Raw genomic sequence first — 459639 nt, 5'->3', positions numbered from 1 at the left:
GTGAATGATGGCTGAATTCTTCAACCGGCGCGACTTACGGTCACGCCGGCCTTTTTTCACATTAAAATAACACTCAGTGCACCGAGGCTTTGGACAGTAAATTAATCACCAGCACGCCGGCAATAATTAATCCCATGCCGACGATCGCCGGCCAATCCAATTTTTGCTGATAAACAAATACCGCCGCGATCGACACCAGCACGATGCCCATGCCCGACCAAATCGCATACACGATACCCAAGGGCATGCTCTTGACCACCATCGACAGCCCCCAAAATGCCACGCCGTAGCCCAGCACCACCAGCAGCGACGGCCACAGGCGGGTAAAGCCCTCGGAGGCTTTTAACATGGTGGTGGCGATCACTTCTGCGACAATCGCCATCGTCAAATACACAAATGCGCTCATGATTTTCTTCTGTCAGTTTACCGATGCGCAATTATGACGCGCCGGCAATAAATTGTCTTTAAACGGCGAAAACAATTTATTGCCGTCGCCCCCAATCGACGAGGAAATACGCCCTTGACGATTTATCACCCGCCACACAAACACGATAAAGCCACGTTCAAACCCTCTGTTAGACTTTTTTCCATTACTGCGAAAGTGCGCTTTCGCGGCTTTGTGAGCAATGAAAAGGTAACGTCGATGATAACTACAGATGGTAATAACGCAGTCGCTTCCGTGGCCTATCGCACCAACGAAGTGATTGCCATCTACCCTATCACGCCGAGTTCCACCATGGCGGAACAGGCGGATGCCTGGTCCGGCGATGGTCGGCAAAACATCTGGGGCGACATCCCCCGGGTGGTGGAAATGCAGTCGGAAGGCGGCGCGATCGCCACCGTGCACGGCGCCTTGCAAACCGGTGCGCTCTCGACCTCGTTCACTTCATCGCAGGGTCTGCTGCTGATGATCCCGACGCTGTACAAGCTGGCCGGCGAGCTGACGCCGTTCGTGCTGCATGTCGCCGCGCGCACCGTGGCCACGCACGCGCTGTCTATCTTCGGCGATCACTCGGACGTGATGGCGGTGCGCCAGACCGGCTGCGCCATGCTGTGTGCCGGCAACGTGCAGGAGGCGCAGGACTTCGCGCTGATCTCGCAGACCGCCACCCTCAACGCGCGCGTGCCGTTTATCCATTTCTTCGACGGCTTCCGCACCTCGCATGAAATCAACAAGATCGTGCCGCTCAGCGACGATACGCTGCGGCAAATGTTGCCGCAGGCGGCGATCGACGCTCACCGCAGCCGAGCGCTGTCGCCGGATCATCCGGTGGTGCGCGGCACTTCCGCCAACCCGGACACCTATTTCCAGTCGCGCGAAGCCACCAACCCGTGGTATGACGCTACCGGCCAGCACGTGATCGACGCCATGGAGGGCTTCGCCGCCCTTACCGGCCGCCACTATCGGCCATTCGACTATTACGGCCACCCGCAGGCCGAGCGCGTGGTGGTGGTGATGGGTTCCGCCGCCGGCACCTGCGAAGAGGTGATTGACACCTTGCTGACCCGCGGCGAGAAAGTCGGCGTGCTGAAGGTGCGGCTGTTCCGACCGTTCTCCGCCAAATACCTGCTCGACGCCCTGCCGGACAGCGTGCGCAGCGTCGCGGTGCTCGATCGCACCAAAGAACCGGGCGCGCTGGCCGAACCGCTGTATCTGGACGTGATGACCGCGCTGGCGGAAGCCTACAGCCGGGGTGAACGCGCCACGCTGCCGCGGGTGATCGGCGGCCGTTACGGCCTGTCGTCGAAAGAGTTCGGCCCGGACTGCGCGCTGGCGGTGTTCCGCGAGCTGGCCCAGCCGCAGCCGCGCCCGCGCTTTACCGTCGGCATCTTCGATGATGTCACCGGGCTTTCGCTGCCGCTGAGCGACGAAATCCTGCCGCAGCGCGCCTCGCTGGAAGCGCTGTTCTACGGTTTGGGCAGCGACGGCTCGGTCTCGGCCACCAAGAACAACATCAAAATCATCGGCAACGCCACGCCGCTGTATGCCCAGGGCTATTTCGTCTATGACTCCAAAAAGGCCGGCGGCCTGACGGTGTCGCACCTGCGCGTCAGCGAGCAGCCGATCAATTCGGCCTACCTGGTCAGCCACGCGGACTTCGTCGGCTGCCACCAGCTGCAGTTTATCGATAAGTACCAGATGGTCGAACGCCTGAAGCCCGGCGGCACCTTCCTGCTCAATACCCCTTACGGCGCCGACGAGGTCTGGTCGCGCCTGCCGCAGGAGGTTCAGGCGCTGCTGCACCAGCGCCAGGCGCGTTTCTATATCATCAACGCCGCCAAGCTGGCGCGCGAATGCCGGCTCGGCGCGCGCATCAACACCGTAATGCAGATGGCGTTCTTCCACCTGACGCAGATCCTGCCGAGCGACGTGGCGCTGCAACAGCTGCAGGATGCCATCGCCCGCAGCTACAGCAGCAAGGGCCAGGAGATCGTTGAGCGTAACTGGCAGGCGCTGGGTGCCACCCGTGGCGCACTGACCGAAATTCCACTGCAGCCGATCGACGACAGCAGCCCAATGCGCCCGCCGGTGGTTTCGGACGCCGCGCCGGACTTCGTCAAAACCGTTACCGCCGCGATGCTGGCCGGGCTGGGCGATGCGCTGCCGGTTTCCGCCTTCCCGCCGGACGGCACCTGGCCGGTGGGCACCACCCAGTGGGAAAAGCGCAACATCGCCGAAGAAATCCCGGTCTGGCAGCCCGACCTGTGCACCCAGTGCAACCACTGCGTCGCCGCCTGCCCGCACTCCGCCATTCGCGCCAAGGTGGTTCAGCCGGCGGAGATGGCACACGCCCCCGCTTCCCTGCAATCTCTGGATGTCAAATCACGCGATATGCGCGGCCAGAAATACGTACTGCAAGTGGCGCCGGAAGATTGCACCGGCTGTAACCTGTGTGTCGAGGTCTGCCCGGCGAAAGATCGCCAGAACCCAGAGATCAAGGCCATCAACATGGCTTCGCGCCTCGAAAACCTGACGGCGGAAAAAGACAACTACGACTTCTTCCTGCAACTGCCGGAAATCGATACGGCGCAGCTGGAGCGCATCGACATTCGCACCTCGCAGCTGATCACGCCGCTGTTCGAATACTCTGGTGCCTGCTCCGGCTGCGGCGAAACGCCGTACATCAAGCTGCTAACCCAGCTCTATGGCGACCGTTTGCTGATCGCCAACGCCACCGGCTGTTCCTCGATCTACGGCGGCAATCTGCCGACCACGCCTTACACCACCAACGCCGAAGGGCGCGGGCCGGCGTGGGCCAACTCGCTGTTCGAAGACAACGCCGAATTCGGCCTGGGCTTCCGTCTGACGGTCGATCAACATCGCGCACGGGTGCTGCGCCTGCTGAATTCGCTGGCGCCGCAGCTGCCGGAGCAGTTGGTCAATGCCTTGCAGATGGAAGATGTGGCGCCAGAGCCGCGCCGTAAGCAAATCGCCGAACTGCGCACGCTGCTGGCGAGTATTGGAGGTGAAGACGCACGCCAGCTGGCGGCCGACGCCGATTACCTGGTCGATAAATCCATCTGGCTGATCGGCGGGGACGGCTGGGCCTACGACATCGGCTTCGGCGGTTTGGATCACGTCCTCAGCCTGACGGAGAACGTCAACGTGCTGGTGCTCGACACCCAATGCTACTCCAACACCGGCGGCCAGCAGTCGAAAGCCACACCGCTCGGCGCGGTGACCAAATTCGGCGAACACGGCAAGCGCAAGGCGCGCAAAGATTTGGGCGTCAGCATGATGATGTACGGCCATGTCTACGTCGCGCAGATCTCGCTGGGGGCGCAGCTTAACCAAACGGTGAAAGCGATTCAGGAGGCCGAGGCCTATCCGGGGCCGTCGCTGATCATCGCCTACAGCCCGTGCGAAGAGCACGGCTACGATCTGGCGCTCAGCCACGATCAGATGAAACAGCTGACCGCCACCGGCTTCTGGCCGCTGTACCGCTTCGATCCGCGTCGCAGCGCCGAGGGCAAGGCCGCATTGGCGCTGGATTCGCGGCCGCCAAACAGCAACCTGTCGGAAACGCTGCTGAAAGAACAGCGTTTCCGCCGCCTGAACGCGCAGCAGCCGGAGGTGGCCAGCGCGCTGTATCAGGCCGCAGAGAAAGAGCTGAAGGAGAAATACGATTTCCTCAGCCTGCTGGCCGGCAAGGCGGAAAAGTCCGCCGCTGAGTAACCCCCTCAGGGCGCGAGCGATTCGCGCCCTGTTTTTCACATACCGTTTGAATCAGCGATGGGCCTCAATGCTCAAGGGTTTCACACTTAACGAGCCGCGTTTTTTTCTTTTATCCATTGCGCCATGACGCGTGTCGAGAACGGCTTATCCGTTTTAATCTCCGCTAAAGCGCAAACCTTGTCTTTGAACGTGGCGCCCAGCGAAAATAATTTCCCGTCATAGTAACAATAAAGTGCATCTCCCTTATCCTTGCCATCAAGACGCTCTTTTTGCTCTCGCGGTACCAGTACGACGGTTTCGGTCGGTTCGCTCAGACCAACAGGCATCGTGTCAAACGCCAGTGCGTTTTCTGCGTAAGCAAAAAACGATGCGCAAAGTCCAACAACAGTGATTCCTTTCATGCTCTCTGTGCCTCTCGGTGTAAGTTCTGACTGAGATGAGACCCGCACCGCGAAACAACGTTCCCTCGAAGCCGTCGTTCAAATGACGGCGAATGCTGTGAGCCGAAAAACCTGCTGGTATTCATCGCCACAATCCGTACCATACAGACCTCGCGTCGGGTGCGTGGCTGCTGGATGATGAATAATGATCAAAATCGGCCGGTTGAATGGTAAACTCGCGGTCTACAACGCCATGCCCCTAGTGCCCCCCATTGAGAATGAGCACGATTTAAATGTCAGAAAAGCAATCCGTTAGCCAAAAAGAGCAGTACAATCTGAACAAGTTGCAAAAGCGCCTGCGCCGCAACGTGGGCGAAGCGATCGCCGATTTCAATATGATTGAAGAAGGCGACCGCATCATGGTCTGCCTGTCCGGCGGTAAAGACAGCTACACCATGCTGGAGATCCTGCGCAACCTGCAGCAGAGCGCGCCGATCAACTTCTCGCTGATCGCGGTGAACCTCGATCAGAAACAGCCCGGCTTCCCGGAGCATATTCTGCCCGCCTACCTGGAAAGCCTGGGGGTGGAATACAAGATCGTCGAAGAGAACACCTACAGCATCGTCAAAGACAAGATCCCGGAAGGCAAGACCACCTGTTCACTGTGCTCGCGCCTGCGCCGCGGCATTCTGTACCGCACCGCCACCGAACTGGGTGCCACCAAGATCGCGCTGGGCCATCACCGCGATGACATTCTGCAGACGCTGTTCCTCAACATGTTCTACGGCGGCAAGATGAAAGGCATGCCGCCCAAACTGATGAGCGACGACGGCAAGCACGTGGTCATTCGCCCACTGGCCTATTGCCGCGAGAAAGACATCGAGCGTTTCTCTATCGCCAAAGCCTTCCCGATTATTCCATGTAACCTGTGCGGCTCGCAGCCTAATCTGCAACGCCAGGTGATCGGCGATATGCTGCGTGACTGGGACAAACGTTACCCAGGCCGATTGGAAACCATGTTCAGCGCCATGCAAAACGTGGTGCCTTCGCACCTTAGCGATATCAATCTTTTCGATTTCAAGGGCATTCACCACGGTAGCGCCGTGGTGGACGGCGGCGATTTGGCCTTCGATCGTGAAGACATTCCGATGCAGCCGGTCGGTTGGCAACCGGAAGACTCGGACGACGCAGCACCTGTGCCAGAGCGTTTGAGCGTGCTGGAAATCAAATAAGCCCCTCGCCGCTTGCCCTCTGCAAGCGGCGACATTCCCCTCACTCGACGATCTCGATCCTGTTCACAGTTTGCGCAAAATTTACTGGGCGATGCCGTTTTTACCCTATACTGTTTATTTATACAGTTATATGGAGATCGCGCAATGAATATCACCCCCTGTCTGTCTCACGTCTCGCTAGGCTCCAACGATTTCGCTGCCGCCGCGGCTTTTTACGATCGCACGCTGGCCGCCTTGGGTTGCCGACGCGTGCTGGAACATCCCGGCGCCATCGGGTATGGCCGCGACTACCCCGAGTTTTGGCTGCAGGTGCCGATCGACGGTCAATCCGCCTCACCCGGCAACGGTACGCACGTCGGTTTTTTCGCCACCAGCAAGCAACAGGTGGATGAATTCCATCGCCAGGCGCTGCTGGCCGGCGCCGTCGATGAAGGCGCGCCCGGTTCGCGGCCGCACTATGGTGAGGCCTATTACGGCTGTTTTGTCCGTGATTTGGATGGGCACAAGATTGAAGCCAGCTTCTGGGATGAAAGCGCGGCCTGAGGATGAGAGAAAACCGCATAAAAAAATGCCGGTGATTAAACCGGCATTGTACGAATCAAATGTGCTATGCAGTAATTCAAAAATAAGAAAGTAAGACAATTATGGAGCGCAACGCCCATCGCTTGACGTTGCATTCACCTGCGAGAGAGATCATGCCCCATTTCCCCCGGCTAAATGTTGATATTGCTCAATGTTAACCGGGTTTTCATCATTTTTGCCTACAGCCAGCGGCTGCGCTTCAACCACCAGGCGACGCCAAGCACCAGCCCGACCAACATCAGGCAAAATGCCGCAAAACCGAGAGGATTGCCGCCGCCCGGAATGCCGCCAAGGTTGACGCCAAACAGCCCGGTGAGGAAGGTGGTCGGGAGAAATACCATCGCCAACAATGACATGGTGTAAGTGCGGCGGTTCATCGCATCCGCCATCACCGTGGTGATCTCATCGGACAAGATGGCAGTGCGCGCGATGCTGCCGTCCAGATCGTCCAATCCCCGCCCCAGACGATCCGCGATGTCCTGCATGCGGCGGCGATCGTCATCGCTCATCCACGGCAGGCGGTCGCTGGCCAGCCGAGCGAAGACGTCACGCTGCGGCGCCATGTAACGACGCAGCACGATCAGCTGCTTACGGATCAACGCCAGCTGGCCGCGCTCCGGCACCTGTTGCTCCAGCAAAGCGTCCTCCAGATCAATAATCTTGTCGTGCAGATCCTCGATGAATTCGCTGGTGTGATCGGTCAACGCATCAGAAATTTCCACCAGCCAGCTGCCGCTGTTGGTCGGCCCGGCGCCGCTTTGCAGATCGTTCACCACCTGATCGATGGAATACACCTTGCGGTGCCGGGTGGAGATAATCAGCTTATCGGTGATGTACACGCGGATGGTGACCAGCTGATCCGGCCGGGAATTGGCGTTGAAGTTGATGCTGCGCAGGGTAATCATGGTGCCTTCACCCTGGCGGCTGACGCGCGGCCGCGAGCTTTCGCCGGAGAGCGCTTCGCGCACCGAATCTGGCAGCAGCGGCGTAGTGCTCAACCATTCGGCGCTGGCCGGGTGCGCATAATCGAGATGCAGCCAGCACGGCGCGTCACAGGTGATCTTGTCATCCTGCTCAATCGGCGTGACCCCCCCCTTGCCGTCCAGCTGATAAGCGTAAACCGCATCGGCGACCTGCAGCTCGCTCCCCTCAATCACATCCATTCATTTATCCCCTCAGTCTTGCTTATGTTGCAGAGTCTAGCGTTAACACCTTGGAGATCAAAGGCCAAGCTGTAACGGCAGTTTTCACCAGGGGCTAAAAGCCTGCTCTATACTTCAGGCGAAGGAACACCTGAGGACACGTGAAGAGCAACGATGATGGAAAGTGCAAACGCAAAACATTGTTCAGCTAACCGGGTGACTCTGCGTCGCCTGCTCTGCAGCGCAGTCGCGGCAATGCTGTTCACCAGCCAACCGCTGCACGCGGAGCCGATGCTGGAGCACATCGCCACCCCGTTTCGCGTCGCGACGGCGGCGGGCGATGTGACTTACTTTGTCGCCCATGAGCACAGCGCCCAGCCGCGTACCGCACTGGTGGTGATGCACGGCCACCCACGCGATGCCGCTAAAACGTTGCAAGCGGCGATCAGCGCAGCCCAGGCTGCGGGAGCGGGAGGCAAAGCCCTGCTCGTCGCCCCGCTGTTCCAGGTGCCGGAGAAACTTGCCGCTCGCTGCCATTCCGCCGGGATCCCGTCGCCGCAAGGCGGCGAGGCCCTGTGGCGCTGCGGCTCCTGGATCGAAGGCGATTTGGATAATAGCGGGAAAACCGGTTCGTTCAACGCCATGGATAACCTGCTGGCCGATCTGAAACGGCGCTGGCCATCGCTGCAGTCGATAACCGTGGCCGGTTTTTCCGCCGGTGCTCAGTTCGTGCAGCATTATGTCGGCTTTGCCCATCCGCCAAACGCAGTGCGTCTGCGCTATGTGGTGGCCGACCCCGGCAGCTGGCTCTACTTTGATAATCTGCGCCCCCAGCCAGCAAACGGGGGGAGCTGCGGCAGTGAAACAACCTGCCGCTTCCGTTGGCAGACGCTGAACGCCGGCCAGTGTCCACGGGCCAGCCAGTGGAAATACGGCCTGGAAGCGCTTCCCGCTCACCTGCAGCGCACGGCCGATGCCGCTCGTCAGCGCTATGCCGCCGCTGATATCACCTACCTGGCCGCCGCCGAGGATACCGGCACCGCGCCGGGCGCCTACTATCGGATACTCGACAAATCCTGCGCCGCCCAGCTGCAGGGCCCCTATCGATTGCAGCGAGCCTTGGCCTATGCCGACTATGACCGGCGTTACCTGGCGCCGGATAAGCCGCATCGGTTAACGATCGTTCCCGGCTGCGGGCACAACGTCGCCTGCGTCTTTCCCGCCCCGGCGGCCAGGCGGGCGCTTTTCCCGATTAATGCAGACTAATAATAACGGTAATGAAATAAACCATTGCCGATAAATCAGGCAATATCGCCGATAAAGCACTGGTAATGCCGTTATTATTATGACTTAACATATTGCTATCACTTTTAATTCAAAATGATAATAATAAATCAACATAAAGCTGTTTCAGCGCAAATTTTAGGGGCATATACTTTTCTCACTACGAGGAGGTAGTTATGTTACGCGACCATTTAAAAATAAACGCCAGCGATACGCTGGAAAAAATCAGCAATATCCATTTGCAAAACCAGGGGCAGGAAGAGATCAGTGAATTCGTGGTAAAAAACGCCGCCGGCCTGCAGATTGGCACGGTCTCCGTCCACGATCGTTTCAGCACTCGCCGCTCTTATCCCACCAGCTATCGCATCACCCAAACCGACATGAGCGGCCGTGTGGTGGTGGATGCCATGCGGGACTGTCTATAAGCGTAACCACTATCGGAAATAACGAAAAATAATGTGATGATGGCGACCCTGTTTATTATTAAACGGGGTTTGTCGCGTGAAAAAATTAATTACCCTCGTCGTTTTTCCATCGATAAAATAAAGCCCCCGCATTATAGGCGGGGGCGGTGCATAAATCGACTCAGTGTTTGATGATATACATCGTCTGGCTGTAGGCCACGTCTTCCGGATTGGTGATCGGGTAGCCTTTTACCCACGGTTTAATCAGGCGGCCGTTGGTGTATTGGTAGATCGGCGCGATCGGCGCCTGATCGGCAATGATTTGCTCCATCTTGTTATAATCGGCGGTCACCGCCGCCGGATTGGTTTCCCGCCCTGCCTGCGCCAGCAGCCTGTCGTAGTCCGCGCTCTTGAACTTGGCGATGTTGCCGCTGTGGGTCGAGGTCAGCAGCGACAGGAAGGTCGACGCCTCGTTATAGTCACCCACCCAGGAGGCGCGGATCACGTCGAAATTACCGGTATTGCGGCTGTCGATATAGGTTTTCCACTCCTGGTTTTGCAGCTTGACGTCAATGCCGAGCTTTTTCTTCCACATTGAGGCCACGGCAATGGCGATCTTCTGGTGGCTTTCCGAAGTGTTATACAACAGCGTCAGCTTCAGCGGGTTATTCGGGCCGTAACCGGCCGCCTGCAGCAACGCCTTGGCCTGCGCGTCCAGCTCCGCCTGCGATTGCTGTTGCAGCAAACTCGCCTCCGGTTTGAACCCGGCAGTCACGTCCGGCGTGAAGTGATAGGCCGGTTTTTCGCCGGTGCCCAGCACTTTTTCCGCGATAATCTTGCGATCGATGGCGTAGGACAAGGCCTGGCGCACCCGCACGTCGTTGGTCGGTGCGCGCTGGGTGTTGAACGCGTAGTAATAGGTGCCGAGCTGATCCGGCGTGTACACCTGCCCCGGAATATCTTTCAGCAGCTTCTGATACATGTTTTTCGGGAAGGATTCGGTGATGTCGATATCGCCCGCCAGGTAACGCTTGGTGGCGTTGGATTCCTGATTGATCGGCACGAAGGTCACTTTGGTCAGCACGGTTTGCGCATGATCCCAGTAATGATCGTTAGGCGTCAGCACCAGCTTCTCGTTCACCACCCGCTCCTGCAGTTTGAACGCGCCGTTGCCCACCAGATTGCCGACCTTGGTCCAGTCGTTGCCGTATTTTTCCACCACCGCCTTATTCACCGGGAACAGGCTGAAGTTAGCCGTCAGGCTGACGAAGTACGGCACCGGCTTGTCCAGCTGCACTTTAAGCGTATAGTCGTCCGGCGCCGACACGCCCAAGCGATCGGCCGGCAGTTTGCCGCTGATGATCTGCTCGGCGTTCTGGATCCCCGCTAACTGCGCGAACCAGGCGAACGGCGACAGGTTTTTCGGCTCGACCAGCCGCTGCCAGCTGTAGACGAAATCCTTTGCCGTGACAGGGTCACCATTTGACCACCGCGCATCTTTGCGCAGATGGAAAATATAAGTCTGATTGTCGCTGGTCTGCCAGCGCGTGGCGACGCCGGGGATCACTTTCCCGTTGGCATCCTGATTGACCAGCCCTTCGAACAGATCGCGCGCCAGCTGCGCCTCCGGCAAGCCTACCGCTTTAATCGGATCGAGCGAGGCCGGTTCGTCTTTAATGTGGCGCACGATCTCCTGTTTGGCCGCCAGCGCGGTGCCCGGGGGAACCTGCGCCGCCATGGCGCTGCTCATACAGGCGCCGATCGCCGCCGCGCAAAGCGCCAAACGAAAACCCCGTTGCATTTTTCTTCCTGTCATTATGATTTGCCCCCGTTAACCATCTGAATTTTTTATCATATAGCACAAGATCCGTCCGGCCTAGCGCTCACGGCCGAGAAGTTGCAAAAAGTGCGATTCAGGCAATAAAAAACCCGTGCGGCGCAGGGCGGCACGGGCGGTGTTTGCAGCGGCGACCGTCAGTCGTACAGGTGGATGCTGTTGATGCGGTAGCTGAACTCTTCGCCCTCTTCTTCATCGAACACGGTGAAAAAGCCTTTCTCAGCCAGCGGACGGGCCGAAATATCGGTTTTTTGCAGCTGACGCGCGTCGGCGTCGTCATAGCCGTAGTCGAGGTAGAAGACATCTTTTTGGTAATCGATATGCAGGGTGAACGGATAGTTCGATTCGTCCCCGCGCCCGTCGTCATTTTTCACCACGCCGAACCATTCCCCCTGACGGATCTGGTTTTCAGCATCCACGCCGCACAGCAGCGTGATGGTGTCATTTTCATTTTCGCTATAGCTGGCGATGATTCTGGCTACTGGCATGTTAAATCCTCTTGCGGGTGATTGGCTTAGCTCTGCCGTTAGTATAACAACAGCGTCAGGCCAGGTGCGGTTTAATTGGCGTTTTCACCGCCGCGGCGTCACAGATTGCGCAAACGTCGCACAATTGCGATGGGAAAGATGCCTCAAAGCGTAATACACTGAATAAAATGACAATGACTCTCGACCTTTAATCCAGGGACAACACCATGACCGAACATCGACCACGCAGTGAACGTGGCCAGTTGGCCATCGCAGGAGAAAACTACGGCAGCTCGCTGCTGGGCGCGCCGCTGCTCTATTTCCCGGCAGCGGTCAGCGGCCCGGAGACCGGGCTTATCATCGCCGGCACCCACGGCGATGAGAGCGCCGCCATCGTGACCCTGTCCTGCGCGCTGCGCAGCATCGCCCCCGAGCAGTTGCGTCATCACGTGGTGCTGGCGGTCAACCCCGACGGCTGTCAGCTGGGGCTGCGCGCCAATGCCAACGGCGTCGATCTGAATCGCAACTTCCCGGCCGCCAACTGGCGCTCCGGCGATACCGTCTACCGCTGGAACAGCGCGGCGCCGGTGCGCGACGTCAAGCTCTCCACCGGTGGGCGCCCCGGTTCCGAACCGGAAACCCAGGCGCTGTGTCATCTGATCCATCGTCTGAAGCCGCACTGGGTGGTGTCGTTCCACGAACCGCTGGCCTGCATCGAAGATCCCGCCAGCTCGCGGCTCGGCGTTTGGCTGTCGCACAAGTTCGAACTGCCGCTGGTGACCAGCGTCGGCTATGAAACGCCCGGTTCGTTCGGCAGCTGGTGCGCAGATCTGTCGCTGCCGTGCATCACCGCCGAATTCCCGCCGATCTCCGCCGATGCCGCCAGCGAGCGCTACATCGACGCGATGACCGAGCTGCTGACCTACCCGAATTAATCCCTACGGGGCGATATCGACGATCGCCCCGCATTCGAACGCCAGACCCGGTTCGACGTCCCGCGCCAGCCAGGTCGGGCCGTCCAGATCGACGAAGCGCGCCGCCGGCGCCAGCGGCAAGGCAGCGGATATCGCCCGCGATGTGCACAACATGCAGCCGAGCATGATGGCGAACCCTTGTTCGCGCGCGGCCTGCGCCAGCGCCAGCGCCTCGGTCAAGCCGCCGGTTTTGTCCAGTTTGATGTTGACCATCTGATAGCGTTGCGCCAGCCGCGGCAGATCGGCGCGGGTGTGGCAGCTCTCATCGGCGCAGATCGGCAGCGGATGAATAAAGTGTTCCAGCGCGGCGTCATCACCGGCCGGCAGCGGCTGCTCCAGCATCGCCACGCCGAGATCGGCCAGCAGCTGGCAGCGCGCCGCCAGCCCTTCCGCCTGCCAGGACTCATTGGCGTCGACGATCAGCGTCGCCTGCGGTACCGCGGCGCGGATCGCTACCAATCGTTCGCTGATATAGTGATCGTCGAGTTTGATCTTCAACAGCGTGGCGCCCTGCTGCTCCAGTTCACGCGCGGCGAAGGCCATCGCTTCCGGCGTGCCAATGCTGACGGTCTGCGCCATACGGATATGCGCCGGGGCCGTCACGCCGCTGCGCTGCCACAGGCTCTGCCCGTGCAGGCGGCACTCCAGATCCCACAGCGCCGAATCCAGCGCGTTGCGGGCGGCGCCCGCTGGCATCTGCACCAGCAGCTGTTCGCGGGTCATGCCTTGTGCGATCGCCGGCGCCATCTCTGCCAGCTGTGCCATCACCGATTCCTCGCTCTCGCCGTAACGCGGGTACGGCGTACATTCACCGGTGCCGCGCACGCCCTGCTGTTCGATTTCGACCACCACCACCCGGGCTTCGGTGCGGCTGCCGCGCGCAATCACGAAGGCGGTATGCAGCGGCCAGGCTTCCGGGTAAAAACGCATGTCTCTCATAACGGCTCCTGAGCGAAAACTGCGCATTCAGCCAGGCTGATGCGCCGGTGATGTTTTATAGAACAGCCTAATATATACAACTATTTAGCAAACTTTGATATCCAATCCGCCCCGGTTGTCATAAACTGGCGCCAGGGTGTGAACCTGATGTTAACTGCCGTTGCCGACGCGCCGTTTCATCAGGTTCATACCCTTTGTATAAACACCTGTAAAAGGAATCTAGCAATGACTCAGACAGTACATTTTCAAGGCAATCCGGTCAGCGTAGCAGGCAAACTGCCACAGCAGGGCGAACAGGCCAAGGCCTTCTCGCTGGTTGCCAAAGACCTGTCAGACGTGGCGCTGAGCAGCTTCGCGGGTAAACGCAAAGTCCTGAACATCTTCCCAAGCATCGATACCGGCGTCTGCGCGACGTCGGTGCGTAAATTCAACCAGCTGGCCAGCGGCCTGGATAACACCGTGGTGCTGTGCATCTCCGCCGATCTGCCGTTCGCGCAGTCTCGCTTCTGCGGCGCGGAAGGCCTGAGCAACGTGGTTACCCTGTCCACCCTGCGCGGCGCCGAGTTCAAGCAGGCGTACGGCGTCGAAATCGCCGAAGGCCCGTTGGCAGGCCTGACCGCGCGTGCGGTCGTGGTGCTGGATGGCCAGGACAACGTGCTGTACAGCGAGCTGGTGAACGAAATCACCACCGAGCCTGACTACGACGCGGCGCTGGCTGCGCTGAAATAACAAAGCCGGCGAACGCCGGCTTTGGAAACCCGTTAAAGGCGCCGCAAGGCGCCTTTCTTATTCCTCGCCCTCGGCGCCGCCTTTACGGCTGCTCAGGCCATACTCGCGCAGCTTGTTGGCGATGGCGGTATGGGAAACGCCCAGGCGCTTCGCCAGCTTGCGGGTGCTGGGATAGGTGCGATACAGGCGCGTCAGCACCGAGCGCTCGAAACGCTTGCTGATGTCGTCCAGCGAGCCGTCCAGCACCTCGTCGCCCAGCGACATCTCCACCTCGAACTCCGGCAACACGATATCCTGCGGCCGCAACTCGTAGCCTTCGGTTTGCGTCAGCGCGCGGTAGATGGCGTTTTTCAGCTGGCGCACGTTGCCCGGCCAGCCGTACTTGCTGAGGAAACTGCCCAGATCGCTCGCCAGCTTGGGCCGCGCTACGCCCTGTTCATCGGCGAAGCGCGCCACGAACAGCTCGGTCAGCGGCATGATGTCCTGCGGACGTTCGCGCAGCGGCGGGATGGAGATGGTCAGTACGTTGAGGCGATAATAGAGATCTTCGCGGAATTCGCCGCGCTGCACCAGCTCGGTAAGGTTTTTCTGGGTGGCGCAGATCACGCGCACGTCGACGTGCACCTCATGCTCTTCGCCAACACGGCGGAACGTGCCGTCGTTGAGGAAACGCAGCAGCTTGGTCTGCATACGCGGCGACATTTCGCCGATCTCATCCAGCAGCACCGAACCGCCGTTGGCCTGCTCGAAGAAGCCCTTCTTGCCTTCCAGCGCGTTGGGATAAGCGCCCGGCGCATGGCCGAACAGTTCGCTCTCCACCACGTCATCCGGCAGCGCGGCGCAGTTCAGCGCCAGGAACGGCTGTTTGCCGCGCGGGCTGCGCAAATGGCAGGCGCGGGCCAGAATATCCTTGCCGGTGCCGGTATCGCCGACGATCAGCAGCGGCGCATCGAGCATCGCCAGCTTGCGCGCCTGCTCCAGCACGTGACGCATCTTGGCGCTCACCGCCACGATGTGGTCGAATTCGGTATCGTCGTTCACCGATAGATTTTGCAACTGGCGGCCCATGCGCGCGGTGGACTTCAGCATCACCACCGCGCCGACCGCGGCCGCCTGCTGCTGTTCGTCTTCCAGATAGATAGGCGTGATGTCCATCAGGAAGTCCTGGCTGCGGATCACCACCCGCTCGGAGTGCGGCGCCGTATGCTCGCTCTCCAGCCAGCGGCTGAAGTTATAGCCGCCGATCAGCGCTCCGGCAGTCTGGTTGCGGATCTTGTCTTCGTTCAGGCTGAACAGCGCCTGCGCCGCCGGGTTGGCCAGCTCGACCTTGCCCTTCATGTCGATAGAGAACACCGGTTCCGGCATCGATTCCAGCAGCGCACGCAGCGCGCGATGCTCGCGTTCGGAAGGCATAAAGCTGACGGTGCGCACGTCGGTCACGCCGGCGATGCGGCGGATCTCCGCCATCAGCGCGCGGAAAGTATCGAAATCCAGCTGGGAGAAATTGAGGTAAATGCGGCCGATGGGATCGATCTCGATGCCACGTAAGTCAATGCTGCGCGATACCAAAAGATCGAGTAATTCTCGAGTGAGACCGAGGCGGTCTTCGCAAAATACTTCCAAACGCATCAGTGTTGGCCTTATCTCTGCAGGTGCGGGGATCGTTGACGATGATGATACTCCCTCGCACCGGGCGGTAGAAGCGATCTGTCAGCAAAAGTTGACAGAACTCTGATTTATTGCCGTGGTTGCTGATTTTAAACGCAAGCGGATAACAGCATCGGCGTCATTTTAGCCTACAAACAGAGAGTTATCACAACCAGAATTAATTTTGCAGAGATTTATCACGCACTCACAGGGGGATCGACTGTCGTCAAGTCTCGATTACGTCCGGCGTCGGTGCCGTTGAGAAAACGGCGCTCCTGAGAGCGCCTTCGTGGGGGTTATTTGGCCTTGCCGTCGCTCTTTTTCAGCGTGTCTTTCAACTGGCCGATCAGCTGGCTGCGGAAATCGCCAAGCTTCGGCTTTTCCCCCTCCAGCCACGGCAGCGGGCGGCACAGTTCCATCGCCTTGATGCCCAGCCGCGCGGTCAATAACCCGGCGCCGATGCCCTGCGCCGCACGCGCCGACAGCCGCGCCGCCAAATCCTGCGACATCCAGTCCATGCCCACTTCACGCACCAGTTCAGAGGCGCCGGCGAAGGCGATGTTCAACAGCACCAGACGGAACAGACGAATGCGGCTGAAGTACCCCAATTCGATGCCGTACAGCGCCGCGATGCGGTTAATCAAACGGATGTTGCGCCAGGCGATAAACGCCATGTCCACCAGCGCCAACGGACTGACGGCAATCATCAGCGTCGATTCGGCGGCGGAGCGGCTGATTTCGCGCCGCGCCTGGTTGTCGAGCACTGGCTGCACCAGCTTGGCGTACAGCTCCACCACTTCACGGTCATTTTGGGTTTCATGCAGCGAGGCCTGCCAGCGCTGCAACGCCGGATGCCCCTGATCCAGCCCGGCCTGACGCGCCAGCTTCTCGCAGAATTCGCGCCCTTGCCCCAGCCCGTGGCTGTGCAGCAGCTCGCGCGCCACGTCGCGCTCTTCCGCGCGCTGGCGCAGACGATACAAACGCCGCCATTCGGTGACCACCGAACCGACGCCGGCGAACACGATCAGGCCGCCGGCCACGCCGCCGCCCATGGCGATCCAGTCCTGCTGCACCCAGGCGGTATGCACCCACTGCACGCCCTGCGCCACCACGCTGACGCCGAACAGCGCCAGCCCGGCGGTGACCATTTTGCGCCACAGGCTGCGTTTAGGTTTCAGCGCGGCATTAATGATGCCTTCGGCGCGCCCTTCTTCCTCTTCCTGCTGCAGCTCCGGCGCCGCCGGAAAGAAGCTTTCTGCCTGTTCGGCATCGAAAGCGACGCCGGCGCGCAACGCCGGCTCCTGCGGCGGCTGCAGCGGCTCGTCAAAATCGATACGCGGTTTGATCGGCTCGCTCATCGCAATTTGTCTCCCAATAAAAACTCCATCACCGCATCCAGGCGGATGTGCGGCAACGGGCTGTCCACGCTCATGGCGCGCGGACGAAACTCATCGAAGTGGAACCCCTGGTTCTGCCAGAACGCAGGCCCCGGCAGGCGGGCGGGCACTTCGCCGGGGAACACCGTCAGCGGCGCGCCGTCGCTCAGGCGGTTGCCCTTCAATGCCGGAATGCGTTGCCCCTGGTGATCGACGATGCCGCTCTCGGTCGCCTGCACCGAGGCCAGGCCAACGCAATCCATGCTGATGCCCTCGAACGCCGCGTTCTGCCACGCCTCTTGCACCAGCTGCTGCAGCAATGACACCAGATTGGCGTGCTGATCGGCGGTGATATGGTCCGCCTTGGTGGCGGCGAACATCAGTTTGTCGATGGTCGGCGAGAACAAGCGGCGAAACAGCGTGCGTTTGCCGTAATGGAAGCTCTGCATCAGTTGGGTCAGCGCCAGACGCATGTCGTTGAACGCCTGCGGGCCGCTGTTGAGCGGCTGCAGGCAGTCGACCAGCACGATTTGCCGATCGAAACGGACAAAATGCTCTTTGTAGAAGTTTTTGACGATCGACTGGCAGTAGTAGTTGAAGCGAGCGCGCAACATGCCGATGTTGGTGTGTTTGTCGGCCTGCGCCAGCTTCGATTCGCCGATCGCGGCCACGTCGGGCCAGGGGAAAAATTGCAGCGCCGGCGCGCCGGCCATGTCGCCCGGCAGCACGAAACGCCCCGGCTGAATGAAGTGCAGCCCTTCGCTTTTGCAGCGCAACAGATAATCGGTGTAGGCCTGGGCGATCGCTGCCAGCCGGTTTTCGTCGGCCGGTGCCAGCGGATCGCACGCCTTGCACAGCTCAAGCCAGGGCTTGGCCCATTCGGCGCGTTCGCCCTGCAGCAGCCCGGCCATCTGGCGCGACCAGGCCAGGTAATCCTGTTCGAGCATCGGCAGATCCAGCAACCATTCGCCCGGATAATCGACGATCTCCAGGTACAGCGTGGAGGTGTCTTTGAAGTGCCGCAGCAGCGAGTCGTTGGAGCGGTAACGCAGCGCCAGCCGGATTTCGCTGACGCCGCGCGTCGGCGTCGGCCAGGCCGGCGGCGTGCCGTACAGCTGCGCCAGCCCTTCGTCATAGGTGAAACGCTGGATGCCGAGATCGCGTTGCGGGATGCGTTTGACGCCCAGCAGGCGCTCTTCGCGCACCGGTGAAAACAGCGGCATGCGCGCGCCGCTGTGCACATGCAGCAGTTGATTGACAAAGGCGGTGATAAAAGCGGTTTTGCCGCTGCGGCTCAGGCCGGTCACCGCCAGGCGCAGATGGCGATCCATTCCGCGGTTGACCAGCGAGGTTAACTCATTTTGCAGTCGTTTCATTGCTCTCCTTGACGTAACGCCCGAATGCCTTGTTCAGGCCTTTACGGAACAGCGGTTCCAGCACCAGCGCCAGCACGACGCGCACCGGTTTGCGGCCAACGGTTTTCAGCAGCCAGCCGGCGGCGCCCGCCGGGCCATAGTTCAATAACGCTATGATGATGACTTTAGCCAATGTCTTCAACATTGCCGCCGCTCCTCGTTTAAATCCACCCGTTCTGGCGGTGTTTGCAACATCGATTTTATTCATGACAATGCCCTCCGGCACAAGAGATTAAGGTTACATTCAACGGGATAACGGCGGCGAAGATGCCCGGCCTGCGCAGGCCGGGTATCGCAAGAAGGGTTACAGCTTGCGGAAACGGCTCTGTACGCCGAAGGTATCGGACGTCACGTAGCGCTCGACCTGACGCAGCTGCTGCTCGCCGCTGCCCAACTCATACTCCAGCTGATCGAGCAGCTGGCGCGGCGTCTTCTGATGCTCGCCTTCGAAACGGCTGGCCGGCGCTTCATCCAACACGAACACCAGCGCGATATAGGCCACCAGCGTGAAGAAGAACAGCCCGAAGAACAGCGACAGCACCACCATCACGCGGATCAGTCGCACCGGTACGTCGAAATAGTGCGCCAAACCGGCGCAGACGCCTTTCACCATGCCTTCTTCGGGAACGCGATAAAGCTTTTTACTGCCCAGCGTCGTGCTCATCAGGACTGTCTCCAGTTCGGGTGTTCCGCATCGAGGATCTCTTCCAGCGCCTGAATGCGTTCACGCATGCGTTTGGCGTCTTCCGCCAGCTGCGCCAGGCGCTGCATTTCTTGCTGACTCAGCTGGATGCCGGTCTGCTGCCGATTGCTGTAATGCAGCCAAAGCCAAATCGGCGCGACAAACAGCACGAAAATTGTCAGCGGAATGGCAAGTAATAAAGCACTCATTGTTATTCCTTCTTATCGGGTCCTGGATAGGCGGCCACCTCCGGCGTGTGGCCGCGGTTCGCCTTACTCTGAGCGGTTCATTTTAGCTTTCAGCGCCGCCAGTTGCTCACTGATGGCGTCGTCGGCTTTCAGCTCGGCAAACTCTTGGTTCAGCGACTTCTTTTTACCGATGCTGATGCTTTCCGCTTCGGCTTCCATGTGGTCGATGCGGCGCTCGAACTGTTCGAAACGCGCCATCGCCTCATCCAGCTTGCCGCTGTCGAGCTGGCGGCGCACTTCGCGCGAAGAAGACGCGGCCTGATGACGCAGCGCCAGCGCCTGCTGCCGCGCGCGGGTTTCGGTCAGCTTGTTTTCCAGCTCACCGATTTCGCTCTTCATGCGCGCCAGCGTTTCTTCTACGGTCGCCACTTCCTGCGTCAGCGTGACGATCAGATCGGCCACCTTTTGTTTTTCGATCAGCGCCGCACGGGCCAAGTCTTCTTTATCTTTGCGCAGCGCCAGTTCGGCTTTTTCCTGCCAGTCACTGACCTGGTTTTCACCCTGCTCGATGCGACGCAGCAACTGCTTTTTCTCCGCCAGCGCGCGCGCCGACGTAGAACGGACCTCAACCAGCGTGTCTTCCATCTCTTGGATCATCAACCGCACCAGCTTCTGCGGATCTTCCGCCTTGTCCAGCAGGGTGTTGATGTTGGCGTTCACGATGTCGGCAAAACGAGAAAAAATACCCATAATTCACTTCCTCTTGGTTCTGATGGCGTCTGAAGCGCCGCGTTAAGTCTTACAGCTTGCCCAAAGATATAATCAAAACCCGTGCCAACTTTTATTTCATTGAAAAATAACAACTCTTTATTTTTGACTCTCTACGCGCTTGCTGTAGAGTGATTATTTTCACCAAACATTGGCGAATTTCATCATGAACGAACAGCCAGAGAATTTGTTGGGCGAGGCAAACGCCTTTGTCGAAGTCTTGGAGCAAGTCTCCCAGGTTGCCAAGCTGAACAAGCCGGTGCTGGTGATCGGCGAGCGCGGCACCGGCAAGGAGCTGATCGCCCACCGCCTGCACTACCTCTCCAACCGCTGGCAAGGGCCGTTCATCTCGCTTAACTGCGCGGCGCTGAATGAAAACCTGCTGGACTCCGAGCTGTTTGGCCACGAGGCCGGCGCGTTTACCGGTGCGCAGAAACGCCATCTGGGGCGCTTCGAGCGCGCCGACGGCGGCACGCTGTTCCTCGATGAGCTGGCGACCGCACCGATGCTGGTGCAGGAGAAATTGCTGCGGGTGATCGAATACGGTCAGTTGGAGCGCGTGGGCGGCAGCCAGCCGCTGCGGGTGGATGTGCGCCTGGTGTGCGCCACCAACGACAATCTGCCGGCGCTGGCGGCGGCGGGCAAGTTCCGCGCCGATCTGCTGGATCGGCTGGCGTTCGACGTGGTGCAGCTGCCGCCGCTGCGCCAACGCCAGCCCGATATCATGCTGCTGGCCGAGCATTTCGCCATCCAAATGTGCCGCGAGCTGGGGCTGCCGCTGTTTCCCGGCTTTACCGAGCATGCCAGGCGAACGTTGCTCGAGTATGGCTGGCCGGGCAACGTGCGCGAACTGAAAAACGTGGTGGAGCGCTCGGTTTATCGCCACGGGGACAGCGACAGCCCGCTGGACGACATCGTCATCAACCCGTTTGCGCCGCGTGAGGCGGCGCCGGTTGCGTCCGCCCCTGAAGACGCCGGTGCGTTACCGGCGCTGCCGCTGGATTTGAAACACTGGCAGCTCGAGCAGGAGAAAGTCTTGATCGAAGCGGCGCTGCAGCAGGGGCGCTTCAATCAGCGCAAGGCGGCGCAGCTGCTGGGGCTCACCTATCACCAGCTGCGCGGTATGCTGAAAAAGCATGCGCTGCTGCAAAGCGGCGAGCAAGATGAGGATTAGCAACGCAGGGATTGGATGCCGGTCTTTCCCGGCCGTCAGCTATTAACCCCAGATTGAGGGATGTGGCCTGAGAACGGCCGCCTGGAGATGTCGGCCTTTCCCGACGGTCACTTCTATCTGCGGATAGCCCGCCGATGAATCACCTTTATGCAAGATCACAGCGGTATTTTTCCTGCCCGGTAAATGACGCCGAGCGACAACGCGAGCCCTCCCTTGATCGTCGCCTTCCTTGAACTCAAACTGCCGAAACACAGCCCCAGTATGAAAAACATGCTGGATATCGCCAGGTTTTTTTCTTTCATCATCGACATCATGGGCGCCCCCTTATCCGATTAGCGGCCTGGTCAGGCAAAGGCATCAATACCGGTCAGCGATGCCGAAAGCGCCCACAGACGCTGCGCCTGTTCCGGGTCGATCGCGTATTCCTTCACGCCGACCAGCGCCTGACTGTCGTGGGCGGCGATGCCGGCAATATCGCCATCCTCACAGTAGAGGCCCCCCAATCCCTGCAACTGCGGTGAGGTGGCGGCCCACACCTGTGTAGCAGCCCCTTGTTGAGGCGTTTTGAGGGCATCGGGATCGGCCGGATTGCCGTCTTCGTCCATCCAGCCCAGGGCTATCATCTCTGCTCTCGATATGTGCCGCTGCAGCGGCGTGGCGATGCTGCCCGGATGCAGGCTAAATGCGCGGATCCCCCGCGAGCGGCCCAGAAGATCCAACCGGACGGCGAACAGGGCATTCGCCGTCTTCGACTGACCGTACGCCAGCCACTTGTCGTAACCGCGTTCGAACTGCACATCCTCCCAGCGGATCGCCGAATGGTGATGCCCGGCAGAGGAGACGGTGACCACCCGCCCGCCATCGGCAATGCTCGGCCACAGCAAATTGGTCAGCGCATAATGGCCGAGATGGTTGGTGGCGAACTGCCCTTCCCAACCGTGCCCCACCCGCGCCTCTGGGCATGCCATCACCCCGGCGTTGTTGATGACGATATCCGCCCGTAGACTCGATGCGGTAAAGTCTGCGGCGAAACGACGCACGCTGTTCAAATCGGCGAGATCGAGTTCGGCGATCTCGACGCCGGCGCTCTGCCCTAACACCGCTTTGGCTGCCGCCGGTGCCCGGCAAGCGACGATGACCCGTGCGCCGGCGTCGGCCAGCGCCAGCGTCGTCTCCAGACCGAGGCCTGAATGGCCACCGGTGACGATGGCCAACGTGCCTGACAGATCCTGGCCCGCGAGCACCTCGCCGGCGGTCGTTTTGGGCCCGAATCCTGACTTGATGGGGGTTTGTTGGGTAATCACAGGCATTCTCCTCACGGTTAACAGTGGCCGGCCAAACGCAGCCGGCGCGTCGATGAGAAGGAGTATGAAATTCCGTCACGGGACTGTGAATGCATGAAACTCCGAACTTCTGTCGAGATCGTCCAGGTTACGCGGCAAAAAAAGAAGAGAGTGGATCATGGCGGCTAGCCGGACGAGGTTTCCGGTCTGAGACAGACAAAAAAAAAGCCAGCACCCGAGCTGGCTTAAAAAACACTGGAAGCAATGTGAGCAATGTCGTGCCTTCCACATCAGAGCCGCAAACTGTGGCCTTCCGTGAACTGCCAGGCGATGATAATAGTTATCAGTATCGTCTGTAAAGCACTTTGTTGAGAATTTTTCTCATTACCACACGAAGATTGCGCAATTACCACTCAGGGAACGGGTCTGCCATGTCCAGCCAATAGTCCACGCCGGCGGCCATTTCATCGTCGCTCAGCAGGCAGTCGTCCAGCAGACGCGTGATCGCCGCCTGCTGCAAATGCTGGCCGATAAACACCAGCTCCTGGCGCATGTCGCCGAACGGCTCCACCCATTTCTCCTGAATATGCGCCCGCGTTTCGGGATCCTGCGGCCAGTTGTCTTGCGGGATGGCGCGCCAAAAGGTGCCCGCGAGGCCGTAGTGGGCGATGCCCCCTGCCTGGCTCCACTGCCCGGCCTGCCGCGGCCGCGTTGCCAACCAGAAAAAGCCCTTCGACCGCAGCAGTTTGCCGCCGCCCCAGTCGCCGTTGATCACGCGGTAAAACTTGTCCGGCGCAAACGGCCGCCGCGCCTGATAGACGAAGCTGCTGATGCCGTAGTTTTCCGTTTCCGGCACGTGTTCGCCGCGCAGCTCTTTCAGCCAGCCGGGCGCCTGCTGCGCCTTTTCAAAGCTGAAGCTGCCGGTATTCAGCACCGCCTCCAGCGGCAGTTTGCCCGGCGCGATCGGCACAATGCGGGCGTCGGGGTTCAGGCTGCCCAGCAGCGCCATCACTTCGCCCTGCTGGGTTGGCGTCAACAGATCGGTCTTGCTGACCAGGATCACGTCGCAGAATTCAATTTGCTCAATCAGCAGATCCGCCACGCTGCGCAGATCGTCCTCGCCCAGGCTTTGACCGGCCTCCTGCAGGCTTTGTGCCTGCTGGTACTGCTGGATGAAATTCACCCCGTCGACCACCGTCACCAGGGTATCCAGCCGGGCGAACTGCGACAGGCTTTCCCCTTCTTCATCTTCGAAGGTAAAGGTTTCCGCCACCGGCAGCGGCTCGGAGATGCCGCTCGATTCGATCAGCAGATAATCGAAACGCCCGTCCTGAGCCAGCTCGCGCACCGACACCAGCAGATCTTCGCGTAGCGTGCAGCAGATGCAGCCGTTGCTCATCTCCACCAGCTTCTCCTGCTGGCGATCGAGGTGCACTTCATTCTCCACCAGCGCGGCGTCGATGTTCACCTCGCTCATGTCATTGACAATCACCGCCACGCGCATGCCTTGCCGGTTGTTCAGAATGTGGTTCAGCACCGTGGTCTTGCCGGCACCGAGAAAGCCGGAAAGCACGGTCACGGGAAGTTGTTTCATGGGAGCCTCATTAAAATTCATTGCGTAATGCCTGATAACCGCGCACCAGTTCGACGTTGGTGGCGGCCACTTCTTCCGAAAACTGCAGCGCGCCGCGATCGACCTGGCGATAGCGCGACAGGTCGCTGTCCGGCCCCACGCGCTCGGTCGAGGGGATATAGCGGTTTTCCGGCAGCGTCACGCCGTCCACCACCGCGTTGTAACGCACCACGCAGCCGGACTGGATGTGGCAGTTGAACAGCACGCTGTTGAAACCGATAAACACCCGATCGTCGATGCGACATGGGCCGTGGACGATGGCGCGGTGGGCGATCGAGCTGTAACGGCCGATAGTCACCGCCGCCCCGCTCTTGGAGTGGATCACCACGCCGTCCTGAATATTGGAGTGCGAGCCGATGACGATCGGCTCCATGTCGCCGGCGGCGTTTAACTCGTCGGCGCGGATCACCGCATATGGACCGACGTAGACGAAATCTTCGACGATCACCCGGCCGCAAATAATGGCGGTGGGATCGATGTAGGCCAGCGGCGAGACCTGCGGCAGATGCCCGCTCGGATTTTTACGCAGCATGATTCTCTCCCCGCCAGCTCAGCTCCGCCACCGCATTGTGGGCATGCAGGCTCTCCTGATGCTCGACGCGCAGCGAGAAAGCGCGGTAATCGCACTGGCTGCCCAGCATGCGATACAGACGCCGTGCCGCATCTTCGCAAAACATCAGGTTCTGACCGTTGGCCAGCGCGAAGGCCTGCTCGTCACGGCGTTTCACCAGCGTTTGTACCGGCGTGCCCAGCGCGTGTTCGATGCGGTCGATCAATTTGACCGGTTCGAACGCCCGTTCATTCTCGGGCGTCACGGTGATCCAGGCCCAGCTACGCTGGCTGTGGGGGGTGGCCGGCATCCCCTGTTCCAGCAACCACTCGCTCACCTGCCGTTGGCTGACCCGCTCCGCCGCCTGTTCGAAATCAAACTGGAACTGTTGTTGCGCCAGTTGGCGGCTGAGCGCCGCAGAACTCGGGCAGGTAGAGGAATAAGGTACGCCGACGGTCAGCGCCAGCGTCAGCGTGTCCGTCAGGGTGGCCTCGATGCGCAGCGGGTAAGCCTTCCAGCCGCGCTGCGGCGACAGCAACGCCGCGCGCGACAGCAGCAGCTCGCCGCTGAGCGTCAGGCTGGCGCGATCGCTGTGTTCCGGCTGTGAATCCAGAAAGGCTTGCAGCGTTCGGCCGATGCGCTGCGGCGTCAGCTCGCCCTGCGTCAATTCGTCCAGCGCCAGATACAGGCGCGACATGTGAATACCGCGTTCGCCCGCCGCTTCGGCGCGCAGGTTGATGCCGGCGTCGACTTTGGCCATCAGTGGCTTGCCGGCCAGTTCCAGCGGCAGTGCGATCCCTTGCATCCCGACCCAATCGAGCCCGACATCACTCATTTCGCCGCGCCATGCCTGAGCATCCGGCAGCGAACGGCGTGGTGGAAGTGCAACTTCGTTCATACATCCCCTTGCGTTATTGTGACTTTGCCGGGGAACGGTAACATGATTTTGTTATGTTATAACATATCAAATAAAATTTTTTTCACGCCGTTGAGCGGCCTGATTAATCAAGTCGCAGAAAACTCAGCGATTTTGCTCAATGGATTGGGCTGCTGGTCAGAGTGCGATACACTAACGCTATTGCTGATTAACCCATGAGCCTCTATGCGTGGTTTACCCCTTTGGATAGTGTCGTTGTGCCTCACGGGCTCTGCCCTGGCCGCGACAACACCGCCCGCACCCACCGCGGCGCCGCTGCCGGACATTCGCCAGAGCGGCTTTGTCTATTGCGTCAGCGGCATACTGAATACCTTTAACCCGCAAATGGCCAGCAGCGGCCTGACGGTGGATACCCTGGCCGCCCAGCTCTACGATCGCCTGCTGGACGTCGACCCGTACACCTACCGGCTGATCCCCGAGCTGGCGCAAAGCTGGGAAGTGCTGGACAACGGCGCCACCTACCGCTTCCATCTGCGCAAGGACGTGCCGTTCCAGACCACCGCCTGGTTCACGCCAACCCGCAAGATGAACGCCGACGACGTGGTGTTCAGCTTCGCGCGCGTATTTGACCAAAAGCACCCTTATCATGACGTCAACGGCGGCGAATACCCCTATTTCGACAGCCTGCAGTTCGGCGATTCGGTGCAGAGCGTGAGAAAGCTCGACGACTACACGGTGGAGATCCGCCTGCAGTCGCCGGACGCCTCGTTCCTGTGGCACCTGGCGACCCACTACGCGCCGGTGCTGTCCGCCGAATACGCCGACACGCTGACGCGCGAAGGCCATCAGGAGCTGATCGACCGCGAGCCGGTCGGCAGCGGCCCGTTCCTGCTCAATGAATACCGCTCGGGGCAATATATTCGCCTGGCGCGCAACGCCGCCTACTGGAAAGGCCTGCCGCGCATGCCGCAGGTGGTGATCGATCTGGGCGCCGGCGGCACCGGTCGCCTCTCCAAGCTGTTGACCGGCGAGTGCGACGTCCTGGCCTACCCGGCGGCCAGCCAGCTGTCTATCCTGCGCGACGATCCGCGCCTGCGCCTGACGCTGCGCCCGGGGATGAACATCGCCTACCTGGCGTTCAACACCCGCAAACCGCCGCTCGACAACCTCAACGTGCGCCAGGCGATCTCGCTGGCGATCAACAACCAGCGGTTGATGCAGTCGATCTATTACGGCACGGCGGAAACCGCCGCTTCGATCCTGCCGCGCGCCTCCTGGGCCTATGACAACGACGCGCACGTCACCGAGTACGATCCGGCCAAATCGCGCGAAATGCTGCGGCAGGCCGGCGTCGGCCAGCTGAACCTGAAGCTGTGGGTACCGACCGCCTCGCAATCTTACAACCCGAGCCCGCTGAAGACCGCCGAGCTGATCCAGGCCGATCTCGGCCAGGTGGGCATCAACGTCACCATCGTGCCGGTAGAGGGCCGCTTCCAGGAGGCGCGCCTGATGGAAATGAACCACGACCTGACCCTGACCGGCTGGGCCACCGACAGCAACGACCCGGACAGCTTCTTCCGACCGCTGCTGAGCTGCGCGGCAATCCGTTCGCAAACCAACTATGCTCACTGGTGTGACCCGGGCTTCGACGAGGTGCTGCAGAACGCGCTGTTGTCGCAGCAGCTGTCTCAGCGCATCGACAACTACCGCAAGGCGCAGAAAATCCTCGAGCAGCAACTGCCGGTGCTGCCGCTGGCCTCTTCTTTGCGTCTGCAGGCCTACCGCTACGACATCAAGGGATTGGTGCTGAGCCCGTTCGGCAACGCCTCGTTCGCCGGGGTGTACCGTGAATCCGCGCCGGAGGTGAACAAGTGATTATCTTTACCCTGCGCCGCATTCTGCTGCTGCTGATCACGCTGTTCTTCCTGACGCTGGTCAGCTTCAGCCTGAGCTATTTCACGCCGCGCGCGCCGCTGAACGGCGCCGCCCTGTTGGATGCCTATCAGTTCTACTTTGTCAGCCTGCTCCATTGGGACTTCGGCGTCTCCAGCATCAACGGCCAGGCGATCAGCGAACAGCTGCGCGAAGTGTTCCCGGCCACCATGGAGCTATGCCTGCTGGCGTTCGCCCTGGCGCTGTTTATCGGCATTCCGCTGGGCATCATCGCCGGCGTGCTGCGCGGCAAGTGGCAGGACACCGCCATCAGCACCTTCGCACTGCTGGGCTTCTCAATGCCGGTGTTCTGGCTGGCGCTGCTGCTGATGCTGTTCTTCTCGCTGCACCTGGGCTGGCTGCCGGTTTCCGGCCGTTTCGACCTGCTGTATCAGGTGAAGCCGATCACCGGTTTCGCACTGATCGACGCCTGGCTGTCGGACTCGCCGTACCGCGCCGAGATGATCGGCAGCGCCCTGCGCCACATGATCCTGCCGATCGCCGCGCTGGCGGTGGCGCCCACCACCGAAGTGGTGCGCCTGATGCGCATCAGCACCGACGATGTGCTGAGCCAAAACTACATCAAGGCCGCCGCCACCCGCGGCCTGTCGCGCTTCACCATCATTCGCCGCCACGTGTTGCACAATGCGCTGCCGCCAATCGTGCCCAAGCTGGGGCTGCAGTTCTCCACCATGCTCACGCTGGCGATGATCACCGAAGTGGTGTTCAGCTGGCCGGGCCTCGGCCGGTGGCTGATCAACGCCATTCGCCAGCAGGACTATGCGGCGATCTCCGCAGGCGTCATGGTGGTTGGCACGCTGGTGATCACCATTAACGTCCTGGCCGACATTCTGGGTGCGGCAACCAACCCGCTGAAACATAAGGAATGGTATGCCCTTCGATAACGTATACCGCGAGAAAAAGATGCCGAGTCCGCTGCGCTACACCTGGCGGATTTTCTACGGCGACGCGCTGGCGATGATCGGTTTTTACGGGGTGATCGCCCTGCTGCTGCTGTCGCTGTTCGGCAGCCTGCTGGCGCCCTACGCGCTGGATCAACAGTTCCTCGGCTATCAGCTGCTGCCGCCGTCCTGGTCACGCTACGGCAACGTGTCGTTCTTTCTCGGCACCGACGATCTCGGGCGCGACATCCTCAGCCGTCTGTTGACCGGCACCGCCGCCACCTTTGGCTCGGCGCTGGCGGTGACGCTGGCCGCGGCGTTCTGCGGGGTGATCCTCGGCGTGTTCGCCGGCGTCACCCACGGGCTGCGCTCGGCGGTGCTCAACCACATTCTCGATACCCTGCTGTCGATTCCCTCGCTGCTGCTGGCGATCGTGGTGGTGGCGTTTATCGGCCCCAAACTTGAACACGCCATGCTGGCGGTATGGCTCGCCTTGCTGCCGCGCATGGTGCGCACCATCTACAGCGCGGTGCACGACGAGCTGGAAAAAGAATACGTGGTGGCGGCGCGGCTCGACGGCGCTTCCACGCTGCAGATCCTGTGGTACGCAGTGATGCCGAACATTGCGGCGGTGCTGGTGACCGAGTTCACCCGCGCGCTGTCGATGGCCATTTTGGATATCGCCGCGCTCGGCTTCCTCGATCTCGGCGCGCAGCTGCCTTCGCCGGAATGGGGAGCGATGCTCGGCGATTCGCTCGAGCTGGTGTACGTCGCGCCCTGGACGGTGATGCTGCCCGGCGCGGCCATCCTCGTCAGCGTGCTGCTGGTTAACCTGTTAGGCGACGGTATGCGCCGCGCAATCAATGCCGGGGTGGAATAATGCCGTTACTCGATATCCGCAATCTGACGATTGAATTTATGACCGCCGAAGGGCCGGTCAAGGCGGTCGATCGCGTCAGCATGACGCTGACCGAGGGCGAGGTGCGCGGCCTGGTGGGTGAATCGGGCTCAGGCAAGAGCCTGATCGCCAAAGCCATCTGCGGGGTAACCAAAGACAACTGGCGCGTCACCGCCGATCGTTTTCGCTTCGACGACATCGATCTGCTACAGCTGAGTCCGCGCGAGCGGCGCAGGCTGGTGGGCCACAACGTTTCGATGATCTTCCAGGAGCCTCAGTCCTGTCTGGATCCTTCCGAAAGCATCGGCCGCCAGCTGGCGCAGGCCATCCCGGGCTGGACCTACAAGGGCCGCTGGTGGCAGCGCTTCAACTGGCGCAAACGCCGCGCCATCGAACTGCTGCACCGCGTCGGCATCAAGGATCACGACGACATCATGGGCAGCTTCCCGTACGAGCTGACCGAGGGCGAGTGCCAGAAGGTGATGATCGCCATCGCGCTGGCCAACCAGCCGCGCCTGCTGATCGCCGATGAGCCGACCAACGCCATGGAGCCGACCACCCAGGCGCAGATTTTCCGCCTGTTGGCGCGTCTCAATCAGAACAACAACACCACCATTCTGCTGATCAGTCACGACCTGCAGATGATGAGCAAGTGGGCCGACCGGGTGAACGTCTTGTACTGCGGGCAAACGGTGGAAAGCGCCCAGTGCGAAGAGTTGCTGGCGGCGCCGCACCATCCTTACACCCAGGCGTTGATCCGCGCCATGCCGGACTTCGGCCGCTCGCTGCCGCACAAGAGCCGGTTGAACACGCTGCCGGGCGCCATTCCTTCGCTGGAACACCTGCCGATCGGCTGCCGTCTGGGGCCGCGCTGCCCTTACGCGCAGAAGAAGTGCATCGAAACGCCGCGCCTGCGTCCGGTCAAAAACCACTTCTTCGCCTGCCACTTCCCACTGAACATGGAGGAGCAATAACATGGAAACGCTGTTGGAAGTGCGCAACCTGAGCAAAACCTACCGCTACCGCACCGGGCTGTTCCGCCGTCAGCACGTCGAGGCGGTGAAGTCCGTCAGCTTTACCCTGCGTGAAGGTCAGACGCTGGCGGTGATCGGCGAGAACGGCTCTGGCAAATCCACGCTGGCGAAAATGCTCTCCGGCATGGTGGAACCGACCGCCGGCGAACTGCTGATCGACGATCACCCGCTGGAATTCGGCGATTATCGCTACCGCAGCCAGCGCATTCGTATGATTTTTCAGGATCCGAGCACCTCGCTCAACCCGCGTCAGCGCATCGGCCAGCTGCTGGATGCGCCGCTGCGGTTGAACACCGATCTGGAGCCCGCCGAGCGCGAGCAGCGTATCAACCAAACGCTGCGCCAGGTCGGCATGCTGCCGGATCACGCTTACTACTATCCGCACATGCTGGCTTCTGGGCAAAAACAGCGCGTCGCGCTGGCCCGTGCGCTGATCCTGCAGCCGAAGGTGATCGTCGCCGATGAGGCGCTGGCCTCGCTGGACATGTCGATGCGCTCGCAAATCATCAACCTGATGCTGGAACTGCAAGAAAAGCACGGCATTTCCTATATCTACGTCACCCAGCACCTCGGCATGATGAAGCATATCAGCGACCAGGTGCTGGTGATGCACGAAGGGGAAATCGTCGAACGCGGCAGCACCGCCGAGGTGTTGGCGGCGCCGCTGCACGAATTGACCAAGCGTCTTATCGCCAGCCACTTCGGCGAGGCGCTGACCGCCGACGCCTGGCGACGCGACGGCGGCCGTTTCTGAGCCCCGTCCTGGCCGGCAACACACCCGCTGCGGCGGGTTTTTTATTGCTGCGCGCCTCGGTCGCTTAGCGAGAAAATGCACATACAAATTACATTCTTGTTATATATCCTTATATTTTATTCCTTTCAGTTATTGATTAGTCCGTAACATTATTTTATCTCGCCAGGGCGATCGGTGAGGATATCCCCTACGTTGCGCTTCTCATACGACAGGATATCGCACTGATGAACAGCATTCGCCATCGCCGCCTCACGCAGTTTCTGCTCACCCTGGCAGCCGGTTTCTCTGTTTACGGCCACGCCCTGTGCTGTGATGAGCTGCGCTAAATCCGCCTTTCGCCCCGCCTGCGGGCATGTTGCCTCTTTGTCCAGCCACCGCTGCCGTACGCAGCGGTGGCTGTTGATCATGATTAAGGATTGACCCTATGGAACGACTCCGTCGACAACATAATGCCCAGTGGTATCACGAAACCCAAAGCAGCGTGCGGGGCGATACGCCGTTGGAGCCGCAGGCGGCTACCCTGCGCGATCGTTTTCTGCTGGGGCTGGGTGCCTTCGCCGATGAAGCGTTAAACAGCGCGCTCGGCGCCCGCGCCGGGGTATTCAACGCCTCACTGGCCGGTTACCACGCCCTGTTTCCCGACCAGGTGTCGCTATCACGATACGTGACATTGTCACCCTACGATCGCCTCAGCACCGCACTGACCGTCGCGCAGGTGACCGGCGTGCAGTCCCTCTGTAGCCACTATGCCGCCCGCCTCGCCCCGCTGCACAGCCCGGACGCCTCCCGGGAAAGCAATATCCGGCTCGCCCAGATCACCCAATATGCCCGCCAGCTTGCCAGCCAACCCACGCTGATTTGCCGCAAGGCGCTGCAACAGCTTGTCGACGTCGGGCTGAGCCCTGCGGATATCGTCACCTTTTCGCAAATCATCGGTTTTGTCAGCTATCAGGCGCGTGTGGTAGCTGGCATCGCGGCGTTAGCCGGCCGACCGGCGGTGGTAGTGCCCGGTTTCCCGAACGTCGAAGACGCCGATGGCGTCGCTTTCAGTGCCGAAGAGTTGAGCTGGACTGCGCGACTGCCGCCAATCGACACGGAAGCCGCCGCCGCCGAACAGCTTGACGTGCTGGATCAGAGCCACCCGCAGGCGCGCGCCGAATCTTATTACCTGCTGTTGGCGCACGATGCCGCCGCCCTGCGCGAGCGCAACGGGGTGTTCAATGGCATCAATGCCGAAGGGTATGGGTTATCGAGCCGCCTGAAGGCGCTGGCGACGCTGGTGGTTTCGCGCATCAACGGCAGCCGTTACTGCGCGACCACGGTGGCGCATGAATTGCAGGATGACGGATTGGTACAGACGCTGTTCACCGGGCTGACTCAGGGATTGGCCTCTACCGAGGATACGGTCAAACGCGCGGTAATCCACACTGCCGCCGAGCTGACGCGCGCACCGGAAAAATTCACCTCACAGAGCGTGCAGCCATTGTTCAACAGCGGCCTGAATCAGGCACAGGCGCTGGAAGTGATCCTCACCGCCGCGCTCTATGCCTGGGAAAATCGCCTGCGCCAAACGCTGGGCGATGCCGAACCTTTCATCGCCGCCGACTGAAGACCGCTACGCGGCCTTATTAGCGGCCGCATTACGTCGCGTTTTAGACATTCTGCTGACGCAGCCACTCGCTGGCGGCGTCGAAGAATTTTTGCGCCAACGGCGTGGCGCGCTCCGCCATATCGACCACCACCGCCGCATGACGCGGCATGGCGCCGATGGCCACCGGGCGCCGCTGCAACGCCGGCATCAGCGGGGATTGCAGCTGGCCGCGCGGGAATAACCCGCAGCCCAGGCCGACGAAAATCCCTTCCAGCAGTTGGAAGATCGACGCGGTCTCAAGCCGTGTGTGCAGCGTCAACCCGGCGTCGCGGAAGTGTTGATCGAGATAACGACGGAAATAACGCGTCGGCTCGGCCAGACACAGCGGCAAGGCGGCCACCGCTTCCAGCGGCATCGGCGTATCGCCCACCAGCTTCGGGAAATGCTGCGGATGAAACACCAGCTCGACGCCGGTTTCCACCAGCGGTTGCGATTGGAAATGCAGCTCCTTCAACGTCGACAGCTCGAAAAAGCCGATGCCGATGTCGACGGTATGCGCCGTCAGCGCCTCCAGCAGCTGATCGGCGCTCAGCACCGCCAGCCGGTAATCGAGATGCGGGTAACGCTCGCTGACCGCCTTGAGCATTTCCGATACCGAGATACTGCACTGCGGCACCACGCCAAGACGCAACGTGCCGTGCAAGCCGTGTTTGAGCGACTCCACCTCCAGCTTCAGCCCCTGGTAAACCGAGACGATCTCACGCGCCCACGCCAACACCCGCTCGCCTTCGGCGGTAAAACCCCCGAAATGGTTGCCGCGGTTAATCAGCGAAACGCCCAGCTCTTTTTCCAGGTTTTTCAATCGCATGGACAGCGTTGGCTGGCTAACGAAGCTGGCCTCCGCCGCCCGGCCGAAGTGGCGTTCCCGTTCTAAATTACACAAATAAATCAGTTGTTTAATATCCATAGCGCGGCTCAATGATCGGCATTCGCGCTCAGTATACCACCGGGCGCCGCCGCCCGCCCGGTGAGTCAGAGTTTGAGCTTCACGTAATCCATCAGGCGCGAGAATGCGCCGCCCTGCGGCACCGCCTGCAGCGCCACCAGCGGCAGGGTTTTCACCACCTGGCCATTGTCGCTGATGCGGATCTCACCAACGGTTTGTCCTTTATTCACCGGCGCTTCCAGCCGCGCGACGTTGAGTACATACTGCGCCTTCAGCTTGTCCGCTTCGTTTTTCGGCAGGCTGAGCGATTGCTCTTGCGCGCTGCCGACCGATAACCGGTGATTCTCGCCGTACCAGACTGGCTCTTCCCCCAGGCTTTGGCCGGCGCTGAACAAGTGTACGGTAGTAAAGTCGCGCAGCCCCCAAGTCAACAGCTTACGCGCCTGCTCCTCACGCCCTTTCGAGCTTTTGCCCCCCATCACCACGGCGATCAGGCGGCGATCCCCTTCGGTGGCGGAGGCAATGATGTTGAAGCCGGCCGAGGCGGTGTGCCCGGTTTTCAACCCATCAACGTGCAGCGTCTTATCCCACAGCAGGCCATTGCGATTCTGCTGCGTGATGCCATTCCAGGTCAGAGACTTCTCGCTGTACATATGGTATTCCGCCGGTTCACTCATGATGATGGCACGGGCAATCACCGCCAGATCGCCGGCGGTGGTGAACTGCCCCGGCGCATCCAGCCCGTGTACCGTTTCGAAATGGGTGTTCTGCAGGCCCAGCTGAGCGCTCTTCTCGTTCATCAGCTTGACGAAGTTGGCCTGGCTGCCCGCCACATAGTCCGCCATCGCCACGCAGGCGTCGTTGCCGGAATCGATGATGATACCGCGGCTGAGATCGCGTACCGTGACCCTGTCACCTGGCTTCAGGAACATCAACGAAGATCCTTTGAACACCGGGTTGCCCTGCGCCCAGGCGTCTTTCCCCACGGTGACGACATCGTCGAGGCCTATCTTGTGCTGATCGAGCGCGTGGTCGATCACCAACCCGGTCATGAGTTTGGTCAGGCTGGCCGGGTTGCGCCGTTCGTCGGCATTACCGGCAGCCAACACCTGGCCGGTGGTGTAATCCATCAAAACGTAAGAGGCGGCGTCTATCGCCGGTGGGGTCATGGTGGGAAAATTGGGCGTCGTTTCCGCCGCCTGCGCCGCTAAAGGCAGTAATATACCGCCGATCACCACTGATACTGAACGCTTCACGCTGTGTTCCTCAGGCCCGCAGGCTGAATAAAATGCCAATATAATCCGCGAGATAGACTGCATGAATTCACTTTCAGACGAAACCATTACTCTTTTGCAGCGGGTGTCTTTATGCAACCATTTGTTTACGGCACTGCCCGCCGGCGATAGATGCGCTCTATGCCGCCATTGCCTCATTCGATTAGACGCCGTCCCGCAGCGCCCCTAAACTTGTGACATAAATACGCAAGACGCATAAAAAAGCGTTTACTTTTTAGCTACAACCACCTGCGAAGTGTCACCATGAAATTCAAACCGTCAATCAAGCCTTATACCGGCCCGGCGGGCGGCTGGGGTTCGCTTGAAGCCACCACCCGCTTTGTCCTCGACAGCAAACAAACGCTAAAAAACATGCGCAACCTGATGCGCGTCAACAAGGCACGCGGCTTCGACTGCCCCGGTTGCGCCTGGGGCGACGACAACCACAGCACCTTCAGCTTCTGCGAAAACGGCGCCAAAGCGGTCAGTTGGGAAGCGACGCGCAGCGCCGTCGAGCCTGAGTTCTTCGCCGCCCACAGCGTCAGCACCCTGCAGCAGCAGAGCGACTATTTCCTCGAGTATCAGGGTCGCCTGACCCATCCGATGCGCTATAACGCCGAAACCGACCACTATGAGCCTATCCATTGGCCGGACGCGCTGGCGCTGATCGCCAAACACATCAACGGCATGGACAACCCGAGCCAGATCGAGCTGTATACCTCGGGCCGCGCCAGCAACGAAGCGTCGTACCTTTATCAGCTGTTCGGCCGCATGCTCGGCACCAGCAATTTCCCCGACTGCTCCAACATGTGTCACGAAGCGAGCGGCGTCGGGCTGAAGCAGAGCATCGGCGTTGGCAAAGGCACCATCCGCATCGATGACTTCGAAAAGGCCGACGCCATCTTCGTGTTTGGCCAAAACCCCGGCACCAACCACCCGCGCATGCTGCACAGCCTGAAAAACGCCGCCCGACGCGGCGCGCGCATCGTCAGTTTCAACACCCTGCGCGAACGTGGGCTGGAAAGGTTCGCCGATCCGCAGGATCCGGTACAGATGCTGACGCCAAAATCCTCACCGATCAGCTCTTCCTATTACCAACCGAATCTGGGCGGCGATATGGCAGCGGTGCGCGGCATGGTGAAAGCACTGCTGGAAACCCATCGCCAGCGTCTGGCCGCCGGTGAACCCGCCCTGTTCGACCTGGCATTTATTGAACAGCACAGCGTGGGCGTGGAGGCTTATCTGGCGCAGGTGGACGCGACCGAGTGGCAGACCATTACCGCGCAGTCGGGCCTGAGCGAAGCGCAATTGCGCCAGGCGGCGGCCACCTACCAGGGCGCCGAGCGGGTGATCTGCACCTGGGCGATGGGCGTGACGCAGCATAAACACTCCATTGCGACGGTGCGTGAAATCACCAACCTGCAGCTGCTGTTCGGGCAACTGGGCAAACCCGGCGCCGGCCTGTGTCCGGTGCGCGGCCACAGCAACGTCCAGGGTAACCGCACCATGGGGATCGATGAGAAGTCGCCGAAGGCGCTGCTCGACAGCCTGGAACGTCACTTTAACTTCACCGCCAATCGCGCGCTGGGCCACAACACGGTGGAAGCGATTGAGGCGATGCTGCGCGGCGAAGTGAAAGTGCTGATCGCACTGGGCGGCAACCTGGCCGCCGCGGCGCCGGACACCGAGCGCACCGCCCGCGCCCTGCGCAACTGCGATTTGACGGTGCATATCAGCACCAAACTTAACCGCAGCCATCTGGTGACCGGCAAAGACGCGCTGATCCTGCCGACGCTCGGCCGCACCGAACTGGACATGCAGGCCAGCGGCTCGCAGTACATCACGGTCGAGGATTCATTCAGCATGGTGCACGCCTCGGAAGGCATCGGCAAACCGCTGGCGGAGACCCAACGTTCGGAAACGGCGATCGTCTGCGGCATCGCCGACGCGGTGCTGGGCACGCAACAGCTGGACTGGCTGGAACTGGCCGACGACTATTCGCTGATCCGCGATCATATCGCCGCCACCATTCCCGGCTTCGAGGATTTCAACCGGCGCTGCGACCAGCCCGGCGGTTTCTACCTCGGTAATGCCGCCGCCGAACTGCGCTTCGCCACGCCGAGCGGCAAGGCGGAATTCAGCGCCGCCGCGCTGCCGACCACCCTGTTCCCGCAGCTGGGCGGCGAGCAAGCGCCGTTTACCCTGCAGACGCTGCGCTCGCACGATCAGTACAACACCACCATCTATGGTCTGGATGACCGCTATCGCGGCGTTTACGGCCAACGCGAAGTGCTGTTCATCCATCCGGAGGATCTGGCGGCGTTGGGCCTGCAGGATGGCGAACGGGTAGAGATTGAAACCCTGTGGAACGATGGCGTGGTGCGTAAAGTGGACGGGTTCAAGCTGGTGAGTTACGACATTCCGCGTGGCAACCTGGCGGCCTACTACCCGGAAACTAACCCGCTGGTGCCGCTGGCCAGCTTCGGCGACGGCACCGGTACCCCGACCTCGAAGTCGATTCCGGTGGCGATCCGCCGCAGCGAGCAGCAACCTTCGCTGCGCATCGCCTGAAAATGCGCGCCCGGTTCACGCCGGGCGCGCCAATATTTCCAGGACAGTCTGCAATTCGTCGGACAGCTGATGCCGTCGCCAGACGAAGTACAGATCGCTCCCCCCCTCCTCGCCCATTTCCACCACCTTCAGCCCTGGCGCCGGCAAGATCAGCGGCAGCAACGAGCCGGGGACGCAGGCAACGCCGCAACCGGCCTGCACGCAGGCCGCCATCGCGGCATAAGACTCCATTTCCAGCGTCATGCGCGGTTTCAGCCCGCGCGAGGCCAGCCAGTGATCCACCTTCAGGCGAAACGAACATTCGCGGCTGAACGTGTAAAACTCCAGCGGCGCCAGCGTGGCGGCGTCGGGTTCCCCGGCATCGGCCGGCATCAGCAATACCAGCCGTTCATCGAATGCCTTTTGGCTGGCCAATAACGGATGCTCAATCGGGCCGTCGGTGATCGCCAGGTCGAGATCGCTGTCGATCAGCATGCGTTCCAGCACCAGCGAGTCGCGGCTCAGCACGTTGATGTGCAGATGAGGCTGTAAACGGCGCAGCCGCGCAATACGCGCCGGTAAATGGCTGACCAGCGAGAAATCCAGCGCCCCGAGGTTCAGCAGCCCATGCTGATGCTCGCCGGCGAACAGCTGCTTGCTGCGCTCCGCCTGCGCCACGATGTCGCGCGCCTGCTGATAGAACAGCCGCCCTTTGGGATTGACGTACAGCCGGTTCTTGTCGCGGAAAAACAGCTCGCCGCCCAGCGACTCCTCCAGCTCGCGCAGCCGCAGCGTGACGTTGGAAGGCACGCAGTGCAACTCGCGCGCGGCGGCGGCGATGGTTTTGCGCTCCACCACGGTGCAGAAAAACTTCAGCTGGCTCAGCTTCATCTATCATTCACTTTTAGTTAGTGTTTTAGTTAAAAACAATCACTTTAGATTAGCATTGATTTCACCTACAGTCTGCCGACACCCTGAGGAGGATCTCTGATGCCACTGAATGACCTACTGACGCTGCCCGGCGTGGCGGCCCAACCGGACGCGGTAACCGACGGTTACGTGTTCAACCACACCATGATCCGCGTGAAGGATCTGACCACCGCGCTGGATTTTTACACCCGCGTGTTGGGTTTTACCCCGGTCTATCTGGAAACGTTCGAAGAAGCCGCCTTCACCATCTGCTACCTGACGCGCAGCCCGCGCGAACAGATCCCGCAGGACGACGACGAGCGCAAACGCTGGGCGCTGAGCCAGCCGGGCATTCTCGAACTGACCCATAACCACGGCACCGAAAATCAGGCGGATTTTCACTACCACAACGGCAACGGCGAGCCGCGCGGCTTTGGCCACCTGTGCGTCACGGTGCCGGACGTGCGCGCCGCCTGCGAGCGTTTTGAGCGCCTGGGCGTTACCTTCCAGAAACGCCTGCACGAAGGCCGCATGAACTACGTGGCGTTCATCCGCGATCCGGACGATTACTGGATTGAAATCCTGCAGCCGACGCCGCTGCAGGACTGATCGCCCCCCGCCCTTCACCCCGGCCTTCGCGCCGGGGTTTTCCATCGATAGCACTTCGATTGACCATTCTTGCGCAAAATCGCGTGGCAACGCGGGGTTCCGTGACGTTAGGCTTGCTCGCAGCGGGTGATTCGCGTAAAACTGTCAGCCGCAAATCTTGCCACTCACAACCCATTCACTGGACGATATGTTTCAAGATAACCCGCTGCTGGCGCAGCTTAAACAGCAACTTCACTCTCAGACCCCGCGCGTTGAAGGCGTCGTGAAAGGGACTGAGAAAGGCTTTGGCTTTCTTGAAGTAGACGGTCAAAAAAGTTACTTCATTCCGCCGCCGTACATGAAGAAAGTCATGCACGGGGATCGCATTATCGCCACCCTGCACACCGAGAAAGAGCGCGAAATCGCCGAGCCAGAAACCCTGGTCGAGCCGTTCCTGTCGCGTTTTGTCGGCCGCGTGCAAAAGCGCGACGATCGTTTGTCCATCGTGCCCGATCATCCGTTGCTGAAAGATGCGATTCCGTGCCGCCCGGTGCGTGAATTGACCCACAACTTCCAGGCCGGCGACTGGGCAGTCGCGGAAATGCGCCGTCACCCGCTGAAAGGCGATCGCGGCTTCAACGCCGATCTGACCCACTTTATCACCGAAGGCGAAGACCATTTCGCTCCGTGGTGGGTGACGCTGGCGCGTCACAACCTGGAGAAAGAAGCGCCGGAGATGCAGGCGCTCAGCGAACCGGCCGCTGCGCTGGTGCGTGAAGACCTGACCGCGCTTGAATTCGTCACCATCGACAGCGCCAGCACCGAAGACATGGATGATGCGCTGTATGTGACCGACAACGGTGACGGTTCGCTGCAGTTGACCATCGCCATTGCCGATCCGACTGCCTACGTCGAACAAGGCAGCAAGCTGGACGATATCGCCCGCGTGCGCGCCTTCACCAACTACCTGCCGGGCTTCAACATCCCGATGCTGCCGCGCGATCTGTCGGACAACTTGTGCTCGCTGCGCCCGAACGAGCGCCGCCAGGTGCTGGCTTGCCGCGTGACCATCGCCGCCGACGGCGCGCTGGGCGACGATATTCAGTTCTTCGCCGCCGAGATCGAATCCAAAGCCAAACTGGTGTACGACGAAGTCTCCGACTGGCTGGACGGCATTGCCGGCTGGCAACCGCCGAGCGACGCCATCGCGCAACAAATTACCCTGCTGAAGCGTGTTTGCGACGCGCGCAACGCCTGGCGCCACCAGCATGCGCTGGTGTTCAAAGATCGCCCGGACTACCGCTTCGTGCTGGGTGAAAAAGGCGACGTGCTGGAGATCGTTACCGAACAACGCCGCAGCGCCAACCGCATCGTTGAAGAGTGCATGATCGCCGCCAACGTCTGCGCCGCCATCGTGCTGCGCGATCGCCTGGGCTTCGGCGTGTACAACGTGCACACCGGTTTCGATCCTGCTCTGGTCGAGCAAGCGGTCACCGTATTGCAGGCCAACGGCGTGGAAGCCGAAGCCGAGAAGCTGCTGACCCTCGACGGTTTCTGCGAACTGCGCCGCCACCTGGACGCGCAGCCGACCCAGTTCCTCGACAGCCGCATCCGCCGCTTCCAGACCTTCGCCGAGATCAGCACCACGCCGGGGCCACACTTCGGTCTGGGTCTGGAGGCTTACGCCACCTGGACATCGCCGATCCGTAAATACGGCGATATGGTCAACCATCGTCTGCTGAAGGCGATCATCAACCAGCAGCCTGCAGAAAAACCGCAGGATGACGTCACGGTGCAGCTGGCGGAACGCCGCCGCCTGAACCGCATGGCGGAGCGCGACGTCGGCGACTGGCTGTACGCCCGCTTCCTGAAGGACAAGGCCGGTACCGATACCCGCTTCAACGCCGAGATCATCGACGTCACCCGCGGCGGCCTGCGTGTGCGCCTGCTGGACAACGGCGCGGTTGCCTTCATTCCGGCACCGTTCATTCACACGGTGCGTGACGAGATGCAGTGCAGCCAAGAAACCGGCACCGTGCAGATTAAAGGCGAAGTGGTTTACCGCCAGAGCGATACCTTGCAGGTCACCATTGCCGAAGTGCGCATGGAAACCCGCAGCGTGATCGCCCGTCCGGCGGCCTGAACGCCAACCTGAAACGGTCGCAACGCAAAGCGCCGACGGTGAAAACCGCCGGCGTTTTTTTTCGGCTGGCGCTCGCTAGCGCAGCGGCTCGCCGCCGGTTTCACGCAGCAGCGGCAGCACCGCCAACGAAGCCAGCGTCGCCAGCATCAGATAGACGGCGGGCGCCAGCAGCGAACCGCTCAGCGCGATCGACTGCGAAGCGATGTACTGGGCGAAGCCGCCGAAGATCGCCACCCCGAGGCTGTAGACCAAGGCGAACCCCAGTGCCCGAATGCGCTGCGGGAACAGCTCCGAAATCATCAGCATGGTCGGCACCGACCCGAGCGTGGTCAACCCGACCAGCACCGCGACGATCAGCAGCAGCACCGCAGGATGCGGCACCGCGCTCAGCCACCAAAACGCCGGCAGGGCCACGATCAGAATCGCGATCCGCGAGCCACGGATCAGCGGCAGACGGCCGTAACGATCGCACCAGTGCCCGACCAGCAGACTGCCGCCGAAGGTGACGAGCCCCGCCAGCAGCATCGCGGCATAGCCGTAGGCCTGCGCCATCCCCAGGTATTTCACCGCGTAGGTGCCGAGATAATACATCGAGATGTAAGTGGCGACGGTGGCGCCAATGGTCAGCATCACGCCGAGCACCACCGCCCGCGAGTGTTTGCGCAACTGCACAGGCGGCTCGTGAGCCCGCGCCACCGACGGCCGATCGCTTTCCAGCCCGAGACGCAGCCAGCAACCGAGCGGTGCCAGCGCTACGCCGATAAAGAAAGGAATGCGCCATCCCCACTCGGCCATGGCGTTCGGCTCGCCGGAAAGCACCGGCAAGGCCGCGCTGAGCGCCAGCGCGGTGACGCCGCCAACCACGGTGGCGATGCCCTGCGTCGCCAGCGACCAGCTGGAATAGTAGCCGCGCCGGTTGGGCGGCGCCGACTCTACCAGCAACGACATCGACGCCCCCACCTCGCCGCCCGCCGCTACGCCCTGGATCAGGCGCGCCGCCACCAGCGTGACGGTTCCCCAATAGCCGGCGCTGGCGTAGGTCGGCGCAAAGCCGATCATCGCCGTGCCCAGGCTCATCAAGGAAATCGTCAGGATCATCGCCGGCTTGCGGCCATGGCGATCGGCATAGGCGCCAATCAGAATGCCGCCCAGCGGCCGCATGAAGAAGCTGACGCCGAACGTGGCAAACGCCAACAGCAACGCCAGATGCGGATCGCTGGATGGCGGAAAGAACAATACGCTGATATAAATAACGAAGAAGTTATAAATACCGAAATCGAAAAACTCCAGCGCATTGCCGAAGGAGGCGGCGAATATGACCTTTTTGCCACCGACCTTCGGGGCCGATATTATTTCCGCTTGGGTTTCAGCCGTATTTTCACTCATCATGACCTTCCCTGTTATTATTTTTCGCGTTTATTTTAAATACGCTTCCGCCAACGCTCCCCAATACTGGCTGCCGGCCGCCAGGCAGCCGTCGTTAAAGTCATATCCCGGGTTATGCACCATGCAGCTGCCATCGCCATCGCCGTTGCCTACGATCAGGTAGCAGCCCTGCGGATGCGCATCGAGCATGAAGGCGAAATCTTCGCTGCCCATCAGCGGCCGGGCACCGTAGTGCGCGCGGGCGGCGCCGAACTGCTGCTCCGCCACACGGTGGGCGAAACGGGTCATCGCTACGTCGTTGACCAACACCGGGGTGCCGTTAACATGTTCCACCACCGCATGCGCGCCGAAGCTTGCCGCCTGCGCTTCGATCAGCGCCGGAATGCGTGCCAGCAAGGTGGCACGCGCCTGGCGATCCAGCGAGCGCACGCTGAGCTTCATCTCCGCGCTGTTCGGGATCACGTTGGCCGCCTCACCGGCCTTGATGCTGCCGACGGTGATCACCGCCGCCTCCAGCGGATCGATATTGCGCGAAACGATGCTCTGCAGCGCGACGGTGATATGCGAGGCCACCAGCACCGGATCGACCGTCAGCTGCGGGATGGCGCCGTGGCCGCCACGCCCCTGCACCCGCACGTTGAACTGATCCATCGAGGCCATAAACGGGCCGTGCTGGAAGAAGAATTCGCCGAGCGGCATCCCCGGCATGTTGTGCATGGCGAAGATGGCGTCGCAAGGAAAGCGCTCGAACAGCCCCTGTTCCACCATGCGCGCACCGCCGTTCAACATCTCTTCCGCCGGTTGGAAAATCAGGTGCAGCGTGCCGTTGAAATTGCGCGTTTGCGCCAGGTAACGGGCGGCACCGAGCAGCATGGTGGTGTGGCCGTCATGGCCACAGGCGTGCATGCGGTTGGCCACGCTGCTGCGCCAGGGCTTGCCGTTGTTCTCCTCGATCGGCAAAGCGTCCATATCGGCACGCAATCCTAGGCGTTTAACGCCGTCGCCCACCCGCAGCGTGCCCACCACGCCGGTGCCCGCCAATCCGCGGTGCACCTCATAGCCCCACGAATTCAGATAATCCGCCACCAGATCGCTGGTGCGAAACTCTTCGAAACCCAGTTCAGGGTGTTGATGTATATCGTGCCGAATGGCCGTGAGCTGCGGTAAATACCCTTCGATGATTTTATTTATCATAATTAAATTCCTTTCGTGACTTTATTATTTATTTTATGAATGATTAAACCTGCGGATTGAAATAAAGGTATAACACGGCATGAATGATTTTATTTCGGCACGCCTCGACAGATAAAATAATAAGTTGCCAGACACCGTGCCCGGATAAAAAACGACGATGATTCGCTGTACGCGCCGTGAAAATGCAGAATGAATAACTGCTGAGGATTGCGTGAGCGACAGCCTGCGCCAACGCGGTTTCATCACGTTGTTTTTACACTAAAACCCCACCTGCTTCACATTTCTCATCCGACCTGCCGCGGTTAGGCGGCAAAACCTCTACTGTTAAAACGTCATTCCTAATAACAACGTCGATTTTTACCTCTGCACGCCAAGGAGTTGTTTCATGAAAAACATCAGGTCAGGACTTATCTGGCTGCTGGTGGCGTTGGCCGGCGCTTTCGCCTTCGCCATGCTGGCGCTCAGCCGCGGCGAACACGTCAACGCCGTCTGGCTGGTGGTCGCCGCCGTCGCCTGCTACAGCATCGCCTACCGCTTCTACAGCCGGTTCATTGCCGACAAGGTCTTTGAACTGGACGACCGCCGTCTGACCCCGGCAGAGCGCCACAACGACGGCCTGGACTACGTGCCCACCAACAAATGGGTGCTGTTCGGCCACCACTTCGCCGCCATCGCCGGCGCCGGGCCGCTGGTGGGGCCGATCCTGGCCGCGCAGATGGGCTTCCTGCCGGGAACCATCTGGATCCTGGTTGGCGTTATGCTGGCCGGTGCGGTGCAGGACTTCCTGGTATTGTTCATCTCCACGCGCCGCGACGGACGTTCGCTGGGGGAAATGGCCAAGCAAGAGCTGGGGGCATTCGCCGGGGTGATCACCATGCTCGGCGCGCTGGGGGTGATGATCATCATCCTGTCGGCGCTGGCACTGGTGGTGGTAAAAGCGCTGGCCGACAGCCCGTGGGGGCTGTTCACCATCGCCGCCACCATCCCGATCGCCCTGTTCATGGGCATCTATATGCGCTTTATCCGGCCGGGCAAGATCGCTGAAATCTCGGTGATCGGCTTCGTGCTGATGCTGCTGGCGATCATTTACGGCGGCAATGTGGCGCAAGACCCCTACTGGGGGCCGTTCTTCACGCTGCACGGCACCACCCTGACCTGGGTGCTGGTGATCTACGGCTTCGTTGCCTCGGTGCTGCCGGTGTGGCTGCTGCTGGCGCCGCGCGACTATCTTTCCACCTTTATGAAAATCGGCGTCATCATCGGGCTGGCCATCGGCATCGTCTTCGCCATGCCGGAGATGAAAATGCCGGCGGTCTCGCGCTTCATCGACGGCAGCGGCCCGGTGTTTGCAGGCGCCCTGTTCCCGTTCCTGTTCATCACCATCGCCTGCGGCGCCATTTCCGGCTTCCACGCGCTGGTCTCCAGCGGCACCACGCCCAAGCTGGTAGAACGCGAAAGCCACATCCGCTTTATCGGTTACGGCGCCATGCTGATGGAGTCGTTCGTCGCCATCATGGCGCTGATCTGCGCCTCGGTGCTGGATCCGGGCGTTTACTTCGCCATGAACTCGCCGGCGGCACTGATCGGCACCACGGTGGAAAATGCTTCGCAGGTCATCAACAGCTGGGGCTTTATCGTCACACCGGAAACGCTGGCGCTGATCGCCAAAGAGGTGGGCGAGAACTCCATCCTGTCGCGCGCCGGTGGCGCCCCGACCTTCGCCGTGGGCATGGCGCACATCATCAGCGAGGTGTTCAACAGCCGGGCGATGATGGCCTTCTGGTACCACTTCGCCATTCTGTTCGAAGCGCTGTTCATCCTGACCGCCGTCGACGCCGGTACCCGCGCCTGCCGCTTTATGGTGCAGGATCTGGTGGGCGTGGCGGTGCCACAGCTGGCCAACAACCGTTCCTGGTTCGGCAACCTCGCCGGCACCACGGTGGCGGTGGCCGGCTGGGGCTTCTTCGTGTATCAAGGCGTGGTCGATCCGCTCGGCGGCATCAATACCCTGTGGCCGCTGTTCGGCATCGGCAACCAGATGCTGGCGTCGATGGCGCTGATCCTCGGCACCGTGGTGCTGTTCAAGATGAAAAAACAGCGTTACGCCTGGGTTACCATCCTGCCGACCGCCTGGCTGTTCGTGACCTCCATGACCGCCGGCTGGCAGAAGATCTTCCACGAGAAACCGAGCATCGGTTTCCTGGCGCAGGCGAAGAAATTCTCCACCGGCATCGAGCAAGGCACGATCATTGCGCCGGCCAAATCGCTCAAAGACATGGAAACCATCGTTTTCAGCAACCAAATCAACGCCGCGCTGTGCGGGTTCTTTATGCTGGTGGCGGTAACCATGCTGATTGCCGCCTTCTTCGCGATCCGCCGGGCGCTGCGTGCCGAACACCCGACGGCGCACGAGGTAAGCGCCGCGCTGCGAGAGGAGACCGGCCGCGGCTAAGCGTTTCGGTCATCCAGCAAGGGCGCCGCGGCGCCCTTTTTACTGCTCAGGTTTTAACCCAGCAACGTGGAGCCGAACGCCCCCTGCCAATCCTGCTCGAACTTCTCGACCGCGGCCTGCACCGCCGGCGCGCTGAGGAACTGCTCCGCCACATCCACCGGCAGCGTGATAGCCTGGCAGCCCGCCAGCAGGCATTCCAGCGCCTGGCGCGGCGTTTTGAAGCTGGCGGCCAGCACCTGCGCCGACGGTGCGTGCAGGCTCAGCAGCTGCTGCAGCTCGTGCACCATTTCGATACCGTCACCGCCCTGCGCGTCTACCCGATTGACGTAAGGCGCTACATATTCCGCCCCGGCCAAGGCCGCCAGCAGCCCCTGCCCGGCGCCGTATACCGCCGTGCCCAGCGTCGGGATGGACATCGTTTTAAGCTTCTTGATCGCCGCCAATCCCTCAGCGGTTGCCGGGATCTTCACCACCAGCCCCGGTACCCGCTGGCTGAGCAGCGCCGCCTCCGCCACCATGCGCTCGGCATCGGCCGCCATCACCTGCGCAAACAGCTTGCCGGTGCCGCCAAGGGCGTCGCGCAGTGCAGGCAGCACTTCCCAGATCGGCTTGCCTTCCTTCGCCACGATGCTCGGGTTGGTGGTGACGCCGTGCAGCGGCAGAATGCGCGCCAGGCGTTTTACCGCAGTCACATCGGCGGTATCGAGATAAAGCTCCATCACGGACTCCTGTGTCATGTTCTGTGGGCGGATTCAAACTCTGATCATCATAGGGCAAAAACCCCGCCCACTTTTGATCAAAATCAATTCAACTTTCATTCGAAAGATCTTTAATGGCGAAAGATTCAGCAACGCCAAACGGGTGACTCATGTTCTTCAATCTGCAGCGCTACTCGACCCATGATGGCCCCGGCATCCGCAGCGTGGTCTTTTTAAAAGGGTGCCCGCTGAGCTGCCGCTGGTGTCAGAACCCGGAAAGCCGCTCGCGCCACGCGGATCTGCTGTTTGACGAGCGCCTGTGTCTGAGCGGCTGTACGCTGTGCACCGAGCGCTGCCCACAAGGCCTGCTACGTGACGAGGGCGCACTGACGCTGCGGCGCGACGTCATCAGCGCAGACGACTACGCGGCGCTGGCCGCCGCCTGCCCGACCGGCGCGCTCACCCTGTGCGGCAGCGTGGTCAACCCCGACGATATCATGGCCGAGGTGATGCGGGATAAGCCTTTCTACCTGCGCAGCGGCGGCGGTTTAACGCTGTCCGGCGGCGAGCCCTTTATACAGCCGGAAGTCGCGGCGGAGCTGCTGCGGCGCGGCCGCGAAGCCGGCATCCACACCGCCGTCGAATCCTGTCTGCACGTGCCGTGGCATTACATCGCCCCTTCGTTGCCCTGGCTGGATCTGCTGTTGGCCGATCTCAAACACACCGATGAAGCGCGTTTCAAAACCTGGACCGGCGGCTCGGCCCGCCGGGTGATGAACAATTTTCGCCGGCTGGCGGCGCACGGCGTGCCAATGACCGTGCGCGTGCCGCTGATCCCCGATTTCAATGCCGATCGCCACTCTGTCCGCGCGATTGTCGACTTCGCCGCCGACGAGATCGGCGTATCGGAGATCCATTTTCTGCCGTACCACACGCTGGGCATCAACAAGTATCACCTGCTCGGCGAGCCCTACCGCGCCGCCCGCACGCCGCTGGACGCGCCCGATCTGCTGGCCTTCGCCGAAGCGTACGCCGGCGCCAAAGGCCTGACCGCCATTTTGCGAGGATAACGCCATGACCACATTGGATTTGACCACCCTCAGCGCCCGTATTCAGGCGCATAAGAACGCGCTGATCCACATCGTCAAACCACCGGTGTGCACCGAACGCGCGCAGCACTATACCGAGGCCTACCAACAGCACCAGGATCGGCCGCTGCCGGTGCGCCGTGCGCTGGCGCTGGCTAACCACCTGGCGAAGCGCAGCATCTGGATCGCCAACGACGAGCTGATCGTCGGCAACCAGGCCAGCGAGCTGCGCGCCGCGCCGATTTTCCCCGAATATACCGTCGGCTGGATAGAAAGCGAGATAGACCAGTTGGCCGACCGGCCGGGTGCCGGCTTCTCGGTCAGCGAAGAGAACAAGGCGATTTTGCACCGTCTTTGCCCCTGGTGGCGCGGCCAAACGGTGCAGGATCGCTGCTACGGCATGTTTACCGACGAACAAAAGGCGCTGCTCGCCACGGGCATCATCAAGGCCGAGGGCAACATGACCTCCGGCGACGCCCATCTGGCGGTCAACTTCCCGCTGCTGCTGGAGTTAGGCCTCGACGGCCTGCGTGAAAAGGTGAACGCGCGCAGCCGCCGCCTGCACCTGACCGAGTGGGAAGATCTGCACAAAGCGCAGTTTCTCAACGCCATCGACATCGTGCTGGCGGCGCTGAGCGAACACATCCTGCGCTTCGCTCGCCTGGCGCGCGACATGGCGCAACGCGAAACCCGCGACTGGCGCCGCACCGAGCTGCTGGCTATCGCAGACAACTGCGACCTGATCGCCCATCGCCCACCGCACACCTTCTGGCAGGCGCTGCAGCTGTGCTATTTCATCCAACTGACGTTGCAGATCGAATCCAACGGCCATTCGGTTTCCTTCGGTCGCCTCGACCAATATCTCTATCCCTGGTATCGGCGCGACGTGGAGCTGGAGCAAAACCTGGGGCGGGAAGACGCCATCGAGCTGCTGCACAGCTGCTGGCTGAAGCTGCTGGAGGTCAACAAGATCCGTTCCGGCTCGCACTCCAAGGCCTCCGCCGGCAGCCCGCTGTACCAGAACGTCACCATCGGCGGCCAAAAACTGATCGACGGCCGGCCGTGCGACGCGGTCAACCCGCTGTCCTACGCCATTCTCGAGTCCTGCGGCCGCCTGCGCTCCACCCAGCCCAACCTCAGCGTGCGTTACCACGCCGGAATGAGCGCCGATTTCCTCGACGCCTGTGTGCAGGTGATCCGCTGCGGCTTCGGCATGCCGGCGTTCAACAACGACGAAATCGTCATACCCGAGTTCATCAAGTTGGGGGTTGAACCGCAGGACGCCTACGACTATGCCGCCATCGGCTGCATCGAGACCGCCGTCGGCGGTAAATGGGGCTATCGCTGCACCGGCATGAGCTTCATCAACTTCGCCCGCGTGCTGCTGGCGGCGTTGGAACAGGGCCGCGACGCCACCTCCGGGCAGATTTTCCTGCCGCAGGAACAGGCGCTGTCCAAAGGAAACTTCACCGATTTCGAGCAGGTGATGGCCGCCTGGGATCGGCAAATCCGCTACTACACGCGCAAGTCAATTGAGATCGAATGCGTGGTGGACAGCGTGCTGGAGGAGAACGCCCACGATATCCTCTGTTCCGCGCTGGTGGATGACTGCATCGAACGCGGCAAAAGCATCAAGCAAGGCGGCGCCAAGTACGACTGGGTTTCCGGCCTTCAGGTCGGCATCGCCAACCTCGGCAACAGCCTGGCGGCGGTGCGCAAACTGGTGTTCGATCAAAGGACAATCGGCCAGCAGCAACTGGCGGCGGCGCTGGCCGACGACTTCGCCGGGCTGGATGGCGAACAGCTGCGCCAGCGGCTGCTCAACGCCGCACCCAAATACGGCAACGACGTGGACGACGTCGATCGGCTGCTGGTGCGCGCCTACCAAACCTACATCGAGGAACTGAAGCAGTACCGCAACACCCGCTTCGGCCGCGGGCCGATCGGCGGCGGCTACTACGCCGGCACGTCGTCTATCTCGGCCAACGTGCCCTTCGGCGCCGCCACCCTGGCTACCCCGGATGGGCGCAAGGCGCACCAGCCGCTGGCGGAAGGTGCCAGCCCGGCGTCCGGCACCGACCACCTGGGGCCAACGGCGGTGTTCAATTCGCTCGCCAAATTACCGACCGAGGCGATCCTCGGCGGCGTGTTGCTCAATCAAAAACTGAACCCGGCGACGCTGGACAACCCGCGCGATCGGGAAAAGCTCATGCTGATGTTGCGCACTTTCTTCGAGAGCTACCGCGGCTGGCATGTGCAGTACAACATCGTGTCGCGCGAAACGCTGCTGGCGGCGAAGCAACACCCTGACCAATATCGTGATTTAGTGGTTCGCGTAGCTGGCTATTCCGCTTTCTTTACCGCATTATCCCCTGAGGCGCAGGATGATATTATTGCGCGCACAGAACATACTCTTTAAACCTTTGACTCTTAGCGGCCGCGCCTTGGCGGCCGCATCATCAGGCCGATATGAATTTACGACAACAGACCATATTGCAGTTGGTTAACGATCGCCGGCGGATCAGCGTCAATGAGCTAGCGCGCGCCTCGGGCGTTTCGGAAGTCACTATCCGGCAGGATCTCAACCTGCTGGAAAAGCGCAGTTATCTGAAGCGAGTACATGGCTCCGCCGTGGCGCTGGAGAGCGACGACGTCGACGCTCGCATGATGTCCAATTTCACCCTCAAGCAACGGTTGGCGCAGTACGCCGCCGCGCAGGTCAATGACGGCGAGACGATCTTTATCGAGAGCGGCAGCGCCAACGCCCTGCTGGCCCGCTACATCGCCGAACGCAAGCGCATTACGCTGATCACCGTCAGCCACTACATCGCCAACCTGCTGAAAGAAACCGACTGCGACGTGATTGTGCTGGGCGGCATGTACCAGAAGAAAAGCGAGACCGTGGTCGGCCCGCTCACGCGGCTGTGCATTCAGCAGGTGCATTTCAACAAGGCGTTTATCGGCATTGACGGCTTTCAGGCCGAAACCGGCTTTACCGGCCGCGACATGATGCGCGCCGACGTGGTCAGCGCGGTGCTGGCCAAGGGCGTGGAGAATATCGTGCTGACGGACTCCAGCAAATTCGGCCAGATCCAGCCCAACCCGCTGGCGCAGCCGGGCCAGATCAGCCGGGTGATCACCGATTCGCGTCTGGCGCTCGAGTATCAGCATCAGCTGAAACGCCAGGGCGTACAGGTGGAGTTGGTCAACGACTAACGCGGGCCGCCACCGCACCCACCGCGGCGCGCGGGCCACACCGCGCACCGTTCCCCCTGTGCAGCGGGATTTTAAGACTATTTACCTGTTTATCCTTTCCGAGAAACCTATACTCAGTTTCGGTAACTTTTGGGCCGTAACCTGCTAATTATTCGGCCATTAACAAAAAATGCCATTTTTTATATCGATACTGTATGGGAATCAACAGCAGGCCTGATTGATGGTTAGCGCCTATACTTATAGGGCACTTCCATATAGCCAATGCTAAGGAGAAGTCATTATGATGATTATCAATAAACGTTTCGCTACCGCCGCTCTGGCACTGACTTTGGCGTTTTCACTCAGCGCATGCTCCAACATGTCCAAGCGCGATCGTAACACCGCTATCGGCGCCGGCGCCGGTGCAGTCGGCGGCGCCGTACTGACAGACGGCAGCGCGTTGGGCACGTTGGGCGGGGCTGCGGTGGGGGGCATCATCGGTCACCAGGTTGGCAAATAACCTGACCGAGAGTCCTCGGCCGACAGGCTGGCAAAAGCGCCTCGGCGCTTTGACGCATTAACCAAAATAACGATGATTTCAGGTCTGCTTTACTTTACGTCTAGAGTTCTTTTACCGTTAACGGGCTAACCCCCGGCAGCAACAACCTCAAGCCATGCCACGGCATTGCACCGCGGCATGGCGATTCACCTCAACCGCCCGTCAATTTGACCTTCATGCCTTTCGCTTCCAGCAGCTGCTTGAGCAGATCGCGTTTATCGCCCTGGATCTCGATGATCCCGTCTTTCACCGAACCGCCGCAGCCGCATTTCTTTTTCAGCTCGGCCGCCAGTTTGTCGAGCGCAGCGTCATCCAGATCGACGCCGGCGATCAGGCACACGCCCTTCCCCTTGCGGCCGCTGGTTTGACGCTGGATGCGCACGATGCCGTCGCCCTTGGCGCGTTGCGGCTTAACCTCTTCCTGCTTGATGCGGCCGGTGTCCGTGGAATACACCAGGCGGCTGTTATCGTCATTCATCGGCGGTTCCTCAGGCCAAAGAGGCGCGGATCGCGCGCAGCGTCGCGGCCGGATCGGCAGATTGGGTGATCGGACGCCCAATCACCATGTAGTCCACGCCGGCGGCCTGCGCCTGCACCGGCGTCATGATACGGCGCTGGTCGCCCGCCGCGCTGCCCTCAGGGCGGATCCCCGGTGTAACCAGTTGGAAAGCCTGCCCGCAGGCCGCCTTCAGCCGCTGCGCTTCGTGTGCCGAACACACCACGCCGTCCAGCCCACAGTCGCGGGTCAGGCGTGCCAGGCGCTCGGCGTGCTCCGCCGGGCTGGCCTCGATGCCGATGCCGCGCAGGTCTTCCGCTTCCATACTGGTGAGCACCGTCACGGCAATCAGCAGCGGCGCATCCGCCCCGAATGGCGCCAACGCTTCTTTAGCGGCGGTCATCATGCGCGCACCGCCGCTGGCATGGACGTTGACCATCCAAACACCCAGCTCAGCCGCCGCCGCGACCGCATGCGCGGTGGTATTGGGTATATCGTGGAATTTCAGGTCGAGAAACACGTCGAAGCCACGCCCATGCAGATCGCGCACCAGCTGCGGCCCAAACAGCGTGAACATTTCTTTGCCCACTTTCAGCCGGCAGTCTTGCGGATCGATACGGTCGGCGAACGCCAGCGCAGCGTTCTTATCGGCGTAATCTAACGCCACAACGATTGGAGATGATTTTAAGTCATTGTTATTAGCGTTATTTTCAGACTTCATTTCTTCTACCTTCTCTAAAATAGACATAATCAGGGACTCACCCGCGAAACTGACCGCCGCATTCTACATGCCGGGGGCCAGAAATCCCAGCCGCAGCGCGCACCGGCGCTCTGTCATGTTACTTCTCACCTTTGTCATGGCGCGTCAACGAAAGCGCGTCAGCAATAAACCACGCAGCGTAAAACGCCGTAAAGATGCGTAAATTGTTAATCAGATATTTTGAATGACTTACTCAGCATTATCAGATTTTCAATTGGCACGGATGCTTTATTATTCACCACATCGGAAGCGAACGGCTTCCTTCCTTAATAAACAGACTGGAGTCACCTATGAAAACCATCAAATATTTTGCGGCCGCTGCCGCTATCGCACTGACCTCTTTCGCCACCTTCGCGGCTGAACCGATCAGCAGCCAGCAGGCCGATAGCCTGACTGCCACCGGCGTCGTTTCCGCAGGCCACGCGACCACCCTCAGCAGCCTGGAGAAAAAGCTGGCCGCTAAAGCGGATGCCCAGGGCGCCAGCAGCTACCGCATCATCTCCGCCGGTGGTAACAACATGCTGAGCGGCACCGCGATCATCTACAAATAATGTTCCCGGTACAGGGCCCGCTCACTCGGGCCCTGCCTCTGTTTCTCGCCTAAAAAACCCGCGTTTGCCTCGCCCTCATTTGTTACATAAATATTAAATTTTTATTACACACTAGACACCCGATCGCCAGTGGCTTAGCTTGAAGGCATCTTCCTGCAGAAAGGCTTTCAAAATGAGCGAGATATCGACACTTACCATTAAAATTCCTCTGGAACTCAAGGAAAAAATCCGCGCCGCCGCCGCTGAAAACGAATTTTCGCTGAGCGTGGAAGTATGCCAGCGCCTGGAAAGCAGCTTCAGCGCGCCCGCCGCCAAGGCAGAAAAACCGACCAAAAAGGCGGATGAGCTGCACCACGGCGAGATAGACAACCAAAGCACCGAAGAAGAAATAGAACAGCCGCTGAGCCAGAAAGAGCTGAAAAAACTCCGCCAGCTGTTGAAAACCGGCGCCAAAGGCGGCAAGAAAAAGTAAACGACGAACAGACGAACATAAAAAAACGGGGCGATAAATCGCCCCGTTTTGTTTTGTCGCGCCGCCGCGTTATTGCCCGTCCAGGCCGCGGATCGGTTTGACCGATGACCAGGCGCGGCACGACGGACAATGCCAATAGAGCGAGTGGGCGGTGAAGCCACATTTGTGGCAGCGGTAACGCGGCTTGGTACGAATTTGCTCGCCGACCATATCGCGCAACAGCAGCAGACTCTCTTTCGCTCGACCGTCTTCGGCGTCCGCCAGGTGATAATCCATCAGCCGGTAAAATACCCGCATGGTCGGATGGCGTTGCAGCTGGCGGTTGATATAAACCTGCACCACGTCGCGCCCTTCGTGCTGCTCGATGATTTCGGCCAGCATCAGATCGGCGGTAGCGCCGGTGTTCTCTTCCACGCAGCGCTTCAGGAATTCAGCCCAGTTGTGCTGCTGTTCCGGCAGATGCGTGTAACATTCCTGCAGCATCGGCAGCGTTTCGCTGACCAACTCTTTATCCTGACTCAGCACCCGTTGCAGCGACTCGGCCGCTTTAGCATAGTCGTTTTGCGCCATGTAGATGCGCCCGAACATGATAGACACGCGCGCACACTGTTTATCGGCTGCATCTGCCCGCTTGAGCAGGCTCATCGCCCGATCGAGATCGTCGCTGCCCATCGCCTGCAATGCCAGCTCACAGTAGAAGTGCGCGATCTCGACGCGTTGTTTCTCTTTGCCCAGCTTGACCAGCTTTTCCGCCACGTCGATGGCTTTTTGCCAATCGCTGGTAGCCTGGTGGATCACCAGCAGTTGTTGTAGCGCCGATACGCGGAAATCCGCTTCGTCAGTCAACTGGCTGAACATGTCTTCCGCGCGATCGTACAGCCCGGCCGCCATATAGTCGCGGCCCAGCTGCTGTACCGCCAGCAGGCGCTGTTCAAAGGTCAGTGAGGCGCTTTCCATCAAGGCCTGATGGATGCGGATGGCGCGGTCGACTTCGCCGCGCGAGCGGAACAGGTTACCCAGCGTCAGGTGGGCTTCAACGGTGTTGCTGTCCTCTTTCAACATATCGAGGAACAGATCGACCGCCTTGTCCTGCTGGTTGGAAAGCAGAAAGTTCACCCCTGCCACGTATTCACGCGACAGGCGGTTGGCTTCTTGCTGTTTATCCTGCTGAGCGCTTCTGCGCCCCATGTACCAACCGTACGCGGCAGCCACGGGCAGCAACAGAAACAGCAGTTCTAACATAGAGGATTATTCCTTGCTGACAACGGGCTGAGCCGCCGGTTCAGCGGGCTGATCAAGCTGCAGCTCCAGCCTTTTGATCTTGCGCTCGGCGCGACCCAGCGCAATACGGGTACGCAGGTAGAACAGACCGCAAATGATCCAGCCGAGCACGAAACCGGCGCCAAACAGCGTGGCCAACAGGGTCGATACGCGATAATCGCCCTGCGCAACCAGATAGTTAAAATTGACCACCTGATCGTTATGCGCACCCAAGGTGACGGAAATCACGAAGATCACCAGAACCAACAAAAAAATCAGCAAATATTTCACATTCTTTCCCGCGATGCCGAGTGAATCGGATGAACGATGCCAAAACGTGGCGTCCCTAACCCTTAAGTTAGCATTTCCCGCTGCGGCAGGGAAACCCTGCGGCACGATAAAACCACATATCTGCTGGCATATTCGGCAGTAAATGGTCTTAGCGAACAAATTGATGAGAAAGCTTCTCAAAACGTCGAATTTATAAGGATATGGGGGCAACCGGGCGGATTGCAATGGCGGGAGAATGTAAGCGGTTAATGCGGCGTCGATCCGACGCCGCCGTGTGTGTGACATGGTCACATAACACTCATTTCTCAGGCTTGCGCGCCGCGATTTCCTGCTGCTCTTGCGGCGGCGGCGTCAGCGGGCCGAACCAGCGCTGCGCCAACCAGCAGGTGACCACCACCAGCAGCCAGCTGATCAGCGTAGCCATCGCCAGATCGCGCGGCCAGTGCATGCCCAACAGCAGGCGGCTGCCCATCACGCCGGTCGCCCACACCATCAGCAGCGCGACGGTTTTATAATGGCGGCGCGGCCACAGCAGCCCTACGCCCAACAGCGCCCAGGTAGCGGCGAACATCGTGTGCCCCGACGGGAAAGCGAAACCGGTTTCAAACTGCCAGTGCTTGCGCAGCCAGTTCGGCACCACCGTCTGATCCTGCAATTGCTCGCGCACCAGCGCGCTGCGCTCTTTGCGATGCAGCGAATAGAAGTATTTACCGTCCACGCCGTGGGTTTGCTCCAGCCATACCACAAACGGTCGCGGTTCTTGCACCCGATCCTTGATTAAGGACTTGACCCCCTGCCCAATCACCAACGCGGCGGCAAGCAGAATGGCCAGGCCGATGGCTGCCTTCAACCGAAAGCGCAGGCACCACAAAAACCAACCGCAAAGGATAGCGCTGGTCAGAATGCCCCACGGCGAGGTCACGGTTTCGGTCACCCAGTACAGCGCTTTGAGCAGCGGCTCGTTGCCGCCGGGCTGCCAGTGCCAGCCGGATGCCCATACTACCAGCGGCATCAACAGCAACAACAGCGCGCCGCCCGCCGTGCGTTTTGCTATCTCATACATTCTATTCTTCCTCTGCGTGAATCAGGCAGCAGTGTAACAAGAGTGCAATATTGATAACACGCGAAAAATTAAACAGATAGGCAACCTATCGCAGTAATAGGTGGCCAGAAAACGCCATCTGCTGGTTTGCTGAGCACCGCCCGGCAAGAAGTTGTGGCAAAATAGCCGATAATTAACGAAATAGAGATCGGCGTAGCACGTTTTAGTCTTGGTCAATTTACCGAACCGGACTTAGGATGCGCGACAATGATTGAATCGTAGTTTTTTGTGGAGAATGACATGCAGCTTAAACGGGTGGCAGAGGCTAAACTGCCGACACCTTGGGGCGATTTCCTGATGGTAGGATTCGAAGAACTGGCGACCGGGCATGACCATCTGGCGCTGGTATTCGGTGATATTTCCGGCGAAACGCCGGTGCTCGCACGCGTGCATTCCGAATGTCTGACCGGCGATGCCCTGTTCAGCCTGCGCTGCGACTGCGGTTTTCAACTGGAAGCCGCGCTGGAGCAGATTGCCGAAGAAGGCCGTGGCATCCTGCTTTATCATCGCCAGGAGGGCCGCAATATCGGCCTGTTGAACAAGATCCGCGCCTATGCCCTGCAGGATAAGGGCGCAGACACCGTGGAAGCCAACCACCAGCTCGGCTTTGCCGCCGATGAGCGCGACTTCACCCTGTGCGCCGACATGTTCAAACTGCTGGGCGTCGACGCGGTGCGTTTGCTGACCAACAACCCGAAAAAGGTCGAGATCCTGACCGAAGCCGGCATCAACATCAGCGAGCGCGTGCCGCTGATCGTCGGCCGCAACCCGAAGAACGAACACTATCTGGCGACCAAGGCCGCCAAAATGGGCCATTTGCTCGATCAGAAATGATCGCCGCCGCGGCGGAAACAATCAGGGCGCCTTACGGCGCCCTTTTTATTGCCTAATTACAGCATTTTCCTGATCACATAGTGCAGGATGCCGTCGTTTTCGTAGTAGGTCAGCTCATTGCCGGTATCGATGCGGCAACGGGTGTTGATCACGCCCTTGCGCCCGTCGGCATAGGTGATATGCACCGGCACCGTTTGGCCCGGCTGCAGCTGCTGCAGGCCGCCGACGCTAATCTGCTCATCCCCGGTCAGCCCCAGGGTTTTGCGCGTCACCCCTTGCGGGAACTCCAGCGGCAAAATCCCCATGCCGATCAGGTTGGAGCGGTGAATACGCTCGAAGGATTCGGCAATCACCACCCGCACGCCCAGCAGGCGCGGCCCCTTCGCCGCCCAGTCGCGGCTGGAGCCGGAGCCGTACTCTTTGCCGGCGATCACCGCCAGCGGCACCTTCTCCTGCTGATACTGCATGGCGGCATCGTAGATAGACAGCTGCTGCTGCGACGGAATATGGCGGGTATAGCCCCCCTCCACGCCCGGTACCATTTCGTTGCGGATGCGGATATTGGCGAAGGTACCGCGCATCATCACTTCGTGGTTGCCACGGCGTGAACCGTAGGAGTTGAAATCCTGCGGCGCTACGCCATGCTCGCTCAGGTAACGCCCCGCCGGGCTGTCGCGCTTGATGTTACCCGCCGGCGAGATGTGATCGGTGGTCACCGAGTCGGCCAAAATCGCCAGAATACGCGCGTCTTTGATGTCCTGCACCGGGTCCGGTTTCACCTTCATGGTGCTGAAGAACGGCGGATGGCGGATATAGGTAGAATCCTCCTGCCACTGATAGGTCGCCGAACCGGCCACCTGGATCGCCTGCCAGTTGGCGTCGCCGTCGAACACTTCGCCGTATTCCTTGTGGAACATCTCGGTGCGCACTTCGTCCACCGCCTGAGCGATGTCCTGGCTGCTCGGCCAGATATCCTTCAGGTAGACCGGCTGACCGTCATTGCCCTCGCCCAGCGGCTCTTTGGTCAGGTCAATCTTGATGCTGCCCGCCAGCGCATAAGCCACCACCAGCGGCGGCGAGGCCAGCCAGTTGGTTTTCACCAGCGGGTGGATGCGCCCTTCAAAGTTACGGTTGCCCGAGAGCACCGCCCCCACGGTCAGATCGCCTTCTTTGATCGCCTGCTCGATCGGATCAGGTAACGGACCCGAGTTACCGATGCAGGTGGTACAGCCATACCCCACCAGGTTGAACCCCAGCTCTTCCAGGTAGGCGGTGAGTTTGGCACTGTCGAAGTAGTCGGTCACCACTTTGGATCCCGGCGCCAGCGAGGTTTTTACCCAGGGTTTGCTGCGCAGCCCTTTCTTGACGGCGTTTTTCGCCAGCAGGCCGGCCGCCATCATTACGCTCGGGTTGGAGGTGTTGGTGCAGGAGGTGATCGCCGCGATCACCACCGCACCGTCTCGCAGTTCGTGCTGTTGCCCATCCAGCGTAAAGGTTTTGCTGTCGGTATTGGCCTTGTGTCCCCCGATATCCAGCTCGGTGGCGGCCTTGAACGCCTGCGGCACATTCGGCAGCGCAACGCGATCCTGCGGGCGCTTTGGCCCGGCGAGGCTGGCTTCCACGGTTGACATGTCCAGCGCCAGCGAGCTGGTGAAGACCGGTTCATCACCCGGGTTGCGCCACATGCCCTGCGCTTTGGCGTAGGCTTCCACCAGCGCGATTTGTTCGGCGCTGCGGCCGCTGAGCTTCATATAGCCGAGCGTAACGTCATCCACCGGGAAGAAACCGCAGGTGGCGCCGAACTCCGGCGACATGTTGGCGATGGTTGCCCGGTCCGCCAACGGCAGATCGGCCAGCCCGTCGCCGTAAAACTCGACGAACTTGCCGACCACGCCGTGCTTGCGCAGCATTTGGGTCACGGTCAACACCAGGTCGGTGGCGGTAATGCCCTCGCGGAGCTTGCCGGTCAGCTTGAAGCCGACCACGTCCGGGATCAGCATCGACACCGGCTGGCCCAGCATCGCCGCTTCCGCTTCGATGCCGCCGACGCCCCAGCCGAGGATACCCAGGCCGTTGATCATGGTGGTGTGGGAATCGGTGCCCACCAGCGTATCGGGATAAGCCACGCGGCGGCCGCTTTCGTCGCTGTGCCAGACCGTTTGGCCAAGGTATTCAAGGTTGACCTGGTGACAGATGCCGGTGCCCGGCGGCACCACGCGGAAGCGGTTGAAGGCTTTCTGCCCCCAGCGCAGGAAGGTGTAGCGCTCGTGGTTGCGCTGCATTTCGATACGCACGTTGTCTTCAAAGGCGTTATCGTCGCCAAATTCATCGACGGTAACCGAGTGGTCAATCACCAGATCCACCGGCGACAGCGGATTCACCTGGTCGACGTTGCCGCCCAGCCGCCGTACCGCTTCGCGCATCGCGGCCAGATCCACCACCGCCGGAACGCCGGTAAAATCCTGCATCAGCACGCGCGCCGGACGATAGGCGATCTCACGGTCAGCATGGCCGGTTTGCAGCCAGGCGACGATGGCCTTGAGGTCGTCAACCTGCACGGTGTCGCCATCCACATGGCGCAGCAGGTTTTCCAACAGCACTTTCATTGATTTCGGCAACCGGTCGATAGCACCCAGCTGCTTTGCCGCCAGCGGCAGACTGTAATAGTAATATTCGCTATTCAGCGCAACCAGCTTATCCAGACTTGTTTCACGAAGATCGGACGACATAGCTCCTCCATTTCTTATTGTGACTAAAACAGGGTAATCAGTGAGGTCTTGTTTAAAGATACCACAAAGATAAGTTAACGTTTTGATAACAACACGATTTGATCACAGCGATAGGCAGGAACAATCAGCGGAAAAGAAGTCCGAGCGCCGCCAAGGGGTTAGGCCATGCGCCAACAAAAACGCCGCAACGATGCGGCGCTTTAACAGGGAAAGGTTTGCTCTACAACGGCTCAGCGGGGAAATCCATCTCCACAACCGCCAGCTGATCCTTACGGCCCTTCTTTACTTTGATGTCCATCCCTTTGCGCAGTAAATGCATCTGGCCAGGTTGAACCAGGGCCTTGGCAGTGTGGAGTCGGGTGTCGCCCGGGAGATAAAAATCAACGTCAAAGAAAAAGTCATTGCCGTATCGAGTGTTGGTTTGCCGACAGGATTCGAGGTGCGAGGCGATAATTTCGCCTTGCCAGCTGTCCTTGTTGAGATAGTTTTTAACGGCAGACGTCTCGGTCGAGTTACCGCCGTTATTTTTAAAAATACAGTAAAAGAAAATGCCCATCACGACAGGGGTGGCGATCCCCGCATACAGGAAGTACTTCGACATATCAGCCAGAGACATAAGTGTGCTGCTCCATTTTATGTAATTATAAACAACGAGTTATTCGTTACATTCAGCGTTCTGTTGCTGATATTGGTCACCTCGACATTCACCACCACCCCGTTCGTTTCCGTTTTGAACGCCGTCTTTGAAAACTCTTTCAGCTTATAAGAATTTGATAGCCCCGTCAGGCCGTTGGACACGCCAACGATGCTGCTGGCTATCGCCGATGCCGATACGCTATTACCGGTAATGCTTTCGCTGAAGGCGGTCACGGTCAGGCTGTGCAGCTTGGGATTGAACACGGACTCCGGCGCTTCAAGGCTGATCTTTTCGCCGCTGACAATCTTGATCTGATGCGGGCTGTAAATCGTAATGGTTCCCGCGTTGACGTTTTGCGTCCAGTCGCCGCTATTGATATTGGTGGTAACGCCGTCTTTGATCGTTTCGTTGACGCCGCCCTTGATCTCGCGGGTAACGCCCCCGGTGATGTCCTCTTTATGGCCGCCGGCGCCGATCGTAACGTCCCGCCCTTTATCCAGGGTCTCGGTCAGTTTGCCGGTGACATGGTGGCTTTCATTCCCCTCGATATCGCTGGTGCGGTCGCCTTTGATCGTTACCTTGTCGCCGCCGTCCTTAATGTCGAACGTCCGCCCCGCCTTGATCTCCGTAGCGACACCGCCATTAAAATAGCCGGTTTCTTTGTGATCCACCGTGGTGGTACGCTGGCTCTTGTAATGGAAGGTGGCATTGCCCGTCACTTCGTCTTGCTGTTGCTTGAGGATAGTTGTCGTCCGGTTACCGTCAATATTGACCTGCTGGTCATTTTCCACCGAAACCTTCATATCCTTTTCGGAGTGCAGTTCCACGGCCTCGCTGCCCACCTTATCTTCGAAAAACAGATAGCTGGCGTTATCCCGGCTTCCGTCCTTACTGCGAGTCATAAAGCCCATTTGCGTAGCCGCCGCCGGCAACACCCACGGCGGCATGCTCGCCTCATTGTAGACGCGCCCGGTGACAATCGGCCGATCCGGATCGCCATTGATAAAGTCCACCACCACTTCATCGCCGACGCGCGGTATCTGTACCGAACCGAACCCTTGCCCCGCCCAGGCACTCGAGACCCTCACCCAGCACGAACTGGTATCATCCCCTTTGGCGCGGCGATCCCAGTGAAACTTCACTTTTATCCGGCCGTATTTGTCCGTCCAGATATTCTCGCCGACAGGCCCCACCACCTTGGCCGTTTGCGGGCCATAGGTGCGCGGCCACGGCGTCACCGTCAGCGGACGAAAGACGGTAGCGGCCGGGATAACCGTAAAGTCGACGCGATGAACCGTCCCTCCTTCTTCGCCGCTGGCGTAGCGGTTCTCGGAGAACGTATAATCGGCGGCCGTCGTCAGGTATTCGCCGTTATCGCTGAAAAACGGGGCGTTGATCAGGGTAAAGGTATAACCCGGCGCTATTCCAATCGCCGTTGCTGTGCCGTGTACCTGCTGATGTTCCACCTGCCAGCGTTCCTGGCGCACGCGCGCGTAGAACTCTCCATCGGCGTGTTCGACATAGCGGCCCGGCCAATCGTAGACATCGATGCTGCCCGGCATCGGCGAGGCCGGGTTTTGACGAGCCTGGAACAGCCAGGCGTTCGGTTTGCGAAAGTCATAGTCGTCCAAACCGTAAATGCCCGGCGTTACGCTGTCTTCCGGTGCCCATTGGCCGATGCCCTGCTCGAGGGTGCTGCCGCCAGACGGAGTCTGATGGTAAGGAATCGTCTCGTAGCCGCTAAACGGCTGATACTGCCCTGCCGCATCCGTCAGCACCAGCGTGTGGCGGCCCGCCTCATGGCGAAAATGGTAAACGATACCCTCCAGCTCCATGAGGCGGCTGATAAAATCGAGACTGCTCTCCTGATACTGAACACAGTAATCCCACACCCGATAGCGACCGGTGAGTTTATCCTCTACGTTCACCTGATATTCGCTGAGCAAAGCATGCACCGTTTGCGGCACCGTCTGGCCCTGGAAGATGCGCAGATTGCGATCCCGCTTCATCGGCCATAGATCCGATTCCACCGTCAACGTATACACAGCATAACGCGTGCCACTTAATTCGACGGCACTGACGGCAACGCGGGTCACTTTGCCATTGATATGGCGATCCGCTGACAGCAGCCCCGTCGGTAAATTCACCGTGACCGGTTGCCCCAACAGCTCGCTGCGATTAATGCGGGCATCCCGGCCCAGCAAGGTCAGCGTAAGCGCAAACGGCTCGGACAAGGCCTCACGGCCCGCCAGCTTCCAAAAAAGCAGGCCCTCAACGGGCAATTGAACAGAGATACGGCTGGTCATGAGATAAGCGGCTCCGCTGGCAATTGGTTAGCATTACTTTAACTTCCGAGAGAAAAAAAACTCTTTGCCAGAACAAAAACACTTTGTTTTCAGATGATTCCTAACAAGGGAGCCATAAGCTGTTTCAAGGTTGAATGGCCGTGATTCAGAAACTTAGCGAAAATGACAGAGGGCGTTGGCCTGACGTTAAAGCGCCATAACGCATTCTCCCCACTAGGATTGGATTAGCGCAGCTTGCGAATGGGGTGTTTTATGGCGCAGGGTTTTGCTCATAAAAAACCCGGAGAGGCGCAGGCCTGTCCGGGTGTTGTTTGATGTCGTCAACGCTGGCGGCTATTTGATAGGCAGCTTGATGTCCTTGAACATCGCTTCGATTTCTTCGTTGGAGCGCAGCGCCACCGCGCTGTCGACCACGTCGCGCGTCAGGTGCGGCGCGAAGCGCTGAATGAAGTCGTACATGTAGCTACGCAGGAAAGTGCTGCGGCGGAAACCGATCTTGGTGGTGCTGTAGGTGAAGATATCACGCGCATCCACCGTCACCAGATCCGGATCCTGAACCGGATCCACCGCCATGCTGGCGATCACCCCAACCCCCAATCCCAGACGCACGTAAGTTTTGATCACGTCGGCGTCGGTGGCGGTAAAGACGATGCGCGGCGTCAGGCCGGCGCGGTTGAAGGCGGTATCCAACTCCGAACGCCCGGTAAAGCCGAAGGTGTAAGTGACGATCGGGTAAGCCGCCAGCTCTTCAATGCTGATGCTGCTTTTACCCGCCAAAGGATGATCGGGCTTCACCACCACCGCGCGGTTCCAGTGGTAGCACGGCAGCATGATGAGATCGTCGTACAGGTGCAGCGCTTCGGTGGCGATGGCGAAATCGGCGGTACCTTTGGAGACCGCTTCGGCGATCTGCGTCGGCGAGCCCTGATGCATGTGCAGCGAGACGCGCGGGTAACGCTCGATGAAGCCTTTGATCACGTTGGGCAAGGCGTAGCGAGCCTGGGTATGCGTGGTGGCGACGTACAGTGAGCCTTTGTCCGGATAGGTGTGTTCACCGGCGACGGCCTTGATGGCGTCCACCTTGGACAGCACTTCACGCGCGATGCGAATGATTTCCTGGCCGGCCGGGGTGACCTGGGTCAGGTGCTTGCCGCTGCGGGCGAAAATCTGGATGCCCAGCTCATCTTCGAGCATGCGCACCTGTTTACTGATGCCGGGTTGCGAGGTATAGAGCCCTTCTGCCGTCGAGGAGACATTCAGGTTGTGGTTAACCACTTCCACAATGTAACGAAGCTGCTGCAATTTCATATCTTATACCATCCTAGGTTAAACACTGCGGCTTACCCGCAGCCAGGTATATCGGTGTCGCCCCGGTATGCTGAAACTCACAAGCCATAAACACCGTGTTCTACCCTGATGGTGAAGAAAACGCCGTTGTTAATAAGCTTTAATAATAAAAAAACTTTTTATATAACCACTATACCACGTTGCAGCTTCAAGTATAGATCCGCGTCACACTATGATAACGATTATTTTGCATTGGTATCAACGTGAAACGACGGTGACGGAGGGATAAAAACAGCAAAGGATAGATCCGTTTGCCGCTTTTCACCAATAAAAAAAAACCAGCCGCCAGGGCTGGTTTTTCATCTTGCAGGCAGGACAACGCGGCCTTACTTCTTGCCTTCGACCCACTTGCCGTCCACGTAGAACGCGGACCAACCGGTCGCCTTGCCGTCTTTTTCAGAAGAGACGTACTGCTGTTTGGTTTTACGGCTGAAACGCACCAGCGTTTTATTGCCTTCGGCATCCGCCACCGGCGCATCGGCCAGATAGCGCAGCTTCTCCGGCAAGCGATCCTTGAAGCGAGCCAGCTCTTCCACCAGCGGCGCACGGGTTTCGCGCGATTTAGGGAAGGTATTGGCCGCCAGGAACACGCCGGCAGCGCCGTCACGCAGCACGAAATAGGCGTCGGACTTCTCGCACGGCAGCTCCGGCAACGGCACCGGATCTTCCTTCGGCGGCGCGACATCGCCGTTGCGCAGGATCTTGCGGGTGTTTTTACAGTTCTCGTTGGTACAGCCCATGTACTTGCCGAAGCGCCCCATTTTCAGGTGCATTTCCGAGCCGCACTTGTCGCACTCCACCACCGGGCCATCGTAGCCTTTCAGGCGGAACTCGCCCTCTTCGATCTCATAGCCGTCACACGCCGGGTTGTTACCGCAGACATGCAGCTTACGCTGGTTGTCGATCAGATAACTGTCCATCGCCGTACCGCATTTCTGGCAGCGGCGGCGGGCGCGCAGCGCGTTGGTTTCCGCGTCGTCGCCTTCGAGGATGTTGAGCACTTCCGCTTCCGGCACCAGGTTGATGGTGGTTTTGCAGCGCTCCTTCGGCGGCAGCGCATAGCCGGAACAGCCGAGGAACACGCCGGTGCTGGCGGTACGGATGCCCATCTTACGGCCGCAGGTCGGGCAGTCGATGCTGGTCATCACCATCTGGTTAGGGCGCATGCCGCCTTCTTCCGGATCCTTCTCCGCCGTTTCCAGCTGCTCGCTGAAGTCGACGAAGAATTCGTCCAGCACCGCTTTCCACTCGGCCTGGTTGTTGGCAACCTCATCGAGACCGTCTTCCATGCGCGCGGTGAAGTCATAGTTCATCAGCTCGCGGAAGTTTTCTTCCAGGCGATCGGTGACGATCTCACCCATTTTCTCGGCATAGAAGCGGCGGCTTTCCACCCGCACATAACCGCGATCCTGAATGGTCGAGATGATGGAGGCGTAGGTGGACGGGCGGCCGATGCCGCGTTTTTCCAACTCTTTCACCAGCGAGGCTTCGCTGTAGCGCGCCGGCGGCTTGGTGAAGTGCTGGCTTGGGATCAGTTTTTGCAGATCCAGATCGCTGCCGATTTCGACGTATGGCAGGGTGCGATCTTCATCGCCCTTGCGCAGCGCCGGCATCACCTTGGTCCAGCCGTCAAAGCGCAGCGTACGGCCCTTGGCGCGCAGCTGATAATCGCCGGCTTTCACCGTCAGCGTGGTGGAATCGTATTGCGCCGGCGTCATCTGGCAGGCAACGAACTGGCGCCAGATCAGCTGATACAGCTTCTGCGCGTCCGCTTCCATGTCTTTCAACTGCTCGGCGAGCACGTTCACGTCCGAAGGACGGATCGCTTCGTGCGCTTCCTGCGAATTCTCTTTGCTGCTGTACTGATTCGGCGCCTTCGGCAGGTATTTGTCGCCGAAGTTGTCACCGATATAGCCACGCACCATGTTGAGCGCATCCTGGCTCAGGTTGGTGGAATCGGTACGCATATAGGTGATGTGGCCGGCTTCATACAGCCGTTGCGCCATCATCATGGTTTTCTTCACGCCGAAGCTCAGACGAGTGCTGGCGGCCTGTTGCAGCGTGGAGGTAATGAAAGGCGCGCCCGGCTTGCTGCTGGTCGGTTTATCTTCGCGATCCAGCACCGTGTAGCGGGCTTTTTCCAATAGCTTGACCGCGGCGTGAGTCTGCTCGCGGTTGACCGGCTTGAACGGTTTGTCGTGCGCGTGAGTCACTTCCATCTGCAGCGCAGTTTCACCCTTCGCCAGCAGATCGGCATGCAGCTCCCAGTACTCTTCCGGCACGAACGCCTTGATGTCGCGTTCGCGCTCAACCACCAGGCGCACCGCCACCGACTGTACGCGGCCGGCGGACAGGCCGCGGGCAATTTTTTTCCACAGCAGCGGCGAGACCATATAGCCCACCACGCGGTCCATAAACCGGCGAGCCTGCTGCGCGTTAACGCGATCAATGTTCAGCTCGCCCGGCTGTTTGAACGCCTGTTGGATTGCGTTTTTGGTGATTTCGTTAAACACCACGCGGCTAAAGCGTTTGTCATCCCCACCGATCACTTCCCGCAGGTGCCAGGCGATGGCTTCCCCTTCGCGGTCAAGGTCGGTTGCGAGATAAATGTGGTCGGCGTTTTCCGCCAACGATTTTAACTCGGCGACCACTTTTTCTTTACCCGGCAGGATTTCATAATGTGCTTTCCAGCCGTGGTAAGGGTCGACGCCCATGCGATTTACCAGCGCCGCCTTCTCATCTTTTTTAACTTTTTTCTTGGCTTTGTCTTCGGTTGAGTCAGCGCTCTTTTTGCTGGCTGAGCCACTGGTCGGCAAATCACGGATATGACCGACGCTGGACTTCACCACGTAGTCATTTCCTAAATATTTATTAATAGTTTTGGCTTTTGCCGGGGACTCAACTATTACGAGAGCTTTACCCATATTTACCTTTACCTAATTTATTTCTTCTAAAAAGAAGTCTTTTATCTCGCCGTGCCGCGGCAATTCGTGTCTCTTTTTTTATATTGCGGCAGTCTGGCAAGAGATCAACAGATTTTTTTCTTTTGGTTGCCCAACTGCTCAACCTGAACGCAAGTTGTTGATCCTGCCTGCTATTCACCCATGCCCCAGAAGTATGGCTGTGTGAGTTTTATTCATGGCGTAAACAAAACCTTCCACCCGACGCCGCAAAATCCCACACTGTACCTGATAAAAAGCGTCACGCAACCTAATTAGCACGGAAAGACCGATTTCGCCAACCGGCGGCCGCCCATGGCCATCCAGACGGCAAATAAACCTTAGTCGGTTTGCGGATAAAAGCGAACCGGCGTTAGAATATGCGCAGAGTTTTTAGTTTGGAGTCTAATAAATGCACACGAATACTGCCCCTATCGGCCGCGAGGCCCTGCTGGCGGAAGCAAATAACATCATCCGCCAACACGAAGATTATCTGCACGGCATGATCGCCACCGACGTTGAACAAAAAAGCGGCGTTTTAGTTTTCCGCGGCGAATACTTTTTGGATGCCGATGGATTGCCCACCGCCAAAACCACCGCGGTATTTAATATGTTTAAACACTTGGCCCATCTGCTTTCGGAAAAATACCACCTGGTCGATTGAGAAAAGAAAACGGGGGCACCTGGCCCCCGTTGATTCACGCTATCACCGCCGTTACAGCAGCGGCTTTTCACCACGCTGCCACCAGCGCAACAGCAAGCGATCGACGCTTTCCGCCGCGCTGCCGATGAAGCGATCCATCAGGCGTTTGCGGCGCGTGTAGCGCACAGCGATCACCTCGTGGTTATCCAGCTCGGCGATCAGCAAATCGTCGCTGGTGCCGATGGCGTCGATAAGCCCCTTTTCTTTGGCCTGAGAACCGAACCAGTGTTCACCGGTGGCGACGCTGTCGATGTCCAGCGACGGGCGCTGCTCATGCACGAAGCGTTTGAACAGCTCGTGGGTTTCGTTCAGATCTTCGCGGAACTTCTCGCGCCCCTGCTCGGTGTTTTCGCCAAACAGCGTCAGCGTCCGTTTGAACTGCCCGGCGGTGTGCAGCTCCACATCGATGTCGTTCTTTTTCAGCAGGCGGTGGAAGTTCGGGATCTGCGCCACCACGCCGATGGAGCCGATGATGGCGAACGGCGCCGCCACGATGCGATCCGCGACGCAGGCCATCATGTAGCCGCCGCTGGCCGCCACTTTATCCACCGCTACCGTCAGGCGAATGCCGCCTTTGCGCAGGCGCTCCAGCTGCGAGGCCGCCAGGCCGTAGCCGTGCACCACCCCGCCAGGGCTTTCCAGACGCAGCAGAACTTCATCCTGCGCCGACGCTACCGCCAGCACCGCCGAGATCTCTTCGCGCAGCGAGGTGACTTCGTGCGCGTCCATGCTGCCCTTGAAGTCCAGCACATAGAGGCACGGCTTAGTCACTTCCACCGCGCCGGACTTGGCGCGCTGCTTCTTCAGCTTGTCGTCGGCCTTGGTCTGCTTTTTGAACTGTTTCAGCCAGACCTTCTGCTCGGCGGTATCCATACGCGCCAGGCGCATATCACGCTGCATCTCGCGATACTGTTCACCGAGATCGGTCAGCTGCAGCTCCCCTTTCTGGCGGTTCTTGCGTTGCCCCAAACTGACCGCCAGGATGGCCAACGCGGCGATGGCGAGCACCACCGTGGCGACCTTGGCCAGAAACAGGCCATAAACAGATATAAACTCCACAGATTCCGCCTTTATTTACAGGTTGTTAGTATGCTTCTTTCCATTTTAGCCAACCGCAGCGGCTGCTGTCGCGGCTAAATGAAAATTCATTGCACACGGATCATCACTATGGGGACGATTCAAGGCCGAACCAAGGCGCCACCGCCGTGCTTTTGTTACAAAAGAATGCCATTTCAGCCTGCTACGCATTGAAAATGCCCACGGATTAAGGCATATAACACCCATTATTCATCAATACGATGAGACGAATTCGCTGCGCGGCCCGCAGACGGTCGAGCCTTTGCTCCCGCCCCGGCCGCGCGTTTCACCCTTGCTCCCCGATATTCGCGGGAGAACAGCCACCCAGGCGAGGATTTATCGTGCATTACCAACCCAAACAAGATCTGCTCGAACAACGTATCATTTTGGTCACCGGCGCCGGTGACGGCATCGGCCGCGAAGCGGCGCTGACCTATGCGCGCTTCGGCGCTCAGCTGGTGCTGCTGGGGCGCACCGAGAGCAAACTGCTGGCGGTACAACAAGAGATCGCGGCCCAGGGCGGCGCCCCGGCCCGGGTGGTGACGCTGGACTTGCTGCACGCCACTCAGGAGCAATGCCGGCAGATAGCCGACGATCTGGCGAGCCAGATCCCCCGCCTTGACGGCGTGCTGCACAACGCCGGCCTGCTCGGCGACATCGCGCCGATGGCCGACCTGTCGATGACCATGTGGCAAGAGGTGATGCAGGTTAACGTCAACGCCACCTTTATGCTGACTCAGGCGCTGCTGCCGCTGCTGCTGAAATCCCACGCCGGTTCGCTGGTGTTCACCAGTTCCAGCGTCGGGCGCACCGGCCGCGCAGACTGGGGTGCCTATGCGGTGTCGAAATTCGCCACCGAGGGCATGATGCAGGTGCTGGCCGACGAGTATAAAAACCGCAATCTGCGGGTGAACTGCATCAATCCGGGTGGCACCCGCACCAAAATGCGCGCATCTGCCTTCCCGCACGAGGACAAGAACAAGCTGAAAACCCCGGCCGATATCATGCCGCTGTATCTGTATCTGATGGGCGAAGACAGCCGCCGGAAAACCGGCATGAGCTTCGACGCGCAGCCAAACCGTAAACCCGGCGCGGCCGAATAATAAGGAGCGTTTCATGGCGGAAGATCGTCATCAACAGCGTCAGCAGCGCCTGAAAGAACAGGTCGATGCCCGCATCGCCGCCGCGCAGGACACCCGCGGCCTGCTGTTGGTGTTTACCGGTAACGGCAAGGGTAAAACCACCGCCGCCTTCGGCACCGTCACCCGGGCGGTTGGCCACGGCATGCGCGCCGGGGTGATCCAGTTCATCAAGGGCGAGTGGCCCAATGGCGAAAAGAATCTGCTGCAGCAACACGGCGTTGAATTCCAGGTGATGGCCACCGGTTTTACCTGGGAGACGCAGAATAAAGCCGGCGATACCGCCGCCTGCCAGGCGGTGTGGCAGCACGGCAAGCGCATGCTGGCCGACAGCAGCCTGGATCTGGTGCTGCTGGACGAAGTGACCTACATGCTGACCTACGGCTATCTGGAACTGGAAGAGCTGAAGGCAGCGTTGCTGGGGCGCCCTGCGCACCAAACGGTGATCTTGACCGGGCGCGGTTGCCATCGCGATTTGCTGGAACTGGCGGATACGGTCACGGAGATGCGGCCGGTAAAACACGCGTTCGATGCCGGCGTGAAGGCGCAGCAGGGGATCGATTGGTAACAAAAAGTTCTGGCCCCGAACGGGGCCAGAATGAGGAATTAGCTGCGCTTGCTTGGCTTGCCCGGTTTACCCGGCTTGCTGCCTGGCGCACTGCGGCGGCCGCTGCCGGCCACCTGAGAGTGGCGCTTGACCGCACGGCGGATCTGGTTAGCCTTCACGCGGCGGCGCTCACGCTCCACCGGCATTTTGCTGACCGTTTCCGGTTTCAATTCAACCAGCTCGCGCAGGTAGTTGATCGCCGGCAGATCCAGTTCCGCCCAGCCGCCACGCGGCAGGCCTTTCGGCAGATCGATGTCGCCGTAGCGCACGCGGATCAGGCGGCTCACCTGCACGCCCACGGCTTCCCACAGGCGACGCACTTCACGGTTGCGGCCTTCGGTCAGGGTCACGTTGTACCACTGGTTGAGGCCTTCACCGCCCTGGAAGCTGATGGTGCGGAACGCGGCCGGGCCGTCTTCCAGTTGCACGCCCTTGCTCAGCTGCTTCACTTTCGCATCGTCGACCTGGCCGAACACGCGTACCGCGTACTCACGTTCCACTTCACGGCTTGGGTGCATCAGACGGTTCGCCAGTTCACCGTCGGTGGTGAACAGCAGCAGACCGGAGGTGTTGACGTCCAGGCGCCCTACCGCCACCCAGCGCGAACCGCGCAGCTTCGGTAAGCGATCGAACACCGTCGGGCGGCCTTCAGGATCGCTGCGGGTACATAGCTCGCCTTCCGGTTTGTAGTAAGCCAGCACCCGGCAAACCACCTCTTCGGATTCTTTGATCGACAGGACATGGCCATCCAGACGAATTTTCATCGCCGGGGTCACTTCAACGCGATCGCCCAACTTGGCGACCTTGCCGTCGACGCTGACGCGCCCGGCTTCAATCATGGTTTCGATTTCACGACGCGAGCCATGCCCGGCGCGCGCTAAAACTTTCTGTAACTTTTCGCTCATTGAGCAACCTCTAATGTCGCCTTCACAGGCGTCGGGGGGATACCGCCGCGGCCAAGCGCCACAACGGTCATAATACGTTTATCAGGATCGAACCGCGTATTATACAGGCTTTCTAAGGTGTTGAAACCCACTTTATCGGCGGTGGCCCCCTTCAGACGGCGTTCACGGCGCCAAAAAATCCTCCACCGCCCACAGCACCGCGTCGGGCCGTTCCAAAATGCCGAGGTGAGTGCGAGCCTCCCCTAGACGCACCACGGAGAAAAACGGCTGTTCGGCGGCAAATGCCTGCTGCTGCCGCAGATAGTCGTCGCGGCGATCCAACGAGTAGATGTGTCGACACGGGGGCGGCGCGCTCATTCCCGCCAGGCGTTGCAGCGGCGAGCCGAACTGCCGGTAGGCCTGTTCGATGGCTACGCCGGCGGCACGCCACAGCCGGTAATCTTCCTGCGCCATCTCGACCTCCAGATGGCGTTTGACCCGATCGTGGCGGATGCCTCCCTGCCAGAAGTCGAACAAAGCGTCACGCGCCGCCAGCCACTGCTGCGGCTGCTGCATACGGCTCACCGCCGTAAAGAACGCCGGTTCCGGCTGCGTCATGATCCAGTCGAGAAACACCATGCCCCGTACCCGCTGCGGTAACGCTTCGGCCAACGCCACCGCCAGCCAGCTGGCGTGCGCCACCGACAGGGTGATCACATTGTCCAAACGCAGCGCCGTCAGCAACTGACGCACATCTTCCAGCAAATCGTCCGCCGCCAGCGACATCTCCGCCGCTTTTGACGACAGGCCGTGGCCGCGCCAGTCGATACTGATCACCCGATAGCGTTCGGCGGCCAGAGCGATGAACGGCTCAAACACGGTTTTCGGTTCGCACCAGCCGGGCAGCAACACCAGCGTGAGCGGCCCTGAGCCGATATCCTGATAGTCGAGCGCCATGTTGGCGCTGTGAAATGCGGTCATATTACCTCCTGCGCGTCTCTCCCCGACCCGTTCGGGAAATACCGACGGGGATAAGGTGACAGCGCAGCAGGCATTGATCTATTGAAGTTCGTGCGGTAAGAGTCCGAGCGCACCTTATGAAAAAATGCGCACGAATTGGAAGGGAAACTTAATGGCGCACGCAGGGATAGGCGGCGGTTAGCGCCAACATGATCACCGACGGTGCGGAATAATGCAGCTGCTCAGGATGCTCGTTCAAATACTGCATCACCGCGTCGGCGGCTACGCCGATGCTCATCCCGGCTTCCGGGCAGATATTGCGATTGCCCTGCATGGAATAGGTATCGAATACGCCGGCGACGTACCCCATAAACATGCCGCCATTCAGCGCTTCGGCCACGGTGGCTTCACCGCTTTTATTTTTTACGTAACCGCCGGATTCCGCCAGCAAACCGCTGCCCGAATAAAACCCCGCATTTGCCATTGAGGAAAATAATAAGGCCGCTAAAAAAGAAACCTGTTTAATCATTGCTGCGCATCCTGCCCATTATCAATTCTGAAGTATTCAAGAATAGCGGCTTTCACGCGAAATAGCGTCGCTTCAGCCGATTTTCAGACAATGGGCAAGGTGGCAACCTTTTACATCAGCGGAAAGGCGCCGCGTCGCCCGCCCCTTCGCGCACCACTTCCGGCGAGGATTCGGTCAGATCGATAACCGTAGTCGGCTGTTGGCCGAGGAAACCGCCGTGGATCACCAGATCGACCACCTTGCCTAAATGATCGCTGATCTCTTCCGGATCGGACTCGGCAAAATCATTGCCCGGCAGCATCAGCGTGGTGGACATCATCGGTTCGTTCAGCGCCTCCAACAGCGCCAATGCGATCGGGTTCGACGGCACACGCAGGCCGATGGTTTTGCGCTTTTCATTCATCAGGCGGCGCGGCACTTCTTTGGTCGCTTTCAGAATGAAGGTGTAGTTGCCCGGCGTATTGTTTTTGATCAGGCGGAACGCCGTATTATCGACGTGCGCATAGGTCGACAACTCGGACAGATCGCGACACATCAGGGTAAAGTTGTGGTTGCCGTCCAACTGACGGATGCGGCAAATGCGCTCCATTGCCGCCTTCTCTTCCAGCATGCAACCCAGCGCATAGCCGGAATCGGTGGGATAAACGATCACGCCGCCCTTGCGCAGCACCTCAACCGCCTGGTTAATCAAACGCGGCTGCGGGTTGTCCGGGTGAATATAAAAAAGCTGACTCATGACTTGCTCCTAAAATGATGCCCGCGCGCGTTGCCACACGCGCGTAAAATCAGACCGCCTCGCCCGGCTGCGGCCAATCGCGCCACACCGGCTCAACGCCGCCCGGCAGCCACAGCTTGCGGCCCAGTTCGATCCACGAACAAGACTGATGAAAATCAGAGCCTTGCGAGGCCAACAGGCGGTAGTCCTGGGCGTATTTCGCCAATTGCGAGCGCTCATGCGGCGCCTGCTGACACTGCGCCACTTCCATGGCGTCGCCGCCGTGTTCGGCGAAATGCGCCAGCAAACGTTTCAACCACTTCGCGGTCAGATCGTAACGGCCTGGATGCGCCATCACCGCCTGACCGCCCGATTGATGAATCGCATCAATGGCTTGTTCTATTGTACACCACTGCGGCGGCACGTAGCCGGTTTTGCCCTTGGCCAGGTATTTCTTGAACACCTGCGCCATGTTGTCCGCCACGCCAATCTCCACCAGGTAACGGGCGAAATGGCCGCGGGTCACCGCACCGGCCCCCGCCAACCGCTGGGCGCCGGCATAGGCATCGGGAATGCGCGCCTTACCCAGACGCACGCCGATCTCCTGTGCCCGTCGGTGGCGGTGCTCGGTTTGCGCAGCCAGCAACGTCACCAGCGCCGGATGCGTGACGTCCATGCCCAACCCAACGATATGGATTTCATGATTTTCCCACAGCGTCGAGATTTCCACTCCGTTGACCAACCGCAGCGGCAACGCCTGCTCCACAATGGCCGCGGCGGCCTCGGCCAATCCGGCGGTGGTATCGTGATCGGTGATCGCCAGCACGCCCACACGCATCTCGACCGCACGCTGTACCAGCTGCGTCGGCGTCAGGTAGCCGTCGGAGGCGGTCGTGTGGCTGTGGAGGTCGTACAGAGTAAAAGCGGTGGATTGGGGGTTACTGTCTGTCAAAACGGCTATCCGGCAATGGCTTGGTTTTCTATCATACCCGCGATCGGCGGCCGGACGGAAATCTATTCTGCCCTGGCCGCAGGCGCCAGGCGGATGATGAATAGAATTCACGCTGACCGCTAAAACATTGTGCAAAAAGAGGGTTGACTTTGCCGCGCCGAACCAGTTAACTAGTACACAAGTTCACGGCAACGGCCGTGTCAGATGAGCGTTAACAGAGAGAGTCGGCAAATGAACAACTATATTTCTCTTCACGGTTGGTGGCGTACCTCCCTCTTGCGGGCGGTGTAATCGCGCATAGCTGTCATCTGACAATGCAGATTTCCTGAGCCCGCACCTGATGCGGGCTTTTTTATGGACAGAATTCACTGGAACCACCAATGATGAACATCAAACCACAACTGACATTGCTGAAGGCGCAAGCCAGCTACCGGGGCGACCCCACCACCATTTTCCATCAGCTGTGCGGCGCCCGTCCGGCCACCCTGCTGCTGGAGTCGGCGGAAATCAACAGCAAACAGAATCTGCAGAGCCTGCTGGTGATCGACAGCGCGCTGCGCATTACCGCACTGGGCCATACCGTCAGCGTGCAGGCGCTCACCACCAACGGCGCGGCGCTGTTGCCGCTGCTGGACGAAGCGCTGCCGTCCGAGGTGCGCAATCAGGCGCGCCCCAACGGCCGCGAACTGACCTTCCCGGCGATCGACGCGGTGCAGGACGAAGACGCTCGCCTGCGCTCACTGTCGGTGTTCGACGCGCTGCGCACGCTGCTGACCCTGGTGGACTCACCGGCGGACGAGCGCGAAGCCGTGATGCTGGGCGGCCTGTTCGCCTACGATTTGGTCGCCGGTTTCGAAGACCTGCCGGCACTGCGCCAGGATCAGCGCTGCCCGGACTTCTGTTTCTATCTGGCGGAAACCCTGCTGGTGCTGGATCACCAACGCGGCTCGGCCCGCCTGCAGGCCAGCGTCTTCAGCGAGCAGGCGAGTGAAGTACAGCGCTTGCAGCAACGTCTGGAACAGCTGCAGGCCGAGTTGCAACAAACCCCGCAGCCGATCCCGCATCAAACGCTGGAGAACATGCAGCTGAGCTGCAACCAGAGCGACGAAGAGTACGGCGCGGTGGTCAGCGAACTGCAGGAAGCGATCCGTCAGGGCGAGATTTTCCAGGTGGTGCCGTCGCGCCGCTTCTCCCTGCCTTGCCCGGCGCCGCTGGCGGCCTACCAGACCTTGAAAGACAACAACCCCAGCCCGTACATGTTCTTCATGCAGGATGATGACTTCACCCTGTTTGGCGCTTCGCCGGAGAGCGCGCTGAAATACGACGCGGGCAATCGCCAAATCGAAATCTACCCGATCGCCGGCACTCGCCCACGCGGCCGCCGTGCCGACGGTTCGCTGGATCTGGATCTCGACAGCCGCATCGAGCTGGAAATGCGCACCGACCACAAAGAGCTGGCCGAGCACCTGATGCTGGTCGATCTGGCGCGCAACGATCTGGCGCGCATCTGCCAGGCCGGCAGCCGCTACGTGGCCGACCTGACCAAGGTGGACCGCTATTCGTTCGTCATGCACCTGGTTTCCCGGGTGGTGGGCACCCTGCGCGCCGATCTCGACGTGCTGCACGCCTACCAGGCCTGCATGAACATGGGCACCCTCAGCGGCGCGCCGAAAGTGCGGGCGATGCAGCTGATCGCCGCCTCAGAAGGCACGCGCCGCGGCAGCTACGGCGGCGCGGTGGGCTACTTCACTGCCACCGGCGATCTGGATACCTGCATCGTCATTCGCTCTGCCTACGTTGAAGACGGCATCGCCACCGTGCAGGCCGGCGCCGGCGTGGTACTGGATTCCATCCCGCAGGCGGAAGCCGACGAAACCCGTAATAAAGCCCGTGCCGTGCTGCGCGCCATCGCCACTGCGCACCATGCCAAGGAGGTGTTCTGATGGCCGATATCCTGTTGCTCGACAACGTCGACTCCTTTACTTACAACCTGGTCGATCAGCTGCGCGCCAGCGGCCATCAGGTGGTGATTTACCGTAACCAGATCGCCGCCGAGGTGATCATCGAACGCCTGGAGCACATGACCCAGCCGGTGCTGATGCTGTCGCCGGGCCCCGGCACGCCGTCCGAAGCGGGCTGCATGCCGGAACTGCTGCAGCGCCTGCGCGGCCGGCTGCCGATCATCGGCATCTGCCTCGGCCACCAGGCGATCGTCGAAGCCTACGGCGGCCAGGTCGGCCAGGCGGGTGAGATCCTGCACGGTAAAGCCTCGGCGATCGTTCACGATGGCGAAGGCATGTTCGCCGGCATGGCCAACCCGCTGCCGGTGGCGCGCTACCATTCGTTGGTCGGCAGCAACATCCCGGCCGATCTCACCGTCAACGCCCGTTTCGGCGAGATGGTGATGGCGGTGCGCGACGAACGTCGCCGCGTGTGCGGCTTCCAGTTCCACCCGGAATCGATTCTGACCACCCACGGCGCGCGCCTGCTTGAGCAGACCCTCGCCTGGGCGCTGGCGAAGTAATATAAGGAACACGACGATGCAACCTATTCTTGAGAAACTGTACCGCGCCGAGTCGATGAGCCAGCAGGAAAGCCAACAGCTGTTCAGCGCCATCGTGCGCGGCGAACTGGAGCCGAGCCAACTGGCGGCCGCGCTGATCAGCATGAAAGTCCGCGGCGAGCGCCCGGAAGAGATCGCCGGCGCCGCCAAAGCGCTGCTGGACGACGCTCAGCCATTCCCGCGCCCGGATTATCTGTTCGCCGATATCGTCGGCACCGGCGGCGACGGCACCAACAGCATCAATATTTCCACCGCCAGCGCCTTCGTGGCGGCGGCGTGCGGCGCGAAAATCGCCAAACACGGCAACCGCAGCGTCTCCAGCCGTTCCGGCTCTTCGGATCTGCTGGCTGCGTTCGGCATCCGTCTGGATCTGCCGGCGGAAGAAGCGCGCAAAGCGCTGGACGACCTCGGCGTGTGTTTCCTGTTCGCGCCGCAGTACCACACCGGTTTTCGCCACGCCATGCCGGTGCGCCAGCAGCTGAAGACCCGCACGCTGTTCAACGTGCTGGGCCCGCTGATTAACCCGGCGCGTCCGCCGCTGGCGCTGATCGGCGTATACAGCCCGGAACTGGTGCTGCCGATTGCCGAAACCCTGCGCGTGTTGGGCTATCAGCGTGCGGCGGTGGTTCACGGCGGCGGCATGGACGAGGTGGCGATCCACGCCCCGACGCACGTAGCGGAATTGAACAACGGCGAAATCAGCAGCTACCAGCTCACGCCGCAGTCCTTCGGATTGGAAACCTATCCGCTGGAAGCCTTGCTGGGCGGCACGCCGGAAGAAAACCGTGACATTTTGGCGCGGCTGTTACAAGGTAAAGGCGAGCCGGCGCACGCCGCGGCGGTCGCGGCCAACGTCGCGTTGCTTCTGAAGTTATTCGGACATGAAGACCTGCGCCAAAATGCGCAGCAGGCACTGGATATGATCAACAGCGGGCAGGCCTATGAGCGTGTCATCGCACTGGCGGCAAGAGGATAAATGATGCAGGAAACCGTGCTACACAAGATTGTCCGCGACAAAGCGCAATGGATCGCGGCGCGACAACAGCAACAGCCCCTGGCCGGCTTTCAGAATGACATCGTACCGAGCGAACGCAGCTTCTACCACGCGCTGCAGGGCACCCGTACGGCTTTCATTCTCGAATGCAAGAAGGCCTCGCCTTCCAAGGGACTGATTCGTGAGAACTTTGATCCGGTGGAGATCGCCACGGTCTATAAAGATTTCGCCTCGGCGATCTCGGTGCTGACCGACGAGAAATACTTTCAGGGCAGCTTCGATTTCCTGCCGCTGGTCAGTAAAACCGTCACCCAACCGGTATTGTGCAAAGACTTTATCATCGACCCGTATCAGATCTACCTGGCGCGCTACTATCAGGCCGATGCCATCTTGCTGATGCTGTCGGTGTTGACCGACGAGCAGTACCGCCAGCTGGCCGCGGTGGCTCACAGCCTGAACATGGGTGTGCTGACCGAAGTGATCAGTGAAGAAGAGCTGCAGCGTGCGATCGCGCTGGAAGCGCGCGTGGTCGGCATCAATAACCGCGATCTGCGCGATCTGAGCATCGACCTGAACCGCACCCGTGAGCTGGCGCCGCGCGTACCGCATGGCGTAACGGTGATCAGCGAGTCGGGCATCAACAACTACGGGCAGATCCGCGAGCTGAGCCATTACGCCAACGGCTTTCTGATCGGCAGCGCGCTGATGTCTGAACCCGATCTGCGCGCCGCCGTGCGCCGCGTGATCCTGGGCGACAACAAAGTGTGCGGCCTAACCCGTCCGCAGGACGCCGCCGCCGCCTATCAGGCCGGCGCCATCTACGGCGGGCTGATTTTCGTCGGCCGTTCGCCACGCTATGTGGACATCACCCGCGCCCGCGAAGTGATCTCCGGCGCGCCGCTGAAGTACGTCGGCGTATTCTGCGACGCCCAGGTCGATACCGTGGCGTTGACCGTTGAACGCCTCGGACTGCATGCGGTGCAACTGCACGGCGCGGAAGACCAGGCCTATATCAGCGCCCTGCGCGCCCGTTTGCCGGCCGATTGCCGCATCTGGAAGGCGCTGAGCGTGAAAGATCGGGTTCCAGCGCGCGATCTGCAGCATGTCGACCGTTATCTGCTGGACAACGGCGCCGGCGGCACCGGTCAACGCTTCGACTGGTCGGTATTGCAAGACCAAGATCTGACTAACGTGATGCTGGCGGGCGGCCTGCGCGCCGACAACTGCGTCGAAGCGGCCAAGCTCGGCTGCGCCGGGCTGGACTTCAACTCCGGCGTGGAAAGCGAACCGGGCATCAAAGATCCCGCGCGCCTGGCCTCGGTCTTCCAGACCCTGCGCGCCTACTGAATACGGCTCTATATTAATAACGGATAATAACGGGAACTCTCATGACGCTGCTTAACCCCTACTTCGGCGAATTTGGTGGCCAGTATGTGCCGCAAATTCTGATGCCGGCCCTGAAACAACTGGAAGAAGCCTTTGTCAGCGCTCAGCGCGATCCGGAATTTCAGGCTGAATTTATCGATCTGTTGAAGAACTACGCGGGCCGCCCGACGGCGCTGACGCTGTGCAAAAACCTCACCGCCGGCAGCAACACCAAGCTTTATCTGAAGCGTGAAGACCTGCTGCACGGCGGCGCACACAAGACCAACCAGGTGCTGGGCCAGGCGTTGCTGGCCAAGCGCATGGGCAAAACCGAGATCATCGCGGAAACCGGCGCAGGCCAACACGGCGTCGCGTCGGCGCTGGCCTGCGCGCTGCTCGGCCTGAAATGCCGCATCTATATGGGAGCCAAAGACGTCGAGCGCCAGTCGCCGAACGTGTTCCGCATGCGGTTGATGGGCGCGGAAGTGATCCCGGTGCACAGCGGCTCCGCCACCCTGAAAGACGCCTGCAACGAAGCGTTGCGCGACTGGTCCGGCAGCTATGAAACCGCGCACTACATGCTCGGCACCGCCGCCGGCCCGCACCCGTACCCCACCATCGTGCGTGAATTCCAGCGCATGATCGGCGAAGAAACCAAAGCGCAGGTGCTGGAGCGCGAAGGCCGTCTGCCGGATGCGGTCATCGCCTGCGTCGGCGGCGGCTCCAACGCCATCGGCATGTTCGCCGACTTTATCGATGACGCCGGCGTTGGGCTGATCGGGGTGGAACCTGCCGGCCTGGGCATCGAAACCGGTCAGCACGGCGCGCCGCTCAAACACGGCCACGTCGGCATCTACTTCGGCATGAAGGCGCCGATGATGCAGACCGCCGAAGGCCAGATTGAAGAATCCTATTCGATCTCCGCCGGACTGGACTTCCCGTCCGTCGGGCCGCAGCACGCCTTCCTGAACAGCACCGGCCGCGCCGAATACGTGTCGATCACCGACGACGAAGCGCTGGAAGCGTTCAAGGCGCTGTCGCGCCATGAAGGCATCATCCCGGCGCTGGAATCCTCACACGCCCTGGCGCACGCGCTGAAAATGATCCGTGAAACGCCGCAGAAAGAGCAGATCCTGGTGGTCAACCTGTCCGGCCGCGGCGACAAAGACATATTTACCGTTCACGACATTTTGAAAGCACGGGGAGAAATCTGATGGAACGTTATCAGCAACTGTTCACGCGTCTGGAAAGCAGCAAGGAAGGCGCATTCGTCCCGTTCGTGACGCTGGGCGATCCTAACCCGGCGTTGTCGCTGCAGATTATCGACACCCTGATCGAGGCCGGTGCGGACGCGCTGGAGCTGGGCATTCCCTTCTCCGACCCGCTGGCGGATGGCCCAACCATCCAGAGCGCGACGCTGCGCGCCTTCGCCGCCGGCGTCACGCCGACCCAATGCTTCGAGATGTTGGCGGCCATCCGCCAGAAGCACCCGACCATACCCATCGGCCTGCTGATGTACGCCAACCTGGTGTTCCATAAAGGCATCGATGCGTTTTACCAACGCTGCGCCGAAGTGGGCGTGGATTCGGTGCTGGTCGCCGACGTGCCGTTTGAAGAGTCTGCGCCATTCCGCGCCGCCGCCGCGCGCCACGGTATCGCACCGATCTTCATCTGCCCGCCGAACGCCGATGACGATCTGCTGCGTGAAATCGCGTCGCACGGCCGCGGCTACACCTACCTGCTGTCGCGCGCCGGCGTCACCGGCACCGAAAGCCGAGCGCAGCTGCCGTTGCATCACCTGGTGAACAAGCTGCGCGAGTATCACGCCGCGCCGCCGCTGCAGGGCTTCGGCATCTCCGAACCCGAGCAGGTGAAGGCGGCGCTGCAGGCCGGGGCCGCCGGCGCGATCTCCGGCTCGGCAATCGTCAAAATCATCGAACAGCACCATGCCAACCCTGCGGAGATGCTGACCAAGCTGGCGGCCTTCGTCAGCAATATGAAGCGCGCCACCCGGGCGTGATCCTCTTTAGCGAGCGCCCTGCCGGCGCTCGCTTTAACAGCTTGTTTCCCCTCAAAGTTTGTTCCATTTATTTACAGCAAAAATTTGAACAAACCCCAGTCTTGTCTCACAATGAACGTTGTTCGCTATGCATTTCTTCGTTTGATTTGGGGAATGCGCTCGCTATGGCGAAAAACCGTAGCGAATTTCAACCATAACATTGCATGGAGAGTAATTTATGAAGCTGTTTAAAACCCTTTCAGCCTTGTGCATGGCAGCCGTTGTGGCGGTCGCGGTGAGCGCTTGCGCGCCGACGGCAAAATCGGAGGGAACAGGCGGTTATATCGATGACACCGTGGTCACCACCAAAGTGAAATCGGCGTTGCTGGCGGATAAAAACATCAAGTCACGTGAGATCAGCGTGGAAACCTTTAAAGGGCGCGTACAGCTGAGCGGCTTCGTGACGTCCAGCGATGACGCCAACCGTGCGGTGCAGGTCACACGCGGCGTGGCCGGCGTGAAATCGGTTGAAAACGTGATGCAGGTTAAATAATACCGACACAGGGAGGCGCAACGCCTCCCTGCTTGCGGCCTTCATCAGAAGCGGTAACCTGCCCCGAACATGAACACCCACGGATCCAGACGCGTATCGAAGCTGTGGTGCCCGCCATTCGCATCGTTGAAGCGAGTTTTGGTTTCGATGTTCATCCACCACACCGACATGTTCAGCATCCAGTGCTCATCCAGGTTGTAATCCAGGCCGGCCTGCGCCGCCACGCCCCAGGAATCTTTCAGATCGAGATTGCTTAAACCGGCGCTTTTGCCGTAGTCGTTGAACTTCTCGTCGAAGAAGGTGGTGTAGTTAACGCCGACGCCCAGGTAAGGACGCAGCTTGTCCTGCTTGTCGCCGAAGTAGTATTGCGCCATCAGCGTAGGCGGCAATTGGTGAACGGTCGCCAGATCGGTGCCGCCCAAGGTGACCTTGTGGCGGAACGGTGTCGCGGCCAACAACTCAACGCCGATGTTGTCCGTCACCATGTAACCGAAGGTCAGACCGAGCTGGGTATTGTTTTTCGCATCCAGCGAACCCAGCCCCAATACGTTGTCCGAACCCGCATTTGGACGCACCGTCGCGGTGCCCGCGCGGAACAGGAAATCACCGGCCTGATGCGCACTTGCCAACATAGGCGCCATCATCGTCGCCAATACCACCAGAGTTGTCTTTTTCATTATCCATTCCATTTGTGTGGTTAATCGCTCGAGGGGGAATATACCTACTTTCGGGTATTTGTGATCCCATCGAGATCACATCTTATGTGTAAAAATTTAAAATCCCACTAAAAACAAGGTTACCTAACCGCCTAATAAATCAAGGATTGATCTGCATCAAAAAATCGATTTTGTTGCAAATTATCTACATGTTCAAATTTCGGTTGCGGAGAAAAATGCGGCTGAGGTAATTTCATTTTCCGTGTTGGTTTTGGTTGGTGCCGTAAGGAGTCGGTGAGCAATCAAGATGAGCGAAATCCTTAATCCCTGTGTCAACTGCGGCGCATGCTGCGGTTACTTTCGAGTGTCATTCTATTGGGCCGAAGCTGAAGACGGCGGCGGCACCGTTCCCCTTTCCTTAACGGAGCCTTTGAGCCCGTTCCTGCGCTGTATGCAGGGGACCAACAGCAAGTCCCCGCGCTGTAACGCGCTGGACGGCGAGATCGGCAAAGCCGTGTCCTGCTCTATCTACCTCAATCGGCCCAGCCCGTGCAGAGAGTTCGATCAGTCCGGTGAAAACGGCCTGCGCAACGAAGCCTGCGATCGCGCCCGGGAACGCTACGGCCTGCCGCCCCTGCCGGTGCCCTTGCCACTATCGCTGCCTGAAACGACGATCGTTGAAGAAATAGGCGTAGTGCAATTCGCGGGGTGCCACAGCGACGTGGAACAGGGTACAATCACCCACTGATTTATCTCTGTTTTCCCGACGCCAAGGAGTCTGCATGCCTATCACGGCCAACGCTTTGTACCGTGACAGTTTTAACTTTTTACGCAACCAACTGGCCAGCATCCTAATGTTGGCGCTGTTGACGGCGTTTATCTCCGTACTGCTGAATCAGGCCTTCAGCCCCGATGCCGAACAGTTGGCGACGCTCGCTGCCACCACCAGCGATTTCGCTTCGTCTACCGGCATGGGCATTCAGGAAGTGATCCAGCAGATGACGCCGGAACAGCAGATGGTGTTGCTGAAAGTGTCGGCAGCCGCGACCTTCTCCGCGCTGGTCGGCAACGTGCTGCTGGTCGGCGGGATGCTGACGCTGATCCGTCTGGTATCACAAGGCGAACGCACCAGCGCCCTGCGCGCGCTCGGCGCTTCGGCGCCCGATCTGCCGCGTCTGTTGCTGCTGCTGTTTATCTGCACCCTACTGATCCAGCTCGGCCTGACGCTGTTTGTGGTGCCGGGCGTGGCGATGGCAATCGCCTTCGCGCTGGCGCCGGTGATCGCCTCCGTCGATAAAAAAGGCGTGTTCGCGTCGCTCAAGTTGAGCAGCAAATTGGCCTTCGCCAATGCGCGCGTAATTGTGCCGGCGATGATGCTGTGGCTGGCGGCCAAGCTGCTGGTGCTGTTTTTGGTGAGCCATCTGTCGGTGCTGACGCCGAACGTCGCCAGCGTGGTACTGACCGCGTTGAGCAACCTGGTGTCTGCCCTGCTGCTGATCTATCTGTTCCGTCTGTACATGCTGCTGCGCGGCTAACGTCGACGCAACCAAAACCCAAGGGGCACGCTTCGGCGCGCCCCTTTTTTGTTTACCCCGCCGTGGCGGCTTCCGCCTGCTCCTTACTCTGAATCAGTTTCAGGGCCAGATACAGGTCCGGCACCAAAATCAGCTCTTTGTCGCGCCCTAAGCGGTTGATGCGGAACCAACGCGTCAGCTCGGTGCTGCGCCCCGCCAGCACCAGCCTTACGTTACGCTGTAACAGGTCGCGTTTCAGTTCGTCGATGGCCGCCAGCACGCTGATATCGGCGTGGGTGAAACTGGCCACCGCATCCACCACCACCCAGCGTGGCTGGAACGGCGTGCCGTCGACCAAATTGAGGATACGGCGTTTGAAATAGGCCACGTTGAAATAGGTCAGCGGCGAATTGAAGCGATACATCATGACGCCAGGCACCGCCTTCACCCCATTGTTGTTGCCCATGGAGTGGATCATGCCTTCATCGTTGACGCCCAGCAGTTGTTCCGTCGGCCGAAAGACGGTACGCAGAAACTGCATCAGCCCCAGCAACACCGCCAGCCCGATGCCGCTGATCACCCCCACCAGCAGCACGCTGAGGAAGGTAAACAGCGCCAGGCGAAACGCCTGCGCGTTGCGACGGCGCAAGATCCAGATGCCGCGGATATCCAGCAACGACCAGGCGGCATACATCAGCACCACGCCCAATCCGGCCACCGGAATAAACTGCAGTGGTGCCATCAGGAACAGCAAGACGAAGGCGATGACTGCAGCGGCGATGATCGACACCAGCTGACTCTTGCCGCCGTTGGCGTCATTCACCGCGGTGCGCGAGTCCGCACCGCTGATGGCGAAACCTTGCGACAGCGCGGAGACGATATTCACCAGCCCCAGCGCACGAAACTCGGCGTCAGCGTTCACCTCATAGCCGTTCTTGGCGGCGAAGCTGCGGGCGGTGAGCATCATGCTGACAAAGCTCACCACCGCCAGGTTGAGCGCCGGGATCACCATGTCGCGCAGCAAACCAGGTTGGAAGTCCGGCCATTGGACGATCGGCAACACGCCGCTGAAACCGCCCACCGTCACCACGCCATGCTGCTGCAGGCCGCCCGCCCAGGTGACGAACGCCGCCAGCACGATGGCAAACAGCGGGGCCGGCCAGTTAGGCCGCCATTTTTTAAATCCGAGCAGCGTCACCAGCGTCAACAACGACACCGCCATCGTCAGCCAGTCGCTGTGCAGCAGGTTACCGGGCAGCGCGTAGATGCGTTCGATCAGCTGTGCCGGGCGCACCGTGAACCCCAACACCTTGCCGATCTGATCGACAATAATGGTGATCGCCACCCCGTTCAGCAGCCCGCTGAGGATCGGTCGCGACAGCAGATCCGCCAGCGCCCCCAGCTTGAACCGGCTGGCCAGCAGACACCAACCGCCCATCATGGCGGTCATCATGATGGTCAGCTGCCAATGGCGTTCCATATTGCCCGCTGCCAGCGGCGTCACCACGGCGGCGATCACCGCGCAGGTGGCAGCGTCGGGCCCAACGATCAGCTGGCGCGACGAGCCGAACAGTGCGTAGGCCATCATCGGCAAGATACAGGAATAGAGCCCCACCACCGGGCTAACCCCGGCCAGTTCGGCGTAGGCGATGGCCACCGGTAGGGCGACGGCGGCGACGGAAAGGCCGGCGCGAATATCCGGCTTGAGCCAACTGCGTTGATAGCCCAATAAATGCGTCAAACCAGGCGTCAGGGCCTGGAGAGATTTCCACTGCATGCTTGTTTTCCGCGGTAAATTATCTGGTTATGATGACACTTACTATGCGACCTGCGGCCCGCGCTGGCAATGTGCCGGCGCTTTCTTGCGTAAGTTTATGCAAATTCCTGCTTTCGCGGCAGAAATCCGCCGGCTAAACGCCGATAATCGGCAACGCCCGGCGGTACACAGAGCTCACCGAATCCGGTATAGTCGGCCGATGAACAGATGATGGATTGATTTATGAAGCAGTTTCTTGATTTCCTCCCGCTAATTGTCTTTTTCGCTTTTTATAAGCTGTACGACATCTACGTCGCCTCCGGCGCGTTGATCGTCGCCACCGCACTGGCGCTGGTGTTCACCTGGGTGAAATACCGCAAGGTCGAGAAGATGACGTTGATCACCTTCTTGATGGTGCTGGTATTCGGCACCCTGACGCTGGTATTCCATAATGATTTGTTTATCAAATGGAAGGTCACGGTGATTTACGCGCTGTTCGCGCTGGCGCTGCTGATCAGCCAATGGGTGCTCAAAAAACCGCTGGTTCAGCGCATGCTGGGCAAAGAGCTGACGTTGCCGGACAAAGTGTGGAGTAACCTCAACCTGGCCTGGGCGGTCTTCTTCCTGGCCTGCGGCCTGGCGAACATCTATGTCGCCTTCTGGCTGCCGCAAAGCGTCTGGGTCAATTTCAAAGTCTTTGGCCTGACGGTACTGACGCTGGTCTTCACCCTCCTCAGCGGTATCTATATTTACCGGCACATGCCGGAAGAACAGAAAAAATAGTTACAAAATTGTTAATGCCTGCGGCGCTTGCCGCGGGCAGTATGATGTTATTCCCTCCTTTTAAAAGCAGACTGCTATGACACAACAACGACCTTTACCCAGCGGCGAGCTGGTGCTGCGCACGCTGGCGATGCCGGCTGATACCAATGCTAACGGTGATATCTTCGGCGGCTGGCTGATGTCGCAAATGGATATCGGCGGCGCCATCCAGGCCAAAGAGATCGCCGAAGGGCGCGTGGTGACGGTACGCGTAGACGGCATGACCTTCCTGAAACCGGTGGCGGTAGGCGACGTGGTTTGCTGCTATGCGCACTGTATCCGCACCGGGCGCAGCTCGATCACCATTAATATCGAAGTGTGGGTAAAGAAAGTTTCTTCCGCCCCGATCGGCCAGCGTTACCGGGCGACCGAAGCGGTGTTCACCTATGTGGCGGTCGATGCGGAAGGCAACTCGCGCGCGCTGCCTGAGGGCAAAATGAATTTCCGCGTCGGTTTCGAAGAATAAGATGATTGAAGCCAACAGCATACTGCTGTTGGCTTGCCGCTTTATCCGTGGGCATATTTAAATGCCGCATCAAATAACCTGATAATAGTTCTCATCATCCATAGTCATTACGTCTTTCAGCAATGAAGCGCCCTCTTCCTCGTCTGTCAGTGATTGGCGCACTTTTTGTGTTTTCAGACCCAACTTCCGTATCAATTTCATATCCTGATCCTCATCGGGATTCGTTGCCGTTAACAATTTGCATCCATAGAAAATTGAATTGGCCCCCGCCATAAAACACATGGCCTGCATTTGCTCATTCATTTTCTCGCGCCCTGCCGCGATGCGCACATAGGAGGTCGGCATCATGATTCTGGCAACGGCAATGACGCGGATATAGTCAAAGGCATCCACCGGCTCACTGTCTTCCAGGGGGGTGCCCGCCACCTTGACCAGCATGTTAATGGGCACACTTTCCGGCGCTTTAGAAAGGTTTGCCAATTGCAAAAGCAGACCAATCCGGTCTAGGTTACTTTCACCTAGACCCAATATTCCACCGGAGCAGACCTTGATGCCAGCCGCCCTGACTTTATCGATCGTCGTTAATCTATCCTGATAAGTGCGGGTTGTGATGATGCTGCCATAATATTCGGGAGAGGTATCCAGATTGTGGCTATAGTAGTCTAAGCCAACGTTAGCCAATCGCTCGACCTGAGAATCAGTCAGTTTTCCCAGCGTCATGCAGGTTTCCAACCCCAACGCCTTAACCCCTCTGACCATCTCCTCCAAATAAGGCATATCGCGTTCGTGCGGATTACTCCAGGCCGCTCCCATGCAAAATCTCGAGGAGCCAGCCTCTTTCGCTGTACGGGCTGACTGTAAGACTTTTTCTACCTGCAACAACTTTTCTGCCCGCAATCCTGTTTTATACCTTGCGCTTTGCGAACAATATTTGCAGTCCTCTGGGCACCCTCCTGTTTTAACAGACAGCAAAGTGCTCATTTGTATTTCCAGCGGATCAAAATGTTGACGATGCACCTTTTGCGCATCATAGAGCAAATCCAACAAAGGCTTATTAAACAGCACTTTCACTTTATCAATCGTCCAGCTCATATTTTCATCCTGATGTTATTCGCAGTGACAGCCTCGTCAGACAGCCCCCGTTCTGTCACACAGGTTTACGGAGACTTCACTGACCTGAGTGGCTGTTTGAGACCGCACCTTCCCTCGCTCACCGACGAACAATGCAGTGGTCGTCGGCTTAGCGGGCGTAGTGACAAATCTCGCTCCGCATTCAAGCAAATCACCCCTCACTTGTAAACCCGAATCACATATCACATGTTTACCATTGATTATTTTTTACACCAATTTGACGCATAGTCACGACAGGAATAAATTTAAAACCTGCGTATCCATGTCAAAAAAACTCATAACCTGATGAAAATGAATGTTTTTCAACAGGCATGTAAAAGTATTGCTATGAGAACGGTGAAGTTTGCCGGCAGATTGCGAATATTTATGAGGATAAATTTGGCATTGCGGTAGGAAAAAGAGGACGTTCACGTAAAACAATCAACGTGAATTATCAGGTCTGGATAGCTTCCTCGCCCAGGCATCGGGCGAGGAAGTCAAGGGCGGTAGTCAGATGAAGCGAAAAACGATCAGCACGCTTGATATCTGTCGCCTGGTCTACCTCAGTTCAATTCGGTCGTGCCGTTCAGCTTGAAGCGGATAGTGACGGTGCGATCTTTCGCTTCTTTGGCTTCATAACGCCATTTACGCATCGCCTGCTTCACTTCACGCTCAAACATGTTGCGCGGTTCGGCCGACAAGATACGCACGTTGCTGACGCGCCCGTCGCTGTCGATATCGAACTGTACCCGCACGTTGCCTTCGATCTGCAAAGCCTGAGCCCGCGGCGGATAGAGCGGATTTGCGCGGCTGATCGGCCTTGGCCCGACCTCGCGCGAATTGCCCTGCACCGGCGCGGCAGGCGCCTGTTTCACCGGCGCTTTGTCGATCGGCTTGGCCGGCGAGTCGTTGTCGAACGGCGACGGTTCGCGCGGCTCGACTTTTTTCGGCTCCGGTTTAACCTGTTTTTCGACCTTTGGCTTCGGCTTAGGTTTCGGTTTCGGTTTCGGCTTGACCGGCTCCGGCTTCACGATCGCCTTCGGCGGCGGCTCCACAATAGGTTCCGGTTCTGGCTCCGGCTCAGGTTCGACCTGCGGCGGCTCCGGCTCGGCCGGCGCCGGCGGTGGCGGTTCGGCCATCGCGGCGGTATTGACCATCATGACGCTGATCGGCGCGTCCTCTGGCTTCGGCAGCTCCACCACTTCTTTTACCGAAGCGTAAAGCAATCCCGCCACCAGGGCGCTGTGCAGGCCTACGGACAAGACGAAAGGCACGGATATACGGCGATTAAGGAACATCTTTTTTAGTGGCATAGTGATTCTGTTTCCTCTGGTTCGCCAAGTTTAAATGCAAATAGCAATCATATTCAATAACGAAAGGCAAACTATCGCTTTAATCGCCAGTATGCGCGGCTAAAACCAGCAAACTCATAAGGATATTAACCTGGCCGTTGCTTTTTTATCGCCGGAACAACACGCTTCATTAACGTTTGGCCGGGCGTCAAAAAATAAAAAACCCGCCGGAGCGGGTTGATTGCGGTGATTAAGCGTTATTCTTCATCGCCATAGTAAAGCACGCCCAGTTTAATCAGCGGCCGCCCTTGCGCCTTGCGGTGCAGGTTGGTGTCGCGCAGCGAATAGACGCAGCCGCAGTATTCCTGCTGATAGAAGCGTTCGCGCTTGCTGATCTCTATCATGCGCGACGAACCGCCCTTCTTGCGCCAGTTGTAATCCCAGTACACCAAATCGGGATATTTTTCCGCCGCCCGAATGCCGCAGTCGGTGATCTGCTGCATATTCTTCCAGCGCGAAATGCCCAGCGAGCTGGAGATGGTGTCGTAACCGTGCTCATGCGCATACAGCGCCGTGCGCTCGAAACGCATGTCAAAACACATGGTGCAACGAATACCGCGCTCCGGCTCATTCTCCATCCCCTTGGCGCGGGCGAACCAGTTGTCGGTGTCGTAATCGGCATCAATGATCGGCACCCCGTGCTGCTCGGCGAAACGGATGTTCTCTTCCTTGCGCAGCAGATACTCTTTTTGCGGGTGAATGTTGGGGTTATAGAAGAAAATGGCGTACTCGATCCCGGAGGCCTGGATCGCTTCCATCACCTCGCCGGAACAGGGCGCGCAGCACGAATGCAGCAGCAGTTTGCTTTTGCCCGCAGGCAAATCGAGTTTTTCCCTTACCAGTTCCGTCATATCCTCACCTCAATGGCATATCAGTTTAAGCGCGCCGCACTATACGAATAAAAAGTAGCGGCTTCAAGGCATAAGCGCCAATCCGTCGGGAAATTCGCCGCGCACCGTTCCCCTGCCGCGCCTTTTGCGCTACCTTGGTAACACCATTTTATAGCCATGATTTTAAAGGTGAAACATGCTTTATCTGATCTACGCGCAAGACGTCCCCAACTCGTTGGAAAACCGTCTGGCGGTGCGCCCGGCACACCTGGCGCGCCTGCAGGCGCTGCGTGACGCCGGTCGCCTGGTGGTCGCCGGCCCTAACCCGGCCATCGACAGCAACGATCCCGGCGCCGCCGGCTTTACCGGTTCGACGGTGATCGCCGAATTCGAGTCGCTGGCGCAAGCTCAGGCCTGGGCGCAGCAGGATCCTTATATCGCCGCCGGCGTCTACGCCGAGGTGACGGTGAAACCGTTCAAACAGGTGTTCTGACTTGCTGCACGTTGCCTGATCGGGAGCGGCGCGCCGCTCCCGGATCAATGCGTGCTCTCACCCTAACCCGTCGGTAGAAAAAATGCTCTCTCGCCAGGGGACGTCACGCCGCCTGCCTATACTCTCCTGAACCCGCGGCATCGCCGCGAACTCTGGAGATCGACCGATGCGACTCGACGTACACGCTCACCTGTGGAGCACGGAATATCTGGATCTTTTGCAAGCGCATGGCGTACACGACGTTGCCGCCTATCGGCACCTGGGCGCCGGCCGCACCGAACTCGAACTCGACGCGCGTTTCGCCCTGCTGGACAACGCTGGCATCGACATGCAAATCCTGTCTGCGACGCCGCTGTCGCCGCATCTGGAAGACGAACAGGCCGCCGTAGAGGCCGCGCGCCGGATCAATGATGAATATGCGGAGCTGGTAGCGCGTTATCCCACCCGTTTTCGGGCTATCGCTTCCTTGCCGCTGCCGCATATCGACGCTGCGTTACGCGAGCTTGAAAGGGCCTTTACCCAGCTCAATATGCTGGGCGCCTGCATCACCACCTCGGTGCTCGGGCTGTCTATCGCCAACCCGCTGTTCGAGCCGCTCTATCAGGAACTCAATCGCCGCCGCAGCGTGCTGGCCATTCATCCCGCCGGCCGCGGCGCGCACTCGCCGCTCATCGCCGATTACGCCTTGACCTGGTCGATCGGCGCGCCGATCGAAGACACAGTCGCCGCCATGCACTTTATCCTCAACGGCATCCCCCAACGCTTTCCTGAGATGAAAATCATTGTGCCGCACCTGGGCGGCCTGCTGCCGATGACGCTGGAACGCCTTGACCAAACCGTCGCGTGGGAGGCGCCGAACACGCCGGAACCGCCAAGCCCCGCCGCCCTGCGCATGTGGTACGACACGGTAGGCCACGATCAGGTGCCCGCGCTGCAAGCGGCAGCAGCGACGTTCGGCACCGAGCGGTTGCTGTTCGGCACGGATTTCCCATTCCAGCCAGGCGAGCTTTTTCAAACCACGGTGGACTACATCCGGCGCGCGGGATTACCCGAAGAAGAGGTGAACGCCATTTTGGATCGCAATGCGGCAACGCTGTTTGGACTGGGCGCAAACTAACGCCCGGAGCGAGTGAGCCAAAGCCTCCCCATAAAGGTTGCACCTGCCGTTATATAACGAGTTTTCCCCGTACCACCACTTTGCCCGGTTTGATCTCGGGGTCGGCAATACGACGGATCGCCAGATTCAAGGCTTGCCAGGCGATCTCTTGCAAATCATGCGACACGCAGGGGAAATGAAAACCGTAGATCTCGGCATGCGAAACCTCATCGATGCTGAACAGCGACACGTCCTGCATCAACGGCAGCCGATGCTCGATGCAGGCCTTGATAATACCCAGGGAGATCTGGTTATTGCAGCCAACGAAAAAGTCCGGCGCGCGGTGATTGGCCAGCCAACGGCTCGTCTCTTGCCAGGCGACGTCCATAAAGAAATCGGCATACAACACTTCAAACGACGCCACTTTCCCTTGCAACGCCGCCTGCAGCCCTGTGACCCTGTCCCGTGCCACGTTGGAGTTTTCCGGTCCGGACACCACTACCACCCGCTGCGCTTTCTGTTCCAAAAGCCAGCGCCCCGCCTGGAGGCCGCAGTCCAGGTTATCGATATACACTCCGCTGCAGTGGCGATTGTCCAGTTCCCGGTCGATCAGCACCACCGGAATATTCAATGTTTCCAACCGTTTTAGGTAGGAAGGCTGGTACAGATGATCGTTGGAAATGACCGAGAGAATAATCGCATCGACGTTGTAGCCAATCAGTTTGTCGATGATTCTGTCTTCGCTTTCCTGAGACTCATAGGAGTCGAACACCAGGGTGTCGTATCCCATTTTTTGCGCTTCAAGCGTCATCAGGCGTGTCAGGCCGCCAAAGAACGGGTTGGCCATATCCGGGTTGACGATGCCGATGGTTCTGCTGCTTTTCGCCCGCAGGTTGCGCGCCGCGGCATTGACCACATAACCGAGTTCGGCAGCCGTCTCCCGAATGCGGCGCAGCGTTTCCGGATGAACCTTGTCCGGCTGAGAAAATGCCCGCGAAGCGGTGATTTTACTGACGTTTGCCTGTGCGGCCACGCTAGCCAGCGTCGCTTTCCGTCCTCGACCCACTGCCAAATGCAGCTCCTTAGCTTAAAGTATCATTTTGTACCATTAGCAACATCATGACAGAACTTTCATTGTGGCGCTAATGGTTTACGCCTGCCAGGCGGTTAATCCGGGGATCGGTAAAGATATCCAGCTCGTCACGGCTCTCGGAAGAAAACTCGGACACCACTACGCCCCGCTTTCCAGCCTGAAACCAGTGCCGGGTATTGGGTGCGATGGTGTACTGTTCGCCTGGCCGCAAGAGAATATAGCGATTGCAGGTATACCAAGGCTCTGCGCCCTCTGGCACCCGGCATACCGGTTCGCCGCCGGCATCATTAAGCGTCAGGTTTTCATCATCGACAAACAGAAACACCTCACCCCAACGGCAGCGGAACGTCTCTTGCTTGCCGGGCGTGCCGGCGAAAGGAGGATGCAAATGCTCTGGGCAGGTTTGCCCCGGAAACAGCACCAACTCTTTTGCACAATACCGAGGTGAGTTGATATAGGTCAGCAGCTGCAGCCCTGAGACGGGATAGTCAGCCAAGCCAAACATCGCAATTTCAATACGTTGTTGTTCTTCTTCAGTCAGAACAATGCCCGCCTGGCGCAAATATTCCAGCGTAGCGGCTATGGCACGTTGTTGTTTGTTCATCATTTCCCCTGCAAAGTAACAGTATCGATATCATCATGCTGATATTAAAACCGTCATTGCATCGCCTATTTTGTGATCTCCATCCCTATATTGAATAACAACCCACCAGCAAAATTAACTCCCGTCGAGTAATTCCAACATCGATCACAGTTTAACCACCCGCTTTGGCCCACTATCGCCGCATTGAAATGATACCGTTACCATAAAAATGATTCACCAGGAGGCAATATGAAAGCATTAGTGTTGGCCAAAGCGGGGGAAATCGCTATCGAGGACGTCCAGCTTGCCGAAACGCTGGGGCCCGATGATGTGCAGATAAAAATTCATTCCGTGGGCATCTGCGGCAGTGATGTGCACTATTACCAACATGGTCGCATTGGCCCGTTCGTGGTTAACGCCCCGATGGTACTCGGCCATGAAGCCTCCGGCGTGGTGCTCGCGACAGGCAAAAACGTCACCCACCTCAGCGTCGGCGATCGCGTTTGCATGGAGCCCGGCATTCCCGATCTCAACTCGGCCCAGACGCGCGCCGGTATTTACAATCTGGACCCGGCCGTTCGCTTCTGGGCGACGCCGCCGGTGCACGGCTGCCTGCGCGAAACCGTCATCCACCCTGCCGCCTTCACATTCAAATTGCCGGACAACGTCAGTTTCGCTGAAGGCGCCATGGTTGAACCCTTAGCCATCGGCATGCAAGCGGCCACCAAAGCCGGGATCAAACCTGGCGATATCGCCCTGGTGATCGGCGCTGGGCCGATCGGCGTGGTCACCGCCCTCGCGGCGCTGGCGGGCGGCTGCTCAGACGTCATTATTTGCGACCTGTTTGACGAAAAACTCGCCGTAGCGGCCAGTTATGAAGGGCTGCACGCCGTCAATATCAAAACCGGCGACCTGCCGGGGAAAGTGGCCGCGCTCACCAGCGGCAATGGCGCCGATGTCGTGTTCGAATGCAGCGGCGCCAAACCGGCTATCGCAACGCTGGCTGAACATGCGGCGCCAGGGGCGACCGCGGTGCTGGTCGGCATGCCGATCGATGCCGCGCCGCTGGATATCGTCGCCGCACAGGCGAAGGAAATTACCTTCAAAACCATTTTCCGCTACGCCAACATGTACCCGCGCACGCTGCGGCTGTTGAGCAGCGGCAAATTGCGCGTCCAGCCGTTGATAAGCCAAACCTACAAGTTCTCCGACAGCGTGGCCGCCTTCGAGCGCGCGGCGGCGGGACATGCCTCGGACATCAAAATCATGCTGGAAATGGAGTAATCCTATGGCGCTCTATGCTGGCATAGACTGTGGTACGCAAGGCACGAAAGTCGTGATTGTCGACAGCACACAGGGCGTGATTCTCGGTGAGGGCAACGCCCCTCACCGTCTCATCAGCCAAGCCAATGGCCGGCGCGAACAAGAGGCCGACTGGTGGATTGAGGCGCTGGTCATCGCTTTTCGCCAAGCCGTGACTAACGCCGGTATTGATGCCGGGGAAATTAACGCTCTGGGGGTCTCGGGCCAACAACATGGATTTGTACCGCTGGACGCAGACGGCAACGTGCTGCACAGCGTCAAGCTGTGGTGCGATACCGAAACCGCAGAGGAAAACGAACGGCTCCTGCAACGGCTCGGCGGGGCCAACGGCTCGCTGGAAACGCTCGGCCTGCGGATTGCCACCGGCTATACCGCGTCAAAAATCCTTTGGTTCAAGACGCACCATCCGGCGTTGTGGGCAAAACTGCACACCGTATTGTTGCCCCATGACTACTTGAACTTTTGGCTGACCGGGGAGCGCGTAGCGGAATATGGCGACGCTTCCGGCACCGGGTTGTTCGATGTGCGCACCCGTCGCTGGAGCAAAACCGCCGTCGATCTCATCGACGACAGCGGCCGCCTGTGGCATGCCCTGCCGCCGCTCAAAAGCGCGGAGTGCTGCATCGGCACGGTGCGCCCCGCCGCGGCGGAGAAGCTCGGCCTCGGCCCAACGGTGCGGGTATCGACCGGCGGCGGCGACAACATGATGGCGGCCATCGGTTCCGGCAACATCGAGGCCGGCACCCTTACCCTGAGTCTGGGCACCTCCGGCACGCTATTCGCCTGGTCTGCCACCCCCGTCGCGGCGGAGTCGGACATGATTGCCGGCTTCTGCTCCAGCACCAACGGGTGGCTGCCATTGATTTGCACCATGAATGTCACCTCGGCCACCACTGCGGTACAAACGCTGCTGGACGAAGACCTTGCCGGCTTTAACGCTTTGTTGGCGCAGGCCGCGCCCGGCGCAGGCGGTGTCGAGATGCTGCCGTTCTTCAATGGCGAACGCGTTCCGCCGCTGCCCCACGCACGCGCCAGCCTGCATAACCTCGATAGCGACAATTTTACCCGCGCCAATCTCTGCCTGGCGGTGGTCGAAAGCGCCACCTATGGGTTGCGCTATGGCATCGAGCTGTTTCGCCGTCAGGGCATCGAAGCGCGCGAGATCCGCCTCACCGGCGGTGGCGCCCGCAGCGCCGCCTGGCGACAAATCGTCGCGGACGTGATGGGGTGCCCGGTGGTCTGTCTGAAAGCCAAAGAGACCGCCGCGCTGGGCGGCGCCATTCAGGCGATGTGGGCGACGGAGTTGGCCGACGATCCGCAGCGGAACGCCAACGCGTTGCTGGCCGAACTGTGCCAACGTTTCGTTGCGCTGGATGAAGCCACGCGCACACGGCCACATGCCGGCAGACAGGCGCAATACGAGACGCTTTATCAACGGTACCTGCAACGCTTGCAGCAGACCTACCCGGAGGTACAACTGTGACGCGAGATCCCCAGACTCAAGCGCCCGCCTACCTGCTGGAGGTCAGCGGCGTCAGGAAAGCCTTTGGCCCGGTCGTGGCGCTCAAGAATGCGGAGTTTTGCCTGCGGCGCGGCTCCATCCATGCCCTGTGCGGCGGCAACGGCGCGGGTAAATCCACCTTTCTCAGCATTCTGATGGGTTTTATTCAACCCGATGGCGGCGACATTTTTATCAATGGCCAACGCTGTGAATTTCATCATCCCCGGGAGGCCCTCAACGCCGGCATCGCCATCGTGCAGCAGGAACTGAGCGCTATCCCGGATCTGACGGTGGCCGAAAACATTTGGCTGGGCCGCGAGCCGAGACGCCTGGGGTTCGTCGACTTCGCAACGCTCAACCAGCGCACGACCCGCCTGCTTAAAGAACTTGATTTCAAGATCGACGCCCGAGAAAAAATGCGCAACCTCAGCGTCGCCGAGCAGCAACTGGTCGAGATCGCCAAGGCGCTGTCCCATGCCAATGCCGACATCATCATCATGGATGAACCCACCTCGGCGATTGGCGAAGAGGATGCGCAAAAAATCTTTCAGACGCTTCAGCAGCTGGCGGCGAAAGGTAAAGGCATTATCTACGTCTCCCACCGCTTGTCAGAGATATTCCAAATCGCGGACAGCTACACCATTTTCCGCGACGGCGCCTATATCCATGAAGGCTATATCGCTGACATTACCCGTGAGCAGCTGATCGAACACATTATTGGCGGCGAGTACGACAGCGAGTTCGCCAAATTCAATCAGCCCGGCGAAAAGGTCTTGCTGGAGGTCAACAACCTGTGTTGGCGCAGCAAGATCAAAGATATCAGCCTGCGGCTGAAGCACGGTGAGATCCTGGGCATCTATGGGCTGGTGGGATCGGGCCGCAGCGAGTTTCTCGATCTTATCTTCGGCGTTCAGCATGCCGACAGCGGCACGATCCGCGTGGGTGACAAGACGCTGAACCGCCATTCTCCGCGCAAGGCCATCGACAGCGGCATTGCCTACGTGACGGAAGATCGCAAGGAAACCGGCCTGGTGCTGTGCCGCTCCGTCAGTGAAAACATCAATATCGCCTCTTTTGCCGCCATCAGCCGGATGGGGTTTGTCAGCGAGAAACGGGAGCAGGCGCGAACCCGCGACATGATCCAGCGCTTCAACGTAAAAACCCACGATGGCGAACAGCCGGTGGGCAACCTGAGCGGCGGCAACCAGCAAAAAGTCGTGCTGGGCCGCTGGGCGCTGCTGGACCCGGAGGTTTTGCTGCTCGACGAACCGACGCGCGGTATCGACGTCGGCGCCAAGAAAGAGATCTATCGATTTATGTCGGAGTTCGCCTTGCAAAACAAAGGGATCATCATGGTTTCCTCCGAGCTTTCGGAAATTATCGGCATGAGCGATCGCATATTGGTGTTTCGCGACGGGCAGTTGGCCGGCGAGCTTTCGGCAGCCGAGGCGACCCAGGCAGCACTGATGAAACTTGCGGTTTAACAGAGAGAGAAAAAAAATGAGCAGCGCCCACTCCTTATCACCAGGAATTTCATTTTTCACCCGCAATAAGCGCCGTATGCACAAGTACGGCATTATCATCGCCTTTTTCGCACTGTGCCTGATCGTGGCGCTGATTGGCGAATACCAGGTCGCTCAGGGCGCCTGGAGCAGCAATTATTTTCTCAGCAATGAAAACACCCTGATCGTCCTGCGCCAGGTCTCGATCAACGGCATTCTGGCGATCGGCATGACCTTTGTCATCATTACGGCCGGCGTCGATCTCTCCGTGGGCTCGGTGCTGGCGTTAAGCGGGATCGTTGCCGCTCGCTTCGCCACCAACAACAGCGGATTGGCTATCGGCGACACCGCGACCGCCGTCATGGCGCCGCTGATTGTGGCGCTGGGCATCGGCATCGTTTGCGGCCTGGTGAACGGCACCGTGTTAGCCCGTTATCGGCTGCAGCCGTTTATCGTCACCATGGGCATGCTCTCCGCGGCGCGCGGTTTAACCATGTTGACCACCAACGGCAATCCGGTATCGCAATTGAACAGCGATTTCCGCTGGTTAGGCAATGGCTATGTCGGCGGCGTTCCGGTGCCCGTTATCATCTTCATCGTGCTGTTCGCCCTCGCCTGGCTTGTGCTGAATAAAACCCTCTTCGGGCGCTACATCTACGCCGTCGGCGGCAACCCGAAAAGCGCGCGCACCTCGGGGATCAACGTCATCCGCATCAAAATTCTGGTTTATACGCTGTGCGGCGCGCTGGCCGGCATCGCCGGCCTGATCCTCACGGCGCGCACCGGCTCGGCGCAGACCAACGCCGGCGCAGGGTATGAGCTGGACGCCATCGCGGCGGTGGTGATCGGCGGCACCAGCATGGCCGGCGGTGTCGGTACGCTGGTCGGCACCTTCTTCGGCGTACTGATTATCGGGGTGATGAATAACGGCCTCGATCTGCTCGGCGTGCAATCGTATTACCAACAAATTATCAAAGGCGCATTGATCGTTCTTGCCGTCTTGCTCGACCCCTCGCGTAAGCAACAGCGCGATTAATAACATCAGACCCAACTCTACCAGGAGAAAACCATGAATAAGACCAAGATAGCGTTGTTTGCCTCTGCCATGATGTTCGGTAGCCTGTCGGCTGCTCAGGCCGCCCCGGTTAAAATTGCGGTATTGATGTACGGCAACAAAGCCGAGTTTGTGCAATTGATGGAAAGGTTCGGGAAGGAACACCCGGCGGTGAAAAGCGGCGAAGCCGTGCTGACCTTCTACGATGGGCGTTATGATGCATCGGTGCAAAACGATCAGGCCGCCACCGCTATCCAGACGCGCGCCGATGCCATTATCGTCAACCCGATGGATTTTGAAGCCAATATCGATATCGTCACTAATGCCAACGAAGCCAAAATCCCGGTGGTGGTCACCAACGCGCGCCTGAACACGGACGCGATGACGTCTGAAGTGGTGTCTAATGACGAGTTGGGCGGGTATCTGGAAGCCAAAGCCGTCCTGAACAAACTCGACTGCAAGAACCAAAAGGTGAACGTGGTGATTATCGAAGGCCCGAAAGGCGGCAGCGGCGAGATCCAGCGCGGCAAGGGCAACGATAAAGCGATTGCCGAGTGCGGTGTCGGCCAGGTCACCGTACTTGAACGCAAAACGGCCAACTGGTCACGCGCGGAAGCGCAGCCGTTGATGGAAAACTGGCTGCAGAAACACCGGGGTAAAATCAACGGCGTGATCGGCCAAAACGACGAGATGGCGCTGGGCGCTATCGAAGCGATCAAAGGCGCCGGCCTGAATGTGAAGGACTTCGCGATTGCCGGCGTTGACGGCGTTTCCGACGCGATTCATGCGGTGCAGGCCGGTGAAATGGTCTCTATTCTGCAAGATGCCAAAGGCCAGATGCAGGGCTCCATCGACGTCGCGCTGCGTGCTGTGAAAGGTGAAAGCTATCAACCTCAGTCGGATATTTGGAAGCAGTACGCCAAGGATCTGAAATGGGAGGGTGGCACGCAGAAGCATTACTACATTCCGTGGACCGTCGTTACCGCAGAGAACGCCCAAGCGCTGTTGGATGCCCGCAAATAATCCCCCCGGCCCCCTGGCTCCAGGGGGCCCTGCTATGGCACTTGTCTGCAAAAAAAAGCCAGCACGGAGTGGCTGGCTTAAAGGTTCTTCGAGGGAATATCTTGTTCGATAAACATACGCCTTTCGCCGCCCCCTTGACTAACTATCAGTGTGATAGGCGCCACCGTCTGAGACTATTTTTTGCCGCTGCATGGTAAACCGCCGCCGCTGACCTACACTTGAGCCGTAGTCAAGATGCAGTTACGGGTCGTTTTTATCTTCCAAAAGGAATAATTATGAAGGCAACTAAATATCTCTTGGCACTGCTGGCGTTCACCTCATTCTCTTCCCTGGCGGCAATTGAAATCACTCGGGAAGAGGCGGCGAAACATACCGAGATCGGTCCGGTGACCATTTCACAAGACGGCGACGACACCGTGGGGATCGACCATGCGCGTCTGTCGAAAGCGGTAGATGAAAAAGGCGGTAAGTATTACGTCATTATCGGTCGCGAGGGGAAAACCACCTTCGAAACCATCAATGCGATAGCCTATAAATAATCAGGCTTAGCCCGCGGCAGGCTGCTCCCTGCCGCTTGTCCCTGCGCTTACTTGTCGCCGCCCGTCAATATCAATGCCTGCATATCGGCGAACATCGTTTCCCATTCCGCCTGGTCGATATCCATTAAACCAAAGTAACGCAGCATAAAGGCGCCTTCGGTGGCGAGAAACGCCAGGCGCGCGCGCTTGCCTTCTTCGGTGGTCAAATCCAAACCGGCGATGCGGCTGCGATACCATTCGCGCGTGCTCGCCAGATGCTCCGGCGTTTGAATCAGCGTCGCCATCAGCCCGGCGGCCTTGGCGCTGGCGGTCTGATCCGAACTCTGGGTGGCCAACATATGCGCCCGCACGGCAGTCTGCGGCGAAGGATCGTCGCCGGCGATCGCCGTGAACAGCGTCTCATAGGCACTGCCCCAGCGATCGAACATGGCATCGATCAGGGCGTCTTTGCTGCCGAAACAATACTGCACCCCGCCCTTGGAGATCCCCATCGCTTTGGCGACGGCGTCGATGGTCAAGCCGGCGGCGCCCTGGGTGGCGACGATCTCTTCGGCGATGTCCAAAACCTTGTCGCGATCGATGCTGCGTTGACGTCCCATTTAGAAACCCTTCTTTTCAATACGAACGTATGGATATATATTATCATCAGTATACCACCCGGCATCGCCGGTGGGTTACCCGAATGGCGGCGCCTCCGCGCCGCCCACGTTAACTGGATATGAATTATGTACGCCAAGAACCGCTGGTTGATCCTGACGATGGTCGCCAGCGCCCTTTTCCTGATCGTTATCGATATGACGGTGTTATATACCGCCCTGCCGCGCTTAACCCAGGCGCTGAACGCCAGTGCCTCGCAAAAACTCTGGATCGTCAACGCTTACCCGTTGGTGGTGGCCGGCCTGTTGCCCGGCGCCGGCATGCTGAGCGATCGCATCGGCCATAAACGGTTGTTTCTCGCCGGACTGCCGGTGTTTGCCGTCGCGTCGCTGTGCGCCGCTTTCTCGCCCACCGCCGAATGGCTGATCGCCGCGCGGGTGTTCCTCGCCGTTGGCGCGGCAATGATGATGCCCGCCACGCTGTCCATCGTGCGCCACGTCTTTACCGACGAACGTGAACGCGCGCTGGCGATCGGCATCTGGGCCTCGGTGGCCTCCGGCGGTGCGGCCATCGGCCCGGTGGTCGGCGGCCTGCTGCTGGAGTATTTCTGGTGGGGTTCGGTGTTCCTGATCAATGTGCCGGTCGTGTTGCTGGTCTGGCCGCTGGCGTCGAAACTGATCCCTCGCTGCGGCGGCGATAACCCGCGCCCTTCGGACATCGTCGGTTCGGTGCAGATCATGATTGGCCTGGTCGGCGCTATCTATGCGCTGAAGGAGCTGAGCAAGCCGACGCCTGATGCGATCGCCCTGCTCGTGGCGGCCACGATCGGCGTATTGTTCCTCGTGCTGTTCGTGCGTCGTCAGCAGCGCAGTGCTCACCCGATGATCGATTTCTCCCTGTTCCGCAATCGGCTGTTCGCGGGCGGCATCGGCGTGGCCCTGCTGTCGATGGTGGCGCTGATCGGCGTCGAGCTGGTGCTCAGCCAACGCTTGCAGCTGGTGCTCGGCCTCAGCCCGCTGCAGGCGGCGCTGTTTATTTTGCCGATCCCGCTGGCCTCAGCGCTGGCGGGGCCGATGGCCGGTTTGCTGCTGCCGCGCTACGGCGAACGCAGCATCATCCTCGGCGGTTTCGCCCTGACCACCTTTGGCATCGCCGGCCTCGCCCTGTGGTATCAAAGCAGTATGGGGCTGCAGCTGGTGAGCCTGGCGTTGGTGGGCTTTGGCCTCGGCGGCGTGATCACCGCCGCGTCCACCGCCATCATGCTGAACGCGCCAGAGGAGAAATCCGGCATGGCGGCCTCTATCGAAGACGTCTCCTACGAACTGGGTGGCGTGCTGGGCGTGACGCTGCTCGGCGGGCTGATGACGGCGGTCTATAGCCACAGCCTGGCACTGCCAGCGGAGCTGCCGGTCAGCGATTTGGCCTACGACAGCATCGACGAAGCCCTGCGGCTGGCGGCCGGGATGGCGGCCGACCGCGCGCAGCAGCTGACGCAGCTGGCGCGTTTGGCCTTTGAGCGCGCGTTTATTACGGTGCTGATCGCCGCCGCGCTGTTAATGGCGCTGGGCGCCGGCGCGGTGAAACTGGCGCTGCGCAAGTAACCGATAAAAGCGGCTTTTTTCGCCTGCGGATCCTGCGTAAACTGATTCGGCAATTTGCTCGACGGATTTATCGTCATCGGTTTGAGCGATGGCAATAATGCCTGTTATCGTGTTTAACCCTGCGATAAATCCGGTTACTGTAACAGCTATGGAAATTGATTCTGTCTACTATCGGAACAAATAATCAGGAGAAGATTATTATGGCAACGGCAAAGAAAGCAGCGAAAACCCATATCGGCCTCGACAGTAAACAATCGGCAAAACTCGCCGAAGCGCTGAATGCGCTGTTGGCGAACTATCAGGTGCTGTATATGAACGTGCGCGGCTATCACTGGAATATTACCGGCCCGCAGTTCTTTGAACTGCACGCGAAATTCGAAGAGACATATAACGATCTGCTGACCAAGGTGGATGAGCTGGCGGAACGTATTTTGACGCTGGGTTCTCAGCCGCGTCACGCTTTCAGCGACTATCTGAAAACCGCCGACATCAAGGAACACACCAACGTGACCGATGATAAAGGCACGCTGCGCGGCCTGTTGGAAGGGTATTCAGTCTTGCTGCAACAGCAGCGTGAGCTGCTGGCGGTGGCGGCAGACGCCGGTGACGAAGGCACCGCGTCGCTGATGAGCGATTACATCAAAGAACAGGAAAAACAGGTCTGGATGCTCAACGCCTATCTGGGCAAATAACCCTGGCGCCATAACAAAACAGTCCCTCACGGGACTGTTTTCGTTTTACCACTCGCAGGATACCGCAAACAGCAGCGCGCGCCGATGCTGATCGTCCAGGCGACGCCGCACCCGGATAATATGGCGATTGCTGCACGACTGGCGTTCCAGCCAGCGATGCCGGCGGCGTTGGCTCTGCCGCAACATGCGCCAGCGGCCCACTTCATTTCTACTGCGTCTCATAATTCCGTCACTCGTTCGTCTAATGCCAACCGCGGGCATTATAGTCCTTTCCGTCCGTGATCCAAGCCGCAGTTATCGGCGGTACAGCGGGCGCCACGCGGGCAAAAGCCGCCCTTTCATTTTCAGCAAGTGCCTTAACTTCATCATATTTATGTAACATAAGCGCCGATAAAAGGTTTCGCCTTGACCGATCTGTGCGTACACTCATCATTGGTGGTTTGCGAACGGGATTTTTCGCCTTTATGACAACATTTTATACCGTAATCAGTTGGCTCATGGTGTTCGGCTACTGGCTGCTGATCGCCGGCGTGACGATGCGCATTTTGATGAAACGCCGCGCGGTTCCCTCTGCCATGGCCTGGCTGCTGGTTATCTACATTCTGCCGCTATTCGGCATCGTGGCCTATTTATCGTTCGGCGAACTGCACCTGGGCAAGCGCCGGGCCGAGCGTGCCAAGGCCATGTGGCCGTCAACCGCACGCTGGCTGAAAGAGCTGAAAGAGAGCCGCCGCATCTTCGCTACCGAGTACAGTGAAGTCGCCGAACCGCTGTTCCAGCTGTGCAACCGCCGCCAGGGCATCGACGGCGTCAAAGGCAACCAGCTGCAGCTGCTCACAACCACCGACGACACGCTGAAAGCGCTGATCCGCGATATCGAGCTGGCACGCCACAACATCGAAATGGTGTTCTATATCTGGCAGCCCGGCGGCCTGGTCGATCAGGTGGCCGAATCACTGATGGCCGCCGCCCGGCGCGGCGTACATTGCCGCCTGATGCTGGACTCCGCCGGCAGCCTGCAATTTTTCCGCAGCCCCTACCCGGCGATGATGCGCAATGCCGGCATCGAAGTGGTCGAAGCGCTGAAGGTCAACCTGCTGCGCGTATTTCTACGCCGCATGGATCTGCGCCAGCACCGCAAAGTGGTGCTGATCGACAACTATATCGCCTATACCGGCAGCATGAACATGGTCGATCCGCGCTACTTCAAGCAGGATGCGGGCGTCGGCCAATGGATCGACCTGATGGCGCGCATGGAAGGCCCGGTGGCCACGACCATGGGCATCGTCTATGCCTGCGACTGGGAGATTGAAACCGGCAAGCGCATTCTGCCGCCGCCGCCGGACGTCAATATCATGCCGTTCGAGCAGGAAAGCGGCCATACCATTCAGGTGATCGCCTCCGGCCCCGGCTTCCCCGAGGAGATGATCCACCAGGCGCTGCTGACAGCGGTCTATTCTGCGCGCGAGCAGTTGATCATGACCACGCCGTACTTCGTGCCGAGCGACGATCTGCTGCACGCCATTTGCACCGCCGCCCTACGCGGCGTTGAGGTCAGTATCATCGTGCCGCGCGACAACGATTCGATGATGGTGCGCTGGGCCAGCCGCGCATTCTTCTCCGAGCTGCTGGAGGCCGGCGTGAAAATCTATCAGTTCGAAGGTGGCCTGCTGCATACCAAGAGCGTGCTGGTGGACGGCCAGCTCAGCCTGGTCGGCACCGTTAATCTGGACATGCGCAGCCTGTGGCTGAACTTCGAGATCACGCTGGTGATCGACGATGACGGCTTCGGCAGCGATCTGGCCTGCGTGCAGGAAGATTACATCGCCCGTTCCCAGTTGCTGAACGCCAAAGAGTGGCTGAAGCGGCCATTCTGGCATCGCCTGGTCGAGCGCCTGTTCTACTTTTTCAGCCCGCTGCTGTAAAAGCCGCGACGAGCGTGCTTTAATAACGCCAAATCATTTGTTATCAGGATTTTTTTATGGATTTGAATAACCGCCTTACCGAAGACGAAACGCTGGAACAGGCCTACGACATCTTTCTCGAATTGGCCGGCGACAATCTGGATCCGGCGGATATTCTGCTGTTCAACCTGCAGTTTGAAGAGCGCGGCGGCGCCGAACTGTACGATCCCTCCGAAGACTGGAGCGAGCACGTGGATTACGACCTGAACCCGGACTTCTTCGCCGAAGTGGTGATCGGTCTGGCAGACAGCGACGGCGAGCCGATCAACGACGTGTTCGCCCGCGTGCTGATCTGCCGCGAGAAAGACCACAAGCTGTGCCACATTCTGTGGAAAGAATGATTCGCCGCCAGCGCATCGGATAAAAAAAGCCCCGCTTATTCAGCGGGGCTTTTTGTTGCCGGCTAGCGGCGCATTACAGCGGATCGACCTTCAGGCAGGATACCGCGTGGCGGAAGCTGCCCTCCAGCAGCGGACGCGTCTTGGCGCACTCCGGCCCGGCGATCGGGCAGCGGGTGCGGAACACGCAGCCGGTCGGCGGGTTGATCGGCGAAGGCAGCTCCCCTTCCAACAGCTGGATCTGCTTCTCCTTCTCCTTGTCCGGATCCGGGATCGGCACCGCCGACATCAGCGCTTTGGTGTAAGGATGCTGCGGGTTGTGGTACACCTCGTCATAGGTGCCCAGCTCCACCGCATGGCCCAGATACATCACCAACACGCGATCGGAAATGTGCTTCACCACCGCCAAATCGTGGGCGATAAAGATCAATGACAGTCCCATCTCGCGCTGCAGTTGCTGCAACAGGTTCACTACCTGCGCCTGAATCGACACGTCCAGCGCAGAGACCGGCTCGTCGCAGATCACCAGCTTCGGTTCGAGGATCAGCGCGCGTGCGATGCCGATACGCTGGCACTGGCCGCCGGAGAACTCGTGCGGGTAGCGGTTGATCAGGTTAGGCAGCAGGCCGACCTTCAGCATCATCGCCTTGACCTTGTCCTTCACTTCCTGACGCGGCATTTTCGGGTAGTAGGTGCGCAGCGGTTCGGCGATGATCTCGCCGATGGTCATGCGCGGGTTGAGCGAAGCCAGCGGATCCTGGAAGATCATCTGGATATCGCTGCGGGTTTTACGCCAGTCGGCGTCGCTCATGCCCAGCAGATCTTTGCCCAGCCAGGCGACGCGCCCGCTGGTGGCCTTCACCAGGCCGATGATGGCGCGCGCGAAGGTGGATTTGCCGCAGCCGGATTCGCCGACCACGCCCAGGGTTTCCCCCTCGAACAGCCGCAGCGTGACGCCATCGACCGCTTTCAGGGTTTTCGGCGGCTGCCAGAACCACTGTTTGTCGTCATGAATGTCGAAGTGCACTTTCAGATCGGCGACTTCGAGCAGCACTTTCTTGTCGGTTACCGCTGTCATACCAACGCCTCCACCGGTTTAAAGCAGGCGCGCAGGCGCCCTTCCCCAAATTGCTCCAACGGCGGAGCGCTCGCGCACTGTTCCATGGCATACGGGCAGCGCGGCTGGAACGGACAGCCTTTCGGCAACCGCAGCAGGTTCGGCGGGTTGCCGGGAATGGTCAGCAACGCTTCACCTTCGGCGTCGAGACGCGGCACCGCGTTCAACAGGCCGATGGAGTACGGGTGGCTCGGCTGGTAGAACACCTCGCGCGCGCTGCCGTATTCCATGGTACGGCCGGCGTACATCACCAGCACCTTGTTGCAGATGCCGGCCACCACGCCCAGGTCGTGAGTGATCATGATGATGGCGGTGTTGAACTCGCGCTTCAGCTCGTTGAGCAGCGTCATGATCTGCGCCTGAACGGTCACGTCCAGCGCAGTGGTCGGCTCGTCGGCGATCAGCAGCTTTGGCCGGCACAGCAGCGCCATGGCGATCATCACGCGCTGGCGCATGCCGCCGGAAAACTCGTGCGGATACATGCGCATGCGCTTGCGCGCTTCCGGCATTTTCACCGCGTCGAGCATGCGTACCGACTCTTCGAAGGCTTCGCTTTTGCTCAGTTTCTTATGCAGCATCAGCACTTCCATCAGCTGTTCACCAACGCGCATATAAGGGTTGAGCGAGGTCATCGGGTCCTGGAAGATCATCGAGATCTCCTCGGCCCGCAGCTTGTTGAGCTGATTTTCCGGCAGGTTGAGGATTTCGCGGCCGTTGAATTTGGCCGAGCCGCCGATGCGGCCATTGCTGGCCAGCAGGCCCATCAGAGCGAACGCGGTCTGCGATTTACCGGAGCCGGATTCACCGACGATGCCCAGCGTTTCGCCGGCCCGCAGGTCGAAGTTCAGATCGTTCACCGCCGTCACGTCGCCGTCCGGCGTGGAAAACGTGACGCGCAGGTCTTTCACGTCCAGCAGCGGCGACGTTTTGACGCCGGCGCCGGTTTGCAGTTGAGGATGTTCAATGGTGCTCATGATTGCACTCCTTAACGATCTTTCGGGTCGAGGGCGTCACGCAGGCCATCGCCGATAAAGTTGAAACAAAACAGAGTGACAACCAGGAAACCCGCCGGGAACAGCAGCAACCACGGTGAAACTTCCATTGAGTTGGCGCCGTCGCTGAGCAATGCGCCCCAGCTGCTGAGCGGCTCCTGCGTGCCCAGCCCCAGGAAGCTGAGGAAGGATTCGAACAGGATCATGCTCGGCACCAGCAGCGACGCATACACCACCACCACACCGAGCACGTTCGGCACGATATGCCGCAGCACGATGTTGCGCGTGGAAACGCCGCACACCAGCGCCGCTTCGATGAACTCCTTACGTTTGAGACCGAGGGTTTGGCCGCGCACGATACGCGCCATATCCAACCACGACACCATGCCGATCGCCACGAAGATCAACAGGATGTTCTGGCCGAAGAAGGTCACCAGCAGGATGACGAAGAACATGAACGGGAAGGAGTTGAGGATCTCCAGCAGGCGCATCATCACCGAGTCAACCTTGCCGCCCAGATAACCGGACATCGCGCCGTACAGGGTGCCGACCACCACCGCCACCAGCGCCGCCGCCACGCCGACCATCAACGAGATGCGCCCGCCGATCGCCACGCGCACCAGCAGATCGCGCCCGGAAGAGTCGGTGCCGAAGTAGTGCCCCGATTCCAGGCTCGGCACGGCGGACATCATCGCCCAGTCGGTATCATCGTAGGCAAATTGCGACAGCATCGGTGCCAGCACCACAAACAGCGTGATCAGCACCAGAATGAACAGGCTGCTGACCGCCGCGCGGTTGTGCATAAAGCGCCGGCGCGCGTCTTGCCACAGGCTGCGCCCTTCCACTTCCAGCTTCTCGCTGAAGTGTTCCAGAGCTTCGCTGTTCTTTTTAGTCAACATCATTCGCGTGCTCCAGATTAATAACGGATTTTCGGATCGATGACCGCATACAGCACATCGACGATCGCGTTGAACAGAATGGTCAAAGCGCCGACCAGGATGGTCAGGCTCAACACCAGGGAGTAGTCACGGTTCAGCGCACCGTTAACGAACAGCTGGCCGATCCCCGGCAGACCGTAGATGGTTTCGATCACCATCGAACCGGTGATGATGCCGACAAATGCCGGCCCCATGTAGGACAGCACCGGCAGCAGCGCCGGTTTCAGCGCGTGGCGGAAAATGATGCGACGCATCGGCAAGCCTTTGGCGCGCGCGGTGCGGATGAAGTTGGAGTGCAGCACTTCAATCATCGAGCCGCGCGTGATACGGGCGATGCTGGCGATATAGGCCAGCGACAGCGCCACCATCGGCAGAATGATGAATCTAGGCGCGCCGCCGTTCCAGCCGCCGCCCGGCAGCCATTTCAGCGTGATGGCGAAGATCAGCACCAACAGCGGCGCCACCACGAAACTGGGTATCACCACCCCGGTCATGGCGAACCCCATCACCGTGTAGTCCCATTTGGTGTTCTGATTCAACGCGGCGATCACGCCGGCGCTCACGCCCAGCACCACCGCCAGCAGAAACGCGGCCAGGCCGAGTTTGGCGGAAACCGGGAAAGAGCTGGCGACCAGATCGTTGACTGAATAGTCCTTATATTTAAAGGACGGGCCGAAGTCTCCCTGCGCAAGCTGCGCCAGATAATGACCGTACTGTTTCCAGATCGGGTCGTTCAAATGGTATTTGGCTTCGATGTTTGCCATCACTTCCGGCGGTAATGCGCGTTCCCCGGTAAATGGACTGCCGGGCGCCAGGCGCATCATGAAGAATGAGATGGTGATAAGGATAAATAGTGTCGGGATCGCTTCCAATAAGCGACGAAGTATAAATTTAAGCATTGCCCTAACCCTGTGCGACAGCCTGATGACGGCTTATTATTCTCAACATGGGCCGGCGGCCTGCGCCGCCGGCTCTTACCGTATCAATGCTTGATGATGTACAGGTTTTTGTCGTACACGTTATCAAGCGGGTCTTTGCCGGTGTAGCCACCGACGTAAGGTTTCACCAAACGGGCGTTCACATAGTAATACAGCGGAACGATGGCGGAATCTTTATCCAGCTGAACTTCCGCTTTCTGATACAGTTCGGCGCGCTCGTCTTTGGTCTTCGCGGTCAACACGTTGGCCATCAGCTTGTCGAACTCGGCGCTCTTATAGTGCGGGGTGTTACTGCTGCTGTCGGACAGCATCATGTTCAGGAACGAGCTCGGCTCGTTGTAGTCGGCGCACCAGCCGGCACGCGCCACGTCATAGGTACCCTGATGACGGGTATCCAGGAAGGTTTTCCACTCCTGGTTCACCAGCTTCACGTCCACGCCCAGGTTTTTCTTCCAGATGGAGGCGGCGGCGATCGCCAGCTTCTTGTGCAGATCGGAAGTGTTGTACAACAGGGAGAAGGTCAGCGGTTTGCCCGGGCCGTATCCGGCGTCAGCCAGCAGTTTCTTCGCCACTTCGTTGCGTTTTTCCTGCGTCCAGCCGAACCACTCCGGTGCGGTCAGCTTGGCACCGTCGGTGTATGGCGGCGTAAAGCTGTAGGCCGGCAGGTCGCCCTGGTTTTTCACCTTGTTGACGATGATGTCGCGATCCATGCCCAGCTTCAGCGCTTCACGCACGCGCGCATCGGTGAACGGCGCCTTCTGGTTGTTGATTTCGTAGTAATAGGTGCACAGGTAAGGATCGACATGCACCTCTTTCGGGATCTCTTTCTTCAGTTTTTGGAACAGTTCGATCGGCATGTTGTTGTAGGTCATGTCGATTTCACCGGTGCGGTAGCGGTTAACGTCGGTCACTTCCGACGAAATAGGCAGGAACGTCACTTTATTGATGATGGTTTTGGCGTTATCCCAATATTCCGGGTTGCGTTCCAGTACGATGCGTTCGTTGACAATCCAGTCTTTCAGTTTGTAAGCGCCGTTGCTGACGTAGTTGGCCGGCAACGTCCACTTCTCGCCAAACTTCTCCACCGCGTCTTTGTAAACCGGCTTCATGGCGTAGTGTGGGGTCATTTCAACCAGATAAGGCACCGGCTCGCTCAGGGTCACCTGGAAGGTGTGGTCGTCGATGGCCTTCACGCCCAGCGTCGACTTGTCTTTTTTACCGGCGATGATGTCATCGACGTTTTCCACATGGGCATACTGCAGGTAGCTGGCGTAAGGCGACGCGGTTTTCGGATCCACCACGCGCTGCCAGCTGTAGACGAAATCTTGCGCCGTCACCGGCTTGCCGTTGGACCATTTTGCGTCTTTACGCAGGTGGAAGGTCCAGACTTTGAAATCCTTGTTATCCCAGCTTTCCGCGACGCCCGGCACGATGGAACCGTCCGGGCTGTTGTTCGCCAAACCTTCCATCAGGTCGCGCGTGACGTTGTTTTCCGGCACGCCCTCGATTTTGTGCGGATCCAGCGACTGCACTTCGGAACCGTTGTTTTTGACGATTTCCTGCTTGTCGGCCAGCTGCACGCCCGCCGGGACGTCAGCGGCGAAGGCGCTGGTGGTTGCTGTGATACCCAGCGCGGCGATGACGCCGGCGGCAATGAGCGTTTTCTTCGTGATGTTGGTCATACTTATCGACTCCAGTTTTTTATTATCACAGGTTCTTCGTGGAACCTGCGTTGCCCGTAAGCGGACTTTGTTTTCCCGCCGCCGCGGAACGAATGCGGCGGCCGGCCTTCCCTATATTCCCCAGCGCCTCGGCGTGAGGAATACCCCTTTACTGCTTGATAATGTAGAGATTTTTAACGTCGGTATAGTCCAGCGGATCTTTGCCGGTGAACCCACCCGCCGTCGGCTTGATCAACCGCGCGCTGACGCGGTAATAAACCGGAACCAACGCGGAGTCTTTGTCCAGCTGCGCTTCCGCCTGCTGATAGAGCGCGGCGCGCGCGGCCTCATCCGGCGCCTTCAGCGTGGCGGCCATGATAGCGTCGAACGCCGGGCTCTTGTAGAACACGGTATTGATGCTGCTGTTGGACAGCACCAGATTCAGGAACGCGCTGGGTTCGTTGTAATCCCCGCACCAGGTGGCGCGCGCCACGTCGTATTGCCCCTGATGGCGGCTCTCCAGCGAAGTCTTCCACTCCTGATTGCGCAGCGTGACCTCGGCGCCCAGGTTCTTCTTCCACATCGACGCGGCGGCGATCGCCTGCTGTTTGTTTTGATCAGAGGTGTTGTACAGCAACGAGAACTTCAGCGGCTTGGCGTCGCTGTAACCCGCTTCCGCCAGCAGTTTCCTGGCTTCGGCGTTGCGTTGCTCCTGACTCCAGCCGGCCCACGCAGGCTGAGTGAAGCTGGCGCCTTCCGTGAAGGTTGGCGTAAAGCTGTAGGCCGGGATCTGCCCCTGGCCCATGATCTTGTTGGCGATAATGTCGCGATCCAGCGTCATCTTCACCGCCGTACGCACGCGCGGATCGGTGAACGGCGCCCGCTTGTTATTGAGCTCGTAATAGAAGGTGCACAGATAAGGGTTAACGTGCAGCTGTTCGGGCATTTCGCGCTTCATCTTGACGTACAGGTACGGCGGAATGGCGCTGTTGGTGATGTCGATCTCGCCGCTGCGGAAGCGGTTGACGTCGCTCACTTCTGAGGTAATCGGCAGGAAGGTCGCCTGGTTGATCACCGTCTGCTTGTTGTTCCAGTAGCTCGGGCTGCGCTCTAGCACGATGCGCTCGTTCACCACCCACTCTTTCAGGCGGTAAGCGCCGTTGCCGACATAGTTGGCCGGCAGCGTCCATTTATCGCCGAATTTCTCCACCACCGCCCGTTTCACCGGTTTGAGCGATGTGTGGCTCAGCATGCTGATGAAATACGGCACCGGTTCGCTCAGAGTCACCTGCAGCGTCTGGTCGTCCAGCGCCTTAACGCCGAGGGTCTGCGGAGGCTTCTTACCGGTCAGGATGTCGTCGATATTCTCGACTTTGGTGTATTGCAGGTAGCTGGCATAGGGCGAAGCGATTTTCGGATCGGCCAGACGCTGCCAGCTGTAGACGAAGTCTTGCGCGGTCACCGGGCTGCCGTCGCTCCACACCGCGCCGGGGCGCAGGTGGAAGGTCCACTGCTGATAATTCTGGTTTTCCCAGCTTGTCGCCGCCGCCGGCACCACATGCCCGTTGGCGTCGGTGCTCACCAGCCCTTCAAGCAGGTTAAGAATGATATTGCTTTCCGGTACGCCCTCGACCTTATGCGGATCCAATGAAGCCACTTCGCTACCGTTGTTGATCACAATATTCTGCTGCTGCGCCAATTGGACGCCGGCCGGAACCTCTGCCGCCAAACTGCTATTTACGGCGCCGGCGCCCAACGCGCCGCTAATCAACAAGGTCAGAGAAGTACGCTTCAGGGTTTGCTGCATAATCGAGGCTCCTTTTCACCGACAAGCATCGCTTATCGAAGTTTGTGAAGTGTTTATAAGAATTCTAAATAAACGGATACCAGCAAAAATCATTCCCGTTTTTGTGGCGCATTTCAGTTAATTGACCACGGGAAAGTTGCTCGGAAATTAGCAGAAGCCAAATTCCATAGCCAATAAATTTTACGAAAATGTTAAGCAATTCTCTTTTATCGCACGAAGCCCAATCCGGCCCCCAAGATCGAAGGCAGGAAAAATCAATCTCATCATTATGATTTTAAAGATAAAAAAACCAAATTCATTTCGTTTGAAACCGACAGCGCAATCTCACCGCCGCAAAAAGAAACATTCAGTTAACAATCTAACCATTCAAAGAACAAACACCTGCCTATGTGCGGTTAATCACTAATAACACCTGGATGAAAGTGAGACAAGCCCCACAGAATGATGTGACTAATTTAACAACAACGTGACCGTTGAGCGGGGGCGAAAGGGGCAGAAATGGGGGAGGAAAAGTGATTGAAATAACGCTTAGCGTTTTTTTTGAACAGCAACATGAGATTTATGCAACATAAGAGTGCAACCGCATAAATTTTATTCATCCTGTGCACTATAATAATGCGAGCCAATAAATAATTTAAACTTTAAAATTAATTTTAGCCACGCTAACGCGAAAGAGGCGCGGCTAAACAAGGCGTATTACAACAGACCGGGGAATATCGCCTTAATGCCGGTAACGATAAACTCGATGCCGAGCGCCATCAGCAGTAGACCCATGATACGGGTGATCACGTTGATGCCGGTCTGCCCCAGCAGACGCACCAACAGTGGCGCGGCGCGGAACAACAGCCAGCAGCAAAAGGCGAACAAGGCGATCGCGACCGTAAAGCCGAGCAGGCTTTGCCAGTTGTGATAACGGGAGCTCCACACGATGGTGGAACTGATCGCTCCCGGCCCCGCCATCAGCGGCAGCGCTAACGGCACCACGCCGATGCTTTCGCGGATCGCGCTCTCCGACTTCTCCTGTTTGTTCTGTTTGTCTTCCCCCAGCTTGCCGCTGATCATCGACATGGCGATGGTCACCACCAGAATACCGCCGGCGATGCGGAACGAATCGATAGAGATGCCGAACATCCGCAGGATCCCTTCGCCCAGGAACAGCGAGGTCCACAGAATGATGGCGACCGACAGGTTGGCGGTCAGGTTGGTTTTATTGCGCCCCGCCTCCGCCTGGTAGCTGGTCATGCTGATGAACACCGGCAAAATGCCCACCGGGTTGACCAGCGCAAACAGACCGACAAAGAACTTGATAAAGCCGGAAAGATCCAACAGAGATTGGCCCACAGATGGCTCCGCATTAATCGCTATAAAAAGGTGTGCTGCCTATGCGCGCTAATGTAATGGAATTGCCGCGGGTAATCCATCCGGCCAGAGCAGCATTTTTGACTGTCAGCAAGTTATGCAGCGAAACAAATGCCCTTTGTTAAAGTGATGTATGGCCTTTTGATTTTTTATGTTGAAAAAAGAGTCATTGCTCACAGTTATCAAGAATGATTCCCAACACCCGCAAGCTGAAAGGTGTCAGCTTGCTGTTTTCATGATTTAGATCACAAATCAACTACCCAACAGTGGGTAAGCTCTTAGTCGTAGGCAGGGAGTAGAACAAAGTGGGTGGCCACATCGCCGATTCCGTTCTCCTCACGGTCTGCCCCTCCGGCTGGCGTAGGGTAAAGCTCTTTAAGCAAATCAGCAGCATGCGAAGAAATAACGCGGGAAAGCCCCGGTATTCTCATCACCGTTTATTCCCGTTATGACTATACTAGTGGCTCGCACGGCTTATTTACTGAAAGAGTTTAACATTATCAGGAGAGCATTATGGCTGTAACGAATGTCGCTGAACTGAACGAGCTTGTCGCACGTGTCAAAAAAGCCCAGCGCGAATATGCCAACTTCACTCAAGAGCAAGTGGATAAAATCTTCCGCGCTGCCGCCCTCGCCGCTGCTGATGCCCGTATCCCGTTGGCCAAAATGGCCGTGGAAGAATCCGGAATGGGTATCGTCGAAGACAAAGTGATCAAAAACCACTTCGCTTCCGAGTACATCTACAACGCCTATAAAGACGAAAAAACCTGTGGCATCCTGTCTGAAGATGACACTTTCGGTACCATCACCATCGCCGAACCTATCGGCCTGATTTGCGGTATCGTTCCTACCACCAACCCAACTTCTACCGCGATCTTCAAAGCGCTGATCAGCCTGAAAACCCGTAACGGCATCATCTTCTCGCCGCACCCGCGTGCGAAGAATGCCACCAATAAAGCCGCCGATATCGTGCTGCAAGCCGCTATCGCCGCCGGCGCGCCGAAAGACATCATCGGTTGGATCGACCAACCGACCGTCGAGCTGTCCAACCAGCTGATGCACCACCCTGACATTAACCTGATCCTGGCCACCGGTGGCCCGGGCATGGTGAAAGCCGCCTACAGCTCCGGCAAGCCGGCCATCGGCGTCGGTGCCGGTAATACACCGGTCGTGGTAGACGAAACCGCAGACATCAAACGCGTGGTCGCCTCTATCCTGATGTCCAAAACCTTCGACAGCGGCGTTATCTGCGCTTCCGAACAGTCGGTCATCGTCGTTGACGCTATTTATGATGCGGTACGCGAACGCTTCGCTTCCCACGGCGGCTATCTGCTGCAGGGTAAAGAACTGAAAGCGGTTCAGGACATCATCCTGAAAAACGGCGGTCTGAACGCGGCTATCGTCGGGCAATCCGCACCGAAAATCGCCGAGATGGCAGGTATCAAGGTGCCGGCCAACACCAAAGTGCTGATCGGTGAAGTGAAGCTGGTCGACGAGTCCGAACCTTTCGCCCATGAAAAGCTGTCGCCTACCCTGGCGATGTACCGTGCCAAAGACTTCGAAGACGCCGTCGCCAAAGCTGAAAAACTGGTCGCCATGGGCGGTATTGGCCACACCTCCTGCCTGTATACCGACCAGGATAACCAAACGGCTCGCATCGCCTACTTCGGCGATAAAATGAAAACGGCTCGCATCCTGATCAACACCCCGGCTTCTCAGGGTGGTATCGGCGACCTGTATAACTTCAAACTCGCGCCTTCGCTGACGCTGGGTTGCGGCTCCTGGGGTGGTAACTCCATCTCTGAAAACGTCGGACCTAAACACCTGATCAACAAGAAAACTGTAGCGAAGCGAGCAGAAAACATGTTGTGGCATAAACTTCCGAAATCGATCTACTTCCGCCGGGGCTCGCTGCCTATCGCGCTGGAAGAAGTGGCGACCGACGGGGCAAAACGCGCCTTCATCGTGACCGACCGTTTCCTGTTCAACAACGGCTATGCCGACCAGATCACCAAGGTTCTGAAGTCTCACGGCATCGAAACCGAAGTGTTCTTCGAAGTGGAAGCCGACCCGACGCTGAGCATCGTGCGCAAGGGCGCCGAGCAGATGAACTCCTTCAAACCGGACGTCATCATCGCGCTGGGCGGCGGTTCGCCGATGGACGCCGCGAAAATCATGTGGGTGCTGTACGAACATCCTGAAACGCACTTCGAGGATCTGGCGCTGCGCTTCATGGACATCCGTAAGCGTATCTACAAGTTCCCGAAAATGGGCGTGAAAGCGAAGATGATCGCCATCACCACCACGTCAGGCACCGGTTCGGAAGTCACGCCGTTTGCCGTCGTAACCGACGACACCACCGGACAGAAATACCCGCTGGCTGACTATGCGCTGACCCCGGACATGGCAATTGTCGATGCCAACCTGGTGATGAACATGCCGAAATCCCTGTGCGCCTTTGGCGGTCTGGATGCGGTCACCCACGCGCTGGAAGCCTACGTTTCGGTGCTGGCGAACGAATACTCCGACGGCCAGGCGTTGCAAGCGCTGAAACTGTTGAAAGAGTATCTGCCGGCCAGCTATAAAGAAGGCGCGAAAAATCCGGTTGCCCGTGAACGCGTGCACAACGCCGCCACCATCGCCGGTATCGCCTTCGCCAACGCCTTCCTCGGGGTCTGTCACTCCATGGCGCACAAGCTGGGTTCGGAGTTCCACATTCCGCACGGCCTGGCCAACGCGATGCTGATTTCCAACGTCATTCGCTACAACGCGAACGACAACCCGACCAAGCAGACGGCCTTCAGCCAGTACGACCGCCCTCAGGCGCGCCGCCGCTACGCTGAAATCGCCGACCACCTCGGCCTGAGCGCACCGGGCGACCGCACTGCGCAGAAGATTGAGAAACTGCTGGCCTGGCTGGACGAGCTGAAAACCGAGTTGGGCATCCCCACCTCCATCCGTGAGGCGGGTGTGCAGGAGGCGGACTTCCTGGCGAAAGTCGACAAGCTGTCGGAAGACGCATTCGACGACCAATGCACCGGCGCCAACCCTCGCTATCCGCTGATTGCCGAACTGAAGCAAATCATGCTGGATACCTTCTACGGCCGCGAATTCAGCGAAGCGGTAGAAGAGGAAGCAGCGGCCCCGGCTGCAGCCAAAGCCGCGGTAAAGAAGCCCAAGAAATAACGGTTCCGTGAACCGATAAAAAAACCCGCCAAACGGCGGGTTTTTTATTGCGCCCGAGGCGCTGCCTTTCGGCGCACGCCGCCAAAACCCTTCAGCGGGCTCTGGCGGCGTTTTCACCCCTAATCCAGGGAGTGAATCGCCTCTTTATAATGCTTGCGGCAGACGGAGACATAGCTCTCGTTACCGCCAATCACCACCTGTTCACCGGCATGCATCGCTTTGCCATTCTCGTCCAGTCGCAACACCATATTGGCTTTGCGCCCGCAGTGACAGATGGTTTTCAATTCCACTAGCTTATCGGCCCAGGCCAGCAAATATTGGCTGCCGGTAAACAATTCACCGAGAAAATCGGTGCGCAAGCCGTAACACAATACCGGAATGTCCAGTTGGTCCACCACATCGCACAATTGCTCAACCTGCGCTTTGGTCAGGAACTGGCTTTCATCGAGCAGCACACAATGCACCTGCTGCTGTTGATACTCTTGCTGAATCATGGCGAAGAGCATTGAGTCGTTGTTATAAAGCTGGGCCTGCGAAGATAATCCGATGCGTGAGCTGACTTTGCCTACGCCATAGCGGTGATCGATCTCCGCGGTGAACACCAGCGTGCGCATCCCACGCTCTTGATAGTTATATGAAGACTGTAGCAGCGCGGTAGACTTGCCGGCATTCATCGCAGAGTAATAAAAATAAAGTTGAGCCATGGCCCCGCCACTCCGATGGTATAAGAAATATTCAAATGTTGATTAGGACGGTGAGTGTACCATAACCCGCCCCCCGGCTCAGCCCAAAGCGTACGAATATTGCGTTCGCCGTAATAATGCGCTTTCAAGCGAAACATATCGTTCTGTCGGCATGTTCTTTTAACAGCTATTTACAGGATAATGTATGCCTGTCATCACTATTAATTCTTGCTAATGGTTAGGCTCGGTCATTTGCCCATTATGCATAGCCACCCTTTCCCCTCCACAGGCGCTGTAGCCGCGCTGGAACGCCTGTCTATTATACGTTAGGCCAATAACGGGCATTTAATCGCCTCCGCCGACGCCCCGACGTTACCTGACGCAATCTTTACCTATATACCCCTATTGTTTACAATGTCTGCCTTGCCATGGCGTGATTAAGCCCACAGAACCCATTGTAATATTGATATAAATTACGGCGATAACTTATCGATGAAAGCCTTGCGCCACGTGCCCTTTAAAGCATATCTGCTGAAATTTTGACTTAAGCACGATGAAGGTAATAGTTAACAGGCCTTCCTATTATTTGTCGGACTGATCCGATTAATGGTTTTTTTAAAGGTAAATTTGAGTATTCAAGTCAATTTGGCTATTGCAGAAAAGAAAAGAGCACTCTATTATTATCGAGACGCCCCCCACCAATATAATTTGAGACTAGGACAATGAGCGAAGCATTAAAGATTTTGAACAACATCCGCACCCTGCGCGCCCAGGCAAGAGAATGCACTCTGGAAACGCTGGAAGAAATGCTCGAGAAACTGGAAGTTGTTGTGAACGAACGTCGCGAAGAAGACAGCCAGGCTCAAGCAGAAATCGAAGAACGCACTCGTAAGCTGCAGCAATACCGCGAAATGCTGATTGCTGACGGCATCGACCCGAATGAACTGCTGCAAACCATGGCTGCTAACAAGGCTGCCGGTAAAGCAAAACGTGCAGCACGTCCTGCTAAATACCAATATAAAGACGAAAACGGCGAGCTGAAAACCTGGACCGGCCAAGGCCGTACGCCTGCGGTGATTAAGAAAGCTATCGAAGAGCAAGGTAAATCTCTGGACGATTTCCTGCTGTAATAGCGATTCAGTCCGTATCTGAAAGGCTCCCTGCGGGGGGCCTTTTCATTTTAAAGCTTATCGTTCTGTTCCCGCCGCCCTATCCTTTTAGTAAATATCCTAATTCGCTTTTCCTTCGAGCATGAAATTTCTGTGAAAAAAAAAGGGCCCCTAAGGCCCCCTTTATCGCATTACCCACGTTCAATTATTGAACCTGGTAGAATGCCTTATACCAGTCAACGAAGCGCTTCACCCCCTCTTCAACGCTGGTTTCCGGTTTAAAACCAATGTCACGATAAAGCTCTTCCGTGTCTGCGCTGGTATCCATCACGTCGCCAGGCTGCATCGGCAGCATATTCTTACGGGCGGTCACCCCCAATGCCTGCTCCAACGCACGGATATATTCCATCAGTTTAACAGGCGTGTTATTGCCGATATTATAAACATGATACGGTGCGGAGCTGGTCGCCGGCGATCCTTGTTCAACGGTCCATGACGGGTCTGCCTGCGGAATAACCGCCTGCAGCCGCACAATCGCCTCAGCGATATCATCGATGTAAGTAAAGTCACGGTGCATTTCACCGTGGTTATATACATCGATGCTCTCTCCCGCCAATATGGCCTTGGTGAATTTGAACAGCGCCATATCCGGACGCCCCCAAGGGCCATATACGGTAAAGAAGCGCAGCCCCGTCGTTGGGAGACCGTATAAATGGGAGTAGCTGTGTGCCATCAGCTCATTGGCCTTTTTCGTTGCCGCATACAATGATACCGGATGATCAACCGAATCTTCGGTCGCAAACGGCAGCTTGCGATTCAGGCCATATACCGAACTGGAAGAGGCGTAGAGCAAATGCTCAACTTTATTATGACGGCAACCTTCCAGAACGTTTAAATGGCCGATCAGGTTAGCATCCGCATAAGCCAACGGATTGACCAGCGAATAACGTACGCCGGCTTGAGCCCCCAAATGAATGACTCGTTGGAACTGATGCTCGGCGAACAATGCCGCCATCCCTTCACGATCGGCCAAATCCAGCTTGATAAAGCGGAATCCCGGCTTATCCGCCAGTCTGTCCAGACGGGCCGTTTTCAGGCCCACGTCATAATAGTCGTTCAGGTTATCAATGCCGACAACCTGATGACCGGCGGTCAACAAACGCTCTGCAACGTGATAGCCAATAAATCCTGCGGCGCCTGTAACCAGGAATTTCATGCCCACTCCTTAAATAACCGGTTTAATCGAGGCGCCGCGGCCAATCGCGTAGTAGGTAAAACCGCGATTCTCCAGACGCTCCGGATCGTACAGGTTACGTCCATCGAAGATCACCGGCTGCTTCAGTTCACTTTTAATCACGTCGAAGTCCGGTGCGCGGAAATTCTGCCATTCGGTGCAGATCACCAGAGCATCGGCGCCGTGCAGCGCAGCCTCTTTGGTTCCCATCAGCTTCAAGTCGTCACGCTGCCCATAGATGCGTTGAACTTCGTTCATCGCTTCCGGATCGTAGGCTTGAACGGTGGCGCCGGCGGCCCACAGCTGCTCTATCAACACACGGCTGGACGCTTCACGCATGTCATCGGTATTCGGCTTGAACGCCAGGCCCCACAGCGCGAAGGTTTTACCCTTCAGATCGCCGCCGAAGTAGTCTTTGATAAAGCTGTTCAGCTTGTCTTTCTGTTGGTAGTTGACCTGCTCTACCGCCTGCAGCAGCTTCGGTTGATAACCGATCTGCTCCGCCGTGCGGATCAACGCCTGGACATCTTTCGGGAAGCAAGAACCACCGTAGCCGCAGCCAGGGTAGATAAAGTGATAACCGATGCGTGAGTCGGAGCCGATACCCTGACGCACTTTCTCAATGTCCGCCCCCAGCATTTCCGCCAGGTTGGACATTTCGTTCATGAAGCTGATTTTGGTCGCCAGCATGCAGTTGGCGGCATACTTGGTCAGCTCCGCGCTACGGATATCCATCATGATCATACGATCGTGATTGCGGTTAAACGGCTCGTACAGCTCGCGAATAGGTTCGATCACATCTTTATTATCGGTACCGATCACGATGCGCTCAGGGCGCATACAGTCAGCTACCGCCGCGCCTTCCTTCAGGAATTCCGGGTTAGACACTACGTCGAACGGCACGCTGCTGCCGCGTTTCGCCAGCGTTTCCGCCATCACCTGACGCACTTTGTCCGCCGTGCCGACCGGAACGGTGGATTTGTCGATCACCACTTTACGATCGGTCATGTGCTCGGCGATGGTGCGCGCAACCGCAGTGACATATTTCAGGTCAGCGGAACCGTCCTCATCCGGCGGCGTGCCGACGGCGATAAACTGGATATTCCCGTGCGCCACGCCCGCTTTGGCATCGGTGGTGAAATGCAGGCGCCCAGCTTCATAGTTTTTCTGCACCAGCGGCGTCAGACCCGGTTCGAAAATCGGGATATTCCCCTTTTTCAGGTTTTCGACTTTTCGCTCATCGACGTCAATACACATAACGTCATGGCCAACTTCAGCCAGTACGGCGGCCTGCACCAGCCCCACATAACCAATACCAAAAACTGTTACTTTCATGTGAAAATCCTAGTTTTTCAAATTAAGACGAAGGATCGCTCAATTACTTCTTGTCAGCGGCAACAACCTGTTGCAGCCACTGAGAAAATTCTTTGCCCAGGCTGGCATGGCGCATGCCATATTCCACAAAGGCCTGCATGTAACCCAGTTTGTTACCACAATCATGGCTCACGCCTTTCAGGTGATACGCTTCCACCGTTTCCTGCTGCATCAGCATTTCGATACTGTCAGTCAGCTGAATTTCGTCGCCGGCGCCGGGAGGCGTTCTCGCCAACAGCGGCCAAATATCGGCGGACAGCACGTAACGACCCACGATCGCCAGGTTGGAAGGCGCTTTATCCGGCGACGGCTTCTCGACCACGCTGACCATCGGCGCGCTTTCGCCGGGCTGCAGCTCGACGCCCTTGCAGTCTGCTACGCCGTAGTTTCCGACATCCTTATGCGGCACGGGTTCAACCATGATCTGGCTGACGCCGGTGGCTTCGAAGCGCTGCAGCATGTCGTGCAGGTTGTCTTTTTTCGGATCGGCGCTGTATTCATCGAGGATCACGTCCGGCAATACCACGGCGACCGGCTCATCGCCCACGATCGGGTAGGCGCACATGATAGCGTGCCCCAGGCCTTTGGCATTCCCCTGACGGACTTGCATCACGGTAACGCCTTTCGGGCAGATCGACTGTACTTCATCCAGCAATTGGCGCTTGACGCGTTTTTCCAGCATCGCTTCCAGTTCGAAACTGGTATCAAAATGGTTTTCGATCGAGTTTTTGGAGGAGTGAGTGACCAGCACAATCTCGTTAATCCCTGCCGCAATGCACTCATTGACGACGTATTGGATCAGCGGTTTATCAACCAGCGGCAGCATTTCTTTTGGAATGGCTTTGGTGGCTGGTAACATCCGCGTACCCAAGCCTGCAACCGGGATCACGGCTTTTCTGACTTTGCGATTTACAGCAGGCATTATTTCCTCTCTTAAAGCTAAAGCGCTCATTTTATGAGCTTGGGCTCGATATAAAAAAACCTTCGGAGTATACCAGCTTATGCGCGCCGAGCATTAGCCAGAACACAAATAGAAAACATTTAGGACTATTACCCGTTCTGATAATCGGGAGAATAAATAAACGGTTTAATTACCGATAAGTGAATAGCTTAAGATCTCGCCGCTCGGCGCCCGTTATTCAGCGCTCAGCATCAGCCGCAATCGGCCCCCGCTGCCCCACACCTGACATTGCCAGGCGGTGCAACGTTGACTGATCTGGTTCATGTAGGTCGCCCCCAGCGTCCCCAGCGGTACGCCGTTGCTCAGCTGAATTTGATTATCACCGGTATTGACGTTGGCATGCAGCCCGGCGGACACCAAAATCAGGTTCTTATTTTCGGCGTGATAATATCCCAGCAACAGTGGGAATTGTCCGTCTAATTTCCCCTGCCGCAATAATTGATTAACCTGCTTTAACAATGCTGACATTTGCGGCAGGCGATGTTGCTGATTAGCCAGATGGTCTTGCAGCAACCCATTAAATAATGCGCGTAACAGCAATGCCGCCAATACGCCATTATCACCGGCGCGCGTGACGTCCAGGCAATAGAATGCCAGGTCTTTTTCTGACAACGCGGCAATATCCAGCACCAGGCCGGGATTTTCGCCCGTGGTTAACTGCCGATAGTTGATCCGGCAATGTGCAATGGTCTGCTGTACCGGCGGTTGCAGTTGTTTAAGCAGTTTGACGGCTTCGGAAGGATTTTTGCTCAGCGCATCCCAATCCTGAAAAAGCTCAACCTCTTCCATCGCCTGGGAGGTGAACATATTGGGGTATAAACACGCCAGCACCGCTTCACGCAGGCGATTGAGATCGGTCAGGGGCTTCAGCAGGACATCCTGTACGCCCAAGCGCAACACCTTGGCAATGTCGGCCATCTTGTCGGTGGCCGAGATCACCAGCACCGGGATCTGCCCTCCCTGCAAACGCAGGTGCTCAACGAATTCGATACCACCCATTTCCGGCATCGCGAGATCGCACAGAATCAGATCGGGCTTGAAGTCCTCGACGGCACTCAGCGCCTGCAAACCGTTGGTCGCCTCGCCGGTTTCAGCGCCCAGCGAGGTCAAATAACCGACCAGCACGGAACGAAAAACCTGTTCGTCCTCAACGATCAAGATGCGTTTGTGAGTGAGTGGTAATGCCATCAGCCGAGCCTCGTCCCTTTCCATAGTGTAATAGTGGCTCAAAAAGGTCACTTATGCTCGTCTGAATCAGACCGACCGCGCATTGCCAACCGAGAACCGAGAATTATCTATTTTTTATCAACGGCAACAACCGATCCAGTTGTTTTTCCACCGCCAGTAACCCTGCCTCGATCGCTTCATCGGCGCGGTGGAAATCCAGCGTCGAGATTTGCGGGCAAAAAGGTTGGATCAACACGTCCGGCGGATCGCTCGCCATCCGGTTGCGCTTCAGGCGATTTTCCAGCATTTGAATCGAGGTGCCCATAATCTCCATCGCCGTCGGCGCCGTCGTCGATTTACGCTGTCGCATTCTGCCGACGCGCTCTCTCAGACGCCCGCGCCAGGTATCGGCAGGCGCATCGTCCGAACTTTCGTCCTCAATGCGTACCGAGAACAAATCCTGCTGCATCAGGTGCGCGTCATGCTGCAGATCGACCGCAATGACGATATCGGCGCCCAGCGCCCGGCAAAGCGACACCGGAACCGGATTGACCACCGCGCCGTCCACCAGCCAATAGCCGTCGGCCCACACCGGCGCCAACAGGCCGGGCATGCTGCAAGACGCACGCACCGCCTGATGAATATCGCCTTCGGTCAGCCACAGTTCGCGGCCGGTGCTGAGATTGGTCGTCACGGCGCCGAACTTGAGCGCGCATTCGGCAATATCGTTGATCTTCAACAGCTGTCCGACGGCATTAAACACGCGATCGCCGCGCAACAAGCCACCACGCTGCCAGGAAAAATCCATCAGACGAATCACGTCCCAATAGCTGAACGACCGCACCCACTGCTCCATCGCCGGCAGGCGATGGCTGGCGAACGCCGCGCCCACTAACGCACCGACAGAGCAGCCGGCAACGATATCGACCTCAATTCCCAGTTTCTTTAACGCATTGATCACGCCGATGTGCGCCCAGCCTTTGGCCGAGCCAGCTCCCAACGCCAGTCCGATCTTGATTTGCCGCATAGCGCCATCCTCTCGATAACAGGGGTATCTGCTTTCAGGGTAGATTGTCACTGACGAATATTGTTAGGTAACATATGCGCTAAATTCATTTTCTGCCTCGTCTTCTCAGGAGTTATTTTGCCCGAATCATGCCCATGCGGCAGCGGACTGGCGTATAACGCATGCTGTGCCCCTTTTATCAGCGGCAACCAGCCGGCGCCGACGCCCGGCCAGCTGATGCGTTCACGCTTCACCGCCTATGTGAATCATAACGTCGATTACCTGATCGCCACCTGGCATCCCGACTGCGGCGCTGAAGCCTGGCGCAATGCGATCGTCGACAGCTTTAAAAATACCGAATGGCTGGGCCTGACGATCGTGGAAGAAAAAGCCGGTCATGAGCCGGACGAAGGCTTCGTCGAATTCATCGCCCGTTTTACCGATGGCGAAAGCGGCGAACCGCAGGCGATGCATGAGCGCTCGCGCTTCCTTCGTCGCGATCAACGTTGGTATTATATCGACGGCACCAAGCCCCAGCCCGGCAGAAATGCGATTTGTCCCTGTGGCTCAGGGAAAAAATACAAGAAGTGCTGCGGGCGCTAGCCGGCCGGCGCTTCACGTTTACGCCTGCGCAGACAGGCTGTTCAGTATCAGACAGGATCCTCAAACCCATGCCACACCAAAATGTACAACGGAAAGTGTTACGCACCATCTGCCCGGACGCCAAAGGGCTGATCGCCAAGATCACCAACATCTGTTACAAGCACGAACTCAATATCGTCCAGAATAATGAGTTCGTCGATCACCGCACCGGGCGTTTCTTCATGCGTACCGAGCTGGAAGGCATTTTCAACGACAACACGCTGCTGGCCGATTTGGACAGCGCGCTGCCGGAAGGTTCGCTGCGCGAGCTGCACAGCACCGGGCGCCGTCGCATCGTGGTGCTGGTCACCAAAGAGGCTCACTGCCTGGGCGACTTGTTGATGAAAAGCGCCTATGGCGGCCTCGACGTTGAAATCGCCGCCGTGATCGGCAACCACGACACGCTGCAAACGCTGGTGGAACGTTTCGATATTCCTTTCCATTTGGTGAGCCACGAAGGCTTGACGCGTGAGCAACACGACCGCGAAATGACGGCCCAGATCGATCAATATCAGCCGGATTACGTGGTGCTGGCCAAATATATGCGCGTGCTGACCCCGGCCTTCGTGCAGCATTATCCGAATCAGGTGATCAACATTCACCATTCGTTCCTGCCGGCATTTATCGGCGCGCGCCCTTATCACCAGGCCTATGAGCGCGGGGTAAAAATCATCGGCGCCACCGCCCACTACGTTAACGACAATCTCGACGAAGGCCCGATCATCATGCAGGACGTGATCCACGTCGATCACACCTATTCCGCCGAGGATATGATGCGCGCCGGGCGCGACGTAGAGAAAAATGTGCTTAGCCGCGCGCTGTATCAGGTGCTGGCGCAGCGCGTCTTCGTTTACGGCAACCGCACCGTTATTCTGTAATCGCTCAATAAATCGGTGCATTTCGTTCAGGGATGCACCGCCAAGAATAAAAAAACGGCAAACGATTCATTTTCTGCATTTCAATGCTTTACACATCCGCTTCATTTGATATGATGCGCCCCGCTTACCGAGACAGCGCTCTCGCAAGCAAGGCCAGTTAAATAGCCATGTAATATGGTGGGGTTCCCGAGCGGCCAAAGGGAGCAGACTGTAAATCTGCCGTCACTGACTTCGAAGGTTCGAATCCTTCCCCCACCACCATCTTCTCTTTGTTGATGAACTTGAAGCGAAAGCTGAAATCTCATTAAACGCCGAGGGGGAGGATGAGAAGCTTCGACAAGGTTCGAGCCGAGCGTAGCGAGACAACGCGCTTTAGCGCGGTAATCCTTAGAAGCACACAATAGGAATTTAGCCCATTCCTTAAAAAATCAGTAAACCCATGAATACCATGGTGGGGTTCCCGAGCGGCCAAAGGGAGCAGACTGTAAATCTGCCGTCACAGACTTCGAAGGTTCGAATCCTTCCCCCACCACCATCCCTTGCAGAAATCCCCAAACCGAATTAAAATTTCATCGCCTCCATAACGCTCCGTATTGGGGAAGGATGAGAAGCTTCGACCAAGGTTCGAGTCTCACGCAGTGAGACAACGCGCTTTAGCGCGGCCCGCAGGGTGAGTCGCACAGCGACGAATCATCCTTCCCCCACCACCATCCCTTGCAAAAAATCCCTGAACCAAGTTAAAACACATCGCATCCATATTGCTCCGCACCGGGGAAGGATGAGAAGCTTCGACTAAGGTTCGAGTCTCACGCAGTGAGACAACGCGCGTCAGCGCGGCCCGCAGGGTGAGTCGCACAGCGACGAATCATCCTTCCCTCACCCCCCTCCTTTGAAGAACATTCCCAAATCGACTTAAAGCACATCGCACCCAATGCCCTCGTATCAATAAACTCAATTTATCTCCCCTTATTCCCCGCTCTCACCTCGATGTTTTATTTCCTCACTCCCAGCAGTAACTTGAACTCCGGCCGACAATTCGCTATACCACTGGCTTCTTTAGTGCAGTAAGGAACAGGTGGATGCGAAACAATATTTGCGTTTTTTGTGGCGCCAGCGAAGGCGTCAATCCCGCTTATGCCGAGCAGGCTCGTCAACTGGGGCAGCTGCTGGCCGCACAGGGGCGCCGTTTAATCTACGGCGGCGGCAAAAAAGGATTGATGGGGATCGTGGCGGACGCCGTGTTGGCAGCGGGCGGTGAAGCTGTCGGCATTATCCCCGAACGCCTGGTTGAAGCGGAAACGGCGCATCGCGGCCTGACCGAACTGGAAGTGGTGCCCGATATGCATACGCGCAAAGCCCGTATGGCGGCGCTGGCGGACAGTTTTATCGCCCTGCCCGGCGGCATCGGCACGCTGGAAGAGCTGTTTGAAATCTGGACTTGGGGGCAAATCGGCTATCACAACAAACCGGTCGGCCTGCTGAACGTCAACGGATTCTACCGCCCGCTGAGCCAGTTCCTCGAGCACGTCGCCGATCAGGGCTTTATGCGCCACGACTATCTCGGCACCCTGCACATCAGTGAATCGGCACAAACGCTGCTGCAACAGTTTGACGACTATCAGCCTAAAAATTACGACCGCTGGGCGAAATAAACCCGCTGCGCAGTCAGCGGCCCCGCCGCTGTCTGCGTTACATTTCCCGCCAAACTCTGCTACTATCACAGCACATTTTTCTCGTGAAAACGGCACCGCTCATGAAGTTTGTCTCTTTTAATATCAATGGACTGCGCGCGCGTCCGCATCAGCTGGCGGCAATTATCGAACAGCACCAGCCCGACGTGATCGGTCTGCAGGAAACTAAAGTTCACGACGACATGTTCCCGCTGGAAGAAGTCAGCCAGCACGGCTATCACGTGTTCTATCACGGGCAAAAAGGCCATTACGGCGTTGCGCTGCTGACCAAAGCGGAGCCTCTGGCCGTGCGCCGCGGTTTCCCGACCGATGAAGAAGACGCGCAACGTCGCATCATCATGGCCGATCTGGCTACGCCACAGGGTACGCTGACAGTGATCAACGGCTACTTCCCGCAAGGTGAAAGCCGCGACCATCCGATCAAATTCCCGGCTAAAACACGCTTTTATCAGGATCTGCAAAACTACCTGGAGCAGCAGCTGTCGGCGGAATCCCCGGTGTTGATCATGGGGGATATGAACATCAGCCCCAGCGATTATGACATCGGCATCGGCGAAGACAGCCGTAAACGCTGGCTGCGCACCGGCAAGTGTTCCTTCCTGCCGGAAGAGCGCGAATGGATGGACCGCCTGCTGAACTGGGGCCTGGTGGATACCTACCGCCACGCCAACCCGGGGCGCAACGACGAATTCTCGTGGTTCGACTACCGCTCCAAAGGGTTCGACGACAACCGCGGCCTGCGCATCGATCTGCTGCTGGCCAGCACCCCGCTGGCTTCGCGCTGCATCGCCACCGGCATCGATTACCAAACCCGTGGTATGGAGAAACCTTCCGACCATGCACCGGTGTGGGCGGAATTTACGCTGTAACCCCATCACCCCGGCGCTCGCCGGGGTTTTACTCTGTGAAGCCAATGAAAATTATCGATGTGGTAGCCGCCATTCTGGAACAGAACGGCCGCATTTTGCTGGCCCAGCGCGGCGCAGGCAGCGATCAGGCCGGTCTATGGGAGTTTCCCGGCGGCAAGGTTGAAGCCGGCGAAAGCCAGCCAGAAGCGCTGGCGCGCGAGCTGGATGAGGAGTTGGGGATTTGCGCCCGTATCGGCAACTATGTGGGCAGCAATCAATGGCGGCAAGGCGAACGCATCATCCGGCTGCACGCCTGGCGAGTCGCGGAGTTCTCCGGTGAACTGCAGCAGCGCTGCCACTCGGCGCTGGTCTGGGTCACGCCGCAACAGGCGCAGGAATACGCTCTGGCACCCGCTGACGTTCCACTGCTGGCAGACTATATCGCCGCGCAAGCCGATTCACGCTGAACGCGGCGACAGGTTACATCGTCACTTCTTCAATCGCACCCAAATCAAGGGGTTGGTGCCGATGGTGTTAGGCTCACGCACGCACTGCAGCACTTCCCCTTCCACTTTAAGCACCGCGCCCTCGGAATAGTTCTGATTCTGGTAGACGCAACAGCGGTTGCAGGGCTGCGCCGGCGGCGGGTTGACGCCGCTTTTGGCCGTGCCCCAGATCTCCGGCGAAACCGGCAATACCACGTCCACATCGCCGCGATTGGCGGCCGCCAGGCCGGAAAACATCAGGGCAGCGGCAGCCAATACCCCACTGAGTCCATGCTTCATTCACTCTTCTCCTGCGCCTTGCCGGCGCTTTTCCTACGTTTTTTGCCTCCGCTGGAGGGCGGCGGCGGCAATCCACGAAACGCCATGCTCGCCCGGCTCTGCTTAGCCTGATAAATCAGCTCTTGCAGCGTGCCGACCAACGGCTGCATAAAGTCCTGATAGCGGCAGGATTTCTCGCTGATTTGCGTCAGCGTGGCTTCCCAGTTGGCCGTCATATCAGGGCGCGCAGCAAGATCCGGCAGCGAATGAATCAACGCGCGCCCGGTTTCGCTGGAGTGAATATAGCGTCCCTTCTTGTACAGAAACGCCCGCTTGAACAGCAATTCGATGATCCCCGCTCGCGTCGCTTCCGTTCCTAAACCATCGGTCGCCCGCAGGATTTTCTTTAACGCTTTATCTTGTACGAATCGCGCGATGCCGGTCATAGCCGACAGCAGGCTGGCGTCGGTAAACGGCCGCGGCGGCTGCGTCTGGCGCTCCACCACTTCACCGCGCTCGCACAGCAGCTCATCGTCCTTGGCCACCACCGGCAGCGGTGCACCTTCGTTTTCCTCGTCGCGCTCCTTGCTGCCCAGCAGCGTGCGCCAGCCGGCTTCCGCCAGGAAACGCGCCTTGGCGATGAATTTGCCGCCGGCGATATCGAGCTCGATCACGCATTTGCGGAACACCGCATCCGGACAAAACTGCATCAGGTACTGGCGCGCCACCAGTCCATACACGTTCCGTTCATCCTGCGTCAGATTAATCTTGCCGGCGCGGGCGGTGGGAATGATGGCATGGTGCGCATCGACCTTTTTATCGTCCCAGCAGCGGTTGCGGCGATCGCTGTCGATCACCGGCTGCGGGTACAGTTCAGGCTGGTGCACGCTGATGGCGTTCAGCACCGCGTGGCGGCCGGCGAAATGCTCTTCCGGCAGATAGCGACAGTCTGAACGCGGATAGGTGATCAATTTGTGGGTTTCGTACAGCCGCTGGCAAACGTCCAGCACCTGTTGCGCGCTGAGGTTATAACGCCGGGCCGCTTCGATTTGCAGCGTGGAGAGCGAAAACGGCAGCGGCGCGGTATCTGATTCCCGTTTATCGTTATAAGACGTGACCAGGGCCGGCTGGCCTTCGATGCGCTTGACCACGTGCTCCGCCAACGGCCGGTGCAGCAAACGCCCCTCTTCATCCTGATAAGGTTCGCAGGAGTCGCTGGGTTGCCACAGCGCCACAAAGCGTTCTTCTTTCGGCGTAACGATGTGCGCTTTGACCTCAAAGAAGTCTTTCGGCACGAAGTTTTCGATCTCTTCATCGCGCCGCACCACCAATCCCAGCACCGGCGTCTGCACCCTGCCCACCGACAGCACGCCGTCGTAGCCGGCGTTGCGGCCCAGCAGCGTATAAGCGCGGGTCATATTGATGCCGTACAGCCAGTCTGCGCGCGAGCGCGCCAGCGCAGACACGCACAGCGGGATAAAGTCTCGGTTGTCGCGCAGCCGCTCGACCGCGCGCTCCACCGCCTGAGGGTTGAGATCGTTGATCAGACAGCGGCGCACGTTCTGGCGCTTTTCCGCCGTCAAATCCAGGTAGTCCAGCACCTCATCCACCAACAGTTGCCCTTCGCGATCCGGGTCACCGGCGTGAACCACCTCATCGGCTTCGAGCAGCAACTTTTTGATGGCGTTGAGCTGTTTACTGACCGACGGCCGCGGCTGCAAGCGCCATTTTTCGGGGATGATCGGCAGATCCGCCAACGACCAGCGCGCATAGCGGCTGTCATAGGCGTCAGGCTGAGCCTGCTCCAACAGGTGGCCGACGCACCAGGTCACCACGTCGTTGTTGCCACAGGCGATATAGCCGTCGCCACGGCGATGCGGCTTGGGCAAGACGTCGGCAATGGCGCGCGCCAAACTCGGTTTCTCGGCTATGAACAGTCGCATTAATCACCGTTTTTCTGGCTGAACGTCATCAAGAATTCTCTTACTTCTGCATAGTCCCCACGGAAGACAATCCGCTGGGCTTTCTTTTCCAACTGATAGCAATACATCGGATCGTAGTACTGCTGCAACAGAGGCGCCAACCATTCACGGTGCGCGTCGCCCTGGCCGCTGAGGCGCTGCGCCCGCAGCGCCGCCTCCAACCGCTGCGTCAGCTGCTGGAAGCGCTCCAGGCCCAAACGGCGGCGGATGGCGAACAGACCGTGGTGCAAATAGTCGTCGTACTGTCGCCAGCCTTCTTCCATGCCATAAGCCTGTTCGAACTGTTCGCGCATGCCGTCGATATATTCCGCCTGCAGGCGCGCCAGGCGAATGTCGAACGGATCGTCGATCACCGCCACCGGCGCCTGCTGCATGCCGTTGAACAACGGCAACGGCAGATTGTTGCTGCCGATGATCCGCCCTTCGTCTTCCAGCACCCAACGGCGGCTGCCACCATGCTGTTTTTTCAGCAATAACACAGCCAGACGATTCTCAAAATCTATCTGCGAGCTCTGTCCCGCCAGCGTTCGGCCAAAAGATGAACCGCGGTGGCGCGCCACGCCTTCCAGATCGACGCCGTCGGCCAGTTCGTTGACCAGCAGCGTCTTGCCGCTGCCGGTATTGCCGCCCACCAGGGCCATCGGCAATGCCGCGCTTTGCGTCAGTACACCGAGCAGATAATTGCGCAGTGCCTTATAACCGCCAGTGATACGCGGATAATTCACGCCGGCCTCATGCAGCCATTGCTGCACCAGCTGCGAGCGCAGCCCGCCGCGGAAGCAGTAAATATAGCCTTCCGGCCGCTCTGCGCAGGCCGCCAGCCAGGCGGCGGTGCGCTGTTCGCGCAGTTTGCCGTTCACCAGGCTGTGGCCGAGCGCGATCGCCGCTTGTTGCCCCTGCTGCTTATAGCAGGTACCGACCGCCTGGCGTTCGCTGTCGATCATCAGCGGTAAATTCACCGCCTGGGCGAAAGCGCCCTGCTGAAACTCGATCGGCGCGCGCACGTCAATCAGCGGCACGTCCTGCAGGAAAATGCGTGGGTAATCGTCGCTGTCCGGCCTTCCTTGCATGTTGGACACTACGCGACCTCGATCAGCGGCTGCCCGGTCTGTGCGGCATGCAATTCACCGATAGCGTTGAGCGTGATACCGTGCTGCTCGGCAATCGCCAGCACCTGCGCCTCCGACTCAGGCAATACCGCCAACAGCAAGCCACCGGAGGTTTGCGGATCGCACAGCAGCTGGCGCTGCAAATCGCTCATCTCGCCCACCAGATGGCCATAGCTGTCGAAGTTGCGCCCGGTGCCGCCCGGCACACAGCCCTCGGCGATATACGCCTCGACGTCCGGCAGTTTCGGCACCCGATCAAACCAGACCGTCGCCTGCAGACCGGAGCCCTGGCATACCTCGCTCAGGTGGCCCAGCAGGCCAAAGCCGGTGATGTCGGTCATCGCCGTGACGCCCGCGACTTCGGCAAAGTCAGCGCCCGGCTTGTTCAGGCGGCACATCACTTCGGTCGCCAGGCCCTGATGCTCAGGGCGCAGCTTGCTTTGCTTCTCGGCGGTCGTCAGCACACCGATGCCCAGCGGCTTGGTCAGATAAAGTTTTGATCCGGCCTGTGCCGCGCTGTTTTTCTTCACCCGCTCGGTATTGACCACGCCGGTCACCGCCAGGCCGAAAATAGGTTCCGGAGCATCGATGGAGTGGCCGCCGGCCAGCGCGATCCCCGCCTGCTGGCAGGCGAAACGGCCGCCGTCGATCACCTGCTGCGCCACCTCCGGCGGCAGCTTGGCGATCGGCCAGCCGAGAATGGCGATCGCCATGATCGGTTTGCCGCCCATGGCGTACACGTCGCTGATGGCGTTGGCGGCGGCGATACGGCCGAAATCGAACGGATCGTCGACGATCGGCATGAAGAAGTCGGTGGTGCTGATGATGCCGACGCCGTTGCCAATGTCGTATACCGCCGCATCGTCGCGGGTTTCATTGCCGACCAACAGACGCGGATCGACAAATTTTTCCCGCTCGCTGTGCAGGATGGTTTCGAGAACCTTCGGTGAGATTTTGCAGCCGCAGCCAGCGCCATGGCTGTACTGGGTTAAACGGATCGCTGGCGATGTCATAGTCCACTCCCTTCGGTAACGGCACTCAAGATAACATAGGGTAGCGCTTGCCGAGGGGATTGATAAGAGCGTGCCGCCGATAAGCGAGCGGCCTGCTCAGAAACCATGCGATTTTGCGGGGTTTGACGCATTTTAGCCGCGCCCCGCCGGAGAAAACTCAGAAATAGCTGACGAAAGGCGTGCTGTCCGGCGGCGTCACCTTGGTAGCGGCCTTCAGCTGTGGCGTGCCCAGATAGAGGAAGCCGACGATCTCGTCCTGCTCGCGGCAGCCGAAGGCTTCGCGCACCAGCGCATGCTCGGTCCAGGCGCCAGTGCGCCAGATGCCGTTAAAGCCCTGCGCCAACGCCGCCATCTGCATCGCCTGCACCGCGCAACCGGCGGAAACCACCTGCTCCCAGCGCGGCACCTTGGTCTCTTCAGTACAATGTGCAATGACGGTGATGATCAGCGGTGCGCGGAACGGCGCCTTGGTGGCCTTTTCAATCGCCGCCTCATCCAGCCGATCCTGCTTCGCCGCCGCCTGCAGCAGCTGGCTGAAACGCTCCAGCCCCTGATTTTCGATCATCACGAAACGCCACGGCTGCAGCGCGCCGTGATCGGGCGCACGCAGGCCCGCGTTGATGATATTTTGGCGCACTTCCCCCGCCGGCGCCGGTTCCGCCAGGCGCGAAGCCGAGCGACGATTCAATAAAAGATCCAGAGCATCCATCGTAAACTCCTGATAACAATTTTCATTCCGGCCACGTTAACATAGCTAAACGACGAGTTACAGCCTCGGCGATAGCGTCTGTGTGCCACGATTTAAAGCTGACATTTACCCGGCCGCTCATTAGGATAGCGGAACATTCTCGACTCTTGTTGGAGAGCACATGCGCACATTGTGGCAAATTATTGCCGGCATTTTCCGGTGGACATGGCGTCTGCTGAATTTTATCAGGGAACTGATCCTTAACCTGTTCCTGGTCTTGCTGATCCTGGTTGGGGTCGGTATCTATCTGTCCTTCCAAAGCTCCTCCACCTCGACGGCTCCTGCGCGCGGCGCACTGCTGGTCGACTTAAGCGGCGTGGTGGTCGATCAACCTTCGGTAAACAACCGGGTACGGCAGTGGGGCCGCGAGCTGTTGGGCGCCTCCAGCAGCCGCCTGCAGGAAAACTCGCTGTTCGACGTGGTAGACAGCATCCGCAAGGCCAAAGACGACAAAAACATTACCGGCATGGTGTTGCAGCTGAATGACTTCGCCGGCGCCGATCAGCCGTCGCTGCGCTATATCGGCAAAGCGCTGCGCGAGTTCCGCGACAGCGGCAAACCGATCTTCGCCATCGGCGACAGCTACAACCAGACGCAATACTATCTGGCCAGCTACGCCAACAAGGTCTACCTGTCGCCGCAGGGCGCGGTCGATCTGCACGGTTTCGCCACCAACAACCTGTATTACAAGTCGTTGCTGGACATGCTCAAGGTCACCACCAATATCTTCCGCGTCGGCACCTATAAATCGGCGGTCGAACCGCTGATCCGCGACGACATGTCCCCGGCGGCGCGCGAAGCGGACAGCCGCTGGATTGGCGGTCTGTGGCAAAACTATCTCGAGACCGTCGCGGCCAACCGCCAGCTGACGCCGCAGCAGCTGTTCCCGGGCGCCGCCGGCGTACTGAGCGGCCTGCAGGCGGCCGGTGGCGACACCGCCCGCTATGCGCTGGACAATAAGCTGGTGGACGAGCTGGCGTCGCGCACCGCGATCGAAAATCAGCTGGTCAAAACCTTCGGCTGGGACAAACAGGCGAACGATTTCAACGCCATCAGCATCTACGACTATCAGCCGAAACCGGACGCGAACCAGGGCGGCAAGATCGCCGTGGTATTCGCCAACGGCGCCATCATGGATGGCCCGCAAACGCCGGGCAATGTCGGGGGTGATACCACCGCCGCCGAACTGCGTCAGGCGCGTCTGGATCCGGCCATTAAAGCCGTGGTGTTCCGCGTCAACAGCCCGGGCGGCAGCGTCAGCGCGTCCGAAGTGATCCGTTCCGAGCTGGCCGCCGTGCGCGCCGCCGGCAAACCGGTGGTGGTGTCGATGGGCGGCATGGCTGCGTCGGGCGGCTACTGGGTCTCGACGCCAGCCGACTACATCATCGCCAGCCCGAGCACCCTGACCGGCTCCATCGGCATTTTCGGCATCATCAACACCTACGAGAAAACCCTGGATACGCTGGGCGTGCACACCGACGGCGTGGCGACCTCACCGCTGGCCGACATCGCGGTCACCAAGGCGCTGCCGCAGGAGTTCTCGCAGATGATGCAGCTGAATATCGAAAACGGTTACAAGAACTTCCTCGATCTGGTTGCCAAATCGCGCAAAATGACCCCGCAGCAGGTTGATCAAATCGCCCAGGGCCACGTCTGGCTCGGCAGCGACGCCAAGGCCAACGGCCTGGTCGATCAGTTGGGCGATTTCGACGACGCGGTGAAGAAAGCCGCCGAGCTGGCGAAGCTGCAGCAGTGGCAGCTCGACTGGTTCGTCGACACCCCGAGCCTCAGCGATATGGTGCTCAGCCAGTTCGGCGTTTCCATTCACGCCATGCTGCCTGCGGCGATTCAGGCCATGTTGCCTGCCCCGCTGGCCTCGGTCGCCAACGCGGTGAAAGAGCAGCCGGGCTTGTTCAATAACCTGAACGATCCGCAAAACCGTTATGCGATCTGTCTAACCTGCGGAGAAGTCCGCTAACAAATAATTCTGCAGCCCGGCCATCGCCGGGCTTTTTTTCTGCCGCCATGCCCCTATAATTCAGCCCATCTTATCTTTGTTAAAATCATGACCATGCAAAAGAAATCCATTTACGTCGCCTACACCGGCGGCACCATCGGCATGCAGCGCTCCGATCACGGCTATATCCCGGTTTCCGGCCACCTGCAGCGCCAGCTGGCGCTGATGCCCGAATTCCATCGCCCGGAAATGCCGGATTTCACCATTCATGAATATGCGCCATTGATTGACTCTTCGGACATGACGCCGGAAGACTGGCAGCACATCGCCGACGACATCAAGCAGAACTACGATCGCTACGACGGCTTCGTGATCCTGCACGGCACCGATACCATGGCGTTCACCGCATCGGCGCTCTCCTTCATGCTGGAAAACCTGGATAAACCGGTGATCGTCACCGGTTCGCAGATTCCGCTGGCGGAGCTGCGTTCCGATGGCCAGACCAACCTGCTCAACGCGCTGTATCTGGCGGCCAACCATCCGGTGAACGAAGTCAGCCTGTTCTTCAACAACAAGCTGTTCCGCGGCAACCGCACCACCAAAGCGCACGCCGACGGCTTCGACGCCTTCGCCTCCCCGAATCTGCCGCCGCTGCTGGAAGCCGGCATTCACATTCGTCGCCAGCACGGCATCGACAGCCCGGCTTGCAACGGCGCGCTGCGGGTGCACGACATCACACCGCAGCCGATCGGCGTGGTCACTATCTATCCGGGCATTTCCGGCGCGGTGGTGCGCAATTTCCTGCTGCAGCCGGTCAAGGCACTGATCCTGCGCTCCTACGGCGTCGGTAATGCGCCGCAGAAGGCCGAGCTGATCGACGAGTTGCGTGCGGCCTCCGAACGCGGCATCGTGGTGGTCAACCTGACGCAGTGCATCTCCGGGCGCGTCAATATGGAAGGCTACGCTACCGGTAACGCGCTGGCGCACGCCGGGGTGATCAGCGGTTTCGACATGACGGTGGAAGCCGCCCTGACCAAGCTGCACTACCTGCTGAGCCAGCCGCTGACGCCGGAACAAATCCGCGCCCTGATGCAGCAAGACCTGCGCGGCGAACTGAGCATCAACGGTTAACCTACTGATCTTTGGAGCGGCGATGAAAACGGCCCTGTTGTTGATCGATCTGCAAAACGATTTCTGCCCCGGCGGCGCGCTGGCGGTCACGGAGGGCGACGCCGTCATCCCGGTTGCCAATCAGGCGATCGCCGCCTGTCTGGCGCGTGGCGAGCCGGTGGTAGCCAGCCAGGACTGGCACCCGGCCAATCACCGCAGCTTTGCGGTGAACTCCCATGCGCAGGTCGGTACCCTCGGCGAGCTGGAAGGTCTGCCGCAGGTGTGGTGGCCAGTGCACTGCGTGCAAGGGAGCCACGGTGCCGATTTTCACCCTCAGTTGCAGCGGCAGCACATCAATGCCGTTTTTCGCAAGGGCCAGGATACGGATATCGACAGCTACAGCGCGTTTTTCGATAACGGCCACCGAGCGCAGACCGAACTGCACGGCTGGCTGCAATCGCAGGGCGTCCGGCGACTGGCTGTCATGGGCCTGGCGACCGATTACTGCGTGAAATTCAGCGTGCTGGATGCGCTGGCTGCCGGTTATCCAACGCAGGTGATCGTCGACGGCTGCCGCGGCGTGAATCTGCAGCCGGACGACAGCGAACGGGCGCTGCAGGACATGGCGCGCGCCGGCGCACAACTGGTTACCCTGTCACAGTTTCTCGCCCACTAAATCCTCTCGGGCGCCACCGGTGCCCTCTCTGCGCGGCGGCGAAAATATCGACGCCGCTCACAATACCGCCCTTCTTCTTCCCCAACGGCTTGTGACCGGCAGGCGCTTTTGCTGTTATGGCTGCGACGCTTTTGGCGTCAATCGGTTATACGCATCCGGGGCCCGCTGAGCCCGGCTTTATTGTGACCGCCTCTGGCGGTACGGTCGGCCTTGCCGATCCAAGGAGACAGACATGAAAATAACCCGAAAACTGCTGCCTTTGCTGGCAGCGGTGCAGTTGGCTATGGCCGGCGTAAGCACGGCCCAGGCGGCTTATCTTTCCGTCGGCTACTTCAACGGCGGCGGCGACGTCACCGCCGGCCCCGGTGGCGACATCGACAAGCTGGACGTCACGCAAATTACCCATCTCAACTATTCCTTCGGCCTGATCTACAACGGTGAGAAAGACGAAGCCAATGCGGCGCTGAAAGACCCCGCTCGCCGCCACCAGATCTATCTGTCGCCGAAGGTAACGGCCGATCTGCAACGGCTGCCGGTGCTGCGTAAACAGAACCCCGAGCTGAAAGTGCTGTTGTCGGTCGGCGGCTGGGGCGCACGGGGTTTCTCCGGCGCCGCCGCTACTGCGGAAAACCGGGCGATATTCATCCGCTCCGCGCTGCAGGCGATCGCACAGTATCAGCTGGATGGTATCGATCTGGACTGGGAATATCCGGTCAACGGCGCCTGGGGACTGGTGGAAAGCCAACCGGCAGATCGCGACAACTTCACCCAGCTGCTGAAAGAGCTTCATCAGGCGCTGGGGAAAGGCAAGCTGTTAACCATCGCCGTCGGGGCCAACGTCAAAAGCCCGCAGGAATGGGTCGATGTGAAAAGTATTGTCCCTTACCTCGACTACATCAATCTGATGACCTACGACATGGCTTACGGCACGCAGTACTTCAATGCCAACCTGTACGATTCAAAGCGTTGGCCAACCGTGGCCGCCGCCGACCACTACAGCGCCGATTTCGTGGTAAAGAATTATCTGGCCGCCGGGCTGAAACCGGCACAGATGAACCTGGGCATCGGTTTCTACGGCCGGGTGCCGAAACGGGCGACCGAGGCCGGCATCGACTGGGACAAGCCGGAGGCCGCCAAGCATCCGGTGACGCAGCCATACTTCAGCACGCGCGAAACCGCCCTGTTCAACGCGCTGGGGCTGGATCTCAGCAAAGATACTTACTTTAAATACCACGATATCGTCAGCAAATTGCTCAACGATCCGCAGCATCGTTTTCGCGAACACTGGGATGAGGACGCCAAGGTACCTTACCTGACGCTGCAATCCGCCGCAGGCAAACCCTTGTTCGCCATCTCCTACGAGAACCCGCGTTCGGTGGCCATCAAGGCCGAGTACATCAAAAGCCAGGGATTGGGAGGAGCGATGTTCTGGGAGTACGGCGCGGACGACAACAACCGGCTGGCGCAGCAGCTGGCGGAATCGCTGGGCATAAAGGGCGAAAAACGGTGAATCGACGGGGCGATGGCGGCATCGCCCCGCTTTAGGGCAGCCTTACTGCGGCTTGAGTTTGGCCAGCGGCTCGGCAACGAACTGCTGTTTCAGCTCTTGCTTGCTCTTCATCACGATCTGCCCGTCGGTACCGATGCTCATGTGCTGCGGATCGACGTTGTTCATCGACTGCCACAGCATCACCGCCTGCAGGCTGTTTTCTTTTTGCTCCGGCGTCAGCGCCACGCCGTCCGGCCATTTGCCCAGCTCAACCGCCTGTACCAGGCGCTGGTATATCTCGGGCGTCATCGCCGCAATCAGATCTTTCACGTCCATCAGAGCCCTTCTCGCTTACGGATGAATAATTAGCTGAATCGATTTTGTTGGTTAAATTACCACTTAGCCGGCCGTTTGGTCGCCATTTTCTCCATCGGTGAAACTCAACGAGGCGGAGTTGACGCAGTAGCGGTCGCCAGTCGGCTGCGGGCCATCGGGGAAAACGTGCCCCAGGTGCGCGTCACAGTGGCCGCAGCGGATTTCAATACGATGCATATTATGTGAATTATCATCAAGATAACGGATTGCATCGACGGAAACCGGCTCATAAAAGCTCGGCCAGCCGCAGCCGGAATCGTATTTGGTTTCGGAATAGAACAGCGGCTGGTTACAGCACAGACAATGGTACACGCCCTCGCGCTTGTTGTGCAGCAATTTGCCGCTGAACGGCGCTTCGGTGCCGCGCTGTTGCGTCACATAACGTTGGATTTCATTCAGTTCCGTGACCGGATGACCGGGGGTTGTCTCTTTAGCCATTTGTGCTTATCTCTGAATATGGATAATGTCAACGAAAACAATGATTAATAATAACAAAAAATTAACACCGCTGCAGGGGTTTTTGGCCTAAACTGTAGCCCATAAAGGCCACGTCACGATGATATGTGATAGCGATCACACATCTTGCGTATGCTGACTTTATACTTGGCGGCTTGTCCCCATATAACGGATGAGGCCGAGCGCAAATGGACTGTGCAATAAGCGTGCAAAACCACCCTTCCGGTTTGACTTGCCGCAAGAATTGACACGATTCCGCTTGACGCTGGGTAAGGTTTTTGTAATTTTACAACCAACCTTTTATTCACTAACAAATAGCTGGTGGAATATATGACTATCAAAGTAGGTATCAACGGTTTTGGCCGTATCGGTCGCATTGTTTTCCGTGCTGCTCAAGAGCGTTCTGACATCGAGATCGTTGCAATCAACGACCTGTTGGACGCAGAGTACATGGCTTACATGCTGAAGTATGACTCTACTCACGGCCGTTTCAACGGTACGGTAGAAGTTAAAGACGGCCACCTGGTTGTTAACGGCAAAACCATCCGTGTTACCGCAGAGAAAGACCCGGCTAACCTGAAGTGGAACGAAGTGGGTGTTGACGTGGTTGCTGAAGCGACCGGTATCTTCCTGACCGACGAAACCGCACGTAAACACATCACCGCTGGCGCTAAAAAAGTCGTTCTGACTGGCCCATCCAAAGATGCGACCCCAATGTTCGTGCGTGGCGCCAACTTTGACAAATATGCCGGCCAGGACATCGTGTCCAACGCCTCTTGCACCACCAACTGCCTGGCGCCGCTGGCTAAAGTCATCAACGACAACTTCGGTATCGTTGAAGGCCTGATGACCACCGTTCACGCGACCACCGCCACTCAGAAAACCGTTGATGGCCCGTCCCACAAAGACTGGCGCGGCGGCCGCGGCGCATCCCAGAACATCATCCCTTCTTCTACCGGCGCAGCGAAAGCGGTTGGCGTTGTTCTGCCAGAGCTGAAAGGCAAACTGACCGGTATGGCGTTCCGCGTACCGACGCCTAACGTATCCGTTGTTGACCTGACCGTGCGTCTGGAAAAAGCAGCTACCTACGAAGAAATCAAGAAAGCCATCAAAGACGCCGCTGAAGGTTCTATGAAAGGCGTTCTGGGCTATGTTGAAGACGACGTGGTTTCCACCGACTTCAACGGCGAAGTACTGACTTCCGTGTTCGATGCCAAAGCCGGTATCGCACTGAACGACAACTTCGTGAAACTGGTTTCCTGGTACGACAACGAAACCGGTTATTCCAACAAGGTTCTGGACCTGATCGCTCACATCTCCAAGTAATGGCATGATGTTAAGCTGATAATGAGGGCGACATTTTTGTCGCCCTTTTTTATTTGTCTCTCCGGCAAACAAGAAGGTTATGGAATGAACGAGAAAATTTTCACCCTGCCCGTTTCCGAACAGATTTCGCCTTACATCAGCCAGCGTCAACTCGATGAGTTGGGCGTAGTGGTGGTCTCGCACCCTAAAGTGCGCGCGGCCGTCGCACTGCAGGGCGCCCATTTGCTGGCCTGGCAGCCCAGCGGTGAACAGCCGGTCATTTGGCTCAGCAACAATACGCCTTTTGCCAAAGGCAAGTCCATCCGCGGCGGCGTGCCGATCTGCTGGCCGTGGTTCGGCCCGGTGGCGCAACCCTCCCACGGTTTTGCCCGCAATCAACCCTGGAGTCTGACGGCGCACGATGAAGATGACAACGGCGTCATCCTGACCTTCACGTTGAAAGACAATGAGCAGACCCGAAAACTGTGGCCGCATGCCTTCACGCTGATTGCCCGCTTCAAGCTGGGAGCAGAGTGCGAGATCGAACTGGAATCGCACGGCGACTATCAGGCCACGGCGGCGCTGCACAGCTACTTCCAGGTCGGCGACATCGATCGGGTCAGCGTAGCGGGCCTGGGCGAGCCTTATATCGACAAGGTGGCGGGCGGCGCAGAGGCGCGCCAGGCGGGCGAAGTGACCTTCGTCGGCCAAACCGACCGCGTCTACACTCGCCCGGAGGCCTTCAGCCAGATCCGCGATCCGGCGCTCGCACGCACCATCGAGGTTCACCACCACCATATGAGTGACGTTATCGCCTGGAACCCGGGCGTAGAGCTCTCCTGCAGCATGGGGGATATGCCGAACGACGGTTACAAGACCATGGTCTGCGTAGAGACCGGGCGCGTCAGTAAACCGCTGGTCGCCGCCGGCGAACAACCGGCCCGTTTGGGTGTGACCTTCCGCAGCCGTAAGAAGGCCTGAAAAGCCGTGCGCGGCAGCGCACTACCGATGTGCAAAAGGGGCGCTGGCGCCCCTTTTTGATGCACGTCATGCACGATTATCGTGCAATGCGTGATTAGAAGGTGTAGCTCACACCCGTCATCAACAAACCGGTGTAGGATTTATCCACCATCGGACTGTCTTTCACTTCATCAGACAACTTCACATAGCGGCCGACGAAGAAGGCATTCCAGCTTTTGTTGATCTGGTAATTGGCGCTCAGTTCGAGATACGGCGCCCAGCTATCGCCTGGGGTGTAGCTGTCCAGGCCGCTGCGGCGCGACTCATTGGCGCTGACGCCATAGTAGTATTTGTTCTGGTTCTTGCTGTTCCACATTACGCCCACGCCCGGGACCAGCGTCAGCGCGTCCAGATCAAACTTGTACAGGTAAGCCACATCGCCCACCAGCCCGTTGCTGTTGTTCAGCGTGTCGCCGGTGAAAGTGGTACGGATAGTGCCCCACTCGGCGTTGTGCGAATAGGCCAGGCCGGCCATCAGCGTGCCGCGGCGCTTGTCGAGACGCTTCATGCGATCGTCGTCGCTGTCGCCCGGACGGTAGCCCCATGGCGTGTAGTAACCCATGATGCTCAGCTGGTTTTCTTGATCCTTCCACAGGTAGTAACCGGCGGTCAGAGTACGGAAGTAGAAGTCGTCACCTTCGTAGTCGATAACGGGCACCGGATACACGCGGTCCTGATAACCACGATACGCGTCCGGGCTAACCAGCGCGGCAGCGCCGAGTGACCAGGTTCCCGCCTGAGCACTTTGCGCACAAACCATTGCGGAAGCGATAATTGCTAGCGTTTTGAGTTTTGAAATCTTCACTGGTTCTTTTTCCATAAATTACAGGGTTAATAGCTGCAACAGTTTATGTGAAAATTTAGTTACGCGCCTAATCTTTACAATAGAAAACGACCAAGATCGAATAACTTATAGCGGAATTATGAATTAATCATGGCGGAACGATGACGTTTCATCCCGCAGGCCGCGCCAGACAAGGCATTTGGCTCACACGGTAATAACTGAGTCATTGATATGACTTAAAAAAAGCTTTTTCTGCGGCAGGAAATTTTCCGGCAAGCAAACTAAGCTTAAATCAGAAGGTGAATTTATCCTGGGCCCAGTGGCATACAGCGCAACTCGCGATAATAAGCGCACCAAGTTGGCATACGGGTTGCTGTACTCAGGCGTATTCTCATCTTTCGGGAGCCAGAACACTATCACACGCTCTCTTTAACCTGTGCTAATAACGAAAGGACGGGCATCATGAACATATTTGACCACTATCGCCAGCGCTACGAAGCTGCCAAGGACGAAGAGTTCACACTGCAGGAATTTCTTACCATTTGCCGGCAAGATCGCAGTGCCTATGCCAACGCGGCCGAACGTCTGCTGATGGCTATCGGTGAACCTGTGATGGTCGACACTGCGCTAGAATCACGCCTGTCACGCCTGTTCTCCAACCGCGTGATCGCACGTTATCCGGCCTTCGAAGAGTTCTACGGCATGGAAGAGGCCATCGAACAGATCGTCTCTTACCTGAAACACGCCGCGCAGGGCCTGGAAGAGAAGAAACAGATCCTGTATCTGCTGGGCCCGGTGGGCGGCGGTAAGTCCTCGCTGGCAGAACGCCTGAAGGCGCTGATGCAGCGCGTGCCCATCTACACCCTCAGCGCCAACGGCGAGCGCAGCCCGGTCAACGATCATCCTCTGTGCCTGTTCAATCCACAGGAAGATGCCTCGATCCTGGAAAAAGAGTTCAATATCCCCAGTCGCTATCTCGGCACCATCATGTCGCCGTGGGCGGCCAAGCGCCTGCATGAGTTCGGCGGTGATATCACCAAGTTTAAAGTCGTGAAAGTGCGCCCTTCCATTCTGGAACAGATCGCCATCGCCAAAACCGAACCGGGCGACGAGAACAACCAGGACATCTCTGCGCTGGTCGGTAAAGTGGATATCCGTAAACTGGAGAACCACGCGCAGAACGATCCGGACGCCTACGGCTACTCTGGCGCCCTGTGCCGCGCCAACCAGGGGATAATGGAATTCGTCGAGATGTTCAAAGCGCCGATCAAGGTGCTGCATCCGCTGCTGACCGCGACCCAGGAAGGCAACTACAACGGCACCGAAGGCATCTCCGCCCTGCCGTTCAGCGGCATTATTCTGGCGCACTCCAACGAATCCGAATGGGTGACCTTCCGTAACAACAAGAACAACGAAGCGTTCCTCGACCGCGTGTACATCGTCAAGGTGCCTTACTGCCTGCGCGTGTCGGAAGAGATCAAGATTTACGACAAACTGCTGGACCACAGCGAGCTGACCCACGCGCCCTGCGCGCCGGGCACCCTGGAGACGCTGGCGCGGTTTAGCGTGCTGTCGCGGCTGAAAGAGCCGGAAAACTCGAGCATTTACTCGAAAATGCGCGTGTATGACGGCGAAAGCCTCAAGGATACCGATCCGAAAGCCAAGTCCTATCAAGAGTACCGCGACTACGCCGGGGTTGACGAAGGCATGAACGGCCTCTCCACCCGTTTCGCCTTTAAAATCCTTTCGCGGGTATTTAACTTCGATCACGCCGAGGTGGCGGCTAACCCGGTGCACCTGTTCTATGTGCTGGAACAGCAGATCGAGCGCGAACAGTTCCCGCAGGATTTGTCCGAGAAATACCTGGAACACCTGAAAGGCTACCTGATCCCAAAATACGCCGAGTTTATTGGCAAAGAGATTCAGACCGCCTATCTGGAATCCTACTCGGAATACGGACAGAACATTTTTGATCGCTACGTGACCTACGCGGACTTTTGGATCCAGGATCAGGAGTATCGCGATCCCGATACCGGTCAGCTGTTCGACCGCGAGTCCTTGAACGCCGAACTGGAAAAAATTGAAAAACCGGCCGGCATCAGCAACCCGAAAGATTTCCGCAACGAAATCGTGAACTTCGTGCTGCGCGCCCGCGCCAACAACAACGGCCGCAACCCGAACTGGACCAGCTACGAGAAGCTGCGTACCGTGATCGAGAAGAAAATGTTCTCCAATACCGAAGAGCTGTTGCCGGTGATTTCATTCAACGCCAAAACCTCGACGGACGAGCAGAAAAAACACGACGACTTCGTCGACCGCATGATGGAGAAAGGCTATACCCGTAAGCAGGTGCGCCTGCTGTGTGAATGGTATCTGCGGGTCAGAAAATCCTCATAACGCCTCAGGTAAGCGGCATTATCAGGGCCATGTCCACAGTCATGGACGTTGCAGCGCAGCCCACGGAGGGGCTGCACATTGCGCTGTAGCGGCCGGGACATGAAGAGTTGGCAACGTCGTTTGGGGGAAGTATGGCCTATTTCATTGACCGACGGCTGAACGGCAAAAACAAGAGCATGGTGAACCGCCAGCGCTTCTTGCGTCGTTACAAGTCGCAAATCAAACAGTCGATTGCCGAAGCCATCAACAAGCGTTCGGTCACCGACGTAGACAGCGGGGAGTCGGTCTCCATCCCCACTGACGATATCAACGAACCGATGTTTCATCAGGGGCGCGGCGGCACGCGCCATCGGGTGCATCCGGGCAACGACCACTTCGTGCAGAACGATCGCGTTGAGCGGCCTCAGGGCGGTTCAGGCGGTGGCGGCGGCCAGGGCAACGCCAGCCAGGATGGTGAAGGCCAGGATGAATTCGTCTTCCAGATTTCTAAAGACGAATATCTCGATCTGTTGTTCGAAGATCTTGCCCTGCCCAACCTTAAAAAGAACCAGTACAAGCAGTTGACCGAGTTCAAAACCCACCGCGCCGGCTATACCGCCAACGGTGTGCCGGCCAACATCAGCGTCGTACGATCGCTGCAAAACTCGTTGGCGCGGCGTACCGCCATGACCGCTGGGAAAAGGCGCGCGTTGCACGAACTGGAAGACGAGTTGAACCAGCTGGAAAACACCGAACCGGTGCAGTTGCTGGAAGAGGAGCGGTTACGCAAGGAGATTGCCGAACTGCGCAAGAAAATCGAAAGCGTGCCGTTTATCGACACCTTCGACCTACGCTACAAAAACTATGAGCGCCGGCCGGAACCCTCCAGCCAGGCGGTGATGTTCTGCCTGATGGACGTGTCCGGCTCGATGGATCAGGCGACCAAAGACATGGCCAAACGTTTTTACATCCTGCTTTATCTGTTCCTGAGCCGTACCTATAAAAACGTCGAGGTGGTCTATATTCGCCACCACACCCAGGCGAAAGAGGTGGACGAACAGGAGTTCTTCTATTCGCAAGAAACCGGCGGCACCATCGTCTCCAGCGCGCTGAAATTGATGAACGACGTCGTCGAAGAGCGCTACGACCCGGCGCAATGGAATATCTACGCCGCGCAAGCGTCGGACGGTGACAACTGGGCCGATGACTCACCGCTGTGCCATGAGCTGTTGGCGAAGAAGATCCTGCCGATGGTGCGTTACTACAGCTATATAGAAATCACTCGTCGCGCTCACCAGACGCTGTGGCGCGAATATGAGGATCTGCAGGCGAAATTCGACAACTTCGCCATGCAGCATATCCGCGAGCCGGACGATATTTATCCGGTATTCCGCGAACTGTTTCGCAAGCAGACCGTGTAATCATAAAAACGGCCGGAGAATGTATGCCCGGCCGTTTTATTTATCAACGAATTCAAATGCTATTTCTGCGGGGTGCATCCGCATCCGGCGTCAATCATAGAGTCAACTCACCTGAATACAACACGGGGCCGGTCGGTTGCTGGCTCGGTGAGCCACCTAACGGCTCCAGGCTGATGGCAATCGTTGCTCCTTTAACTAAATCAGCATCTGCCAAATAAAACTGACTCACGCCTTTCACGTTCACGAGCCCAATTGAAACGGGTTTATGTCCTACAGGAATCAGCCATAGTTCAAGACTTTTCCCGTCCGGAATAGCGGCGAGCCCTAAGGGGGTTATACGAACAATTTTTCTTTGACCGTCTGAACTAACGACCCACGTCCCTTGATTCGTTCCATTCAGCACAACTAGCGGTTTCAGCTCTGGCGTACGCCAATAAAACCACGAACTCAGGCTCAATGCGCCCAATCCCGCAGCAAGCCCCCATGCAATATAGTTTCGCACGCGCCGTCGGGGCGAAGCGTATCGAGGCAGATTTAATTCGATTCTTTTCCAAACGCTTTCAGGGGGCGATATTGGCGTGATATCGATATCCAGCCCTGACCAAATACTTTGCCATTTTCCAACCTGGTTAGCTAAAACGCTATCCGTTTTCAGACGGCGCTCAAAATGCAGCCGAGCATTCCCTCTGAGCGTGCCAAGAGCATATTCTGCAGCCAACATGTCATCACTTTCGCGTCTGTTCATAGGCCCAGGCAATCCTTTAGATGTGCTAGCGCCCTGCGGACCCAGCTTTTTACCGTACCCAGCGGTTGCTGCAACCAATCAGCGATATCCGCGTGCGACATCCCTTGATAATATGCCAAAGCAATACTTTGCCGTTGTTCAGAAGTCAGATGCTTCAAACAGTCATTTAACTTTTTAGCCAGCTCCTCCTCATCACCCTGGCTTTCATTTTCCGACTGAGGGATTTGATCGCTATATTCTTCTTCCAGTTCCACATGGCGCCCGTGCCGGCTACGCAATCCATCAATACATCGATTCCTTATAATATGAGTAAGCCATGTCATAGGCGAACTCATGGTAGGGTCATAATCTCCAGCACGTTGCCATATGGTAAGAAAGCCGTCGATCAGAACCTCTTCTGCCCACTGACGATTACGCAACATGCGTAGCGCAACGGCGAATAAACATGCGGATGTCGAACTGTACAGGCGTTCAAATGCTCGGCGATCGCCATTAGCGATCGCCTTTAAGCACATTATCTGGTTTTCTTTCAACGAGTGATCCATGCCATTCCTAAAGCGGTTAAGCTTTGCCCATTTCGAGTATAGGCATTACTTTGGCATTAGCACGGTATCAATAACCTCAATTACACCGTTTTGCTGTCGCACATCATAGGTGCTGATGTTGGCGACGTCGCCTTTGGCATCTTTGATCTGAATATTATGCGGACCGTTATTCATAAACCATAGCGACTGGCCATTGACGGTTTTGAGTTCCGCCCGTCCTCCGCCTTGCTCAATTTTTCTCTCCAGAGCTTTCATGTCATAGTTCCCCGCCACGACGTGATAGGTCAACACGCTGGTCAACAGAGTTTTGTTCTCCGGTTTTAGTAGATTATCCACCGTACCGGCAGGCAATTTGGCGAATGCGGCATTCGTTGGCGCAAAGACCGTATAAGGTCCTTTGCCTTGCAAGGTATCGACCAAGCCGGCAGCTTTAACCGCCGCAACCAGCGTCGTATGATCTTTTGAATTCAGCGCATTTTGCACAATGTTTTTTGAGGGGTACATCGCAGCCCCCCCAACCATCACGGATGCCGAATCAGCGGCAACGGCCAGGGTTGCGGCGCTGAACAATAATGAGCCGGTGAAGATAGTGGAGATAAGCGTTTTCATGATTAAGTCCTCAACGTAAGCGGAGCGGAAGTGTCGCTCATTACTGATATACGCATGAGGGGCGCCAAGTGGATGCACGGATGGCAAAAAATAACGCAAAAGGAACGAGCACCTTTACAAAGATCCCTAACAAATACATGCTCCGGTGCTGACAGCCACTTTCCATTCTTTCTTCTGAGGTTATTCCTAAACATTCGCCTCCATGCCTGCGCGGCTTGATAGGAATATTCCCATTCAGTTATCGTTACTTTATCGCTTAAGTCCTTTCCTAAGCGAAATTTGCCTCATTTTATTTTTCCATGGCTTCTCAGCCCGCCACGGTGGGCATTTACCTGTCAGCAGGTTAGACATCATGATCGACTACACTCTCTTTGGCCTCAACAAACAAGATGTTGATGAATACCATAAGCAAATTTGCTGCCTGCTCGGCAAAAGCGTGCTACTGGTGCTGACCGCCAACAAGCCGATAACCAAACAGAACCTGCTCGCCTGCCTTATCCAGGAGGTGGAAAAACAGCCCGATGATTATTTTCAGAGACTGCATCGTGCAGCAATAGAAATGATCGGCGTCAACGGACGTTAAGGCGATATGCGCAAGGCGGAAATCTACGCCATTATTGCCACCCTCGTGGTGTTAATGATGATGTTCATCATTAACCTCGATAGCGATATCAACCCTTATCCCTAATAAGCGCCTATTACGCCGGCTCTTTAGCCCGGCGTAATAGGCAGCGAAGGCATACTCGGTTATAGGCTGTCACCTTTTAGCCAGATGACCTTCCTGCCTTGCTTTATACAGAACCGGCCGCTTCGTCAATCAATCCCGCCACCTCTGCGGCATGGGAAACCAGCGAAGCATGGCTGGCATTCAGCACCATGACTTTCTTTGCCTGCAGCCGCTGCGCCATATGCCGCTGATTCTCCGGCGCTATCATGCGATCGTCACTGGAGAGTTGATACCATGACGGTTTATGTTTCCAGGCTGGTTCATTGATAGTGTTACCGAAGGTATCGGCCAGCGGAGCCTTCTGCGCCACCGCCATCACCAGCGCCTCATCAGCGGTCAGATCCTGGCAAAAGCTCTCATGAAACTTGTCGGCTTTGATCCACAGATAGCCGTCGCTGTCCGGGGCCAGATTCGCGACCGCCGCAGGGGGATGCGCTTGCGTAATACCGCCGGGGCTTTCTCCAGCGTCCGGCGCAAAGGCGGCAATGTAGACCAGGCCGACCACGTTAGGCTGGTTGCCCATTACCGTGATCACGGCACCACCGTAAGAGTGCCCCACCAGCAATACCGGTCCCGCTTGCTGCGCGACCATCTTGCGCGTGCGTTCCGCATCCTCGGCCAACGAGGTCAGCGGCATTTCCACCGCATGCATCGCCGAATATCCCTTACGCGACAACTCGAGGATGACCTTACTCCAGTGCGCGGCGCCGCCCCAGAATCCGTGGACCAGCACGATGGTTGGTTTTGTGCTCATTGACGACTCCTTCATCTCATATGGAGGCACTGTAGACAGGTCAACAGCCGCCCTTCGGGACGCGCCTTACTGCCGGCGACGTCGCGCGATCCCCATTTTATATAGTTAGCCTCGCGGCATTCGGCAATAGCTACGACGGGTTAAGGGGTCGATTTTCAGACGCCGTCATGACCTTGCGAGGCGGCATAAGCCGTGGTGACAGCGCGAAAAATAGGATTAAAACTAGGATTTTTACCCATGTCGATCTAAAATCTCACGCAAAAACAAAGACAAGTAAATCCTATCTGCCGGGAAAAGGAATGTAGTTGTGAAGGAAATGATCTCCATCGTTTTGATGACGTGCCTGCTGGCGCTGCTGTTTTCGTGGCTGTTCGTCTACGGTCTTAACATTCATTAAACCTGCGGCGGCAATAAATACCCCTCCCCAACTGGCAAACAAGCGCATCGGGACGATGCGCTAAAACCGCCCCCAAAGCGCCCACGAAAGCAAAACCTGACGCTATCTTGCCTTAACCTTTCCGCCCACAGATACATCAATAATATTTACAGATAACAGTCCTATCCCCTTTCGGCATCCCGCGCCAACTTTTTTCTTACCTGGCGCAGCCCCGCCAAAGTGAGGGCTTGCCGACGCAAAATGTTACCGGTAACTATGTTGTTGATTTCTTTTCGTAATAAACGTAAAGCTGTTAATAACCCTGTGTTCTTTATAGAAATAAATTATGCAATCTTATGGATAAAGGTTGGAATTAACGGCCGTGGGTCATTGATTATCGCCCGCCAAGCTCCTAGAATTCGCGCGTAAAAATACAACTGGGATCGGGTTTCATGTCGTCGCTGTGGGTTGCAACGCAATACTGTTATTTTATTGGTCTGTTAGTTTCTATGGTTTTCACCTATCTGGTTAGCCGGGACACCGTCAAAATTCGCTGTATCAGCGCGCTGACCATCGGGTTAACCTGGCCGTTGAGTCTGCCGGTCGTGTTGCTGTTTTCGCTGTTCTAATCCCCCAATAGACCTCGCGGCGGGCTTGGTTTTTTAAACAGCCATGCTAATGAAAAAGGGAAGGCCGCCGGCGTCGCGGTTTTTTGGCGTGGGATAAAAAAAACGCCAGCGCAAGGCTGGCATGAAAACTGGAAGCAATGTGAGCAATGTCGTGCCGGTTCGGGGGGCACAGAAGGAGACAACCCTTTCCCCTCACCGGCCAAAAGATGATAATACGTCTCATTATTGATTGTAAAGTCATTTCCCTGCGCGACTTTTTCCCTTTGGTAAAATATCAGCCGCGCGCCGCTCGCCAGCACCGATACAACCGCCCGGCGCCCCACACCAGCAGCCACAGCAAAATATTCACCCCCAACCATAGCATCAGCAAGTAGAAGAAAGTTTGATAACCGGGTATGCCCCGATCGGCCAAAAACGGGTTAAAGTGCAAAAATTTGACGATCGCGAAGGGGTTAAGATTAAAACGGTTGAACACGGCCGCCGTCAGCAGCGGCGGCAACAGCGTGTAAAAAGCCAGGCTGAACAGCAGCAGAACCTTAGTACCCGAAGTGTTTTTATAATCTTTCATATCAATATATTACGTCTTTCATCAGGGTGCGAAAACTGCCAAACACTCACACACCAGCCGACCTCGAGAGAGAAAAAGAGTTCCAGGCCAGCGCGGAAATAAAGCCGATCCTGTGTTTAATCGTCATTTAGCGCCCGGGTGATATATACCCTGTGAATTTTAAATTACGATGCCGCCGCGCCGTCTTCAACCGTCGCGTTTGCCTGGCGTCATCAGGAGGCATTAATGAAACCGGACGCACTCTCCCTGCCGCCGAGCCCGAAAAAACTCAAAGTGATCTACGGCTGGTATATATACGTGATCTATATCCTGCTGGTTTTCAACATTTACATGGCGGTCTACAACGTCTGCGTTCGGCACCCGCTTGAAGCGCCCCTGCTGTCGCTGTTTCACAGCCTGTTCCTCGCGTTGATGCTGCAGCAGGTGCTCAAGAAGAACGTCGTTTTCGCCTGGATCTTGCTGAGCTATTTTATCCTGATGCGCCTGTATTACGCCAATGTGCTGCATGTGGAGTTCACGCTGGTGAGCCGTGGCCTGGTACTGCTGATTCTGACGCTGCTGCTTACCGGCGCCGTGGCCGTCGGGCAACTGGCCACGCCCCCGCAGCGGCATGATTGGCTGGCGCGGCTGGGCTGGCGGCAATGGGGAGCGCTCACGGCGCTGGCGGCCATCCTGACCCCGTTGATTACCACTGACTACCTTGGGTAAACCCGACGCTATTTGGGGATATGGGGTTCGGAAATATCTACGATGCGGCATATTTTGGTGTAGTTGCCCGCCTTCTCACAGATCTTGTCCGTGACAAACACGCTAAGGTAGCCCAGCAGCAGCAAGTAGCCAACCATGCACAGAATAAAGATAAGCGTTCTCACCGATAGCGACCAACCAGACAAGAGTATCCCAAACATCATAACCTGAACGCGGCGCTTTAAAAGGATTTCATGTGCGCACCGGCCGCATCGGCGCACGTTCTGTAGTAACATTAAGCTACCCCACCAACCACCGGAAACGCCGATGCACCATCTGATGTTAGATATTGAAACCCTGGATATAAAACCCAGCGCCGTCATTCTGGTGATTGCGGCGGTGTTTTTTGATCCCCGAACCGGGGAGCTGGGCGCCGAATTCGAAGCCGCCGTCAGCAGCCAGAAAGACCAACCGGGCCGTACCATCAGCCTGGATACGGTCGCCTGGTGGGCGAAGCAGTCCGATGAAGCGCGCAAGCAGGCCTTCGGCGGCACCGAGAGCCTGAAGCGCGTGCTGAGCAGCCTTAGCCGCTTCATCCATATGAACAGCACCGATACGGTGAAAGTCTGGGGCAACGGCAAAGAGTTCGACTGCGCGATCCTCGAGCATGCCTTCCAGCAGTTGGAAATGCCCTGCCCGTGGAAATTCTGGGATACTCAGGACGTGCGCACGGTGATCACGCTGGCGGAACTGCACGGCTTTAACCCGAAAAAGACCCGCCCGTTCGAAGGCATGCCGCATCGCGCGCTGGATGATGCTCGCCACCAGGCCCGCTATGTGGCCGATACCGTCTCGGCGCTCTATTACCGCCAGGGGGCGCAGCGCTGACCCGCTTTGCCCCTTTTCATTTGCCGCCAGAGTCTCTACTCTAGCCCTCTTTGTCACTCGGACGTGCCTTTCCTGTTATGCAAAAGTTTCTGTTTATGCTTCTCAGCCTGGTGCTGCTCGGCCCATTAGGCATCGATCTTTACCTGCCAACCATTCCCGCCATTGCTGTCGGCCTGGGCAGCAGTGAAGCGCTGATCCAATCCACCATATCGCTGTTTATACTGGTGCTCGGCCTCGGCCAGGTCATCGCCGGCCCGCTGGTCGATAACTATGGACGCAAGCCGGTGGCGCTGGCCGGCATTATCCTCTACATGATCGGCGCCGCGATGGCGGCGCTGGCCACCAGCCCGACGGTTTTCATCGCTTCGCGTCTGCTGCAAGGGGTGGCAGTTTGCTGCACCGCCGTCGTCGCCTTCAGCGGCGTGCGCGATCGCCTGAATGGTGACGATGCCGCCCGCGCTTTCGGCTTTCTCAACGGCACGCTGAACATCATCCCGGCGCTGGCACCGCTACTCGGCGGCCTGCTCGCCGAAGCCTTCGGCTGGCGTGCCCCTTTCTGGTTCCTGGTCGGCTATGCGCTGCTGGTGTTGGTGCTCATCGCGCTGCGCCTGCCGGAAACCCGCCCCGCCGACACCGTGCCGGTCAAAGGGCTGCCGGTACGCCAATATGCGCGCATCCTCAGCGAACGCCGCTTCCTCGCCTTTGCGGTGGTGAACTCCGGGGCGATGGGCATGGCGCTGACTTACGTTTCCCTGGCACCGAACGTGCTGATGGGTACCGCCGGCCTGACCCCGCTGCAATTCTCGCTGGTGTTCGGCGCCAACGGTTTCTGGATCATGCTGGTCAGCTTCTTCGCCAACCGCATCATCCACAAGGTTGGCCGCCCGGTTTGCCTGGCGACCGGCGGCATTTTGATGGGGCTGGGCTGTCTGGGTCTGCTGCTGGGCGTCCTGCTGTTGCCTGCGATGGCGCAAGCACACTGGCTGGCGTATATGCTGCCGGTCGCCAGCGCCTGCGCCGGGTTGGCGTTCGTGATGGGTCCGGCCACCAGCTACGCGCTGGAGCCGTATTCCAATGAGGCCGGCGTCGCGTCCGCGCTGGTCGGTTTCGTGCAGATGGCGGGCGGTGCCGCGCTGGGTTTGGTGGCGATGGCGTTGCCGCTGCAACCTAAGCTCTCGCTGGCGTTGGTCATGCTGGCGGGCTGCCTGCTGGCGCTGCACGCACGGCGGCTCAGCAAGCAGATTAAAGGGCAGATTAGAAAAGTCGCCTGAGCCGCGGCTCAGGCTTCGGTGACGACCGGCACCCGCGCCGCTAACGCCGACAGCAGCTCATAGCCTAACGTCCCTGCCGCCGTGGCCACCTCGTCCACCGGCAGGCGTTTCCCCCACAGCTCCACTTCGGCGCCCAGTTCGACTTGCGGACAGGGCGTCAGATCCACCGCCAGCATGTCCATCGATACCGTTCCCAGTGTGCGCGTCAGCACACCATCAACCCATACCGGCGTACCGGTCGGCGCATGGCGCGGATAGCCGTCGGCATAGCCGCAGGCCACCACGCCGATACGCTGTGCGCCGGCGGCGCTATAACGGCCGCCGTACCCCACGCGATCGCCAGACTTCAGCTGCTGAATGCCGATAATCTCGCTGCTCAGCGTCATCGCCGGCTGCAGTCCCGTCGACGCAACATCATTCCAGCTACCGCTCGGCGAAGCGCCATACAGAACGATCCCAGGGCGAATCCAGCTGCCATGGGTCGAAGGATGCCACAGCGTGGCGGCCGAATTGGCGAGGCAGCGCGGCAGCGGTATATCGGTAGCCGCCGCCTCGATAGTGGCCATCTGCTGGGTTACGCCTTCCGGGCCGTCGGCGGTAGCGAAATGGCTCATCAGCGTCAGCTCGGCGATGTTGGCAACCGCCTGCGCCCTTTGCCACACCTCACGCAGCCGCTCGGGTGCGAACCCCAACCGATTCATGCCGCTGTTCACTTTCAGATAGACATTGAGCGGCGCGCTCAGCGTGGCGTCGGCGATCGCCGCCAGCTGCCAGTCACTGTGCACCGCCGTCGTCAGACGATAACGATCGAGCAACGCCAGATCCTGCTGCTGGAAGAAACCTTCCAGCAGCAGGATAGGCCCTTGCCAACCCGATTCGCGCAGCAGCACCGCTTCGGCCAGATCCAGCATGGCGAAGCCGTCGGTTTGCGCCATGCTGCGCCAAACGTGTTTGATGCCGTGGCCATAGGCGTTGGCTTTGACCACCGCCCACACTTTGGCGCCGGGGGCGAAACGGCGTACCACCTGCAGGTTATTTTCAATCGCGCCGAGATGCATCGTGGCGGTTATGGGACGGGGCATCAGTTCTCCTTGGGGCAGCATACAGCGGCCACGCGCGCCTGCGCGTGGCCGGGAAAGTCTATGACAGCGTCGACGACTAACGTGCGGGATGCACGTCGTTCAGCGGAACCGCGTGTTGCTGGCGAAACCCGGCGCTGTAACGCGCCACCGCCAGATCGTCGGAAGGGATCGCCGGCGTAATGCCGGACATCAGGTCGGACAACAACTGCCCGGAACCGCAGGCCATCGTCCAGCCCAACGTGCCATGCCCGGTATTGAGATACAGGTTCTTCAGCGAAGTGCGGCCGACAATTGGCGTGCCGTCCGGCGTCATCGGCCGCAGGCCGGTCCAGAACGTCGCGTCTTCCACTCTGCCGCCGTTGGGGTAGAGATCGCGTACCACCATCTCCAGCGTTTCGCGCCGTTTTTGCTCCAGCTGCGTGTTGAAACCGACGATCTCCGCCATGCCGCCAACGCGAATACGCTGGTCGAAGCGCGTGATGGCGATTTTATACGTCTCATCCAATACCGTAGAGAACGGCGCCGCCGCTTCGTCGGTGATAGGAATGGTCAACGAATAGCCCTTCAGCGGGTAAACCGGTATCGACACCAGGCCGCGCAACAGCGCCGTGGAGTACGAACCGAACGCCACCACGTAGCTATCGGCCTTGAACACTTCCTCACCACACTGCACGCCGGCAATCTTGTCGCCCTCCACCAGCAGGCGATCGACGCTGCGGTTGAACAGAAAAGTCACGCCCGCCTGCTCTGCCATCTTCGCCAGCTGTTGCGTAAACAGCTGGCAATCGCCGGTCTCGTCGTTCGGCAACTGCAGGCCGCCGGTCAGCTTGTGCGCCACCTGGGCCAGCGCCGGCTCAACACTGGCGAGCTGGCTGGCCTCCAGCAGTTTGTAAGGCACCCCGGCATCTTCCAATACCGCAATGTCTTTCGCTGCGTTTTCGAACTGTTGCTGGGTGCGGAACAGCTGCAGCGTGCCGCCCTGGCGGCCTTCGTATTGGATCCCGGTTTCCTGCCGCAGCGCCTTGATGCAGTCGCGGCTGTATTCCGCCAGGCGCACCATGCGGCCTTTGTTAGTCATGTAGTGTTCGGTGTTGCAGTTTTTCAGCATCTGCCACATCCAGTTGAGCTGGAAGCTGCTGCCGTCGAGGCGGATCGCCAACGGCGTATGGCGTTGGAACATCCACTTAATGGCCTTCAGCGGCACGCCCGGCGCCGCCCAGGGAGCGGCATAGCCCGGTGAAATCTGTCCGGCGTTCGCCGCGCTGGTTTCCAATGCCGGGCCAGGCTGGCGATCGATCACCGTCACCTCATGCCCCGCCTTCGCCAAATACCAGGCACTGGCTACGCCCACCACTCCACTACCTAAAATTACCACTCGCATCGCTGACTCCAGCCCAAGGCTTCACAAAGCATAATCTTCTGCTCACAGGAAATTAACTCAGTGAAAAAATCCGTCCAACAACTTCGTCATCAAACGTGACAATATTCACAATTAATTTATCGTCGATGGGCTCAGCATTTGCAATAGCCACCTGAAAATAGCGATAAGATGCGGTTTATGGGGGAATATGGCGTCGTGTCGCCGCTGAATCGACATCAATGCTATCAATGATAGCAAGGAAAAAAGGCGTGATAAGCAACAATGATTTAACAGAATATAAAAATATCACCCAATACATAAACAGAATAAAAAACCAATAAAATAAAAAACACCAACATAACAAACAAAGCGAGGTGTCTCTCCCCACAGCAGAAAAATCGCGTAAAATTTCAGCGCAACATTAACCCTTCTTTTAATGATGGAATAAAACGGCCGATTATCTTGGCCCCGCTCGTTTGTGTTGAGTACTGCAGCACGATATGAACGTTAAAGCCGGAAGCAAGCCCTAAAATTCACACTGTCGCTCTTCCGGAGAATCCCTTATGTTCATCGCCATCTACCGGTTCTCAGTCAAAACCGGACACGAACAAGCCTTTCGCCAGGCTTGGCTTGAGTTGACCCAAGGCATCTATCTGCAACGCGGCAGCCTCGGCTCCCGCCTGCATCGTGATGTAGGCGGGCAGTTTATTGGCTATGCGCAGTGGCCAAGCCGCGCCGCATGGGAAAGCGCCGGTGATATTCAGCTGGATGAACGCTATCGGCAAGCCCGGGAACGAATGCGCGCGACGTTATTGGCGGATGAAACGTTATTTGAAATGGCAGTGACGGACGATTACCTGCAAATCAGACCGTTTGATTGAGCACAAGCCCACGCAAGCGGGCTTGTGGTTGCGGGGAAAGCGGCATCAATGATGCAGCATCTCGTCCACGACTTCTTTGGTCTGCAGCTGGAAGGGATAATAGGTCGGCCAGTTGTCCATCTCTTTCAGCAACGCCTCCTGCGACGTGTTGCCCATAAAGATATGGAAATGCGCTGATTTGCGCGGACCGATAATGTGATCGCTGAACTGCACGAATTTCGGCGCCAGGCTGCCGGCATCCTGGCATTCGAACAGATAACGCACGCCCTTTTTACCGGAGACATACGTCAGGATCTTATGCCCGGCGTACTTATACTGACAGGCGCTGGATTGGTCGCCACGATGAAACTCCATGACGCCGTTCTCAATGCCGATAGTATCCACATCGGTGGCATACCCTTTGCGGTAATACGCCTTCACTTCTGCGAAGGTCTTGCTCTTATCCTGCGCCGCCTTCTTCTTGAACACCGGATCGAGATCCCCATTGAGCAGATAAGGATACACGGATTGCCACACGCCCTCCCAATCCGCCAGGTCGCGATCTTTGACGTCTTTATCGTCGAACACGCCCGCTTCCGCCTTTTTTTCCACTTCCGTCAGCGGTTTGCCATGTGAATGATGCCCGTGGGCAAGCGCCTGCCCGCTGATAAACAGCGCTGCCAGCGCCACCGCCAGTTTGCCAAAATGCCTCGCCAAAAGATGCTCCTTGTCCATCATTGAGAAAATGAAAAGTTACAATATAACATAACAAATTTCAATCCCTGCCGCGCTGCAGAGTTGCTATTGCGCCCCTCTGCCGCAGGGTTATACTCGAAAAGGAAGCATGGTGCTGTGCCGCCTTCTGCCGGGACGGACGCGGCACCGGCGGGCGCTGGATTGACTGCCGTTCGCACCCCTGCGTACCGACATTTTTATTTCACTGATTTGCAACGGTTAATTATGACTTGAACTATGCTTGTTACAGGGCCTGCCGTTTGAGCGAGGCCCGTGAATAATGAGGGTGCGCTGATGACTACTTCAACACGTGAAAAGGTTAAGGATGATAAACGTCTGAGCGATGGACCGGACTGGACGTTCGAACTGCTGCAGGTGTATTTGGAGCAGGTCGACCGCGTCGCCAAACATTACCGGCTCGACACCTACCCCCATCAGATCGAGGTAATCACCTCCGAACAGATGATGGACGCCTATTCGAGCGTCGGTATGCCGATCAACTATACCCATTGGTCCTTCGGCAAGAAATTCATCGAAACCGAGCAGCGCTACAAACAAGGCCAGCAAGGGCTGGCGTATGAAATCGTCATCAACTCCAATCCCTGCATCGCCTACCTGATGGAGGAGAACACCATCACCATGCAGGCGCTGGTGATGGCGCACGCTTGTTATGGCCACAACTCGTTCTTCAAGAATAACTATCTGTTCCGCAGCTGGACCGACGCCAGCTCCATCGTCGATTATCTGCTGTTTGCTCGCCACTACATCAGCCAGTGTGAAGAACGCTACGGCGTCGAAGAAGTGGAGCGGCTGCTGGATTCCTGCCACGCGCTGATGAACTACGGCGTCGACAGGTACAAACGTCCGCAGAAAATCTCGTTGGTCGAAGAGAAGGCGCGTCAGAAAAGCCGCGAAGAGTATCTGCAAAGCCAGGTGAATACGCTATGGAAAACCCTGCCGCGCGTCGAGCGCGAAGAGTCTCCGGAGCAGGCGCGCCGCTATCCGAGCGAGCCGCAGGAAAATATCCTCTATTTCATCGAGAAGAATGCGCCATTGCTGGAACCCTGGCAGCGTGAGGTGCTGCGCATCGTGCGCAAAGTCAGCCAGTATTTTTACCCGCAAAAGCAGACTCAGGTGATGAACGAAGGCTGGGCCACTTTCTGGCACTACACCATCCTCAACCATCTGTACGACGAGGGTCGGGTGACCGAGCGGTTTATGCTGGAGTTTTTGCACAGCCACACGAATGTGGTCTATCAGCCGCCGTATAACAGCCCGTACTATAACGGCATCAACCCTTATGCGCTGGGCTTCGCCATGTTCCAGGACATCAAGCGCATCTGCCAATCGCCGACCGAAGAAGATCGCTACTGGTTCCCGGACATCGCCGGCAAAGACTGGCTGGACACATTGCACTTCGCCATGCGCGACTTCAAGGACGAAAGCTTTATCAGCCAGTTCCTGTCGCCCAAAGTGATGCGCGATTTCCGGTTGTTCACCGTGCTGGACGACGATCGCAACAACTACCTGGAGATTGCCGCGATCCATAACGAAGCCGGTTACCGGGCGATCCGCCAGGAGCTGTCGGCGCAATACAACCTGAGCAACCATGAGCCGAACATTCAGATCTGGAACGTGGACCTGCGCGGCGACCGCTCGCTGACGTTGCGCTATATCCCGCAGGAGCGCGCGCCGCTGGATAAGAGCCGCCGCGACGTGTTGAAGCACCTGCATCGCCTGTGGGGCTTCGACGTGATTCTCGAGCAGCAAAACGAAGATGGCAGCGTAGAGTTGCTCGACCGTTGCCCGCCGCGGCCGACGCCGCTGTAACCGCCACAACGACAAAGGGCGCCGCAGGGCGCCCTTTCTTATTTCATGAATACGCGATTAGCGACGCGCTTCAGTCAGATCGCTCGGCATGGTGCCCTGCATGCTCTGCCAAATCGCCCCGCTGTCTTTACCGTAGTTGCGCACGGTGTCCATCACCTGGTCGTACAGCTTCTCATGGCACAGCGTGGACAGCTTGCTGTAGAAGGTCAGCGCCAGCTTGCGCGCTTCCGGGTTGGAGAAGTAGTAACGGCCCACGCGGGTATACAGCCCTTTCAGGCCGTTGAAAATCAGGCCATAGATCGGATTGCCGGAAGCGAACGCCAGACCACGGAAGATCTCATAGTCCAGGACATTGAAGGCATCCGCCTGATCTTCCACCTCGGCGGCTTTCGCCAGCACTTCCTGCGCCTGCTCAGGATGATTGCGCACCGCAGCGCGAATAAAGATCGACGCGATATTGGTACGCACAGACAGCAGGTTATCGATCAGTTGCGGGACGCTTTTGTGATCGAGACGAGCCAAGGTCTCAAGAATATTGAGGCCGGACGTTTCCCAGAAATTGTTCACTTTGGTCGGTTTGCCATGCTGAATGGTCAACCAGCCATCGCGGGCAAGACGTTGCAACACTTCACGTAACGTGGTGCGCGTGACGCCAATCAACTCCGAAAGCTCACGCTCCGCGGGCAAAATAGAGCCAGGGGGGAAGCGATTATTCCAAATACTCTCAATAATGTACTCTTCCGCGAAACCGGCAGGACTCTGCGCCTTTATGACCATGTGTTTGACGTTCCGTTGCGACGATAAAATCAGTAAAAGTAATCAGCTCATCATACCAGATCACATAGACATGACATAGCGTGAGCGAAAAACAATAAACGAAAGTGTGCATAAAGTGGCAAAAAACGCGCAAAAACACCGGTCGGAAGAAATTTGCCGCCGTAAAACAAGCTCCGGTTGCGCCCGCCCCTGCCGCATTGTTAGGGTACGTGCTACGACTGATTTAAGGATGCATAAAGGACAATGGAAACAACCCTGCGCAGCGCCCTGCTCAAAAATTTTCTGGGGCAATCTCCCGACTGGTACAAACTGACTATTCTCATTTTCCTGGCGATCAACCCTTTGGTGTTCTTTTTCGCCAGCCCGTTTATCGCGGGTTGGCTGCTGGTGGTCGAGTTCATCTTTACCCTGGCAATGGCGTTGAAATGCTACCCGCTGCTGCCGGGTGGCCTGCTGGCGCTGGAGGCGGTGGCCATCGGCATGACCAGCCCGGCGCAGGTCTCGCAGGAAATCGAACATAACCTGGAAGTCTTGTTGCTGCTGGTCTTTATGGTGGCCGGCATCTACTTTATGAAGCAGCTGCTGCTGTTCGTATTCACCAAGCTGTTGCTCAACATCCGTTCGAAAACGCTGCTGTCACTGGCGTTCTGCCTGGCCGCCGCTTTCCTTTCCGCCTTCCTCGACGCGCTGACGGTCGTGGCGGTAGTGATTAGCGTGGCCACCGGTTTTTATTCCATCTATCACAACGTGACGTCGAATCGCCCCGATGGCGACATCGGCGATGACAGCGATTTCACCGGTGAAGAGCGCAAGCAGACGCTGGAGCAATTCCGCGCCTTTCTGCGCAGCCTGCTGATGCACGCCGGCGTCGGCACCGCGCTCGGCGGGGTCATGACCATGGTGGGCGAGCCGCAGAACCTGATCATCGCCAAAAGCGCGGGCTGGGGCTTTATCGATTTTTTCCTGCGTATGGCGCCGGTCACGCTGCCGGTGTTGGTGTGCGGCCTGCTGGTTTGTTGGCTGGTAGAGCGTTTTCGCCTGTTTGGCTACGGCGCGCAGTTGCCGGAGGCCGTGCGTGACGTGCTGAAAGAATATGATCGCAAGGCCACCGCCGGCCGCAGCAAGCAAGAACGCCTCAAGCTGGTGACGCAGGCGCTGATCGGCGTTTGGCTGGTGCTGGCGCTGGCCTTTCATCTGGCGGAAGTGGGGTTGATCGGCCTGTCGGTGATCATCCTCGCCACTTCCCTGTGCGGCGTGAACGACGAACACGCCATCGGCAAAGCGTTCCAGGAAGCGCTGCCGTTCACCGCCCTGCTGACGGTGTTTTTCACCGTGGTCGCGGTGATCATCGAGCAGCACCTGTTCAGCCCGGTGATCCAGTTTGTGCTGCGCGCCGATCCCGCCTCTCAGCTTTCGCTGTTCTACCTGTTCAACGGCCTGCTGTCTTCGGTTTCCGACAACGTGTTCGTCGGCACGGTATACATCAACGAGGCCCGCACCGCGCTGGAGAACGGCACCATCGCGCTGAAGCAGTTTGAGCTGCTGGCGGTCGCCATCAATACCGGCACCAACCTGCCTTCGGTCGCCACCCCTAACGGCCAGGCCGCGTTCCTGTTCCTGTTGACGTCGGCATTGGCGCCGTTGGTGCGTCTGTCGTATGGCCGCATGGTCTGGATGGCCCTGCCTTATACGGTAGTACTGACGGTGGTCGGTCTGCTGTGCGTCCAGTTCACGCTGGAGCCGGCGACCGAGCTGTTGACACAGTGGCATTGGCTGGCGCTGCCGCCCATTGACGCCGTCGGCCACTAAGGCGGCGCCGGCAGGGTGAACCGACTATTTTTACGCTGAATCCGGCCCAGGTGGCTGGCAGCGAGGAGGAATTGGTTTACACTGCCGGTTCAATTGCTTACTGCATGGAAGAATCTAGATATGTTGCAATTCTTTAACCGCTGTTCACAAGGACGCGGCGCCTGGCTGCTGATGGCCCTGACAGCGTTGGTGTTGGAACTGGTCGCACTCTATTTCCAGCACGTTATGCTGCTGCAGCCGTGCGTCATGTGCATTTACGAGCGTTGTGCGCTGTTCGGCATCCTCGGCGCTTCGCTGGTGGGGGCCATCGCGCCGAAAACCCCGCTGCGCTATGTGGCGATCTTGCTGTGGATCTACAGCGCCTGGGAAGGCCTACAGCTGGCGTGGAAGCACACCATGATCCAGTTGCACCCTTCGCCGTTCAATACCTGCGATTTCTTCGTGAGCTTCCCTTCGTGGCTGCCGCTGGACAAATGGCTACCGGCGGTGTTCCACGCTTCCGGCGACTGCTCCGTGCGCCAATGGCAGTTCCTGACGCTGGAAATGCCACAGTGGCTGGTCGGCATCTTCGGTGCCTATCTGCTGGTGGCGCTGATTGTGCTGCTCGCACAGTTTGTTCGCCCACGTCGGCGCGATCTGTTCGGCCGCTAATCGGCAGACAAACAAAAAATGGCGCCGAAAGGCGCCATTTTTTTAGGGGATTGCGGTCAAATTCAGAGATAACCCCATTTCAGGTATGTGTAAGGTAATAAACGAGCACAATCAGCACTCCAGCCACGGCAAACAGACGGATCATTTTCATTGTTATACTCTCGAACATGCGGGAGAGCGGCCAAATTACCCAACTTATCGTTTAAAAAGAAGCATTCCGGCTCGGTCAAGCGCGTAATTTACATAACATTAAACTTCTGCGATGACGGCAGGCAAAAACGGGCTATGCCAACGCTTGGTGTTCGGCCTTCGGGCAGCAATAAATTACCGTTACTTATGAACGACTGCGTTTTTGTCACATTCAGAGCACAATATTTTGGTGAAGTTTACCCATAAAATCCTTATAGTATCGGCAAAGTGAGTATTACCGATTTCCCTGGTGTTGTTGTGTGTCTTGCCCCTCATCTTTGCAGGGGCTTTTTTCCTCCCCCCATCTGATTTGCGCATATTCCCTTTAGCCCAAGCCTCCACTCACCGTTCGCGCACTAATGATTAAAATCATTCGCGATGCTTTCCTTATGCTAAATGACGTTGTGATTTTCACCCTTTCTTTCAGTGAGTCAGGCCCTGTCTCTGGCTGACTACAGCACGTCAATGCTATCAAGGACACGATTCTATGCCGGATACCATCTTGCCCCCTGCATCTCAGCCCCCCTTTCTGCGCCGCCTGCTGCTTAAAGCCGGGAAAAGATTCCTGCGCTGGAACGGTGAGTTTCAGACCCGCCATTCGCTAATCTCGACTACGCCGCAGATCGGTAATCATGAATTTAACTGGGTGGCGACGCTGGAAGCCCATTGGCCGACAATTCGAGAGGAATTGGATCGGCTGCTGGAGCATCCGGAAGATATCCCCGCTTTCCACCAAATATCTCCGGATCAGAAACGCATCTCTAAAGGGGATAACTGGAAAACCTTCGGGCTGTTTGTCTACGGGCAGCGGGTTGATGAAAACTGCGCCATTTGCCCGCGCACCGCACAAGCGGTCAGCGAGATCCCCGGCATGCGCACCGCCATGTTTTCAATCCTTAAACCGCACTATCACATCGTGCCCCACAAGGGCCCGACCCGTGCCGTGGTGCGTGCGCACCTGGGATTGATCGTGCCAAAAGATCGAGAAAAGCTTTGGATCCGCGTGGACGATCAGATCCTCCACTGGGATGAAGGCAAGGTGATTCTATTTGATGACTCTTACGAGCACGAGGTCCGCAACGACACCGACGAGCTGCGTGCGGTGTTGTTTCTCGATATCGACCGGCCGATGGACAAGGTGGGTACGGCGGTGAATAAACTGCTGTTCAGCCTGATCAAAGCCAGCCCGTATGTGAAGCAGCCGCTGAAAAACCTGGCTAACTGGCATCGCCGCGATAAAAAAGCGTGAAGTGCCGGCTTATGCCATAAAACCAGCGCCCGTGGGTAACGCTCTGGATAGCACAGAGGGCGGCGTGTCTGAACACGCAGCCCTCTTGCATGAAGCCCGTCTTACCCTGCAAGCGCCTGCCTTTATCTGGCCCAGTCCGGCTTGTTGAGGATATGGTCCTGCCAGTCCACCACCTCACTCTCGCGCACCGCAATGTGCCGCACCGTGATGCGCTCGCCGTGCATCGCCGCCTTGGAGCCGCTCAGCAGCGGGTGCCAGGGGAACAGCGGCTTGCCTTCACCGATCAGGCGATAGGCGCAGGTCGGTGGCAACCACTCAAAGGTAGTGAGGTTCTCGCGCGTCAGTTTGATGCAGTCTTCTTCCAGCTCAAAGCGCCGCTCATAGTTACGGCATTGGCAGGATTTGATGTTGAGCTGGTTGCAGGCTACGTTGGTAAAATAAATCTCGTCGGTATCTTCGTCGATCAGCTTATTCAAACAGCATTGCCCGCACCCGTCGCACAGCGATTCCCACTCTTGTTCTGACATTTCCGCCAGCGTTTTCTGTTGCCAAAAAGCGAGTTGTGACATGTTAGCGTCCGGTTTCGGTAAATGGATAAGTCACCTGCGCACAGGTTCGAGGGGGGACTATATAGACATTTTAGCCACAAGATGCAAGCTTTGCCGCCGACGGCGCCGGCGGCAAGGAGAAATCAGATCACGCGGGTGCTGAGCATTTTGCCGTTCAGGCTGATTTTCAGCATGTCGCCGGAGGCCATCGGGCCCACGCCCTGCGGCGTGCCGGTCAGGATGATATCGCCAGCGCGCAGCGTGAAGAAACGGCTCATGTAGCTGATAAGCGGCAGGATCGGCGTGATCATGTCACGCGTATTGCCCTGCTGGCGCAGTTGTTCGTTGACGGTCAACGACAGCTCGGCATTTTGCGGATCGCCGAATTCCGCCACCGGGATAAACCCCGACATCGGGCAGGAACCGTCGAAGGCCTTGGCCTTTTCCCACGGCTGACCGGCTTTTTTAAAGCCCGCCTGCAGATCGCGCAGCGTCAGATCGAGCGCCACACCGTAGCCGGCGATAGCCCGCGCAACGCGGTCTTCGTTGGCCTGTTTCAACGGCGTACCGATCAGCACCGCCAGCTCTACCTCATGGTGTACTGAACCGAATTCTTTAGGGATGGCCACCGGCTGGCGGATATCGCACAGCGCCGTTTCCGGTTTGATGAACACCACCGGCTCGACGGAAACCGCGCTGCCCATTTCCTTGATGTGATCGGCGTAGTTGCTGCCGACGCAAACCACCTTGTTCACCGGGAAATCGAGCAGCGAACCCTGCCAGTCTCTATGTTGATACATACCGCTTCTCCCAAACTGTAGAGGCTTGGCGCGCCAAGCCGATTATTGGTGTGCCGGATCAATGCCCGATCGCGTCCGCCATCATACCCACGGTGAGGGCGAAATAGTAAGAGCGATTCCAGTGCATGAGGGTGCGAAAATTATCATAGACCAGGAACGTCCGCCCCTGCAGATCATCCGGCGCGATGATCCAACCGCGCTGAACGGCCTGCGGCAACGCGCTGCCATCCGCACGACGCACCCCGCGTTGTTGCCAGGCGTTGACGCTGCGCGCCTGCGCGTCTTTCAGCCCCAGCTCGGCCCGATTGAAACCGGCGGGCAATTTGACCTCGCGCCCCCAGCCGATGCCGGGCTGCCAGCCCTCTTTGGACAAATAACTGGCCGTAGACGCGAAGACATCATCAATGTTGTTCCAGATATCGATGCGCCCGTCACCGTCGCCGTCCGCCGCATAGCGCAAGAAGGAGCTCGGCATAAACTGGCATTGCCCCATCGCGCCGGCCCAGGACCCTTTCAGCGGCGCATCGCCGACGTGCCCCTGCTCGACTATCTGCAACGCTGCCATCAGTTCCTGGCTGAAAAAGGCTTCGCGGCGCCCTTCAAACGCCAGCGTCGCCAGCGCAGACACCACGTCTTCCCGTCCCTGAATCTTGCCGTAGGCGCTCTCCATGCCCCACAGCGCGATGATATAGCGCCCCGGTACCCGGTAGCGATCGCTGGCGCGCGTCCATTGCGCCTGGCGCTGCCGGTACAGTTCGCGCCCCTGGCGCACCTTGGCGGGCGTCATCACCCGCCGCAGATAGTCGTCCAGGGTTACCTTCTGCTCAGGCTGATTGCGATCGGCCTTGATCACCCGATCGACGAAATGAATTTGCGCAAAGGCGCGGTCGAGGGTGGTCTGACTGATGCCCTGTTCCCGCGCCCGGCGCTTGAGTTGCTCGACATACGCCGGGAACTGCGCCGGATCGCGGCCGCTCGTCGCCAGCGTCGTCTCCTGCGCCGCCTGCGCTGCGCCCGGCATTAGCACCCCGCCCAACGTCAGCCAGGCGGCCAATACGGTTCTTCTTGCCGAACGTGTCATCGCGCCTCCCCTGGCCGTGGCCGATGTCTCAGGCCTTGTCGCCCGCCAGATGCTGGTTAAGCAGGTTTTCTACCGGCGGCGGGAACTGCAGGTAATAGCCTTCGTCTTTCAACGCCTGCTTCACCTTGTCGATATCCGCCGAGGCCAATTTCTTGCGCTCATCGAGCGAAAGCATCATGGCGAATTGCGGCACGCCGAAACTTTTCATCAGCTCTTCCGGCACACGAGAGAAATCGTCTTTTTTTTCGACATAAAGATAAGTTTGATCGCGTTTCGGGCTTCTATAGATCACACAAAGCATTTTTTTAACTCTATTTAATTGAGGGAGCGTCTTGCCTGGATATAACTCTGACTATAACATGCTTATAGTACATCGGAATATCGCACCCCGAGTGGTATTCCGGGGATTTAAAGTTGCTGAGACTGAGTCAGGATAGATGTCACAATCGCCAATTGAGCTAAAAGGCAGCAGTTTTACCCTATCGGTTGTTCATTTGCATAATTCGCAGCCCGAGGTAATACGTCAGGCGTTACAGGAAAAAGTTGAGCAAGCGCCCGCTTTTCTGAAAAACGCCCCTGTTGTTATCAACGTCGCAACGCTGGAAGGCGATGCGAACTGGAAAGAACTTCAACAGGCTGTCGCGGCAGCAGGTCTGCGCGTTGTGGGTATCAGCGGTTGCAGAGATGAGCGTCAAAAGCGCGCGATAGCCCGCGCTGGGCTGCCGCTGCTGAGCGAAGGCAAAGGCCAGAAGATGGCAGCGCCGGAGCCTGCACCTGCGCCCGTGGTGGCGGATAACGCCCCCGCCAAAACACGCATCATCAGCACGCCTGTCCGTTCCGGCCAACAGATTTACGCCCGCAACTGCGATCTTATCGTGACCAGCAGCGTCAGCGCCGGCGCCGAATTGATTGCCGACGGCAACATTCATGTCTACGGCATGATGCGCGGTCGCGCACTGGCAGGCGCGTCAGGCGACACGCAATGTCAGATTTTTTGCACCCACCTGGCGGCTGAGCTAGTCTCTATCGCAGGGCAGTACTGGTTGAGCGACCAAATCCCGTCCGATTACGTCGGGCAGGCCGTACGACTCAGCCTGTTGGATAACGCTTTAACCATACAACCTTTAAACTAAGCCCTTTTGACAAGGAATCCATTTCATGGCACGCATTATTGTTGTTACATCGGGTAAAGGGGGCGTTGGCAAGACCACTTCGAGCGCGGCCATCGCTACCGGCCTGGCCCAGAAAGGCAAGAAAACCGTCGTGATCGATTTCGATATCGGTCTGCGTAATCTTGACCTGATTATGGGCTGCGAACGTCGGGTAGTGTATGATTTCGTGAACGTGATTCAGGGCGATGCCACGCTGAATCAGGCGTTGATCAAAGACAAACGCACTGAAAACCTCTATATCCTGCCGGCTTCGCAGACGCGCGACAAAGACGCATTGACCCGCGAAGGCGTTGAAAAAATTCTCAACGATCTCGGCGAGATGGATTTTGACTTCGTGGTGTGCGATTCACCGGCCGGTATCGAAACCGGTGCGCTGATGGCGCTGTATTTCGCCGACGAAGCTATCATCACCACCAACCCGGAAGTATCTTCGGTACGCGACTCTGACCGTATCCTGGGTATCCTCTCTTCCAAGTCACGCCGCGCCGAGAAAGGCGAATCGCCAATCAAGGAACACCTGCTGCTGACCCGTTACAACCCGGGCCGCGTCAGCCGTGGCGACATGCTGAGCATGGAAGACGTGCTGGAAATCCTGCGCATTCCGCTGGTGGGTGTGATTCCGGAAGACCAGTCCGTGCTGCGCGCTTCCAACCAGGGTGAGCCTGTCATTCTGGATGCCGAGTCAGACGCCGGTAAGGCGTACGACGATACCGTTTGCCGCTTGTTGGGGGAAGAACGCCCATTCCGCTTCATTGAAGAAGAGAAGAAGGGTTTCCTGAAACGCCTTTTTGGGGGATAAACCATGGCCTTATTAGACTTCTTTCTGTCCCGCAAAAAACAGACAGCCAATATAGCCAAGGAACGGCTGCAGATTATCGTCGCAGAGCGTCGTCGCGGGGACAGTGAGCCCCCGTATCTGCCTGATCTGAAACGCGATATTCTGGCGGTTATTTGCAAATACATTCAGATCGATCCTGAAATGCTGCACGTGCAGTTCGAGCAGAAAGGGGACGACATTTCGGTACTTGAACTTAACGTGACATTACCGGAATCGGAAGAAGCAGCTAAATGATTGCGACGCATTAATTACCCCCTGTATATTTTATGCAGGGGGTAACTGTATGCGCATCCAGTTATTAAGCTTTATCGGCAGCAAAAAAGCGATGCTTTCCTTTGGGACTATTCCCAATTAACTTTGCCGCCGCCTCGTTTAAAGTAAATTCTGGCCAGATTTACCTTCAACGCATTATTTCCTGCCTATATTCACCCGAGCAGAGTTTCCCTACCCTGCCCTGGTGATAATCAGCGATTAATAATCTTTCAGGATGTCCTGCAACGGTGCCATTAATAGATCGCCGCGCCAGCCGCTGATTAATTCAGGGCGACTTTCGCCATCCTTCAGTTTCCAATGCCAGTTCAGCAATTGGTTAATTTGGCGACGGGATGCCAACAGCTCGCTGCTCAACCCGCTTTGCTCGCTGACGGTAGCGATCGCCGCCTTGATGTCTTTGAACACCTTCTTGTAGCCCGGCTGATCGATAAGGTTGGCCAACGGCGCCGGCAACGCGGACTCTTCCAGCGCTTCGGCCTCCGCCACCAGCGCCAACAGCGTTTTGCCGTGATAACGGATCTCCGGCCCGCTCAGACCCAGCGAATCCAGTTCTCCCAGCGAAGACGGCATATAACGCGCCACCTGCCACAGGTTTTCCTCACGTACCACGAAGTTCACCGCCAGATCGCGCTCGCGTGCCTGGCGCAGCCGCCATTCCGCCAACTTCTGCAGACAACCGAGCTGACGAGGGCGCAGCTGCCAGGCGTTGCTGATTTCGCGGTAGGCCAATTCCGGCGCCAGCGCCTCGCTACGACGTTGGCACAGCAGCAGGCACTCGTTATGGGCCGCCGCAGTCCAACCGGCCTCTTCGGTCTCCTGCACCAGCTGTTTGGCCATCGGCAGCAAATAGAACACGTCGGCGGCCGCGTACACGCACTGCCTTTCGGTCAGCGGACGCGCCAGCCAGTCGGTGCGCGACTCGCTCTTGTCCAGCTCAACCTTCATATACTCCGCCACCAGCGTCGCGAAGCCACAGGAGAGCGGCCGGCCGGTAAAGGCCGCCAGGATCTGAGTATCGACCATTGGCGTCGGCAGCGTTTTAAAGGCGTTGAGAAACACTTCGAGATCTTCACTGCCGGCATGCAGGAACTTCACCACGGCGGTGTCGGCCAGCAGGTCGACAAACGGCTGCCATTGCTTGATCGGCAGAGGATCGATGAGGGAGAGTTGTTCACCGTCGTAGAGCTGGATCAGGCCCAGCTGAGGATAGTAGGTGCGCGTTCTGACAAACTCGGTGTCCAGCGCAATCTGGGCATGCTTTCTCGCCTGCTCGCAGACCTGCTGCAATCCGGCATCGGTAGTGATCAACTGATAATTCAAAACATCATTCTCTTGTAGGATTCAAACACAACAACGCCGGCATTCACCGGCGTTGTTGATAGTCAGACGCGAAAGCGACACCTAGGCGGCATCGGCCGGCTTCGGCGTTTTTAGCTCATCGCGCAGTTCTCGCCGCAAAATCTTGCCGACGTTCGACTTCGGCAGTTCATCGCGGAACTCAACAATTTTAGGCACTTTATACCCGGTCAGGTGGCGGCGGCAATGGGTCAACAGCTCTTCCTTGGTCAGCGAGGCGTCTTTCTTCACCACGCAGATCTTCACCGTTTCGCCGGAGGCCTCGCTGGGCACGCCGATCGCTGCACATTCCAGCACTTTCGGATGCTGGCTGACCACGTCCTCGATCTCGTTCGGGTAAACGTTGAAACCGGAGACCAGGATCATGTCTTTCTTACGGTCGACGATGCGCACAAACCCCAGCTCGTCGACGGTCACCACGTCACCGGTCGCCAGCCAGCCATCTTTAAGCACTTCGTCGGTGGCTTCCGGGCGCTGCCAATAGCCTAACATAACTTGCGGCCCTTTGACCCACAGTTCGCCCGGTTCGCCCGGCGGCACATCGTGGCCGTTGTCATCCACCAGACGAATGTCCGTCGACGGCACCGGCAGGCCAATGCTGCCGCTGTAGTGTTTCAGATCGTAAGGGTTACCGGCCACCAGCGGCGCGCACTCGGTCAGACCATAGCCTTCCAGCAGGTGCTTACCGGTGGTTTTTTCCCATTTCTCGGCCACCGCTTTTTGCACCGACATACCGCCGCCGACCGAGAAACGCAGCGTAGAGAAATCGAGCTTGTGGAACTCTTCGTTGTTCAGCAACGCATTGAACAAGGTATTGACGCCGCTCATGGCGGTGAAAGGATATTTGCCCAGCTCTTTCACCAGCCCCGGAATATCGCGCGGGTTGGTGATCAGCAAATTGCGCCCGCCCAGATCGATAAACAGCAGGCAGTTCACCGTCAGCGCGAAAATGTGATACAGCGGCAATGCCGTCACTACCAGCTCCTGCCCTTCGCGGAACAGCGGCGAATAGGCGGCTTTGGCCTGCTCGAGGTTGGCCTGCATGTTGCGGTGCGTCAGCATTGCGCCCTTCGCCACCCCGGTGGTGCCGCCGGTATACTGCAGGAAGGCCAAATCGGCATTAATGATGTCCGGTTTTACATACTGCAGGCGGCGGCCGCGCTGCAGCGCGCTGCGGAATGATATGGCATCCGGCAGGTTATATTTCGGCACCAGGCGCTTGACGTATTTAACCACGAAGTTGACCAGCGTACCTTTGGCGGCCGAAAGCTGATCGCCCATGCGCGTCAGGATCACGTGTTTGACCTGAGTGTTGAACACCACTTTTTCCAGCGTGTGGGCAAAGTTGGAAACGATGACAATGGCACTGGCCCCGCTGTCGTTCAACTGGTGCTCCAGTTCGCGCGGGGTATACAACGGGTTGACGTTGACCACCACCATACCGGCGCGCAGAATGCCGAACAGAGCGATGGGGTATTGCAACAGGTTAGGCATCATCAGCGCGACGCGGTCACCCTTCTTCAGGCCCAGTTCATTTTGCAGATAAGCCGCGAAAGCCCGGCTGCGTTCTTCCAGCTTGCGGAAGGTCATCACCTCGCCCATGTTGATAAAGGCGGGCTGATCGGCATAGCGCTGCACGGCATGCTCAAACATTTCGATCAACGACGAATAGCGATCGGCATCAATCTCTGCGGGCACATCTGCCGGATACCGTTTTAACCAGACCTTATCCAAGGTATTACTCCTGAAATCATTACTAATTATCATCGCAGCCCTCAAACTCGCAGCCCAACCATAACAATATTTTAACTCAGCAGACCAGTTTGGGTTTTAAACATTATTCAGGTTGCGATGTACGTCACTAACTTGTCGGATATTCCTTATCCCAAAAAAGCAAAAGGGCGGCCTGAGCCGCCCTGTCAAATTTGTTCACATCAAGCGTATGCTACTCGGTTACGATGGTTTGCACCTGGGCCGGGCCGGGGTTGTACCAACCATAGCCTGCGCCCCAACCTGGCCCCCACGGGCCACCGCGCCAGCCCCAGGGGCCCATCGGCGCCGGCGGCATCACCACCTGTTGCACCAGATGCCAGCGTTTGAAGCCGGTCACGTTCATCGTCACGAAGCGATAGGGCGTCATGCCAATCCGCCCTTCTTTCAGGCCGGTAATGGGACCGACGACGGTCACCAGTTGGCCTTTGAAATCAACCGGTTCGAGGAAGCCATTCACCGTGGCCAGCAAGCGGCCGCGCGACGGCTCACCCAGAATAGGCCGTGCACCGCTGTCGAGCGGCACCGCCGCAATCTCCAGCACCGTACGCCCTTGTTCGTTGGCGACGTTCACCACGGTGCCGCCGAAGCGGGCTTCCGCGCCGGTAAACAGGTTCGGTGCATTTTGTACCGAGGAAAGCTGAGTCACCGGTGAGGGGCTGGAGCCTTTGATCGCATCCGGTACGGTGACGCACCCGGTCAGCGCCAGCGCGCCGCAGGCAATGGCCAGCAGCGACAGCTTTTTACTTGCAGTGCGGATTAACATAGTCGCAATCTCCTGAAATGCCTGTAACTTTGACCGCGTTTCGTCGTTCAAGTTGCAGGCCTTCATCGCCCGGCATCAACAACAGCACAATACGCCGCGATTACTCGCGACCCGGCAGTTTTTTCCAGGTGACTTCATTGCGCAGATAGGTCGGCTCGGCGTTTTCCACCGCCACCGCCAACCCCTGTTGCCAGGCGTGCAGCGCCAGCGGCAGCATGTCTTGCGCCTGCGGCAACAGCATCTGGCCATCGCGCACGCTCAGGGTTGAACCGTTGACCAGGTCGGGATAGGTTTGCCAGCCGGTGCCGACGTGGGCCCATTCGCCCTGCAGGCGCTGTGCACGCTCGAGCGCCTGCGCCGGCGACAGCACGGCCTCGCCTTCGCTTTCCAACCAGCTGCCGTCAGCCTGACGTTCGAACTGCCCCCAGTAGACTTCACCCATGCGCGCATCGATCGCCGCCAGCACGCGCTCCGCGCCGCTGACGCGCCAGGCGCCCTGCGCCATGGTTTGCAACGTGGAAACGCCAATCATCGGCAGATCGGCGCCCAGCGCCAGGCCCTGAGCGATGCCGATGCCGATGCGCACCCCGGTAAAACTGCCGGGGCCGCGACCGAAGGCCAGCGCATCGAGCTGGTTGAGCGCCAGGCCGGACTCCGCCAGCACCTGCTGCACCATAGGTAAAATTCGTTGCGTATGCTCGCGTGGGCACAGCTCAAACAGGGCGTGGATTTCGCCTTGATTCCAGACCGCGACGGAACAGGCTTCCGTCGCGGTATCGATCGCTAAAATTCGCGTGGACATGCCAACCTCTGGCGGGAATAAAACTGGTTTTTTCATACAGGGCGCGCATTGTAGCACAGCCCCGTAAGCCCTTCATCTTTCACGTGGCCGACGTATCAGCGGCCTGCAGGAAGGCGATGGCCTGTTTCAGATCGCGGGTACGCGGCGTGGGCGGCAGGCTATTGAGGAACACCTCACCATAAGGCCGCATCACCAGACGGTTATCGCAAATCACCAGCACGCCGCGGTCGTCGGTATCGCGGATCAAGCGGCCGACGCCCTGTTTCAGGGTGATGACCGCGTCCGGCAACTGCACGTCATTGAACGGGTCACCGCCGCGCAGGCGACAATCTTCAATGCGCGCCTTCAGCAGCGGATCGTCCGGTGAAGTGAACGGCAGCTTATCGATGATGACGCAGGACAGCGCGTCGCCGCGCACGTCCACCCCTTCCCAGAAGCTGCTGGTCGCCACCAGCAGCGCGTTACCGGCGGCGACGAACTGCGCCAGCAGTTGCCCTTTACTGGTTTCCCCTTGCAACAGCACCGGCAGCGTCATCGTGGCGCGGAACTCTTCCGCCAACTCGCGCATCATCTGGTGTGAGGTGCATAAAAAGAAGCAGCGGCCGTTGTTGGCTTCGATGAGTGGCCGCAGCATACGCGCCAGCTGGCGCGCCCCGCCGCGCTGGTTCGGCGAAGGCAAAAAGCGCGGCACGCACAGCAACGCCTGTTTGGCATAGTCGAACGGGCTCGGCAACAGCAGCGTTTTGGCCTTGGTCAGCCCCAGCCGTTCGGTGAAATGCCCCAACTGGTCATTGACCGACAGCGTGGCCGAGGTAAAGATCCAGCTACCCGGCTTGTCGTCCAGCATTTCGCGGAACCGATCGGCCACCGTCAGCGGCGTCAGCGCCAGCACGAAGTGGCGCGAGTTGCACTCATACCAATAGCTGTAGCCCGGCTCCGTCACCGCCTTCAGCCGCTTGAGCCGCGCGCGGTACAGCGTGGCGCGTTCAAAGGCGGCATCCAGCAGCGCCGAACGCCCCAGCGACAGCTTCATCACGTCATAACACAGCTCCAGCGCATCATCGAGCAGCAACAGAGCGCGCTGCACGTTGGGTTCGCCGAGCACGTCACGCAGATTGCCGCGGAACCCCGGCTCGCCCAGGTTCAGGCGAAAATCTTGCGTGCTCAGGCTGAGACGGTCGGCGCTTTTTTGCAGTTGAGCGGCGTCGCGCACTTCGGTGCGGTAGGCGATGGTGATGTCCTTCGCCAGATCCAACAGCTGACGGCTGGTGAGCTGCTGGCCGAAATACTGGCTGGCGATGTCGGGGATTTGGTGCGCCTCGTCGAAAATCATCACCTCGGCTTCTGGGATCAGCTCGGCGAAACCGCCCTCTTTCACCACCATATCTGCCAGGAACAGGTGATGGTTCACCACTACCACATCCGCATCCATCGCGCGGCGGCGCGCCTTGACCACGAAGCAATCCTGATACAGCGGGCAGTCGCTGCCCAAACAGTTGTCATTGGTGCTGGTCACCAATGGCCAGACGAAACTGTCTTCCGCCACTTCGCTGCAGGTGCTGATGTCGCCCTCTTTGGTCTGTGACGACCACTTGCGCAGCTGCACCAGATCGATCAGCGTCTGCCCCGCCAGTTCGCCGCCGACCATCGACTGCTGTTCCAGCCGTTCCAGACACAGGTAATTGGAGCGCCCCTTGAGCAGCGCCAGCTTGCCTTTGTACTTCAACGCCTTGGCGACGGTAGGCAGATCGCGCGCATACAGCTGATCCTGCAACGCTTTCGAACCGGTCGAGATGATCACTTTGCGGTCGGCGCGCAGTGCCGGCGCCAAATAAGCGAAGGTCTTGCCAGTGCCGGTGCCGGCTTCCACCACCAGCTCCTGCTTGAAATTGATCGCCTCGGTAACGGCTTGCGCCATCTGCCGCTGCGGTTCACGCGGTTTGAATCCCTTGATAGCCTGCGCCAATGCGCCGTCTGTTGCAAAATCGTCTGTCACGCTGTCTCTCTGCCGGTGTCATTCAGCGGTGATTATGCCAAGCCTGCCGCCCGGCTACCACCCACTTTATCGCCGCGCATTTTCATGACCGGCTGTGCTACCCTTAGCGGGACTATGATATGGAGATAAGCAAATGAATATCGAAAGAATTGATCCCGATCAGCGCTGGTCCGAAGCCGTAGTGCACAACGAGACCGTTTACTACACCAGCGTGCCGGAAAACCTGGATGACGACGCGACCGCGCAGACCGCCAACGCCCTCGCCGCCATCGACGTGCTGCTGGCGCGCGTCGGTTCGGACAAAAGCCGCATTCTGGATGCCACCATCTTCCTGGCCAACACCGCCGACTTCGCCGCGATGAACGCCGCCTGGGACGCCTGGGTGGTCGCCGGCAGCGCGCCGGTGCGCTGCACCGTGCAGGCGCAGCTGATGAATCCGAAGTACAAGGTGGAAATCAAAATCATCGCCGCGCTGTAAGCCTGAGCGCAGGCGAAAAAAAACCGCAGACGGCGACGCCTGCGGTTTTTTATTGCCCGCTATCAGGACAGTTTGAGGATCACCATCCCCGTCAGCAGCAGCGCCAGGCCAATCCAGCCTTTGGCGTTCAACCGCTGGCCGAACATGATCCAGCCTGCGGCGATGGTGGCGGCGATACCGAAACCGCCCCACAGCGCATAAGCGATCGACAGATCGATGCCCTTCACCGCCTGCGCCAGGGCGCTGAACGCGCCGAGTACCGACAGCAGCGACAACAGCCCCAGCCAAATTTTACGGAAGCCGTCCGACATCTTCAGGAAGATGTTGGCGATGATTTCCAGCACGATCGCCAGCCCCAGGAACCCAATGTGGTACAACTCAAACTGTTGCATGGTTGTCACCTCGCGGGCTGACCTGTTTTCGCTCTTTGCGGGTGCCGGATTTCACCAGCATGATGCCGGCGATCAGCGTAGCCAGGCCCAGCACCTTCAGCGCCGAGATCGGCTCGTCGAACCACAGCACGCTGAACAGGGTAATGAACAGAATGCCGATGCCTTCCCACAGCGCATAGGCCACGCCCAGCGCCACGCGTTTTACCGCCACCGACAGCAACACATAAGACGCGGTGATCATCACGTACATCACGATGTGCCCGATCATACCGCCATTGACGCTGGCGTATTTCATCGACAAAGTGCCGATGATTTCGGTCATGATGGCCAAACCTAAAAAGATCCAATAAATCATAATTTTTCTCCCAAACGGCGAATAACGCGCGCCAAGGCATATTTATCCCGATTTATCTCGTCGAACGGCCGTATTGCGGCGCGCAAGACGCAGAGATCCCTGGGGATAAACTGACCCAAACGCAAAAAGAATGTTTGCCCGGCTGAACGGTAGCGTGAAGGCCTAAGCCCGCCACCCGCGCCGGTTAAGGGAGAAAGACGCTATAGCTCGCTGCACCAGTGATGCTCACTGGCAAGGATCGCAGACAGGAAGAGTTGGCAAGTAGAGGTTCTGAGGGTAGTTCCGTTAATAGTCATCATAATAGTTCTCTATTATCAGCCGCACACCGTGCGATTTGCCCAATATCCTCATAAAAGTAAAATTTTCAACTGAGATATTTTTACCACAGCCAAAATAAGAAAGCAAACTGCCGTTTTCATAAAAAGCGGAAAAAAACGGGTTAAAAATAAGAAAGTTAATCACGATAAAAATTAAAAAAGGCCCAACGGAACGTTGAGCCTTGCGATAATCGCGGGTGCGCAAATAAGCGCCAACCCCAGGCGCGGCACGGGTTACAACGCGGCGCCGCTGACGGCGCTGCGCGCCAGTTCAGTGATGCGCGCGTAGTCGCCACTTTCGAGCGCATCCGCCGGCACCAGCCAGGAACCGCCGATGCAAAGCACGCTTTTCAGCGCCAGATAATCGCGGTAGTTACTCGGCGTAATGCCGCCGGTCGGGCAAAAACGCACCTGCGGGAACGGGCCGCCGATCGCCTGCAGCGCCTTCACGCCGCCGTTGGCTTCCGCCGGGAAGAATTTGAATTCGCGCAGGCCGTGATCCATACCCTGCATCAGCTCGGAAACGGTGCTGATACCCGGGATCAGCGGGATAGGCCCCGCCGTCGCCGCCTGCAGCAAGGCTTCGGTCAGCCCCGGGCTGATGGCGAACTGCGCCCCCGCCTCGGTCACCTCCCGCAGCTGCTGCGGATTGATCACCGTACCGGCGCCGATGATGGCCTCCGGCACCTCTTTGGCAATAGCGCGGATAGCCTCCAGCCCGCAGGCGGTGCGCAGCGTCACCTCCAATACCCGCACGCCGCCGGCAACCAGCGCTTTCGCCAGCGGCACCGCCTGCTCCAGCTTGTTGATCACGATAACCGGCACCACCGGTCCCGCCGTCAAGATCTGCTCGGCGCTGGTTTTCCAGTTTTTCATCGTTATTTCTCCATTACTCGCGGTTAACAATGGCACGCCCCTGCCACAGGGCTCCGCACAAATGCGCGGACGTCCGGCCGTACCGTAAGTGATGTGGCCCACGCGCAGATCGCAGGCAAAAAAAAGCCGGCAGACAGGCTGCCGGCATTGCGCATTACTCGAACTCGTTCCAGGAACGGCCGTCGCGGGTGATCATCGCCACCGAGGCCACCGGCCCCCAGGTGCCCGCCTGATAAGGCTTAGGCGCCTCGTTGTCGGCTTTCCATGCGTCCATGATGGAATCGACCCACTTCCAGGCCTCTTCCACCTCATCGCGGCGCACGAACAGCGCCTGAATGCCGCGCATGGTCTCCAGCAGCAGGCGCTCGTAGGCGTCCGCCACGTGCTCCTGGTTGAAGGTTTCCGAGAAGCTCAGGTCCAGCTTGGTGGTCTGCAGACGGTGCTTGTGATCCAGCCCCGGCACCTTGTTCAGTACCTGAATTTCGATGCCTTCGTCCGGCTGCAGGCGGATGGTCAGCTTGTTCTGCGGCAGCTGCTGGTAAGAATCGCTGAACAGGTTAAGCGGCGGGTTTTTGAAGTACACCACCACTTCCGAACATTTGGTCGGCAGGCGTTTACCGGTACGCAGATAGAACGGCACCCCGGCCCACTGCCAGTTGTCGATATCCACGCGGATGGAGACGAAGGTTTCGGTGCTGCTGCTCTTGTTCGCCCCTTCCTCTTCCAGATAACCCGGCACTTTCTTGCCCTGGACGAAACCGGCGGTGTACTGACCGCGCACGGTGGTTTCCCGTACATTGGTCTGATCGATACGGCGCAGCGAGCGCAGTACCTTCACCTTTTCGTCGCGGATACGGTCGGTGGTCAGATCCGCCGGCGGCGACATGGCGATCATGGTCAGGATCTGCAGCAGGTGGTTCTGGATCATGTCGCGCATCTGGCCGGCCTGGTCGAAGTAACCCCAGCGCCCTTCGATGCCCACCTCTTCCGCCACGGTGATCTGCACCGAATCGATGGTGCGGTTATCCCAGTTGGAGGCGAACAGCGAGTTGGCGAAACGCAGCGCCAACAGGTTCAGCACCGTCTCTTTGCCGAGATAGTGGTCGATACGGTAAACCTGGGATTCGTTGAAGTACTCCGCCACCTGATCGTTGATCACGCGGGAGGACGCCAGATCGGTGCCCAACGGTTTTTCCATTACCACGCGCGCCGGCTCATGATTCAGCTTGGCTTCGCCCAACCCTTTGCAGATGGCGCCGAAGGTGCTTGGCGGCATGGCGAAGTAGTTGATGGTGGTGCGGTGTTTCTGATCCAGCATTTTACCCAGTTTGGTAAAGTTCTTGCTGTCGTTGACGTCCAGATTGCAGAAATCCAGGCGTGCGCTCAGCGTGGCCCAGAGTTCGTCATCCAGTTTTTCTTTCATGAAGGTGCCAAGCGCTTCCTTGACCACTTCGGTATAAGCTTTTTTATCCCACTCCGCGCGGCCGACGCCGATGATCCGCGTATCCGGGTGGATGTGTCCGGCTTTCTCTAACTGGTACAGGGAAGGCAGCAGCTTACGGCGCGCCAAATCACCTTTCGCGCCGAAAATAACCAGGTCACACGCCTGGGCTGTAGAGGTTACCGCCATGTTCATCTCCTCGTTGCAGGATATTTGTAATTTTCTTACATTACTAATGTACTCTGTTTGACTACGGCCAGCAAACCCGGTGCAGAAGCAGGAAAAAAGACCTCAAGATTCCAGCGTTAGCGCCAATGCGCGCCAGAGCCCGCACAGGCGGGCAAAACTGTAATTTTTCGTCTTTTTTGACGCTCTGTTACCATTATGAAAGTTAGACACAGGTCATATTCTGGTGAAAAAAGCCTGTATACGCCCTGTCGAGACTGCCAACGGTTACCAGCACGTAGTATATTTTCACTAAACCGGCATTGATTTCTCCTTTGTTTGAAATCGACATACCCTATCGATTCCAGGTTACAGCCGCTCGTTTGGCGTCTGCGTGCGCGGCGAACACGGGCGAAATTCGGCGCTGTTGCTTGAAAGCCACAGGGATAAAACCATGAGTGACTCTCGTTATATGAATACGCTGGACAAAATCCAGAGCCATCTGGAACTCCTGAGCAAATCTGAAAGGAAAGTCGCCGAGGTGATCCTGGCCTCCCCACAGACCGCCATTCACTCCAGCATTGCCACGCTGGCGCGCATGGCCGACGTCAGCGAACCTACCGTCAACCGTTTTTGCCGCCGCCTTGACACCAAAGGCTTTCCCGATTTCAAACTGCACCTCGCCCAAAGCCTGGCTAACGGCACGCCCTACGTAAACCGTAACGTTGAGGAAGACGACAGCGTCGATTCCTATACCAGCAAGATCTTCGAATCGGTCATGGCCAGCCTGGATACAGTAAAGGCAAATTTGGATATTGCCGCAATCAATCGTGCGGTTGACCTGCTCACCCAGGCAAAAAAGATCTCTTTCTTCGGCCTGGGCGCCTCCGCAGCGGTGGCGCACGACGCGATGAACAAATTTTTCCGCTTCAATATCCCGGTGGTCTACTTCGATGACATCGTCATGCAACGCATGAGTTGCATGAACTCCGGCGAAGGCGACGTGGTGGTATTGATCTCACACACCGGCCGCACCAAGAATCTGGTGGAGATGGCTCACCTGGCGCGAGAAAACGACGCCACGGTATTGGCTATCACCTCGCGCGACACCCCGCTCGCTCAGGCGGCGACCCTTCCTTTGCTGCTCGATGTGCCCGAAGACACCGACGTTTATATGCCGATGGTGTCGCGGATCGCGCAATTAACGCTCATTGACGTGCTCGCCACCGGATTTACCTTGCGCAGAGGGGCTAAATTCAGAGATAACTTGAAGCGGGTCAAAGAAGCGCTCAAAGAATCGCGCTTTGATAAAGGGGTGGTCATTCCCAACAGTTTTGACTCGTGACCTGACGAAGAAAAAATCGCCGTTCAACAGACATTTGAATGACGGCATCAGAGGCTGTACCCTGTTAACATGCTCATGCGGGTAACCCGGGTGAAATATCAGTGTTGTAAAATTACATTTCACGCCTGGTTTCGTTATCCGACGTTTATCGCAACACCAATATTTGCTTCACCAGTCAACGGAGTAATACATGTCCAGACGGCTCAGAAGAACCAAAATCGTTACCACCCTGGGTCCGGCTACAGACCGCGACAATAATCTGGAAAAGATCATTGCCGCCGGCGCCAACGTAGTTCGGCTTAACTTCTCCCACGGCAGCCCGGAAGACCACCAGGCTCGCGCTGACAAAGTGCGTGAAATCGCCGCTAAACTGGGACGTCACGTCGCTATCCTCGGCGATCTGCAAGGGCCGAAAATCCGCGTATCCACCTTCAAGGAAGGCAAAATCTTCCTCAACGTGGGCGATAAATTCCTGCTGGACGCCAACCTGTCAAAAGGCGAAGGCGATAAAGAAAAAGTCGGTATCGACTATAAAGGCCTGCCTGCCGACGTGGTGCCGGGCGATGTCCTGCTGCTCGACGACGGCCGCGTTCAGCTGAAAGTGCTCGAAGTTCAGGGCATGAAAGTGTTTACCGAAGTCACCGTTGGCGGCCCGCTGTCCAACAACAAAGGCATCAACAAACTCGGCGGCGGCCTGTCGGCCGAAGCGCTGACCGAAAAAGACAAGGCAGACATCGTCACCGCCGCCAAGATCGGCGTCGACTACCTGGCGGTCTCCTTCCCGCGTACCGGTGAAGACCTGAACTACGCTCGCCGCCTGGCGCGCGACGCGGGCTGCAACGCCAAGATCGTGTCCAAGGTTGAGCGCGCCGAAGCGGTCTGCAGCGACGAAGCGATGGACGACATCATTCTGGCTTCCGACGTGGTGATGGTCGCCCGTGGCGATCTGGGCGTCGAAATCGGCGATCCGGAACTGGTCGGCATTCAGAAGAAACTGATCCGCCGTGCCCGTACCCTGAACCGTGCGGTGATCACCGCGACCCAGATGATGGAGTCGATGATCACCAACCCGATGCCAACCCGCGCCGAAGTCATGGACGTGGCCAACGCCGTGCTGGACGGTACCGATGCCGTGATGCTGTCGGCAGAAACCGCTGCCGGCCAATACCCGGCGGAAACCGTGGCGGCGATGGCGCGCGTTTGTTTGGGCGCCGAGAAGATCCCGAGCATCAATGTTTCCAAACACCGTCTGGACGTGCAGTTCGACAACATCGAAGAGGCGATCGCCATGTCTTCGATGTATGCGGCCAACCACCTGAAAGGCGTCACCGCGCTGATCGCCATGACCGAATCTGGCCGCACCGCGCTGATGATGTCGCGTATCAGCTCCGGCCTGCCGATCTTCGCCATGTCGCGTCATGAGCATACGCTGAACCTGACTGCGCTGTATCGCGGCGTGACGCCGGTGTATTTCGATAGCCACAAAGACGGCGTGATCGCCGCCAATGAAGCCGTCAATCGCCTGCGCGACAAAGGTTTCCTGGTCTCCGGTGATCTGGTGATCGTCACCCAGGGCGACGTGATGGAAACCGTCGGTACCACCAATACCAGCCGTATCCTGCGCGTCGAGTAATTCACGCCGCAGACGAAATGCCGGCCGGCTCACGTTGGCCGGCATTTTTTTTGCGCTGACATCGCCATAAACGACGGAGAACGCCATGCTCCACCAACACAACCCCGCAGCGAGCGCTGATGAGCTCGATCTCGACGGCCGTAGCCTGACGCAGCTCGACGAATCGCAGCTTGCCGGCCACGCGCTGCGCAAGGTCAGCCTGTACGACAATCAGCTGACGGCCTTCCCCACCCCGATCTTCCGGCACCAGAATCTGCAGGTGCTGAATATCTCCTGCAATCAGCTCGACCGTCTGCCGCCGGAGATTGGTCAGTTGCAACAGCTCGAAATGTTCGACTTTGGCCACAATCGCGCAAGCGAACTCCCCGAGGAACTGGGGCAGCTGCATCGGTTGAAATATCTCTATCTGAGCGATAACGGCTTTAGCGATCTGCCGCGTTCGCTGGCACAGCTGCAGCAGCTGGTTTATCTCAACGCGACAGACAACCATTTAACCGTTTTGCCACAGGCGATACCGAGGCTTACGGCATTGCAGGAGCTGCGTTTATACAACAATCGCATCGGCAGCCTGCCCGCCGAAATCGGGCAACTGCACGCGCTGCGCGAACTGCATATCATGAAAAATGCCCTGACCACACTGCCGGCGGAAATGGCCCAGCTCGGTGAGCTTGAGATACTCGACGCGGCTAACAATGCCATCGCTGAGCTACCGGAAGCCTTCTGTCGGTTACCGCGGTTGAGCGAGCTGAATCTGCGTTTCAATCAGCTGACGCGCCTGCCGGAAAATATCGGTGAACTGACGGCGCTGAGAAGTCTGGATCTGCGCGCCAACCACCTGAGCGAGCTGCCGGAAAGCCTCGGCGAACTGAGCCGGCTGCGCAAGCTGGATCTGCGCTGGAATGATTTCACCCACACGCCTAAAGTCATCGACATCCTGCGGGCTCGCGGCTGTATGGTGCACATCTGAAGAGACGCCGGCCGGGTTGTAGCCCGGCCGGCGTTAGCGGTAGGAAGGATTAACGATACAGATCGTCGCGCGAGTAAGGTTCAATCTCCCCTTCTTTGCGCGTCTTGAGCAGTTTGAGGATCCAGGTGTACTGCTCCGGGTTCGGGCCCACCAGATTTTCCACCTCTTCATTCATGCGGCGCGCAATCCGTGGGTCATCGGCTTCGGCCAGATCGTCCATCGGCTCGCGAATATAAATATCCAGCATGCTGGTTTTGCCGTCGTACACCGGAAACAAAGGCACGATCGCCGCACGGCAAACCTTCATCAGCCGCCCCACCGCCGGCAGCGTCGCCTTGTAGGTCGCGAAGAAATCGACGAACTCGCTGTGCTCCGCGCCGTGGTCCTGATCGGGCAGGTAGTAGCCCCAGTACCCCTGCCGCACCGAACTGATAAACGGTTTGATGCCGTCGTTGCGCGCGTGCATGCGGCCGCCGAATTTACGCCGCACGGCATTCCACAGGTAGTCGATCAGCTGATTACGCTGATTGTGGAACATCGCCGCCATCGGTTGGCCGCGCGCAGCCATCAGCATCGCCGGCACATCCACCGCCCAGCCGTGGGGCACCAGGAAAATCACGTTGCGCCCTTCCGCCCGGATCTTGTCCAGCACCTCTTCCCCGTGCCAACGCACGCGCTTGAGCACTTTTTCCGGCTTGGTGCAGGCCAGTTCCGCCATCAGCACCATCGACTGCGGCGCGCAGGCAAACATCTGGTCAATAATGTGTTCGCGTTCGCTTTCAGGCAGCTCCGGCAAGCAATACAGCAGGTTGATGCGGGCTCGACGGCGCGCGCCCTTCGCCAGCTTGCCGGCGAGTTTGCCGACCGCACCCAGCACCGGGTCGCGCAGGCGCGCGGGCACCAGCGAAATGCCGGCCATCAGACCGGTTCCCAACCACACGCCCCAGTAGCGCGGATATAAAAAGGCTTTTTGAAACTGCGGGATGAACTCTACGTTCGATTTCTTCTCGTTTTGCATGCACATGCTCTTCGCTTAGCGATTCGGCTAATCATAATTGCCATCACCGATTTTGCAATTAACAACCGCGAACCGCCCAGATAAAACAGCATCGGCCCGCAATCAGGCCGATGAAATTAACGGCGCCGGAGCGCCGGAAAAAGGGGGACGTTAATCCAACTGCAGCTGAGGAACCACTTCCTTCACCTGTGCCAGATAATCGCTGCGGTCTTTGCCGCCCAGCCCTTCGGAACGCGGCAGTTTGGCCGTCAGCGGGTTCACCGCCTGTTGACCGGTCCACAGTTCAAAGTGCAGGTGTGGCCCGGTGGAACGGCCGGTGTTGCCGGAGAGCGCAATGCGATCGCCGCGTTTCACCTTCTGGCCTGGTTTCACCAGCAGTTTTTTCAGGTGCATATAGCGCGTGGTGTACTGACGACCGTGGCGGATCGCCACATAGTTGCCCGCTGCGCCGCTGCGTTTGGCGATCACCACCTCACCGTCGCCGACCGCCAGCACCGGCGTGCCGACCGGCATGGCGAAATCGACGCCCTTATGCGGCGCCACGCGGCCGGTCACCGGGTTCACGCGGCGCGGGTTGAAGTTGGAGGAGATGCGGAACTGTTTCATGGTCGGGAAACGCATGAAGCCGCGCGCCAGGCCAGAGCCCTGGCGATCGTAGAATTTGCCGTCTTCGGCGCGGATCGCATAGTAATCTTTGCCGCCGGTGCGCAGACGCACGCCCAACAGCTGGCTTTGCGATTTCTTACCGTCGAAATGCTCGCGCGACATCAGCACGGAGAACTGGTCGCCTTTGCGCAGCTTGCGGAAATCGAGCTGCCACTGCAGGGCTTTGATCACCGAGTTGATTTCGTTACGGCTCAGCCCGGCGTCGCCGGCGCTGCTGACGAAGCTGCCGTTGACCCGGCCGCTGATCACGTTGTTGCGCCATTCGCCCTGCTGCGCCTCTTTCGACTCTTTGAAGCTATTGCCGACGCGGTCATAGGTGCGGGTTTCGCGGCGGGAAACTTCCCAGGTCAACTGCTGCAGATCGCCTGCATCATTGACGGTCCACGACAGCTGTTGGCCGATCTTCAGATTACGCAGATCGCGGTTTTGCGAAGCCAGCAAGGTGACATCCGACATATCGATGCCATATTGCGTCAAAATGCTGCCGAGGGTGTCGCCGGTGGAAACCACATATTCATGCACGCCATCGTCGCCGGCATCTTTTTGATCCAGCTCATCCTGCGGGATTTCGTCATCGGGGGTGGGTTGGTCGGCATCTATCGGCTCACTGGCTTCGGGGAGCAATGACCGCATCTGGCTGGATTCTAACTCGACGCTCTTGGCAATGGGATTGTGTTCTGGGTGGTAAACAAAAGGCCGCCAAACAGCGACGGCCAATGTGACGACTGTCAGCGACCCCAGCATGACGCGGTGGGGCCGTGGCAGGTTGTTATACGCCAGAGCGATAGTTCGGACTATCTGCTGCACTCGATATTATCCTCATAAGCTTTACTTCAGGCAGCTCACGTACTGGTTTGACAGCTGATTCAGGAATTTCCCGTAGCTGTCCTTCCCCAGCGCGATGCCGATGCCCAGCGGGTCCAGCGTTCCAGAACGCACTTTGGTACCCTTGGCGACGGCATTGATTACGGCCGGCCTGAATTGTGGCTCAGCAAAAACGCATACCGCTTTCTGCTCAACCAACTGTGTTCGAATTTGGTGTAGGCGCTGTGCTCCAGGCTGAATTTCGGGATTGACGGTGAAATGGCCCAGCGGACTCAAACCGTAGTGTTTCTCAAAGTAGCCGTAAGCATCATGAAAAACAAAATAACCCTTACCTTGCACAGGCGTAAGCATGTTACCAACATTTTTGTCAGTTTGCGTCAGCAGATTCTCGAACTGGCGCAGGTTTGCGTCTAATTTGTCCTTATTTTGCGGCATAAGTTCCAACAATCTGTCGTGAATCGCGATCGCGGTCACTTTTGCTATCTCCGGCGACAGCCAAACGTGCATATTGTACTCGCCGTGATGATGCCCATGATCGTCATCGGCATGGTTATGCGCTTCGCCTGCATGATCATGATCGTCGTCATCTTCGCCTTTCATCAGCAACGGCTTCACCGCCGGCAGTTCGCTGATAGCCAACTTGCGGGTTGCCGAGATAGGCACCAGCGCCTTGTTCAGGAACGCTTCCATGTCCGGCCCGACCCATAGCACCAGGTCCGCAGAGCGCAAACGCTGGATATCGGAAGGACGCAGTGCAAAATCGTGCGGTGAAGCGCCGTCCGGCAGCAACACCTCGGTCGGCGTCACGCCGTCGGCGATGGCCGATGCGATAAAGCCTAACGGACGAATCGAGGTCACCACCGCAGCGGAAGCGCTGCTCAGCGGACCGGCCATCAACAGTGCGCTGGCCAGCAGCGTGCGCTGCAGCCATTTATTTTTCTTTGCCATCATCAGTAATCCCATCGTTTTCATCAACAAGGCGTGATATTATAACATTCGCTTCGTTCTGCAACCTGTAATCTCGAGATGTCTACACTGATAACGCTAAAAAATATCTCCGTCGCCTTCGGCAGCCGCAAGGTGCTGTCGAACATTTCCCTCAGCCTGCAACCCGGCCGTATTCTCACGCTGCTGGGCCCGAACGGCGCGGGCAAGTCTACGCTGGTGCGCGTGGTGCTGGGATTGGTCAAACCGACCGCCGGCACGCTGGAGCGTGAGCCCGATCTGCGCATCGGCTACGTGCCGCAAAAGCTGCACCTCGACGCCACCCTGCCGCTGACCGTCAGCCGCTTTATGCGTCTCAAGCCCGGCGTAAAGAAAGCCGACATTCTGCCGGCGCTCAAGCGCGTGCACGCCGCCCACCTGCTCCACCAGCCGATGCAAAAGCTCTCCGGCGGTGAAAACCAACGCGTGCTGCTGGCGCGAGCACTGCTGAACAAACCGCAGCTGCTGGTGCTGGACGAACCCACGCAAGGGGTGGACGTCAACGGCCAGCTGGCGCTGTACGATCTGATCGATCAGCTGCGTAAAGAGCTGGGCTGCGCCGTGCTGATGGTCTCGCACGATCTGCATCTGGTGATGGCGAAAACCGACGAGGTCTTGTGCCTCAATCAGCACATCTGCTGCTCCGGCGCGCCGGAGGTGGTGTCGATGCATCCCGAATTCATCGCCATGTTCGGCAACCGCGGCGCAGAGCAACTGGCGGTGTATCGCCACCACCACAACCACCGCCACGATCTGCAGGGAAGAATTGTCTTGAAGAAAACCGGGAGCCGCGAAGCATGATTGAACTTTTACTTCCCGGCTGGCTGGCCGGCGTGTTGCTGGCTAGCGCCGCCGGGCCGCTGGGTTCCTTCGTGGTCTGGCGCCGCATGTCCTACTTTGGTGATACCTTGGCGCACGCCTCGCTGCTCGGCGTCGCCTTTGGTCTGTTGCTCGACATCAACCCCTTCTATGCGGTGATCGCCATTACGCTGCTGCTGGCTCTGGCCCTGGTTTGGCTGGAACGTCGCCCGCAGCTTTCGGTGGATACCCTGCTCGGCATTCTGGCGCATAGCGCCCTGTCGCTGGGACTGGTGGTGGTGGCGCTGATGTCTAACGTGCGGGTCGATCTGATGGCCTACCTGTTCGGCGATCTGCTGTCGGTTACGCTGAGCGATATCCTGATGATTGCCGGCGGCGTCGCCGTGGTGCTGTTAGTGCTGTGGTGGCAGTGGCGCGATCTGCTGTCGATGACCATCAGCCCGGAGCTGGCGCACGTCGACGGCGTTAATCTGGTGCGCGCACGCACCGTGTTGATGCTGGTCACCGCCTTGACCATCGGTCTGGCGATGAAATTCGTCGGCGCGCTGATCATCACCTCACTGCTGATCATTCCGGCAGCCACCGCTCGGCGCTTCGCGCGCACGCCGGAGCAGATGGCGGGCGTCGCGGTGCTGATCGGCATGGTGGCCGTCACCGGCGGCCTGACCTTCTCGGCGTTTTACGATACGCCGGCCGGCCCTTCGGTGGTGCTGAGCGCCGCCGTGCTGTTCACGCTGAGCCTGTTCAAAAAACAGCAGGCTTGATTAAAGCCAGCAGCAGAATATGACAAGGGCCGCGAATGCGGCCCTTTTTTATGATGGGTGGAAAACTTATGCTTCGCGTTCGAGACCGAAATGCCGGTAGGCATGCTGCGTCGCCAGGCGGCCGCGCGGCGTGCGCTGGATAAAGCCCTGCTGGATCAGGAACGGTTCAATCACGTCTTCGATGGTTTCACGCTCTTCGCCGATCGCCGCCGCCAGGTTGTCCAACCCGACCGGGCCGCCGGTAAACTTGTCGATGATCGCCAGCAGCAGCTTGCGATCCATATAGTCGAAGCCTTCGGCATCGACGTTGAGCATATCAAGTGCCTGCGCCGCCACTGCGCCGCTGATCACGCCGTTGGCGCGCACTTCGGCGAAGTCACGCACCCGGCGCAGCAGGCGGTTGGCGATACGCGGCGTACCGCGCGCGCGGCGGGCCACCTCATGGGCGCCCTCGTCGGACAGCTCCAGCCCCAGGCACCCGGCGCTGCGTGAGACGATATGCTGCAGATCCGCCACCTGATAAAACTCCAGCCGCTGGACAATGCCGAAACGATCGCGCAGCGGCGAGGTCAGCGAACCGGCGCGGGTGGTCGCGCCCACCAACGTGAACGGCGGCAGATCGAGCTTAATCGAACGCGCCGCCGGCCCTTCGCCGATCATGATATCCAGCTGGTAGTCTTCCATCGCCGGATACAGCACTTCTTCTACCACCGGTGACAAACGGTGGATTTCGTCGATGAATAACACGTCGTGCGGTTCGAGGTTGGTCAGCATCGCCGCCAAATCGCCCGCCTTCTCCAGCACCGGGCCGGAAGTGGTGCGCAGATTCACGCCCATTTCGTTGGCCACGATGTTGGCCAGGGTGGTTTTCCCCAGGCCCGGCGGGCCGAAGATCAGCAGGTGGTCGAGCGCATCACCGCGCTGCTTGGCCGCCTGGATGAAGATCTCCATCTGCTCGCGTACGTGCGGCTGACCCACGTATTCAGTCAACAGCTTGGGACGAATGGCACGATCGAGGACTTCTTCCTCGTTGATCGGTTCGGCGGAGATCAGGCGATCGGCTTCAATCATTATCTACCTCTTAGCGGCCTTACAAAGCAGCGCGCAACGCGTCGCGGATCAGCGTCTCGCAGTCGGCGCCCGGTTTGGCAATTTTGCTGACCATGCGACTCGCTTCCTGTGGCTTGTAGCCCAGCGCCACCAGCGCCGAAACGGCTTCGGCTTCCGCGTCCGCTTCCGGCGCGTTGTCGGCGGCGGACGGCAGGCTGATCTCGCTGCTGCTGTTGAACAGGTCGCCGTTAAGCCCTTTGAAGCGGTCTTTCATCTCTACCACCAGGCGCTCGGCGGTTTTTTTGCCCACGCCCGGCAGCTTGACCAGTGCGGTGATCTCTTCACGCTCCACCGCACTGACGAACTGCTGCGCGGACATGCCTGACAGGATCGCCAGCGCCAGCTTCGGCCCGACGCCGTTGACCTTGATCAGCTCGCGGAACAGCGCGCGCTCCTGCTTGTCGTTGAAACCGTACAGCAGCTGCGCGTCTTCACGCACCACGAAGTGGGTAAACACGATGGCCTCTTGCCCCAGTTCCGGTAGCTCGTAAAAGCAGGTCATCGGCATGTGTACCTCATAGCCCACGCCGTTCGCCTCCAGTAACACCAGCGGCGGCTGCTTTTCCAGAATATTTCCTCTGAGACGACCTATCATTTACCCTCCTGCAGAATAACCGGGCATGGCGCCCTGCCATGCCGTTGCTGGTAAAGCTTATAACATAAAAAAGGCTGGATGAATATCCAGCCTGAGCAATCATCGCTTTGCGTCAGCGCAAACGCCCGCGCGCCAGGTTCAACCGCCCTTCGCTCATCCGCAGCACGTTCTGGCTGAGGTGGCAGTGGGTGATGGCGATAGCCAGAGCATCGGCGGCGTCCGCCTGCGGGTTGGCCGAGAGTTTGAGCAGCGAGCGCACCATGTGCTGTACCTGCGCCTTTTCGGCCGCGCCGGTACCGACCACGGTCTGTTTGACCTGCCGCGCCGCATACTCGAACACGTCCAGATTCTGATTCACCGCCGCCACGATCGCGACGCCGCGCGCCTGGCCGAGCTTGAGCGCCGAATCGGGGTTCTTGGCCATAAACACCTGTTCGATGGCGAAGAAGTCGGGCTGAAACTGGGTGATGATCTCACTGACGCCGGCGTAAATCAGCTTCAGCCGCGTCGGCATGTCGTCCACCACCGTGCGGATGCAGCCGCTGGCGATATAGCTCAACTGACGCCCCTGCTGGCGGATAAGGCCATAGCCGGTGACGCGTGAACCGGGATCGATACCGAGTATGATCGCCATATCTACATCCACCTTGCATGCACGGCGCCGCCGAACGGCGGCGCCCGTTTTACCGGATTACAGCGTCGCCGCCACTTCGTCGGAGATTTCACCGTTATGGTAAACTTCCTGCACGTCGTCGCAGTCTTCCAGCATATCGATCAGACGCAACAGCTTAGGCGCGGTTTCCGCGTCCATGTCGGCCTTGGTCGATGGGATCATCGACACTTCCGCCGCTTCGGCTTCGAAGCCCGCCGCGGTCAGCGCGTCTTTCACCGCGCCCAGGCTTTCCCAGGCGGTGAACACATCGATGGCGCCATCGTCATAGGTCACGATGTCTTCCGCACCGGCTTCCAGCGCCGCTTCCATTACGGTGTCTTCATCCAGGCCCGGTGCGTAGGTGATCACGCCCTTCTTGGTGAACAAATAAGCCACGGAACCGTCGGTGCCGAGGTTGCCGCCACACTTGGTGAAAGCGTGACGCACTTCCGCCACGGTGCGGTTGCGGTTGTCGCTCAGGCATTCGATCATGACGGCGGTGCCGCCAGGGCCGTAACCTTCATAGATGATGGTTTCCATATTGGTATCATCATCACCGCCCACGCCGCGCGCGATCGCACGGTTCATGGTGTCGCGCGTCATGTTGTTCGACAACGCCTTGTCCATCGCCGCGCGCAGACGCGGGTTGGAATCCGGATCGCCGCCGCCCAGCTTGGCGGCGGTGACCAGCTCACGAATAATCTTGGTGAAAATTTTACCGCGCTTGGCGTCCTGCGCCGCTTTACGGTGCTTTGTGTTGGCCCACTTACTATGACCTGCCATAAAAAAATCTCCGAAAAAAACTACTGGACTGAATTGATCACGAACTCTTCAATCGCCTGCTGATTGCTCCATGACTTGGTCAACTTCACGGCCTCGGCCGCCTCAAGCCATTGGTAAGCGTGATGCTCGGTAATCACCGGATCGCGCTCCTCGGGCAACGCCAGACAGAACCAGTGCTCTTTATTGCGCGTGGTTCCCGGCGCATAGCGATGTCGCAAATGGACAAAGAGTTCAAACTCCACGCAGCGCTGGCAATCGAACAACGGCAGGTGCTCTGCTTCGATATCGATGCCGACTTCTTCCATGACTTCACGCTGCGCGGCATGCGGCGGCGACTCATCCTGTTCCAGGCTGCCGGTGACCGACTGCCAGAACTCGGTATCGTCGCGCCGCTGTAACATCAGCACCCGACCACTGGATTTCGCGTAAATCACTACCAGGATAGATTCAGGGCGCTTGTAACTCATCACTCGCTCTCTTGTTCCGCACCGGCTTTCTTTACCACGCTGATCGCCAGCTCCTGCAGCGACGCCGGGTTGGCGAAGCTCGGTGCGTCGGTCATCAGACAGGCCGCCGCGGTGGTTTTCGGGAAGGCGATCACGTCGCGGATGTTGTCGGTGCCGGTCAGCAGCATCACCAGACGATCCAGGCCGAAGGCCAGGCCGGCGTGCGGCGGCGTGCCGTACTTCAGCGCGTCCAGCAGGAAGCCGAACTTCTCGCGCTGTTCGTGTTCGTTAATGCCCAGAATGCTGAATACCGTCTGCTGCATTTCGCTGCGGTGAATACGCACCGAACCGCCGCCCACTTCGTAACCGTTGATCACCATGTCATAGGCGTTGGCGATGGCGTTGACCGGCGCTGCCGCCAGCTCTTCCGGGCTCATGTCGCGCGGCGAGGTGAACGGGTGGTGCATGGCCGCCAGGCCGCCCTCGTCGTCCTCTTCGAACATCGGGAAGTCGACCACCCACAGCGGCGCCCAGCTGTCGAGTTGGGTCAGCCCCAGATCGCGACCCAGCTTCAGGCGCAGCGCGCCCATCGCATCGGTGACAATCTTGAAACTGTCTGCGCCGAAGAACATGATATCGCCGGTCTGCGCATCGGTGCGCGCCAGAATGGCTTCCAGCACGTCTGCACTGAGGAATTTGGCGATCGGGCTCTGCACGCCTTCCATGCCCGCGGCGCGGTCGTTGACCTTCAACCAGGCCAGGCCTTTGGCGCCGTAGATGTTGACGAAAGCGCCGTACTCGTCGATCTGCTTGCGGGTCAGCTGTGCGCCGCCCGGTACGCGGATCGCCGCCACGCGGCCTTTGGCGTCGTTAGCCGGGCCGGAGAACACTTTAAACTCGACGTCTTTGACCAGATCGGCCACGTCCACCAGCTCCAGCGGGTTACGCAGGTCCGGCTTGTCGGAGCCAAAGCGGCGCATCGCTTCGGCGAAGGTCATGACCGGGAAATCGCCCAGATCCACGCCCTTCACGTCCAGCCACAGCTCGCGCGCCAGTTTCTCCATCACTTCACGCACCTGATCGGCGGTCATGAAGGAGGTTTCGACGTCGATCTGGGTGAATTCAGGCTGACGGTCCGCACGCAGGTCTTCGTCACGGAAGCATTTGACGATCTGATAGTAACGATCGAAGCCGGACATCATCAGCAGCTGTTTGAACAGCTGTGGGGACTGCGGCAGCGCGTAGAATTTGCCCTTGTGCACGCGGCTCGGCACCAGGTAATCGCGGGCGCCTTCCGGCGTCGCCTTGGTCAGCATCGGCGTTTCGATGTCGAGGAAGCCGTGGCTGTCCATGAAGCGGCGCACGAAGCTGGTGATTTTGGCGCGGGTCTTCAGACGCTCGGCCATTTCCGGGCGGCGCAGATCCAGGTAGCGGTATTTCAGACGCGCTTCTTCGCTGTTGACCTGGTTGGAGTCCAGCGGCAACGGCTCGGAGCGGTTGATGATTTCCAGCGCGTGGGCGAACACTTCCACTTCGCCGGTGGCCATATCTTTATTGATCTGGCTGTCCGGACGCGCACGCACGGTGCCGACGATCTGGATGCAGAACTCATTGCGCAGGTCGTAAGCCTTGTCGAACGCCACTTTCTGGTCCGGATCGAAGAACACCTGCACGATGCCTTCGCGGTCGCGCATATCAATAAAGATCAGGCCGCCGAGATCGCGACGACGATTGACCCAACCACACAGAGTGACTTCCTGGCCCACGTGGGACAGATTCAACTGTCCGCAATATTCAGTACGCATACGCTATCCTTTTACACAGCCGATGCCGCGCCGGGCTACTGCGCCCCTGTCGCGCGGCTGTTATCTGATAAATTCTACTTGTTACCCGGTTTAAAATCCGTCGCATACCAGCCGGTACCCTTAAGCTGGAAACCGGAGGACGAGATCAACTTGGTCAACGCGGGCTGCCCACACGCCGGGCAGTCTGCCAGCGGCGCATCGGAAAATTTTTGCAATTTCTCTAACCGATGGTTGCAAGCACCACATGCATATTCATAAATCGGCATAGGTCGTTGGATTAAAGAGTGTTGAAAAAAGGGAGTCATTATAAAGGAAATTCATCCGCCCGATAAGTGCGAACACAGCATTGTTACCGCACTAAATGGCGCGTTTTTGTTCGAATCAACACATCGGTTAACAAATTTCCCATTAACCTGCGACAGTTTTTTCACGTAGCCTGATTCTCCCCCGGTTTTGCGCCGTGCGCTGCTCGCCTGGCGCGCCGAACAGTTTTTATTCACTTCGCAACGAGATGAAATCCATGCTGAAACTTGACGCCCAAACCACCGCTCTGGTGCTGATCGATTTGCAAAACGGCATTCTGCCCTACGCCGGTGGCCCGCACAGCGCCGACCAAGTGGTCGCGAACGCCGCTCTGCTGGCCGCGCGTTTTCGTCTGCTGGGCGCGCCGGTGCTGCTGGTGCGCGTCGGCTGGTCCGACACTTTCGCCGAGGCGCTGAAACAGCCGGTGGACAAGCCGGCTCCCGCGCCCGCCGGCGGCTTGCCGGCCAATTGGTGGGAATTCCCCGCGCCGCTGGCGGTCAGCGACAGCGATATTCTGGTCACCAAGCGCCAATGGGGCGCCTTCTACGGCACCGATCTGGATTTGCAGCTGCGTCGACGCGGCATCAAGTCTGTGGTGCTGGGCGGCATCTCCACCAATATCGGCGTGGAATCCACCGCCCGCGCCGCCTGGGAACACGGCTATGAGCTGGTGATCGCCGAGGACGTCTGCAGCGCACAGAACGCGGAAATGCACCGTTTCGCGTTCGAACACATCTTCCCGCGTTTGGCGCGAGTGCGCGACACCGGCGAAATTCTTGCCGCGCTCGACCGGTAACGTTAAGTTGTAGCCTGATAAGCCAAGGATAAGTAAAGGAAGACGACGCCGTGATCTACATCGGACTGCCCCAGTGGCAACATTCAGCCTGGAATCGTATCGGGCTGCGTGACTTGGCGGATTACAGCCGCTACTTCAACTGCGTGGAAGGCAACACCACCTTCTACGCGCTGCCGAAGCTGGAAATCGTGCAACGCTGGCGCGACATGACCGGCGACGATTTTCGCTTCTGCTTCAAATTCCCGTCGGACATCAGTCACAAAGCCGCCCTGCGCAACTGCGCCGCCGAGCTGCAGGCGTTTTACCACTGCCTGACCCCGGTGCATCAACGCATCGGCCAACTGTGGCTGCAGCTGCCCGCCGCCTTCGGCCCAGACGAGCTGCCGCGCATGTGGCAGTTTTTCGAAAGCCTGCCGAAGGAATTCACCTACGGCGTAGAAGTGCGTCATCCGGCGTTTTTCGCCAAGGGCGAGGAAGAGCGTGCGCTGAATCAGGGGTTGCGCCAGCGCGGCATCAATCGGGTGATCCTCGACAGCCGCCCGGTGCATCACGCCGCCCCCAACACCGCCGCCGTACGCGATGCCCAGCAGAAAAAGCCGAAGCTGCCGGTACACGCTCTGGTCACCGCCGACCGACCGCTGGTTCGCTTTATCGGCGGCGACAAGCTGGCCGATAACCTGCGCTGGTTCGAAGCCTGGCAGCAAAAGCTGCCGCTGTGGCAGCAACAGCACCAGCCTTATCTGTTTATTCATACGCCGGACAACGGCGATTCGCCCCAGCAGGCGCAAAAAATTTGGCAGCAGCTGCGCCTGACAATCCCCGATTTGCCTGCGCCGCCGGACTGGCCGGAACAGGATGCACTGTTTTGACCTATTAATCTGACCAATAACATCAAATATTTCCCCGCGACAGTGAATACAATGACGGCTATGATGCTGGCTGCCAGTTTTGGTTAGGGAACGGAGTTAAAAATGGTAAGCGCGCTTTATGTGGTGCTCGGCGCATTGTTGTTGATCAAACTCTCTTATGACGTAGTCAGATTAAGGATGCAGTACCGCGTAGCATACGGCGACGGCGGTTTTTACGAGTTGCAGACCGCCATTCGCGTGCATGGCAACGCCGTTGAATACATTCCTATCGCTGCCGTATTGCTGGTGATTATGGAAATGAACGGCGCGGAAATCTGGATGATTCACCTCTGCGGCCTGATGCTGATGGCCGGGCGGCTGGTGCATTACTACGGTTTGCGTAACCGCGAGGTTCGCTGGCGCCGTTCAGGCATGGCCGCAACCTATATCTCTTTGTTGTTGATGGTTCTGGCAAATATCTTCTATCTGCCCTGGGATCTGATTTTCAGCCTGCATTGATCCCGTTTTATCATCAGGCGGCCGCGCCGCCTGCTTCCGCTCCGCTTTTTTGCGCTTTTCTGTTAGACTACGCAGCTTCGAATTCTGAACTGATTTGCCGCTATGCCAAACCGCGATACCCTTTTCTCCGCCCCCATCGCCAAATTGGGCGACTGGACCTTCGACGAACGCGTTGCCGAAGTGTTCCCCGACATGATCCAACGCTCCGTTCCCGGCTATTCCAACATCATCTCGATGATCGGCATGCTGGCCGAACGCTTTGTGCAACCCGACAGCCGGGTATATGACCTGGGCTGCTCGCTGGGCGCGGCGACGCTGTCGATGCGGCGGAATATCAAGGTGCCCGGCTGCAATATCGTCGCCGTCGACAATTCGCCGGCGATGGTGGAACGTTGCCGCCGCCATATCGACGCCTTCCGCGCCGACACGCCGGTTGACGTCATCGAAGCCGACATTCGCGACATCGACATCGAGAACGCCTCGATGGTGGTGCTGAACTTTACGCTGCAGTTCCTCGAACCGGCCGATCGCCTGCGCCTGCTGGAGAAAATTTATCGCGGCCTGCGCCCGGGCGGCGCACTGGTGCTGTCGGAGAAGTTCAGCTTTGAAGACGCCGAAGTCGGCGAGCTGCTGTTCAACATGCACCACGATTTTAAACGCGCCAACGGGTACAGCGAACTGGAGATCAGCCAAAAACGCAGCATGTTGGAAAACGTGATGCTGACCGATTCGGTGGAAGCGCACAAAGCGCGTCTGCATCAAGCCGGGTTCGAGCATGCCGAAGTGTGGTTCCAATGCTTCAACTTCGGTTCGCTGATCGCCCTGAAAGCGGGGGATGCGCAATGATCGAGTTCGGTGATTTCTATCAGCGCATCGCCAAAAGCCCCCTCAGCCATTGGCTGGACACCCTGCCTGCGCAGCTGAGCGCCTGGCAACGCGAATCGCTGCACGGCAAATTCAAACAGTGGTTCAACTCGGTAGAACATTTGCCGACGCTGACCCCAACCCGCCTCGATCTGCTGCACGGCGTGCGCGCCGAAATGGAGCCCGGCCTGTCGCCGGGCCAGCTCGAGGGCATCGAGAAAATGCTGCGCACCCTGATGCCATGGCGTAAAGGGCCATTCTCGCTGTATGGCATCGATATCGATACCGAATGGCATTCCGACTGGAAGTGGGATCGCGTGCTGCCGCACATTTCCCCGCTCGCCGGCCGCACTATTCTCGACGTCGGCTGCGGCAGCGGTTATCACCTGTGGCGCATGATCGGCGCCGGTGCCCACTTCGCCGTAGGCATCGATCCGATGCAGCTGTTCCTGTGCCAGTTCGAAGCGGTGCGCAAGCTGTTGGGCGGCGATCAGCGCGCCCACCTGCTGCCGCTCGGCATCGAGCAGTTGCCGGATCTGGCGGCGTTCGACACCGTGTTCTCGATGGGGGTGCTGTATCACCGCCGCTCGCCGCTCGATCATTTGTATCAGCTGAAAAATCAGCTGGTGGCTGAAGGGGAACTGGTGCTGGAAACGCTGGTGGTGGAAGGCGATCGCCACCAGGTGCTGGTGCCGGGCGACCGTTATGCGCAGATGCGCAACGTGTATTTCATTCCTTCCGCCGAAGCGCTGAAATGCTGGCTGGAGAAATGCGGCTTCGTCGATGTGAAGATCGCCGATATGTGCGTCACCAGCCTCGAAGAGCAGCGCCGCACCGACTGGATGACCAGCGAATCGCTGGCCGAATTCCTCGATCCGAACGATCGCAGTAAAACGATCGAAGGCTATCCGGCGCCCCTGCGCGCCGTGCTGACCGCCAAAAAGCCCTAGCGCTCGCTAATCGGGCCGGCCTGTGCCGGCCCGCATTCACCCGTTACTGACATCGACAATTCGCAGCTCATAGACCATCGTCGCGTTCGGCGGGATCTGCGGCGCATAGCCCGTTTCACCGTACGCCAACGCCGGCGGCACCACCATCGTCAGCGAACCGTGATTTTTCAGATGGCCGATCGCCTCGCGGAACAGCGGTGGATAGGCGGAGAGCGGCTGAGACATCACCTTCCCGCTGCGATCCATATCCTGAATCACGCTACCGTCGGTTAAGCTCTCTTTCACCACGATGTCCACCCGCGCGTTGTCCTTAATGGCTTCATCACCCGCATAATCGATGCGATACCAGAAACCGGCAGGCGACTTCTGCGTGCCTTTCTTCTTTTTAAACTCGGCGACGAACGCCTCGCCCTTGCTGGTCTGCGTCTTCGCCGCCTGATTTCTGGCGTCGTTCACCGCTTTTTCCGACTCCGCCAGCGCGTTGGTCAACTGTGCATCGCTCAACTGGTAACGGCCGTTGAAGGTATCGATCACGCCCGCCAGCAGCACGGTTTTATCGGGATTGATGCCCCAATTTTTACGCTCCGCCAGCATCGTTTGAATGTCGCGCCCCAAGGCGACACCGGCAGCATAGCTCTGTTGCTCCGGCTTTTTCTTGAGCGACTGCGTATCCGGCAGCCATTTGGCCCGCGATCTCAGCCCATCCAGCTCCTCACGCAAGGCCTGCTGCGCCTGATGGGCCGCCGCCAGCTCCGTTGCCGTTTTTTCCGCCTGCTGCGTCGCTTTATCTCGCTGCTGCGCAGCCTGTGCACTTTCCGTCGTTGCCGTTACCAGGCGTTGTTCCAGCGTCTTAGCCTGTTCGGTTTGGGTCTTGTTTTTTTCCTGCAGCTGCGCCAGCTGCTGCTGAAGTTCACCCGCAACCTTGGCGGCTTCGGCCTTTTGCTGCGCCAGCGCCGTCTTCAGGCTTTTCTCTTGCTGCTCGACCTGTTGACGTTGACCATCACGCTCTTTCTGCAGCTGAGCCAGCTGCTGCTGAAGTTCGCCCGCCGCCTTGGCGGCTTCGGCCTTTTGCTGCGCCAGCGCCGTCTTCAGGCTTTTCTCTTGCTGCTCGGCCTGTTGACGTTGACCATCACGCTCTTTCTGCAGCTGAGTCAGCTGCTGCTGAAGTTCACCCGCCGCCTTGGCGGCTTCGGCCTTTTGCTGCGCCAGCGCCGTCTTCAGGCTTTTCTCTTGCTGCTCGGCCTGTTGACGTTGACCATCACGCTCTTTCTGCAGCTGAGTCAGCTGCTGCTGAAGTTCACCCGCAACTTTGGCGGCTTCGGCCTTTTGCTGCGCCAGCGCCGTCTTCAGGCTTTTCTCTTGCTGCCCACCCTGCTGCCGTTGGCCCTCCTGCTCTTTTTGCAGTTTCGCCAGCTGCTGCTGCAGTTCGCCCGTCAGCCTGGCAGCCTCGGCCTTCTGCTGTTCCAGCTCAGCGGCGGCCGCTTTCTTATCCTGTTCATAACGCTGGCGTGCTTTATCGTTGGCGGTCTGCGCCGCGGCCAATTTCTCCTGCCAGGCGTTATCCGCCTGGCCAGGCAGCGCTGCCAGCCGTTGTTCCAGCAAGGCGATGCGCCGATCGCTCTCCTCGGTTTGTTGCTTTTGCCGCGCTAATGCCGCCTGCGCTTCGGCGATCTGCGCCTGAGCCTTCCGCTCCTGCGGCGTCAGGTTCAGCGCCTGTCGCACGCCGCTGGCAAAATCGCTCAACGCGCTCAGATCGGGCGCAGATGCCGGCTTATCGGCAGCGGTCAGGGATGACGCAACGCGCAACGCGGTCAGCTCCTGTTGCAGTGATTGAATGGCGGTTTGCTGTTGCTCCAATCGAGCTTCCTTCTCGCGCAGCGTCTTTTGCAACTGCGCCAGCTGCTTTTTCTGCGCCGTCGTCTCACGCGTTTGAACCGGCCGGGACGCCGGTTTTTGGGTTTCCCGGGATGGGGCAACCACGGTATCAGCTGCCGGTGCGTCCTGCCGTTGGTAACGCTCGGCAAACTGCAATAATGCCGGCACGTCGTCATCCGCTGCGGCCACCGCCGGCGCAAACGCCAACGGTATCATCAGGCTCAGTAACGCCTTTCTCGCACGAGGGGTCATTGGGCGCGCTCTCCACGCTCAGCCAGGCCGGTCATCATGGCAGAACTGATGTCTGCGCACAGACGGCTGGTGCGATAACGATACAGCGCGTCGACGGTTTCCTGCGTGTCCGTGTTGACCCGCTGGCGTACCCCGGCATACTGCGCGGCGCCGCCCATCAAGGTATCGAATTCGCGTTTGAATTTTTGGTATTTTTCGTTATCCATGCCGCGCATGGCATCCAGTTCGCGCTGGCACTGCTGCATGCGTTCGGCTTCACGCTGCCGTTTGTCTTGCTCGGCAATTTCTTCCGCGCTGGGCGGCTTACTTAATGCAGAAACAGGCCGCTTGGCGGTCTGGCAGCCGGTCAGGGCCAACGTCAGCAAAAGCGCAGCGGTCAAACAGTGTGCCGTTCGGGTCATTATCGTTATCTCCTTGTTAAGTCCGCCGCCAACGCGCTCTGCGGCTGCGCCAACGGCTCTCCTCAATTGATGCTGTGATGTTCCGGCCATAAGGCAGCCGATGAAAAGGTAAAAAATATGGACGCGTTGATGAGCGGCAGATTACAAATTCATTCACCACACCAATACATACAAAAAAATCATTTAATATTATGATATTTAAAGGATTTTAACTCACAAACTTATCAGCAGGGCATGACGAGCGCAAGAAGAGATGGGAGGCAGTTCGATCGAGAAACCGTCTTGAAACGGGCTGCTTGTCTTTACAAGGCATAAAAAAAGCCCCGGCAAAACGCCGGGGCCTGGTACTTGCGTGATCGCCGAGGGCTCAGTGATACGCAAAGGGTCTTACGGCCCGGAAACCGGTTGTCAAACGCGGTTAGCTGCGTGTTTATGCGCTTTGCGCCAGGGGATCAACCAAGGCCAGCGCGTTTTTCATCGCCTCCACCATTTCGCCATCCACGCAATAATGGCTAAATTCGTCAAACTCGTTATCGGAGCACATGGTGACGCCCGCCTTGCGGTAACGCATGGTCGACGGCACCAGATGACCGGAAGAGCTGTGCAGTTCATGCAGGCCGATATCGACAAACTTGTGCAAATTGCTGAGACGCACGCCGGCACCCGCCATGATCACCGGGCCGTGACTGGCCTGGCGCAAATCACGCAGCAACGGCAGGCCCAGTTCAGCGCTCTGCTGTTGGCCGGAGGTCAGAATGCGCGCCACGCCCAGTTCGGTCAGTTGTTCCAACGCCACCATCGGGTTCTGGCACATGTCGAACGCACGATGAAACGTCACCGCCATGCCCTCGCACAGCTTCATCACTTCGCGCATGCGCGGCAGATCGATGTGCCCTTCTTCGTCCAGCATGCCGACCACGACACCGGGGAATCCCATCTCGCGGATCTGGCGGAGATCCTGTTTGATCACCTCGAAATCCACCGTACCGTAGCAGAAATCGCCACCGCGAGGGCGAACGATCGGATGCACCGGGATCGCAACCCGCTCGCGCGCCAGACGCAGCGTGCCATAGCTCGGCGTCAATCCGCCCTCGCTCTGGCTGGCGCACAACTCGATACGATCGGCACCTGCTCGTTCGGCCGTCAGCGCGCAGTCGACGCTAAAGCAACAAACTTCCAGTTTTATCATTGTCACCCCCAGATAACGGCCAACATACGGCGGCAATTGTTCATTTCTTCATTTCTCACGTAGGCTCATGCTTAGGCATAAACCGGCTCAGGGTTGTAACTATGGCATTCAATTTTGATCAATGGGTAGACCGCAGTCACAGTGACAGCGTTAAGTGGGATAAATATCGCGACCGCGACATTATTCCGCTTTGGGTCGCCGACAGCGATTTCACCTCACCGCCGGCGGTGATCGAAGCCTTGCAGCGTCGCGTGGCGCACGGCGTATTCGGCTACACCTACCCATCCCCTGATCTTATTGAGGTTTTTACTCGCCGCATGGTAGAGCGCTACGGCTGGCACATCAAGCCTGAATGGATCATTTTCCTGCCTGGGTTGGTGTGCGGCCTGAACCTGTGCGTGCGTGCCTGCACTGAAGAACATCAGAGCACGCTGGCTCCCTCCCCCATTTATCCGCCGTTTCGCAAAGCGGCTAAATTCGCCGGGCGTAAACACCTCTCGGTGCCGCTAACGGCGGCAGGCCAACGTTGGGTGCTGGATTTCTCCGCGTTGCATGATCGGCTTAGCGGCAACGAGAAGCTCCTGTTGCTGTGCAACCCGCAGAATCCCGGAGGCACCGTTTACCGCCGGGACGAACTGTTGCAGCACCATCAGTTCGCGCGCGAGCACGATTTAATCGTCTGTTCCGATGAAATCCACTGCGAGCTGCTGCTTGAACCCGGCGTGCGGCATATCCCTTTCGCCACCCTGAATGACGATGCGGCCCAACGCAGCGTGACGCTGATGTCGCCGTCAAAGACGTTTAATCTCGCCGGACTGGGCGCTTCAATGGCGATCGTCCCCAACGAAGTGCTGCGACAACGGCTGAAACGCGCGCGCAGCGGCATTGTGCCGGAGGTCAATCTGCTGGCGCTGGCGGCGGCGCAGGCGGCTTATCAATACGGGCAGCCCTGGCTGGACGAACAGCTGATTTATCTACGCGCCAATCGCGATCGGCTGACCGAGCGCATCAACGCCATGCCGGGGTTGACGGTTTTGCCAATCGAAGCCACCTACCTGGCGTGGATCGATTGCAGCGCTTTACCGGTGGACAACCTGCATCAGTTCTTCGAAGAACGCGCGGGCGTAGGATTAAGCGCCGGTTTGGATTTTGGCGACCGGCGCTTTGTGCGGCTTAACTTTGGTTGCCGGTGGGCCCTGCTCGATGAAGCGCTCGCTCGCATGGCGCGGGCCTGCGCGGCGCTGCATGCCTAGCCTTGCTCGCTGGCGACGATGTCCCGAATGGAATAGGGATGAAACTTGATCGTCACCGTTCCATCGGTGATAGCCAGGATTGGATTCGGCAAGCGCTCGCCCTCGCCTTTTGGCGAGCTTTGTTTCAGCTTGATCCCCGGGGCCAGCAGCGCTTCATCGGCGAGAAGGCTCAACGCCCGAGCGTGCAGCGTCTGCGGATCGCCACTGAGCACTAACTCGACGTGTTCCCAACCTTCATGCGGATAGCGTTTCTCCCCAGGATACGGCAGTTCGACGCAGTCTATCTGCCACGGCCCCACGGCCAGCGGCCGCGACAAATCGAACAGACAGATAGGTCGCCCGTTGATCATCGACTCGGACAGCAGTGTTCCGCACTGCATCAAGCCCTGACGCCAGCGGTCGGCAGTGGCATTCTGGTGACAACGCAGGGAGATGTGATCGGCCGTAAACGCGGCCAGGTCAAGCCGCAATCTGGCAGCAAATTGTTGTAACGCCTGCTCGAAGCGTGGCAGGTCGAGCATCAGGTCGTCCAGCTCGGCAATGGCCTGCAAGGGGGATGTCATAGAGACCTCAAAACAACGGAACGCAAGTGAGACGCCGTAATTTACACGGTGGCGACAGCGCTCGCCAGCATTGCGAGGTTTTTCAGCGGCAGTTCAGAATGATTTTCGGTTGCGTGCGGGGAGAACAAAAAACCAATTTTTTATTAAGATGACAGCTCATTAAATCAACAGAAAAATAAAAATTAAGATTTTTCGCATCCATTATACCCTTTCATCATGACGTTATGATTTAAGTTATTCTTCACAAAAAAATTCGTGGTTCGCGGGCTAAACCGATTGAATTGTTTCGCTTCATCACACTTTACCTGCTTATCAAGCTCACAAAAAAACAACAATCAACCTATTGTAAACAAAGACAATAAAATTCAATAATTAATAAAATAATAAGGATTATCTTAATTTACTCCCGAGCAATTGATTCATCAAGGCAACTCAGCTACTTTGGAGAAAATTTAAATTCGAGATGATTATTATGTTATTGCTGACGATGTCCTTGGTATTGATAATTATCGCCGTGTACGCCATCTACCGTCACTTTAAATCCCGCAGCACCAACACGCTGGATGCCAGACGCCACAACAAAAAACGTTAGTCTCCTAATCCTCGCCGCCACACGCTCTCGTTCATTCATCCTGCCTTTCACCTTCCGGCAATCAACGCGCCGTACCCGACAATGTTTCATTGCTGCGGCCGCGCCAACTGCTGACGGGCTCCGTCAGATCGGTTACAATTGCAGGCTGTTTTGTGGGAGGTGCCCGTCGCGCCTGCCACCGTTGAATCCCACAGGGGTTGGCTTCAGCCCCTCGTTCGTCATTAAGGTAACCCGGTGAATATTCAGGTTCTTCTTTCAGATAAAGTCAGCCAGGCGCTGATCGCCGCTGGCGCGCCAGCCGATTGCGAAGCGCAGGTCCGCCCATCCGCCAAGGCGCAGTTTGGTGATTATCAGGCCAACGGCGTGATGTCAGTCGCCAAAAAGCTGGGCATGCCGCCCCGTCAGTTGGCGGAAAAAGTGGTGCAACTGCTGGATCTCGGCGACGTCGCCGGTAAAGTGGAAATCGCCGGCCCCGGCTTTATCAACATTTTCCTGAACAGCGACTGGGTCGCGCGCCAGGCCGATCAGGTGCTGAACGCACCGAAACTGGGCATTGCGCCGGTTGAGCCGCAAACCATCGTTATCGACTACTCCGCGCCGAACGTGGCGAAAGAGATGCACGTCGGCCACCTACGCTCCACGATTATCGGCGACGCCGCGGCGCGTACCCAGGAGTTTCTGGGCCATAAAGTAATCCGCGCCAACCACGTCGGCGACTGGGGTACCCAGTTCGGCATGCTGATTGCCTACCTGGAAAAAATGCAGAACGAAAACGCCAGCGATATGGGCCTGTCCGATCTCGAGCAGTTTTACCGCGAAGCCAAGAAACATTACGACGAAGACGCCGAGTTCGCCGAGCGCGCACGCGCGTATGTCGTGAAGCTGCAGGGCGGCGATCAATACTGTCTGAAAATGTGGCGTAAGCTGGTCGATATCACCATGGCGCAAAACCAGCTGACCTATAACCGCCTGAACGTCACGCTGACCGAAGACGACGTGATGGGCGAAAGCCTGTATAACGCGATGCTGCCGGGCATCGTCGCCGATCTGAAAGCCAAAGGGCTGGCGGTGGAAAGCGAAGGCGCCACCGTGGTGTTCCTCGACGAATACAAGAACAAAGACGGCGATCCGATGGGCGTCATCATCCAGAAAAAGGATGGCGGCTACCTCTACACCACCACCGACATCGCCTGCGCCAAGTATCGCTACGAAACCCTGGGCGCCAATCGCGTCCTGTATTACATCGACTCCCGTCAGCATCAGCACCTGATGCAGGCCTGGACCATCGTGCGCAAGGCCGGTTACGTGCCGGAGTCCGTCTCGCTGGAACACCACATGTTCGGCATGATGTTGGGCAAAGACGGTAAACCGTTCAAAACCCGCTCGGGCGGCACCGTGAAGCTCTCCGATCTGCTGGATGAAGCCATTGAACGCGCCGAACAGCTGATCGCCGGCAAAAACCCGGATATGCCGGAAGACGAAATGAAAACCGTGGCCCGCGTGGTCGGCATCGGCGCAGTGAAATACGCCGACCTGTCGAAAAGCCGCACCACCGACTATGTCTTCGACTGGGATAACATGCTGGCCTTCGAGGGCAATACCGCGCCTTATATGCAATACGCCTATACCCGTGTGGCATCGGTATTCAAACGCGCCGGAATCGACGAAACCAGCCTGACGCTGCCGCTGACGCTGACCGAAGAACGTGAGATTGCGCTGGCCACCCGCCTGCTGCAGTTCGAAGAGGTGCTCACCACCGTCGCGCGTGAAGGTACGCCTCACGTCATGTGCAGCTACCTGTACGATCTGGCCGGCTTGTTCTCCGGTTTCTACGAGCACTGCCAGATCCTGAACGCCGACAGCGAAGAAGCGCGTCAGAGCCGCCTGAAGCTGGCGCTGCTGACCTCGAAAACGCTGAAAACCGGTCTGGATACGCTCGGCATCGAAACCGTCGAACGCATGTAAACCGCGCCGTACAGAAAGCAAAAAGGTCGCCCAGGCGACCTTTTTTTATGCTTGCCTGTGGCTCAGGCAACCCGGCGCGCGAAATCACGCGGGCGGAAGCCCAACCCGGCCAGCACGCCGAAGTAGGCCACCACACCAGCCACCACCACCGCAGCCAAGCGCAGCAAACGCTCCAGCATGTTGCCCTGATCCCAGGCCGGCATCAGCCACATCAAGCCAATCAGCACCGCCGACATCACCAGCACGGCAATCACCAGCTTGGTGAGGAACAGCGCCCAACCCGGCTGTGGCTGGAAGATCTTCTGCTTGCGCAGCTGCCAATACAGCAGCGCGGCGTTCAGACAGGCCGCCAAACCGATCGACAGCGCCAGGCCGGCATGCTTCAGCGGGCCAATAAACGCCAGGTTCATCACCTGCGTCATGATCAGCGTAATGATGGCGATCTTGACCGGCGTTTTGATGTCCTGCCGCGAATAGAACCCCGGCGCCAGCACTTTAACCACGATCAGCCCCATCAGCCCTACCGAGTACGCCACCAGCGCGCGTTGCGTCATCGCCGCATCAAAGGCGCTGAACTTGCCGTACTGGAACAGCGAAACGGTCAACGGCTTGGCCAAAATGCCGAGCGCGATAGCGCTCGGCAACGCCAGCAGGAAGCACAGGCGCAGCCCCCAATCCATCAGGCGTGAGTACTCGTCGTGGTTGCCGCTCGAAAAACTTTTGGCCAGCGACGGCAGCAGGATGGTGCCCAAGGCCACGCCCAATACGCCGGAAGGAAACTCCATCAGGCGGTCGGCGTAGTACATCCAGGACACCGAGCCGGACACCAGGAACGAAGCGAAAATGGTGTTGATGATCAGCGAGATTTGGCTGACCGACACCCCGAGGATCGCCGGCCCCATCTGGCGCATCACGCGCCAGACCCCGGCATCGCCCAGCTTGAGCCGCGGCAATACCAGCATGCCGATCTTGCGCAGGTGCGGCAGCTGATAACCCAGCTGCAGCACGCCGCCCACCACCACTGCCCAAGCCAACGCCAGCACCGGCGGGTGGAAATACGGGGCGGCGAACAGCGCGAAGCCGATCATGCTGACGTTAAGCAACGTGGGCGCAAAGGCCGGGATCGAGAAGCGGTTCCAGGTATTGAGAATAGCCCCCACCAGCGAAGCCAGCGAGATCAACAAAATGTAGGGGAACGTGATGCGCAGCAGCGCCGACGTCAGAGCAAACTTGTCGGGCGTATCGGTAAAGCCCGGCGCAGTAATGTAAATCACCCAGGGCGCGGCCAGCATCCCCAGCACCGTCACCACCGCCAGCACCAGCGTCAACAGCCCGGAGACATAGGCGATAAAGGTGCGCGTCGCCTCTTCACCCTGCTGGCTCTTGTATTCGGCCAGGATCGGCACGAAGGCCTGCGAAAACGCGCCTTCGGCAAAGATACGGCGTAACAGATTAGGGAGTTTGAACGCCACGAAGAAGGCGTCCGTTGCCATGCCGGCCCCGAACACGCGCGCGACGATCGCATCGCGGGCAAAGCCCAACACCCGCGAAAACATCGTCATCGAGCTGACGGCAGCCAAGGATTTGAGTAGGTTCATGTGGTTGTCTGATAGGTACCGTAAATATCAACGCCTGCAACAGCAGGCGTCAGTGAAACAATCGGCTCAGTTTACGCATCCGGAAAAGAATAGCTACCGCCATATGTTACATAGAGTTATCCCGCAGCAAACGCTCGACCACCCGCTGGGCGACCAGCGCCTGTTCGCCACCGGTTTCCGGCACGCTCTGGTTGGCGACGGTACTGAGGAAATGCCGCACCGCCCCGTCGAAACCGCGTTGCACCAGCGTGCTTTGCCAGCCCGGTACCGGCTGTTCCAACTCGCCCTGCGCGTCTTCGCGCCGCCAGTGACGCATGTCGGTTAACTGATACAGCGCGCCGTCGGTCACCGCCTGCACGCTTTCACGCTGGCTGCCGCCCCGGCGATGCATGCTGGTCGTTACCTGCGTGTCGCCGCAGGCGAAGTGGTGCTCAGCGTACAGCATTTCACCGGCGGCGTTGGCGTGCAAACGGCCGCTCAGCAGTTGCTCACGCCCGCCCGCCAGCCACAGCGCGGTGTCCACCACGTGCAGGTAGTCATCCAACAGGGTAAAACGCAGATCGTGCGGACCGACGCTGTCCGCCCGATGTTTATCCATGCGAATAGAGGCCGGCTGGTTCATTTGCTGCTTGAGCTGCCGGTAAAGCGGCGCGAAACGGCGGTTGAACCCCACCATCAGCGTCTTGCCTCGCCGCTCGGCCAACTCGAGCAACTGCTCGCCCTGCTCCAGCGTTTCCGCCAGCGGCTTATCGACGTAAACGTGCACGCCGCGGTTCAGCAGCTCGCCTATCACCGAAAAATGGCTGGCGGTGCTGCTGTGAACAAACACCGCGTCGCACTGTTCGGCCAGGCTGTCCAGCCGGGAAAAACAGGCCATACGGTAGCTGTCGCACAGCGGCTGCGCTTTTTGCTGGTTGGGCGAAAAACCGCCCACCAGCGTCCAATCCGCCGCCTGGCCGAGGATTGGCAGGTAAGCCTTCTGCGCAATACTGCCCAATCCCACCACGCCCACACGCAATTTAGTCATTCGCTTCCCTCGCCAACAGATGTTGCACCAGCCGTTTCAATTCCGACACTTCGTTTTCCAATGCGCTGACCCTGGCGCTCAGGTCGCCGTCGTCTTCAGACTCAAGCGCCGCCGGGGCCTCATCAATCTGGCCGCTGAACAGGTGCATGAACCGACTTTCGCGTTTGCCCGGCTCACGCGCCAGGCGCACCACGAACGGGCCATCTTCCCGCGTGGCCAGCTGCTGCAGCACCTGTTCAACCTCGCTGACATCGTTGAACTCGTGCATCCGGTTGGTGCGGGTGCGCAGTTCGCCCGGCGTTTGCGCGCCGCGCAGCAATAAGGTGGCGATCACCGCCAGTTCGGCGGGCGAAAGTTTCAGTTGGCCAAACTCGGAGTTGCAAAACCGCTGTTCGTACTTGACTACCCGGTTGCCGAACCCGCTGAGGGTGCGCAGGAAATGTTTGCGCAGCAACAGATCCAGCAGTTGCTGCACCTCGCTTTCGCTCAGATCCATCACCGGCTCGCGGTTGGTTTTTTGGTTGCACGCCAGGGTAATGGCGTTAAGCGAAAGCGGGTATTGATCCGGGGTCGTGACCTGTTTTTCCAACAGGCAGCCGATGACCCGCGCCTCTCTGGCGTTCAATTCATATTTCATCGTTTGGCCTCAACGTGGGGGTAGCCACTCTTTATTGGTGTATGCCGTCAAAACGTGGTCTTGCCACTTGCCGTCGATCAGCAGGTAATCCTTGGCGTAACCTTCGCGTTCAAATCCCAGACGCGTCAGCAGTGCGCCGCTGCGCTGGTTGTGAGGCATATAGTTGGCCATGATGCGGTGCATGCGCTGTTGGCGCAGCATATAACGGATAGCGGACTGCAAGGCTTCGAACATCAGCCCTTGTCCCTGCCATTTCTCCCCCAGTGAATAACCGAGGAAACAGGCGTGAAACGAACCGCGCAGCACGTTGCTGAAGTTGGCCACGCCGCGCACTTCCTGTTCTTCCGGATCGAGCAGGATAAAATAGTAGGCGCTGCCCTGTTTTTGCATTTCGGTGATCATGCCCAGGCGCGCCTGCCAGCCGGAAGGATAACAGTGGCTTTCGTCGCGCACCGGCTCCCAGGGTTTGAGAAAGGTCCGGTTCTCGGCATAATAATCCGCCAGGCGATAGGCATCCCGTTCATGCACTAAACGGACCACCATCCGGTCGGTTGTAAGACGTACTTTTGGCGATGCAGAGCGATAGCCGAACATCATTTCCCCCGCGGTCAAAACGGTTCGATAAGAAGTATTTATTAGGAAGCCGAGCGGATCATTATCCTGTGCCGATCTTTTGCCATGGTTTTATTTTTCCCATAGCGCCGCAGAACTGCACTTCCCTGCATTCAATATAACCGTAGCCCGCCCCCGAGGTAAAATCCCGGCCGCTCAGTAAATCGCCGAATACGCGTTTTACGGCGTTTTTCCGCCAATTTTGTAGTTCAGGTAACACCTTGACGATAAAAAAATATTATCTATGCCGCCCCTGTCGCCGTACGAGAATTGGGTAGAGAATGGAACGGCTGTCTCCCCTTCTTTCTTAATTGCTCATGGTGAAGCATGTCTCTGGTATCGCAAGCGCGCAGCTTGGGTAAATATTTTCTGTTGCTCGACAATCTGCTGGTGGTGTTAGGCTTCTTTGTCGTTTTCCCGCTTATTTCGATTCGCTTCGTCGATCAGCTGGGATGGGCGGCGCTGGTCGTCGGCATCGCGCTGGGTTTGCGCCAGCTGTTGCAACAAGGGCTCGGCATCTTTGGCGGCGCCATCGCCGATCGTTTCGGCGCCAAGCCGATGATCGTCACCGGCATGTTGCTGCGCGCCGCCGGGTTCGCCACCATGGCGATGGCCGATGAGCCCTGGATACTGTGGTTCTCCTGCGCGCTCTCCGCCCTCGGCGGCACACTGTTCGATCCGCCGCGCACCGCTTTGGTGATCAAATTGACCCGTCCGCACGAGCGCGGCCGCTTTTTCTCGCTGCTGATGATGCAGGACAGCGCCGGCGCGGTGGTCGGCGCGCTGATCGGCAGTTGGCTGCTGCAGTACGATTTTCACTTTGTCTGCTGGGTTGGAGCGGCGATCTTCGTGCTGGCCGCCGGTTGGAACGCCTGGTTACTGCCGGCTTACCGCATCTCCACCGTGCGCGTGCCGATGAAAGAAGGCCTGTTGCGGGTCCTGCGCGATCGCCGCTTCCTCACCTATGTCCTGACGCTGACCGGTTACTACATGCTGGCGGTGCAGGTGATGCTGATGATGCCGATCGTGGTCAACGAAATTGCCGGTTCACCGGCGGCGGTGAAATGGATGTACGCGATCGAAGCGGCGCTGTCGCTGTCGTTGCTCTATCCGTTGGCGCGTTGGGGAGAAAAACACTTCCGGCTTGAGCAGCGCCTGATGGCGGGCCTGTTGCTGATGACGCTCAGCCTGCTGCCGATCGGTCTCGCCACCAGCCTGCAAGGGGTCTTCACGCTGATCTGCTGCTTCTATCTGGGCTCGATTATCGCCGAACCGGCGCGCGAAACGCTGAGCGCTTCGCTGGCCGATCCGCGTGCGCGCGGCAGCTACATGGGCTTCAGCCGCCTCGGTCTGGCGCTGGGCGGCGCGTTGGGCTATACCGGCGGCGGCTGGATGTACGATAGCGGACGGGCGATGAATATGCCGGAACTGCCCTGGTTGCTGCTCGGGGCCGTCGGTTTTGCCACGCTGCTGGCGCTGTACTGGCAATTCAGCCCACGGCGCAATGCGTCGATGATGCTGCGCGGCGGTTAACGCCGTAGAAATCCGGCCGAATCGGCAACAGCTGCTATCCTGTTAGTAAAAACCTCACAGGAGCCCGTCGGCATGATTGAAGAAGCGAAGTTACCGCAACTGCTCGAACATATGATATTGAACCTGCGCATGATTTACGCGCGCTCCACCCTGGTGGAAAAAGCGCTGGCTCACATCATCGCCGGCGACAGCGCGCTGAAAAGCGATATCATCAAACAGCTGCAGGTCGTCTCCGCCGCCAACGAGCGCGATCGGGTCGATCTGGAACAGGCCCGCATTCACCTGATCGACGTGCTCAACTCGGTACCGGCCAAGAAATAACGCCCCTCGCCCGCGCCTGTTGCGCGGGCAATATCGCAATAGCGCACCATCCAACACACGCACGTCAAGACAGCCTCGATAAGCTGTGGTAACTATTGCTGTTAAAACCTGACAACCCGGAGCAAGCATGAAACTGTTCATTTACGATCATTGCCCATTCTGCGTTAAAGCCCGCATGATTTTCGGCCTGAAACGTTTGCCGATTCGCCTGGTCACGTTGCTCAATGACGATGAGACGACCCCGTTCAACCTGATCGGCCAGAAAATGGTGCCGATCCTAGTCAAGGACAATGGCGAGGCGATGCCGGAAAGCCTGGATATCGTGCGCTATGTCGATAGCCTGGACGGTAAGCCGGTGCTGACCGGCCGCACCAACCCGGCCATCGCCGAGTGGCTGCAGCGGGCCGGCAGCTACAGCGCAAAATTGCTGCTGCCGCGTATTGCACATGCCGACTTCGAAGAATTTGCCACCGACAGCGCCCGCCGTTACTTTATCGATAAGAAGCAGGCGTCAATCGGTGATTTCGCCGAGCATCTCGCCAACAGCGCCGATCTGATCGCCGAACTGGAAGCCGATCTGCAAGCGCTGTCACCGCTGATCGTCTCCGCCGACGCGGTGAACGGCGAGCTGTCCGAGGACGACATTCACCTGTTCCCGCTGCTGCGTTCGTTGTCGATCGTCGCCGGGGTTGCGCTGCCGGATAACGTGGAAGCCTACCGCAACCGCATGGCGCAGCGCAGCGAGGTGCCGTTGCTGCTGGATATGGAACAATAACGTTCGAGAGTCACAAAAAGGACATGGCGTACTGATGTTGAAAATGGTGCTCGCCACCGCTCGCGATCGGGCGCGGCTGAAGGAAATTACCTCCGTTCTGATCCGTTATGGTCTGCAAGACGTTCTGCGCTTGCTGGGGCTGGGGGCATTGCTGCGCGGTGTCCGCGGCGAGCCCGCCCTGCAGGACGCACAGACCCTGCCTGAAAGGCTGCGGGAAGCACTCGAGGCGCTGGGCCCCACCTTCGTCAAATTCGGTCAGATCCTGGCCACGCGTTCTGACCTCCTGGATCCGGCGTGGACCGACGAACTGGATCGCCTGCACAGCCAGGCGGCGGTATTGCCATGGGAGATACTGGCGCCGCAGATCATCGCCGATCTGGGGGACGAACCCGAGCACCTGTTTGCCGAATTCGATCGCACGCCGCTGGCCGCGGCATCGATGGCGCAAATTTACCGCGCCCGCTTGCACAGCGGCGAACAGGTAGTGGTGAAAGTGCTGCGGCCCGGTTTGGCGAAAACCATCCACGCCGATCTGCGGCTGCTGGCCTCGCTGGCGGAAACCGTGGAGCAGCAGAGCCCCACGCTGGCACGCTATCGGCCGCGGCAGATGGTCCGAGCGCTGGCGACGGCGCTCAATCACGAGCTGGATTTAACTCACGAAGGGCATAACTGCGATCGCGTCGCCAAGATGTTTGCACGAGAACCCGACGTGGTCGTGCCGAAAATCTATTGGCAATGGTCGTCTCCGCGTCTGTTAGTGCAGGAATACTTGCCCGGTACCGCGCCGGAGAACCCTCAGCAATTGGCGGCGGCAGGCTTTGACGGCCCGCTGCTGGCGCAACGCGGCGCCCGCGCCTTTATGAGCATGGTGCTGGAGCATCGGCTGTATCACGCCGATCCCCACCCCGGCAACGTCATGGCGCTGAGCGGTGACCGCGTCGGTTTTATCGACTTCGGTATGGTGGGCCAGCTGTCCGAGCGGCGGCGCAACCAGTTGCTGCTGCTGCTGCAGGCCATCGCCGATCGCCAATCCGAAGGCATCGTTAACACGCTGATCGCCTGGTCGGACAGCGAACCGTTGGACCTGATGGATCTGGAGTTGGCGGCGCAAAACTTTCTCGACAAACAGGCCGCCGCCACCCTGACGCTGGGCAAAGCCTTGACCGACCTGCTGGTGATGGCGCGTGAACACCAGCTGGCGTTGCCGCCCGACCTGGTCCTGCTGTTCAAGGCATTAATCACCGCCGACGGCGTGCTGCATCGGTTGGATCCGGCCTTCGACATCGTAGCCACGCTCAAACCGATGCTGCAACAAACGGTGCTGCAGCGCTATGCCCCCGACGCCGTGCGCCAGCGGTTGTTGGCCCTGGGCGGGGAAGCGCTCGATGCCGGAGAGGAGCTGCCGCAAACCCTGCGCCTACTGGTTCGCCGCCTCAAACGCGGGCAGCTCAATGCCGATATCAACGTCAGTAACCTCGGCCAGTTGAGCAAAGCGCTGGAACGCGCCGCCGTCACCCTGGCTATCGCCATCGTCACCGCCGCTTTTGCCCTGGGGCTGGCGCCTTATCTGATGCATTCGTCGCTGCGGCTGTGGGGGATTCCGCTGTTCCCACTGTTGGGCGGCGCAGCCTGCCTGGCCGGCGTGATTCTCTTGGCGCTGCGACTGCGGCGCTGACGCTTTCGGCGTTATCCGATAGGTCTCACCCACTTTTGCGCGCACTATCCTCTGCACATCGCCGCCTGCCGTTTTCACGCGCAGGCGGAACGTTTATAATGATTAATCAATTATCTGCAGCACTTTTCGCCAGCAGTCGCAATGAGGCATGAATGAAGAAGATCCTGATGGGCGCAGCCGCCCTGCTGTTCGCCGGCGTATTGGCCGGTTGCAATCAACTGACCCAATACACCCTGAGCGAGCAGGAAGTGAATGATTACCTGCAGAAACACAACGACTATCAGAAGCAGATCGGCGTGCCCGGCCTGGTGGACGCCAACATCGTGCTGACTCAGCTGCAAAGCCAGATCGGCCGCAGCGAACCGGGTAAAGTCACCCTTTCCGGCGACGCCAAGGTCAACATCACGTCGATTCTCGGCCCGCAGACGGCGGATCTTAAGCTGACGCTGAAAGCGCAGCCGGTTTACGACCGCGCACAGGGCGCCATTTACCTGAAGGATATGGAGTTGACCGATTACAGCGTACAGCCGGAAAAAATGCAGACGGTGATGAAAGCGCTGACGCCATACCTGAATCAGTCGCTGAAGTCTTACTTCGACCAAAAGCCGGCTTATGTGCTGAATCCTGACAACAGCAAAACCGAAGCGCTGGCGAAAAAACTGGCAAAGGGATTGGAAGTGAAACCGGGTGAACTGGTGATCCCGTTTAGCGACTGACCGCGTTTGATGCATCAAGCCCGCCGCTCGGCGGGCTTTTTTATTTTATTGCGGGAAAGTATTACTGCGGCTCGCTGTAGGCAATCTCGCCGGTGTTGCAGTTGAGCGTCACGTTGTAGGTTTTATCCATCTTGGTACCCCGCACCGTCAGCGGCACCTGCCACACCTGATCCTTGCCGGTGATGGCATCCGGGCTGACCCAGGCGATCGGAGTTGCGGTGCCCAGCAGCTTTTTGTCTGCCTCCCAGCGCGTGATGCGGTTCTGCAAGAAATCACGCTTGACCTGAGCGGCAATATCGGCCGGCTGCAGACCGGCACACTGCCCCACCTTGGCGGTGCGTTGCTCTTGATCCTGCGCCCACACCGCAGTCGATGCTCCCATCATGGCCAACAAGGCGATAGCCAAACCCGTTTTTTTCATATGTCCTCCCGTTGTGATTAGCGCTATCCGGGCGCCCATCCCTGGCTCACAACAGGGTTTCGGCAAAGAGTTACCGTTTGACGAACTCGATGACAAACAGCGCATCCAGGCCCGGATAGATTTCCTTGATCACCTGCTTCAGTTCGCCCAGCGACATGTTCTCCTGCTGTGCGTGGCGTTCGGTCAGCGCATCCAGGCGCACCGGCGTTACCGACAGCACTTCGATAAAGCAGAAAAATACGCCGTCTTCATTGCGGCTTACGCGCAATACCTCGCCCGGTTCGAAGTGCGACTCACTGGCATCCCGAATGGTGATGGTTTTGCGCCCGGCCAGAATGTCTTGCTCGAAGCGGCTGAAGAAAGTTATTTCACGGCTCATTTTAGATCCTTTTTCATCACAATACCGCAACATAAGTCATTATGCCGCTTGCTTTTCTGACGCAGATCCCTCTTTTGAGTTAGAGGCCGTTTTTTTCGCTTTCGCTTCCGTCGGTTTTTTGCCGGTTTCCGCCGGCGATGCGCCGCGCAGAATCAGGCCCAGTGCGTCCTTATTCTCTGCCAGGAAGAAGCTCAGCCCGTCGCGCTGTTCGTCGTCCAGGTTCAGCGGCGCCTGTTGCAGCCACTCTCCGAGGTTATCCGCCAAATCCAGCATTTTGTCGTAGGCGTCGGCTTCTTTCTTGCTCGCGAAAGTCATTTTTTCCTCACCGTTTCTCACCACCACATATTTAACTTCAACCGCCATGCGTGCGTCCTCAAATACTCAAATAACTGTAATTACATACAGTATAAATAGATAGCGGCGGGAAGGCAAACCGCCACCCGCCTTCGGCTTATTTCAGCAGCCGCACCTTGCAGCTCTTGCCTTTGATTTTGCCCTGTTGCAGCTGCTGCAGCGCCTTGCGCGCGCTGGCTTTACGGATCGCGACGTAGGCGTGTACCGGGAACATGTCGATCTTGCCCACTTCCGCCGCCGTCAGCCCGGCATCGCCGGTCAGCGCGCCAAGGATATCGCCGGGGCGGATCTTCGCCTTACGGCCGCCATCGATGCACAGCGTCACCATCTCCGCCTCCAGCGAACCGTTGGCGGCCCCGCTCAGCTCGGACACCGGCGCCCAGGCAATGGTCATCTGCAGGTAGTCTTCAATCGCGTGCGCCCGCGCCATTTCCTGCGGCGTGCACAGGCTGATCGCCAGCCCGCTCATGCCGGCGCGGCCGGTACGACCGATACGGTGCACATGCACTTCAGGATCGAACGCCAGTTCGTAGTTAACCACCAGCTCCAGTTCTTTGATGTCCAGCCCGCGTGCGGCAACGTCGGTCGCTACCAACACCCGGCAACTGCGATTGGCGAAACGCACCAACACCTGGTCGCGGTCACGCTGCTCCAGATCGCCATGCAGCGCCAGTGCGCTGATGCCGCGGGCCTCCAGGGCCTCAAGCACCGTTTGGCAATCGCGTTTGGTATTGCAGAACACCACGCAGGACGCAGGTTGATGATAACGAATGGCCGACACCAGCAGCGCCGGGCGCTGATCGCGCGTGGTTTCATAGAAACGCTGTTCGATGGCGGTCTGCGCTTCGTCATCGTCCACTTCGACGCTCTGCGGCTGGCGCTGAACGCGATCGCTGATGCGTTCGATGCCTGCCGGGTAGGTGGCGGAAAACAGCAGCGTCTGACGCTGCGGCGGCGTGTAGCTGATCACATCGTCGATGTCGTCGGCGAAGCCCATATCCAGCATACGGTCGGCCTCATCCAGCACCAGCACCTTCAGCTCGTCCAGCTGCAGCGTTTTCTTGCGCAGGTGCTCCTGAATGCGGCCCGGCGTTCCCACCACGATATGCGGTGCGTGCACCAGCGAATCGAGCTGTGGACCCATAGGTTGGCCGCCGCACAGCGTCAGGATTTTGATGTTTTGCGTGAAGCGCGCCAGGCGGCGCAGTTCTTTGCTCACCTGATCGGCCAGCTCGCGGGTGGGACAGAGCACCAGCGCCTGCGTGGCAACCTGAGCAACGACAATGTTATTCAGCAAACCAATGCCGAACGCCGCCGTTTTACCGCTACCGGTTTTCGCCTTGGCGCGCACGTCTCGCCCTTGCAGGATGGCGGGCAACGCAGCGGCCTGCACCGGCGTCATTTTGGCGTACCCCAGTTCGTTGAGGTTGGCCAACTGTTCGGCTGGCAGAGGCAGGGAAGAAAAAGAAACTGTGCTCACGGCGATAACTCTTATATGACGAATGGAATGGCGGCGCGCCCGCAGGTTGGCGCCGAATCAGCGCTAAATGATAACAGAGATGGGCGGCGTTACGGACAGCGGGCATAAAAAAACCCGCCGGCGGCGGGTTTCTTCGCGGCTCAGTCGTTAAATAGCAACGACGTTGGCTGCGGCTGGGCCACGTTGGCTGTCCTGGATGGAGAACTCAACCTGCTGGCCTTCAGCCAGGGTCTTGAAACCATCGTTAACGATAGCGGAGAAATGAACGAAAACGTCTTTAGAGCCATCGGCAGGTGTAATAAAGCCGAAACCTTTGCTTTCGTTGAACCATTTAACGTGACCAGTGATCTTGCTCATTTGTGTTTCCTTTACTTGATAAACCTGCCTTGACGGCACGAGACGCGAAAACCTTGTGATAAGTAGGCCTTCTTTCGCCGTCGGTTATTAACGCATAATCCCTCATACAGGGCAAATATTTCTGCTTGTTATGAAAACAGTCAGTTAGCAACAAACTTGGCGCTGCGGCTGTGCACGCAATCGTTTTCGTATATACTGCCCGCCGATCATCAATCCGCTTACTTTCACCGATCCAGGTACGAAACTATGTTAACGATTGGAACCGCCCTGCGCCCTTCCGCCACCCGCGTTATGTTGCTCGGCTCCGGGGAGCTGGGTAAAGAAGTCGCCATTGAATGCCAGCGCCTTGGTCTGGAAGTGATCGCCGTCGATCGCTATCCCGACGCCCCCGCCATGCATGTGGCGCACCGCAGCCACGTCATCAATATGCTGGACGGTGACGCGCTGAAAGCCGTTATCGAACAAGAGCGCCCGGACTATATCGTTCCCGAAATCGAAGCAATCGCCACCGCTATGCTGGTCGAGCTTGAACGCCAGGGCCACCGCGTAGTGCCCTGCGCCGAAGCCACCCGCCTGACGATGAACCGTGAAGGCATCCGCCGCCTGGCGGCGGAAGAGCTTGGCCTGCCCACCTCCAGCTACCGCTTTGCCGACAGCGAGGCGACTTTCCGGCAGGCGGTCGAACACATCGGCTACCCGTGCATCGTCAAACCGGTGATGAGTTCTTCCGGCAAGGGGCAAAGCCTGATCCGCACGCCTGAACAACTGCAAAGCGCCTGGGATTACGCCCAACAGGGCGGCCGCGCCGGCGGCGGCCGGGTGATCGTCGAAGGGCTGGTAAGATTCGATTTTGAAATTACGTTGCTGACCATCAGCGCCGTGGACGGCGTGCATTTCTGCGAGCCGATCGGCCATCGTCAGGAGGATGGGGACTATCGCGAATCCTGGCAGCCGCAACTGATGTCGGCGACGGCGCTGAGCCGGGCCCAGGCTATCGCAGAAAAAGTGGTGAAAGCCCTGGGCGGTTTCGGGCTGTTCGGCGTGGAGCTGTTCGTCTGTGGCGACGAAGTGATCTTCAGCGAGGTGTCACCGCGCCCGCACGATACCGGCATAGTCACGTTGATTTCACAGGATCTGTCTGAGTTCGCCCTGCACGTTCGCGCGTTTCTCGGGTTGCCGATCGGCGCCATCCGCCAGTTCGGCCCTTCCGCTTCGGCAGTGATCCTGCCGCAGCTCAACAGCAGCGATGTGCGTTTCAGCGGATTGGAAAATGCGCTGCGCGGGCACAACCAGCTGCGCCTGTTCGGCAAACCGGAGATCGCCGGGCAACGTCGTCTGGGCGTAGCGCTGGCGACGGCGATCACGACGGAACGGGCGGTGGAGCAGGCGAAACAAGCCGCCGCCGCCGTGGCGGTCAACGGCTGAAACTGACGGGGCCGCTTACGCGGCCCCGATAACATCAATAGTCTTCGTCTTCTTCAGCATCGTCATTCCGCGACGCCTCCGGTGCGGCATCATGCTGCTCGTCTTCATCATCCTCATCGAACAGTACCGCAACCTGAGCGCCCTGATGCTTCTCACGAATTTCCTGCGCAACGCGAGCAATGGCTTCGCCGCTGCTCATGCCCTGCTCCATCAGTTGATGGATACGATCCGCCGCTTCCTGCTGCTCCGCGTGACTCAGTAATGGCATACCTGCATGCATGTGTCGTTCTCTCCGGCAAAAGGGAGAAGGAGTATACGCGCTAACGCGGCGGATCCCAACGCCTTGTGCCTCAGGCCGGTTGCGAACAGCCATTATCGCCGCGCCACTGCTTCAGGCGATGCCGCCACAGCATGACATGCCACCCCTGCTTCACGCCGCGCGCATTAGCGAACATCGCTCTGTCGATGCCGCGCTGATAGAACTCTTCGGTAATCTGATTCTGGGCGACCGGATCCGGCTCACGGCGAATGCTGTGGCAAATGCCCAACGCTTCACGGGTGATTTGCCAATGGAAAGCCGGAAGAATGGCAATGCTGCCTGCATAGCGCCGGTTGAGCCGCTCCAGCATTTCGACGATTTTCATATAGTGGCGTTGATAATCCACGTTTGCTTTTCCGGTGCGACGACGATTACTGATCGACTTGTCGTGTACCCGTTGACGGTACAGCGGCGTGCTTAAATATTTGACCCGTTGGGCATTAAACATAACCTCGGTCGTCCAGGGAATATCCTGATGATGTAACCCCGGTTCAAAATAAAGCCGATGCTGGCGGATAAAGTCGAGGCGATATATCGCCAACCATACAACGTGGATAAATTTTCTCGATTTCAATGCACGTTCGAACCACTGTACGCCGCTGATAACGTCAGTGGTCTGTAAACGTGCCTCGGGAAAAATCGGCTGTAATTCGTCTTCGCTGGCAAAATAGCGTTCGCCATTGCATTGCATCACGTCTAATTGGTGCTGTTCCGCCTGTTCCAGCAGCGTAGAATACATGTCCGGCGCCAGCAGATCGTCGGCATCAGGAAACGCCGCGTATTTGCCCCGGGCAACGGCGAGCCCGGCATTGCGCGCGTTAGAAACGCCGGCGTTGGCCTGATCGATGACCCGAATATGCGGATGCGCCGCCGCGTAACGGTGCGCAGTCTCCCCTGAACCGTCGGTAGAACCATCGTTCACGATGATCACTTCCAGGCGTTGCTCGCGTTGGGCCAGCAACGAAGCCAGGAAAGGCTCTAATAATTCTCCTGCATTGTGCATCGGGACGATGACGCTCAGCATTAACGACATAGGCAGCTCTTCAATGTTAATGTAACAAATTAATAATTTTATTTTTTTAAAAAATATCAATCCATTCAGCGCCAGAGAGGAGAAATAAGCCTCAGGCACTCAGATTTCCGCAGCGGACTAAATAAGATTTATCTTGTTTGTCTTTTCATGCTTTCAGCAAGAAAAACGGTGCCCAATACACGGCATCAATTTCACAGAGTGACCCGCGTGACAAAACACAGGCAAAACTTTCCCGCATCACCCGGTTAATCACTATGGGTAACAATAAATTGATGAAATTAACGAATCTCTTTTATATCTCTCGGGTATTGCGCCCTCGATGAATAAACTTACCGTGCATTCGACGTTAAATTTTTAACATACCGAAGTATAATGAATGGCGCAAAAAATGCCTTATTTCTGGTTTATTGAACTGCCGTTTATGTGAACTGTGCTGCATGTCTCGCATGGCAAAACATGCATGCCGTAGCCGTCTATGGCACACTAACGCCCAGACATTGCCGTCTTCACAGCCAGGTTTTTTGACGTTCATGAGCGTAACCGCCCCAAACATAAAGTCTTTGCCCTATAGCCGCAGTGCCCTGTTGACGCTTTTCGCCCCGCTTTCAGCACAGCCCTGGGCGATGTTGCTGCATTCAGGCTTTGCCGATCACTCGCATAACCGCTTCGATATTCTGGTCGCGCAGCCGCGCGTTACGCTCACCACTCAGGGTGCCAGCACGAAAATCGAAAGTGACGGCGTCACTACTCAGTCGAAGGAAGATCCGTTCTCCCTGCTGCAGCAACAGTTGACGGCGCAAGGCTGGCAGCCGGCGTTTAACCCGGATCTGCCGTTTCAGGGCGGTGCTCTGGGACTGTTCGGCTACGATCTCGGGCGCCGGGTAGAAACCCTGCCGCAGTTGGCCGACACTGACCTTACTTTGCCGGATATGGCGGTGGGCATTTATGACTGGGCATTGATCGCCGATCACCGGCTGCAAACCCTGACGCTGCTCAGCTATGGCGACGTGGAGCAGCGCTGGCGCTGGCTCAATAGCCAAACTGCGCCTGCAGAACGCCCTTTCACGCTGCTGAGCGACTGGTGCCCTAATATGAGCCGGCGGCAATACGGCGAAAAGTTCCAACGTATTCAGCGCTACCTGCGCAGCGGCGACTGTTACCAAATTAATCTGGCACAGCGGTTCTCCGCCGACTATCAGGGAGATGAGTGGCAGGCGTTCTGTCGATTGAGCGCCAGCAACCGCGCGCCGTTCTCTGCCTTCCTGCGCCTGCCGCACAACAGCGTACTGAGCGTCTCTCCCGAGCGCTTCCTGTGGCTGGAACAGCAGCGCATTCAAACCCGCCCGATCAAAGGCACGCTGCCGCGGCTGGCGGACGCGGAACAGGACGCCGCGCAGGCTCGTCGGTTGGCCGATTCCCCCAAGGATCGCGCTGAGAATCTGATGATCGTCGATCTGCTGCGCAACGATATCGGCCGCGTCGCCCAGCCTGGCAGCGTACGGGTGCCGGAACTGTTTGCCGTGGAGCCGTTCCCCGCCGTGCATCACCTGGTGAGCACCATTACCGCGATCCTGCCGGACCAGACCTCGGCGGCCGAATTGCTGCGCGCCTGCTTCCCCGGCGGTTCGATCACCGGCGCTCCCAAGGTGCGAGCGATGGAAATCATCGAAGAACTGGAACCGCAGCGCCGCAACGCCTATTGCGGCAGCATCGGATACCTGAGCGCCTGCGGCACCATGGACACCAACATCACTATCCGCACGCTCGTCACCGAAAACGGTCGCATCCACTGCTCCGCAGGCGGCGGTATTGTGGCAGACAGCCAGGAACAGGCGGAATACCAGGAAACCTTCGACAAGGTTGGCCGTATTCTGCCGCAGCTTGGGGAGTGTGCCCTGTCGTGATCCCATCGAATTCACCGACCTCACTGCACGCCTTTATCAGCCGTTTTCAACTGCAGCTGCCCCAGGCGGCGCAGATCTCGCACAATGTGCGCCCGGCGGCGGTGCTGATCCCGATCGTTTGCCGCGCTGAGCCCACCCTGCTATTGACCCGCCGTGCCGATTCGCTGCGCAAACATGCCGGCCAGGTGGCCTTCCCCGGCGGGAAAACCGATGCCGAAGACGGGTCGGCGGTCGTCACGGCGCTGCGAGAAGCGCAGGAAGAAGTGGCGATACCGCCGCACGCGGTGACCGTTCTCGGCCAAATGGCGCCGCTCGACAGCAGCACCGGATTTCAGGTCACGCCCATCGTCGGCCTGATCCCACCGGATGTGCAGTTCCACGCCAATGAGGGCGAAGTGGCGGACGTGTTCGAGATGCCCCTGCGGGAAGCGCTAACCCTGTCGCGTTACTACCCGCTGGATATTCATCGCGCCGGTCATACGCACCGCATTTACCTCTCCTGGTATCACAGCCAGTTTATCTGGGGGCTGACCGCCGCCATTATTCGCCGCCTGGCGCAGCAGGTCAGTATTTAAGCCGCATTGCGTGATCTGACTCGCAATCTGGCATGGCCGTCGGCGTCCGCTGCAGGTAAAGCGATCGAAATCACTTCATTTGATCGCTTTTTCAACTACCGTTCCGGTTGAATGGTTTTAAAAAAACTGTAAACCCTCTCTTAAACCTTACGAAATACCTGTAAAATACCACCGTCCGAGATAAACCACTGTAGAAACAGGGATTAAGCCGGCGGCGTTCAGCACGGAAAGCGGGCGCGATTACCACTAATGGAGCTTGGGCGAAAGCGGATACCCCGCTTAAGGGTTCGCCCCGGGTAATCAGTAAAAAAAGCGACACCACGGATTATTTAATTTCATGCGAAAAAGGCAGCCGAACCCGCACGGCCCTTTTACAATATCGCTGTTCCCTGCGCGGTTTTTAACCGCTGCAGCCATAACAATACGTCTCTTTAAGGAGTTTTAGCGTGATTAGCGTTTTCGACATGTTTAAGATCGGCATCGGCCCGTCCAGCTCTCATACGGTTGGACCGATGAAAGCCGGCAAACAGTTTGTCGACGATCTGGTAAATAAAGGCCTGATGCCTTCTATCACGCGTGTTGCCGTAGACGTTTACGGCTCACTCTCATTGACCGGTAAAGGTCACCATACCGATATCGCTATCATTCTCGGCCTGGCCGGCAATATGCCGGACACCGTCGATATCGATAGCATTCCGGGTTTTATTCGCGATGTAGAACAACGTCAACGCCTGATGCTGGCCAGCGGCCTGCATGAAGTCGATTTCCCACGCGACGGCGGCATGGTCTTCCGCAGCGACAACCTGCCGCTGCATGAGAACGGCATGCAAATCCACGCCTTCGCCGGCGATAAAGAAGTGTACAGCAAGACCTATTACTCCATCGGCGGCGGTTTCATCGTCGACGAGGAGAACTTTGGCAAGGCCGGCGAACAAGAGCTGCAAATGCCTTATCCATTCAACTCCGCGCGCGAAATGCTCGACCACTGCCGCGAGACCGGCCTGTCGCTGTCCGGCATGGTGATGCAGAACGAGTTGGCGCTGCACAGCAAGCAAGAGATCGAGACCTACTTCGGTAACGTCTGGCAAACCATGCGCGCCTGTATCGATCGCGGTCTGAACACCGAAGGCGTGCTGCCTGGGCCGCTGCGCGTACCGCGCCGTGCCTCCGCGCTGCGCCGCATGCTGGTGGCGTCGGACAAACTGTCCAACGATCCGATGAACGTGATCGATTGGGTCAACATGTTCGCGCTGGCGGTGAACGAAGAAAACGCCGCCGGCGGCCGCGTGGTCACCGCGCCAACCAACGGTGCCTGCGGCATCGTGCCTGCGGTGCTGGCTTACTACGATCACTTCATCGAGTCCGTCAGCCCGGATATCTACATCCGTTACTTTATGGCGGCGGGCGCCATCGGCGCGTTGTACAAGATGAACGCGTCCATTTCCGGCGCCGAAGTCGGCTGCCAGGGTGAAGTCGGCGTGGCCTGCTCCATGGCGGCGGCCGGTCTGGCCGAGCTGCTGGGCGGCAGCCCTGAGCAGGTGTGCGTGGCGGCAGAGATCGGCATGGAACACAACCTGGGTCTGACCTGCGACCCGGTCGCCGGCCAGGTACAGGTGCCGTGCATCGAGCGCAACGCCATCGCCTCGGTCAAGGCGATCAACGCCGCCCGTATGGCCCTGCGCCGCACCAGCGAGCCGCGCGTTTCGCTGGATAAGGTGATCGAGACCATGTACGAAACCGGCAAAGACATGAACGCCAAGTATCGAGAAACGTCACGCGGTGGCCTGGCGATCAAGGTGCAATGCGACTGACAGACAACCCCGCCGCCCGGCGGGGTTTTTTATGGGCAATCAATCTATTGCCCCTTTTTAGTGACAATGTCACCGGAAAATATCCTGCATTTTTCTCATCGATCCGGCGGTTAGCCTGCAAATTGGCCTTCTGTTTTACCAAACTGAAATAATTTACTGAGTTACCATCAATCTTGTATAACCTCAGGCTAGAATTAGCCGAGCGCAACTTAAGGAGCTATGGCCTGACTGTGACTCGGAGCTGGATTACCGAACAAGGATTTACCGGATGTTGATGACCCACCTCGCCGCGTCCCGATATCGTTACTACCGTTGGCTGCTGGCCGGAGCGGTGGGCGCGGCTATTCTGTTGGTATCGCTGTATACCCGTTACTATCAAGAGGTCAAAAGCATCGAGCAGAGCCAGCAGACGTTGGCTACCCGCACCGTTGGCAAGATCAACCAGCTGTTAACCCCCGCGCATCTGCAGGCTGAACGCAGTATGGAGATGTTGGAACAACCCTGCGAGAACGTCGCATCGACCCTGCGCTTTCGCGCCGCACAAAACCAGGCGCTGCGCGCCATGCTGCTGGTCAAAAACGGCATTATTTACTGCTCCAGCCTGTTTGGCGCCCGTCATTACCAGCTGAGCGCCGTGCTGCCGATCTTCGTCAACAGCAACGCCAGGCTGGCGTTGCGCCCTTCGTTGGCAGTAAGCAAAGGGCTGCCCACGCTGGTGATGTGGACGCCTTCCCCCCGCGATAACACCAGCGGCGTGCTGCACGTGTTCAATATCGAGCTGCTGTCCAACTTTTTACTCGAGCCGCAAGAGCCTTACGTTCAGCGAGTAGTCCTGAACGTGGCCGACAGCAGCCTGGAATATGGCCGCCGCGAAATCCTGAGCCGCGACACCCTGACCAACGATCTGCGCTACACCGCCGGCTCTGCGCTGTACCCGTTCTCGATTTCACTGTTCGGCCCACAGATCGGCATGTTGGCGCTTTCCGCATTGCCGCGCCATATCCCGCTGGCGCTGTTGATCAGCCTGCTGGCGGCCTATGTGGTCTACCTGCTCACCGCTAACCGCATGAGTCTGTCTTACCACATAGGCCATGCCATCACTCATCGGGAGTTCCGCGTCTACTGTCAGCCTATCATTCACAGTGACACCGGGCGCTGTGCCGGCGTCGAGATGTTGCTGCGTTGGAAAAAGAAGCGACAAGGATGGATCTCGCCCGACGTGTTTATTCCGTTGGCCGAGCAGCATGACCTCATCATTCCGCTCACTCGCTATCTGATGAACACCGTGACGGAAAATCTGCAGCTGTTCCCGCCACGACCGTCCTTCTATATCAGCATTAACGTCGCTGCCGAGCATTTTAAAACGCTCAACATCATCGACGATATCCGCCAGATTTGGCTGCCGGCGCATCCGATGCCCTCATTGATGCTGGAGCTGACCGAACGCACGGCGCTGTCGGCCATCCAGTATGACCAGATTCGCACGCTGAAAGACATGGGGATCATGCTGGCCATCGACGATTTCGGCACCGGCCACAGCTCGCTGAGCTACCTGAAGAACCTCAGCCCGGACGTCTTGAAGATCGATCGCGGGTTTACTGCCGCCATCGGCACCGACGCGGTCAACGCCACGGTGACCGACACCATCATTACGCTGGCGCAGCGCCTGAAGCTGAAACTGGTGGCAGAGGGGGTGGAAACGGAGGAACAGGCCGATTATCTGCGCTCACGCGAGGTCAATGCCCTGCAGGGGTATTATTTCGCCAAGCCGATGCCGATTCATGTTTTCCCGCTGTGGTTGCAACAGTACGAATCGCGCGTCAGGAAAGCGGAAGAAGATCCGCCGGAGGCCTGAGCCCCCGGCGGGAGGGTTACGCGTGCGCCGTCTCATCCAGGGCGACGCGGGTAACGCGCACCAGTTCGATACGGTATTCGGACACCTCAACGATATCGAAACGCAGGTGGTTCAGTTCAATGGCATCTCCCACCACCGGCATCTGTCCGTAGTGGGCCAACAGCAGCCCCGCCAGGGTGGCGTAGTCGGCGGTGGGGCTAACCAGGTCATCGCAGGCCAGCGCCTGTTCCAGCGAGTGCAGATCGGTTCCGCCCTTCACCAGCCAGCCGTCGCCTTCCGCCACGATGTCCGGCGTTTCGTCCTCGTCCGGGAATTCACCGGCAATCGCTTCCAGCACGTCCAGCGGCGTCACCAGCCCCTGCACGACGCCAAATTCATTGGTGACCACCACCAGACGCCCTTTGGCGCGGCGCAGCACCGCCAGCAGTTTGATGACGTCCATGGTTTCCGGCACCACGATCGGCGGCGTGCGGGCGGCGAACTCGGCAATATCTTCACCCTGCTCCAGCGCCACCAGCAGATCCTTGGCGCGTACCACGCCGACGATCTCATCCACCGAATCACGACACACCGGGAACAGACTGTGTGGCGTATCCAGCAGCTGTGCGCGTACCTCTTCGCGGGAGCGCTCGCAATCGACCCAGGAAATGTCGGTACGCGGCGTCATCACGCTGCGCAATGAACGCGAGGCGAGCGTCAACACGCCGCTGATCATATAACGCTCTTCCGCCGCAAAGGTTTCATCCCTCGGCAAGGCGACCGCATCGTCCGTCTGCTGCGTACGCTGCTGCCCCATCAGGCGCATGATCGCTTCCGCGGTGCGCTCGCGCATCGGGCGACGCGCTTGATGCTTGATGAAGTTGCGACGCGCGATCTGGTTGAACAATTCAATCAGGATCGAGAAGCCGATAGCGGCATACAGATAGCCTTTAGGAATGTGCAAACCGAAGCCTTCGGCGATCAGGCTCAGGCCAATCATCAACAGGAAGCTCAGGCACAGCACCACGATGGTCGGGTGCGCGTTGACGAAGTTGGTCAACGGCTTCGACGCCAGCAGCATCACCGCCATCGCAATCACCACCGCCGCCATCATCACCGGCAGATCGTTCACCATACCCACGGCGGTAATCACCGCATCGAGCGAAAACACGGCGTCCAGGATCACGATCTGCACCACCACCGCCCAGAACTTGGCATAACCACGGTTGGCGCCGTCCTGGTGCGTCTGCCCTTCCAGCCGTTCATGCAGCTCCATGGTGGCCTTGAACAGCAGGAACACCCCGCCGAACAGCAGGATCAAATCGCGGCCGGAGAAGCTGAAGTCGCCGGCGCTGAACAGCGGCGTGGTCAGAGTTACCATCCAGGAGATCACCGACAGCAGGCCCAAACGCATCAGCAATGCCAGCGACAGGCCGATGATGCGCGCCTTATCGCGCTGCTTCGGCGGCAGTTTGTCGGCCAAAATGGCGATGAACACCAGGTTGTCGATGCCCAGAACGATTTCCAGCACCACCAGCGTAAGCAACCCCGCCCAAATAGAGGGGTCCATTAAAAATTCCATATCAGACTCCAGAGAAAAGTGGGAATGAGCGCTCGCCGCTCAGACGTGACGATGCCGCCGCTGCATGGGCGCAGTCGACAATAGCAACGTGACGGGATGGGGTTACCGGGAGATGGCCGAAGGGCCGAACAGCATATGCAACGCCAGCAGGTGGCGGGTGAAACCTGGAAAAACAGTAACTTCGGTGACAGTCCATAGGGAGGGCTGAGGCCCTTCACTCCTTAGTGATGAAAGAGGAAATTACTGTATCAGGATTTTTCTGGGGGACAAAGCGGCTTTTTCAACGGCGGTTTAGCATGGCGCCACGCCATATCGTCTGCGAGAGCTAAGATTTCTCCGAGCATTCAATAACGGAGCAGCGTCACAAAAAATATTTTTTCACTCACTAAAATAAATCTCGCGTTCGTGAAGCATCACGCACAGGCGTTTGAAACTGCGTGAGAAATGTTAGGCGTGCGTTTCTTTTTTTCTACCATAATGTATCTGAACCGCGGAAGTGACTGCCAAGATGGCGCGGAGAAACGACACAAACCGCGCCTGGAGTTCAACGAGGAGGTAGCGAGTGGCAATAGCTATTATCATCGGCACACACGGGGCTGCAGCGGAACAACTGCTGAAAACGGCGGAGATGCTATTGGGCGAGCAGGACAACGTCGCCTTTATAGACTTCGTTCCCGGTGAGAATGCCGAAACGTTAATCGTCAAGTACAACGAAAAAATCAGTGGGTTGGATACCAGCGGCGGCGTGCTGTTCCTGGTGGATACCTGGGGCGGCAGCCCGTTCAACGCCGCCAGCCGCATTGCGGTCGATAAAGAAAACTATGAGGTCGTCACCGGGGTCAACATTCCGATGCTGGTGGAAACCTTCATGGCGCGGGACGACAACCCCGCGTTCGATGAACTGGTGGCGCTGGCGTTGGAAACCGGCCGTGAAGGCGTGAAAGCGCTGAAAAAACCGCAGGAAGAACCCGCAAAACCCGCAGTCCCCGTCGCCAAAGCCGCTGCCCCACAGGCACCGCTGGGGCCGAACGACCACATGAAAATCGGCCTGGCGCGCATTGATGACCGCTTAATCCACGGCCAGGTTGCGACCCGCTGGACCAAAGAAACCAACGTCAGCCGCATTATCGTCGTCAGCGATGAAGTCGCCGCCGACCATGTGCGCAAGACCCTGCTGACCCAGGTTGCCCCGCCGGGCGTCACCGCGCACGTGGTGGACGTGGCGAAGGCGATCCGCGTCTGGAACAACCCGAAATACGCCAACGATCGCGTGATGCTGTTATTCACCAACCCGACCGACGTCTGGCGCCTGGTGGAAGGCGGCGTGGAGATTAAATCCGTCAATATCGGCGGCATGGCGTTCCGTCAGGGGAAGACCCAGGTGAACAACGCCGTTTCCGTCGATGAAAAAGATATCGAAGCGTTTAAGAAACTGAACGATCGCGGTATCGAGCTGGAGGTGCGTAAGGTCTCGTCCGACAGCCGGCTAAAAATGATGGACCTGATTAACAAACTCAATTAGTGGCGCCAGCCGCTGATTATTTTACTCAGAGCTTTTTTGGTCATAGGAGAAGTGCAATGGAGATCACCACTCTTCAGATTGTGCTGATATTTATCGTTGCCTGTATCGCCGGGATGGGGTCCGTCCTCGACGAGTTTCAGTTCCACCGTCCGCTGGTCGCCTGTACCCTGATCGGCTTCATTCTCGGCGATATGAAAACCGGCATCATTATCGGCGGTACGCTGGAAATGATCGCCCTGGGCTGGATGAACATCGGTGCGGCAGTCGCGCCGGATGCTGCCCTGGCGTCCATCATCTCGACCATTCTGGTCATCGCCGGCGGGCAAAGCGTCGGCGCCGGTATCGCCCTGGCCATTCCGCTGGCGGCGGCCGGCCAGGTATTGACCATCATCGTGCGTACCCTCACCGTGGCCTTCCAGCACGCGGCGGATAGCGCAGCGGAGCGCGGCAGCCTGCGCGCCATTAGCTGGATCCATGTCGGTGCCCTGCTGCTGCAGGCGATGCGTATTGCCATTCCGGCGGTTATCGTCGCCATCTCGGTGGGTACCGCCGGGGTACACGCCCTGCTCAACTCGATCCCGGAAGTGGTCACCAGCGGCCTGAACATCGCCGGTGGCATGATCGTGGTGGTCGGTTACGCGATGGTGATTAACATGATGCGCGCCGGCTATCTGATGCCGTTCTTCTACCTTGGTTTCGTGACCGCCGCCTTCACCAACTTCAACCTGGTGGCGCTCGGCGTCATCGGCGTGGTGATGGCCGTGCTGTATATCCAGCTCAGTCCGAAATACAACAAGTCTCAGGTTGTACAGGCCGGCCCGGCTAACGCGAACGATCTCGATAACGAACTCGACTAGGAATAGGTGAGAGAAATGGTTGATACAACTGCTCAAAAGAAACTCACGCCGGCCGATATTCGCGGCGTATTCCTGCGCTCGAACCTGTTCCAGGGTTCATGGAACTTCGAACGCATGCAGGCGCTGGGTTTTTGCTTCTCGATGGTGCCGGTGATCCGCCGCCTGTATCCGGAAAACAATGACGATCGCAAACAGGCGATCAAGCGCCACCTTGAGTTCTTCAACACCCACCCTTACGTGGCGGCGCCGGTGCTCGGCGTAACCATGGCGATGGAAGAGCAACGCGCCAACGGCGCGCCGATCGACGACGCCGCAATCAACGGCATCAAGGTCGGTTTGATGGGGCCTTTAGCGGGCGTCGGTGACCCGATCTTCTGGGGCACCGTGCGGCCAGTATTCGCCGCGCTCGGCGCCGGCATCGCCATGAGCGGCAGCCTGCTCGGACCGATCCTGTTCTTCGTGCTGTTCAACCTGGTGCGCCTGCTGACCCGCTACTACGGCGTGGCCTACGGTTACCGTAAAGGGGTGGATATCGTCAACGACATGGGCGGCGGTTTCCTGCAGAAACTGACGGAAGGAGCGTCCATTCTCGGCCTGTTTGTCATGGGGGCGCTGGTCAACAAGTGGACGCACGTGAATATCCCGCTGGTGGTGTCCAAGATCACCGACCAGACCGGGCATACCAACGTCACCACGGTGCAAACCATCCTCGACCAGCTGATGCCGGGCCTGGTGCCGCTGCTGCTGACCTTCGCCTGTATGTGGCTGCTGCGCAAGAAAGTTAACGCGCTGTGGATCATCATCGGCTTCTTCGTCATCGGTATCTTTGGCTATTGGATTGGCCTGCTGGGCCTGTAATCGTTAGAAACGGCCGGGGGGCAACCCCCGGCTTTTTTATGTGTGGAGCAAGAAATGTCACTGACCGACGCCGTACTGATGCTGTTTATCGCCCTGCTGTTGCTGTATTCGCTGTACGACGAATTCGGCATGGATCTGCTGAAAGGCAAAACGCGGCTCAAAGTGCCGCTCAAACGCCGTAACCGCCTCGATAGCCTGATTTTCGTCGGCCTGATCGCCATTCTGATTTACCACAACGTCACCACCAACGGTGCGGTATTAACCACCTATTTGCTTATTTCTTTGGCGCTGCTCGCGATCTATATCTCTTATATTCGCGCCCCAAAAATGGTGTTTAAAGCGCAAGGTTTTTTCTTCGCCAATGTGTTTGTCGAATATAACCGCATTAAAGCCATGAATTTATCGGAGGACGGCATCCTGGCCGTCGACCTGGAACAACGCAGGTTGTTGGTTCAGGTAACGCACCTGGACGACCTGGAGAAGATTTATCATTTTTTCGTTGATAATCAATAAATAAAGAAAAACCCACCCCGTTACTGCTCAAACCCTGCGCTGCTTATGGATAATTAATCGGCAGCGCCATTTCTTTTCTGACTATTATTTCTGCAACATTGTTACCCACGTCTACATTATATTCCCGCATGAACTTAGATTAATGAAAACGAGTCTCAATTAAGAACAAACATTATTCTAGAATAATGTTGTCGGTGGCGGAAATAATATGGTATGGTTGCGCCGTCATTGGGGAGTAGCCGGTTTCTGGAGAATAAAACGCCAGAAACGCCCGTATCAACATACTCGTTTCGCCGTATGAAACGTGGTGCGGGCAGCCAGGTAAGGTTGGCGAGACCATAGACACGTAACTCCGTCGTTTGGTTGGGGGTGGGTTACGTGTATATGGAGCCACCCGGCCGAGGCTATTTCACATGAACCTTTCAGCAACACTCATTCTCGCTTTTGGCATGTCCATGGATGCTTTCGCCGCGTCGATCGGCAAAGGTGCCAGCCTGCATCAACCCCGTTTCCGCGAAGCGATCCGCACCGGCCTGATCTTCGGCGTGGTCGAAGCGATCACCCCGCTCATCGGTTGGGCCATCGGCCTGTTCGCCAGCCAATACATCATGGAATGGGACCACTGGGTCGCCTTCTCGCTGCTGTTCATTCTCGGCATGCGCATGATCGTCGAAGGGGTACGTAACAAGCCCGAGGAAGAAGAGAAGGTCAAACGTCATGGCTTCTGGTTGCTGGTCGCCACCGCCATCGCCACCAGCCTCGACGCGATGGCCATCGGCGTCGGTCTGGCCTTCCTGCAGGTGAACATCGTGCATACCGCGATGGCCATCGGCTGCGCCACCATGATCATGGCGACGCTGGGCATGATGATCGGCCGCTTTATCGGCCCGCTGCTCGGCAAACGCGCCGAGATCCTTGGCGGCGTGGTGCTGATCGGTATCGGCGTCAACATTCTGCTGGAGCACCTCGGCTACCTGGCCTGAGGCGATGACTCTGCAAAAAAACCTGCCGCGGCAGGTTTTTTTGTTTTTGAGTTCAAGGTCCCTTAGGCGCGACGTCGGTACAACGCCAGGACGAAATCCGTCTCGCACACGAACTCGCCGCCCTCGGCCAACCGCTGCTGCACCTCCGGCGTGGCACGCCAGGCGAACGGCGTCATCTGTAACAGATTGGCAGCCTGCTCACCCGGTAGGGTCATCGTATAGGCCAGCGCCTCTTTACGCTCGCAGTCGAATCCGGCGAACTGTTCGTCCTGCTCGGCATGCAGCTGCACCTGTTGGTAGACCTGCTCTTTCAGCTGGTACAGATGGCGCGGGCCCGGCGAAACCGTCACCACCACGCCACCCGGCTTCACTACCCGCGCCAACTCCTCCGCCTTGCAAGGCGCATAAATGCGCAAGACCGCATCCAGCGCCCCGTCGGCGAACGGCAAACGGTGACTGGAGGCGACGCAGAACGAGACCGCCGGATAACGTTTGGCGGCATAGCGGATTGCCACCTTGGCGACGTCTAGCCCATAGACCGCCATATTGCGCGCCTGCGCCAGCCGTGCGGCTACGGCGGCGGTGTAATACCCTTCCCCACAGCCGATGTCCAATAACGCGCCTGCATCGGCTGCCAGCGCCAAATCCAGCCACTCGGCCACCTGCTCTTGCAATGGTTGATAATATCCACCGTCGAGAAACGCACGCCGTGCCTGCATCATTTCCGCGCTGTCTCCCGGCTGTTTCGATCGCTTGTGCTGTACCGGCAGCAGATTGACGTAGCCCTCTTTGGCTTGATCGAACTGATGATTGCCGTCGCAACGCCAGTGTTGTGATGAAAAATGCAGCGGTTGATGACACAGGGGGCATTGATAAGACATGAATGGGCTTCCAGAAAGACAGGGCGCGGCTAGTCTAAAGAAGGCGCCGGTTTGATGCAAGGCGCATCCCCGCTCGCTTTCGCCGCCAACAACGCCTGGCCAAGCGGGGAAAAAGCTGGCTACACTGAGAGTCTGTTTTCTCACGCAGGTGAAAATAACTTATGAGCGATCGTTCCGCGCTGCTCGATGCGGTGCCTCACATTCAGCACGGCTTCGGCAGCAAACTCGCGCTGCTGCCAGGGCATCTGCTGCCCTACAGCGCCACGCTGCCGGAAAAAAAGCAGGTACACGGCACCCGCATCGTCGACGTGCTGCAACCGGCGCAGGCGTGCGGTGAAGCCGATGGTTTCTACACTCGCCAGCCCGGCATTCTGCTCAGCGTACTGACGGCGGACTGTCTGCCGGTGCTGTTCAGCCGCCGCGACGGCAGCGCCATCGCGGCGGTACACGCCGGCTGGCGCGGGCTGCTGGACGGTATTTTGGAACAGATGGCGGCCCGCATTCGCCAGGACGGCGACACCGCCGATTGGGTTGTTTCTATCGGCCCCGCCGCCGGCCCGTGCTGCTACGAAGTCGATGAAGCGCTGGTGGAGAATTTTAAACAGCGCCTGCCGCTGCCCGCCACGCTGATCAGCCCGCATTATCGGCATCTGGATCTGGCCGCGATTGCCGAATACAAGCTGACGGCGCTCGGCTTCGCTGCCGTTGACCGCGCAGGCAGCTGCACTATCTGTACGCCGGATATCGACCCGCAGCGGCCACAGCGCTTCAAATACACCAGCTATCGCCGCAACAGCCATCGGCGCACGCAGGATCCGACGCATCCGGGAATCAAAGGCCGCAACCAGTATGCCGGCATCGTCATCGCCGCCGGATAACGGAAACGAAAAAGCCCGCGCAAAGGCGGGCTTTTTGTACAGCTGACGCTGATTAGATAGCAGTAACGTTTACTGCAGATGGGCCTTTCTGGCCATCTTGGATTTCGAACTCAACGTTCTGGCCTTCAGCCAGGGTTTTGAAGCCGTTACCCTGGATTGCAGAGAAGTGTACGAACACGTCTTTGCTGCCGTCAGCCGGGGTGATGAAACCGAAACCTTTAGACTCGTTGAACCACTTAACTTGACCTTTGATCTTTGCCATCTTGAGTATTTCCTTTGGATTGTTTAAACCGCCCGAGGGCGTTACATAGACAAACTAGAGTCGTTACTGCTTGAGGCACTAAGATAAGGATCGGCAGAGAAGCGGTATTCAACGCTAACGTCTTTACTCAGAACTTCTTTACTGAAAATGCCACACATATACAGAACTGTACCTCGTTTTACCCAGATGCGTTATCACATACTCTGTATGCGATGGCAAGCCATTTTTAATCACTGAACGACATGTCGCACATATTTGAAACGGTCGAGAGCCACATTTGCTTAAATAGGCTAAAAGATGTTGAAGCATCGGCTATTTTCTGCTTGCCAAAACCACCGCGCCAGACCCCGCATTCTGGTGGAGTTTTAACAAAACTTTCATCGTTTTGTCGCATGCCCGTCTCGTCATTTCCGCTTTTTTGCCGCTTATAGCGTTAAAAAATTTGAATCTTTATGGAATTTGATATGCAACATTTGAATATCGATGAACGGGGGCCAATTTATTCATCGCTGCTCCGACCATTTACCGCCGGAAAGCGCATCATCATCAACCTTCAACGCTACCGCCAAACCGCGCGAGCAGGAGCAGCGCCCGGGCGAGCGATGACGCCCCGCCCGGCACAACGGATGCATAAGCATGCAACGCGCTGGTGCATCTCCCGCTGGCCTGTTGTTTCATCATAAATAATCCGAATGCCGTTAACCCCAATAGCCGGAATAATCTTATCCATAAAGAAAGTTCAACGTTGAATTAAATCCTGAAAACAGAGGGGTTATTTGAATCACCACCCATGCTTATCAATTCTGCTAATTACAGCCGCGCTTTCAAACCGTTGGTTTTATTCCGCCCGCTGCGCCGCCGGCTCATTCGTTAACGCAGGCTCCGAGTCCTGTAATGCGATGCGCTCGCCAATCTTCAACGGGTGGAATTGATGCTGTTCCAGCCCCGCCTCGTTCAGCGCCAGGTTCAGCTGCTGTGGCGGTTCGTCCAGCGATTCATCCGCCAGTTCGAATACCCCCCAATGGATGGGAATGGCGCGCGGCTGGTTCAGCTCGCGATACAACGTCACCGACTGCTGCGGATCCATATGCTGCTCCTGCATGAACCAGCGCGGCGCATAGGCGCCAATCGGCAGCGCCGCCACGTCGAACGGCCCCAATCGTTGACCGATCTCCGCCAGTCGTTCCGAATAACCGCTGTCGCCGGAAAAATAAAACCGCAGCGCCGGATGATGGATCACCCACCCGCACCACAGCGAGCGATTGCGATCCCACAGCGTGCGCATGCTCCAGTGCCGCGCCGGGGTGGCGTAGACCGTCAGTTCGCCCAATGACAGGCTCTGCCACCAGTCCAGTTCATGCACCTTCAGCCGATAGCGGCGGAACCAGCGCTTCAATCCCAGCGGCACGACGAACTCGGCCAGCGGGAAGCGTCGCGCCAATTGCCGCACCGTGCGCCTGTCGAGGTGGTCATAATGGTTATGGGAGATCAGCACCGCATCCACCGCCGGCAATTGCTCCACCGTCAGCGGCGCCGGCGTTCTGCGCTTCGGGCCGTAAAAGCTCAGGGGCGAGGCGCGCTCGGACAACACCGGATCGATCAGGATATAGCGGCCGCTCAGCCGCAGCAGCATAGAGGCATGCCCCAGCCACCAGATGCTGTCATCGCTGCCGCTAAGATCGGCGGGTTGCCACCAGCGTTCGGTAAATTGCGCGTACCCCTGCTGCGGCGGCTTGGGCAGCCCCTGCCGCTTGCGTTCATCCTGCCAACGCTGCAGGTCGCCCTCCTGCCGCCGCGAAGGTTCCGGGTTGCGAAACCCCTCCGGCGTGTGATGCGCCTTGGCCGCGTCGTAATAACGATTGATTCTCTTCATCCAGTCCCTTCTCCTGACCGCTGCGCCCCCTGCGCGGGCGTGACTTTCAGTGTAACAAATCCGATGAAGCTCGCACTTCATCAGCCGTGCGCTGCATTGCGGGACCTTTTGCCGTATGCTGGTGTCTCACTCCGGTGAGACTGCCAGGGCCGCCAAGAGCCCGTTAAGACTCTCTTAAGATCTTTGTGATTGACTTGTAGGGCATACAGAAAAGGAGAAGTTATGAGTCGTTCTACATCCCGCAAATCAGGCTCAAGCCTGGGGCGCCGTATTCGCAGCGCGCTGCTGGCGCAGAAGCAATACTGGAAAATGTATTTCGCCATGAAGCTGCGCCGTCTGCGCGTACCGGCGCCACTGGTCCTGCTGGGCGGTTCGCTGCTCGGGTTTTTCATGCTGACCCTGCTGATGCTCAGCGTGGTGGCCATCGATGTGATCAGCACGTTGCTGCTGCTGTGCCGGAAACTGCTGGGGCGGGGTCACGCTGAGGGACGCGCCTTTATGCCGCGCGGCTGACGAGAAAAACGCGGAGGCGCAGACTACGCCTCCGCTGCATACCGTTTAGCGCTTGGCGCCTTTACGGCGCGTCAGCATAAACCCGCACCACAGCACCGCAATCCACACCGGCATCAGCAACACCGAAATGCGGATCCCTTCGCTGAAATACATAATCACCAGAATCAGGCCGAGGAACGCCAGGCACAGGTAGTTGCCGTACGGATACCACAGCGCCTTAAAGCTGGGAATGACGCCCTGACGGTTCTTGGCAGCGCGGAATTTCAGGTGTGCCAGGCAGATCATCACCCAGTTGATCACCAACGTTGAAACCACCAGCGCCATCAGCAGCTCAAACGCCTTACCGGGCATCAGGTAGTTAATCAGCACGCCGATCGAGGTAATCAACGCCGACAGCGCGATGGACAGCACCGGCACGCCGCGTTTATTCACACGCGTCAGCGCCTGCGGCGCGTTGCCCTGGCTGGCCAGCCCGAACAGCATGCGGCTGTTGGCGTAAACGCCGCTGTTGTAGACCGACAGCGCGGCGGTCAATACCACCACATTGAGCACGGTCGCCACCAGATTGCTGTTCAGCGCATGGAAGATCAACACGAACGGGCTGCCGCCCTCCACTACTTGCCCCCACGGATAGAGCGACAGCAGCACGGTCAGCGAGCCGATATAGAAGATCAGAATGCGGTACACCACCTGATTGGTGGCTTTGGGAATGCTGCGACGCGGGTCGGCGGCTTCCGCCGCGGTGATGCCGACCATTTCCAGCCCGCCGAACGAAAACATGATGACCGCCATCGCCATCACCAGCCCGGAGAAGCCGTGCGGCATAAAGCCGCCCTGCTGCCACAGGTTGGTGATGCTGGCCTGTGGGCCACCGTTGCCGCTGGCCAACAGCCAGGCACCGAACACGATCATGCCGACAATCGCCACCACTTTGATGATGGCGAACCAGAACTCGGTTTCGCCGTACAGGCGCACGTTCACCAGGTTAATCAGGTTGATCAGCACGAAAAACAGCGCGGCGGAGGCCCAGGTGGGGATTTCCGGCCACCAGTACTGAATGTAGATGCCGACGGCGGTCAATTCCGCCATACCGACCAAAATGAACATTGCCCAGTAGTTCCAGCCGGAAAGGAAACCGGCGAAATCGCCCCAATATTTATAGGCAAAGTGGCTGAAAGATCCGGCGACCGGCTCTTCAACCACCATTTCGCCCAGCTGGCGCATGATTAAAAACGCGATAAAGCCGCCGATGGCGTAGCCCAACAGCACGGCGGGGCCGGCCATTTTGATGGTTTGCGCAATGCCGAGAAATAAACCGGTACCGATGGCGCCCCCGAGGGCAATAAGCTGTATGTGTCTGTTTTTTAAACCGCGTTTTAGCGGGGTATCCTGATGCTGACCGCCCATCTCATCCTCATATGGCATACACCCTTGCCGTTATCGGCCAAGATTTCACCAATCAATAAATGTATCTGCGGGCGGCTTTTTAACACTTAACCCCGTGAGCATCAAGGAGAAGCGCCCCTAGACGACAGGCCGGAGCGCGATTTTTTTACCGTGAGAAAGCGGATAAGGCAGCGTTTAGCCAGGCATTCCGCACAGTTTGGTCAGGTTGCGCGCGCCGATCATCAGCGTGGCGACATAAGATTGGCTACGCGTGACCACTTCCACCGCCACGCGATCGTTTTGATATTTTATCAGGTAGGTCGAGGGCCAGCCCTGACGGCGCTGGCCGAAGCTTTCGGCATGACGATCGATCGCCGCATGGGCAATCACCAGATGAGACAAGTTTTTATCACCTTTGATAATGCGCTTCATAAACAGCCTCCGCCAACGACAGCTCTGTTATTAGAAAAAGGAGAAACTCTTACCAATCACCGGTATTGTTCGAATCAGTTAGCCTGCCGGCTCATCAGAAAGCAGATCATCGCCGCGCGCAGCGGGCTGGCGCTGTCCGCCTGCCATTCACCGCCCTGGGTGCTCATGCGCGCCTGCCATTGCGGGCTGTCGCTTTGGTTATCGGGGTTAAGACTGATTTTGTTGGCGCAAATGATCGGCCAGGCATCGGAGGGATTCTTGCAGTAATCTTTACCTTTCACGCCACCGTAGGGATACCACTTGTCCGGGTTCTCTCCGGTCAGCAGCGCGATGCTGCGGTTCACTTCGGCATCGCTTTCTTCGTACCATTTAATCATCGGCTTTATCCATCTTTCGTAAGGTTCGCGCTACATTACGATGTCTGTACGACAGTTTTATGACAGCGTCGCCGGTTTTCACATTATCTCTACTAATGCTTTGCCCTCTTTATCTTTCCCCAGCGCCTGCGTACACTTTTCCCTCTGTTCAACGCCCTGGGAATGCATGCATGTTGACTGGCCTCAATCACCTGACGCTTGCCGTCAGCGATCTCGATCGCAGCTTCGAATTTTATCGTCATCTGTTGGGGTTTACCCCGCACGCCCGCTGGCAAGACGGCGCTTATCTTTCGTTGGGAGCGTTGTGGCTGTGTCTGTCGCGGGATGAGGCCCGGGCGCAGCAAAGCGCGCGCGATTACACCCATTACGCCTTCAGCGCAGCGCCGGAGCACATTGAGCAGGTCAGCGCGCGGCTGCGCCAGAACGGCGTCAAAGAGTGGAAGAGCAATCGCAGCGAAGGCGAATCGTTCTATTTTCTCGATCCTGACGGACACCAGTTGGAGATCCATGTCGGCGATCTGGCCAGCCGCCTGGCGGCATGCCGGGAAAAACCGTATCAGGGAATGGTGTTTTACTGAGGCACTCCGGCGGCGCTGCCGCCGGCCGGAGCATCATGCTCAACGTTCGGGGATAAAACCTTTGAAATCCAGCGCGGGGCTGAGATCGTCGTCGTCAGCAGCATCGCCGCCATCAGCGCGAGCGCGGTGCGCCAGACGTTTCAACAGCGCCGTTTGTTGGCGTTGTTGCTCGGCAATCTCCTGCAGCAGACGAATCTGCTCGTTGGCGCGCACGCTGGCGCGGTTCACCAGAAACCAAACCCACAGCCCGGCCAGTAACGCCACGGCGGCGAGGGCCAGCGACAACAGGCCGTTCTGGCCAAAACCTAAATCGTACATGGACAACCCTATCTACTGCGACATTCAGGCCGCCATCTTAACACTCGCGACGGCCGTGCGAACATCCCTGCCAAAAATTGCTTACCAGGGCACGAAGCGCGTTACCGAGCAGATGCCCAGCGCAAAGTTTCCGCCATCGTCGCAATAACTGTCCAGCGCCAACAGGTAGAAAAACAGGCAGGCAGCGACGGCCGTCATTATCACGAGGATTTTTTTTCGCAACAAATTTAGCAGCCTCATTGTTATCTGGGTAATCTATCGCGCATGTTATCACAGCGAAGTTAAACGAAGTTTAACTTGTCGTTTAGATTTCTGGCTATCGTCCGGTTTTCAGACTGTTACCCTTGTCGTCGCGCGCCGGTCATGGCTAGATGAACCCTCAGGGATAATGAGGAAGCGCAATGAGCAGATTGATTAAGTGGGTAGTGGTGTTGGCGGTCTTTTACGGTGGGTTTTTGATCTCGGGCTACGGCGTGCTGATAGGCAGCAACAAGAACGTTGGCGGGTTGGGATTGCAGTGCAAATACCTGACGGCGCGCAATGTGGCGATCGCCCAGTACGTCAATGGCGACAACGGTTTCATCGGCGTAGCCGACTGCCCGCTGTTCAAGAAAATCGAAACGGTGGTGGATTAACCGCCACCGTCCGACGCCGCCGCTCTGCGGCGGCCCCGCCTCAGCTGCGGGTGAACTTCAACTCGATCAGCGCAATCGCCTTGTCAATCGCCCGGCGGGTCACCGGATCGGCGCCTGCAGGATGCGTGGAGAAATCGATGCTTTTAAGCTGACCCGCCATCTTGTCGCGCACTTCGGTCGGCGCAATCACGTCGATAACGTCCAGAATCTGTTTGATGACCAGTTGGCAAGCGACCAGATCGGAAGCCAGTTCCTGCTCGTTGCTCAGCATGTCAGACATAATAACTTTTCCTCTTGATTCAAACGCCGCACAGAATAGCACGCCGCCTGCACCATTGCCCGCTCTCCCCGCCTTTTTCCCCCTTCTGCGCACCGCCAGGCAAAAGCCCGTGGTGGATTAGCCTATACTTGCAGCATGACGGTGGCAAAAGCCACCCGTAAGCCACAACCAACAGGAGAAAGTTATGGCGAATCACAATGTGAAATCCTGGGCGACAGTGCGTGAAACTTCGGTGGAAATCGCCGAAGCTATTTTTGAACTGGCAGGGAACGACGAAGTGTTGGCACAGAAGATCTGGGAAGAAGGCAGCGACGAAGCGCTGGAGAAGGCCTTTGCCAAAACCACCGCCGATCAGCTTTATTGGGGAGAGGAAACCGTCGAGCGCAAAAACGTTTGAGTGGCTACACAACAAAAAGCCCGGGTTTCTGACCCAGGCTTTCCCGATTAGCGATCGCCCCGCTCAGCGGCGCGCAATGTCTCTTGCTCTCACGGTTCTTCACCTCCCACACCTTCCGCATTTTTCATGCTCATCACCGGCATCGCCATAAAAGCGCCGACGCCCACGATTACAACCAGAGTAATAATCACTGTCATTAACATGCGATCACCCCATCAACGTTGAGTTGTTACGGCTGACTCTGCTTTGGCGGTTACTTGTTGTGGCCTTCTCCGCGTCACCCACCGCGGCGGCGACAGTCTCAGATTAGCCGTTTTTCCTTTCTACTGACAAGCTGTGGTTGAACGGTTTTTCCGAATAATTGCCCCCGTCACCGGCGGCGTTTTTGTCCGCGGCGGCAAGTTGTGTATACTTCACCGCTATGTAGATCTCACACTGACGCACTGATGATACAAGAACACCATCTCTCATTGGTCTGCGCCCTCAGCAAATGGGTCGAAACTCACCTTGGACGAGTGATCCATCTCGAAGAGCTGGCCGAGTACTCCGGCTACTCGCTGTGGCACATGCAGAAGCTGTTCAAAGAAGCGACAGGGATTTCGCTGGGCAAATACATTCGCGAACGCCGCCTGGCCGGCGCGGTTTACCAACTGCGCAGCAGTGAAGCGTCGATCTTCGATATCGCCCTGGACTTTGGCTTCGGCTCACAGTCCCATTTCACCTACATGTTCAGAAAGCGTTTTAATATCACGCCTTATGATTTCCGCCAGGATTTGAGCGTCGATCTGCACATCGACCCGCCGTTGCATGTCATTCACCAAAAATCCGCCTGACGCCCGCCGTAAACCGGCGGGTTAACGTGTCCCCCATACCGCCAGCATCGCGATCAAGGCCGGCAGCGCCTGCACCCACAGGATCTTGCGACTGGCGGTCAGCCCGCCGAACACCCCGGCCGCCAACACGCACCCGAGAAAGAACAGCTGCATCGCCATGTCCTCGCGCCAGTAGCCCCATGCCAGTCCCAGCGCCAGAAAACCGTTGTACAGCCCCTGATTGGCGGCCAATACCCGCGTGGCCGCGGCGAATTCCGCCGTCGTACCGAATGCGCGTCTGCCGAGCGGCGTGCGCCACAGGAACATTTCCAATACCAGGATATACAGGTGGAGCGCCGCAATGAACAACAGCAAAATATCGGCAAACAGCTTCATGATTGTCCTATCGCTTATTGAAGATGCCATTAAGTATAAGCGCGTAGCCCCTATCGTCAGACAATGGCGATAAAAAAACCCGCCGAAGCGGGTTTATGCAGGAGTCATTTTTTGAGGTTAGTTTAATACGGCGACCAACAATGCCGCGACAGAGACCCAAAACAGCGCCGTGGCAATCACGACATGGGACAGTCTTGCACGATAGAGTACCTGGCTCATAATGACCTCACTGACATCTGACTAACGGGAGACAACCTGACTTCCTGAGGATTATCCTAAACTTCTTCTCATTGTCATTATATGCGCCAGATCACTGTTCTGCCGATAAACCTTATTCTGTGGTAAAGCTGGAGCCGCGATCACAGTAATTTCGGCTTATTAGAGCGAAATAAGCCGAATAATCGCGGCGATTATATCCTAACGCTATCAAACATCGCTCCAGGGCAGGCGTGGCGCGGTCATTCGCTCGCCGGAATAACCGCTCACCGGCGGAAAACGCGACGTCCCTTGTTCCCAATCACGCTGGGCCCGAGTAATTTCAGCCTTGGTATGGCCAACGAAGTTCCACCAGATAAGGATCTCTTCGTTTAACGGTGCGCCGCCAATTAATAATCCCCGGCTGCCCTTCTGTGCATTTAACTCAATAGAGTTATTTCTCATGCCCAAATAGGCAAATTCGTCAGGTGAAAAGGTTTCACCATTAAGTTCGAATGCCCCCATCAGGGGCAAAAAGCCGATTTCATAGTCATCGCGCAGCGGCAATTGCACCGTCGCCGTTTCCTGCCATTCCATATCAATGGCAATTAATGGCGAGAGGGTAAATACCGGCGAACGATAAGCGCCAAATTCCCCGACCAGCAAACGATGATTCACGCCGTTATTCTGCCACTGCGGCAGGTCGGGGTAATGATCGAAACGCGGGGCCATATCGGCATGTTCGGCCGGCAACGCAATCCATAATTGTGCGGCATGCAATCGCCGCTGTTCGCCCACCGACTGTTCCGTATGTGCGATGCCGTGCCCGGCGGTCATCAGATTGACCTGGCCCGGGCGGATCACCTGCTCGCTGCCGAGACTGTCGCGGTGCAGTACTTCGCCTTCGATCATCCAGGTGAACGTTTGCAGACCGATGTGCGGATGCGGCCCCACATCCATGCCGGGCGAGGTACCGTTAAATACCGTCGGCCCGGCGTGATCGAGAAAACACCAGGCACCGACGGTACGCCTTTCCCGGGTTGGCAGCGCGCGGTTGATCGGAATGCCCCCCACTTCGGCGTTACGCACGGCAATACGCTGGATCTGGCGCACGCCGTCAACGACGGGACACTCGCGTGAAGGTGAAGAGAGCGTAGGACGGGACTGACTCATCGCAAAGACCTCCTGAATGGCGCCGATTCGCCAAGGGATAACCGTCCCAGCTTAACACAGGACTGTTCACCTCATAGAGCGGCGGCGCTCAGGCATATTTGCGCGGATTAGGACGCTTTGATATAGCAGCTTTTGATGTCAACATCGTCGTGTGCGTGCCTGAGATCGGAGAAATAGGTCACGCCAAAGAGAATTGATACCACCAGCAGCACGGAAACCAACAGGCCGATAATCGCCAGCAGTTTGGTTTCATCATGGAGATTAGGCTCCATTTTATCTCCCCTAGTTAATCGCGTCAGGTCACCCACAGCGTGACCGCCAGCGTAAAGATAATCAGTGAGCAGGACGCCACCGCCAACACGACGATAGCAAATTGCGCATCACCCAAGGTTTCTCGATAGTTTTTATCCGTTGAGGCGTTACGCTGTTGTTTCACTAAATCAGTTTTCACTCGTTCAACTGCTGCATTGCTGTTGGGCGGGGCAAAAGGCCCCTCAGTATAAGGCGTTAACGTTACCACCTTGGGCGTTCCGGCCTCAACCGGGGCATGACGCTATCAACTTTCCCCATCAGGGTCAACACCGTGCCTGCCGGCGAGCGAGCGGGTACACAGCGTAAATGTAACCGGCATTGAGGTCGCAGGGAAATAAGAGATGGCGATTACAGAGGACAAAAAAAAGCCCGGTACGCAACCGGGCTCTGGCAGAGAGACAGATTATTGCGGGATACGCAATACCTGACCCGGATAGATCTTGTCCGGGCTCGACAGCATCGGCTTGTTGGCTTCGAAAATCTTGTTGTACAAATTGGCGTTGCCGTACATCTCTTTGGAGATAGCGCTCAGCGTATCGCCCTTCTTCACGGTGTAGAAGCGGCTCTCGGCGTCGGATTGCGCCACCGCCACCTTGTCTTCCACGCCGCTGATGCCGGCCACGTTGCCGATCGCCACCAGGATCTTCTCTTTCAGCTCCTGACTGACGGCATCGCCGGTCACCACCGCTTTACCATCGACCACCTGCACATCGACTTTGTCGGTGCCCGGCAGGCCGCTCTTATCGAGATGCTCCTTGAGTTTGGCGCTTTGATCTTCGGCGGAGGCATTGCCGGTGACGGTGTCCCACAGTTTTTCGCCCGCTTCTTTGACGAAGTTAAACAAGCCCATATTCACTCCTTTTGATGGTTGCACTGATGCATTGAAGTAAGGCTTGTTAAGCTTAGCATCGTCAAAAGGATATGCCATCCGCTCCCGGCGTCAGAAATGGTTAGAGAATTCCGAAAGTGCCGTCAGCAGCGTCTCAATGGCGATTTATCACGCAATGATGCTGAAAAATCGCGCTTTTTTACCTACACTGTTGCCTACAGGGCGGTTCGACGAAGGAGGCATGCAACGATGTACGCATTGGTGATGTTTGTCTGTTATCTGGATGGCGGCTGCAGTGAAATGGTGGTCGATATATTGCGCGATGAACCGCAATGCCTGGTGGCGATGAAAGAGCAGAACCTGCGCCACGCCGGCTGTTATCCCATGGAAGAGTTTATCGACGGCTTTTGGTTACCGGCCAGCGAATACTCAGACTTTTGATCCCCTTCCCGCGCGATGCTGAGGAATTTCTGATTTCATCGGAAACTTCGTCTTCCTCCGAGGCATGAGGCCGCTGTTTTGCTAAATTGCGGCTCCCGAAGAAGAGAGACAGAGAAAGGTCATGTCAGCATCGGCTCATTCCAACGAGCAATATGAAATTCTGCTGCGCAACGTCAGCCTGGCGTTAGGCGACGCGGTGTTGCAGTTAATCAAAAACCACAAAAAGGTATCCGGCGGCAATATTCTTTCACAGTTGGTGACAGAGATAGAGCGCGAGCAGGATCAGCAGCGTTTTGCCGCACTGCGTTCCGCCATCGAACTGGTCGGGTTGGCACCCAAAGGCTGAACTCCCGATAAAACAAAGGCAGGGCTTGCGCCCTGCCTGATTACCGATCCCGACACAGGATGAAGGTAATGATGGAAACTTAGAAGCGGTAAGTCAGGTTGACGGCAACAATGTCGTCGGTGCTCAGCTTCAGTTTGTTGTCGTCGTTCAACTGGTTGATCTTGTAATCGACGTAGGTGTACATGTTTTTGTTGAAGTAGTAAGTCGCGCCCACTTCCACGTATTTCACCAGATCGACATCGCCAATCCCTTCAATATCCTTGCCTTTGGACTGGACGTAAGCCACGGACGGACGCAGGCCGTTTTCGAACTGGTACTGAGCCACCACTTCGAAGTTTTGCGTTTTATTGGCGAAGCCTGAAACGCCGTTGCCGCTGATCGGCGTCATGTTGCGCGTATCGGCATACATGGCCGCCAGGTAGACCTGATTGGCGTCGTATTTGACCGCGGTGGTCCAGGCGGTGGCCTTGTCGCCTTTACCGTACTGCAGCGCTTTCTGAGCGCTGGTGCGGTTGGAGTCAGAGAACGCCGCCGCTACGCCGATGCCGCTGCCGCCGATGTCCTGATAGTCCAGAGACATGCCGTAACCGTCGCCGTTTTGCTTGCTGACGCTGCGGCCATCACCGTCGTTTTTACCCTGGTACTGCAACGCCAGGTTCAGGCCTTCCACCAAACCGAAGAAGTCACGGTTGCGGTAGGTTGCCAGGCCGTTGGAGCGCGCGGTCATGTAGTTGTCGGTGTAGCTGTAGGAGTCGCCGCCGAACTCCGGCAGCATGTCGGTGTAGGCTTCGGCATCGTACACCACGCCGTAGTTACGGCCGTAGTCGAATGAACCGTAGTTGGCGAACTTCAGGCCGGCGAAGCCCAGACGCGTTTTGGTGCCGGTGGTGCCCTGCGCTTCGTCGTGGTTGGAAGCAACCTGGTATTCCCACTGGCCGTAACCGGTCAGCTGATCGTTGATTTGGGTTTCGCCTTTAAAGCCCAGACGAACGTAAGTTTTATCCCCGTCCTCACCTTTGTCTTTGCTGAAAACGTGTTTGGCGGCAACGCGACCGTACAGGTCGAGCTTATTGCCATCTTTATTGTAGATTTCAGCCGCGTTGGCGAAGGAGGAGATTGCCCCGAGGGCGACAGCTAAGGCTAATACACTGCGTTTCATCATTTATTTTCCTAGATATTATAATTAGAACCCTGCCCGTCACGCCCAATTTATAATTTGGGCTGTGATTTTATCTTTTGGTATTTTATGAGTGCCCCTAATACGGGGGTGATGTGACATTAGCATCATGAATCAAAACTTAAAATCAAAAAGTTCATGAAACAACGAGGAGAAAGCATGTTTATTTGTAACTAAACATTTCAAAAAAGAAAACACATAACCCATTGAATATAAGAATTTTTTATAACATAACTTATAACTAAAATGGTGCAACGCACCAAATTGGTGCATTTTGGTTTCGTTTTGTTTGCTTTCTGCACGATTCAAAAGTAACAACAATATTAGCATGGTTATTAAAAACGTTACTTATTTCACATTTTTATCTTAACAAACTCACCAGGCAATAAAGACCTTCAGCTAATCATCTGACACCGCCTTTTATTCATTCGCATAAAGGCGCGCATTCGGGACGAATAAAACTCGCCTTACGGCAATTTAAATAGCGGGAATTAGCAGGCTAAAATAATGAAGGGAATAACGGCGGCGCGCTGACGGCACCGCCGTAGATGAATCAATACAGCGTAGAGCGGGAAACTTCGCTCAACAACATACCGGCGCGCAGGCCCAACGCCACGTTGGGGTTAGGGAACAGTATCCAGGCCCCCTCTTGACCCACGCGATAGTCCTCCTGCGGCTGCTCGCACAGCAACATGCCCGGTTTCAGTTCGGTGAAGTTGGCGGTGTCATCGTCCAGGTGCAGCGTAAAATCCTCGCTGTGTTTAATCAACGAGTGCATCACGCGGAAAACCCGAATCGGGTCGCCCGAACGCACCGGCAAGGCGCCTTCGCTGACCGCCGCCCGCAGGGCGCGATCGATGGCGGCGAACTGCTGCAGATCGTTGCTGCCGAACGGCCGCGCCTTGCCCAACTCGAGCGTGCAGCTCGCCGCATTGAGATGTTCGCTGGAGTAGTGGCTAAAAGTCCCACCCGGTGCACTGTGTACCACTAACGCATCCAGATCGGCCGCATCCAGCAGCTTCAACATCGGCTCACTGTACGGGCGTTTCTGGAAGGGCAGAATGCCGAAGCGTGGCAAACGCGATTCACGGATGGCGGTGTGCAGATCGTAATGGAAACGCGCCGCCTGTTCGCCATCGAAAAAGGCGGCGAGCGCACGCTCCAACTGCTGCGCGCGCACGGTTTCGCCGCTGGCGGCGAAGTTGCGGTAGCGGCCGCCAAACATGCGGTTCATATCGCTGTGCAGATAACGCTTGCCGGCCCGCATCGCCGCCGGGTTACCCAGCACCACCAACAGCCGCACCGTCAGCGGCAAGCGGCTGGCCAGCAGATCGCCGACCAGCTGATTGAGCAGTTCAATCGGCGCGGTTTCGTTGCCGTGCACGCCTGCCGATATCACCATCGCCTGGCGGTATGGCTGCCGCGGCGTGAGCTCCAGCACCCCTTCCCCCTGCCAGCGCCAGCGCAGCTGCGGGGTTTCACCTTGCCATTCGACGGGTTCGTTCCCTTCCAGCGTCAAGGGCAGTAGATCGATCATGCCGCCTCCCTTAGCGTTGGAACGGATAAATGGAGCCGAGACCGAGGATCGACGTCAGCGAATCCAGCGCCTCGCGCCCTTCGCGCAGCAGCAGCGGATCGGCCAGGTCATCCTGCGTCAGGCGATCGCGATAATGGCGATCGACCCATTCGTTCAGCGTCGCGAACAGCCGCTCGTTCATCATCACGCGCGGATTCACCGCCCGCAGCTCCTGCTCGTTAAGCGCCACCCGCAGCCGCAGGCAGGCCGGGCCGCCGCCGTTGCGCATGCTTTCGCGCAGGTCGAACACGCGGATTTCATCGATCGGGCCGCCGCTGCCGACCATGTCGTTCAGATAACGCCACACGCCGACGTGCTGACGCGACTCTTCCGGCACCACGATCATCATCTTGCCGTTCGGCTTGGTAAGAATTTGGCTGTTGAACAGATAGGTCGCCACCGCGTCCGCCACCGAGACGCGCTCGGTCGGCACCTCGATCGCCACCAGCTCGCTGTCCAGCGTCGCCATCTTGCGGCGCACTTCATCCAGCGCCTGCTGCTGGCGGTAAAACGCCTGCTGGTGGTGGAACAACACATTCTGGTTACTGACCGCAATCACGTCGTTATGGAATACGCCCTGATCGATCACCGCCGGGTTTTGCTGCACGAAGACCGTATGCTGTTCGTCCAACTGGTGCAGACGCGCGATCGCCTCGCCGGCTTCGCGCGTCTGGCGCGCAGGGTAACGCGCCGGCGCCGTTTCGCCGCCGAACTCCTGCCGACCGTAGACGAACACCTGCACGCTGCGCTTGGCGTAGTCGCCGCCCAGACGGTTGTGGTTGGCCGCCCCTTCGTCGCCGAACAACGCCACCTGCGGCAGCGCCTCGTGGTGGGCAAAATGCCGATCGTCGCTGAACATCGCCCGCAATACGGCGGTGGTGGTTTCCGCTTCGATGGCGCGGTGGAATTTGTTATTCAGGTTGGCGGCGGTGAAATGCACCTTGCCGTCGGCGCTGTCCGCCGAGGGCGATACGGTGGCTGCATTGGCGGTCCACATGCACGACGCCGAGCTGAGCGCCGACAGCAGGCGCGGCGCCTGACGCATCGCCTGCGCCAGCACCGCCTCATCGCTGCCGCTGAAGCCCAGGCGCCGCAGCATCGGCAAGTGCGGCCGCTCCTGCGGCGGCAATACCCCTTGCTGGAAACCGAGATCGGCCAGCGCCTTCATTTTCAACAAGCCTTGTTTCGCCGCCAGCTTCGGGTTCGATACGCTGTTTTGATGCTGCGTCGACGCCTCGTTGCCGAACGACAGCCCGGCATAGTGGTGCGTCGGCCCCACCAAACCGTCGAAATTGACTTCATATCCTGACATGTTCATCCCCAGTGGATAGCGTGCGACAGCGCCATCGCGCCGCCGCAGACGATTAACGGAACGACAAGCCCGGCGAGAGCGTCGCCGGCAGCGACAGGCTTTCGCTTTCCAGCGAAGCCATCGGCCAGGCGCAATAGTCCGCCGCATAGAAGGCGCTTGGGCGATGGTTGCCGGAGGCTCCCACGCCACCGAACGGCGCCGCGCTGGATGCCCCGGTCAGCGGCTTGTTCCAGTTGACGATGCCGGCGCGCGCTTCCAGCAGCAACCGCTCGAACAGCTCACGCTGCGGCGAGACCAGCCCCACCGACAGGCCGTAGCGCGTCCGGTTGGCCAGCTGCAGCGCCTCGTCGAAATCGCGGTAACGTACGATGGTGGTCAACGGCCCGAAATACTCTTCGTCCGGTACGCCGGCCACGCCGGTCAGATCGACGATGCCCGGGCTGAGCAGCGAACTGCCCGGCTCCAGCAGGCGCAGGGTCAGCAGCGATTTGCCGCCCAGCGCCAGCAAGTTTTGCTGCGCTTTCAGCATGTTTTCCGCCGCGGCTGCCGACACCACCCCACCCATGAACGGCTGCGGTTCGGCATCCCAGCGGCCGACACGCAGTTCGCCCGCCACCTGGACCAAACGCGCGATAAAGGCATCGCCTTCCGCCCCCTGCTTCACCAGAATACGGCGTGAACAGGTGCAGCGTTGGCCGGCGGAGATAAACGCCGATTGGATAGCCAGGTTGACCGCCGCATCGCGATCGTCGAAACCGTCGACGATCAGCGCGTTGTTACCGCCCATCTCCAGCGCCAGGATCTTCTCCGGTTGCCCCGCCAATTGGCGATGCAGGTGATAGCCGGTGCCGGCGCTGCCGGTGAACAGCAGGCCGTCGATATCCGCACTGGCCGCCAGCGCTTCGCCGGTTTCCCGGCCGCCTTGCACCAGATTGATCACCCCGTCCGGCAGGCCGGCCTGCTGCCACAGCTTGAGGGTTTCCTCGGCGGTCAGCGGCGTCAGCTCGCTCGGTTTAAATACCACGCAGTTTCCGGCCAACAGCGCCGGCACGATATGGCCGTTCGGCAGGTGGCCGGGGAAGTTGTAAGGCCCGAACACCGCCAGCACGCCGTGCGGGCGGTGACGCAGCACCGAAGCGCCGTCAGCCATCGCCGTCTGGCTAAAACCGGTGCGCGTCTGGTAGGCCTGCAGCGAAATGCCCACTTTGCCGATCATCGCCTGAATTTCGGTCAACGTTTCCCAGCGCGGTTTGCCGGTCTCGCGGCTGATGGTTTCCGCCAGCGACTGCTTGTGTTCTTCCAGCAAGGCGGCGAAGCGTTTCACCAGCTGTTCGCGCTGCTCGAACGGCGTACGCGCCCAGGCGGGGAACGCGGCGCGCGCGGCCTCGCAGGCGGCGGCGACGTCATCAGTATCGGCGGCGTTAGCGCGCCACAGCGGCTGGTTGCCGACCGGATCGGCTTTGCCGAACTCGGCGCCGCGGCCCTGCCGCCAGACGCCGTTAATCAACAGTGCAGGATGAGACATCATGCTTTCTCCTGTGCAATAAGGGGGAGCACCCGCACCGGGCTGCCCTGCTCGACGCCCAGCGCCGCAGCGGTGGCGGCGTTGATATGCAGGCGGTCGTCATACAGTTCGGCATTGACCAACAGTGCGCGGTAGTTCTGATAGTTGTCGTTGGCCACCAGATGCACCGGCGCATCGGCGCGCATCGGCGTGTCATCCAGCACCACTTTCACCAGGCGGCTCTGTTTCACCGCGCGGATGTGGTCGATCTCGGCTTCCAGCGTCGGGCCGCCGTCGAAGATATCGACGTAACCCTGATAGCTCAGGCCTTCCGCCTCCAGCAAGCGGCGCGCCGGCAGGGTTTGCGGATGCACTTCACCGATCACTTTCTGCGCGTCTTCGGCCAGGAAATCGACATACAGCGGATGTTTCGGCATCAGTTCGGCGATAAACGCCTTTTGCCCTGTGCCGCTCAGGTAGTCCGCCTTGGCGAACTCGATGGAGAAGAAACGGTGCCCGACGCTCTCCCAGAACGGCGAACGGCCGTTTTCATCGGAGAAACCGCGCATCTCGGCGATCAGGCGCCGGGAGAAACGCTCGCGGAACGCAGCGATAAACAGGAAACGCACCTTCGACAGCAGTTTGCCGTTCTCACCGTGGCGATAGTCCGGATCGAGGAACAGCGTGCACAGCTCCGAATGGCCGGTATGATCGTTGCTGAGGAACAGGGTCGGTACCGATTTATAGACGTTCAGCTGTTTGGAAGCGTGTACCTGAGTGCCGACGCGGAAGCTGTACCAGGGTTCAGCCAGGCCGACGGCCACTTCGATCGCGCACACCCCCACCACTTTCCGGCGCTCGCTATCCTCCAACACGAACAGATAACACTGGTCACTTTGCGGAAGTTCGCCTTGCCAGGTTTTTAACGCCCGCTCAATGCGTGCCGACAGGGTATCTTCATTTTGCGGCAGTGAAGTGAGACCGATGCCGGATTTACCGGCAAGCGTCAACAAATCCGCCAGATCGCGACGCTCTATAGGGCGAATAATCATCATAATGCGAACCTCTTCTGAATCAGGCTGCGCCGGTGAAGGCGCAGCCCGCTGATTAGCTGCAAATGCGCGCCACGGCACGCGCGAATCGCGCCAGCCCCTCTTTCACATCCTGCTCAGGGATGATCAGCGACGGCGTGAAACGCACCACGTCCGGACCGGCGATCAGCGCGATGACGCCTTCTTCGTTGGCCAGTTGGGTGATCTGCTTCGCTTTGCCGGCATAGTCTTTCGTCAATTGGCAGCCGATCAGCAAACCGCCGCCGCGAATGTCGGCGAAGATCGGGTACTGGCGGTTGATGTCGTTCAACCCGTCGATGAACCACTGGTGGCGCTGTTTGACGCCTTCCAGCACTTCCGGGGTGTTGATGATGGAGAACACTTCCCCCGCCACCGCCGTCGCCAGCGGGTTGCCGCCGTAGGTGGTGCCGTGGGTGCCGACGCCCAGCGTTTTCGCCAGCGCATCGGTGGTCAGCATGGCGCCGATCGGGAAGCCGCCCCCCAGCGCTTTGGCGGTGGTCAGCACATCAGGCACCACGCCGTACTGCATGTAGGCATACAGGTGGCCGGTGCGGCCGACGCCGGTCTGCACTTCGTCGAAGATCAGCAGCGCATTATGACGATCGCACAGCTCACGCAACCCCTGCAGGAAACTGGCTTCCGCCGGCAGCACGCCGCCTTCGCCCTGGATCGGCTCGACGATCACCGCGCAGGTGCGATCGTTGATAAGTTCGGCCGCGGCGGCCAGATCGTTATACGGCGTATGAGTGATGCCACCCGGCAACGGCGCAAAGTCCTGCGAATATTTTGGCTGGCCGCCGGCGGATACGGTAAACAGCGTGCGGCCGTGGAACGCGTTGTTGAACGCCACAATTTGATCTTTACCGGCGCCGTGCTGGTCATGCGCATGTTTGCGCGCCAGTTTCAGCGCCGCTTCGTTGGCTTCGGCGCCCGAGTTGCAGAAGAACACTTTGTCAGCGAAGGTGGCGTCGATCAGCTTTTTGGCCAGGCGCAGCACCGGTTCGTTGGTATAACCATTGCCCAGATGCCACAGTTTGCCCGCCTGCTCCACCAGCGCCGCCTTGACCGCCGGGTGCGCATGCCCCAACGCGTTAACCGCGATGCCGCCGGCGAAATCGATGTAAGACTTACCCTGCTGATCCCACACCTGCGATCCTTCTCCCCGCACCAGAATAAAATCGGCAGGGGCATAAACCGGGACCATCCAGTCATCGAAAGACTGGCGGGTAACTGCGATTGGCTGTTCCATAGTGACCTCATAATCTCAGCAAAGGCTGAATTTTGACTGTAAGGACCGCTCAAGCCCGGCTAGGCCGCCACAATGCAAAAAAACCGTTGTTCAAAACCGACTTTCCCGGCGGAGAAAATGCTGTCCCTTACCGCTGATTTAGAAACAAATCTGTTACATAAAATCGGTTTTTCACTATTTATGGCGTATATCCGGTCCCTGAGCGGGGAGTAAATGTTAACGAGCAGTTAAAATACATGTCGTTTGATAAAGAGTGTAGAGCAGCTATCGTGCCAAAACGGGATTTTTGCCTTATTTTGCTATTTTTTACGTTAAAACAACAGCTTATAATGAATATTTATTCATTTTCTATGCATTGGTAATGCATAAATTAAAAAATAAGGCCTAAAATCATCATTGCGCGCGAAATCCTATTCAATTACGAAAAACTTTAGGATTTCTGATCGGGCTCGCAAAAATAATTTCATCCGATTTGCTCGCCATCACACTTTTTGCCCCAACCCGGTGCAGCGGTGCGACAGAAGGGTGCAACGCGGCAGCGACGCAGAGATCCTCCCGGCTATGCTCCCGAAAAGGGTCGCGCTGACCGCGGCTCCTGCTTTGTGCGACAGCGTCTACACTGTGATCCTGACCGCCCCTTCTCTTCTGCGCACAAGGAGTCACCATGCCCAAGAAAACCGTCGATCTCAGCCAGCCGCACGCCCAGCACGACATCCGCGCGTTTCTCGACGCGCTGAATACCAGCGGAGGTAAACCCATGGAACAGATGAAACCCAAAGAGGCGCGCAGGGTCTTGGAGGACGCGCAACGCAGCGTCGAGGTGCCGCTGCGCGAGGTCGAGATCAGCGAGAAAACCATTCACGTAGAAGGTCAGGATATTCTGCTGCAGCTGGTGCGGCCGTCCAGGGTCAACCAGGCGCTGCCGGTATTCATGTTCTTTCACGGCGGCGGTTGGGTGCTGGGCGATTTCCCCACCCATGAACGGCTGGTGCGCGATCTGGTGCACAGCTCAGGCGCAGTGGCGGTGTTCGTCAATTACCCCCGCTCACCGGAGGTGCGCTACCCCGAGGCGATCAATCTGGCTTACGCCGCCACCGAATGGGTGGCCGAGTACGGCGAGAAGATCAACGTCGACGGTTCGCGGCTGGCGGTGGTCGGCAACAGCGCCGGCGGCAATATGGCGGCGGTGGTCAGCCTGATGGCCAAAGAGAAAGGCATACCGGCGCTGCGTTGCCAGATACTGCTGTGGCCCGTCACCCGTGCCCAGTTTGATACCGACTCCTATCATCAGTTCGCCGAAGGCCATTTCCTGACCCGCAACATGATGAAGTGGTTTTGGGACAGCTACGCGCCCGATAAGGCGCAGCGCAAAGACATCTACGCTTCGCCGCTCAACGCCACGCCGGAACAGCTACGGGGCTTGCCGCCGGCGCTGGTGCAGACCGCCGAGCTGGATGTGCTGCGCGATGAAGGCGAAGCTTACGCGCGTCTGCTCGATGCCGCCGGCGTCGAGGTCACCGCCACCCGCTATAACGGGCTGATCCACGACTACGGCCTGTTGAATCCGCTCGCCCACGTCCCGGCGGTGCATTCGGCGATCCATCAGGCCGGGCGCGCGTTGAAGCACTACCTGTCCTGACGCTAGCCGACCACGTGGCAAGCCACCAGATGACCGGGCGCCACGCTGCGCAGGCGCGGCGCCTGTTCACGGCACTGCGCCGTGGCCTGCGGGCAGCGAGGATGGAAACGGCAGCCGTGCGGCGGGTTGGCGGGATTCGGCGGTTCGCCGCTTGCCGCCCTCGGGGGCGAGCGTTGCGCATCCAGCGTCGGTACCGCCGCCAACAAGGCCTGCGTGTAGGGATGCAACGGCTGGCGAAACAGCGTGTCGCGGTCGGCGCTCTCGACGATTTGCCCCAGATACATCACCGCCACGTCCTGACACAGGTGCTCCACCACGCCAAGATCGTGCGAAATAAACAGCAGCGTTACCCCTTGTCGTTCCTGCAAATCGCAAAACAGATTGATGATCTGTGCCTGAATCGACACGTCGAGAGCCGATATCGGTTCGTCGGCGACGATAAACTCCGGCTGCAGGATCAGCGCGCGCGCGATGCCGATGCGCTGGCGCTGGCCGCCGGAAAACTCATGTGGAAACCGCCCGTAATGCTGTGGGGACAGCCCGCAAATCGTCAGGGTCTCGAGCACCCGTTCGCGCAGTTCCGCCTTGTTTGCCAGGCCGTGCTGCAACAGCGCTTCGCCGATGGCGTCGCCCACGCGCAGGCGCGGGTTCAGCGAACTGTACGGATCCTGAAACACTAACTGCATTTTCGGCCGTAGGGCGCGCAGCGCATCTTTGCTCAGGCTATCCAGTGCCTGCCCTTTGAACATTACCTCACCGGCGGTTTTGTCGTGCAGGCCGAGCAGCGTGCGGCCGACGGTGGTTTTGCCGCTACCTGACTCGCCCACCAGCCCGAAAATGCGGCCCTTGCGAATGCTGAAGCTGACGTCGTCCACCGCCTTCAGTTGACCGGTGGTTCGCCCGAACAGTCCGTCGCGCAGCGGAAAATATTTCTTTAATCCTTTCACTTCCACCAAAGGTTCAGTCGACATGCGGGCGCCCTCCGGCGTTAAGGAAACAGGCGGACTGGCGCTGCGGCGTGCCGTACAGCGGCGGAATGCCATCGCGGCATCGAGCGGAGGCCTGCGCACAGCGCTCGGCAAACGCACAGTGTTCAGGCAACTGGGCCAGGTCCGGCACCTGACCGGGAATGGAGTACAGGCGACGACGCCGTTGCCCCGGCACCGGCCGCGAGGCGATCAGCCCCTGCGTATAGGGATGTCGCGGCTCGGCCAGCACTTCTCTCGTCGTACCCTGCTCGACCACGCGCCCGGCGTACATCACCGCCAGTCGATCCGCCATCTGGGCGATCACCCCGAGATCGTGAGTGATCAAGATCATCGCCATGTTGTGTCGCCGGCTCTGCTCACGCAGCAACGCCAGGATCTGCGCCTGTACCGTGACGTCGAGCGCCGTGGTCGGTTCGTCGGCGATCAGCAGCGCCGGCCGACACCCGATCGCCATGGCGATCATCACGCGCTGCAGCATGCCGCCGGACAGCTGATGCGGGTAGCAGCGCATTAGCGCCTCGGCGCGCGCCAACCCCACTTCCGTCAAGAGTTGAATCGCCTGACGCCAGGCCGCTTTCGGCGACAGGGCCAGGTGACGAATCAGCGGCTCAACCAACTGTTCGCCGAGGGTCAACACCGGATTGAGCGCGCTCATCGGCTCCTGAAAAATCATCGCCAGCCGGTTGCCGCGCAGATCGGCCATCTTTGATGCCCGCAGCGACAGCAGATTCTGCCCTTCAAAGCGAATTTCACCGCCGTCTACCTGCGCCAGCGGCTGCGGCAACAGCCCCATCAGCGCCATGGCGGTCACGCTTTTGCCGCAGCCCGACTCGCCGACGATCCCCAACGTTTGCCCGGCCTGCAGTTCCAGGCTGACCTGCTGCACCGCCCGCACCGGCCCTTGTTCTCCCTGAAACGACACCGACAGTCGATCGAACGCCACCAGCGGTTGACTCATCGTGTTACCCCGTTCATTTTCGGATCGAGCGCGTCCCGCAGGCCGTCGCCCAAGATATTGATCGCCACCACGGTGACGAAGATCGCCAGCCCGGGCGGCATCCACAGCCAGGGGCGGCGCTGAAAATCGATCAGGCTATTGGCGGCGTCCATCATGTTGCCCCACGACGGCGTCGGCGGCACCACGCCCAGCCCAAGGTAGCTCAACGCCGACTCGCTGAGGATGGCGTTGGCGACCGCCATGGTGGCGACCACCACCAAAATCGGCACGGTGTTGGGCAGCAAATGGCCGAAGAGACGCCGCCAGGTCGAGAGCCCCAGCACTTCGGTGGCCAACATGAAATCCCGCTCGCGCAGCGACAGGATCTGGCCGCGCACCAACCGCGCCAGCGACGGCCAGCCCAGCAGGCTCAGCATGATCATCACCATGTAGATACGGTAATCCGGCGACACGTCGAGTTCGGTCAGCATCGCCCCCATGATGATCAGCAGCGGCAGGCCGGGAATGGTCATCAGCAGATCGGCGAAGCGCATGATCAGCCTGTCTGCCACACCGCCCAGATAACCGGCGAGCGCCCCCAGCACATAGCCCAGCGTTACCGACAGCAACATCGACACCAGGCCGATGGTCAGCGATATCCGCCCCGCCAGCAGCAGCCGGGTGCAGATATCGCGGCCGAGAAAGTCGGTACCTAACCAGTGCGCGCCGCTCGGCGCCTGATTGATATTCAGCACATCGCCGGCGTCGTCGCGCCACGGCGACAGCGACGGCCCAATCAGGCACAGCAACGCCAACAGCACCAGCAACGCCAGCGAGATCATCGCCGGCCGGTGGCGACGCAGACGTCGCCAGGCCTGTGCGGCGGGCGGTGGCGACAGTTGCGCCAGCGCGGGCAGCTGGGCCTGTCGCCAACGGCGGCGACGGCCGAAAAACAGCGTAACCAACATAGCGTTACCTCAAGCGAATGCGCGGGTCGGCGTAGGCGTACAGAATGTCCGCCAGCAGATTGCCGAGGATGGTCAGGGCCGCCAGAAACAGCGTGAACCCCATCAATACCGGGTAATCACGCGCCGCCAACGAGTCGATATGGATATGTCCGGCGCCCGGCCAGTTGAAGATTTTTTCGGTGATCAGCGCGCCGGAGAACAATCCCGGCAGCTCGAACCCCAGCAGAGTGACGATCGGCAACAGCGCATTGCGCAGCGCGTGTTTGAGGATCACCGTTTTCTCCCTGAGCCCCTTGGCGCGCGCGGTGCGGATATAGTCCATGCGGATCACTTCCAGCATGCTGGCGCGGAAATAGCGCGTCAGGCTGCCGGCCTGCAGCATCACCAGCGCCAGCACCGGCAGCAGCAGGTGCGCAGCCACCTCCAGCGCCCAGGCCAGCCCGCTCGCTTCGCTGCCGGTGCGCAGCATTCCGCCCGCCGGTAGCCAGTGCAGATCGACGGCGAACCATTTGATCAGCAGCAGACACAGGAAGAACGTCGGAAACGACATGGCGGCGAACACCGCCACGGTGATCAGATGATCGAACAGCGAATAGGGTTTCATCGCCGAGATCACCCCCACCGCCAGCGCAATGCCCCAATACAGCACCATCGCCACCGCCGCCAGCAGGAACGAATTCCAGATGTATTGGTTCAGCAGCGTGCTGACTGGGATCTGATACTGCAGCGAAAAACCGAGATCGCCCTGCAGCAGCCGGCCGAGCCAGTGCAGGTAGCGGCTGAACAACGGCTGATCCAACCCGTACAGCGCCCGCAGCTCGGCGGCGCGTTGCGCGGTCAGGTTGATATTGCCGTCGATAAAATCGCCGGGCGACAGGGCGAAGATGCAAAAAATCAGCAAGGAAGCCAACAACAGCATCGGGATAGTCTGCAACAGACGGCGCAGGATAAAGTTTCTCATCGCGATTTCCATCGCCGCCGCCCGGAGTGGCGCGGCGGCGTCAGGGCGTTACGGCGCCGGTTTGACGTTCGGCAGGCTGCCGACCAATCCGTTATAGATATCCGGTTTAAAGCCGGTGACGCGCGCGCTGCTGGCGCTCAAAATCTCGCGATTGCCGAGCAGGATCACCGGCGGGTCGTCCGCCAGCGCCTGATACAGCTGGTGATAAAGCGGCTTGCGCTGGGCGATCTCCAGCGTGGCGTTGGCCCTGGCGATCAGCGCGTCTACCTGCGGGTTGTGATAACCGGTCTCGCTCTCGCGGCTGATGAAATCGCGCACGCCGTCATGCGGATCGTTCAGCGTACTGGTGCTGAGGGACGCCAGGTCATAGTTGCCCGCCTTGCGCTGCGCCAGCAGCGCGTTGAAGTCCAATACCTGCGGTTTGAGCACCACCCCGAGCCGGCGGTAGTTGTCCTTGGCGATCGGCACCAGCGCGTCATTGATCAGCTTTTTGGTCACCAGCAGCGTCAGCTCCAGCTTTTTACCGTCTTTTTGCCGAATGCCGTCCGCGCCCACTCGCCAACCGGCCTCGTCCAACAGCTTCCCGGCCTTATCGAGATCGTAAGCGTAGGGATTGATGCCGTTCGCGTCATAGGCCCAGGAGATCGGCGAGATCGGCTGGTTGGCGACCTTGCCGTAACCCTGGTACACCACGGCGATCAGCTTTTGCCGATCCAGGCCGTAGATCAACGCCTGGCGCACCCGTTTGTCCTGCAGCGCCGGGCGTCTGAGGTTGAAATCCACGCGGCTGTAATCGCTTGAGCTGTAAAGGTTAATGTTGGCAAAGCCGAGCAGCTTGAGCTGTTCGATATCGTCCGGCTTGGCGGTAAAGGCGTCGTAGTCGGTCTCACCGGTCTGGAACAGCTGGAAGTTGGTGGCCGGGTTGGTGACGCGGTAGATAAAGCGCGCCATCGGCGGCGCACCGAGGTAGAAGTTCGGGTTGGCGTGGAAGCGGATCTCCTGCCCCGGCACGTACTTGTCGTAAATATAGGGGCCGTTGCCGAGCGGCTTGCCGTTGAAGGCGCGCACGCCGTCGAGCTTGCCACGCTGATAGTCTTTGCCGTAGTAAGCCCGCGACAAGACCGGCCCGCCAATCAGTTGCAGCGTAGTGGCGCCCGGTTGGGTGGTGACGATCTGAATGGTGCGATCGTCGATCACCTTCAGGCCGCTAATGCCGGCGGCAGTACCGTTTTTATACTCGGCGCCGCCCTGGATGTGCGCCGGCGTGATGTCGGTGTCGCCGTCATAGGCCGGATCGTGCAGCAGCGTCAGGGTAAAGGCGATATCGTCGGCTTTCAGCGGCGAGCCGTCGCTGTAGACCAGATTCGGCCGCAGCTTGATGGTGTAGGTCAGATTATCGGGGCTGACCTGCCAGGACTCCGCCAATCGCCCTTCCGGTTTGCCCTGGCTGTCCAGGCCGATCAGGCGACTGAAGATCACGTCGGTCACGTTCTCGTCCCAGCCGTTGGTGAACAGATACGGGTTGAAAATCCCCTGCGGCTCCGAGATGCCCGCCACCACGGTGTCTTTGCGCTGCTTGGCGGCGGCCGGTACCCGAGCGGCGTCGCTGGCCGGCGTGATGCCTTCGGCCAGCGTTTCCGCCTGCGCGCCGGCGCTCAGCCCCAGCGCGCAGACCAACGCCAGCGGCGTTAACCGATATCGCAACAGTTTGTTTAGTTTATTTTTTATTCTGCTCACCCACAGCCCCTCGTCTTCCCGTTGATAAAAATGTGACAAAATTTATCGCAGAGTAATGGGCGGCTGGAGGGCTGTCTAACAACGAAACCGGCATTCCATTGCCGAAAAAAGCATTATGAATTTTTCTGGGGCAAAGCCCGCTGCAAATCGCGGTTCAACCGGTCGCAGCCAGCCCCCGGATAAGTTTGGCTAAGGTTTTGATCGCCTCTTCAAACCGATCGTTCCATTCAAAAGAGGCGTTGAGGCGGAAGCAGTGGTTGAAATGGTCACCGGTTGTGAACATGCGCCCCGGCGCGATGCTGATGCCCCGGGAAAGGGCCCGCCGGTACAGTTCCATCGACGACAGCGCCGGATCCAGCTCCAGCCACAGGAAATAACCGCCGTCGGGCTGGCTGACCTTCACCGTCGGCGGGAAATGGTGGGCGATCGCCTGACGCATCGCGCTTTGGCGTTGGGCCAGCAGGCGCCGCAGCCGCCGCAGATGGGTATCGTAGCCGCCGTGCAGCAGATAATCCGCCAGCGCCATCTGGGTCGGCACGCTGGTGGAAACGGTGCTCATCAGCTGCAAACGCTGGATCTGCTGCGCATAACGCCCCGCAGCTACCCAGCCGACGCGAAAGCCCGGCGCCAGGCATTTGGAAAACGACGAGCAGTGCAAGATCTGGCCGCCGCTGTCGAGCGCCTTGGCCGGCAGCGGCCGTTCCGCGCTGAAGTACAGCTCACCATAAACGTCATCTTCAATCAGCGAAATCTGCCGTTCGCGCAGCAGCGCCACCAGACGCTGCTTGTTGGCCTCCGGCAGGGTGGCGCCCTGCGGGTTCTGGAAGTGGGTCATCAGCCAGCAGGCTTTGATCGGATACTGTTCCACCGCCTGCTGCAGCGCGTCCAGATCGATGCCGTCCTGCGGATGGGTGGCGATCGCCACCGCCTTCAACCGCAACCGTTCCAGCGCCTGCAGCGCGCCATAAAACGCCGGCGACTCGATCGCCACATAGTCGCCCGGCTGGGTCACCGCCTGCAGGCTGAGGCTGAGCGACTCCATCGCCCCAGCGGTGATGACGATTTCGTCCGGCGCAACCTGCATGCCGCTCAGCGCATAGCGTTGGGCGATGTGCCGCCGCAACGCGTCATTGCCCGGCGGCAGGTTGGCCAGCGAACTGTGCGGCGTGAACTTGCGCGCTACGCTGCTCAGCGCCCGCGCCAGCTTCGGCTGGGCGAACAGCGTGGCGTCGGGAAAGGCCGAACCGAAAGGCACGATATCCGGATCCTTGCAGGCCTGCAGCACGTCGAAAATAAAAGCGTTGATGTCCACCTGCTCGCTCAGCAACAGCTTCTCGCCGCGCGAAGGCTGGGGCAGCGGCTGCGGACGCGCCGCCACGTAGTAGCCCGACTGCGGCCGGGCGACGATCCACCCCTGGCTCTCCAGCAGTTGGTAAGACTGCACCACCGTCATCAGGCTCAATCCGGCGCGTTTGCCGCTCTCGCGCAGCGAAGGCAGCTTGTCGCCCGCCCGCCACACCCGGTTCTGGATCTGTTCTCTAATCTGCTGCGCAAGCTGCTCGTATCGGGTCATAACCATTAACTGTTATATGAAAAAGTAAAATAACTGTCACTATTATAGTCACTGTACTCCGTGCTTAACTTAACGCCAAGCATTTCACATAAAAATGACAGCTATACTCAAGAGGTTAATTTATGTTCAACCCTAGGAGGCGCCATGCTGGGTCTTGATGCACTGGAACTCGCCAGAATACAGTTCGCCTTCACCGTGTCTTTCCATATCATCTTCCCCGCCATCACCATCGGCTTAGCCAGCTATCTGGCGGTGCTGGAAGGATTATGGTTGAAAACGCACAATGAAGCCTATCGTGAGCTTTACCATTTCTGGTCAAAGATTTTCGCCGTTAACTTCGGCATGGGCGTGGTCTCCGGGTTGGTGATGGCCTACCAGTTCGGCACCAACTGGAGCTTCTTCTCCGAGTTCGCCGGCAGCATTACCGGGCCGCTGCTGACCTATGAAGTGCTGACCGCCTTCTTCCTCGAAGCCGGTTTCCTCGGCGTGATGCTGTTCGGCTGGAACCGCGTCGGCCCGGGGCTGCACTTCTTCGCTACCTGCATGGTGGCACTCGGCACGTTGATCTCCACCTTCTGGATCCTGGCCTCCAACAGCTGGATGCAGACGCCGCAGGGGCATGAAATCATCAACGGCCAGGTGGTGCCGGTCGACTGGCTGAAGGTGATTTTCAACCCATCCTTCCCGTACCGCCTGCTGCACATGTCCACCGCCGCCTTCCTCTCCTCGGCGTTCTTCGTCGGCGCCTCCGCCGCCTGGCACCTGCTGCGCGGCCGCGATACCCCGGCGATGCGCAAAATGCTGTCGATGGCGATGTGGATGGCGCTGATCGTCGCGCCGGTGCAGGCGATGATCGGCGATGCGCACGGCCTGAATACGCTGAAACACCAGCCGGCGAAGATCGCCGCCATCGAAGGCCACTGGGAGAACCCGCCGGGCGAAGCCACGCCGCTGATCCTGGTCGGTTGGCCGGACATGCAGCGCGAAGAAACCCGCTTCAAGCTGGAGGTGCCGTACCTCGGCAGCCTGATCCTGACGCACAGCCTGACCGAACAGGTGCCGGCGCTCAAATCCTTCCCGCCGGAAGATCGCCCCAACTCCACCGTGGTGTTCTGGTCGTTCCGCATCATGGTCGGGCTGGGCATGCTGATGATTCTGGCCGGGGTGTGGAGCCTGTGGCTGCGCTGGCGCGGCGGGCTGTATCAGTCGCGTCCGTTCCTGTACTTCATTCTGTGGATGGGCCCTTCCGGGCTGCTGGCGCTGCTGGCGGGCTGGTTCACCACCGAGATCGGCCGCCAACCGTGGGTGGTGTACGGCCTGCTGCGCACCAAGGACGCGGTCTCCGCGCACGGCGATCTGCACATGAGCATCAGCCTGCTGGCGTTCATCATCGTCTACTGCTCGGTGTTCGGCGTGGGGTATTCCTACATGATGCGCCTGATCCGCAAAGGGCCGCAGCCGCATGAACACCAAGAAGACAATACCGAGGGCCGCCCGGCGCGTCCGCTGTCCGCGGTCAACGACACTCTGGACGACAGGAGCTGAACATGGGCATCGATCTTCCGCTGATTTGGTTTGTGATCATCGTGTTCAGCACCATGATGTACGTGGTGATGGACGGTTTCGACTTGGGCATCGGCATCCTGTTTCCGTGGGTGAAAGAGAGCGGCGACCGGGATCTGATGATGAACACCGTCGCCCCGGTGTGGGACGGCAATGAGACCTGGCTGGTGCTGGGCGGTGCGGCGCTGTTCGGCGCCTTCCCGCTGGCCTACTCAGTGATCCTCGACGCGCTGGCGATCCCGCTGACGCTGATGTTAATCGGGCTGATTTTCCGCGGCGTGGCCTTCGAGTTTCGCTTCAAGGCGAAGCCGGAGAAACGCCATATCTGGGACAAGGCGTTTATCTGGGGCTCACTGTTTGCCACCTTTAGCCAGGGTGTGGTGGTGGGCGCCGTGATCAACGGCTTCCCGGTCGAAGGCCGCACCTACGCCGGCGGCGCGCTGGACTGGCTGACGCCGTTCGCGCTGTTTTGCGGGCTGGGGCTGGTGGTGACCTACGCCCTGCTTGGTTGCACCTGGCTGGTGATGAAGACCGCCGGTGATCTGCAGGCGCGCATGTATCACCTGGCGACGCCGCTGCTGGCGATCCTGTTGCTGGTGCTGGCTGCGGTCAGTGTCTGGACGCCGATCGCCCATCCGGAAATCGCCGCCCGCTGGTTTACGCTGCCGAACCTGTTCTGGCTGCTGCCGGTGCCGCTGCTGGTGCTGCTCAGCGCCTGGGGAATTCAACGCGGGGTGAAACGCGGCGCACACTACTCGCCGTTCATGCTGACGCTGCTGCTGGTGTTCCTCGGCCTGAGCGGGCTTGGCATCAGCATCTGGCCACACCTGATCCCGCCGGCCATCAGCCTGTGGGACGCCGCCGCCCCGCCGCAGAGCCTCGGCTTTATGCTGGTGGGCGCGCTGTTCATCATCCCGATTATTCTGGTCTACACCTTTTGGAGCTACTACGTGTTCCGCGGCAAGATCAGCCATGAACACGGCTATCACTGAGAAGGGAGGACGCTATGCAAGATAAAACGGCAACCGCCGCTCCAGCGCCCTGGTGGAAACGCATCGGTTGGCTGGTGATCATCTGGAGCGCCAGCGTGCTGGGGCTGTTCGTGGTCGCCTCGCTGTTCCGCCTGCTGATGACCGCGGCGGGCATGAAGTCGCATTGACGAGACGCCTTATCTGGCCGCGCTGTTGGGAAAGTAAAAAGAGACCACCAGCGTGACCAGCGGCAAGGCGCCGATCTTCACCAGTTCGAAAACTTTTCCGAGCGCTTCGTTTCTCTCCCAATATCCTCGTCATACTTGAAGTTGCTTCTGTGTTGGCTGCAAGCGTTCACCCCGGTCACTTACCTGAGTAAGCTCCCGGGGATGAACGCTCTTGCCGTCGGGAAGCAACTCCAATTATTTAGAGGAGCGGCGTGGGCGGCGAATACGCCCACGCTGACCGCGAATATCCCGCACAGCACCTGGCGCGCCAGGCGCAGCCGCTCCATTTCGTCGAAGATCAGCGAAGGATCCAAATACAACGTTTCAGCATCAACCTGCGGGCGCTCATTTTGCGGCTTCATGGAAAAATCCCCACCACCACGGCGACCGCCTCCAGCCCTTCACCGCTTTCACGCACGATCCCAAGACGGGAACCGTCTTTTTTCATCCACTCACGGTCGGCAATCGTCATTAAAGAAAATGCCAGGCGAATGACGTCGGTTTTTGCCATCCCGTGACGCCGGGCAATATCGTTCAGACTGTCGTCGATTTCATTGGATAACCGAATCGGCAAGCTGCGCATAGTCCACCTCCTGTGGCCGTTGATTCACAGGGGGAAAGTCTACTGGAAGGGCAAATATCCTTCAATTAGTGAACTGCGTAACGCCTCGCACAATCCGCATGCAACGCTATTGCGGCTTGCGCCCCATCGCGCTGAGGAAGCGTTGCTGCAGGCGCAACAGCTCCTCCAGTTCCAGCAGGCGGTAGTCGATGCCGAAACGCGGGGCCACCTCGCCGATGATGCGGCTCAGCGCCGGGTAATGGCGGTGGCTCCAGTGCGGGAACAGATGATGCGTCAAATGCAGGTTCGCCCCGCCGAGCCAGTATCCCAGCCAGCGCGGCCGGGTCAGCCAGTCGAAGGTGGTGGCGAACACATGGTGATACCAGCCGTGCGGCATCGCCCCCTGCGCCGGCGCCTGATAAAAATTGGCTTTGGCCCAGTGGGTGCCGATGATCAACATCACGAACAGCAATGAAGAAAGCATCTGACTCAGCAAATAGACCAGCAGGATTTGCCCGATGCCGATGGCCGGCAGCAGCAGCCAGCACGGGATCGCCAGCGCCAGCAGCAGGTGCGCCGCCTTGCCCGCCAGAAATCCGCACCAGCCGCGCACGCCCTGCTGCGCCATGCGCGCCGCCACGCGGGTGCGGCCCGCTCGGTCCAGCCAATCGAACAGCCAGATGTAGTACGGGAACGTCAGCGCCGCCACCAGCGGCCAATAGTAACGCTGGGCGCGCATAAAGGGCCGCCAGCGCTGGAACGGCGTTTGCCGCAGCACGCCGTTGGCATCGATGTCGGGATCGTAATGTTCGATATTGTTATGAGCATGGTGGAACAGCACGTGGCGCACGCGCCAGCAGTCGGGGTCCAGTCCCAGCGGCACACTCACCAGGGCGTTCAGCCAACGGTTGGCCCAGGGCCGACGGAAAAACGCGTTGTGCGAGGCATCGTGCACCACGTTCACCGTCAGGAACATGCCGATAAAGATAAAACCGAAATAGCAGGCGAAAAACGCCCAGCCGTTTTGCTGCTGCAGGCTCAGCCCATAACACAGGCCGCACAGCGCCAACAACAGCGCCACCTTCGCCAGCATGCCCCCGTCGGCGAAACGGTGATCGCCGTTGGCCGCCAGATAGTGCTGGGCGGCCTGCATCAGCGCGCGATGCAACCCGCCGTCGTCGCGCCGATAGGCTAACGGACGCAGCGGTTTCATGGCTGCCCCATCCGCCGCAAGAAGCGCTGTTGTTGCGCCAGCAGTTCGCGATAGCCGATGCAGCGGTACGCCATGCCGTGCCGCTGCGCGATCTCCGCCACCGCGGCGGCCAGCGCCGGATAGTGGCGGTGATTCCAGCCGGGAAACAGGTGATGGGTCAGGTGATAGTTCAGCCCGCCGGTCAGGTGTTCCAGCCAGCGCGGTTCGGGCTGCCAGTCACAGGCGGTGGCGAAATTGTGCCGGTACCAGCCTTGCGGCATGCTGTCGCCCGTCGGCGCCGGGTAAAACTCGGCCTGCGCCCAGTGGGTGCCCAGCAGCAGGAACACCACCAGCAGCGAGGCAAACATCTGGCTGAGCGCGTAAGCCAACAGCACCCAGCCCCAGCCGATGCCGTGCAGGTGGCCCACGATCAGCGGCACCAGCAGCACCAGCGCCAGATGCGCGAGCTTGCACAGCACGAACAGCGCCCAACCGCCGCGCCCCGCCAGCACGCGTTTTTCCCGCAGCGGCGTTTTATCGAGCCGATCGGACCAATCGAAAATCCAGGCGATATAGGGCAAGGAAAGCGCGGCGATCAGCGGCCAGTACAGATGCTGATAGCGCATATGGGGCCGCCAGCGCTGGAACGGCGTCTGGCGGAAAAACCCGTTCTCTTCGGTATCCAGATCGTAGTGTTCGACGTTGGCGTAAACGTGGTGGTAATCCACATGCCGCGTGCGCCAGTAGTCCGGATCGACGCCCAGCGGCAGCGTCACCACCCGTCCCACCAGACGATTGGCCCAGGGCGCACGCAGGAAGGCGTTATGCGAAGCATCGTGGTTGACGTTGACGTTGAGCAGCATACCCATGGTCACGAACAGGAAATAACAGAGGAAAAACGCCCATGGCTGATGCTGCATCAGGCTGAGCGCGTAAAACCCGGCGCACAACGCCAACAACAGCGCGGCCTTGACCAGCCGCGCGGCATCGGCATAGCGATGATCGCCCGCCAGGCAGGCGTGCGCCGCGCGCTTGAGATCGCGATGAAACGCCTGCTCGCCATCGGCGGGAAAACGCAGCGGCGGCAATGACTCAGCCATGCGGTTCCTCCACGGCGGCCGATGCGGCCCCCCGTCCCCAGCCCAGCGCGACGCACAGAGCATGCAACGCCACGGCGGCCATGGCGATATGCCAATAGCGCTGCGGCCAGCCAAGATAGCCGATAAACAGCAGCGGCATGCCCAGCGCGATCAGCAGCCAGACGGCGCTCGCCCACGGCCGCCCTTCCGTCATGCCGCCCAGCGCTACCGAGCCCAACGCCAGCAGCACCAGCAGCGCCATTTGCGGCCAGCTGATGTCGCCGTAACCATAACCGTATTGGTAGACGTAACCGACCACCAGCGAGAACAACAGCATGGCACCGCTGAAGACGCTGAGCGCCGAACGGCGGTCGCGTGGCTGGCCCGGCGCCGGGCGCCAGGCCAGACGGAAATAGCGCAGGAACGGCAAATTACTCGCCCAGAACGGGTTGGCGGACGGCCTGTCGCCGCTGACGCCATAGCTGAACGGCGTGGTCGGCAACGCCGGGCAGAAGGTGCCGAACAGCTTGTCCCAGAAGATAAAGCTGCCGCCGAAGTTCTTATTGGAATACGCCATATCCTTGACGTGGTGCACCCGGTGGTGCGCCGGCGTGACCAGAATTTTTTCCAGCACACCGAGTTTCGGCGTCAGCGCATTGTGGTTAAACAGCTGAATGCTGTAGTGAAAAATCGACACCGTGACAAACACCGATAGCGGCACGCCCGCCAGCGCCAACAGCAAAAAGAACGGAATCGACGTCAACGACGAATACCAGGAGTTGCGCACCCCCAGCGACAGGTTGAAGTGCTCCCCCTGATGGTGCACCACATGCACGGCCCACAGCACGCGAAAGCGGTGGTGCAGACGATGCAGCCAGTAGAAACCGAAGTCCCACGCCAGCAGGGCGAACAACCACATCAGCGGCGGCGGCCAGGCGTCCAGCAGCCCCAGGCTGAAATGCGCGGCCACGTAGCCGTAGCAGGTGATCTCCAGCCCGCGGAATAGCCACAGCATGATATGGCCGGAGTTCAGGTTGAACACCAGATCGTGCCAGTTGACCGGCTCACGGCGCCCCCACTGCAGCGCCACCGCCTCGGCCACCACGATGAACAGCATGAACACTATCGGCAACGCCAGATCGCTCATCCCATTTCTCCTTTAACCACGCGCCTGCGCAGGGCCTTTATACGCAGCGCCAGCCCGCCGGCGCACAGCGCCAGCAAGGCGCCACCTGCCAAATCGACAAACAAGTGACGGCGCAGCTGCAGAATGGAGAACGCGATCGCCACGCCCCACAGCATCCACAGCGCCGTCCGCATTTTGCGCTCGCCGTCGCTCAGCGCCCACACCGCCAGCACCGTCAGCGCCATGTGCAACGAAGGCAGGCAGTTCTGCGCCGAATCCACCTGCGTTAACGCCGCCAGCAGCTGCGCGCTGATCCCAACGCCATCGTTCTGCGGATAGGCCATGGTGGTCGGCCACAGCAGGTAAACCGCTCCGGCGCCCAGCGCCGTCAGCTGCATCGCCAGCGTCAGCCATTTGATTCGCCGCAGCGGCGCCAGCAAATAGCCGGCCGGGACGATGAGGAAGAACGACAGGTAGAGCCAGATGGCCGCCGGGTTGAACGGGATCGCCCGATCAAGCGCCGACGGCGGCAACAAAGTTCCCGCTCCCTGCAGGCGATCGGTCAGGCTATACACGACCCCGACCGTCCCCCAGCCGAGCAACATGTGCCCTAGCCTGAACAGCGTATTTTTCATGCTTCCTCCGCCTGGCGCACGATGCGCCGCCGCTTGCGATCGAACTGCGGCAGCACCGCCTGCGTCGTCAGCCGCCATTCGAGCCGCTCGGTGGCGATGCCCTGACGGGCGAACAGTGCGATCAGCTGCGCCTGGCAGTGCGCCAACGCCGCCGGGCTGCAATCAGCGATCAGCTCCAGCCGGTGCTCGCCGCGCTGGATCAGGCGGTAATCGCTGGTCAGCGGTAGCGCATTGGCGATCGTCCGGCTACAGGCATCGGCGAATACCGCCTGCGGCTGCCGCAGTGCGTCGGGCAGCATCAGCTGATCGTCGCGCCGCCCCTCGATACGGGCGATCGCCCGCGTCGGTTGCCCGCACGGGCAGGGTTCCTTGCGCAGCACCAATACATCGTCCAGCCGATAACGCACGATCGGCTGTGTACTGCGGGTAAAATCGGTGATCAGCGGCGTGAAACGCTGCTCGTCGATCCACTGAGGTTCGATATGCAAAAACTCTTCGTTCAGGTGCAGCGTGCCGTGCGCGCAGGTCGCGGCCAGGAACCCCTCGGTAGCCTGATACACTTCGCCGACCGCCGGAAACACCTGCATCAGCAGGCGGCGATCCTGTTCTTCCAACACCTCGGCGACCGAGATCGCTTTTTTGACCGGCAGCTTCACCTGCCCGGCCAGCACCGCCAGCGCCAGGGCGCGCAGCACCTGCGCCGGCGCCACGATGATGCTGGGCGCCTGCCGTTCCAATGCGGGCAGATGCGCACTGAACGGCGCGAGCAGATCGTAAAATGCCAGGCTCAGCCAACGGTTGTTCACGCTGTGATAGAGATTATTGTCCGCCCGCAGAAACAGCGCAACGCGCTCGCCGGCCAACAGCCCGTCCGGCAGCATCTTCGCCAGCATGCCACCGGCCCACACCTGCTGTTCGTGCGGGCTGACGACAAACACGCCGCGCTGCCCGGAGGTGCCGGACGACAATCCGACGCTGTAGCGCCCGATCTTCGGCGTGAAATCGCGATCCGCCTCGCTGCGCTGCGCGCAGGCCAGCACCGCATCGCGCTGCAGCCCGGCGGTATTCATCCGGTCGAACTGCGCCATCATCAGCACCTTGTCCATCTGCGGCCATTCGGCGAACGGCCGGCGGCTGAAACGCTGAAAATAGGGGCTCTTGCTCAGCACCCGGCGGGCAAAGCCCGTGAGCTGCCGGGCCTGATACGCCTCCAGTGCCGCACGATCGCCAAAGCGCAGGCGCCGGGCGCGGAAATAGTGCCACAGGGTCATGAAGGGGATCACAGGTCCCCCTCGTGGCACAGCAAAATGTTGACCTGGCCGCCCGCCCACAGTTGGTTAAGCCGTTCCAGCGTGCGGGTGTACGCCGCCGCATCGTCCATCACCAGATTGGCCAGGCGCGAAGGCCCGCGCAGCGTCTGGTAGCTCTGCGGCGACCAGGCGGCGTCGCTGGCCAACAGCGTCCAGCCGGCGTCGGTGAGGATAAAGGCGCCGATATGGCCGGCCGCATGCCCCGGCAGCGGCACCAGCACGATCTGCCCCTCGCTGCCCGGCAGCGCGTAACCGCGATCGAACGGCGCCAGCAGCGCAGGCAACGCCACCGAGGGAAAAGCCTCCATAAACTGCAGACGACTCTCGAAATCCGCCGGGATCAGGCCGGGAATAAAGGCGCGCTTGAGCGCCGCGAAACCGCGCAGCCCGCGGGTTTGCTGCCAGCCTTCGCCGGAGCAAATAAAATTGAGGTGGCTGAAATCCTGCAGCCCGGCGATGTGATCCGCGTGAAAGTGCGAGACGATCAGCGCCTGGATGTCGCCTTCGGCGTAACCGGCTTCGCGCAGCTGATGCGCCAACGACTCGGCGGGATCGAAATAGACCGGCGTCATGCGGCGGTAAAGGCTGAATACCCCCGACTGCGTGTGCTGCTGAAAATAATGCGCGTAGCCGGTATCCCACAGCCAGCGGCGCTCCCCCACCTCCAGCAGATAGGCGCGCGCCGGGAATTTACACACCCGGAACCCGGCGCCGCGCAGCGCCATGCAGCCGATATGCGTGCAATAGCCCACTTCAAAAACGGTGACTTTAGCCATGTTGTCCGCCTCCTTGCTGCCGCAGCCATTCGCCGGTCAGGCGGATCCCCTCTTCCATCGAGTAACGCGGCCGATAGCCCAGCTCTTCGATCGCGCGGGTCTGGCTCAGGGTCATGTCGAAATGCACCGCCGCCACGCTGTAGCGCGTCAGCATCGGTTCCTTGCCGCTCAGGCTTGCCCACAGCTCCATGCCGCCGGCCAGCGTATGCAGCAGCGGATAGGGCACGGCCTGCAGCCGGTAGCGCAGCCCCAGCGCCTGGCGCAGCAGCGCATCCAGCATCTCCGCCAGCCGCTGCGGTTGGTGGTTGGTGATGTTGTACACGGCGCCGGACGGCAATCCGCGCTGCCGGCTGGCCAGCTCCATGGCGTGCACCACGTTGGGAGCGAAGGTCAGATCCAGCAACGCCTGCCCGCCGCCGGGCAATCGCAATACGCCGCGATCGCGTTCGAGCTGCTGCAACAGCCGCGGCACGATCACCCGATCGTGCGGGCCAAACAGGCCGCGCGGCCGCAGCATAATGTAGGTGGTTTGCGGATAGATCTTCGCCTGCGCCAACAGGCGCTGTTCGGCCGCATACTTGCTGGCGGCATAGTGATTGGCGAAGCGCCGGGCGCGGTAACCCTCGTCAAGATCGTAATGCGGCTGAAAATCGAAGTAGATTGCCGGCGTGGAGATATGCACGAAGCGGCGCACGCCGCAGCGCCCGGCCGCCTCCGCCAGCTTCTCCGTCGCCGCGGCGTTGATGCGGTGAAATTCCGCCTTGCTGCCCCAGGGCGAAGACTTGGCCGCACAGTGCCACACCCACTCGCAGTCGGTCACCAGCTCCCGGCACTGCTGCGGCGTGGCCTGCGCCAGATCGAGCGCGCAAAACTCGGCGCCCAGCCGACGCAGCGTTTCACCGGCCCGCTCATCACGGCCGGTGGCGCACACCTGATGTCCGGCCTCCAGCAACCACTGCGCCGCGTTGCGTCCCAGCCCGCTGGTCGCCCCGGTGACCAGCACCCTCATGGCAGCAACACCATGCCGGCCAGCGCCAGCCCGGCGGCGGTGCCGATCAGCATCACCGGCTGACCGGGATTGAAGCGCCCGGTGGTCGCAGCGGCATGCAGCGCCGTCGGGATGGACGCCGCCACCTGATTGCCATGATGGCGGTAGATGTCGACCAGCGCCTCGCTGGAGACGTGCAGCCGCTTGCGCATATGTTCGAGCGACAGATGGCTGGCCTGATGCGGCACCACGGTGGCGATCTGGGCCAGGGTCAGGCCGCTGGCGTTCAGCAGCCGGTCGAGGTAGCCCTCAATCAGCGCCGACGCCTGACGGAACAGCGGCTTGCCCTGCATATGAAACAGGAAGTCTTGCTCACACATGCCGGCGCGCGGGTTACGACGCGTACCGCCGGCGCGGATCTCGCACAGTTCGCTGCCGGCGGGATAGGTTTCCACCAGGCTGGCGAGGATACCGCTGGCGCCGTCGCCGCGCTCCACGATGGCGCAGGCGGCACCATCGCCGAAAATCAGCGACGACTCTTCGTGCTGCCAGTCGATGCCGCGTGAAGCGAGATCCGCCGAAACGATGGCAATACGCCGATACGTCCCGGCGTTCAACAGCCCCGCCGCCACCTGCAGCGCAGAGATAAAGCTGACGCAGCTGCTGTTGATGTCGAAGCCCGGCGTGCCCGCCGCCAGCCCCGCCACCTTGAGAATATGCGCGGCGGTGCATGGCAGCGCCTGCACCGATATCGCCGAGGCGGAGATCAGCAGGTCAATGGAAGCTGCCGGGATGGCGTGGCGAGCTAGCGCATCTTGCAGCGCAGCGGCGGCGAGTTCGGCCTGGCTGGCATCGTCGGCGGCGTGATAGCGATAAACGATGCCCGAGCGTTTTTCAACGTAACCGGCCGGTTTTCCCAGGCGAGCGTCAAGCGTAGAGGACGCCACGCGGTTGGGCGGCAACGCGGCCCCGGTGGCAATGATTTTCAGAGGCAACAGCTCGGGTGAGCGACATTGTGTGGTCATTATTGTTATTGATTAACCTGACTATCCATAAAGCGATTCTCCCGCACGGCACGAAGGCCACACGGATCATCCCCGGTTTTTATGTCCCAAAATGCCTTTCATCAAGGCGGTATCTCTTGTTATCGGCTACCACGGGCCGACGTCCGTCGGCGGAAGCATAAGCGTAACATGACTGAGACAGTTAGTTTACGACAAGGCGGCGAGAATGGGCAGACGGCGGGGGAATTATCGGAATAGCGCCGCCGCTGGCGATCAGCGGCGGCGGGGTCAGGCTCAGCGGCGGTTGCGCACCAGCTGATAACGGCGGGTCAGGTACTCTACCGGCGCACTCCAGATGTGCACCAGGCGGCAGAACGGGAACAGCACGAACAGCGTCATGCCCAGCACCATGTGCAGTTTGAAGATAATCGCCACCCCTTCCAGGTGCGCAGAGGCGCCGGCGTGGAAGGTCACCACCGCCTGCGCCCAGGCCACCAGCTTCATCATTTCGCTGCCGTCCATATGCTGGGCGGAGAACGGAATGGTCAGCAGGCCCAGGCACACCTGCACCACCAACAACGTCAGGATCATGATGTCGGCGAAGCTGCTGGTGGCGCGCACCCGTGGGTTGGTCAAGCGACGCTTCAGCAACAGCGCGCCGCCGATCAGCGTCATCAGGCCGCAGGCGCCGCCGGCGATCATCGCCAGTTTCTGCTTCACGTCGATCGGCAGGAAGGCCTCATACATCCAGTGCGGCGTCAGCATACCGAGGAAGTGGCCCGCGAAGATGCCGATAATGCCGATGTGAAACAGGTTGGACGCCAGCCGCATGCCCTTTTTATCCAGCATCTGGCTGGAGCCGGCGCGCCAGCTGTACTGACCGTAGTCATAACGCAACCAGCTGCCGATCAGAAACACCGCGCCGGCCAGATAAGGGTAGATGTCGAAGAAGAACTGATTCAAAAATTGCATGATTAGCGTCCTTTGGTTCCGGTTAACGCATCCGTCAGATCCAGATACTGTGGCGCTACCGCGCCGGCGAAGCGCCGCTGGTGCGCCGTCTGCTGGGCGGAGGCGCAGCCCTGTTCGCCGAGAAACTTGACCTGCTCCTCTTCCCACACCGCATCCAGCGCCTGCGGCGTATCGTCACGCGCCTCTTGCGCCACCTGGGTCTCCAACGCCTGGGCCTGCACCTCGCTGCCGGACAGCGCCAGCAGCAGATCGAACAGCACCGCGTAGGGGCTTTCGCGCTGTTGCAGGCGCGCCCCCAGCAGCGCCAGGATCGGCGCGATGTCCTGCAACCCTTCCCGCGCCTGCGCCGCGCTGCGGCTGGCCAGATACTCCAGGTACAGCGGCAGGAAATCCGGCAGCTCGCGGCTGTCGATCTCCAGCCCGGCGGCGCGGTACTGCGCCATCAGGTCAACCATCGCCTGGCCGCGATCGCGCGACTCGCCGTGCACGTGCTCAAACAGCAGCAGCGAGGTGGCGCGGCCGCGATCGAACAGCTCGCAATAATCGGCCTGCGCGTCCAGCAACGGGCGCGCGCACAGGCGGCGGATAAACAGAATCAGCTGCGCGCTGTGGTGCAGATCCAGCTCGCTGGCCGGTTCCAGCGCTTCGATCAGCGCCTGCTGATGGTCAAACAGCGCCTGCTCCGGGTAATCCAGCAGGCGGGCGATCACTTTCAGGCTGATCATGAGGCATCCTCCGGCCGCGCGGTTTTCGCGGTCACGTCGATGGCATCGATACGGCGGCTGTTGAACAGATTGAACTTACCATCGCTGCCGTGGCAGCCGTCGCCGAAGCTAAAACCGCACCCCTTGCTTTCCGGGAAGGCTTCGCGTGCCAGTTCGCGGTGGCTCGACGGCACCACAAAGCGATCTTCATAGTTGGCGATCGCCAGGTAGCGGTACATCTCCTGCGCCTGCGCTTCGCTCAGGCCAACCTGTTCCAGCGCGCTGGTGTCCACCACGCCGTCGACGGTTTCCGCCCGTTTGTAGTGGCGCATCGCCAGCATGCGCTTCAGCGCCAGCAGTACCGGTTCGGTATCGCCGGCGGTCAGCAGATTCGCCAGATACTGCACCGGAATGCGCAGGCTCTCGACGTCCGGCAATACGCCGCTGTGCGCCAGCTCGCCGGCGTCGGCGGCGGACTGAATCGGCGACAACGGCGGCACGTACCACACCATCGGCAGCGTGCGGTATTCCGGGTGCAGCGGCAGCGCCAGCTTCCAGTCCATCGCCATTTTGTACACCGGCGACTGCTGGGCGGCTTCAATGACGCCCTGCGGCACGCCGTCCGCCAGCGCCTGAGCAATCACCTTAGGATCATGCGGATCGAGGAAGATATCGAGCTGGCTCTGATACAGATCTTTGTCGTTTTCCACCGCCGCCGCCTGCTCGATGCGATCGGCGTCGTACAGCAGCACGCCGAGATAGCGGATGCGGCCCACGCAGGTCTCCGAACAGACCGTCGGCTGCCCGGCTTCGATACGCGGGTAACAGAAGATGCACTTCTCGGACTTGCCGCTCTTCCAGTTGAAATAGATTTTCTTGTACGGGCAGCCGGTCAGGCACATGCGCCAGCCGCGGCACTTGTCCTGGTCGATCAGCACGATGCCGTCTTCGCCGCGTTTGTAGATCGCCCCGCTCGGGCAGGTGGCGACGCAGGCCGGGTTGAGGCAGTGCTCGCACAGGCGCGGCAGGTACATCATGAAGGTGTTTTCGAACTGGCCGTACATCGCCTTCTGCAGGTTATCGAAGTTCTTGTCCTGCGAGCGTTTTTCGAATTCCCCGCCGAGGATCTCTTCCCAGTTCGGGCCGCTTTCGATCTTGTTCATGCGCTGGCCGGTAATCAGCGAGCGCGGGCGGGCCACCGGCTGGTGCTTGCCCTGTTTGGCGGTGTGCAGATGCTGGTAGTCGTAATCGAACGGCTCGTAGTAGTCGTCCAGCGCCGGCACGTCCGGGTTGGCGAAGATTTTCGACAATACGCCGACGCGGCTGCCCATGCGCGGCTCCAGCTTGCCGTTGATTTTACGGATCCAGCCGCCCTTCCATTTTTCCTGATCTTCCCAGGCGTGCGGATAACCGACGCCGGGCTTGCTTTCCACGTTATTGAACCAGGCGTACTCCATACCCTCGCGGCTGGTCCAGACGTTTTTGCAGGTGACCGAACAGGTGTGGCAACCGATGCACTTGTCCAGATTCAGCACCATGCCGACTTGCGAACGAATTTTCATTTGCTGTTCTCCTGCTGACTGCCCTGCGCGTAGTCGTTGCCTTCGTCGTCCAACCAATCAATGCGGTTCATCTTGCGCACCACCACGAACTCGTCGCGGTTGGAGCCAACGGTGCCGTAGTAGTTGAAGCCATAGGCCAGCTGCGCGTAGCCGCCGATCATGTGGGTCGGCTTCGGACAGGCGCGGGTCACCGAGTTGTGAATGCCGCCGCGTTGGCTGGTGATCTCCGAGCCCGGCAGATTCACGATGCGCTCCTGCGCGTGGTACATCATGGTCATGCCGGCCGGGATACGCTGGCTGACCACCGCGCGCGCCGTCAGCGCGCCGTTGGCGTTGAAGGCCTCGATCCAGTCGTTGTCCGCGATGCCCAGATCTTTGGCGTCGTCTTCGCTCAGCCAGACGATCGGGCCGCCGCGCGACAGCGTCAGCATCAACAGGTTGTCGCTGTAGGTGGAGTGAATGCCCCACTTCTGGTGCGGCGTCAGGAAGTTCAGCGCTTTCTCCTTGTTGCCGTTCGGCTTGCTGTTCAGCAGCGGCTGGGCGGCGCGAGTGTCGATCGGTGGCCGGTATACCAGCAGGCTTTCACCGAAGGCGCGCATCCACTCATGGTCCTGATACAGCTGCTGACGGCCGCTGAGGGTGCGCCACGGGATCAGCTCGTGCACGTTGGTGTAGCAGGCGTTGTAGGAAACGTGTTCGTCTTCCAGACCGGACCAGGTCGGGCTGGAGATGATTTTGCGCGGCTGCGCCTGAATGTCGCGGAAGCGAATTTTCTCGTCTTCCTTGTTCAGCGCCAGATGCCGGTGATCGCGGCCGGTGACGTTGCTCAGGGCCTCCCAGGCTTTTACCGCCACCTGGCCGTTGGTTTCCGGCGCCAGCGACAGGATCACTTCCGCCGCGTCAATCGCGCTCTCGATCTTCGGCCGCCCCGCCGCCGGGCCGTCGGCCTTGACGTAGTTAAGCTGCTTGAGGAAGTCGACCTCGGTTTGGGTGTTCCAGCTGATGCCCTTGCCGCCGTTGCCCAGTTTGTCCAGCAGCGGCCCCAGCGAGGTGAAGCGCTCGTAGGTGGCCGGGTAATCGCGTTCCACCGCGATGATGTGCGGCGCGGTTTTGCCGGGGATCAGATCGCATTCGCCTTTCTTCCAGTCCTGCACGCCGTAAGGCTGCGCCAGTTCGGCGGCGGAATCGTGCTGGATAGGCAAGGTCACCACGTCGGTTTCCTGGCCCAGATGGCCGACGCACACTTCGGAGAAGGCCTTGGCGATCCCCTTGTAAATCTCCCAGTCGCTCTTCGAATCCCAGGCCGGATCGACCGCCGCCGACAGCGGATGGATGAACGGGTGCATGTCGGAGGTGTTCATGTCGTCTTTTTCGTACCAGGTGGCGGTCGGCAGCACCACGTCGGAGTACAGGCAGGTGCTCGACATGCGGAAATCGAGCGTCACCACCAGATCCAGCTTGCCTTCGCCGCCCTGCTCGCGCCATTCCACTTCCTGTGGCTTCACGCCGCCCTGCTGGCCGAGATCTTTCCCCTGGATGCCGTTTTCGGTGCCCAACAGGTATTTGAGCATGTACTCATGGCCCTTGCCGGAGGAGCCCAGCAGGTTGGAGCGCCAGACGAACAGGTTGCGCGGGAAGTTCTGCGGATTGTCCGGCTGCTCGGCGGCGAAGCCCAGCGTGCCGTTTTTCAGGCCGTCGACGGTGAACTCGACCGGCGACTGGCCGGCGGCGCGGGCCTGCTCCGCCAGGCGTAGCGGGTTGGTGCCCAGCTGCGGTGCCGACGGCAGCCAGCCCATGCGCTCGGCGCGCACGTTAAAGTCGATCAGGCTGCCACCGAAGCGCGACTTGTCCGCCAGCGGCGACAGCAACTCGTCGGTGCCGACGGTTTCATAGCGCCATTGGCTGGAATGGTTGTAGAAGAACGAGGTGCTGTTCATGTGGCGCGGCGGGCGCTGCCAGTCGAGGCCGAACGCCAGCGGCAGCCAGCCGGTTTGCGGCCGCAGTTTTTCCTGGCCGACGTAGTGCGCCCAGCCGCCGCCGCTCTGGCCGACGCAGCCGCAGAAGATCAGCATGTTGATCAGGCCGCGGTAGGTCATGTCCATGTGATACCAGTGGTTGACGCCGGCGCCGACGATGATCATTGAACGGCCGTGGGTTTTCTCGGCGTTTTCCGCGAACTCACGGGCAATGCGGATGATGTTGTGGCGCGACACGCCGGTGATCTGCTCGGCCCAGGCCGGGCTGTAAGCCTTGACCTCGTCATAGTCGGCGGCGCAGTTGGCGTCGCCCAGCCCGCGCTCCAGACCGTAATTGGCCAGCGTCAGGTCATACACGCTGGTCACCAGCGCTTCGCTGCCGTCCGCCAACTGCAGGCGTTTCACCGGCAGCTTGTGCAGCAGGATCTCGTCCAGCGCCACGCTGTTGAAATGTTCGCTGTCGGCGCCGCCGAAGTACGGGAAGCCCACCTCGGCGACGTCGTCATGCATGCCCAACAGACTGAGCTGCAGCTCGACTTCCTGTTGCGACTTGCCTTCGCGCTGTTCCAGGTTCCACTTGCCCTTCTCGCCCCAGCGGAAGCCGATGGAACCCTGCGGCGCCACCAGATCGCCGCTGCGGCTGTCGATAGCGACGGTTTTCCACTCGGGATTATTTTCCTGGCCCAATCCGTCCACCAGATCGGCGGCGCGCAACAGGCGGCCGGCGGCGTAGTGGCCGCCTTCACGCGCTTCCAGCAGCACCAGCATCGGCATGTCGGTATAGCGGCGCACGTAGTCGCGGAAGTAGCCGACTTCGCGATCGAGATGGAACTCTTTCAGCATCACGTGGCCCATCGCCAACGCCATCGCGCTGTCGGTGCCCTGCTTCGGATTCAGCCAGTGGTCACACAGCTTGGCGACTTCGGCGTAGTCCGGCGTCACCGCCACGGTTTTGGTGCCCTTGTAACGCACTTCGGTAAAGAAGTGGGCGTCCGGGGTGCGCGTCTGCGGCACGTTGGAGCCCCAGGCGATAATGTAGGAGGAGTTGTACCAGTCGGCGGATTCCGGCACGTCGGTCTGCTCGCCCCAGGTCATCGGCGAGGCCGGCGGCAGATCGCAATACCAGTCGTAGAAGCTCAGGCAGGCGCCGCCAATCAGCGACAGGTAACGGGCGCCGGCGGCGTAGGACACCATCGACATCGCCGGGATCGGCGAGAAGCCGATAATGCGATCCGGCCCGAAGGTTTTGGCGGTATAGACGTTGGCGGCGGCGATCAGTTCATTGACCTCTTGCCAGCTGGATCGGACGAAGCCGCCGCGGCCGCGCGCCACCTTGTAGCTTTTGGCTTTTTCCGCATCGCCGACGATAGAGCCCCAGGCCGCGACCGGATCGCTGTGCTGCGCTTTCGCTTCGCGCCACAGCTTGAGCAGACGCTTGCGCATCAGCGGGTATTTCAGCCGGTTGGCGCTGTACAGGTACCAGGAGTAGCTGGCGCCGCGCGGGCAACCGCGCGGTTCATGGTTGGGCAGATCGGGCCGGGTGCGCGGATAGTCGGTTTGCTGGGTTTCCCAGGTCACCAGACCATTCTTCACGTAGATCTTCCAACTGCAGGAACCGGTGCAGTTCACGCCGTGGGTGGAACGCACCACTTTGTCGTGCTGCCAACGGCTGCGGTAGCCGTCTTCCCAGTCGCGGTTGGTGTTCAAAGTCTGGCCGTGCTCGCCAGAAAAAGGCTCCGCCAACTGCTTGAAATAGCGGAAACGGTCTAAAAATTTGCTCATCCGGAATGCTCCTGAAGGCTCTTGTCGTTATAAGAAGACATGCTCAATCTGCCGCCAGCCTACTGACGGCCAACCGGCGGCAAATTGATTGCGATCAAGAGAAAGCGGGAGGCGACGCGCGCGCTGGGTGAGAAATACCACCAAAGTATAGGTGCGAGACCTAATCTTAATTAATTGAATCTAAATTAATAAATCAGGAATTCACGACGAAGGATGACGGACGGGAGGCAAGGCGGGGTATTTGGGGGTAGGACGCGGGAGAGACCTCCCGCGTGTCGTTCACTCGACGCGTTCAGCGTTGAAGCCACAGCGTCGCGGTGCCCACGGCGGGCAACGCCAGCTTGACCTCCGAGCCCTCTCCCTGCCGCCGCCAGCCCGCCGGAAGGCGCAATCGGGTGCTTCCCTCTCGATAGTAAGGATTGGCTACCAGCAGCAAGGCGCGATCGCCCAGAATAAACATCCGCGCCGGCATGTGCGGATCGCTTCCCGCCAGCGGCGTCGATTTTCCCGTCAGCAGATAAGGGGTGAAAGCGGCAATTTGTTGCGACACGGCAGCCACGCCACGCCAGGTGGCGTCAAACTCCCGTTGGTCGAAGCGGCCGGTTTTACGCTTGTAAAACAGATCGGTATAAGAATAAAACAACAGCCCCTTGGCGCCGCCGATCAGCGCCTGCCAGGCCTGGTTGCGGATTTCTGCCTCTGACGGCGGATGTGGCTTACGGCGGGCATCATAAGCGGCGTGATCCATGATTTGCATCACCACCCAGGCCCCGCGTGCCTGGCGGGCGGCCTGCACCGTCAGTTCGGTATAACGCGTGGTGCGCGTCAGATCGCGATCGTTCCCCACCGGGTAAGGGTCGGTCGCCAAAATGTCGCTGCTGTTAAAGTAGGCGTCCAATTCCCCGGTTTTGTTCAACACCTGGAAGGTGGGATGATCGCCGTCAAGCCGCTTTATTTGCAGGTTTTTTTCCTCGATCTTATCGAGATATTCCGGCCCCAGCTCATCGTTGATGTACCAGGCGAGCAGGTTGGGCTGAGAGCGCAAGCGCTGCACATACCAGGCCGTCATCGCCACGTAGTCGCCACCGCGCACGGCCGGCGCGAAACGGCTGCCGCGGTACTGATCTTTGACGGAGTAAATGACCAGCAGCCCGCGCTGACGTGCGTTGCGGAAAAAGGCGTAAGGATCTTTCTTTTCCCCATAATCATAGTTCAGCACCGTGTTGAATCCCGCCGATGCGATGCGCGCCAAATGCTCATCGGTAGCCACGTTGGCGTAAATGCCCAACGGGAAAAGCCGTTGACCGTCGCGCAGGGTAAAGCCTTCGCTGTCGATCGCCACTTTGGCCGCAGGCTGGCCGACGCGAAAAGACAGCTCGCTGCCCTGTGCCGGCTGGGATTGCTGACCGGTGACCTGCTGACGCAGGCGGTACTCCCCCTGGGCCAGGCCGGTCGGCAGTGGGTATTCGATACGGCGCTGCCTTTCAACCTGATAACGGTCGCGGCTACTGTGAACAACCTGCCCCTCGGCATTGAGCAATTCGCTGTCGACCTGCAAACGCTGCGGCTGCGAAGTGACCAACAGCGTGTCGACCTTCCCCTGTGCCGACGCGCCGAGCTGATACAACGCCGGCGTAGGCGCTCGAGCACACGCATAGGCGTCGTCAAACCAGGCGGTACCGGTGCTCCCCTTGCGCAGATAGACGCCAAATGTGATTCGCGCCGCCTGCGGCGGCACGGTATAGCTGGCGCTCACCTGCCGCCAGCCGCTGTCGCCGGTCACCCCAGCCGGATAGCTGCCTTCCAGAAAGCGCCCCTGCGCATCAAAGCTCTGCAGATAGACCCCGGCGCCGCCGTCGCGGCTTTGCCCGCGTACGCCCTGGGTCTTGAGCCAGACGCCGAAATCGATCGTCTGCCCGGGCACGACCTGCAGCGCCTGGTTGAAGGTACGGTACTGCGTGGCATCTGCATTGTCATAACGCAAACTGCCACGGCCGCTGTGCGCATCGCCGTCGGCCTGTGCGCCCTGCGCACGCCAGCCGCTGAGCCCCTGTTCAAAGCCGGGGTTGGCCAACAGATTGGGTTGGCAGCTCTGCGCCAGAGCCGAAGCGCTCCACCAGGCGCAACAGCCCAGAGCCGCCATCTGGTACATCCCCTTCATGATCATTTCCTTTTCACCACGGCGTTGAACAGATAAGTGGCAAACAGATAGCAGGATTTCTGGTAAGACAGCCCCAAATGCTGACGGTAAATCCGCCATTGCCAGTCCGCGGCGCGGATTTTGTTACCCGACAGCGAGTGGGTAGACAATCGGTAACAGGCCAGCGGTTCGGGAATGCAGTAGGCCAGGCCGTTACGCGCCTTCTGCAGCACCGCCAGCCACATCAAATAGTCCTCATGGCCCACCTTTTGCTGGTACACCTTACCGATGCGCTTCTGGTTGTAGATCCCGGTGAGATTGCCGATCCAGTTGCTTTTCAACATGTCCTGATAACCAATAAGCTCATCCGCACCACGGGTGTTTTTGATCAATTTCAGGTCGTCTTCGAAGGTGTAATAATGGGAGCACACCACGTCGTAGCGGCGAGTTTGCAAAATGCTCGCCTGGCGCGACAGCTTGTTGGGAAGCCATACGTCATCACTGTCGCAGAAGGCGATATAGTCGCCTTTCGCCGCCTCAATACCGATGTTGCGCGTTTCCGCCACGCCCTGGTTATGCTCATTGCGTATATAGGTGAGGCGATCGTGGATAAACGGCCGTACCACCTCGGCAGTCTCGTCGGTGGACGCATCATCGATCACATACAGGTGATAATCGGTAAATCGCTGGTTCAACACGCCTAGAATCGACTCTTTAATAGAGTTCGCAGCATTGTAGGCCGGCATTATCACGGATATCTTTTCCATTCTGTCCTCACTCGGTGAGCTGTTGCCACTCGGGATAAATACGTTCGGGAGAAAAACGACGAGACTTCTCTAACGCGGCGATAGAAAAGTGCTCGCGCAAACCCGGATCGAGCATCAGTTTGATCACCCCTTCGCTGAAGGCGGCGGCGTCGTCATCGGGCACCAGATAGCCGTTGACACCATCGTCTATCAACTCGGCCGGGCCGGTCTTGCAGTCGTAGGCCACCAGCGGCAGGCCGAAACTCATGGCTTCGATCAGCACCATCGGCAACCCCTCATAGCGAGAAGTCATCAAATACAGGCTGGCTTGGCGATAATAGGCCGCCACGTCAGCGGTGGCCGGTAGCAGACTCACCTGCCGCTCCAACCCGGCGTCTTCAATCTGCCGCCGCAATGCGTCGCGCTCCGGACCGTCGCCAATAATCAGCAGCTGCCAATCCGGCACCTGCGCCGCCACTCCTCGCCACAACGCGATCAGACGATCGAAGCCTTTCTGATTGCTCAATCGCCCCACCGCCAGCGCCACCTTTTTCTGCAGCGTCGGCGTCGGCGCCTGCGTGCCGAACGGTGAAACGTTCTCGATCACCCGACATTTCCCGGCCCCCACCCAGCGAGCGATGGCGTCGCTATCTTGCCGCGTCAGGAAAATCACGCGGTCGCCCAGCCGGTAAACCAGCAACTTCAACCACTTAAATACCCGCGGATACTGGTGAAAGCTGACGTGTTCACTCAACAGCAGCCGGCTGCGGGCACAGAACAAACGCAGAAAAGGCGTCATCACCACCGACAGCTTCCCCATGGAAACGGTAATGATCACGTCCGCGCGTTCACGCCGCAGTGCCAACGCAAGCCGCCATGGCCAGAACAGCGAATCGCCATCCCCGCAGCGCAGCCGGACGTCGCTCGCCAGCGGAAAGAAGCTCTGCTCGCCAAACAGCGAAAACACCGCCACCTCGTAACCCGGCAGACGCGCCAGCGCATTGGCCAAACCGCTGGCGACCCGTTCAGTTCCGCCCTTGCCCGCTATATTTTCGATAACGATGATTATCTTGCGTGGTTGCATATCATCTCCTGAATCCCTGGCGCACATTGCGCAGCAGCCGGCCGCCAACCGAGAACAACCCCAACCGCGCCAGACAATCGCCATACCATTTGATCACCTTGAACTTGCCGCTCAGGCTGTGCCGTACGATGCGCGACGAGTAATAGTTGAACGCCTGGGCGTTTTCCGAATACAACGAGGCCAGCAGGTGCTTGCAGGCGAATCCGCTAATATGGCGATCGCTGGGGCTGAGGAACGTATTGATAAAGCGGTCACTGGCCTCCAGATTAAGCTTCGACGTCATGCGCCCGTAGCGCCCTATGTCGAGAAACACCCCTCCGCCGGCATCGTGCGCCACATGCGCGCCCAAATTGGTGGCATTGACCAAGAAACCCCAATCCTGATGCTTATTGAGGAACTCGGGAAATAAAAAGCGGCGATCGCTTTTTTTACGTATGCTGATGGTGGATGAACGAATATCGCCCATCTCCAGAAAAAGAAAATCCTCGCCGGAAGAACCGGATTTGTAGTGAAAATTAAAGTCACGTACCGAATCGCCGCTCACCTCCGCATAGTTACCGAAGATAATATCAATATGGCGATCTTCATGTTTATTCATGCGGCGAATAATGTAATTTGTCGTGAAGTAATCATCTGAGTCGAGGAAAAACACGATCTCCGATTGCGCTAACTTGATACCTAAGTTACGCGATACCGCCGCATTGCTCTTCTTTTTTTTCTCATGCAGCATCACGTTGCTATTGGTCGCTGCTATCTGCCGAATATATTTGATGTCCTCCTCGTCAGAGCAATCATCAACCAAAATCACCTGATAGTCGAACCCTTGGCAAGCGTTGAATACCCGCTTCAGAGTTTTAGGCAGGTAGCGTGCACTATTATAAATAGGGATCACGATCGAGAAATCCATTTCTTAACCCTCCAATTTAGAATTTATCATTTCTTTTCCACGGCAAAGCAACAATAACGACACGTTAAATACCGGGACCAAAAAATAGGTTTCCGTCAACGTTGTCAACAAGAAAACCACCACTACCCAGCGCATGAATCGACTCAGACTGCGCATATTTCCCAACAGGTGAAAATAACAAAAGAGCATGACCACAGAGGCGATTCCTCCGGCCGAATAAAACATGGCAATGAAAAAGAAATCGACGGGCTTATAAGGCTCTATATTCATGCCGAACAGCGGATTAGGTAACCCCACCGCCTGAAACATCTGCCAGGAGAACCAGACTCGTCCGGTCAACGCCTGGTTCAATAGGACGTCCAAGGCCGGATTGCTTCCCCAGCGCATCACGCTGGCGAATTGAAAGCCTACAATGACCAACGTCAGCACGATGCAGACTTTTCTATTGGGGGCGACGCGCAGCAACGGCGCCAGCCAAAACAGCAGTAACATCAACAACGCCAGCATAAAACAGGTGCGAGAATAGGAATACATCAGCACCGGGAGAATTAACGCCGACACCACCAACGAAGCGATATTTTTCATTCCACGCGTTAATTTCGCATGGTCGATCAAGCACAGCAGCGTGGCGAAAAAGGCAAAAGAATAATACGCCAGGGTGTTCGGGTTATCGAAACCCAGCGTTAATCTGTTGCCGTAGCGTTCATCAAGATAAACAAACCCATTGGTGTAAAAGGCATAGGGAATAACCATCAGCAACCCGGCCACCACAAAGGCGATGGCAAACATTTCAGCGCCACGCCCCATGTCTATGCGGCGAAATAAAATTATCACCGCCGTGCTGAATACCGCGCCAAACAGATAATCCCCATGACCGGTAGCAATATTAACCAGAAACAACAGAGCCAAAAAACCCGCAACCGCCTTTTCCGCCAGCGTAGCGATAAAAAATGCATAACCGACATAGAGCAACATCAGGCCATTAAGGCCCATCACGGTTTTATTAATCAGCTCGCTGTTGAACGATCCCGAAGTCAGGAAGGTTTTCACGAAAAACATCAGCAGAAAGGTCAATACGATGGATTGATTGACTAAATCCCGCGACTGATTATAACCGGCGTTGGCATGCATTTGAAAATTGGAGGCGACTCTTTGCATAAGTGTTTACTCAGTAAAATAACTGCCCCATTCCTGCTCAATGTTTTTTGGCATCAGCTTGCTTAACCCCGCGCCAGGCGTAAACGTCAACTCACCGAAATACACCTTCTCGCCGACCTGATAAAAATCCACACGGACATAAGAGAACTGCTGCGCTGTCTGGCGAGCCAGACGCGTCATTTCGTCCAGCCGTGTAGGGCGCGGCATCGGTTCGTCGGCATTCGGCAAGCTGATACGGATTTCGGTGCGGTTCCAGTCGATATCAAAAATATCGCGCCGATGAGTGCCGAAACGCTGATAATCCACCTGGATGAACATACGAATTTCATGATTGTCGTTGAAACAATGAAACTTGATATCGTTCGGCACCTGCTCGCCATCCAGCAACAGACGCTCCACCATGATGCAGGGTTCGATATCCAGATAATGCTTTTCGCGACTCTGCTCGTAAAAGTTGCTGCGCATCCACGCGTTGCTGAGATCGTACAACTCCGCGTAGCTAACCTGCCGCTTGTCGAACACCAACCGGTTATAACCGCTGCCGTGGTTGGCCTTCAGCACGAAGGCGTTGGGCAATTGCCTGAACATGTCGTAGCTGAGCTCAGTGCCATGCGCATACAGCTCCACCAGATACTCCTCGCCCCACAGACCGGCGATAAATTCACGTACCTTGAACTTGTCCGACAAGGTGGTGTAGATGCTGCGCGGGTAAATTTTGCGACGCATGATCTTTTCGCTGAAGCCGGTCGGTTTTGACAGGTGCGGCAGCTTCTTGAAATAGAGCGCGTATTTAACCTGATGGTGCCAGGCATCGGGCAGGCGCTTGGAAATGTTTTTAACCAGGATGTTTAACATGTTCTCTCCTTAATTTGCTGACAAGACGCGGCAAGCAATAAAAACAGGTCAGCTGCAGTCGGGTAATTTTTCCGCCGCGGAATAAACTGTTCAGCACGAAGAACGAAATGAATTCCGCCAACAGCGTAGACACCGCCGCACCGATCAGGCCGTAGCGCGGGATCAGCAGCAGATTCATCACCACGTTCGCCACGGCCACCAACGGCATCTTGATGGCGATAAAGCGATAGCCGGCGAACAGCACGATGCTGCGATACGAAACTGTCCCCATTACCGAGAACAGCGAAGTCAGCGTGCAAATAGCCAGGATGTTGGCGGCCGGTTGGAAAGCGGCACCGTACAGCAGCGCAATCGCCGGGTGGGCGAACCACCATAGGCCCAGCAACACCGGCAACGACAGGCCCAAGACCACCAGATAAAGCACCCGGATACGGTATTCCTGCTCCAACGGATCCCGACAGCTGGCAATGCCCGGCATCAACGAGGTGATCAGCGCCATCGGCACGAAAACCCAGCCTTGACTGAGGGTGGTGGCGGCACTGAACCAGCCTACCGCCTGCTCGCCGACCAGATTGCCCAGCATGATTTGATCGATGCGGGTGTAGATCACTATCGACAGGCTGGAGATGGCCAACGGCAGGCCCACCTTTAGCAGATAACGGCCATAGCGCCCGGCCTGGCGCGGCGTAACCCGCGGCGCGGCCGCAGCTTCCCCACGGAATAACCAGAGGCGCGCCAGGTAAGGGACGGCGCTGCTGAGGATGTAGGGTACCGCGAACCACACCAGCGGCAGCGCCGCGCTCACCAGCGCCAGCCGCAGCCCTATCGACAGCAGCAGCGCCAGGTTGTTGATCAGCGTATTGCGTTTCGACTGCAGGCGGGCATCGTAATAAATCTTGTACACGTCCTGAATCGAGAAATAGGCGCTGACAAGCAGCAACAGCGTCATCAGTTGGCTGGCGGGCGACTGGCTGAAATAGCTCCATATCAGTATCGGCAGCGCCACCACCAGGAACAGCCAACGGCGCAGGCGTATTGACGCCAGCATCAGGCGAATGCCACTCGGCTGTCGGCGGGCGACGCGGTTGAAAATGATGCTGTCGGCGCCCAACTGCACCAGTGGCACTACGATGGCGATCGTCGCCAACAGATAGTTGAGGGTGCCAAACTGCGCGGGCCCCAGATAGCGCGCAACGTAAATGGAGACGAAGATGCCGGACAGGCTAAGCGAAACGCGTTCGAGCATCAGCCACAGGGCATTGGTGATAATGGCCTTCACCCGCTTATTCCCCTGCCTGTGGGAGATCTTCCCGATGACTTGGGTAGGCGAAGTTGTAATAGCTCATGTCGGTTGCCGCCTTCTTCACCATCCCGTTGAGGATCACGCCCTTGATCGCCACCCCATTCTGTTCGAAACGGCGCATGCTGGTTTCGATCTGCTTGACGGTATTGACCTCAAAACGCACCACCAGCAGCGAAGTGCCCGCGTGATTGCCGACGATCGCCGCATCCGTCACCGCCAGAATCGGCGGCGTATCGATCAGCACCAGATCGTAGTTTTGCCCGGCCCAGCGCAGAAAATCGGCGAAACGGCGGTGCATCAGCAGTTCGGACGGGTTCGGCGGCACCTGACCGCGCGGCACAAAGTCCAGATTGGCGATGGCGGTTTTCCGCACCGCCTGTTCCGCCATCACGTTGCCCACCAGCAGGTCAGACAGACCCTGATGCCCATCATCCGCCAGCCAGCGGTGCAGGAAGCCTTTGCGCATATCGGCGTCGATCAACAGCACCCGCTGCCCGGCCTGCGCCACCACCACCGCCAGGTTGGTGCTGGTAAAGCTCTTGCCGCTTTCCGGGCTGGCGCCGGAGACCATCAGAATGTTGTTCTTGGCCTCCATCATGGCGAAATGCAGGCTGGTGCGCAGGCTGCGGATCGCTTCCACCGACAGGTCCGTCGGTTCGGCCACCGCCAGGATCGGCAAGCGCCGGCCGCCGGATTTGGGCAGCAAATGGCGCTGCTCGCGGTTGCGCTTCACCTGCCACGGCGACAGCGGCACGGTGGCGTAGACGTTAATGCCCCGCTTCTCCAGGGTATCGATATCATTGATGCCGCGATGGAAAGCCGCGCGCAGCAGCACCAGAGAGGCGGCGCCCCCCGCGCCCAGCAGCAGCGCCAACAGCACGATCAGCACCTTTTGCGGCTTAATCGGCCGGATAGCGGTTTCCGCTTCGTCGATGATGCGCACATTGCCCACCGTGCCGGCCTTGCTGATGCTCAGTTCCTGCTGCTTGTTCATCAACTGCATGTAAACCTGCTGATCCACCTGCACGTCGCGGGTGAGGCGCAGGATCTCCTGCTGCATTTTCGGCAGCGTCTGCACCTGTTTACCCAGCCGCGCCTTTTCCACCTCCAGGGTGGCGCGCTTTTCCAGCAGCGCCCGGTAAGCCGGGTGCGCGCGGGTATACAGCTTGGAGATCTCCGCTTCCTTGAAGGTCAGCTCGTTGAGCTGGGCCTCGAGCTGCACCTGAGTATCCAGCACCGATTTAGCTTCCAGCGACAGATCCACCGAGTCGTTTTGCTGGCGGAACTGATTGAGCTGGGTTTCGGCGTTGTTCAACGAGGTTTGCGTTTGCGGCAGCTGCTCTTGCAGGAACGCCAGCATACGCTGCGCCTCTTCCGTTTTGCGATCCACGTTCTGCTGCAGATAGTTGTCGGTGATGTTCTTCAGCATCGCCTCGGCGCTCTGCGGATCTTCGCTCGGCAGCGTGAAGGTCATGATGCCGCTGTCCTTGCCACCCGGCACCACGTCCAGGTATTTACGCAGATCGTCCACCGCTTTTTGACGTGCGACTTTGACCACGGTAAAGCTGGCGCCCGGCGCCGCATCCAGCGCCGCGACGGTCATGTTCCAACCGCCCTGCGCCACCGGCTGCCCGACCACGCCGCTGAACAGTTTGTCGCCGTCATGGCTCAATTCGTAATGCTGCCCGTCGCGTACCGTCAGCGTTAGCGATTCGTCCAGCATGTCCTCCGGCGTCGTCAGCGTGGCAATGTCCAGGACCGGCGGCTTTTCACCGCTCAGCCGGGCAAAGCCTTTGCCGAACACCGGGAAATAGTCCGGGCTGACGCGCACCGTCAGGCCGAGGGCGTCCACCGTTTTGCCCAGCACGTAGCGTGACTTGACCAATGTCACCTCATCCTCCGTCGCCGAACTTTGCCCCATCGAGCTGTCCAGCGTTTCACGCAGCAACGAATCGCCGGACAGCTGCTTCTCCACCTGCACCACCGCCGTGGCCTGGTACACCGGGGTGGCCAGCAGGGCGTAGGCGACACCCAGCACGCCGGCCAAACCGGTCACGGCAGCGATCCGCCAACGGTTATCCCACAGCGGCCCGATCAGGCGCTCCCACTCCAGCTTTTCATCTTGTTCGGCCACCATCACGGACAGCGCATTGTTTTTCATCTTCTGTTCCTTGTTCACCCTGCGGAGTTACCAGTTGCGCACGCGCAAGGTCGCCTCGCTGAGATCGTTAAAGCTGCTGATGGTCGGCACCAGCTGGCTGATCAAACGGTTCCAGCGCGCGACCGGCGCCGCAGTGACGTACACGACGTCGTAAGGTTGCAGCTGAAATTCAGCGCCCATCGCCAGCGCGCTGGCGTCGGAGAGATCGAACTGATACAGCGTCGCCAGCCGCTGCGGGGTTTTACCGCCGCTCGGCCGGATCACGAACACCCCGGTCGCATCTGCCACCGTCTGGCTGATCCCTTCGGAAGATCCGAGGGCCTCGGTCAGGGTCATGCCGCTGCGATCCATCTTCAGCGTCGTTTGTTTACCCACCTCGCCCATCACGAACACTTTCAGTTCGTCATTGCGCGGGATGTAGAGGATGTCGCCCGGCTGCAGCAGCGCGTTCTGGCTGATGTCGCCGCGCTGCATCAGCGCCTGCAGCGAGATAGCTCGCTCCTTGCCCTGATGGGTCAGCACCACGTTGCGCCAGTCGGCGTTGTCCGTCAGGCCGCCTGCGGCGTTGATCGCATCCAGGATGGTCAACGGCACGTTGGTGATCGCCTGTTGGCCGGAGGTTTTCACTTCGCCGGTCACGTAAGCCTTCTGCGAGCGGAAAGCGGCGATGCTGACGTCCACCTGTGGGCTTTCCACATACTGCGCCAGACGACCGGCGATCAGACTGCGCACTTCGGTGACGGTCTTGCCCACCACCGCCACGCGCCCGATATAGGGATAAAAGATCGTGCCATCCGCGTGCACCCAGTTGCCGGTGTCGCTGGCGCTGCGGTACTGCCCGGCCGGCGTGGTCAACTCGGGATGATCCCAAACCGTGACGTTCAACACGTCGCCGACGCCGATGCGGTATTGATAACTCTGCAACCGCTGATCCAGCGCCGGATTCGGCCGGGCGACCGGCTCTACGCGCCGCATTTTCTGTAGCAGCATCGGCGACATGCGGTAGACCTGCACCTGGTTATTCAAATCGAAATCGTCGTCCTGCTGCACGACGATGTCTTTTCCACTGGTAGGTAAATGCGAGCCGGGGACCACCGTACAACCGCTCAACAGCGCGGAGGTGCAGACCAACGGCATCAAAAGGGCCAAATGAAGATTCATGGAGGTACCGTAATAAACGGGCTGCTGCCGCAGCCCGCGAGAGGATTATCGGCCAACGCTGGGAGTGTCGCGGAGCACCGTTGCCTGGCGCGGTTCACGCAGCATGGCGAAATAACCGCAAAAACAGAGTAGAAACGCCACCAGCATCAGGCTTTCCTGCAGTTTCAACACTTCGCTGCAAATGCCGACGCAGGCCAGCGTCACCGCCAGCATGGTGCTCATTGCCAGCGCCTGGCGCGCATTGAGCCCACGGCGCATCAGAATATGGTGTAAATGATCGCGGCCCGCCTTGAAGGGGCTTTGGCGGCGCAACAGACGGCGCACCATCACGGTCACCATGTCCATCAGGGGAATGGCGATCAGCCACAGCGCGGTGACCGGGCGCATCACCGCCTGCGGCCCCTGAGTCGCCAGCAGCACCAGCCACAGCACGCTGAAGCCGATCACCATGCTGCCGGCGTCCCCCATGAAGATCTTGTTGCGCGCACCGAACAGGCTCAGGTTAAACAGCAGATAAGCCGCCAGCGCGACGATCAGGCCCAGACACCACAGCGCCAGGTCTTCCCGGCCCCCCAATCCGAACAGGATGGCCAACGCCACGAAGGTGACGCAGGACAAAGCGCCCAGCTGCCCATCGATGCCATCGACCATGTTGTAGGCGTTGATCGCCCCCCAGACCGCCAGCGGCGTAAGCAGCAGCGCGCCATAACCGAGCATCACTTCCTGATGGCCCCAAACATAGCCCAGCGAGGAAAGCTGCATCCCTGCCGCCAGCATCATCGCCAGCGCGATCCCTCCCTGCACCATGACGCGCGGCGTCACGGGCAGATCAAAGCGGTCATCCAGCACGCCCAACACCACCAGCGCCGTGACGCACAACAAATAGATCGTGCTGTCAGGCAGCCAAGCGGGTTGCCACAGCGTCATCAGCATCAGCGTCAGGTACAGGGCGATGCCGCCGACCAGCGGAATATGCCCCAGATGTTGCTTGCGCGCATTGGGCTTATCCACCAACCCCACCACCAAAGCGGCCCGACGGGCAACAAGCACCCAGGCTACCGCCAGCACAAATATCACGCTCAGTTGATATAACATCGTTCCTCCAGCGAATAAGCACGCTACCGCCCTTGAGTTACAGCTCCCAATGCGCTATTAACAAAAACAAAATTGATCCTGCCAGGATATAAGTCAGCATGAATTAATCCTGAAAAATACAGATTTATCCGCTTGTCGGCGGAAATAGGTAAATAACGTCAGCGTGCGGTTAATTTATCTATCAGAAAACTCATATTTAATGGTTCTTTCGATTGCCGAATCAAGTTCAACCGGCGCCACGAAATTATTTTGCACATTGCTTTTAAATTGCGTTCTGGCGCAGAATTTCTGCACTCTTACGCGACTGATTGGGAATTTTTTGCGACTTATTTTACTCACGACATCCAAGGCGGTTGCGCCGCATATGCCGACGGCATAGGGAATGCGAATCGTCTTATTTTCTCTGCCCAGCGAAGCGGAAATAACGTCGACCAACTGATTCATCGTAAAGTCCGGTTTATCGACGTAATTGCTGACCTGATACGTTGACTGTTGATCCAGCGCATGCTCCAGTCGTGCGGCAATATTTTCAACGTAGGCCATCGACTTCATATTATTGCCGCTGCCAATCATCACGAATCGGCCGCTGGCGATCTGGCGAAACAGGTTATACACGTTGCCGCGGTTGCCTTCCCCGAAGACCACCGTCGGGCGAATGATCGTTAATTTGTTTGCGCTATCCGCCTTGCGCCAGGCCTCATAAACATACTCCGCTTCGAGCTTGGACTTGCCGTAATGGTTGAAGGGGTCAAAACGCCCCCCTTCATCGGTCTCCTGTTCAACGAACCCGTAAACGGCAACCGAGGAGGTGAAAATGATTTGGCGGATATTCAATGCGGAGGCGGTCATGCAGACATGGCGTGCGCCTTCGACATTGACCTGATAATAGAGCGAAATGGGATCGACATTGTCCTGATGCTCCGCCGCCAGATTAATGATGGCGTCACAGCCCGCCAGCGGTTCTTGCAAGGTCTGGGGCTGCGTCACATCGCCATACTGATAGAGCGCCGGAAAATGTGCGCTGGGTTGCTTATCTACGATGACCAACGTCAGGTCATCGCGCGCACTGAGACGTTTCGCCAGGCGTGTTCCGATAAAACCGGAACCCCCGATAATAGCTACTTTACGCTTATCCATAATTTGTCACTCAGCAGGTTCTCATTATTCCTGTCACCGCGATGGAAACAGGACGCTAATATGCGTTAGGTAATGAGTTCCAGACTGGACAAATCGAACCTGGCTTTCAAATAACAAATAATGAAATAAAAGATTTCATCAAATGTAAAATTATCGCTAAAGATAAAACCTCATTCGGCGTTAATTTTTAACATCGTAAGCAACTTGATATTGCAAGGTTTTGTTCGGCAATATGAGATTAATCCGACCTTTACCCGGCGTAGAAGATGTCTCATATTTTACCGGCAATTTAAGCTGCCCTTGCTTAGGGTCGACACATTCAATGGTCGCCTGCTCCATGCTCTCGCCCTGGTACAGGCAGAACAGGGTTTGCGGGCTGTTGGTATGGGGATTATTCAGCGTCAGCGTCAACACGACGCGCGTGTTGTTCTGAATATCATTGATCACCGGCGGGCGAGTTTGGTTACCGAGCACATATGAAAAATGTGAAATAACCAGCAACGAAGCGAATACCGTCAGGTATTTCACCACGCGGCTAGCAGGCATGCTGAAAAAGCGACGCACCGCCGCCGGCTTCTTTTCCTGCGCCGGTGGTTTGGCTGACTCCACCGTGGCGACAGGCCCAGCAACAAGGGGCGATTTACGCGGCTTATCTATTTTCTCTTCGTTGAGTTCAGGCGATTCACTTTCATTTTCGGAAAGTTCCGCTTGAATATCAGCACCAATATCATTGCCGTCATTTAATATATCATCGTCAGCGTAGTCTTCATCTTCGGATATAAAGTGAAAAACTGCTTGATTTTCCACCTTGTACCCCAAACGAGGAATGGTTCTGATAAGCGTGTGTTCCGCATCGCTAATTTTCTGGCGAATGGATTTAATTGTTTGATTTATCGTTGAATCTGAACAATAAGTTCCTTTCCAGATATTTTCTATAATTTCCGTTCGGGTAACCAGTTCTGGTGATCTGGCGACAAGCAGCGAAAGAATTTGATACTCCTTCCAACGCAGACGGAATTTCTCCCCGGCAGGAGTCAGAACATCGAGATTCCTAATCTTTATTCTTTTATCAAGATTCACTTTTAATTTCCTTAGCGTGCCTGTCCTGCACACTTTGTATAGAAATATCAAAAAATGTTCAAGAAATTAAATGTAAACTCAACAGGTTGCATCCATTGGATATTGGCTTTTATAAAAATTTTCTGATTTCATTTTTTACATTAGGCCTTATTAAGGATGTTATGTTTATCCAAACGACTCTTTATCCCTGTTGGCAACATGGATTTCTTTCATGATTACCTTAAAATTCAAACTAGCACCCCATTGATTTAAAAAGAAAAAGCTAGCAGTGTTGTTTGATTGTTAATCGAATAAAATTGTGAAATTTCATTCTGCCCCGTGAATTCATCCTGTTTTTCCACCTAATCTGATTGCCAGATAGACTACAAAAAGCCGGAAAAAACAGAATGAGAGTTGTCTGATTTAACCCCGACGTTCATTCCACTCGGTAGGCGCAGCATCTAAGACAAAACCCTATTGATGATTTTATAACAATCGCACTAATTATGCCTCACCCTCGCGGAAATTTCATTTAACCTGCGGGAAAAGCATTAATAATTTAATGCAGGAATACTCTCAACAAAAAGAAAAAACCGTGCAAATAATATAATCCGTTTACGCGAAAGCATTCTGATATTGAGAGATAGTGCTATAAAAAAAGAAAAAAACGGTAATCGGAGATGAGAATTTTACCTAAAGACAGAAAATTTCACTGAGGAGGAGAGAGGAGATGACTCGGAATGAGCGAAATATCCCTCCCCTGTCGGGAAGGGATAGAGAAAGCCGTTTAATACTCAGGCCTTTTTCTTGCGGCCATACACCGCCCAGGTGATCACCACGCACAGGATATAAAACACCAGGAACACTTTCATCGCCCCCGCCGGAGAACCGGTCAGCGCCAGCGAGGTGCCGAACGCCTGAGGTATGAAGAAACCGCCGGCGGCGCCAATCGCCGAGATAAAGCCCAATGCGGCGGCAGAATCCGTCACCGCTTCACGCTGCGCGCTCTCGTCACTGCCGCCGGCCGCTTTGACGCGATCGACCGTGATTTTACGGAAAATGACGGCGATCATTTGGAAAGTCGAGCCGCTGCCCAGCCCCGCAGTAAGGAACAGCACCATAAAGATACCGTAGAAGGCAATGAACGAACCGCCCTCCCCCGCATTCGGCAAGGTCAGGAACAACAGCGCGGCGAAAATGGCCATGACCACAAAGTTGATCAGCGTCACCCGCACGCCGCCGAAACGGTCAGACAGCGCACCGCCAACCGGCCGCGCCAGCGCCCCGAGGAACGGCCCGAAGAACGCGTAATGCAGGATCACCACGTCCGGGAACTGCGTCTTCGACAGCATGGCGAAACCGGCGGAGAAACCGATGAAAGATCCGAAGGTCGCGAGGTACAACAGGCTCAGCATCCACAAATGCCCGCGTTTGAGCACCGGCAGTTGCTGACGTAACGATGCCTTAGCCGCCGCCAAATCATTCATGCCGAACCAGGCCGCCAGCGTAGCAACCAGCAGGAACGGAACCCAGATCCAGGCGGCGTTTTCCAGCCACAGCTGGCCTCCCTCTGCCTGATTTTGTGCCGTACCGCCAAACAGGCCGAACAGGCTGAAAGAAATCGCCAGCGGTGCGACCAGTTGCATAACGCTGACGCCCAGATTTCCCAACCCGCCATTGAGCCCCAACGCACCGCCCTGGCGCGCTTTCGGGAAGAAGAAGCTGATGTTGGCCATGCTGGAGGCAAAGTTGGCACCGGCGAAGCCGCACAGCAGGGAAATGATGACGAACACGCTGTACGGCGTGTTGCTGTCCTGTACCGCGACCCCCAACCACAGGCACGGCACCAGCAGGAAGCAGGTGCTGATGGCGGTCCAGCGGCGGCCGCCAAACAGCGGGATCACGAAGGAATACGGCACGCGTAAAATAGCGCCCGAAACCGACGGCAGCGCCGTCAGGAGGAACAGTTGGTCGGTGGTGAAATTGAAGCCCACCTTGTTCAGGTTGACCGCGACGGCGCTGAACAGCATCCAGACGCAGAAGGCCAGCAGCAGACAGGGAATGGAAATCCACAGGTTGCGGGTGGCGATGCGATGGCCACGCTGCTGCCAAAAGGCGCTGTCTTCAGGACGCCAGTCCTGAATCAGCGCACCGGTTTTCTTTGATGAAGGCGTTGCAAGTTGCGACATAAAAACCTCAGACACGGGGGATCATTCCGCACACCCTAGGGGGCGGCCCCGGCGGCAAAGTTGATGTATATCAACCCGAATGCAAGTAGTTGGCGGCGCAAATAGCGCCCTCATCCCCTTAGGAGTACGCCTCAATTAAAAATTAAATTAATTTAAATCAATGCATTAAAAACAAAACCCGCATCAATTTCATCGTTCCTCCCCCCCACAGGAAACTAATGGGTACTTCATTCGAGGTATGGGGTTATGCTCAGGGATAATCAAAAATACGGCTGAATCGTTACTTGTTTACCCCGTCGCCGCCTTCGCCCCTGAGCTTCAGCGGCGCCAAACGCCAGGAATCCGCGCTTATGAAACGCCTGTTGGCTCCGCTTTCAATCGTGAATCAGGTCGCCCTGCTGATGTTGCTGTCGGGCATTCTGGGCGTGGCCGGCATGGGGATTTCCGCCTGGATGTCACAGAGCATTCAGGGCAATGCGCACGCCATCAACAAGGCCGGCTCGCTGCGTATGCAAAGCTATCGGCTGCTGGCGCAGGTGCCGCTGGATGAACGGCATGAAACGTTGATCCGCGAACTGGAGCGCGACGAAAACAGCCCCGATCTGCAGCGTTCGGTGGAACAGGAAGGGTTGACGCAGCCTTTCGACGCCTTGCGCGACTATTGGCAACAGACTTTGCAACCTCGCCTGCGCAGCGCGCAGCGCCCGGCCGACGCCGCGCCCCAGGTGGCGCACTTCGTGCAGCTGCTGGATAAGCTGGTCTCGGATATCGACAGGCAAACCGAGCGCCGCCTGCTGATGGTGACGCTGGTGCAAGCCGGTTTCATCGCACTGACCCTGCTGCTGCTGATCGGCACCACCTGCTACCTGCGCCGCCGGTTGCTGCATCCGTGGCGACAGCTGGTAGAAATGGCGTTGGCGGTGGGCCGCGGCGACTTTAGCCGCCGCTTCGCGCAGCGTGGCCACCAGGATGAAATGGCGTCGCTCGGCGGCGCATTGAACACCATGTCCGACGAGCTGTCGGCCACCTACAGCGGGCTGGAGCAGCGCGTGGCCGAGAAGACCGCCGACCTGCAGCAGAAAAATCAGGTGCTGAGCTTCCTCTATCGCGCCAGCCGCCTGCTGCACGCCAGCGAGCCGCTGTGCAGCCGCCTGACGCCGCTGCTCAACCAACTGCAAACCCTGACGCCGCTGCGCGCCATTCAGGTGCGGCTGTATGAAAACGACAGCCGTGAACCGCTGCTGCAGCTGAGCGGCAACCAGCCGCTGCGGCCGGAGCATTGCCATAATCCGGTGTGCAGCGCTTGCCTGAACGACAGCGATCGCCAGCATCCCGACAACCCGTCGCTGAGCTGGAGCCTGAGCGACAAACTCGGCGACTACGGCGTGATCGTGGCACAGCATGCGCCGCAACAACCGCTGAACGATGAGCACCGCCAGCTGATCAACACCCTGGTGGAGCAGTTGACCAGCGTGCTGGCCATCGAGCGTCAGGTCGACCACCAGCAGCAGCTGATGCTGATGGAAGAACGGGCGGCGATCGCCCGCGAGCTGCACGACTCTATCGCCCAATCGCTCTCCTGCCTGAAAATGCAAATAGCCTGCCTGCAGATGCAGGGCGAAACGCTCTCGTCCGCCAGCCAGGCGCTGGTGCAGCAGATGCGCGAAGAATTGAACGGCGCCTATCGCCAGCTGCGCGAGCTGTTGACCACCTTCCGCCTGCAGCTGACCGAACCGGGCCTGCTGGCGGCGCTGCAATCGACGGTAGCGGAGTTCAATCCCAAACTGGGCCTGACCATCCATCTCGATTATCAACTGGGGCCGCGCACGGTGCCCGCCTACCAGGCCATTCATCTGCTGCAGATCGCCCGCGAGGCGCTCAGCAACATCCTTAAGCACGCCGCCGCCAGCCAGGTGAGCATTCAGGTCATCAACAAACGGGGCGAAGTCACCCTGAGCGTATGTGACAACGGACGCGGCCTGCCGGCCGAAACATCCCGCCCCGACCATTACGGCTTGATCATCATGCGCGATCGCGCCAAGAGCCTGCACGGCCGCTGCGACATTTTACCGCGCAGCGGCGGCGGCACCGAAGTGCGAGTCAGCTTCACGCCGGATAACCACGCCATCGACTAACGGAGACACCATGACGACAGAAACCGCCGCCACAATCTTACTGATCGACGACCACCCGATGCTGCGCAACGGCGTAAAACAGCTGATTGGCATGGACGCTCGCCTGCAGGTCATCGCCGAAGCCAGCAACGGTGAGCAAGGGGTCGCGCTGGCGGAACAGCACGATCCGGATCTGATCCTGCTCGATCTGAACATGCCCGGCATCAACGGGCTGGAAACGCTGGATCGCCTGCGCCAGACCGACCTGTCAGGGCGCGTCGTGGTGTTCAGCGTGTCCAACCATGAAGACGACGTCGTCAGCGCGCTCAAACGCGGCGCCGACGGTTATTTGTTGAAAGATATGGAGCCGGAGGATCTGCTGAAGGCGCTGCATCAGGCGGCGGCCGGGCAGATGGTGCTCAGCGAGACGCTGACGCCGATCCTCGCCGCCAGCCTGCGGGAAAACCGCCCCAGCGCCGATCGCGATATTCAGCAACTGACGCCGCGCGAGCGGGATATCCTGAAGCTGATCGCTCAGGGGCTGCCGAACAAGCTGATCGCCCGCCGCCTGACCATCACCGAAAGCACCGTCAAGGTACACGTCAAACACCTGTTGAAAAAGATGAAGCTAAAATCCCGCGTCGAGGCCGCCGTGTGGGTGCTGCAGGGTAAAAACGGTTAATTGCCGCCGTACAGCGGCCCGGTTTGCGCCGGGATCGGCGGTGGCGTCAGGGTTTTGATCGGCGGCAGGCCCGTGTCTTCACCGGTGGCTGCCGTCAGCGGCGGCGCCACTTTCAGCTCTATCCAGTTGGACGTCACGCGCTGCTGCTTGTCGTCCTCCAACGTGACCGACAGCCGGTAGCTGTTGGCGGCATCCGGCGCGTCGTCCCATGGCGGCACGATCGCCGTCCAGCCCTGCGGATCGTTGGCGTTGTGCGGCGGCGTCAGGCTCAGCGCCTGCGTATCCCCCTGCCAACTGACGTGGGAAATCCCGTGCAACGCCTTGATCTCCACCACCAGCGGCACGGTTTCCCCCGCCTGCAGCCTCCACGGCGGCGTGGCCAGGAACACCTGCAGCGTCTTGCGCTGGCGGAACTCCAACACCGGCACGTTTTTGCGTTCGATAGGATCGTAGCGGCTACCGCGCAACGACTTGGCCTGCGCCACATACTCCGGCGAAATCTGCTTCACCAACGGCACCCCGAGCCGATAGCTCAGCGCCAATTCGACCTGGTCCTGGCTCTGCCCACCCGCACCAATCTTATGCAACGCTTTCATCGTCACCAGCGGTACCGGGGTGTAATTGAGCCCCAGCTGCATCGCGCGCGGATCGTTCTGCTTTTTGCCGCTGCCGAACAGATCGACATTATCGCCCAGGTACTGCTCATAGCTGAGCGAACCGCCGATCTGGCGATAAAACGGCAGATAGCCTTGCGTCGTGATGTCGTAACCGTGCGCCGGACGGCTGAAAAACACCCCATCGCCAGGCTGTTGCGACAGCGCCGACAGCGGGTAGTAATAGTTGGTAGAGAAACGCAGGTAATCCCCCCAGGCTTCCGCACCGACGCTGCCGCGATTGAGCTGCCGGGCGAAATCGCTGTCGAGCGCCGTGTTGTAACCCAGTAGCCAGTCGCCGGCGATCCAGCGTTGCCCCAGCGCAAAATTGCCGAGCGCCCCGGCGTTTTGCTGCAGCCAGCCGATCTGGCTGTAGGTCAGCAATCCATCGACGTCGTACAGCGGGCTGAATAACTGCCCATTGCTGCCGGTAAAGTCACCCTCCCCGGTCATCTTCAGCGATAGCCGGGCGGTGCCCAGCGGCGACAGCAGTTCCTGCGCCTGCTGCTGCAGCGTGTCGGTCGCCTGGCCCAGCAAATAATCCTCGGCGCGGCTGCGCATTTGCTGGCGTGAAACATTGTTCAGATCTTTTTCGCCGAGCTGTTTGGCCATCTCGGCCCACTGTTTTTCGCGCGCGGCGTCGTCGGGCATACCGCCCAGCTCCGGCAAATTCGCAGCCGGATCCGCGGCGGCCTGTTCGGAAGAGATTGCGCTGTCCGGCGCCGGTGGGGATTCGGCGCACGCGGGCACCGCACCGGCCAGCCACACCAGCGGCCCGGCCAGCCACGCCGTCTGGCGTCGGCGCCAGAATCGTTTTTTGGTCTTGATAAGTATTGCCTGAATCACGTCTTTCATGACACCGTTGGCTTTCCTCCCTCCTGGAGCACGCCAACCCACTGCTTTGCCGCCGCCGTTCCCGCGACAGATCTGAAAAACCTCGCGTCCCCCAGCCTGCAGGGGGCCCCTATTTCCTCATAGCCTAACGGATTGCCGAGCAGAAACAATAGGATAATCCTCAATCATTCACGAGTGACGCTGTCACACCAGGCCATTGGCTCGCCCCTTCCGAATACAGGTGAATTCACACCCTTTTCGCGCCGATTTTGCCGATAAAACGTGCAGTGACGCGGCGAGCCGACACGTAGCGGTTTGTTTCACCATGCAATATGTAAAGCCGCGCTGCGCACAACCGCGCATATCCCGCAGGCCGCCGCATTTCACCCCGGTGAAATACGCATTTTGCCGTTATTTTAAACATCTATTTCACGAATGACGGAACCCTGATGTTTCTTTCCTCACTGTGGCACATGCTGTTTTTCACCGCGCTGTTGTCGGCCGGCCTGCTCGCCTTCTCTCTCATTACCCGGCTGGAGCGAACGGTAGCCGTACGCGCCAACCTACCGAGATTGCGCCGCCGCGGCCTGCTGTTGACGGGCCTGGGTCTGGCGTTGGCGACGCTGCCTTTCGACCTGCCGGCAGCACACCGGCTGTGGTTGCCGCCGGCCGCGGCGCTGCTGATCGCCCTGGCCTGGCTCGATTGGCGCCACCGATGGCTGCCGGATCGGCTAACCTTGCCGCTGCTGTGGAGCGGGCTGCTGTGCAACCTTGACGCCCGCTGGGCAACGCTTGACGACGCGGTTATCGGCGCTGCAGCCGGCTACGGGGCGCTGTGGCTGCTCAACACACTTTATCGACAGGTGCGGCGGCGCAACGGCATCGGCCAGGGCGATTTCAAACTGTTGGCGGCGCTGGGCGCCTGGCTCGGTTGGATGACGTTGCCGCTGTTGGTCTGCCTGGCGGCGGCGTTCGGGTTAGGCCTGGCTGTAGCGCGCGGCCTGCACCAACGCCGCAGCTGGCGAACGCCGCAACCGTTCGGTATCGCCTTGGCGGCGGCCGGCTGGCTGCTGCTCTTGATGGACGCCGGCCAAAACGCGCCGGCGTTGTTCGGTTAGGTCTTCAGTGCCTCGATCAGCCGATTGAGCAATCCGGCCACTTCTGCCGTGCTGGCCGTTGCCGGATTGGCCAGCGGCTGGACCGCCGTGAGCCTGGTCGTGGATAACATTTCATCGCTACGGATTTCCAGCGCATCGGAGGGGGGCGCGCTCAACGAAGCGCCGTCCGGCCGCCAGTAACTGCCGCGCGTAGCCTGCACCTGATAACTGCCAAAGCCGAAATCCTTCTCGACGCGATAGTATATTTCGCAGCTCAACGGCCCGGTGCGCCGCAACATAAAGGCGCTTTTCGCGCTATAGCTGCCTTTATTGACGACAAAGGCGGTCGCCTGCGAAGACAGATCGAACGTAATATATAAATCGCACGCCAGCACCTTGGTGCTGACCCCCTGCTGAAGCGTAATGTGCGTTGTGGGTTGCCGATCCGGCGCGGTCAGGGTGCCTAAAAAAGTCCACGATGGCTGTTTCGAGATATTACGCGGCAAATGATTGCTGGTGGAGGATGGGGCAATACCCCGCTCGCCCAGACTGTACATCGCTTCGACCCCGCTTAAAAACGACGTAACGTCGACGGTGCTTTTGCCGGCCACCGGGACGCCGCCGTTATAGACGTTACTGAAGGTTACCTCGGTATTGTTGTTGCAGGCGGCGATTGCCACCGGGAAGGGCGTCTTGGCGCCGCTGTAAAGATTCAACTGACCGATATCCCAACGAGATTCGTTGATAAACCGGCACAGCACGCCCCCGCTCTCCACATTCTGCGCGTCCTGGATATTGATATTGCCTATCGTGCCCTGGGCAAAGTTGGTGGACAGCACGCTGACACTGGCGGCACGCTGCGTGTTGCGGTTCTCGCAGCCCAATGAATTGATCGTGCCGTTAAAATCTTTGAAATAGTAGATATCGCCGATGCAGTCATCCGCGGCCAACGAACCGACCGTAGAGTAAAACCCTGAAATTCTGAACGCAGTGTCCTTGGCGCGCGCGGCGTAGAGCCCGTCGATAAAATTGGTGGTGCCGGACTTGTTCATCCACAGCACCCCATCCCCCGGGCGATTGGCATTAGCTTCCATCTGCACGTTCACCAACCAGTTAATGAACATGTCGCCCGACACAAACAGCGAATAACCACCGACCTTGGTGTAGATGTCTCGGATATCAAACTTCGTCATATTGAGATCGCTGAACCACACGCCGTGGGTATCGTCTACGCCGGTATCATCCCGCAACGTCAAGCCGTGCAGCGTCAGATTGGCGAAGCCTTTCACCACGATCACCGCTTTCTTGGTTTCGCCTTGTTCATTGGTATAGCTGCTGTCCGCGGTCTTGACGATTTTGGTCGCCCGCCCCAATCCGACCACCCGCAAACCGATGCCGCCGTAGATGTCCGTTGTCGTCTGAATGAGCACGTGCCCGGCGACCGTATACACCCGTTTGCCCAGGGACAACGTACCGCCGGCTTGCAGCGCCGCCGCCGCCGCTTTGTTGATCGCCGGCCCCCAGTTGCTTCCGTCGCTGTCCTGATAAAACTGTTCCGGCGTAACAACCTCACCGGTGGCGAGCAAGGTTGCTGCGTGCTCCACTGAAGCGTTTCCGTTATTGTCCATAATATCTCCTGAGGTGATGTGTCCGCATCATTGCGGACGACCGCGCTGAAAGGCGTAAACAACGCCGCCTTTCAGCGCCAATCTATCACCGCCACAGGAGCACGTTATGAAATTTCATTTTATTTCACCTTGATACAACATCTCGCGATTCGTGGTTGCAACAGCACGCGATTTCACACGCTGTCGGCCTTGGCGCGACAAAAAGCCTGACCAGGCGCGCGGCGCTGTCGCTACTTACTCACCCGGTCCAGATACAGCATGCTGTTGGCGATATCCACCCGGGCATCTTCAACGTTGTCCCGTAATGCCACCAGCGTTTGCCCCTGCAACGCCACCACATAAGGTGAACTGGCCTGGAGTTCCCGTTGCAACGTGACGTAACGTGCGCTGCGCGCGGCGCTGTTGCCCTCCGCGGCCGCGGCACGCGTTTCCGCGCTGATGGCGGGAATGCCCCACTGGGTGCGCCAGGCCAGCGTTTTCGGCCCACCGGGCACGTTGTAGGCAAAGGCGCTGGCGTTGGTGTTCGGATCCAGATAGTCGGCGCCCCAGTAGGTGAAGATCGCCTGAAAATCGCGGCCGCGCATCTTGCCCCACAGATCGCTCTCCACCACCGGCTGGATATCCAACCGCAGCCCGGCCTGCGCAAAGCTGGCCTGCAGCGCCTGCGCGATGTCGGTATACGGCGGCTGATTGATGACGATCAGACTGATGCGCGTGCCTTCGGCGATGCCGGCCTCGCGCAGGATCTGTCTGGCTTTGTCCACGTCGAGCCTAAACGGCCGATCGTCGAGCGCCCCGTCCAACCCCTGCGGCAAGAAGGCCTGATGCACGCGATATTGCCCTTTCAGCAGCTGCTCGGCGATGCTCTGATAATCCACCAGCCAGCGCGCTGCCTGCCACAGTGCCGGATTGCCCAGCGCCGGGTTGTCTTTGCTGCCGGTGTTGAAACCGAGGTAATAGACCCGGGGCGCATCGGCCTGCTCGATGCGCACACCCGGCGCATTGCGCAGCGAGTCGAACTGATCGGCCCCCAGATCGTAGGCCACGTCGGCATCCCCTTTCAGCAGCAACAAACGGCGGGTGCCGGCGTCGCTGACGTTCTTGAACAACACCGTTTTCAGCCTGGCCGGCGACGGCGCATAGTCGTTGCGGCCAAACAGCAGCGCCTCGTGCGGCACATAGTTGTTTACCCGATATGGACCGCCGCCGGCGGAATGGCTGCGCAGCCAGGCATTACCGTAATCCCCCTGCTGCGCGTGCTCGTTCAGCAGCTTCTCATCCACGATCGAAGCCACGTTCGCCGTCAGCAGCCGCAGCGCCAGCTCGCTGCCGATGTTGGCGGGCCAACGGAGCTGCACCTGGTTATCCCCCACCTTCTCCAGCTGCTGCTCAACGTTATCCGGCGTCCAGCCAAACTCACCGAGGATAAACGACGGCGCCTTGTTCAGCTTCACCGCGCGGACCAGCGAGAAAATCACGTCTTCGGGCCGCAGCGGATTGCCGGAAGCGAAGCGTTGCTGCGGTTTCAGGGTAAAGGTCAGGCTGCGGCCATCGGCGCCCGCTTGCCAACTGCCCGCGGCGTCCGGCGCCAGCTTTTGCGGCGCGGCGCGATCCGGCGCCACCAGGCGCTGATAGAGGTTGACCAGATTGGCCGAGCTGACGGTTTCAAAGCTCTCTGCCGGATCGAGACTGATAATGCCCTCCAGCGAACTGACCACCACCAAGGTATCCTGCGGGGTGGCGGCCTGCGCACCGAAAGCGGCCGCCAGCGCGCCATACAATAAGGTTGGGATTAACCGTTTCATCGATACACTCTCCACAATCACGCGGTTGCGCTGTTTGTCGAGTGTAGGGTGTAAGAATTAACGGAAGAACGACGATAAATTGCTTTATTTATTACCAAGATGGATATGCCCGCCGCGTTGGCGGGCATAGGGTCAAACGATGATGCGCCCGTGCGCCATCGCCACCGAACGATCGCACATGTGGTCAATCACGTCCGCATCGTGGCTGACCAGCACCATAGTCAGATCGCCCGCCTGTTTCAGCTCGTTGAGCAGGTTGAGGATCTCCGCCTGCACCGACATGTCCAACGCCGAAGTCGGTTCATCCAGCAACAGCAGCTTCGGCCGCAGCAACAATGCGCGCACGATCGCCACGCGCTGCCGCTGGCCGCCCGACAGCTGATGCGGGTAGCGACCCAGCAGGCGCGGATCCAACCCCACCTGGCGAAAGCCCGCGCTGATTTTACGTTCGATGTCGCTTTCCTTCAGCAGTTTGAGCGGCTCCGACAGCGTACGCAAAAGCCGGTGCTTGGGGTGTAGCGAAGCATAGGGATCTTGAAACACCATCTGCACTTCGCGCCGCAGTTCGCCGGTAAACGCCTGCCCCGGCAGCAGCCGCCGCCCCAGCAACTCAAAGCCGCCCTGCCAGCTGCCGTTCAGCCCGGCCAGCACCCACAGTAACGAGGACTTGCCGCAGCCGGAAGGCCCCACCAGCCCGAAACACTCGCCCGGTTCGATGCGCAGGTTAACCTCATGCACCACGGTGCGCAGTTCGTAGCCCTGGCGGTGACTGACGCTCAGGTTCTCCAGTGCAATCACGCTCATTTCAACGTCTCCAACAGCGCGCGATCCAGCACCGGCAGCGGTTTGCCGCGCGTCTCGCGGCTCGGCCGACACGCCCACAGCGTACGGGTATAAGGGTGCGTAGCCTGCGCCAGCTCTGCCGCCGGGAGCTGATCCAACAGCTCGCCTTTGTACATCACCAGTACCCGCTCGCAGTGGTGCGCCACCTGCTGCAAATCGTGGCTGATCAGGATCAGCCCCATATTGCGTTGCGTCACCAGATTGTCTATCAGCTGCAGCACCTGATCGCGCATCTGGTGATCCAACGCCGACGTCGGTTCGTCAGCAATCAACAGCTGCGGATCGTTGATCAGCGCAATGGCCAGCATCACCCGCTGCCCCATGCCACCGGAGAGCTGATGCGGATAGCGGCGGCACAGCGCCGCCGGCTCGGGCAAGCCCACCGCCGCCAGCGTCTCCAACACTTTTTCACGCCGCTCGGCGCGGCTTAGCTTCGCATGCAGCACCAGCGGCTCCTCCACCTGACGGCCGATCGGCTGATTGGGGTTCAACGCATGTTTGGGGTCTTGCATCACCATCGCCACCCGGTCGCCGCGCAGCCGGCTCCACTGGCGCTCGCTCAGGCGCGTTAAGTCTTCATCGCCTAACGTCAGGCGCTGCGCCCGCAGCTGTAACGGCGGCGGCAATAGCCCCATCAGCGCACGCGCGGTCAACGACTTGCCGGAGCCGGACTCACCGACCAGCGCCAGCCGCTCCCGCCCCATGCTGAACGAAATAGTCTTCACCAACGCCGCCGGCTGTGGCCCCGGCACGCCGATCGCCAGGCGTTCGACGGTCAATAAGGAGTTATCAATGCCCATGACGAGGATCCATTTTGTCGCGCAGGCCATCGCCCAGCAGGTTAAACGCCAGGCTGGCGAACAGGATCGCCCCGCCCGGCGCGGCGGCGACCCACCATTGGTCGAAAATCACTTTACTGCCTTCGGCCACCATCGAGCCCCATTCGGCGGTCGGCGGCGCGACGCCCATGCCGAGGAACCCCAGACCTGCGGCGGACAGGATGATGCCGCCCAGGCTCAGCGCCGCACGCACCACCGCGCTCGGCAGGCATAAAGGCAAAATGTGGCCGACCATCAGCCGCAGCCCGTTGATGCCCTGCATGCGCGCCGCCGCCAGGTAGTCGCTGCGGCGCAGCGCCAGGGTTTCGGCCCGCGCCTGGCGGGCAAAGGCCGGCCAGCTGGTCAATGCCAGCGCCAGCGCGCCGTTCATCAGCCCCGGCCCCATGACGGCCACAAACGCCAGCGCGATCACCAGGCTCGGCAGCGACAGGAAAATGTCGGTCAGGCGCATCAAAATGCGCTCTACCCAGCCGCCGAGGTAACCGGCACAGATGCCGACCAGCAGGCCGATGGGAATGGTCAACACCAGAATCAGCGACACCAGGATCAGCGTCGGCCGCGCGCCGTAAATCACGCGGGAGAGCAAATCGCGGCCAAAGCCGTCGGTACCCAGCCAGTGTGCGGCGGAAGGTGGCAATAACCGCAGCTCGATATGCTGCAGATTGGGATCGAAAGGCGCCAGCCACGGGGCCAGCAGCGCGGTGACGATCAGAATCGCCACCAGCGCCGTGCCCAGCGTCAGCGTGGTCAGGCGCCGACCGCTGCGGTAACCGACGGCCGGCTCGCTTTGCGGTTCGTGTTCAGAAAGATATTGGCTCATCGGGTTCGCGGATCCACTAAATAGGTCAAGGCGTCGGCCAGTGCATTCAACAGCACGAAACAGGTGCCGATCAGCAACGTGGCGCCGAGGATCGCCGGCGTGTCGGCAGCAAACAGCGCCGAGGTCAGATAACGCCCGACGCCGGGCCAGGCGAACACCGTTTCGGTCAATACCGCCCCTTCCAGCAGGCTGGCATAGGAGAGAGACAGTACGGTGATCAGCGTGCCCAGCACGTTGGGAAACACATGGCGCAGCAGAATGCGCAGGCGGCCGGCCCCCTTGGAACGCGCCAGCGTCACGTATTCCTTGTTGCATTCTTCCAGCATCGCCGCCCGCAGCAATCGGGTAATGCCGGCCATCGACAGCAGCGCCAACGCCACTACCGGCAGCCACAGGTGGCCGATGGCGTTGTAGAACATTTCGCGATCGCCGGACAGCCAGCTGTCGATCAACACGAAACCGCTGCGCGGCTCCATGCTGTACAAGTAGATGTCGTCAAGCCGCCCCGGCCCCGCCGACCAGTGCAGCGTGGCATAGAACAGCAGCAGCCCGAGCAGGCTCAGCCAGAAAATCGGTACCGAATAGCCGATCAGCGACAGCAGACGCGCCGCGTTATCCAGCCAGCTGCCTGGTTTGAGCACCGCCAGAAACGCCAGCGTAATGCCGCCGAGGGCGCCGAGGATAATGGCGCAGGTGGCTAACTCCACCGTCGCCGGGAAAGTACGCAGCAGATCGCTCAACACCGGCTGGGCGGTGATGCGTGAAATGCCTAAATCGCCGTGCGCCAGGTGCACCAGATAGCGCCAAAACTGCACCGGCAACGGCTGATCCAACCCCAGCTCGTGCCGCACCTGCGCATAGGTGGCTTCACTGGCGTGATCGCCCGCCACCTGCAGCGCCGGATCGATCGGCGCCAGGTGCGACAACATGAAAGTGAACAGCAGCAGACCGAGCAGCGTCAACGCCAGCGACAGCGCGCCGCCGAGCAGCCGCCCGCCCCAGCGCCAATACCGCCGGGCTGCCCCGGCGCTGGCGGACAGTTCAGCGGCCATTACTTGCTGACCTTGCTGTAGAACACCATGTCAGGGTTGATGCCCTGCACATAGCCCTTGAGGTTGTCACGCACCGCAATCAGGCTGCGCGCCTGCAGGCCGATGACGAACGGCGAGCTTTGCTGCACCTGTTTCTGCAACTGCTGGTAGTCGGCCACCCGTTTGGCGGTGTCGTTTTCCGCGGTGGCGGCCAGCGTCAGCTTGCTCAGCGCCGGGATCTGCCAGTTGGCGCGCCAGGCCAGCGTCTTGCTGCCGTCTTCCGGGTTGTAGGCGAAGGCTGCGGCGTTGGTGTTAGGATCGAAGTAATCCGGCCCCCAGGACGTCAGCGTCGCATCGTAGTTAAGCGCTTTCACCTTGGTGGAGACCTGCGAACTGATGCCCGGCACCAGTTCCACCTTCACGCCGCCCTGGGCAAAACTGGCCTGCAGCGCCTGGGCGATATCCAGGTACGGCGGCTGGTTATTGACGTCCAGACGGAAGCTGACGTTGCTGAGCCCCGCTTTGGCCAGTATCTCTTTGGCTTTTTGCGGATTGAAGCTGTACGGCTGATCCTTGAGCGCCCCCAGATAGCCGTCCGGCAGGAATGCCTGGTGGCTCTGGAACTGCCCTTTCAGCAGATCGTCGGCGATGCCTTGGTAATCGAACAGCCAGCGCGCCGCCTCCCAGAACGCCGGATTGCCGAGCGCCGGCGACGCCTTGGCGTTGAACTGCAGGAAATAAAGCGACGCGTAAGGAATGGCCAGGGGTTTGACGCCCGGCTTACCCTTCAAGGCCGCCATCTGGTCTGCCCCCAGGTTGCGCGCGATATCGGCATCGCCCTGCTCGATCAGCAAGCGGCGCGCGGCCGGATCGGGCACGTTTTTGATCAGGATGGTTTTCAGCGTCGGCGCCCCTTCCGGCGAGCCGGGGTTGGCGTCCAGCACCACCACTTCGTGCGGCACGTAGGTGCGGATTTTGTAAGGGCCGCTGCCGGCGGAGTGGCTGTTCAACCACTGGTGCCCCAGATCGTCGCCCTGCTGGTGCGCCAGCGCCTCTTTGGCGTCGACGATCGACGATACCGGCGCCGACAGCAGGCTGAGCACGAAGGCCGGGCTGACGTTTTCACTCCAGCTGATTTTTACCTGGTGGTCATCTATCTTGGTCAGGTGTTGCTCCACGTTCTTCGCGTTCCAGCCCAGCTGCGTCAGGATAAACGACGGCTCCAGATTGAGTTTCACCACCCGCGAAAGCGAGAAGATCACGTCTTCCGGCCGCAGCGGATTGCCGCTGGCGAACCTGGCGTCCGGGCGCAGGCTGAAAGTCAGGCTGCGGTTATCGGCGCCGGCCCGCCAGCTGCTGGCCAGGGTCGGCTTGAGATCGATAGGGTTGTGCGGATCGGACTGGATCAGACGTTGATACAGGCTGTTGAACGACTGCACCGTGGTTAACTCAAATCCCTGGGCCGGGTCAAAACTGACCACGTCATCGATAGACTGTGCGATCACCAGCGTGTTGGCCGGCGTCGCCGCCTGCGCGTTAACGCTGGCCGCCACGGCCAAAAACAGCAAAGAAGGAACGAGCGCTTTCATCTGAAACTCTCCAAGCGGATGGAATTTATAATAATTTCGCGAGTGTATGCGAGCACGATCGACAGCTGAAGGTACTTAAATCACTATAGATATTCTTTTTATGTATATAGATGGGATTTTGATTATTAGGGGGACGATGCAGGATGCGCGGCAGGCATTGCCTGCCGCTTATTGATTAAATCTGGTAGTCAATCACCGTATCCAGCTGCGACGAGAAGACCTTGTCCTTGATTTCGGTCAGCGACAGTGTCGGATTACATAGCTGGATAAAGCGCCAGGCATAGTTGCGCTGCAGCTGGCTGCGTTTCAGGCCCAGCCATACCGTATTGGGTTCAAACAAGTGCTCGGCGTTGAGACTCACCAACCCGCGATCGCGCTCTTTTTCATACGACATGTCCGCCAGCACGCCCACGCCCAACCCCAGTTCGACATAGGTTTTAATCACGTCGGAGTCTTGCGCGCTGAGCGCGATGTCCGGCGTCAGGCCCGCCGCTTTGAACGCCGCATCCAGCTTCGCGCGCCCGGTAATGCCCTGGCGGTAAGTGATCAGCGGCAAGGTGCTGAGCATCTCCAGCGTCACCTGCGGCTGACGCGTCAGCTCATGTCCTTCCGGCACCAAAATGGTGTGATGCCAGCGATAGTAAGGGAACGCCGCCAGCGATTCGTCGCTCATCAGCCGTTCGCTGGCGATGCCGATATCGGCTTCGCCGGCGGCCAGCATCGAGACGATCTCCTCCGGGCTGCCCTGATTGAGCACCACCCGCACCCGCGGGTATAGCGCGCGAAACTCTTTGATCACCCCCGGCAGGCTGTAGCGCGCCTGGGTGTGCGTCGTCGCGATATGCAACTGCCCCGAATCGTTGCTGCTGAAGACGTCCGCCAGGCGACGGATGTTATTGGCGTCGTTGAGAATACGTTCCGCCACCACCAGCAGCTCTTTGCCGGGTTCGGTCATGCCCAGCAGCCGCTTACCGCGGCGAATGAATATTTCAATACCCAGCTCTTCTTCCAGCTCGCGAATATGCCGACTGACGCCGGACTGCGAAGTAAATAAGGTATTGGCGACCTCGGTCAGGTTGTAGTTGCAGCGCGCCGATTCGCGAATAATTTTTAATTGTTGAAAGTTCATCCCCGTCTCCCTGTTTCTTGCGATAACCTCTGTCATATTGATACGGAGTCACGCGGGGCTGAACAAATAAGAAATAGCCTTTAGTTATGCAATTTAATACTAAGTGAATTATTTATCGTTACTTTCGGGGGGTAAAGATGGGAGTGGATGATGAATGGCTTTAAAAATAATGAGATAAGTAACCACACAAAAAAAGAGCCTTAAATAATCATGCAGAATAAAGTTATTAAATAGAGGTATTAGATATATGAAAAAGGGCTCAGCACGCTGAGCCCTTTACTGTCTACCACCCTGCCAACGCCTCAGGCCGTGGCCTCAGCCCCGAAAGCGCCGGGGCGGTTCTGCTGCAACCATTGCTGTACGTAGCGCACCAGATCGCCGATGCAATCATCCTGCATGCCGTGGTGCTTCAGCTCGTTATCCAGCGCAAACAGGTATTGCGCGTTGGTGCCCAGCGGGCCGCTGGCGCTGGCGATCAATGGCGCGATCACCTGATAGCTGGTGTCTGCTTCAAACAGCGGATGTTGAGAATTCATCACGAACACCAGTGCGGTAACCCTCTCGCCGCCATCCAACTGCAGTTCACACCAGGTGGGCACGTAGCAATCGGTCACCATTTCACGCTTCCACAGCAGCTCCAGCTCTTCGCGCAGCTTGCTTTCCGGCAGACGGAAGGCCAATCCCGTCGTCTGGCCGCCAGCTTTCAACGCCAGCATGCGCCCTGGCTGATGTAGCGTGCCGCGCCCGGCGGTCAGCCGCATGCAGAACGCCCGGTGCCAGCCCTGCAGCGTAGCGGGCCGCACTTCTTCCGATTCGAAAACTGGATTCCACATCAGGGAACCGTAACCGAATATCCATACGGGGCTGTGATCCGGCCGGCGCGATAAGGTGCAATCCAACGAGGCTGCACGCTGTTCAGGCGTCAGCAGCAACGACTCCTCAATAGCGCCGTATGCAGTTTTGCAATCCGCTTTTTGCAGAAAATCTCGCGTTAACACTGATATTACCTCCCGGGAATACGATTTCTCGTCTTCCCTCGCCACTGCTGAACCTTTGATGTTTTATTTTCGGCGGCGGATTTTTATTAATTCAATCACCGCGCCTAATAGAAATGACCTTATTCTTTTCCTGACGCGCAATCAAGTTACAAAACCGCGTTAAAGTGAAAAAGTATTTGTACTGAGCAGCAATAATATTAATTGCCGAGGTCAGCATAACGTCTGCACGATTTTATCAGGGCATAAAGCGTTACTTTTTGTGCCAACGCTCATCATCTCCCTTGCGATAGCTTTGCTTGACCGCCGCCCAGGCCACCTTGTGCGCCGTCTCCTCCCGGCTGTCGTCACCGCGTCGGTCTTCCGGATCCCGGTATTGTTGCCAGGCGCTGTTGAACGCTTCTTTATAGATCGCCTGAGCATGGGCCGGCAGCACATGCTTCACATTGTCCGGCAAGTCGTTCGTGTCTTGATAGGGCATCACGTCCTCCCGTGCGTATTCCGTGAAGCTTAAGCCTAGCTCACACTCAGTTGCGCCTCAATGAGCAAACAATTCTCATTATCAAACGGCATGGTATACTCACCGCCAAACGAACTATAAGGAGATCCCCGTGACTACCGAAGCCCCTCGCTCACGCGCCCCCTACCTGATCGCCGTCAGCGCCGTACAGGACATTACGCCGCACCTGCGCCGCATCACCTTTACCGCGCCCGATCTGCGCTACTACCCGGCCAACGCCGCCGCCGCACACATCAAGGTCTTTTTGCCGCTCGCGGGCCAAACACAGCCGGACCTGCCGACGCTGACCGAAAACGGCCCACGCTGGGCCGCAGATGCCGTACGCCCAATCGTGCGCACCTATTCCATTCGCGCCGTGCGCCCGGAACAGGCGGAAGTGGACATCGAATTCGCGATTCACGATCACCAGGGGCCGGCAGTCGACTTTGCGCGCCAGGCAAAAGCCGGCGATAAAATCGGCATCAGTAACCCGGGCGGCCCCAAACCGATGCTGCCGGCGGCCGATTTCTACTGCCTGGCGGGCGATCCTTCCTCGCTGCCTGCGCTGGCCGCGCTGTTGGAAAACCTGCCGCCGCACAGCGCCGGGCGCGCTTTCGTCCGCGTAGACAGCACTGCCGACGTGATTGACCTGAAAAAACCGGCCAGCGTTGAGGTGAATTGGATCGTCGGCGGCACGGAGAAAACCGACGAATTGGTCGCTCGGTTCCGCGCGCAGTCTCTGCCGCAGGGCGAAACCCACTTCTGGCTCGCCGGTGAAGATCGCCTGGTGGTAGATCTGCGCCGCTACCTGCGCCGCGAACGTCAATGCGATCGTAATCGTCTTTATGCCGTACCTTACTGGCGTGAAGGGCTAAATGAAGAGGGTTACCACAATAAACGGCATGAAATCATGGATAATATTGACGACTAACGGCTGTATTTTCCTTGATTAACCGCATGCTAAATAAGTAAACACGACTTTTCTCATATCTAACGTTAAAAATTGGCGTTATTGCGTAAAAGTAAGTAAATAAAACCGCACCCCGTGCGGTTTTTTTGTTACCCTGATCACATAAAGCAAGCAATTGCTTTCTCAGATAAAAACAACATCACACCGGCGCCGTGGGTGTATCCTAATATAAAATACCTACTGGAAACGCAGAGTTGCCGCATCACGGCGACCGGCGCTGACGGGCTACGCTGTTTGAGAAGGAGTGCCACCCTCATGAAGTCGCAACACGATCCTGGCCGATCCACCAAATCTCGCCACACCGAATACTCGCTGATCTTCCCCATCGCCGCGCTGGTGGTGTTGAATCTGTGGAGCAGCACCACTCACTTTCCGCTGATCGTCGGCATCAATATTCTCGCGCTGGTGGGGATCCTCAGCAGCGCCTTCAGCGTGGTGCGCCATGCCGACGTGCTGGCCCACCGGTTGGGTGAACCCTACGGCTCGCTGATCCTCAGCCTGTCGGTGGTGATCCTCGAGGTCAGCCTGATCTCGGCGCTGATGGCCACCGGCGACGCCGCGCCGGCGCTGATGCGCGACACGCTGTATTCCATCATCATGATCGTTTCCGCCGGCCTGGTGGGTTTCGCGCTGCTGCTCGGCGGGCGCAAGTTCGCCACCCAGTACGTCAACCTGGGCGGCATCAAACAGTACCTGATGGCGATTTTCCCGTTGGCGGTGATCGTGCTGGTGTTCCCGAGCGCGCTGCCGGGCGGCAACTTCAGCACCGGACAAGCGCTGTTGGTGGCACTGATCTCCGCCGCCATGTATGGCGTGTTCCTGGTGATCCAGACCAAAACCCACCAGAGCCTGTTCGTGTACGAGCATGAAGACGACGATGGCGACCCGCATCACGGCAAGCCCTCTTCCCATAGCAGTGCCTGGCATGCCGCCTGGCTCGTCGTGCACCTGATCGCGGTTATCGCCGTCACCAAGTTCAATGCCAATCCGCTGGAAGGCCTGCTGACCAAGATGAATGCGCCGGCGCAGTTCACCGGCTTCCTGGTGGCGCTGTTGATCCTGTCGCCTGAAGGGCTGGGCGCGCTGCGCGCCGTGTTGAACAATCAGGTGCAACGTGCCATGAACCTGTTCTTCGGTTCGGTGCTGGCGACCATCTCCCTGACGGTACCGGCGGTCACCATCATCGCCACCCTGACCGGGCAGACGCTGATCTTCGGCCTGCAAACGCCGCATATCGTGGTGATGCTGACGGTGTTGCTGCTGTGCCAGCTGTCGTTCTCGACCGGCCGCACTAACGTGCTGAACGGCACCGCCCACCTGGCGCTGTTCGCCGCCTACATGATGACTATCTTCGCCTGATCAAAAAGGGGCGCACACAGTGCGCCCCTGTCTTCGTTATACCGAGAAGAATATCGCCGCGGCGATCCCCCCGAACAAAATCCACTTGATGATGTAATAACCGGTACGGTTCCAGGCCTTCAGGCGTTTCCCCACTCGACGTATCGCATAGATGTATTTGAACATCTTGTTGACGCCGCCGGTGCGATCGCCCTCTTCGTTCGGCGCGGTGGCGGCGCTCATCAGATTGCGCCCCAGCCAGTGGTTCACCGCCTGCGCCCAACGGTAGCGCATCGGCCGTTCGATGTCGCAGAACAGGATCAGACGATTTTGCCCGCTCTGATTTTCCGCGTAGTGCAGGTAGGTTTCATCGAACATCACGCCTTCACCGTCGCGCCAGCTGTAGCGCTCGCCGTCCACCTCAATAAAGCAGCGGTCATCGTTGGGGGTAATCAGCCCCAGGTGATAACGCAGCGAACCGGCATAAGGGTCGCGGTGGCGCGGCAAGCGGCTGCCGTCCGGCAGTTCGGCAAACATCGCCGCCTTGACCGAAGGCAGGCTGCGCAGCAGTTCCGTGGTCTGCGGGCACAGGGTCATGGCGGAAGGATGGCTGTCCTCATACCATTTCAGATAAAAGCGTTTCCAGCCAGTCTTGAAGAACGAGTTGAACCCGGCGTCGTTGAATTGATCGGACGCTTTGATCTGCTGGATCTCCATCAGCTTCTGTCCTTCGTCGCGGATGGTTTCCCAATTCTCCCGCAGTACCGCCAGCTCAGGGAACTGCTCCGGCTTCAGGTACGGCGTGGTCGGCACACGGGAAAACAGATACATAAAGACGTTCAGCGGTGCGGTAAAGGTGGAATGGTCAGACAGCTGTCGCCACACGTTGTAGCGTACCCGCCCGCGGTAATGCACATAGACGACGCATAAAATAAGCAAAATCAGAATGATATATTTCATGTTTGAATCGCATCAAGGAACTCACACTCAATGCGCCGCACGGCGCACACCCCAGATAGTGTCCTTTTGGCGGCGCACGCAAGTTGCGCGCCAATCTGGAACCCATTAATCATTAACGCTAACTCAACGAAAATCTATACAAATAACCACAATAATTTACACAAAGGCTAAACGAGAGGGGAAATTGCGGAGAGAAAAAAGGCCGCCGAAGCGGCCTTTCTATTAGCGGATAGGTTAACTGTAAGCGTTGAGCGTGCGCTGGCACAAAGCGGAGCGCACGCAGTCCTGTTTCTCAAAGCGGATAACGCCGATCATCTCGTCCTCTTCGAAGCGTTCCAGCGCGTCGCTGAGGCCGGATTTCACGCCGCGTGGCAAGTCGCACTGGGTCACGTCACCGTTAACGATAACCGTCACGTTTTCTCCCAGGCGGGTCAGGAACATTTTCATCTGGCTGGCGGTCACGTTCTGGGCTTCATCCAGGATAACGACCGCATTTTCGAAGGTGCGTCCACGCATATAAGCGAACGGCGCAATCTCTACCTTGCCGATTTCCGGCCGCAGGCAGTACTGCATAAAGGAGGAACCCAAACGGCGCACCAGGATGTCATACACCGGGCGGAAATAAGGCGCGAATTTCTCGGAGATATCACCCGGCAAGAAGCCAAGGTCTTCATCCGCCTGCAAAACAGGACGGGTAACGATAATCCGATCCACCTCTTTATGGATCAGCGCCTCCGCCGCCTTGGCGGCGCTGATGAATGTTTTGCCACAGCCGGCTTCGCCGGTGGCGAAGATCAGCTGCTTATTCTCTATGGCTGATAAGTAATGACCCTGAGCTTCGGTTCTAGCCTCGATGGGTGAGCTATCGCGCTTGTCTCGCGCCATGCCGATAGACTCGACTCCCCCCATTTGCACCAGCGAGGTCACAGACTCTTCTTCCAGCTGGCGATGACTACGAGCGTCACGACGAATAACGCGTTTCGCTTCACGACGTGCTTTGATCACTGCTTTCTGTCTACCCATAGTGGCACCTTACAGTTTGTTTCACCTACCGCAACGGCCAGGCCGCGCGATTATGTTTCACACACGTATTAGGTTTTGGCCTCCTCCGAGCCAATAAGAGCCAAGGGACAAGGTGAATCGACGGCAACGCTTAAGCGCCGTGTCTTCACGGGACAACGCGGACTGCATCAATAAACGTGGAGTAAAAAGTGATGAGATTCGATAGCGATAAGAGTGCGGGGTTGCCGGTAAAAGAGAGTCGGAGAGAGAACCCTCGTTACAACGAGAAATCAGGGGAGATGTGTTATTTTTTCTTTCCAGCCCAACCAAGGACTTTACCATTAGCGATCCCCGCAGTGATATTTACAGCTTCAAGCTGTGCACCGTGTGAAAACTACCGCCAGATGATTACAGTATAATGACATTCAATCCTGTCGCGTTACTAAAATGTAAAAAAATTTTATATCTTTTGTTTTCAGTTAGCGCAAAAACACTATATCACGCTCGGCACGTCATTCCATAAAAATTTTTACCCTATAAATATCAACAAATTACAATTAAAAACCGCGAATGACACTTTAGTTTCTCGATTAAAATTTGCACAACCAAAAGTCGGCGGGCCCTTCAGATTTTTTAATTCGCAGGCGACGGATTGAATTGAACCCCGTCGCTTAATGTCCCGCACAATAGGCAAGCCAACGTAAAACGAGGCGGAAGATCCCGCCTCGTCATTGCGCGCTTAGGCCTTGAGCAGGCCGCTGGCCAAATAGTCGCCGCCCTCTTTCACGCCCGGCAATACGAAGAAATACCCGCCGCCGATCGGCTTGATGTATTCTTCCAGCGCTTCGCCGTTGAGCCTTTTTTGCACCGTCAGGAATCCTTTTTCCAGATCGGCCTGATAGCAGACAAACAGCAGCCCCATTTCCAGCTGCCCGGCATTGGAAACGCCAAGGGAATAGCTGTAGCCACGCCGCAGCATCAGGTTGCTTTGGCTTTCCGGCGTGCGCGGGTTAGCCAGCCGAATGTGCGCATCCATCGGGATCACCTTGCCGTCAGGATCGTTCGCGTAGTTCGGCTCGTCATGTTCATGCTTCATGCCGAGCGGCGCGCCGCTGTGCTTTTCGCGACCGAAAATGGTTTCCTGTTCCTGCAGCGGCGTGCGATCCCAAAACTCCACTCGGAAGCGAATAATGCGCGCTGCCTGGTAGCTGCCGCCCGCCGTCCACGCCGGCTCGCCGACGTTGTCGCCGACCCACACCACCTTATCCATCAGCGGTTTGTTGTCGGTTTTCGGGTTGGCGGTGCCGTCTTTGAAGCCCAGCAGGTTGATCGGCGTTTCTTTGCCTTTGCTGCGCGCCGCATGCGCGGAGATAAATCCTTCCCGCTTCCAGCGCACGCTGAGCAGATCCGGCGAATGCTTGATGATGTCGCGCAGTGCGTGAATCACCGTTTCATTGGTGTTGGCGCAGATCTGCAGCAGCAGATCGCCGTGGCAAAGCCCGGCGTCCAGCGCATCGTTGGGGAAGCGGGTCATTTTTTGCAACCGCAGCGGCTTTTGCGCCTGCAGGCCAAAGCGTTCGTCGAACAGCGATGCGCCGACCGAGACGGTGATGGTCAGGTTATCCGGGTAAATCTCCGGCCCCATGATCCCCGAATCAAGCGGCGGCAGCTTGGCGTCCACCTCCGGCGCCTTGCCGCCGTGGGTCAGGAACGCGATGCGATCGGTCAGCAGCCGGAACAGGCGCTCCAGATCCGCTTTGCTGGTCGCCAGCACGTCGAACGCCACCAGCATCATCGCCGCCTGTTGCGGGGTCAGCACCCCGGCCTGATGGCGGCCATAAAACGGCTGTTTCTGCCAGCGCTCATCCTGCGGCGTCGCCAACGGCTCCGCCACGTTGCCCGTCGCCTGCGCCAGGCGGGTGCCGCCCAGCGCCAGTGCGCTTAGCCCCAGCCCCTGCAGCAAACGGCGCCGCGAAGGCGATGCCGCCCCCTGAGAATGCGGATGAGGCCCGTTATTCGGGCCTGCCTTGTTGCTCATAACCGTATGCCTCAGTCCAGACCCAATACGCCGCGCAGTTGGGAAAGGTCTTCCGCCAGCGTGGTGATCGGCCCTTTCAACGCATTGCGATCGGCATCGGTCAGCTTCTCATAGGACTCATAGCCCTCTTTGGTTTGGTACTTCGCCAAAATGGTGTCGACGGTTTTGAAGTTGGCGTCGATCTTGTCCAGCAGCGGCTTGTTGGCCTTGACCAACAGCGGGCGCAGCAGGTTGACTATCTTCTGCGCGCCGTCGACGTTGGCCTGGAAATCCCACAGGTCGGTGCGGCTGTAGCGGTCTTCTTCACCGCTGATCTTGCTGGCCGCCACTTCTTCGATCAGCCCGGCTGCGCCGCCCACCACCTTGCTCGGCGGGAAGGTCAGTTCACTCACGCGCTTTTGCAGCTCTACGGTGTCGTGGTACAGGCGATCGGCGTAGGCGCCCATGTCTTTGGTGGAGTTGTCGGCAAACAGCGCCTTCTCCAGACGGTGGAAACCGGTGAAGTTCGGATCCGCCGATTTCTTCTCGTAGTCGTCTTCACGGGCGTCGATGCTGCCATCCAGATCGGAGAACAGCTCGGCGATCGGCTCGATGCGTTCATAATGCTGGCGGGTCGGCGCGTACAGCTTGCGCGCTTGCTCCACGTTGCCGGCCTTCACCGCGTCGGTGAACAGCTTGGTCTGTTTCACCAGCCCATCGACTTCTTTGATGACGTAGACTTTGTATTCGGCGATCGGGCCAACCAAGTCCAGCGCGTTCGGTTTACCGTCGGTGGCGCCATTGCTTGCCGCGGTGACGGTCAGTTTGCCTTTCGGGTTGCTGAGCAGCCCACAGGTCATGTCGTATTCGCCCGCTTCCAGCGTGGCGGTCATTTTCTGGGTGAAGCCCGGCGCGATGTTCTCGCGCTCTTCCACCACCATCACCCCTTTCAGGATTTCCCATTCGACGTTTTTCTGGCTGGTGTTATGCACCACAAACTGCGTTTTGCCTGCCGGCACCGTCAGCTGCATCGGTTCGCACTGCTTGTCGTTAACCGTAACCTTGACCTGCGGCACGTCCGCCGCCAACGCGTCGATGCTCAGCGCAAACGCCGGGATAGCCAGTAATGCTGCGTGCAACGCCTTGCGGCGAAATAACGGAGTAGACATACGAGATTCCCTATTAAACATTAATGATTGATTTTACGTTGCGCCGGGGCCGCTGCCGGCTCCGCGCGCTGCGGCAGGAAAAAGAAAATCAGCGCCGGGATCAGATACAAGAAGTAGACCGCCACTTCGCTGACCGTCGGCGCTTCCTGGTACCCGAGGATGCCTTCCAGCAGGGTGCCGAACAGCGAATGGGTCGACAGGGTGCTGCTGAAATCGAAGGCGATAGCCTGGAAGTGGTTCCACAGGCCGGCTTCGTGGAAGGCGCGGATCGCTCCGGCGGCCAGGCCGGCGGCGACGAACAGAATGAACAGGCTGGTCCATTTGAAAAACTTGGCCAGGTGCAGCTTCACCCCACCCCAATAAATCATCATGCCCAGCACGATGGCGGCCACCAGGCCGAGCACCGCGCCGATCGGCGCTGCGGCGCCCACGTCTTGCTGGAACGCCGCCAGCAGGAAGAACACCGACTCCAGCCCTTCGCGCGCCACGGCGAAGAACACCATCGCCACCAGCGCCCACCCCTGCCCTTTACCGGCGTTGAGCGCCTGATCGATCGCCCCTTCCAGATGCACCTTGACCGACTTGGACACCTTACGCATCCAGAACACCATATAGGTGAGGATCAGCACCGCCACCACCGCCACGATGCCCTCGAACAGCTCCTGCTGTTTCTGCGGGAACTCGCCGGTGGTTTCATTGATGAAGATGCCGAGCGCCAGACACAGCGCCGCGGCGACAATCACGCCGATCCACACCGCGCCCAGCCATTGGCTGCGCTGCGTGCGTTTCAGGTAGCTGGCGATCAGGCTGACGATCAGCGCAGCCTCCAGCCCCTCGCGGAACATAATAAGAAAGGGAACGAACATAAATAATCACCCCTGAAAAGACCGCAGCGGCAGAGAAAACTGACTCGAAATGAGCGGCGGCAACTCTGTAAAGAAACGTAAAAACCAACGAGAGTGATTATCATTCTGCCAAGAAGAAATACAAGAGGCGCAAGCGTGATTTTTTCTAATCAAATGTCGCCAGGTGTTACAGCCGGATGACGGCGATCGGCAGGCAAAAAAAAGGGGCGCTCTGCGCGCCCCTTACCGACTGACATCGAACGGCGTTACACCGTTTTGTACTCGGCTTCCGCCTGATCGAAACGCTCGGTCATGGTGGCGGAAGGCTGGCGGCCCATCAGGCTCACCACCACGATGGCGAGGCAGCCCAGGATGAAGCCCGGGATGATTTCATACAGGCCCAGCCATTCGTATTGTTTCCAGACGATCACCGTCACTGCACCGACCAGCATGCCGGCCAGCGCGCCGTTGCGGGTCATGCGCGACCACATCACCGAAATCAGCACAACCGGGCCGAAGGCGGCGCCAAAACCGGCCCAGGCGTAGCTCACCAGCCCCAGCACGCGGTTCTCCGGGTTGGCCGCCAGCGCGATGGCGATCAACGCCACCACCAGCACCATGACGCGGCCGACCCACACCAGCTCGCGCTGGCTGGCACCTTTACGCAGGAACGCCTTGTACAGGTCTTCGGTGATCGCGCTGGAGCACACCAGCAGCTGGCAGCTCAGGGTACTCATGACCGCCGCCAGAATCGCCGACAGCAGCACGCCCGCTACCCATGGGTTGAACAGCAGCATCGCCAGTTCGATGAACACGCGTTCGCCGTTCTGCGACACGTTACCGGCTTGATCCGGGTTGTTGGCGAAGTAAGCAATGCCGAAGAAACCGACGGCGATGGTGCCGGCCAGGCACAGGATCATCCAGGTCATGCTGATGCGACGCGCGCTGCGGATGGTGCGGTGAGAATCCGCCGCCATGAAACGCGCCAGGATGTGCGGCTGGCCGAAGTAGCCCAGACCCCACCCCAGCAGCGACAGGATGGCGACGAAGTTCAGCCCCTTCAGCATGTCGAGGTTGGCCGGGTTCTGCGCCTGGATCACCAGCATCGAGGTATCGATGCCGCCGACGGCGAAGATCACGATCACCGGCGTCAGGATCAGCGCGAAAATCATCAGGCTGGCCTGCACGGTGTCGGTCCAGCTCACCGCCAGGAAACCGCCGATAAAGGTGTAGAGGATGGTCGCTGCGGCGCCGGCCCACAGGGCGGTTTCGTAGCTCATGCCGAAGGTGCTTTCGAACAGGCGCGCGCCGGCTACGATGCCGGAGGCGCAGTAAATGGTGAAGAACACCAGGATAACGATGGCCGAGATCACGCGCAGCAGCTTGCTGTTGTCTTCAAAGCGGCTGGTGAAATAATCCGGCAGCGTCAGGGCGTTGTTGTTGGCTTCGGTATGCACGCGCAGCCTTCCTGCCACCAGCTTCCAATTCAGGTAAGCGCCGATGGTCAGGCCGATAGCGATCCAGCTTTCGGAGATGCCGGAGAGGAAGATGGCGCCCGGCAGGCCCATCAGCAACCAGCCGCTCATGTCGGAAGCGCCGGCGGACAGCGCGGTCACCACGCTGCCCAAACTGCGGCCGCCGAGAATATAGTCATCAAAGTTGTTGGTTGCCCGGTAGGCAAGCAGGCCGATCAGCACCATCCCGAAAATGTACACCAGGAAGGTCACCAGCATAGGTGTGCTCATTGTCATTTAATTCTCCACTTTCATTATTATTCGCGTTTCGCTCCGGCCAAGCCGGCGCCGGTAAACCCACGCGCAATGCATTTCACTGGCCGCCGCGCCGGAACGTGGCGCTGCCTGCGAGCAAGTGCAGGTAAAATAGTTTCTGCCCGTAATTGTTGACCGTCGGTTATCCTAGATGAGCCTTTCATCAACCAACAAGATATTTAACAACAAAGTTACACAAAGTTTACCCTGCGTCACATTTACCGGGCACAAAGGTTGCACTCACGACAAGCAAAATGAGTTGCACCTGGTTATTACCCTTATATACCGCAAGGTAAAACGTTTGCGGCATCATAAACCCCGCCGCATTCGCTCAATAACGCAACATTCGTGCCAACTGCCCATGTTAAAAAATCGATGAAACTCACACTTCGCTCATCAGCCTGATTTAACAAGGTTGCACAAAGTTGCAACATGCAGGATATTGTCTGCATTCTTGACACCACACATCACACGAACCTATCCCAACAGGCTTTCCGGCCTGCTGTTTGTCTAGCCTGATGGGATAGGTTCTAAACACAGGAGTTGGATAGGCATGGGCACTACCACAATGGGCGTGAAACTCGACGAGGCAACACGCGACCGGATCAAAAGCGCCGCGCAGCGCATCGATCGCACGCCGCACTGGCTCATCAAGCAGGCCATCTTTAATTACCTCGAGCGTCTCGAGAGCGGTTCCGATATTCCTGAAATTCCAGCGCTGGCCGCTGCGGGCCAGCCTGAAGCGGACGACATTATGCCGCAAGCGCAGGAAGAGTCACACCAGCCATTCCTCGATTTCGCCGAACAAATTCTGCCGCAGTCGGTCACCCGCGCCGCCATCACCGCCGCCTATCGTCGCCCGGAGACCGAAGCGGTGCCGATGTTGCTCGAACAGGCGCGATTACCCGCCGATCTTGCTCAGGCTACTCACAAAATGGCCTACGGCATCGCCGAGAAGTTGCGTAACCAAAAAAGTGCAAACGGCCGCGCCGGCATGGTGCAAGGCCTGCTGCAAGAGTTCTCCCTCTCCTCGCAGGAAGGCGTGGCGCTGATGTGCTTGGCGGAAGCGCTGTTGCGTATTCCGGACAAACCGACCCGCGATGCCCTGATCCGCGACAAGATCAGCAACGGCAACTGGCACTCGCACCTGGGGCGCAGCCCGTCGCTGTTCGTCAACGCCGCCACCTGGGGCCTGCTGTTCACCGGCAAGCTGGTGTCCACGCATAACGAAGCCAATCTGTCCCGTTCGCTGAACCGCATTATCGGCAAGAGCGGCGAGCCGCTGATCCGCAAAGGCGTGGACATGGCGATGCGCCTGATGGGCGAACAGTTCGTGACCGGCGAAACCATCGCCGAGGCGCTGGCCAACGCGCGCAAGCTCGAAGAAAAAGGTTTCCGCTACTCCTACGACATGCTGGGCGAAGCCGCCCTGACCGAAGCCGACGCGCAGGCCTACCTGGTTTCCTACCAGCAGGCAATTCATGCCATCGGCAAAGCCTCCAACGGCCGCGGTATCTATGAAGGCCCCGGCATCTCCATCAAACTGTCCGCCCTGCACCCGCGCTACAGCCGCGCGCAGTACGAACGCGTCATGGAAGAACTCTACCCGCGCCTGCTGTCGCTGACCCTGCAGGCACGCCAGTACGATATCGGCATCAACATCGACGCCGAAGAGGCCGACCGTCTGGAGATCTCGCTCGATCTGCTGGAGAAGCTGTGCTTCGAGCCGCAGTTGGCCGGCTGGAACGGCATCGGCTTCGTGATCCAGGCTTACCAAAAACGCTGTCCGTTCGCCATCGATGCGGTGATCGACATGGCGCAACGCAGCCGCCGTCGCCTGATGATCCGTCTGGTGAAGGGCGCTTACTGGGACAGCGAAATCAAACGCGCCCAGATGGACGGCCTGGAAGGCTATCCGGTTTACACCCGCAAGGTCTATACCGACGTTTCCTACCTGGCCTGCGCCCGCAAGCTGCTGTCGGTGCCGAACCTGATCTATCCGCAGTTCGCGACCCACAACGCCCATACCCTGAGTGCCATCTATCACCTGGCCGGCAACAACTACTACCCTGGCCAGTATGAGTTCCAATGCCTGCACGGCATGGGTGAGCCGCTGTACGAACAGGTGGTGGGTAAAGTGGCCGACGGCAAACTGAACCGTCCTTGCCGCATCTATGCACCGGTCGGCACCCATGAAACGCTGCTGGCTTACCTGGTGCGCCGCCTGCTGGAAAACGGCGCCAACACCTCGTTCGTCAACCGCATCGCCGACGCCACCCTGCCGCTCGACGAGCTGGTGGCCGATCCGGTCAGCGCCGTGGAAGCGCTGGCGGCCAGCGAAGGCCAGATTGGCCTGCCGCATCCGCGCATTCCGCTGCCGCGCGAGCTGTATGGTGAGAAACGTACCAACTCCAGCGGCCTGGATCTGTCCAACGAACAGCGTCTGGCTTCGCTGTCCAGCGCCCTGCTCACCAGCGCCAGCCATCCATGGCGCGCGGAACCTATCATCGATGCCGAGTTGGATCAGGGCGTCGAACAGCCGGTAATCAACCCGGCCGAGCCGGGCGATGTGGTCGGCTACGTGCGTGAAGCTACCGAAAGCGAAGTCAGCCGCGCGCTCGACGCCGCTGCAGCCGCCGGCCCAATCTGGTTCGCGACACCGCCGACGGAGCGCGCCGCGATCCTCGAACGCGCCGCCGAGCTGATGGAGAGCCAGCTGCAAAGCCTGCTGGGCATTCTGGTGCGCGAAGCGGGTAAAACCTTCAACAACGCCATCGCCGAAGTGCGTGAAGCGGTCGATTTCCTGCACTACTACGCCGGCCAGGTGCGCGACGACTTCGCCAACGACAGCCACCGCCCGCTGGGCCCGGTGGTCTGTATCAGCCCGTGGAACTTCCCGCTGGCGATCTTCACCGGCCAAATCGCCGCTGCGCTGGCGGCGGGCAACAGCGTGCTGGCAAAACCGGCCGAGCAAACGCCGCTGGTCGCCGCGCAGGCAGTGCGTATTCTGCTGGAAGCCGGTATTCCGCAAGGCGTACTGCAGCTGCTGCCTGGCCAGGGTGAAACCGTCGGCTCGACGTTGGTTAACGATGCCCGCGTCCGCGGCGTGATGTTTACCGGTTCCACCGACGTCGCCGGCATTCTGCAGCGCAGCATCGCCGGCCGTCTGGATCCGCAAGGCCGCCCGACGCCGCTGATCGCCGAAACCGGCGGCCTGAACGCCATGATCGTCGACTCTTCAGCCCTAACCGAACAGGTGGTGACCGACGTGGTAGCCTCCGCCTTCGACAGCGCCGGCCAGCGCTGCTCCGCGCTGCGTATCCTGTGCATTCAGGAAGACGTGGCCGAGCACACGCTGCAAATGCTGCGCGGCGCGATGGCCGAGTGCCGCATGGGCAACCCGGAGCGCCTGTCTACCGACGTGGGCCCGGTGATCGACGCCGAAGCCAAAACCGGCATCGAACGCCACATCCAGGCGATGCGCGCTAAAGGCCGCAAGGTCTACCAGGCTGCCAAAGGCAGCGTGCAAGATGAGAAAGAGTGGGCGCGCGGCACCTTCATCAAACCGACGCTGATCGAACTCGACAGCTTCGACGAGCTGCAAAAAGAGATCTTCGGCCCGGTGCTGCACGTGGTGCGCTTCCAGCGCAACAATCTGGACGCGCTGGTCGATCAGATCAACGCCGCCGGTTATGGCCTGACGCTGGGCATTCACACCCGTATCGATGAAACCATCGCCCGGGTGACCGAACGCGCCAAGGTCGGCAACCTGTACGTCAACCGTAACATGGTCGGCGCGGTGGTCGGCGTGCAGCCGTTCGGCGGCGAAGGCCTGTCGGGCACCGGCCCGAAAGCCGGCGGTCCGCTTTATCTGTACCGTCTGCTGGCCAACCGTCCGGACGACGCGCTGCAGCGCACGCTGCACCGTCAGGACGACGAGCGCCCGATGGAAGCCACCGCGCGGCCGCAGCTGTTAGGCGCGCTGCAATCGCTGGAGAAATGGGCGGTCACCAGCCAACACGGCGAACTGGCGGCATTGGCGCAGCGCTATGCGGAACTGGGCCAGGGCGGCACCGTACGCCCGCTGCCGGGCCCAACCGGCGAGCGCAATACCTATGCCCTGTTGCCGCGTGAACGCGTGCTGTGCCTGGCGGATAACGAAACCGACGCGCTGACCCAGCTGGCCGCCGTGCTGGCGGTTGGCAGCTGCGTGCTGTGGCCGGAAGCGGAACTGCAGCGCAATCTGTTCCGCCGCCTGCCGAACGATGTGCAGGCGCGCATCGCCTTCAGCAAAGACTGGCAGCAGGATAAGGTCGAGTTCGACGCCGCCATCTACCACGGCGATGCCGACCAGCTGCGCATCCTGTGCGAGCAGATCGCGCAGCGCGGCGGCGCCATCGTCTCGGTGCAGGGCTTCGCCCACGGTGAAACCAATATCCTGTTGGAACGCCTGCTGATCGAGCGTTCGCTGAGCGTCAACACCGCCGCCGCCGGCGGTAACGCCAGCCTGATGACCATCGGTTAACGCATCGTCAAGGCGGCCATGCATGGCCGCCTGATTTGCTCACCGCTACGCAAACCCTGCACTTGTGCAGGGTTTTTTATTGCCCGCAGCCCGGTCAGCCGTTAGCGTATTGCTATCCTGGCATGAGGATGCGGCGCCTCATGGGCGATAACAACAGGGTGAACTCAGAATGAATTAGTCTGCTTGCAAACCGTGGCAGCACGCTACTCGTCGCATTGACTCTCGGGTTCGGCAACATCCGGGATACGGTAGCCGCAGCGGGTTTCTCGCCGCCGCTGCGCGAAACGAATTGTTGAAAGCGGAGTGAACGCGGACGGGGGAAGCTCCCCCGCCGTCTTATTGATTCAGGAATTTGTCGAGGAATTGCTGGGTACGCTGGTGCTGCGGGTTGGCGAACAGCGCTTTGGCCGGGCCCTGTTCAACGATGCGGCCGTGGTCCATAAAGATAACCCGGTCAGCGACGTCGCGGGCGAAGCTCATCTCATGGGTGACGATCACCATGGTGCGTTTCTCTTCCGCCAGTGAGCGCATGGTATTGAGCACTTCCCCCACCAGCTCGGGATCGAGCGCCGACGTCGGCTCATCGAACAAAATCACCTCCGGCTGCATTGCCAGCGCGCGCGCGATAGCCACCCGCTGCTGCTGCCCGCCGGACAGTCGACGTGGATAAGCCTGCTCTTTGCCGCTCAGGCCCACCTTGGCCAGCAACGCGCGGGCGCGCTGTTCCGCGCTGGCTTTCGCCTCGCCTTTAACGATAACCGGCCCTTCGATGATGTTTTCCAGCACCGAACGGTGCGGGAACAGGTTGAAGTTCTGGAACACGAAACCGACCTGCTGACGCAGCGCCCGCACCTGATTTTTCTGTTTGCTCAGCGGCTTGCTGCCGTCGATCAGGATATCGCCGACGCGAATGGTGCCGGAATCCGGCTCCTCCAGCAGGTTAATGCAGCGCAACAAGGTGGTTTTCCCCGAACCGCTCGGCCCGATGATCGCCACCACTTCGCCGGCGTCCACCGCCAGATCGATCCCATGCAGCACCGTCTGACCCTTGAACTGCTTGGTCAATTGCTTAACTTCAATGGCACTCATGCGCTACTCCTGATCCTGGCGATTAACGTGGGCTTCCAGACGGTTTTGCAGCGCGGAAAGCAGGGTTGCCATCACCCAATAAATCAGCGATGCCGCCAGGTACATGGTGAACACTTCCAGCGTGCGCGAGGTGATCAGCTGCGCCTGGCGGAACAGTTCCGGCACCTGTATGGTGGCGGCCAGCGAGGTGTCTTTCACCAAGCCGATAAAGCTGTTGCCCAGCGGCGGCAAGGCGGTGCGCGCCGCCTGCGGCAAGATCACCCGACGCAGGGTTTGCCAACGGGTCATGCCGATGCTGGCGGCGGCTTCCCACTGCCCTTTGTCGATCGACGAAATCGCCGCACGCAGCGTTTCCGAGGTGTAAGCGGCGGTATTGAGCGACAGGCCAATCAGCGCCGCCGGGAAGGGATCGAACTCGATGCCGAACTGCGGCAGACCGTAATAGATCATAAACAGTTGGGCGATCAACGGCGTACCGCGGAACAGCGACACGTAGATACGCGACAGCCACGACAGCGGCCAAAGCGGTGAAAGGCGCATCAGCGCCAGCAGAAAACCGAGCAGCAACCCCAACGCCATACCGCCCAGGCTGAGCTGAAGCGTCAGTATTGCGCCCTTCAATAAAAATGGCGCTGAATCCAGCGCCAGTTGAATACTTTCGTGCATTATTTAGTTACGTCCGCGCCAAACCATTTCTCGGAGATCTTCGCCATCGTGCCGTCTTTTTGCATCTCGGCGATCGCCTGGTCAATCGCTGCCAGCAGCTCTGGGTTGTTCTTGCGCAGCGCCACGCCGGATTCCTGGCGAGAGAACGCCGGGCCGGCTACCGCCAGCGTATCGCCGGTTTTCTTCACCAGATCCAGCGCCGCCAGGCGATCCACCAGAATGGCGTTGATGCGGCCAACGCGCAGATCCTGATACTTGGTCGGGTCATCGTCGTAGGTGCGCACGTCCACGCCCTGCACGTTCGCGCGCAGCCATTGCTCATAGTTGGTGCCCAGGCCCACGCCAACCTTCTTGCCCTTCAGGTCTTCCGGCTTGGTGATGGTGCCTTCGTTGCCTTTTTTCACCAGCGCCTGAATACCGGAAACGGTGTACGGGGTGGAGAAGTCATATTTCTTCTTGCGCTCATCGGAGAGCGTGACCTGGTTGATAACCACGTCGATACGTTTCGAGTCCAACGACGCCAGCATGCCGTCCCACTTGGTCGGGTTCAGCTTGGCTTTCACGCCCAGATGTTCCGCCAGCGCGTTGGCGAAATCCACTTCAAAACCGGTCAGCTTGCCGTCTTCACCCTGGAAGCTGAACGGCGGATAGGTGCCTTCCAGCCCGACGATCAGCGTGCCACGCTGTTTCACCTGCTGCAGCAGATTGTCGGCGGCATAGGCTTGAGTCGTCACACCGGCGGCCAATGCGATACCCACCACGCCCAACAACCATTGACGACGAACTTTCGCAAACATCATAAACACCCCTGTGTGTTATTTATCTTTTTTGATATCAGCACTTTAACAGTGCGACCGTCCGCATAAAGGAATATAACTTTATAAATATAGTTCAAAATGGAATAACAAGCGGTATTTACACCTGCGGATGGTAGGCGAACAGCGCCGGCGCACCGCCGGTGTGAACGAACAGAATAGGACCTTCATCGCGGAAGCGCCGCTGGGCGATGCCGTCGATCAAACCGGCCATCGCTTTGCCGGTGTATACCGGATCCAGCAACACGCCCTCTTGCTGCGCCAGCAGCTGCACCGCCGCCATCCCCTCTTCGTTCGGCATGCCGTACTGCGGCGCGAAATAATCGTCCCACAGCGCGATCGGCGCCAGTTCGTCGATATTCAGCGAACAGGCCAGAGCTTTCTGGATCTGCTCCACCTTCGGCAGCTGATCGATCACGGTGCGCGAAACCGTTACGCCGATCAGATCGGTTTCCGGCAACAGCTGCTGCAATCCTACCGCCAGCCCGGCGTGGGTGCCGGCGCTGCCGGACGCCACCACCACCGAACTGAACGCCACGTTGCTGCGTTGGCTCTGTTCGGCGATTTCCAATGCGCACTGCACGTATCCCAGCGCGCCCAGCGCATTGGAGCCGCCCACCGGCACCACGTAAGGCCGGAACCCCTGCGCCTCAAGGCGCGTCGCCAGTTCCGCCAGCTGTTGCTGCGGATCGTGCAGCGCTTCGCACATCACCACCTCGGCGTTGAACAGGCCGAGCAACAGGCGGTTGCCGTTGGTCAGGTAGTTTTCCGCGCGGGTGTCGATAGGGTTTTCCAGCAGCGCGACGCAGTGCAGGCCGAGTTTCGCCGCCACCGCCGCCGTCTGGCGCACGTGGTTGGATTGAATGGCGCCGGCGGTGACCAGCGTATCGGCGCCTTGTCGCAGCGCGTCGGCGGCCAGAAACTCGAGCTTTCTCAGCTTGTTGCCACCCATGGCCATTGGAGTGACATCGTCACGTTTAAGGTAGATTTCGCGGCCGAGGTAATCGGAGAGACGGGACAGCTTTTCGAGCGGTGTGGCGGTGCCAACCAGATCCAGACGCGGAAATTGCGCCAGTTGTTGTTGCAGGTTCACTACTTCCCCCCAGGGAATCGAATATCAACATCTGATAACCGATAGATTTAGCAGATGTGAACTGAATAATCATCCTTTATCACGGGGGAAACAGCAGGCCCCGGCCCAACGACCGGGGAAAAGTCTCAGTAGCTGCGCTGCCAGGCGAGATACTGATCGTATTTGCGCAGCGCAATGCGGTAGTTGTTGTGCGCCGCGGTAGGCAGATCGTCGATGATGCGCTGATGGCTGGCGCTGCTGGCGAATTTATCCGCCGGATAGTTGCGCGCCACCAGCATTTCGTCCAGCCGGCGCAGCCGCACCACATACTCGCGGATGGTGCTGTGGCTCATCTCGGTCTGTTCGAACAGATACTGCTTGAACGCCATGATGTCGAAATAGCTCGGGTGGCTGTTGCAGGAGATCTCGCTGCAAAAGCGGCACAGCGCGGTCAGCTCGTGCTGCACGTTTTGCCAGACCGCATCGTCGATCGGCTGATCCATGCGCGCGATGGCTTCTTTATTGATAATCTTGCCGCGAAACACCAGCGCCATGCGGTCCAACAGTTTGCCGCACTGGGAGCAATGGGTCTGGCTGTGCTTGTAGTCTTTCAGGTAACGGCTAAGCGGCCGTTTCTTCAACAGTATTCCTGGCATAAAGGGCAGTCCGATTGTCACATGAGTCATCGAGTTGAGGGGCGGCGGGTCGCCGTCAGGTATCGTTCGCCAGCCGCGCACGCAGCCGTTTGATCGCCTGACTGTGCAGTTGGCTGACGCGGGACTCCCCGACGTCCAGCACGGCGCCGATCTCTTTGAGATTCAACTCTTCCTGGTAATACAGCGTCAGCACCATTTTTTCGCGCTCCGGCAACGCCTCGATGGCGTCGATCACTCGTTGGCGCAGGCTGCCTTCCAACAGGTGATGCAGCGGGTTGGCCTCTTCATGCCCTTCCAGCATCGGTTCCGCGTTCTCGCCATGCTCCTCGCGCCATTCGTCGTAGGAGAAAAGCTGGCTGTTATTGGTGTCCAACAGAATTTGACGGTACTCATCCAGCGAGATATTCAGCGTCTGCGCCACTTCCGTCTCGCTCGCCGGGCGGCCGTAACGCTGTTCCAGTTGCCGCATCACCTGCGCGACCTCGCGCGCATGGCGCCGCACGCTGCGCGGCACCCAGTCGCGGCTGCGCAGCTCGTCGAGCATCGCGCCGCGAATGCGCTGCACCGCATAGGTGGTAAAGGCGGTTCCTTGTAGGGCGTCATAACGCTCAACGGCGTTCAATAGCCCGATTCCCCCGGCCTGCAGCAAGTCGTCAAGCTCCACGCTGGCGGGCAGCCTAACCTGCAGGCGCAACGCCTCGTGGCGCACTAACGGGACGTAGCGCAGCCAGAGAGAATTTTTGTCCATCACGCCTTCGGCGGTATACAGATCGCTCACTATGTCTTAAACCTGCGGATAAGAGAGTCAGCGCTATTATGCGTAGGGGGCGAAATGCCAATCGGCTGAACAGTCGCACAAAACGGGCTTTATTTGCGCCATGTAATAACCGGGCGGTGCGCGAACATAAAAAAACCCCGCCGAAGCGGGGTTTCTTTGCGACAGTTAATCGGGAGAGACGATTAACGCAGCAGGGACAGCACGTTCTGAGTAGACTGGTTAGCCTGTGCCAGAACAGAGGTGCCAGCCTGTTGCAGGATGTTGGCACGGCTCATGTTGGACACTTCGGTCGCGTAGTCAGCATCCTGGATACGGGACTGAGAAGCGGACAGGTTGTTCACGGTGCTGTTCAGGTTGTTGATAACAGAATCGAAACGGTTCTGTACCGCACCCAGGGAAGAACGCAGGCCGTCAACCTGTGCCAGCGCTTTGTCCAGGGTATCCAGTGGGTTTTTCATGGTGACGGCAGTGCCTTCGGTTACTTTACCGTCTTTGTCTACAGAGGCTGCAGCGTAAGTTTTAGCACCGGTAGTTTTGTCGGTAGTTTCGACAAACATCGCATCTTTACCATCTGCACCTTTACCAGAGATCAGCGCCTTACCGTCAGCCAAACCGCTTTTCGCAGTGGCAGCATCGTAAACAACGTCTTCACCGGTAGCAGCTTTGATGTGAGCGCCGGTAGCAATCGCGGAACCCGCAGTAGGGCCTTTAGTAGTAACGTCGAAGCCATCCAGACCCAGTTTAGTGGAGTCGATTTTCTGCAGGTTGATGTCGATAGTTTCACCGTCGTTAGCGCCAACCTGGATGGTCAGTTTCTGATCGCTGCTCAGCACTTTCACGCCGTTGAAGTCAGTCTGCGCGGAGATACGGTTGATTTCCGACATGCGCTCGGTGATTTCGTCCTGGATGGATTTCAGGTCGCTGCTGGAGTTAGAACCGTTCTGCGCCTGTACGGTCAGACGACGGATGTTCTGCAGGTTGTCGTTAACTTCGTTCAGTGCGCCTTCAGTGGTCTGCGCCAGAGAGATACCGTCGTTGGCGTTACGAGAAGCCTGAGTCAGGCCTTTGATGTTCGCGGTGAAACGGTTGGAGATCGCCTGACCCGCAGCATCGTCTTTCGCGCTGTTGATACGCAGACCGGAAGACAGACGCTCAATCGCAGTGCCCAGAGAAGACTGAGATTTGTTCAGGTTGTTCTGCGCCATCAGCGACAGGCTGTTAGTGTTGATTACTTGTGCCATTGTTTGCTTTCCTTACGAGTCAGTTGCGTTCTTCGCAACACAGTTAAAAGGTTCGGGCTTATTTGCCCACGGCGTCAACCACCGTCCCCTCAGGTATCGGCCCTCCCCTAACAACCTTTAGCAATTTTTTAAAATTTTTTGCGTCTGCGGCAATGGCAGAAATAACGTGGTTTTTCCCTCCTCTATTGCGCCATCGGTTTTTTGCTTTTTTCGGTAAACTTTTTCATCACTGGGCCGATAACGCGTAAAGCGAATAAAGTCATAATCAAGGAGAATTACTCATGGCAACGATCAGTTCATTAGGTCTCGGCTCAGGACTCGACCTCAACGGCCTGCTGGATAAGCTGACCAAGGCGGAACAACAGCGCCTGACCCCCTACACCACCAAGCAATCCAGCTATAACGCCCAGCTGACCGGTTACGGCACGCTCAAAGGCGCATTGGAAAAGTTCGACAACCTCAGCAAGGAGATGGCGAAAGAGGACTTCTTCAAGGCGACTACCGCCACCGAACATGACGCCTTTAAAATCACCACCAACGCCAAGGCGGTACCGGGCAACTACGTGGTGGAAGTGAACAAACTGGCGCAGGCGCAAACCCTGACCACGCAGGCGAAAGTCAGCGATCAAGGCGAAAAATTAGGTAAAGAAGGCATCACCAACCGCTCTCTGACCATCACCGCCGGCAACCCGCCGAAAGAAACCAAGATCCCGCTCAGCGACGATCAAACCTCTCTGCTTGAGATGCGCGACGCCATCAACGGCGCCAAAGCCGGCGTCACCGCCAGCATCATGCGCGTCGGCGACAACGACTATCAGCTGGCGATCAGCTCCTCCACCACCGGCGAAAACAACAAGATTTCCCTCCAGGTCGATAACGACGATAAGCTGGGCGATATCCTGAACTACAACGCCACCCGCGGCACCACCACTGCCATGAAGCAGACGGTCGCGCCGCAGGATGCGGAGCTGATGGTGAACGGCACAGCCATCAAGCGCAGCACCAACTCGATCAGCGATGCCCTGCAGGGCGTTACCATCGATTTGAAAACCAAAACCAAAACCGATGAACCGCAGCACCTGGTGATCAGCGCCAACACCGCCGGCACCACCGACAAAATCAAAGAGTGGGTCGATAGCTATAACTCACTGCTGGACACCTTCAACGCACTGTCCAAGTTCACCCCGGTGAAAACCGGCGAAGCGCCAAACCCCAGCAACGGTCCGCTGCTGGGCGACAACACCCTGCGCGGCGTTCAGTCGTCGATCAAAAGCGCCCTGAGCGCAGCCCAGGACAACCCGGATTTGAAAGGCCTGGGCAACCTCGGTATCTCCACCAACACCAAAACCGGCAAGCTGGAAATCGACAGCGCCAAGCTGAAGAAAGCGATGGATGAGAAGCCGGATCAGGTCAGCAACTTCTTCGTCGGCAACGGCAAAGACACCGGCATGGCCACCGAGATCCACAACCAGATCCAGAGCTACATCAAATCCGGCGGCATCATCGAGAACTCGACCAAGAGCATCAACACCAACCTCGATCGCCTGAACAGCCAGATCACCACGGTCACCGCCAGCATTCAGAACACCATCGATCGTTACAAACAACAGTTCGTTCAGCTGGATACCATGATGTCGAAAATGAACGGCACCAGTAACTATTTGGCTCAACAGTTCAAGTAACCCTTTAACAAGGTAAAGAAAACAGCATGTATAACCGTAGCGGCACTCAGGCCTATGCACAGGTCAGTCTGGAAAGCGGCGCCATGAGCGCCAGCCCGCACCAGTTAATCGTGATGTTGTTCGACGGGGCGCTCAGCGCCCTGCTTCGCGCACGCATCCTGATGAACCAGGGCGATATCGCCGGCAAAGGCCTGGCGCTGTCCAAAGCCATCAACATCATCGACAACGGCCTGAAAGGCGGCCTGGACCCTCAACAGGGCGGCGAGATCGCCGAAAACCTGGCGGCGTTGTACGACTACATGAAGCGTCGGTTAATGCAGGCCAACCTGCATAACGACGAAGCGGCGATCGCCGAAGTGGTCAAACTGCTGGAAAACATCGCCGACGCCTGGCGCCAGATCGGCCCCAACTACCAACCTTCGCAGGACGCCATGTAATGGAACGTCAACAGCAGCTGTTAGCCGCTTATCAACAAATTTACAGTCTGAGCAGCCAGATGATCGCGCTGGCGCAAACCGGGCGCTGGGAAGAGCTCGTCGAACTCGAGTTCGCCTACGTGACGGCGGTAGAAAAAACCGCCGCCTTTACCGGGCAAGCCGGCCCGTCAATGGCCTTGCAGGAGATGCTGCGCAATAAGCTGCAACAGATCCTCGACAACGAAACCGAGCTCAAGCGTCTGCTACAGCAACGCATGGATGAGCTGAAAACGCTGATCGAGCAGTCCACGCGCCAGAACGTCGTCAACAATACCTACGGCCAGTTTCATGATCGTGCACTGTTGCTGGGGGAACCACAAGTCCGATAAGATCGACAATACTGACGAAAATGGATTAAATAGCACCATGCGCTATTACTCTCGGGTTACGTTAGGATATTAATCTATGGCATTTGAATTATTCAGTTTATGGGTAATTAGTAAAATGCGCGCTTCGAGCCTGGCTCTCACTTTAATGGATAAGCATCATCCCGACACGGACGTTTTCTGTTCAGCAGGAAATTGATTTTTGATAGATAAAACACGCCGCTGTGTTTCACAGCCCATGGAAAAATGTTGCTCCAACGCGGATCAAAGCGTAAAGATATTCTCAGATAATGGCTGCGAAATGAATATCGATGGAACGTACAATTAATCTCTGTTCAGGAATTGGTGCCTCAGCGCACATCATTCAGCATACTGAATTATTATTCCCTTCAGTCTATTTTGAGCAACCACATCTGTACCTGATACAACAAGGCCATAAGCGCGTACGCTGGCAACAACACGAAGTGGTGGCTCATCCCGGCGAGCTGTTGATTATCGACGGGGGACAAACGGTGGATATTATTAACGGCCCCTCTGAAGAGGGAGTGTTCAGCTGTCAGTTGCTGACCTGCGACCCTCTGTTGCTCACTCTTCAGCCTCCGGCCGAGGAAACGCCGGCGCCGATGCCGTTCGATGCCGTCCTGGCGCTGCGCAATCTGCCCTGCGCCCTGAAGCACAGCTTTGAGACCACCAGCCTGGCGCTGGCGCTCCGGCAGCGTTTTCCCACCATCATCGTGCGGCACAAAATGCTGGAGATTCTGCTGTGGCTGGCCCAGTTCGGCATTCGCTTCATCCACAACGAAGCTAAAGACCTGACGCAGCGCGTGCGCCGCTGCCTGGCAACCGATCCACACAGCATTTGGACCGCGGCCAAAGTCGCGGAGAGCCTGTCGATGAGTGAAGTGATGCTGCGCCGCAAACTGTCGATGGAAAATACCGCGTTGCGCAACCTGATGATCGACGTGCGCATGAGCAGTGCGCTGGCCCTGCTGCAATCCACCGACTGGCCGATCTCCGCCATCGCACAACATGTCGGCTATGAAAGCGCGTCGCGTTTCGCCGAACGTTTTCGCAAGCGCTTCGGCTTCGCGCCTACCGCCATTCGCGGCCACCAAAGGATTATGGAACCTGGCCCCCTGGGGGCCGAAGCGATAGCCGCCGGAGAAACCTAAATAGACGCGCAACAAAATGGCTTTATTTGGCACAGGTCCCTAACAGTTGTCACAACGCTGAGATAGGCTACGCAACGTCGAACCGCCGAAGAGCAAATTAAACGATGCGTAATGAAAAGCGATTATTTTCTCTAACAATAATGTTGTTGGTGCTGTGGATTTTAGCCTTGCTGTATGAAGAAGACATGATGCGCTTACTTGCCGCGCAATAAAATGGCCAGGCTTTTATCACCTGGTCAGACTTCAATCCAGTTTAACCAAAATGCCTATTAAAACGGCGAGTACCGTCAGCATAAAAATACTGATCAGGCGCCATCTGGATTCGCTTTTCGTGCTCATTGACCGACCTCGAATAATAACCCTACTAATCAGGTTATAATAAACGGTCACCTGCGCATTCAATGAGCCTGACAGCGCCGTTTTCGTCCCTCTATTCGGTACATTAGCGCCCGTTTCCTGTCGATGGTGGCGCCGGCCATTACCGGTAAGATATCACCGGCGCAGCAAGCGCCAATTTCCCCGGCAGCTCCGCCACCAATTTGTCCACCGCCAGCCGCACCTTGAGCGGCTGGTAAGGCATATAAGGCCATACCACATTCACCGGAAAACTGAGGCTGGATTCACCGCGCATGATCTCCACCAACGTCCCCGCCACCAGCCGATCGCGTACCAGCCACTCCGGCAGCCAGGCAATACCGGCACCGGCGGAAACGGCATCGACGATCCCCTGCATGTCATCCATCATCATCTTGGCCGGTGGCCTGAACGACTGCAACTCACCGTTTTCGCCGCGAAGTTGCCAGGGCAACACGGTACCGGCATGCAGATACCCCACCGCCTGATGTCGGCTTAACGCGTCCAGCGTGCTCGGTTCTCCGCTGCGCCACAGGTAATCGGGCGACGCGCACAGGAGCATGCCGTGTTCGCCCAGGCGCCGGGCAATCAGACTGCCGCTGTCCGCCAGCTCGCCGATACGTACCGCCAGATCGAACCCCTCGTCGACCAGATCGATCCTGCGGTCGCTGAACGAGATTTCCAGCGCCAGCAACGGATGCTCATTCGCCAGCGCCGTCAGCAAGGGGGCGATGCACAGGTGGCCGAACAACACCGGCACTGAGACCCTGAGCCGGCCGCTGACCTGCATCTTGCCGCTGTCCAGTTGATGTTCCGCCGCCTGAATGTTCGCCAATGCCTGCCGACAGTGCTCGTAGTACAGCGCCCCTTCGTCCGTCAGGCTCAGGCTGCGCGTCGTGCGCATAAACAACATCACGCCGAGCCGCGCCTCCAGCCGCGACACGATTTTGCTGACCGCGGAGCGCGTCAGATGCAGTTTTTCTGCGGCGGCGGCAAAACTGCCACCTTCCGCCACGGCGACAAAAGCCGGCAGCGCGCTGAGATCGCTTTTCATTTCACCGTTTCCAAATTGGAATCAATTAAGTGAAAACCTATCACCACTGGTGAACATCAAGCAATGATAACCTGCAGTCATTCCGGAATTTCCGGTGAAAACCACAGATGACCGTCAGAGGACAACCACATGAAAAAAATACTGGTGCTCAAATCCAGCATTATGGGAAACGACTCGCAGACCAATAACCTGATTGATCGCTATCTGGCGGAACGTCGGGCCAAAGGACACGAAGATAAGATCGTCGAGCACGATCTGACGGCGTTGGATCTGCCGGTATTGGATGGCGAGCTGTTTAGTGCGCTGCGCGGCGCGGAAAACACCAGTCAACGCGCCAAAGCGGCGGTGGCGCTTTCCGATCGGCTGATTGCCGAACTGAAAGGGAGCGATCTGCTGCTGATCGGGGCACCAATGTACAACCTCAACGTACCAACCCAGCTGAAAAACTGGTTCGATCTGGTGGCCCGCGCCCGGGTAACGTTCAACTATACCGCCACCTACCCGGTCGGGTTGGTCGAGGGCGTCAATGCGCTGGTATTCAGTTCACGCGGCGGCGTACACGCCGGCCAGCCGACCGATGCCGTGACACCCTACCTGCGATCGGTGCTGGGGCTGATGGGGATCGGCGACGTGCAATTTATCTATGCCGAAGGGCTGGATATGAAACCGCACGGCCTCGCGCAGGGGTTGGCGAACGCCCGTGAGCGGATCACAGAATTGGCAGGCTGAAGCAAACACACAGCAGCATTGATTTGTTATAACATAACAAATATGATAACCGCGTCGGCGCCACGTCGAGCGAGCGTCGACGCTCCTACATTACACAAATGTTTTATCGCACCTTCAACCAGCTATTTCGGTAGCTGGTTTTTTTTGCCCATTGACTTCAGTATTGCCGGGCAGCACGTTTCATTTCTCGCTCGCCGGGCAACTGCGTCTTCACGGACAGCGGTGCGACAAACGCTTTCCATTCTTTGCTGGCGTCCTGATGATCCGCGTTTTTTGGGGCCAATGAATAATCATCGTTTTGCCCGGCGCATCCAGACAGCGCCATGATGCCAAGAGCAAGGTACAGTGATTTACACATCATCCTATCCCGATAAATAACCGTCGCTATAGGGTACCAAATTTCACTGAACAATGAGTGGCACGTTCATCACACCGGCATATTCATGATGTCCTGGTAGGCCGCCACCAGCTTGTTGCGCACCTGCACGCCCAGTTGCAAAGAGACCGACGATTTCTGCAGATCGACCATCACATCGTTCAGGCTGATACCCGGCGCGCCCAGTTCAAAATCCTGCGCCTGCTTGCGCGCCGTTTGCTGGGTCTCGCTGATCTTGCCGAGCGCCGCGGTCAGTTCGCTGGCGAAGCTGACGCCCTGTGGCGCCGTATTCTGCCCCATTTTGCCGGCCTGAACCGCCATGGTCTGCATCTGCTGCAGTACCCCTTCAATGCCCTGAATCGCCATCTGGTCCTCAATCATCTCGTCTCGCCGGGTGACGTTTCACCCTGCACTTCTCCAATGATGCACACCCTAGCACAGCGTTTTCAGACCTAAAGCGGCTAATTAACTGCAAAAAACCCGGCTTATCGGGCAATCGGAATCGTCTGATAAGGCGAATAATGGCCTGCCCAGAAATGGGAGCGCCGCTATTTAGAAGATATGTGTATCAGGGAGTCTGTTTTGTCACACAACGCTAACCATACCGTTCATCAGCCTGGCAGGGAGCTGCTCAGCGGCCCATACGGGATCGTGAGCGCCATTGAAGGACGAGACCTAAAATGAGTGCTTCGATAACCGCCGGCGAAAGCCGCGACAACGGCCTGCAGGCCATCTGGAATCGTCTGCGCGCCAACCCGAAAATTCCGTTGCTGGTCGCCGCTTCCGCCGCGATCGCGATCGTCGTCGCGCTGCTGTTGTGGGTGAAAAGTCCCGACTACCGCGTGCTGTACAGCAATCTGAACGACCGCGACGGTGGCGCCATCGTCACCCAGCTGACGCAGATGAATATCCCTTACCGCTTTGCCGAGAATGGCGCAGCGCTGCTGATCCCGGCGGAAAAGGTGCATGAAACCCGTCTGCGCCTCGCACAGCAAGGGCTGCCGAAAGGTGGCGCCGTCGGCTTCGAACTGCTGGATCAGGAAAAATTCGGCATCAGCCAGTTCAGCGAGCAGATCAACTATCAGCGCGCCCTCGAGGGTGAACTGTCGCGCACTATCGAATCGCTGGGGCCGGTGCAAAACGCCCGCGTTCACCTGGCGCTGCCTAAACCTTCGCTGTTCGTGCGCGAACAGAAATCCCCTTCCGCGTCGGTGACGCTGACCCTGCAACCCGGCCGTGCGCTGGACGACGGCCAGATCAACGCCATCGTTTATATGGTGTCGAGCAGCGTCGCCGGCCTGCCGCCGGGCAACGTGACCGTGGTCGATCAGGCCGGCCGTCTGCTGACGCAGTCCGACGGCACCGGGCGCGATCTCAACGCCTCGCAGCTGAAATACGCCAACGAAGTGGAAAACGGCTTCCAGCGCCGCATCGAGGCGATCCTCGCCCCGGTGGTCGGCAGCGCCAACGTGCGTGCGCAGGTCACCGCGCAGATCGACTTCGCCACTCGCGAACAAACCGATGAACAGTACCAACCTAACCAACAGCCTGACAAAGCCGCTATCCGCTCTCAGCAAACCAGCCTGAGCGAGCAGATCGGTGGGCCACAGGTGGGTGGCGTGCCGGGCGCGCTGTCCAATCAGCCGAGCGCACCGGCCACCGCGCCGATTGAGACCGCCAAGCCGGCCAACGCCGCAGGCAACAATGCCAATGCCACCGCGCAAAACGCCGCAGCCACCCGCAGCGCGGCGGCCAACGGCGTACCGCAAAACACCCGTCGCGACGCGACCACCAACTACGAGCTCGACCGTACTATTCGCCACACCCAGCAAAAAGCCGGCACCGTGCAGCGTCTGTCGGTCGCCGTGGTGGTCAACTACCTCGGCGTAGATAAAGACGGCAAACCGCAGCCGATGAGCAAAGAGCAGCTGGCGCAGATCGAAGCGCTGGTGCGTGAAGCGATGGGTTACTCCAGCAGCCGTGGCGATACCCTGAACGTGGTCAACACGCCGTTTACCGACAGTCAGGTGACCGGTGGCGAACTGCCGTTCTGGCAAAGCCAGTCGTTTATCGATCGTCTCATCGACGCGGGCCGCTATCTGCTGGTGCTGCTGGTGGCTTGGCTGCTGTGGCGCAAACTGGTGCGGCCGCAGCTGCAACAGCGCCAGGTGGCGCAACAGGCTGCCATCGCCGCCGCCAATGCCCCTGCCGCCAAACCGGCCGACAGCAGCAAACCGAGCAACGAGGAGCTGGCGCAGCGTCGTAAATCGCAGCAGCGCGTCAGCGCAGAAGTCCAGAGCCAGCGGATCCGCGATCTGGCTGACAAAGACCCACGCGTGGTCGCTCTGGTAATCCGCCAATGGATGAGTAACGAGATATGAGCCTGACCGGAACCGACAAAAGCGCCATCCTGCTGATGACGCTGGGTGAAGATCGCGCGGCGGAGGTGTTCAAACACCTCTCCTCGCGCGAAGTACAGCTGCTGAGCGGCACCATGGCCGGCATGAGCCAGGTTTCGCACAAACAGCTCGGCGAAGTACTGACCGAGTTTGAAGACGACGCCGAGCAATACGCGGCGCTGAGCGTCAACGCCAGCGACTACCTGCGTTCGGTGTTGGTCAAAGCGCTGGGCGAAGAGCGCGCCGCCAGCCTGCTGGAAGACATTCTCGAATCGCGCGAGACCACCACCGGCATGGAAACGCTCAACTTTATGGAACCGCAGAGCGCCGCCGATCTGATCCGCGACGAACACCCGCAGATCATCGCCACCATCCTGGTGCACCTCAAACGCGGCCAGGCGGCGGATATCCTGGCCCTGTTCGACGAACGCCTGCGCAATGACGTGATGCTGCGTATCGCCACCTTCGGCGGCGTGCAGCCGGCGGCGTTGGCGGAGTTGACCGAAGTGCTGAACAATCTGCTCGACGGCCAAAACCTCAAGCGCAGCAAAATGGGCGGGGTGCGTACCGCCGCCGAGATCATCAACCTGATGAAAACCCAGCAGGAAGAAGCGGTCATCGACGCGATGCGCGAATACGACGGCGAGCTGGCGCAGAAGATCATCGACGAGATGTTCCTGTTCGAAAACCTGGTGGAAGTCGACGATCGCAGTATCCAACGCCTGCTGCAGGAAGTGGAAGGCGAGTCGCTGCTGATCGCGTTGAAAGGCGCCGAGCAGCCGCTGCGCGAGAAGTTCCTCAAGAACATGTCGCAACGCGCTGCCGACATCCTGCGCGACGATCTGGCCAACCGTGGGCCGGTGCGCATGTCGCAGGTGGAAAACGAGCAGAAAGCCATCCTGCTGGTGGTGAGACGCCTGGCGGAAAGCGGCGAAATGATCATCGGCGGCGGCGAGGACACCTATGTCTGATCGCATTAACACCCTGCCCTGGCAGCCCTGGTCGCTCAACGACCTGGGCGAACAGAAACCGGCTGTCGAACTGCCGCAGTTGCCGGATCTCGAACTTGACGATCCGTCGCCGGATGCACAGGCCGAATTGCAACAGCAGCTGGCCACGCTGCGGCTGCAGGCCGAGCAACAGGGCCAGCAGTTGGGCTATGCCGACGGCCAGCAAAAAGGCTATGAGGCCGGTTTTCAGTCTGGTCTGGAGGAAGGCCGCCAGCAAGGGCTGCTGGAAGCGCAGCAGCAGCAACTGCCGCTGACCGCCCACTGGCAGCAGCTGGTCACCGAATTCCAGCATACGCTGGACGCGCTCGACAGCGTGATCGCCTCCCGACTGATGCAGCTGGCGCTGACCGCCGCCAAACAGGTGCTGGGCCAACCGCCGGTGTGCGACGGCACCGCCCTGCTGGCGCAGATCCAACAGCTGATCCAGCAGGAGCCGATGTTCAACGGTAAGCCGCAGCTGCGGGTCCACCCGGACGACTACCCGCGCGTCGAGCAGCAGCTGGGGGTCACCCTCAGCCTGCACGGCTGGCGCCTGTTGGCGGACGGCGAACTGCACCCGGGCGGCTGTAAGGTCAGCGCTGAGGAAGGCGATCTCGACGCCAGCCTGGCGACGCGCTGGCATGAACTGTGCCGCCTGGCGGCACCGGGAGAAGTCTGATGACCGCGCGTCTCGGCCGCTGGCTGAGTTCTCTGGATACGCTGGAAAAACGCATCGCGCGCGCGCCGACGGTGCGCCGCTACGGTCGCCTGACCCGCGCCACCGGGCTGGTGCTGGAGGCCACCGGCCTGCAGCTGCCGCTCGGCGCGACCTGCCTCATCGAACGGCACAACGCCGGCGAGGTGCAGGAAGTGGAAAGCGAGGTGGTCGGCTTCAACGGCCAACGGCTGTTCCTGATGCCGCTGGAAGAAGTGGAAGGTATCGTGCCGGGCGCGCGGGTTTACGCCCGCATCGCGCCGGAAGGCCAAAGCGCCGGCAAACAGCTGCCGCTCGGCCCGGCCCTGTTGGGGCGGGTGCTGGACGGCAGCGCCAAACCGCTCGACGGTCTGCCTTCACCGGAAACCGGTTACCGCGCGCCGCTGATCACCGCGCCGTTCAACCCCTTGCAGCGCACGCCGATCGAGCAGGTGCTGGACGTGGGGGTGCGCACCATCAACGGCCTGCTGACCGTCGGTCGCGGCCAGCGTATGGGCCTGTTCGCCGGCTCCGGCGTCGGCAAGAGCGTGCTGCTCGGCATGATGGCCCGTTATACCCAGGCGGATGTGATTGTCGTTGGCCTGATCGGCGAACGTGGCCGCGAGGTCAAAGACTTTATCGAGAACATTCTCGGCGCCGAAGGCCGGGCGCGTTCGGTGGTGATCGCCGCGCCGGCGGACGTGTCGCCGCTGCTGCGCATGCAGGGGGCGGCCTACGCCACCCGTATCGCCGAAGATTTCCGCGATCGCGGGCAGCATGTGTTGCTGATCATGGATTCCCTCACCCGCTACGCCATGGCACAGCGTGAGATCGCCCTGGCCATCGGCGAGCCGCCGGCGACCAAAGGCTATCCGCCGTCGGTCTTCGCCAAGCTGCCTGCGCTGGTGGAACGCGCGGGCAACGGCATCAGCGGCGGCGGTTCCATCACCGCTTTCTACACCGTATTGACCGAAGGGGACGATCAGCAAGACCCGATCGCCGACTCGGCGCGCGCGATCCTCGATGGCCACGTGGTGCTGTCCCGACGCCTGGCGGAAGCCGGTCACTATCCGGCGATCGACATCGAAGCGTCGATCAGCCGCGCCATGACGTCGCTGATCGACGAAGAGCATTACCGCCGGGTACGCACCTTCAAACAGATGCTGGCCAGCTATCAGCGCAACCGCGATCTGATCAGCGTCGGCGCCTACGCGGCGGGCAGCGATCCGTTGTTGGACAAAGCGATGACGCTGTATCCGCAGATGGAAGCTTACCTGCAGCAGGGCATCTTTGAACGCAGCGGCTATGATGAAGCCTGTCAACAGCTGCAGCAGTTGATTGTTTAACGTCACCAGAGGCGCACAGCGATGAAATCACAATCCCCCCTGATTACCCTGCGAGATCTGGCGCAGGATGCGGTGGAACAGGCCGCGCAACAGCTGGGCCAGGTACGGCAGGCGCAGCAGGCGGCAGAGCAACAGCTGTCGATGCTGCTCAACTATCAGGACGAATACCGCCAGAAGCTGAATCATACGCTCTGCGACGGCATGGACAGCTCACGCTGGCAAAACTACCAGCAGTTTATCGGTACGCTGGAACAGGCCATCGACCAGCACCGCCAGCAGCTGCTGCAGTGGGGGCAGAAAGTGGATCATGCGGTGAAGCAATGGCAAGACAAACAACAGCGGCTGAACGCTTTCGAGACCCTGCACACCCGCGCCATGACGGCGGAGCAGCAGCAGGAGAACAAACGGGATCAAAAACTGATGGATGAGTTCGCTCAACGCAGTGCACAAAGGAATATCAACCCATGAATCTGAACGCCCTGCCCGGCCTGGCCTTACCCGGCGACGCCGGCGGCCTGGCCGAACTGACGTCGACGCTGGATGAAAGCCAGCTGTCTTCCGCTTTCGCCCAGCTGCTCGGCGCACGTTTCGCGCCTGCCGCCGACGGCAAACAGCCGCCGGTCGCGCTGAGCGCGGACGAGGAACGCGCCCCGGCCCTGAGCCGCAACCAGCTCAATCAACTGCTGGCCACCTTCGGCGAGCTTGGCGGCCTGCTGCCGGGCCAGACAACCTCAGCCGATACGCTTTCACCTGAGGGCGCCGAGGGCGAGGCGCCCACCGCCGGCGACAAACCGGCGCAGCCGCCGATCGCCGCCGCCAAAGAGCTGGATGCCGCAACGCTGCAGGCGCTGTACGCCATGCTGCCGGCCGCGCTCGTCGCCCAGGCGCAACCGACCGAAGGCCAACGCTCGCTGACGGTGGAAAGCGCTGACGAGGCGACTGCACTGCAGCCCGGCAATGGCCTGCTGAACATTGCGGCGGCCAGTGATAAAACCGCCGCGCGTTCATCGGCATCCCCTGCTCCGTCGCTGACAGGGGCGAAAACGCCGGCCACCGGCGACGATAATGCCAAGGCGGCGCTCCCGCAACCGACCAGCGGTGAGCGCGCAAGTGCCGCACAGCCGCTGCCGGCGAGCGATGCACAGCAGCAACCGACGCTCAACCACGCCGTCGCCCTGGCCGCCGCCAGCCCAACGCAAACGGCCGCCCCTGCCAGCGCACTGGTAACCGCACCGCCTACGCCGCAGCTCAACGCGCAGTTGGGCAGCCCGGAGTGGCAGCAGGCGTTGAACCAACAGGTGCTGATGTTCCACCGCAACGGCCAGCAGAGCGCCGAACTGCGCCTGCACCCCCAGGAACTGGGCGCCTTGCAGATCACGCTGAAACTGGACGATCAGCAGGCACAACTGCACATCGCCTCCGCTCACGGCCAGGTGCGTGCGGCGGTGGAAGCGGCGATGCCGCAGCTGCGGCACGCGCTGGCGGAGAGTGGGATCAACCTGGGGCAAAGCAGCGTGGGCGGCGAATCCACCCCGCAATGGCAGCAGCAGGCGCAACAGCAGGCGTCCAACGGTCAGGGTCGTTCCAGCTATGCGGAACATCATGGCGGTGACGGCGCAGTCGCCGAGGGCGTCAGCGCGCCGGTGGCGCTGCAGCGTATGGCCAGTGCGGTCAACGGCGTCGATATTTTCGCCTAAGCCGCCGCAAACGCCCAAGCTGGCACCCATTTGCGCGTCTATTCAGGCTATTGCACGCCGCAATAGACGCGATAATACCTTTACATGTCATGCGTGCGGCTTTGCCGCGCGCCATGCCCGCCGCCTCGCCGGCCGCGGGTGGAACAACAGGAATTAGATTTCGCTATGTCTCAGAACTCCCTTCCGGCAGCACCGAAACGCCCCCTTCTGGTCATCCTTCTGGTGTTGATCAGCGTCGTCGCCTGTGGCGCCGCGGGCTACAGCTGGTGGCTGCTGCAACAGCATAAAAACGGCGCCGAACCGGCCGCCGCCAAACAGCAACCGCCGGCCGCGCCGGTGTTCATGCCGCTCGACACCTTTACCGTCAACTTGGTGACGCCGGACAACAACCCGGATCGCGTGCTGTACATCGGCCTCACGCTGCGTCTGCCAGACGAAAGTACCCGCCGTCAGCTGAACGATTTTCTACCGGAAGTGCGCAGCCGTCTGCTGATGCTGCTCTCCCGCCAGGAAGCGAGCCAGCTGGCCAATGAACAAGGGAAACAACAGTTGGTGGCGCAGATTAAGGACGTGCTCAGCCCGCCGCTGGTTAAGGGACAACCGAAGCAGGTGGTCAGCGACGTGCTGTTCACCGCCTTCATACTGCGGTAATCACTATGGGCGATAGCATTCTTTCACAGGCAGAGATCGACGCCTTGCTCAACGGCGACAGCGCGGGTGATGAACCCGAAGCGATAGTCGGCAAAGAGAGCGAGGTCAAGCCTTACGATCCGAACACCCAGCGCCGCGTGGTGCGCGAGCGTCTGCACGCGCTGGAAATCATCAACGAACGTTTTGCCCGGCAGTTCCGCATGGGGTTGTTCAACCTGCTGCGCCGCAGCCCGGACATTACCGTCGGCCCGATCAAAATCCAGCCGTATCACGAGTTCGCCCGCAACCTGCCGGTGCCGACCAACCTGAACCTGGTGCATCTGAATCCGCTGCGCGGCACTGCCCTGTTCGTGTTCGCGCCGAGTCTGGTGTTCATCGCCGTCGACAACCTGTTCGGCGGCGACGGCCGCTTCCCGACCAAGGTCGAAGGCCGCGAATTCACCCCGACCGAACAGCGGGTGATCAAACGCATGCTGCGCCTGGCGCTGGACGCCTATGGCGACGCCTGGAGCGCCATCTACAAGATCGACGTGGAGTACGTGCGTGCCGAAATGCAGGTGAAGTTCACCAACATCACCACCTCGCCGAACGACATCGTGGTCACCACGCCGTTCCAGGTAGAGATCGGCGCGCTGACCGGCGAGTTCAACATCTGCATTCCGTTCGCCATGATCGAACCGCTGCGCGAGCTGTTGACCAATCCGCCGCTGGAAAACTCGCGGCAGGAAGACAGCCACTGGCGCGAAACCCTGGTGAAGCAGGTGCAGCACTCCGAACTGGAGCTGATCGCCAACTTCGTCGATATCCCGATGCGGCTGTCGAAAGTCCTGAAGCTGCAGCCGGGCGATGTATTACCGATAGACAAGCCGGAACGCCTGATCGCCCATGTGGACGGCGTACCGGTTCTGACCAGCCAATACGGCACGTTGAACGGGCAATATGCCCTGCGTGTTGAACATTTGATTAACCCTATTTTGAATGCTCTGAGTGAGGAACAGCCCAATGAGTGATCCTAAGCAACCGTCTGGCGAAGGAAAGGAATCCGTAGACGATCTGTGGGCTGATGCGTTTAACGAGCAGCAGTCGACAGAGAAATCCGGCGCGAGCACCGAAGGGGTGTTCAAGTCGCTGGAAGCTCAGGATGCGCTCGGCAGCCTGCAGGATATCGACCTGATCCTGGATATTCCGGTCAAGCTGACCGTGGAGCTGGGGCGCACCAAGATGACCATCAAAGAGCTGCTGCGCCTGTCGCAAGGCTCGGTGGTGGCGCTGGACGGCCTGGCCGGCGAGCCGCTCGACATCCTGATCAACGGTTACCTGATCGCACAAGGTGAAGTGGTGGTGGTGGCCGACAAGTTCGGCGTGCGCATCACCGACATCATCACCCCGTCCGAACGCATGCGTCGACTGAGCCGCTGATGACCGTCGCGGCACCCGTTACCGTTCAAAGCAGCCAACCGCCCGCCGCGCCGGCCTTGCCGGCCGGTTCGGTGTTGATGCAGGTCAGCAGCGCGCTCGGCGGCATTCTGCTGCTGATCCTGCTGGCCGGTTGGCTGTTCCGTCGGCTGGGTTTCGCCCCGCAGGCGCGCAACAACAAGCTGCTCAACCTGCGCGCCAGTTGCCAGGTCGGGCAGCGCGAGCGCGTGGTGGTGGTGGAAGTCGACGACACCTTGCTGGTATTGGGCGTTACCGCCCAGCAGATCACCCCGCTGCACACCCTGCCCGCCCCGCCGAAAGACGAGGGCGCGGCCGACGCGGCGACGCCGGCGGACTTCCGCCAACTGATGCAAAAAGTTCTGAAACGCCCGGAAAAATCGGCATGACCTCGACTCTTCATACCCTCGTCCGCCGTCCGGCGGTTTGGCTCCCTGCCGCCCTGCTGTTCATCAGCCCGGCGGCTTTGGCGCAACTGCCGGGGCTGATCAGTCAGCCGTTGGCCAACGGCGGCCAAAGCTGGTCGCTGCCGGTACAGACGCTGGTGCTGTTGACCTCGCTGACCTTCCTGCCCGCCATGTTGCTGATGATGACCAGTTTTACCCGCATCATCATCGTGCTCGGGCTGCTGCGCAACGCGCTGGGCACGCCGTCGGCGCCGCCGAACCAGGTCATGCTGGGGCTGGCGTTGTTCCTGACCTTCTTCATCATGTCGCCGGTGTTCGACAAGGTTTATCAGGACGCCTACCTGCCGTTCAGCCAGGACAAGATCGGGCTGGAGGTCGCGCTGGATAAAGGCGCGCAGCCGCTGCGCGAATTCATGCTGCGCCAAACGCGCGAAACCGATCTCGCGCTGTACGCCAGATTGGCCAATCAGCCGCCGCTGGCCGGCCCGGAGGCAGTGCCGATGCGCATTCTGCTGCCCGCCTACGTCACCAGCGAACTGAAAACCGCCTTCCAGATCGGTTTTACGGTGTTCATTCCGTTCCTGATTATCGACCTGGTGGTCGCCAGCGTGCTGATGGCGCTGGGGATGATGATGGTGCCACCGGCCACCATCTCGCTACCGTTCAAGCTGATGCTGTTCGTGCTGGTCGATGGCTGGCAGCTGCTGCTCGGCTCGCTGGCGCAGAGCTTCTATTCATAACCCCGACCGGAGAACGCGAGATGACACCTGAATCGGTTATGGCGCTCGGCACCGAAGCGATGAAAGTGGCGCTGGCGCTGGCCGCCCCGCTGCTGCTGGCGGCGCTGATCAGCGGCCTGGTGGTCAGCCTGCTGCAGGCCGCCACCCAGATCAACGAAATGACGCTGTCGTTCATCCCCAAAATTCTGGCGGTGGTGGCCACCATCATCATCGCCGGCCCCTGGATGTTGAACCTGCTGCTGGACTACATGCGCACCCTGTTCAGCAACCTGCCCACCCTGATCGGCTAACCGTGCTCACCTTCGACAGCGCCCAGCTCACCGTCTGGCTCAGCCACTATTTTTGGCCGCTGCTGCGCATTCTGGCGCTGATAAGCACCGCGCCGATATTCAGCGAAAAGCAAATCAGCAAAAAGGTCAAAATCGGCCTTGGCGGGCTGATCGTCATCCTGATCGCGCCGACGCTGCCCGCCAGCAATATCCCGATCTTCTCCGCCGCCGGCCTGTGGCTGGCGATTCAACAGATTCTGATCGGCGTGGCGCTGGGATTGACCATGCAGTTCGCCTTCGCGGCAGTGCGCCTGGCGGGCGAAGTGATCGGCATGCAGATGGGCCTGTCGTTCGCCACCTTCTTCGATCCCAGCGGCGGCCCGAACATGCCGGTGCTGGCGCGCCTGCTCAACCTGCTGGCGATGCTGCTGTTCCTCAGCTTCGACGGTCATCTGTGGCTGATTTCGCTGCTGGCGGACAGCTTCCATACCCTGCCTATTCAAACGCAGCCGCTGAACGGCAACGGCTTCCTGGTGTTAACCCAGGTCGGCTCGCTGATTTTCATCAACGGCATGATGCTGGCGCTGCCGCTGATCTGCCTGCTGTTGACGCTGAACATGGCGCTCGGCTTGCTCAACCGCATGACCCCGCAGCTGTCGGTCTTCGTGATCGGCTTCCCGGTCACCATGACCTTCGGCATCATGACGCTGGGCATGATGATGCCGATGCTGGCGCCGTTCTGCGAGCATCTGTTCGGTGAAATCTTCGATCGGCTGGCGGCGGTGATCGGCGGCATGACCTTCTAAGTCCCTGTGGCGCCCCCTTCCTTTTCCCCTTTTCCGCCTGAGACAAAATGGCAATAAAAACGCTTTCTTGGGACAAAAGCCTGAGAAACGTCTTTTATCCAGATTAAGGTTCAAATGTCTCCGGCGGCTTGAATAAATAAAACTCCGACCTAGAATAGTCCCGGTAACAAAAATATCGCCCGTACCACGCTAGCCATCAGCGGCGATAAAAACACTGACTCCAAAGTAAAAATAAAAAATAACGCAGCCACGCAGGGTTAAATGCGCGGCAGATAACTTACACCCTGAATAAATGCGTCCGGCGCCAGCCGGCTGCAGGGCGCAGCATCGACCTTTGCTAACCACAGGAGCGAGATCATGATTAAAGCGAAAAGCAACCGCAAGGCGCGCCGGTTATTCGGCTTGACCCACTGGAAAAGCAACAAATTTAGAGTTTCTTTTACCGAGACGGCCGACGGCGGAAAATGGAAAGTCGTGAAGAAGAAGAAGAAATAACATCGCTATTTATCGTCAGGAAAATAATACCCATCGCGATTTTTCCACCGCTGATTTCAATAATGCCGCTGCGCATTAAACAGGGGTGACAATCTTATTATTTCTTTCCTGATGAAAAAAAGGCGCGTCACTCAGTCAGTAGTGGGAGAATGAGTGACGCGCCAAACGAGTGCGCCCGGTTTCAAGAAGCCTCCCTCCCCGCGGGGCGGAGAAGGTGTTTTCTAAGCGCACTAAAGGGAAACCCGTCGCGGTCAGGCAACGGGGTATTGCTCTTAACGATTCATCTGGAACAGCGACATGCCCTGCATATCGCTGAAGGTTTTATACGACGCCTGCAGCGCTGCCTGCTGCATGAAATAAGACGAGATAGACTCGGCCAGATCGGCATCCGTCAACGCGCTCATCTGGATCTGGTTGGTCATGTCACGCTCTTTACCGATGCTGTCCAGCTGATCCATTTCCTGCAGCTGACTGCCCAGCTCGGCGCGCACGCTCAATACGTTGTTGTAGGAGTTGTCCAGACCGCGGTTGGCTTTCGCCAACGCATCGTTCACCTGCTGCTTGGTGGCCTCATCGGCGCCCTGCAGCGGGGTTTTCAACGCGTTCAGCGCAATATCGATGCTCTCGAATACGTTGCTGACCGGCGCGCTGCCGTCCGGCTCGGGCTTCGGATTGCTGGTCAACGACATGAACACCGCGTTGCCGGTATGGCCGATGGTCATGGTGCGGTTGGCGTCCACTTTCTGCTGAACCGTCTTGTCCCCGCCCTGATAACTGACGGTGCCGCCGTTGTCGACGAACGGCGCCTTGTCGTTCACGTATCCGCCGAACATATAGCGGCCGTTGCCGTCGGTGCTGTTGGCCTGGTTCAGCAGCTGATCTTTCAGCCCCTGCAACTGGGTGGCCAGCGACTGGCGGTCGTTATCGCTTTCGGTGCCGCCGGCGTTGACGATCAACGCCTTCATGTCCGCGATGGTGGACGTCGCGCCGGCCAAGACCGTTTCTTCCATCGACACGTTCTGACGAGCGAAGGTGCGCGCCAGCGTGTACTGGCTGTTTTCCGCCTGCGATTGCGACAACATCACCGCGCGCGACGCCGCCAGCGGATCGTCGGACGGGTTGATCACCCGCTTGCCCGAGGAAAGCTGCTCGGCCGCCTTCATGAACAGCGACTGGTTGCCCGTGATGCCGTTCATGTTCTGTTGGTACATCATGCTGGTGCTCATGCGCATGCTGTGGGTTCCTTACTCTGAGCGATCGGCGCCGTTATCGGCGCCGATTAACAATGAAATCAACGAATATTCAGCAACGCATCGAACAGCGAGCTGGCGGTCTGAATCACCTGCGCGTTGGCCATGTAGTACTGCTGGAAACGCAGCAGCTCGCCATACTCTTCGTCAAGGTTGACGCCGGACATCGACTGCTGTTGCGCACCCAGCTGCGTCACGATCTTGGCCTGCGACGTGGCGATGGCCTTGGCGGCAGCGGTCTGGTTGCCGACGCCGCTGACAATGCCGGCGTAAGCGCCGCTCAGGGTCGCCTTACCGTCCACCAGGTTTTTGGTCTGCAGATCCAGCAGTTTCTTGGCATTTTCGTTATCACCGCGGCCGCTGTCGTCTTTACCGGCGGCGGCGATCTTGGACGAATCGGTGATGGCCACTTTCAGGTTGCCCGCCACGTCGCTGACCGGCTTCACGGTGAAGCTGTCTTTAGCCTGCGCATTGCCGTCGATGCTCACTTCCAGCCCGTCGAAGTTCAGCGTCGGTTTGCCGTCCGCGCTGGTACCCGGCGTGGCGTTGACTTTCACGTTGTCCGGCAGGCGGCTGACCTGCCAGTTGCTGCCGTCGAACTCGACGCGATAATCGTTGGCTTTCACCTTGCCGGTATCGGTGTAAGAGACCGACAGCGACGCGTCGCCGGTATTGCGGGTGTTATCCACCACCCGGCCGCCGCTGAAGCTGAAGAAGTCGCCGCCTGCGTCGCCGTTCAGGTCGAAACCGGCGCGATGCTGCTGATTGAAGCTGTCCGCCATCGCCAGCGCCAACTGGCCCAGCTGATTGCGCACGCCGTCCAGCGTTTCGCTGCGGAATTTCAGCACGCCGCTCAGCGTGCCGCTGGTGATCTGACCTTCCGGCACTTCGCTGGCGCCGTTGCCGCGGTTATAGCCGATGGTCAGACGGGAAGGATCGCTGCTGGAAGGCACGGCTTCCACCTGATACGTATTGCTGCCTTGCACCAGAGTCAAGCCGTTGGCGAAGGAGACGGTATAGGCGTCGCCGTCCTGTTGCGTGACCTGTACGCCCACCAGTTGGTTCAGCTCGGTAACCAGCTGATCGCGCTGATCCAGCAACGCATTCGGCTCGCCGGCGGCGCTGCCGCGCAAACGGGTGATCTCGTCGTTCAGCTTGGCGATCTGCTGGCCGTAGCTGTTGATCTGCTGCGCCGTATCGCTGATCTGCTGATTAACGCCGTTGTCCATGTCGCGCAGGAATTTATCGGTGTTGTTGAACTGGTTCACCAGGCCGTTGGCCTTGCCCAGCACCGTTTGGCGCGCGGCATCGTCACCGGCGTTGCTCACCAGGTTCTGCAGGTTGGTGAAGAAATCCTGCATGTTGGTCGACAGCGGATTGGTTTTGCTCGCCAACAGGTTGTCGATCTGCGAAATCTTCTCGTAATAGGCGTTTTGCGCCCCGAACGCGCTTTGCGCGCCGCGCAGCTGGTTGGTGATGAATTGGTTGTACTCGCGGTTGACGCTGGTGACGGTCACGCCGTTGCCGATAAAGCCGCTCATGGTGGCCATGCCGCCGTTCTGCGCCAGGATCGCGGTCTGGCGGTTGTAGCCCGCCACGTTGTAGTTGGAGATGTTGTTGCTGACGGTACTGAGCGCCACCTGAGCCGCATTCAGCCCGCTCATCGCGGTATTGATTAAGCTATTGGACATCGGAATTCCTTATGCTGCGGCGCCGGTGGCCCACAGGGTTCTAATTGAGCTGCTGAGCCTGTTCGCTCAGCCTGTTTCGGTTATCGGCCAAAATGAGAAGAACTTGAGGAAAAAAAGCGGCAACGCGGTCAGCATCCAGCCAGCCTTCGTTACCGCCTATCCCCTAAATAATTGGCGTCGCAGCAAGGCGACAAGCAAGGGCGTCCCCGGGCGCTTGGTTAAGCCAAGTGACCGGGGCGAGCTTGTGCAGTCAACGCCGCTGCGGCGTCAAGAATGACGGGGATTTAGAACAAATCTTTCAGATCGTGGGTGTAAGCTTTGACCGCCTGTTCCCCCGCGTTCTTCATCTGCTGAATCACGCTGACCAGTTTGCTGGCGTACTGCGGGTCGGTGGCGTAGCCGGCGCGTTGCAGCGCATGCGCCGCCTGCTCCGGGCTGCGTGCGGCGGCCACGTCGGCGTAACGCGGGTTGTTGGTCAGCAGTTTGACGTAGTCGGCGATCGCTTCAACGTACGAACCGTAGACGCGGAACTTCGCCTTCACCTTTTTCGCCGCGCCCTGTTCGAACTCGGTGGTGGTGATCTCCGTCACCGGCCCGTTCCAGCTGCCGCCGGCCTTGATGCCGAACAGGTTGTAGCTCGGCGTGCCGTCTGAGGTCGGGATCTCGCGCTGCCCCCAGCCGGACTCCAACGCCGCCTGCGCGACGATCAGCTGATGCGGAATGCCGCTCTGCTGGCTGGCGACCTTCGCCGGGATCGACAGGCGAGCGACGAAGTTGCCGTTGTTGAGTGACATCGGCGCGGCGGCCGGCGGGGCTTTCGGCATCGCGCGGCGCACCATCTGCTCCAGCGCCTGGTTCGGCAGCGTTTGCAGCACCTCGTTGTCGAGCGCCATCGGCGACAGGCCCGCCGTTTCACTTGGCACCGTGTTGGCGTTGCTCATCTGCTTGACCATCATGTCGGCCAGCCCCAGCCCTTTTTGCGACATCTGCTGGGCGATTTGCTGGTCGTACATCGAGGTATAGAGCCGCGTTTGATCGCTGCTCAATACCCCGTCCTGCGGCAAGGCAGATCGCATGCTTTTCAGCATCATCTGCACGAACATGCCTTCCACCTGCTGGGCCACCTGCTTGAGGTTGCCCTGCGGGTCGGCCGCCGCATCGCGCTTCAGGCCGTTCAGCGCCTGGGCGTCATAGGCCGCGCCCGACATCGCCATCAGATCGCCGGCCATCAGATGATTTCCAGCTTGGCGCGCAGGCAGCCGGCGCTCTGCATCGCCTGCAGGATCGACATCAGATCGATCGGCGTGGCGCCCAGCGCGTTCAGCGCGCGGATCACGTTGTTCAGGTTGGCGCTGGCGTTCACCTTCTGCAGCGATCCGCCCTGCTGTTGCACCGAGATCTGGGTGTTTGGCGTCACTACCGTCTGGCCGCCGCCGAACGGCGTCGTCGGTTGGCTGACGGTGTTCTGCCGATCGACCACCACCGACAGGTTGCCCTGGGCGACGGCGCAAGAATCGAGGATCACATCGCGGTTCATCACCACCGAACCGGTGCGCGAGTTGATGATCACTTTGGCGTCCATCGCGCCGACGTTGACGGTGATGTTTTGAATCTCCGCCAGGAAGCGCACCTGCGAGCTGTTGCCCTGCGGCACCAGCACCTGGATCGTGCGGGCATCGAGCGGCGTCGCGGTACCGCCGCCGCGTTGGCGGTTAATGGCGTCGCTGATCTGCTGTGCCAGCGTGAAATCTTCGTCGTTCAGCTGCAGGTTGAGAACGCCGCCGCTGCCGAAGGTGGTCGGCAGTTCGCGCTCGATGGTGGCGCCGTTGCTGATGCGCCCGCCCGCCAGCTGGTTGACCTGCACGCTGCTGCCGCCGGCCGCCGCGCCCGCGCCGCCGACCAGCACGTTGCCCTGCGCCAGCGCATAGACCTGGTTATCCACGCCTTTGAGCGGCGTCATCAGCAGGGTGCCGCCACGCAGGCTCTTGGCATTACCCATCGAAGAAACCACCACGTCGATGTTCTGCCCGGCGCGCGAGAACGGCGGCAGTTTGGCGGTCACCATCACCGCCGCCACGTTTTTCAGCTGCATGTTGGTGCCCGGCGGCACGGTGATGCCCAGCTGCGACAGCATGTTGCTCAGGCTTTGGGTGGTAAACGGCGTCTGCATGGTCTGGTCGCCGGAGCCGTCCAGCCCCACCACCAGGCCGTAGCCGATCAGGGCGTTGTCTCGCACGCCCTGCACCGTCACCAGATCGCGGATGCGCTCCGCCGCCGCCGGCAAGCACACCAGCCCGACGCACAGCGCGATAAACCATTTTTTCAGCATCAGTCAATCCTTAGAACGGTGAAACATTTAAGAAGAAGCGCTGCAGCCAGCCCATGGTCTGCGCTTCGTTGATATAGCCATTGCCGACGTATTCGATACGTGCGTCCGCTACCTGCGTCGAGGTCACCGAGTTGTTGCCGCTGATGGTGCGCGGGTTGACGACGCCGGAGAAGCGGATGAATTCGGTGCCCTGGTTGATGGCGATCTGCTTTTCCCCCACCACGTGCAGGTTGCCGTTGGCCAGCACCTGGTTGACCGTCACCGTAATGGTGCCGTTGAAGGTGTTGTTGGCGTTGGCGCCGCCCTTACCGCCGAAGGTGCTGTCGCCGGAAATGTCCATATCGGCGCGCGCATTGCCCAACAGGCCGTCGAGGTAACGCGGCGAGGTGGCGACGCCGAACTTGCTGGCGCCGTTGCGGCTGGCGTTGGCGGAGGAGCTCTTGCTGGCGCTGACGTTTTCCTGCAGCACGATGGTCAGGGTGTCGCCGACGTTGCGCGGACGGCGGTCTTCGAACAGCGGCTGATAGCCGTAGTTCATCGGCTGCACCGTCTGGAAGATCGAGCCGTTCGGCATCGGCGCGCTGGCCGGCGCGGGCTGCGCCGTGGTCGCGCCGTCCACCAGCGATTTGTGCGGAATATAGGCGCAGCCGCTCAGCGTCAGCATCACCATTCCCGCCAGCCAGCGTTGTCCCTGCCGCGGCAGGATTGCCATCGAATATGTGGTTACCACGGGTATCGCCTTTGTTTCACGAAAGAGAATGACGGGCGCGGCAAGCCCGGCCCGTCAATGACAGATTACAGTTGCGTCAGCTTTTGCAGCATCTGATCGGAGGTCGATACCGCTTTGCTGTTGATCTCGTAAGCGCGCTGAGTCTGGATCATGTTGACCAGCTCTTCCGCCACGTTGACGTTGGAAGTTTCCACGTAACCCTGATACAGCAGACCGGCGCCGTTCAGCCCCGGCGTGCTCTCGTTCGGCGCGCCCGAGCTTTCGGTTTCCTGATACAGGTTCTCGCCCACGCTCTCCAGACCGCTGTCGTTGACAAAGGTCGTCAGCGTCAGTTGGCCCACCTGCTGGGCGGCGGTTTGCCCCTGCTGGGTGACGCTGACGATGCCGTCGCGGCCGACGGTGATGGACAGCGCGTTCGCCGGAATGGTGATCGCCGGCTGCACCTGGAAACCGCTGGAGGTCACCAGTTGGCCGTTCTGATCGATCTGGAACGACCCGTCACGGGTATAGGCCTGAGTGCCGTCCGGCAGCATCACCTGGAAGAATCCCTGCCCCTTGATGGCGACGTCTTTGCTGTTGTTGGTCTGCGACAGGTTACCTTGGCTGTGAAGACGCTCGGTCGCCACCGGACGCACGCCGGTGCCGATCTGCAGACCGGAAGGCAGCGTGGTCTGCTCGGAGGACTGCGCCCCCGGCTGACGCATGGTCTGGTACAGCAGATCTTCAAATACCGCACGCTGGCGTTTGAAGCCGTTGGTGCTGACGTTCGCCAGGTTGTTGGCGATCACGTCCATGTTGGTCTGCTGCGCGTCCAGACCGGTTTTGGCAATCCATAAAGATGGAATCATCGGTTATTTCCTTGCTGCTTAACTCACTGAGAGCAGTGAGTTGGCACGCTGTTCGTTTTCATCCACGCTGTGGATGACCTTCATTTGCATTTCAAAGCGGCGGGCGTTGGCGATCATGTCGACCATGGTCTCCATCGGCTTGACGTTGCTGCCTTCCAGCACGCCCGGCATCACCCGCACCTGCGGATCGTTTTGCAACTGATTGCCGCGCTGCTGTTGGGTTTCCGGCGTCAGGCGAAACAGCCCGTCGTCACCGCGCATCACTTCGCGCGCATCGGCTTTCACCAGCTTCAGGCGGCCGATCTGCGCGATGGTGTTCGGCGGATCGCCGGCGTTCAGCGCCGAAATGGTGCCGTCGGCCGCGATGGTGATCTCCGCCGACGGCGGCACCTCGATCGGGCCGCCGTCGCCCATCACCGGCAACCCCTGCACCGTCAACTGCCCGGTGGAGGAAATTTGAATGTTGCCGTTGCGGGTATAGGCTTCCCCCCCACCCGGCAGGCTCACCGCCAGAAAACCGTCCTGCTGTAGCGCCACGTCCAGCGGACGCGCCGTGTAGTTCAGCGCCCCCTGGCTCATATCGGCGCCCGGCGTCGACGCGGTCACCAAGGTGCGCGTCGCCATGCTCGGCCCGTCGACCGGCACCGCGCGCAATGCGGCGAGCTGGGCGCGAAAGCCCGGCGTCGACGCATTCGCCAGGTTGTTGGCGGTAATGGACTGCTGTTCCAGCGTTTGGCGCGCCGCGCCCATCGCGGTATAAATCGCGTGATCCATAACTCGACCTTATTAGCGCAGGCTAACCAGCGTCTGCAGGATGGAGTCCTGCGTCTTGATGGTCTGGGCGTTGGACTGGTAGTTACGCTGTGCGACGATCATGTTCACCAGCTCCTGGCTCAGATCGACGTTGGAAGATTCCAGCGCGCCGCTGGTCAGCTTACCGAAGCCGCCGCCGCCCGACAGACCAACGCGCGGCTGACCGGACGCACCGGTTTCCTGCCACACGTTATCGCCCTGCGACGCCAGCCCTTCCGGGTTGGAGAAGTTGGCCATGACGATCTGGCCCAGCACCTGAGTCTGCTGGTTGGAGTAGATGCCCACCACTGTGCCGTCGTTGTTGATCTGGAAGTTGGTGTATTCACCGGCGGCATAGCCGTCCTGCGCCACTTTGCTCACCGAGTCGCTGCCCACGTTCTGCTGCATGCTGCCGGCGAAGCTCAGGGTGAAGTTTTGCGCCGGTGCGCCGTCTTTGGCGGTCATCGGGATCACCATGCTGAACTCCCCCGGCGCACCGTTGGTGCTGGTGGTTTTCACCAGGTTGCCGCTGGTGCTGAACTCCATGGTGCCGGCGTTCACTGGCGCTGCGCTGCCGTCCTGAGTGTAGACCTGCCACTTGTTATCTTCCGTCTTCACGAAGTAGGCGTTGATGTTGTGCGCGTTACCCAGCGAGTCGTAGGCGGTGATGGTGTTGACGTAGTTGTAGCTGTCCTGTTTGGTCGGATCGAACGTCTTGTTCTCCGGCACTTTATGGGTGGACTTCAGGTTGGCCACCATCTCACCGGAGGTGGACGCCTTGGCATTCATCATGCCTTCAGGAATGCTCAGCGGCACGGGGTTGGCACCCTGCTGGATGGTCGGAGGGGAACCGGCCGCCGGGTAGCCGGTCAGCTGCAGGCCCTGCATGTTGGTCAGGTTGCGGTTCTCGTCCAGCTTGAACTGGCCGTTGCGGGTATAGAAGATGCCGCCGTCTTTATCCTGCATGCGGAAAAAGCCGTTGCCGTTGATGGCCACATCCAGCGCACGGCTGGTGCCGGTGGTGGTGCCGCCCTTGAAGTTCTGGGTGATGCCGGACACTTTAACGCCCAGACCAACCTGCGAACCGGCGAACATGTCGGCGAAGGACACGCTGCCGGATTTGAAGCCCGCGGTCGCGGAGTTGGCGATGTTGTTACCGATCACGTCCAGGTTGGTTGCTGCCGCGTTCAAGCCGCTGACTGCCTGAGAAAAGGCCATGTTATTCTCCGAATAGTGGTCAGGCTATCGTCCGATTGAGCCTGATGCTGAGGGTTATAAGATCTGTCGCACGTCTTCCAGGGTGGCGTTGCCCGCCAGGCCGAGATCCAGCTTGGCGCCGTTACCGTCGCGGATCACGCCGTTCACCAGCCCGAAGTGCAGGCTGCGCGCCACCAACTGCTCGCCGTTGCCTTTGGCGTTAATCGCCACTTTGTAGGCGCCGTCGGGCGCGGTGGAGCCGTCATCCAGCGAACCGTCCCAGGTGAAGGCGTGTACGCCGGCGGTCAGACCGCCGATTTCGATGGTGCGCACCACCTGCCCGCTGGCGTTGGTAATGGTGGCGGTCACCTGATCGGCGGCGCGCTCCAGTTCCACGCCGAACGGCGTGGTGCTGACCTTGCCATCCTTGCTGCCGACCAGAATGTTGTTGCCCGGCACCATCACGCCGTGACCGATCAGCGCCGTCGCCTGCAGCGACTGGTTGCTGTTGATCTGGCCGGAGATCGAGCCCAGCGTGGTGTTGAGTTTTTCGATGCCCTGAACGGTGTTGATCTGCGCCAGCTGCGAGGTCAGTTCGTTGTTCTGCATCGGATTGGTCGGATCCTGGTTTTTCAACTGCGCCACCAGCAGCGTCAGGAAGCTGTTGTGCAGATCCTGGCTGTTGGTATTTTTGCTGTTGTTACCGATGACGGTGTTGTCCAACGGCTCGTTAGTGGTTGCGGCGATAGCCATGGGAACCTCCGGTTACTGACCCAGCGTCAGGGTTTTCATCATCATCGACTTGGTGGTGTTGAGCACCTCGACGTTGGCCTGGTAGCTGCGCGAGGCGGAGATGGTGTTAACCATTTCGCCCACCACGTCGACGTTCGGCATGCGCACGTAGCCCTTGGCGTCCGCCAGCGGGTTGCCCGGCTGATAGACCAGACGCTCTGGCGCCGGATCGTCCACCACCTGGGCGACGCGCACGCCGCCGGTCGGCTGACCAGGGGCCGCCGCGACCTGGAACACCACCTGCTTGGCGCGGTAAGGCTCGCCGTCCGGGCCGGTCACGCTGTCGGCGTTGGCCATGTTGCTGGCGCTGACGTTCATGCGCTGGGATTGCGCCGATAACGCCGAGCCGGAGATATCAAAAATGTTCAGTAAAGACATGCGCCTTATCCTTGTTGCAGCACGGACATCATCCCTTTGATCTGCCCGCTGAGCAGCGTCAGGTCGGTCTGATATTTCAGGCTGTTATCGGCAAAGTTGGTGCGTTCGCGATCCATGTCCACCGTGTTGCCGTCCATCGACGGCTGATCCGGTACCCGGTACAACAGATCGAGCTGCGGCGGCTGCAGGGTCTGCGCCGGGATGTGGCGCGCCGCCGTCAGGTTCAGCGACATGCCGTTGCCGTTGACGCGCCCTTGTTCCAGCACTTTGTTCAATTGGCTGGCGAAATCGATATCCCGCGCCTGATAACCCGGTGTGTCTGCGTTGGCGATGTTGGCGGCCAGAATTTCCTGCCGCTGGGCGCGCAAGTTCAGCGCCTCTTGGCCAAAGCGCAGAGCCGCGTCCAGTTTGTCGAGCATGCTCCCTCCGCGAGGTTAGAATTTGGAGTCGACAGGATAAACGTCCCCTGCGCCACCCTATCGCGGGAATAGACGCAAAATGGGGCGCTATTTATCTGCTTAGCCTGCGCGCGCTGCGGGTACACTTACGCGTATCCCGATGAAGCTTGAGAAGATGACGATGAAAGGTAAAATGCTGCTGCTTATCGGCCTGCTGTGCAGTCTGAACGCGCGCGCCGACGATCTGGCGACGCAAATCGAAAGCTTCATCAAAGGCAAGTTCACCGGCGAGCCGGTGCAGGTGAAAGTGCGGGTGCGCACGCCGCCGGCCCAATGGCCCGCCTGCGAACTGCCGCAGCTGTCGCTGCCGCCCAATGCGCGGATCGGCGGCAACGTCAGCATTTCGGCGCGCTGTGGCCAGGAGCGGCGTTTTATCCAGACGCAGGTGCAGGTATTCGGGCGCTATCTGGTTTCGGCGCGCGGCATCAGCGCCGGCAGCCGGTTGACGGCGGCGGATCTGACGTTGAAGGAAGGCCGGCTCGATACCCTGCCGCCGCGCGCGCTGACCGAAGCGGGCAAAGCGTTAGGCGCAGTCAGTCTGCGCAATATCAGTCCTGGCCAACCGCTAACCCTCGCCATGCTGCGCCGCGCCTGGATTATCAAGGCCGGGCAACCGGTGCAGGTCACCGCGCAGGGCGAAGGATTCAACATCAGCGGTGCGGGTAAGGCGATGAACAACGCCGCCGCCGAAGACAGCGTGCGCGTGCGCATGGCGTCTGGGCAGATCGTCAGCGGCGTGGTCGGAGACGACGGCGCGATTCGCATTACGTTATAAAAAAGTAAAGGTTCCGCAAACCTTGCCGATAAGACAAATCAAGCAGCATTTTATTGGCCACCAGGGCCGCAAAACTTTCATTGCAGCGTCGTCGCCCCCGAGCGGCCACGGCGTAAACGGAGATGGACCATGAGTATCGATCGCACCCAGCGGTTACAGCCGGTTTCCACTGTGCAACCGCGTGAAACCCCGGCCGACAACCCGCTCCAACCGCGCAAGGCCGCCGTGGCCGAAACCGCCGTCAGCGGCACGCAGGTCAAACTGAGCGAGGCGCAGGCGCGCCTGATGCAGCCGGGCACCCAGGATATCGATATGGGCCGGGTCGAGGCCATCAAGCAGGCGATCCGCAACGGCGAGCTGAAGATGGACGCCGGCAAAATCGCCGACGCGCTGCTGCAAGACGCGCAGAGCGATATTCAATGGATCGCCGGACGCGACTGACAGCGCGCGGCGAGTAGCGGTAAAGGATAAGTCATCACTATGGAAAACCTGGCACAACTGCTGGACAAACTGTTGGAAACGCTGCAGGCACTCAATGGCGTGCTGGAGGAAGAGCACGACTTGCTGTGCTCCGGCCAGTTGCCCGGCGTGGCATTGCAGCGCGTCACCGATGCCAAAAGCCAACTGCTGGCGACGGTCGCTTACCTCGAGCAACAGCGCCTGGGGCAGGAGAAAGCCTGCGGGCAACGCGCCCCCTATTCCAGCCATGCGCCCCTGGCCGATCGCTGGCAACGCGTTCAACTGCTGAGCCAAACGCTGCGCGAGAAGAATCAGCACAATGGCCTGCTGCTCAATCAGCAGATCGACCATAACGCTCAGGCGCTGGCGATCCTCAGCAAGAACAACAAATCGCTGTATGGCCCGGACGGCCAGTCGCACGCCGGCAGCCTGCTCGGCAGAAAAATCGGCGTCTGACCTGTCTGATTTCGCCCGGTGAGCCTATCACCGGGTACGCGTTAACCGGCTTTTGCACATCCCCTCGCATTTTCTCCCTATCACTCTTTGAATTCACTTAAGGCTTTGCGCCAGGCTGCGCATGGCGTGAATTTGGCTGTTTCTTTCCCTTTGGCCGCTTGTCACCCTGTGGTGATTTTTAAACCACTTGAAATATACCCTTTACGGGTATAGATTCGCAGGGAGAGCGAATGGCCGACATTTATCTCACCAAAACCTTTCAGGGTTTTGCCGCGCGCGAGCGCATCAGCGACGCCACGATAGTGAAAGCGGCGCGAGAAATGCAACGTCAGCTGTACGACGCCAGTCTTGGCGGTTACGTGTACAAGAAGCGAATCGCTCGGGCTGGTGCGGGCAAACGGGGCGGTTATCGGGTACTGATCGTTTTTCGCGATGAAGAACGCCTGTTTTTTATGCGCGGCTTTGCCAAAAGCGAGAGAGAAAACATCAGTACGGACGAGTTACAAGGATTGAAACATCTGGCTGCGCTGTATCTGGATTATTCGCCCTTCAGACTCTACCAGCTGGTCAACAACAAGGAATTACGGAGGCTAAGCGATGAGTAAAATTCTTGCCGAGATCCACCAGGAAGTTCAGGGCCTGCACCGCGCCGGTTTCGTCGACGACGTGACCATGCGCACCTTCGACATGCTGTGCCTGCGGCCGGTGAAACAGTTCGGGCCGGCCGAGATCCGCGCGCTGCGCGAACGGGAAAACGTCAGTCAGCCGGTGTTTGCGCTGTATCTCAACGTCAGTAAAAAGGCGGTGCAGAAATGGGAGCGCGGCGAAGCACAACCGAACTCCGCCGCAATGAAGCTGCTGTCACTGGTCGAACGCAACGGCCTGCAAATTCTGGCCTGATCCTACTGATAATTGACGATCACCTGATTGCCAATCACCCGCAGCGGCGGGTTCAGCCCGCCTTGCGACTGCACGTAATAGACAAAGCGCAATTCCGCATTGGCCGGTTCGCCCTGCAGGCCGTTGCTGCTGCCGCTGCCGCCGCCGAGCGGAATGCAGCGGTTCACCGTACACAGCTGGGCCTGCAGCCCGGCCGGCTCCGGCCCCAGTAAACGGTAGCGCCAGCTGACGCGGGTGATGCGCGCATTGGCATCCGGCAGCGCGTTCGGCGGCCGCAAACCGGCGGACTCACCGCGCATGCCGCCCTGTTCCAACGTCACGCCCGCCCCTTCGGCCACCCAGGAGCCGGACACCGCACCGGCGGTTAACGGCGCCAGCAAACACAGCACGAACAGACAACGTTTCATCAGGCGGCTCCAATGGTCGAGGTCATGCGAATCTGGCGATCGTCGTTGATTTCGAGGTTGGACAACACCACGATCTGCGGCAGACTGCGGCGCAGGAAGCGCGCCAGCAAGGCACGCAGCGCATGGTTGACCAGCAGCACCGGCGGCGCGCTGAGCATCTCTTGCCGCTGCAGCGCCTGGCGCGCCTGATCCAGCAGGCGATCGGCCAGCCCCGGTTCCAGACCGCCTCCGCCCTGCAACGCCTGCAACAACAGGCGCTCCAGTTGGGTATCCAGACCGATGACCTGAATCTCGCCGTTGCCGGGGAACCACTGCTGTGTGATCGCCCGGCCCAGCGCCACCCGTACCACGGTGGTCAGCTCATAAGGATCGCTTTGCGCCGGGGCATGTTCCGCCAGCGTTTCGACGATGGTGCGCATATCGCGGATAGAAACACGCTCGGCCAGCAGGTTTTGCAGCACTTTGTGCAGCGTGGTCAGCGACACCACGCCCGGCACGAAGTCTTCGGTCAGCTTCGGCATCTCTTGTGAAACACGGTCCAGCAGCTGCTGAGTTTCCTGGCGGCCAAACAGCTCGCTGGCGAACTGGCCGATCAGGTGATTAAGGTGCGTCGCTACTACGGTGCTGGCTTCCACCACGGTAAAGCCCTGGATCTGCGCCTGCTCGCGCAAGGCGCTGTCGATCCATACCGCCTCGAGCCCAAAGGCCGGATCAATGGTTTTGTCTCCCGCCAGCTCACCCACGGCATTGCCGGGGTTGATCGCCAACCAGCGGCCCGGCTGCGCTTCGCCACTGCCGATCTCGACGCCTTTCATCAGGATGCGGTAACTGGCTGGCGGCAGCTCCAGATTGTCGCGAATGTGCACCACCGGCGGCAGATAGCCCATGTCCTGCGCGAATTTCTTGCGGATACCGCGAATACGGCCCAGCAGCTCGCCGTTCTGTTGAAAATCGACCATCGGAATCAACCGATAGCCTACTTCCATCCCCAGCGGATCTTCCAACTGGACATCGGCCCAGCTGGCCTCGGCGGCCTGCGGATTCTCCGGCATCACCGGCGCCTCCACCGTTTTCGGTGCCTGTTGTTCACGGCCGCGCAGCCACCAGGCCAGGCCCAGCAAAGCGGCGGTAAACAGCAGGAACACCAGGTTCGGCATGCCCGGCACCAGGCCCAACAGCCCCAGTACCCCGGCGCTCAGCAACATCACGCGCGGATTGTTGAACAGCTGGCCCACCATCTGCTCACCGACGTCCTGATCGGTCGCGACGCGGGTGACGATAACGCCGGCGGCGGTGGAGATTACCAGCGCCGGGATCTGCGCCACCAGACCGTCACCGATGGTCAGCAGCGTATAGCTTTCCGCCGCCGCCCCCAGCTCCATACCATGCTGCACGACACCGACCAACAGGCCGCCGACGACGTTCAGCACCATGATCATCAGGCCGGCAATGGCATCGCCACGCACGAATTTACTGGCACCGTCCATCGAGCCGTAGAAATCGGCCTCCTGGGTCACTTCGGCACGGCGTTTCTTCGCTTCGTCTTCGCCGATCAACCCGGCGTTCAGATCGGCGTCGATCGCCATCTGTTTACCCGGCATGCCGTCCAGGACGAAACGCGCGCCCACTTCGGCGATACGCCCGGCCCCCTTGGTGATGACCATGAAGTTGATCAACACCAGGATGATGAACACCACGATACCGATGGCGAAGTTGCCCCCCACCAGGAAGTGGCCGAAGGCCTCCACCACGCGGCCGGCAGCGGCGGAGCCGGTATGCCCTTCCAGCAAGATGATGCGCGTCGACGCGACGTTGAGCGACAAACGCAGCAGCGTGGAGAACAGCAGAATGGTCGGGAAGGCGGCGAATTCGAGCGTGCGCTGGGTGAACATCGCCACCAGCAGCACCATGATCGACAGCGCGATGTTGAAGGTAAACAGCAGGTCGAGGATAAACGCCGGCAACGGCAGCACCATCATCGACAGGATCAGCAGGATCAACACCGGGCCGGCCAACACCTGCCACTGCGTATCTTTAAAATTGCCCGGCAAACGAAGCAGGGAGGCCAAATTAGCCATCAGAGTCACTCTCTCTTGCAAAATCCAGTGCTTCCGGCACCGGTAAACGTTCAGGTTTTTTCGGGATCAGGCCGCCCTCGCGCCGCCAGCGGCGCAGCTGGTACACCCAGGCCAGCACTTCGGCGACGGCGGCATACAGGGTGGCCGGAATATGTTGTCCAATCTCGCTGTGTCGATACAGCGCACGCGCCAGCGGCGGCGCTTCCAGCATCGGGATGCGGTGCTCCGCACCGAGCTCGCGAATGCGCAAGGCGATTTCGCCGGCCCCTTTGGCCAGCACCTTCGGCGCGCTCATTTTCTTGTCGTTGTACTGCAACGCGACGGCGTAGTGCGTCGGGTTGGTGACGATCACGTCCGCCTTGGGCACATCGGCCATCATGCGGCGCCGGGCGATCGCCCGCTGCTGCTGACGAATACGCCCCTTAACGTGCGGGTCCCCTTCCTGGTCTTTGAATTCGTCGCGAATATCCTGCTTGGTCATCTTCAGCTTTTTGAAGTGGCTCCACAGCTGGTAGAACACGTCGAACGCCACCATCGGCGTCAATCCCAACACCACCAGAAAACCGCAGAACAGGATCATCTGCAACGCATTGCCCAGCGCATCGAGCGGCTGCTGGGTCATCAGATGCAGCATTGCCGCCCAGTTGTGCCACAGATAAAGACCGGTCACCCAGCCGACCAGCGTCGCTTTCAGGATCCCTTTCAGCAGCTCGGCCAGCACCTGGGTGGAAAAGATGCGCTTCAACCCGGACAACGGGTTCAACCGCTTCAAGTCGAATTTAATCGACTTGCCGCTGAACAGAATGCCCCCCAGCAGCATCGGCGCGGCGAGCGCCACCAGTACCAGCCCCGCCATGATCGGCAACAGCGCCAGCACCGCCTGGCGCAGCAGCATGCCGAGTTGGCGCACCATCTGTTTATCGTTGCTGACCATGCCGTGGTCGAAGTTCAACCCCTGCGTGAGCATCGCCGCCAGCTGTTGCGCCATGTTGCTGCCGGACATCAGGATGATCGCGAGGCCCGAGAGCAGCATCAGCACCGAGGTCAATTCGCGGGAACGCGGGATCTGGCCGTCTTCACGCGCCTTCTCCAGCCTGTGGGGCGTGGGGGCCTCGCTTTTTTCCAGATCGCTGTCTTCAGCCACGAAACGCCGTTCCTGTGTCGGGAGGGTAAAGAATGGCGGTCAGCATGCCAAAAAATTGGCGATGTCATTGGCGGAACAACGGGGAAAAAGGCGGGTTATTTAGGGGATGAGACGAAAACTGCGCGGAATGTTGTCGGGGCGCGCCGTCGCGCGCCCCGAAAAGCCTTAGAAACCGAGGCTGTCGAGCAGATCGTCGACCTGCGCCTGGTTGGCGATGACGCCGACGCCGTTCTGGTCGAGCTGCGGGCCGTTCAGCAGGCTGTCGTTCGGCCGTTTTTCCTTCACCGGCTGCTCCGGCATGTTTTCCATCAGCACCATCAGCAGCTGCTTTTCGATCTCCTGCACCACGTCCATCATGCGCTTGATCACCTGACCGGTCAGATCCTGGAAGTCCTGCGCCATCATGATTTCCAGTAGCTGGGCATTGGTGAAGGCCGTATGGCCCGGCACCTGATCCAGATACTGGCGCGTGTCGTTGACCAGAGAACGCGCATCGTCCAATTCGATGGGATTGGCGAACCACTCGTCCCAGCGCCCTTTCAACGCGTTGGCGCCGGATTCCAGCTCCGCCTGGCGCGGTTGCGCCGCCTCCACGCAGTTCAACGCCCGTTCCGCCGCCTGCGCCGTCATGGTTACGACATAGTCAAGACGGTCGCGCGCATCCGGGATCGCCTCTGCCGCCTGGGCGATCGCCTGATCGAGCCCCAGTTCGCGCATGCTGTCGCGCAGCATTCGGGTCAGTTGGCCGATGCGGGAGATAATCTCTCCCGCGGTCGCTGCATCGCTGGCAGGCATTGGAATGTCTCTCATCGCCCTCTCCTTACATGCCCAATTTTTCAAAAATCTTGTTGAGCTTTTCTTCCAGCGTCGCCGCCGTAAAAGGTTTCACTACATAACCGCTGGCGCCGGCCTGCGCCGCCGCGATGATATTTTCTTTCTTGGCTTCCGCCGTCACCATCAGCACCGGCATCGCGGCCAGCGCGCCATCGGCGCGGATGGTTTGCAACAGCTCCAGCCCGTCCATGTTCGGCATGTTCCAGTCGGACACCACGAAGTCGAAACCGCCGGCGCGCAGCTTGTTCAGCGCATCTGCGCCGTCTTCAGCTTCTTCGACGTTGTTGAAGCCCAGCTCTTTGAGCAGATTTCTGACGATGCGGCGCATGGTGGAAAAGTCGTCCACAACCAGAAATCTGAGGTTCTTGTCTGCCATTGTTACTCCTGAAATAGTTAACCGTTTAATGATGCAAAACCGCAGGCCGCCGCGCGGCGAACCAGGGTCATATCGCCGCCGGGTAAACCCTGCGGACTAAAATCAAATACGCAATGCCTGGCCGCCGGAAATCTGCGCCAACATGCGCTGGCTCATCCTGTCCAACTCGACCACTTCGCTGACGCCGCCGCTGGCGATCGCCTCGCGCGGCATGCCGAACACCACGCAGCTCGCCTCGTTCTGCGCCAGGGTATACGCCCCGGCGCGGTGCATCTCCAGCATCCCCGCCGCACCGTCGTTCCCCATGCCGGTGAGGATCACCCCCACCGCATTGCGGCCGGCATATTGCGCCACCGAACGGAACAGCACATCGACAGACGGACGATGGCGGTTGACCGCCGGGCCGTCATGCAGCTTCACCTGATAGTTGGCGCCGCTGCGCGCCAGCTCCAGGTGGCGGTCCCCCGGTGCGATGTAGGCGTGGCCCGGCAACACACGCTCACCGTCCTCCGCTTCTTTCACCGTGATCTGGCACAGTTTGTTCAGCCGCTCGGCGAACGAACGGGTGAAACCGGGCGGCATGTGCTGGGTGATCAGCAGCGCCGGACTGGTGGCCGGCAGCGGCTGCAGTACCTGGCGGATCGCTTCGGTGCCGCCGGTGGAGGCGCCGATGGCGATCAGTTTTTCACTGCTCAGCAGCGGCGCATGGCTGAGGATCGCCGGCGCCGGGCTGTTGGAACGCTGCGGCAGGCGCGCTCTGGCGGCGGTGCGGATCTTCTCGGCAATCAGTTCGCTGTAGGCCAACATGCCCTCGCGGATGCCGAGTTGCGGTTTGGTGACGAAATCCACCGCGCCCAACTCCAGCGCGCGCAGCGTAATCTCAGACCCTTTACCGGTCAGCGAAGAGACCATCACCACCGGCATCGGCCGCAGGCGCATCAGCTTTTCGAGGAAATCCAGCCCGTCCATGCGCGGCATCTCGACGTCCAGCGTCAGCACCTGGGGATTAAACTTTTTGATCAGATCGCGCGCCACCAGCGGATCCGGCGCGGTCGCTACCATTTCCATGTCGGCGTGGCCGTTCACGATTTCCGTCATCAGCTGGCGCATCAGTGCCGAATCGTCTACGCATAACACTCTGATTTTACTCATTACCTCTCCTTGGTCAGCCCATACACGGTCTGCCCACGCAAGTAGAAATCCCGGCTGATCTGGCTGAAATTCTCGGAGTGGCCGGCAAACATCAGCCCCCCCGGCTTAAGCAAGGGAACGAAGCGGCGCAGGATGCGCTCCTGCGTCGCCTTATCGAAATAGATCATGACGTTGCGGCAAAAAATGGCGTCGAATTGCCCCGGCAGCGCCCACTCCGGCGCCAGCAGGTTCAGCGGCTGGAAGTTGACCCGCGCCGCCAGCTCCGGCCGCACGCGCACCAGCCCCTGATGCGGCCCGGTGCCGCGCAGGAAATAGCGCTGCATTTGGGTCGGCGTCAGGGTACGCAGATCTTCCTGGCGGTATACGCCCGCCTCCGCTTTTTCCAGCACCTGCGTATCGATGTCGCTGGCCCAGACCTGGCAACTGCCGGCCCGCTGACCCAATGCATCGCTCAGCGTGATGGCGATCGAATACGGTTCTTCGCCGGTCGAGGCCGCGGTGCTCCAGACGCTGTAGCCGTTCGGCCGCGAGCGCGCGTGTTCCGCCAGGATCGGGAAGTGATGCGCCTCGCGGAAAAAGGCCGTCAGGTTGGTGGTCAGCGCGTTGATGAACGCCTGCCACTCTGCGCTGTTCGGGTCGCTTTCCAGCAGCGCCAGGTAGTCACCGAAATCGTGCAATCCCAACAGCCGCAACCGGCGCACCAGGCGGTTGTAAACCATCTCGCGCTTATGCTCCGCCAGCACGATGCCGGCGCGTTGATAAATCAACTGGCTGATACGGCGAAAATGCACGTCCGACAGCGGCAGGCGCTGCACCATTTGCGTCAACATCGACGCAGTATCCCGGTTAGAAGTTGACGGCGTCTGTTTCATGCCACCTCACCGGAGAAAAACGTGCTGCTTATGCGGTTTAACAATCTTGGGCTTCCTTTACCACGGGTGAAACTGCGTTGTTGCTGTTACCTGGCGCGACGAAGTTATCGTCCGCCAGACGGAATACCGCGACCGCGTCGGCCAAGGTAATGGCCTGCTCTTCCAGCGCGGTGGCGGCAGAAGCGGATTCTTCCACCAGCGCGGCGTTCTGCTGAGTGACCTGATCCATCTGGGTCACCGCCTGCGTCACCTGCTCGATGCCGCGGCTCTGTTCATCCGAAGCCGAGGCGATCTCGCCCATGATGTCGGTCACGCGGGTCACCGAACGCACGATGTCCTGCATGGTGGCACCGGAGTTTTCCACCAGCACCGAGCCGTGTTTGACGCGGCTGACCGATTCGTCGATCAGCACCTTGATCTCTTTCGCCGCCTGCGCGCTGCGGCTCGCCAGGTTGCGCACTTCACCGGCGACCACGGCGAAACCACGCCCCTGTTCACCGGCGCGCGCCGCTTCCACCGCCGCATTGAGCGCCAGAATGTTGGTCTGGAAAGCGATGCCGTCAATCACGCTGGTGATAGCGCCGATTTTCTGCGAGCTGTTGGCGATATCGTGCATGGTGGTCACAACGTCACCGGCCAGTTCGCCGCCCTTGGCCGCGGTGGCCGAGGCATCGCGCGCCAACTGTGAGGCCTGTCGCGCATTGTCGGCGTTCTGCTTCACCGTCGCGGTCAGCTGTTCCATGCTGGCGGCGGTCTCTTCCAGCGAAGCGGCCTGCTGCTCGGTGCGGGAAGAAAGATCGTTATTGCCTTCGGAGATCTCCTGCAGGCCGATCAGTATTGACTCCGCCCCGTCGCGCACCGCGCCGACGGTGCCGATCAGCGACTGCTGCGTGCGTTGCAGACTGGCGAACAGCATGCTGATTTCATTGCGGCCATACACCTGAATCGGCGTCGCCAAATCGCCGGCGGCGATGCGTTCAAAGTGGCTGCGGATTTGGTTCAACGGTTGTACCAACATGGTGCGCAACCACCACATGGCGCTGCCGGTCACCACGATCAGCATCAATACCGCCCCCGCCAGCATCAGGCCCGCCAGCGTGAAGGAGAACTGGTTGGCGTCCCTGGCTTCACTGATGTCGCCGTTGACCAGTTGCAGGTACTGCACGAAGTCGGCCTCGAACAGGTCCTGGGTTTTCTGCGTCGGCTGATCCATAAACGCCTGCAGCTCGCCCTTTTCCAGGAAACCGATCAGTTCACGCAGCGCGCCGCGCAGCCGCTCGTAGCTGGCCTTGGTGGTGGCCGTCTGCTGGCTCTGCTGTTCACTGCTGCGTTCAACCGCCATAAACTGATTGAAATAGAGGTCGGCCTTCTGCAGCGAACTGCGGGCGCTGCTCATCAGTTCGTTCACCTGCTGCTGCGGCAGCTTCAGCGCCGCGCGGGTGCCGGCGCGGTTCAGCGTATTGCGCGCCTGCAACAGCGACACCCAGCTCAGGCTGAGCGAATCGCGCTGCTGGCTGCCGAGGGTGATGATGTCGAGGTTGTGGTTATCGGAGCGAAACGCGGAATACGACAGGCCGCTGCTGGCCAACTGCAGAACGCAGAAGGTCATCAACAACAGGAACAAGCTGGTAGAGATACGGATTCGGTTAAACACTGTGAACCTCCTTGCAGCCGGCCGGCGACCGGCCTACGTAGGGGAAAGGGCCTCTGCGAGAGAGGCCCGATACCGGTTAGAACGTTTCCCAGTTATCCTGCAGATCGCTGGCGTTCATTTTCTTATGATTGATTACCGGTGTTACCGTCGCCTTGCTGGTGACAGGCGCTTTAAACTCTTCCTGGCCTTCCTGCCTCAGGCGGAATACCGCCACCGACTGGGTCAGCATGCTGGCCTGTTCTTCCAGCGCCGCCGCCGCCGAGGCGGATTCTTCCACCAACGAGGCGTTCTGCTGGGTGACGCGGTCCATTTCCGCTACCGCCTGGCCAACCTGATCGATACCGCGGCTCTGCTCGTCCGACGCCGAGGCGATTTCGCCCATGATGTCGGTCACGCGGGTAACGGCGTTGACGATGTCGCCCATGGTTTCACCGGCGCTTTCGACCAACACGGAGCCCATATCGACGCGGCTGACCGAATCTTCGATCAGGCCTTTGATCTCTTTCGCCGCCTGCGCGCTGCGCTGCGCCAGGTTACGCACTTCGCCGGCCACCACCGCGAAGCCGCGGCCCTGCTCGCCGGCACGCGCCGCTTCCACCGCGGCGTTTAACGCCAGGATGTTGGTCTGGAAGGCGATACCGTCGATCACGCCGGTGATATCGGCAATTTTCTGCGAGCTGCCGGCGATGTCATGCATGGTCTGCACCACGTTGGCCACGACCTTGCCGCCTTTCTGTGCGGTTTCGGAGGCGCTCAACGCCAGCTGTGAAGCCTGACGGGCGTTTTCGGCGTTCTGTTTCACCGTCGCGGTCAGCTGTTCCATGCTGGCGGCGGTTTCTTCCAGCGAAGCGGCCTGTTGCTCGGTACGGGAGGAGAGATCGTTGTTGCCCGCGGCGATTTCTGACGCACCGCTGTAGATGGCGTCCGCGCCCTGACGTACGCCGCTGACGGTTTCAATCAGTTCGCCTTGCATGTGTTTCAGGCTGGCCGCCAGCACGCCCATTTCGTTGCGGCTGTTGACGACGATCTGCTGAGTCAGGTCGCCGGCGGCGATCTGTTTGATGTGATCGATCATGCGGTTCAGCGGGCGCACCAGGATGTGATGGATACCGGTCCAGACCAGTACGATCACCGCCAGCACCACGACCAGAATCACGATCAGCGTCCAGATGGCCGAGTTGTAAGAGCTGTTGCTGCCGTCGACCGCGATCTGGTACAGCTTGCCGTTTTGCTCCAGATAAACGTTGTAGCTCTGCTCAAAGTTGTCCTGGTAGCTCTGCGTAGGCTGATCGAAGAAGGCGTTGATCTTGCCTTCGCCCAGCAGTTGGATCAGTTCGGAGAGCGCGCCGTACAGAATGTCGTATTGCTGTTTAACGCGTTCCGCCGACTGGGGATCCTGACGCGGATCCTGCGGGATTTTTTCGTAAGCGGCATAGTGTCTTTCCGCCTCGGCCAGCTCTTCTTTCGCTTTGCCCAGCAGTTCATCAATGGTGGCGCCGCTGCCGATCTTATTGGTATCCATCATGTAGCGAATACCGGCACGGTTCAGGGAGTTGCGCGCCTGCAGCAGGTCAACGCGGCTTTCACTCAGCTGCAGCTGCTGCTGGCGGATAGTTTGCAGGACGGTAAAGTTTTCCTTATCGCTTTTCAGCGAGGAGAAAAAGAGTCCGCCCGAAATCAACTGCAAGGCGCCAAACAGCACCAACACCAGCAACAGGCTGGTGACCACCTTCATACGATTTAACATGATTTCCCTTGTTGAAGCCCGCGCAGACAGGCTCTGATGACGTTGAATGTGAGAGTTATCGGCGCCGTGCGGCAAAACTTTATGCGGGAAAGTAACTATTTTTAGTGGGGGTTACGGGCTCGGTCTGCGGCATCGCGACAGGTCAGGAAGAGTGATGGATGAAGGGGGCAGCGCCCTGCCCCCTGAGGTCATGAATCAGACGCTTTTCGCCACGCTGTCGACCAGCGACATCTCTTCGCTGCTCAGCAGCTTTTCGATATCCACCAGGATCAGCATGCGCTCGCCCAGCGAACCGAGGCCGGTCAGGTATTCGGTCGCCAGCGTCACCGCAAACTCCGGCGCCGGGCGAATCTGCTCGGCGGTCAGCGACAGCACATCGGAAACGCCGTCGACCACGATGCCCACCACGCGCTGGCCAAAGTTCAGCACGATCACCACGGTGTTCTCATCGTAAGACACGCTTTGCTGCGAGAATTTCACCCGCAGATCGATGATCGGGACGATCACGCCGCGCAGGTTAGTGACGCCCTTGATGAACGCCGGTGTGTTGGCGATACGAGTCACCTGGTCGTAGCCGCGAATTTCCTGCACCTTGAGGATATCGATGCCGTACTCCTCGTTGCCCAGGGTGAAAATCAGAAACTCTTGCCCTACCGTTTCGCCAGCCAACTTGCTGACGGCTGCCAATCCTGCCATATCATTCACCTTTTAAATCAATAAACTCATTATTATGCGGCGGCGCCCGTCAGACGCTTTTCACGGTTCAAGGTTTGCAACGCCGAGACATCGACGATCAAGGCCACGCTGCCGTCGCCCAAAATGGTCGCGGCGGAAATGCCCGGCACTTTGCGGTAGTTGCTTTCCAGATTCTTCACCACCACCTGATGCTGGCCGATCAGCTGATCCACCAGCAACGCATAGCGGCGACCGGCACTTTGCAGGATAACGACGATGCCCTGCGTGGCGTCGGTTTTGGCGCCTTCCACTTCGAATACCCGATACAGTTCTACCAGCGGCAGATATTCGCCGCGCACCTGCAGCACGCGTTCGCCGCCGGCCAACGGATGAAGATCTTCCGCCTGCGGCTGCAGCGATTCCATCACCGCGTTCAGCGGCAGAATGAAGACTTCGTCGTTCACCTTGACCGACATGCCGTCAAGGATCGCCAGCGTCAGCGGCAGCAGGATGCGGATGGTGGTGCCTTTACCGGCCTGTGAACGGATCTCGACGTGGCCGCCCATCTCCTGAATATTTCGTTTCACCACGTCCATGCCGACGCCACGGCCGGAAACGTCGGTCACCTGCTCGGCGGTAGAGAAGCCCGGAGCAAAGATCAGCATGCCGACTTCTTCGTCGCTCATGCTGTCGCTCACCGCCAGCCCTTGCGACGCGGCCTTGGCGAGAATTTTTTCGCGGTTCAGGCCGGCGCCGTCGTCGATGACCTCAATACAGATGTTGCCACCCTGGTGTTCGGCCGACAGCACCAGATTGCCCACCGCCGACTTACCGGCGGCGATGCGGGTGGCCGGCTCTTCGATACCGTGATCGAGGCTGTTGCGCACCAGGTGCGTCAGCGGATCGATAATGCGTTCGATCAGGCTCTTGTCCAGTTCGGTGGAGCTGCCCTGCAGCGTCAGTTCCACCTGTTTGTTCAGCTTGCCGGCCAAATCGCGCACCAGGCGCGGGTAGCGGCTGAAGACATATTCCATCGGCATCATGCGGATCGACATGACCGACTCTTGAAGATCGCGCGCGTTACGCTCCAGCTGGCTCATGCTGTTCAGCAGATCGCCGTGGTTCACCGGATCCAGCGTGCCGGAGCGTTGCGCCAGCATCGACTGGGTGATCACCAGTTCGCCCACCAGGTTGATCAGCTGATCCACTTTTTCCACCGCCACGCGAATGCTGGTGGATTCGCTCGCCTTGGCGCGCGCTTTTGGCGCTTCCGCCGCTGCGGCGGCCGGTTTAGAGGCAGGCGGCACGGCGCTGGCGACCGGCGCTGGCGCAGGTTCCGGCACGGCGACCGCCTCCGGTAAGCTCGCTTCCACGGCGGCCGGTTCGCTCTGCGTCGGCGTCGAGAAGCTGATTTGTTCCGGTTCCAGCACGAAGCACAGCACGGCGCTGATGTCGTCTTCGCTGGCGGAGGTGAGCAACGTCACGTCCAGACTGTGTTCCGTCTGATGCGGGTCTTTAACCTCGCCGAGGTTGCCCAGCTCTTCCAACATCAAGGGGATTTCACTGGCTTTCAACCCGTTCAGGCTGATGCGCATACCGCCTTCGATCGCCGCCGGTGCGGCCGCCGGCTTCACGACAGGCTGCTGAACGGCCGGTTCAGCCGCAGGCGTATCCTGCTGCTGCTGCGCCTCCAACGCCAGCTGGCGCAGCGCCTGGCAAATGTATTCAAAGCTTTCGGCGTCAGGCTGTTGCGAAGTTTTATAGGCGTCCAGTTGCTCCTGCATAATGTCTTTGGTTTCCAGAAACAGGTTGATAATCTCGGTGCTCAGGCTCATTTCCTGGCGTCTTGCACCGTCCAGCAGGTTCTCCAGCAGGTGGGTGGTTTCCTGCAGCACCGAAAAGCCAAAGGTCGCCGCACCGCCCTTGATCGAGTGCGCCGCGCGGAAGATGGCGTTCAACGGCTCGATATCGGGGGCCAGCGGATCCAGCTCCAGCAGGTGTTGCTCCATGTCGGCCAGCAACTCGTCCGCTTCATCAAAGAAGGTCTGATAAAAATCGCTAATGTCCATGCTCACGGGGTCACCTCTGGCTGTGAGTCGCGGTTAGTCGGTGCGGGTGTGGCCGCCGGTTGTTCCGGCGTTTGACCGGCCGGAGCTATCGCCGGGGATGCCTGCGATTGGGCGACAGGGTCCGTCGCAGGCGGCGTCGCTTGATCGGTCGGCGTTACCGCCTGGGGTTCCGGCGTTTGGCTGGCCGGCGCAGTCGCCGACGGCGCCAGCTGTTTCAGGCTATCCGGCTGGGCGATATCCATCGCGTTGCTTTCGGCATTTTCGTGTTCGATGCCTTCTTGCGTTTGCTTATTCAACACCAGCACGGTGATGCGGCGGTTAATTGCGTCATCGGCACCGTGCTGTTTCAGGCTCATGGTGGCTGCCATGCCCACCACCCGCAGCACCTTGCCTTCCGCCAGGCCGCCGGCGATCAGCTCGCGTCGGGAGGCGTTGGCGCGATCGGCCGACAGTTCCCAGTTGCTGTAACCGCGCTCGCCGGTGGCATAAGGGATATCATCGGTGTGGCCGGACAGGCTGATCTTGTTCGGCAGGTCGTTGAGGATCGGCGCTATCGCCCGCAGAATATCGCGCATATAACTCTCGACCTGCGCGCTGCCGGTTTTGAACATCGGCCGGTTCTGGCTATCGATGATCTGAATGCGCAGCCCCTCATCCATCATGTTGATCAACAGATGCGGGCGCAGCGCCTTCAGGCGCGGATCGGACTCAATCAGCTCATCCAGCTTTTCACGCAGTTTGTTCAGGCGCAGCTCTTCGGCGCGCGAGTCCGGCGAGTCGACCTGCTTTCTCACCAGACCATGCTGTTGCGTCGGATCGTCGCCGCCGCCTGGAATAGGGCTGCTTTCGGAGCTGCTTTTGTCGCCGCTGGTCAAGGCAACCTTGAGCGGCGTGCGGAAATATTCGGCGATTTGCGTCAGCTCCTGCGGGCTGGCGATCGCCAGCAGCCACATCACCAGAAAGAACGCCATCATCGCCGTCATAAAGTCGGCATAAGCGATCTTCCAGGAGCCGCCGTGATGGGCGGCATGATGCGACTTGCGCTTTCTGACCAGAACGACCGGATGATTCTGTTTCATGCTTCTTCTTCTTCCGTCGCCTGCTGCGCCGGCGCTTTCACGCGGCGCACGTGTTCTTCCAGCTCAACGAAAGAAGGACGTTCGGTGGTATACAGCGTTTTGCGGCCAAACTCGACCGCGATCTGCGGCGCGTATCCGTTCAGGCTCGACAGCAGCGTGACCTTGATGCACTGCATCATCTTGACGTTTTCGGCGCTCTTCTGGCGCAGCAACGTGGCCAGCGGCGAGATAAAACCGTAGGCCAGCAGAATACCGAGGAAAGTACCGACCATGGCGTTAGCGATGAGCGCCCCCAGTTCCGCAGCCGGCCGATCGGCCGAAGCCAGGGCGTGCACCACCCCCATCACCGCCGCGACGATACCGAACGCAGGCAAGGAGTCACCCACCATCGCCAGGCTGCCGGCGGGCACTTCGCTTTCCTGCTCGTAGGTTTCGATCTCTTCGTCCATCAGCGCTTCGATCTCGAACGCATTCATATTGCCGCTCACCATCAGCCGTAAATAGTCGGTAATGAACTCCACCAGGGTGTTATCGGCAAGGATGCGCGGATAATTAGAGAAAATTTCACTTTCTTGCGGATTATCGATGTCGAACTCGAGCGACAGCATGCCTTGCTGACGCGATTTGGCCAGCAGGCGGAACAACAGCGCCATCAGATCCATGTACAGATCTTTGTTGTATTTGGAACGGCGCATCAGTCGCGGCAGCGCGCGCAGCGTGGCCTTGATCGCCTTGCCGTTGTTGCCGACGATGAAAGCGCCGACACCCGCCCCGCCGATAATCAGAAACTCCGCCGGTTGATATAACGCACCGAGATGACCGCCCACGATCAGATAGCCGCCAAACACCGCACCCAATACCACGAGATAACCCAAAATAACTAGCACACGCATTCCTTAAATTAACAATGTGGATGGAAGGTGGGGCAAACGCGCCCTGGCGCGACAGACCAGGCTGCGTGTCTGGGGGCGGCATGCCGCCCCTGCGTATCACACGTCGGTATTCATTGCCGAGAGCCGGCAATGTGGCGGCTCAAATGGCGCGTTTGACCTGCTCGTCCAGCAGTTGAGGAATAATATCGGCCAGTTGCGGCGAAAGTTTACGTCTTTTTACGGCGCGGGATGGAGGTTGGCATAAACTGCAGATGAAACCATTCAGCGGCTGATGCGCATGAGTGATAAATGCGCCGCCGCAGCAGCTGCAGGCAGAGAGCTGCAACATGCCGCTATCGACGAAACGCACCAGCGTCCAGGCACGGGTCAGCGCCAGCAGCGGCGCCTCGCCGGCCTGCTGCGGGCACTGTTCCAAGTAGAGGCGATAGGCTTTGATCACCGCCTCCACCCCGCTGCACTGTCCGCTTTTCATCAGGAACAGGTAGGCGTTGTAAAACATCGACGAGTGAATATTTTGTTCCCAGGTCATAAACCAGTCGGTTGAGAACGGCAACATCCCTTTTGGCGGCGGGCTACCGCGCAACTCCTTATAAAGTTTAATCAAGCGCCCGCGGCTGAGCTGGGTTTCACTCTCCAGCATCTGCAAACGGGCTCCCAGTGAAATCAGCTCCATGGCAAGCTGAATGTCCTTGGCTTCTTGAACAATACTTTTCTCAACCATCATCAGGCTCTTTTCTTCGTCGGGCTAGCGTCTTTACTCGATAGCTCTTGCAGTAAATGGCTTGATAGCAAAATGCCGGTATGGATTTGTTGCAGATCGTCGACGCGCGACTCTTTGGTCAGGCGTTCGATGGTCTGGCTTTCGTTAAAGCGGAAGTGGCAAACCAGCTGGTTGGTCTCGGCCAGTTTGACCATTTGCGGCAAAGTCAGCTGCGCCAACGCATCGGCCATGGTTTCATCAATACCAAGGCGGAACATCGCGGACGCTTTTTCATCGTTGATCAAACGCTGTGCTAAAAGTAAATATGACAAATTGATGTCATAAATATGCTTAAGTAATTCAGACGTACCCATATTCCCCATCCCGACAGACTATGTTTAAAAACATACGCTGGGTGATAAATTTTATCGCCCGTGACCTGGGTTGTTTCCCAAAGTTGGCAAATTAATCTCTCAAAAACGACTGCTATAATTTTCGCCAATCGCTAAATTCGACCACTGTTCAGTATTTGCTACGAGCGTAAACCAACGTGTATGGATGTACAGCATTCTGCTTCGATAGTGTTTAGCCACCATGAAACTATTTTTACAAATTTAATAAGATTATTCCTAAAGCAGCGCAACTCTACCCCCGAACCATTAGCACACACAATGTAAGTGAGAGGCAATTTTAAATACAATGTGACATAGATCACAAAAATAAAAAATATTTAAGCCAAATACCCCCAAATACGCACATTTATTGACCGACATTTTGCTCACAAAACAGACACAGGTAAAAAAACGTCTTAAAAACAATGTTTATCAGCCAAAAAATTATCTTTTTTAGATCAATTCGAACAAAACCATCACCAAACCAAAATAACAGAACAAAAATCTGCATATAGGCAACAATCTCAGTATAAATAACCAGTTGAGCCGCTAAAAAATATCCAAGCTGAAAAATAACCATCGTAAACTATAAGGTTATTAGCTATCGGATTTGACTTAAACCCGCTACTGAAGGCTGTTCTAATTTTCAACATCAGGTGATTAAGGCTTATCAATGATTCGCTGGCGTAGTGAACAAGCAAACAGACGTAACGATATGTTTCCGTATCAGCACGGCGAAAGAATGGTCTTTTTACGTTAAATCACCCCTAAAACGGCATATCGGCAGCACACCCTAAAACTTTAATGCTTTTTTATTTCTTTTCTGTCGCCGTCATAATTATTCCGCAGGTGAATAGATTATTAACCCGCCCCCGTTTCCATCCTTTCATGGCGATAAAATAAAACGCAGTTTTGTTTTACTCTCCTCAATCTTCAGTGACAGAGAGACGTAACCTCAACGCAAGCGGCAATGAAAAACACCGCGTAAGGCCGATGTACCTCTCGGCAGGTGAAAAAAACGCCGCAAAAGCGGTAGCGCGAACTTGCGCGTAGCAGGAGCAGCGGTGCTTCTGCCCTCATCCCGAGCAGCCTCGCTCTGAGACTTTCCCTATTTCTTCATTTATCAGCAGGATGAGATTGCTGATGGCGCACGGGCATATTATGATTTATCGAAGCGCCGCCGCTGGCGACGCCTCATTATTACCCAGTGCAATTTATCTACTTGAAATGATTTTTGTCAGGTCGTACATCACTGCCTTGGCGGCATCGCCGTGAGCCGGTGATGTGTTATTCACCCGGCTCTAACTATTAACAGGCTATATTTTAATCATGACCGATACGCTCGAATATTTGCTGACATTCCGTAAATGCTCCTCTTTGGACAGCCTGGAAAAGGTGTACGACAAACTGAACTATTCCATTGAAAACGATACAGAAATGAGCAACATGTACCGCGCTGCCGACCACCGTCGCGCCGAGCTGGTTGCCGGTAAATTGTTCGATCTGGGCAAAGTGCCGAAAACGCTGTGGGCGCAGGTGCTTTAATTCAGCGAAATTACGTGCGGCAACGGTTTTATCTTTTATTGCTATATAACCGGGCAAGCTCAGCTTTTATTGCCGCGCGTGATGCGAAACACATTTATTACGCCCACCAGGTTCTACCCTTATCCGAGCGCAGCATTTTCTCTAAGGCCACCGACGCGGCAGCCTGAAACACGACGGATACAACAAGGAGTGGGATATGGGGTATCAAAACGTTCTGGTCACCGTCGCCGTCGCGCCTGACAGCCACCGCCTGGTGGAAAAGGCCGTCTCTATCGTCCGCCCCTATGCCGGTAACATCACCCTGTTAAGCACCCTCGCCAACCCGGAAATGTACAACAATTTCGCTGGGCCGATGTTGGGCGATTTACGCGCGCTGATGGAGGAGGAAACCCGGCTGTTTATGGAAGAGCTGCGTCAACGCGCCGGTTACCCGATTGCCGATATGCTGATCGTGCACGGCGAACTGGGTGACAGCCTGGAATACGCCAGCCGCAGCAGGCCGTTCGACCTGCTGCTCTGCGGCAATCACCGCGACGGCATGATGAACAAAGTCTCCTGCTCCGCCGCCCGCTTCATCAATATCAGTCATATTGACGTGCTGATCGTCCCGCTCTAAGGCTAAGCACATTCGGTAACGTTGCCTTGCCGCCCCTGAACTAGGCTTAACGAACCTTGTTTGTCGCAATGCAAAGGAGCTTTCGATGTCCCCTTCTCAACAGAACCGCCGCTTCCTGCTGGCCTCGCGCCCCCATGGCGAACCGACGGCGGCGAACTTCCGTCTCGACACCGCCCCCGTGCCACAGCCCGGCGCGGGACAGCTGTTGCTGCGTACCGTTTATCTGTCGCTGGATCCTTATATGCGCGGGCGCATGAGCGATGCCCCTTCCTATGCGCCGCCGGTCGAGATCGGTCAGGTGATGGTGGGCGGCACGGTATCGCGCGTCGCGGTCTCACAGCATCCCGACTTCAACGTCGGCGATTGGGTGTTGGGTTATGACGGCTGGCAGGATTATGCCCTGTCCGACGGCAGCGGTCTGCGCAACCTCGGCCCGCACCTGCCGCGACCTTCCCGCCTGCTGGGCGTGCTGGGCATGCCGGGGTTTACCGCTTACATGGGATTGCTCGATATCGGCCAACCGCAGGCGGGTGAAACGCTGGTGGTGGCCGCCGCCAGCGGGGCAGTCGGTTCAGTGGTCGGCCAAATCGGGAAGTTGAAAGGCTGCCGCGTCGTCGGCGTTGCCGGCGGGGCGGAAAAATGCCGCTATGTGGTGGAAGAATTGGGTTTCGACGCCTGCATCGATCACCGCGCCCCCGACTTTGCCGAGCAACTGGCCGCCGCCTGTCCACAGGGCATCGACATCTATTATGAGAACGTCGGCGGTGCCGTATTCGACGCCGTGTTGCCGCTGCTGAACGCCAAGGCGCGCATTCCGGTCTGCGGCATCATCGCCCATTACAACGCCACCGGATTACCCGCCGGGCCGGACCGTTTACCGCTGCTGGAGGGGCTGATCCTGCGTAAACGCATCCGTATGCAAGGCTTTATCATCTTCGACGACTACGGCTCACGCTTTGATGAGTTCCTGCAACAGATGAGCAGCTGGGTCGAGCAGGGGAAAATCAAGTTCCGCGAGGATATCGTCGATGGGCTGGAGCAGGCGCCGCAGGCATTTATCGGCCTGCTGCAGGGCAAGAACTTCGGCAAGCTGGTGATCCGCGTCGCCGACGAATGACGATTGACGAATAATGTGCATCAGGGCGTGGCATGCCACGCCCTGTCTTTCAATGTACCGCTCCGTCACCGAATCGCACATCTTCCTCTACCGTGAGCGTCACCTGCACGATAGTGCGCACCGCCTCTACCATCGTGGTCAGCGCCATACTCGGCTTGCCCGGATGCGCCGCCGCCAGTTCATGGCTGTACGGGATATGCACGAACCCGCCCCTGACCCGCGAATGATGCGTTTCCAGATAGTGACGCAGACCGTAAAAAATATGGTTGCAGTTATAGGTACCTGCCGTATAAGAGACCGCCGCCGGGATCCCCTGTCGGCGCAGCTGCTGCACCGCGGCCTTAACCGGCAACGTGCTGAAATACCCCACCGGCCCGCCGGCAACCACCGGCACGTCGATCGGCTGCTTACCGGCATTGTCGGGAATGCGGGCATCGATCAGATTAATGGCCACCCGTTCCAGCGATATCTCAGCCCGGCCGCCGGCCAGCCCCAGACATATCACCGCCAGCGGCTGCAATGCATCAATGGCCGCGGCCAGCTGTGAATTGGCCACGCCCAATACGCAGGGCAACTCGAGCACCGCGATCTCCGCGCCGGCGATATGCTCACCGACCAATGCCTGAGCAACCTGCCAGGAAGGGTTCACCGCGTCACCATCGAACGGCTCAATGCCGGTAATCAACACTTTGTTCATCATTTCCCCTGACTGAAGGCTAAATTCGTGTGCTACCAGCCTAGAGAACGCAGTATGATTCTGGAAATGGATTATCTGTATATAGAGTATTCATAAAATGAATTTAGCCAACGTCGATCTCAACTTGCTGGTGGTGTTCGAGGCGTTGTATCAGACACGCAACGTGACCGCCGCAGGCCGGCGTCTCAACCGCGCCCAGCCCTCCGTCAGCAATGCCTTGGCGCGGCTGCGCACGCTGCTGAACGATCCGCTGTTTGTTCGCAGCGGCGGCGGCATGGCGCCCACGCCGCGCGCCCATCAGCTTATGCCGCAGATACGGCGGGTGCTTGAACAGATCCATCTGGCGTTGGCGCCCCCTGCCCGTTTCGATCCCGCCACCGCCGGGCAACGGCGCTTTACGCTGGCGGCCGGCGACTATGCCGATATATTGCTGCTGCCCGCCATCATCAGTCGGTTGCGTCAGGCAGCACCCGGCATCGATATTCGCGTTTCACGCCTGGATCGCCGCAATATTTACCGGCAGTTGGAAAGTGGCGAGGTGGACATCGCACTGGGGGGACATCTTTCCGGTACGGAAAGCCACTATGTGCGCACGTTGTTTGAAGAGCATCTGGTGTGTATTGCCAGCCGTTCGCACCCGCAACTGGCGGATGGCCGCTGGGATCTGGCGCGCTACCTGAGCCTGCCGCATGGGCTGTATGCACCGGCTGACGACGGTTCTGCCAGAGGATTAGTCGACCGACGCCTGGCGGAAATCGGCGGCCATCGGCGCGTCGCCGTGACCTTTTCACATATTGTCGCCCTGCCGGCCGTGATCGCCGACAGCGATCTGATCGCCACCTTAGCCGCCAGCGTGGCCCGGCGTTTTGCCGATCCGCAACGCGTACGCCTTCTCCCATTGCCTGACGAGTTGGGCATTGCACCTTTTCCCATCGAGCTGATCGCCGGTCGGCAGGCACAATCCGACCCAGCCTTAATCTGGCTTTGCGACTTGATAGGCCAAATCGCGTTCACTTCCCGCTCGCAGTAACTGCTGCATTATTAACCACTAAAACCCACGACCCAAGGCCCGCTGAGGGGCCTTTTCGCGCCCACCAAATAGGAATCATCCGAATTAACATTCGTTAAATTTATATATTTGATCATCTTTAACTGACGAATGGTAAGGATAAAAAAGAATCAGTGACTTTTTTTACGAAAAAAAAGAGTTGTTTTATAAACACGTTGGCTTAAGTGTTACATATTTATTTCTTGGTATTACCAATTATCCAATAATTTGAGATAAAAAATGATCTACTCATATCTATATGTTTTAGATAATAAAAAACAAGATCGTGAGCGAGTTAACGAATTGAGCATTGATCCACAAGGCTATTTTGCAAATGCAGATCTCTATTGTAGACTGCACAAATCGTGCCTTTGTGTAAACTTTGTTAAATCTTTCGTCAGTTCCTGTCTCAATTCGTGACAGATACGCCATCGGGATCGCGCGTCAATTCTCGTGCGGTAGCTATGCCTAAACCGGGGGATAGTATGGATCGCCTTATCATTGCGCACACGCCTTTGCCCGCCCATCAGCTGCTGTTCCGAAGCCTTTCCGGCGAGGAAAAACTGGCCGGGCTGTTCGAGTTCGACGTCGAGCTGCTCAGCCCTGACAATCGGCTCGATCTGAAAGCACTGCTGGGACAAAAAATCACGCTGGAGCTGCGGGGCAATCCGTTGGCGCCGCGTTATCTCAACGGCAATATCACGCGCATGACCCTCTCCGGACGAGAAGCCGGCGGCAACCGTTACTATATCTACCGCGCCGTGCTGCGCCCCACGCTGTGGTATCTGACGCAAAACCGCGACTTCCGCATCTACCAGGAAAAGACCGTTCCCGACATCCTGACTCAGGTGCTGGGGCAGTATCAGGTGAAAATCGATAACCGCCTGAGTTACGACTACCGCATCTGGGGATACTGCGTGCAGTATCAGGAGAGCGATTTCGACTTCATCAGCCGCCTGATGGAACACGAAGGCATCTATTACTATTTCACGCACCAGCAAGACGGTCATACGCTGGTGCTGGCTGACGCACCGGCGGCGCATCAGGAACTCGCCGGCTACGCCAGCATTCCCTATCAGCTCGCGGAAGGCGGCCTGGTGGAAAATAAAGACAGCATCAACAGCTGGAGCGTCTCGGACGCCATCACGCCCAGCCTGTATAGCCTGGATGACTACGATTTTCGCAAACCGCGCGCGCGGTTGCTGGAGGCCCGGCAGAATCCCGCCTCGTTCGCGCAGGACAAAGCCGAGGTGTTCGACTGGCCCGGGCGATACACCGATCACGCCCACGGCCAGTTTTACGTCAAGGTTCGCCAACAGGAGTTCGAAGCGCAGCATGAGCAGATGAGCGGCGAAGGCAGTTCTCAGGGCATTGCCCCCGGCTACCGTTTCCAACTGACCCAGGCGCCGCGTACGGAAGACAACCAGCCCTACCTGGTCGTCAGCGCGCATTACTTCATGCAGGAAAACAGCTACGCCAGCAATGATAACGACGTTAGCGAGCAGCGTACCGAATTTCAGGTCGTCCCGGCGGGCATCAATTGGCGCCCGGCGCGCACCACGCCCTGGCCGAAAACCCATGGCCCGCAAACCGCCGAAGTGGTTGGCCCGGAAGGCGAAAGCATCTGGACCGATAAATATGGCCGGGTGAAGCTCAAGTTCCGTTGGGACCGCCACGGCAGCGGCAATGAAACCAGCTCCTGCTGGGTGCGCGTTTCCAGCGCCTGGGCCGGCTGGAAATACGGCGGGATCCAGATCCCGCGCGTAGGTGAGGAAGTGGTGGTCGACTTTATCAACGGCGATCCGGATCGCCCAATCATCACCGGTCGCGTTTATAACGAAGACAGCATGCCACCGTGGGATTTGCCGGGTGACGCCACCAAAATGGGCTTTATGAGCCGCAGCAAAGGCGGCGGTGCCGACAACGCCAGCTTCCTGTTCCTGGAAGACGCGCCCGGCAACGAATCTTTCGACATGCACGCCGAACGTAACATGAACATGACGGTGGAAAACGACAAGAACGTCAATATTGACGGCAGCCGCACCACCACCATCGGCCGCCAGCAGGAAGACACCGTCACCGGCGACGCCACGTTCCTGTACAAAGCGAAACGCACCACCACCGTCAATGGGCTCGAAACCGCCAACCTGAACGCGCATCAGACGGTGAACATCAAAGGTGGGCGCGACCTGACGATCATCGACGGCGGCGATAAAATCGACATCACCGGCAATCAGTCCTTCAAGCTTGACGGCGCGCAGACGCAAAACATCACGCAGACTCAACATGTGACGGTGAAAGGCAACCAGACCCTCGACATTACCGAAGGGCAACAGACCAGCACCATCAAGCAGGGGCAGACCGTCAACATCACCGCCGGCGGCCAGCACACCACCATTACTGCCGGCGGGCAAGTCCTGACGATTGAAGCGGGCGGGCAGACCGCTACCGTGACCGGGGATGTCACCGAAACCTATAATAACAACCAGAACACGACGATAACCGGCACGCTGACCATCAAGGCGAAAACCATCGATATCACCAGCGCGGACGGCGTCTCGGTGCAAACGCCGAGCTGGAAAGATAACTGCCACGGCTGGAAATGGGTGGCGACCGGGGCCAATTTTGCCTTCTACGGCTCCAATCTTTCGTTGACGGCGACCAGCCTTAAACACACGATGCTGGATATCTCGCATAACCCGATGTCGATCAGCAAAACCAATTTCAAGCTCAGTAATGATCCCATGACGTTCACTCAGCTTGGCGCGCTGGTCACCAACGGTGCCTTACGACTGAGCACCAAGGCGCTGGCGATCTTTTTATAAAGGGACTCCCATGTCGAAGGCCAAAAATATTTTCACCGTTATCGGGTTGATTTTATTGGCTCCTATTCTCAGCCTGGTGGGATTTTTCAAATTCATCACGGTCGATATCTGGGGCTATTTCAAACATATCGGTTCTTCTCTCAGCGTGATGGAAAACGGCATTTCCGCCTCCGGACAAATCGTCAGCATTCGCCAGACCAATCTGTGGGACGGTAACCGACCGGTCTGCGAAGTCGAAATCAAGTACATCGCCCAAGACGGAAAAAACCATACGGCGGTGGCGAAAGGTCCGATCAGCGTCGTGGATCTGCCGCGATATCAGCCGGGTCATTTCACCGCGATAAAGTACGACCCGAAGAACCCCAAAAAAGCGGTGATCGAAGAGCTTTCTCGGCTTTGAGCAAAAATAAACCTTTCAATCCGCGCGATCCGGTTTCTACGTGCTGAAAGCGACTTATCGTCCATCAGTTCGCTAAATCACCTTGCATAAGGAAGTGTCACGATGGGCGCGTTTATTGCCTTTTCGACGCAGGACAGCCTCGGGGGACAAATCCTGTTTACCTTCTTTGGCATCCTGGTTGGCTGCGTCTTGCTCGCCGCGATCGGCAAAATCTTTTTGTCGGCCAGTCGGGCAGCGGCGTTACCGGTGCGGCTGCTGATTTTTGTCGCGCTGATGCTGGCGATCCTGAAATACAACCAACAAGTGATGTCTGCGGTGAATGCCCCCGCAGAACTGATCGGATTCCTGATCCTGCCCGGTTTTTTGATGGGTTACCTGGGTGCGGCGGCACCCGGCAGACTGGCGCTGGCGATAGAGCTTGGCTGTTTTGCAGCGCTCGCCGTGCTGTTGATTCTGGGCACCGCCGGCATCGGCTTTTTTGCGCCCTACCACCTGGAGAGCGCCGGCCAATTTATCGCCAAGACGATCGCCGCCGCGTTGTCCGTGGCCGCCGTGCTGCTGGTTCGCGGAATCAACGGGAAGGACAGCGCGCTGTCCTCTTGACCATCCATTTCGAAGCGGGGCACGCCCCTCGCATTAACGATCGGCGCTGAGCGCCGCATCGTTTTCTTCATCTGTTGTGACATAGCCTGATATCTATTAAACCGAAAAACGGATTGTTTTTGAGCAAGCAGCCTGGCTGCCGGCTGATATCCACAGGAAGCTTTACACACACAATGAAAGTCGTAAAACCTCTGCGCCTCAGCGCGCTTCATCGCCCCTTCTCTTGGCAAGGGCAAAATCATCTGGGCGTTTCCGTTTTGGCCTTGGCCGATATGGGGGCTTCCCCGCGCCTGCGCCCCGAACCGGAGCTGTGGCAGCTGGCTGCCGAAGAACTCACGTTGAGCGGCGGCGTGCTCGATCTGGCCATCCCGAAAGCCTGTGCGGAGTTTCTCGCCACCGGCAACGCCTACACCCACCATCAACAAGACAAAACCGCCTGCGCCGTGAAGATCCAGCTGGATTCGCTGGAGAAAACGCTGGTGGTTTTCGGCGATCGCCATTGGATCAACGATCGTCCCTCCACTCCCCTTCCTTTTGCAGAAATGCGTCTGGACTGGCGCCGGGCTTACGGCGGCACCCAGTTCGCCGATAATCCGCACGGCATCGGCGCCACTCCAGAAACATTTCCGCAAGGCCGTATCCATCGCCTACCCAATGTCGAACCGCTGCAGGGGCGCCTTACGTCCCCTCGGCAAAGCGCGCAACCGGCAAGCTTTGACGCGTTGGATATCACCTGGCCGCGCCGCTTCTCCCGCATCGGTAAAAACTACGACGCCGACTGGTTGAAAAACGGCTTTCCCGGCTTCGCCAACGACATCGACTGGCGCCTGTTCAACATGGCGGACGACGATCAGCAGTTTCCCCAACGCGACAGCCTGCCGCCCCAGGCCGCCTACCGGATATGGAACATGCACCCGTCGGAGCCAATGCAGCAAGGGCATTTACCGCCGTGGCGCACACGCTGCTTCATCAACCGGCTGCGCGGCGGCGAAGCGCATTTCGAAGAGATCGCCATGCGCCACACCACCGTCTGGTTCTTCCCTCATTGGGAACAGATGCTGCTGATTTATCAGGGCAGCGCGCGCATCAATGAAGACGATGCCGCCGACGTGATGCAGCTGATGCCGGCCCTGGAAATCGAAGGCGAGCCCCGCTCCACCGCGCATTATCGGCAGGTGTTGGCCCAGCGGCTGGATAAAGAGCGGGGTGCCCTGCACGCTTTCCGTGAACAGGAGTTGTTGCCGGAAACCTGCATCGGTGCCTGGCTGGATACGGAAACGCCGACGCTGCAAAGCCCGATGGCGGAAAATATCGCCGCCTACGAGCACCAGCAACGCGAAGCGCACCGCCAGCGCCTGCGGCGTGAAGGCCAGGATATCGATGAACTGTTCCCGCTGCCGTCGCAAGACGCGCCGCCGAAACTGGACCAACTCGCCGAATTCGTCGAGCGTTTGGAAAGCCAGGCCGAGACGCAGTATCAGGACATGCTCAAGCTGGCACAAGCCGAGGGTATCGACCCGCTTAACCCCGGAGGGGATCACGTGCCGCCCTCCGGTGCAGAAAGCTACCAGCAGCAGCGCGATCTGCTGTTCCAGGAGGCGCGCCAGCATCCCGACGCGTTTAGCGACAAGCAGCTGGGGGAAAGCGAGCGCGCGCTGCACAAAATGTATTTAATGTCGGCACAGGCGCAAAGCCCGGCGTTGCGTTTAAGCGGCGATCTGGCGCAGATCATTCGCCAACGCGTCACCGCAGCCATGCTGCGCGATAAAGATCTCAGCGGCCTTGATCTCACGGGCGCCGATCTGTCCGGCATGGATCTCTGCCAGGCTAACCTGCGCGGCGCTTTGCTGGAAAACGCCAATCTGCGCCAAACCCAACTGGTGGGCAGCGATCTTCGCGAGGCGATGTTGGCACGCGCCGATCTCAGCGGCGCCGTCTTGCAACAGGCCAATCTGAGCCACGCCTCTTTGGCCCTGGCGAAATGCGAAGCGACGGATTTCGGCGGCGCGCAGCTGCACGAAACCAACATTCAGCAAACGTTGTTTCAACGCTGCGATTTCACGATGGCGTCATTACGCGATTTGCTGGGATACGAAACCTTGCTCGGGCAGTGTGACTTCAACCGCGCCACGCTGGCCAACATTACGTTGATGGAACTGCAGCTGGAGCAGCTGACATTCAGCCACGCCCGGCTCGACAAAGTCAGCTTCGTCAAATGCCGGCTGCTGGCGGTGAACTTCAGTCAGGCGCGGCTGGAAAGTTGCGCCTGGGTTGATACCGAGACGCAAAACCTCAGCTTCAGCGCCGCACGCCTCACCGCCTGCGCCTTTGCGGCAAAGACGCTGTTGCCGCAGGCGGATTTCAGCGACGCGACGCTAAAGCAGTGCAATTTGCGCCAGATGCCGCTGCAGCGGGCGAATTTCAGCCGTGCGCGCCTCGACAACTGCGACCTGTCAGAAACCCGGCTGAACGAGGCCGATTTTCGCCAGGCCAACGGCAGCGGCAGCTTGTTCATTCGCAGCGATCTATCCCTGGCCAACCTTCGCGACGCCAATTTCATCGCGGCGATCCTGCAAAAATGCGTGCTGTCAGGCGCCGACCTGCAGGGCACCAATCTGTTCCGGGCCGACTTGTCGCAGTCGCAAGTGGATCAGGCGACCCGGCTCGACGGTGCCTATACCGCCAGGGTGAAAACATTGCCTCGCCACAACGGGAAGGAAGTATGACCTCAAAACCTGAGCAGATACGCCAGCGCGTGAAACGCGGCGAGCTGATTGCCGGTGAGGATTTGCACGGTCTGTCATTCGCCGGTATGGATTTGGCCGGCGGCATGTTCAACGAGTTGAACCTGAACGGCGTGAACTTCTCCGATTGCGATCTGCGCGACAGCGTCTTCAGCGATTGCCGGCTCGAACACGCACAATTTGTACGGGCGAACCTGAAGCAAACGGCCTTCAATCAGTGCGCCATGTCAGCCAGCCGCTTCAGCGAGAGCCATATCGAACTGACGATGTTCAACGACTGCCGGCTTGAACAGAGCGACTTCAGCCGGCTCTCGCTCAACCAAAGCCACTGGATGTCATGCCAATTAGCCGGCGCGAATTTTTCCGCCACTCAGCACGATCGCACCACCTTTTACGAAAGCCCGCTCGACGCCGCTGATTTGAGCCATACGCGACTCTCACTTGTCACGTTCTTTCGATTAAACCTGTGTGAAACACGGTTTGAATGTGCGGATTTCGACCGTGTCACGTTTTTCGAATGTGACCATCGCGGCAAAAGTTACGCCGGGCAGCGCCTGATCGCCTGCCAGTTTACCGATAACCAATTGGACGACGTCGACTTCAGCCAGGCGACGCTGCGCCAGAGCAATTTCAAGGGCGCTTCGCTGCGGCGCGCCAACCTGACCAGCGTACAGGCGCAGCAGTCGCTGTGGCTGGAGGCCAATCTGACTCAGGCACAGTGCCGCGGCGGGCAGTTCGATCAGGCTATCTTCAGCGAAGCGACGCTGGATGCCGCCAACTTCAGCCAGGCGCGCCTGTATCAAAGCGTATTCCAGCACAGCCGCGCGGCGCGTTGTGATTTCAGCGACAGCGACCTGACCTACGCCGATTTCTGTTATGCCGACATCGGCGCCGCCGATTTCCGGCGCGCGCGTTTTATGCGCACCCGCATGCACCGCGCCCACCAGCAGCAAACGCGCTGGGGCGATCGCAGCGGGATCCTCGAACGCGACGAAGAGCTGTACGCCGCCGAAACCTGGAGCGCACAGCGCCAGAGCCGAATCTGAATGCATTGACCACTTCACGAGGGGATCACCATGAGCGTTGCCAACACAACTCGCGCCGTCAACATCGCACCGCCCCAGCAGGCCGCCGGCCAGGTCGTCAACCTGTTGCCGGACGGCAGCCTGGTAGTGGAGTGCGAAGGCCGCGGCTGGCATTGCCGCCGGGCGGCGAGCTGCCTGCTGACGCCGGCTATCGGCGATAGCGTGCTGGTCGCCGGCTGCGGCCACCAGCTGTGGGCGATCGCCGTCCTCGAACGTGCGGAACCGCAAAGCGCGACGCGGCTCTGCGTCGCAGGCGATCTGCAGATTGAAACGCCGAACGGCTCGCTGTCGCTGCACAGTGCGCAGGCATTGCAACTGCGCGGCGATGCCATGACGCTGCAGGCCAACAGCGGCGACTGCCACGTCGACAAGATGAAATACAGCGGCGAGGAGCTGTCGGCCTTCGTCAGCGTCAGCCGTTTGGTCGGCAAACGCTGCGAGTCGCTGTGGCATTCGGTCAGCCAGATCAGCCATTCGCTGTTCCGCAAAGTGCGCCAAACCGAGCACGTGCGCGCCGGGCAACTGGATTATCAGGCGGAAGATTACGCCCGCATTCATGCCCGCAACACGCTCATTACCTCAAAAGACATCACCAAGCTGGATTCGGAACAAATCCACGTCGGATAACCTGCGGAGGCCTTTTATGTTTGCCAACAGCCAAATGATCGGTGTGGACCTGGCGTTTCCCGACGTCTGTCTGACGCCAAGCCCGGCGCCGGTGCCCGTGCCCTACCCGGATATCGCCCTGGCGCCGACCGCTATCCCGAACGCGTTCAACATTCTGTTCGTCGGCACCCCGGCGCACAACATGGCGACGGTGACGCCGCTGACCAACGGCGACAACCCCGGCGTGGCCACCGGCGTCGCTTCCGGGACGGTGATGGGGCCGTCCCGCCACCTGACCGGCGCCTTTACCGTATTGCTCAAAGGCACCCCGGCCACCCGGCTGACCAGCCTCAGCCTGCAGAATTCCACCAACGCGCTCGGCATGCGCATCGTGCCGAGCCAATTAAAAGTGTTGCTGCTTGCGCCCTGATGACGGCGCCTTATTACACAGCCATTCAATCAAGAAAAGAGGACATTGTGAAAACACGGATTACCCTGACGCTGCTGACCGCCCTGACGCTTGCCGGTTGTTCCACCCCGCCGCCGCCGCCGCCGGCGCTCAATAACGACGCCCTCGTCAGCAGTGAAGTCAACGGCGTCACGCTGCAGCACCGCGCCGCGGTAAGCGCGCCGAAGCAGTTCAAGCCGATCGGTGAAGAATACCGCAGCCTGTATGCCGCCAGCATCATGAGCAGCCCAAATTATACCGGCACCGCCGTCGGCAGCCTGGACAACGCCGCCGCGTTCTACGCGCTGGGCGAAGTGGAGAACAACTGGCTGGCGATCTCCGCCATCCGCGGGGGCGACCTGATGGGATATATCCAGGCCAACGCCGGCGTGCCGGAAGCGCGCTACAAATCGACGCTGCGCAAAGATCTGCCGCGCCGCGCACGCGCCGCCAAACAGGACTGCGTCAAAGTCGGCGGCGACAGCAAGGCGTGTAAAAACGCCGGCTCAGCCACCTGGATCCTCCAGTAGTCAGCACGCCTGCGGGCGACGAGATTCCCATGATGACGACCCCTATCGCTTCCCGCTGGTGCGGGATGCTGTTTCTGCTGCTGGGCGCGCTGGCGCTCGGCGGCTGCATGTCTTCCGCCAAAAGCGTGCCGTCGCGTTACAGCCTGGTGTTCGATGCCGATCGCCAGGTCAACGCCGCCGCCGGCGCGCAACCGGCGCCGATCAAAATTCGCGTGTTGCTGCTGCGTTCGGATGCGGAATTCATGGATGCCGACTTCTTCAGTCTGCAAAACGACGCCAAAAGCGTGCTCGGCAACAGCCTGCTGGACAGCGATCAGTTCTTCCTGACGCCGGGCCAGACCGGTAAGAAGCTCGGCGGGCAAAGCGCATTGGACGCACGTTACATCGGCGTGATCGCCGAATATCAAAATCTGGACGGCAAGACCTGGCGCATTTCACTGCCGCTGCCGGAACCCACCGAAACCAATTTCTACAAGGTATGGCAATTCTCGCCGGATGAGCTGGAAGCGCATATCGTCGCGGGCGTGAGTGGCCTGCGCCCCGTAAAAAAGGTCGACTGACCTACCGCTGCGCTGAAGCGAAGTAACTATAGGTGTGATGATGAAAGATGCTCATAAGGTTGTCTGGACTGAGGGGATGTTTTTGCGCCCTCACCATTTCCAGCAGGCGGAAAACTATCTCGAAGGCTATATGCGCAACTGGGGCCAGGCCCACAGCGGCTGTTTCTGGGGGTTCCTGACCCTGGATCTGGACCAAACGCTGCTGCGCCAGGGCAAGATTGCGCTCAACGCCGCCAGCGGCATCATGCCGGACGGCACGCCGTTTCGCTTCGCCGGCGCCCAGCAGGCACCCGCGCCGCTGACCATCGCCGAAAACAAGACCGGTGAAAACGTGGTGCTGGCCCTGCCGACCTATCGCGCGGGGCGTGAAGACGTGATCTTTCAGGAAAGCCCGGAGGCGCTGGCGCGCTATCTGGCTTACGAGAACGAAGTCGACGATCTCAACGCCGTCTCGGTGGGCAGCGCGGCGCTGCAGTTCGGCCGCCTGCGCCTGCGGCTGATGCTGGAGAGCGAACTCAACGCCGAATGGACCGCGCTCGGCGTGACCCGCGTGCTGGAAAAACGCGGCGACAACAGCCTGCGCCTCGATACCGCGCAGATCCCGCCGATGCTGAACTGCCAGGGCAACCCGGTACTGAAGACCTTCATCAACGATCTGCAGGGCCTGCTGCAACAGCGCAGCCAGCAGATGAGCCAGCGCCTGCTGCAGCCGGGCCGCGGCGGCAGTTCCGAAATGGTCGATTTCATGCTGCTGCAGCTGATCAATCGCCATCTTGGCCAGGTGAGCCACGCCTACCACCTCGACCATCTGCACCCGGAGCGCCTGTTCGCCGATTGGCTGCAGTTCGCCACCGAGCTCGCCAGCTTCTCGGCGCAGCGCACCCCGGAAGGCCGCCTGCCGGTGTATGACCACGACAATCTGGCGCTGTGCTTCGGCAAGCTGATGCTGTTGCTGCGTCAGGGGCTGTCGGTGGTGCTGGAAGACAACGCCATTCAGCTGACGCTGGTCGAACGCTCCCACGGGCTGAACGTCGCCACCGTGCAGGACGCCAAAATGATGCGCGATTTCGGCTTCGTGCTGGCGGTGCGCGCCGACGTGGCCGCCGAGGTGTTGCTGACCCATTTCCCGGCGCAGATGAAGATCGCCCCGGTCACGCGCATCCGCGATCTGGTGCAGCTGCAGCTGCCGGGCATCGGTCTGCGCACCATGCCCGCTGCGCCGCGCCAGATCCCCTATCACGCCGGCTACACCTACTTCGAGCTGGAAAAAGGCGGCGACCTGTGGAAACAGATGGAAAAATCCAGCGCCTTCGCCCTGCACCTGGCCGGCGAATTCCCGGGGCTGGACATGGAATTTTGGGCGATTCGCAGCCATACGGACCGGTAACCTATGACTCAGGAAAATAGCACGGCGCCGGCGGCCAACCCGCTGGTAGATGCCGCCAACCCGCTGCTGAACGCCATTTCGCAGATCCGCCAGTCGGCCACGCACGCCAACCCGGCGCAGCTGCGCCAACAGCTGATCGACGAAATGCGCCGCTTCGAGATCCGTGGCCAACGCGCCAACCTGCCGTACGAAGTGATCATCGGCGCGCGTTATTGCCTGTGCACCGCGCTGGATGAAGCGGCGGCGCTGACCCCGTGGGGCAGCAACAGCGTGTGGTCCGGCAGCGGGCTGCTGGTGACCTTCCATAACGAAACCTGGGGCGGCGAGAAGTTTTTCCAGCTGCTGGCCAAGCTGTCGCAAAGCCCGCGCGAGCACATCAACCTGCTGGAGCTGATCAATTATTGCCTGCTGCTGGGCTTTGAAGGCCGCTACCGGGTGATGGAAAACGGCCGATCGCAGCTGGAAACCATGAAGCAGCGCCTGCTGCAGCTGATCCGGACGGTGCGCGGCGGCTACGCCCCGCCCCTGTCGCCTCATGCGCTGGATCTGCCGGTGCAGCAGAAGCTGTGGCGGCCGCTGGTGCCGCTGTGGGCCTGCGTGGCGCTGACCGGCTTCCTGGCTTCGCTGCTGTTCATCGCCCTCAACTGGCGGCTGGGCGATAACACCAGCCCGGTGCTGGCGGCAATTTACCAAACCAATCTGCCGCAGGTGGCGATCGGTAACCCGGCGCCGGCCGCACCGCCGACGCTGAGCCTGAAAAGTTTCCTGCGCAAAGAGATCGCCGAAGGGTTGGTGGTGGTGCGGGATGAAGCGCAGCAAAGCGTGGTGATCCTCAAAGGCGACGGGCTGTTCGACTCCGCGGCCACCACGGTGCGCGCCAACTATATTCCGGTCATCGACCGCATCGCCGCCGCCATGAACGGCGTCAGCGGCAAGATCCTGGTCACCGGCTACAGCGACAACGTGCCGATCCGCAGCGCCCGTTTCGCCTCCAACTGGGAGCTGTCGCTGGCGCGCGCCGAAGCGGTCAGCGCCCGCTTGCAAAAACACCTCGCCAACCCGCAGCGGGTCAAGGCCGAGGGCCGCGGCGATAGCAACCCCGTTGCGTCGAACGATAACAAAGTGAACCGTGCGTTGAACCGCCGGGTAGAAATTACGCTGTTGGTCGCCCCGGAAAACACCCAGGCGGAAATCAACGGCTTGCCGCAAGGAACCGGAAAGTAATGCTCAGTACGTTATTCTCCATCATCACCAGCCGCCTGCTGTGGGGCTTTGTCGGCATCACCGCGCTGGCGTTCATCATCTGGACGATCGGCCCGCTGGTGGCCATCGGCGACTATCGCCCGCTGGAGCCGGAACTCAACCGCCAGATCGCCATCGGCGTTATCTACCTGATCTGGTTCCTGTGCCGCCTGATCCCGCGCCTCTACAGCGCCTGGTTCAACAGTCGCCTGCTGAGCAATCTGCGCGCCGCCGAAGCGGTGCCGGCGGAAGACGGCAAGCCCGAGATCAAACAAGACGATCAGCTGGCGCAGCGCTTCGACGAAGCGGCGCAGCTGCTGAAAAAGGCGCGCTTCGCACCGGGCCAGGGCGACGGCAAACATCGCTGGATGACCCGCTTCAGCCGCCAATATCTGTACCAGCTGCCGTGGTATGTGATCATCGGCGCGCCCGGCGCCGGTAAAACCACCGCGCTGGTCAACTCCGGCCTGCACTTCCCGCTGGCGGATCGCTTCGGCAAAGCCGCGCTGCGCGGCGTGGGCGGCACCCGCAACTGCGACTGGTGGTTTACCAACGACGCCGTGCTGCTCGACACCGCCGGCCGCTACACCACCCAGGAAAGCCAGCGCGAAGAAGATGCCGGCGAGTGGCAAAGCTTCGTCGCGCTGCTGAAAAAATACCGCACCCGCCAGCCGATCAACGGCGTGATGGTGACCATCAGCGTCGCCGATCTGCTGAGCGACAGCGCCGAAGCACGCAGCGCTCAGGCCAGCGCACTGCGCAAACGCCTGATCGAACTGCACGAACAGCTGGGCATTCACTTCCCGGTCTATGTGCTGGTGACCAAAACCGACCTGCTCAACGGCTTTATGGCCTACTTCGGCAGCTTCGACAAAGCGCAGCGCGACCAGATCTGGGGATTCACCTTCCCTTACGAGCGCTCGCGGCAGCCGGACTTCAATCTGAACGCCGCCTTCGAACAGCAATACGCCCTGCTGCAACAGCGGCTGGACGCGGCGCTGCCGGATACGCTGCTGATGGAGCACGACGCGCGCCAGCGCGCCGAAAGCTACCTGTTCCCGCAGGAGTTCGCCGCGCTGCGCCCGCTGCTGAGCCAATACCTGGAACAGGTGTTCGCCACCTCCAGTTTTGAAACCCGCTTTACCCCGCGCGGCATCTATTTCACCAGCGGCACGCAGGAAGGCCTGCCGTTCGACCGGGTGATGGGCGAGCTGAACCGCTACCTGCAGCTGCCGACGGCCAACTCAGGGGCGCAGGCCAACGCGGCCTGGGACAGCGTGGGCCAGGAAGCGCCGATCCCGGCGGCCAAAGGCCAGAGCTTCTTCCTGAAAGAGACGCTGGAATCGGTGGTCTTCCAGGAATCCGGGCTGGCGGGCAGCAACCGCTGGTGGGAATACCGCAATCGCGCCCTGCACTGGGCGGGGTACATCGCGCTGGCGGTGATCCTGGCGGTGCTGGCGATGCTCTGGTTCACCAGCTACGGCAACAACAAGGCCTATCTGGCGGAAGTGGCCGCCAAGGTGCCCGGCGTCGAGCGCCAGGGGCAAAGCCTGACGCAATTGGGCAACGGCGACATGTTCTCGCTGCTGCCGTTCCTCAACAGCCTGCTGCATCTGCCGGACAGCCAGAACTTTTCACTGGACGATCCGCCGTTCACCTACCGCATGGGGCTGTTCCGCGGCGATCAGGTGGGCGACGCCGGCAATGCGTTGTACCAAAAAGCGCTGAAAGAACTGCTGCTGCCGCAGGTGGCGCAGCAGATCGCCACCACGCTGCGCAACGACAACCACGGCGACGCGGACTTCAGCTACGAAGCGCTGAAGGCCTATCAGATGCTGTATCTGCCAAAGCAGTACGACGGCAAATTCCTGCGCGCCTGGGTGATGCTCAACCTGCAACGCAACCTGCCGCAGGGCAGCACGCAGAAACAGCTGCAGCAGATCGAATGGCACCTGAGCCAGCTGCTGGATGCGCAGATCCAGGCCTCGCCTTACGCCAAAGATGAACAGCTGGTGGCGCAAGCGCAGGCCGCCATCAATCGGGCGCCGCTGTCGCAGCGCGTCTATGGCCGCCTCAAGCGCCTGCTGCTGAAACAGACCGACATCAAGCCGGTCAGCCTGGTCGATTTGGCCGGCCCGCAGACCGAACTGGCGTTCAGCCGCAAAAGCGGCAAACCGGTGACCGACGGCGTGCCGGGTCTGTTCACCTCACAAGGGTACTGGAAAGCGTTCAACGACAACATCGACCCGGTGACCGACACCCTGCGCAAGGAAGACGTCTGGGTGTTGAACAGCCAGACGCCGGAGCAGAAAAGCGCCGATCTGACCAAGACCATCCGCCAGCTGTACATGCAGGACTTCATCAGCGCCTGGGATGCGCTGCTGGGAGATATCCAACTGGCCAACATCGGCAACCTGACCCAGCGCATCAGCAGCGCGCGCCTGCTGTCCGGCAACCCGTCGCCGATGCGCAACCTGCTGGTCAACGTCAGCAAAAACGTCACCCTGCGCGACGAGAAAAGCGACGGCGACTCCCGCTCGCTGCTGGCCAAAACCGAAGACAGGCTGAATCAAAACGCCAACCGCACGCTGGAAGCACTGTTCACTAACCGACCGGCCAACGCCGACGGTGACGTGTCGGCCCAGCCGGAACAGCTGGTGATGGCGCACTTCGCGCCGCTGCTGGAGCTGGCGCAAAGCCAGGGCGAAGGCAATAAGGCGATCCCTTTCGACAGCGTGCTGAAGCAGGTCGATGAGCTGTACAGCTATCTGACCGCGGTGCAGGGTGCGGCCAACAGCGGCATGTCGGCGCCGCCGAGCGACATCATCCCGCGCCTGCAGGCCGAATCCGGCCGTCTGCCGGTGCCGTTCAAACAGATGCTGCTGTCGCTGGCGATCGGCGCCAGCAGCGACACCCAGCGCAAAGAGATGGAGAACGTGAAAAAGCGTATCAGCTTCGAGGTCGGCAGCTTCTGCCGCCAGGCGATCGCCGGCCGCTATCCGCTGGTGGCCCGGGCGCGCCAGGACGTGACGCCGGACGATCTGGCACGCATGTTCGCGCCGAACAGCGGGCTGATGGACAGCTTCTTCCGCGACAACCTGCAGGGCAAGGTCGATACCACCCGCGCCAACTGGCGTTTCACCCCCGGCGTGGACGGTAAAACGCTGCCCGGCGGCGAAGGCATCCTGCGTTCGTTCCAGCAGGCGCAGCGCATCCGCGACGCCTTCTTCGCCAACGGCACGGCAACGCCCTCCTACCGCGTGACCGTGCGGCCGGTGCGGATGGATAACGACATCCTCAACCTGACGTTGGATATCGACGGGCAGCTGTTCAAATACAGCCACGGCCCACAGGTGCCGCTGGTGGTCAGTTGGCCGGGCACACGCAATACCAACCAGGTGCATTTGCAGCTGGCGCTGGCCAACGGCACCACCGCCAGTCTGGTGACCAGCGGGCCATGGGCGCTGAACCGCCTGGTGGACATGGCGCAATCCTCGGGCACCGGCGGCCTCGGCCGCCAGGCGACGTTTAATCTCGACGGCCATCGCGTCACGCTGGAGTTCACGCCCAACAGCATCCGCAATCCGTTCCAACTGCCGGCCTTCTCGTGCCCGTAGCCCCGAAAGGACATGACCATGAGCACTGATTCAAGCGCCCCGACGAGCCTCGGCTGGTACGGCAAACTTCCTTCCGCCGGCGATTTTCTGCAGCGCCGCCTGCCCGATCCGGTGGTCAATAACTGGGCCCACTGGTTCCATAACGGGCTGGTGAATTTGCAGCGCGATGCGCAGGGGCCAAACGGCCACCCGTTCAGCAACGCGCCGGTGTGGAACTTCGTGATCCCCGCCACGCTCGGCAGCCCGTACGTGCAGATGGGCTGCCTGTTGCCGGCGCGCGATCGCGTCGGGCGGCGCTACCCGATCTGCGCGCTGCGCCTGTTCAGCCTGCAAGAATGGCGCCCGCAACAGCTGAACATGGCGGCGAGCTGGTACCAGCAGCTCGGCCATACCCTGCTGAACGGCGTGCGCAACGGCTTCTCCGCCGAACAGATCGACCGCACGCTGCAGGCAATCCCGGCGCTGCCCAGCCCGCCGGCGGAAGCGGATTCCGAGATATTGTCGATTATCGGTTTTCAGCATCCGGACGTGCCGGGTCTCGGCTGGCAACAGGCCGCCGACTGTTTCGACCCGGCGCAGTACACCAGCTTCTGGTGGACCAATCAGGCCGACGGACACCCGCTCTACACTCACGTGCACAGCGGCAACCTCACCGTGCAGCTGTTTTCACTGCTGTTCGAGCCCAACGGTTGGGCGCGCCCCGGCCGCGGTGGCCAGTACCCGCAAATGTTTGATTAACATCGTTCGTTGAAGGAAATTCTATGGCTATCGACACCGATACCCTGCTGGCCCCGGTTGACGCGGACAATCCCTGCGGCGACAACCTGGAATACGACGCCGACTTTCTGGCCATGGCGCGCGCCGCCACCGGCAAGGCCGAACAGCAGTTCGGCAGCACCATCATTCCGGAAGAAGCGCCGGATTGGGTGCAGGTCGAACGCCTCGCGACCTCGCTGCTGGCGCGCACCAAAGACCTGCGCGTCATGCTGTACCTCACCCGCGCCTGGACCCAGCTGCGCGGGTTGCCGGGCTACGCCGACGGGCTGACGCTGATCCACCAGTCGATACTCCGTTACTGGGATGCCCTGCAGCCGGCATTGACGTTCGACGGCGAAGCCGACCCGCTGTTTCGCATCAATGCGTTGGCCGACCTCGGCGACAAAGCCGCGTTGGCCGCCAGCGTGCGCACTGCGCCGCTGCTGAAAAGCGCCGCCGGTGAAATCTCGCTGCGCGACGCCGGCGCCCTGCTCGACGGCAGCAAGCAAGAGTGCCCCAACTTTCCCGGCGGCCGCGCACGGCTGCAGGATGAGCTGGCGCAGCAGGGCCGCCCCGAAGGCGCACTGGTGATCCACATCGCCAACACCCTGGGCGCCATTCGCAGTGAAGTGACCCGCCATCTGGGGGAAAGCGCCCTGCCGGAAATGAGCGCGCTGACCAAGGTATTTTCTCTGGTGGCGCTCGCCGGCCAGAGCGATGCCCCGACCGCCGCCGAACCCGAAGCCCCGCCAGACGCCGCCATCCTGCAGCAACCGGCTGCGATGCAAAGCGCCACGGCACCGCTCAACTGGCGCAGCGCGCAGATCCAGTCGCGCGACGACGCCCAGCTGATGCTGGACAAGGTGAAAAATTATTTTCGTCTTCATGAGCCGAGCCACCCGGCGCCGCTGATGATCGATCGGGTCCAGCGGCTGATTACGCTGGACTTTATGCAAATCGTCCGCGATTTGGCGCCCGATGGGCTTAACCAACTGGAGACCATTCTCGGTCGCCCCAACAACGAGGAGAACAGCTAGCCGCCGACTTTTGTTCTCTTGACGACACCCGATACCGTCTGCCCCGGCGCAGACTCGAATCAGAACCTGACTCTCCCAGCCGGACGAGGCGCGTTCCCAATCGCCATTAGATGGAGTAAATCATGTCAAACTCGAAATCCCGCAGCGGGCAGAAATTCATCGCCCGCAACCGCGCGCCGCGCGTACAGATTGAATACGATGTCGAAATTTATGGCGCAGAGCGCAAAATCCAGCTGCCGTTCGTGATGGGCGTGATGGCGGATCTGGTGGGGAAAGCGGTCGATCCGCAAGCCAGCGTGGAAGAACGCAAATTCATGGAGATCGACGTCGACAACTTCGACGAGCGCATGAAATCACTGAAGCCGCGCGTCGCTTATCAGGTCGATAACACCCTGACCGGCGAAGGCAAGCTGAACATCGATCTGACCTTCGAAAGCATGGAAGACTTCTCCCCCGCCGCTATCGCCCGCAAGGTCGACTCGCTGGGCAATCTGCTGGACGCCCGCACCCAGCTTTCCAACCTGCTGTCTTATATGGACGGCAAGAACGGCGCCGAAGAACTGATCTCCAAGATCCTGCAAAACCCGGCGCTGCTGCAATCCCTGACCGACGCGCCGAAGCCGGCGGTTAACGATGACAACAACGAGCGTGAGGATTAATCGATGAGCAACTCGCCTCAGCAACACAATGCGTTGCAGACCACCGAGACTTTTTCCAGCGATGAATTCAGCGCGCTGTTGAACAAAGAGTTCCGGCCGAAGACCGATCAGGCCAAAGAAGCGGTCGAGAACGCGGTGAAAACCCTGGCGCAACAGGCGCTGGAAAACACCGTCACCGTCTCTTCCGACGCCTACCGCACCATTCAGGCGCTGATCGCGGAAATCGACGAAAAGCTGTCGCAGCAGATCAACCAGATCATTCACCACGACGACTTCCAGAAGCTGGAAGGCGCCTGGCACGGCCTGCATTATCTGGTCAACAACTCCGAAACCGACGAGATGCTGAAGATCCGCTTTATGAGCATTTCCAAGCAGGAGCTGGGCCGCACGCTGAAGCGCTATAAAGGCGTGGGCTGGGACCAGAGCCCGATCTTCAAGAAAGTCTACGAAGAAGAGTATGGCCAGTTCGGCGGCGAGCCGTTCGGCTGCCTAGTGGGCGACTACTACTTCGATCACAGCCCGCAGGACGTGGAGCTGCTGGGGGAAATGGCCAAGATCGGCGCCGCCTCGCACTGCCCGTTCATCGCCGGCACCGCGCCGAGCGTGATGCAGATGGAGTCCTGGCAGGAGCTGTCCAACCCGCGCGATCTGACCAAGATCTTCCAGAACACCGAGTACGCCGCCTGGCGCAGCCTGCGCGAGTCGGAAGATGCGCGCTACCTGGGCCTGGTGATGCCGCGCTTCCTGGCGCGCCTGCCCTACGGCATCCGCACCAACCCGGTGGACGAGTTTGACTTCGAAGAAGAAACCGACGGCGCGACCCACGGCAATTACACCTGGACCAACGCCGCCTACGCCATGGCCGCCAACATCAACCGTTCGTTCAAAGAGTTCGGCTGGTGCACCGCCATTCGCGGGGTCGAATCCGGCGGCGCGGTGGAAAACCTGCCGTGCCACACCTTCCCGAGCGACGACGGCGGCGTGGACATGAAGTGCCCGACCGAGATCGCCATCAGCGATCGCCGCGAAGCCGAGCTGGCCAAAAACGGCTTTATGCCGCTGGTGCACCGCAAAAACTCCGACTTCGCTGCCTTTATCGGCGCACAGTCGCTGCAGAAGCCGGCGGAATACTACGATGCCGACGCCTCCGCCAACGCCCAGCTTTCCGCGCGCCTGCCGTACCTGTTCGCCTGCTGTCGCTTCGCGCACTACCTGAAGTGCATCGTGCGCGACAAAATTGGCTCCTTCCGCGAGCGCGACGACATGGAACGCTGGCTGAACGACTGGATCATGAACTACGTGGACGGCGATCCGGCCAACTCCTCGCAGGAAACCAAGTCACGCAAACCGCTGGCCGCGGCGGAAGTGCAGGTGGAAGAGATCGAAGACAACCCGGGCTATTACAGCGCCAAGTTCTTCCTGCGCCCGCACTACCAGCTGGAAGGCCTGACCGTCTCCCTGCGCCTGGTGTCGAAGCTGCCTTCGCTGAAGCAAAACGACGCGTCCTGATGGACTGCAGTCAGGCCGCGATAGTGCGGCCTGATAAATAAAACATGGAGGTAAATCATGGGAACAAGACCCCGTTTTCTGGCTGCCTGGACTGCAGCTAAAAATATTTACGACCCAAACGATCCTCTGGGAAAAGTTAAAAATACGATTGGCGGTGCCGTAAAACGAAACTTTGAGATACCCGTCGAATCAGGTGGCTGGGAAAACAGCTGTGCCGTAAGGATGAGTTACGTGCTCAATTACACAGGCCATCCGGTTCCCAGAATAGGTCAGTTAACCGTCTCAGGCGCAGATAAAAAATGGTACTTTTTCCGCGTGCGGGATTTGATTCCCTACCTGACTAAAACGTGGGGAAAACCTGACATGATTGTTAATTACCCTCAATTACCTGTTACGCAACTGGCCAACAAAAAAGGATTAATACTTTTTGAAGTATCAGGTTGGGGAAACGCGGGCGGGCACGCCACTTTCTGGAACGGAACCAGTTGTTCAGATCATTGCTATTTCAATGAGCCCGGAACCAATTACTCTACTCCGCGAGCCAATTTTTGGGAGTTGCCATGAATAAGTTAATCACAATCGGATTGGCAACTACCCTGTTGGGGCTCTCGCAGTCATCGCTCGCCAAGGACATTCAAGATCCGGTGGCATTTATCAAACAGATGCCTTATCACCTGGTCGTAAAAGAACTGGCATTGTCACGCTGCCTGGCACAGGTCTCCGATTCGGATAAAGCATTCTCTCTTGATGCGGCCAGAACGGCGAATGCGATGAGAGAATGGATGCCATTCGATATCGAATCAGGTGATGAGAAAATCAATGTTCTCATCGACAAATATAAATCCAGAATCAATGAGTTTCACAGCGAAACTAAAGACAAGAGTCAAGGTGTCACCTTAAACTGCCTGCGGTTGTACCATAGCCCTGAATTGGACAAGCTTTCCCGACAGCTCATAGCAGGCAACCCAGATCGCACGTGGAATCAAGATAACGCGAAATAATTAAGCATTGAGCCATTATCACTTTAATAATGGCTCGGTAACCCGTACCGATAGTTTTCGGTATTTAAGAAGGTGCATGGCACAAGGATATAAATTGGTAATGCATTACCACACTTGCAATTCCTGCTGCTATTACCTGAGTTTTTCAACGTAACGTTAATACTACTGTTAACCCTTAATAAAGAGTGAAGAAACTATGGCTATTGATATGTTCCTGAAAGTTGAAGGTGCCAGCGGCGAATCCAAAGATTCGAATCACAAAGGCTGGACCGACATTACTTCTTTCTCCTGGGGCGCTTCTCAACCGGGCAATATGGGCGTTGGCGGCGGCGGTGGCGCCGGCAAAGTGTGCTTCAACGATCTGCACGTCAACGCGCTGATCGACAAGTCAACCCCGGCCTTGCTGAAACACTGCTCAAGCGGCAAACACCTGACCAAGATTGAGCTGTCGGTTTGTAAGGCGGGTGGTAGCCAGGTGGAATACGCAAAAATCACCCTGGAAGACGTGCTGGTCACCGCCGTGCAGTACACCGGTGCAGGCGGCGAAGATACCGTGGGCGTCACCTACTCCTTCCAGGCGGCGAAAGTGAAACAGCAATACTGGGAGCAGAGCGACAAAGGCGGCAAAGGCGCCGAAAGCAGCGCAGGTTGGAACATCAAGGAAAACCGCGAAGCTTAATCTTCCCGCAAAGATGCCCCTGATTAGGGGCATCTATCAACAGAGGACGTTATAATGAGTCGCCCTTCATTCCAGCAAGCGTGGCAACGATTTAGCGAAATAAACGTAGATATTACTGATGTTGGCAAAAAGATCGGTGGAAATGTAGGTGTTAATATTGAGCTTGGCGTCAATGATCCATTGCAAGGATTCACCAATGCCTGCGCAATACGCATGAGTTACACGCTCAATTACTCTGGTTTTAAAGTTGAACGAGGAGCATGGAAGACCGTTTCAGGCAAAGATAAAAATTGGTACATTTATCGTGTCAGAGATATTATTAACTTCTTGAGCTATAAATTCGGTAAACCTGATAAAACGATAAAAAACCCTACCCCCAGTGACTTTTCAAAAGACAAAGGGATATTGGTTTTCACTGTTCCAGGATGGAATGATGCCAGCGGACACGCAACATTATGGAACGGTACAACCTGCTCAGATCATTGTTACTTTCCAAAATCCAGCGAGGCATCTATATGGTTACTAAAATAAAACCCCTGTGTGTTGCAAGCATGATATTTTTGGTATGTATTCAATCGGCTCAAGCCAAAGAAACCTATACCCCCGAAGAGTACCTCAAAAACTACGCGCTTAGCGTTTGTATCGCCGAGGGGTACTCCGCAAAAGAAGTCAAAAACGATGCCGCCGCCGCCGCCAGGGGTTACATGGAGTTCGGCGATTATTCTCTGGAAGCGCATACCGCTGTCAGGGCGCTGGCAAAAGAATTTCTGGCAAAGCACTATGACAGCATGTCTGGGGAGCCGATGACGATGGCCAAGTGCATCGATCTTGTACATAGCCAAGCTTTGCAAGCCATCATCAAGAAGTACCAAGGGAAAGACGACAACTGATATCAGAGTTGCTCAAACGACGGCTCATATCAAAGGTTATCTCGGATGAGAAGATACACGTACTTTTTAATGTCTCTGCTGCTCGGAAGCCATGTAGTCCTTGCTGAAAACTCGCTCAATGCTTTATCGCAAGAGGCACTATATAAAAATTGGTTAACCAGCCGCTGCATTGGGAAGTCCACTGACTCAGAAAGAACCAAGCAAGACGCCTTCCGTTCCGCTTCCGCCTATTTAGAGTTGAGTAAACTGCCGATGGATGCATTCGAACAAGGTGAAAAACTGGCTGAACAGTACGCAAATAAAAATAGCCAAGGCTCAGTTCAAGGGACTTACCACACTTTAGATTGTCTTTCACTGCAGAACGCCAGTGAAGCTAAAGCCATTTTTAAACGTTACTCAAAGTAGTAGTCGCAGTGATAGAATTCATTTTTTTGTAGCCATCAGCCTCAAATTAACTACATTTTTATCACTTATAATTTATTGCTTGAAAATATACCAGCACCATTAACCATCAGTCATTGGGAAAATATTTCTTGGCTTTCTATTACTCAGTACAAACCATATGGGATTTTAGAGCATTGGGATAAGGGAAAAACAGTGATCAATGACGTCACGCTTTCCACCTACTCTTACTCATTTGTATTTTTATACTTTTTACTGTCAGTCATAGTTTTTGTCGGGCTGTATCACCTAAAACAAAAAGTTAACAATAAAAAGTCTTACTCTCTTTTTGTAGTAGTTACCATAGTAAATTTATTTGCAAGCATCACCCAAGGTTTAATATTTAACTATGGCTCTGAGATACTGGATTCAATGCTCAATATAAAATTCCAAGATTATGACGAGGTATGGTACGCCAGTATTATCTTCGCCCTAATTTACTTGTCTCAACTACCGACTAATCTCTATTACAAGAGAAAGGGTAAGAATAATGAGAGCAATAGCAAAGGCATCACCTGACACATACAGCCTCACGTTATTACATTGAAGTTTTCGACCATATAATGCGTTAACCAAAAAAATTTAGTCACTCACGTTCAAAGATCTCTCTTAGGAAAGAAATAAAGTCGAATTCATCCCGTTATTGAGTTCCACTGTCTAGCCATAAGATCTTATCAGCAGGAATGCCTTATGCGATTTTCCATTGTAAAAAATAAAAGCGGCCAGGTTCCGCCGCAGAGCAGTTGCGATTTTCTGCCGCCGGGCGGCACCATCGGCCGCAGCGTGGACAACAACCTGGTGCTGCCGGACGAAGAGCGCGCCATTTCCCGCCTGCAGGCGATTGTGCATATTTCCGCTGACGGCGAATGCCGCATCACCAACCGCGGCAACGTTACCCGTGTGCTGCTGAATGACATTCCGCTGGAACGCGGCCGCCAGGTTGAACTGCAGGACGGCGACGTGCTCGGCATCGACGATTACCAGATTGAAGTCAGCGCGCTGCAGCAGCACGCCGCGCCACAGGCTCAACCGGTGGCCAAGGCCGCCGCCGTTGCCGCTGCTGCGGCCCCTGCAGCCGCCGCCAAAGAAAAATCCGCCGCGCCCATCCCCAACGAAATCTGGGACAGCCTGGTGGAAGAATTTACCCCGAATGCGCCGGCCGCCGTCACCCCGCCGCCGGTCGCCAATCCAGGCAGCCACCCGCTGCTGGATACCCCTGCTCACGAGCTGAACCCGGCCGATCCGCTGGCGCAGCTGGCAGGCGAGGTCGATCTGCGCCAGCTGCAGCAGCAGCAAACCGATCCGGCGGCGCTGTTCAACACCGACACCACCTTTGAGCGCGAACACATTCTGGCCGACACCACCCCCAGCGCGCTGCTGGCGGAACAGGCTGCGCCAGCGCGGCCGGCAACCCCGGCTCAGAATGCGCAGCAACCGGAGCAGGAGCTGGACCCGCTGGCGCTGTTCGGCGGTTCATCTGCGCCCGCTTCGCCCGAGACGCTAAACAGCAACGATCCGCTGGGGCTGCTGATGGGCGGCGCCGTGCCGCTGGCTCAGCCGGAGGAGCCGGTACAGCTGCCCACACCGCCGTCTCCGCCGCCGATCGCCGCACAACCGCAAGCGCCGCGCCCACAGCCGACGCCGCCGCCCGTGCAGATGCCCGAGCCGCCCCCCCAACCCGCGCCGCAGTTCAGCCAGCCGGAACCGCCCGCGCAGCCGCCGCGCCCGCGCCAGGGCAACCGCCTGGGCATCGATCCGATCGCCTACCAGTCCGCCCAGCGGCAACACGCCGCCGCGCCGAATGGCGACGCATTGGAAGGGCCGTTGCTGACGGCGCTGTTGCAAGGCATCGGCCTCGACGATCTGCAGCCGCAGCCGCATTTCGACGAACGGCAGATCCGCCAGGCCGGCCGCCTGCTGAGCCTGTTCTCGCAAGGCACCGTCGCCCTGCTTTCATCCCGCTCGATCCTCAAGCGCGGCGTGAAGGCCGAGATGACCATGATCCTCGACGAGGCCAACAACCCGTTCAAGCTGCTGCCTTCGGGCAAAACGGTGCTGATGCAGATGTTCGGCAGCCAGATGCCGGGCTTTATGCCGCCGGAGCAGGCGGTGCGCGACGCACTGATCGACCTGCAGGCGCACCAGTTGGGGATGATCGCCGGTATTCGCGCCATCATTGCCGCCATGCTGCAGTCGTTCAACCCGGAGCGCCTCGAAGAGGAAGCGCGCAAGGAAGGCGTGGCGCCGCGCCTGTCGCTGCCCGCCAACCGCAAGGCTGCGCTGTGGGACTACTTCGTGAAGAACTATCAGCAAACCTCCGGCGAGATCGAGGACGATTTCCACACCCTGTTCGGCGAAGCCTTCCTGCACGCCTATGACGTTGAAGTGAATCAATACAAAGACTCACAGACCAAACCGGACGCGTAATGAATATCACCATAGCCTCTACCTCCAACCAGGGCGGCCGCGCCTCCAACCAGGATCAGACCGGCGAGGTGCTCGGCAACCGCGCCGCCTGCTTCGTGGTGTGCGACGGCATCGCCGGCTTTCCGGGCGGCGATATCGCCGCCAAACTGGCGCGCGACACCATTTTGCATAACTTCGACGGCGAAAAGCACCTGAACGCCCAAAGTATTCGCCAGCACATTACGCGCGCCAACGCCGCCATCCACCAGCAGCAGCGGCAGTCGGACGAATACAGCAAGATGGGCACCACGCTGGTCAGCCTGTTTATCGATCGCGATTACCAGCTGGCCTACTGGGCGCACGCCGGCGACAGCCGCCTGTACCTGTTCCGCCGCGGCTACCTGCATGCCGTCACCACCGACCACAGCCTGATCCAGCAGATGCAGGACGCCGGCTATCAGACCAACGGCATCAACAGCAACCTATTGTATTTCGCGCTGGGGCTGAACGAAGAGCGCGACGCCACCTACAGTGACGTGCTGCAGCTGGAAGACGGCGACGTTTTCCTGCTGTGCACCGACGGCTTCTGGCACAGCTTCAGCCAGGCCGAACTGGAACAGTCGCTGCACATGGTCAACTCCCCCAGCGAGTGGATCGCCCTGATGCAGCAGGCATGGAAGAAAAACAATAACAGCGATAACTACAGCGCTATCGCCGTCTGGATTGGCTCACCGCAGGAAACCACCCTGCTGCATTCGCTGGCGGATGCGGAGCGGTTTCTGAGCCGCGACTGAGCAGCGCACATTCACAGCAAGGTTCACTATGAAATATTGGATGCCGGGGCTCGTCGCCCTGATGGCGGTACCGACCGCGCAGGCGATGAACTATCGCCTGGTTTACTCCCCCAGCCAGAAGCTGGAAGTGTTTATCGATGACGTCAAAAACAGCAATCCCGAAAGCTGGTGCGGCAAGAGCATTCCGCTGCGCATCGTCTCGGCGCAAGGCAAAGATCCGGCGGTGCTGAACGACTTTCTGCCGCGCGTCGGCAATCTGTTGGAAAAGCAGTGCCCGAAAGCCGGCCACCTGCCCTGGACGCTGACCGACAAGCGCGGTGAAAAGCTGGCCAGCGGCGAAGCCGCCAAAGCGCGCGGCTGGAAACCGGTGGTCAAACAGGAGGCCGTCGAGCAGCCGGAAGCCCCGCCGCAGCCGGCGATCCCTGCGGCGGTCGCCGTGACCTCTCCACAGGCGGACACCGCGCCGCCTCAGCGTTTCAACCTGCCGCAGGGCTGCCACTTCCGCACCTTCTGGCATGACGACGCCAACGGCGGCGCGCTGTTCATTCCCGCCGGCGACGCGCTGCGCTGCGGCGAGGACGGCTGGCTGCAGGGCGGCGGCGCGGTCACGCTACAACAGGGCGGCCAAACCCTCTCGCCGACATTGTGGTTCCTGCAGGGCTATCCGCTGGCGCAGATCAACGGCGGCGATCGCGCGCTGACCGTCGTCAGCGCCAACGCCCAACGGCTGGTTCTGGGCGGTAACCCGCAGGCACCGGGCAGCTTCCTGCTGCTGAGCTTCGAACCGAAGCTGCACGCTTGGGCGTTCAATGGCGAAGCGATCGTTGAAATGCCGCGCATCGACGCCGCCGACGAGAACAAGGTCAAACAGCGCCTGCAGCAGGCGCAAACCGCCTGGCAACCGCTGCTGAGCGCCCCCGCTCCGCTGACCTTCAAGCTGGTGGAAAAGCTGGCCGCAGACCGGGTCGATCCCGCCAGCGGCAGCTACCTGTCGGTTAACGGCGCCACTCACTGATTATAAGGAAAGCCTGTGAAATCATTAGCAAGCATGCTGCAAGGCCAGTCGATCGGCGCGGCCATCACCGCCGTCGAAAACGAGATCAAGGGAAAACCGGCGGATGCCGACCTGCGCGCCGCGCTGGTGCAACTGCTGTGCCTGAGCGGCAACTGGACGCGCGCAAACGCGCAGCTGAAATCCTGGCAGGCGCTGAAACCGATCGCCCAACCGACCACGCTGCTGCTGATGCAGTCGGTCAACGCCGAGCTGCAACGCCAGGCGGTGTTCGCCGGTACGGCTGCGCCGGCGCTGCTGCGGCAGGATCAGCCCTGGCTGAAACTGATGGTGCAGGCGCTGCATCAGGATGCGCAAGGCGCGGCCGAACAGGCCCAGGCGCTGCGTGACGAAGCGCTGGAGGCCGCCCCGGCCGGCACCGGGCGGTTAACGCTGGCCGAAGGCGACCAAGAACGGCAGTTGAGCTTCGACTGGCTGACCGACGGTGACGGCCGCCTCGGGCCAGTGTGCGAGCTGGCGCTGAACGGCGTTTACTACTGGCTGCCGTTTGCCGACATCGCCGCGATCCAGTTCCAGGCGCCACAGAGCGCCATCGATCTGGTGTGGAGCCACGCGCTGGTGCGCCTCACCGACGGCCGCGAACAGGTGTGCCAACTGCCCGCCCGTTATCCGCTGGCCGAAGGCAGCGACGACGCGCTGCTGCTCGGCAAACGCACCGAATGGCAACCGCTGGGCGACGGCATCCACTATGCGGGGCTGGGCCTGAAGACCTGGCTCAGCGAAAGCGACGAATTCCCGCTGCACAGCCTGCGGCAGCTGAGCTTCGACGCGAGCGCCTGAACATGAACGATAAGCGCCCACCCCACTACGACGGCGGCGATCTGCGCCGCCAGGGCTATCGCTATCGTCAGGACAGCGAACGCCTGACGTCGCGCGACAAAATGCAGCCGGTGTTGCTCGACATGCTGACCGATGACGAACCGCAGAAAAAACAGGAGGCGCAGGTGCGCAACCTGGTGTCACACAGCGAGCTGCGCCGCCGGGTGCTGCGCGATCTGCAGTGGCTGTTCAACTGCGTCAACAGCGAGTCCAATCTGGATCTCGGCGACTTTCCGCAGGTACGGCGCTCCACGCTGAATTACGGCATCGCCTCGCTGGCGGGCAAGCGCATGTCGGATATCGAATGGCTCGACATTCAGCGCGCGCTGACCGAGTCCATTCTCCATTTCGAACCGCGTATTTTGCCCGAGGGGCTGCAGGTGCGCTGCATCTCGGACACCGGCTCGCTGGAGCTGCACAACGTGCTGTCGATCGAAATCAAGGGCCGCCTGTGGTGCGTGCCCTATCCGCTGGAGTTTCTGTTCCGTACCGACGTGGATCTGGAAAACGGCCACTTCGATCTGAAAGACATAGGGTAAGGCGATGGACAGTAAACTGTTAGACTATTACAACCGCGAGCTGGCTTATCTGCGTGAGATGGGCGCCGAGTTCGCCGAACAGTACCCGAAGGTCGCGGGCCGTCTCGGCATGCGCGGCATCGACGTGGCGGACCCTTATATCGAGCGTCTGATGGAGGGCTTCGCCTTCCTCACCTCCCGCGTGCAGCTGAAAATGGACGCCGAGTTCCCGCGCTTTTCTCAGCGCTTGCTGGAGATCATCTACCCCAACTACCTGTCGCCGACGCCGTCGATGGCGATCGCCGAGCTGCAGCCGGACAGCAGCAAAGGCGACATCAGCAACGGCTTCGTGGTGCCGCGCGGCACCATGATGGACAGCCAGACGCTGAAGAAAAGCGGCATTACCTGCAGTTACACCACGGCGCATGACGTCACGCTACAGCCGGTGCGCATCGCCGGCGTCGAGCTGGGGGGCATTCCGGCCGATATCCCGCTGGCCTCGCTGGGGCTGCAGCACAGCGGCTGCGTCAGCGCGCTGCGCATTCGTCTTGAGTGCTACGAAAGCGTAACGCTCAACAACCTGCGGCTGGATCAGCTGATGTTTTACCTGGCCGGGCCGGACATGCAGGCGCAGCAGCTGCTGGAGTTGCTGATGCAGCACAGCGTCGGGCTTGTCTGCCAAACGGTGGAACCGCAGCCGCAGCGGCGGGCGCTGGCGCTGGACGGGCTGCGGCAGGAGGGCTTCGCCGCCGAACAGGCGCTGCTGCCCAACGACCTGCGCAACTTTGAAGGCTACCGGCTGCTGCAGGAGTACTTCGCCTTCCCGGCGCGCTTCCAGTTTTTCAGCGTCAACGGCCTGCGCCCGCTGCTGCAGAGCGTGCGCGAAGGGAAAAAAGCGCTGCGCCAGTTCGAGATCGTGGTGCTGCTGGATCGGCACGACGCCGCGCTGGAGCGGGTGGTCGACGCCGCCCATTTGGCGCTGCACTGCACGCCGGTGATCAACCTGTTTCCGAAGGTCGCCGAACGCATCGCGATCAACGAAAAAAACCACGAATACCATCTGGTGGTCGACAATATCCGGCCGCTGGATTACGAAGTATTCTCGGTGCAGCGGCTCGGCGGCAGCGCCAGCGAAAAACGCTACGAGCAAGAGTTTCGGCCGTTTTACAGCACCCTGAGCGCGGACGACGGCAACTATGGCGCCTACTTCTCGCTGCGGCGCGAACAGCGCACGCTGTCGGAGCACGCCCGCCGCTACGGCACCCGCACCGGCTATGCCGGTTCGGAAGTGTTCGTGTCGCTGGTGGACGAGCGGCAATCGCCGTGGCACAGCGATCTGAAATACCTCACCGCCGACGTGCTGTGCACCAGCCGCGACCTGCCGTTGATGCTGTTGCAACAGGATCAGGGCAATTTCGTGATGCCCGATTCGATCCCGATCAAGCAGGTTTCGCTGCGCAAAGGCCCCACTCCGCCGCGCCCGGCACTGGCCGAAGGCATGATCACCTGGCGGCTGATCAGTCAGCTGCAGCTGAACTACCTCAGCATGATGGACGGCGATCCGGAACAGGGCGCCGCCAGCCTGCGCCAGCTGCTGGGGCTGTACGGCAACCTGAGCGAACCGGCGATCGCCAAACAGATCCAGGGCGTGCGCCACTGCAACCTGCGGCCGGTCTATCGGCGTGTGCCGGAGCCGGGCCCGATCGTGTTCGCACGCGGCATCGCCATCGATCTGACGGTCGATGAGCAGGCGTTCTCCGGCAACAGCCCTTATCTGCTCGGCAGCGTGCTGGAGCGCCTGTTCTCGCGCCTGGTGGCGATGAACACCTTCACCGAGATGACGCTCTCCAGCCAGCAGCGCGGCGAAATCGCCCACTGGCAGGCGCGCATGGGCAAAAGGACGCTGATATGAACGCGGAGATGATCGCCACCGAACTGGCGCCGCCGCAGATCAACGCGCTGTATCGCCTGCCGGACGACTTCTGGCCGCGGCTGCGCAGCGCGCCTTACAAGCACGATCTGTTTCAGCTGCTGCGCCGTATCGACGCCCAGGGCGGCCAACCCTACCAGCTGGGGCGCGCGCCGCTGCCGCGCCACGAGATGCTGCGCCTGGGCCAGGAGCCGTCGCTGTCGTTCGCGCCCTCCACGCTGGCGCAGGTGACGCCGCGCGCCAACAGCCCGCTGCACGACGTCTCGATCTTCAGCTTCGGTCTGTTCGGCCCCAACGGGCCGCTGCCGCTGCACCTGACCGAATACGTGCGCGAACGGGTGTATCACCACCAGGACACCACCCTGCTGGCGTTCACCAACCTGTTCCATCACCGGCTGACGCTGCTGTTTTACCGCGCCTGGGCCGACGCGCAGCCGACGGTATCGCTGGATCGCCCGGACAACCGGCGCTTCGACGAGTACCTGTCGAGCCTGATCGGCATCGGCCAGCCGGCGCAGCAGGAACGCGACAGCATCAACGCCCACGCCAAACATTTTATGGCCGGTCATCTGATTCGCCACAGTCGCGATCCGGAAGGCCTGAGCAAGATTTTGCAGCAGTATTTCAAGGTGCCGGTGCGCATCGTCGAGAACGTGCCGCACTGGCTGCGGGTGGAGCCGCGCGAGCAGGCGCGCCTCAAGGCCGGGCGCGGTGCACCGCGGCTCGGCGAGTCGGCTTTTCTCGGCATCGCGGTGCGCGATATCCAGCACAAATTCCGCATCGAGCTGGGGCCGATGCCGCAGCGGGACTATGACCGCTTCCTGCCCGGCGCCGACCTGTGCCGGCAGCTGCGCGACTGGGTGCGCCAATACCTGGGCATCGAGTTCGTCTGGGAAGTGCGCCTGATCCTGGAGAAGGAACAGGCGCACGGCCTCCAGCTCGGCGGCGCGCAGCGATTGGGCCTGAGCAGCTGGCTGGCCGACGATCGGCGGCAACGCGATCTCGACGATCTGATCTTCAGCCCTGAACCGCTGGAAAATCCGTTCTGACCCTATTTCGGCCGGCGCCCTGCGGCGCCAGGCCACTCTGAGACCTGAGGAAAACCATGTCTGAAATCAGCCGCTCGGTATTATTTGGCAAACTGGATAGCCTGTTATTCACCTCTCTGGAAAGTGCGACGGCGTTTTGCAAGCTGCGCGGTAACCCCTACGTCGAACTGGCGCACTGGCTGCATCAGCTGATGCAATCGCCGGACGGCGATCTGCAGCAGATCGTCCGCCACTTCGCGCTGGACGAGGCGCAGTTGGCGCGCGACATCGTCGAGGCGCTCGATCGCCTGCCGCGCGGCGCCAGCGCCATCTCCGATCTGTCCGAGCACATCGACAGCGCGGTAGAACGCGCCTGGGTCTATGGCTCATTGAAATTCGGCGCGGCGCGCATCCGCGGCGGCCACCTGCTGCTCGGCATCCTGAAAACCTACAGCCTGCGCCATCTGCTGAAGGCCATTTCCCCGCAGTTCGAACGCATCAACGCCGATCTGTTGATGGAGCAGTTCGCCGTCATCACCGCTCACTCGGCGGAAAACGCCCAGGATGCGCCGGCGGAAAACAGCGCCGAATCCATGCCCGGCGCGCCGCGCAGCGGTGAAAGCGTGCTGGCGCAGTATGCCCAGGATCTGACCGCCAGAGCGCGCAACGGCGAGATCGACCCGGTGGCCGGCCGCGATGAAGAGATCCGGCAAATCATCGATATCCTGATGCGCCGCCGCCAAAACAACCCGCTGCTGACCGGCGAGGCCGGCGTCGGAAAAACCGCGGTGGTGGAAGGCCTGGCGCTGCGCATCGTGGCCGGTGACGTGCCGCCGCAGCTGCGCGACGTGAAACTGTGCCTGCTGGACATCGGCATGCTGCAGGCCGGCGCCGGCGTCAAAGGCGAGTTTGAAAAACGGCTGCAGGCGGTGATCGACGAAGTGCAGTCCAGCCCGACGCCGATCATTCTGTTTATCGACGAAATTCACACCCTGATCGGCGCCGGCGGCGCCCAGGGCACCGGCGACGCCGCCAACCTGCTGAAACCGGCGCTGGCGCGCGGCCAGCTGCGCACTATCGGCGCCACCACCTGGTCGGAATACAAGAAATACATCGAGAAAGACCCGGCGCTCACCCGACGTTTCCAGGTGGTCCAGGTACAGGAGCCGAGCGAAGACAAAGCGCTGCTGATGCTGCGCAGCACCGTCAGCCCGCTGGAACAACACCACCGCGTGCTGCTGCTGGATGAAGCGGTGGACGCTGCAGTGCGGCTGTCGCATCGCTATATTCCGGCCCGCCAGCTGCCGGACAAAGCGGTGGCGCTGTTGGATACCGCCTGCGCGCGCGTGGCGGTCAGCCAACATGCCGAGCCTGCCCAGGTCGAAGACTGCCGCCATCGCATCGATGCGCTGCAGATAGAGTTGGATATCGCCCGCCGCGAGGCCAAGGTCGGCATCGGCGATCCCCAGCGCCCGCAGGAGATTGAAACTCAGCTGGCCGCGCTGCGCCAGGAGCTGGAACAGCTGACCGACCGCTGGCAGCAGGAGCTGGCGCTGATCCAAGAGATCATCACACTGCGCGCCCAGTTGCACCAGCAGGAAGCGGAGCCTACCGGCGAAGAAACGCAGGCGCCCCCTGACGCCGACGCGCTGCGCGCCCAACTGGGCGAACTGCAGCAGCAGCTGAGCGCGCTGCAGGGCGAAGCGCCGCTGATCTTCGCCGCCGTCGACGCCAACATCGTGGCGGCGGTAGTGGCCGACTGGACCGGCATCCCGCTGGGCCGCATGGTGAAAAACGAGATTGAGGCGGTGCTGCAACTCTCCGACACCCTGAACCAGCGCGTGATCGGCCAACGCCATGCGCTGGATCTGATCGCCCGCCGGGTGCGCACCTCACGGGCGCGGCTGGACGATCCGAACAAGCCGGTTGGGGTGTTCCTGCTGGCCGGGCCGTCCGGCGTCGGCAAGACCGAAACCGCGCTGGCGCTGGCGGAAACCCTGTACGGCGGCGAGCAGAACGTCATCACCATCAACATGAGCGAATTCCAGGAGTCGCACACCGTTTCGACGCTGAAAGGGGCGCCCCCCGGCTATGTCGGCTACGGTGAGGGCGGCGTGCTGACCGAGGCGGTGCGCCGCCGCCCATACAGCGTGGTGCTGCTGGACGAAATCGAGAAGGCGCACCCGGACGTGCATGAAATCTTCTTCCAGGTGTTCGACAAGGGCTGGATGGAGGACGGCGAAGGCCGCCATATCGATTTCCGCAACACCATCATCATCCTGACCTCCAACGTCGGCACCGATCTGATTGCCGGGCTGTGCAGCGATCCGGAGCTGCTGCCGGAACCGGAGGCGCTGAGCGGCGCGCTGCGCCAGCCGCTGCTGTCGGTGTTCCCGGCCGCCTTGCTCGGCCGCCTGCTGGTGGTGCCGTATTACCCGCTGACCGACGCCACGCTGGGCAACATCGTGCGCCTGCAGCTGGGGCGCATCCAGCGTCGCCTGGCGGAGAATCACGACATCGTCTGCACCTTCGACGACGCGGTCATCGAGCAGATCGTCAGCCGCTGCACCGAGGTGGAGTCCGGTGGCCGCATGGTCGACGCCATCCTGACCAACACCCTGCTGCCGCAGATCAGCCACACCCTGCTGACCGGCAGCGCCAACGACCAGCGCTATCGCCAGCTGCATATCGCGCTGCAGAACCACGAATTCATTTGTCAATTTCAGGCATAACGCCGCGGCCGCCGAGACGGCGGCCCTTTGAACACAGAGAGTCATCACTATGTCGGGAACCGGGATAACCAAACCGAATTCGAACAGCCTGCCGAGCGGCTATCGATTCAATGAATTCGAGATCCAGGAAGCGATCGGCGAAGGCGGCTTCGGCATCGTCTACCGCGCCTACGATCATCAACTGGAACGCACCATCGCCATCAAGGAGTACATGCCAACCTCGCTGGCGAAACGCAACGACGATCTCAGCATCGGGCTGCGCGGCGAGCGCTTCGGCAAAACCTTCCAGGCCGGGCTGAACAGCTTTATTCAGGAGGCGCGCCTGCTGGCTCGCTTCTCACACCCCGGCCTGTTGCACGTACTGCGCTTCTGGGAAGAGAACGGCACCGCCTACATGGGCACCCAGTTTTACAGCGGCACCACGCTGAAGAACCTGCAGGCGCAGCAGCCGGAGAAGATCGACGAGGCGTGGATCCGCCGGTTGCTGCCGCCGCTGTTCAGCGCCATCAACACCATCCATCAGGAAGGCTATCTGCACCGCGACATTTCGCTGGATAACATCCAAATCCAGGAGAGCCAGCTGCCGGTGCTGCTGGACTTCGGGTCGGCGCGTAAAGAGATCGGCAACCTGTCGGACGAAACGGAGATCATGCTCAAACCGGGCTTCGCGCCGATCGAGCAGTACACCGAAAACAGCGACGGCGAACAGGGGCCGTGGACCGATATCTACGCGCTGGGCGCCGTGCTGCACACGTTGATCGTCGGTTCGCCGCCGCCGGTCAGCGTGGTGCGCAGCATCGAAGACAGCTATCAGCCGCTGGCCGAGCGCCGCCCCGCCGGTTACTCGCCGGAGCTGCTGCGCACCGTCGACCGCGCGCTGGCGCTGAAGCCGGAAGACCGCCCGCAGACCATCGATGAAATGGCCGAGCTGTTGCATCTGCCGATCGCCGATGAAAACGAAATCATCAGCACCCCGGCCGCCGCGCCGGAGAGCCTGCTGGTGGCCGCCAACCCGGCAGCCGCCGCCGCGGCCGCCGGTGCCGTTACCGCGCGCAGCACCCAATTCTCGCGGCCGATGATGGCCGGCGCCGGCGTCGCGGCGCTGCTGGTGATCGGCGCCGTCGCCTGGCTGAGCGGCGGCAAGGACGATACCCAGGCCGTGGCCCAAAATACCGAGGCGTCACCGGCGCAGAAAACCCTGACGGAGCAGCCGAGCGCGCCGCAAACCGCACAACCTGTGCCGGCGGAACCAGAAAAAGCGCCGCCGACCGCGCAGCCAGTGGCGTTGGTGTACTTCAAACTGCAGCCGGGCGAGCAGGTCAGCCTCGACGGCAAGCCGCAGCAGGTAACGCCGGGCGAAAACGGCTTCGCCAGCCTGAATCTGGCGCCGGGCCGTTATCAGCTGGAGATCCGCCACAACGATCGGCTCCGCCGGCAGCAACTCAGCATCGACACCGCCGGCACCTGGCTGGTCAATCCGGCCACCGCCGGTTAATCCCGTTCTGAAACTCCGCCTCGGCGGGGTTTCCCTATTTCATGAGACTGACGCACCGCTGCCCATCCTCATTGGCCGCGCGGCAAGGCCGCTGCAACGCCGGAGTATGCAGGGCATGACGTCAATCACAGAGGACGTTCTCATGTTGGACCGCATTATTGCGCACACGCCGCTGGGCCAGGAGCAGCTGCTGTTCCGCTCACTGGACGGCATCGAAGCGCTTTCCACCCCTTTTGACTTCTCTATTGAATTGCTGAGCACCGACGCGCGGCTCGATCGCAAAGCGCTGCTCGGTCAACCGCTGACGCTGGAGATCCCAACCCAGGGCTTCCTCAGCGCCCCGCGCTACCTGAACGGCAAGATCACCGCCATCGCCGTCAGCAGCGAAGAAATCGGCGGCACCCGTTACGCGGTGTATAACCTGCACGTGCAGCCGGATCTGTGGCCGATGATCAAAGACCGCAATTTCCGCATCTTTCAGGAACAGACGGTGCCGCAGATCGTCAAGACCCTGCTGACGGAGCACAACGTGCAGCTGGAAGATCAGCTGACCGGCGACTATCGCCTGTGGGGCTACTGCGTGCAGTACAACGAAAGCAGCTTCAACTTCATCAGCCGCCTGATGGAGCTGGAGGGCATCTATTACTATTTCAAACACGAGATGGGCAAACACACGCTGGTGCTCGGGGACACCCCCCACCATCACCAGCCCTATCCCGGCTACGAGATGATCCCCTACCACCTGACGCCGTCCGGCGGCAGCACCAGCGAGGAAGGCATCAGCCAGTGGACGTTGTCCGATCGCGTCACGCCGGGCATCTACAGCCTGGACGACTACGATTTCCGCAAGCCGAACGCCTGGCTGTTCCAGGCGCGGCAAAACCCGGTCTCGCCGACGCCGGGGCAGATCGACGTCTACGACTGGCCGGGCCGCTACACCGAGCATCAGCAGGGGGAGTTCTACGCCCGCGTGCGCCAGGAGGCCTGGCAGGCCGAGCATCAGCAGATCCGCGGTACCGCCACTGCGCTGGGCATCGCCCCCGGCAGCACCTTTGCGCTGTATAACGCCCCGCACGCCGACGACAACCGCGAGTACCTGACGCTGCAGGCCAACTACCATCTGAAAGAGAACCGCTATGCCAGCGGCGACGATCAGAGCAGCGAACACCGTATCGACTTCATCGTGCTGCCGGCGGACGTGCCCTGGCACCCGCCGCAGCAGGCCACCTGGCCGAAAACCCACGGGCCGCAGACCGCCCGGGTGGTCGGCCCGGCCGGCGAATCGATTTGGACCGACAAATACGGCCGCATCAAGGTGAAGTTCCACTGGGACCGCTTCGGGCCGAAGGACGACGGCAGCTCCTGCTGGGTGCGCGTCTCCAGCGCCTGGGCCGGTCAGGGGTACGGCGGCGTGCAGATCCCGCGCGTCAACGACGAAGTGGTGGTGGACTTTATCAACGGCGATCCGGATCGGCCGATCGTCACCGGGCGCGTTTATAACGAAGCCAGCATGCCGCCGTGGGCGCTGCCGGCCGCCGCCACCCAGATGGGCTTTATGAGCCGCACCAAGGACGGCACCGCCGACAACGCCAACGCCCTGCGCTTCGAAGACAAGGCCGGCGCCGAACAGGTGTGGATCCAGGCGGAGCGCAACATGGACACCCAGGTCAAAAACGATGAGAGCCACACCATCGCTAACGACCACACCCACCTGGTAGGCGGCAACCAGATCAATCGGGTGGTGCTCAACCAGGCCAGCGGGGTCAAAGGCGACGCCTCCACGCTGACCGGCAAGACCCGCAGCGACGCCGCGGTCAACGCCTTTACCCTCGGCTCAGGCGAATCGCTGCGGCTGGAATGCGGCGAAAGCGTGATCGAGCTGCTGGCGAACGGCCAAATCAATATCACCGGCACCAGTTTCAATATCACGGTGAAAGAGGACGGGGAGATCAATACCGGCGGCCAGCTGGATCTCAACCAGCCTGGCGGCGCCGCACGCACCGCGGCACCGGGCGGCGGCCATCAGGCGGCGATCCAGAGCGCCGTCGATCAGCTGTTCCCGGGAGGGAAATAGACCTAAGAATAGAATCGTTCCGAACGGCACGCAAAACGCACCTAAGGGCGTTTTGCGTAGCTCACGCCTTCCTCACCACTTCTTCACCGTCTGGTAAATCTCGAGGTCGAAATAGCCGTCGGCCTCGCAGTCGTTGAGATAGTGTTCGTAGCTCACCCCCTCAACCGGCTGATGGCCGCTGGCCGGCAGCAGCTTCTGATAGAACTCGCCCCACACCCGCTCGAAGTCGCCATCGCTGATGCGTACGCGGTAGACCGCATACTGCCCGGCGGGCAGCGTCTGTACCGCAACGCCCTCGCTACCCGCCGGCAGCGCGAAATCGTCCGCCACGGTCATCACCACGTCGGCGCGCAGCTTTTCCGGCGCCACTTCCGCCGGATCGTCCCAATACAGCACCAGCCATTTGCCAAACGGCACGCCGTGGCGTTTCCGCCATGCCCGCAGTTGCTGCGAGCCCTGCGGGATGGTCTGCGGATACGGCCCCACGACTCTCACTCCCACCACCTTCTCCGCCGCCTTATCGATAATCCTCACGCTCATCGCCCTTATCCTCTCTCATTATCTCAGGCGCCGATTTCGGTGCGCACGTCCAGCAGCTCGGGGAAAAAGGTCAGATCCAACGCCTTTTTCAGGAAGCTGACGCCGCTGGAACCGCCGGTGCCCGACTTAAAGCCGATGATCCGCTCCACCGTTTTCATATGGCGGAAACGCCACAGATGGAAACTCTCCTCGATATCCACCAGCTTCTCCGCCATTTCATAGGCTTCCCAGTAGGTCTGCGGGTTATCGTAGATCACTTTAAACGCCGGCAGCAGATCCGGGTTACGCTGGTAGGGCTGCGTCCAGTCGCGCTCGAGGCACTCCTGCGGGATCGGCAGGCCGTGGCGCGCCAGGTACAGTAAGTATTCGTCGTACAGGCTCGGCGCTTCGAGGATCGCCTTCAGCGCAGCGTGCTTTTCCGCATCGCTGCTGAACACCGCCAGCATCGCCGCATTCTTGTTGCCGAGCAGGAACTCGATCGACCGGTATTGGTGCGACTGGAAGCCCGACGAGCTGCCCAGCACGTCGCGAAACTCGACGTATTCCGACGGCGTCAGCGTTTCCAGCACCGCCCACTGTTCGAACAGCAGCCGCTGGATCTGTTTGACGCGCGCGAGGATTTTGAAACAGTGGCTGAGTTTGTCCTGCTGCACCAGCCGCACCGCCGCCTGCAGCTCGTGCAGCATCAGCTTCATCCACAGTTCGGAGGTTTGGTGCTGTATCACGAACAGCATTTCGTCATGATGCGGCGGGTTGGAGAGCGGGTGCTGGCAGTCCAGCAGCGAGTCCAGGCACAGGTAGTCGCCATAGCTCATGCGTTTGGAAAAATCGGTGACAATCGCGCTTTCTAATTCCCGTTTGTTCATCTGTTCTCTCCGTTGCGCCCAGCGCCCCATCGGCCTGGAACGTGCCGCAAAGAGAAAACAATAGTACAGAACCCGCCGCCCCGAAGGGCGATAAACGAGAGGTGCTTCGCAGATCTCACTCATCTGCGTTAACACATTGCCCCTCCCCCTTGTTGTTTAGTAAACAACACGGCTGCCGCCTGACGACTCTCACAAATGCGCAATCCCATGCGCGCGGTGCCCCGGTTGCGGCTTGCCTGCGGCCGGCTTCCCTTATAGATTGCAGGCTAACGGCAGGCAGCAAGGTATCGGCAAATGGCAAATATTCGTGATGTGGCGCGGTTGGCCGGCGTGTCCATCAGCAGCGTGTCGAACCTGCTGAACAATCGCAGCCACCAGATGAGCGCGCAGACCCGTGAACGCATCGAACGGGCGATGGAAACCCTAGGATACCCACCGGCCCGAGCGGCGGCGCCCGCACCGCAGGCGAAGATCATCGGCCTGCTGCTGCCGTCGATCGTTAACCCGAGTTTTTCGGCGCTGGCGCATGCCGTCGACGGCGCGGCGCGGGCTCACCGTTACCGCGTCTTGCTCGGCAACGCCTACCGCCAGGAACAGGAAGAAGCCGCGTTTATCGACGATATGTTCCTGCACGGCGTGCGCGGCATCATCGTGGCGGCGAGCGATATTCGCCAGACTCATTTTGTTCGGGCCGCCGAGCGAGGCATGAAGATTGTCAGCTACGACAGCCCGTTCGCCGAGCCGATGGCCACCGATACCCGGCTGTTCGACAGCGTGTCGATGGACAATATCGCCGCCGGGCACCTGGCCGCGCAGCACCTGCTCGAGCGCGGCTGCCGACACATCGTGTTCGCCACCGAAGCGACGCTGACCGTCGGGCGCAGCCACAAGATCGACGGTTTTCTGAGCGCGCTGGGGCACAGCCTGAGCGAACGCCAACGGGTGATCGAAGGCAAAGCCAACAGCGCCTACGGCGACACGGAAATGTTCGAATTGGGGCTGACGCTGGCGCCGCGCGTTCTCGCGTTGGCGCCACGCCCGGACGGCATCGTGGCGATTAATGATGCGCTCGGCATCGGGCTGATGGTGGGCCTGCGCGCCGCCGGCGTCCAGGTGCCCGCAGACATCTCGGTGATCGGCATCGATAATATCGCGCTGGCCGGCCTGGCCGAACCGGGGTTGACGTCGATTGGCCCGCCGCTGGCGGAGATGGCGCAGCTGATGGTCGAACGCCTGATCGGCAGCATCAACAATGATTCGCAACCGCCCGGCGAGTTTCTCTTCCCGCCGTCGGTCATCAGCCGGCGCTCGGTCAAAGCCGCCGGTTAATACGATAAAAACGACTTTCCCAGACGATGCGCAGCCGGCATCGTCCGGATCGTCGCAGCCAAAATCAGAAAAAATAGAATCGTCGCAATAAATAAACGGCGCGACGCTTTTATGCACGCAACGTCGTTATTCAGCACGCCGCTCATGACTTTGGGCCGGGCCGCTATTATTCCGATTAACCACATGGGAAAAACCATGATGAAAAAAACAATGCCAACGGATATTGAACGCAGCGCTATCAGGAAGTTGACGCTGCATATCGTCCCCCTCATGATTTTATTGTATTTCCTGGCCTTTCTCGATCGCAATAACATGGCCTACGCCGCCAAAGCGCTGGAAGATAACCTGGGCCTTACCGCCTCGGCCTTCGGCTTCGCCTCCGGGATTTTCTTTATCGGCTATTTCCTGTTTGAAATACCCAGCAACGCCGGCACCATTAAATTCGGCCCACGCATCTGGTTCGCCAGAATATTAATTTCCTGGGGCATCTTCGCGACCCTGCTCGGTTTTGTGCGCACGCCGCTGGAGCTGTATATTTGCCGTTTTATGTTGGGCGTGTGCGAAGCCGGTTTCTTTCCCTCCGTGGTGTATTACTTCACGGTTTTCTTTCCGGAGAAATACCGCACCAAAATTCTCGGCATGTTTATCATCGTCCAACCACTGTCCAACGCGGTCGGCTCGCCGATTTCCGGCTTTATTCTCAATATTCAGCATGACTGGTTCGGGTTCGCCCCCTGGCAGCTGCTGTTTATCCTCGAAGGGCTGCCGCCGATCGTCATCGGCCTGCTGATCCCGTTCCTGATCAAGAACTCGCCCAAGGACGTCGGCTATCTGAACGTGGAGGAAAAAGCCTGGCTGATGAGCAACGCCGGCCGCTCCAAATCCGGCTCTAAAATCACGCTGGCTGACTTCCTGAAGGGGATTAAAAACAAGAAATACCTGCTCTACGCGCTGCTCAACTTCGGCATGGTGTGCGGCATTTATGGCTTCGGCACCTGGCTGCCGTCGATCATCAGCGCCCTCTCCGGCGGCGATATCTTCCGCGTCAGCCTACTGGCGCTCATTCCCTACGGCCTGGCTGCGCTGCTGGTGTATCCGTGGAGCCTGTGGGCCAGCAAAACCAAAAAGCTCGGCGTGTTCGCCGGCCTCAGCATGGTGGTCGCCGCTATCGGCCTGATGGGGGCGGTGACGTTTTTTAAATACGATCCGCTCGTCGCGCTGTCGTTCCTGTGCATCGCCGCCATCGGCATCTACACCGCCGTGCCGCCGTTTTTATCCATGCCCGCCAACATTTCCACCGGCGCGGCCGCGGCCGCCGGGCTGGCGGTGGTCAGCTGCATCGGCAATATCGGCGGTTTTGTCGCCCCCTATGCGGTGGGCGTGCTGAACGATCTGACCGGCAGCAGCGCGCCGGGGCTGTTTTTCCTGGCCTCGTGTCTGCTGGCCACCGGGCTGATCTGCATTTTCTACTGCGCCAAACAGCGTGAAGGCGTCATTAATTCTTAACGAACCAATAAGGAGTCAATCATGGGCGATCTTGCGGGCAAAAAGGTCTTTATCACCGGAGCGGAACAGGGCATTGGCCGCGCCACTGCGGAGCGGCTGATCAAGGCCGGTTGCGACATCTATTTTCACTATCACAGCGACGAAAGCGGCCCCAAGGCGCTGGTGGCACTGGCCCATTCTCTGGGGCAAAAAGCCGCTTACGGCTACGCCGATCTCATCGACACCGACGAAACGCTGCGCTGCGTCTCGGCCGGCGCCGAGTTTCTCGGCGGCATCGATATTCTGGTCAATAACGTCGGCGGCATCGTCGGGCGCAAATGGCTGGGCGAGATCGACCGCGCCTTCTGGCAAACCGTGATCGACGTGAACATGACCACCATGCTGAACGTGACGCAGAGCGCGCTGCCGTTCCTGAAGGCGGCGGCAAACGGCGCCAGCATCGTCAACCTGGCCTCGCAGGCTGGCCGCGCCGGCGGGCACTCCGGCTCGCTGGTCTATTCCGCCACCAAGGGTGCGGTGCTCACCTGGACGCGCTCACTGGCGGCGGAGCTGGGCGAATACGGCATCCGGGTGAACGCGGTCGCGCCCGGCCTGATCCTCGGCACCCGCTTCCACAATCGCCACACCACCCAAGAATCGGCGGAGGAAACCGTTCGCGCCATCCCGCTGGGCCGCGCAGGCACGCCGGACGACGTAGCGCGCGCCATCACCTTTCTGGCGGCGGAATACGACGGCTTCATCTCCGGCGCCACCCTCGACATCAACGGCGGCATCTACCGCATGTAATTCAGCTGCGGGCGGCACGGCTGCCGCCCCCTATTCAGGTATCGCCTTATGATTAAATCCGCCATCACCCACCCGCCGCTGCTCGCCGCGCTGGCGCAATGCGGGCATAAAACCCAGGTGCTGATCGCCGACGGCAACTACGCCTGCGTGACCCACGCGCCGAAAGACGCCACCGTGGTCTATCTGAACCTGGCGCCCGGCACGCTCGCCGCCCCGCCGATCCTGGAAAAACTGCTGGCCTGCATCAACGTGGAAAGCGCCACGCTGATGGCCTGCCCGCCGGACTTCACCAATACCATCGAAGCCGAATACCGACAGCTGCTGCCGGCGCAGTGCCCGGTCGAACACCTGCCGCGTGAGGCGTTTTACGCCGCGGTCAAATCGGATCGGACGCTGCTGGTGATCGCCTCCGGCGAACAGCGCCGCTTCGCCAACCTGCTGCTGACGGTGGCGCCGGTGGTGTGAAAGGCGCGAGGGGGATGCATCCCCCCCCTCATACTTCGCCGCCTCACACTTACGCTGCGATTTACCCAAAGAAAGCCGTTGGCACACGCACTGAATTGCAATTACAATCATTGCACTTGCAATTCAAAAAAGAGAGCTGTGCATGTCGCCTCAACCAATAAAAATGCCCGCCGCCGCAGCCGGTACCCTAACGCTGGCCGAGGCCTGTATCCGCAGGATGGCCACCGCCTATCAGCAAATCGGCGCCGCGTGTCCCTCTTCCACCGCCTGGACGGCGCAAGCCCTGGGCGAACTTAACGCCAGTGGCGACATCTGGTTAATTGACGGCAGAAGGCGCGCCGAGCCGCCGAGTTCCCATTACGCCACGGCCTGGCCGCTCTGGTTTGGTCATCAATCCGGGCGTTATGAAAAACCGCTGTTTTACGTCGTCAACACGCCCTCGGTGGATATGTTGCGCGGGCTTGAGCCGGAAACCAATCGCAAGGGGATTTTCATCAGCGATGCGGATACCGGCAGTGCCGATTTGCCGAAAGGCGTACAGGCCTGGTTCCCGCTTCAGCTCACGGCCATGCCGGGCTGGTTGCCTTTCGATCCGGCCAATGCCCGGGAAACAGGCGCGATACTCCATCACGCCCTGCGCACACTCTATGTGGAGGGCGCGAGGAAGATGGTGTATCTCGCGACCAACGCAGACACAGCGGCCCCCACCTCAGCGGAACCGTTTGCCGGGGAGCAGGCGTTCAGGGGAATGTATCGCGTCGCCGCGGCGACAGACTCACCGTTGCAGGTTCGTCTGTGCGGCGCCGGCCGAGCGCTCGCCCGCGTTCAGCAGGCGGCCGAGGTGTTGAAAAACTGGGGGATTGCGTCTGAAATCTGGAGCTGCCCCAGCTACACGCGGTTGGCGCAGGACGCCGAACTCGCCGACATGCAGCGCCAGGACAGCGGCGGCGCATGCCATCTGAAAACGTGCCTGGGCGCCGGGAATGCCCCCGTCGTCGCCGTCACCGACTACTCGCACCTGATTGCCAACCAGCTCAGGCGATTCATTCCCGCACGCTTTGCCGCGGTGGGCTCAGATTCACGGGTGCGCGGCGAAATCCACTACCCGCAGGCGGAATGGATTGCGCTCTGCGCCCTCAAACTGCTGGCCGACGAGCAGAAAATCCCTTCGGCGCTGATCGCCGATGCGCTGCGCGTTCTGCACATCACGCCCGATGCCTGATCACTCTCTGGCCAGCTGCATCGCATTGTTCAACGCGTCGGAGAAGCGTGCGATCTCTTCATCGCTGAACTGGTTGAGAAAGTGGGTTTTGACCACCGTGCGGTAGATCTCCCACATCTTTTTCCGCAGGGCCTTGCCTTCCTCGGTGATAGTCGCGAAGGAGGCCCGGCGATCGTCATCCGATCGGAAACGCGTGACCAGCCGCTCTTTTTCCAGACGATCCATCAGGCGGGTCAGGTTGTAACGCTCAATCACCAACACGTCCGCCAGCTCATGCATGCGGCGTGTGCCGTTTTCTCCGCTTTCCAATCCCCATAACACGTCATACCAGGCGTAAACCGGCAGTCCCGCTTCCGACAACTTCGTCTCTATCTTTCTGATAATCGCCCGATGCGCGCGCACAAAGGAGAACCACAGGTCGGGTTGTTTATCTGTCATGTCATTTTTCTCGTCAAAGCCGGTGAGTTGCAATTGCAATTGTAAAGGGATAGAGTGGCTTTCGCCATTGTTGCATTTGCAACTCTTGCACTTGCAATTCACTGAATTCCTGTATCGCTCAGCGCCTTATCAGGTAAGTACATTTGGAGCTTTTATGAACCAACCCGCGGTAAAAGCAGATCTTGACCCACAAGAGACGGCTGAATGGCTTGAGGCATTTGAAGGTGTCACTGACATCGACGGCCGTGAACGCGCGCATTTTTTATTGGAAAGGATGGCCGAAGCCGATCAGCGTAAGCACGGTGATTTCTTCAGCATGGTCACCACGCCCTACGTGAATACGATCCCGGCCTATAAGCAACCGGCGTATCCCGGCGATCTGACCGCTGAAGCGCGCATCAATGCGTTTATTCGCTGGAACGCCATGGCGATGGTGCTGCGCGCCGGCAAACATTCCAATGTCGGCGGGCATATCGCCACCTATCAGTCGGCCGCGGTGCTTTACGATGTGGGATTCACGCACTTCTTCCGTGGGCGCACCGATGATTTCGCCGGCGACATGGTGTATATCCAGGGCCACTCCGCCCCCGGCATATACGGCCGCGCCTATCTTGAAGGCCGCATCGACGAGGAGCTGCTCGACAACTTTCGCCGCGAATCCGCGCGCCGCGGCCTCTCCTCCTACCCGCACCCGCGGCTGATGCCGGATTTCTGGCAATATCCCACCGTTTCGATGGGGTTGGGGCCGCTGACCGCCGCCTACCAGGCGCGTTACATGCGCTATCTGGAATACCGCGAACTGAAACCGCACCAGGGGAGAAAGGTGTGGGCGTTTCTTGGCGACGGCGAGATGGATCAGCCGGAATCGCTGGCGGCGATTGCGCTGGGCGGACGAGAAAAACTCGATAACCTGATCTTCGTCGTGAACTGCAACCTGCAACGGCTGGATGGCCCCGTGCGCGGTAACGGCAAGATTATTCAGGAGCTGGAAGGCACCTTCAAAGCCGCCGGCTGGCAGGTGATCAAGGTGATCTGGGGCAGCGGCTGGGACAAATTGCTGCAAAAAGACCGCTCCGGGCTGCTGATGCAGCGCATGATGGAGTGCGTCGACGGCGATTACCAAACCTTCAAGTCGCAAAGCGGCGACTATGTGCGGGAGCACTTCTTCGGCAAGTACCCGGAATTGCTCGAGCTGGTCGCCGACCTGAGCGACGATGAGATCTGGGCGCTGCACCGCGGCGGCCACGATCCGCAAAAGGTGTACGCCGCCTACCATCAGGCGGTGCATACCACGGGCAGGCCGACGGTGGTGCTGGCCAAAACCGTCAAAGGGTTTGGCATGGGGGAAGCCGGTGAAGGGCAGAACATCAACCACCAGCTGAAAAAAATGAGCCAGGATGCGGTGAAAGCCTTCCGCGACCGTTTAGGGCTGACGATCTCCGACGCCCAACTGGCAGAGATCCCTTACCTGAAGCCCGAGCCCGACAGCGCGGCGGCGAAGTACATCACCGCGACGCGCACCGCGCTGGGCGGCCACATCCCTGCCCGTTTCGGCCAATCCGCCCCGCTGGCGATACCGGAGCTATCGCGCTTCGACGGCCTCCTGAAAGGCAGCGGCGAACGTAACATGTCGACCACCATGGCCTTCGTTAATATCCTCGGCACGCTGCTCAAAGACGCCAACATCGGCAAACTGATCGTGCCCATCGTACCGGACGAGTCGCGCACGTTCGGCATGGAAGGCCTGTTCCGCCAGATTGGCATCCACTCCTGGCTCGGCCAGCTGTATACCCCGCAAGACGCCGGGCAGCTCAGCTACTACAAAGAGGCCAAAGACGGCCAGATTTTGCAGGAAGGCATCAACGAATCCGGCGCGATATCGACCTGGATCGCCGCCGGCACCGCCTACAGCAACCACGATGTCGCGACGATCCCGTTCTATATCTTCTACTCCATGTTCGGGCTGCAGCGGGTGGGCGATCTCGCCTGGGCGGCGGCCGACGCGCGCACCAAGGGCTTCCTGCTCGGTGCCACCTCCGGCAGAACCACCCTGATGGGCGAAGGCTTGCAGCATGACGACGGCCACAGCCACGTGCTGTCTTCCGTCATCCCCAGCTGCGTCTCCTACGATCCGACCTATGCCTATGAACTCGCGGTGATCGTCCAGAGCGGCATGCGCAGGATGTTCGTTGAACAAGAGGATATTTACTACTACATCACCTTGCTCAACGAAGGCTACCCGCAGCCGCCGATCCCGGCGGACGTTGAAGACGGGATTATCCAGGGGGCGTATTTGCTCAAGCAGAGCGAAACGGCAAACCAAGAGAGCCCGCGTGCTCAGCTGGTCGCCAGCGGCGCCATCATGCGCAAGGCGCTGGCGGCGGCAGAGCTGTTGGCGGCGGACTTTGGCGTCGCCAGCGATATCTGGAGCGCCACCAGCCTGAGCGAGCTGCGCCGCAACGGCATGGCGGCCGAACGCTGGAACCTGTTGCATCCGGAAGATCCGCCGAAAGCTCCTTATATCCAGAGCCTGCTGGCGGCGCATCCCGGCCCGGTGGTGGTGGTGACGGACTATATGAAGATCGTCGGCGATCAGATCAAGCCGTTCTTGCCCGACCGTACCTTTATCGCCTTGGGCACCGACGGCTTTGGCCGATCGGACACCCGCGAGGCGCTGCGTGAGTTCTTCGAGGTCAACCGCCATTTCATCGCGCTCGCCGCGTTGAAACTGCTGGCAGACGAAGGCCGTATCGCCCGCAGCGAGGTCAACCGCGCCATGGTGCTGTACGGCATCGCCCCCGATAAGCCGGATCCGGCGGCGGTGAAGTAACACTCAGCCTACCCACGCCGCCGGTTGTCACCCGCGGCGTTTTTCTTCCTTCGGCTCGGCGGCGCGCGGCGCCCGCTCTCCCAGCCGCACCACCGGAATGTCCGCCAGCCGGGTGGTGTAGGCCGGCGACAGCATTTCACGCTTCATTTGCCACGGCTTGACGATCCCCTGCCCGGCGAACCACACGCGCCCGCGCCCTTCCTGATTCAGGCGATCGAGGGTCGCCATCAGCCGTTCGCTGTTGCGGCGCGGCGGGCAGTCATCGAACAGATCGATCTGCGCCATGGCGGCGGCGCTGAAATCCCCCAGCACCACGCCGCCCTTCAGGTAACGTCGCCCCTCCTGCCAGATGCTTTCCAGCGCACGCACCGCCATGGCGATGATGTCGCGGCTGTCGTTACTCGGGGTTTGCAGCCGGGCGGTGCCCATATTGCTGTAATACCCTTCACCCGCCGAATGCGGGCTGGTTTTGATAAACACCGACACGTTGCGGCAATAGCGCTTTTCCTGCCGCAGCTTTTCGGCGGCGCGCTCGGCGTAGCTGCAGATGGCCTCGCGCATGTGTGGGTAGTGAGTCAGCCGCTGGCCGAACGAACGGGAACAGATGATCTGCTCTTTGGCGGCCGCCTCATCTTCCCACTTCAGGCACGATTCGCCGCGCAGCTCGCGTATCGTGCGCTCCAGCACCACGCTGAAGGTTTTACGCGCCAGCCGGGTATCGCAGTCCGCCAGCTGCAGCGCGGTGTGAATGCCCATCGCCTGCAGCTGGCGAGTCAGGCGGCGGCCCACGCCCCACACCTCTTCCACCGGGAGCAACGCCAGCAGTTTGCGCTGGCGCGCCGGATCGGATAAATCCACCACGCCGCCGGTACCGCGCCATTTCTTGGCGGCGAAGTTGGCCAGCTTGGCCAGCGTTTTGCTCGGCGCAATGCCAACCCCGACCGTCAAATGCAGCTCGCGCCGGATGCGATCGCGCACCCGCTGGCCGAATGGCTCCAGCGCCTCGCAGTGCGCCACGCCGTCCAGCCGCAGAAAGGCTTCGTCCAGCGAATAAATCTCCACCGCTGGCGCCATCTCTTCCAGCGTGTCCATCACCCGGCGGGACATGTCGGCGTACAGCGCATAGTTGGAGGAGAACACCGCAACGTTGCGGCGGCGCATCTCCTCTTTGATTTTGAAATAAGGCGCCCCCATCGGCACGCCCAGCGCCTTCGCCTCAGCGCTACGGGCGATCACGCAGCCGTCGTTGTTGGACAGCACGATCACCGGCCGCCCGCGCAGATCGGGCCGAAAGATGGTCTCGCAGGAAGCATAGAAGCTGTTGACGTCTACCAGGGCGAACATGGTTACCGACCTTTCATCGTCAGTGGGTTGTTATTCATAACGGCACCAGATTACTGTTCATGCATACAGTATTTGTATTTTTCTGGCGACGATCAAGTAGAAACCACCTCATCGCTGCTATCCGTTTGATGCACTTTGGCTTTTAACCCAGCCCTCCGTTTACCTGGAGCCGAGTTTTTCATTAACGGCGAACTTCACGCAGATCGAAACGAATCGGAATGGTCACGCTGAATTCCCGCTGCCCCGCTGCAATCTCATTGCCGGGTGCGGGAAGTGGAGAAGCGCGCTGCGGTAACTGAAGCGCCTCCCGATCGAGCGAAGTAACGCCACTCGATCGCAATAGCTTCACGCCCAGCACGTTTCCCTGCCGATCCAGCGTCACGGCAACCTGAACCACACCTTGGCGCTGTTGGCGTACCGCCAGGGCGGGATAGCGTTTGAAGCGGCTCAAATGCGCCAACAGCAGGCCGCTCCAGACCGAGGCATCCTGGCTAAGCTGCGACGCCACGCTGGTTTGCGGCGCGGCAACACGCTTTCCATCCAGAGACGGCGGCGCGCTGGTGCTTGATGCTCTTGAGCTTGCAGACGCCATTTTTTCCTGTTCCTCCTGCCTTGGGCGCGGCGGTTCCGTTTTCGGTCTGATGGGGTCGTTCCGTTGTCCTTTAGCCTTGCTCTGCCGCTCCGTCGCACGCGGCGCATGAATCAGCGGAGGCATCGCGGCCTCCGGTTCCTGATTTACCTGCCGTTGCGCCACCGCCTGCACCTGGCGCACGCCGGTTGGCATCGGCTCTGCGTTGGGGGTCGATTCCGCCTGCTCGGCAACCATCATCAACACCATCGGTTGCGCCGCGGGCAGCAACGGTGGCACCAGGTGATAACCAAGGCCAAGCAACAACGCACCATGCAGACCCAACGCCAACACATTGGCGGTAGCCCAGCGCCATCGCCCGCCTGTAGGGGGTAAAGAGAAATCGCCAGATAATACGTTGTGATTGAACATGGAAAACGATACTCAGGTTAATCGTGAAACCGACCAACGTACGCAGCGGTCAACGGCAGTCGGGGCATGTCAGAAAAGTCGTTTAGGCACGCGGCACCGGGCAGGAAACGAGAAAAAAACAGGTCAATCCAGAAGGAAAAACACAAATAGCAGAGTAAAAAACTTTAAGATACGGTGATGAAGTATTTTGACAGCATATTTACCCTAACCGGCAACGCGCCGGGCAGTGCCGCGATGACGCGCTCGGGGTCAGCCAGCGGGAACGCACCGGAGAGCCGCAGGCCGGCGACCTCCGGCCGGCAGCGAATAACGCCCTGACGATAACGCCCCAGCTCCATCAGGAAGTCGTCCAGCCGCATGTTGTCGGCCAACAGCATGCCTTGCCGCCAACCGGGCTCTTGCGTCACGCGATACGGTTCGCCAATGCCTTGCCGGCTTAATCTGCCGCCCTGACCGGCGTTGAGCACCGCGTTGCGATGCGCCGGTGAAAGGATCGTGATCCGGCCAAGATAAACGGCGATATCACTGTAAGTTTCCCACAGGCGAATGCTGAAGCGAGCAGCCTGCGCCACGATCTCGCCCTGCGGCAGCCTCACCGTCAACGCGCTGCTTTCCGGCGGCAGATTCACCATCATTTCGCCTTCCAGCAATGTGGCCTGCTGACGGCTGACGTTGACCGCCGTTTGCGTGTTCAACATCAACTGCGCGCCATCCGCCAACGCGACGGTTTGCTGCTCCCCCACCGCCGTACGGTAATCCGCCAGCCAGGGGCGCCATGGCAGCGCGCCCGAACCGACACCAACCGTCCCCACCACGCCGATGGCCGCCAGGCTTCTCAACAACCGACGGCGCTGTGGGTTTGGCAACTGCGACAGACTACGCTGCGCCGCCGCCCCGTTAAGCAGAGAAAAACGGGATGAAAACGCGGCGATATGCCGCCAGGCGCGTTCATTTTCCGGTTTCGCCTGATACCAACGCCGCCAGTTTTCCCTATCCGCGTCGCTTGCCTCTTCCGACATCAGCTGCGTTAACCACGCGGCGGCCTCACGCGCGCTCTGCCGATCGATATCCGATTCCATCATGGGTTCCGCACCTGCCGTTACGCCGCCAATGCAAAGAAACAGTGCAAATTGGCACGCTGCAGATATTGTTTCACCGAGCTGGTCGACACCCGCAAACGCTCAGCGATGTCGCAATAACGCATGCCCTGCAGATGCGCCAACAGGAAGGCCTCGCGGACGTGCGCCGGCAATCCGTCCAACGCCTGATCCAACTGTTCGAGCATTTCGAGGGTTTGTTGACGGACTTCCGGCGAGGGTGCCTCGATCGCCGGCAACTCGCTCAAGGCCTGCAGATAGCTCTCTTCGATTGTTTTACGTCGGTAATAATTCGCCACCAGCCGGCGCGCTACGGTCGCCAGGAAGGGGCGTGGTTGCCGAATGGCGAGCAACTGCGGGCTCAGTAAAATACTGATGAAAGTATCCTGCGCCAGGTCTTCGGCGTGATGCGCACACCCAACCTTCTGTCGCAGCCAATGGCATAGCCAACTGTGATGCTCAAGATAAAGCTGTTGAGCAAACCCGTTGGCTGCCGCGGCCTCTTTCCTCGCCATTCGGTGACACCAATTGATAATGAGATTGAAAATGATAATTATTATTATTTTAAAATTGTAACTTCTGTGTCAAGCGATTGCTGATGATTTATAAACGGCGAAAAAGTAGGGAAATACGGGGGGAGGAAACGTGAAAAGGGGCCTAAATGGCCCCTGCAGACAGGAGCGTCAAAAACGCTGACTGACGCTGAACTTGATGTTGCGCCCTACGCCGGACACCGATTCGCCCAGGTAAGGGTAATAATCGCGGTTGAACAGGTTGTCCACCGCCACGCGGGCTTCGAAGCCGTGCAAGCCGCTGGGCTGCCACGAGGCGAACAGGCCGTGTAATGCATAACCCGAGGTTTTCGGCAGGGCCCAGACAACGGCCATCGGATCGCCGTCGGCCGGTGAACGATCCTGTTTACGTACGAAATCGCCGGTCCAGCCGAAGGCCATATCCCACTGCGGCACTTTCATGCCCAGCATCGCGTGTGCCGTAACGGGTGGAATTTCGGCAATCCAGGTTTCGTTGCCCCAGGGATCGCGCGGTGAAGCGTCGCGTTTGCCGCGAATCGAGGAGAACGACAGGCTGCCGAACAGGCTTTCGCTGTCATAAAACGATTCGAGCTCCACGCCCTCAATGGTATAGCCCGGCAAGTTGCGATAGTTCGACAACGGTTGCCCACATTGTCCCCCGTGCCGTGCGGCGTCACACACTACGCCGCGACGATAGAAAATCTCGTCCTTGCCGCGATTGCGGAACAACGTAGTGCGGATCTGCAGGCTGTCCCGCGCCATCAACACATCGTTGAAGTCCAGCACCGCACCGAGACGAACGCCCGTCATGCGTTCCACCTGCAGGCCGCGGCTGGTACCGGGCACGCTGGAAGCGGCGTATTGCACTTCGTACTGTTCGTCGATCACCGGGGCGCGCCAGGTGCGGCTGACGTCGGCAAACAGGGACAGATTCGACGTCGCTTTCCACATCACGCCCAAGTGCGGCGACCAGCCGGTATAGGTCACGCTGCTGTAATCATGGCCCACGAGCGGATCGCTGTCGTTATAGCGCGGCGCCCGGTTCGGTTGCCCGGTATTGGTCACATGATCGTAACGCACGCCCGGCGTCACGGTCAGGCTGCCGAAGCTGACCGCATCCTGCAGATAAACGCTGCGGGTTTCCTGTTCGCCCGCCGGCATGTAGTACGGCTGGAAATAGCCGTAGTTGTAACTGGCGTTTTTCACCTGCGAAGGGTAATACATCAGGGTATCGCGCTGATGTTTATGCCAACGCGCACCGAGCAACAGCTTGTGCTCCAGCGGACCGCTGGCGAAACGGCTTTCATTGCTGACGTCAAACTGCCGATCGGTATAGTTCACCCAACTTTCATTGCCCAGCGTACCGAGATAGCTGAACTTTGAAGCGGAATCCGGCCGCTTGTCATGCTGCTCGGTCTTCGAATAGGCGTAAGACAGCGTCAGATTCAGCAACGGCTGCGCTTCCGGCGCCAGATTCCATTTCACCGAGTAATTGGTGTCTGTCTGGTCGCGATACACCAGAATGCGGCGCCACGCTTCTTCCCGACCATATTTATCGATATCCGCCTGGCTGGGCGCGGCGATATCGTCCCGCTTGGCGGCAAAAGGCTGCCAGCCATCGGAATCGGATCGCATCGCCGACAGCGTCAGCGTTTGCGCCTCGCTCAGATAAATATTGGTTTTTAACAGGTAGGAAGCCTGATCGTTGGCGGAATAGGCAAAGCGCGTGCCGTCCGGCCGCTTCAGGTTGCCGCCGTCACGCTTGCTCATGTAGATCAAACCGTCGGCGGATCCTTCCGGCGTACGGCCGTACAACGCACCGCTGTAAATACCCTGGCGATCGTTGGTATGGTAGCTGTACTTCAGCAAGCCGCCAAAATCTTCGCCCGGCAGCAGCATGTCCCCAGCATCTTTGGTCTCCAGCGTAATGGTCCCGCCAAAGCCGCCATTGCCGTTCAACAGGTTATGCGGCCCCTTATCGACCTCAACCTTTTTCAGCAGTTCGGGTTCGATGAATACCGAGCCCTGCCGATATTTCTCAAATCCCTTCGGCGCCCCGTCCAGCACCACCTTCACATCTTCCATGTCCCCCATGCCCCAGATATTCAGGCTTTGGCCGCCCGGGCGTGGCGAGCCCGCCATCCCTACGCCAGGCAAGCGATCAAGCAAACTGGCGATATTGTCTGCCTGCACGCGTTCGATGTCTTCTTTATCCAACACCGAACGGCCGGCGGCGACGCTGTCGGACAAACCGCCGACCACCGACAGTTCCGGTATCGTCAACGGCTGAACCGGCCCGGCGTCGACCAACCGATATCCCTGTGCGGTTTGCTGAGCGCGCAATCCGCTGCCCGCCAACAGCGTATCGAACGCGTCGGTGAGGCGATAATGCCCCTGCAGGCCCGCAGTGTTTTTTCCACGCGTCTGTTCGGGCGTGAAAATCACTATCACGCCGGCCTTAGCGGCCGCCGTCTGCAAGGCGGGCGCCAGGTCACCGGCGGGAATGGCGAAGGACAGGATAGCGGACTGCTCGACCGCCGCCGGTGGCACCGACGCACCGGGCGCCGCCATCGCGGAGGTGAGCATGCCCGATAATGCGCACCCTACCCCGATAGCGACCCGCTTCCCGGCGGTACGTTTGGCTGATGTGAACGTACGCCCTGCGCCGTTCTTGTTTTTTATGGCCATGAAGGATTCCCCTGAGTGTAATGAACTGGAAACTCAGTAGAGAGGTCACGCCAATAAAAAGATCGGGCAGAAAAAAGTGAAAAAAAATGCCGAAGTCACCGCGCCGCGTAGACGATAAAGGTCACCACGCCGAAGATCTCCAGCTGCGCCTCGTCGTCGAACACGATCGGCGCGTAGGCGGGGTTCATCGGCAACAGCCGCACATCGGGGTGACGCTGCAGTTTTTTGACGGTGAATTCGCCATCCACCGCGGCGATCACGATATTGCCGTGCTCCGGCGTCAGGGCGCTGTCGACAATCAACAGATCGCCGTCCCGAATATTGCCGTCGATCATCGACTCGCCGCTGGCGCGCACGAAGTAGGTGGCATTGGGGTGCCGTACCAGCAGCTTGCCGATATCCAGCCGGCTCTCGACATAGTCCTGCGCCGGGGAGGGAAAACCGCAGGCCACGCGATCGGCAAACAGCGGTAACGTTAGGGGTTCACCTGGTGAAAAAGCATACAACCTTGAATTGCTCAGCATAATCATAACCAAACTGTATATTTATACAGTTAAGCATAAACAAAACGCGAACGCGTGCAACCCCCAATCCCCCTGCGGATCGCGCTTTCCCGCGTAATATAATAATTTTCTGAGCGATTTTTTTTACGCCTGCTAACGGTTTCACTCCGCCTTGCACACACGTTATCCACTAAAACTGTGGATAATGCGGCACTCAGACCGTTGGCGTATCGATGGGCAGGATGAGTGAGGGATTGTCATTGCGAACGGCGCCGACGGCGGGCGATACCGGTTGCCAGACGAAATCCTCTGCCTGCAGGCTGTACACGTCAGCCTGCATTTGACCAGAGGGCGGGACTAAGCGGGTGTCGAGCCAGTCGCGCGCGGCCGTCGGTCTCTGCTGCGTACAGCGCCGCAAAGAACAGCGGCAGGCCTTGCCTCAGCAAGAGCCCACGGGAGGAACGGCGGACGGCCTTACAAAATGACGCCAATAAAATTGCGACTGGTAATGGCATCAATGGGACGGCCAGAGACGAAAGTCAGTACGTTATGCCAGGAGCTTGGGATAACCCGACAAACGCTGTACCGCCACATTTCCCCTGATGGTCCACTGCGAGCTGACGGTATAAAGCTGCTCAACCGGGATAATTTTAGCGGACGGAAAAATCTGGGGTTCCGGCGTAGAACCCCGAATAAGGAATAATCCTTAATTCATTTCAGGATTATTAATTCCATCTAAAACCTCTCGGCAATATTCTTTTTTATAGGCTTCATCATTACTTAATGACTTAACCAAAAAATCAGCATTTTTCCAACCATTATCCCAATGCGTATCGAATCCTGACTGTTCATACTTTAATGTTCTAGTTAATGAGTCTTTTATTTGTTTTTTATATTTATCAATTTTCTCATTGGTTGCCCCACAAACATCATGTGCAACACGAGCATTTGAGCCAGAAAAACCTATTGCTGAAATTGCCATCGCTTCATTTGATTTGTCGAAATCATTCGCATATGCCACAGCATTAGATAGAGCGAATATGACAAGAGCAGGTATGATTTTTTTGTATGAAATCATCTTTCACCTCTAACTCATTGATTGTTCATGGGGTAAGTTTGGATATCGAAAATTATTGTACATTAAGGCTGCTTTTTAATCAGTCTCAACTTCTTTATAGAAGGCCTGAATGCGACAAACTTGGGAGGTACTGTAGCCTGTCGCGTCTGCTGTTTCTCGGATGCTCAGTTTCTTAATCTGTCGGTAGTACAGGACTTTCTGATGTCGTTCCTGATCTGCCTGCTTTCCCCGGTATCTACCCAACGTATGCGCCCGTTCAATTCCCTGCTTTTGCCGTTGGCGGCGACTCAACCAGTCCTTATGTGACATCGCGGCCATCAGGTCGATTAGCATGTTATTGATGGCGGTTATTACTGCACGGGTGATCGGGTCCGCCTGTGAAGGATCTTTCTCTGACAGCGCCTGCCATGAGGTAGGGACATGCAGGCTGACAATCCGTAACTCATGCTGCTCAATCTGCTTTTTCAACGTCATCCAGTCACTGTTGCTGAGACGGGTCAGGCGGTCTATCTGCTCAACCAGCAAAATATCAGTTACCGTTTGGGGGCGGCATACTTCCGCATCTAGATGAGGACATGCAGGCGCAGCCGGTCGGCATCAACACGTTCATCCATTATTGTGCCCGGATAGCCCTGCAGCGCCAGACCGTACCAGAAACTCAGAATGACAGAAGCCTTACCCAACTCTAGGGTGTAACCCATCCCGCCCTGGTTCAGATTGCATTTTTTAATCACATCTTCTGCTTCCCGGGTCAGCTGCGCATAGCTGAGTGAAAAATTCAGTGCCTGATCCATCCTGCCTCGCTCCATCTCACCGCTGGCGCGCACGAAATAAGTGGCATTAGGATGCCGCACCAGCAGTTTGCCGATATCCAGCCGGCTCTCGACATAGTCCTGCGCCGGGGAGGGAAAACCGCAGGCCACGCGATCGGCAAACAGCGGTAACGTCAGGGGTTCACCTGGTGAAAAAGCATACAATCTTGAATTGCTCAGCATAATCATAACGAAACTGTATATTTATACAGTTTGGCATAAACAAAACGCGAACGCGTGCAACCCCCAATCCCCCTGCGGATCGCGCTTTGTCGCGTAATATAATAATTTTCTGAGCGATTTTTTTTTACGCCTGCTAACGGTTTCACTCCGCCTTGCACACACGTTATCCACTAAAACTGTGGATAACCTGCAGGGCGTGATTCCCTACGCGAGCGGGATCAGAATCCTGTATAATCCCCACACCTGCTAATAAGAATTCATCCCCGTCGGCGCCTCGTCACCGACAGTCACGAGAACGTTATGAACAAGCACCTACTCCTCGCAGAAACCGACGATATCAAACAGGAATGCCTGTCGCGCCACGCGGTTTGGCAGCGTAACGATCTGGCCCTGGCGCAGCAGGATTGGCTGGCGGAAGAAGTGCCGGTCGCCCTGGTGTACAACGGCATTTCCCACGTGGTGATGATGGCGACGCCGAAAGATCTGGCGGCCTTCGCCATCGGTTTTTCGCTGTCCGAAGGCATCATCGCCTCCCCTGACGATATCTACGACATCCGCCAACAACCGGCCTGCAACGGCATCGAAGTGCATGTAGAACTCTCGAGCCGCCGCTTTATGCAGCTGAAAGAGAAGCGCCGCAGCCTGGCCGGCCGTACCGGCTGCGGCGTCTGCGGGGTGGAACAGCTGCAGGAGGTTGCTCAGCCCATCGCGCCGCTGCCTTTCACGCAACGTTTCGATTTGGCGCTGCTCGACCGGGCGTTAGCGCAGCTGCAGGAGGTGCAAACGGTAGGAAAACTGACCGGCTGCACCCACGCGGCGGCCTGGATCCAGCCGGACGGCGCGCTCAGCGGCGGGTGTGAAGACGTCGGCCGCCACGTGGCGCTCGACAAGCTGCTGGGCTACCGCAGCCAACAGGCGTGGCTGCAGGGTGCGGCGCTGGTGTCGAGCCGCGCCAGCTATGAAATGGTGCAAAAATCCGCCATGTGCGGCGTCGAGATCCTGTTCGCCGTTTCCGCCGCCACACGCCTGGCGGTGGAAGTGGCCGAGCGCAGCAACCTGACGCTGGTGGGCTTCAGCAAACCGGGGCGCGCCACCGTCTATACGCATCCGCAGCGGCTCTGGCAATCGACAACGGCGGCCTAACGCCGCCGGATAAGAATCGACTATTCTCAATAGCAGGACACCAGGAAGCACCCACGTCATGATAATTCGCCCGAACCAGAACTGGTTTTTTCGCCTGTTCGCCTGGCACGGTTCCGTGCTGTCAAAGATCACCTTTCGCCTGTCGCTGAACGTGCTGATGTCGATAGTGGCGGTGATCAGCTACCAATGGTACGAACAGCTCGGCGTGCATTTAACCATTGCGCCGTTCAGCCTGCTGGGCATTGCCATCGCGATTTTTCTCGGCTTTCGCAATAATGCCGGCTACAGCCGCTTTGTCGAAGCGCGCAACCTGTGGGGCTCGCTGCTGATTACCGAGCGATCGCTGCTGCGCCAGATCAAAAGCCTGCTGCCGGACGAACCGGCGGTGCAGCAAAAGGTCGCCAAACTGCTGATCGCCTTCAGCTGGAGCCTGAAACATCAGCTGCGCGCCACCGATCCCACCGCCGATCTGTATCACAACCTCAGCAGCAAAGAGCTGGCCGAAGTGATCGCCAGCCCGATGCCGACCAACCGCATCCTGCTGATGTTGGGCCAGGAAATCGGCAAGCTGCGCCGTCAGGGGCTGCTGAGCGACATTACCTACGGGCTGATCGACGATAAGTTGAGCGAACTGTCGCACACCCTCGGCGGCTGCGAACGGCTCGCCAGCACGCCGGTACCGTTCGCCTATACCCTGATCCTGCAGCGCACCGTTTACCTGTTCTGCAGCCTGTTGCCTTTTGCCCTGGTGACCGACCTGCATTACATGACACCGTTTGTTTCGGTGTTCATTTCCTATACCTTCTTATCCTGGGACTCACTGGCCGAAGAGCTGGAGGATCCGTTTGGCGTGTCGGCCAACCATCTGCCGTTAAATGCCATCTGCAACACCATCGAGCGCAACCTGCTGGAAATGAACGACCAAAGCCCGCTGCCGCCGCCGATGAAACCCGACGAGCACTTTAATTTGATCTGACGATTTCACCCGAACACACTGGAGCCGAATGCAATGAATGCAAATAACCCTCTGCCGCAAGCCGTATTCACGCCGGTGACGCGCCATGCCATCTTCATCGTCGCCACCCTGTCGCCCGTTCCCGCCCATCTGGCGGCGGTGCGCGCCTGGTGCGGCGACATTGCCGCCGTGGTGCGTTCGGTCGGCAAACGCGCGCCGGCGGGCAACCTCACCTGCGTCTGCGGCTTCGGCTCCGAAGCCTGGGATACGCTGTTTGGTGCGCCGCGCCCTCGCCAGCTGCATCCGTTCAGCCCGATCGGCAGCGGGGAACGCATCGCCGTCGCCACGCCTGGCGATATCCTGCTGCATATCCGCGCCGATGAAATGGACCTGTGTTTCGAACTGGCCTCTCAGTTGACCGCCAAGCTCGGCGACGCCGTGACGGTGATCGAAGAGGTGCACGGCTTCCGTTACTTCGATCAGCGCGCCATGATCGGCTTCGTCGACGGCACGGAGAACCCGGAGGGGCACGAAGCCTTCGACTATACAGTGATTGGCGACGAAGACGCGGCGTTCAGCGGCGGCAGCTACGTGCTGGTACAAAAATACCTGCACGATATGCAGGGCTGGAACTCGCTCAGCGTGGAAACGCAGGAGAAGATCATCGGCCGCCATAAGCAGTCCAACATCGAGCTGGATGAAGCGGTCAAACCGTCGTCATCGCACAGTTCGCTGACCACCATCACCGACGAGCAAGGCAACGAGGTGAAAATTCTGCGCGACAACATGCCGTTCGGCCGCCCCGGCCTGCGCGAATTCGGCACCTACTTTATCGGCTATGCGCGCTCCCCGCAGCCGATCGAGCAGATGCTGGAAAACATGTTTATCGGCCGCCCGGCCGGCAACTACGATCGGCTGCTCGATTTTAGCCACGCGGTGACCGGCACCCTGTTCTTCGTGCCTTCCGCCCCGCTGCTGGAAGCGCTGGCCGACCGCAGCGGGGCCGAACTGCACTAACGTCCCTTCGGCGGCAAAGCCTCCCCCCGCGACGTATACTGAATTAACGTTGCGTATTGAGGGGGAGGCACCATGTCACTCACATTCAAACGTTCGGAAAGGCTCTCTATCGGCACCGAAATAGAGCTGCAGCTGGTCGATGCCGAACACTACGATCTTACGGATCGGGCCGACCGGGTGGTCAGCGAGATCGGCGACCGCCGGCGCGTCAAACACGAGCTCACCCAATCGATGGTGGAGCTGAACAGCTCGGTGCACCGCGACCTCGATGAACTGCACGTCGAGCTGCGCGCCCTGACCGCAACCGTCCGGCACAGCGCGCAGCGCCTGGGCTGCGACGTCTGCGGCGGCGGCCGCCATCTGAGCAACGACTGGCGCAAGCAGGTCATCAGCGACAACGCGCGCTACAGGCAGTTGGCCAGCCGCTTTGGCTATCTCTCCAAGCTGGCCTGCGTATTCGGTCAACACATTCACCTCGGCGTCAACGATGGGGACGAGGCGATGTACCTGTGCCATGCGCTGACGCCCTATTTTCCACAGCTGATCGCGCTCAGCGCCTCGTCGCCGCTGTATCAGGGCGTCGACACGCGCTTTGCCAGCTCCCGCTTCAGCGCCCAGAATTCCTTCCCCAACTACGGCTGCCTGGAACACATCTATAGCTGGCACGAATTCACCGCCTACTACGAACGGCTTAACGCCGCCGGCGTGATTGAAAGCGTAAAGGATATTTACTGGGATGCGCGGCCGAAACCGGAGCTGGGCACGGTGGAAATCCGCATCTGCGATACGCCACTGCGCCTCGCGCACGCCGTGCTGCTGGTCGGTTACTGCCGTCTGCTGGCTGATTTTCTGTTGCAACGCCGGACGCCGATCGCGCCGGAATACGATGCCTTCACCCACTACAACAAGATCAACGCCTATCGCAGCGGTTTCGCCGCCGAATACGTCGATCCCGCGACGCTGCGCCGCTGCAGCCTGACCGCCCACATCCTGCACACCCTGGAGGCGCTGAGCGATGTCGCCGAGCGGCGGGAGGATCGGGCCGTGCTACAGGCCGTCGAGCGCCATGTCCGCCAGGGCATCAGCGATTCGGAGCATATCCGTCAGATGTTGCACAACGGCCTGCCGCAGGCTCAGGTGATCAAACGCCTGTGCGATGAGCTGTTGCAACCGGCAAGTTAAGTTTCGGCTATCGATTCCATACGCCAAAGCCACTGTTCATTATGTGCTCTTTCGCTACAATCGTGAGCACTGACATTCACCGTATCGAGGACACCATGTACAACTTCTCCCGCTATCAGGCAAAAGAACTGGCGCTGGCTTACATGAGCGGCAAAAAACACGATCTGTCGCCACAAGAGTTTTTGCAGCAGCTGAAAAGCAGCGAACGATCGTTTGAGCACCTGCTGAAACACGGCAGCGAAATGCCGCGTGACGTGCTGGTTAAAAGCTTCTGAGCGGCCGGTTGCCGGCCACTTTCCGTCTACGTCGCCGGTGGCGAGCCTGACAGGCCCGCGCATTCCCGGCCGTTCATCCCCCCCTCGCCCTACCTCGTTTCGTCCTCACCGGCGAAAATTCGATAAATTCGCATCTACAGGCGAATTATTGACATATTCGTATCCAGGTGCGAATTTATAGTCATCCTTTTGCAAACAACGGAACACGCCATGCCGACGCCAATCAGCGTAATCAGCGGCGATCTGGTCGATTCCCGCCGGTCAGACACCGCCAACTACCTCAATGGGCTGCATAGCCTGCTCGATCGGCTGCGGCGCGACGGGCGGCTGCATCAGGTGGAAATCTTTCGCGGCGATGCCTTCCAGGCGCAGGCCGCCCCGGAGAACGGACTGCTGCTGGCGGTGTACATTCGCCTTGCGCTGCGGGCGATGGGCGCCGCGCACTGGGATGCGCGCATCGCCATCGGGTTGGGCAGCCAACGGCCCGACGCCGCCGGTTACGGCAGCGCCTTTATCAACTCCGGCAGCGCGCTGGACGCCATGGCAAAAAATTGCCGGCTGGCTCTGAAAACCGACAACGATCGGACAAACACCATTGTCAGCGATCTGCTGCCGATGTTAGATCATGTGATTGGCCGCCTGTCACAGGCCGAAGCGCGCATCGTTCAGGCGAGAATATTCGCCGACAGCGGCGCCGCCGTGGCGGACCAGCTGCAGAAAGCCGCCTCCACGGTCTCCGCCGCGCTGAAACGCGCGGCCTACGAGGAAATCATGCGGTTTATTCACGCCATTAACAGGATCGTCTGACTATGGATCTGACCTATGCGCCTTTGCTGGCCTGGCTGTTGCTCGTCCATCTGCTGGCGGATTTTCCGCTGCAGCCGCTGAGTTGGGTGGAAGATAAAATCCAACATCGCGCGCGTTCACGTTTTCTGGTGTTGCACGCGTCGCTGCACGGGGTGCTGGCCGCCTGGGTGGTGGCCGGTTTCGGCCTGTTGCACGGCGGGCTTTCTTCACGTCAGGTGCTGGCCAGCCTGTTGGTCATCGCCGTCAGCCACTACCTGATCGATTTGCTGAAAGTCACCGCGATGAGCCGTCTGAGCCCGGCCCGCAGTTTCCTGCTCGATCAGGGATTGCATCTGGCGGTGATCGCCTTGCTGTGGCTGGGGCTGACGCCGAATGCCGGTGAACTGCTCGCCGCACTGGGGCGGCAACTGGGGCGTTGGCAAACCGGCCTGGTGCTGGTGGCCTACAGCCTGATCTATCTGCCGATGAGCCTGTTGATCGGGCAGCTGCTGGCGCGCTGGACGCCGCAAATGCCGCCTTCGGCCAAGGCCGACAACGACTCGCTGCTGCGCGCGGGCAAACAGATTGGCTATCTGGAAAGAACGCTGATCCTGACCTTTGTGCTGCTGGGGCAAATCCCGGCGATCGGCTTTTTGCTGGCGGCCAAATCTATCTTCCGTTTCGGGGATCTGCGCCAGAGTGACGATAAGATGCGCACCGAGTATGTGCTGCTCGGCACGCTGTTTTCCTTCACGCTGACCATCATGCTCGGCCTGCTGGTCAACAAACTGCTGTAGGGGTGCGGGGGCGAAGAATTTCGCCCCCGAAGTGAACGCCGAGGCGGCTTAGAGCCACTCGCCGAAGCGGCGGATATAGAAACGCTTCATCAACTGTGCGACCACGCAGTAGCTGACCAGCGTAGCGGCCAACCACGGGAAGTATTCCCACGGCAGCGGCTGCAGGCCAACCAGGGCGCCGAGCGGCGAGAACGGAATGTAGATGCCGAGCGCCATCACCAACCCGGTGGTCAGCAACACCGGCAGCGCCGCGGTGCTCTGAATGAACGGGATCTTCTGGGTGCGCAGCATGTGCACCACCAACGTTTGCGACAGCAGCCCCTCAATGAACCAGCCGGACTGGAACAGCGCCTGGTGTTCCACGCTGTTGGCGGCAAACACGTACCACATCAGCGCATACGTCGTAATATCGAAGATCGACGAGGTCGGCCCAATCCACAGCATAAAACGCCCGATGTTTTTGGAGTCCCACTTGCGCGGCTTGCGCAGGAACTCTTTGTCCATCTTGTCCCACGGCAGCGACAGCTGGGAAATGTCGTACATCAGGTTTTGAATCAGCAGGTGGATCGCCAGCATCGGCAGGAACGGGATGAAGGCGCTGGCCACCAGCACCGAGAACACGTTGCCGAAGTTGGAGCTGGCGGTCATGTTCAGGTACTTGATGATATTGCCGAAGGTCTCGCGCCCTTTGATCACCCCCTCTTCCAGCACCATCAGGTTCTTTTCCAACAGGATGATGTCCGCCGATTCCTTGGCGATGTCGGTGCCGGTGTCGACCGAGATGCCGACGTCGGCGTCGCGCAGCGCCGGCGCATCGTTGATGCCGTCGCCGAGGAAACCGACAGTATGGCCGTTGCTCTGCAGCATTTTCAGCACCCGCGATTTTTGCAGCGGCGTCAGCTTGGTGAAGACCGTGCGCTGTTCCACTTCGCGCGCCAGCTCTTCGTCATCCATCTGTTCAATCTGCAGCCCGGAGAGCGGTTCACCCGGCTCCAGCCCAACGTCACGGCAAATCTTGCAGGTGATCACCGGGTTGTCGCCGGTCAGCACCTTCACCGTCACGCCGTTTTCCTGCAACGCGGCGATCGCCTGCTGCGCGCTCTCCTTCGGCGGATCGAGGAAGGTCAGCAGCCCTTGCACCACCATGTCGCGCTCGTCGGCCACGCTCAGCGGTTCGGCCGGGCGTTGCGCATCCAACTCGCGCGTCGCCAGCACCAGCACGCGGAAACCGTCTTCGTTATACTCGCGGGCCAGCGCCTGCAGCGCCGCACGGCGTGCGTCGTCCAGTTCCAGCGTTTTGTCGCCTTCACGCACGTGAGTGGCGATCTCCAGCATCTCCTCTACCGCGCCCTTACAGATCAGCTGCTGCTTGCCATTCTCATCCGCCACCACGATCGACAGACGGCGGCGCACGAAATCGAACGGCAGCTCATCCACCTTGCTGAAACGGCCCAGGGCTTCGATCCCCGGTTTGCCGCGACCGAAACGGATCACCGCCTGATCCATCAGGTTCTTCATGCCGCTCTGATGGAAGCTGTTCAGCCAGGCCAGGTGCAGCACCTCATTATCCCTGGCACCATTGACGTCGATATGGTGCTCGAGAATGATGCGGTCCTGGGTCAGGGTGCCGGTCTTGTCGGTGCAGAGTACATCCATGGCGCCGAAGTTTTGAATGGCGTTCAGGCGTTTCACCACCACCTTGCGGCGTGACATGGCGATCGCCCCTTTCGCCAGGTTGGAGCTGACGATCATCGGCAGCATTTCCGGCGTCAGGCCAACCGCCACCGCCAGTGCGAACAGCGCCGCCTCGCTCCAGTCGCCTTTGGTGAAACCGTTGATCAGCAACACCACCGGCACCATCACCAGCATGAAGCGAATCAGCAGCCAACTGACGCTGTTCACCCCGCGATCGAACGCGGTTTGCGCCCGCGAACCGACGATCGACTTGGCCAACGAGCCGAAGTAAGTGCGGCCGCCGGTCGCCACCACCACCGCCGTGGCGGTGCCGCTGGCGACGTTGGTGCCCATCAGGCAAATGTTGGACAGCTCAAGCAGCGCGTTCTCGCTGGATACCTCCCCGTCGCTCGACTTCTGCGCCACGTTGCCCATGGCATCGTATTTCTCGATAGGGATCGCTTCGCCGGTCAAAATCGCCTGGCTGATGAACAGATCGCGCGAGGCGATGAGACGCACGTCGGCCGGCACCATGTCACCGGCGGAGAGCTGAATGATATCCCCCGGCACCAGTTCGCGGATCGGCACTTCCAGCGTCAGCGGATGTGCGCTGTAGCTGCTGCGGCGCAGCACCGTGGCGGTGGTGCGCACCATCGACTTCAGCGCTTCCGCCGCTTTGTTGGTGCGATATTCTTGCCAAAAACGCAGCAGCCCGCTCAGCGTGACCATGGTAAGAATGATAATAACGCCGGTGAGTTCAGTTTCTTCACCGCTCTGGCGCGGCAGCCAATAATCGGTAAAGAAACTGATCGCAGCCAGCACCATCAGCACGAAGATAAACGGGTTGTTGAAAGCCTTGATCAGCTGAATCAAGGCATGCGGCGCCTTGTCGTGGGCGACCTGGTTGGCGCCGAACTGTTCCAGCCGCTCATCGGCGTCGTCCTGGGTCAACCCGTTGCGGTTGCACTTAAGGTTCGCCAGCGTTTGGGCGATGCTGTTGGTCGCCTCTTGCGCAATGGCGTAGGTCACCGCGTCTTTATCACGGCGACGCGTTCTTTCATTAATCTGAGTCATAACGCTATTCTCTTATTTTCGTTCTGCGCACAGGGATATCCCGCCCGATAAACAGGTGACTCTGCGCAGAGTGGAATTTTTTAATTAGCGTGACTGAATAGCGTGATTACCCTGTCAGCCACGCAGAAATCATTTCCCTTCCGGGGTCATCGTCCATAACGCCTCCTTAATGCTCCGCGTTATTCAGGCGAGCCCGAATAACCTGAGCATATAATCAAGTTAATAAATATTTATATAATTAATCAGACCGGTAATTCGGACGCGACGCGCCAGCGAACGGCACTCACGCTTTTTTCCAGGCTGACGCGGCAGACAATACCCTCAATTTCTTTTTGCGCGGCCGGCGTGGCGGTAATTTCCGCGCACACTTCCAATTGCCCCGGGCTGGAGATATCGGCGCTGCGCAAGGATTGCAGCCGCAAGGCCACGCCGTTCAGCGCCTGCAGAATCAGGGTGCGCACCAGAATTTCATCCTGTTCACCGCAGGTCACCTGAATGCGATAGCACAGTTCCAGATCGGTTGCCTGCTGGTGCGGCTGCAGATTAATGCGCTGGGCGGCCTCGCGCAGCAGGATATTGGCGCACAGGATCACCAGCGTGGCGACCACCGCATCCCAATGCTGGCCCAGGCCGCACAGGACGCCGATCCCCGCCGAACACCACAGCGTGGCGGCGGTGTTGAGACCGCGAATATTAAGCCCTTCACGCATGATAACGCCGGCGCCGAGGAAGCCGATACCCGAGACGATCTGCGCGGCCACGCGGCCGGCGCTGGCCGGATCGGTGGACATGGAGCTGAGAATAAAGACCGCCGCGCCGGTCGCCACCAGCGCATTGGTGCGCAGGCCGGCCATACGCTGGCGCCACTGGCGCTCGGCGCCAATCACCGCGCCCAGGCACATTGCCAGCAATAAATTTAAAACGAAAGGAGTCATAGCCATGACTGTCCCCTTAATTAACCGCAGGAGATAAAATCATGTGCTGTTTAGCACACGCAAAATCGCGCCGAAAATAAATCAGCGAATCAGCGTGCTGTGCCTGGAGGGAAAAGGCTGTGGCTGCAGAATACCATAATAACGTCCAACTCAATTCACCTGAAACCCTCAGGCATCAGGAAACGCTTTTTATTCGGGTATGCACAGCTCAGGAATAACTTGAGAGGGGTGCTGCCCGCCGATTACGGCAAGCAACAAATCAGAAGAGAATTGGTCAGCTTGCCTTATTTGTTTTATTACAACTACAACTGTCCAATTGGGTTTCTCCACCGAAATTTTGGCTGAGTATAGTGACGTCGGGTAATGAAGTAAAGGCTAAATTATTAAACGAAAAATAAACTGGAATACCGCGATCATATTTCGATGTCACAAATAGGCAGCGACAATGTTGGGCGCCAGTGCGCTTATCGATAAACTGCCCTCCTTCATCTTTCAAGGACGCCCCCGATGAAACACCGGCTTTCCCCGCTCGCGCTCGCGCTGCTCGTCAGCTTTCCCGCCGATGCCCTGCTGCTGCAGCAAGGCGACGTGCAGTTTGAACTCGATCCCGCCACGCTGCGCGTTGCCGCCGGCGCTGTACCGGTCAATCTGGCGCAGCCCGCGCAACAGGTGGCGGATCTTACTGCATCGCCACAACGCGCCAGCTGGCGCTGGCCGCAGAGTGCGATCAAGGTTAACGCCCGGCTGGAAGACGGCGATCTGCGTCTGAGCTTCAGCAGCGACCGACCGCAAACCCTAAACTGGTATCGCCTGCCGCCGCAGGCGGGAACGCTGCTGTTACCGATCGGCGAAGGCAGCCGCATTCCGCTCGACAACGCGGTCTGGCGCCATTACCTGACGACGGAAATGACACCGCTGGATACCAACTGGGATCTGAAGCTGCCGCTGTGGAGCCAGCAATACCAGGGCAAGGTCTACAGCTGGCTGATATTGACGCCGTTCAGCAACCGGGTCACCTTCGCCGCCGCGCAGGAAAAGCTGGAGATGCGCGCCGGGCATCAGTTCAACCGCTTCAACCAACAGCAGGCATTCGAGGTGCTGCTGCACGTCGGCGACACCCCGCTGTCCGGCGCCCGCCGCTACCGCGACTATTTGCAACAAAGCGGCCAGTTCAGCAGCCTGCGCGAGAAGATAAAGCAGGCGCCCGAAGGCGAAAA

General features: G+C 59.1%; 439 protein-coding genes, 2 tRNA genes, 2 other RNA genes, 4 pseudogenes, 1 riboswitch and 1 other annotated feature (1 of these 449 running past the window's edge). Of the genes and pseudogenes, 204 read left to right on the top strand and 243 right to left on the bottom strand.

What is annotated here, in order from left to right; genetic code table 11:
• Positions 1 to 73 precede the first annotated feature (73 nt).
• Positions 74 to 406 (bottom strand): multidrug efflux SMR transporter SsmE, encoded by a 333-nt coding sequence (gene ssmE / locus FHU12_RS08205; RefSeq protein WP_046687127.1) that lies wholly within the window; start codon positions 404 to 406, stop codon positions 74 to 76.
• A gap of 237 nt (positions 407 to 643) precedes the next feature.
• Between ssmE and nifJ the strand changes: the two genes are divergently transcribed.
• Positions 644 to 4177, top strand: a complete 3534-nt coding sequence (gene nifJ, locus FHU12_RS08200) for a pyruvate:ferredoxin (flavodoxin) oxidoreductase (RefSeq protein ID WP_141968566.1) — start codon at positions 644 to 646, stop codon at positions 4175 to 4177.
• A gap of 86 nt (positions 4178 to 4263) precedes the next feature.
• On the opposite strand, the gene FHU12_RS08195 is transcribed toward nifJ, so the two are convergent.
• Complete coding sequence (locus FHU12_RS08195) at positions 4264 to 4578, bottom strand: hypothetical protein (protein WP_141968564.1); 315 nt, start codon at positions 4576 to 4578, stop codon at positions 4264 to 4266.
• Between the two features lie 272 nt (positions 4579 to 4850).
• Between FHU12_RS08195 and ttcA the strand changes: the two genes are divergently transcribed.
• Both ttcA and FHU12_RS08185 read left to right on the top strand, forming a co-directional pair.
• Positions 4851 to 5789 (top strand): tRNA 2-thiocytidine(32) synthetase TtcA, encoded by a 939-nt coding sequence (ttcA, locus tag FHU12_RS08190; RefSeq protein WP_141968562.1) that lies wholly within the window; start codon positions 4851 to 4853, stop codon positions 5787 to 5789.
• A 144-nt stretch (positions 5790 to 5933) separates the two neighbouring features.
• Positions 5934 to 6332 carry a VOC family protein gene (locus tag FHU12_RS08185; protein ID WP_141968560.1) on the top strand — a complete coding sequence of 133 codons (399 nt, stop codon included), beginning with the start codon at positions 5934 to 5936 and terminating at the stop codon, positions 6330 to 6332.
• Positions 6333 to 6550: 218 nt separating this feature from the next.
• Here FHU12_RS08185 and zntB read toward each other — a convergent pair whose 3' ends face one another.
• Positions 6551 to 7534 carry a zinc transporter ZntB gene (gene zntB, locus FHU12_RS08180; RefSeq protein ID WP_063990004.1) on the bottom strand — a complete coding sequence of 328 codons (984 nt, stop codon included), beginning with the start codon at positions 7532 to 7534 and terminating at the stop codon, positions 6551 to 6553.
• 153 nt (positions 7535 to 7687) lie between these two features.
• Here zntB and FHU12_RS08175 point away from each other — a divergent pair, with 153 nt between their 5' ends.
• On the top strand, positions 7688 to 8779 hold the full coding sequence (locus FHU12_RS08175) for a hypothetical protein (RefSeq protein WP_141968558.1): 1092 nt from the start codon (positions 7688 to 7690) through the stop codon (positions 8777 to 8779).
• 194 nt (positions 8780 to 8973) lie between these two features.
• Positions 8974 to 9222 carry a hypothetical protein gene (locus FHU12_RS08170; protein WP_141968556.1) on the top strand — a complete coding sequence of 83 codons (249 nt, stop codon included), beginning with the start codon at positions 8974 to 8976 and terminating at the stop codon, positions 9220 to 9222.
• Between the two features lie 160 nt (positions 9223 to 9382).
• On the opposite strand, the gene FHU12_RS08165 is transcribed toward FHU12_RS08170, so the two are convergent.
• Together FHU12_RS08165 and FHU12_RS08160 are read right to left on the bottom strand one after the other, a co-directional pair.
• Positions 9383 to 11017, bottom strand: coding sequence for a peptide ABC transporter substrate-binding protein (locus FHU12_RS08165; RefSeq protein WP_185742287.1), 1635 nt, complete (start codon positions 11015 to 11017; stop codon positions 9383 to 9385).
• A gap of 158 nt (positions 11018 to 11175) precedes the next feature.
• Positions 11176 to 11526: a hypothetical protein gene (locus FHU12_RS08160; protein WP_025302994.1), complete on the bottom strand. Its 351-nt coding sequence runs from the start codon at positions 11524 to 11526 to the stop codon at positions 11176 to 11178.
• A gap of 206 nt (positions 11527 to 11732) precedes the next feature.
• Here FHU12_RS08160 and mpaA point away from each other — a divergent pair, with 206 nt between their 5' ends.
• Complete coding sequence (gene mpaA, locus FHU12_RS08155) at positions 11733 to 12440, top strand: murein tripeptide amidase MpaA (RefSeq protein WP_141968552.1); 708 nt, start codon at positions 11733 to 11735, stop codon at positions 12438 to 12440.
• Positions 12441 to 12443: 3 nt separating this feature from the next.
• Here mpaA and ycjG read toward each other — a convergent pair whose 3' ends face one another.
• On the bottom strand, positions 12444 to 13418 hold the full coding sequence (gene ycjG, locus FHU12_RS08150) for an L-Ala-D/L-Glu epimerase (RefSeq protein WP_043143636.1): 975 nt from the start codon (positions 13416 to 13418) through the stop codon (positions 12444 to 12446).
• 225 nt (positions 13419 to 13643) lie between these two features.
• Here ycjG and tpx point away from each other — a divergent pair, with 225 nt between their 5' ends.
• Positions 13644 to 14147, top strand: coding sequence for a thiol peroxidase (gene tpx / locus FHU12_RS08145; protein ID WP_004930536.1), 504 nt, complete (start codon positions 13644 to 13646; stop codon positions 14145 to 14147).
• A gap of 57 nt (positions 14148 to 14204) precedes the next feature.
• On the opposite strand, the gene tyrR is transcribed toward tpx, so the two are convergent.
• The 7 genes from tyrR to pspA all read right to left on the bottom strand — a co-directional run bounded on the left by tyrR (position 14205) and on the right by pspA (position 20205).
• Positions 14205 to 15776: a transcriptional regulator TyrR gene (gene tyrR / locus FHU12_RS08140; protein WP_049277117.1), complete on the bottom strand. Its 1572-nt coding sequence runs from the start codon at positions 15774 to 15776 to the stop codon at positions 14205 to 14207.
• A gap of 314 nt (positions 15777 to 16090) precedes the next feature.
• Positions 16091 to 17152: a YcjF family protein gene (locus FHU12_RS08135; protein WP_004930545.1), complete on the bottom strand. Its 1062-nt coding sequence runs from the start codon at positions 17150 to 17152 to the stop codon at positions 16091 to 16093.
• Positions 17149 to 18546 (bottom strand): YcjX family GTP-binding protein, encoded by a 1398-nt coding sequence (locus FHU12_RS08130; protein WP_141968550.1) that lies wholly within the window; start codon positions 18544 to 18546, stop codon positions 17149 to 17151. The genes FHU12_RS08135 and FHU12_RS08130 overlap by 4 nt, the downstream gene beginning before the upstream one ends.
• Complete coding sequence (gene pspD / locus FHU12_RS08125) at positions 18527 to 18793, bottom strand: phage shock protein PspD (RefSeq protein WP_025302999.1); 267 nt, start codon at positions 18791 to 18793, stop codon at positions 18527 to 18529. The genes FHU12_RS08130 and pspD overlap by 20 nt, the downstream gene beginning before the upstream one ends.
• Before the next feature lie 96 nt (positions 18794 to 18889).
• Positions 18890 to 19249 (bottom strand): envelope stress response membrane protein PspC, encoded by a 360-nt coding sequence (gene pspC, locus FHU12_RS08120; RefSeq protein ID WP_004930552.1) that lies wholly within the window; start codon positions 19247 to 19249, stop codon positions 18890 to 18892.
• Entirely contained in the window at positions 19249 to 19476 is a 228-nt protein-coding gene (gene pspB, locus FHU12_RS08115) for an envelope stress response membrane protein PspB (RefSeq protein ID WP_004930553.1), read from the bottom strand. The genes pspC and pspB overlap by 1 nt, the downstream gene beginning before the upstream one ends.
• Before the next feature lie 63 nt (positions 19477 to 19539).
• On the bottom strand, positions 19540 to 20205 hold the full coding sequence (pspA, locus tag FHU12_RS08110) for a phage shock protein PspA (RefSeq protein ID WP_141968548.1): 666 nt from the start codon (positions 20203 to 20205) through the stop codon (positions 19540 to 19542).
• A gap of 184 nt (positions 20206 to 20389) precedes the next feature.
• Here pspA and pspF point away from each other — a divergent pair, with 184 nt between their 5' ends.
• Positions 20390 to 21397, top strand: a complete 1008-nt coding sequence (gene pspF, locus FHU12_RS08105; RefSeq protein WP_141968546.1) for a phage shock protein operon transcriptional activator — start codon at positions 20390 to 20392, stop codon at positions 21395 to 21397.
• A gap of 155 nt (positions 21398 to 21552) precedes the next feature.
• Here the strand turns inward: pspF and FHU12_RS08100 are convergent, their stop codons facing one another.
• The 5 genes from FHU12_RS08100 to folE2 all read right to left on the bottom strand — a co-directional run bounded on the left by FHU12_RS08100 (position 21553) and on the right by folE2 (position 25761).
• Complete coding sequence (locus FHU12_RS08100) at positions 21553 to 21711, bottom strand: hypothetical protein (RefSeq protein ID WP_197834414.1); 159 nt, start codon at positions 21709 to 21711, stop codon at positions 21553 to 21555.
• A 30-nt stretch (positions 21712 to 21741) separates the two neighbouring features.
• Positions 21742 to 22707 carry an SDR family NAD(P)-dependent oxidoreductase gene (locus tag FHU12_RS08095; protein WP_260440775.1) on the bottom strand — a complete coding sequence of 322 codons (966 nt, stop codon included), beginning with the start codon at positions 22705 to 22707 and terminating at the stop codon, positions 21742 to 21744.
• 379 nt (positions 22708 to 23086) lie between these two features.
• Positions 23087 to 24274, bottom strand: a complete 1188-nt coding sequence (gene zigA / locus FHU12_RS08090; protein ID WP_141968544.1) for a zinc metallochaperone GTPase ZigA — start codon at positions 24272 to 24274, stop codon at positions 23087 to 23089.
• Positions 24275 to 24284: 10 nt separating this feature from the next.
• Positions 24285 to 24845, bottom strand: coding sequence for an LbetaH domain-containing protein (locus FHU12_RS08085; protein WP_025303003.1), 561 nt, complete (start codon positions 24843 to 24845; stop codon positions 24285 to 24287).
• Positions 24835 to 25761, bottom strand: coding sequence for a GTP cyclohydrolase FolE2 (folE2, locus tag FHU12_RS08080; RefSeq protein WP_141968542.1), 927 nt, complete (start codon positions 25759 to 25761; stop codon positions 24835 to 24837). Before folE2 ends, FHU12_RS08085 begins: the two co-directional genes overlap by 11 nt.
• Positions 25762 to 25965: 204 nt before the next feature.
• Here folE2 and sapA point away from each other — a divergent pair, with 204 nt between their 5' ends.
• From sapA to sapF, 5 genes are read left to right on the top strand one after another with little or no spacing between them, the layout of a single operon-like run.
• Positions 25966 to 27615, top strand: a complete 1650-nt coding sequence (gene sapA / locus FHU12_RS08075) for an ABC transporter substrate-binding protein SapA (RefSeq protein WP_141968540.1) — start codon at positions 25966 to 25968, stop codon at positions 27613 to 27615.
• Positions 27612 to 28577 (top strand): putrescine export ABC transporter permease SapB, encoded by a 966-nt coding sequence (sapB, locus tag FHU12_RS08070; RefSeq protein WP_004930575.1) that lies wholly within the window; start codon positions 27612 to 27614, stop codon positions 28575 to 28577. The genes sapA and sapB overlap by 4 nt, the downstream gene beginning before the upstream one ends.
• Positions 28564 to 29454 (top strand): putrescine export ABC transporter permease SapC, encoded by an 891-nt coding sequence (gene sapC, locus FHU12_RS08065; RefSeq protein WP_004930580.1) that lies wholly within the window; start codon positions 28564 to 28566, stop codon positions 29452 to 29454. Before sapB ends, sapC begins: the two co-directional genes overlap by 14 nt.
• Positions 29454 to 30446, top strand: a complete 993-nt coding sequence (gene sapD, locus FHU12_RS08060) for a putrescine export ABC transporter ATP-binding protein SapD (protein WP_019452674.1) — start codon at positions 29454 to 29456, stop codon at positions 30444 to 30446. Before sapC ends, sapD begins: the two co-directional genes overlap by 1 nt.
• A 1-nt stretch (position 30447) precedes the next feature.
• Positions 30448 to 31260: a putrescine export ABC transporter ATP-binding protein SapF gene (gene sapF / locus FHU12_RS08055; RefSeq protein WP_004930589.1), complete on the top strand. Its 813-nt coding sequence runs from the start codon at positions 30448 to 30450 to the stop codon at positions 31258 to 31260.
• 149 nt (positions 31261 to 31409) lie between these two features.
• On the opposite strand, the gene FHU12_RS27375 is transcribed toward sapF, so the two are convergent.
• Positions 31410 to 31559, bottom strand: a complete 150-nt coding sequence (locus FHU12_RS27375) for a hypothetical protein (RefSeq protein ID WP_237730903.1) — start codon at positions 31557 to 31559, stop codon at positions 31410 to 31412.
• Between the two features lie 125 nt (positions 31560 to 31684).
• Here FHU12_RS27375 and FHU12_RS08045 point away from each other — a divergent pair, with 125 nt between their 5' ends.
• Positions 31685 to 32869, top strand: a complete 1185-nt coding sequence (locus tag FHU12_RS08045) for a CMD domain-containing protein (protein ID WP_141968536.1) — start codon at positions 31685 to 31687, stop codon at positions 32867 to 32869.
• A 43-nt stretch (positions 32870 to 32912) separates the two neighbouring features.
• Here the strand turns inward: FHU12_RS08045 and FHU12_RS08040 are convergent, their stop codons facing one another.
• Complete coding sequence (locus tag FHU12_RS08040; protein WP_141968534.1) at positions 32913 to 33818, bottom strand: LysR family transcriptional regulator; 906 nt, start codon at positions 33816 to 33818, stop codon at positions 32913 to 32915.
• Positions 33819 to 33883: 65 nt separating this feature from the next.
• A complete protein-coding gene (gene dacD / locus FHU12_RS08035) occupies positions 33884 to 35053 on the bottom strand; it encodes a serine-type D-Ala-D-Ala carboxypeptidase DacD (protein ID WP_141968532.1) in 1170 nt (389 codons plus the stop codon).
• Between the two features lie 282 nt (positions 35054 to 35335).
• Here dacD and FHU12_RS08030 point away from each other — a divergent pair, with 282 nt between their 5' ends.
• Entirely contained in the window at positions 35336 to 37642 is a 2307-nt protein-coding gene (locus FHU12_RS08030; protein WP_141968530.1) for an FdhF/YdeP family oxidoreductase, read from the top strand.
• A 15-nt stretch (positions 37643 to 37657) separates the two neighbouring features.
• On the opposite strand, the gene FHU12_RS08025 is transcribed toward FHU12_RS08030, so the two are convergent.
• A complete protein-coding gene (locus tag FHU12_RS08025) occupies positions 37658 to 38512 on the bottom strand; it encodes a LysR family transcriptional regulator (protein ID WP_141968528.1) in 855 nt (284 codons plus the stop codon).
• A gap of 99 nt (positions 38513 to 38611) precedes the next feature.
• Here FHU12_RS08025 and gloA point away from each other — a divergent pair, with 99 nt between their 5' ends.
• Together gloA and FHU12_RS08015 are read left to right on the top strand one after the other, a co-directional pair.
• Positions 38612 to 39139: a lactoylglutathione lyase gene (gene gloA, locus FHU12_RS08020; protein ID WP_141968526.1), complete on the top strand. Its 528-nt coding sequence runs from the start codon at positions 38612 to 38614 to the stop codon at positions 39137 to 39139.
• Positions 39140 to 39326: 187 nt separating this feature from the next.
• Complete coding sequence (locus FHU12_RS08015; RefSeq protein ID WP_141968524.1) at positions 39327 to 41261, top strand: exoribonuclease II; 1935 nt, start codon at positions 39327 to 39329, stop codon at positions 41259 to 41261.
• A gap of 75 nt (positions 41262 to 41336) precedes the next feature.
• Here FHU12_RS08015 and FHU12_RS08010 read toward each other — a convergent pair whose 3' ends face one another.
• Positions 41337 to 42647, bottom strand: a complete 1311-nt coding sequence (locus FHU12_RS08010; protein WP_141968522.1) for an MFS transporter — start codon at positions 42645 to 42647, stop codon at positions 41337 to 41339.
• A 30-nt stretch (positions 42648 to 42677) separates the two neighbouring features.
• Positions 42678 to 43841 (bottom strand): M20 aminoacylase family protein, encoded by a 1164-nt coding sequence (locus FHU12_RS08005; RefSeq protein ID WP_141968520.1) that lies wholly within the window; start codon positions 43839 to 43841, stop codon positions 42678 to 42680.
• Between the two features lie 385 nt (positions 43842 to 44226).
• Between FHU12_RS08005 and FHU12_RS08000 the strand changes: the two genes are divergently transcribed.
• Complete coding sequence (locus tag FHU12_RS08000; RefSeq protein ID WP_141968518.1) at positions 44227 to 46293, top strand: carbon starvation CstA family protein; 2067 nt, start codon at positions 44227 to 44229, stop codon at positions 46291 to 46293.
• A 53-nt stretch (positions 46294 to 46346) separates the two neighbouring features.
• Here FHU12_RS08000 and fsa read toward each other — a convergent pair whose 3' ends face one another.
• The gene (fsa, locus tag FHU12_RS07995; protein ID WP_016927538.1) at positions 46347 to 47012 is read right to left on the bottom strand and encodes a fructose-6-phosphate aldolase; all 666 of its coding nucleotides are present in this window, start codon (positions 47010 to 47012) and stop codon (positions 46347 to 46349) included.
• Between the two features lie 149 nt (positions 47013 to 47161).
• On the opposite strand from fsa, the gene FHU12_RS07990 reads away from it, so the two are divergent.
• From FHU12_RS07990 to osmB, 4 genes are all read left to right on the top strand, one after another.
• Positions 47162 to 48061 carry a glycyl-radical enzyme activating protein gene (locus FHU12_RS07990; protein WP_141968516.1) on the top strand — a complete coding sequence of 300 codons (900 nt, stop codon included), beginning with the start codon at positions 47162 to 47164 and terminating at the stop codon, positions 48059 to 48061.
• 4 nt (positions 48062 to 48065) lie between these two features.
• Positions 48066 to 50498, top strand: a complete 2433-nt coding sequence (locus FHU12_RS07985) for a formate C-acetyltransferase/glycerol dehydratase family glycyl radical enzyme (protein ID WP_141968514.1) — start codon at positions 48066 to 48068, stop codon at positions 50496 to 50498.
• Between the two features lie 50 nt (positions 50499 to 50548).
• Positions 50549 to 51295: a DeoR/GlpR family DNA-binding transcription regulator gene (locus tag FHU12_RS07980; protein ID WP_049271273.1), complete on the top strand. Its 747-nt coding sequence runs from the start codon at positions 50549 to 50551 to the stop codon at positions 51293 to 51295.
• A 280-nt stretch (positions 51296 to 51575) separates the two neighbouring features.
• Entirely contained in the window at positions 51576 to 51794 is a 219-nt protein-coding gene (osmB, locus tag FHU12_RS07975) for an osmotically-inducible lipoprotein OsmB (RefSeq protein ID WP_004945176.1), read from the top strand.
• A 190-nt stretch (positions 51795 to 51984) separates the two neighbouring features.
• Here the strand turns inward: osmB and yciH are convergent, their stop codons facing one another.
• Complete coding sequence (yciH, locus tag FHU12_RS07970) at positions 51985 to 52311, bottom strand: stress response translation initiation inhibitor YciH (RefSeq protein WP_141968512.1); 327 nt, start codon at positions 52309 to 52311, stop codon at positions 51985 to 51987.
• Positions 52312 to 52321: 10 nt separating this feature from the next.
• Positions 52322 to 53050, bottom strand: coding sequence for an orotidine-5'-phosphate decarboxylase (pyrF, locus tag FHU12_RS07965; protein ID WP_185742286.1), 729 nt, complete (start codon positions 53048 to 53050; stop codon positions 52322 to 52324).
• A 329-nt stretch (positions 53051 to 53379) separates the two neighbouring features.
• Here pyrF and bhsA point away from each other — a divergent pair, with 329 nt between their 5' ends.
• Positions 53380 to 53640 (top strand): multiple stress resistance protein BhsA, encoded by a 261-nt coding sequence (gene bhsA / locus FHU12_RS07960; protein WP_141968508.1) that lies wholly within the window; start codon positions 53380 to 53382, stop codon positions 53638 to 53640.
• Between the two features lie 172 nt (positions 53641 to 53812).
• A complete protein-coding gene (locus FHU12_RS07955; RefSeq protein WP_063918434.1) occupies positions 53813 to 54112 on the top strand; it encodes an Arc family DNA-binding protein in 300 nt (99 codons plus the stop codon).
• A 69-nt stretch (positions 54113 to 54181) separates the two neighbouring features.
• Here FHU12_RS07955 and lapB read toward each other — a convergent pair whose 3' ends face one another.
• From lapB to pgpB, 3 genes are all read right to left on the bottom strand, one after another.
• The gene (gene lapB, locus FHU12_RS07950; protein ID WP_025303023.1) at positions 54182 to 55354 is read right to left on the bottom strand and encodes a lipopolysaccharide assembly protein LapB; all 1173 of its coding nucleotides are present in this window, start codon (positions 55352 to 55354) and stop codon (positions 54182 to 54184) included.
• 6 nt (positions 55355 to 55360) lie between these two features.
• Positions 55361 to 55663: a LapA family protein gene (locus FHU12_RS07945; protein WP_141972926.1), complete on the bottom strand. Its 303-nt coding sequence runs from the start codon at positions 55661 to 55663 to the stop codon at positions 55361 to 55363.
• 298 nt (positions 55664 to 55961) lie between these two features.
• Positions 55962 to 56726 carry a phosphatidylglycerophosphatase B gene (gene pgpB, locus FHU12_RS07940; protein WP_141968506.1) on the bottom strand — a complete coding sequence of 255 codons (765 nt, stop codon included), beginning with the start codon at positions 56724 to 56726 and terminating at the stop codon, positions 55962 to 55964.
• Positions 56727 to 57005: 279 nt separating this feature from the next.
• Here pgpB and ribA point away from each other — a divergent pair, with 279 nt between their 5' ends.
• The gene (ribA, locus tag FHU12_RS07935; protein WP_141968504.1) at positions 57006 to 57599 is read left to right on the top strand and encodes a GTP cyclohydrolase II; all 594 of its coding nucleotides are present in this window, start codon (positions 57006 to 57008) and stop codon (positions 57597 to 57599) included.
• A gap of 56 nt (positions 57600 to 57655) precedes the next feature.
• On the opposite strand, the gene acnA is transcribed toward ribA, so the two are convergent.
• From acnA to topA, 5 genes are all read right to left on the bottom strand, one after another.
• Positions 57656 to 60328, bottom strand: a complete 2673-nt coding sequence (gene acnA / locus FHU12_RS07930) for an aconitate hydratase AcnA (protein ID WP_141968502.1) — start codon at positions 60326 to 60328, stop codon at positions 57656 to 57658.
• Positions 60329 to 60548: 220 nt separating this feature from the next.
• Positions 60549 to 60944 (bottom strand): hypothetical protein, encoded by a 396-nt coding sequence (locus tag FHU12_RS07925; RefSeq protein ID WP_141968500.1) that lies wholly within the window; start codon positions 60942 to 60944, stop codon positions 60549 to 60551.
• A gap of 17 nt (positions 60945 to 60961) precedes the next feature.
• The gene (locus FHU12_RS07920; RefSeq protein ID WP_141968498.1) at positions 60962 to 63271 is read right to left on the bottom strand and encodes a type VI secretion system Vgr family protein; all 2310 of its coding nucleotides are present in this window, start codon (positions 63269 to 63271) and stop codon (positions 60962 to 60964) included.
• A 333-nt stretch (positions 63272 to 63604) separates the two neighbouring features.
• Positions 63605 to 64579 carry an HTH-type transcriptional regulator CysB gene (gene cysB / locus FHU12_RS07915; RefSeq protein WP_004930690.1) on the bottom strand — a complete coding sequence of 325 codons (975 nt, stop codon included), beginning with the start codon at positions 64577 to 64579 and terminating at the stop codon, positions 63605 to 63607.
• Positions 64580 to 64944: 365 nt separating this feature from the next.
• On the bottom strand, positions 64945 to 67542 hold the full coding sequence (gene topA / locus FHU12_RS07910) for a type I DNA topoisomerase (RefSeq protein ID WP_141968496.1): 2598 nt from the start codon (positions 67540 to 67542) through the stop codon (positions 64945 to 64947).
• A gap of 427 nt (positions 67543 to 67969) precedes the next feature.
• Here topA and FHU12_RS07905 point away from each other — a divergent pair, with 427 nt between their 5' ends.
• The gene (locus tag FHU12_RS07905) at positions 67970 to 68221 is read left to right on the top strand and encodes a YciN family protein (protein ID WP_063990040.1); all 252 of its coding nucleotides are present in this window, start codon (positions 67970 to 67972) and stop codon (positions 68219 to 68221) included.
• 51 nt (positions 68222 to 68272) lie between these two features.
• Here the strand turns inward: FHU12_RS07905 and sohB are convergent, their stop codons facing one another.
• Positions 68273 to 69319 carry a protease SohB gene (gene sohB, locus FHU12_RS07900; protein ID WP_141968495.1) on the bottom strand — a complete coding sequence of 349 codons (1047 nt, stop codon included), beginning with the start codon at positions 69317 to 69319 and terminating at the stop codon, positions 68273 to 68275.
• Positions 69320 to 69678: 359 nt separating this feature from the next.
• On the opposite strand from sohB, the gene FHU12_RS07895 reads away from it, so the two are divergent.
• Positions 69679 to 70440, top strand: coding sequence for a YciK family oxidoreductase (locus FHU12_RS07895; protein ID WP_089195947.1), 762 nt, complete (start codon positions 69679 to 69681; stop codon positions 70438 to 70440).
• Between the two features lie 13 nt (positions 70441 to 70453).
• Complete coding sequence (gene cobO, locus FHU12_RS07890) at positions 70454 to 71044, top strand: cob(I)yrinic acid a,c-diamide adenosyltransferase (RefSeq protein ID WP_049200634.1); 591 nt, start codon at positions 70454 to 70456, stop codon at positions 71042 to 71044.
• Between the two features lie 38 nt (positions 71045 to 71082).
• On the opposite strand, the gene rluB is transcribed toward cobO, so the two are convergent.
• The 5 genes from rluB to rnm all read right to left on the bottom strand — a co-directional run bounded on the left by rluB (position 71083) and on the right by rnm (position 75123).
• A complete protein-coding gene (gene rluB / locus FHU12_RS07885; protein ID WP_025303042.1) occupies positions 71083 to 71988 on the bottom strand; it encodes a 23S rRNA pseudouridine(2605) synthase RluB in 906 nt (301 codons plus the stop codon).
• A 162-nt stretch (positions 71989 to 72150) separates the two neighbouring features.
• A complete protein-coding gene (locus FHU12_RS07880; RefSeq protein WP_141968493.1) occupies positions 72151 to 72948 on the bottom strand; it encodes an alpha/beta fold hydrolase in 798 nt (265 codons plus the stop codon).
• A gap of 148 nt (positions 72949 to 73096) precedes the next feature.
• Positions 73097 to 73456, bottom strand: coding sequence for a Rap1a/Tai family immunity protein (locus FHU12_RS07875; RefSeq protein ID WP_141968492.1), 360 nt, complete (start codon positions 73454 to 73456; stop codon positions 73097 to 73099).
• A 115-nt stretch (positions 73457 to 73571) separates the two neighbouring features.
• Positions 73572 to 74192 carry an L-threonylcarbamoyladenylate synthase gene (locus tag FHU12_RS07870; RefSeq protein ID WP_033643268.1) on the bottom strand — a complete coding sequence of 207 codons (621 nt, stop codon included), beginning with the start codon at positions 74190 to 74192 and terminating at the stop codon, positions 73572 to 73574.
• Positions 74193 to 74241: 49 nt separating this feature from the next.
• The gene (rnm, locus tag FHU12_RS07865) at positions 74242 to 75123 is read right to left on the bottom strand and encodes an RNase RNM (RefSeq protein ID WP_185742285.1); all 882 of its coding nucleotides are present in this window, start codon (positions 75121 to 75123) and stop codon (positions 74242 to 74244) included.
• A 252-nt stretch (positions 75124 to 75375) separates the two neighbouring features.
• Positions 75376 to 75479: a sequence feature (Trp leader region), on the top strand.
• Positions 75480 to 75503: 24 nt separating this feature from the next.
• On the opposite strand from rnm, the gene FHU12_RS07860 reads away from it, so the two are divergent.
• From FHU12_RS07860 to FHU12_RS07830, 6 genes and pseudogenes are all read left to right on the top strand, one after another.
• The gene (locus FHU12_RS07860) at positions 75504 to 77066 is read left to right on the top strand and encodes an anthranilate synthase component 1 (RefSeq protein WP_141968489.1); all 1563 of its coding nucleotides are present in this window, start codon (positions 75504 to 75506) and stop codon (positions 77064 to 77066) included.
• A pseudogene (gene trpD / locus FHU12_RS27370) lies at positions 77066 to 78662 on the top strand (bifunctional anthranilate synthase glutamate amidotransferase component TrpG/anthranilate phosphoribosyltransferase TrpD). Before FHU12_RS07860 ends, trpD begins: the two are co-directional and overlap by 1 nt.
• A gap of 3 nt (positions 78663 to 78665) precedes the next feature.
• Positions 78666 to 80027: a bifunctional indole-3-glycerol-phosphate synthase TrpC/phosphoribosylanthranilate isomerase TrpF gene (gene trpCF / locus FHU12_RS07845; RefSeq protein ID WP_141972922.1), complete on the top strand. Its 1362-nt coding sequence runs from the start codon at positions 78666 to 78668 to the stop codon at positions 80025 to 80027.
• 41 nt (positions 80028 to 80068) lie between these two features.
• Complete coding sequence (gene trpB / locus FHU12_RS07840) at positions 80069 to 81259, top strand: tryptophan synthase subunit beta (RefSeq protein ID WP_141968483.1); 1191 nt, start codon at positions 80069 to 80071, stop codon at positions 81257 to 81259.
• A complete protein-coding gene (gene trpA, locus FHU12_RS07835) occupies positions 81259 to 82065 on the top strand; it encodes a tryptophan synthase subunit alpha (RefSeq protein WP_033634763.1) in 807 nt (268 codons plus the stop codon). Before trpB ends, trpA begins: the two co-directional genes overlap by 1 nt.
• A gap of 217 nt (positions 82066 to 82282) precedes the next feature.
• Positions 82283 to 82597, top strand: a complete 315-nt coding sequence (locus FHU12_RS07830; protein WP_016927515.1) for a BON domain-containing protein — start codon at positions 82283 to 82285, stop codon at positions 82595 to 82597.
• A gap of 44 nt (positions 82598 to 82641) precedes the next feature.
• Here FHU12_RS07830 and ompW read toward each other — a convergent pair whose 3' ends face one another.
• The gene (gene ompW / locus FHU12_RS07825) at positions 82642 to 83274 is read right to left on the bottom strand and encodes an outer membrane protein OmpW (protein WP_019452715.1); all 633 of its coding nucleotides are present in this window, start codon (positions 83272 to 83274) and stop codon (positions 82642 to 82644) included.
• A 286-nt stretch (positions 83275 to 83560) separates the two neighbouring features.
• On the opposite strand from ompW, the gene FHU12_RS07820 reads away from it, so the two are divergent.
• On the top strand, positions 83561 to 84001 hold the full coding sequence (locus FHU12_RS07820; protein WP_141968481.1) for a YkgJ family cysteine cluster protein: 441 nt from the start codon (positions 83561 to 83563) through the stop codon (positions 83999 to 84001).
• A 34-nt stretch (positions 84002 to 84035) separates the two neighbouring features.
• Positions 84036 to 84788, top strand: a complete 753-nt coding sequence (locus tag FHU12_RS07815) for a YciC family protein (protein ID WP_141968479.1) — start codon at positions 84036 to 84038, stop codon at positions 84786 to 84788.
• 52 nt (positions 84789 to 84840) lie between these two features.
• On the opposite strand, the gene FHU12_RS07810 is transcribed toward FHU12_RS07815, so the two are convergent.
• On the bottom strand, positions 84841 to 86544 hold the full coding sequence (locus FHU12_RS07810; protein WP_141968477.1) for a SulP family inorganic anion transporter: 1704 nt from the start codon (positions 86542 to 86544) through the stop codon (positions 84841 to 84843).
• Positions 86545 to 86766: 222 nt separating this feature from the next.
• On the opposite strand from FHU12_RS07810, the gene FHU12_RS07805 reads away from it, so the two are divergent.
• Positions 86767 to 87306 carry a septation protein A gene (locus FHU12_RS07805; protein WP_004932082.1) on the top strand — a complete coding sequence of 180 codons (540 nt, stop codon included), beginning with the start codon at positions 86767 to 86769 and terminating at the stop codon, positions 87304 to 87306.
• Positions 87307 to 87382: 76 nt separating this feature from the next.
• Positions 87383 to 87811, top strand: coding sequence for an acyl-CoA thioester hydrolase YciA (yciA, locus tag FHU12_RS07800; RefSeq protein WP_004932085.1), 429 nt, complete (start codon positions 87383 to 87385; stop codon positions 87809 to 87811).
• A 69-nt stretch (positions 87812 to 87880) separates the two neighbouring features.
• On the opposite strand, the gene bioB is transcribed toward yciA, so the two are convergent.
• The 3 genes from bioB to FHU12_RS07785 form a co-directional block, all read right to left on the bottom strand.
• Positions 87881 to 88903 carry a biotin synthase BioB gene (gene bioB, locus FHU12_RS07795; protein ID WP_117286753.1) on the bottom strand — a complete coding sequence of 341 codons (1023 nt, stop codon included), beginning with the start codon at positions 88901 to 88903 and terminating at the stop codon, positions 87881 to 87883.
• Positions 88904 to 89484: 581 nt separating this feature from the next.
• Positions 89485 to 90234, bottom strand: coding sequence for a TonB system transport protein TonB (gene tonB, locus FHU12_RS07790; protein ID WP_141968475.1), 750 nt, complete (start codon positions 90232 to 90234; stop codon positions 89485 to 89487).
• Positions 90235 to 90470: 236 nt separating this feature from the next.
• Complete coding sequence (locus FHU12_RS07785) at positions 90471 to 91124, bottom strand: epoxyqueuosine reductase QueH (protein WP_025303057.1); 654 nt, start codon at positions 91122 to 91124, stop codon at positions 90471 to 90473.
• A 175-nt stretch (positions 91125 to 91299) separates the two neighbouring features.
• Here FHU12_RS07785 and FHU12_RS07780 point away from each other — a divergent pair, with 175 nt between their 5' ends.
• Together FHU12_RS07780 and FHU12_RS07775 are read left to right on the top strand one after the other, a co-directional pair.
• Positions 91300 to 91596: a YciI family protein gene (locus tag FHU12_RS07780; protein WP_141968473.1), complete on the top strand. Its 297-nt coding sequence runs from the start codon at positions 91300 to 91302 to the stop codon at positions 91594 to 91596.
• 166 nt (positions 91597 to 91762) lie between these two features.
• Positions 91763 to 92713 carry an amidohydrolase family protein gene (locus tag FHU12_RS07775; RefSeq protein ID WP_141968471.1) on the top strand — a complete coding sequence of 317 codons (951 nt, stop codon included), beginning with the start codon at positions 91763 to 91765 and terminating at the stop codon, positions 92711 to 92713.
• Between the two features lie 49 nt (positions 92714 to 92762).
• Here the strand turns inward: FHU12_RS07775 and FHU12_RS07770 are convergent, their stop codons facing one another.
• Both FHU12_RS07770 and FHU12_RS07765 read right to left on the bottom strand, forming a co-directional pair.
• On the bottom strand, positions 92763 to 93764 hold the full coding sequence (locus tag FHU12_RS07770; protein ID WP_141968469.1) for a LacI family DNA-binding transcriptional regulator: 1002 nt from the start codon (positions 93762 to 93764) through the stop codon (positions 92763 to 92765).
• A 70-nt stretch (positions 93765 to 93834) separates the two neighbouring features.
• A complete protein-coding gene (locus FHU12_RS07765) occupies positions 93835 to 94389 on the bottom strand; it encodes a D-lyxose/D-mannose family sugar isomerase (protein WP_141968467.1) in 555 nt (184 codons plus the stop codon).
• A 228-nt stretch (positions 94390 to 94617) separates the two neighbouring features.
• Between FHU12_RS07765 and FHU12_RS07760 the strand changes: the two genes are divergently transcribed.
• The 6 genes from FHU12_RS07760 (at position 94618) to FHU12_RS07735 (ending at position 101310) form a co-directional block, all read left to right on the top strand.
• Positions 94618 to 95652, top strand: a complete 1035-nt coding sequence (locus FHU12_RS07760) for an NAD(P)-dependent alcohol dehydrogenase (RefSeq protein ID WP_141968465.1) — start codon at positions 94618 to 94620, stop codon at positions 95650 to 95652.
• 4 nt (positions 95653 to 95656) lie between these two features.
• Complete coding sequence (xylB, locus tag FHU12_RS07755; protein ID WP_141968463.1) at positions 95657 to 97174, top strand: xylulokinase; 1518 nt, start codon at positions 95657 to 95659, stop codon at positions 97172 to 97174.
• Positions 97171 to 98676, top strand: a complete 1506-nt coding sequence (locus tag FHU12_RS07750; protein WP_141968461.1) for a sugar ABC transporter ATP-binding protein — start codon at positions 97171 to 97173, stop codon at positions 98674 to 98676. The genes xylB and FHU12_RS07750 overlap by 4 nt, the downstream gene beginning before the upstream one ends.
• Positions 98677 to 98752: 76 nt before the next feature.
• Positions 98753 to 99730: an ABC transporter permease gene (locus tag FHU12_RS07745; RefSeq protein ID WP_373275456.1), complete on the top strand. Its 978-nt coding sequence runs from the start codon at positions 98753 to 98755 to the stop codon at positions 99728 to 99730.
• 33 nt (positions 99731 to 99763) lie between these two features.
• Complete coding sequence (locus FHU12_RS07740) at positions 99764 to 100771, top strand: substrate-binding domain-containing protein (RefSeq protein WP_141968457.1); 1008 nt, start codon at positions 99764 to 99766, stop codon at positions 100769 to 100771.
• Positions 100772 to 101046: 275 nt separating this feature from the next.
• Positions 101047 to 101310, top strand: coding sequence for a hypothetical protein (locus FHU12_RS07735; protein ID WP_019452732.1), 264 nt, complete (start codon positions 101047 to 101049; stop codon positions 101308 to 101310).
• 47 nt (positions 101311 to 101357) lie between these two features.
• Here the strand turns inward: FHU12_RS07735 and FHU12_RS07730 are convergent, their stop codons facing one another.
• Complete coding sequence (locus tag FHU12_RS07730; RefSeq protein WP_141968455.1) at positions 101358 to 101909, bottom strand: TetR/AcrR family transcriptional regulator; 552 nt, start codon at positions 101907 to 101909, stop codon at positions 101358 to 101360.
• 126 nt (positions 101910 to 102035) lie between these two features.
• Between FHU12_RS07730 and smfY the strand changes: the two genes are divergently transcribed.
• Both smfY and FHU12_RS07720 read left to right on the top strand, forming a co-directional pair.
• Entirely contained in the window at positions 102036 to 103508 is a 1473-nt protein-coding gene (gene smfY / locus FHU12_RS07725) for a multidrug efflux MFS transporter SmfY (RefSeq protein ID WP_141968453.1), read from the top strand.
• 200 nt (positions 103509 to 103708) lie between these two features.
• Positions 103709 to 104200 carry a Dps family protein gene (locus FHU12_RS07720; RefSeq protein ID WP_063990105.1) on the top strand — a complete coding sequence of 164 codons (492 nt, stop codon included), beginning with the start codon at positions 103709 to 103711 and terminating at the stop codon, positions 104198 to 104200.
• A 45-nt stretch (positions 104201 to 104245) separates the two neighbouring features.
• On the opposite strand, the gene FHU12_RS07715 is transcribed toward FHU12_RS07720, so the two are convergent.
• The gene (locus FHU12_RS07715) at positions 104246 to 104422 is read right to left on the bottom strand and encodes a YciY family protein (protein ID WP_025159792.1); all 177 of its coding nucleotides are present in this window, start codon (positions 104420 to 104422) and stop codon (positions 104246 to 104248) included.
• A gap of 242 nt (positions 104423 to 104664) precedes the next feature.
• On the opposite strand from FHU12_RS07715, the gene cls reads away from it, so the two are divergent.
• Both cls and FHU12_RS07705 read left to right on the top strand, forming a co-directional pair.
• Positions 104665 to 106125 (top strand): cardiolipin synthase, encoded by a 1461-nt coding sequence (cls, locus tag FHU12_RS07710; protein ID WP_038877257.1) that lies wholly within the window; start codon positions 104665 to 104667, stop codon positions 106123 to 106125.
• 56 nt (positions 106126 to 106181) lie between these two features.
• Positions 106182 to 106505, top strand: coding sequence for an HI1450 family dsDNA-mimic protein (locus tag FHU12_RS07705; RefSeq protein ID WP_004932139.1), 324 nt, complete (start codon positions 106182 to 106184; stop codon positions 106503 to 106505).
• 73 nt (positions 106506 to 106578) lie between these two features.
• On the opposite strand, the gene oppF is transcribed toward FHU12_RS07705, so the two are convergent.
• The 7 genes from oppF to FHU12_RS07670 form a co-directional block, all read right to left on the bottom strand.
• Positions 106579 to 107580 (bottom strand): murein tripeptide/oligopeptide ABC transporter ATP binding protein OppF, encoded by a 1002-nt coding sequence (gene oppF / locus FHU12_RS07700; RefSeq protein ID WP_025303071.1) that lies wholly within the window; start codon positions 107578 to 107580, stop codon positions 106579 to 106581.
• The gene (locus FHU12_RS07695; RefSeq protein WP_043142468.1) at positions 107577 to 108593 is read right to left on the bottom strand and encodes an ABC transporter ATP-binding protein; all 1017 of its coding nucleotides are present in this window, start codon (positions 108591 to 108593) and stop codon (positions 107577 to 107579) included. Before FHU12_RS07695 ends, oppF begins: the two co-directional genes overlap by 4 nt.
• Positions 108594 to 108604: 11 nt before the next feature.
• On the bottom strand, positions 108605 to 109513 hold the full coding sequence (gene oppC, locus FHU12_RS07690; RefSeq protein WP_141968451.1) for an oligopeptide ABC transporter permease OppC: 909 nt from the start codon (positions 109511 to 109513) through the stop codon (positions 108605 to 108607).
• Between the two features lie 14 nt (positions 109514 to 109527).
• On the bottom strand, positions 109528 to 110448 hold the full coding sequence (gene oppB, locus FHU12_RS07685) for an oligopeptide ABC transporter permease OppB (RefSeq protein WP_089184696.1): 921 nt from the start codon (positions 110446 to 110448) through the stop codon (positions 109528 to 109530).
• Between the two features lie 83 nt (positions 110449 to 110531).
• The gene (gene oppA / locus FHU12_RS07680) at positions 110532 to 112169 is read right to left on the bottom strand and encodes an oligopeptide ABC transporter substrate-binding protein OppA (protein WP_049199093.1); all 1638 of its coding nucleotides are present in this window, start codon (positions 112167 to 112169) and stop codon (positions 110532 to 110534) included.
• A 148-nt stretch (positions 112170 to 112317) separates the two neighbouring features.
• Positions 112318 to 113955 (bottom strand): ABC transporter substrate-binding protein, encoded by a 1638-nt coding sequence (locus tag FHU12_RS07675; RefSeq protein ID WP_141968448.1) that lies wholly within the window; start codon positions 113953 to 113955, stop codon positions 112318 to 112320.
• Positions 113956 to 114651: 696 nt separating this feature from the next.
• Positions 114652 to 115296, bottom strand: a complete 645-nt coding sequence (locus FHU12_RS07670; protein WP_015378089.1) for a YchE family NAAT transporter — start codon at positions 115294 to 115296, stop codon at positions 114652 to 114654.
• A gap of 531 nt (positions 115297 to 115827) precedes the next feature.
• Between FHU12_RS07670 and adhE the strand changes: the two genes are divergently transcribed.
• Positions 115828 to 118500, top strand: coding sequence for a bifunctional acetaldehyde-CoA/alcohol dehydrogenase (gene adhE, locus FHU12_RS07665; RefSeq protein WP_060439800.1), 2673 nt, complete (start codon positions 115828 to 115830; stop codon positions 118498 to 118500).
• Positions 118501 to 118619: 119 nt separating this feature from the next.
• Here the strand turns inward: adhE and FHU12_RS07660 are convergent, their stop codons facing one another.
• Complete coding sequence (locus FHU12_RS07660) at positions 118620 to 119204, bottom strand: thymidine kinase (RefSeq protein WP_141968446.1); 585 nt, start codon at positions 119202 to 119204, stop codon at positions 118620 to 118622.
• 701 nt (positions 119205 to 119905) lie between these two features.
• On the opposite strand from FHU12_RS07660, the gene hns reads away from it, so the two are divergent.
• Complete coding sequence (gene hns / locus FHU12_RS07655) at positions 119906 to 120313, top strand: histone-like nucleoid-structuring protein H-NS (RefSeq protein WP_004932170.1); 408 nt, start codon at positions 119906 to 119908, stop codon at positions 120311 to 120313.
• A gap of 184 nt (positions 120314 to 120497) precedes the next feature.
• Here hns and FHU12_RS07650 read toward each other — a convergent pair whose 3' ends face one another.
• The 5 genes from FHU12_RS07650 to rssA all read right to left on the bottom strand — a co-directional run bounded on the left by FHU12_RS07650 (position 120498) and on the right by rssA (position 126055).
• A complete protein-coding gene (locus FHU12_RS07650; protein ID WP_038877245.1) occupies positions 120498 to 121508 on the bottom strand; it encodes an NAD-dependent epimerase in 1011 nt (336 codons plus the stop codon).
• A 9-nt stretch (positions 121509 to 121517) separates the two neighbouring features.
• Positions 121518 to 122861 (bottom strand): UDP-glucose dehydrogenase family protein, encoded by a 1344-nt coding sequence (locus tag FHU12_RS07645; RefSeq protein ID WP_141968444.1) that lies wholly within the window; start codon positions 122859 to 122861, stop codon positions 121518 to 121520.
• Positions 122862 to 122904: 43 nt separating this feature from the next.
• On the bottom strand, positions 122905 to 123822 hold the full coding sequence (gene galU / locus FHU12_RS07640) for a UTP--glucose-1-phosphate uridylyltransferase GalU (protein WP_141968442.1): 918 nt from the start codon (positions 123820 to 123822) through the stop codon (positions 122905 to 122907).
• Positions 123823 to 124035: 213 nt separating this feature from the next.
• On the bottom strand, positions 124036 to 125049 hold the full coding sequence (gene rssB / locus FHU12_RS07635) for a two-component system response regulator RssB (RefSeq protein WP_141968440.1): 1014 nt from the start codon (positions 125047 to 125049) through the stop codon (positions 124036 to 124038).
• 103 nt (positions 125050 to 125152) lie between these two features.
• On the bottom strand, positions 125153 to 126055 hold the full coding sequence (gene rssA, locus FHU12_RS07630; protein WP_141968438.1) for a patatin-like phospholipase RssA: 903 nt from the start codon (positions 126053 to 126055) through the stop codon (positions 125153 to 125155).
• A gap of 117 nt (positions 126056 to 126172) precedes the next feature.
• On the opposite strand from rssA, the gene FHU12_RS07625 reads away from it, so the two are divergent.
• From FHU12_RS07625 to FHU12_RS07585, 9 genes are all read left to right on the top strand, one after another.
• Positions 126173 to 126637, top strand: coding sequence for a YchJ family protein (locus tag FHU12_RS07625; protein ID WP_038877235.1), 465 nt, complete (start codon positions 126173 to 126175; stop codon positions 126635 to 126637).
• Between the two features lie 68 nt (positions 126638 to 126705).
• Complete coding sequence (gene purU / locus FHU12_RS07620; protein WP_060423821.1) at positions 126706 to 127554, top strand: formyltetrahydrofolate deformylase; 849 nt, start codon at positions 126706 to 126708, stop codon at positions 127552 to 127554.
• 176 nt (positions 127555 to 127730) lie between these two features.
• A tRNA-Tyr gene (locus FHU12_RS07615) sits at positions 127731 to 127815 on the top strand.
• A 189-nt stretch (positions 127816 to 128004) separates the two neighbouring features.
• Positions 128005 to 128089: transfer RNA gene (locus FHU12_RS07610), tRNA-Tyr, on the top strand.
• A gap of 47 nt (positions 128090 to 128136) precedes the next feature.
• Positions 128137 to 128264: non-coding RNA, RtT sRNA (locus FHU12_RS07605), on the top strand.
• A gap of 47 nt (positions 128265 to 128311) precedes the next feature.
• Positions 128312 to 128439, top strand: a non-coding RNA gene (locus FHU12_RS07600) — RtT sRNA.
• A 194-nt stretch (positions 128440 to 128633) separates the two neighbouring features.
• Entirely contained in the window at positions 128634 to 129206 is a 573-nt protein-coding gene (locus tag FHU12_RS07595; protein WP_004932190.1) for an LOG family protein, read from the top strand.
• A 101-nt stretch (positions 129207 to 129307) separates the two neighbouring features.
• Complete coding sequence (xthA, locus tag FHU12_RS07590) at positions 129308 to 130114, top strand: exodeoxyribonuclease III (protein WP_033634797.1); 807 nt, start codon at positions 129308 to 129310, stop codon at positions 130112 to 130114.
• 44 nt (positions 130115 to 130158) lie between these two features.
• The gene (locus FHU12_RS07585; protein WP_141968436.1) at positions 130159 to 130560 is read left to right on the top strand and encodes a pyrimidine (deoxy)nucleoside triphosphate diphosphatase; all 402 of its coding nucleotides are present in this window, start codon (positions 130159 to 130161) and stop codon (positions 130558 to 130560) included.
• 21 nt (positions 130561 to 130581) lie between these two features.
• On the opposite strand, the gene FHU12_RS07580 is transcribed toward FHU12_RS07585, so the two are convergent.
• The 5 genes from FHU12_RS07580 to FHU12_RS07560 all read right to left on the bottom strand — a co-directional run bounded on the left by FHU12_RS07580 (position 130582) and on the right by FHU12_RS07560 (position 135670).
• Entirely contained in the window at positions 130582 to 130878 is a 297-nt protein-coding gene (locus FHU12_RS07580) for a YnjH family protein (protein ID WP_141968434.1), read from the bottom strand.
• Entirely contained in the window at positions 130875 to 132800 is a 1926-nt protein-coding gene (locus FHU12_RS07575; protein ID WP_043142985.1) for a DNA topoisomerase III, read from the bottom strand. The genes FHU12_RS07580 and FHU12_RS07575 overlap by 4 nt, the downstream gene beginning before the upstream one ends.
• Positions 132800 to 133909 carry a tRNA 2-selenouridine(34) synthase MnmH gene (gene mnmH, locus FHU12_RS07570; RefSeq protein WP_141968432.1) on the bottom strand — a complete coding sequence of 370 codons (1110 nt, stop codon included), beginning with the start codon at positions 133907 to 133909 and terminating at the stop codon, positions 132800 to 132802. Before mnmH ends, FHU12_RS07575 begins: the two co-directional genes overlap by 1 nt.
• A gap of 8 nt (positions 133910 to 133917) precedes the next feature.
• Positions 133918 to 134961 (bottom strand): selenide, water dikinase SelD, encoded by a 1044-nt coding sequence (gene selD, locus FHU12_RS07565; RefSeq protein ID WP_141968430.1) that lies wholly within the window; start codon positions 134959 to 134961, stop codon positions 133918 to 133920.
• 157 nt (positions 134962 to 135118) lie between these two features.
• Positions 135119 to 135670 (bottom strand): NAD(P)H nitroreductase, encoded by a 552-nt coding sequence (locus FHU12_RS07560; RefSeq protein ID WP_103686627.1) that lies wholly within the window; start codon positions 135668 to 135670, stop codon positions 135119 to 135121.
• A 160-nt stretch (positions 135671 to 135830) separates the two neighbouring features.
• Here FHU12_RS07560 and sppA point away from each other — a divergent pair, with 160 nt between their 5' ends.
• From sppA to chiD, 4 genes are all read left to right on the top strand, one after another.
• Positions 135831 to 137687, top strand: coding sequence for a signal peptide peptidase SppA (sppA, locus tag FHU12_RS07555; protein WP_103101069.1), 1857 nt, complete (start codon positions 135831 to 135833; stop codon positions 137685 to 137687).
• A 93-nt stretch (positions 137688 to 137780) separates the two neighbouring features.
• A complete protein-coding gene (ansA, locus tag FHU12_RS07550; RefSeq protein ID WP_099817283.1) occupies positions 137781 to 138797 on the top strand; it encodes an asparaginase in 1017 nt (338 codons plus the stop codon).
• Positions 138798 to 138819: 22 nt separating this feature from the next.
• Entirely contained in the window at positions 138820 to 139452 is a 633-nt protein-coding gene (gene pncA, locus FHU12_RS07545; protein WP_141968428.1) for a bifunctional nicotinamidase/pyrazinamidase, read from the top strand.
• A gap of 232 nt (positions 139453 to 139684) precedes the next feature.
• Complete coding sequence (chiD, locus tag FHU12_RS07540; protein WP_141968425.1) at positions 139685 to 140962, top strand: chitinase ChiD; 1278 nt, start codon at positions 139685 to 139687, stop codon at positions 140960 to 140962.
• A gap of 42 nt (positions 140963 to 141004) precedes the next feature.
• Here chiD and FHU12_RS07535 read toward each other — a convergent pair whose 3' ends face one another.
• Positions 141005 to 141277, bottom strand: coding sequence for a YeaC family protein (locus FHU12_RS07535; RefSeq protein WP_033634809.1), 273 nt, complete (start codon positions 141275 to 141277; stop codon positions 141005 to 141007).
• Positions 141278 to 141340: 63 nt separating this feature from the next.
• Positions 141341 to 141754, bottom strand: a complete 414-nt coding sequence (gene msrB / locus FHU12_RS07530; RefSeq protein WP_141968423.1) for a peptide-methionine (R)-S-oxide reductase MsrB — start codon at positions 141752 to 141754, stop codon at positions 141341 to 141343.
• Between the two features lie 348 nt (positions 141755 to 142102).
• Here msrB and gapA point away from each other — a divergent pair, with 348 nt between their 5' ends.
• Together gapA and FHU12_RS07520 are read left to right on the top strand one after the other, a co-directional pair.
• On the top strand, positions 142103 to 143098 hold the full coding sequence (gene gapA / locus FHU12_RS07525) for a glyceraldehyde-3-phosphate dehydrogenase (protein ID WP_004932222.1): 996 nt from the start codon (positions 142103 to 142105) through the stop codon (positions 143096 to 143098).
• Positions 143099 to 143182: 84 nt separating this feature from the next.
• Positions 143183 to 144058, top strand: coding sequence for a D-hexose-6-phosphate mutarotase (locus tag FHU12_RS07520; protein WP_141968421.1), 876 nt, complete (start codon positions 143183 to 143185; stop codon positions 144056 to 144058).
• Between the two features lie 94 nt (positions 144059 to 144152).
• On the opposite strand, the gene FHU12_RS07515 is transcribed toward FHU12_RS07520, so the two are convergent.
• A complete protein-coding gene (locus FHU12_RS07515) occupies positions 144153 to 144917 on the bottom strand; it encodes a MipA/OmpV family protein (RefSeq protein WP_025303095.1) in 765 nt (254 codons plus the stop codon).
• A gap of 426 nt (positions 144918 to 145343) precedes the next feature.
• On the opposite strand from FHU12_RS07515, the gene yeaG reads away from it, so the two are divergent.
• Both yeaG and FHU12_RS07505 read left to right on the top strand, forming a co-directional pair.
• On the top strand, positions 145344 to 147278 hold the full coding sequence (gene yeaG / locus FHU12_RS07510) for a protein kinase YeaG (protein ID WP_141968420.1): 1935 nt from the start codon (positions 145344 to 145346) through the stop codon (positions 147276 to 147278).
• Between the two features lie 131 nt (positions 147279 to 147409).
• Positions 147410 to 148678: a YeaH/YhbH family protein gene (locus tag FHU12_RS07505; protein WP_038877203.1), complete on the top strand. Its 1269-nt coding sequence runs from the start codon at positions 147410 to 147412 to the stop codon at positions 148676 to 148678.
• A 94-nt stretch (positions 148679 to 148772) separates the two neighbouring features.
• Here the strand turns inward: FHU12_RS07505 and FHU12_RS07500 are convergent, their stop codons facing one another.
• The 3 genes from FHU12_RS07500 to FHU12_RS07490 are packed head-to-tail and all read right to left on the bottom strand — an operon-like array spanning position 148773 to position 150577.
• A complete protein-coding gene (locus FHU12_RS07500) occupies positions 148773 to 149423 on the bottom strand; it encodes an anti-sigma factor (RefSeq protein ID WP_141968418.1) in 651 nt (216 codons plus the stop codon).
• The gene (locus tag FHU12_RS07495) at positions 149420 to 149968 is read right to left on the bottom strand and encodes an RNA polymerase sigma factor (protein ID WP_141968416.1); all 549 of its coding nucleotides are present in this window, start codon (positions 149966 to 149968) and stop codon (positions 149420 to 149422) included. Before FHU12_RS07495 ends, FHU12_RS07500 begins: the two co-directional genes overlap by 4 nt.
• Positions 149969 to 150013: 45 nt before the next feature.
• Complete coding sequence (locus FHU12_RS07490; protein ID WP_141959428.1) at positions 150014 to 150577, bottom strand: fasciclin domain-containing protein; 564 nt, start codon at positions 150575 to 150577, stop codon at positions 150014 to 150016.
• Between the two features lie 352 nt (positions 150578 to 150929).
• Here FHU12_RS07490 and FHU12_RS07485 point away from each other — a divergent pair, with 352 nt between their 5' ends.
• Positions 150930 to 151160 carry a biofilm development regulator YmgB/AriR family protein gene (locus FHU12_RS07485; RefSeq protein ID WP_084827704.1) on the top strand — a complete coding sequence of 77 codons (231 nt, stop codon included), beginning with the start codon at positions 150930 to 150932 and terminating at the stop codon, positions 151158 to 151160.
• Positions 151161 to 151368: 208 nt separating this feature from the next.
• Here the strand turns inward: FHU12_RS07485 and FHU12_RS07480 are convergent, their stop codons facing one another.
• Positions 151369 to 152058, bottom strand: coding sequence for an alpha/beta hydrolase (locus FHU12_RS07480; protein ID WP_141968414.1), 690 nt, complete (start codon positions 152056 to 152058; stop codon positions 151369 to 151371).
• A gap of 828 nt (positions 152059 to 152886) precedes the next feature.
• On the opposite strand from FHU12_RS07480, the gene FHU12_RS07475 reads away from it, so the two are divergent.
• Complete coding sequence (locus FHU12_RS07475) at positions 152887 to 153063, top strand: GhoT/OrtT family toxin (protein ID WP_025159799.1); 177 nt, start codon at positions 152887 to 152889, stop codon at positions 153061 to 153063.
• Between the two features lie 274 nt (positions 153064 to 153337).
• Here FHU12_RS07475 and FHU12_RS07470 read toward each other — a convergent pair whose 3' ends face one another.
• Positions 153338 to 153631 (bottom strand): hypothetical protein, encoded by a 294-nt coding sequence (locus FHU12_RS07470; RefSeq protein ID WP_141968412.1) that lies wholly within the window; start codon positions 153629 to 153631, stop codon positions 153338 to 153340.
• A gap of 225 nt (positions 153632 to 153856) precedes the next feature.
• Here FHU12_RS07470 and FHU12_RS07465 point away from each other — a divergent pair, with 225 nt between their 5' ends.
• The 3 genes from FHU12_RS07465 (at position 153857) to FHU12_RS07450 (ending at position 156477) form a co-directional block, all read left to right on the top strand.
• Entirely contained in the window at positions 153857 to 154339 is a 483-nt protein-coding gene (locus tag FHU12_RS07465) for a hypothetical protein (RefSeq protein ID WP_141968410.1), read from the top strand.
• Positions 154340 to 154645: 306 nt separating this feature from the next.
• On the top strand, positions 154646 to 155206 hold the full coding sequence (locus FHU12_RS07455; protein ID WP_100395682.1) for a 3'-5' exonuclease: 561 nt from the start codon (positions 154646 to 154648) through the stop codon (positions 155204 to 155206).
• Positions 155207 to 155283: 77 nt separating this feature from the next.
• Positions 155284 to 156477 carry a multidrug effflux MFS transporter gene (locus tag FHU12_RS07450; RefSeq protein WP_141968408.1) on the top strand — a complete coding sequence of 398 codons (1194 nt, stop codon included), beginning with the start codon at positions 155284 to 155286 and terminating at the stop codon, positions 156475 to 156477.
• Positions 156478 to 156485: 8 nt separating this feature from the next.
• On the opposite strand, the gene dadX is transcribed toward FHU12_RS07450, so the two are convergent.
• Positions 156486 to 157559, bottom strand: a complete 1074-nt coding sequence (gene dadX, locus FHU12_RS07445) for a catabolic alanine racemase DadX (RefSeq protein ID WP_141968406.1) — start codon at positions 157557 to 157559, stop codon at positions 156486 to 156488.
• A gap of 76 nt (positions 157560 to 157635) precedes the next feature.
• Positions 157636 to 158940 (bottom strand): D-amino acid dehydrogenase, encoded by a 1305-nt coding sequence (locus tag FHU12_RS07440; protein ID WP_141968404.1) that lies wholly within the window; start codon positions 158938 to 158940, stop codon positions 157636 to 157638.
• 542 nt (positions 158941 to 159482) lie between these two features.
• On the opposite strand from FHU12_RS07440, the gene FHU12_RS07435 reads away from it, so the two are divergent.
• Complete coding sequence (locus FHU12_RS07435; RefSeq protein WP_141968402.1) at positions 159483 to 159800, top strand: antibiotic biosynthesis monooxygenase family protein; 318 nt, start codon at positions 159483 to 159485, stop codon at positions 159798 to 159800.
• Positions 159801 to 159845: 45 nt separating this feature from the next.
• On the opposite strand, the gene zinT is transcribed toward FHU12_RS07435, so the two are convergent.
• Positions 159846 to 160496 carry a metal-binding protein ZinT gene (zinT, locus tag FHU12_RS07430; RefSeq protein WP_141968400.1) on the bottom strand — a complete coding sequence of 217 codons (651 nt, stop codon included), beginning with the start codon at positions 160494 to 160496 and terminating at the stop codon, positions 159846 to 159848.
• Positions 160497 to 160808: 312 nt separating this feature from the next.
• On the opposite strand from zinT, the gene FHU12_RS07425 reads away from it, so the two are divergent.
• On the top strand, positions 160809 to 162344 hold the full coding sequence (locus FHU12_RS07425) for a SpoVR family protein (protein WP_141968398.1): 1536 nt from the start codon (positions 160809 to 160811) through the stop codon (positions 162342 to 162344).
• Positions 162345 to 162401: 57 nt separating this feature from the next.
• Here FHU12_RS07425 and fadR read toward each other — a convergent pair whose 3' ends face one another.
• A complete protein-coding gene (gene fadR, locus FHU12_RS07420) occupies positions 162402 to 163121 on the bottom strand; it encodes a fatty acid metabolism transcriptional regulator FadR (RefSeq protein WP_141968396.1) in 720 nt (239 codons plus the stop codon).
• 243 nt (positions 163122 to 163364) lie between these two features.
• On the opposite strand from fadR, the gene nhaB reads away from it, so the two are divergent.
• From nhaB to FHU12_RS07405, 3 genes are all read left to right on the top strand, one after another.
• Positions 163365 to 164930 (top strand): sodium/proton antiporter NhaB, encoded by a 1566-nt coding sequence (nhaB, locus tag FHU12_RS07415; RefSeq protein WP_141968394.1) that lies wholly within the window; start codon positions 163365 to 163367, stop codon positions 164928 to 164930.
• Between the two features lie 120 nt (positions 164931 to 165050).
• Positions 165051 to 165581, top strand: a complete 531-nt coding sequence (gene dsbB / locus FHU12_RS07410; RefSeq protein WP_141968392.1) for a disulfide bond formation protein DsbB — start codon at positions 165051 to 165053, stop codon at positions 165579 to 165581.
• A 676-nt stretch (positions 165582 to 166257) separates the two neighbouring features.
• A complete protein-coding gene (locus FHU12_RS07405) occupies positions 166258 to 167019 on the top strand; it encodes an aspartyl/asparaginyl beta-hydroxylase domain-containing protein (RefSeq protein WP_141968390.1) in 762 nt (253 codons plus the stop codon).
• 122 nt (positions 167020 to 167141) lie between these two features.
• Here the strand turns inward: FHU12_RS07405 and ycgN are convergent, their stop codons facing one another.
• The 4 genes from ycgN to FHU12_RS07385 form a co-directional block, all read right to left on the bottom strand.
• Positions 167142 to 167588, bottom strand: coding sequence for a cysteine cluster protein YcgN (ycgN, locus tag FHU12_RS07400; protein ID WP_025303110.1), 447 nt, complete (start codon positions 167586 to 167588; stop codon positions 167142 to 167144).
• A gap of 122 nt (positions 167589 to 167710) precedes the next feature.
• The gene (locus FHU12_RS07395) at positions 167711 to 168367 is read right to left on the bottom strand and encodes a fumarylacetoacetate hydrolase family protein (RefSeq protein WP_141968388.1); all 657 of its coding nucleotides are present in this window, start codon (positions 168365 to 168367) and stop codon (positions 167711 to 167713) included.
• A gap of 58 nt (positions 168368 to 168425) precedes the next feature.
• Positions 168426 to 169448, bottom strand: coding sequence for a lytic murein transglycosylase (locus FHU12_RS07390; protein WP_141968386.1), 1023 nt, complete (start codon positions 169446 to 169448; stop codon positions 168426 to 168428).
• 28 nt (positions 169449 to 169476) lie between these two features.
• Positions 169477 to 169749 (bottom strand): YcgL domain-containing protein, encoded by a 273-nt coding sequence (locus FHU12_RS07385; RefSeq protein ID WP_141968384.1) that lies wholly within the window; start codon positions 169747 to 169749, stop codon positions 169477 to 169479.
• 136 nt (positions 169750 to 169885) lie between these two features.
• Between FHU12_RS07385 and minC the strand changes: the two genes are divergently transcribed.
• The 3 genes from minC to minE are packed head-to-tail and all read left to right on the top strand — an operon-like array spanning position 169886 to position 171692.
• Positions 169886 to 170581 (top strand): septum site-determining protein MinC, encoded by a 696-nt coding sequence (minC, locus tag FHU12_RS07380; protein WP_025303113.1) that lies wholly within the window; start codon positions 169886 to 169888, stop codon positions 170579 to 170581.
• A gap of 25 nt (positions 170582 to 170606) precedes the next feature.
• Positions 170607 to 171419 (top strand): septum site-determining protein MinD, encoded by an 813-nt coding sequence (gene minD / locus FHU12_RS07375; RefSeq protein ID WP_016927452.1) that lies wholly within the window; start codon positions 170607 to 170609, stop codon positions 171417 to 171419.
• 3 nt (positions 171420 to 171422) lie between these two features.
• Positions 171423 to 171692, top strand: coding sequence for a cell division topological specificity factor MinE (gene minE, locus FHU12_RS07370; protein WP_004932303.1), 270 nt, complete (start codon positions 171423 to 171425; stop codon positions 171690 to 171692).
• A gap of 237 nt (positions 171693 to 171929) precedes the next feature.
• On the opposite strand, the gene rnd is transcribed toward minE, so the two are convergent.
• The 5 genes from rnd to yoaA all read right to left on the bottom strand — a co-directional run bounded on the left by rnd (position 171930) and on the right by yoaA (position 178421).
• Positions 171930 to 173051: a ribonuclease D gene (rnd, locus tag FHU12_RS07365; RefSeq protein ID WP_141968382.1), complete on the bottom strand. Its 1122-nt coding sequence runs from the start codon at positions 173049 to 173051 to the stop codon at positions 171930 to 171932.
• A gap of 81 nt (positions 173052 to 173132) precedes the next feature.
• Positions 173133 to 174821, bottom strand: a complete 1689-nt coding sequence (gene fadD, locus FHU12_RS07360; RefSeq protein ID WP_141968380.1) for a long-chain-fatty-acid--CoA ligase FadD — start codon at positions 174819 to 174821, stop codon at positions 173133 to 173135.
• A 211-nt stretch (positions 174822 to 175032) separates the two neighbouring features.
• Positions 175033 to 175623: a Slp family lipoprotein gene (locus tag FHU12_RS07355; protein ID WP_141968378.1), complete on the bottom strand. Its 591-nt coding sequence runs from the start codon at positions 175621 to 175623 to the stop codon at positions 175033 to 175035.
• Between the two features lie 100 nt (positions 175624 to 175723).
• The gene (gene tsaB, locus FHU12_RS07350) at positions 175724 to 176425 is read right to left on the bottom strand and encodes a tRNA (adenosine(37)-N6)-threonylcarbamoyltransferase complex dimerization subunit type 1 TsaB (protein WP_141968376.1); all 702 of its coding nucleotides are present in this window, start codon (positions 176423 to 176425) and stop codon (positions 175724 to 175726) included.
• A 79-nt stretch (positions 176426 to 176504) separates the two neighbouring features.
• Positions 176505 to 178421: a DNA repair helicase YoaA gene (gene yoaA / locus FHU12_RS07345; protein ID WP_141968374.1), complete on the bottom strand. Its 1917-nt coding sequence runs from the start codon at positions 178419 to 178421 to the stop codon at positions 176505 to 176507.
• A gap of 133 nt (positions 178422 to 178554) precedes the next feature.
• On the opposite strand from yoaA, the gene FHU12_RS07340 reads away from it, so the two are divergent.
• Positions 178555 to 178899, top strand: a complete 345-nt coding sequence (locus tag FHU12_RS07340) for a RidA family protein (RefSeq protein ID WP_015378124.1) — start codon at positions 178555 to 178557, stop codon at positions 178897 to 178899.
• Between the two features lie 62 nt (positions 178900 to 178961).
• Here the strand turns inward: FHU12_RS07340 and mdtI are convergent, their stop codons facing one another.
• The 4 genes from mdtI to zwf all read right to left on the bottom strand — a co-directional run bounded on the left by mdtI (position 178962) and on the right by zwf (position 182469).
• The gene (mdtI, locus tag FHU12_RS07335; RefSeq protein WP_016927446.1) at positions 178962 to 179291 is read right to left on the bottom strand and encodes a multidrug/spermidine efflux SMR transporter subunit MdtI; all 330 of its coding nucleotides are present in this window, start codon (positions 179289 to 179291) and stop codon (positions 178962 to 178964) included.
• Positions 179278 to 179646, bottom strand: coding sequence for a multidrug/spermidine efflux SMR transporter subunit MdtJ (gene mdtJ / locus FHU12_RS07330; protein WP_004932327.1), 369 nt, complete (start codon positions 179644 to 179646; stop codon positions 179278 to 179280). Before mdtJ ends, mdtI begins: the two co-directional genes overlap by 14 nt.
• 551 nt (positions 179647 to 180197) lie before the next feature.
• Positions 180198 to 180839, bottom strand: coding sequence for a bifunctional 4-hydroxy-2-oxoglutarate aldolase/2-dehydro-3-deoxy-phosphogluconate aldolase (locus FHU12_RS07325; RefSeq protein WP_060433222.1), 642 nt, complete (start codon positions 180837 to 180839; stop codon positions 180198 to 180200).
• A gap of 154 nt (positions 180840 to 180993) precedes the next feature.
• The gene (gene zwf / locus FHU12_RS07320; RefSeq protein ID WP_019452799.1) at positions 180994 to 182469 is read right to left on the bottom strand and encodes a glucose-6-phosphate dehydrogenase; all 1476 of its coding nucleotides are present in this window, start codon (positions 182467 to 182469) and stop codon (positions 180994 to 180996) included.
• Positions 182470 to 182917: 448 nt separating this feature from the next.
• Between zwf and FHU12_RS07315 the strand changes: the two genes are divergently transcribed.
• The 3 genes from FHU12_RS07315 to FHU12_RS07305 all read left to right on the top strand — a co-directional run bounded on the left by FHU12_RS07315 (position 182918) and on the right by FHU12_RS07305 (position 186390).
• Positions 182918 to 183790 carry a MurR/RpiR family transcriptional regulator gene (locus FHU12_RS07315; RefSeq protein WP_038877144.1) on the top strand — a complete coding sequence of 291 codons (873 nt, stop codon included), beginning with the start codon at positions 182918 to 182920 and terminating at the stop codon, positions 183788 to 183790.
• Positions 183791 to 183980: 190 nt separating this feature from the next.
• Entirely contained in the window at positions 183981 to 185423 is a 1443-nt protein-coding gene (pyk, locus tag FHU12_RS07310; RefSeq protein ID WP_019452801.1) for a pyruvate kinase, read from the top strand.
• An 85-nt stretch (positions 185424 to 185508) separates the two neighbouring features.
• Entirely contained in the window at positions 185509 to 186390 is an 882-nt protein-coding gene (locus FHU12_RS07305) for a leucine-rich repeat domain-containing protein (RefSeq protein WP_141968372.1), read from the top strand.
• A 49-nt stretch (positions 186391 to 186439) separates the two neighbouring features.
• Here the strand turns inward: FHU12_RS07305 and lpxM are convergent, their stop codons facing one another.
• The 3 genes from lpxM to znuA form a co-directional block, all read right to left on the bottom strand.
• A complete protein-coding gene (gene lpxM / locus FHU12_RS07300; RefSeq protein ID WP_015378127.1) occupies positions 186440 to 187408 on the bottom strand; it encodes a lauroyl-Kdo(2)-lipid IV(A) myristoyltransferase in 969 nt (322 codons plus the stop codon).
• A gap of 150 nt (positions 187409 to 187558) precedes the next feature.
• Positions 187559 to 188881, bottom strand: coding sequence for a murein DD-endopeptidase MepM (gene mepM / locus FHU12_RS07295; protein WP_033654402.1), 1323 nt, complete (start codon positions 188879 to 188881; stop codon positions 187559 to 187561).
• 21 nt (positions 188882 to 188902) lie between these two features.
• On the bottom strand, positions 188903 to 189847 hold the full coding sequence (gene znuA / locus FHU12_RS07290) for a zinc ABC transporter substrate-binding protein ZnuA (RefSeq protein WP_141972919.1): 945 nt from the start codon (positions 189845 to 189847) through the stop codon (positions 188903 to 188905).
• Positions 189848 to 189925: 78 nt separating this feature from the next.
• Between znuA and znuC the strand changes: the two genes are divergently transcribed.
• Both znuC and znuB read left to right on the top strand, forming a co-directional pair.
• Positions 189926 to 190684 (top strand): zinc ABC transporter ATP-binding protein ZnuC, encoded by a 759-nt coding sequence (znuC, locus tag FHU12_RS07285; RefSeq protein WP_141968370.1) that lies wholly within the window; start codon positions 189926 to 189928, stop codon positions 190682 to 190684.
• Complete coding sequence (gene znuB / locus FHU12_RS07280) at positions 190681 to 191466, top strand: zinc ABC transporter permease subunit ZnuB (RefSeq protein ID WP_141968368.1); 786 nt, start codon at positions 190681 to 190683, stop codon at positions 191464 to 191466. The genes znuC and znuB overlap by 4 nt, the downstream gene beginning before the upstream one ends.
• A gap of 66 nt (positions 191467 to 191532) precedes the next feature.
• On the opposite strand, the gene ruvB is transcribed toward znuB, so the two are convergent.
• The 7 genes from ruvB to FHU12_RS07245 form a co-directional block, all read right to left on the bottom strand.
• Positions 191533 to 192537 (bottom strand): Holliday junction branch migration DNA helicase RuvB, encoded by a 1005-nt coding sequence (ruvB, locus tag FHU12_RS07275; RefSeq protein ID WP_025303125.1) that lies wholly within the window; start codon positions 192535 to 192537, stop codon positions 191533 to 191535.
• Between the two features lie 19 nt (positions 192538 to 192556).
• Complete coding sequence (gene ruvA / locus FHU12_RS07270) at positions 192557 to 193171, bottom strand: Holliday junction branch migration protein RuvA (RefSeq protein WP_025303126.1); 615 nt, start codon at positions 193169 to 193171, stop codon at positions 192557 to 192559.
• Positions 193172 to 193283: 112 nt separating this feature from the next.
• Positions 193284 to 193805: a crossover junction endodeoxyribonuclease RuvC gene (ruvC, locus tag FHU12_RS07265; RefSeq protein ID WP_141968366.1), complete on the bottom strand. Its 522-nt coding sequence runs from the start codon at positions 193803 to 193805 to the stop codon at positions 193284 to 193286.
• 57 nt (positions 193806 to 193862) lie between these two features.
• Positions 193863 to 194606, bottom strand: a complete 744-nt coding sequence (locus FHU12_RS07260) for a YebC/PmpR family DNA-binding transcriptional regulator (protein ID WP_033647638.1) — start codon at positions 194604 to 194606, stop codon at positions 193863 to 193865.
• 20 nt (positions 194607 to 194626) lie between these two features.
• Complete coding sequence (gene nudB, locus FHU12_RS07255) at positions 194627 to 195073, bottom strand: dihydroneopterin triphosphate diphosphatase (RefSeq protein ID WP_019452808.1); 447 nt, start codon at positions 195071 to 195073, stop codon at positions 194627 to 194629.
• Entirely contained in the window at positions 195073 to 196857 is a 1785-nt protein-coding gene (gene aspS, locus FHU12_RS07250) for an aspartate--tRNA ligase (protein WP_141968364.1), read from the bottom strand. Before aspS ends, nudB begins: the two co-directional genes overlap by 1 nt.
• Before the next feature lie 74 nt (positions 196858 to 196931).
• A complete protein-coding gene (locus tag FHU12_RS07245) occupies positions 196932 to 197123 on the bottom strand; it encodes an FmdB family zinc ribbon protein (protein ID WP_033632845.1) in 192 nt (63 codons plus the stop codon).
• A 254-nt stretch (positions 197124 to 197377) separates the two neighbouring features.
• Between FHU12_RS07245 and FHU12_RS07240 the strand changes: the two genes are divergently transcribed.
• The 5 genes from FHU12_RS07240 to cmoB all read left to right on the top strand — a co-directional run bounded on the left by FHU12_RS07240 (position 197378) and on the right by cmoB (position 201137).
• Entirely contained in the window at positions 197378 to 197956 is a 579-nt protein-coding gene (locus tag FHU12_RS07240) for a hydrolase (protein ID WP_141968362.1), read from the top strand.
• A gap of 53 nt (positions 197957 to 198009) precedes the next feature.
• Complete coding sequence (locus FHU12_RS07235) at positions 198010 to 198825, top strand: DUF72 domain-containing protein (RefSeq protein ID WP_141972917.1); 816 nt, start codon at positions 198010 to 198012, stop codon at positions 198823 to 198825.
• Between the two features lie 102 nt (positions 198826 to 198927).
• Positions 198928 to 199323: an MAPEG family protein gene (locus tag FHU12_RS07230; RefSeq protein ID WP_004932387.1), complete on the top strand. Its 396-nt coding sequence runs from the start codon at positions 198928 to 198930 to the stop codon at positions 199321 to 199323.
• Between the two features lie 102 nt (positions 199324 to 199425).
• Positions 199426 to 200169: a carboxy-S-adenosyl-L-methionine synthase CmoA gene (gene cmoA, locus FHU12_RS07225; protein ID WP_049202466.1), complete on the top strand. Its 744-nt coding sequence runs from the start codon at positions 199426 to 199428 to the stop codon at positions 200167 to 200169.
• Entirely contained in the window at positions 200166 to 201137 is a 972-nt protein-coding gene (cmoB, locus tag FHU12_RS07220) for a tRNA 5-methoxyuridine(34)/uridine 5-oxyacetic acid(34) synthase CmoB (RefSeq protein ID WP_060423921.1), read from the top strand. Before cmoA ends, cmoB begins: the two co-directional genes overlap by 4 nt.
• 36 nt (positions 201138 to 201173) lie before the next feature.
• Here the strand turns inward: cmoB and FHU12_RS07215 are convergent, their stop codons facing one another.
• From FHU12_RS07215 to cutC, 3 genes are all read right to left on the bottom strand, one after another.
• Entirely contained in the window at positions 201174 to 203264 is a 2091-nt protein-coding gene (locus FHU12_RS07215) for an FKBP-type peptidyl-prolyl cis-trans isomerase N-terminal domain-containing protein (protein ID WP_141968360.1), read from the bottom strand.
• Positions 203261 to 203665 carry a YuaE family lipoprotein gene (locus FHU12_RS07210; RefSeq protein WP_141968358.1) on the bottom strand — a complete coding sequence of 135 codons (405 nt, stop codon included), beginning with the start codon at positions 203663 to 203665 and terminating at the stop codon, positions 203261 to 203263. Before FHU12_RS07210 ends, FHU12_RS07215 begins: the two co-directional genes overlap by 4 nt.
• Positions 203666 to 204095: 430 nt before the next feature.
• On the bottom strand, positions 204096 to 204854 hold the full coding sequence (gene cutC, locus FHU12_RS07205) for a copper homeostasis protein CutC (RefSeq protein WP_048234720.1): 759 nt from the start codon (positions 204852 to 204854) through the stop codon (positions 204096 to 204098).
• Positions 204855 to 204955: 101 nt separating this feature from the next.
• On the opposite strand from cutC, the gene FHU12_RS07200 reads away from it, so the two are divergent.
• Positions 204956 to 206107, top strand: coding sequence for a MalY/PatB family protein (locus FHU12_RS07200; protein ID WP_141968356.1), 1152 nt, complete (start codon positions 204956 to 204958; stop codon positions 206105 to 206107).
• Here the strand turns inward: FHU12_RS07200 and FHU12_RS07195 are convergent.
• Entirely contained in the window at positions 206104 to 206670 is a 567-nt protein-coding gene (locus tag FHU12_RS07195) for a VOC family protein (RefSeq protein WP_141968354.1), read from the bottom strand. The genes FHU12_RS07200 and FHU12_RS07195 overlap by 4 nt on opposite strands.
• A gap of 826 nt (positions 206671 to 207496) precedes the next feature.
• Here FHU12_RS07195 and argS point away from each other — a divergent pair.
• Complete coding sequence (argS, locus tag FHU12_RS07190; RefSeq protein ID WP_141968352.1) at positions 207497 to 209227, top strand: arginine--tRNA ligase; 1731 nt, start codon at positions 207497 to 207499, stop codon at positions 209225 to 209227.
• A gap of 62 nt (positions 209228 to 209289) precedes the next feature.
• Here the strand turns inward: argS and murJ are convergent, their stop codons facing one another.
• The 4 genes from murJ to rimJ form a co-directional block, all read right to left on the bottom strand.
• Positions 209290 to 210825, bottom strand: a complete 1536-nt coding sequence (murJ, locus tag FHU12_RS07185) for a murein biosynthesis integral membrane protein MurJ (RefSeq protein ID WP_141968350.1) — start codon at positions 210823 to 210825, stop codon at positions 209290 to 209292.
• A gap of 106 nt (positions 210826 to 210931) precedes the next feature.
• Positions 210932 to 211852 carry a Gfo/Idh/MocA family protein gene (locus FHU12_RS07180; protein ID WP_141968348.1) on the bottom strand — a complete coding sequence of 307 codons (921 nt, stop codon included), beginning with the start codon at positions 211850 to 211852 and terminating at the stop codon, positions 210932 to 210934.
• A complete protein-coding gene (locus FHU12_RS07175) occupies positions 211845 to 212489 on the bottom strand; it encodes a YceH family protein (RefSeq protein WP_141968346.1) in 645 nt (214 codons plus the stop codon). Before FHU12_RS07175 ends, FHU12_RS07180 begins: the two co-directional genes overlap by 8 nt.
• 9 nt (positions 212490 to 212498) lie before the next feature.
• Positions 212499 to 213083: a ribosomal protein S5-alanine N-acetyltransferase gene (gene rimJ, locus FHU12_RS07170; RefSeq protein ID WP_025159814.1), complete on the bottom strand. Its 585-nt coding sequence runs from the start codon at positions 213081 to 213083 to the stop codon at positions 212499 to 212501.
• Between the two features lie 345 nt (positions 213084 to 213428).
• Here rimJ and mdtH point away from each other — a divergent pair, with 345 nt between their 5' ends.
• The 5 genes from mdtH to FHU12_RS07145 all read left to right on the top strand — a co-directional run bounded on the left by mdtH (position 213429) and on the right by FHU12_RS07145 (position 218121).
• Entirely contained in the window at positions 213429 to 214634 is a 1206-nt protein-coding gene (gene mdtH, locus FHU12_RS07165; RefSeq protein WP_141968344.1) for a multidrug efflux MFS transporter MdtH, read from the top strand.
• A 72-nt stretch (positions 214635 to 214706) separates the two neighbouring features.
• Positions 214707 to 214955: a hypothetical protein gene (locus FHU12_RS07160; protein WP_141968342.1), complete on the top strand. Its 249-nt coding sequence runs from the start codon at positions 214707 to 214709 to the stop codon at positions 214953 to 214955.
• A 127-nt stretch (positions 214956 to 215082) separates the two neighbouring features.
• Positions 215083 to 215730, top strand: a complete 648-nt coding sequence (grxB, locus tag FHU12_RS07155) for a glutaredoxin 2 (protein ID WP_141968340.1) — start codon at positions 215083 to 215085, stop codon at positions 215728 to 215730.
• Positions 215731 to 215764: 34 nt separating this feature from the next.
• Complete coding sequence (locus tag FHU12_RS07150) at positions 215765 to 217405, top strand: ABC1 kinase family protein (RefSeq protein ID WP_141968338.1); 1641 nt, start codon at positions 215765 to 215767, stop codon at positions 217403 to 217405.
• Positions 217406 to 217557: 152 nt separating this feature from the next.
• Positions 217558 to 218121: a lipoprotein gene (locus FHU12_RS07145; RefSeq protein ID WP_033632830.1), complete on the top strand. Its 564-nt coding sequence runs from the start codon at positions 217558 to 217560 to the stop codon at positions 218119 to 218121.
• 61 nt (positions 218122 to 218182) lie between these two features.
• On the opposite strand, the gene yebF is transcribed toward FHU12_RS07145, so the two are convergent.
• The 5 genes from yebF to cspE (FHU12_RS07120) all read right to left on the bottom strand — a co-directional run bounded on the left by yebF (position 218183) and on the right by cspE (FHU12_RS07120) (position 221112).
• Positions 218183 to 218542 carry a protein YebF gene (yebF, locus tag FHU12_RS07140; protein WP_141968336.1) on the bottom strand — a complete coding sequence of 120 codons (360 nt, stop codon included), beginning with the start codon at positions 218540 to 218542 and terminating at the stop codon, positions 218183 to 218185.
• Between the two features lie 70 nt (positions 218543 to 218612).
• Complete coding sequence (gene yqfB / locus FHU12_RS07135; protein WP_004927562.1) at positions 218613 to 218921, bottom strand: N(4)-acetylcytidine aminohydrolase; 309 nt, start codon at positions 218919 to 218921, stop codon at positions 218613 to 218615.
• A 39-nt stretch (positions 218922 to 218960) separates the two neighbouring features.
• Entirely contained in the window at positions 218961 to 219284 is a 324-nt protein-coding gene (locus tag FHU12_RS07130; protein WP_141968334.1) for a YebG family protein, read from the bottom strand.
• An 88-nt stretch (positions 219285 to 219372) separates the two neighbouring features.
• Complete coding sequence (gene dbpA / locus FHU12_RS07125) at positions 219373 to 220755, bottom strand: ATP-dependent RNA helicase DbpA (protein WP_141968332.1); 1383 nt, start codon at positions 220753 to 220755, stop codon at positions 219373 to 219375.
• A gap of 147 nt (positions 220756 to 220902) precedes the next feature.
• Positions 220903 to 221112, bottom strand: coding sequence for a transcription antiterminator/RNA stability regulator CspE (gene cspE / locus FHU12_RS07120; RefSeq protein ID WP_141968330.1), 210 nt, complete (start codon positions 221110 to 221112; stop codon positions 220903 to 220905).
• 246 nt (positions 221113 to 221358) lie between these two features.
• Here cspE (FHU12_RS07120) and purT point away from each other — a divergent pair, with 246 nt between their 5' ends.
• Entirely contained in the window at positions 221359 to 222537 is a 1179-nt protein-coding gene (gene purT / locus FHU12_RS07115) for a formate-dependent phosphoribosylglycinamide formyltransferase (protein ID WP_141968328.1), read from the top strand.
• 34 nt (positions 222538 to 222571) lie between these two features.
• On the opposite strand, the gene FHU12_RS07110 is transcribed toward purT, so the two are convergent.
• A complete protein-coding gene (locus FHU12_RS07110) occupies positions 222572 to 222817 on the bottom strand; it encodes a YoaH family protein (RefSeq protein ID WP_185742284.1) in 246 nt (81 codons plus the stop codon).
• A gap of 70 nt (positions 222818 to 222887) precedes the next feature.
• Positions 222888 to 223889 (bottom strand): glycosyltransferase, encoded by a 1002-nt coding sequence (locus tag FHU12_RS07105; protein WP_141968324.1) that lies wholly within the window; start codon positions 223887 to 223889, stop codon positions 222888 to 222890.
• 530 nt (positions 223890 to 224419) lie between these two features.
• Here FHU12_RS07105 and pabB point away from each other — a divergent pair.
• From pabB to FHU12_RS07085, 4 genes are all read left to right on the top strand, one after another.
• The gene (gene pabB / locus FHU12_RS07100) at positions 224420 to 225793 is read left to right on the top strand and encodes an aminodeoxychorismate synthase component 1 (protein ID WP_141968322.1); all 1374 of its coding nucleotides are present in this window, start codon (positions 224420 to 224422) and stop codon (positions 225791 to 225793) included.
• Positions 225790 to 226368, top strand: a complete 579-nt coding sequence (locus tag FHU12_RS07095; protein ID WP_141968319.1) for a CoA pyrophosphatase — start codon at positions 225790 to 225792, stop codon at positions 226366 to 226368. Before pabB ends, FHU12_RS07095 begins: the two co-directional genes overlap by 4 nt.
• Positions 226369 to 226814: 446 nt before the next feature.
• A complete protein-coding gene (gene sdaA, locus FHU12_RS07090) occupies positions 226815 to 228179 on the top strand; it encodes an L-serine ammonia-lyase (RefSeq protein ID WP_141968317.1) in 1365 nt (454 codons plus the stop codon).
• Positions 228180 to 228447: 268 nt separating this feature from the next.
• A complete protein-coding gene (locus FHU12_RS07085; RefSeq protein ID WP_141968315.1) occupies positions 228448 to 230034 on the top strand; it encodes an EAL domain-containing protein in 1587 nt (528 codons plus the stop codon).
• Positions 230035 to 230050: 16 nt separating this feature from the next.
• Here FHU12_RS07085 and FHU12_RS07080 read toward each other — a convergent pair whose 3' ends face one another.
• A complete protein-coding gene (locus tag FHU12_RS07080) occupies positions 230051 to 231595 on the bottom strand; it encodes a TerC family protein (RefSeq protein ID WP_141968313.1) in 1545 nt (514 codons plus the stop codon).
• A 562-nt stretch (positions 231596 to 232157) separates the two neighbouring features.
• Here FHU12_RS07080 and manX point away from each other — a divergent pair.
• The 5 genes from manX (at position 232158) to mntP (ending at position 236328) form a co-directional block, all read left to right on the top strand.
• A complete protein-coding gene (manX, locus tag FHU12_RS07075) occupies positions 232158 to 233117 on the top strand; it encodes a PTS mannose transporter subunit IIAB (RefSeq protein WP_141968310.1) in 960 nt (319 codons plus the stop codon).
• 56 nt (positions 233118 to 233173) lie between these two features.
• A complete protein-coding gene (locus FHU12_RS07070) occupies positions 233174 to 233974 on the top strand; it encodes a PTS mannose/fructose/sorbose transporter subunit IIC (RefSeq protein WP_015378156.1) in 801 nt (266 codons plus the stop codon).
• 15 nt (positions 233975 to 233989) lie between these two features.
• Positions 233990 to 234832, top strand: a complete 843-nt coding sequence (locus tag FHU12_RS07065; RefSeq protein ID WP_015378157.1) for a PTS mannose transporter subunit IID — start codon at positions 233990 to 233992, stop codon at positions 234830 to 234832.
• A gap of 54 nt (positions 234833 to 234886) precedes the next feature.
• Positions 234887 to 235345: a DUF986 family protein gene (locus tag FHU12_RS07060; RefSeq protein WP_141968308.1), complete on the top strand. Its 459-nt coding sequence runs from the start codon at positions 234887 to 234889 to the stop codon at positions 235343 to 235345.
• A 218-nt stretch (positions 235346 to 235563) separates the two neighbouring features.
• Positions 235564 to 235747: riboswitch (yybP-ykoY riboswitch) on the top strand.
• 11 nt (positions 235748 to 235758) lie between these two features.
• Positions 235759 to 236328, top strand: coding sequence for a manganese efflux pump MntP (mntP, locus tag FHU12_RS07055; RefSeq protein ID WP_141968306.1), 570 nt, complete (start codon positions 235759 to 235761; stop codon positions 236326 to 236328).
• 62 nt (positions 236329 to 236390) lie between these two features.
• Here mntP and rlmA read toward each other — a convergent pair whose 3' ends face one another.
• Positions 236391 to 237209 carry a 23S rRNA (guanine(745)-N(1))-methyltransferase gene (gene rlmA, locus FHU12_RS07050; RefSeq protein WP_141968304.1) on the bottom strand — a complete coding sequence of 273 codons (819 nt, stop codon included), beginning with the start codon at positions 237207 to 237209 and terminating at the stop codon, positions 236391 to 236393.
• Between the two features lie 161 nt (positions 237210 to 237370).
• Between rlmA and pgeF the strand changes: the two genes are divergently transcribed.
• The gene (gene pgeF / locus FHU12_RS07045; protein WP_141968302.1) at positions 237371 to 238087 is read left to right on the top strand and encodes a peptidoglycan editing factor PgeF; all 717 of its coding nucleotides are present in this window, start codon (positions 237371 to 237373) and stop codon (positions 238085 to 238087) included.
• 52 nt (positions 238088 to 238139) lie between these two features.
• Here the strand turns inward: pgeF and cspE (FHU12_RS07040) are convergent, their stop codons facing one another.
• The 4 genes from cspE (FHU12_RS07040) to FHU12_RS07030 all read right to left on the bottom strand — a co-directional run bounded on the left by cspE (FHU12_RS07040) (position 238140) and on the right by FHU12_RS07030 (position 240222).
• A complete protein-coding gene (gene cspE, locus FHU12_RS07040; RefSeq protein WP_002221949.1) occupies positions 238140 to 238349 on the bottom strand; it encodes a transcription antiterminator/RNA stability regulator CspE in 210 nt (69 codons plus the stop codon).
• A gap of 41 nt (positions 238350 to 238390) precedes the next feature.
• Positions 238391 to 238507 (bottom strand): DUF2627 domain-containing protein, encoded by a 117-nt coding sequence (locus FHU12_RS07035; protein WP_002211058.1) that lies wholly within the window; start codon positions 238505 to 238507, stop codon positions 238391 to 238393.
• 68 nt (positions 238508 to 238575) lie between these two features.
• Positions 238576 to 238743 carry a hypothetical protein gene (locus tag FHU12_RS27105; RefSeq protein ID WP_185742283.1) on the bottom strand — a complete coding sequence of 56 codons (168 nt, stop codon included), beginning with the start codon at positions 238741 to 238743 and terminating at the stop codon, positions 238576 to 238578.
• Positions 238744 to 239187: 444 nt separating this feature from the next.
• Positions 239188 to 240222 carry an MBL fold metallo-hydrolase gene (locus FHU12_RS07030; RefSeq protein ID WP_141968300.1) on the bottom strand — a complete coding sequence of 345 codons (1035 nt, stop codon included), beginning with the start codon at positions 240220 to 240222 and terminating at the stop codon, positions 239188 to 239190.
• Between the two features lie 222 nt (positions 240223 to 240444).
• Between FHU12_RS07030 and FHU12_RS07025 the strand changes: the two genes are divergently transcribed.
• A complete protein-coding gene (locus tag FHU12_RS07025) occupies positions 240445 to 240735 on the top strand; it encodes a hypothetical protein (protein ID WP_025303165.1) in 291 nt (96 codons plus the stop codon).
• A 45-nt stretch (positions 240736 to 240780) separates the two neighbouring features.
• On the opposite strand, the gene FHU12_RS07020 is transcribed toward FHU12_RS07025, so the two are convergent.
• From FHU12_RS07020 to FHU12_RS07010, 3 genes are all read right to left on the bottom strand, one after another.
• Positions 240781 to 242142 carry an amino acid permease gene (locus FHU12_RS07020; protein ID WP_025303166.1) on the bottom strand — a complete coding sequence of 454 codons (1362 nt, stop codon included), beginning with the start codon at positions 242140 to 242142 and terminating at the stop codon, positions 240781 to 240783.
• 174 nt (positions 242143 to 242316) lie between these two features.
• Entirely contained in the window at positions 242317 to 242553 is a 237-nt protein-coding gene (locus FHU12_RS07015) for a DUF4060 family protein (protein WP_004927680.1), read from the bottom strand.
• Between the two features lie 74 nt (positions 242554 to 242627).
• Entirely contained in the window at positions 242628 to 242930 is a 303-nt protein-coding gene (locus FHU12_RS07010) for a phage protein NinX family protein (protein ID WP_004927682.1), read from the bottom strand.
• A gap of 170 nt (positions 242931 to 243100) precedes the next feature.
• Here FHU12_RS07010 and fos point away from each other — a divergent pair, with 170 nt between their 5' ends.
• The gene (fos, locus tag FHU12_RS07005) at positions 243101 to 243508 is read left to right on the top strand and encodes a fosfomycin resistance glutathione transferase (protein ID WP_141968298.1); all 408 of its coding nucleotides are present in this window, start codon (positions 243101 to 243103) and stop codon (positions 243506 to 243508) included.
• A 39-nt stretch (positions 243509 to 243547) separates the two neighbouring features.
• Here the strand turns inward: fos and FHU12_RS07000 are convergent, their stop codons facing one another.
• On the bottom strand, positions 243548 to 243826 hold the full coding sequence (locus FHU12_RS07000) for a YebO family protein (protein WP_141968296.1): 279 nt from the start codon (positions 243824 to 243826) through the stop codon (positions 243548 to 243550).
• A gap of 81 nt (positions 243827 to 243907) precedes the next feature.
• Positions 243908 to 244051, bottom strand: coding sequence for a PhoP/PhoQ regulatory lipoprotein MgrB (gene mgrB / locus FHU12_RS06995; protein WP_016927395.1), 144 nt, complete (start codon positions 244049 to 244051; stop codon positions 243908 to 243910).
• A 176-nt stretch (positions 244052 to 244227) separates the two neighbouring features.
• On the opposite strand from mgrB, the gene FHU12_RS06990 reads away from it, so the two are divergent.
• Positions 244228 to 244461, top strand: a complete 234-nt coding sequence (locus FHU12_RS06990) for a YobH family protein (RefSeq protein ID WP_141968294.1) — start codon at positions 244228 to 244230, stop codon at positions 244459 to 244461.
• A gap of 40 nt (positions 244462 to 244501) precedes the next feature.
• Here the strand turns inward: FHU12_RS06990 and FHU12_RS06985 are convergent, their stop codons facing one another.
• On the bottom strand, positions 244502 to 244741 hold the full coding sequence (locus FHU12_RS06985) for a DUF2766 family protein (RefSeq protein WP_141968292.1): 240 nt from the start codon (positions 244739 to 244741) through the stop codon (positions 244502 to 244504).
• Positions 244742 to 244925: 184 nt separating this feature from the next.
• Here FHU12_RS06985 and FHU12_RS06980 point away from each other — a divergent pair, with 184 nt between their 5' ends.
• Together FHU12_RS06980 and FHU12_RS06975 are read left to right on the top strand one after the other, a co-directional pair.
• On the top strand, positions 244926 to 245138 hold the full coding sequence (locus FHU12_RS06980) for a YccJ family protein (protein WP_004927694.1): 213 nt from the start codon (positions 244926 to 244928) through the stop codon (positions 245136 to 245138).
• Positions 245139 to 245584: 446 nt separating this feature from the next.
• A complete protein-coding gene (locus FHU12_RS06975; protein WP_004927697.1) occupies positions 245585 to 245971 on the top strand; it encodes a helix-turn-helix domain-containing protein in 387 nt (128 codons plus the stop codon).
• Positions 245972 to 245992: 21 nt separating this feature from the next.
• Here FHU12_RS06975 and FHU12_RS06970 read toward each other — a convergent pair whose 3' ends face one another.
• From FHU12_RS06970 to lysM, 5 genes are all read right to left on the bottom strand, one after another.
• Positions 245993 to 246346 (bottom strand): DUF1304 domain-containing protein, encoded by a 354-nt coding sequence (locus FHU12_RS06970; protein WP_141968290.1) that lies wholly within the window; start codon positions 246344 to 246346, stop codon positions 245993 to 245995.
• Between the two features lie 426 nt (positions 246347 to 246772).
• On the bottom strand, positions 246773 to 247714 hold the full coding sequence (locus tag FHU12_RS06965) for a pirin family protein (protein WP_141968288.1): 942 nt from the start codon (positions 247712 to 247714) through the stop codon (positions 246773 to 246775).
• Between the two features lie 107 nt (positions 247715 to 247821).
• Positions 247822 to 247986, bottom strand: coding sequence for a hypothetical protein (locus tag FHU12_RS27100; RefSeq protein ID WP_164491940.1), 165 nt, complete (start codon positions 247984 to 247986; stop codon positions 247822 to 247824).
• A gap of 23 nt (positions 247987 to 248009) precedes the next feature.
• The gene (locus FHU12_RS27095) at positions 248010 to 248165 is read right to left on the bottom strand and encodes a hypothetical protein (RefSeq protein ID WP_016927390.1); all 156 of its coding nucleotides are present in this window, start codon (positions 248163 to 248165) and stop codon (positions 248010 to 248012) included.
• A gap of 264 nt (positions 248166 to 248429) precedes the next feature.
• Positions 248430 to 248876, bottom strand: a complete 447-nt coding sequence (gene lysM, locus FHU12_RS06960) for a peptidoglycan-binding protein LysM (protein WP_016927389.1) — start codon at positions 248874 to 248876, stop codon at positions 248430 to 248432.
• 228 nt (positions 248877 to 249104) lie between these two features.
• Between lysM and FHU12_RS06955 the strand changes: the two genes are divergently transcribed.
• Positions 249105 to 249296 (top strand): YdfD/YebW family protein, encoded by a 192-nt coding sequence (locus FHU12_RS06955; RefSeq protein WP_004934567.1) that lies wholly within the window; start codon positions 249105 to 249107, stop codon positions 249294 to 249296.
• 121 nt (positions 249297 to 249417) lie between these two features.
• On the top strand, positions 249418 to 249642 hold the full coding sequence (locus FHU12_RS06950) for a biofilm development regulator YmgB/AriR family protein (RefSeq protein ID WP_033643403.1): 225 nt from the start codon (positions 249418 to 249420) through the stop codon (positions 249640 to 249642).
• A gap of 79 nt (positions 249643 to 249721) precedes the next feature.
• Here the strand turns inward: FHU12_RS06950 and FHU12_RS06945 are convergent, their stop codons facing one another.
• From FHU12_RS06945 to FHU12_RS06920, 6 genes are all read right to left on the bottom strand, one after another.
• Positions 249722 to 250804: a porin gene (locus FHU12_RS06945; RefSeq protein WP_141968286.1), complete on the bottom strand. Its 1083-nt coding sequence runs from the start codon at positions 250802 to 250804 to the stop codon at positions 249722 to 249724.
• Between the two features lie 568 nt (positions 250805 to 251372).
• Entirely contained in the window at positions 251373 to 252356 is a 984-nt protein-coding gene (astE, locus tag FHU12_RS06940; protein ID WP_141968284.1) for a succinylglutamate desuccinylase, read from the bottom strand.
• A gap of 10 nt (positions 252357 to 252366) precedes the next feature.
• Positions 252367 to 253707 carry an N-succinylarginine dihydrolase gene (gene astB, locus FHU12_RS06935; protein ID WP_141968282.1) on the bottom strand — a complete coding sequence of 447 codons (1341 nt, stop codon included), beginning with the start codon at positions 253705 to 253707 and terminating at the stop codon, positions 252367 to 252369.
• A 52-nt stretch (positions 253708 to 253759) separates the two neighbouring features.
• Positions 253760 to 255232: a succinylglutamate-semialdehyde dehydrogenase gene (gene astD, locus FHU12_RS06930; RefSeq protein ID WP_141972916.1), complete on the bottom strand. Its 1473-nt coding sequence runs from the start codon at positions 255230 to 255232 to the stop codon at positions 253760 to 253762.
• Positions 255232 to 256266 carry an arginine N-succinyltransferase gene (gene astA / locus FHU12_RS06925; protein ID WP_141968280.1) on the bottom strand — a complete coding sequence of 345 codons (1035 nt, stop codon included), beginning with the start codon at positions 256264 to 256266 and terminating at the stop codon, positions 255232 to 255234. The genes astD and astA overlap by 1 nt, the downstream gene beginning before the upstream one ends.
• A gap of 52 nt (positions 256267 to 256318) precedes the next feature.
• The gene (locus FHU12_RS06920) at positions 256319 to 257533 is read right to left on the bottom strand and encodes an aspartate aminotransferase family protein (protein ID WP_025303180.1); all 1215 of its coding nucleotides are present in this window, start codon (positions 257531 to 257533) and stop codon (positions 256319 to 256321) included.
• Between the two features lie 664 nt (positions 257534 to 258197).
• On the opposite strand from FHU12_RS06920, the gene FHU12_RS06915 reads away from it, so the two are divergent.
• Positions 258198 to 259172, top strand: coding sequence for an alpha/beta hydrolase (locus tag FHU12_RS06915; RefSeq protein ID WP_141968278.1), 975 nt, complete (start codon positions 258198 to 258200; stop codon positions 259170 to 259172).
• Between the two features lie 2 nt (positions 259173 to 259174).
• Here FHU12_RS06915 and FHU12_RS06910 read toward each other — a convergent pair whose 3' ends face one another.
• From FHU12_RS06910 to FHU12_RS06885, 6 genes are all read right to left on the bottom strand, one after another.
• Positions 259175 to 260143, bottom strand: a complete 969-nt coding sequence (locus tag FHU12_RS06910) for an ABC transporter ATP-binding protein (RefSeq protein ID WP_141968276.1) — start codon at positions 260141 to 260143, stop codon at positions 259175 to 259177.
• Positions 260133 to 261119, bottom strand: a complete 987-nt coding sequence (locus FHU12_RS06905) for an ABC transporter ATP-binding protein (protein WP_141968274.1) — start codon at positions 261117 to 261119, stop codon at positions 260133 to 260135. Before FHU12_RS06905 ends, FHU12_RS06910 begins: the two co-directional genes overlap by 11 nt.
• Positions 261116 to 262066 carry an oligopeptide ABC transporter permease gene (gene opp4C / locus FHU12_RS06900; protein WP_141968272.1) on the bottom strand — a complete coding sequence of 317 codons (951 nt, stop codon included), beginning with the start codon at positions 262064 to 262066 and terminating at the stop codon, positions 261116 to 261118. The genes FHU12_RS06905 and opp4C overlap by 4 nt, the downstream gene beginning before the upstream one ends.
• Positions 262067 to 262070: 4 nt before the next feature.
• Positions 262071 to 263027, bottom strand: coding sequence for an ABC transporter permease (locus FHU12_RS06895; protein WP_141968269.1), 957 nt, complete (start codon positions 263025 to 263027; stop codon positions 262071 to 262073).
• 48 nt (positions 263028 to 263075) lie between these two features.
• Positions 263076 to 264731: an ABC transporter substrate-binding protein gene (locus tag FHU12_RS06890; RefSeq protein ID WP_255703156.1), complete on the bottom strand. Its 1656-nt coding sequence runs from the start codon at positions 264729 to 264731 to the stop codon at positions 263076 to 263078.
• 187 nt (positions 264732 to 264918) lie between these two features.
• Positions 264919 to 266337, bottom strand: coding sequence for an aminotransferase-like domain-containing protein (locus FHU12_RS06885; protein WP_141968265.1), 1419 nt, complete (start codon positions 266335 to 266337; stop codon positions 264919 to 264921).
• A 144-nt stretch (positions 266338 to 266481) separates the two neighbouring features.
• Here FHU12_RS06885 and FHU12_RS06880 point away from each other — a divergent pair, with 144 nt between their 5' ends.
• The 3 genes from FHU12_RS06880 to FHU12_RS06870 are packed head-to-tail and all read left to right on the top strand — an operon-like array spanning position 266482 to position 269059.
• Positions 266482 to 267882, top strand: a complete 1401-nt coding sequence (locus FHU12_RS06880) for a cytochrome ubiquinol oxidase subunit I (RefSeq protein ID WP_016927376.1) — start codon at positions 266482 to 266484, stop codon at positions 267880 to 267882.
• A gap of 2 nt (positions 267883 to 267884) precedes the next feature.
• Complete coding sequence (cydB, locus tag FHU12_RS06875) at positions 267885 to 268892, top strand: cytochrome d ubiquinol oxidase subunit II (protein WP_141968263.1); 1008 nt, start codon at positions 267885 to 267887, stop codon at positions 268890 to 268892.
• 14 nt (positions 268893 to 268906) lie between these two features.
• A complete protein-coding gene (locus FHU12_RS06870) occupies positions 268907 to 269059 on the top strand; it encodes a DUF2474 domain-containing protein (RefSeq protein ID WP_071605360.1) in 153 nt (50 codons plus the stop codon).
• Between the two features lie 179 nt (positions 269060 to 269238).
• Here the strand turns inward: FHU12_RS06870 and FHU12_RS06865 are convergent, their stop codons facing one another.
• From FHU12_RS06865 to FHU12_RS06735, 27 genes are all read right to left on the bottom strand, one after another.
• Positions 269239 to 269460 (bottom strand): hypothetical protein, encoded by a 222-nt coding sequence (locus tag FHU12_RS06865; protein WP_141968262.1) that lies wholly within the window; start codon positions 269458 to 269460, stop codon positions 269239 to 269241.
• Entirely contained in the window at positions 269457 to 269681 is a 225-nt protein-coding gene (locus tag FHU12_RS06860) for a hypothetical protein (protein WP_046687272.1), read from the bottom strand. Before FHU12_RS06860 ends, FHU12_RS06865 begins: the two co-directional genes overlap by 4 nt.
• Before the next feature lie 106 nt (positions 269682 to 269787).
• A complete protein-coding gene (locus tag FHU12_RS06855; RefSeq protein WP_141968261.1) occupies positions 269788 to 270873 on the bottom strand; it encodes an acyl-CoA desaturase in 1086 nt (361 codons plus the stop codon).
• Positions 270870 to 271952: a fatty acid desaturase family protein gene (locus tag FHU12_RS06850; protein ID WP_141968259.1), complete on the bottom strand. Its 1083-nt coding sequence runs from the start codon at positions 271950 to 271952 to the stop codon at positions 270870 to 270872. The genes FHU12_RS06855 and FHU12_RS06850 overlap by 4 nt, the downstream gene beginning before the upstream one ends.
• Entirely contained in the window at positions 271945 to 273078 is a 1134-nt protein-coding gene (locus FHU12_RS06845; RefSeq protein ID WP_141968257.1) for a sterol desaturase family protein, read from the bottom strand. Before FHU12_RS06845 ends, FHU12_RS06850 begins: the two co-directional genes overlap by 8 nt.
• Positions 273075 to 273692: a phosphatase PAP2 family protein gene (locus FHU12_RS06840; RefSeq protein ID WP_025303194.1), complete on the bottom strand. Its 618-nt coding sequence runs from the start codon at positions 273690 to 273692 to the stop codon at positions 273075 to 273077. The genes FHU12_RS06845 and FHU12_RS06840 overlap by 4 nt, the downstream gene beginning before the upstream one ends.
• A complete protein-coding gene (locus tag FHU12_RS06835; RefSeq protein ID WP_141968255.1) occupies positions 273689 to 274975 on the bottom strand; it encodes a F390 synthetase-related protein in 1287 nt (428 codons plus the stop codon). Before FHU12_RS06835 ends, FHU12_RS06840 begins: the two co-directional genes overlap by 4 nt.
• Positions 274972 to 275778: an MBL fold metallo-hydrolase gene (locus FHU12_RS06830; RefSeq protein ID WP_141968253.1), complete on the bottom strand. Its 807-nt coding sequence runs from the start codon at positions 275776 to 275778 to the stop codon at positions 274972 to 274974. Before FHU12_RS06830 ends, FHU12_RS06835 begins: the two co-directional genes overlap by 4 nt.
• Positions 275771 to 276787, bottom strand: coding sequence for an NAD-dependent epimerase/dehydratase family protein (locus tag FHU12_RS06825; RefSeq protein ID WP_141968251.1), 1017 nt, complete (start codon positions 276785 to 276787; stop codon positions 275771 to 275773). Before FHU12_RS06825 ends, FHU12_RS06830 begins: the two co-directional genes overlap by 8 nt.
• Positions 276784 to 277791: a 3-oxoacyl-[acyl-carrier-protein] synthase III C-terminal domain-containing protein gene (locus FHU12_RS06820; protein ID WP_141968249.1), complete on the bottom strand. Its 1008-nt coding sequence runs from the start codon at positions 277789 to 277791 to the stop codon at positions 276784 to 276786. The genes FHU12_RS06825 and FHU12_RS06820 overlap by 4 nt, the downstream gene beginning before the upstream one ends.
• Before the next feature lie 273 nt (positions 277792 to 278064).
• On the bottom strand, positions 278065 to 278742 hold the full coding sequence (narI, locus tag FHU12_RS06815; RefSeq protein ID WP_025303199.1) for a respiratory nitrate reductase subunit gamma: 678 nt from the start codon (positions 278740 to 278742) through the stop codon (positions 278065 to 278067).
• 2 nt (positions 278743 to 278744) lie between these two features.
• On the bottom strand, positions 278745 to 279467 hold the full coding sequence (gene narJ / locus FHU12_RS06810) for a nitrate reductase molybdenum cofactor assembly chaperone (RefSeq protein ID WP_049271686.1): 723 nt from the start codon (positions 279465 to 279467) through the stop codon (positions 278745 to 278747).
• Positions 279464 to 281008, bottom strand: a complete 1545-nt coding sequence (gene narH, locus FHU12_RS06805) for a nitrate reductase subunit beta (RefSeq protein WP_016927361.1) — start codon at positions 281006 to 281008, stop codon at positions 279464 to 279466. The genes narJ and narH overlap by 4 nt, the downstream gene beginning before the upstream one ends.
• Entirely contained in the window at positions 281005 to 284766 is a 3762-nt protein-coding gene (locus FHU12_RS06800) for a nitrate reductase subunit alpha (RefSeq protein WP_141968247.1), read from the bottom strand. Before FHU12_RS06800 ends, narH begins: the two co-directional genes overlap by 4 nt.
• A gap of 292 nt (positions 284767 to 285058) precedes the next feature.
• Positions 285059 to 286918: a carbohydrate binding domain-containing protein gene (locus FHU12_RS06795; protein ID WP_141972914.1), complete on the bottom strand. Its 1860-nt coding sequence runs from the start codon at positions 286916 to 286918 to the stop codon at positions 285059 to 285061.
• 11 nt (positions 286919 to 286929) lie between these two features.
• A complete protein-coding gene (locus tag FHU12_RS06790) occupies positions 286930 to 287673 on the bottom strand; it encodes a glycosyltransferase family 2 protein (protein WP_141968245.1) in 744 nt (247 codons plus the stop codon).
• Between the two features lie 7 nt (positions 287674 to 287680).
• A complete protein-coding gene (locus tag FHU12_RS06785; RefSeq protein WP_141968243.1) occupies positions 287681 to 288736 on the bottom strand; it encodes a glycosyltransferase family 4 protein in 1056 nt (351 codons plus the stop codon).
• A 1-nt stretch (position 288737) separates the two neighbouring features.
• A complete protein-coding gene (locus FHU12_RS06780; protein ID WP_141968241.1) occupies positions 288738 to 289643 on the bottom strand; it encodes a glycosyltransferase family 2 protein in 906 nt (301 codons plus the stop codon).
• A 3-nt stretch (positions 289644 to 289646) separates the two neighbouring features.
• Positions 289647 to 290801: a hypothetical protein gene (locus tag FHU12_RS06775; RefSeq protein ID WP_141968239.1), complete on the bottom strand. Its 1155-nt coding sequence runs from the start codon at positions 290799 to 290801 to the stop codon at positions 289647 to 289649.
• A 6-nt stretch (positions 290802 to 290807) separates the two neighbouring features.
• Positions 290808 to 291656 carry an ATP-grasp fold amidoligase family protein gene (locus FHU12_RS06770; protein WP_141968237.1) on the bottom strand — a complete coding sequence of 283 codons (849 nt, stop codon included), beginning with the start codon at positions 291654 to 291656 and terminating at the stop codon, positions 290808 to 290810.
• Positions 291637 to 292935, bottom strand: coding sequence for a flippase (locus FHU12_RS06765; RefSeq protein WP_141968235.1), 1299 nt, complete (start codon positions 292933 to 292935; stop codon positions 291637 to 291639). The genes FHU12_RS06770 and FHU12_RS06765 overlap by 20 nt, the downstream gene beginning before the upstream one ends.
• Before the next feature lie 4 nt (positions 292936 to 292939).
• Complete coding sequence (locus FHU12_RS06760) at positions 292940 to 295120, bottom strand: polysaccharide biosynthesis tyrosine autokinase (RefSeq protein ID WP_141968233.1); 2181 nt, start codon at positions 295118 to 295120, stop codon at positions 292940 to 292942.
• Positions 295121 to 295147: 27 nt separating this feature from the next.
• Entirely contained in the window at positions 295148 to 296281 is a 1134-nt protein-coding gene (locus FHU12_RS06755) for a polysaccharide export protein (RefSeq protein ID WP_141968231.1), read from the bottom strand.
• Positions 296282 to 296326: 45 nt separating this feature from the next.
• Positions 296327 to 297376, bottom strand: a complete 1050-nt coding sequence (gene wecA / locus FHU12_RS06750; protein WP_141968229.1) for a UDP-N-acetylglucosamine--undecaprenyl-phosphate N-acetylglucosaminephosphotransferase — start codon at positions 297374 to 297376, stop codon at positions 296327 to 296329.
• A gap of 174 nt (positions 297377 to 297550) precedes the next feature.
• Complete coding sequence (locus tag FHU12_RS06745; protein ID WP_141968227.1) at positions 297551 to 298513, bottom strand: NAD-dependent epimerase/dehydratase family protein; 963 nt, start codon at positions 298511 to 298513, stop codon at positions 297551 to 297553.
• A gap of 180 nt (positions 298514 to 298693) precedes the next feature.
• Complete coding sequence (locus FHU12_RS06740; protein ID WP_141968225.1) at positions 298694 to 299593, bottom strand: winged helix-turn-helix domain-containing protein; 900 nt, start codon at positions 299591 to 299593, stop codon at positions 298694 to 298696.
• 773 nt (positions 299594 to 300366) lie between these two features.
• Positions 300367 to 301761 carry a NarK family nitrate/nitrite MFS transporter gene (locus FHU12_RS06735; protein ID WP_141968223.1) on the bottom strand — a complete coding sequence of 465 codons (1395 nt, stop codon included), beginning with the start codon at positions 301759 to 301761 and terminating at the stop codon, positions 300367 to 300369.
• Between the two features lie 350 nt (positions 301762 to 302111).
• On the opposite strand from FHU12_RS06735, the gene narX reads away from it, so the two are divergent.
• Positions 302112 to 303896 (top strand): nitrate/nitrite two-component system sensor histidine kinase NarX, encoded by a 1785-nt coding sequence (narX, locus tag FHU12_RS06730; protein WP_047730492.1) that lies wholly within the window; start codon positions 302112 to 302114, stop codon positions 303894 to 303896.
• A 10-nt stretch (positions 303897 to 303906) separates the two neighbouring features.
• Positions 303907 to 304557 (top strand): two-component system response regulator NarL, encoded by a 651-nt coding sequence (gene narL, locus FHU12_RS06725; RefSeq protein WP_004934684.1) that lies wholly within the window; start codon positions 303907 to 303909, stop codon positions 304555 to 304557.
• On the opposite strand, the gene FHU12_RS06720 is transcribed toward narL, so the two are convergent.
• A complete protein-coding gene (locus tag FHU12_RS06720; protein WP_141968221.1) occupies positions 304554 to 306065 on the bottom strand; it encodes a YchO/YchP family invasin in 1512 nt (503 codons plus the stop codon). The two genes, narL and FHU12_RS06720, sit on opposite strands and share 4 nt — an antisense overlap.
• Before the next feature lie 428 nt (positions 306066 to 306493).
• On the opposite strand from FHU12_RS06720, the gene FHU12_RS06715 reads away from it, so the two are divergent.
• Complete coding sequence (locus tag FHU12_RS06715) at positions 306494 to 307162, top strand: prepilin peptidase (protein ID WP_141968219.1); 669 nt, start codon at positions 306494 to 306496, stop codon at positions 307160 to 307162.
• Here the strand turns inward: FHU12_RS06715 and FHU12_RS06710 are convergent.
• The 10 genes from FHU12_RS06710 to chaB all read right to left on the bottom strand — a co-directional run bounded on the left by FHU12_RS06710 (position 307159) and on the right by chaB (position 318301).
• Positions 307159 to 308769, bottom strand: a complete 1611-nt coding sequence (locus tag FHU12_RS06710) for a hypothetical protein (protein WP_141968217.1) — start codon at positions 308767 to 308769, stop codon at positions 307159 to 307161. The two genes, FHU12_RS06715 and FHU12_RS06710, sit on opposite strands and share 4 nt — an antisense overlap.
• Positions 308770 to 308999: 230 nt before the next feature.
• On the bottom strand, positions 309000 to 310574 hold the full coding sequence (locus FHU12_RS06705) for an ABC transporter substrate-binding protein (protein WP_141968215.1): 1575 nt from the start codon (positions 310572 to 310574) through the stop codon (positions 309000 to 309002).
• Between the two features lie 132 nt (positions 310575 to 310706).
• Positions 310707 to 311378 carry an ABC transporter ATP-binding protein gene (locus FHU12_RS06700; protein WP_141968213.1) on the bottom strand — a complete coding sequence of 224 codons (672 nt, stop codon included), beginning with the start codon at positions 311376 to 311378 and terminating at the stop codon, positions 310707 to 310709.
• Positions 311375 to 312217 carry an ABC transporter ATP-binding protein gene (locus tag FHU12_RS06695; RefSeq protein WP_141968211.1) on the bottom strand — a complete coding sequence of 281 codons (843 nt, stop codon included), beginning with the start codon at positions 312215 to 312217 and terminating at the stop codon, positions 311375 to 311377. Before FHU12_RS06695 ends, FHU12_RS06700 begins: the two co-directional genes overlap by 4 nt.
• The gene (locus tag FHU12_RS06690) at positions 312207 to 313076 is read right to left on the bottom strand and encodes an ABC transporter permease (RefSeq protein WP_141968210.1); all 870 of its coding nucleotides are present in this window, start codon (positions 313074 to 313076) and stop codon (positions 312207 to 312209) included. The genes FHU12_RS06695 and FHU12_RS06690 overlap by 11 nt, the downstream gene beginning before the upstream one ends.
• Entirely contained in the window at positions 313073 to 314128 is a 1056-nt protein-coding gene (locus FHU12_RS06685; protein ID WP_087763065.1) for an ABC transporter permease, read from the bottom strand. Before FHU12_RS06685 ends, FHU12_RS06690 begins: the two co-directional genes overlap by 4 nt.
• Complete coding sequence (locus FHU12_RS06680) at positions 314128 to 315696, bottom strand: ABC transporter substrate-binding protein (RefSeq protein ID WP_141968208.1); 1569 nt, start codon at positions 315694 to 315696, stop codon at positions 314128 to 314130. Before FHU12_RS06680 ends, FHU12_RS06685 begins: the two co-directional genes overlap by 1 nt.
• Before the next feature lie 175 nt (positions 315697 to 315871).
• Complete coding sequence (cbl, locus tag FHU12_RS06675; RefSeq protein WP_110610940.1) at positions 315872 to 316825, bottom strand: HTH-type transcriptional regulator Cbl; 954 nt, start codon at positions 316823 to 316825, stop codon at positions 315872 to 315874.
• 302 nt (positions 316826 to 317127) lie between these two features.
• Positions 317128 to 317823, bottom strand: coding sequence for a gamma-glutamylcyclotransferase (locus FHU12_RS06670; RefSeq protein ID WP_141968206.1), 696 nt, complete (start codon positions 317821 to 317823; stop codon positions 317128 to 317130).
• A gap of 250 nt (positions 317824 to 318073) precedes the next feature.
• Positions 318074 to 318301 carry a putative cation transport regulator ChaB gene (gene chaB / locus FHU12_RS06665; RefSeq protein WP_049202016.1) on the bottom strand — a complete coding sequence of 76 codons (228 nt, stop codon included), beginning with the start codon at positions 318299 to 318301 and terminating at the stop codon, positions 318074 to 318076.
• Positions 318302 to 318431: 130 nt separating this feature from the next.
• Between chaB and FHU12_RS06660 the strand changes: the two genes are divergently transcribed.
• Complete coding sequence (locus FHU12_RS06660; RefSeq protein ID WP_141968205.1) at positions 318432 to 319250, top strand: siderophore-interacting protein; 819 nt, start codon at positions 318432 to 318434, stop codon at positions 319248 to 319250.
• A 294-nt stretch (positions 319251 to 319544) separates the two neighbouring features.
• Positions 319545 to 320648 (top strand): sodium-potassium/proton antiporter ChaA, encoded by a 1104-nt coding sequence (gene chaA / locus FHU12_RS06655; protein WP_063990237.1) that lies wholly within the window; start codon positions 319545 to 319547, stop codon positions 320646 to 320648.
• 36 nt (positions 320649 to 320684) lie between these two features.
• Here chaA and lpxO read toward each other — a convergent pair whose 3' ends face one another.
• The 6 genes from lpxO to putP all read right to left on the bottom strand — a co-directional run bounded on the left by lpxO (position 320685) and on the right by putP (position 328371).
• A complete protein-coding gene (gene lpxO, locus FHU12_RS06650; protein WP_025303230.1) occupies positions 320685 to 321587 on the bottom strand; it encodes a lipid A hydroxylase LpxO in 903 nt (300 codons plus the stop codon).
• A 234-nt stretch (positions 321588 to 321821) separates the two neighbouring features.
• Positions 321822 to 322610, bottom strand: a complete 789-nt coding sequence (gene phoH / locus FHU12_RS06645; protein WP_015378226.1) for a phosphate starvation-inducible protein PhoH — start codon at positions 322608 to 322610, stop codon at positions 321822 to 321824.
• A 718-nt stretch (positions 322611 to 323328) separates the two neighbouring features.
• Complete coding sequence (gene efeB / locus FHU12_RS06640) at positions 323329 to 324627, bottom strand: iron uptake transporter deferrochelatase/peroxidase subunit (protein ID WP_141968203.1); 1299 nt, start codon at positions 324625 to 324627, stop codon at positions 323329 to 323331.
• A gap of 11 nt (positions 324628 to 324638) precedes the next feature.
• Positions 324639 to 325775, bottom strand: a complete 1137-nt coding sequence (gene efeO / locus FHU12_RS06635) for an iron uptake system protein EfeO (protein WP_141968201.1) — start codon at positions 325773 to 325775, stop codon at positions 324639 to 324641.
• 20 nt (positions 325776 to 325795) lie between these two features.
• Positions 325796 to 326641, bottom strand: coding sequence for an iron uptake transporter permease EfeU (gene efeU / locus FHU12_RS06630; protein ID WP_074025827.1), 846 nt, complete (start codon positions 326639 to 326641; stop codon positions 325796 to 325798).
• 245 nt (positions 326642 to 326886) lie between these two features.
• Entirely contained in the window at positions 326887 to 328371 is a 1485-nt protein-coding gene (gene putP / locus FHU12_RS06625; protein WP_033634960.1) for a sodium/proline symporter PutP, read from the bottom strand.
• A gap of 571 nt (positions 328372 to 328942) precedes the next feature.
• Between putP and putA the strand changes: the two genes are divergently transcribed.
• Positions 328943 to 332914 carry a trifunctional transcriptional regulator/proline dehydrogenase/L-glutamate gamma-semialdehyde dehydrogenase gene (putA, locus tag FHU12_RS06620; RefSeq protein ID WP_141968199.1) on the top strand — a complete coding sequence of 1324 codons (3972 nt, stop codon included), beginning with the start codon at positions 328943 to 328945 and terminating at the stop codon, positions 332912 to 332914.
• 211 nt (positions 332915 to 333125) lie between these two features.
• Positions 333126 to 333221: pseudogene (locus tag FHU12_RS27365) on the top strand (type II toxin-antitoxin system HicB family antitoxin); the annotation flags it as partial.
• Between the two features lie 29 nt (positions 333222 to 333250).
• On the opposite strand, the gene tcyN reads toward FHU12_RS27365, so the two are convergent.
• The 7 genes from tcyN to FHU12_RS06580 all read right to left on the bottom strand — a co-directional run bounded on the left by tcyN (position 333251) and on the right by FHU12_RS06580 (position 339231).
• Positions 333251 to 334003 (bottom strand): L-cystine ABC transporter ATP-binding protein TcyN, encoded by a 753-nt coding sequence (tcyN, locus tag FHU12_RS06610; RefSeq protein WP_038876913.1) that lies wholly within the window; start codon positions 334001 to 334003, stop codon positions 333251 to 333253.
• 3 nt (positions 334004 to 334006) lie between these two features.
• The gene (gene tcyL, locus FHU12_RS06605) at positions 334007 to 334669 is read right to left on the bottom strand and encodes a cystine ABC transporter permease (protein ID WP_025303237.1); all 663 of its coding nucleotides are present in this window, start codon (positions 334667 to 334669) and stop codon (positions 334007 to 334009) included.
• Positions 334669 to 335469, bottom strand: coding sequence for a cystine ABC transporter substrate-binding protein (gene tcyJ / locus FHU12_RS06600; protein WP_141968197.1), 801 nt, complete (start codon positions 335467 to 335469; stop codon positions 334669 to 334671). Before tcyJ ends, tcyL begins: the two co-directional genes overlap by 1 nt.
• Before the next feature lie 115 nt (positions 335470 to 335584).
• Positions 335585 to 336577 carry a D-cysteine desulfhydrase gene (locus FHU12_RS06595; protein ID WP_141959513.1) on the bottom strand — a complete coding sequence of 331 codons (993 nt, stop codon included), beginning with the start codon at positions 336575 to 336577 and terminating at the stop codon, positions 335585 to 335587.
• A gap of 125 nt (positions 336578 to 336702) precedes the next feature.
• Positions 336703 to 337212 carry a flagella biosynthesis regulatory protein FliZ gene (fliZ, locus tag FHU12_RS06590; RefSeq protein WP_025303240.1) on the bottom strand — a complete coding sequence of 170 codons (510 nt, stop codon included), beginning with the start codon at positions 337210 to 337212 and terminating at the stop codon, positions 336703 to 336705.
• A gap of 55 nt (positions 337213 to 337267) precedes the next feature.
• Complete coding sequence (locus FHU12_RS06585) at positions 337268 to 337990, bottom strand: RNA polymerase sigma factor FliA (protein ID WP_004934752.1); 723 nt, start codon at positions 337988 to 337990, stop codon at positions 337268 to 337270.
• 182 nt (positions 337991 to 338172) lie between these two features.
• Entirely contained in the window at positions 338173 to 339231 is a 1059-nt protein-coding gene (locus tag FHU12_RS06580) for a FliC/FljB family flagellin (protein WP_141968195.1), read from the bottom strand.
• A 281-nt stretch (positions 339232 to 339512) separates the two neighbouring features.
• On the opposite strand from FHU12_RS06580, the gene fliD reads away from it, so the two are divergent.
• The 4 genes from fliD to FHU12_RS06555 all read left to right on the top strand — a co-directional run bounded on the left by fliD (position 339513) and on the right by FHU12_RS06555 (position 342887).
• A complete protein-coding gene (fliD, locus tag FHU12_RS06570) occupies positions 339513 to 340913 on the top strand; it encodes a flagellar filament capping protein FliD (protein ID WP_060433356.1) in 1401 nt (466 codons plus the stop codon).
• Positions 340914 to 340939: 26 nt separating this feature from the next.
• Positions 340940 to 341350: a flagellar export chaperone FliS gene (gene fliS / locus FHU12_RS06565; RefSeq protein ID WP_141968193.1), complete on the top strand. Its 411-nt coding sequence runs from the start codon at positions 340940 to 340942 to the stop codon at positions 341348 to 341350.
• Positions 341350 to 341718, top strand: coding sequence for a flagella biosynthesis regulatory protein FliT (fliT, locus tag FHU12_RS06560; RefSeq protein ID WP_038876898.1), 369 nt, complete (start codon positions 341350 to 341352; stop codon positions 341716 to 341718). Before fliS ends, fliT begins: the two co-directional genes overlap by 1 nt.
• A gap of 308 nt (positions 341719 to 342026) precedes the next feature.
• The gene (locus FHU12_RS06555) at positions 342027 to 342887 is read left to right on the top strand and encodes a helix-turn-helix transcriptional regulator (protein ID WP_141968191.1); all 861 of its coding nucleotides are present in this window, start codon (positions 342027 to 342029) and stop codon (positions 342885 to 342887) included.
• Between the two features lie 478 nt (positions 342888 to 343365).
• Here FHU12_RS06555 and FHU12_RS06550 read toward each other — a convergent pair whose 3' ends face one another.
• Positions 343366 to 344295, bottom strand: a complete 930-nt coding sequence (locus tag FHU12_RS06550) for a LysR family transcriptional regulator (protein WP_141968189.1) — start codon at positions 344293 to 344295, stop codon at positions 343366 to 343368.
• Positions 344296 to 344424: 129 nt separating this feature from the next.
• On the opposite strand from FHU12_RS06550, the gene FHU12_RS06545 reads away from it, so the two are divergent.
• Complete coding sequence (locus FHU12_RS06545) at positions 344425 to 345024, top strand: FMN-dependent NADH-azoreductase (protein WP_141968187.1); 600 nt, start codon at positions 344425 to 344427, stop codon at positions 345022 to 345024.
• Positions 345025 to 345181: 157 nt separating this feature from the next.
• Here the strand turns inward: FHU12_RS06545 and FHU12_RS06540 are convergent, their stop codons facing one another.
• On the bottom strand, positions 345182 to 345382 hold the full coding sequence (locus FHU12_RS06540) for a hypothetical protein (RefSeq protein WP_141968185.1): 201 nt from the start codon (positions 345380 to 345382) through the stop codon (positions 345182 to 345184).
• Positions 345383 to 345451: 69 nt separating this feature from the next.
• On the bottom strand, positions 345452 to 345766 hold the full coding sequence (fliE, locus tag FHU12_RS06535; RefSeq protein ID WP_141972913.1) for a flagellar hook-basal body complex protein FliE: 315 nt from the start codon (positions 345764 to 345766) through the stop codon (positions 345452 to 345454).
• A 314-nt stretch (positions 345767 to 346080) separates the two neighbouring features.
• On the opposite strand from fliE, the gene fliF reads away from it, so the two are divergent.
• The 14 genes from fliF to sra all read left to right on the top strand — a co-directional run bounded on the left by fliF (position 346081) and on the right by sra (position 357327).
• Complete coding sequence (fliF, locus tag FHU12_RS06530) at positions 346081 to 347781, top strand: flagellar basal-body MS-ring/collar protein FliF (protein ID WP_141968182.1); 1701 nt, start codon at positions 346081 to 346083, stop codon at positions 347779 to 347781.
• Complete coding sequence (gene fliG, locus FHU12_RS06525; RefSeq protein ID WP_060420814.1) at positions 347778 to 348770, top strand: flagellar motor switch protein FliG; 993 nt, start codon at positions 347778 to 347780, stop codon at positions 348768 to 348770. Before fliF ends, fliG begins: the two co-directional genes overlap by 4 nt.
• Complete coding sequence (fliH, locus tag FHU12_RS06520) at positions 348763 to 349467, top strand: flagellar assembly protein FliH (RefSeq protein ID WP_141968180.1); 705 nt, start codon at positions 348763 to 348765, stop codon at positions 349465 to 349467. The genes fliG and fliH overlap by 8 nt, the downstream gene beginning before the upstream one ends.
• Positions 349467 to 350828 (top strand): flagellar protein export ATPase FliI, encoded by a 1362-nt coding sequence (fliI, locus tag FHU12_RS06515; protein WP_141968178.1) that lies wholly within the window; start codon positions 349467 to 349469, stop codon positions 350826 to 350828. The genes fliH and fliI overlap by 1 nt, the downstream gene beginning before the upstream one ends.
• Before the next feature lie 21 nt (positions 350829 to 350849).
• Positions 350850 to 351296 (top strand): flagellar export protein FliJ, encoded by a 447-nt coding sequence (gene fliJ, locus FHU12_RS06510; RefSeq protein ID WP_033634978.1) that lies wholly within the window; start codon positions 350850 to 350852, stop codon positions 351294 to 351296.
• Positions 351293 to 352525, top strand: coding sequence for a flagellar hook-length control protein FliK (locus FHU12_RS06505; RefSeq protein WP_141968176.1), 1233 nt, complete (start codon positions 351293 to 351295; stop codon positions 352523 to 352525). Before fliJ ends, FHU12_RS06505 begins: the two co-directional genes overlap by 4 nt.
• 165 nt (positions 352526 to 352690) lie before the next feature.
• The gene (gene fliL / locus FHU12_RS06500) at positions 352691 to 353176 is read left to right on the top strand and encodes a flagellar basal body-associated protein FliL (RefSeq protein WP_004934797.1); all 486 of its coding nucleotides are present in this window, start codon (positions 352691 to 352693) and stop codon (positions 353174 to 353176) included.
• Between the two features lie 5 nt (positions 353177 to 353181).
• Complete coding sequence (fliM, locus tag FHU12_RS06495) at positions 353182 to 354186, top strand: flagellar motor switch protein FliM (RefSeq protein ID WP_025303254.1); 1005 nt, start codon at positions 353182 to 353184, stop codon at positions 354184 to 354186.
• Positions 354179 to 354595 carry a flagellar motor switch protein FliN gene (fliN, locus tag FHU12_RS06490; RefSeq protein WP_038876868.1) on the top strand — a complete coding sequence of 139 codons (417 nt, stop codon included), beginning with the start codon at positions 354179 to 354181 and terminating at the stop codon, positions 354593 to 354595. Before fliM ends, fliN begins: the two co-directional genes overlap by 8 nt.
• A complete protein-coding gene (fliO, locus tag FHU12_RS06485; RefSeq protein WP_033647771.1) occupies positions 354595 to 354999 on the top strand; it encodes a flagellar biosynthetic protein FliO in 405 nt (134 codons plus the stop codon). The genes fliN and fliO overlap by 1 nt, the downstream gene beginning before the upstream one ends.
• Entirely contained in the window at positions 354996 to 355757 is a 762-nt protein-coding gene (gene fliP / locus FHU12_RS06480) for a flagellar type III secretion system pore protein FliP (protein ID WP_025303257.1), read from the top strand. Before fliO ends, fliP begins: the two co-directional genes overlap by 4 nt.
• 20 nt (positions 355758 to 355777) lie before the next feature.
• On the top strand, positions 355778 to 356047 hold the full coding sequence (fliQ, locus tag FHU12_RS06475) for a flagellar biosynthesis protein FliQ (RefSeq protein ID WP_004934803.1): 270 nt from the start codon (positions 355778 to 355780) through the stop codon (positions 356045 to 356047).
• A gap of 2 nt (positions 356048 to 356049) precedes the next feature.
• Complete coding sequence (gene fliR, locus FHU12_RS06470) at positions 356050 to 356832, top strand: flagellar biosynthetic protein FliR (protein ID WP_033632754.1); 783 nt, start codon at positions 356050 to 356052, stop codon at positions 356830 to 356832.
• 357 nt (positions 356833 to 357189) lie between these two features.
• Positions 357190 to 357327: a stationary-phase-induced ribosome-associated protein gene (gene sra, locus FHU12_RS27090; protein WP_185742282.1), complete on the top strand. Its 138-nt coding sequence runs from the start codon at positions 357190 to 357192 to the stop codon at positions 357325 to 357327.
• A gap of 272 nt (positions 357328 to 357599) precedes the next feature.
• On the opposite strand, the gene flgL is transcribed toward sra, so the two are convergent.
• Entirely contained in the window at positions 357600 to 358559 is a 960-nt protein-coding gene (flgL, locus tag FHU12_RS06465; RefSeq protein WP_016927302.1) for a flagellar hook-associated protein FlgL, read from the bottom strand.
• Positions 358560 to 358618: 59 nt separating this feature from the next.
• A complete protein-coding gene (gene flgK, locus FHU12_RS06460; protein WP_004934814.1) occupies positions 358619 to 360268 on the bottom strand; it encodes a flagellar hook-associated protein FlgK in 1650 nt (549 codons plus the stop codon).
• On the opposite strand from flgK, the gene FHU12_RS06455 reads away from it, so the two are divergent.
• Entirely contained in the window at positions 360261 to 360545 is a 285-nt protein-coding gene (locus FHU12_RS06455) for a hypothetical protein (protein ID WP_141968174.1), read from the top strand. The genes flgK and FHU12_RS06455 overlap by 8 nt on opposite strands.
• A 7-nt stretch (positions 360546 to 360552) precedes the next feature.
• On the opposite strand, the gene flgJ is transcribed toward FHU12_RS06455, so the two are convergent.
• The 9 genes from flgJ to flgB form a co-directional block, all read right to left on the bottom strand.
• Positions 360553 to 361497 carry a flagellar assembly peptidoglycan hydrolase FlgJ gene (gene flgJ, locus FHU12_RS06450; protein ID WP_141968172.1) on the bottom strand — a complete coding sequence of 315 codons (945 nt, stop codon included), beginning with the start codon at positions 361495 to 361497 and terminating at the stop codon, positions 360553 to 360555.
• The gene (locus tag FHU12_RS06445) at positions 361497 to 362597 is read right to left on the bottom strand and encodes a flagellar basal body P-ring protein FlgI (protein WP_004934816.1); all 1101 of its coding nucleotides are present in this window, start codon (positions 362595 to 362597) and stop codon (positions 361497 to 361499) included. Before FHU12_RS06445 ends, flgJ begins: the two co-directional genes overlap by 1 nt.
• A gap of 10 nt (positions 362598 to 362607) precedes the next feature.
• Positions 362608 to 363309 (bottom strand): flagellar basal body L-ring protein FlgH, encoded by a 702-nt coding sequence (gene flgH / locus FHU12_RS06440; protein ID WP_107226381.1) that lies wholly within the window; start codon positions 363307 to 363309, stop codon positions 362608 to 362610.
• 83 nt (positions 363310 to 363392) lie between these two features.
• Entirely contained in the window at positions 363393 to 364175 is a 783-nt protein-coding gene (gene flgG / locus FHU12_RS06435) for a flagellar basal-body rod protein FlgG (protein ID WP_004934819.1), read from the bottom strand.
• An 18-nt stretch (positions 364176 to 364193) separates the two neighbouring features.
• Positions 364194 to 364949, bottom strand: coding sequence for a flagellar basal-body rod protein FlgF (locus tag FHU12_RS06430; protein ID WP_141968170.1), 756 nt, complete (start codon positions 364947 to 364949; stop codon positions 364194 to 364196).
• 12 nt (positions 364950 to 364961) lie between these two features.
• Positions 364962 to 366185, bottom strand: coding sequence for a flagellar hook protein FlgE (flgE, locus tag FHU12_RS06425; RefSeq protein ID WP_015378255.1), 1224 nt, complete (start codon positions 366183 to 366185; stop codon positions 364962 to 364964).
• A gap of 54 nt (positions 366186 to 366239) precedes the next feature.
• Complete coding sequence (gene flgD / locus FHU12_RS06420) at positions 366240 to 366917, bottom strand: flagellar hook assembly protein FlgD (RefSeq protein ID WP_141968168.1); 678 nt, start codon at positions 366915 to 366917, stop codon at positions 366240 to 366242.
• 12 nt (positions 366918 to 366929) lie between these two features.
• On the bottom strand, positions 366930 to 367334 hold the full coding sequence (gene flgC / locus FHU12_RS06415; RefSeq protein ID WP_004934826.1) for a flagellar basal body rod protein FlgC: 405 nt from the start codon (positions 367332 to 367334) through the stop codon (positions 366930 to 366932).
• A 5-nt stretch (positions 367335 to 367339) separates the two neighbouring features.
• On the bottom strand, positions 367340 to 367753 hold the full coding sequence (flgB, locus tag FHU12_RS06410) for a flagellar basal body rod protein FlgB (RefSeq protein ID WP_141968166.1): 414 nt from the start codon (positions 367751 to 367753) through the stop codon (positions 367340 to 367342).
• A gap of 160 nt (positions 367754 to 367913) precedes the next feature.
• On the opposite strand from flgB, the gene flgA reads away from it, so the two are divergent.
• The 5 genes from flgA (at position 367914) to relB (ending at position 370382) form a co-directional block, all read left to right on the top strand.
• Entirely contained in the window at positions 367914 to 368567 is a 654-nt protein-coding gene (gene flgA / locus FHU12_RS06405; protein WP_141968164.1) for a flagellar basal body P-ring formation chaperone FlgA, read from the top strand.
• A 129-nt stretch (positions 368568 to 368696) separates the two neighbouring features.
• Positions 368697 to 369008, top strand: a complete 312-nt coding sequence (gene flgM / locus FHU12_RS06400) for a flagellar biosynthesis anti-sigma factor FlgM (RefSeq protein ID WP_019452957.1) — start codon at positions 368697 to 368699, stop codon at positions 369006 to 369008.
• 39 nt (positions 369009 to 369047) lie between these two features.
• Positions 369048 to 369482, top strand: coding sequence for a flagellar protein FlgN (locus tag FHU12_RS06395; RefSeq protein ID WP_123895274.1), 435 nt, complete (start codon positions 369048 to 369050; stop codon positions 369480 to 369482).
• Between the two features lie 230 nt (positions 369483 to 369712).
• The gene (locus FHU12_RS06390; protein ID WP_141968162.1) at positions 369713 to 370087 is read left to right on the top strand and encodes a type II toxin-antitoxin system RelE/ParE family toxin; all 375 of its coding nucleotides are present in this window, start codon (positions 369713 to 369715) and stop codon (positions 370085 to 370087) included.
• Positions 370080 to 370382, top strand: coding sequence for a type II toxin-antitoxin system RelB family anti-toxin transcriptional regulator (gene relB / locus FHU12_RS06385; RefSeq protein WP_084827646.1), 303 nt, complete (start codon positions 370080 to 370082; stop codon positions 370380 to 370382). Before FHU12_RS06390 ends, relB begins: the two co-directional genes overlap by 8 nt.
• Positions 370383 to 370384: 2 nt before the next feature.
• Here the strand turns inward: relB and FHU12_RS06380 are convergent, their stop codons facing one another.
• The 15 genes from FHU12_RS06380 to flhD all read right to left on the bottom strand — a co-directional run bounded on the left by FHU12_RS06380 (position 370385) and on the right by flhD (position 386436).
• On the bottom strand, positions 370385 to 370789 hold the full coding sequence (locus FHU12_RS06380; protein ID WP_141968160.1) for a flagellar protein FlhE: 405 nt from the start codon (positions 370787 to 370789) through the stop codon (positions 370385 to 370387).
• Positions 370789 to 372867, bottom strand: a complete 2079-nt coding sequence (gene flhA / locus FHU12_RS06375) for a flagellar biosynthesis protein FlhA (protein WP_141968158.1) — start codon at positions 372865 to 372867, stop codon at positions 370789 to 370791. Before flhA ends, FHU12_RS06380 begins: the two co-directional genes overlap by 1 nt.
• Complete coding sequence (gene flhB, locus FHU12_RS06370; RefSeq protein WP_043138644.1) at positions 372860 to 374011, bottom strand: flagellar biosynthesis protein FlhB; 1152 nt, start codon at positions 374009 to 374011, stop codon at positions 372860 to 372862. The genes flhA and flhB overlap by 8 nt, the downstream gene beginning before the upstream one ends.
• Positions 374012 to 374176: 165 nt before the next feature.
• Positions 374177 to 374821 carry a protein phosphatase CheZ gene (cheZ, locus tag FHU12_RS06365; RefSeq protein ID WP_004934858.1) on the bottom strand — a complete coding sequence of 215 codons (645 nt, stop codon included), beginning with the start codon at positions 374819 to 374821 and terminating at the stop codon, positions 374177 to 374179.
• Positions 374822 to 374831: 10 nt separating this feature from the next.
• Positions 374832 to 375221 (bottom strand): chemotaxis response regulator CheY, encoded by a 390-nt coding sequence (gene cheY / locus FHU12_RS06360; protein ID WP_006326141.1) that lies wholly within the window; start codon positions 375219 to 375221, stop codon positions 374832 to 374834.
• A gap of 102 nt (positions 375222 to 375323) precedes the next feature.
• Positions 375324 to 376373 carry a protein-glutamate methylesterase/protein-glutamine glutaminase gene (locus FHU12_RS06355; protein ID WP_089195992.1) on the bottom strand — a complete coding sequence of 350 codons (1050 nt, stop codon included), beginning with the start codon at positions 376371 to 376373 and terminating at the stop codon, positions 375324 to 375326.
• Positions 376373 to 377245 carry a protein-glutamate O-methyltransferase CheR gene (gene cheR, locus FHU12_RS06350; protein ID WP_141968156.1) on the bottom strand — a complete coding sequence of 291 codons (873 nt, stop codon included), beginning with the start codon at positions 377243 to 377245 and terminating at the stop codon, positions 376373 to 376375. The genes FHU12_RS06355 and cheR overlap by 1 nt, the downstream gene beginning before the upstream one ends.
• Positions 377246 to 377282: 37 nt before the next feature.
• The gene (locus FHU12_RS06345) at positions 377283 to 378899 is read right to left on the bottom strand and encodes a methyl-accepting chemotaxis protein (protein ID WP_141968154.1); all 1617 of its coding nucleotides are present in this window, start codon (positions 378897 to 378899) and stop codon (positions 377283 to 377285) included.
• Positions 378900 to 378975: 76 nt separating this feature from the next.
• Positions 378976 to 380646 (bottom strand): methyl-accepting chemotaxis protein, encoded by a 1671-nt coding sequence (tsr, locus tag FHU12_RS06340; RefSeq protein WP_141968152.1) that lies wholly within the window; start codon positions 380644 to 380646, stop codon positions 378976 to 378978.
• Positions 380647 to 380841: 195 nt separating this feature from the next.
• On the bottom strand, positions 380842 to 381342 hold the full coding sequence (gene cheW / locus FHU12_RS06335; RefSeq protein ID WP_025303271.1) for a chemotaxis protein CheW: 501 nt from the start codon (positions 381340 to 381342) through the stop codon (positions 380842 to 380844).
• Between the two features lie 32 nt (positions 381343 to 381374).
• Positions 381375 to 383396 carry a chemotaxis protein CheA gene (cheA, locus tag FHU12_RS06330; protein ID WP_141968150.1) on the bottom strand — a complete coding sequence of 674 codons (2022 nt, stop codon included), beginning with the start codon at positions 383394 to 383396 and terminating at the stop codon, positions 381375 to 381377.
• Complete coding sequence (gene motB / locus FHU12_RS06325; RefSeq protein WP_141968148.1) at positions 383393 to 384469, bottom strand: flagellar motor protein MotB; 1077 nt, start codon at positions 384467 to 384469, stop codon at positions 383393 to 383395. Before motB ends, cheA begins: the two co-directional genes overlap by 4 nt.
• A complete protein-coding gene (gene motA / locus FHU12_RS06320) occupies positions 384466 to 385356 on the bottom strand; it encodes a flagellar motor stator protein MotA (RefSeq protein WP_015378266.1) in 891 nt (296 codons plus the stop codon). The genes motB and motA overlap by 4 nt, the downstream gene beginning before the upstream one ends.
• 145 nt (positions 385357 to 385501) lie before the next feature.
• On the bottom strand, positions 385502 to 386086 hold the full coding sequence (gene flhC / locus FHU12_RS06315; RefSeq protein WP_016927281.1) for a flagellar transcriptional regulator FlhC: 585 nt from the start codon (positions 386084 to 386086) through the stop codon (positions 385502 to 385504).
• Positions 386086 to 386436 (bottom strand): flagellar transcriptional regulator FlhD, encoded by a 351-nt coding sequence (flhD, locus tag FHU12_RS06310; RefSeq protein ID WP_004934891.1) that lies wholly within the window; start codon positions 386434 to 386436, stop codon positions 386086 to 386088. Before flhD ends, flhC begins: the two co-directional genes overlap by 1 nt.
• Before the next feature lie 1347 nt (positions 386437 to 387783).
• On the opposite strand from flhD, the gene ydgT reads away from it, so the two are divergent.
• The 3 genes from ydgT to curA all read left to right on the top strand — a co-directional run bounded on the left by ydgT (position 387784) and on the right by curA (position 389732).
• Positions 387784 to 387999: a transcription modulator YdgT gene (ydgT, locus tag FHU12_RS06300; RefSeq protein ID WP_004934895.1), complete on the top strand. Its 216-nt coding sequence runs from the start codon at positions 387784 to 387786 to the stop codon at positions 387997 to 387999.
• 196 nt (positions 388000 to 388195) lie between these two features.
• Complete coding sequence (uspC, locus tag FHU12_RS06295; protein WP_141968144.1) at positions 388196 to 388615, top strand: universal stress protein UspC; 420 nt, start codon at positions 388196 to 388198, stop codon at positions 388613 to 388615.
• 85 nt (positions 388616 to 388700) lie between these two features.
• Complete coding sequence (gene curA, locus FHU12_RS06290) at positions 388701 to 389732, top strand: NADPH-dependent curcumin/dihydrocurcumin reductase (RefSeq protein WP_141968142.1); 1032 nt, start codon at positions 388701 to 388703, stop codon at positions 389730 to 389732.
• Positions 389733 to 389781: 49 nt separating this feature from the next.
• On the opposite strand, the gene pcp is transcribed toward curA, so the two are convergent.
• Entirely contained in the window at positions 389782 to 390429 is a 648-nt protein-coding gene (gene pcp / locus FHU12_RS06285; RefSeq protein ID WP_141968140.1) for a pyroglutamyl-peptidase I, read from the bottom strand.
• Between the two features lie 97 nt (positions 390430 to 390526).
• On the opposite strand from pcp, the gene FHU12_RS06280 reads away from it, so the two are divergent.
• The 33 genes from FHU12_RS06280 to FHU12_RS06115 all read left to right on the top strand — a co-directional run bounded on the left by FHU12_RS06280 (position 390527) and on the right by FHU12_RS06115 (position 429364).
• On the top strand, positions 390527 to 391459 hold the full coding sequence (locus FHU12_RS06280; protein WP_141968137.1) for a LysR family transcriptional regulator: 933 nt from the start codon (positions 390527 to 390529) through the stop codon (positions 391457 to 391459).
• Between the two features lie 503 nt (positions 391460 to 391962).
• Positions 391963 to 394302, top strand: coding sequence for a type VI secretion system Vgr family protein (locus tag FHU12_RS06275; protein WP_141968135.1), 2340 nt, complete (start codon positions 391963 to 391965; stop codon positions 394300 to 394302).
• A 10-nt stretch (positions 394303 to 394312) separates the two neighbouring features.
• Positions 394313 to 394702, top strand: coding sequence for a DUF3592 domain-containing protein (locus FHU12_RS06270; protein WP_141968133.1), 390 nt, complete (start codon positions 394313 to 394315; stop codon positions 394700 to 394702).
• Positions 394703 to 394804: 102 nt separating this feature from the next.
• On the top strand, positions 394805 to 395305 hold the full coding sequence (locus FHU12_RS06265; protein ID WP_141959535.1) for a hypothetical protein: 501 nt from the start codon (positions 394805 to 394807) through the stop codon (positions 395303 to 395305).
• 173 nt (positions 395306 to 395478) lie between these two features.
• Positions 395479 to 398031 (top strand): DUF2169 family type VI secretion system accessory protein, encoded by a 2553-nt coding sequence (locus tag FHU12_RS06260; protein WP_141968131.1) that lies wholly within the window; start codon positions 395479 to 395481, stop codon positions 398029 to 398031.
• Positions 398028 to 399095, top strand: a complete 1068-nt coding sequence (locus FHU12_RS06255; protein ID WP_141968129.1) for a pentapeptide repeat-containing protein — start codon at positions 398028 to 398030, stop codon at positions 399093 to 399095. The genes FHU12_RS06260 and FHU12_RS06255 overlap by 4 nt, the downstream gene beginning before the upstream one ends.
• A gap of 30 nt (positions 399096 to 399125) precedes the next feature.
• Positions 399126 to 399761, top strand: a complete 636-nt coding sequence (locus FHU12_RS06250; RefSeq protein ID WP_141968127.1) for a DUF3540 domain-containing protein — start codon at positions 399126 to 399128, stop codon at positions 399759 to 399761.
• 16 nt (positions 399762 to 399777) lie between these two features.
• Positions 399778 to 400170: a DUF4150 domain-containing protein gene (locus tag FHU12_RS06245; RefSeq protein ID WP_004934933.1), complete on the top strand. Its 393-nt coding sequence runs from the start codon at positions 399778 to 399780 to the stop codon at positions 400168 to 400170.
• A 47-nt stretch (positions 400171 to 400217) separates the two neighbouring features.
• Positions 400218 to 400718 (top strand): type VI secretion system accessory protein TagV, encoded by a 501-nt coding sequence (tagV, locus tag FHU12_RS06240; protein WP_063990282.1) that lies wholly within the window; start codon positions 400218 to 400220, stop codon positions 400716 to 400718.
• 29 nt (positions 400719 to 400747) lie between these two features.
• The gene (gene tssJ, locus FHU12_RS06235; protein ID WP_049206024.1) at positions 400748 to 401278 is read left to right on the top strand and encodes a type VI secretion system lipoprotein TssJ; all 531 of its coding nucleotides are present in this window, start codon (positions 400748 to 400750) and stop codon (positions 401276 to 401278) included.
• A gap of 40 nt (positions 401279 to 401318) precedes the next feature.
• Entirely contained in the window at positions 401319 to 402665 is a 1347-nt protein-coding gene (gene tssK / locus FHU12_RS06230) for a type VI secretion system baseplate subunit TssK (RefSeq protein ID WP_033638522.1), read from the top strand.
• Positions 402666 to 402668: 3 nt separating this feature from the next.
• Complete coding sequence (locus FHU12_RS06225) at positions 402669 to 403889, top strand: DotU family type VI secretion system protein (RefSeq protein ID WP_141968125.1); 1221 nt, start codon at positions 402669 to 402671, stop codon at positions 403887 to 403889.
• On the top strand, positions 403889 to 407524 hold the full coding sequence (tssM, locus tag FHU12_RS06220; protein WP_141968123.1) for a type VI secretion system membrane subunit TssM: 3636 nt from the start codon (positions 403889 to 403891) through the stop codon (positions 407522 to 407524). Before FHU12_RS06225 ends, tssM begins: the two co-directional genes overlap by 1 nt.
• A gap of 18 nt (positions 407525 to 407542) precedes the next feature.
• Entirely contained in the window at positions 407543 to 408262 is a 720-nt protein-coding gene (tagF, locus tag FHU12_RS06215) for a type VI secretion system-associated protein TagF (RefSeq protein WP_038876781.1), read from the top strand.
• A gap of 23 nt (positions 408263 to 408285) precedes the next feature.
• Positions 408286 to 409317, top strand: coding sequence for a type VI secretion system protein TssA (gene tssA / locus FHU12_RS06210; RefSeq protein WP_141968121.1), 1032 nt, complete (start codon positions 408286 to 408288; stop codon positions 409315 to 409317).
• Positions 409318 to 409439: 122 nt separating this feature from the next.
• Positions 409440 to 409976: a type VI secretion system contractile sheath small subunit gene (tssB, locus tag FHU12_RS06205; RefSeq protein WP_047730442.1), complete on the top strand. Its 537-nt coding sequence runs from the start codon at positions 409440 to 409442 to the stop codon at positions 409974 to 409976.
• A gap of 3 nt (positions 409977 to 409979) precedes the next feature.
• Positions 409980 to 411485, top strand: a complete 1506-nt coding sequence (gene tssC / locus FHU12_RS06200; RefSeq protein WP_122016288.1) for a type VI secretion system contractile sheath large subunit — start codon at positions 409980 to 409982, stop codon at positions 411483 to 411485.
• Positions 411486 to 411542: 57 nt separating this feature from the next.
• Complete coding sequence (locus tag FHU12_RS06195) at positions 411543 to 412049, top strand: type VI secretion system amidase effector protein Tae4 (protein WP_141968119.1); 507 nt, start codon at positions 411543 to 411545, stop codon at positions 412047 to 412049.
• Positions 412046 to 412486: a T6SS amidase immunity protein Tai4 family protein gene (locus FHU12_RS06190; RefSeq protein ID WP_141968117.1), complete on the top strand. Its 441-nt coding sequence runs from the start codon at positions 412046 to 412048 to the stop codon at positions 412484 to 412486. The genes FHU12_RS06195 and FHU12_RS06190 overlap by 4 nt, the downstream gene beginning before the upstream one ends.
• Positions 412487 to 412682: 196 nt before the next feature.
• A complete protein-coding gene (locus tag FHU12_RS06185) occupies positions 412683 to 413165 on the top strand; it encodes an Hcp family type VI secretion system effector (RefSeq protein ID WP_038876771.1) in 483 nt (160 codons plus the stop codon).
• Positions 413166 to 413216: 51 nt separating this feature from the next.
• Complete coding sequence (locus tag FHU12_RS06180) at positions 413217 to 413696, top strand: type VI secretion system amidase effector protein Tae4 (RefSeq protein WP_141968115.1); 480 nt, start codon at positions 413217 to 413219, stop codon at positions 413694 to 413696.
• Between the two features lie 20 nt (positions 413697 to 413716).
• A complete protein-coding gene (locus tag FHU12_RS06175) occupies positions 413717 to 414055 on the top strand; it encodes a T6SS amidase immunity protein Tai4 family protein (protein ID WP_237731017.1) in 339 nt (112 codons plus the stop codon).
• A gap of 69 nt (positions 414056 to 414124) precedes the next feature.
• Entirely contained in the window at positions 414125 to 414460 is a 336-nt protein-coding gene (locus FHU12_RS06170) for a T6SS amidase immunity protein Tai4 family protein (RefSeq protein ID WP_237730909.1), read from the top strand.
• Between the two features lie 726 nt (positions 414461 to 415186).
• Positions 415187 to 416923: a type VI secretion system-associated FHA domain protein TagH gene (gene tagH / locus FHU12_RS06160; protein WP_141968108.1), complete on the top strand. Its 1737-nt coding sequence runs from the start codon at positions 415187 to 415189 to the stop codon at positions 416921 to 416923.
• A complete protein-coding gene (locus FHU12_RS06155) occupies positions 416923 to 417696 on the top strand; it encodes a PP2C family protein-serine/threonine phosphatase (RefSeq protein WP_038876757.1) in 774 nt (257 codons plus the stop codon). The genes tagH and FHU12_RS06155 overlap by 1 nt, the downstream gene beginning before the upstream one ends.
• A gap of 28 nt (positions 417697 to 417724) precedes the next feature.
• Positions 417725 to 418711 carry a type VI secretion system-associated protein gene (locus FHU12_RS06150; RefSeq protein ID WP_141968106.1) on the top strand — a complete coding sequence of 329 codons (987 nt, stop codon included), beginning with the start codon at positions 417725 to 417727 and terminating at the stop codon, positions 418709 to 418711.
• 15 nt (positions 418712 to 418726) lie between these two features.
• On the top strand, positions 418727 to 419548 hold the full coding sequence (locus tag FHU12_RS06145) for a type VI secretion system accessory protein TagJ (RefSeq protein WP_311770106.1): 822 nt from the start codon (positions 418727 to 418729) through the stop codon (positions 419546 to 419548).
• A gap of 2 nt (positions 419549 to 419550) precedes the next feature.
• Positions 419551 to 420126, top strand: a complete 576-nt coding sequence (locus FHU12_RS06140) for a type VI secretion system baseplate subunit TssE (RefSeq protein WP_038876749.1) — start codon at positions 419551 to 419553, stop codon at positions 420124 to 420126.
• 4 nt (positions 420127 to 420130) lie between these two features.
• On the top strand, positions 420131 to 422017 hold the full coding sequence (gene tssF, locus FHU12_RS06135; RefSeq protein ID WP_141968104.1) for a type VI secretion system baseplate subunit TssF: 1887 nt from the start codon (positions 420131 to 420133) through the stop codon (positions 422015 to 422017).
• Positions 422014 to 423084: a type VI secretion system baseplate subunit TssG gene (tssG, locus tag FHU12_RS06130; protein WP_141968102.1), complete on the top strand. Its 1071-nt coding sequence runs from the start codon at positions 422014 to 422016 to the stop codon at positions 423082 to 423084. The genes tssF and tssG overlap by 4 nt, the downstream gene beginning before the upstream one ends.
• Positions 423085 to 423140: 56 nt before the next feature.
• On the top strand, positions 423141 to 425795 hold the full coding sequence (tssH, locus tag FHU12_RS06125) for a type VI secretion system ATPase TssH (RefSeq protein WP_141968100.1): 2655 nt from the start codon (positions 423141 to 423143) through the stop codon (positions 425793 to 425795).
• A 49-nt stretch (positions 425796 to 425844) separates the two neighbouring features.
• Complete coding sequence (locus tag FHU12_RS06120) at positions 425845 to 427290, top strand: serine/threonine protein kinase (protein WP_141968098.1); 1446 nt, start codon at positions 425845 to 425847, stop codon at positions 427288 to 427290.
• A 142-nt stretch (positions 427291 to 427432) separates the two neighbouring features.
• Complete coding sequence (locus FHU12_RS06115) at positions 427433 to 429364, top strand: type VI secretion system Vgr family protein (protein WP_141968096.1); 1932 nt, start codon at positions 427433 to 427435, stop codon at positions 429362 to 429364.
• A gap of 72 nt (positions 429365 to 429436) precedes the next feature.
• Here the strand turns inward: FHU12_RS06115 and sbmC are convergent, their stop codons facing one another.
• The gene (gene sbmC, locus FHU12_RS06110; protein WP_141968094.1) at positions 429437 to 429904 is read right to left on the bottom strand and encodes a DNA gyrase inhibitor SbmC; all 468 of its coding nucleotides are present in this window, start codon (positions 429902 to 429904) and stop codon (positions 429437 to 429439) included.
• A 23-nt stretch (positions 429905 to 429927) separates the two neighbouring features.
• The gene (gene kynA / locus FHU12_RS06105; protein WP_025303311.1) at positions 429928 to 430770 is read right to left on the bottom strand and encodes a tryptophan 2,3-dioxygenase; all 843 of its coding nucleotides are present in this window, start codon (positions 430768 to 430770) and stop codon (positions 429928 to 429930) included.
• 294 nt (positions 430771 to 431064) lie between these two features.
• Here kynA and FHU12_RS06100 point away from each other — a divergent pair, with 294 nt between their 5' ends.
• From FHU12_RS06100 to FHU12_RS06075, 5 genes are all read left to right on the top strand, one after another.
• Positions 431065 to 432099, top strand: coding sequence for a LacI family DNA-binding transcriptional regulator (locus FHU12_RS06100; protein WP_141968092.1), 1035 nt, complete (start codon positions 431065 to 431067; stop codon positions 432097 to 432099).
• A 270-nt stretch (positions 432100 to 432369) separates the two neighbouring features.
• Entirely contained in the window at positions 432370 to 433605 is a 1236-nt protein-coding gene (locus FHU12_RS06090; protein WP_016927236.1) for an MFS transporter, read from the top strand.
• 21 nt (positions 433606 to 433626) lie between these two features.
• A complete protein-coding gene (locus FHU12_RS06085) occupies positions 433627 to 434391 on the top strand; it encodes an SDR family NAD(P)-dependent oxidoreductase (protein WP_141968088.1) in 765 nt (254 codons plus the stop codon).
• A gap of 48 nt (positions 434392 to 434439) precedes the next feature.
• On the top strand, positions 434440 to 434856 hold the full coding sequence (locus tag FHU12_RS06080) for an RbsD/FucU domain-containing protein (RefSeq protein WP_063990307.1): 417 nt from the start codon (positions 434440 to 434442) through the stop codon (positions 434854 to 434856).
• Between the two features lie 142 nt (positions 434857 to 434998).
• Positions 434999 to 436078 carry a transketolase-like TK C-terminal-containing protein gene (locus FHU12_RS06075; RefSeq protein ID WP_141968086.1) on the top strand — a complete coding sequence of 360 codons (1080 nt, stop codon included), beginning with the start codon at positions 434999 to 435001 and terminating at the stop codon, positions 436076 to 436078.
• Here FHU12_RS06075 and FHU12_RS06070 read toward each other — a convergent pair whose 3' ends face one another.
• Complete coding sequence (locus FHU12_RS06070; RefSeq protein WP_141968084.1) at positions 436079 to 436516, bottom strand: MarR family winged helix-turn-helix transcriptional regulator; 438 nt, start codon at positions 436514 to 436516, stop codon at positions 436079 to 436081. It abuts the gene before it with no gap.
• A 154-nt stretch (positions 436517 to 436670) separates the two neighbouring features.
• On the opposite strand from FHU12_RS06070, the gene aceE reads away from it, so the two are divergent.
• Positions 436671 to 439346: a pyruvate dehydrogenase (acetyl-transferring), homodimeric type gene (gene aceE, locus FHU12_RS06065; RefSeq protein ID WP_141968082.1), complete on the top strand. Its 2676-nt coding sequence runs from the start codon at positions 436671 to 436673 to the stop codon at positions 439344 to 439346.
• A gap of 27 nt (positions 439347 to 439373) precedes the next feature.
• Here aceE and umuC read toward each other — a convergent pair whose 3' ends face one another.
• The 10 genes and pseudogenes from umuC to FHU12_RS27355 all read right to left on the bottom strand — a co-directional run bounded on the left by umuC (position 439374) and on the right by FHU12_RS27355 (position 448590).
• The gene (gene umuC, locus FHU12_RS06060; RefSeq protein ID WP_141968080.1) at positions 439374 to 440690 is read right to left on the bottom strand and encodes a translesion error-prone DNA polymerase V subunit UmuC; all 1317 of its coding nucleotides are present in this window, start codon (positions 440688 to 440690) and stop codon (positions 439374 to 439376) included.
• A gap of 181 nt (positions 440691 to 440871) precedes the next feature.
• Positions 440872 to 441603, bottom strand: a complete 732-nt coding sequence (locus FHU12_RS06055) for an energy transducer TonB (RefSeq protein WP_260440699.1) — start codon at positions 441601 to 441603, stop codon at positions 440872 to 440874.
• 251 nt (positions 441604 to 441854) lie between these two features.
• Positions 441855 to 442772: a DUF4880 domain-containing protein gene (locus FHU12_RS06050; RefSeq protein ID WP_141968078.1), complete on the bottom strand. Its 918-nt coding sequence runs from the start codon at positions 442770 to 442772 to the stop codon at positions 441855 to 441857.
• A 17-nt stretch (positions 442773 to 442789) separates the two neighbouring features.
• Positions 442790 to 443302, bottom strand: coding sequence for a sigma-70 family RNA polymerase sigma factor (locus tag FHU12_RS06045; protein ID WP_025303329.1), 513 nt, complete (start codon positions 443300 to 443302; stop codon positions 442790 to 442792).
• 168 nt (positions 443303 to 443470) lie between these two features.
• A complete protein-coding gene (locus FHU12_RS06040; protein WP_376698836.1) occupies positions 443471 to 446008 on the bottom strand; it encodes a TonB-dependent receptor in 2538 nt (845 codons plus the stop codon).
• 95 nt (positions 446009 to 446103) lie between these two features.
• On the bottom strand, positions 446104 to 446538 hold the full coding sequence (umuD, locus tag FHU12_RS06035; protein ID WP_141968076.1) for a translesion error-prone DNA polymerase V autoproteolytic subunit: 435 nt from the start codon (positions 446536 to 446538) through the stop codon (positions 446104 to 446106).
• Positions 446539 to 446725: 187 nt separating this feature from the next.
• Positions 446726 to 446905 (bottom strand): annotated as a pseudogene (locus tag FHU12_RS27555) (SOS response-associated peptidase family protein); the annotation flags it as partial.
• A 312-nt stretch (positions 446906 to 447217) separates the two neighbouring features.
• Positions 447218 to 447589 (bottom strand): hypothetical protein, encoded by a 372-nt coding sequence (locus FHU12_RS06020; RefSeq protein ID WP_126502249.1) that lies wholly within the window; start codon positions 447587 to 447589, stop codon positions 447218 to 447220.
• Positions 447590 to 447664: 75 nt separating this feature from the next.
• Positions 447665 to 448153 (bottom strand): annotated as a pseudogene (locus tag FHU12_RS06010) (recombinase family protein); the annotation flags it as partial.
• Positions 448153 to 448590, bottom strand: a complete 438-nt coding sequence (locus FHU12_RS27355; RefSeq protein ID WP_260440698.1) for a S24/S26 family peptidase — start codon at positions 448588 to 448590, stop codon at positions 448153 to 448155. The gene FHU12_RS27355 and the pseudogene FHU12_RS06010, both read right to left, overlap by 1 nt.
• A 294-nt stretch (positions 448591 to 448884) precedes the next feature.
• Between FHU12_RS27355 and fdhD the strand changes: the two genes are divergently transcribed.
• From fdhD to FHU12_RS05965, 7 genes are all read left to right on the top strand, one after another.
• A complete protein-coding gene (gene fdhD, locus FHU12_RS05995) occupies positions 448885 to 449727 on the top strand; it encodes a formate dehydrogenase accessory sulfurtransferase FdhD (protein ID WP_060418984.1) in 843 nt (280 codons plus the stop codon).
• Positions 449728 to 449785: 58 nt separating this feature from the next.
• Positions 449786 to 450703, top strand: coding sequence for a bestrophin family protein (locus FHU12_RS05990; RefSeq protein ID WP_141968074.1), 918 nt, complete (start codon positions 449786 to 449788; stop codon positions 450701 to 450703).
• A 33-nt stretch (positions 450704 to 450736) separates the two neighbouring features.
• Positions 450737 to 451699 carry a Dyp-type peroxidase gene (locus tag FHU12_RS05985; protein WP_141968072.1) on the top strand — a complete coding sequence of 321 codons (963 nt, stop codon included), beginning with the start codon at positions 450737 to 450739 and terminating at the stop codon, positions 451697 to 451699.
• A 72-nt stretch (positions 451700 to 451771) separates the two neighbouring features.
• The gene (locus FHU12_RS05980) at positions 451772 to 452881 is read left to right on the top strand and encodes a YbdK family carboxylate-amine ligase (protein ID WP_141968070.1); all 1110 of its coding nucleotides are present in this window, start codon (positions 451772 to 451774) and stop codon (positions 452879 to 452881) included.
• Positions 452882 to 452976: 95 nt separating this feature from the next.
• Complete coding sequence (locus tag FHU12_RS05975) at positions 452977 to 453156, top strand: hypothetical protein (RefSeq protein ID WP_004935085.1); 180 nt, start codon at positions 452977 to 452979, stop codon at positions 453154 to 453156.
• Between the two features lie 210 nt (positions 453157 to 453366).
• A complete protein-coding gene (locus FHU12_RS05970) occupies positions 453367 to 453963 on the top strand; it encodes a hypothetical protein (protein WP_141968068.1) in 597 nt (198 codons plus the stop codon).
• Between the two features lie 2 nt (positions 453964 to 453965).
• Positions 453966 to 454739 (top strand): DUF3307 domain-containing protein, encoded by a 774-nt coding sequence (locus tag FHU12_RS05965; protein WP_141968066.1) that lies wholly within the window; start codon positions 453966 to 453968, stop codon positions 454737 to 454739.
• Between the two features lie 48 nt (positions 454740 to 454787).
• On the opposite strand, the gene mgtA is transcribed toward FHU12_RS05965, so the two are convergent.
• Positions 454788 to 457487: a magnesium-translocating P-type ATPase gene (mgtA, locus tag FHU12_RS05960; RefSeq protein WP_141968063.1), complete on the bottom strand. Its 2700-nt coding sequence runs from the start codon at positions 457485 to 457487 to the stop codon at positions 454788 to 454790.
• 242 nt (positions 457488 to 457729) lie between these two features.
• Positions 457730 to 458428, bottom strand: a complete 699-nt coding sequence (locus FHU12_RS05955) for an MgtC family protein (protein WP_025303346.1) — start codon at positions 458426 to 458428, stop codon at positions 457730 to 457732.
• 501 nt (positions 458429 to 458929) lie between these two features.
• Here FHU12_RS05955 and FHU12_RS05950 point away from each other — a divergent pair.
• Positions 458930 to 459639: the start of a glycoside hydrolase gene (locus tag FHU12_RS05950; protein ID WP_141968061.1), read on the top strand. Its footprint extends 1474 nt past the window's final position; 710 of the gene's 2184 nt are visible here — the first part of the coding sequence; the start codon lies at positions 458930 to 458932; the stop codon falls past the right edge of the window.

Origin of the sequence: Serratia marcescens (assembly GCF_006715005.1) — a bacterium.
Lineage (GTDB): Bacteria > Pseudomonadota > Gammaproteobacteria > Enterobacterales > Enterobacteriaceae > Serratia > Serratia montpellierensis.
The sequence above is the reverse complement of the archived record's forward strand: the minus strand, read 5'-3'. Positions and strand labels throughout refer to the sequence as shown.

Coding starts and splice junctions, on each gene's coding strand:
- ssmE (WP_046687127.1), bottom strand. CDS start 406: ATGAGCGCATTTGTGTATTTGACGATGGCGATTGTCGCAGAAGTGATC.
- nifJ (WP_141968566.1), top strand. CDS start 644: ATGATAACTACAGATGGTAATAACGCAGTCGCTTCCGTGGCCTATCGC.
- FHU12_RS08195 (WP_141968564.1), bottom strand. CDS start 4,578: ATGAAAGGAATCACTGTTGTTGGACTTTGCGCATCGTTTTTTGCTTAC.
- ttcA (WP_141968562.1), top strand. CDS start 4,851: ATGTCAGAAAAGCAATCCGTTAGCCAAAAAGAGCAGTACAATCTGAAC.
- FHU12_RS08185 (WP_141968560.1), top strand. CDS start 5,934: ATGAATATCACCCCCTGTCTGTCTCACGTCTCGCTAGGCTCCAACGAT.
- zntB (WP_063990004.1), bottom strand. CDS start 7,534: ATGGATGTGATTGAGGGGAGCGAGCTGCAGGTCGCCGATGCGGTTTAC.
- FHU12_RS08175 (WP_141968558.1), top strand. CDS start 7,688: ATGATGGAAAGTGCAAACGCAAAACATTGTTCAGCTAACCGGGTGACT.
- FHU12_RS08170 (WP_141968556.1), top strand. CDS start 8,974: ATGTTACGCGACCATTTAAAAATAAACGCCAGCGATACGCTGGAAAAA.
- FHU12_RS08165 (WP_185742287.1), bottom strand. CDS start 11,017: ATGACAGGAAGAAAAATGCAACGGGGTTTTCGTTTGGCGCTTTGCGCG.
- FHU12_RS08160 (WP_025302994.1), bottom strand. CDS start 11,526: ATGCCAGTAGCCAGAATCATCGCCAGCTATAGCGAAAATGAAAATGAC.
- mpaA (WP_141968552.1), top strand. CDS start 11,733: ATGACCGAACATCGACCACGCAGTGAACGTGGCCAGTTGGCCATCGCA.
- ycjG (WP_043143636.1), bottom strand. CDS start 13,418: ATGAGAGACATGCGTTTTTACCCGGAAGCCTGGCCGCTGCATACCGCC.
- tpx (WP_004930536.1), top strand. CDS start 13,644: ATGACTCAGACAGTACATTTTCAAGGCAATCCGGTCAGCGTAGCAGGC.
- tyrR (WP_049277117.1), bottom strand. CDS start 15,776: ATGCGTTTGGAAGTATTTTGCGAAGACCGCCTCGGTCTCACTCGAGAA.
- FHU12_RS08135 (WP_004930545.1), bottom strand. CDS start 17,152: ATGAGCGAGCCGATCAAACCGCGTATCGATTTTGACGAGCCGCTGCAG.
- FHU12_RS08130 (WP_141968550.1), bottom strand. CDS start 18,546: ATGAAACGACTGCAAAATGAGTTAACCTCGCTGGTCAACCGCGGAATG.
- pspD (WP_025302999.1), bottom strand. CDS start 18,793: ATGAATAAAATCGATGTTGCAAACACCGCCAGAACGGGTGGATTTAAA.
- pspC (WP_004930552.1), bottom strand. CDS start 19,249: ATGAGCACGACGCTGGGCAGTAAAAAGCTTTATCGCGTTCCCGAAGAA.
- pspB (WP_004930553.1), bottom strand. CDS start 19,476: ATGAGTGCTTTATTACTTGCCATTCCGCTGACAATTTTCGTGCTGTTT.
- pspA (WP_141968548.1), bottom strand. CDS start 20,205: ATGGGTATTTTTTCTCGTTTTGCCGACATCGTGAACGCCAACATCAAC.
- pspF (WP_141968546.1), top strand. CDS start 20,390: ATGAACGAACAGCCAGAGAATTTGTTGGGCGAGGCAAACGCCTTTGTC.
- FHU12_RS08100 (WP_197834414.1), bottom strand. CDS start 21,711: ATGATGTCGATGATGAAAGAAAAAAACCTGGCGATATCCAGCATGTTT.
- FHU12_RS08095 (WP_260440775.1), bottom strand. CDS start 22,707: ATGCCTGTGATTACCCAACAAACCCCCATCAAGTCAGGATTCGGGCCC.
- zigA (WP_141968544.1), bottom strand. CDS start 24,274: ATGAAACAACTTCCCGTGACCGTGCTTTCCGGCTTTCTCGGTGCCGGC.
- FHU12_RS08085 (WP_025303003.1), bottom strand. CDS start 24,845: ATGCTGCGTAAAAATCCGAGCGGGCATCTGCCGCAGGTCTCGCCGCTG.
- folE2 (WP_141968542.1), bottom strand. CDS start 25,761: ATGAACGAAGTTGCACTTCCACCACGCCGTTCGCTGCCGGATGCTCAG.
- sapA (WP_141968540.1), top strand. CDS start 25,966: ATGCGTGGTTTACCCCTTTGGATAGTGTCGTTGTGCCTCACGGGCTCT.
- sapC (WP_004930580.1), top strand. CDS start 28,564: ATGCCCTTCGATAACGTATACCGCGAGAAAAAGATGCCGAGTCCGCTG.
- sapD (WP_019452674.1), top strand. CDS start 29,454: ATGCCGTTACTCGATATCCGCAATCTGACGATTGAATTTATGACCGCC.
- sapF (WP_004930589.1), top strand. CDS start 30,448: ATGGAAACGCTGTTGGAAGTGCGCAACCTGAGCAAAACCTACCGCTAC.
- FHU12_RS08045 (WP_141968536.1), top strand. CDS start 31,685: ATGGAACGACTCCGTCGACAACATAATGCCCAGTGGTATCACGAAACC.
- FHU12_RS08040 (WP_141968534.1), bottom strand. CDS start 33,818: ATGGATATTAAACAACTGATTTATTTGTGTAATTTAGAACGGGAACGC.
- FHU12_RS08030 (WP_141968530.1), top strand. CDS start 35,336: ATGAAATTCAAACCGTCAATCAAGCCTTATACCGGCCCGGCGGGCGGC.
- FHU12_RS08025 (WP_141968528.1), bottom strand. CDS start 38,512: ATGAAGCTGAGCCAGCTGAAGTTTTTCTGCACCGTGGTGGAGCGCAAA.
- gloA (WP_141968526.1), top strand. CDS start 38,612: ATGCCACTGAATGACCTACTGACGCTGCCCGGCGTGGCGGCCCAACCG.
- FHU12_RS08015 (WP_141968524.1), top strand. CDS start 39,327: ATGTTTCAAGATAACCCGCTGCTGGCGCAGCTTAAACAGCAACTTCAC.
- FHU12_RS08010 (WP_141968522.1), bottom strand. CDS start 42,647: ATGAGTGAAAATACGGCTGAAACCCAAGCGGAAATAATATCGGCCCCG.
- FHU12_RS08005 (WP_141968520.1), bottom strand. CDS start 43,841: ATGATAAATAAAATCATCGAAGGGTATTTACCGCAGCTCACGGCCATT.
- FHU12_RS08000 (WP_141968518.1), top strand. CDS start 44,227: ATGAAAAACATCAGGTCAGGACTTATCTGGCTGCTGGTGGCGTTGGCC.
- fsa (WP_016927538.1), bottom strand. CDS start 47,012: ATGGAGCTTTATCTCGATACCGCCGATGTGACTGCGGTAAAACGCCTG.
- FHU12_RS07990 (WP_141968516.1), top strand. CDS start 47,162: ATGTTCTTCAATCTGCAGCGCTACTCGACCCATGATGGCCCCGGCATC.
- FHU12_RS07985 (WP_141968514.1), top strand. CDS start 48,066: ATGACCACATTGGATTTGACCACCCTCAGCGCCCGTATTCAGGCGCAT.
- FHU12_RS07980 (WP_049271273.1), top strand. CDS start 50,549: ATGAATTTACGACAACAGACCATATTGCAGTTGGTTAACGATCGCCGG.
- osmB (WP_004945176.1), top strand. CDS start 51,576: ATGATGATTATCAATAAACGTTTCGCTACCGCCGCTCTGGCACTGACT.
- yciH (WP_141968512.1), bottom strand. CDS start 52,311: ATGAATGACGATAACAGCCGCCTGGTGTATTCCACGGACACCGGCCGC.
- pyrF (WP_185742286.1), bottom strand. CDS start 53,050: ATGAAGTCTGAAAATAACGCTAATAACAATGACTTAAAATCATCTCCA.
- bhsA (WP_141968508.1), top strand. CDS start 53,380: ATGAAAACCATCAAATATTTTGCGGCCGCTGCCGCTATCGCACTGACC.
- FHU12_RS07955 (WP_063918434.1), top strand. CDS start 53,813: ATGAGCGAGATATCGACACTTACCATTAAAATTCCTCTGGAACTCAAG.
- lapB (WP_025303023.1), bottom strand. CDS start 55,354: ATGTTAGAACTGCTGTTTCTGTTGCTGCCCGTGGCTGCCGCGTACGGT.
- pgpB (WP_141968506.1), bottom strand. CDS start 56,726: ATGTATGAGATAGCAAAACGCACGGCGGGCGGCGCGCTGTTGTTGCTG.
- ribA (WP_141968504.1), top strand. CDS start 57,006: ATGCAGCTTAAACGGGTGGCAGAGGCTAAACTGCCGACACCTTGGGGC.
- acnA (WP_141968502.1), bottom strand. CDS start 60,328: ATGTCGTCCGATCTTCGTGAAACAAGTCTGGATAAGCTGGTTGCGCTG.
- FHU12_RS07925 (WP_141968500.1), bottom strand. CDS start 60,944: ATGTCTCTGGCTGATATGTCGAAGTACTTCCTGTATGCGGGGATCGCC.
- FHU12_RS07920 (WP_141968498.1), bottom strand. CDS start 63,271: ATGACCAGCCGTATCTCTGTTCAATTGCCCGTTGAGGGCCTGCTTTTT.
- cysB (WP_004930690.1), bottom strand. CDS start 64,579: ATGAAATTGCAGCAGCTTCGTTACATTGTGGAAGTGGTTAACCACAAC.
- topA (WP_141968496.1), bottom strand. CDS start 67,542: ATGGGTAAAGCTCTCGTAATAGTTGAGTCCCCGGCAAAAGCCAAAACT.
- FHU12_RS07905 (WP_063990040.1), top strand. CDS start 67,970: ATGCACACGAATACTGCCCCTATCGGCCGCGAGGCCCTGCTGGCGGAA.
- cobO (WP_049200634.1), top strand. CDS start 70,454: ATGGCGGAAGATCGTCATCAACAGCGTCAGCAGCGCCTGAAAGAACAG.
- rluB (WP_025303042.1), bottom strand. CDS start 71,988: ATGAGCGAAAAGTTACAGAAAGTTTTAGCGCGCGCCGGGCATGGCTCG.
- FHU12_RS07880 (WP_141968493.1), bottom strand. CDS start 72,948: ATGACCGCATTTCACAGCGCCAACATGGCGCTCGACTATCAGGATATC.
- FHU12_RS07875 (WP_141968492.1), bottom strand. CDS start 73,456: ATGATTAAACAGGTTTCTTTTTTAGCGGCCTTATTATTTTCCTCAATG.
- FHU12_RS07870 (WP_033643268.1), bottom strand. CDS start 74,192: ATGAGTCAGCTTTTTTATATTCACCCGGACAACCCGCAGCCGCGTTTG.
- FHU12_RS07860 (WP_141968489.1), top strand. CDS start 75,504: ATGATGAACATCAAACCACAACTGACATTGCTGAAGGCGCAAGCCAGC.
- trpCF (WP_141972922.1), top strand. CDS start 78,666: ATGCAGGAAACCGTGCTACACAAGATTGTCCGCGACAAAGCGCAATGG.
- trpB (WP_141968483.1), top strand. CDS start 80,069: ATGACGCTGCTTAACCCCTACTTCGGCGAATTTGGTGGCCAGTATGTG.
- trpA (WP_033634763.1), top strand. CDS start 81,259: ATGGAACGTTATCAGCAACTGTTCACGCGTCTGGAAAGCAGCAAGGAA.
- FHU12_RS07830 (WP_016927515.1), top strand. CDS start 82,283: ATGAAGCTGTTTAAAACCCTTTCAGCCTTGTGCATGGCAGCCGTTGTG.
- ompW (WP_019452715.1), bottom strand. CDS start 83,274: ATGAAAAAGACAACTCTGGTGGTATTGGCGACGATGATGGCGCCTATG.
- FHU12_RS07820 (WP_141968481.1), top strand. CDS start 83,561: ATGAGCGAAATCCTTAATCCCTGTGTCAACTGCGGCGCATGCTGCGGT.
- FHU12_RS07815 (WP_141968479.1), top strand. CDS start 84,036: ATGCCTATCACGGCCAACGCTTTGTACCGTGACAGTTTTAACTTTTTA.
- FHU12_RS07810 (WP_141968477.1), bottom strand. CDS start 86,544: ATGCAGTGGAAATCTCTCCAGGCCCTGACGCCTGGTTTGACGCATTTA.
- FHU12_RS07805 (WP_004932082.1), top strand. CDS start 86,767: ATGAAGCAGTTTCTTGATTTCCTCCCGCTAATTGTCTTTTTCGCTTTT.
- yciA (WP_004932085.1), top strand. CDS start 87,383: ATGACACAACAACGACCTTTACCCAGCGGCGAGCTGGTGCTGCGCACG.
- bioB (WP_117286753.1), bottom strand. CDS start 88,903: ATGAGCTGGACGATTGATAAAGTGAAAGTGCTGTTTAATAAGCCTTTG.
- tonB (WP_141968475.1), bottom strand. CDS start 90,234: ATGCCACTAAAAAAGATGTTCCTTAATCGCCGTATATCCGTGCCTTTC.
- FHU12_RS07785 (WP_025303057.1), bottom strand. CDS start 91,124: ATGACGGAACTGGTAAGGGAAAAACTCGATTTGCCTGCGGGCAAAAGC.
- FHU12_RS07780 (WP_141968473.1), top strand. CDS start 91,300: ATGCTTTATCTGATCTACGCGCAAGACGTCCCCAACTCGTTGGAAAAC.
- FHU12_RS07775 (WP_141968471.1), top strand. CDS start 91,763: ATGCGACTCGACGTACACGCTCACCTGTGGAGCACGGAATATCTGGAT.
- FHU12_RS07765 (WP_141968467.1), bottom strand. CDS start 94,389: ATGAACAAACAACAACGTGCCATAGCCGCTACGCTGGAATATTTGCGC.
- FHU12_RS07760 (WP_141968465.1), top strand. CDS start 94,618: ATGAAAGCATTAGTGTTGGCCAAAGCGGGGGAAATCGCTATCGAGGAC.
- xylB (WP_141968463.1), top strand. CDS start 95,657: ATGGCGCTCTATGCTGGCATAGACTGTGGTACGCAAGGCACGAAAGTC.
- FHU12_RS07745 (WP_373275456.1), top strand. CDS start 98,753: ATGCACAAGTACGGCATTATCATCGCCTTTTTCGCACTGTGCCTGATC.
- FHU12_RS07740 (WP_141968457.1), top strand. CDS start 99,764: ATGAATAAGACCAAGATAGCGTTGTTTGCCTCTGCCATGATGTTCGGT.
- FHU12_RS07735 (WP_019452732.1), top strand. CDS start 101,047: ATGAAGGCAACTAAATATCTCTTGGCACTGCTGGCGTTCACCTCATTC.
- FHU12_RS07730 (WP_141968455.1), bottom strand. CDS start 101,909: ATGGGACGTCAACGCAGCATCGATCGCGACAAGGTTTTGGACATCGCC.
- smfY (WP_141968453.1), top strand. CDS start 102,036: ATGTACGCCAAGAACCGCTGGTTGATCCTGACGATGGTCGCCAGCGCC.
- FHU12_RS07720 (WP_063990105.1), top strand. CDS start 103,709: ATGGCAACGGCAAAGAAAGCAGCGAAAACCCATATCGGCCTCGACAGT.
- FHU12_RS07715 (WP_025159792.1), bottom strand. CDS start 104,422: ATGAGACGCAGTAGAAATGAAGTGGGCCGCTGGCGCATGTTGCGGCAG.
- cls (WP_038877257.1), top strand. CDS start 104,665: ATGACAACATTTTATACCGTAATCAGTTGGCTCATGGTGTTCGGCTAC.
- FHU12_RS07705 (WP_004932139.1), top strand. CDS start 106,182: ATGGATTTGAATAACCGCCTTACCGAAGACGAAACGCTGGAACAGGCC.
- oppF (WP_025303071.1), bottom strand. CDS start 107,580: ATGACAGCGGTAACCGACAAGAAAGTGCTGCTCGAAGTCGCCGATCTG.
- FHU12_RS07695 (WP_043142468.1), bottom strand. CDS start 108,593: ATGAGCACCATTGAACATCCTCAACTGCAAACCGGCGCCGGCGTCAAA.
- oppC (WP_141968451.1), bottom strand. CDS start 109,513: ATGATGTTGACTAAAAAGAACAGCGAAGCTCTGGAACACTTCAGCGAG.
- oppB (WP_089184696.1), bottom strand. CDS start 110,448: ATGCTTAAATTTATACTTCGTCGCTTATTGGAAGCGATCCCGACACTA.
- oppA (WP_049199093.1), bottom strand. CDS start 112,169: ATGACCAACATCACGAAGAAAACGCTCATTGCCGCCGGCGTCATCGCC.
- FHU12_RS07675 (WP_141968448.1), bottom strand. CDS start 113,955: ATGCAGCAAACCCTGAAGCGTACTTCTCTGACCTTGTTGATTAGCGGC.
- adhE (WP_060439800.1), top strand. CDS start 115,828: ATGGCTGTAACGAATGTCGCTGAACTGAACGAGCTTGTCGCACGTGTC.
- FHU12_RS07660 (WP_141968446.1), bottom strand. CDS start 119,204: ATGGCTCAACTTTATTTTTATTACTCTGCGATGAATGCCGGCAAGTCT.
- hns (WP_004932170.1), top strand. CDS start 119,906: ATGAGCGAAGCATTAAAGATTTTGAACAACATCCGCACCCTGCGCGCC.
- FHU12_RS07650 (WP_038877245.1), bottom strand. CDS start 121,508: ATGAAATTCCTGGTTACAGGCGCCGCAGGATTTATTGGCTATCACGTT.
- FHU12_RS07645 (WP_141968444.1), bottom strand. CDS start 122,861: ATGAAAGTAACAGTTTTTGGTATTGGTTATGTGGGGCTGGTGCAGGCC.
- galU (WP_141968442.1), bottom strand. CDS start 123,822: ATGCCTGCTGTAAATCGCAAAGTCAGAAAAGCCGTGATCCCGGTTGCA.
- rssB (WP_141968440.1), bottom strand. CDS start 125,049: ATGGCATTACCACTCACTCACAAACGCATCTTGATCGTTGAGGACGAA.
- rssA (WP_141968438.1), bottom strand. CDS start 126,055: ATGCGGCAAATCAAGATCGGACTGGCGTTGGGAGCTGGCTCGGCCAAA.
- purU (WP_060423821.1), top strand. CDS start 126,706: ATGCCACACCAAAATGTACAACGGAAAGTGTTACGCACCATCTGCCCG.
- FHU12_RS07595 (WP_004932190.1), top strand. CDS start 128,634: ATGCGAAACAATATTTGCGTTTTTTGTGGCGCCAGCGAAGGCGTCAAT.
- xthA (WP_033634797.1), top strand. CDS start 129,308: ATGAAGTTTGTCTCTTTTAATATCAATGGACTGCGCGCGCGTCCGCAT.
- FHU12_RS07585 (WP_141968436.1), top strand. CDS start 130,159: ATGAAAATTATCGATGTGGTAGCCGCCATTCTGGAACAGAACGGCCGC.
- FHU12_RS07580 (WP_141968434.1), bottom strand. CDS start 130,878: ATGAAGCATGGACTCAGTGGGGTATTGGCTGCCGCTGCCCTGATGTTT.
- FHU12_RS07575 (WP_043142985.1), bottom strand. CDS start 132,800: ATGCGACTGTTCATAGCCGAGAAACCGAGTTTGGCGCGCGCCATTGCC.
- mnmH (WP_141968432.1), bottom strand. CDS start 133,909: ATGCAAGGAAGGCCGGACAGCGACGATTACCCACGCATTTTCCTGCAG.
- selD (WP_141968430.1), bottom strand. CDS start 134,961: ATGACATCGCCAGCGATCCGTTTAACCCAGTACAGCCATGGCGCTGGC.
- FHU12_RS07560 (WP_103686627.1), bottom strand. CDS start 135,670: ATGGATGCTCTGGATCTTTTATTGAATCGTCGCTCGGCTTCGCGCCTG.
- sppA (WP_103101069.1), top strand. CDS start 135,831: ATGCGCACATTGTGGCAAATTATTGCCGGCATTTTCCGGTGGACATGG.
- ansA (WP_099817283.1), top strand. CDS start 137,781: ATGCAAAAGAAATCCATTTACGTCGCCTACACCGGCGGCACCATCGGC.
- pncA (WP_141968428.1), top strand. CDS start 138,820: ATGAAAACGGCCCTGTTGTTGATCGATCTGCAAAACGATTTCTGCCCC.
- chiD (WP_141968425.1), top strand. CDS start 139,685: ATGAAAATAACCCGAAAACTGCTGCCTTTGCTGGCAGCGGTGCAGTTG.
- FHU12_RS07535 (WP_033634809.1), bottom strand. CDS start 141,277: ATGGACGTGAAAGATCTGATTGCGGCGATGACGCCCGAGATATACCAG.
- msrB (WP_141968423.1), bottom strand. CDS start 141,754: ATGGCTAAAGAGACAACCCCCGGTCATCCGGTCACGGAACTGAATGAA.
- gapA (WP_004932222.1), top strand. CDS start 142,103: ATGACTATCAAAGTAGGTATCAACGGTTTTGGCCGTATCGGTCGCATT.
- FHU12_RS07520 (WP_141968421.1), top strand. CDS start 143,183: ATGAACGAGAAAATTTTCACCCTGCCCGTTTCCGAACAGATTTCGCCT.
- FHU12_RS07515 (WP_025303095.1), bottom strand. CDS start 144,917: ATGGAAAAAGAACCAGTGAAGATTTCAAAACTCAAAACGCTAGCAATT.
- yeaG (WP_141968420.1), top strand. CDS start 145,344: ATGAACATATTTGACCACTATCGCCAGCGCTACGAAGCTGCCAAGGAC.
- FHU12_RS07505 (WP_038877203.1), top strand. CDS start 147,410: ATGGCCTATTTCATTGACCGACGGCTGAACGGCAAAAACAAGAGCATG.
- FHU12_RS07500 (WP_141968418.1), bottom strand. CDS start 149,423: ATGAACAGACGCGAAAGTGATGACATGTTGGCTGCAGAATATGCTCTT.
- FHU12_RS07495 (WP_141968416.1), bottom strand. CDS start 149,968: ATGGATCACTCGTTGAAAGAAAACCAGATAATGTGCTTAAAGGCGATC.
- FHU12_RS07490 (WP_141959428.1), bottom strand. CDS start 150,577: ATGAAAACGCTTATCTCCACTATCTTCACCGGCTCATTATTGTTCAGC.
- FHU12_RS07485 (WP_084827704.1), top strand. CDS start 150,930: ATGATCGACTACACTCTCTTTGGCCTCAACAAACAAGATGTTGATGAA.
- FHU12_RS07480 (WP_141968414.1), bottom strand. CDS start 152,058: ATGAGCACAAAACCAACCATCGTGCTGGTCCACGGATTCTGGGGCGGC.
- FHU12_RS07475 (WP_025159799.1), top strand. CDS start 152,887: ATGTCGTCGCTGTGGGTTGCAACGCAATACTGTTATTTTATTGGTCTG.
- FHU12_RS07470 (WP_141968412.1), bottom strand. CDS start 153,631: ATGAAAGATTATAAAAACACTTCGGGTACTAAGGTTCTGCTGCTGTTC.
- FHU12_RS07465 (WP_141968410.1), top strand. CDS start 153,857: ATGAAACCGGACGCACTCTCCCTGCCGCCGAGCCCGAAAAAACTCAAA.
- FHU12_RS07455 (WP_100395682.1), top strand. CDS start 154,646: ATGCACCATCTGATGTTAGATATTGAAACCCTGGATATAAAACCCAGC.
- FHU12_RS07450 (WP_141968408.1), top strand. CDS start 155,284: ATGCAAAAGTTTCTGTTTATGCTTCTCAGCCTGGTGCTGCTCGGCCCA.
- dadX (WP_141968406.1), bottom strand. CDS start 157,559: ATGCCCCGTCCCATAACCGCCACGATGCATCTCGGCGCGATTGAAAAT.
- FHU12_RS07440 (WP_141968404.1), bottom strand. CDS start 158,940: ATGCGAGTGGTAATTTTAGGTAGTGGAGTGGTGGGCGTAGCCAGTGCC.
- FHU12_RS07435 (WP_141968402.1), top strand. CDS start 159,483: ATGTTCATCGCCATCTACCGGTTCTCAGTCAAAACCGGACACGAACAA.
- FHU12_RS07425 (WP_141968398.1), top strand. CDS start 160,809: ATGACTACTTCAACACGTGAAAAGGTTAAGGATGATAAACGTCTGAGC.
- fadR (WP_141968396.1), bottom strand. CDS start 163,121: ATGGTCATAAAGGCGCAGAGTCCTGCCGGTTTCGCGGAAGAGTACATT.
- nhaB (WP_141968394.1), top strand. CDS start 163,365: ATGGAAACAACCCTGCGCAGCGCCCTGCTCAAAAATTTTCTGGGGCAA.
- dsbB (WP_141968392.1), top strand. CDS start 165,051: ATGTTGCAATTCTTTAACCGCTGTTCACAAGGACGCGGCGCCTGGCTG.
- FHU12_RS07405 (WP_141968390.1), top strand. CDS start 166,258: ATGCCGGATACCATCTTGCCCCCTGCATCTCAGCCCCCCTTTCTGCGC.
- ycgN (WP_025303110.1), bottom strand. CDS start 167,588: ATGTCACAACTCGCTTTTTGGCAACAGAAAACGCTGGCGGAAATGTCA.
- FHU12_RS07395 (WP_141968388.1), bottom strand. CDS start 168,367: ATGTATCAACATAGAGACTGGCAGGGTTCGCTGCTCGATTTCCCGGTG.
- FHU12_RS07390 (WP_141968386.1), bottom strand. CDS start 169,448: ATGACACGTTCGGCAAGAAGAACCGTATTGGCCGCCTGGCTGACGTTG.
- FHU12_RS07385 (WP_141968384.1), bottom strand. CDS start 169,749: ATGCTTTGTGTGATCTATAGAAGCCCGAAACGCGATCAAACTTATCTT.
- minC (WP_025303113.1), top strand. CDS start 169,886: ATGTCACAATCGCCAATTGAGCTAAAAGGCAGCAGTTTTACCCTATCG.
- minD (WP_016927452.1), top strand. CDS start 170,607: ATGGCACGCATTATTGTTGTTACATCGGGTAAAGGGGGCGTTGGCAAG.
- minE (WP_004932303.1), top strand. CDS start 171,423: ATGGCCTTATTAGACTTCTTTCTGTCCCGCAAAAAACAGACAGCCAAT.
- FHU12_RS07355 (WP_141968378.1), bottom strand. CDS start 175,623: ATGTTAATCCGCACTGCAAGTAAAAAGCTGTCGCTGCTGGCCATTGCC.
- tsaB (WP_141968376.1), bottom strand. CDS start 176,425: ATGTCCACGCGAATTTTAGCGATCGATACCGCGACGGAAGCCTGTTCC.
- FHU12_RS07340 (WP_015378124.1), top strand. CDS start 178,555: ATGAATATCGAAAGAATTGATCCCGATCAGCGCTGGTCCGAAGCCGTA.
- mdtI (WP_016927446.1), bottom strand. CDS start 179,291: ATGCAACAGTTTGAGTTGTACCACATTGGGTTCCTGGGGCTGGCGATC.
- mdtJ (WP_004932327.1), bottom strand. CDS start 179,646: ATGATTTATTGGATCTTTTTAGGTTTGGCCATCATGACCGAAATCATC.
- FHU12_RS07325 (WP_060433222.1), bottom strand. CDS start 180,839: ATGAAAAACTGGAAAACCAGCGCCGAGCAGATCTTGACGGCGGGACCG.
- zwf (WP_019452799.1), bottom strand. CDS start 182,469: ATGGCGGTAACCTCTACAGCCCAGGCGTGTGACCTGGTTATTTTCGGC.
- FHU12_RS07315 (WP_038877144.1), top strand. CDS start 182,918: ATGAATACGCTGGACAAAATCCAGAGCCATCTGGAACTCCTGAGCAAA.
- pyk (WP_019452801.1), top strand. CDS start 183,981: ATGTCCAGACGGCTCAGAAGAACCAAAATCGTTACCACCCTGGGTCCG.
- FHU12_RS07305 (WP_141968372.1), top strand. CDS start 185,509: ATGCTCCACCAACACAACCCCGCAGCGAGCGCTGATGAGCTCGATCTC.
- lpxM (WP_015378127.1), bottom strand. CDS start 187,408: ATGCAAAACGAGAAGAAATCGAACGTAGAGTTCATCCCGCAGTTTCAA.
- znuA (WP_141972919.1), bottom strand. CDS start 189,847: ATGGCAAAGAAAAATAAATGGCTGCAGCGCACGCTGCTGGCCAGCGCA.
- znuC (WP_141968370.1), top strand. CDS start 189,926: ATGTCTACACTGATAACGCTAAAAAATATCTCCGTCGCCTTCGGCAGC.
- znuB (WP_141968368.1), top strand. CDS start 190,681: ATGATTGAACTTTTACTTCCCGGCTGGCTGGCCGGCGTGTTGCTGGCT.
- ruvB (WP_025303125.1), bottom strand. CDS start 192,537: ATGATTGAAGCCGATCGCCTGATCTCCGCCGAACCGATCAACGAGGAA.
- ruvA (WP_025303126.1), bottom strand. CDS start 193,171: ATGATAGGTCGTCTCAGAGGAAATATTCTGGAAAAGCAGCCGCCGCTG.
- ruvC (WP_141968366.1), bottom strand. CDS start 193,805: ATGGCGATCATACTCGGTATCGATCCCGGTTCACGCGTCACCGGCTAT.
- FHU12_RS07260 (WP_033647638.1), bottom strand. CDS start 194,606: ATGGCAGGTCATAGTAAGTGGGCCAACACAAAGCACCGTAAAGCGGCG.
- nudB (WP_019452808.1), bottom strand. CDS start 195,073: ATGAGTTACAAGCGCCCTGAATCTATCCTGGTAGTGATTTACGCGAAA.
- aspS (WP_141968364.1), bottom strand. CDS start 196,857: ATGCGTACTGAATATTGCGGACAGTTGAATCTGTCCCACGTGGGCCAG.
- FHU12_RS07245 (WP_033632845.1), bottom strand. CDS start 197,123: ATGCCGATTTATGAATATGCATGTGGTGCTTGCAACCATCGGTTAGAG.
- FHU12_RS07240 (WP_141968362.1), top strand. CDS start 197,378: ATGCTGAAACTTGACGCCCAAACCACCGCTCTGGTGCTGATCGATTTG.
- FHU12_RS07230 (WP_004932387.1), top strand. CDS start 198,928: ATGGTAAGCGCGCTTTATGTGGTGCTCGGCGCATTGTTGTTGATCAAA.
- cmoA (WP_049202466.1), top strand. CDS start 199,426: ATGCCAAACCGCGATACCCTTTTCTCCGCCCCCATCGCCAAATTGGGC.
- cmoB (WP_060423921.1), top strand. CDS start 200,166: ATGATCGAGTTCGGTGATTTCTATCAGCGCATCGCCAAAAGCCCCCTC.
- FHU12_RS07215 (WP_141968360.1), bottom strand. CDS start 203,264: ATGACCCCTCGTGCGAGAAAGGCGTTACTGAGCCTGATGATACCGTTG.
- FHU12_RS07210 (WP_141968358.1), bottom strand. CDS start 203,665: ATGACCCGAACGGCACACTGTTTGACCGCTGCGCTTTTGCTGACGTTG.
- cutC (WP_048234720.1), bottom strand. CDS start 204,854: ATGATAAAACTGGAAGTTTGTTGCTTTAGCGTCGACTGCGCGCTGACG.
- FHU12_RS07200 (WP_141968356.1), top strand. CDS start 204,956: ATGGCATTCAATTTTGATCAATGGGTAGACCGCAGTCACAGTGACAGC.
- FHU12_RS07195 (WP_141968354.1), bottom strand. CDS start 206,670: ATGACATCCCCCTTGCAGGCCATTGCCGAGCTGGACGACCTGATGCTC.
- murJ (WP_141968350.1), bottom strand. CDS start 210,825: ATGAACCTACTCAAATCCTTGGCTGCCGTCAGCTCGATGACGATGTTT.
- FHU12_RS07180 (WP_141968348.1), bottom strand. CDS start 211,852: ATGACTAAATTGCGTGTGGGCGTGGTGGGATTGGGCAGTATTGCGCAG.
- FHU12_RS07175 (WP_141968346.1), bottom strand. CDS start 212,489: ATGAAATATGAATTGAACGCCAGAGAGGCGCGGGTCATCGGCTGCCTG.
- rimJ (WP_025159814.1), bottom strand. CDS start 213,083: ATGTTCGGCTATCGCTCTGCATCGCCAAAAGTACGTCTTACAACCGAC.
- mdtH (WP_141968344.1), top strand. CDS start 213,429: ATGTCTCTGGTATCGCAAGCGCGCAGCTTGGGTAAATATTTTCTGTTG.
- FHU12_RS07160 (WP_141968342.1), top strand. CDS start 214,707: ATGATTGAAGAAGCGAAGTTACCGCAACTGCTCGAACATATGATATTG.
- grxB (WP_141968340.1), top strand. CDS start 215,083: ATGAAACTGTTCATTTACGATCATTGCCCATTCTGCGTTAAAGCCCGC.
- FHU12_RS07150 (WP_141968338.1), top strand. CDS start 215,765: ATGTTGAAAATGGTGCTCGCCACCGCTCGCGATCGGGCGCGGCTGAAG.
- FHU12_RS07145 (WP_033632830.1), top strand. CDS start 217,558: ATGAAGAAGATCCTGATGGGCGCAGCCGCCCTGCTGTTCGCCGGCGTA.
- yebF (WP_141968336.1), bottom strand. CDS start 218,542: ATGAAAAAAACGGGTTTGGCTATCGCCTTGTTGGCCATGATGGGAGCA.
- yqfB (WP_004927562.1), bottom strand. CDS start 218,921: ATGAGCCGTGAAATAACTTTCTTCAGCCGCTTCGAGCAAGACATTCTG.
- FHU12_RS07130 (WP_141968334.1), bottom strand. CDS start 219,284: ATGGCGGTTGAAGTTAAATATGTGGTGGTGAGAAACGGTGAGGAAAAA.
- cspE (WP_141968330.1), bottom strand. CDS start 221,112: ATGAGCAAGATCACTGGTCACGTTAAATGGTTCAACGAAAGCAAAGGT.
- purT (WP_141968328.1), top strand. CDS start 221,359: ATGTTAACGATTGGAACCGCCCTGCGCCCTTCCGCCACCCGCGTTATG.
- FHU12_RS07110 (WP_185742284.1), bottom strand. CDS start 222,817: ATGCATGCAGGTATGCCATTACTGAGTCACGCGGAGCAGCAGGAAGCG.
- FHU12_RS07105 (WP_141968324.1), bottom strand. CDS start 223,889: ATGTCGTTAATGCTGAGCGTCATCGTCCCGATGCACAATGCAGGAGAA.
- pabB (WP_141968322.1), top strand. CDS start 224,420: ATGAGCGTAACCGCCCCAAACATAAAGTCTTTGCCCTATAGCCGCAGT.
- FHU12_RS07085 (WP_141968315.1), top strand. CDS start 228,448: ATGTTGATGACCCACCTCGCCGCGTCCCGATATCGTTACTACCGTTGG.
- FHU12_RS07080 (WP_141968313.1), bottom strand. CDS start 231,595: ATGGAATTTTTAATGGACCCCTCTATTTGGGCGGGGTTGCTTACGCTG.
- FHU12_RS07070 (WP_015378156.1), top strand. CDS start 233,174: ATGGAGATCACCACTCTTCAGATTGTGCTGATATTTATCGTTGCCTGT.
- FHU12_RS07065 (WP_015378157.1), top strand. CDS start 233,990: ATGGTTGATACAACTGCTCAAAAGAAACTCACGCCGGCCGATATTCGC.
- FHU12_RS07060 (WP_141968308.1), top strand. CDS start 234,887: ATGTCACTGACCGACGCCGTACTGATGCTGTTTATCGCCCTGCTGTTG.
- mntP (WP_141968306.1), top strand. CDS start 235,759: ATGAACCTTTCAGCAACACTCATTCTCGCTTTTGGCATGTCCATGGAT.
- rlmA (WP_141968304.1), bottom strand. CDS start 237,209: ATGTCTTATCAATGCCCCCTGTGTCATCAACCGCTGCATTTTTCATCA.
- pgeF (WP_141968302.1), top strand. CDS start 237,371: ATGAGCGATCGTTCCGCGCTGCTCGATGCGGTGCCTCACATTCAGCAC.
- cspE (WP_002221949.1), bottom strand. CDS start 238,349: ATGGCAAAGATCAAAGGTCAAGTTAAGTGGTTCAACGAGTCTAAAGGT.
- FHU12_RS07035 (WP_002211058.1), bottom strand. CDS start 238,507: ATGTGTGGCATTTTCAGTAAAGAAGTTCTGAGTAAAGACGTTAGCGTT.
- FHU12_RS27105 (WP_185742283.1), bottom strand. CDS start 238,743: ATGCGACAAAACGATGAAAGTTTTGTTAAAACTCCACCAGAATGCGGG.
- FHU12_RS07030 (WP_141968300.1), bottom strand. CDS start 240,222: ATGAAGAGAATCAATCGTTATTACGACGCGGCCAAGGCGCATCACACG.
- FHU12_RS07025 (WP_025303165.1), top strand. CDS start 240,445: ATGAGTCGTTCTACATCCCGCAAATCAGGCTCAAGCCTGGGGCGCCGT.
- FHU12_RS07020 (WP_025303166.1), bottom strand. CDS start 242,142: ATGGGCGGTCAGCATCAGGATACCCCGCTAAAACGCGGTTTAAAAAAC.
- FHU12_RS07015 (WP_004927680.1), bottom strand. CDS start 242,553: ATGAAGCGCATTATCAAAGGTGATAAAAACTTGTCTCATCTGGTGATT.
- FHU12_RS07010 (WP_004927682.1), bottom strand. CDS start 242,930: ATGATTAAATGGTACGAAGAAAGCGATGCCGAAGTGAACCGCAGCATC.
- fos (WP_141968298.1), top strand. CDS start 243,101: ATGTTGACTGGCCTCAATCACCTGACGCTTGCCGTCAGCGATCTCGAT.
- FHU12_RS07000 (WP_141968296.1), bottom strand. CDS start 243,826: ATGTACGATTTAGGTTTTGGCCAGAACGGCCTGTTGTCGCTGGCCCTC.
- FHU12_RS06990 (WP_141968294.1), top strand. CDS start 244,228: ATGAGCAGATTGATTAAGTGGGTAGTGGTGTTGGCGGTCTTTTACGGT.
- FHU12_RS06985 (WP_141968292.1), bottom strand. CDS start 244,741: ATGTCTGACATGCTGAGCAACGAGCAGGAACTGGCTTCCGATCTGGTC.
- FHU12_RS06980 (WP_004927694.1), top strand. CDS start 244,926: ATGGCGAATCACAATGTGAAATCCTGGGCGACAGTGCGTGAAACTTCG.
- FHU12_RS06975 (WP_004927697.1), top strand. CDS start 245,585: ATGATACAAGAACACCATCTCTCATTGGTCTGCGCCCTCAGCAAATGG.
- FHU12_RS06970 (WP_141968290.1), bottom strand. CDS start 246,346: ATGAAGCTGTTTGCCGATATTTTGCTGTTGTTCATTGCGGCGCTCCAC.
- FHU12_RS06965 (WP_141968288.1), bottom strand. CDS start 247,714: ATGAGTCAGTCCCGTCCTACGCTCTCTTCACCTTCACGCGAGTGTCCC.
- FHU12_RS27100 (WP_164491940.1), bottom strand. CDS start 247,986: ATGGAGCCTAATCTCCATGATGAAACCAAACTGCTGGCGATTATCGGC.
- lysM (WP_016927389.1), bottom strand. CDS start 248,876: ATGGGCTTGTTTAACTTCGTCAAAGAAGCGGGCGAAAAACTGTGGGAC.
- FHU12_RS06955 (WP_004934567.1), top strand. CDS start 249,105: ATGTACGCATTGGTGATGTTTGTCTGTTATCTGGATGGCGGCTGCAGT.
- FHU12_RS06950 (WP_033643403.1), top strand. CDS start 249,418: ATGTCAGCATCGGCTCATTCCAACGAGCAATATGAAATTCTGCTGCGC.
- FHU12_RS06945 (WP_141968286.1), bottom strand. CDS start 250,804: ATGATGAAACGCAGTGTATTAGCCTTAGCTGTCGCCCTCGGGGCAATC.
- astE (WP_141968284.1), bottom strand. CDS start 252,356: ATGATCGATCTACTGCCCTTGACGCTGGAAGGGAACGAACCCGTCGAA.
- astB (WP_141968282.1), bottom strand. CDS start 253,707: ATGTCAGGATATGAAGTCAATTTCGACGGTTTGGTGGGGCCGACGCAC.
- astD (WP_141972916.1), bottom strand. CDS start 255,232: ATGTCTCATCCTGCACTGTTGATTAACGGCGTCTGGCGGCAGGGCCGC.
- astA (WP_141968280.1), bottom strand. CDS start 256,266: ATGATGATTATTCGCCCTATAGAGCGTCGCGATCTGGCGGATTTGTTG.
- FHU12_RS06920 (WP_025303180.1), bottom strand. CDS start 257,533: ATGGAACAGCCAATCGCAGTTACCCGCCAGTCTTTCGATGACTGGATG.
- FHU12_RS06915 (WP_141968278.1), top strand. CDS start 258,198: ATGCCCAAGAAAACCGTCGATCTCAGCCAGCCGCACGCCCAGCACGAC.
- FHU12_RS06910 (WP_141968276.1), bottom strand. CDS start 260,143: ATGTCGACTGAACCTTTGGTGGAAGTGAAAGGATTAAAGAAATATTTT.
- FHU12_RS06905 (WP_141968274.1), bottom strand. CDS start 261,119: ATGAGTCAACCGCTGGTGGCGTTCGATCGACTGTCGGTGTCGTTTCAG.
- opp4C (WP_141968272.1), bottom strand. CDS start 262,066: ATGTTGGTTACGCTGTTTTTCGGCCGTCGCCGCCGTTGGCGACAGGCC.
- FHU12_RS06895 (WP_141968269.1), bottom strand. CDS start 263,027: ATGAGAAACTTTATCCTGCGCCGTCTGTTGCAGACTATCCCGATGCTG.
- FHU12_RS06885 (WP_141968265.1), bottom strand. CDS start 266,337: ATGACCCGATACGAGCAGCTTGCGCAGCAGATTAGAGAACAGATCCAG.
- FHU12_RS06880 (WP_016927376.1), top strand. CDS start 266,482: ATGCTGGGTCTTGATGCACTGGAACTCGCCAGAATACAGTTCGCCTTC.
- cydB (WP_141968263.1), top strand. CDS start 267,885: ATGGGCATCGATCTTCCGCTGATTTGGTTTGTGATCATCGTGTTCAGC.
- FHU12_RS06870 (WP_071605360.1), top strand. CDS start 268,907: ATGCAAGATAAAACGGCAACCGCCGCTCCAGCGCCCTGGTGGAAACGC.
- FHU12_RS06865 (WP_141968262.1), bottom strand. CDS start 269,460: ATGAAGCCGCAAAATGAGCGCCCGCAGGTTGATGCTGAAACGTTGTAT.
- FHU12_RS06860 (WP_046687272.1), bottom strand. CDS start 269,681: ATGCGCAGCTTGCCGATTCGGTTATCCAATGAAATCGACGACAGTCTG.
- FHU12_RS06855 (WP_141968261.1), bottom strand. CDS start 270,873: ATGAAACCGCTGCGTCCGTTAGCCTATCGGCGCGACGACGGCGGGTTG.
- FHU12_RS06850 (WP_141968259.1), bottom strand. CDS start 271,952: ATGGCTGAGTCATTGCCGCCGCTGCGTTTTCCCGCCGATGGCGAGCAG.
- FHU12_RS06845 (WP_141968257.1), bottom strand. CDS start 273,078: ATGAGCGATCTGGCGTTGCCGATAGTGTTCATGCTGTTCATCGTGGTG.
- FHU12_RS06840 (WP_025303194.1), bottom strand. CDS start 273,692: ATGAAAAATACGCTGTTCAGGCTAGGGCACATGTTGCTCGGCTGGGGG.
- FHU12_RS06830 (WP_141968253.1), bottom strand. CDS start 275,778: ATGGCTAAAGTCACCGTTTTTGAAGTGGGCTATTGCACGCATATCGGC.
- FHU12_RS06825 (WP_141968251.1), bottom strand. CDS start 276,787: ATGAGGGTGCTGGTCACCGGGGCGACCAGCGGGCTGGGACGCAACGCG.
- FHU12_RS06820 (WP_141968249.1), bottom strand. CDS start 277,791: ATGACCACACAATGTCGCTCACCCGAGCTGTTGCCTCTGAAAATCATT.
- narI (WP_025303199.1), bottom strand. CDS start 278,742: ATGCAATTTTTGAATCAGTTCTTCTTCGACATCTACCCTTATCTGGCC.
- narJ (WP_049271686.1), bottom strand. CDS start 279,467: ATGATCAGCCTGAAAGTGATCGCCCGCCTGCTGGATTACCCGGAGCAG.
- narH (WP_016927361.1), bottom strand. CDS start 281,008: ATGAAAATTCGTTCGCAAGTCGGCATGGTGCTGAATCTGGACAAGTGC.
- FHU12_RS06800 (WP_141968247.1), bottom strand. CDS start 284,766: ATGAGCAAATTTTTAGACCGTTTCCGCTATTTCAAGCAGTTGGCGGAG.
- FHU12_RS06795 (WP_141972914.1), bottom strand. CDS start 286,918: ATGTACCAGATGGCGGCTCTGGGCTGTTGCGCCTGGTGGAGCGCTTCG.
- FHU12_RS06790 (WP_141968245.1), bottom strand. CDS start 287,673: ATGGAAAAGATATCCGTGATAATGCCGGCCTACAATGCTGCGAACTCT.
- FHU12_RS06785 (WP_141968243.1), bottom strand. CDS start 288,736: ATGCAACCACGCAAGATAATCATCGTTATCGAAAATATAGCGGGCAAG.
- FHU12_RS06780 (WP_141968241.1), bottom strand. CDS start 289,643: ATGGATTTCTCGATCGTGATCCCTATTTATAATAGTGCACGCTACCTG.
- FHU12_RS06775 (WP_141968239.1), bottom strand. CDS start 290,801: ATGCAAAGAGTCGCCTCCAATTTTCAAATGCATGCCAACGCCGGTTAT.
- FHU12_RS06770 (WP_141968237.1), bottom strand. CDS start 291,656: ATGTTAAACATCCTGGTTAAAAACATTTCCAAGCGCCTGCCCGATGCC.
- FHU12_RS06760 (WP_141968233.1), bottom strand. CDS start 295,120: ATGAAAAACAATGCGCTGTCCGTGATGGTGGCCGAACAAGATGAAAAG.
- FHU12_RS06755 (WP_141968231.1), bottom strand. CDS start 296,281: ATGAATCTTCATTTGGCCCTTTTGATGCCGTTGGTCTGCACCTCCGCG.
- wecA (WP_141968229.1), bottom strand. CDS start 297,376: ATGTTATATCAACTGAGCGTGATATTTGTGCTGGCGGTAGCCTGGGTG.
- FHU12_RS06745 (WP_141968227.1), bottom strand. CDS start 298,513: ATGGATAAGCGTAAAGTAGCTATTATCGGGGGTTCCGGTTTTATCGGA.
- FHU12_RS06735 (WP_141968223.1), bottom strand. CDS start 301,761: ATGTCGCAACTTGCAACGCCTTCATCAAAGAAAACCGGTGCGCTGATT.
- narX (WP_047730492.1), top strand. CDS start 302,112: ATGAAACGCCTGTTGGCTCCGCTTTCAATCGTGAATCAGGTCGCCCTG.
- narL (WP_004934684.1), top strand. CDS start 303,907: ATGACGACAGAAACCGCCGCCACAATCTTACTGATCGACGACCACCCG.
- FHU12_RS06720 (WP_141968221.1), bottom strand. CDS start 306,065: ATGAAAGACGTGATTCAGGCAATACTTATCAAGACCAAAAAACGATTC.
- FHU12_RS06715 (WP_141968219.1), top strand. CDS start 306,494: ATGTTTCTTTCCTCACTGTGGCACATGCTGTTTTTCACCGCGCTGTTG.
- FHU12_RS06710 (WP_141968217.1), bottom strand. CDS start 308,769: ATGGACAATAACGGAAACGCTTCAGTGGAGCACGCAGCAACCTTGCTC.
- FHU12_RS06705 (WP_141968215.1), bottom strand. CDS start 310,574: ATGAAACGGTTAATCCCAACCTTATTGTATGGCGCGCTGGCGGCCGCT.
- FHU12_RS06700 (WP_141968213.1), bottom strand. CDS start 311,378: ATGAGCGTGATTGCACTGGAGAACCTGAGCGTCAGTCACCGCCAGGGC.
- FHU12_RS06695 (WP_141968211.1), bottom strand. CDS start 312,217: ATGGGCATTGATAACTCCTTATTGACCGTCGAACGCCTGGCGATCGGC.
- FHU12_RS06690 (WP_141968210.1), bottom strand. CDS start 313,076: ATGAGCCAATATCTTTCTGAACACGAACCGCAAAGCGAGCCGGCCGTC.
- FHU12_RS06685 (WP_087763065.1), bottom strand. CDS start 314,128: ATGGCCGCTGAACTGTCCGCCAGCGCCGGGGCAGCCCGGCGGTATTGG.
- FHU12_RS06680 (WP_141968208.1), bottom strand. CDS start 315,696: ATGAAAGCGCTCGTTCCTTCTTTGCTGTTTTTGGCCGTGGCGGCCAGC.
- cbl (WP_110610940.1), bottom strand. CDS start 316,825: ATGAACTTTCAACAATTAAAAATTATTCGCGAATCGGCGCGCTGCAAC.
- chaB (WP_049202016.1), bottom strand. CDS start 318,301: ATGCCCTATCAAGACACGAACGACTTGCCGGACAATGTGAAGCATGTG.
- chaA (WP_063990237.1), top strand. CDS start 319,545: ATGAAGTCGCAACACGATCCTGGCCGATCCACCAAATCTCGCCACACC.
- lpxO (WP_025303230.1), bottom strand. CDS start 321,587: ATGAAATATATCATTCTGATTTTGCTTATTTTATGCGTCGTCTATGTG.
- phoH (WP_015378226.1), bottom strand. CDS start 322,610: ATGGGTAGACAGAAAGCAGTGATCAAAGCACGTCGTGAAGCGAAACGC.
- efeB (WP_141968203.1), bottom strand. CDS start 324,627: ATGAGCAACAAGGCAGGCCCGAATAACGGGCCTCATCCGCATTCTCAG.
- efeO (WP_141968201.1), bottom strand. CDS start 325,775: ATGTCTACTCCGTTATTTCGCCGCAAGGCGTTGCACGCAGCATTACTG.
- efeU (WP_074025827.1), bottom strand. CDS start 326,641: ATGTTCGTTCCCTTTCTTATTATGTTCCGCGAGGGGCTGGAGGCTGCG.
- putP (WP_033634960.1), bottom strand. CDS start 328,371: ATGACAATGAGCACACCTATGCTGGTGACCTTCCTGGTGTACATTTTC.
- putA (WP_141968199.1), top strand. CDS start 328,943: ATGGGCACTACCACAATGGGCGTGAAACTCGACGAGGCAACACGCGAC.
- tcyN (WP_038876913.1), bottom strand. CDS start 334,003: ATGAGTGCCATTGAAGTTAAGCAATTGACCAAGCAGTTCAAGGGTCAG.
- tcyL (WP_025303237.1), bottom strand. CDS start 334,669: ATGCACGAAAGTATTCAACTGGCGCTGGATTCAGCGCCATTTTTATTG.
- tcyJ (WP_141968197.1), bottom strand. CDS start 335,469: ATGATGTTTGCGAAAGTTCGTCGTCAATGGTTGTTGGGCGTGGTGGGT.
- fliZ (WP_025303240.1), bottom strand. CDS start 337,212: ATGCCAGGAATACTGTTGAAGAAACGGCCGCTTAGCCGTTACCTGAAA.
- FHU12_RS06580 (WP_141968195.1), bottom strand. CDS start 339,231: ATGGCACAAGTAATCAACACTAACAGCCTGTCGCTGATGGCGCAGAAC.
- fliD (WP_060433356.1), top strand. CDS start 339,513: ATGGCAACGATCAGTTCATTAGGTCTCGGCTCAGGACTCGACCTCAAC.
- fliS (WP_141968193.1), top strand. CDS start 340,940: ATGTATAACCGTAGCGGCACTCAGGCCTATGCACAGGTCAGTCTGGAA.
- fliT (WP_038876898.1), top strand. CDS start 341,350: ATGGAACGTCAACAGCAGCTGTTAGCCGCTTATCAACAAATTTACAGT.
- FHU12_RS06555 (WP_141968191.1), top strand. CDS start 342,027: ATGGAACGTACAATTAATCTCTGTTCAGGAATTGGTGCCTCAGCGCAC.
- FHU12_RS06550 (WP_141968189.1), bottom strand. CDS start 344,295: ATGAAAAGCGATCTCAGCGCGCTGCCGGCTTTTGTCGCCGTGGCGGAA.
- FHU12_RS06545 (WP_141968187.1), top strand. CDS start 344,425: ATGAAAAAAATACTGGTGCTCAAATCCAGCATTATGGGAAACGACTCG.
- FHU12_RS06540 (WP_141968185.1), bottom strand. CDS start 345,382: ATGTGTAAATCACTGTACCTTGCTCTTGGCATCATGGCGCTGTCTGGA.
- fliE (WP_141972913.1), bottom strand. CDS start 345,766: ATGGCGATTCAGGGCATTGAAGGGGTACTGCAGCAGATGCAGACCATG.
- fliF (WP_141968182.1), top strand. CDS start 346,081: ATGAGTGCTTCGATAACCGCCGGCGAAAGCCGCGACAACGGCCTGCAG.
- fliG (WP_060420814.1), top strand. CDS start 347,778: ATGAGCCTGACCGGAACCGACAAAAGCGCCATCCTGCTGATGACGCTG.
- fliH (WP_141968180.1), top strand. CDS start 348,763: ATGTCTGATCGCATTAACACCCTGCCCTGGCAGCCCTGGTCGCTCAAC.
- fliI (WP_141968178.1), top strand. CDS start 349,467: ATGACCGCGCGTCTCGGCCGCTGGCTGAGTTCTCTGGATACGCTGGAA.
- fliJ (WP_033634978.1), top strand. CDS start 350,850: ATGAAATCACAATCCCCCCTGATTACCCTGCGAGATCTGGCGCAGGAT.
- FHU12_RS06505 (WP_141968176.1), top strand. CDS start 351,293: ATGAATCTGAACGCCCTGCCCGGCCTGGCCTTACCCGGCGACGCCGGC.
- fliL (WP_004934797.1), top strand. CDS start 352,691: ATGTCTCAGAACTCCCTTCCGGCAGCACCGAAACGCCCCCTTCTGGTC.
- fliM (WP_025303254.1), top strand. CDS start 353,182: ATGGGCGATAGCATTCTTTCACAGGCAGAGATCGACGCCTTGCTCAAC.
- fliN (WP_038876868.1), top strand. CDS start 354,179: ATGAGTGATCCTAAGCAACCGTCTGGCGAAGGAAAGGAATCCGTAGAC.
- fliO (WP_033647771.1), top strand. CDS start 354,595: ATGACCGTCGCGGCACCCGTTACCGTTCAAAGCAGCCAACCGCCCGCC.
- fliP (WP_025303257.1), top strand. CDS start 354,996: ATGACCTCGACTCTTCATACCCTCGTCCGCCGTCCGGCGGTTTGGCTC.
- fliQ (WP_004934803.1), top strand. CDS start 355,778: ATGACACCTGAATCGGTTATGGCGCTCGGCACCGAAGCGATGAAAGTG.
- sra (WP_185742282.1), top strand. CDS start 357,190: ATGATTAAAGCGAAAAGCAACCGCAAGGCGCGCCGGTTATTCGGCTTG.
- flgL (WP_016927302.1), bottom strand. CDS start 358,559: ATGCGCATGAGCACCAGCATGATGTACCAACAGAACATGAACGGCATC.
- flgK (WP_004934814.1), bottom strand. CDS start 360,268: ATGTCCAATAGCTTAATCAATACCGCGATGAGCGGGCTGAATGCGGCT.
- flgJ (WP_141968172.1), bottom strand. CDS start 361,497: ATGGCCGGCGATCTGATGGCGATGTCGGGCGCGGCCTATGACGCCCAG.
- FHU12_RS06445 (WP_004934816.1), bottom strand. CDS start 362,597: ATGCTGAAAAAATGGTTTATCGCGCTGTGCGTCGGGCTGGTGTGCTTG.
- flgH (WP_107226381.1), bottom strand. CDS start 363,309: ATGGCAATCCTGCCGCGGCAGGGACAACGCTGGCTGGCGGGAATGGTG.
- flgG (WP_004934819.1), bottom strand. CDS start 364,175: ATGATTCCATCTTTATGGATTGCCAAAACCGGTCTGGACGCGCAGCAG.
- FHU12_RS06430 (WP_141968170.1), bottom strand. CDS start 364,949: ATGGATCACGCGATTTATACCGCGATGGGCGCGGCGCGCCAAACGCTG.
- flgE (WP_015378255.1), bottom strand. CDS start 366,185: ATGGCCTTTTCTCAGGCAGTCAGCGGCTTGAACGCGGCAGCAACCAAC.
- flgD (WP_141968168.1), bottom strand. CDS start 366,917: ATGGCTATCGCCGCAACCACTAACGAGCCGTTGGACAACACCGTCATC.
- flgC (WP_004934826.1), bottom strand. CDS start 367,334: ATGTCTTTACTGAACATTTTTGATATCTCCGGCTCGGCGTTATCGGCG.
- flgB (WP_141968166.1), bottom strand. CDS start 367,753: ATGCTCGACAAACTGGACGCGGCTCTGCGCTTTGGCCAAGAGGCGCTG.
- flgA (WP_141968164.1), top strand. CDS start 367,914: ATGAAAGGTAAAATGCTGCTGCTTATCGGCCTGCTGTGCAGTCTGAAC.
- flgM (WP_019452957.1), top strand. CDS start 368,697: ATGAGTATCGATCGCACCCAGCGGTTACAGCCGGTTTCCACTGTGCAA.
- FHU12_RS06395 (WP_123895274.1), top strand. CDS start 369,048: ATGGAAAACCTGGCACAACTGCTGGACAAACTGTTGGAAACGCTGCAG.
- FHU12_RS06390 (WP_141968162.1), top strand. CDS start 369,713: ATGGCCGACATTTATCTCACCAAAACCTTTCAGGGTTTTGCCGCGCGC.
- relB (WP_084827646.1), top strand. CDS start 370,080: ATGAGTAAAATTCTTGCCGAGATCCACCAGGAAGTTCAGGGCCTGCAC.
- FHU12_RS06380 (WP_141968160.1), bottom strand. CDS start 370,789: ATGAAACGTTGTCTGTTCGTGCTGTGTTTGCTGGCGCCGTTAACCGCC.
- flhA (WP_141968158.1), bottom strand. CDS start 372,867: ATGGCTAATTTGGCCTCCCTGCTTCGTTTGCCGGGCAATTTTAAAGAT.
- cheZ (WP_004934858.1), bottom strand. CDS start 374,821: ATGAGAGACATTCCAATGCCTGCCAGCGATGCAGCGACCGCGGGAGAG.
- cheY (WP_006326141.1), bottom strand. CDS start 375,221: ATGGCAGACAAGAACCTCAGATTTCTGGTTGTGGACGACTTTTCCACC.
- FHU12_RS06355 (WP_089195992.1), bottom strand. CDS start 376,373: ATGAGTAAAATCAGAGTGTTATGCGTAGACGATTCGGCACTGATGCGC.
- cheR (WP_141968156.1), bottom strand. CDS start 377,245: ATGAAACAGACGCCGTCAACTTCTAACCGGGATACTGCGTCGATGTTG.
- tsr (WP_141968152.1), bottom strand. CDS start 380,646: ATGTTAAATCGTATGAAGGTGGTCACCAGCCTGTTGCTGGTGTTGGTG.
- cheW (WP_025303271.1), bottom strand. CDS start 381,342: ATGGCAGGATTGGCAGCCGTCAGCAAGTTGGCTGGCGAAACGGTAGGG.
- motB (WP_141968148.1), bottom strand. CDS start 384,469: ATGAAACAGAATCATCCGGTCGTTCTGGTCAGAAAGCGCAAGTCGCAT.
- flhC (WP_016927281.1), bottom strand. CDS start 386,086: ATGATGGTTGAGAAAAGTATTGTTCAAGAAGCCAAGGACATTCAGCTT.
- flhD (WP_004934891.1), bottom strand. CDS start 386,436: ATGGGTACGTCTGAATTACTTAAGCATATTTATGACATCAATTTGTCA.
- ydgT (WP_004934895.1), top strand. CDS start 387,784: ATGACCGATACGCTCGAATATTTGCTGACATTCCGTAAATGCTCCTCT.
- uspC (WP_141968144.1), top strand. CDS start 388,196: ATGGGGTATCAAAACGTTCTGGTCACCGTCGCCGTCGCGCCTGACAGC.
- curA (WP_141968142.1), top strand. CDS start 388,701: ATGTCCCCTTCTCAACAGAACCGCCGCTTCCTGCTGGCCTCGCGCCCC.
- pcp (WP_141968140.1), bottom strand. CDS start 390,429: ATGAACAAAGTGTTGATTACCGGCATTGAGCCGTTCGATGGTGACGCG.
- FHU12_RS06280 (WP_141968137.1), top strand. CDS start 390,527: ATGAATTTAGCCAACGTCGATCTCAACTTGCTGGTGGTGTTCGAGGCG.
- FHU12_RS06275 (WP_141968135.1), top strand. CDS start 391,963: ATGGATCGCCTTATCATTGCGCACACGCCTTTGCCCGCCCATCAGCTG.
- FHU12_RS06270 (WP_141968133.1), top strand. CDS start 394,313: ATGTCGAAGGCCAAAAATATTTTCACCGTTATCGGGTTGATTTTATTG.
- FHU12_RS06265 (WP_141959535.1), top strand. CDS start 394,805: ATGGGCGCGTTTATTGCCTTTTCGACGCAGGACAGCCTCGGGGGACAA.
- FHU12_RS06260 (WP_141968131.1), top strand. CDS start 395,479: ATGAAAGTCGTAAAACCTCTGCGCCTCAGCGCGCTTCATCGCCCCTTC.
- FHU12_RS06255 (WP_141968129.1), top strand. CDS start 398,028: ATGACCTCAAAACCTGAGCAGATACGCCAGCGCGTGAAACGCGGCGAG.
- FHU12_RS06250 (WP_141968127.1), top strand. CDS start 399,126: ATGAGCGTTGCCAACACAACTCGCGCCGTCAACATCGCACCGCCCCAG.
- FHU12_RS06245 (WP_004934933.1), top strand. CDS start 399,778: ATGTTTGCCAACAGCCAAATGATCGGTGTGGACCTGGCGTTTCCCGAC.
- tssJ (WP_049206024.1), top strand. CDS start 400,748: ATGATGACGACCCCTATCGCTTCCCGCTGGTGCGGGATGCTGTTTCTG.
- tssK (WP_033638522.1), top strand. CDS start 401,319: ATGAAAGATGCTCATAAGGTTGTCTGGACTGAGGGGATGTTTTTGCGC.
- FHU12_RS06225 (WP_141968125.1), top strand. CDS start 402,669: ATGACTCAGGAAAATAGCACGGCGCCGGCGGCCAACCCGCTGGTAGAT.
- tssM (WP_141968123.1), top strand. CDS start 403,889: ATGCTCAGTACGTTATTCTCCATCATCACCAGCCGCCTGCTGTGGGGC.
- tagF (WP_038876781.1), top strand. CDS start 407,543: ATGAGCACTGATTCAAGCGCCCCGACGAGCCTCGGCTGGTACGGCAAA.
- tssA (WP_141968121.1), top strand. CDS start 408,286: ATGGCTATCGACACCGATACCCTGCTGGCCCCGGTTGACGCGGACAAT.
- tssB (WP_047730442.1), top strand. CDS start 409,440: ATGTCAAACTCGAAATCCCGCAGCGGGCAGAAATTCATCGCCCGCAAC.
- tssC (WP_122016288.1), top strand. CDS start 409,980: ATGAGCAACTCGCCTCAGCAACACAATGCGTTGCAGACCACCGAGACT.
- FHU12_RS06195 (WP_141968119.1), top strand. CDS start 411,543: ATGGGAACAAGACCCCGTTTTCTGGCTGCCTGGACTGCAGCTAAAAAT.
- FHU12_RS06190 (WP_141968117.1), top strand. CDS start 412,046: ATGAATAAGTTAATCACAATCGGATTGGCAACTACCCTGTTGGGGCTC.
- FHU12_RS06185 (WP_038876771.1), top strand. CDS start 412,683: ATGGCTATTGATATGTTCCTGAAAGTTGAAGGTGCCAGCGGCGAATCC.
- FHU12_RS06175 (WP_237731017.1), top strand. CDS start 413,717: ATGATATTTTTGGTATGTATTCAATCGGCTCAAGCCAAAGAAACCTAT.
- FHU12_RS06170 (WP_237730909.1), top strand. CDS start 414,125: ATGTCTCTGCTGCTCGGAAGCCATGTAGTCCTTGCTGAAAACTCGCTC.
- tagH (WP_141968108.1), top strand. CDS start 415,187: ATGCGATTTTCCATTGTAAAAAATAAAAGCGGCCAGGTTCCGCCGCAG.
- FHU12_RS06155 (WP_038876757.1), top strand. CDS start 416,923: ATGAATATCACCATAGCCTCTACCTCCAACCAGGGCGGCCGCGCCTCC.
- FHU12_RS06150 (WP_141968106.1), top strand. CDS start 417,725: ATGAAATATTGGATGCCGGGGCTCGTCGCCCTGATGGCGGTACCGACC.
- FHU12_RS06140 (WP_038876749.1), top strand. CDS start 419,551: ATGAACGATAAGCGCCCACCCCACTACGACGGCGGCGATCTGCGCCGC.
- tssF (WP_141968104.1), top strand. CDS start 420,131: ATGGACAGTAAACTGTTAGACTATTACAACCGCGAGCTGGCTTATCTG.
- tssG (WP_141968102.1), top strand. CDS start 422,014: ATGAACGCGGAGATGATCGCCACCGAACTGGCGCCGCCGCAGATCAAC.
- tssH (WP_141968100.1), top strand. CDS start 423,141: ATGTCTGAAATCAGCCGCTCGGTATTATTTGGCAAACTGGATAGCCTG.
- FHU12_RS06120 (WP_141968098.1), top strand. CDS start 425,845: ATGTCGGGAACCGGGATAACCAAACCGAATTCGAACAGCCTGCCGAGC.
- FHU12_RS06115 (WP_141968096.1), top strand. CDS start 427,433: ATGTTGGACCGCATTATTGCGCACACGCCGCTGGGCCAGGAGCAGCTG.
- sbmC (WP_141968094.1), bottom strand. CDS start 429,904: ATGAGCGTGAGGATTATCGATAAGGCGGCGGAGAAGGTGGTGGGAGTG.
- kynA (WP_025303311.1), bottom strand. CDS start 430,770: ATGAACAAACGGGAATTAGAAAGCGCGATTGTCACCGATTTTTCCAAA.
- FHU12_RS06100 (WP_141968092.1), top strand. CDS start 431,065: ATGGCAAATATTCGTGATGTGGCGCGGTTGGCCGGCGTGTCCATCAGC.
- FHU12_RS06090 (WP_016927236.1), top strand. CDS start 432,370: ATGATTTTATTGTATTTCCTGGCCTTTCTCGATCGCAATAACATGGCC.
- FHU12_RS06085 (WP_141968088.1), top strand. CDS start 433,627: ATGGGCGATCTTGCGGGCAAAAAGGTCTTTATCACCGGAGCGGAACAG.
- FHU12_RS06080 (WP_063990307.1), top strand. CDS start 434,440: ATGATTAAATCCGCCATCACCCACCCGCCGCTGCTCGCCGCGCTGGCG.
- FHU12_RS06075 (WP_141968086.1), top strand. CDS start 434,999: ATGTCGCCTCAACCAATAAAAATGCCCGCCGCCGCAGCCGGTACCCTA.
- FHU12_RS06070 (WP_141968084.1), bottom strand. CDS start 436,516: ATGACAGATAAACAACCCGACCTGTGGTTCTCCTTTGTGCGCGCGCAT.
- aceE (WP_141968082.1), top strand. CDS start 436,671: ATGAACCAACCCGCGGTAAAAGCAGATCTTGACCCACAAGAGACGGCT.
- umuC (WP_141968080.1), bottom strand. CDS start 440,690: ATGTTCGCCCTGGTAGACGTCAACAGCTTCTATGCTTCCTGCGAGACC.
- FHU12_RS06050 (WP_141968078.1), bottom strand. CDS start 442,772: ATGATGGAATCGGATATCGATCGGCAGAGCGCGCGTGAGGCCGCCGCG.
- FHU12_RS06045 (WP_025303329.1), bottom strand. CDS start 443,302: ATGGCGAGGAAAGAGGCCGCGGCAGCCAACGGGTTTGCTCAACAGCTT.
- FHU12_RS06040 (WP_376698836.1), bottom strand. CDS start 446,008: ATGGCCATAAAAAACAAGAACGGCGCAGGGCGTACGTTCACATCAGCC.
- umuD (WP_141968076.1), bottom strand. CDS start 446,538: ATGATTATGCTGAGCAATTCAAGGTTGTATGCTTTTTCACCAGGTGAA.
- FHU12_RS06020 (WP_126502249.1), bottom strand. CDS start 447,589: ATGATTTCATACAAAAAAATCATACCTGCTCTTGTCATATTCGCTCTA.
- FHU12_RS27355 (WP_260440698.1), bottom strand. CDS start 448,590: ATGATTATGCTGAGCAATTCAAGATTGTATGCTTTTTCACCAGGTGAA.
- fdhD (WP_060418984.1), top strand. CDS start 448,885: ATGAACAAGCACCTACTCCTCGCAGAAACCGACGATATCAAACAGGAA.
- FHU12_RS05990 (WP_141968074.1), top strand. CDS start 449,786: ATGATAATTCGCCCGAACCAGAACTGGTTTTTTCGCCTGTTCGCCTGG.
- FHU12_RS05985 (WP_141968072.1), top strand. CDS start 450,737: ATGAATGCAAATAACCCTCTGCCGCAAGCCGTATTCACGCCGGTGACG.
- FHU12_RS05980 (WP_141968070.1), top strand. CDS start 451,772: ATGTCACTCACATTCAAACGTTCGGAAAGGCTCTCTATCGGCACCGAA.
- FHU12_RS05975 (WP_004935085.1), top strand. CDS start 452,977: ATGTACAACTTCTCCCGCTATCAGGCAAAAGAACTGGCGCTGGCTTAC.
- FHU12_RS05970 (WP_141968068.1), top strand. CDS start 453,367: ATGCCGACGCCAATCAGCGTAATCAGCGGCGATCTGGTCGATTCCCGC.
- FHU12_RS05965 (WP_141968066.1), top strand. CDS start 453,966: ATGGATCTGACCTATGCGCCTTTGCTGGCCTGGCTGTTGCTCGTCCAT.
- mgtA (WP_141968063.1), bottom strand. CDS start 457,487: ATGACTCAGATTAATGAAAGAACGCGTCGCCGTGATAAAGACGCGGTG.
- FHU12_RS05955 (WP_025303346.1), bottom strand. CDS start 458,428: ATGGCTATGACTCCTTTCGTTTTAAATTTATTGCTGGCAATGTGCCTG.